This is a genomic window from Pseudactinotalea sp. Z1739, assembly GCF_049725055.1.
Lineage (GTDB): Bacteria > Actinomycetota > Actinomycetes > Actinomycetales > Beutenbergiaceae > CALKWS01.
This window is the reverse complement of record NZ_JBMPQA010000001.1, coordinates 57,672-519,044: the sequence shown is the minus strand read 5'-3', so window position 1 is coordinate 519,044 and position 461,373 is coordinate 57,672. Positions and strand designations below refer to the sequence as shown.

Annotated in this window: 413 protein-coding genes, 8 tRNA genes, 1 other RNA gene and 1 riboswitch (2 of these 423 running past the window's edge); of the genes, 251 read left to right on the top strand and 171 right to left on the bottom strand. The window is 69.4% G+C overall.

The window, feature by feature from the left end:
- The 4 genes from ACO0LV_RS02350 to ACO0LV_RS02335 form a co-directional block, all read right to left on the bottom strand.
- Window positions 1–212 carry the start of a DUF5701 family protein gene (locus ACO0LV_RS02350; protein ID WP_424786252.1) on the bottom strand. The gene continues 571 nt to the left of window position 1, outside the view, so 212 of the gene's 783 nt are visible here — the first part of the coding sequence; its start codon is at window positions 210–212; its stop codon lies beyond the left edge, outside the window.
- A 103-nt stretch (window positions 213–315) separates the two neighbouring features.
- Window positions 316–1,107: a GNAT family N-acetyltransferase gene (locus tag ACO0LV_RS02345; protein WP_424786251.1), complete on the bottom strand. Its 792-nt coding sequence runs from the start codon at window positions 1,105–1,107 to the stop codon at window positions 316–318.
- A 20-nt stretch (window positions 1,108–1,127) separates the two neighbouring features.
- Entirely contained in the window at window positions 1,128–1,835 is a 708-nt protein-coding gene (locus ACO0LV_RS02340) for a TetR family transcriptional regulator (protein WP_424786250.1), read from the bottom strand.
- Between the two features lie 66 nt (window positions 1,836–1,901).
- A complete protein-coding gene (locus tag ACO0LV_RS02335) occupies window positions 1,902–2,999 on the bottom strand; it encodes a lysostaphin resistance A-like protein (protein WP_424786249.1) in 1,098 nt (365 codons plus the stop codon).
- 163 nt (window positions 3,000–3,162) lie between these two features.
- On the opposite strand from ACO0LV_RS02335, the gene ACO0LV_RS02330 reads away from it, so the two are divergent.
- The 7 genes from ACO0LV_RS02330 (at window position 3,163) to ACO0LV_RS02300 (ending at window position 9,269) form a co-directional block, all read left to right on the top strand.
- Window positions 3,163–4,176 carry a metal ABC transporter substrate-binding protein gene (locus ACO0LV_RS02330; protein ID WP_424786248.1) on the top strand — a complete coding sequence of 338 codons (1,014 nt, stop codon included), beginning with the start codon at window positions 3,163–3,165 and terminating at the stop codon, window positions 4,174–4,176.
- A gap of 10 nt (window positions 4,177–4,186) precedes the next feature.
- Window positions 4,187–5,065 carry a metal ABC transporter ATP-binding protein gene (locus ACO0LV_RS02325; RefSeq protein ID WP_424786247.1) on the top strand — a complete coding sequence of 293 codons (879 nt, stop codon included), beginning with the start codon at window positions 4,187–4,189 and terminating at the stop codon, window positions 5,063–5,065.
- A gap of 47 nt (window positions 5,066–5,112) precedes the next feature.
- The gene (locus ACO0LV_RS02320) at window positions 5,113–5,922 is read left to right on the top strand and encodes a metal ABC transporter permease (protein WP_424786277.1); all 810 of its coding nucleotides are present in this window, start codon (window positions 5,113–5,115) and stop codon (window positions 5,920–5,922) included.
- Between the two features lie 90 nt (window positions 5,923–6,012).
- Window positions 6,013–6,525, top strand: coding sequence for a hypothetical protein (locus ACO0LV_RS02315; RefSeq protein ID WP_424786246.1), 513 nt, complete (start codon window positions 6,013–6,015; stop codon window positions 6,523–6,525).
- Window positions 6,526–6,550: 25 nt separating this feature from the next.
- Window positions 6,551–7,807, top strand: a complete 1,257-nt coding sequence (locus ACO0LV_RS02310; protein ID WP_424786245.1) for a Gfo/Idh/MocA family protein — start codon at window positions 6,551–6,553, stop codon at window positions 7,805–7,807.
- A 32-nt stretch (window positions 7,808–7,839) separates the two neighbouring features.
- Window positions 7,840–8,250: a ubiquinol-cytochrome c reductase iron-sulfur subunit gene (locus ACO0LV_RS02305; protein WP_424786244.1), complete on the top strand. Its 411-nt coding sequence runs from the start codon at window positions 7,840–7,842 to the stop codon at window positions 8,248–8,250.
- 131 nt (window positions 8,251–8,381) lie between these two features.
- On the top strand, window positions 8,382–9,269 hold the full coding sequence (locus tag ACO0LV_RS02300; protein ID WP_424786243.1) for a DUF4282 domain-containing protein: 888 nt from the start codon (window positions 8,382–8,384) through the stop codon (window positions 9,267–9,269).
- A gap of 32 nt (window positions 9,270–9,301) precedes the next feature.
- Here the strand turns inward: ACO0LV_RS02300 and ACO0LV_RS02295 are convergent, their stop codons facing one another.
- Window positions 9,302–11,968 carry an ATP-dependent DNA ligase gene (locus ACO0LV_RS02295; RefSeq protein ID WP_424786242.1) on the bottom strand — a complete coding sequence of 889 codons (2,667 nt, stop codon included), beginning with the start codon at window positions 11,966–11,968 and terminating at the stop codon, window positions 9,302–9,304.
- A gap of 254 nt (window positions 11,969–12,222) precedes the next feature.
- Here ACO0LV_RS02295 and ACO0LV_RS02290 point away from each other — a divergent pair, with 254 nt between their 5' ends.
- The 7 genes from ACO0LV_RS02290 to ACO0LV_RS02260 all read left to right on the top strand — a co-directional run bounded on the left by ACO0LV_RS02290 (window position 12,223) and on the right by ACO0LV_RS02260 (window position 22,804).
- Window positions 12,223–13,029, top strand: a complete 807-nt coding sequence (locus tag ACO0LV_RS02290; protein ID WP_424786241.1) for a Ku protein — start codon at window positions 12,223–12,225, stop codon at window positions 13,027–13,029.
- 94 nt (window positions 13,030–13,123) lie between these two features.
- Window positions 13,124–15,133, top strand: a complete 2,010-nt coding sequence (locus tag ACO0LV_RS02285; RefSeq protein WP_424786240.1) for an ABC transporter ATP-binding protein — start codon at window positions 13,124–13,126, stop codon at window positions 15,131–15,133.
- Window positions 15,130–16,992, top strand: coding sequence for an ABC transporter ATP-binding protein (locus tag ACO0LV_RS02280; protein WP_424786239.1), 1,863 nt, complete (start codon window positions 15,130–15,132; stop codon window positions 16,990–16,992). Before ACO0LV_RS02285 ends, ACO0LV_RS02280 begins: the two co-directional genes overlap by 4 nt.
- A 35-nt stretch (window positions 16,993–17,027) precedes the next feature.
- Window positions 17,028–17,723 carry a hypothetical protein gene (locus ACO0LV_RS02275; protein ID WP_424786238.1) on the top strand — a complete coding sequence of 232 codons (696 nt, stop codon included), beginning with the start codon at window positions 17,028–17,030 and terminating at the stop codon, window positions 17,721–17,723.
- A gap of 94 nt (window positions 17,724–17,817) precedes the next feature.
- Complete coding sequence (locus ACO0LV_RS02270; protein ID WP_424786237.1) at window positions 17,818–19,869, top strand: hypothetical protein; 2,052 nt, start codon at window positions 17,818–17,820, stop codon at window positions 19,867–19,869.
- Window positions 19,870–19,872: 3 nt separating this feature from the next.
- Window positions 19,873–22,092: a metallophosphoesterase family protein gene (locus ACO0LV_RS02265; protein ID WP_424786236.1), complete on the top strand. Its 2,220-nt coding sequence runs from the start codon at window positions 19,873–19,875 to the stop codon at window positions 22,090–22,092.
- 58 nt (window positions 22,093–22,150) lie between these two features.
- Entirely contained in the window at window positions 22,151–22,804 is a 654-nt protein-coding gene (locus tag ACO0LV_RS02260; protein WP_424786235.1) for a vitamin K epoxide reductase family protein, read from the top strand.
- Between the two features lie 3 nt (window positions 22,805–22,807).
- Here ACO0LV_RS02260 and ACO0LV_RS02255 read toward each other — a convergent pair whose 3' ends face one another.
- From ACO0LV_RS02255 to ACO0LV_RS02240, 4 genes are all read right to left on the bottom strand, one after another.
- Window positions 22,808–23,869 (bottom strand): hemolysin family protein, encoded by a 1,062-nt coding sequence (locus ACO0LV_RS02255; protein ID WP_424786234.1) that lies wholly within the window; start codon window positions 23,867–23,869, stop codon window positions 22,808–22,810.
- The gene (locus ACO0LV_RS02250) at window positions 23,866–25,278 is read right to left on the bottom strand and encodes a hemolysin family protein (RefSeq protein ID WP_424786233.1); all 1,413 of its coding nucleotides are present in this window, start codon (window positions 25,276–25,278) and stop codon (window positions 23,866–23,868) included. The genes ACO0LV_RS02255 and ACO0LV_RS02250 overlap by 4 nt, the downstream gene beginning before the upstream one ends.
- A 457-nt stretch (window positions 25,279–25,735) precedes the next feature.
- Window positions 25,736–27,178: an NADP-dependent phosphogluconate dehydrogenase gene (gndA, locus tag ACO0LV_RS02245; RefSeq protein ID WP_424786232.1), complete on the bottom strand. Its 1,443-nt coding sequence runs from the start codon at window positions 27,176–27,178 to the stop codon at window positions 25,736–25,738.
- 36 nt (window positions 27,179–27,214) lie between these two features.
- Window positions 27,215–28,042, bottom strand: a complete 828-nt coding sequence (locus ACO0LV_RS02240; RefSeq protein ID WP_424786231.1) for a sugar phosphate isomerase/epimerase family protein — start codon at window positions 28,040–28,042, stop codon at window positions 27,215–27,217.
- Window positions 28,043–28,142: 100 nt separating this feature from the next.
- Between ACO0LV_RS02240 and ACO0LV_RS02235 the strand changes: the two genes are divergently transcribed.
- The 3 genes from ACO0LV_RS02235 (at window position 28,143) to ACO0LV_RS02225 (ending at window position 30,907) form a co-directional block, all read left to right on the top strand.
- A complete protein-coding gene (locus tag ACO0LV_RS02235) occupies window positions 28,143–29,195 on the top strand; it encodes a LacI family DNA-binding transcriptional regulator (RefSeq protein ID WP_424786230.1) in 1,053 nt (350 codons plus the stop codon).
- Between the two features lie 237 nt (window positions 29,196–29,432).
- Window positions 29,433–30,035, top strand: coding sequence for a DUF6318 family protein (locus tag ACO0LV_RS02230; RefSeq protein WP_424786229.1), 603 nt, complete (start codon window positions 29,433–29,435; stop codon window positions 30,033–30,035).
- A 122-nt stretch (window positions 30,036–30,157) separates the two neighbouring features.
- On the top strand, window positions 30,158–30,907 hold the full coding sequence (locus ACO0LV_RS02225) for a PKD domain-containing protein (protein WP_424786228.1): 750 nt from the start codon (window positions 30,158–30,160) through the stop codon (window positions 30,905–30,907).
- A 146-nt stretch (window positions 30,908–31,053) separates the two neighbouring features.
- Here ACO0LV_RS02225 and ACO0LV_RS02220 read toward each other — a convergent pair whose 3' ends face one another.
- On the bottom strand, window positions 31,054–34,809 hold the full coding sequence (locus ACO0LV_RS02220; protein ID WP_424786227.1) for an FIMAH domain-containing protein: 3,756 nt from the start codon (window positions 34,807–34,809) through the stop codon (window positions 31,054–31,056).
- Between the two features lie 334 nt (window positions 34,810–35,143).
- Between ACO0LV_RS02220 and uxaC the strand changes: the two genes are divergently transcribed.
- Together uxaC and ACO0LV_RS02210 are read left to right on the top strand one after the other, a co-directional pair.
- Window positions 35,144–36,559, top strand: coding sequence for a glucuronate isomerase (uxaC, locus tag ACO0LV_RS02215; RefSeq protein WP_424786226.1), 1,416 nt, complete (start codon window positions 35,144–35,146; stop codon window positions 36,557–36,559).
- Window positions 36,556–37,941 (top strand): mannitol dehydrogenase family protein, encoded by a 1,386-nt coding sequence (locus ACO0LV_RS02210; RefSeq protein ID WP_424786225.1) that lies wholly within the window; start codon window positions 36,556–36,558, stop codon window positions 37,939–37,941. Before uxaC ends, ACO0LV_RS02210 begins: the two co-directional genes overlap by 4 nt.
- A gap of 28 nt (window positions 37,942–37,969) precedes the next feature.
- Here ACO0LV_RS02210 and ACO0LV_RS02205 read toward each other — a convergent pair whose 3' ends face one another.
- Window positions 37,970–39,007 (bottom strand): ketopantoate reductase family protein, encoded by a 1,038-nt coding sequence (locus ACO0LV_RS02205; protein WP_424786224.1) that lies wholly within the window; start codon window positions 39,005–39,007, stop codon window positions 37,970–37,972.
- 218 nt (window positions 39,008–39,225) lie between these two features.
- Here ACO0LV_RS02205 and ACO0LV_RS02200 point away from each other — a divergent pair, with 218 nt between their 5' ends.
- Window positions 39,226–39,684, top strand: a complete 459-nt coding sequence (locus ACO0LV_RS02200; RefSeq protein WP_424786223.1) for a MarR family winged helix-turn-helix transcriptional regulator — start codon at window positions 39,226–39,228, stop codon at window positions 39,682–39,684.
- Between the two features lie 226 nt (window positions 39,685–39,910).
- Entirely contained in the window at window positions 39,911–42,808 is a 2,898-nt protein-coding gene (gene leuS / locus ACO0LV_RS02195; RefSeq protein WP_424786222.1) for a leucine--tRNA ligase, read from the top strand.
- Between the two features lie 380 nt (window positions 42,809–43,188).
- On the opposite strand, the gene ACO0LV_RS02190 is transcribed toward leuS, so the two are convergent.
- Window positions 43,189–43,341, bottom strand: coding sequence for a CopG family transcriptional regulator (locus tag ACO0LV_RS02190; protein WP_424786221.1), 153 nt, complete (start codon window positions 43,339–43,341; stop codon window positions 43,189–43,191).
- Window positions 43,342–43,559: 218 nt separating this feature from the next.
- Here ACO0LV_RS02190 and ACO0LV_RS02185 point away from each other — a divergent pair, with 218 nt between their 5' ends.
- Together ACO0LV_RS02185 and ACO0LV_RS02180 are read left to right on the top strand one after the other, a co-directional pair.
- Window positions 43,560–44,519, top strand: a complete 960-nt coding sequence (locus tag ACO0LV_RS02185) for a helix-hairpin-helix domain-containing protein (protein WP_424786220.1) — start codon at window positions 43,560–43,562, stop codon at window positions 44,517–44,519.
- A 7-nt stretch (window positions 44,520–44,526) separates the two neighbouring features.
- On the top strand, window positions 44,527–46,020 hold the full coding sequence (locus ACO0LV_RS02180) for a ComEC/Rec2 family competence protein (RefSeq protein ID WP_424786219.1): 1,494 nt from the start codon (window positions 44,527–44,529) through the stop codon (window positions 46,018–46,020).
- A 55-nt stretch (window positions 46,021–46,075) separates the two neighbouring features.
- Here ACO0LV_RS02180 and holA read toward each other — a convergent pair whose 3' ends face one another.
- Window positions 46,076–47,095, bottom strand: a complete 1,020-nt coding sequence (holA, locus tag ACO0LV_RS02175; RefSeq protein WP_424786218.1) for a DNA polymerase III subunit delta — start codon at window positions 47,093–47,095, stop codon at window positions 46,076–46,078.
- Between the two features lie 83 nt (window positions 47,096–47,178).
- Here holA and ACO0LV_RS02170 point away from each other — a divergent pair, with 83 nt between their 5' ends.
- A complete protein-coding gene (locus tag ACO0LV_RS02170) occupies window positions 47,179–47,580 on the top strand; it encodes a DUF952 domain-containing protein (protein ID WP_424786217.1) in 402 nt (133 codons plus the stop codon).
- Window positions 47,581–47,651: 71 nt separating this feature from the next.
- Here ACO0LV_RS02170 and rpsT read toward each other — a convergent pair whose 3' ends face one another.
- The 3 genes from rpsT to ACO0LV_RS02155 form a co-directional block, all read right to left on the bottom strand.
- Window positions 47,652–47,912, bottom strand: coding sequence for a 30S ribosomal protein S20 (gene rpsT / locus ACO0LV_RS02165; protein ID WP_424786216.1), 261 nt, complete (start codon window positions 47,910–47,912; stop codon window positions 47,652–47,654).
- Window positions 47,913–48,177: 265 nt separating this feature from the next.
- On the bottom strand, window positions 48,178–48,804 hold the full coding sequence (locus ACO0LV_RS02160) for a PepSY domain-containing protein (protein WP_424786215.1): 627 nt from the start codon (window positions 48,802–48,804) through the stop codon (window positions 48,178–48,180).
- Window positions 48,805–48,909: 105 nt separating this feature from the next.
- Window positions 48,910–50,295 carry an ROK family protein gene (locus ACO0LV_RS02155; protein WP_424786214.1) on the bottom strand — a complete coding sequence of 462 codons (1,386 nt, stop codon included), beginning with the start codon at window positions 50,293–50,295 and terminating at the stop codon, window positions 48,910–48,912.
- Window positions 50,296–50,429: 134 nt separating this feature from the next.
- On the opposite strand from ACO0LV_RS02155, the gene xylA reads away from it, so the two are divergent.
- The 5 genes from xylA to ACO0LV_RS02130 all read left to right on the top strand — a co-directional run bounded on the left by xylA (window position 50,430) and on the right by ACO0LV_RS02130 (window position 56,612).
- A complete protein-coding gene (gene xylA, locus ACO0LV_RS02150) occupies window positions 50,430–51,623 on the top strand; it encodes a xylose isomerase (RefSeq protein WP_424786213.1) in 1,194 nt (397 codons plus the stop codon).
- 7 nt (window positions 51,624–51,630) lie between these two features.
- Window positions 51,631–53,055, top strand: a complete 1,425-nt coding sequence (locus ACO0LV_RS02145) for a xylulokinase (RefSeq protein WP_424786212.1) — start codon at window positions 51,631–51,633, stop codon at window positions 53,053–53,055.
- 139 nt (window positions 53,056–53,194) lie between these two features.
- Window positions 53,195–54,814, top strand: coding sequence for a circularly permuted type 2 ATP-grasp protein (locus tag ACO0LV_RS02140; RefSeq protein ID WP_424786211.1), 1,620 nt, complete (start codon window positions 53,195–53,197; stop codon window positions 54,812–54,814).
- Window positions 54,814–55,740: an alpha-E domain-containing protein gene (locus ACO0LV_RS02135; RefSeq protein ID WP_424786210.1), complete on the top strand. Its 927-nt coding sequence runs from the start codon at window positions 54,814–54,816 to the stop codon at window positions 55,738–55,740. Before ACO0LV_RS02140 ends, ACO0LV_RS02135 begins: the two co-directional genes overlap by 1 nt.
- Window positions 55,737–56,612: a transglutaminase family protein gene (locus tag ACO0LV_RS02130; protein WP_424786209.1), complete on the top strand. Its 876-nt coding sequence runs from the start codon at window positions 55,737–55,739 to the stop codon at window positions 56,610–56,612. Before ACO0LV_RS02135 ends, ACO0LV_RS02130 begins: the two co-directional genes overlap by 4 nt.
- 52 nt (window positions 56,613–56,664) lie before the next feature.
- Here ACO0LV_RS02130 and ACO0LV_RS02125 read toward each other — a convergent pair whose 3' ends face one another.
- Window positions 56,665–57,333, bottom strand: a complete 669-nt coding sequence (locus tag ACO0LV_RS02125; RefSeq protein ID WP_424786208.1) for a hypothetical protein — start codon at window positions 57,331–57,333, stop codon at window positions 56,665–56,667.
- Window positions 57,334–57,477: 144 nt separating this feature from the next.
- Between ACO0LV_RS02125 and lepA the strand changes: the two genes are divergently transcribed.
- From lepA to ACO0LV_RS02110, 3 genes are all read left to right on the top strand, one after another.
- Window positions 57,478–59,331 carry a translation elongation factor 4 gene (lepA, locus tag ACO0LV_RS02120; protein ID WP_424786207.1) on the top strand — a complete coding sequence of 618 codons (1,854 nt, stop codon included), beginning with the start codon at window positions 57,478–57,480 and terminating at the stop codon, window positions 59,329–59,331.
- 20 nt (window positions 59,332–59,351) lie between these two features.
- On the top strand, window positions 59,352–60,542 hold the full coding sequence (gene hemW / locus ACO0LV_RS02115) for a radical SAM family heme chaperone HemW (protein WP_424786206.1): 1,191 nt from the start codon (window positions 59,352–59,354) through the stop codon (window positions 60,540–60,542).
- A gap of 86 nt (window positions 60,543–60,628) precedes the next feature.
- On the top strand, window positions 60,629–61,306 hold the full coding sequence (locus ACO0LV_RS02110) for a hypothetical protein (protein WP_424786205.1): 678 nt from the start codon (window positions 60,629–60,631) through the stop codon (window positions 61,304–61,306).
- Between the two features lie 7 nt (window positions 61,307–61,313).
- Here ACO0LV_RS02110 and ACO0LV_RS02105 read toward each other — a convergent pair whose 3' ends face one another.
- A complete protein-coding gene (locus tag ACO0LV_RS02105; RefSeq protein WP_424786204.1) occupies window positions 61,314–62,186 on the bottom strand; it encodes a DUF3097 domain-containing protein in 873 nt (290 codons plus the stop codon).
- A gap of 184 nt (window positions 62,187–62,370) precedes the next feature.
- On the opposite strand from ACO0LV_RS02105, the gene hrcA reads away from it, so the two are divergent.
- From hrcA to ACO0LV_RS02010, 19 genes are all read left to right on the top strand, one after another.
- A complete protein-coding gene (gene hrcA / locus ACO0LV_RS02100; RefSeq protein ID WP_424786203.1) occupies window positions 62,371–63,399 on the top strand; it encodes a heat-inducible transcriptional repressor HrcA in 1,029 nt (342 codons plus the stop codon).
- A 24-nt stretch (window positions 63,400–63,423) separates the two neighbouring features.
- Complete coding sequence (dnaJ, locus tag ACO0LV_RS02095) at window positions 63,424–64,542, top strand: molecular chaperone DnaJ (protein WP_424786202.1); 1,119 nt, start codon at window positions 63,424–63,426, stop codon at window positions 64,540–64,542.
- Window positions 64,543–64,655: 113 nt separating this feature from the next.
- Window positions 64,656–65,699, top strand: coding sequence for a PhoH family protein (locus tag ACO0LV_RS02090; protein WP_424786201.1), 1,044 nt, complete (start codon window positions 64,656–64,658; stop codon window positions 65,697–65,699).
- The gene (gene ybeY, locus ACO0LV_RS02085) at window positions 65,696–66,181 is read left to right on the top strand and encodes an rRNA maturation RNase YbeY (RefSeq protein ID WP_424786200.1); all 486 of its coding nucleotides are present in this window, start codon (window positions 65,696–65,698) and stop codon (window positions 66,179–66,181) included. Before ACO0LV_RS02090 ends, ybeY begins: the two co-directional genes overlap by 4 nt.
- Complete coding sequence (era, locus tag ACO0LV_RS02080) at window positions 66,178–67,143, top strand: GTPase Era (RefSeq protein WP_424786199.1); 966 nt, start codon at window positions 66,178–66,180, stop codon at window positions 67,141–67,143. Before ybeY ends, era begins: the two co-directional genes overlap by 4 nt.
- A 24-nt stretch (window positions 67,144–67,167) precedes the next feature.
- A complete protein-coding gene (locus ACO0LV_RS02075) occupies window positions 67,168–68,643 on the top strand; it encodes an alpha/beta hydrolase family protein (protein WP_424786198.1) in 1,476 nt (491 codons plus the stop codon).
- A 67-nt stretch (window positions 68,644–68,710) separates the two neighbouring features.
- On the top strand, window positions 68,711–69,622 hold the full coding sequence (locus ACO0LV_RS02070; protein ID WP_424786197.1) for a PP2C family protein-serine/threonine phosphatase: 912 nt from the start codon (window positions 68,711–68,713) through the stop codon (window positions 69,620–69,622).
- Window positions 69,619–71,499: an FHA domain-containing protein gene (locus tag ACO0LV_RS02065; protein WP_424786196.1), complete on the top strand. Its 1,881-nt coding sequence runs from the start codon at window positions 69,619–69,621 to the stop codon at window positions 71,497–71,499. The genes ACO0LV_RS02070 and ACO0LV_RS02065 overlap by 4 nt, the downstream gene beginning before the upstream one ends.
- A complete protein-coding gene (locus tag ACO0LV_RS02060) occupies window positions 71,500–73,035 on the top strand; it encodes a serine/threonine-protein kinase (protein ID WP_424786195.1) in 1,536 nt (511 codons plus the stop codon).
- A gap of 24 nt (window positions 73,036–73,059) precedes the next feature.
- Window positions 73,060–73,791, top strand: a complete 732-nt coding sequence (locus tag ACO0LV_RS02055; protein WP_424786194.1) for a hypothetical protein — start codon at window positions 73,060–73,062, stop codon at window positions 73,789–73,791.
- 195 nt (window positions 73,792–73,986) lie between these two features.
- Window positions 73,987–80,250, top strand: coding sequence for an Ig-like domain-containing protein (locus ACO0LV_RS02050; protein WP_424786193.1), 6,264 nt, complete (start codon window positions 73,987–73,989; stop codon window positions 80,248–80,250).
- Window positions 80,251–80,290: 40 nt separating this feature from the next.
- A complete protein-coding gene (locus tag ACO0LV_RS02045; RefSeq protein WP_424786192.1) occupies window positions 80,291–81,277 on the top strand; it encodes an AAA family ATPase in 987 nt (328 codons plus the stop codon).
- Between the two features lie 6 nt (window positions 81,278–81,283).
- Window positions 81,284–82,528 carry a DUF58 domain-containing protein gene (locus ACO0LV_RS02040; protein WP_424786191.1) on the top strand — a complete coding sequence of 415 codons (1,245 nt, stop codon included), beginning with the start codon at window positions 81,284–81,286 and terminating at the stop codon, window positions 82,526–82,528.
- Window positions 82,525–84,828, top strand: a complete 2,304-nt coding sequence (locus ACO0LV_RS02035) for a DUF3488 and transglutaminase-like domain-containing protein (RefSeq protein ID WP_424786190.1) — start codon at window positions 82,525–82,527, stop codon at window positions 84,826–84,828. Before ACO0LV_RS02040 ends, ACO0LV_RS02035 begins: the two co-directional genes overlap by 4 nt.
- Before the next feature lie 26 nt (window positions 84,829–84,854).
- Window positions 84,855–86,168 carry a lactate racemase domain-containing protein gene (locus ACO0LV_RS02030; RefSeq protein ID WP_424786189.1) on the top strand — a complete coding sequence of 438 codons (1,314 nt, stop codon included), beginning with the start codon at window positions 84,855–84,857 and terminating at the stop codon, window positions 86,166–86,168.
- Window positions 86,169–86,295: 127 nt separating this feature from the next.
- Window positions 86,296–87,669 carry an FHA domain-containing protein gene (locus tag ACO0LV_RS02025; protein WP_424786188.1) on the top strand — a complete coding sequence of 458 codons (1,374 nt, stop codon included), beginning with the start codon at window positions 86,296–86,298 and terminating at the stop codon, window positions 87,667–87,669.
- Window positions 87,670–87,853: 184 nt separating this feature from the next.
- Window positions 87,854–89,584, top strand: a complete 1,731-nt coding sequence (gene leuA, locus ACO0LV_RS02020; protein ID WP_424786187.1) for a 2-isopropylmalate synthase — start codon at window positions 87,854–87,856, stop codon at window positions 89,582–89,584.
- Window positions 89,585–89,641: 57 nt separating this feature from the next.
- The gene (recO, locus tag ACO0LV_RS02015; protein WP_424786186.1) at window positions 89,642–90,373 is read left to right on the top strand and encodes a DNA repair protein RecO; all 732 of its coding nucleotides are present in this window, start codon (window positions 89,642–89,644) and stop codon (window positions 90,371–90,373) included.
- Entirely contained in the window at window positions 90,370–91,155 is a 786-nt protein-coding gene (locus ACO0LV_RS02010; protein WP_424786185.1) for an isoprenyl transferase, read from the top strand. The genes recO and ACO0LV_RS02010 overlap by 4 nt, the downstream gene beginning before the upstream one ends.
- 34 nt (window positions 91,156–91,189) lie before the next feature.
- Here ACO0LV_RS02010 and ACO0LV_RS02005 read toward each other — a convergent pair whose 3' ends face one another.
- From ACO0LV_RS02005 to ACO0LV_RS01985, 5 genes are all read right to left on the bottom strand, one after another.
- Window positions 91,190–91,849, bottom strand: coding sequence for a DedA family protein (locus ACO0LV_RS02005; protein ID WP_424786184.1), 660 nt, complete (start codon window positions 91,847–91,849; stop codon window positions 91,190–91,192).
- Window positions 91,849–92,241: a Fur family transcriptional regulator gene (locus ACO0LV_RS02000; RefSeq protein ID WP_424786183.1), complete on the bottom strand. Its 393-nt coding sequence runs from the start codon at window positions 92,239–92,241 to the stop codon at window positions 91,849–91,851. Before ACO0LV_RS02000 ends, ACO0LV_RS02005 begins: the two co-directional genes overlap by 1 nt.
- 13 nt (window positions 92,242–92,254) lie before the next feature.
- Window positions 92,255–93,130 carry a metal ABC transporter permease gene (locus tag ACO0LV_RS01995; protein WP_424786276.1) on the bottom strand — a complete coding sequence of 292 codons (876 nt, stop codon included), beginning with the start codon at window positions 93,128–93,130 and terminating at the stop codon, window positions 92,255–92,257.
- A gap of 98 nt (window positions 93,131–93,228) precedes the next feature.
- Window positions 93,229–93,999, bottom strand: a complete 771-nt coding sequence (locus tag ACO0LV_RS01990) for a metal ABC transporter ATP-binding protein (protein ID WP_424786182.1) — start codon at window positions 93,997–93,999, stop codon at window positions 93,229–93,231.
- Complete coding sequence (locus ACO0LV_RS01985; RefSeq protein WP_424786181.1) at window positions 93,990–95,012, bottom strand: metal ABC transporter substrate-binding protein; 1,023 nt, start codon at window positions 95,010–95,012, stop codon at window positions 93,990–93,992. Before ACO0LV_RS01985 ends, ACO0LV_RS01990 begins: the two co-directional genes overlap by 10 nt.
- A 163-nt stretch (window positions 95,013–95,175) precedes the next feature.
- Here ACO0LV_RS01985 and ACO0LV_RS01980 point away from each other — a divergent pair, with 163 nt between their 5' ends.
- Both ACO0LV_RS01980 and dusB read left to right on the top strand, forming a co-directional pair.
- A complete protein-coding gene (locus ACO0LV_RS01980) occupies window positions 95,176–96,444 on the top strand; it encodes a YibE/F family protein (RefSeq protein ID WP_424786180.1) in 1,269 nt (422 codons plus the stop codon).
- Between the two features lie 110 nt (window positions 96,445–96,554).
- On the top strand, window positions 96,555–97,739 hold the full coding sequence (gene dusB / locus ACO0LV_RS01975) for a tRNA dihydrouridine synthase DusB (protein ID WP_424786179.1): 1,185 nt from the start codon (window positions 96,555–96,557) through the stop codon (window positions 97,737–97,739).
- Window positions 97,740–97,787: 48 nt separating this feature from the next.
- On the opposite strand, the gene ACO0LV_RS01970 is transcribed toward dusB, so the two are convergent.
- The 6 genes from ACO0LV_RS01970 to ACO0LV_RS01945 all read right to left on the bottom strand — a co-directional run bounded on the left by ACO0LV_RS01970 (window position 97,788) and on the right by ACO0LV_RS01945 (window position 104,726).
- Entirely contained in the window at window positions 97,788–99,533 is a 1,746-nt protein-coding gene (locus tag ACO0LV_RS01970; RefSeq protein WP_424786178.1) for a glycoside hydrolase family 13 protein, read from the bottom strand.
- Window positions 99,534–99,608: 75 nt separating this feature from the next.
- On the bottom strand, window positions 99,609–100,643 hold the full coding sequence (locus tag ACO0LV_RS01965; RefSeq protein WP_424786177.1) for an ABC transporter substrate-binding protein: 1,035 nt from the start codon (window positions 100,641–100,643) through the stop codon (window positions 99,609–99,611).
- A gap of 76 nt (window positions 100,644–100,719) precedes the next feature.
- On the bottom strand, window positions 100,720–101,532 hold the full coding sequence (locus ACO0LV_RS01960) for an ABC transporter ATP-binding protein (protein WP_424786176.1): 813 nt from the start codon (window positions 101,530–101,532) through the stop codon (window positions 100,720–100,722).
- Window positions 101,529–102,611, bottom strand: a complete 1,083-nt coding sequence (locus ACO0LV_RS01955) for a FecCD family ABC transporter permease (RefSeq protein WP_424786175.1) — start codon at window positions 102,609–102,611, stop codon at window positions 101,529–101,531. The genes ACO0LV_RS01960 and ACO0LV_RS01955 overlap by 4 nt, the downstream gene beginning before the upstream one ends.
- Window positions 102,608–103,669, bottom strand: coding sequence for a FecCD family ABC transporter permease (locus ACO0LV_RS01950; protein WP_424786174.1), 1,062 nt, complete (start codon window positions 103,667–103,669; stop codon window positions 102,608–102,610). Before ACO0LV_RS01950 ends, ACO0LV_RS01955 begins: the two co-directional genes overlap by 4 nt.
- A 34-nt stretch (window positions 103,670–103,703) precedes the next feature.
- Entirely contained in the window at window positions 103,704–104,726 is a 1,023-nt protein-coding gene (locus ACO0LV_RS01945) for a siderophore-interacting protein (protein ID WP_424786173.1), read from the bottom strand.
- Window positions 104,727–105,194: 468 nt separating this feature from the next.
- On the opposite strand from ACO0LV_RS01945, the gene ACO0LV_RS01940 reads away from it, so the two are divergent.
- The 11 genes from ACO0LV_RS01940 to ACO0LV_RS01890 all read left to right on the top strand — a co-directional run bounded on the left by ACO0LV_RS01940 (window position 105,195) and on the right by ACO0LV_RS01890 (window position 115,696).
- Window positions 105,195–106,163 carry a transporter substrate-binding domain-containing protein gene (locus ACO0LV_RS01940; RefSeq protein WP_424786172.1) on the top strand — a complete coding sequence of 323 codons (969 nt, stop codon included), beginning with the start codon at window positions 105,195–105,197 and terminating at the stop codon, window positions 106,161–106,163.
- 3 nt (window positions 106,164–106,166) lie between these two features.
- Window positions 106,167–106,880, top strand: coding sequence for an amino acid ABC transporter permease (locus ACO0LV_RS01935; protein ID WP_424786171.1), 714 nt, complete (start codon window positions 106,167–106,169; stop codon window positions 106,878–106,880).
- Complete coding sequence (gene ehuD / locus ACO0LV_RS01930; protein WP_424786170.1) at window positions 106,877–107,518, top strand: ectoine/hydroxyectoine ABC transporter permease subunit EhuD; 642 nt, start codon at window positions 106,877–106,879, stop codon at window positions 107,516–107,518. The genes ACO0LV_RS01935 and ehuD overlap by 4 nt, the downstream gene beginning before the upstream one ends.
- Window positions 107,519–107,525: 7 nt before the next feature.
- Window positions 107,526–108,281, top strand: a complete 756-nt coding sequence (gene ehuA / locus ACO0LV_RS01925) for an ectoine/hydroxyectoine ABC transporter ATP-binding protein EhuA (protein ID WP_424786169.1) — start codon at window positions 107,526–107,528, stop codon at window positions 108,279–108,281.
- Between the two features lie 47 nt (window positions 108,282–108,328).
- Window positions 108,329–109,603 carry a deoxyguanosinetriphosphate triphosphohydrolase gene (locus ACO0LV_RS01920; protein WP_424786168.1) on the top strand — a complete coding sequence of 425 codons (1,275 nt, stop codon included), beginning with the start codon at window positions 108,329–108,331 and terminating at the stop codon, window positions 109,601–109,603.
- Window positions 109,604–109,693: 90 nt separating this feature from the next.
- Window positions 109,694–111,679 carry a DNA primase gene (gene dnaG / locus ACO0LV_RS01915; protein WP_424786167.1) on the top strand — a complete coding sequence of 662 codons (1,986 nt, stop codon included), beginning with the start codon at window positions 109,694–109,696 and terminating at the stop codon, window positions 111,677–111,679.
- A 76-nt stretch (window positions 111,680–111,755) separates the two neighbouring features.
- Window positions 111,756–113,759: an alpha/beta fold hydrolase gene (locus ACO0LV_RS01910; protein ID WP_424786166.1), complete on the top strand. Its 2,004-nt coding sequence runs from the start codon at window positions 111,756–111,758 to the stop codon at window positions 113,757–113,759.
- 526 nt (window positions 113,760–114,285) lie between these two features.
- Window positions 114,286–114,507: a hypothetical protein gene (locus ACO0LV_RS01905; RefSeq protein WP_424786165.1), complete on the top strand. Its 222-nt coding sequence runs from the start codon at window positions 114,286–114,288 to the stop codon at window positions 114,505–114,507.
- Window positions 114,508–114,579: 72 nt separating this feature from the next.
- Window positions 114,580–114,939 carry a hypothetical protein gene (locus tag ACO0LV_RS01900; RefSeq protein ID WP_424786164.1) on the top strand — a complete coding sequence of 120 codons (360 nt, stop codon included), beginning with the start codon at window positions 114,580–114,582 and terminating at the stop codon, window positions 114,937–114,939.
- The gene (locus ACO0LV_RS01895) at window positions 114,936–115,454 is read left to right on the top strand and encodes a DUF6907 domain-containing protein (RefSeq protein ID WP_424786163.1); all 519 of its coding nucleotides are present in this window, start codon (window positions 114,936–114,938) and stop codon (window positions 115,452–115,454) included. The genes ACO0LV_RS01900 and ACO0LV_RS01895 overlap by 4 nt, the downstream gene beginning before the upstream one ends.
- Entirely contained in the window at window positions 115,397–115,696 is a 300-nt protein-coding gene (locus ACO0LV_RS01890) for a DUF3039 domain-containing protein (RefSeq protein WP_424786162.1), read from the top strand. The genes ACO0LV_RS01895 and ACO0LV_RS01890 overlap by 58 nt, the downstream gene beginning before the upstream one ends.
- Before the next feature lie 7 nt (window positions 115,697–115,703).
- On the opposite strand, the gene ACO0LV_RS01885 is transcribed toward ACO0LV_RS01890, so the two are convergent.
- The 12 genes from ACO0LV_RS01885 to ACO0LV_RS01830 form a co-directional block, all read right to left on the bottom strand.
- Complete coding sequence (locus ACO0LV_RS01885) at window positions 115,704–116,141, bottom strand: hypothetical protein (RefSeq protein WP_424786161.1); 438 nt, start codon at window positions 116,139–116,141, stop codon at window positions 115,704–115,706.
- 64 nt (window positions 116,142–116,205) lie between these two features.
- The gene (locus tag ACO0LV_RS01880) at window positions 116,206–119,076 is read right to left on the bottom strand and encodes a tape measure protein (RefSeq protein WP_424786160.1); all 2,871 of its coding nucleotides are present in this window, start codon (window positions 119,074–119,076) and stop codon (window positions 116,206–116,208) included.
- A gap of 28 nt (window positions 119,077–119,104) precedes the next feature.
- Window positions 119,105–119,698 carry a hypothetical protein gene (locus ACO0LV_RS01875; protein ID WP_424786159.1) on the bottom strand — a complete coding sequence of 198 codons (594 nt, stop codon included), beginning with the start codon at window positions 119,696–119,698 and terminating at the stop codon, window positions 119,105–119,107.
- A 13-nt stretch (window positions 119,699–119,711) separates the two neighbouring features.
- Complete coding sequence (locus ACO0LV_RS01870) at window positions 119,712–119,870, bottom strand: helix-turn-helix domain-containing protein (protein ID WP_424786275.1); 159 nt, start codon at window positions 119,868–119,870, stop codon at window positions 119,712–119,714.
- Between the two features lie 251 nt (window positions 119,871–120,121).
- Window positions 120,122–120,739, bottom strand: a complete 618-nt coding sequence (locus ACO0LV_RS01865) for a hypothetical protein (RefSeq protein ID WP_424786158.1) — start codon at window positions 120,737–120,739, stop codon at window positions 120,122–120,124.
- Window positions 120,732–120,950, bottom strand: a complete 219-nt coding sequence (locus tag ACO0LV_RS01860) for a hypothetical protein (RefSeq protein ID WP_424786157.1) — start codon at window positions 120,948–120,950, stop codon at window positions 120,732–120,734. Before ACO0LV_RS01860 ends, ACO0LV_RS01865 begins: the two co-directional genes overlap by 8 nt.
- Before the next feature lie 154 nt (window positions 120,951–121,104).
- Complete coding sequence (locus ACO0LV_RS01855; RefSeq protein ID WP_424786156.1) at window positions 121,105–121,476, bottom strand: hypothetical protein; 372 nt, start codon at window positions 121,474–121,476, stop codon at window positions 121,105–121,107.
- A 311-nt stretch (window positions 121,477–121,787) separates the two neighbouring features.
- Window positions 121,788–124,244 carry an AAA family ATPase gene (locus tag ACO0LV_RS01850; RefSeq protein WP_424786155.1) on the bottom strand — a complete coding sequence of 819 codons (2,457 nt, stop codon included), beginning with the start codon at window positions 124,242–124,244 and terminating at the stop codon, window positions 121,788–121,790.
- Window positions 124,241–124,543: a hypothetical protein gene (locus ACO0LV_RS01845; protein ID WP_424786154.1), complete on the bottom strand. Its 303-nt coding sequence runs from the start codon at window positions 124,541–124,543 to the stop codon at window positions 124,241–124,243. The genes ACO0LV_RS01850 and ACO0LV_RS01845 overlap by 4 nt, the downstream gene beginning before the upstream one ends.
- A complete protein-coding gene (locus tag ACO0LV_RS01840; protein ID WP_424786153.1) occupies window positions 124,540–124,866 on the bottom strand; it encodes a hypothetical protein in 327 nt (108 codons plus the stop codon). The genes ACO0LV_RS01845 and ACO0LV_RS01840 overlap by 4 nt, the downstream gene beginning before the upstream one ends.
- 61 nt (window positions 124,867–124,927) lie before the next feature.
- Complete coding sequence (locus tag ACO0LV_RS01835; RefSeq protein WP_424786152.1) at window positions 124,928–125,140, bottom strand: hypothetical protein; 213 nt, start codon at window positions 125,138–125,140, stop codon at window positions 124,928–124,930.
- A complete protein-coding gene (locus ACO0LV_RS01830; RefSeq protein WP_424786151.1) occupies window positions 125,137–125,364 on the bottom strand; it encodes a helix-turn-helix domain-containing protein in 228 nt (75 codons plus the stop codon). The genes ACO0LV_RS01835 and ACO0LV_RS01830 overlap by 4 nt, the downstream gene beginning before the upstream one ends.
- 116 nt (window positions 125,365–125,480) lie before the next feature.
- Between ACO0LV_RS01830 and ACO0LV_RS01825 the strand changes: the two genes are divergently transcribed.
- From ACO0LV_RS01825 to ACO0LV_RS01810, 4 genes are read left to right on the top strand one after another with little or no spacing between them, the layout of a single operon-like run.
- Window positions 125,481–126,122 (top strand): helix-turn-helix domain-containing protein, encoded by a 642-nt coding sequence (locus tag ACO0LV_RS01825; protein ID WP_424786150.1) that lies wholly within the window; start codon window positions 125,481–125,483, stop codon window positions 126,120–126,122.
- Window positions 126,115–127,266, top strand: coding sequence for a tyrosine-type recombinase/integrase (locus ACO0LV_RS01820; protein WP_424786149.1), 1,152 nt, complete (start codon window positions 126,115–126,117; stop codon window positions 127,264–127,266). Before ACO0LV_RS01825 ends, ACO0LV_RS01820 begins: the two co-directional genes overlap by 8 nt.
- Window positions 127,263–127,595, top strand: coding sequence for a hypothetical protein (locus ACO0LV_RS01815; RefSeq protein WP_424786148.1), 333 nt, complete (start codon window positions 127,263–127,265; stop codon window positions 127,593–127,595). The genes ACO0LV_RS01820 and ACO0LV_RS01815 overlap by 4 nt, the downstream gene beginning before the upstream one ends.
- The gene (locus ACO0LV_RS01810; RefSeq protein ID WP_424786147.1) at window positions 127,592–127,912 is read left to right on the top strand and encodes a hypothetical protein; all 321 of its coding nucleotides are present in this window, start codon (window positions 127,592–127,594) and stop codon (window positions 127,910–127,912) included. Before ACO0LV_RS01815 ends, ACO0LV_RS01810 begins: the two co-directional genes overlap by 4 nt.
- 98 nt (window positions 127,913–128,010) lie before the next feature.
- Here ACO0LV_RS01810 and ACO0LV_RS01805 read toward each other — a convergent pair.
- Window positions 128,011–128,087, bottom strand: a tRNA-Ile gene (locus ACO0LV_RS01805).
- Window positions 128,088–128,158: 71 nt separating this feature from the next.
- On the opposite strand from ACO0LV_RS01805, the gene ACO0LV_RS01800 reads away from it, so the two are divergent.
- The 5 genes from ACO0LV_RS01800 to ACO0LV_RS01780 all read left to right on the top strand — a co-directional run bounded on the left by ACO0LV_RS01800 (window position 128,159) and on the right by ACO0LV_RS01780 (window position 131,746).
- On the top strand, window positions 128,159–128,659 hold the full coding sequence (locus tag ACO0LV_RS01800) for a hypothetical protein (protein WP_424786146.1): 501 nt from the start codon (window positions 128,159–128,161) through the stop codon (window positions 128,657–128,659).
- Window positions 128,660–128,755: 96 nt separating this feature from the next.
- Window positions 128,756–128,828 (top strand) — tRNA-Asn (locus ACO0LV_RS01795).
- A 285-nt stretch (window positions 128,829–129,113) separates the two neighbouring features.
- Window positions 129,114–130,466, top strand: a complete 1,353-nt coding sequence (locus tag ACO0LV_RS01790) for a hypothetical protein (RefSeq protein WP_424786145.1) — start codon at window positions 129,114–129,116, stop codon at window positions 130,464–130,466.
- A 135-nt stretch (window positions 130,467–130,601) separates the two neighbouring features.
- Window positions 130,602–131,087 carry a peptide deformylase gene (gene def / locus ACO0LV_RS01785; RefSeq protein ID WP_424786144.1) on the top strand — a complete coding sequence of 162 codons (486 nt, stop codon included), beginning with the start codon at window positions 130,602–130,604 and terminating at the stop codon, window positions 131,085–131,087.
- 158 nt (window positions 131,088–131,245) lie between these two features.
- The gene (locus ACO0LV_RS01780; RefSeq protein ID WP_424786143.1) at window positions 131,246–131,746 is read left to right on the top strand and encodes a DUF3145 domain-containing protein; all 501 of its coding nucleotides are present in this window, start codon (window positions 131,246–131,248) and stop codon (window positions 131,744–131,746) included.
- 13 nt (window positions 131,747–131,759) lie between these two features.
- On the opposite strand, the gene ACO0LV_RS01775 is transcribed toward ACO0LV_RS01780, so the two are convergent.
- The 5 genes from ACO0LV_RS01775 to ACO0LV_RS01755 all read right to left on the bottom strand — a co-directional run bounded on the left by ACO0LV_RS01775 (window position 131,760) and on the right by ACO0LV_RS01755 (window position 136,921).
- Entirely contained in the window at window positions 131,760–133,004 is a 1,245-nt protein-coding gene (locus ACO0LV_RS01775) for a beta-ketoacyl-[acyl-carrier-protein] synthase family protein (protein ID WP_424786142.1), read from the bottom strand.
- A gap of 154 nt (window positions 133,005–133,158) precedes the next feature.
- Window positions 133,159–133,407, bottom strand: a complete 249-nt coding sequence (locus ACO0LV_RS01770) for an acyl carrier protein (protein ID WP_424786141.1) — start codon at window positions 133,405–133,407, stop codon at window positions 133,159–133,161.
- A 112-nt stretch (window positions 133,408–133,519) separates the two neighbouring features.
- Window positions 133,520–134,563, bottom strand: a complete 1,044-nt coding sequence (locus ACO0LV_RS01765) for a beta-ketoacyl-ACP synthase III (protein ID WP_424786140.1) — start codon at window positions 134,561–134,563, stop codon at window positions 133,520–133,522.
- Window positions 134,560–135,495, bottom strand: a complete 936-nt coding sequence (locus ACO0LV_RS01760; protein WP_424786139.1) for an ACP S-malonyltransferase — start codon at window positions 135,493–135,495, stop codon at window positions 134,560–134,562. Before ACO0LV_RS01760 ends, ACO0LV_RS01765 begins: the two co-directional genes overlap by 4 nt.
- Before the next feature lie 223 nt (window positions 135,496–135,718).
- Entirely contained in the window at window positions 135,719–136,921 is a 1,203-nt protein-coding gene (locus ACO0LV_RS01755) for a PucR family transcriptional regulator (RefSeq protein ID WP_424786138.1), read from the bottom strand.
- Between the two features lie 65 nt (window positions 136,922–136,986).
- Here ACO0LV_RS01755 and ACO0LV_RS01750 point away from each other — a divergent pair, with 65 nt between their 5' ends.
- Window positions 136,987–137,685 (top strand): hypothetical protein, encoded by a 699-nt coding sequence (locus tag ACO0LV_RS01750; RefSeq protein ID WP_424786137.1) that lies wholly within the window; start codon window positions 136,987–136,989, stop codon window positions 137,683–137,685.
- A gap of 92 nt (window positions 137,686–137,777) precedes the next feature.
- On the opposite strand, the gene aceE is transcribed toward ACO0LV_RS01750, so the two are convergent.
- Window positions 137,778–140,486 carry a pyruvate dehydrogenase (acetyl-transferring), homodimeric type gene (aceE, locus tag ACO0LV_RS01745; RefSeq protein WP_424786274.1) on the bottom strand — a complete coding sequence of 903 codons (2,709 nt, stop codon included), beginning with the start codon at window positions 140,484–140,486 and terminating at the stop codon, window positions 137,778–137,780.
- A 280-nt stretch (window positions 140,487–140,766) separates the two neighbouring features.
- On the opposite strand from aceE, the gene ACO0LV_RS01740 reads away from it, so the two are divergent.
- The 7 genes from ACO0LV_RS01740 (at window position 140,767) to ACO0LV_RS01710 (ending at window position 148,336) form a co-directional block, all read left to right on the top strand.
- Entirely contained in the window at window positions 140,767–141,186 is a 420-nt protein-coding gene (locus tag ACO0LV_RS01740) for a DUF3052 domain-containing protein (protein WP_424786136.1), read from the top strand.
- 18 nt (window positions 141,187–141,204) lie between these two features.
- A complete protein-coding gene (locus ACO0LV_RS01735) occupies window positions 141,205–141,717 on the top strand; it encodes a redoxin domain-containing protein (protein ID WP_424786135.1) in 513 nt (170 codons plus the stop codon).
- A complete protein-coding gene (locus tag ACO0LV_RS01730) occupies window positions 141,714–142,583 on the top strand; it encodes a glycerophosphodiester phosphodiesterase family protein (protein WP_424786134.1) in 870 nt (289 codons plus the stop codon). Before ACO0LV_RS01735 ends, ACO0LV_RS01730 begins: the two co-directional genes overlap by 4 nt.
- A 111-nt stretch (window positions 142,584–142,694) precedes the next feature.
- The gene (locus tag ACO0LV_RS01725) at window positions 142,695–146,012 is read left to right on the top strand and encodes a S41 family peptidase (protein ID WP_424786133.1); all 3,318 of its coding nucleotides are present in this window, start codon (window positions 142,695–142,697) and stop codon (window positions 146,010–146,012) included.
- An 85-nt stretch (window positions 146,013–146,097) separates the two neighbouring features.
- Entirely contained in the window at window positions 146,098–146,586 is a 489-nt protein-coding gene (locus ACO0LV_RS01720) for a hemerythrin domain-containing protein (protein WP_424786132.1), read from the top strand.
- 19 nt (window positions 146,587–146,605) lie between these two features.
- Window positions 146,606–146,679, top strand: a tRNA-Val gene (locus ACO0LV_RS01715).
- A 31-nt stretch (window positions 146,680–146,710) separates the two neighbouring features.
- The gene (locus ACO0LV_RS01710; RefSeq protein WP_424786131.1) at window positions 146,711–148,336 is read left to right on the top strand and encodes a serine hydrolase domain-containing protein; all 1,626 of its coding nucleotides are present in this window, start codon (window positions 146,711–146,713) and stop codon (window positions 148,334–148,336) included.
- On the opposite strand, the gene ACO0LV_RS01705 is transcribed toward ACO0LV_RS01710, so the two are convergent.
- The 4 genes from ACO0LV_RS01705 to ACO0LV_RS01690 form a co-directional block, all read right to left on the bottom strand.
- Window positions 148,299–149,081, bottom strand: a complete 783-nt coding sequence (locus tag ACO0LV_RS01705) for a methyltransferase domain-containing protein (protein WP_424786130.1) — start codon at window positions 149,079–149,081, stop codon at window positions 148,299–148,301. The two genes, ACO0LV_RS01710 and ACO0LV_RS01705, sit on opposite strands and share 38 nt — an antisense overlap.
- Before the next feature lie 9 nt (window positions 149,082–149,090).
- Window positions 149,091–149,651, bottom strand: a complete 561-nt coding sequence (locus ACO0LV_RS01700; RefSeq protein ID WP_424786129.1) for an OsmC family protein — start codon at window positions 149,649–149,651, stop codon at window positions 149,091–149,093.
- 125 nt (window positions 149,652–149,776) lie between these two features.
- Window positions 149,777–152,362 (bottom strand): ATP-binding protein, encoded by a 2,586-nt coding sequence (locus ACO0LV_RS01695; RefSeq protein ID WP_424786128.1) that lies wholly within the window; start codon window positions 152,360–152,362, stop codon window positions 149,777–149,779.
- 151 nt (window positions 152,363–152,513) lie between these two features.
- Window positions 152,514–152,981, bottom strand: a complete 468-nt coding sequence (locus ACO0LV_RS01690) for an Lrp/AsnC family transcriptional regulator (protein WP_424786127.1) — start codon at window positions 152,979–152,981, stop codon at window positions 152,514–152,516.
- Window positions 152,982–153,041: 60 nt separating this feature from the next.
- Between ACO0LV_RS01690 and ACO0LV_RS01685 the strand changes: the two genes are divergently transcribed.
- Window positions 153,042–153,926, top strand: coding sequence for a phenylalanine 4-monooxygenase (locus ACO0LV_RS01685; RefSeq protein ID WP_424786126.1), 885 nt, complete (start codon window positions 153,042–153,044; stop codon window positions 153,924–153,926).
- A gap of 15 nt (window positions 153,927–153,941) precedes the next feature.
- On the opposite strand, the gene helR is transcribed toward ACO0LV_RS01685, so the two are convergent.
- Entirely contained in the window at window positions 153,942–156,101 is a 2,160-nt protein-coding gene (gene helR, locus ACO0LV_RS01680; RefSeq protein ID WP_424786125.1) for an RNA polymerase recycling motor ATPase HelR, read from the bottom strand.
- Window positions 156,102–156,359: 258 nt separating this feature from the next.
- Here helR and ACO0LV_RS01675 point away from each other — a divergent pair, with 258 nt between their 5' ends.
- The gene (locus ACO0LV_RS01675; RefSeq protein ID WP_424786124.1) at window positions 156,360–156,854 is read left to right on the top strand and encodes a beta-class carbonic anhydrase; all 495 of its coding nucleotides are present in this window, start codon (window positions 156,360–156,362) and stop codon (window positions 156,852–156,854) included.
- 27 nt (window positions 156,855–156,881) lie between these two features.
- Here ACO0LV_RS01675 and ACO0LV_RS01670 read toward each other — a convergent pair whose 3' ends face one another.
- Entirely contained in the window at window positions 156,882–157,466 is a 585-nt protein-coding gene (locus tag ACO0LV_RS01670; RefSeq protein WP_424786123.1) for a TetR/AcrR family transcriptional regulator, read from the bottom strand.
- Between the two features lie 34 nt (window positions 157,467–157,500).
- On the bottom strand, window positions 157,501–159,030 hold the full coding sequence (locus tag ACO0LV_RS01665; RefSeq protein ID WP_424786122.1) for an MFS transporter: 1,530 nt from the start codon (window positions 159,028–159,030) through the stop codon (window positions 157,501–157,503).
- A gap of 451 nt (window positions 159,031–159,481) precedes the next feature.
- Here ACO0LV_RS01665 and ACO0LV_RS01660 point away from each other — a divergent pair, with 451 nt between their 5' ends.
- Genes ACO0LV_RS01660 through ACO0LV_RS01645 form a run of 4 tightly spaced genes read left to right on the top strand, consistent with a single transcriptional unit; the run spans window position 159,482 to window position 163,533 of the window.
- Window positions 159,482–160,294 carry a serine hydrolase gene (locus ACO0LV_RS01660; RefSeq protein ID WP_424786121.1) on the top strand — a complete coding sequence of 271 codons (813 nt, stop codon included), beginning with the start codon at window positions 159,482–159,484 and terminating at the stop codon, window positions 160,292–160,294.
- Between the two features lie 52 nt (window positions 160,295–160,346).
- Window positions 160,347–161,921 (top strand): N-acyl-D-amino-acid deacylase family protein, encoded by a 1,575-nt coding sequence (locus ACO0LV_RS01655; RefSeq protein WP_424786120.1) that lies wholly within the window; start codon window positions 160,347–160,349, stop codon window positions 161,919–161,921.
- A 41-nt stretch (window positions 161,922–161,962) separates the two neighbouring features.
- Window positions 161,963–162,595: a bifunctional 4-hydroxy-2-oxoglutarate aldolase/2-dehydro-3-deoxy-phosphogluconate aldolase gene (locus ACO0LV_RS01650; protein ID WP_424786119.1), complete on the top strand. Its 633-nt coding sequence runs from the start codon at window positions 161,963–161,965 to the stop codon at window positions 162,593–162,595.
- On the top strand, window positions 162,592–163,533 hold the full coding sequence (locus ACO0LV_RS01645; protein ID WP_424786118.1) for a sugar kinase: 942 nt from the start codon (window positions 162,592–162,594) through the stop codon (window positions 163,531–163,533). The genes ACO0LV_RS01650 and ACO0LV_RS01645 overlap by 4 nt, the downstream gene beginning before the upstream one ends.
- Window positions 163,534–163,706: 173 nt before the next feature.
- On the opposite strand, the gene ACO0LV_RS01640 is transcribed toward ACO0LV_RS01645, so the two are convergent.
- The 3 genes from ACO0LV_RS01640 to ACO0LV_RS01630 are packed head-to-tail and all read right to left on the bottom strand — an operon-like array spanning window position 163,707 to window position 166,998.
- Complete coding sequence (locus ACO0LV_RS01640) at window positions 163,707–165,026, bottom strand: ABC transporter substrate-binding protein (RefSeq protein ID WP_424786117.1); 1,320 nt, start codon at window positions 165,024–165,026, stop codon at window positions 163,707–163,709.
- A 47-nt stretch (window positions 165,027–165,073) separates the two neighbouring features.
- Window positions 165,074–166,003, bottom strand: a complete 930-nt coding sequence (locus tag ACO0LV_RS01635; RefSeq protein ID WP_424786116.1) for a carbohydrate ABC transporter permease — start codon at window positions 166,001–166,003, stop codon at window positions 165,074–165,076.
- Window positions 166,000–166,998, bottom strand: coding sequence for a carbohydrate ABC transporter permease (locus ACO0LV_RS01630; RefSeq protein ID WP_424786115.1), 999 nt, complete (start codon window positions 166,996–166,998; stop codon window positions 166,000–166,002). The genes ACO0LV_RS01635 and ACO0LV_RS01630 overlap by 4 nt, the downstream gene beginning before the upstream one ends.
- 241 nt (window positions 166,999–167,239) lie before the next feature.
- Here ACO0LV_RS01630 and ACO0LV_RS01625 point away from each other — a divergent pair, with 241 nt between their 5' ends.
- Window positions 167,240–168,406, top strand: a complete 1,167-nt coding sequence (locus tag ACO0LV_RS01625; RefSeq protein WP_424786114.1) for a Nif3-like dinuclear metal center hexameric protein — start codon at window positions 167,240–167,242, stop codon at window positions 168,404–168,406.
- A 2-nt stretch (window positions 168,407–168,408) separates the two neighbouring features.
- Window positions 168,409–169,143, top strand: coding sequence for a zinc ribbon domain-containing protein (locus tag ACO0LV_RS01620; protein ID WP_424786113.1), 735 nt, complete (start codon window positions 168,409–168,411; stop codon window positions 169,141–169,143).
- A gap of 3 nt (window positions 169,144–169,146) precedes the next feature.
- Here ACO0LV_RS01620 and ACO0LV_RS01615 read toward each other — a convergent pair whose 3' ends face one another.
- On the bottom strand, window positions 169,147–169,917 hold the full coding sequence (locus tag ACO0LV_RS01615; RefSeq protein WP_424786112.1) for a YaaA family protein: 771 nt from the start codon (window positions 169,915–169,917) through the stop codon (window positions 169,147–169,149).
- A 271-nt stretch (window positions 169,918–170,188) separates the two neighbouring features.
- Here ACO0LV_RS01615 and ACO0LV_RS01610 point away from each other — a divergent pair, with 271 nt between their 5' ends.
- From ACO0LV_RS01610 to ACO0LV_RS01590, 5 genes are all read left to right on the top strand, one after another.
- Window positions 170,189–171,805: an ABC transporter substrate-binding protein gene (locus tag ACO0LV_RS01610; RefSeq protein WP_424786111.1), complete on the top strand. Its 1,617-nt coding sequence runs from the start codon at window positions 170,189–170,191 to the stop codon at window positions 171,803–171,805.
- Between the two features lie 116 nt (window positions 171,806–171,921).
- Entirely contained in the window at window positions 171,922–172,950 is a 1,029-nt protein-coding gene (locus ACO0LV_RS01605; protein WP_424786110.1) for an ABC transporter permease, read from the top strand.
- Window positions 172,950–174,089, top strand: coding sequence for an ABC transporter permease (locus tag ACO0LV_RS01600; protein WP_424786109.1), 1,140 nt, complete (start codon window positions 172,950–172,952; stop codon window positions 174,087–174,089). The genes ACO0LV_RS01605 and ACO0LV_RS01600 overlap by 1 nt, the downstream gene beginning before the upstream one ends.
- The gene (locus ACO0LV_RS01595) at window positions 174,082–175,104 is read left to right on the top strand and encodes an ABC transporter ATP-binding protein (RefSeq protein WP_424786108.1); all 1,023 of its coding nucleotides are present in this window, start codon (window positions 174,082–174,084) and stop codon (window positions 175,102–175,104) included. Before ACO0LV_RS01600 ends, ACO0LV_RS01595 begins: the two co-directional genes overlap by 8 nt.
- Window positions 175,094–176,485: an ABC transporter ATP-binding protein gene (locus tag ACO0LV_RS01590; RefSeq protein WP_424786107.1), complete on the top strand. Its 1,392-nt coding sequence runs from the start codon at window positions 175,094–175,096 to the stop codon at window positions 176,483–176,485. The genes ACO0LV_RS01595 and ACO0LV_RS01590 overlap by 11 nt, the downstream gene beginning before the upstream one ends.
- A gap of 56 nt (window positions 176,486–176,541) precedes the next feature.
- Here ACO0LV_RS01590 and ACO0LV_RS01585 read toward each other — a convergent pair whose 3' ends face one another.
- Window positions 176,542–176,895, bottom strand: a complete 354-nt coding sequence (locus tag ACO0LV_RS01585; RefSeq protein ID WP_424786106.1) for a cupin — start codon at window positions 176,893–176,895, stop codon at window positions 176,542–176,544.
- 161 nt (window positions 176,896–177,056) lie between these two features.
- Here ACO0LV_RS01585 and ACO0LV_RS01580 point away from each other — a divergent pair, with 161 nt between their 5' ends.
- Window positions 177,057–178,175, top strand: a complete 1,119-nt coding sequence (locus tag ACO0LV_RS01580) for a tryptophan 2,3-dioxygenase family protein (protein WP_424786105.1) — start codon at window positions 177,057–177,059, stop codon at window positions 178,173–178,175.
- Window positions 178,172–179,338 (top strand): aminotransferase class V-fold PLP-dependent enzyme, encoded by a 1,167-nt coding sequence (locus tag ACO0LV_RS01575; protein ID WP_424786104.1) that lies wholly within the window; start codon window positions 178,172–178,174, stop codon window positions 179,336–179,338. The genes ACO0LV_RS01580 and ACO0LV_RS01575 overlap by 4 nt, the downstream gene beginning before the upstream one ends.
- A 98-nt stretch (window positions 179,339–179,436) precedes the next feature.
- Here ACO0LV_RS01575 and ACO0LV_RS01570 read toward each other — a convergent pair whose 3' ends face one another.
- Together ACO0LV_RS01570 and ACO0LV_RS01565 are read right to left on the bottom strand one after the other, a co-directional pair.
- Complete coding sequence (locus ACO0LV_RS01570; protein ID WP_424786103.1) at window positions 179,437–179,664, bottom strand: hypothetical protein; 228 nt, start codon at window positions 179,662–179,664, stop codon at window positions 179,437–179,439.
- 13 nt (window positions 179,665–179,677) lie between these two features.
- Window positions 179,678–180,208, bottom strand: a complete 531-nt coding sequence (locus ACO0LV_RS01565; RefSeq protein WP_424786102.1) for a pyridoxamine 5'-phosphate oxidase family protein — start codon at window positions 180,206–180,208, stop codon at window positions 179,678–179,680.
- A 133-nt stretch (window positions 180,209–180,341) separates the two neighbouring features.
- Between ACO0LV_RS01565 and rnpB the strand changes: the two genes are divergently transcribed.
- Window positions 180,342–180,707, top strand: an RNA gene (gene rnpB / locus ACO0LV_RS01560) — RNase P RNA component class A.
- Window positions 180,708–180,759: 52 nt separating this feature from the next.
- Here the strand turns inward: rnpB and ACO0LV_RS01555 are convergent.
- Together ACO0LV_RS01555 and ppgK are read right to left on the bottom strand one after the other, a co-directional pair.
- A complete protein-coding gene (locus tag ACO0LV_RS01555; protein ID WP_424786101.1) occupies window positions 180,760–181,833 on the bottom strand; it encodes an OmpA family protein in 1,074 nt (357 codons plus the stop codon).
- A gap of 622 nt (window positions 181,834–182,455) precedes the next feature.
- Complete coding sequence (gene ppgK, locus ACO0LV_RS01550) at window positions 182,456–183,265, bottom strand: polyphosphate--glucose phosphotransferase (protein ID WP_424786100.1); 810 nt, start codon at window positions 183,263–183,265, stop codon at window positions 182,456–182,458.
- 85 nt (window positions 183,266–183,350) lie between these two features.
- Between ppgK and ACO0LV_RS01545 the strand changes: the two genes are divergently transcribed.
- Window positions 183,351–183,581 (top strand): SPOR domain-containing protein, encoded by a 231-nt coding sequence (locus tag ACO0LV_RS01545; protein WP_424786099.1) that lies wholly within the window; start codon window positions 183,351–183,353, stop codon window positions 183,579–183,581.
- Complete coding sequence (locus ACO0LV_RS01540) at window positions 183,568–184,404, top strand: N-acetylmuramoyl-L-alanine amidase family protein (protein ID WP_424786098.1); 837 nt, start codon at window positions 183,568–183,570, stop codon at window positions 184,402–184,404. The genes ACO0LV_RS01545 and ACO0LV_RS01540 overlap by 14 nt, the downstream gene beginning before the upstream one ends.
- Window positions 184,405–184,430: 26 nt before the next feature.
- Here ACO0LV_RS01540 and panB read toward each other — a convergent pair whose 3' ends face one another.
- Window positions 184,431–185,285, bottom strand: coding sequence for a 3-methyl-2-oxobutanoate hydroxymethyltransferase (panB, locus tag ACO0LV_RS01535; protein WP_424786097.1), 855 nt, complete (start codon window positions 185,283–185,285; stop codon window positions 184,431–184,433).
- Between the two features lie 9 nt (window positions 185,286–185,294).
- Entirely contained in the window at window positions 185,295–186,938 is a 1,644-nt protein-coding gene (locus ACO0LV_RS01530; RefSeq protein ID WP_424786096.1) for an NAD+ synthase, read from the bottom strand.
- Between the two features lie 106 nt (window positions 186,939–187,044).
- On the opposite strand from ACO0LV_RS01530, the gene glnA (ACO0LV_RS01525) reads away from it, so the two are divergent.
- Together glnA (ACO0LV_RS01525) and ACO0LV_RS01520 are read left to right on the top strand one after the other, a co-directional pair.
- Complete coding sequence (gene glnA / locus ACO0LV_RS01525; protein ID WP_424786095.1) at window positions 187,045–188,379, top strand: type I glutamate--ammonia ligase; 1,335 nt, start codon at window positions 187,045–187,047, stop codon at window positions 188,377–188,379.
- A 73-nt stretch (window positions 188,380–188,452) separates the two neighbouring features.
- Entirely contained in the window at window positions 188,453–191,494 is a 3,042-nt protein-coding gene (locus ACO0LV_RS01520) for a bifunctional [glutamine synthetase] adenylyltransferase/[glutamine synthetase]-adenylyl-L-tyrosine phosphorylase (protein WP_424786094.1), read from the top strand.
- A 17-nt stretch (window positions 191,495–191,511) separates the two neighbouring features.
- Here the strand turns inward: ACO0LV_RS01520 and ACO0LV_RS01515 are convergent, their stop codons facing one another.
- Both ACO0LV_RS01515 and glnA (ACO0LV_RS01510) read right to left on the bottom strand, forming a co-directional pair.
- Window positions 191,512–192,975, bottom strand: a complete 1,464-nt coding sequence (locus ACO0LV_RS01515; RefSeq protein ID WP_424786093.1) for a dihydrolipoyl dehydrogenase family protein — start codon at window positions 192,973–192,975, stop codon at window positions 191,512–191,514.
- A gap of 195 nt (window positions 192,976–193,170) precedes the next feature.
- Window positions 193,171–194,595: a type I glutamate--ammonia ligase gene (gene glnA, locus ACO0LV_RS01510; RefSeq protein ID WP_424786092.1), complete on the bottom strand. Its 1,425-nt coding sequence runs from the start codon at window positions 194,593–194,595 to the stop codon at window positions 193,171–193,173.
- Between the two features lie 190 nt (window positions 194,596–194,785).
- Here glnA (ACO0LV_RS01510) and ACO0LV_RS01505 point away from each other — a divergent pair, with 190 nt between their 5' ends.
- Window positions 194,786–195,166 (top strand): RDD family protein, encoded by a 381-nt coding sequence (locus ACO0LV_RS01505; RefSeq protein WP_424786091.1) that lies wholly within the window; start codon window positions 194,786–194,788, stop codon window positions 195,164–195,166.
- A gap of 130 nt (window positions 195,167–195,296) precedes the next feature.
- Here the strand turns inward: ACO0LV_RS01505 and ACO0LV_RS01500 are convergent, their stop codons facing one another.
- A complete protein-coding gene (locus ACO0LV_RS01500; RefSeq protein ID WP_424786090.1) occupies window positions 195,297–196,007 on the bottom strand; it encodes a DUF4191 domain-containing protein in 711 nt (236 codons plus the stop codon).
- A 116-nt stretch (window positions 196,008–196,123) separates the two neighbouring features.
- On the opposite strand from ACO0LV_RS01500, the gene ACO0LV_RS01495 reads away from it, so the two are divergent.
- Window positions 196,124–197,545: a serine/threonine-protein kinase gene (locus ACO0LV_RS01495; protein WP_424786089.1), complete on the top strand. Its 1,422-nt coding sequence runs from the start codon at window positions 196,124–196,126 to the stop codon at window positions 197,543–197,545.
- On the opposite strand, the gene ACO0LV_RS01490 is transcribed toward ACO0LV_RS01495, so the two are convergent.
- From ACO0LV_RS01490 to ACO0LV_RS01475, 4 genes are all read right to left on the bottom strand, one after another.
- The gene (locus ACO0LV_RS01490) at window positions 197,546–198,442 is read right to left on the bottom strand and encodes a TIGR01777 family oxidoreductase (RefSeq protein ID WP_424786088.1); all 897 of its coding nucleotides are present in this window, start codon (window positions 198,440–198,442) and stop codon (window positions 197,546–197,548) included.
- Window positions 198,443–198,506: 64 nt separating this feature from the next.
- Complete coding sequence (gene sucB, locus ACO0LV_RS01485) at window positions 198,507–200,426, bottom strand: 2-oxoglutarate dehydrogenase, E2 component, dihydrolipoamide succinyltransferase (protein ID WP_424786087.1); 1,920 nt, start codon at window positions 200,424–200,426, stop codon at window positions 198,507–198,509.
- Window positions 200,427–200,451: 25 nt separating this feature from the next.
- Window positions 200,452–201,837, bottom strand: a complete 1,386-nt coding sequence (gene lpdA / locus ACO0LV_RS01480; RefSeq protein WP_424786086.1) for a dihydrolipoyl dehydrogenase — start codon at window positions 201,835–201,837, stop codon at window positions 200,452–200,454.
- Between the two features lie 121 nt (window positions 201,838–201,958).
- The gene (locus ACO0LV_RS01475; protein ID WP_424786085.1) at window positions 201,959–203,440 is read right to left on the bottom strand and encodes a leucyl aminopeptidase; all 1,482 of its coding nucleotides are present in this window, start codon (window positions 203,438–203,440) and stop codon (window positions 201,959–201,961) included.
- A 29-nt stretch (window positions 203,441–203,469) separates the two neighbouring features.
- Between ACO0LV_RS01475 and ACO0LV_RS01470 the strand changes: the two genes are divergently transcribed.
- The 3 genes from ACO0LV_RS01470 to ACO0LV_RS01460 are packed head-to-tail and all read left to right on the top strand — an operon-like array spanning window position 203,470 to window position 205,467.
- On the top strand, window positions 203,470–203,826 hold the full coding sequence (locus tag ACO0LV_RS01470) for a hypothetical protein (protein WP_424786084.1): 357 nt from the start codon (window positions 203,470–203,472) through the stop codon (window positions 203,824–203,826).
- Complete coding sequence (locus ACO0LV_RS01465; RefSeq protein WP_424786083.1) at window positions 203,823–204,257, top strand: hypothetical protein; 435 nt, start codon at window positions 203,823–203,825, stop codon at window positions 204,255–204,257. The genes ACO0LV_RS01470 and ACO0LV_RS01465 overlap by 4 nt, the downstream gene beginning before the upstream one ends.
- A 25-nt stretch (window positions 204,258–204,282) precedes the next feature.
- Window positions 204,283–205,467, top strand: coding sequence for a quinone-dependent dihydroorotate dehydrogenase (locus tag ACO0LV_RS01460; protein ID WP_424786082.1), 1,185 nt, complete (start codon window positions 204,283–204,285; stop codon window positions 205,465–205,467).
- Window positions 205,468–205,546: 79 nt separating this feature from the next.
- Here ACO0LV_RS01460 and ACO0LV_RS01455 read toward each other — a convergent pair whose 3' ends face one another.
- Window positions 205,547–206,146: a DUF3043 domain-containing protein gene (locus ACO0LV_RS01455; RefSeq protein WP_424786081.1), complete on the bottom strand. Its 600-nt coding sequence runs from the start codon at window positions 206,144–206,146 to the stop codon at window positions 205,547–205,549.
- 126 nt (window positions 206,147–206,272) lie between these two features.
- Here ACO0LV_RS01455 and ACO0LV_RS01450 point away from each other — a divergent pair, with 126 nt between their 5' ends.
- The 6 genes from ACO0LV_RS01450 to ACO0LV_RS01425 all read left to right on the top strand — a co-directional run bounded on the left by ACO0LV_RS01450 (window position 206,273) and on the right by ACO0LV_RS01425 (window position 212,268).
- Complete coding sequence (locus ACO0LV_RS01450; protein WP_424786080.1) at window positions 206,273–207,439, top strand: glycerate kinase; 1,167 nt, start codon at window positions 206,273–206,275, stop codon at window positions 207,437–207,439.
- 196 nt (window positions 207,440–207,635) lie between these two features.
- Complete coding sequence (locus tag ACO0LV_RS01445; protein ID WP_424786079.1) at window positions 207,636–207,989, top strand: HesB/IscA family protein; 354 nt, start codon at window positions 207,636–207,638, stop codon at window positions 207,987–207,989.
- Complete coding sequence (locus ACO0LV_RS01440) at window positions 207,962–208,963, top strand: FKBP-type peptidyl-prolyl cis-trans isomerase (protein WP_424786078.1); 1,002 nt, start codon at window positions 207,962–207,964, stop codon at window positions 208,961–208,963. The genes ACO0LV_RS01445 and ACO0LV_RS01440 overlap by 28 nt, the downstream gene beginning before the upstream one ends.
- Window positions 208,964–209,276: 313 nt before the next feature.
- Window positions 209,277–210,038 carry a cytochrome c oxidase subunit II gene (coxB, locus tag ACO0LV_RS01435; protein WP_424786077.1) on the top strand — a complete coding sequence of 254 codons (762 nt, stop codon included), beginning with the start codon at window positions 209,277–209,279 and terminating at the stop codon, window positions 210,036–210,038.
- Window positions 210,038–211,804 carry a cytochrome c oxidase subunit I gene (gene ctaD, locus ACO0LV_RS01430; protein ID WP_424786076.1) on the top strand — a complete coding sequence of 589 codons (1,767 nt, stop codon included), beginning with the start codon at window positions 210,038–210,040 and terminating at the stop codon, window positions 211,802–211,804. Before coxB ends, ctaD begins: the two co-directional genes overlap by 1 nt.
- The gene (locus tag ACO0LV_RS01425; RefSeq protein ID WP_424786075.1) at window positions 211,801–212,268 is read left to right on the top strand and encodes a cytochrome c oxidase subunit 4; all 468 of its coding nucleotides are present in this window, start codon (window positions 211,801–211,803) and stop codon (window positions 212,266–212,268) included. Before ctaD ends, ACO0LV_RS01425 begins: the two co-directional genes overlap by 4 nt.
- Window positions 212,269–212,442: 174 nt before the next feature.
- On the opposite strand, the gene ACO0LV_RS01420 is transcribed toward ACO0LV_RS01425, so the two are convergent.
- The 5 genes from ACO0LV_RS01420 to ACO0LV_RS01400 all read right to left on the bottom strand — a co-directional run bounded on the left by ACO0LV_RS01420 (window position 212,443) and on the right by ACO0LV_RS01400 (window position 217,589).
- A complete protein-coding gene (locus ACO0LV_RS01420; RefSeq protein WP_424786074.1) occupies window positions 212,443–213,063 on the bottom strand; it encodes a superoxide dismutase in 621 nt (206 codons plus the stop codon).
- A gap of 222 nt (window positions 213,064–213,285) precedes the next feature.
- Entirely contained in the window at window positions 213,286–215,061 is a 1,776-nt protein-coding gene (locus ACO0LV_RS01415; protein WP_424786073.1) for a cytochrome b, read from the bottom strand.
- Window positions 215,058–216,128, bottom strand: coding sequence for a Rieske 2Fe-2S domain-containing protein (locus ACO0LV_RS01410; protein WP_424786072.1), 1,071 nt, complete (start codon window positions 216,126–216,128; stop codon window positions 215,058–215,060). Before ACO0LV_RS01410 ends, ACO0LV_RS01415 begins: the two co-directional genes overlap by 4 nt.
- Entirely contained in the window at window positions 216,125–216,904 is a 780-nt protein-coding gene (locus ACO0LV_RS01405; RefSeq protein ID WP_424786071.1) for a c-type cytochrome, read from the bottom strand. The genes ACO0LV_RS01410 and ACO0LV_RS01405 overlap by 4 nt, the downstream gene beginning before the upstream one ends.
- Before the next feature lie 46 nt (window positions 216,905–216,950).
- Window positions 216,951–217,589, bottom strand: coding sequence for a cytochrome c oxidase subunit 3 (locus ACO0LV_RS01400; protein WP_424786070.1), 639 nt, complete (start codon window positions 217,587–217,589; stop codon window positions 216,951–216,953).
- 254 nt (window positions 217,590–217,843) lie between these two features.
- Here ACO0LV_RS01400 and ACO0LV_RS01395 point away from each other — a divergent pair, with 254 nt between their 5' ends.
- Together ACO0LV_RS01395 and trpD are read left to right on the top strand one after the other, a co-directional pair.
- A complete protein-coding gene (locus tag ACO0LV_RS01395) occupies window positions 217,844–218,284 on the top strand; it encodes a hypothetical protein (protein WP_424786069.1) in 441 nt (146 codons plus the stop codon).
- Window positions 218,281–219,351: an anthranilate phosphoribosyltransferase gene (gene trpD / locus ACO0LV_RS01390; protein ID WP_424786273.1), complete on the top strand. Its 1,071-nt coding sequence runs from the start codon at window positions 218,281–218,283 to the stop codon at window positions 219,349–219,351. The genes ACO0LV_RS01395 and trpD overlap by 4 nt, the downstream gene beginning before the upstream one ends.
- A 42-nt stretch (window positions 219,352–219,393) precedes the next feature.
- Here the strand turns inward: trpD and ACO0LV_RS01385 are convergent, their stop codons facing one another.
- The 4 genes from ACO0LV_RS01385 to ACO0LV_RS01370 form a co-directional block, all read right to left on the bottom strand.
- On the bottom strand, window positions 219,394–219,675 hold the full coding sequence (locus tag ACO0LV_RS01385; protein ID WP_424786068.1) for an Lrp/AsnC ligand binding domain-containing protein: 282 nt from the start codon (window positions 219,673–219,675) through the stop codon (window positions 219,394–219,396).
- The gene (locus ACO0LV_RS01380) at window positions 219,669–221,564 is read right to left on the bottom strand and encodes a DEDD exonuclease domain-containing protein (RefSeq protein WP_424786067.1); all 1,896 of its coding nucleotides are present in this window, start codon (window positions 221,562–221,564) and stop codon (window positions 219,669–219,671) included. Before ACO0LV_RS01380 ends, ACO0LV_RS01385 begins: the two co-directional genes overlap by 7 nt.
- A 129-nt stretch (window positions 221,565–221,693) precedes the next feature.
- Window positions 221,694–223,511 (bottom strand): AMP-dependent synthetase/ligase, encoded by a 1,818-nt coding sequence (locus ACO0LV_RS01375; RefSeq protein WP_424786066.1) that lies wholly within the window; start codon window positions 223,509–223,511, stop codon window positions 221,694–221,696.
- Window positions 223,512–223,657: 146 nt separating this feature from the next.
- A complete protein-coding gene (locus tag ACO0LV_RS01370) occupies window positions 223,658–224,140 on the bottom strand; it encodes a hypothetical protein (protein ID WP_424786065.1) in 483 nt (160 codons plus the stop codon).
- A gap of 89 nt (window positions 224,141–224,229) precedes the next feature.
- Between ACO0LV_RS01370 and ACO0LV_RS01365 the strand changes: the two genes are divergently transcribed.
- Window positions 224,230–225,465, top strand: coding sequence for a pyrophosphate--fructose-6-phosphate 1-phosphotransferase (locus tag ACO0LV_RS01365; protein WP_424786064.1), 1,236 nt, complete (start codon window positions 224,230–224,232; stop codon window positions 225,463–225,465).
- 42 nt (window positions 225,466–225,507) lie between these two features.
- Window positions 225,508–226,860 (top strand): class II 3-deoxy-7-phosphoheptulonate synthase, encoded by a 1,353-nt coding sequence (locus ACO0LV_RS01360; RefSeq protein WP_424786063.1) that lies wholly within the window; start codon window positions 225,508–225,510, stop codon window positions 226,858–226,860.
- A 43-nt stretch (window positions 226,861–226,903) separates the two neighbouring features.
- On the opposite strand, the gene pknB is transcribed toward ACO0LV_RS01360, so the two are convergent.
- Both pknB and ACO0LV_RS01350 read right to left on the bottom strand, forming a co-directional pair.
- Window positions 226,904–228,847 carry a Stk1 family PASTA domain-containing Ser/Thr kinase gene (gene pknB / locus ACO0LV_RS01355; protein WP_424786062.1) on the bottom strand — a complete coding sequence of 648 codons (1,944 nt, stop codon included), beginning with the start codon at window positions 228,845–228,847 and terminating at the stop codon, window positions 226,904–226,906.
- A 38-nt stretch (window positions 228,848–228,885) separates the two neighbouring features.
- Window positions 228,886–229,764 (bottom strand): lytic transglycosylase, encoded by an 879-nt coding sequence (locus ACO0LV_RS01350; RefSeq protein ID WP_424786061.1) that lies wholly within the window; start codon window positions 229,762–229,764, stop codon window positions 228,886–228,888.
- A gap of 7 nt (window positions 229,765–229,771) precedes the next feature.
- Between ACO0LV_RS01350 and ACO0LV_RS01345 the strand changes: the two genes are divergently transcribed.
- Window positions 229,772–230,128 carry a hypothetical protein gene (locus tag ACO0LV_RS01345; protein ID WP_424786060.1) on the top strand — a complete coding sequence of 119 codons (357 nt, stop codon included), beginning with the start codon at window positions 229,772–229,774 and terminating at the stop codon, window positions 230,126–230,128.
- A gap of 567 nt (window positions 230,129–230,695) precedes the next feature.
- On the top strand, window positions 230,696–231,088 hold the full coding sequence (locus ACO0LV_RS01340) for an Rv2175c family DNA-binding protein (protein WP_424786059.1): 393 nt from the start codon (window positions 230,696–230,698) through the stop codon (window positions 231,086–231,088).
- Between the two features lie 83 nt (window positions 231,089–231,171).
- On the opposite strand, the gene ACO0LV_RS01335 is transcribed toward ACO0LV_RS01340, so the two are convergent.
- Window positions 231,172–232,284, bottom strand: a complete 1,113-nt coding sequence (locus ACO0LV_RS01335) for a polyprenyl synthetase family protein (RefSeq protein WP_424786058.1) — start codon at window positions 232,282–232,284, stop codon at window positions 231,172–231,174.
- A 226-nt stretch (window positions 232,285–232,510) separates the two neighbouring features.
- Between ACO0LV_RS01335 and ACO0LV_RS01330 the strand changes: the two genes are divergently transcribed.
- From ACO0LV_RS01330 to ACO0LV_RS01305, 6 genes are all read left to right on the top strand, one after another.
- On the top strand, window positions 232,511–233,656 hold the full coding sequence (locus tag ACO0LV_RS01330) for a DUF4192 domain-containing protein (RefSeq protein WP_424786057.1): 1,146 nt from the start codon (window positions 232,511–232,513) through the stop codon (window positions 233,654–233,656).
- 93 nt (window positions 233,657–233,749) lie between these two features.
- Window positions 233,750–234,136 carry a universal stress protein gene (locus ACO0LV_RS01325; RefSeq protein ID WP_424786056.1) on the top strand — a complete coding sequence of 129 codons (387 nt, stop codon included), beginning with the start codon at window positions 233,750–233,752 and terminating at the stop codon, window positions 234,134–234,136.
- Between the two features lie 20 nt (window positions 234,137–234,156).
- A complete protein-coding gene (gcvT, locus tag ACO0LV_RS01320) occupies window positions 234,157–235,251 on the top strand; it encodes a glycine cleavage system aminomethyltransferase GcvT (RefSeq protein WP_424786055.1) in 1,095 nt (364 codons plus the stop codon).
- Window positions 235,252–235,270: 19 nt separating this feature from the next.
- The gene (gene gcvH, locus ACO0LV_RS01315) at window positions 235,271–235,642 is read left to right on the top strand and encodes a glycine cleavage system protein GcvH (RefSeq protein WP_424786054.1); all 372 of its coding nucleotides are present in this window, start codon (window positions 235,271–235,273) and stop codon (window positions 235,640–235,642) included.
- A 14-nt stretch (window positions 235,643–235,656) separates the two neighbouring features.
- Complete coding sequence (gcvP, locus tag ACO0LV_RS01310; protein WP_424786053.1) at window positions 235,657–238,521, top strand: aminomethyl-transferring glycine dehydrogenase; 2,865 nt, start codon at window positions 235,657–235,659, stop codon at window positions 238,519–238,521.
- Window positions 238,522–238,760: 239 nt separating this feature from the next.
- Window positions 238,761–240,155: an RNA polymerase sigma factor gene (locus ACO0LV_RS01305; protein ID WP_424786052.1), complete on the top strand. Its 1,395-nt coding sequence runs from the start codon at window positions 238,761–238,763 to the stop codon at window positions 240,153–240,155.
- Between the two features lie 147 nt (window positions 240,156–240,302).
- On the opposite strand, the gene ACO0LV_RS01300 is transcribed toward ACO0LV_RS01305, so the two are convergent.
- Window positions 240,303–240,527 (bottom strand): DUF7455 domain-containing protein, encoded by a 225-nt coding sequence (locus ACO0LV_RS01300; protein WP_424786051.1) that lies wholly within the window; start codon window positions 240,525–240,527, stop codon window positions 240,303–240,305.
- Between the two features lie 167 nt (window positions 240,528–240,694).
- On the opposite strand from ACO0LV_RS01300, the gene ACO0LV_RS01295 reads away from it, so the two are divergent.
- Both ACO0LV_RS01295 and ACO0LV_RS01290 read left to right on the top strand, forming a co-directional pair.
- Entirely contained in the window at window positions 240,695–242,824 is a 2,130-nt protein-coding gene (locus ACO0LV_RS01295; protein WP_424786050.1) for a DNA gyrase/topoisomerase IV subunit B, read from the top strand.
- Between the two features lie 109 nt (window positions 242,825–242,933).
- The gene (locus tag ACO0LV_RS01290; RefSeq protein WP_424786049.1) at window positions 242,934–243,968 is read left to right on the top strand and encodes a GNAT family N-acetyltransferase; all 1,035 of its coding nucleotides are present in this window, start codon (window positions 242,934–242,936) and stop codon (window positions 243,966–243,968) included.
- A 247-nt stretch (window positions 243,969–244,215) separates the two neighbouring features.
- Here the strand turns inward: ACO0LV_RS01290 and ACO0LV_RS01285 are convergent, their stop codons facing one another.
- Window positions 244,216–246,666: a DNA gyrase/topoisomerase IV subunit A gene (locus ACO0LV_RS01285; protein WP_424786048.1), complete on the bottom strand. Its 2,451-nt coding sequence runs from the start codon at window positions 246,664–246,666 to the stop codon at window positions 244,216–244,218.
- Between the two features lie 72 nt (window positions 246,667–246,738).
- On the opposite strand from ACO0LV_RS01285, the gene ACO0LV_RS01280 reads away from it, so the two are divergent.
- From ACO0LV_RS01280 to ACO0LV_RS01265, 4 genes are all read left to right on the top strand, one after another.
- A complete protein-coding gene (locus ACO0LV_RS01280) occupies window positions 246,739–249,402 on the top strand; it encodes a GNAT family N-acetyltransferase (protein ID WP_424786047.1) in 2,664 nt (887 codons plus the stop codon).
- 79 nt (window positions 249,403–249,481) lie between these two features.
- Window positions 249,482–250,063, top strand: coding sequence for a DUF5998 family protein (locus tag ACO0LV_RS01275; RefSeq protein WP_424786046.1), 582 nt, complete (start codon window positions 249,482–249,484; stop codon window positions 250,061–250,063).
- The gene (locus tag ACO0LV_RS01270; RefSeq protein WP_424786045.1) at window positions 250,060–251,208 is read left to right on the top strand and encodes an alkaline phosphatase family protein; all 1,149 of its coding nucleotides are present in this window, start codon (window positions 250,060–250,062) and stop codon (window positions 251,206–251,208) included. Before ACO0LV_RS01275 ends, ACO0LV_RS01270 begins: the two co-directional genes overlap by 4 nt.
- Window positions 251,208–251,900 (top strand): thymidine kinase, encoded by a 693-nt coding sequence (locus ACO0LV_RS01265; protein WP_424786044.1) that lies wholly within the window; start codon window positions 251,208–251,210, stop codon window positions 251,898–251,900. Before ACO0LV_RS01270 ends, ACO0LV_RS01265 begins: the two co-directional genes overlap by 1 nt.
- A gap of 23 nt (window positions 251,901–251,923) precedes the next feature.
- Here the strand turns inward: ACO0LV_RS01265 and sepH are convergent, their stop codons facing one another.
- On the bottom strand, window positions 251,924–253,126 hold the full coding sequence (gene sepH / locus ACO0LV_RS01260) for a septation protein SepH (RefSeq protein WP_424786043.1): 1,203 nt from the start codon (window positions 253,124–253,126) through the stop codon (window positions 251,924–251,926).
- A gap of 323 nt (window positions 253,127–253,449) precedes the next feature.
- Between sepH and ACO0LV_RS01255 the strand changes: the two genes are divergently transcribed.
- Window positions 253,450–253,749, top strand: coding sequence for a DUF4193 domain-containing protein (locus ACO0LV_RS01255; protein ID WP_424786042.1), 300 nt, complete (start codon window positions 253,450–253,452; stop codon window positions 253,747–253,749).
- A gap of 31 nt (window positions 253,750–253,780) precedes the next feature.
- Here ACO0LV_RS01255 and ACO0LV_RS01250 read toward each other — a convergent pair whose 3' ends face one another.
- Window positions 253,781–254,287, bottom strand: coding sequence for a DUF3093 domain-containing protein (locus tag ACO0LV_RS01250; protein ID WP_424786041.1), 507 nt, complete (start codon window positions 254,285–254,287; stop codon window positions 253,781–253,783).
- A gap of 89 nt (window positions 254,288–254,376) precedes the next feature.
- On the opposite strand from ACO0LV_RS01250, the gene dut reads away from it, so the two are divergent.
- From dut to ACO0LV_RS01225, 5 genes are all read left to right on the top strand, one after another.
- Window positions 254,377–254,886 (top strand): dUTP diphosphatase, encoded by a 510-nt coding sequence (gene dut, locus ACO0LV_RS01245; protein WP_424786040.1) that lies wholly within the window; start codon window positions 254,377–254,379, stop codon window positions 254,884–254,886.
- Window positions 254,883–255,680, top strand: a complete 798-nt coding sequence (locus ACO0LV_RS01240; RefSeq protein WP_424786039.1) for a DUF3710 domain-containing protein — start codon at window positions 254,883–254,885, stop codon at window positions 255,678–255,680. The genes dut and ACO0LV_RS01240 overlap by 4 nt, the downstream gene beginning before the upstream one ends.
- Entirely contained in the window at window positions 255,677–256,558 is an 882-nt protein-coding gene (locus ACO0LV_RS01235) for a DUF3159 domain-containing protein (RefSeq protein ID WP_424786038.1), read from the top strand. The genes ACO0LV_RS01240 and ACO0LV_RS01235 overlap by 4 nt, the downstream gene beginning before the upstream one ends.
- Before the next feature lie 78 nt (window positions 256,559–256,636).
- The gene (locus tag ACO0LV_RS01230) at window positions 256,637–257,911 is read left to right on the top strand and encodes a class I SAM-dependent RNA methyltransferase (protein ID WP_424786037.1); all 1,275 of its coding nucleotides are present in this window, start codon (window positions 256,637–256,639) and stop codon (window positions 257,909–257,911) included.
- Between the two features lie 123 nt (window positions 257,912–258,034).
- Window positions 258,035–260,878, top strand: a complete 2,844-nt coding sequence (locus ACO0LV_RS01225) for an aconitate hydratase (protein WP_424786036.1) — start codon at window positions 258,035–258,037, stop codon at window positions 260,876–260,878.
- Window positions 260,879–261,078: 200 nt separating this feature from the next.
- Here ACO0LV_RS01225 and ACO0LV_RS01220 read toward each other — a convergent pair whose 3' ends face one another.
- The gene (locus ACO0LV_RS01220) at window positions 261,079–262,536 is read right to left on the bottom strand and encodes a GuaB1 family IMP dehydrogenase-related protein (RefSeq protein ID WP_424786035.1); all 1,458 of its coding nucleotides are present in this window, start codon (window positions 262,534–262,536) and stop codon (window positions 261,079–261,081) included.
- A 109-nt stretch (window positions 262,537–262,645) separates the two neighbouring features.
- On the opposite strand from ACO0LV_RS01220, the gene dxs reads away from it, so the two are divergent.
- Window positions 262,646–264,577 (top strand): 1-deoxy-D-xylulose-5-phosphate synthase, encoded by a 1,932-nt coding sequence (gene dxs, locus ACO0LV_RS01215; protein WP_424786034.1) that lies wholly within the window; start codon window positions 262,646–262,648, stop codon window positions 264,575–264,577.
- Between the two features lie 45 nt (window positions 264,578–264,622).
- Entirely contained in the window at window positions 264,623–265,600 is a 978-nt protein-coding gene (locus ACO0LV_RS01210) for a ribose-phosphate diphosphokinase (protein ID WP_424786033.1), read from the top strand.
- A 34-nt stretch (window positions 265,601–265,634) separates the two neighbouring features.
- On the opposite strand, the gene ACO0LV_RS01205 is transcribed toward ACO0LV_RS01210, so the two are convergent.
- From ACO0LV_RS01205 to ACO0LV_RS01190, 4 genes are all read right to left on the bottom strand, one after another.
- Window positions 265,635–267,668 carry a 3-hydroxyacyl-CoA dehydrogenase NAD-binding domain-containing protein gene (locus ACO0LV_RS01205; RefSeq protein WP_424786032.1) on the bottom strand — a complete coding sequence of 678 codons (2,034 nt, stop codon included), beginning with the start codon at window positions 267,666–267,668 and terminating at the stop codon, window positions 265,635–265,637.
- Window positions 267,665–268,870, bottom strand: a complete 1,206-nt coding sequence (locus ACO0LV_RS01200) for a thiolase family protein (protein ID WP_424786031.1) — start codon at window positions 268,868–268,870, stop codon at window positions 267,665–267,667. The genes ACO0LV_RS01205 and ACO0LV_RS01200 overlap by 4 nt, the downstream gene beginning before the upstream one ends.
- Before the next feature lie 75 nt (window positions 268,871–268,945).
- Window positions 268,946–270,244, bottom strand: coding sequence for an HRDC domain-containing protein (locus ACO0LV_RS01195; RefSeq protein WP_424786030.1), 1,299 nt, complete (start codon window positions 270,242–270,244; stop codon window positions 268,946–268,948).
- Window positions 270,241–270,816 carry a DUF3000 domain-containing protein gene (locus tag ACO0LV_RS01190; RefSeq protein ID WP_424786029.1) on the bottom strand — a complete coding sequence of 192 codons (576 nt, stop codon included), beginning with the start codon at window positions 270,814–270,816 and terminating at the stop codon, window positions 270,241–270,243. Before ACO0LV_RS01190 ends, ACO0LV_RS01195 begins: the two co-directional genes overlap by 4 nt.
- A gap of 83 nt (window positions 270,817–270,899) precedes the next feature.
- On the opposite strand from ACO0LV_RS01190, the gene ACO0LV_RS01185 reads away from it, so the two are divergent.
- On the top strand, window positions 270,900–272,210 hold the full coding sequence (locus tag ACO0LV_RS01185; RefSeq protein ID WP_424786028.1) for a carboxylate--amine ligase: 1,311 nt from the start codon (window positions 270,900–270,902) through the stop codon (window positions 272,208–272,210).
- Window positions 272,211–272,237: 27 nt separating this feature from the next.
- Here the strand turns inward: ACO0LV_RS01185 and ACO0LV_RS01180 are convergent, their stop codons facing one another.
- Window positions 272,238–272,720 carry a hypothetical protein gene (locus ACO0LV_RS01180; RefSeq protein ID WP_424786027.1) on the bottom strand — a complete coding sequence of 161 codons (483 nt, stop codon included), beginning with the start codon at window positions 272,718–272,720 and terminating at the stop codon, window positions 272,238–272,240.
- A gap of 53 nt (window positions 272,721–272,773) precedes the next feature.
- Between ACO0LV_RS01180 and ACO0LV_RS01175 the strand changes: the two genes are divergently transcribed.
- A complete protein-coding gene (locus ACO0LV_RS01175) occupies window positions 272,774–273,076 on the top strand; it encodes a thiamine-binding protein (protein ID WP_424786026.1) in 303 nt (100 codons plus the stop codon).
- On the top strand, window positions 273,069–273,704 hold the full coding sequence (locus tag ACO0LV_RS01170) for a GNAT family N-acetyltransferase (RefSeq protein ID WP_424786025.1): 636 nt from the start codon (window positions 273,069–273,071) through the stop codon (window positions 273,702–273,704). The genes ACO0LV_RS01175 and ACO0LV_RS01170 overlap by 8 nt, the downstream gene beginning before the upstream one ends.
- Here the strand turns inward: ACO0LV_RS01170 and ACO0LV_RS01165 are convergent.
- The 8 genes from ACO0LV_RS01165 to ACO0LV_RS01130 form a co-directional block, all read right to left on the bottom strand.
- On the bottom strand, window positions 273,663–274,091 hold the full coding sequence (locus ACO0LV_RS01165) for an HIT family protein (RefSeq protein ID WP_424786024.1): 429 nt from the start codon (window positions 274,089–274,091) through the stop codon (window positions 273,663–273,665). The two genes, ACO0LV_RS01170 and ACO0LV_RS01165, sit on opposite strands and share 42 nt — an antisense overlap.
- 80 nt (window positions 274,092–274,171) lie before the next feature.
- Window positions 274,172–275,935, bottom strand: coding sequence for a malto-oligosyltrehalose trehalohydrolase (gene treZ, locus ACO0LV_RS01160; RefSeq protein ID WP_424786023.1), 1,764 nt, complete (start codon window positions 275,933–275,935; stop codon window positions 274,172–274,174).
- On the bottom strand, window positions 275,932–278,421 hold the full coding sequence (gene treY / locus ACO0LV_RS01155; protein WP_424786022.1) for a malto-oligosyltrehalose synthase: 2,490 nt from the start codon (window positions 278,419–278,421) through the stop codon (window positions 275,932–275,934). The genes treZ and treY overlap by 4 nt, the downstream gene beginning before the upstream one ends.
- A complete protein-coding gene (gene glgX / locus ACO0LV_RS01150) occupies window positions 278,421–280,592 on the bottom strand; it encodes a glycogen debranching protein GlgX (RefSeq protein ID WP_424786021.1) in 2,172 nt (723 codons plus the stop codon). The genes treY and glgX overlap by 1 nt, the downstream gene beginning before the upstream one ends.
- A 19-nt stretch (window positions 280,593–280,611) precedes the next feature.
- Window positions 280,612–282,747, bottom strand: a complete 2,136-nt coding sequence (locus ACO0LV_RS01145) for a DEAD/DEAH box helicase (RefSeq protein ID WP_424786020.1) — start codon at window positions 282,745–282,747, stop codon at window positions 280,612–280,614.
- An 83-nt stretch (window positions 282,748–282,830) separates the two neighbouring features.
- Window positions 282,831–282,905 (bottom strand) — tRNA-Val (locus tag ACO0LV_RS01140).
- A gap of 3 nt (window positions 282,906–282,908) precedes the next feature.
- Window positions 282,909–282,979, bottom strand: a tRNA-Cys gene (locus ACO0LV_RS01135).
- Window positions 282,980–283,026: 47 nt separating this feature from the next.
- Window positions 283,027–283,099, bottom strand: a tRNA-Gly gene (locus ACO0LV_RS01130).
- Between the two features lie 82 nt (window positions 283,100–283,181).
- Between ACO0LV_RS01130 and ACO0LV_RS01125 the strand changes: the two genes are divergently transcribed.
- The 22 genes from ACO0LV_RS01125 to ACO0LV_RS01020 all read left to right on the top strand — a co-directional run bounded on the left by ACO0LV_RS01125 (window position 283,182) and on the right by ACO0LV_RS01020 (window position 305,258).
- Window positions 283,182–284,294, top strand: a complete 1,113-nt coding sequence (locus ACO0LV_RS01125; RefSeq protein WP_424786019.1) for a chorismate-binding protein — start codon at window positions 283,182–283,184, stop codon at window positions 284,292–284,294.
- Window positions 284,295–284,400: 106 nt separating this feature from the next.
- Complete coding sequence (locus ACO0LV_RS01120) at window positions 284,401–285,243, top strand: aminotransferase class IV (protein WP_424786018.1); 843 nt, start codon at window positions 284,401–284,403, stop codon at window positions 285,241–285,243.
- A 94-nt stretch (window positions 285,244–285,337) separates the two neighbouring features.
- Window positions 285,338–285,412 (top strand) — tRNA-Val (locus ACO0LV_RS01115).
- Between the two features lie 193 nt (window positions 285,413–285,605).
- Window positions 285,606–287,579, top strand: coding sequence for a threonine--tRNA ligase (gene thrS, locus ACO0LV_RS01110; protein WP_424786017.1), 1,974 nt, complete (start codon window positions 285,606–285,608; stop codon window positions 287,577–287,579).
- Window positions 287,580–287,655: 76 nt separating this feature from the next.
- On the top strand, window positions 287,656–288,219 hold the full coding sequence (locus tag ACO0LV_RS01105; protein ID WP_424786016.1) for an HIT family protein: 564 nt from the start codon (window positions 287,656–287,658) through the stop codon (window positions 288,217–288,219).
- A gap of 28 nt (window positions 288,220–288,247) precedes the next feature.
- Entirely contained in the window at window positions 288,248–288,841 is a 594-nt protein-coding gene (gene pgsA / locus ACO0LV_RS01100) for a phosphatidylinositol phosphate synthase (protein WP_424786015.1), read from the top strand.
- Window positions 288,838–289,938, top strand: a complete 1,101-nt coding sequence (locus ACO0LV_RS01095) for a phosphatidylinositol mannoside acyltransferase (RefSeq protein ID WP_424786014.1) — start codon at window positions 288,838–288,840, stop codon at window positions 289,936–289,938. The genes pgsA and ACO0LV_RS01095 overlap by 4 nt, the downstream gene beginning before the upstream one ends.
- On the top strand, window positions 289,938–291,104 hold the full coding sequence (locus ACO0LV_RS01090) for a glycosyltransferase family 4 protein (RefSeq protein WP_424786013.1): 1,167 nt from the start codon (window positions 289,938–289,940) through the stop codon (window positions 291,102–291,104). Before ACO0LV_RS01095 ends, ACO0LV_RS01090 begins: the two co-directional genes overlap by 1 nt.
- Window positions 291,101–291,670, top strand: a complete 570-nt coding sequence (locus ACO0LV_RS01085) for a hypothetical protein (protein WP_424786012.1) — start codon at window positions 291,101–291,103, stop codon at window positions 291,668–291,670. Before ACO0LV_RS01090 ends, ACO0LV_RS01085 begins: the two co-directional genes overlap by 4 nt.
- A 23-nt stretch (window positions 291,671–291,693) precedes the next feature.
- The gene (locus tag ACO0LV_RS01080) at window positions 291,694–293,142 is read left to right on the top strand and encodes a PrsW family intramembrane metalloprotease (protein ID WP_424786011.1); all 1,449 of its coding nucleotides are present in this window, start codon (window positions 291,694–291,696) and stop codon (window positions 293,140–293,142) included.
- Between the two features lie 108 nt (window positions 293,143–293,250).
- Entirely contained in the window at window positions 293,251–294,153 is a 903-nt protein-coding gene (gene pdxS / locus ACO0LV_RS01075) for a pyridoxal 5'-phosphate synthase lyase subunit PdxS (RefSeq protein ID WP_424786010.1), read from the top strand.
- On the top strand, window positions 294,150–294,722 hold the full coding sequence (locus tag ACO0LV_RS01070; protein ID WP_424786009.1) for an NUDIX hydrolase: 573 nt from the start codon (window positions 294,150–294,152) through the stop codon (window positions 294,720–294,722). The genes pdxS and ACO0LV_RS01070 overlap by 4 nt, the downstream gene beginning before the upstream one ends.
- Entirely contained in the window at window positions 294,719–295,342 is a 624-nt protein-coding gene (gene pdxT / locus ACO0LV_RS01065; protein ID WP_424786008.1) for a pyridoxal 5'-phosphate synthase glutaminase subunit PdxT, read from the top strand. The genes ACO0LV_RS01070 and pdxT overlap by 4 nt, the downstream gene beginning before the upstream one ends.
- Window positions 295,343–295,359: 17 nt before the next feature.
- Complete coding sequence (locus tag ACO0LV_RS01060) at window positions 295,360–296,115, top strand: YebC/PmpR family DNA-binding transcriptional regulator (protein WP_424786007.1); 756 nt, start codon at window positions 295,360–295,362, stop codon at window positions 296,113–296,115.
- A 66-nt stretch (window positions 296,116–296,181) separates the two neighbouring features.
- The gene (gene ruvC / locus ACO0LV_RS01055) at window positions 296,182–296,805 is read left to right on the top strand and encodes a crossover junction endodeoxyribonuclease RuvC (RefSeq protein ID WP_424786006.1); all 624 of its coding nucleotides are present in this window, start codon (window positions 296,182–296,184) and stop codon (window positions 296,803–296,805) included.
- A 33-nt stretch (window positions 296,806–296,838) separates the two neighbouring features.
- The gene (gene ruvA, locus ACO0LV_RS01050) at window positions 296,839–297,450 is read left to right on the top strand and encodes a Holliday junction branch migration protein RuvA (RefSeq protein ID WP_424786005.1); all 612 of its coding nucleotides are present in this window, start codon (window positions 296,839–296,841) and stop codon (window positions 297,448–297,450) included.
- The gene (gene ruvB / locus ACO0LV_RS01045) at window positions 297,443–298,474 is read left to right on the top strand and encodes a Holliday junction branch migration DNA helicase RuvB (RefSeq protein WP_424786004.1); all 1,032 of its coding nucleotides are present in this window, start codon (window positions 297,443–297,445) and stop codon (window positions 298,472–298,474) included. The genes ruvA and ruvB overlap by 8 nt, the downstream gene beginning before the upstream one ends.
- Window positions 298,475–298,547: 73 nt before the next feature.
- Window positions 298,548–298,940, top strand: a complete 393-nt coding sequence (yajC, locus tag ACO0LV_RS01040; RefSeq protein WP_424786003.1) for a preprotein translocase subunit YajC — start codon at window positions 298,548–298,550, stop codon at window positions 298,938–298,940.
- Between the two features lie 69 nt (window positions 298,941–299,009).
- The gene (secD, locus tag ACO0LV_RS01035; RefSeq protein ID WP_424786002.1) at window positions 299,010–301,079 is read left to right on the top strand and encodes a protein translocase subunit SecD; all 2,070 of its coding nucleotides are present in this window, start codon (window positions 299,010–299,012) and stop codon (window positions 301,077–301,079) included.
- A complete protein-coding gene (gene secF, locus ACO0LV_RS01030; protein ID WP_424786001.1) occupies window positions 301,076–302,185 on the top strand; it encodes a protein translocase subunit SecF in 1,110 nt (369 codons plus the stop codon). The genes secD and secF overlap by 4 nt, the downstream gene beginning before the upstream one ends.
- Window positions 302,182–302,712 carry an adenine phosphoribosyltransferase gene (locus ACO0LV_RS01025; RefSeq protein WP_424786000.1) on the top strand — a complete coding sequence of 177 codons (531 nt, stop codon included), beginning with the start codon at window positions 302,182–302,184 and terminating at the stop codon, window positions 302,710–302,712. Before secF ends, ACO0LV_RS01025 begins: the two co-directional genes overlap by 4 nt.
- Window positions 302,713–302,750: 38 nt before the next feature.
- On the top strand, window positions 302,751–305,258 hold the full coding sequence (locus ACO0LV_RS01020) for a RelA/SpoT family protein (RefSeq protein WP_424785999.1): 2,508 nt from the start codon (window positions 302,751–302,753) through the stop codon (window positions 305,256–305,258).
- A 97-nt stretch (window positions 305,259–305,355) separates the two neighbouring features.
- Here ACO0LV_RS01020 and ACO0LV_RS01015 read toward each other — a convergent pair whose 3' ends face one another.
- Both ACO0LV_RS01015 and ACO0LV_RS01010 read right to left on the bottom strand, forming a co-directional pair.
- Window positions 305,356–307,017 carry a DUF349 domain-containing protein gene (locus tag ACO0LV_RS01015; RefSeq protein WP_424785998.1) on the bottom strand — a complete coding sequence of 554 codons (1,662 nt, stop codon included), beginning with the start codon at window positions 307,015–307,017 and terminating at the stop codon, window positions 305,356–305,358.
- Window positions 307,014–307,874 carry a peptidylprolyl isomerase gene (locus tag ACO0LV_RS01010; RefSeq protein WP_424785997.1) on the bottom strand — a complete coding sequence of 287 codons (861 nt, stop codon included), beginning with the start codon at window positions 307,872–307,874 and terminating at the stop codon, window positions 307,014–307,016. Before ACO0LV_RS01010 ends, ACO0LV_RS01015 begins: the two co-directional genes overlap by 4 nt.
- Before the next feature lie 154 nt (window positions 307,875–308,028).
- Here ACO0LV_RS01010 and hisS point away from each other — a divergent pair, with 154 nt between their 5' ends.
- Window positions 308,029–309,387, top strand: a complete 1,359-nt coding sequence (gene hisS, locus ACO0LV_RS01005; RefSeq protein ID WP_424785996.1) for a histidine--tRNA ligase — start codon at window positions 308,029–308,031, stop codon at window positions 309,385–309,387.
- Between the two features lie 69 nt (window positions 309,388–309,456).
- Here the strand turns inward: hisS and ACO0LV_RS01000 are convergent, their stop codons facing one another.
- On the bottom strand, window positions 309,457–311,394 hold the full coding sequence (locus ACO0LV_RS01000) for a DEAD/DEAH box helicase (RefSeq protein ID WP_424785995.1): 1,938 nt from the start codon (window positions 311,392–311,394) through the stop codon (window positions 309,457–309,459).
- A 292-nt stretch (window positions 311,395–311,686) separates the two neighbouring features.
- Here ACO0LV_RS01000 and ACO0LV_RS00995 point away from each other — a divergent pair, with 292 nt between their 5' ends.
- From ACO0LV_RS00995 to ACO0LV_RS00980, 4 genes are read left to right on the top strand one after another with little or no spacing between them, the layout of a single operon-like run.
- Window positions 311,687–313,384, top strand: coding sequence for a dynamin family protein (locus tag ACO0LV_RS00995; RefSeq protein ID WP_424785994.1), 1,698 nt, complete (start codon window positions 311,687–311,689; stop codon window positions 313,382–313,384).
- The gene (locus tag ACO0LV_RS00990; protein ID WP_424785993.1) at window positions 313,381–315,105 is read left to right on the top strand and encodes a GTPase family protein; all 1,725 of its coding nucleotides are present in this window, start codon (window positions 313,381–313,383) and stop codon (window positions 315,103–315,105) included. The genes ACO0LV_RS00995 and ACO0LV_RS00990 overlap by 4 nt, the downstream gene beginning before the upstream one ends.
- A 58-nt stretch (window positions 315,106–315,163) precedes the next feature.
- Window positions 315,164–317,014: an aspartate--tRNA ligase gene (gene aspS / locus ACO0LV_RS00985; protein ID WP_424786272.1), complete on the top strand. Its 1,851-nt coding sequence runs from the start codon at window positions 315,164–315,166 to the stop codon at window positions 317,012–317,014.
- The gene (locus ACO0LV_RS00980; protein WP_424785992.1) at window positions 317,004–317,783 is read left to right on the top strand and encodes a GNAT family N-acetyltransferase; all 780 of its coding nucleotides are present in this window, start codon (window positions 317,004–317,006) and stop codon (window positions 317,781–317,783) included. Before aspS ends, ACO0LV_RS00980 begins: the two co-directional genes overlap by 11 nt.
- A 72-nt stretch (window positions 317,784–317,855) precedes the next feature.
- On the opposite strand, the gene ACO0LV_RS00975 is transcribed toward ACO0LV_RS00980, so the two are convergent.
- On the bottom strand, window positions 317,856–320,147 hold the full coding sequence (locus ACO0LV_RS00975; protein ID WP_424785991.1) for an MMPL family transporter: 2,292 nt from the start codon (window positions 320,145–320,147) through the stop codon (window positions 317,856–317,858).
- 69 nt (window positions 320,148–320,216) lie between these two features.
- On the opposite strand from ACO0LV_RS00975, the gene ACO0LV_RS00970 reads away from it, so the two are divergent.
- Window positions 320,217–321,584: a replication-associated recombination protein A gene (locus ACO0LV_RS00970; RefSeq protein WP_424785990.1), complete on the top strand. Its 1,368-nt coding sequence runs from the start codon at window positions 320,217–320,219 to the stop codon at window positions 321,582–321,584.
- Between the two features lie 58 nt (window positions 321,585–321,642).
- Here the strand turns inward: ACO0LV_RS00970 and ACO0LV_RS00965 are convergent, their stop codons facing one another.
- A complete protein-coding gene (locus tag ACO0LV_RS00965) occupies window positions 321,643–322,830 on the bottom strand; it encodes an MFS transporter (protein ID WP_424785989.1) in 1,188 nt (395 codons plus the stop codon).
- Between the two features lie 295 nt (window positions 322,831–323,125).
- On the opposite strand from ACO0LV_RS00965, the gene rpsD reads away from it, so the two are divergent.
- From rpsD to ACO0LV_RS00925, 8 genes are all read left to right on the top strand, one after another.
- Complete coding sequence (rpsD, locus tag ACO0LV_RS00960; protein ID WP_424785988.1) at window positions 323,126–323,752, top strand: 30S ribosomal protein S4; 627 nt, start codon at window positions 323,126–323,128, stop codon at window positions 323,750–323,752.
- A gap of 123 nt (window positions 323,753–323,875) precedes the next feature.
- The gene (locus tag ACO0LV_RS00955) at window positions 323,876–324,229 is read left to right on the top strand and encodes a DUF948 domain-containing protein (RefSeq protein WP_424785987.1); all 354 of its coding nucleotides are present in this window, start codon (window positions 323,876–323,878) and stop codon (window positions 324,227–324,229) included.
- Window positions 324,226–324,546 (top strand): hypothetical protein, encoded by a 321-nt coding sequence (locus ACO0LV_RS00950; RefSeq protein WP_424785986.1) that lies wholly within the window; start codon window positions 324,226–324,228, stop codon window positions 324,544–324,546. Before ACO0LV_RS00955 ends, ACO0LV_RS00950 begins: the two co-directional genes overlap by 4 nt.
- 52 nt (window positions 324,547–324,598) lie before the next feature.
- Window positions 324,599–327,313 carry an alanine--tRNA ligase gene (gene alaS, locus ACO0LV_RS00945; protein ID WP_424785985.1) on the top strand — a complete coding sequence of 905 codons (2,715 nt, stop codon included), beginning with the start codon at window positions 324,599–324,601 and terminating at the stop codon, window positions 327,311–327,313.
- Window positions 327,306–327,827, top strand: coding sequence for a Holliday junction resolvase RuvX (gene ruvX / locus ACO0LV_RS00940; protein WP_424785984.1), 522 nt, complete (start codon window positions 327,306–327,308; stop codon window positions 327,825–327,827). Before alaS ends, ruvX begins: the two co-directional genes overlap by 8 nt.
- Window positions 327,824–329,008 (top strand): endolytic transglycosylase MltG, encoded by a 1,185-nt coding sequence (gene mltG / locus ACO0LV_RS00935; protein ID WP_424785983.1) that lies wholly within the window; start codon window positions 327,824–327,826, stop codon window positions 329,006–329,008. Before ruvX ends, mltG begins: the two co-directional genes overlap by 4 nt.
- Window positions 329,009–329,011: 3 nt before the next feature.
- A complete protein-coding gene (locus ACO0LV_RS00930) occupies window positions 329,012–329,866 on the top strand; it encodes a shikimate dehydrogenase (protein WP_424785982.1) in 855 nt (284 codons plus the stop codon).
- Window positions 329,866–330,510, top strand: coding sequence for a prepilin peptidase (locus tag ACO0LV_RS00925; RefSeq protein WP_424785981.1), 645 nt, complete (start codon window positions 329,866–329,868; stop codon window positions 330,508–330,510). Before ACO0LV_RS00930 ends, ACO0LV_RS00925 begins: the two co-directional genes overlap by 1 nt.
- Window positions 330,511–330,554: 44 nt before the next feature.
- Here ACO0LV_RS00925 and ACO0LV_RS00920 read toward each other — a convergent pair whose 3' ends face one another.
- Both ACO0LV_RS00920 and ACO0LV_RS00915 read right to left on the bottom strand, forming a co-directional pair.
- Window positions 330,555–331,241 carry an exonuclease domain-containing protein gene (locus tag ACO0LV_RS00920; protein ID WP_424785980.1) on the bottom strand — a complete coding sequence of 229 codons (687 nt, stop codon included), beginning with the start codon at window positions 331,239–331,241 and terminating at the stop codon, window positions 330,555–330,557.
- 3 nt (window positions 331,242–331,244) lie between these two features.
- Window positions 331,245–333,107 (bottom strand): DUF294 nucleotidyltransferase-like domain-containing protein, encoded by a 1,863-nt coding sequence (locus tag ACO0LV_RS00915; RefSeq protein ID WP_424785979.1) that lies wholly within the window; start codon window positions 333,105–333,107, stop codon window positions 331,245–331,247.
- Between the two features lie 125 nt (window positions 333,108–333,232).
- Here ACO0LV_RS00915 and aroC point away from each other — a divergent pair, with 125 nt between their 5' ends.
- The 28 genes from aroC (at window position 333,233) to ACO0LV_RS00775 (ending at window position 360,405) form a co-directional block, all read left to right on the top strand.
- Window positions 333,233–334,447: a chorismate synthase gene (gene aroC / locus ACO0LV_RS00910; RefSeq protein ID WP_424785978.1), complete on the top strand. Its 1,215-nt coding sequence runs from the start codon at window positions 333,233–333,235 to the stop codon at window positions 334,445–334,447.
- Complete coding sequence (locus ACO0LV_RS00905; RefSeq protein ID WP_424785977.1) at window positions 334,444–334,947, top strand: shikimate kinase; 504 nt, start codon at window positions 334,444–334,446, stop codon at window positions 334,945–334,947. The genes aroC and ACO0LV_RS00905 overlap by 4 nt, the downstream gene beginning before the upstream one ends.
- Entirely contained in the window at window positions 334,944–336,032 is a 1,089-nt protein-coding gene (gene aroB / locus ACO0LV_RS00900) for a 3-dehydroquinate synthase (protein WP_424785976.1), read from the top strand. Before ACO0LV_RS00905 ends, aroB begins: the two co-directional genes overlap by 4 nt.
- Before the next feature lie 9 nt (window positions 336,033–336,041).
- The gene (locus ACO0LV_RS00895) at window positions 336,042–336,512 is read left to right on the top strand and encodes a type II 3-dehydroquinate dehydratase (RefSeq protein ID WP_424785975.1); all 471 of its coding nucleotides are present in this window, start codon (window positions 336,042–336,044) and stop codon (window positions 336,510–336,512) included.
- Window positions 336,513–336,521: 9 nt separating this feature from the next.
- Complete coding sequence (locus tag ACO0LV_RS00890) at window positions 336,522–337,151, top strand: hypothetical protein (RefSeq protein WP_424785974.1); 630 nt, start codon at window positions 336,522–336,524, stop codon at window positions 337,149–337,151.
- On the top strand, window positions 337,148–337,609 hold the full coding sequence (locus tag ACO0LV_RS00885; RefSeq protein WP_424785973.1) for a hypothetical protein: 462 nt from the start codon (window positions 337,148–337,150) through the stop codon (window positions 337,607–337,609). Before ACO0LV_RS00890 ends, ACO0LV_RS00885 begins: the two co-directional genes overlap by 4 nt.
- Window positions 337,610–337,643: 34 nt before the next feature.
- Window positions 337,644–338,207 carry an elongation factor P gene (gene efp / locus ACO0LV_RS00880; protein ID WP_424785972.1) on the top strand — a complete coding sequence of 188 codons (564 nt, stop codon included), beginning with the start codon at window positions 337,644–337,646 and terminating at the stop codon, window positions 338,205–338,207.
- 1 nt (window position 338,208) lies between these two features.
- On the top strand, window positions 338,209–338,682 hold the full coding sequence (nusB, locus tag ACO0LV_RS00875; protein ID WP_424785971.1) for a transcription antitermination factor NusB: 474 nt from the start codon (window positions 338,209–338,211) through the stop codon (window positions 338,680–338,682).
- Between the two features lie 119 nt (window positions 338,683–338,801).
- Window positions 338,802–339,362 (top strand): bifunctional pyr operon transcriptional regulator/uracil phosphoribosyltransferase PyrR, encoded by a 561-nt coding sequence (pyrR, locus tag ACO0LV_RS00870; RefSeq protein ID WP_424785970.1) that lies wholly within the window; start codon window positions 338,802–338,804, stop codon window positions 339,360–339,362.
- The gene (locus ACO0LV_RS00865; protein WP_424785969.1) at window positions 339,359–340,348 is read left to right on the top strand and encodes an aspartate carbamoyltransferase catalytic subunit; all 990 of its coding nucleotides are present in this window, start codon (window positions 339,359–339,361) and stop codon (window positions 340,346–340,348) included. Before pyrR ends, ACO0LV_RS00865 begins: the two co-directional genes overlap by 4 nt.
- A gap of 4 nt (window positions 340,349–340,352) precedes the next feature.
- Window positions 340,353–341,675, top strand: a complete 1,323-nt coding sequence (locus ACO0LV_RS00860) for a dihydroorotase (RefSeq protein ID WP_424785968.1) — start codon at window positions 340,353–340,355, stop codon at window positions 341,673–341,675.
- Window positions 341,672–342,880, top strand: a complete 1,209-nt coding sequence (gene carA / locus ACO0LV_RS00855; protein ID WP_424785967.1) for a glutamine-hydrolyzing carbamoyl-phosphate synthase small subunit — start codon at window positions 341,672–341,674, stop codon at window positions 342,878–342,880. The genes ACO0LV_RS00860 and carA overlap by 4 nt, the downstream gene beginning before the upstream one ends.
- Window positions 342,880–346,242 carry a carbamoyl-phosphate synthase large subunit gene (gene carB, locus ACO0LV_RS00850; protein WP_424785966.1) on the top strand — a complete coding sequence of 1,121 codons (3,363 nt, stop codon included), beginning with the start codon at window positions 342,880–342,882 and terminating at the stop codon, window positions 346,240–346,242. Before carA ends, carB begins: the two co-directional genes overlap by 1 nt.
- Entirely contained in the window at window positions 346,239–347,132 is an 894-nt protein-coding gene (pyrF, locus tag ACO0LV_RS00845; protein ID WP_424785965.1) for an orotidine-5'-phosphate decarboxylase, read from the top strand. The genes carB and pyrF overlap by 4 nt, the downstream gene beginning before the upstream one ends.
- A 112-nt stretch (window positions 347,133–347,244) precedes the next feature.
- The gene (gene mihF, locus ACO0LV_RS00840) at window positions 347,245–347,556 is read left to right on the top strand and encodes an integration host factor, actinobacterial type (RefSeq protein ID WP_424785964.1); all 312 of its coding nucleotides are present in this window, start codon (window positions 347,245–347,247) and stop codon (window positions 347,554–347,556) included.
- Window positions 347,549–348,175, top strand: coding sequence for a guanylate kinase (gene gmk, locus ACO0LV_RS00835; RefSeq protein ID WP_424785963.1), 627 nt, complete (start codon window positions 347,549–347,551; stop codon window positions 348,173–348,175). The genes mihF and gmk overlap by 8 nt, the downstream gene beginning before the upstream one ends.
- 5 nt (window positions 348,176–348,180) lie before the next feature.
- Window positions 348,181–348,444 carry a DNA-directed RNA polymerase subunit omega gene (rpoZ, locus tag ACO0LV_RS00830; protein ID WP_424785962.1) on the top strand — a complete coding sequence of 88 codons (264 nt, stop codon included), beginning with the start codon at window positions 348,181–348,183 and terminating at the stop codon, window positions 348,442–348,444.
- Window positions 348,445–348,451: 7 nt separating this feature from the next.
- Complete coding sequence (gene coaBC, locus ACO0LV_RS00825) at window positions 348,452–349,726, top strand: bifunctional phosphopantothenoylcysteine decarboxylase/phosphopantothenate--cysteine ligase CoaBC (RefSeq protein ID WP_424785961.1); 1,275 nt, start codon at window positions 348,452–348,454, stop codon at window positions 349,724–349,726.
- 101 nt (window positions 349,727–349,827) lie between these two features.
- Window positions 349,828–351,030 carry a methionine adenosyltransferase gene (gene metK / locus ACO0LV_RS00820; protein WP_424785960.1) on the top strand — a complete coding sequence of 401 codons (1,203 nt, stop codon included), beginning with the start codon at window positions 349,828–349,830 and terminating at the stop codon, window positions 351,028–351,030.
- Window positions 351,031–351,099: 69 nt separating this feature from the next.
- Entirely contained in the window at window positions 351,100–353,250 is a 2,151-nt protein-coding gene (locus tag ACO0LV_RS00815) for a primosomal protein N' (protein ID WP_424785959.1), read from the top strand.
- A 65-nt stretch (window positions 353,251–353,315) separates the two neighbouring features.
- Window positions 353,316–354,257, top strand: coding sequence for a methionyl-tRNA formyltransferase (gene fmt, locus ACO0LV_RS00810; protein ID WP_424785958.1), 942 nt, complete (start codon window positions 353,316–353,318; stop codon window positions 354,255–354,257).
- Window positions 354,250–355,809: an RsmB/NOP family class I SAM-dependent RNA methyltransferase gene (locus tag ACO0LV_RS00805; protein ID WP_424785957.1), complete on the top strand. Its 1,560-nt coding sequence runs from the start codon at window positions 354,250–354,252 to the stop codon at window positions 355,807–355,809. The genes fmt and ACO0LV_RS00805 overlap by 8 nt, the downstream gene beginning before the upstream one ends.
- 46 nt (window positions 355,810–355,855) lie before the next feature.
- Window positions 355,856–356,521, top strand: coding sequence for a ribulose-phosphate 3-epimerase (gene rpe, locus ACO0LV_RS00800; protein ID WP_424785956.1), 666 nt, complete (start codon window positions 355,856–355,858; stop codon window positions 356,519–356,521).
- A 69-nt stretch (window positions 356,522–356,590) separates the two neighbouring features.
- A riboswitch (FMN riboswitch) is annotated at window positions 356,591–356,726 on the top strand.
- An 84-nt stretch (window positions 356,727–356,810) separates the two neighbouring features.
- On the top strand, window positions 356,811–357,584 hold the full coding sequence (locus ACO0LV_RS00795) for an ABC transporter permease (protein WP_424785955.1): 774 nt from the start codon (window positions 356,811–356,813) through the stop codon (window positions 357,582–357,584).
- An 8-nt stretch (window positions 357,585–357,592) separates the two neighbouring features.
- On the top strand, window positions 357,593–358,681 hold the full coding sequence (locus tag ACO0LV_RS00790; RefSeq protein ID WP_424785954.1) for an ABC transporter substrate-binding protein: 1,089 nt from the start codon (window positions 357,593–357,595) through the stop codon (window positions 358,679–358,681).
- Between the two features lie 20 nt (window positions 358,682–358,701).
- Entirely contained in the window at window positions 358,702–358,965 is a 264-nt protein-coding gene (locus ACO0LV_RS00785; RefSeq protein ID WP_424785953.1) for a phosphoribosyl-ATP diphosphatase, read from the top strand.
- 28 nt (window positions 358,966–358,993) lie between these two features.
- Window positions 358,994–359,836: an ATP phosphoribosyltransferase gene (gene hisG / locus ACO0LV_RS00780; RefSeq protein WP_424785952.1), complete on the top strand. Its 843-nt coding sequence runs from the start codon at window positions 358,994–358,996 to the stop codon at window positions 359,834–359,836.
- Between the two features lie 98 nt (window positions 359,837–359,934).
- Entirely contained in the window at window positions 359,935–360,405 is a 471-nt protein-coding gene (locus ACO0LV_RS00775; RefSeq protein WP_424785951.1) for a PH domain-containing protein, read from the top strand.
- On the opposite strand, the gene ACO0LV_RS00770 is transcribed toward ACO0LV_RS00775, so the two are convergent.
- The gene (locus ACO0LV_RS00770; RefSeq protein ID WP_424785950.1) at window positions 360,337–361,449 is read right to left on the bottom strand and encodes a DUF3866 family protein; all 1,113 of its coding nucleotides are present in this window, start codon (window positions 361,447–361,449) and stop codon (window positions 360,337–360,339) included. The genes ACO0LV_RS00775 and ACO0LV_RS00770 overlap by 69 nt on opposite strands.
- A 125-nt stretch (window positions 361,450–361,574) precedes the next feature.
- Here ACO0LV_RS00770 and ACO0LV_RS00765 point away from each other — a divergent pair, with 125 nt between their 5' ends.
- The 9 genes from ACO0LV_RS00765 to ACO0LV_RS00725 all read left to right on the top strand — a co-directional run bounded on the left by ACO0LV_RS00765 (window position 361,575) and on the right by ACO0LV_RS00725 (window position 371,894).
- Window positions 361,575–362,552: a helix-turn-helix transcriptional regulator gene (locus tag ACO0LV_RS00765; RefSeq protein WP_424785949.1), complete on the top strand. Its 978-nt coding sequence runs from the start codon at window positions 361,575–361,577 to the stop codon at window positions 362,550–362,552.
- Window positions 362,542–363,534, top strand: a complete 993-nt coding sequence (locus ACO0LV_RS00760) for a helix-turn-helix transcriptional regulator (RefSeq protein WP_424785948.1) — start codon at window positions 362,542–362,544, stop codon at window positions 363,532–363,534. The genes ACO0LV_RS00765 and ACO0LV_RS00760 overlap by 11 nt, the downstream gene beginning before the upstream one ends.
- A gap of 43 nt (window positions 363,535–363,577) precedes the next feature.
- Window positions 363,578–363,907, top strand: a complete 330-nt coding sequence (locus ACO0LV_RS00755) for a hypothetical protein (protein ID WP_424785947.1) — start codon at window positions 363,578–363,580, stop codon at window positions 363,905–363,907.
- A gap of 149 nt (window positions 363,908–364,056) precedes the next feature.
- Window positions 364,057–364,326: a Sec-independent protein translocase subunit TatA gene (tatA, locus tag ACO0LV_RS00750; protein ID WP_424785946.1), complete on the top strand. Its 270-nt coding sequence runs from the start codon at window positions 364,057–364,059 to the stop codon at window positions 364,324–364,326.
- Between the two features lie 2 nt (window positions 364,327–364,328).
- A complete protein-coding gene (tatC, locus tag ACO0LV_RS00745) occupies window positions 364,329–365,321 on the top strand; it encodes a twin-arginine translocase subunit TatC (RefSeq protein WP_424785945.1) in 993 nt (330 codons plus the stop codon).
- A gap of 46 nt (window positions 365,322–365,367) precedes the next feature.
- Complete coding sequence (locus ACO0LV_RS00740; protein WP_424785944.1) at window positions 365,368–366,321, top strand: diacylglycerol/lipid kinase family protein; 954 nt, start codon at window positions 365,368–365,370, stop codon at window positions 366,319–366,321.
- Between the two features lie 58 nt (window positions 366,322–366,379).
- Entirely contained in the window at window positions 366,380–369,160 is a 2,781-nt protein-coding gene (locus ACO0LV_RS00735; protein WP_424785943.1) for a DEAD/DEAH box helicase, read from the top strand.
- A gap of 320 nt (window positions 369,161–369,480) precedes the next feature.
- Complete coding sequence (gene lnt, locus ACO0LV_RS00730) at window positions 369,481–371,133, top strand: apolipoprotein N-acyltransferase (protein ID WP_424785942.1); 1,653 nt, start codon at window positions 369,481–369,483, stop codon at window positions 371,131–371,133.
- Window positions 371,130–371,894, top strand: a complete 765-nt coding sequence (locus ACO0LV_RS00725) for a polyprenol monophosphomannose synthase (RefSeq protein ID WP_424785941.1) — start codon at window positions 371,130–371,132, stop codon at window positions 371,892–371,894. The genes lnt and ACO0LV_RS00725 overlap by 4 nt, the downstream gene beginning before the upstream one ends.
- Here ACO0LV_RS00725 and ACO0LV_RS00720 read toward each other — a convergent pair.
- Window positions 371,870–372,217 (bottom strand): RNA polymerase-binding protein RbpA, encoded by a 348-nt coding sequence (locus ACO0LV_RS00720; protein WP_424785940.1) that lies wholly within the window; start codon window positions 372,215–372,217, stop codon window positions 371,870–371,872. The genes ACO0LV_RS00725 and ACO0LV_RS00720 overlap by 25 nt on opposite strands.
- 140 nt (window positions 372,218–372,357) lie before the next feature.
- Between ACO0LV_RS00720 and ACO0LV_RS00715 the strand changes: the two genes are divergently transcribed.
- A complete protein-coding gene (locus ACO0LV_RS00715; protein ID WP_424785939.1) occupies window positions 372,358–373,317 on the top strand; it encodes an aldo/keto reductase in 960 nt (319 codons plus the stop codon).
- A gap of 15 nt (window positions 373,318–373,332) precedes the next feature.
- Window positions 373,333–375,759, top strand: coding sequence for an ATP-binding cassette domain-containing protein (locus ACO0LV_RS00710; protein WP_424785938.1), 2,427 nt, complete (start codon window positions 373,333–373,335; stop codon window positions 375,757–375,759).
- Between the two features lie 73 nt (window positions 375,760–375,832).
- Here ACO0LV_RS00710 and ACO0LV_RS00705 read toward each other — a convergent pair whose 3' ends face one another.
- The 6 genes from ACO0LV_RS00705 to idi are packed head-to-tail and all read right to left on the bottom strand — an operon-like array spanning window position 375,833 to window position 381,717.
- Complete coding sequence (locus tag ACO0LV_RS00705) at window positions 375,833–377,002, bottom strand: hydroxymethylglutaryl-CoA synthase (RefSeq protein WP_424785937.1); 1,170 nt, start codon at window positions 377,000–377,002, stop codon at window positions 375,833–375,835.
- Between the two features lie 8 nt (window positions 377,003–377,010).
- Entirely contained in the window at window positions 377,011–378,081 is a 1,071-nt protein-coding gene (locus tag ACO0LV_RS00700; protein WP_424785936.1) for a hydroxymethylglutaryl-CoA reductase, read from the bottom strand.
- Window positions 378,078–379,181: a phosphomevalonate kinase gene (locus ACO0LV_RS00695; RefSeq protein WP_424785935.1), complete on the bottom strand. Its 1,104-nt coding sequence runs from the start codon at window positions 379,179–379,181 to the stop codon at window positions 378,078–378,080. The genes ACO0LV_RS00700 and ACO0LV_RS00695 overlap by 4 nt, the downstream gene beginning before the upstream one ends.
- On the bottom strand, window positions 379,178–380,152 hold the full coding sequence (mvaD, locus tag ACO0LV_RS00690; RefSeq protein WP_424785934.1) for a diphosphomevalonate decarboxylase: 975 nt from the start codon (window positions 380,150–380,152) through the stop codon (window positions 379,178–379,180). The genes ACO0LV_RS00695 and mvaD overlap by 4 nt, the downstream gene beginning before the upstream one ends.
- Window positions 380,149–381,090: a mevalonate kinase gene (mvk, locus tag ACO0LV_RS00685; protein ID WP_424785933.1), complete on the bottom strand. Its 942-nt coding sequence runs from the start codon at window positions 381,088–381,090 to the stop codon at window positions 380,149–380,151. The genes mvaD and mvk overlap by 4 nt, the downstream gene beginning before the upstream one ends.
- Window positions 381,091–381,138: 48 nt before the next feature.
- Window positions 381,139–381,717 carry an isopentenyl-diphosphate Delta-isomerase gene (idi, locus tag ACO0LV_RS00680; RefSeq protein WP_424785932.1) on the bottom strand — a complete coding sequence of 193 codons (579 nt, stop codon included), beginning with the start codon at window positions 381,715–381,717 and terminating at the stop codon, window positions 381,139–381,141.
- A 145-nt stretch (window positions 381,718–381,862) separates the two neighbouring features.
- Here idi and ACO0LV_RS00675 point away from each other — a divergent pair, with 145 nt between their 5' ends.
- Window positions 381,863–382,753 carry a GNAT family N-acetyltransferase gene (locus ACO0LV_RS00675; protein WP_424785931.1) on the top strand — a complete coding sequence of 297 codons (891 nt, stop codon included), beginning with the start codon at window positions 381,863–381,865 and terminating at the stop codon, window positions 382,751–382,753.
- Window positions 382,754–382,763: 10 nt separating this feature from the next.
- Here ACO0LV_RS00675 and sigJ read toward each other — a convergent pair whose 3' ends face one another.
- The 3 genes from sigJ to ACO0LV_RS00660 all read right to left on the bottom strand — a co-directional run bounded on the left by sigJ (window position 382,764) and on the right by ACO0LV_RS00660 (window position 385,067).
- Window positions 382,764–383,633, bottom strand: coding sequence for an RNA polymerase sigma factor SigJ (sigJ, locus tag ACO0LV_RS00670; RefSeq protein ID WP_424785930.1), 870 nt, complete (start codon window positions 383,631–383,633; stop codon window positions 382,764–382,766).
- Window positions 383,630–384,061: a carboxymuconolactone decarboxylase family protein gene (locus ACO0LV_RS00665; protein ID WP_424785929.1), complete on the bottom strand. Its 432-nt coding sequence runs from the start codon at window positions 384,059–384,061 to the stop codon at window positions 383,630–383,632. The genes sigJ and ACO0LV_RS00665 overlap by 4 nt, the downstream gene beginning before the upstream one ends.
- 121 nt (window positions 384,062–384,182) lie before the next feature.
- Window positions 384,183–385,067 (bottom strand): aldo/keto reductase, encoded by an 885-nt coding sequence (locus ACO0LV_RS00660; protein ID WP_424785928.1) that lies wholly within the window; start codon window positions 385,065–385,067, stop codon window positions 384,183–384,185.
- Between the two features lie 318 nt (window positions 385,068–385,385).
- Here ACO0LV_RS00660 and ACO0LV_RS00655 point away from each other — a divergent pair, with 318 nt between their 5' ends.
- Window positions 385,386–386,102 (top strand): DUF4386 family protein, encoded by a 717-nt coding sequence (locus tag ACO0LV_RS00655; RefSeq protein WP_424785927.1) that lies wholly within the window; start codon window positions 385,386–385,388, stop codon window positions 386,100–386,102.
- A gap of 104 nt (window positions 386,103–386,206) precedes the next feature.
- Here ACO0LV_RS00655 and ACO0LV_RS00650 read toward each other — a convergent pair whose 3' ends face one another.
- Window positions 386,207–386,725, bottom strand: a complete 519-nt coding sequence (locus ACO0LV_RS00650; protein ID WP_424785926.1) for a methyltransferase family protein — start codon at window positions 386,723–386,725, stop codon at window positions 386,207–386,209.
- Between the two features lie 134 nt (window positions 386,726–386,859).
- On the opposite strand from ACO0LV_RS00650, the gene ACO0LV_RS00645 reads away from it, so the two are divergent.
- Window positions 386,860–387,900: an aldo/keto reductase gene (locus ACO0LV_RS00645; protein WP_424785925.1), complete on the top strand. Its 1,041-nt coding sequence runs from the start codon at window positions 386,860–386,862 to the stop codon at window positions 387,898–387,900.
- Here the strand turns inward: ACO0LV_RS00645 and ACO0LV_RS00640 are convergent.
- Both ACO0LV_RS00640 and ACO0LV_RS00635 read right to left on the bottom strand, forming a co-directional pair.
- Window positions 387,897–388,580 carry a WYL domain-containing protein gene (locus ACO0LV_RS00640; protein ID WP_424785924.1) on the bottom strand — a complete coding sequence of 228 codons (684 nt, stop codon included), beginning with the start codon at window positions 388,578–388,580 and terminating at the stop codon, window positions 387,897–387,899. The two genes, ACO0LV_RS00645 and ACO0LV_RS00640, sit on opposite strands and share 4 nt — an antisense overlap.
- Window positions 388,581–388,586: 6 nt before the next feature.
- Entirely contained in the window at window positions 388,587–388,790 is a 204-nt protein-coding gene (locus tag ACO0LV_RS00635) for a helix-turn-helix transcriptional regulator (RefSeq protein WP_424786271.1), read from the bottom strand.
- A 140-nt stretch (window positions 388,791–388,930) separates the two neighbouring features.
- Between ACO0LV_RS00635 and ACO0LV_RS00630 the strand changes: the two genes are divergently transcribed.
- Window positions 388,931–389,407: a VOC family protein gene (locus ACO0LV_RS00630; RefSeq protein WP_424785923.1), complete on the top strand. Its 477-nt coding sequence runs from the start codon at window positions 388,931–388,933 to the stop codon at window positions 389,405–389,407.
- A 216-nt stretch (window positions 389,408–389,623) separates the two neighbouring features.
- Here the strand turns inward: ACO0LV_RS00630 and ACO0LV_RS00625 are convergent, their stop codons facing one another.
- The 3 genes from ACO0LV_RS00625 to ACO0LV_RS00615 form a co-directional block, all read right to left on the bottom strand.
- Window positions 389,624–389,854 (bottom strand): hexameric tyrosine-coordinated heme protein, encoded by a 231-nt coding sequence (locus tag ACO0LV_RS00625; protein WP_424785922.1) that lies wholly within the window; start codon window positions 389,852–389,854, stop codon window positions 389,624–389,626.
- Between the two features lie 164 nt (window positions 389,855–390,018).
- Window positions 390,019–390,681, bottom strand: coding sequence for a DUF4287 domain-containing protein (locus tag ACO0LV_RS00620; RefSeq protein WP_424785921.1), 663 nt, complete (start codon window positions 390,679–390,681; stop codon window positions 390,019–390,021).
- A gap of 257 nt (window positions 390,682–390,938) precedes the next feature.
- Window positions 390,939–392,531, bottom strand: a complete 1,593-nt coding sequence (locus tag ACO0LV_RS00615; protein ID WP_424785920.1) for a beta-N-acetylhexosaminidase — start codon at window positions 392,529–392,531, stop codon at window positions 390,939–390,941.
- A gap of 100 nt (window positions 392,532–392,631) precedes the next feature.
- On the opposite strand from ACO0LV_RS00615, the gene ACO0LV_RS00610 reads away from it, so the two are divergent.
- Window positions 392,632–393,000: an MmcQ/YjbR family DNA-binding protein gene (locus ACO0LV_RS00610; protein ID WP_424785919.1), complete on the top strand. Its 369-nt coding sequence runs from the start codon at window positions 392,632–392,634 to the stop codon at window positions 392,998–393,000.
- A gap of 1 nt (window position 393,001) precedes the next feature.
- Here the strand turns inward: ACO0LV_RS00610 and ACO0LV_RS00605 are convergent, their stop codons facing one another.
- The 9 genes from ACO0LV_RS00605 to ACO0LV_RS00565 form a co-directional block, all read right to left on the bottom strand.
- Complete coding sequence (locus ACO0LV_RS00605) at window positions 393,002–393,622, bottom strand: L-threonylcarbamoyladenylate synthase (protein ID WP_424785918.1); 621 nt, start codon at window positions 393,620–393,622, stop codon at window positions 393,002–393,004.
- A gap of 92 nt (window positions 393,623–393,714) precedes the next feature.
- Window positions 393,715–394,287, bottom strand: a complete 573-nt coding sequence (locus ACO0LV_RS00600; protein ID WP_424785917.1) for a MerR family transcriptional regulator — start codon at window positions 394,285–394,287, stop codon at window positions 393,715–393,717.
- A 198-nt stretch (window positions 394,288–394,485) separates the two neighbouring features.
- Window positions 394,486–395,004 (bottom strand): bifunctional nuclease family protein, encoded by a 519-nt coding sequence (locus ACO0LV_RS00595; RefSeq protein WP_424785916.1) that lies wholly within the window; start codon window positions 395,002–395,004, stop codon window positions 394,486–394,488.
- A gap of 77 nt (window positions 395,005–395,081) precedes the next feature.
- Window positions 395,082–395,849 carry a MerR family transcriptional regulator gene (locus ACO0LV_RS00590; RefSeq protein WP_424785915.1) on the bottom strand — a complete coding sequence of 256 codons (768 nt, stop codon included), beginning with the start codon at window positions 395,847–395,849 and terminating at the stop codon, window positions 395,082–395,084.
- Window positions 395,846–396,337: an FHA domain-containing protein gene (locus tag ACO0LV_RS00585; protein WP_424785914.1), complete on the bottom strand. Its 492-nt coding sequence runs from the start codon at window positions 396,335–396,337 to the stop codon at window positions 395,846–395,848. Before ACO0LV_RS00585 ends, ACO0LV_RS00590 begins: the two co-directional genes overlap by 4 nt.
- Before the next feature lie 133 nt (window positions 396,338–396,470).
- Window positions 396,471–397,295 carry a DUF881 domain-containing protein gene (locus ACO0LV_RS00580; RefSeq protein ID WP_424785913.1) on the bottom strand — a complete coding sequence of 275 codons (825 nt, stop codon included), beginning with the start codon at window positions 397,293–397,295 and terminating at the stop codon, window positions 396,471–396,473.
- Between the two features lie 3 nt (window positions 397,296–397,298).
- Window positions 397,299–397,631: a small basic family protein gene (locus ACO0LV_RS00575; protein ID WP_424785912.1), complete on the bottom strand. Its 333-nt coding sequence runs from the start codon at window positions 397,629–397,631 to the stop codon at window positions 397,299–397,301.
- Between the two features lie 123 nt (window positions 397,632–397,754).
- Window positions 397,755–398,558, bottom strand: a complete 804-nt coding sequence (locus ACO0LV_RS00570; RefSeq protein ID WP_424785911.1) for a DUF881 domain-containing protein — start codon at window positions 398,556–398,558, stop codon at window positions 397,755–397,757.
- A gap of 45 nt (window positions 398,559–398,603) precedes the next feature.
- Entirely contained in the window at window positions 398,604–399,362 is a 759-nt protein-coding gene (locus tag ACO0LV_RS00565; RefSeq protein ID WP_424785910.1) for a CDP-alcohol phosphatidyltransferase family protein, read from the bottom strand.
- Between the two features lie 257 nt (window positions 399,363–399,619).
- Here ACO0LV_RS00565 and ACO0LV_RS00560 point away from each other — a divergent pair, with 257 nt between their 5' ends.
- From ACO0LV_RS00560 to ACO0LV_RS00535, 6 genes are read left to right on the top strand one after another with little or no spacing between them, the layout of a single operon-like run.
- Complete coding sequence (locus tag ACO0LV_RS00560) at window positions 399,620–400,216, top strand: DUF4126 domain-containing protein (protein WP_424785909.1); 597 nt, start codon at window positions 399,620–399,622, stop codon at window positions 400,214–400,216.
- A 22-nt stretch (window positions 400,217–400,238) separates the two neighbouring features.
- Complete coding sequence (locus tag ACO0LV_RS00555) at window positions 400,239–401,234, top strand: TIGR03560 family F420-dependent LLM class oxidoreductase (RefSeq protein ID WP_424785908.1); 996 nt, start codon at window positions 400,239–400,241, stop codon at window positions 401,232–401,234.
- 23 nt (window positions 401,235–401,257) lie between these two features.
- Window positions 401,258–401,557 (top strand): hypothetical protein, encoded by a 300-nt coding sequence (locus ACO0LV_RS00550; RefSeq protein WP_424785907.1) that lies wholly within the window; start codon window positions 401,258–401,260, stop codon window positions 401,555–401,557.
- A gap of 11 nt (window positions 401,558–401,568) precedes the next feature.
- On the top strand, window positions 401,569–402,105 hold the full coding sequence (locus ACO0LV_RS00545; RefSeq protein ID WP_424785906.1) for a GNAT family N-acetyltransferase: 537 nt from the start codon (window positions 401,569–401,571) through the stop codon (window positions 402,103–402,105).
- A gap of 11 nt (window positions 402,106–402,116) precedes the next feature.
- Window positions 402,117–403,637 carry a TldD/PmbA family protein gene (locus tag ACO0LV_RS00540; RefSeq protein ID WP_424785905.1) on the top strand — a complete coding sequence of 507 codons (1,521 nt, stop codon included), beginning with the start codon at window positions 402,117–402,119 and terminating at the stop codon, window positions 403,635–403,637.
- 2 nt (window positions 403,638–403,639) lie between these two features.
- Entirely contained in the window at window positions 403,640–405,040 is a 1,401-nt protein-coding gene (locus ACO0LV_RS00535; protein ID WP_424785904.1) for a metallopeptidase TldD-related protein, read from the top strand.
- Between the two features lie 22 nt (window positions 405,041–405,062).
- On the opposite strand, the gene ACO0LV_RS00530 is transcribed toward ACO0LV_RS00535, so the two are convergent.
- A complete protein-coding gene (locus ACO0LV_RS00530; protein WP_424785903.1) occupies window positions 405,063–405,974 on the bottom strand; it encodes a hypothetical protein in 912 nt (303 codons plus the stop codon).
- An 81-nt stretch (window positions 405,975–406,055) separates the two neighbouring features.
- Window positions 406,056–406,337 (bottom strand): DUF7218 family protein, encoded by a 282-nt coding sequence (locus ACO0LV_RS00525; RefSeq protein WP_424786270.1) that lies wholly within the window; start codon window positions 406,335–406,337, stop codon window positions 406,056–406,058.
- A gap of 180 nt (window positions 406,338–406,517) precedes the next feature.
- On the opposite strand from ACO0LV_RS00525, the gene ACO0LV_RS00520 reads away from it, so the two are divergent.
- The 4 genes from ACO0LV_RS00520 to ACO0LV_RS00505 are packed head-to-tail and all read left to right on the top strand — an operon-like array spanning window position 406,518 to window position 409,404.
- Window positions 406,518–407,384: an SDR family oxidoreductase gene (locus ACO0LV_RS00520; protein ID WP_424786269.1), complete on the top strand. Its 867-nt coding sequence runs from the start codon at window positions 406,518–406,520 to the stop codon at window positions 407,382–407,384.
- Between the two features lie 50 nt (window positions 407,385–407,434).
- Window positions 407,435–408,055, top strand: a complete 621-nt coding sequence (locus ACO0LV_RS00515; protein ID WP_424785902.1) for a PRC-barrel domain-containing protein — start codon at window positions 407,435–407,437, stop codon at window positions 408,053–408,055.
- Window positions 408,048–408,650, top strand: a complete 603-nt coding sequence (locus ACO0LV_RS00510; RefSeq protein WP_424785901.1) for a DNA-3-methyladenine glycosylase I — start codon at window positions 408,048–408,050, stop codon at window positions 408,648–408,650. Before ACO0LV_RS00515 ends, ACO0LV_RS00510 begins: the two co-directional genes overlap by 8 nt.
- A gap of 43 nt (window positions 408,651–408,693) precedes the next feature.
- Window positions 408,694–409,404, top strand: coding sequence for a type 1 glutamine amidotransferase (locus ACO0LV_RS00505; protein ID WP_424785900.1), 711 nt, complete (start codon window positions 408,694–408,696; stop codon window positions 409,402–409,404).
- Between the two features lie 4 nt (window positions 409,405–409,408).
- On the opposite strand, the gene ACO0LV_RS00500 is transcribed toward ACO0LV_RS00505, so the two are convergent.
- The 3 genes from ACO0LV_RS00500 to ACO0LV_RS00490 all read right to left on the bottom strand — a co-directional run bounded on the left by ACO0LV_RS00500 (window position 409,409) and on the right by ACO0LV_RS00490 (window position 412,033).
- Window positions 409,409–410,470, bottom strand: coding sequence for a dipeptidase (locus ACO0LV_RS00500; RefSeq protein WP_424785899.1), 1,062 nt, complete (start codon window positions 410,468–410,470; stop codon window positions 409,409–409,411).
- A 64-nt stretch (window positions 410,471–410,534) separates the two neighbouring features.
- Window positions 410,535–411,398, bottom strand: coding sequence for a universal stress protein (locus tag ACO0LV_RS00495; RefSeq protein ID WP_424785898.1), 864 nt, complete (start codon window positions 411,396–411,398; stop codon window positions 410,535–410,537).
- An 80-nt stretch (window positions 411,399–411,478) separates the two neighbouring features.
- Window positions 411,479–412,033: a CueP family metal-binding protein gene (locus tag ACO0LV_RS00490; RefSeq protein ID WP_424785897.1), complete on the bottom strand. Its 555-nt coding sequence runs from the start codon at window positions 412,031–412,033 to the stop codon at window positions 411,479–411,481.
- A 161-nt stretch (window positions 412,034–412,194) separates the two neighbouring features.
- Here ACO0LV_RS00490 and ACO0LV_RS00485 point away from each other — a divergent pair, with 161 nt between their 5' ends.
- Window positions 412,195–412,977, top strand: a complete 783-nt coding sequence (locus ACO0LV_RS00485) for a class I SAM-dependent DNA methyltransferase (protein WP_424785896.1) — start codon at window positions 412,195–412,197, stop codon at window positions 412,975–412,977.
- A gap of 54 nt (window positions 412,978–413,031) precedes the next feature.
- On the opposite strand, the gene ACO0LV_RS00480 is transcribed toward ACO0LV_RS00485, so the two are convergent.
- Window positions 413,032–413,658: a biotin transporter BioY gene (locus ACO0LV_RS00480; RefSeq protein WP_424785895.1), complete on the bottom strand. Its 627-nt coding sequence runs from the start codon at window positions 413,656–413,658 to the stop codon at window positions 413,032–413,034.
- Window positions 413,655–415,877 carry an NADP-dependent isocitrate dehydrogenase gene (locus tag ACO0LV_RS00475; RefSeq protein WP_424785894.1) on the bottom strand — a complete coding sequence of 741 codons (2,223 nt, stop codon included), beginning with the start codon at window positions 415,875–415,877 and terminating at the stop codon, window positions 413,655–413,657. The genes ACO0LV_RS00480 and ACO0LV_RS00475 overlap by 4 nt, the downstream gene beginning before the upstream one ends.
- Before the next feature lie 642 nt (window positions 415,878–416,519).
- Here ACO0LV_RS00475 and ACO0LV_RS00470 point away from each other — a divergent pair.
- From ACO0LV_RS00470 to ACO0LV_RS00460, 3 genes are read left to right on the top strand one after another with little or no spacing between them, the layout of a single operon-like run.
- Window positions 416,520–417,770 (top strand): quaternary amine ABC transporter ATP-binding protein, encoded by a 1,251-nt coding sequence (locus ACO0LV_RS00470; protein ID WP_424785893.1) that lies wholly within the window; start codon window positions 416,520–416,522, stop codon window positions 417,768–417,770.
- A complete protein-coding gene (locus tag ACO0LV_RS00465) occupies window positions 417,767–418,759 on the top strand; it encodes an ABC transporter permease (RefSeq protein WP_424785892.1) in 993 nt (330 codons plus the stop codon). The genes ACO0LV_RS00470 and ACO0LV_RS00465 overlap by 4 nt, the downstream gene beginning before the upstream one ends.
- 28 nt (window positions 418,760–418,787) lie before the next feature.
- Window positions 418,788–419,750, top strand: coding sequence for a glycine betaine ABC transporter substrate-binding protein (locus ACO0LV_RS00460; RefSeq protein ID WP_424785891.1), 963 nt, complete (start codon window positions 418,788–418,790; stop codon window positions 419,748–419,750).
- 110 nt (window positions 419,751–419,860) lie between these two features.
- Here the strand turns inward: ACO0LV_RS00460 and ACO0LV_RS00455 are convergent, their stop codons facing one another.
- Both ACO0LV_RS00455 and ACO0LV_RS00450 read right to left on the bottom strand, forming a co-directional pair.
- The gene (locus tag ACO0LV_RS00455; protein WP_424785890.1) at window positions 419,861–420,268 is read right to left on the bottom strand and encodes a hypothetical protein; all 408 of its coding nucleotides are present in this window, start codon (window positions 420,266–420,268) and stop codon (window positions 419,861–419,863) included.
- Window positions 420,269–420,288: 20 nt separating this feature from the next.
- Window positions 420,289–420,951, bottom strand: coding sequence for a hypothetical protein (locus ACO0LV_RS00450; protein ID WP_424785889.1), 663 nt, complete (start codon window positions 420,949–420,951; stop codon window positions 420,289–420,291).
- A gap of 92 nt (window positions 420,952–421,043) precedes the next feature.
- Here ACO0LV_RS00450 and ACO0LV_RS00445 point away from each other — a divergent pair, with 92 nt between their 5' ends.
- The 3 genes from ACO0LV_RS00445 (at window position 421,044) to ACO0LV_RS00435 (ending at window position 422,886) form a co-directional block, all read left to right on the top strand.
- Window positions 421,044–421,424, top strand: a complete 381-nt coding sequence (locus tag ACO0LV_RS00445) for a VOC family protein (RefSeq protein WP_424785888.1) — start codon at window positions 421,044–421,046, stop codon at window positions 421,422–421,424.
- Between the two features lie 63 nt (window positions 421,425–421,487).
- Window positions 421,488–421,958, top strand: coding sequence for an SRPBCC family protein (locus ACO0LV_RS00440; protein ID WP_424785887.1), 471 nt, complete (start codon window positions 421,488–421,490; stop codon window positions 421,956–421,958).
- A gap of 148 nt (window positions 421,959–422,106) precedes the next feature.
- Window positions 422,107–422,886 carry an alpha/beta fold hydrolase gene (locus ACO0LV_RS00435; protein WP_424785886.1) on the top strand — a complete coding sequence of 260 codons (780 nt, stop codon included), beginning with the start codon at window positions 422,107–422,109 and terminating at the stop codon, window positions 422,884–422,886.
- Window positions 422,887–422,890: 4 nt separating this feature from the next.
- On the opposite strand, the gene ligD is transcribed toward ACO0LV_RS00435, so the two are convergent.
- Window positions 422,891–423,778 carry a non-homologous end-joining DNA ligase gene (gene ligD / locus ACO0LV_RS00430; RefSeq protein WP_424785885.1) on the bottom strand — a complete coding sequence of 296 codons (888 nt, stop codon included), beginning with the start codon at window positions 423,776–423,778 and terminating at the stop codon, window positions 422,891–422,893.
- A gap of 129 nt (window positions 423,779–423,907) precedes the next feature.
- On the opposite strand from ligD, the gene ACO0LV_RS00425 reads away from it, so the two are divergent.
- The 3 genes from ACO0LV_RS00425 (at window position 423,908) to ACO0LV_RS00415 (ending at window position 426,808) form a co-directional block, all read left to right on the top strand.
- Window positions 423,908–425,017: an NAD(P)-dependent alcohol dehydrogenase gene (locus tag ACO0LV_RS00425; RefSeq protein WP_424785884.1), complete on the top strand. Its 1,110-nt coding sequence runs from the start codon at window positions 423,908–423,910 to the stop codon at window positions 425,015–425,017.
- Between the two features lie 82 nt (window positions 425,018–425,099).
- Window positions 425,100–426,044, top strand: a complete 945-nt coding sequence (locus tag ACO0LV_RS00420) for an ATP-binding cassette domain-containing protein (protein ID WP_424785883.1) — start codon at window positions 425,100–425,102, stop codon at window positions 426,042–426,044.
- Window positions 426,041–426,808 (top strand): ABC transporter permease, encoded by a 768-nt coding sequence (locus ACO0LV_RS00415; RefSeq protein ID WP_424785882.1) that lies wholly within the window; start codon window positions 426,041–426,043, stop codon window positions 426,806–426,808. Before ACO0LV_RS00420 ends, ACO0LV_RS00415 begins: the two co-directional genes overlap by 4 nt.
- Window positions 426,809–426,831: 23 nt before the next feature.
- Here the strand turns inward: ACO0LV_RS00415 and ACO0LV_RS00410 are convergent, their stop codons facing one another.
- The 4 genes from ACO0LV_RS00410 to ACO0LV_RS00395 form a co-directional block, all read right to left on the bottom strand.
- Window positions 426,832–427,491: a class I SAM-dependent methyltransferase gene (locus ACO0LV_RS00410; protein WP_424785881.1), complete on the bottom strand. Its 660-nt coding sequence runs from the start codon at window positions 427,489–427,491 to the stop codon at window positions 426,832–426,834.
- 10 nt (window positions 427,492–427,501) lie between these two features.
- Complete coding sequence (locus tag ACO0LV_RS00405) at window positions 427,502–427,966, bottom strand: OsmC family protein (protein ID WP_424785880.1); 465 nt, start codon at window positions 427,964–427,966, stop codon at window positions 427,502–427,504.
- Window positions 427,967–428,302: 336 nt separating this feature from the next.
- Window positions 428,303–428,376, bottom strand: a tRNA-Pro gene (locus tag ACO0LV_RS00400).
- A 136-nt stretch (window positions 428,377–428,512) separates the two neighbouring features.
- A complete protein-coding gene (locus tag ACO0LV_RS00395; RefSeq protein WP_424785879.1) occupies window positions 428,513–429,121 on the bottom strand; it encodes a C40 family peptidase in 609 nt (202 codons plus the stop codon).
- Between the two features lie 118 nt (window positions 429,122–429,239).
- Between ACO0LV_RS00395 and ACO0LV_RS00390 the strand changes: the two genes are divergently transcribed.
- The 4 genes from ACO0LV_RS00390 (at window position 429,240) to ACO0LV_RS00375 (ending at window position 432,695) form a co-directional block, all read left to right on the top strand.
- Entirely contained in the window at window positions 429,240–430,151 is a 912-nt protein-coding gene (locus ACO0LV_RS00390) for an oxygenase MpaB family protein (protein ID WP_424785878.1), read from the top strand.
- Window positions 430,152–430,204: 53 nt separating this feature from the next.
- On the top strand, window positions 430,205–431,038 hold the full coding sequence (locus tag ACO0LV_RS00385) for a lysostaphin resistance A-like protein (protein ID WP_424785877.1): 834 nt from the start codon (window positions 430,205–430,207) through the stop codon (window positions 431,036–431,038).
- Window positions 431,039–431,283: 245 nt separating this feature from the next.
- Entirely contained in the window at window positions 431,284–432,384 is a 1,101-nt protein-coding gene (locus ACO0LV_RS00380; protein WP_424785876.1) for a Na/Pi cotransporter family protein, read from the top strand.
- Window positions 432,384–432,695 carry a hypothetical protein gene (locus ACO0LV_RS00375; RefSeq protein ID WP_424785875.1) on the top strand — a complete coding sequence of 104 codons (312 nt, stop codon included), beginning with the start codon at window positions 432,384–432,386 and terminating at the stop codon, window positions 432,693–432,695. Before ACO0LV_RS00380 ends, ACO0LV_RS00375 begins: the two co-directional genes overlap by 1 nt.
- Before the next feature lie 134 nt (window positions 432,696–432,829).
- Here the strand turns inward: ACO0LV_RS00375 and der are convergent, their stop codons facing one another.
- The 8 genes from der to ACO0LV_RS00335 all read right to left on the bottom strand — a co-directional run bounded on the left by der (window position 432,830) and on the right by ACO0LV_RS00335 (window position 440,225).
- A complete protein-coding gene (gene der, locus ACO0LV_RS00370) occupies window positions 432,830–434,332 on the bottom strand; it encodes a ribosome biogenesis GTPase Der (protein ID WP_424786268.1) in 1,503 nt (500 codons plus the stop codon).
- Window positions 434,333–434,415: 83 nt separating this feature from the next.
- The gene (locus ACO0LV_RS00365) at window positions 434,416–435,162 is read right to left on the bottom strand and encodes a lysophospholipid acyltransferase family protein (protein WP_424785874.1); all 747 of its coding nucleotides are present in this window, start codon (window positions 435,160–435,162) and stop codon (window positions 434,416–434,418) included.
- Window positions 435,159–435,863 carry a (d)CMP kinase gene (gene cmk, locus ACO0LV_RS00360; RefSeq protein ID WP_424785873.1) on the bottom strand — a complete coding sequence of 235 codons (705 nt, stop codon included), beginning with the start codon at window positions 435,861–435,863 and terminating at the stop codon, window positions 435,159–435,161. The genes ACO0LV_RS00365 and cmk overlap by 4 nt, the downstream gene beginning before the upstream one ends.
- Window positions 435,860–436,972 (bottom strand): prephenate dehydrogenase, encoded by a 1,113-nt coding sequence (locus ACO0LV_RS00355; protein ID WP_424785872.1) that lies wholly within the window; start codon window positions 436,970–436,972, stop codon window positions 435,860–435,862. Before ACO0LV_RS00355 ends, cmk begins: the two co-directional genes overlap by 4 nt.
- A 48-nt stretch (window positions 436,973–437,020) precedes the next feature.
- Window positions 437,021–437,767, bottom strand: a complete 747-nt coding sequence (locus ACO0LV_RS00350; protein ID WP_424785871.1) for a pseudouridine synthase — start codon at window positions 437,765–437,767, stop codon at window positions 437,021–437,023.
- 16 nt (window positions 437,768–437,783) lie between these two features.
- Window positions 437,784–438,470 carry an SMC-Scp complex subunit ScpB gene (scpB, locus tag ACO0LV_RS00345; protein ID WP_424785870.1) on the bottom strand — a complete coding sequence of 229 codons (687 nt, stop codon included), beginning with the start codon at window positions 438,468–438,470 and terminating at the stop codon, window positions 437,784–437,786.
- Window positions 438,467–439,399, bottom strand: coding sequence for a segregation and condensation protein A (locus ACO0LV_RS00340; protein ID WP_424785869.1), 933 nt, complete (start codon window positions 439,397–439,399; stop codon window positions 438,467–438,469). Before ACO0LV_RS00340 ends, scpB begins: the two co-directional genes overlap by 4 nt.
- Window positions 439,383–440,225, bottom strand: a complete 843-nt coding sequence (locus ACO0LV_RS00335) for a ParA family protein (protein ID WP_424785868.1) — start codon at window positions 440,223–440,225, stop codon at window positions 439,383–439,385. The genes ACO0LV_RS00340 and ACO0LV_RS00335 overlap by 17 nt, the downstream gene beginning before the upstream one ends.
- Before the next feature lie 96 nt (window positions 440,226–440,321).
- Here ACO0LV_RS00335 and ACO0LV_RS00330 point away from each other — a divergent pair, with 96 nt between their 5' ends.
- A complete protein-coding gene (locus ACO0LV_RS00330) occupies window positions 440,322–441,539 on the top strand; it encodes a GNAT family N-acetyltransferase (RefSeq protein ID WP_424785867.1) in 1,218 nt (405 codons plus the stop codon).
- A 118-nt stretch (window positions 441,540–441,657) separates the two neighbouring features.
- Here the strand turns inward: ACO0LV_RS00330 and ACO0LV_RS00325 are convergent, their stop codons facing one another.
- Both ACO0LV_RS00325 and ACO0LV_RS00320 read right to left on the bottom strand, forming a co-directional pair.
- Window positions 441,658–442,635: a site-specific tyrosine recombinase XerD gene (locus ACO0LV_RS00325; protein ID WP_424785866.1), complete on the bottom strand. Its 978-nt coding sequence runs from the start codon at window positions 442,633–442,635 to the stop codon at window positions 441,658–441,660.
- 4 nt (window positions 442,636–442,639) lie between these two features.
- Window positions 442,640–443,629: a heme o synthase gene (locus tag ACO0LV_RS00320; RefSeq protein ID WP_424785865.1), complete on the bottom strand. Its 990-nt coding sequence runs from the start codon at window positions 443,627–443,629 to the stop codon at window positions 442,640–442,642.
- Window positions 443,630–444,004: 375 nt separating this feature from the next.
- Between ACO0LV_RS00320 and tkt the strand changes: the two genes are divergently transcribed.
- The 5 genes from tkt to ACO0LV_RS00295 are packed head-to-tail and all read left to right on the top strand — an operon-like array spanning window position 444,005 to window position 450,398.
- Entirely contained in the window at window positions 444,005–446,116 is a 2,112-nt protein-coding gene (tkt, locus tag ACO0LV_RS00315; protein ID WP_424786267.1) for a transketolase, read from the top strand.
- A gap of 16 nt (window positions 446,117–446,132) precedes the next feature.
- Window positions 446,133–447,272 (top strand): transaldolase, encoded by a 1,140-nt coding sequence (gene tal, locus ACO0LV_RS00310; protein ID WP_424785864.1) that lies wholly within the window; start codon window positions 446,133–446,135, stop codon window positions 447,270–447,272.
- Window positions 447,269–448,813 (top strand): glucose-6-phosphate dehydrogenase, encoded by a 1,545-nt coding sequence (zwf, locus tag ACO0LV_RS00305; RefSeq protein ID WP_424785863.1) that lies wholly within the window; start codon window positions 447,269–447,271, stop codon window positions 448,811–448,813. Before tal ends, zwf begins: the two co-directional genes overlap by 4 nt.
- Complete coding sequence (locus ACO0LV_RS00300) at window positions 448,810–449,733, top strand: glucose-6-phosphate dehydrogenase assembly protein OpcA (RefSeq protein ID WP_424785862.1); 924 nt, start codon at window positions 448,810–448,812, stop codon at window positions 449,731–449,733. Before zwf ends, ACO0LV_RS00300 begins: the two co-directional genes overlap by 4 nt.
- Window positions 449,730–450,398, top strand: coding sequence for an O-methyltransferase (locus ACO0LV_RS00295; RefSeq protein ID WP_424785861.1), 669 nt, complete (start codon window positions 449,730–449,732; stop codon window positions 450,396–450,398). Before ACO0LV_RS00300 ends, ACO0LV_RS00295 begins: the two co-directional genes overlap by 4 nt.
- A gap of 61 nt (window positions 450,399–450,459) precedes the next feature.
- Here the strand turns inward: ACO0LV_RS00295 and ACO0LV_RS00290 are convergent, their stop codons facing one another.
- The 10 genes from ACO0LV_RS00290 to uvrA form a co-directional block, all read right to left on the bottom strand.
- Entirely contained in the window at window positions 450,460–450,807 is a 348-nt protein-coding gene (locus ACO0LV_RS00290) for an RNA polymerase-binding protein RbpA (protein ID WP_424785860.1), read from the bottom strand.
- A gap of 10 nt (window positions 450,808–450,817) precedes the next feature.
- Complete coding sequence (secG, locus tag ACO0LV_RS00285) at window positions 450,818–451,063, bottom strand: preprotein translocase subunit SecG (RefSeq protein WP_424785859.1); 246 nt, start codon at window positions 451,061–451,063, stop codon at window positions 450,818–450,820.
- Between the two features lie 101 nt (window positions 451,064–451,164).
- On the bottom strand, window positions 451,165–451,962 hold the full coding sequence (gene tpiA / locus ACO0LV_RS00280) for a triose-phosphate isomerase (protein WP_424785858.1): 798 nt from the start codon (window positions 451,960–451,962) through the stop codon (window positions 451,165–451,167).
- A gap of 82 nt (window positions 451,963–452,044) precedes the next feature.
- On the bottom strand, window positions 452,045–453,244 hold the full coding sequence (locus ACO0LV_RS00275) for a phosphoglycerate kinase (RefSeq protein WP_424785857.1): 1,200 nt from the start codon (window positions 453,242–453,244) through the stop codon (window positions 452,045–452,047).
- A gap of 111 nt (window positions 453,245–453,355) precedes the next feature.
- The gene (gene gap / locus ACO0LV_RS00270) at window positions 453,356–454,360 is read right to left on the bottom strand and encodes a type I glyceraldehyde-3-phosphate dehydrogenase (protein WP_424785856.1); all 1,005 of its coding nucleotides are present in this window, start codon (window positions 454,358–454,360) and stop codon (window positions 453,356–453,358) included.
- A gap of 171 nt (window positions 454,361–454,531) precedes the next feature.
- Window positions 454,532–455,512: a DNA-binding protein WhiA gene (gene whiA, locus ACO0LV_RS00265; RefSeq protein WP_424785855.1), complete on the bottom strand. Its 981-nt coding sequence runs from the start codon at window positions 455,510–455,512 to the stop codon at window positions 454,532–454,534.
- A gap of 17 nt (window positions 455,513–455,529) precedes the next feature.
- On the bottom strand, window positions 455,530–456,525 hold the full coding sequence (locus tag ACO0LV_RS00260) for a gluconeogenesis factor YvcK family protein (protein WP_424785854.1): 996 nt from the start codon (window positions 456,523–456,525) through the stop codon (window positions 455,530–455,532).
- Window positions 456,522–457,472: an RNase adapter RapZ gene (gene rapZ / locus ACO0LV_RS00255; protein WP_424785853.1), complete on the bottom strand. Its 951-nt coding sequence runs from the start codon at window positions 457,470–457,472 to the stop codon at window positions 456,522–456,524. Before rapZ ends, ACO0LV_RS00260 begins: the two co-directional genes overlap by 4 nt.
- Window positions 457,473–457,476: 4 nt before the next feature.
- Window positions 457,477–459,678 carry an excinuclease ABC subunit UvrC gene (gene uvrC, locus ACO0LV_RS00250; RefSeq protein WP_424785852.1) on the bottom strand — a complete coding sequence of 734 codons (2,202 nt, stop codon included), beginning with the start codon at window positions 459,676–459,678 and terminating at the stop codon, window positions 457,477–457,479.
- 51 nt (window positions 459,679–459,729) lie between these two features.
- Window positions 459,730–461,373, bottom strand: partial view of an excinuclease ABC subunit UvrA gene (uvrA, locus tag ACO0LV_RS00245; RefSeq protein WP_424785851.1) — the 3' portion only. The gene runs 1,302 nt beyond the window's last position; only the last 1,644 of its 2,946 coding nucleotides appear in the window; the start codon falls outside the window, past its right edge; the stop codon is at window positions 459,730–459,732.

Genomic DNA, 461,373 nt, shown 5'->3' with positions numbered 1-461,373 from the left:
GCCTCGGGAAGGGCATCCGCAGCGAGTCCGCGCACCTGTTCGGCGTCGAGACGGAGAAGTTCGGGCACTCCCAACGCGATCAGATTCTCGGCCTGCGCAGCCGTGCTCGGTAAGGGCGGCAGTCGGCGGCCGGTCGCAGGCTGGGCGGCGGCGTCGTCGGTGGTGTCTGTGTTGGCGGCGGCGGTATCGGTGGTGGCGCGGGCGTGCGTCATCGAACCTCACAGGAGCGTCGGGCCTGCCGGCAGCTGGTCAGCGGCCGCCAGAAGCACAGGGGGTGGGATCGGGGTAACGCCACCGATCGTGGGATTGTTCCGGTCAGGCCGCGCCGGTAGCCAGCGAACGCGAAGCCCAGGCCCACGCGGTGCGGTAGCCCAAGCGGTGGTAGGTACGCCGGGCGATCGGGTTGTCGGAGTACATGCTCAGTGCGCACACCCCGGCATCATCCAGACCAACCCGGGTCAACGCGGCTGTCACCGCGGCCCCCAGCCCCCGGCCGCGGTGCGCAGTATCCACCACGATCCCGGCCAGGTAGGGCACACCGGAGGGCAGTCGCTGCATCGCCCCGACGGCGATCAGGGCGCCCTGGGGGTCCCGCGCGCCGATCCAGACCTCGCTGAGCCCGGTACCCGGCTCGCCCTCGGCGGTGGGGGAGTGGGCGGTGGCGAGTCGGAGGATCTCGGCCGCATCGTCCGCGTCATCCAGGTGCAGTAGCCCTGCCTCGGCCGCAAACGGCGCGGGTGCGGCCAGGGTCCACATCCACTCCCAGTCCCCGCCGCCATCCACCCGAACCTGTCGCTCGAGCGCCCCGACATAGGGCTGGGGGACGGATACGCCCAGCACCCCTAGTTCGCCGATGAGGCCGGTGTCGACCGCCCGGGCGATCATTGCCTCGACCGCGGCTTCCGGGTCCGGAGCGCCCGGCAGCGGGATCACGGTCAGACTGTGACGGCGCCCGCCCTCGCGCTCCACCGCGAGTGCGAACTCACTGCGCCACATCCGGGGCGCCGGATCGGTCGGCAGCGGCCAGCGAACCCACGGGTCGCAACCGGAGATCGCCAGTGCGCACGCGTGGGAGTGGACCGGTTCGAGGACAGCACTATCGAGCACGGCACTATTCTGCCCCGGGATCACGGGTTTGCCGGGCCTGCTCCGGTCTCGGCCAGATGGTCCAGATAGGTCTGGAGCACCGAGTCGTCGGTGAAGAAGCCGTGGCTGTACAACTCCAGCGCGGGAACCATGAACTCGGCGCTCCAGCGCTGCAGCAGTGCCGCGTAATCGGCGTCCGGGCCGGGCTGCTCCAGTCGCATCATCAGCAGCAGCGAACCCACGCCGGTACTGGTCAGGAACTTGGCGCGGGCAGCCGGATCCACGCTCTCCCGCGCCGTCCCCAGGCGCACCGCCTCGGCGATGTACTCCTGGGCATCGGCGACCATGATGTCGAACAGGTGGCTGGCCAGGGCGCCGCCGCCGGCGAACGACTGCATGATGTACCCCACCAACCAGGCGTAGGAATCCATCATCGCGAGTTGGCTGAGCAGAGTGCCGCCGGGGTCCGCGCCGACCGAGTCCTGCTTGGCCTCTGCCACCAGGGCGGCCACGTGCTGATCGCACACCGCCCGCAACTTCTCCTTGGATCCGAAGTGGTGGATCACCAGCGCCGCCGAGACCCCGGCGCGGGCGGCGATCGCACGCACCGAAGCGTCGAAGCCGACGTCACCGAACACTTCGATCGCCGCATCGCGTAGCCGTGCCCGGGCGGTCAGGTCCGCGGCGGCGCGCTCGGACCGGGAGCCGGTCGTGGTCGATGACCGGGGCGGCTGTGGGGCTGAACGCATGTTTATCAGGCTATTCGAGCGTTCAGACCGGTGGCAAGGCGTGTTGGATCAGGGGTACGGGGACGATCAGGGGCGCGAAGCCGTCGGGCCGCTGTCGCCGTCGTGTGCCGTGGTCGGGCCGTGCCCGTGCGCGGTGCCCGGCTGCGCGGTGCCCGGCTGTCCGGGGCCGGTCTGCGCGGTGCCCGGCTGTCCAGAGCCCGCCGCCACGACGTCGGTCACCTCCTCGGACGGGCCCACCTGCCCCGCCGACAGACCGGCGTCGGCTGCCACCACGGCCGGGTTGGGCCGCAGCCGGAACTTGCCGGCGCCCACGATCAGCGCCAGCAGCAGCGCCGGCGCGATCCAGCCCGACCAGCCCAGAATGCTCGCGTGCACCGTGTCCACGGTCTCGCCGGCCATAGCGAAGATCACGAAGGATCCCGCAGCGGCGTTGAAGGCACCGTGGGCCAGCGCGGCCGGCCAGACCGAGTCGCTGCGCAGCCGCAACCAGCCGAACACCCCGCCGATCAGGATGCACATCCCGGTCATCATCGCCACGCCCAGCCACCCGGGCGCGAGCGGGTAGTTGTAGCCGAGCAGGATCAGCGGAGCGTGCCACACCCCCCAGATCACACCGGATACCGCGATCGCCCCGAGTGGGCCGAGCGGCATCAGTTTCGGAAGCAACCAGCCCCGCCAGCCGATCTCCTCGCCCAGGGCGGGGATCAGGTTGAGGAAGGCGGCGACGACGATATTGATCAGTTGCAGGGCCGCCAGCGCCTGGATCGGGATCCCCATATCCGGCACGCCCTGCTGCTCGAGCACCTGCGCGAAAGCGGAGAGGTTCGCGAAATCCGCCGGATACACGCCCAGCCAGGCGCCGACCGGCAAGGCCACCAGGCACAGTGCCGTCGGCACCACGATGGCGAGGGCGAGATAGCCGATGAACCGGCCCGGCCTGCCCAGCGGCCAGATGCCCAGGGCGTAGAGGATGCGGGTGGGCCGGCCGATCAGGAGCACCACCACCAGCGCGGCCACGGTGGGGGTGAACATCATGGCCATGGCGATCAGCCCGAACCGGCGATCTGCCAGGCCGTCGCCGAGCCACAGCGGCGCAGCCACCGCCCAGGCGAGCGCGAATGACAGCACGACGAACAGGGCGATCTGACCGCTGGGTCGGCGCATGGATTTCCTCCGGCCCCCTGGCGGGCCATGGTTGTGCGGTGTGCCTCAACATCGTAGTGCGATGCCCCGGCGGATTCGTGGCGATCGGTCCCCGGCGTTGGCTGCACGGCCGCCCTTAGTGGTAGTAAAGTTCGGCACCCCGAACTTTTATGTGAGCCCTCTCATGACCTTCGCTCCTCGTCGTCGCACGCTACCCGGTCCCAGCATCGGCACCAGCATCGGCCTTTGGGCTGCGGTGGCACTGTTGGCGGCGGGGTGCCTGGGCGGGGGCACGCCGAACGGCGGGGGCGGGCCCGACGCCGGTGGCGGACGTGGAGACGATGGCCGCCCGGTGGTACTCACCACCTTCACGATCATCGCGGACATCGCCCAGAACGTCGCCGGCGAGCACCTGCAGGTGCGCTCGCTGATCCCGGTGGGTGCCGAGGTGCACTCCTATGAGCCCACCCCCGCTGACCTGCGCCAGGCCGCTGACGCCGACCTGATCCTGGACAACGGACTAGGCCTGGAGGCGTGGTTCGACCAGTTCATCGCCGACGTGCAGGCCCCGCACGTCGTGGTCAGCGACGGGGTGCAGCCCCTGGAGGTCGGTGCCCCGGCCGGCGGCGCCACCGAGTCCGAGGGGGCCCCAGCCGAATCCCGCCCCAACCCCCACGCCTGGATGTCGCCCCGGCAGACGCAGGTGTACGTGGACAACATGGTGACGGCCTTCAGCGAACTGGACCCGGATCGCGCGCAGGATTACCGCGCGAACGGGCAGGCCTATGCCGAGGAGTTGGAGGCGGTGCACACTGAACTCGTGGATGACCTCGCCGCGCTGCCACAGGACAGGAGAGCGTTGGTGACCTGCGAGGGCGCGTTCTCCTACCTGGCCCGTGATGCCGCCCTGAGCGAGCACTACCTGTGGCCCGTGAATGCCGAGAGCGAGGCCACGCCCCGACGTATCGCCGACACGATCACGTTCGTGAACGCCCAGCAGGTGCCGGCGGTGTTCTGTGAGTCCACGGTGTCCGACGCCGCGATGCAGCAGGTGGTCGAGGCCACCGACGCCACCTTCGGCGGCGTGCTGTATGTGGATTCCCTGTCCGAGCCGGACGGACCGGTCCCGACCTACCTGGACCTGATCCGCCATGACGTGCACCTGATCCGCACCGGGCTCACCGGTGCGCAGCACTAGGCGGCACCCGATGGCGAGGACCGACGAAGCCGACGACGGCGAAGCCGACGACGGCGAACGTGCCGTGCGTCGTGCCGTGCACCGGGCGAGCAGCGACCGTGCCGACGACGCCCGGGAGCGCTCGTCCAGCGATGCGGCTGGGTCGAAAAGGTTACGGCCCGGCGACGAGGACCCGGTGATCGAGGTGCGCGGCGCCTCGGTGCGCTATGGGCAGGTCCGCGCGCTGGCCGCGGCCACGCTCAGTGTGGGGCAGGGGAGGATCTGCGCCCTGGTGGGGATGAACGGATCGGGCAAGTCCACGCTGATGAAGGTGATGCTCGGCCTGGTGCGCCCCCACCCGGGTCAGGTGCTGATCAACGGCGCACCGCCGTCGTCGGCCCGTCGTCGCGGACTGATCGCCTACGTGCCCCAGCGCGAGGACGTCGACTGGACCTTCCCCACCACGGTGCGTGAGGTGGTGATGACCGGCCGTTACGCCCACCTGGGCCCCACCCGCAGGGCGCGAACGGGCGATCACCGGATCGTCGATGAGGCCCTGGACCGGGTGGACCTGACCGAACTGGCCGGCCGGCAGATAGGGCGCCTGTCCGGGGGGCAACGAAAACGGGCGTTCGTGGCCCGAGCGATCGCTCAACAGGCCCAGGTGCTGCTGCTCGACGAGCCCTTCGCCGGGGTGGACGACCTCTCCCGAGGCGCGGTGAGCACACTGCTGCGCAGCCTCGCCGATGACGGCGCCACAATCGTCATCGCCACCCATGACCTGCCGGCCCTGCCCAGTCTGGCCGATGAAGCCGCCCTGTTGGCCGGAACCGTGGTGATGCATGACTCGGTGCACGAGGTGATCCGCCCGGAGAACCTGGCCCGGGCCTTCGGATTGGGGGAGCCGTGATCGAGGCGCTGACCGAGTTCCTCATCGAACCGCTGCAGTACCCGTTCATGATGCGGGCGATGCTGACCGCCCTGATCGCCGGGGTGGTGTGCGCCATGCTGTCCTGCTGGCTGGTGCTGGTGGGATGGTCGCTGATGGGCGATGCCGTCTCCCACGCGGTCCTTCCCGGGGTGGTGCTGGCCTACATCGCCGGCGCGCCCTTCGCCCTGGGCGCCCTGATCTTCGGCTTCACCGCCGTGGCCCTGATCGGATTGATCCGCGACACCTCGCGGATCAAGGAGGACGCCGCGATCGGGATCGTCTTCACCACCCTCTTCGCCTTCGGCCTGGTGCTCATCTCGGTCACACCGAGCCAGGTGGATCTGCACCACATCGTCTTCGGCAACCTCCTGGGGGTGTCCTGGGTGGACCTGGCCCAGATCGCGGGCCTGGGGCTGATGGTGTTCGCGGTGCTGCTGTTCAAGCGCCGGGACCTGACGCTGTACGCCTTCGATGCCACCCACGCCTTCGCCATCGGGTTGAACCCGCGGGTACTGGGCGCGCTGCTGTTGGGGTTGATGGCGGTCACCACGGTGGTGGCGCTGCAGGCGGTGGGGGTCATCCTGGTGGTGGCGATGCTGATCATCCCCGGCGCCACCGCCTACCTGCTCACCGACAGGATGGGTGTGATGCTGCTGATTGCCCCGACCGTGGCGGTGGCGTGTGCGGTGGGCGGGGTCTACGCGAGTTTCCACGCGGACGTGGCCACCGGCGGGGCGATCGTGCTCGCCCAGGGTGGGCTGTTCGTGCTTGCCTACCTGTTCGGGCCGCGGCAGGGTCTGCTCGTCTCCCGGGTCCGACGGCGCGTGGCTACGTAGGCGGGCCGTGCGCCCGCGCCAATGGTCGCCGGTAGATTACGACCGAGACGTGGCCAGAACGTGACGAGTGAGCCAGGAGTAGCGACGCTGATGACGACGGCACTGCCCATCCCGATCGAGTTCGAGCTGCCCACGGGCTGGTCCGCGGTATCGCCGGAGGATGTCGGTGCCACACCGCTGGCGTACGTCGCCCTGCACGACCGCACGCACGGCCGGTTCCGGGCAAACATCACGATCGCCGGGGCCCTCCGGGCTGATAGCCAGACGAGACCGGCAAGGCCGGCGGGACCGGCCGAGTTGGAGGAGTTGGGCGAGGCGGCCTTCGCCCGCCTCGCCCGGGGAGCCGGCGTCACCATGGTCCAGCGCCGGGCGATCAGTTCCCACGGTGCGCCGGGCCTGGCGCAGGTGGTGCAGGTCTCGACGTCGATCGAGGACGGACCGATCGACCTGACTCAGGGCCAGGCCTACCTGCACCTCACCGATCCGCAGGAGCCGGGGAGGCAGATGATGGTCGAGGTCGTCCTGACCTGCCTCGCGGAGGACTCCGGGCAACTGGTGCCTCAGTTCGAGGAGTTCGTGGCATCGGTGCGTCCCACCCGGTAGCTCCACGAGTAGGGTCGTGGGGACGGTGACGACCAGGACAGGAGCGATGGTGGGCGACGAGGCGAGGACGACCGTGGATTCGATAGCGCAGGGGCGCTCGGGGGCCGTGCCGGGCAAGGTGCGGTTGGGCATCATCGGGCTGGGGGTGCAGGGCACCGCCTACGCGCGGATGATCGCCGAGGGGATGGCCGGGGATCTGGTTGTCGGCGCGGTCGCCGACATCGACGAGGCCGTGCGGACTCACGCGCAGGAGGTGTGCCCGGGGGCCCCCTTCTACACCGACTACCGCGAGATGATCGCCGGCGGAGACGTGGACGCGGTGGTCACCACGGTGCCGCACTACCTGCACCCGCAGATGGGTATCGACGCGATCAAGGCAGGGGTGCACGTGCTGGTGGACAAACCCGCCGGGGTCTACACCGCCCAGGTTCGCGAACTCAACGAGGTGGCCGCGGCCCACCCGGACGTGACCTTCGCGATCATGTTCAACCAGCGCAACAACCCGCTGTACCAGCGGATCAAGGAGATCGTCGACGGGGGCGAGATCGGCGCGATCCGGCGGTCCAACTGGATCATCACCACCTGGTGGCGTCCCGACGCCTACTACGGCGCCAGCGAGTGGCGGGCGACCTGGGGCGGTGAGGGCGGGGGAGTCCTGGTGAACCAGGCCCCGCACCAACTCGACCTGTGGCAGTGGATCTGCGGGATACCCACCTCCCTGGTAGCCAAGGCTGCGTTCGGGTTCCGGCGTGACATCGTGGTGGAGGACGAGGTGACGGTGCTGGCCGATTACGGCGACGGCGTCACCGGGGTGTTCGTGACCGCGACCCATGACCCGGCCGGCACCGACCGGCTGGAGATCCTGGGGGATCGGGGCAAGATCGTGGTGGAGGGGTCCAAGACGGCGACCCTCACCCGGTTCGCGGCCGACGAGCGGGAGTTGTCGGCCCGTCTCAGCGTCGCCGAAGGGTTCAAACTCGCCGGCGGGGGCGATACCGAGGGCTTCTACACCACCGAGCAGATCGAGACCGAGTCGGCCTGGGGATCCCAGCACGCCGGCGTCCTGGCCAACTTCGCCTCCGCCGTCCTGCACGGCACCGAACTGCTCGCCCCGGGCGCCGATGGTATCAACGGTGTGCGGCTGGCCAACGCCGTGCACCTGTCGGCCTGGCTCGGCCAGGAGGTAGCCCTGGACTTCGACGAAGCGGCCTACCTGCGCGAACTCAACGCCCGGATCCGCGAGGAGGGGCTGTTCCCGGAACGGCCCGATCCCGGCGCATGAGGCCGCTCGGTGCGTCCGACGGGGGTGGAGAGATGAGCCTGTGTCCGAGCCGACGCCAGGTGCTCGCAACAGCTGGCCTGGGTGCCGGTGGCGCGATGTTGTTGAGCGCGTGCGGTGCCGAGGAGCAGGACGAAAGCACGGTGTCGGTGGGGGAGACCCTGATCGGACTGGAGGAGATCGGGGTCGGCGATTCGGTCTCGGTGCAGACTCCCGCCGGCGCCACGGTGCTCCTGACTCGCACGGATGAGGCCGACGTCGTCGCCCTCTCCGCGGTCTGTACTCACCAGGGCTGCACCGTCGACGTCGAGGAGGAGGAGGGGCGCTGCCCCTGCCACGGCTCCCGGTTCGACCTGCGTTCGGGAGAGGTCACTGCGGGCCCGGCGAAGGAGCCGCTGGAACGAATCGCCGTCGAGGTCATCGACGGGCGGATCGTCACGGCCTGACCTGACCGGGCGTCCCGGGTTGCCCATTTCCCTCCATGATGCGCCGTTCCTCCAGGGTTCTAAGGTGGTGCTGACGTGATTGACACACCGGTCACCGACATCAGCGTGACAGCACCAGGAGGGGGCAGACCATGAATCCACCCGAACCGCAGGAACCATCCGGCGCCGGTAGCGCCGACGACGGCCGCAGCCAGGCCCCGGCGCACCCCGGCGACACCCCTCAGAACACTGAAGGTGGGACTGCCCCGCAGGGGGCAGAGGCCGGCGGGGAGGGGGTTGCGTACGCACAAGGACCCTCCGGCCCGGTGCCCCAGGCAGGGCCGCCGACCGAGCCGCCGTCCCAGTCCGGGAGCGCCGCAGCGCCGGACGTTCCAGGTTGCGCCGACGTTCAGGACGCCCGGGCCCAAAGCAGCCAGGGGGGTTATGCCGCCCCGCCGGGTGGCTACGCCCAGGGTGGTGACGCCACGCCTCACGGTGGCCAGGGCGGGTACGGCCAGCCACAGGGCGGTTATGGCGCGCCCCAGGGTGGCTATGCCGGACAGCAGGGTGGTCACGAGCACGGTGGCTACGGTGCACCGCAGGGTGGCTACGGAACACCTCAGCGTGGATACGGCGCACCCCAGGGTGGTCCGCCGCAACCCGGATCAGGCGCCCCCCACGGGGCCCCGGGCTACCCGCAGCCCGGCACCCCGCTGACGGGTTCAGCATCCGGTCCGGGCCTGTTCGATCTCACTTTCGCAACCCCGCTCGCACCGCGCATCGCCCGACTCGGATTCATCTCGTTGTGCATCCTCGGCGGCCTGATCGCACTGTCGGGTCTGGTCGAGTTCATCCAGGTAGCGGTGGCCACGAGCATGTACGGAGGCGGCTGGACCGTGGCCGTCTACTTCGTGAACCTGCTGGTCACGATCGCCATCGCGGTGGCGCTGGTCGTGCTCGGCCGGATGGGTATCGAACTGGTCCTCGCGGTGGTCGCAGGCCACGAACGGGACAAGGGTTCGCAGGAGGGGCGGTCCTAACCGCGCGGAAGCAGCGCGAGTAGGTCTCCACCTCAGGATTGCTCGGATTCACGCTGCGCAGGATCGATGTCGCTCGGATCCTTATCGACCCGCCAACCGCGCCAGACCGGATGACGCAGCCTGCCCTCCGTGGTCCAGTTCGAGAAGGACACCTCAGCCACGCGTACCGGTTCGACCCAGTGCGCATCCCGGGCATCGGTGGCAGGAACGCCGATGAGTGCCGGCGTGGGCCTGGCATCCTCGCGCAGTTGCGCAACCCAGGAGCGGGCCTCCCGCTCCGTGAAGCCGGTGCCGACCCGGCCGATGTAACGCCAGCGGCCCTCCTGCGTCGGGATCCCGAGCAGCAGCGATCCCACCGCTCCCGAGCGCCCGCCCCGACCGGGCCGCCATCCGCCGACCACAACCTCCTGGGTACGGCTGTGCCGGATCTTGATCCACGCCGAACTCCGTTGGCCGGCCCGGTAGCTGCTGTCCACCCGTTTGGCCACGATCCCCTCCAAACCCTGATCGGCACTGGTGGACAGGGCCCCGGGGATGTCGCCCTCGAACGCGGGAGGGACCTGCACGGTGCGGGAAGGGGAGATGACCTCCTCCAGCAGGCTGCGGCGCTGGTGGTAGGTGAAGCCAGTGAGTTCGTGCCCGTCCATGGCCAGCAGATCGAAAAGCATCAGGTGCACACTCTGGCGCCGTGCCGCCGCGGCCACCTGATGACCCGTGGCCTGCATCCGCGGCTGCAACAGTCCGAAGTTCGGCCGCCCTTGCCCATCCAGGGCCACCACCTCCCCATCGAGCACCACCGAGCTCGCATGCACCACGTCCAGCACCTCAGCGACCTCGGGATACTGCTCGGTGGTCTCCAGACCCGAACGGCCGAACACCCGGACCCATCCGGGGCCCACATGCACCAGCGCACGGACGCCGTCCCACTTCATCTCCGCGGCCCAGCCCTCGGCACCGATGTCCGCGAGGGTGCCCGCGGTGGCCAACATCGGCGGGATCGTGGTCACCGGCGCAGGATCGGTGGCTGGCGCGCCGGCGTTCGCTGGTGCGTCCGGCGCCGCTTGCGCGACTGCGGTGAGCGGGGCGTCCGGTGGGCTCGGCGCGGCCGGCGGGTTCGCGGCGTCTGCTGGTTCCCGGGTCGCGAGTTCCGGCCCTCCTGCCTCAGTTGATCGGTCAGGTGCGCTGCGGGAATCCGATGGCTCACCGGTGCTGGACGAGTCGTGGACCTCGGGCTGCTTCTTCATCAGATGGATCAGCCACTGCTCGCGCTCCCCGCCGGTGCGGATCAATGCGAAACTACTGATCCGTCCGGGCCCGGACTGCTCCAGGCCGCCGCCTTCGGCGCCGGTGAGCGTGGCAATGACCTCGGCACCCTCGCGCCACTTCTCGATCTCGTACGTACCGTGATCCCAGATCGTGACCTCACCGGCGCCGTACTCGCCCTTGGGGATGGTGCCGGCGAACGTGGCGTACTCCAGTGGGTGGTCCTCGGTCGGGACAGCCAGGTGATTGCGGTCCGGTGAGGTGGGAACGCCGCGCGGCAGTGCCCAACTGACCAGCACGCCGTCGCGCTCCAGCCGGAAATCCCAGTGCAACCGGGAGGCATGATGCTCCTGGATCACGAAGCGGGGCGGGGCAGGGCTCTCGCCGTCGGCACCTCCATCACCCGGGTCGTCTTCGGGCACCGCCGGGGCGGTGGGCGGGAACGATGGTGATGACGGCACCGGAGCCGGAACCGGCTCGGGTGTGCGTGCCCCATCGCGCTTGGCGCGATAGCGCGCGAGCCGGTCCGGCACCGGCGTCGTGCCTGGTGAGGCCCCCAGCGGCGCCATCGGATCCCCGCGCTCGGCCAGCAGGTCCAGGACCTCCTCGGGTGAGAGTTGACGCAGGTCCGGATCGGCCAGTTCCTCCCACGTGCGCGGCGCGGCAACACGGGGCAGCGCGGTGCCGCGGAGGGAGTAGGGCGCCACAGTGGTCTTCTTGGCGTTGTTCTGCGACCAGTCCAGGAACACCTTGCCCGCTCGGGCCGCCCGGGCCATCCGGGACAGCACCAGATCCGGGTGATCGGCCTCCAGGCTCCGGGCCAGTTCCCGCGCGAGCGCACTGGCCTGTTCCGAGGTCACCGTGCCCGGTAGCGGGGCGTACAGGTGGATGCCCTTGGAGCCGCTTGTGACCGGGTAGGACTCCATTCCCATCCCGGTCAGGATCTCCCGCACCAGTTCGGCCACGTGGGCGACGGTGGTCAACTCCACCCCCGGACCGGGATCCAGGTCCAGGACCAGCCGGTCCGGGTTGGCGGCGGCGCCATCGGCATCGAGTCGCCACTGCGGCACATGGACCTCCAGGGCCGCGATCTGGGCGAACCAGGTCAGCGTGGCGCGGGAGTCCACCACTGGATAGGTGGAGACGTGATCGGAGTGCTGCACATCGGCTCGGACCACCCACGAGGGGGTCCCGGCGTCCAGGTCCTTGCTGAAGAAGGAGTCCAGCGGGCGGCGTGCGGTGCCGACCCCCTCCACCCAGCGTTTGCGAGTGGCCGGGCGGCCCAGGCAGTGCGGCACCATGACGTCGGCGACCTGGGCGTAGTAGTGCGCCACCTCGGCCTTGGTGGTGCCGGTCTGGGGATAGAGCACCTTGTCCAGGTTGGTCATGCGCAGCCGGCGACCATCGACGTTCACGATCGTCTCCGCGCGAGCCATGCTGCCTATCGTGCTGGGTGCGCGCCCTCGTTGCTAGCCGTGCCGACCTGCGGCGCGCCCCCGGACCACGGCGCCGACCCCGGGCCCGGGGGCCCGCAGGTAGGCGCTGGCGACCCTCCGCCGGCGGACGCTACGCGCTCGGGTGTCTCCCGGCGTCGTCCATCCCGGTCCCTTGCTGCCCTTTGCGCGTGGTGACCCCTCGCCTGCGGGCACCGAGTGGTGTTGACTGGCTGGCGGAAGAAGGGAGCAGCATCATGCGGTCCATCTGGAAAGGGTCCCTGACGTTCGGGCTGGTGAACGTGCCGGTCTCGGTCTACAGCGCTACGGAGTCCCACGATGTTCGTCTGCGCCAGGTGCATGACGCCGACGGCGGGCGCATCCGGTATCAGCGCAAGTGCGAGGTATGCGAGCAGGTGGTGCCGTTCGAGAACATCGATAAGGCCTACACCGACGGTGAGAGCATGGTGGTCCTCACCGACGAGGACTTCGCCTCGCTCCCGGCGGAACGCTCGAAGGAGATCACCATCCTGGAGTTCGTGCCCAGTGACCAGGTCGACCCGATCATGTTCTCCAGTGCCTACTATCTGGCCCCGCCGGGGGAGATGAGCAAGGCGTATGCGCTGCTGCGGCGCACGCTGGCCGAGACCGACCGCACGGCCATCGTGTCCTTCACCTTGAGGCAGAAGACCAGGCTCGCCGCCCTGCGGGTGCGCGACAACGTGCTGATGCTGCAGACCCTGCTCTGGGCCGACGAGATCCGTCAGGCTGATTTCGCCGCCACCACCGAGGAGGTCAAGATTACGAAGAAGGAACTCGACATGGCGGCCAACCTGGTGGGCTCCTATGAGTCCGACTTCGATCCGGAGTCCTTCACCGACGATTATCAGAAAGAATTGCGCACCCTGATCGAGGCGAAACTCGAACGCGGTGAAGGCTTCGAAACCACTGAAATTGCACAGGAAGAGGGTGCTGAGGTGGTCGACCTGATGGAGGCCCTGCGCCGGAGCGTGGCCCAATCGAAGGAGCGCAAGGGCAAGGCCGAACGCGGCAAGTCCGCCTGAAACGGCTAGACTGCTGCGGCAGCCCCACCAGTTACGGCCTGGAGGTCGACTCCTTTCCCATGCTGTCCGTGCCTACGCATGCGCGCGTTAACAAATGAGTGGCAAACCCACCCCGAGCCCAGCACCTGCCACTCGCGATCCCGGATCACGCAGTAATCCCGCGAATACCGAATCCCCGGTGTTGGCCACGCTTGCGCGCCTGTTCCCCTTCCTCAAGCCTGCCCTCCCGCGCCTGATCGCCGGGATGATCTGCGCCCTCGGCGCCAGCCTCGCCGCGCTGGCGGTGCCGCAGGTGCTGGAGTGGGCGGTGAACGAGCCGCTGCTCGGCTCGGTCTCCACCGGGGAGACCTCCGGACTGTGGATCGCGGTGGCGATGGTGGCCGGCCTGGGTCTGCTGGAAGCGGTGCTGATCGCGTTGCGACGCTGGTTCATCCTGGTGCCCGGGACCCGGGTCGAGGCGAATCTGCGGATGTCGATGTTCACCCACCTGCAGGACCTTCAAGTCGCCTTCCACGACCAGTGGCCCGGCGGTCAGTTGCTGTCCCGGTCCATGTCCGATCTGAGCACGCTGCGCCGGTTCCTGAGTTTCGGCATCGTGATGCTGGTGGTCAACGCCTCCACGATCGCAGTAGGCACCTACCTGATGATCCAGCTCGGTGGCGTGCTCGGCGTGGTGTTCCTGATCGGTGCACTCCCGGTGATCTACCTGTCCTTCCGGTTCTCTTCCCGGTTCCGCCACATCGCCCGGCTCTCCCAGGACCAGGCCGGTGACCTGGCCACCACGGTGGAGGAGTCGGTGCACGGCATCCGGGTGCTCAAGGCCTTCGGACGGGGCCGGGAGGCCTACTACTCCTTCTCCGCACAGGCCGATGAATTGCGCGGCACCGAGATCCGCAAGGCGCGGGCGATGTCGGCGTTCTCCTTTGCGATCACCACCATTCCGGAGGTGGTGCTGGGCATCACCGTGCTGGCCGGCATCTACCTGTACACACAGGGTGATATCACCGTGGGCGCGCTGGTGGCCTTCTTCGCCACCGCCGCGGTGATGGCCGGTCCGGTGGAGCAGATCGGTGAGTTGATGGCGATGAGCCTGACCGCCAAGACCGCGGTGGATCGCTACTTCGAAGTGCAGGACAGTCCGAATCTGGTGACCGACCCGGCTGATCCCAAGGAGGTCACCGATCCGCGCGGAGAGGTCACCTTCGACGGCGCCCGGTTCCACTTCGCCGACGCCCCGCTGGTTGAGCCGGTTCCACAGGGCCGGCCGGACCAGCCGGTGGAGGCCGCCCGGGCCGAGGTACTCACCGGGGTGGACCTGACGGTCCGCCCGGGTGAGACGATGGCCCTGGTTGGTCTGACCGGCTCGGGCAAGACCACGTTGGCTTCCCTGGTTCCGCGCCTGTACGACGTCACCGGGGGCGCGGTGCGCATCGACGGGCTGGATGTGCGGGAGATGACCCGGCGCCACCTGCGCACCATGGTCTCGATCGCGTTCGAGGATGCCACGCTGTTCTCGGCCGCGGTGCGCGAGAACGTGCTGCTCGGCGCCCCACCCGGGCAGGACGGTGAGGAGGACCTGCAACGCGCACTGACCATCGCCCAGGCTCGCTTCGTGCACGACTTGCCCGAGGGTGTGGACACTGTGATCGGGGAGGAGGGGATGAGTCTGTCCGGTGGGCAACGCCAGCGCCTCGCGCTCGCCCGCGCCGTGGCCGCACGCCCCACCGTGCTGGTGCTTGACGATCCGCTCTCCGCCCTGGACGTGACCACCGAGGAAGCGGTCACCGACCACCTGCGCAAGGAACTGGCGCAGACCACCACCCTGATCGTGGCCCACCGTCCCTCCACAGTGGCGCTCGCGGACCGGGTCGCGGTGCTGCAGGAGGGCAAGATCGTCGGCATCGGGACCCACTCCGAACTACTGGCCGGCAACGAGCACTACCGGTTCGTCATCTCCTCCCTGGTCGCCGATGAGCAATACCAGCGCGAGCAGGAGGAGTATGACAGCCAGCAGTTGAGGTTCGACCGCAGAGCCGACGACGAGGTCGACGATGGTTTCGAGGACGACGGCGCCTACCGCGCCACCCAGGAGCAGCACCGATGAGCCGCGCAACTCCGGCCCCCGCCCGCGAGAGCGACGCCCCCCGCGGCACCGAGGATGCTCCCCGGGGTACCGAAGGGGAAGAGGACTACAACCTCGATAGACGGCGCTCCAAGGCGGTGCGGTCCCGGTCATTACGCCTGCTCACCGACTTACTACGTCCGATGTGGGGGCTGTTCGCTCTCACCGTGGTCGTAGTCGTGATTTCCCAGGCCGCCCGGGTGGCCGGGCCGGCGCTGGTGGCGTTGGCAATCGACCATGGGCTCCCGGCAGCGGCCGAGGGTGACTGGCTCATCCCCTCGGTGATCGGAGCGACCTACATCCTCACCGCGATCGTGGCCGGGGTGTGTACTGCCGCCTTCATCAGGCTGGCCGCGAAGGTCTCCCAGGCGGTACTGCTGGACCTGCGCCAGCGGGTGTTCCGCCACACCCAGCGCCTGAGCCTGGAGTTCCACGAGAACTACACCTCCGGGCGCATCATCGCCCGGCAGACCTCGGACCTGGACGCGCTGAAGCAACTGCTGGACTCCGGCATCGTGTCCTTGGCCCAGTCCATTCTGTTCATGACGTTCACCGCCCTGTCGCTGTTCCTATTGGACTGGCGCTCGGGACTGGTGCTGGCGGTGGCGATCGTGCCGGTGTGGGGAGTGACCCGCTGGTTCCAGTTGCGCTCCCAGGTGCTCTACCGCCACCAGCGGGTGGCCTCGGCGCGACTCATCATCAGTTTCGTGGAGAACATGACCGGCATCCGGGCGGTGCAGGCCTTCCGCCGGGAGCGGACGAACAACGACGCCTACGGCGAACTGACCGAGGTCTACCGTGACAACACCGCCCGCACGATGGGCTTGAACGGGATCTATGACCCGGCGCTGAAACTCATCGGGAACCTCACCGTCGCCACCGCGCTGGCTGTCGGTGGCTTCCGCGTGCTGGACGGCTCGATGGAGGTGGGCGTGCTGGTAGCCACGTTGCTGTACACCAACCGTTTCTTCCAGCCGATCACCCGGATGGCGATGTTCTACAACTCCTTCCAGTCCGCGGCGGCGGCACTGGAGAAGATCTCCGGGCTGTTGGAGGAGGTGCCCACCGTGCGTCAGGCGGCGCATCCGGTGCCACTTCCACGGGCTCGTGGGGAACTGCGGTTCGACAAGGTCACCTTCGGCTACGGCGACGGGCCGGTGGTGCTTCCGGAGTTCGACCTGCACTTCCCACCGGGGCAGACCGTGGCCCTAGTCGGGGCCACCGGTGCGGGCAAGTCCACCGTGGCCAAACTCATCGCACGCTTCTACGACGTGACCTCCGGTTCGCTCACCCTCGACGGCCTGGACATCCGCGAGATCTCCACGCGGGACCTGCGCCGCGCGGTGGTGATGGTGACCCAGGAGGCTTATCTCTTCTCCGGGTCGGTCCGCGACAACATCGCCCTGGCTCGCCCCGACGCCACCGATGAGGAGGTGGAGGCCGCGGCCCGGGCTGTGGGGGCGCATGAGTTCATCACCGCGATGCCCGACGGGTACGACACCGATGTGAACAAACGCGGTGGACGGGTCAGCGCCGGGCAGCGCCAACTGATCTCCTTCGCCCGGGCGTTCCTGGCCGACCCGGCGGTGCTCATCCTCGATGAGGCCACCAGTTCCCTCGACATCCCGGGGGAACGGCTGGTGCAGCGTGGACTGCAGACGCTGCTGGCTGACCGCACCTCGCTCATCATCGCCCACCGGCTCTCCACCGTGGAGATCGCCGACCGGGTGCTGGTGATGGAGAGTGGCCGTGTGATCGAGGACGGGTCCCCGGCGGATCTGATTTCCGGGACCGGGCAGTTCGCGGCGCTGCATACCGCGTGGCGGGATTCGCTGGTCTGAGTGACGCCCGCGGCAGGTCCTGCCAAGATGGGCACATGACATCGCACACCGAGCCAGCCGACGGCGACCGGGACGCTGGCGGGCCGGCAGGCCCGAGAGCGCAGGCCGCGGAAGTGCACGATCGAGACCCGGACGGTGCGGGGCGAGCGGGCTCCGAACGCCCCAAGGACCCTGGTGCGCGCAAGGACCCCGGTTCGCCCAAGGACTCCGGTGCGCGTAAGGAGCGCAGCGATGTTCCGCCGGCCTGGCTGCGCACGTCGGCGTTGGTGACCGCCAGCGCCGTGCTCATCATCCTGCTCGTGGCGGTGGCCGCTGCCACCCTGCCGTCCTGGTGGACTTCGACGGTAGGACGCCAGATCGACGGCGTCTCCGCGGCCGGCATCCTGTGGGGACTGTTCTATGGGGTCGTGTTCACCCTGGTGCCGATGGTGTTGATCCTGGTGGCGATCCGGGTGCGCTGGCACTGGAAGGTTCGCCTGGGTGTGGGCGCGGGCGCACTGCTGCTCCTGCTGCCAAACCTACTCACCCTCGCGGTTTCGCTCGGACTCTCCGACAGCACCCGGACGGCGCGGACCGTGCTGACCGTGCAGGCCCCCAACTTCGGTGTCGCGACGCTGATCGGGGTCCTGACGACCTTGCTGCTGGGTGGCGGAGCCGCGCTGTTCATCTACCGGATGGGAGCCTCCCGGCGGGAGTTGCGCGAACTGCGTAAGCAAGCCGGCCACGACTGAGTTCGGGTACGGACCCTGCTACCGCTCTCCGGGGGTGCGTACAGTGGACTCCGGTGCACTCTGTGAGCAGATCGGCGATCCAAGGAGTAGGTGCGTGCATAGGGCGGTCCGGAACCTCTCGGTAGCGGTCGCGGCCGCCGTCCTGGTGCTGGCCGGCTGCACCGGTGGTCGAGAACTCGACCCCGAGCCCACCGGTCCGGTACCGCCGCCACCCCCGATCGCCACGACCCACACTCCGGACGAGGTCCCGGTGTTGCTTGCCTCGCAACGACCCGAGGAGATGGCCCTGGCCGTGAGCGAACGCTACTTCGCCTCCGCGCACATAGTGGTGATGGCCCCTGTGGACGATCAGGCCGCAATCGCCCGGGCAGCGTCGATCTCGATGGCCGCGGGAACCCCGCTGCTGCTCACCGGCACCCCAGGTGGCGGTCTGGCCGTGGAGGCCGAACTGGTTCGGTTGAGCACCCACTCCGTCATCACCGTCGGGGCTGTGGACGTGGCCGATTTCGACGTGACTGCGCTGGACATCGTGCCCGCGCCGGCCGACGCCGCTGACCTGGGTGAGATCCTCGGCTTGGACCTGACCGCCGTGGACGGGTCCCACCTGGGGCCCGAGCCCGCCGAGCCTCCGGACGAGCTGGCTCAGGACCCGGAGGACACCGACGGTGACGGCGCGGGTGAGGATGAGACGGGAACGGAGGACGACGCCGCATCCGGAGACGATGCAGCGGGCTCCGGCTCCGATGGCACCGGCGCCGATGCCGACGACGGCGACGGCGACAACAGCGGCTCCGGTGGCGACGGTTCCGGCACGACTGACTCCTCCGGCACGGATGAGAGTTCGGCCACCGGTGCGGACGAGGCATCCGGGGATCAGACCTCCGGGGACGAAGCACGCGAGAACGGCGACGGCGACGGCAGCGGTGAGGGCGAGAACGGCGACGGCGATGGCAGCGGTGAGAGCGAGAACGGCAACGGTGAGGAGGGTACCGATGCGGACGGGGGCGCTGTGGGTGCGGGCAGTTACGTCGAGGCGCTGATCTACATGAGTGTGGGTGAGGTGCTCGACGTCGAACCGGCCGATGACACGACGCCGGAGCCGGTCGGTGAGATCAGCCCCACCGAACCCACCGAGCGCCTGGACGGGCCGATCGTGCTGGCCGATGGTGAACCCGAGCAGGCCGCCGCGATCGGGATCGCCCGCGCCGCCGGTGCCACGGTGGTCCTCACCGAGCAGATCAACTCCGGGGTGATGAGTGAGATCTCCGGGGCCGACTCCATCCTGGGACTGGGCACCAGTTTCGGGGACGATGCCGAGTTCAGCTGGCGGGTCCTGACTGCCGCCACCGGGACCGAACTGCCCGGCGGCGGTCAGGAGGTGTTCGGGGGCAAGCGCTACATCGCGTTGTACGGGCACCCCGTGACGCCGGTCCTGGGCGTCCTGGGGGAACAGGGCACCGAGGAGACAATCGATCTGGCCGCGGAGTACGCCGAGCCGTATACCGAGTTGACCGAGGATCAAGTGATCCCGGCGCTGGAGATCATCGTGACCGTGGCCACCACGGGTGCTGGTGAGGACGGCATGTATTCCAATGCCTGGCCCTCGGAGACGTTCATCCCGTTGATCGAGGCTGCCGAGGAGGCCGGCCAGTACGTGGTGCTGGACTTCCAGCCCGGACGCAACCATTTCGTGGACCAGATCGAGATGTATGAGGACCTGCTCGCCTACCCGCACGTGGGCGTGGCACTGGACCCGGAGTGGCGGCTGCGCCCGGATCAGGTGCATCTGAGCCAGATCGGGCACGTGGAGGCCGAGGAGGTCAACGAGGTGGTCGACTACCTCGCGGAATTCGTCATCGAACACGACCTTCCGCAGAAGATGCTGGTCCTGCACCAATTCCAGATCCAGATGATCCGGGACCGGGACCAGGTGGACACTTCGCGCCCCCAGGTGGCGGTGCTCATCCACGCCGATGGTCAGGGGCCGGTGCCCAGCAAGTTCGATACGTGGAACGTGCTGCACCGGGACGCGCCCGAAGGAATCGCCTGGGGATGGAAGAATTTCATCGATGAGGACGATCCGATGATGACCCCGGAGGAGACCTACGATGTCGAGCCCGTCCCGGAGTTCGTGAGTTACCAGTAGCCGATGACCGATCAGACCCACGAGCCGCAGCATGACGGCGATCGCACCGCGGCTGGCCCGGACACCGATGCGCGGCCGGCATCCGGAGCGCCGCCGGCCGAGCCCTCGGCGCGCCGGTTCGCGTGGTGGCACGGGCTGCGGCCGCTGACGCGCCGTGCGATCCGGGTGGGCGCAGCGGTTCTGATGGCGCTGCTCGTCTCGATCGGATTCGCGGTCTCCACCGCCTCCTACACGGGGTCGCTCGGACCGCACGTCGCCGAGTACAGCACCCGCCTGAACGGGGAGATCCGCGTGGACATGGGGCCGCTCGGGTCGCTGGTGATCTCCTCGCCGTTACCGGTCAACCTGGGCGTGGACGTGCTGGTGCGGGAGATCCCCGATCAACTCACCAGTGACGACGCCGACCCGATCGCCGGGTTGATGACGGACCTGAACTCCTACAACCAGTTCCTGGCCAATCCCCAAGCAACGATCGACGACGCCGCCCGTGGCCTCCTCGGTGACGTCGTGGGCCGGGCCGTGGTCACGCTCGCCGTGCTCCTGATGGGGATCGCCCTGGGCAGACTCGTGGCCCACGGTGTGCTGCGGGAGGCGCTCAAGAGTGCCTGGCGACAGCCAGGAGTGCCGTTCGTGGCGCCCACCCTGGCGGTGGTGCTGGTGATCCTGCCGCTGACAGACCTGACCCGCAGTTTCGGTCTGGAGGGGCGTAGTTCACCGGTACTGGCCGGGACACCACTGGAGGATGCCCGGATCACCGGACGGTTGGCCACGATCGTCGACCACTACGGCGGCATGGTGGTACGCGCGGTAGAGGACAACACACGCTTCTACGCCGATGTGGAGGCGAACCTCGTCGCGGCCTACGAGGCCGACCCGGCGGCGTTGGCGCCACCGGTCCGGCCGGTCCTGCTGACGGAGGATGACGAGGGGGCTGACGAAGGCACCGAGGGTGGTGAGGATGCCGGCGGCACTGGGGACACTGACGACGGCGAGGCCACTGACGGTGCTGAGGGCACCCAGGGCGCCGCCGGGACCAATGACGACGCTGGCACCGAGCGCGACGATGGCACCGAGCGCGACGATGGCACCGAGCGCGACGATGTTACCGAGGCCGCCAACGGCGCTGACGGTGATGCCGGCGCAGCGGGTACTGACGGCAGTGGCGGAACTGACGGTTCCGCGGGCGATGCCACCACCACTCCGGGCGACTTGGGCGAGGCCGTCGGGCTGGACGAGGATGAGGGCGAGGCTCCCGCGGATACCGATGCGCAGGTGCCCCAGCCCGACCGCACACAGTCTTTGGCTTTCACCGACCCCGATGCCGAGTACGCCACCTTCCTGATGGTCGCGGACCTGCACTGCAACGTCGGGATGGGCCCGGTGATCGGCACCGCCGCCACGCTCGGCGAGGTCGATGCCATCCTGAACGCCGGCGACACGGTGATGAGCGGCACGTCGGTGGAGTCGTTCTGCGTGAATGCCTTCGCCGACGAGATTCCGTCCGGACTTCCGGTGATCGTCGCGGACGGCAACCATGACTCAGTGCTCACCGGCGAGCAGGAGCGCGCCCGGGGATGGACGGTCCTGGACGGTGACGTGGTCGAGGTGGCCGGGGTGCGAATCCTGGGCGACGCCGACCCCACCCTGACCGAGATCGGCACGGGAACCCGACCGGAGCGCGATGAGACGGTGGTGGAAATGGGCGAGCGGTTGCGCGCTCAGGCGTGTGAGTTGCAGGAGGAGGAGTCCGGTGCGGACATCCTCCTGGTGCACTCCCCGCACGCGGGCCGGCAAGCCCTCGACGCCGGCTGTGTGCCGATGAACCTGTCGGGCCACATGCACACCCAGCGCGGGCCGCTGCAGTTGGGCTGGGGCGTGCAGTATGTCTCCGGGTCGACCGCCGGCGCCACGCTGGGCCGGCCCACGGTCGGCCCACTGCAGGGCACCGCGGCGATGACCATGATCCGGTGGAACCTCACCGAGGGGATCCCGGACCACTACCGACTGATCCATGCCGAGCCCGATACGTCGGTGAGCCTGGGACCCTGGTTGAACTTCCCGGCCCTGCCGACCGAGCACGTCGACCCCAGCGCCCCGACCCCGGACCCGGACCTGGAGATTCCAGACGACGTCGAGGATCTCGAGGACATCGAGGAGGGTGACCCCAGCGCACCCGATCAGAACCTGCCCGAGGACGATGAGGCGATCCGCGAGGAGGGCTGAGGTCAACCGAGCAGTGATCGTTCATACTTGGCAGCAGGTCGCACCGAGAGGATCCCAGGTGAGCGCGAGCGGAATCGACGAAGAGCAGGTGGACGTTGCCGATGCGCACGCCGCCACGACGCACCAGCGTGCCGGCGGGGCCAACCCCGGGTTTGGTCTGCTCCTGGTGATCACCGGGGTGATCGGCGCCCTCGCCTCCATCGCGCTGACCCTGGACTACATCAACCTGCTGCGCGATCCGACCTATGTCCCCACCTGTGACCTCAACCCACTGGTGGGTTGCGGGGACTTCCTCGGCAGCCCGCAGGCGTCGGCGTTCGGGTTCCCCAACGTGGTGATCGGGATGCTCACCTTCCCGGTGCTGGTCACGATCGGGGTGATGCTGCTCGCCGGCGGACGGGCACCGCGCTGGTTCTGGCGCGCCATCGTGGTCGGCACCGCCTTCGGCGTCGGCTTCGTCAGCTGGCTGCAGTATGTGTCTTTCAGCGTGATCGGGGCCCTGTGCCCGTACTGCATGGTGGTCTGGGTGGTGATGATCCCACTGTTCGTGCACACGGTGGCCAGGGCAGCCCAGAACGGCGCCATCCCGGCAAGCACCGCGATGGCGGCGTTCCTGGTGCGCTACCGCTGGGCCCTGACGGGGCTGTGGTACCTGCTGGTGGTCGCCGGGGCGATGTTCGGGCTGGGGGACCGGCTGCTGCTGATCTTCTGACGATCAGCCGTGCTGCTGGCGCCGGGAGTCGTCCCGGATCACCCCGACCAGTTCCTCGATCACATCCTCCAGGGTGACCAGGCCCAGCACCGGGGCGCGGTGGGCAGGGCCCTCGCTGTCGTGCACCAGCGCCAGGTGTGCGGAGGAGGCCTGCATCACCCCGAGCACGTGCTGCAGGGAGTCGGTGACGGTCACCGAGGGCAGTTCCCGCACGATGGCCGGATCGATCGGCTGCCGGCGTTTCTCGGCGTCGTTCTGCAGCAGGTCCTTCAGGTGCACGTACCCACGCATGGTGCCATCGGGCATCCGGATCGGGAAGCGGGAGAAACTCTCGGCGCTGACCTCCTCCGCCTGGGCCGGGGTGACGTCGGGCGGGAGCGTGCGGACCGTGTCGATCGGTAGCAGCACCGAGCGTGTGGAGCGTTCCGCGAACTGCAGCGCGCCCTGGAGCAGGCGTTCGTCGCTGAGTTCGATCATCCCGCCGCTGCGCGATTCGGCCACCAGTTCCGAGACCTCGTTCCGGGTGAAGGCGGAGGTGACCTCCTCCTTCGGCTGGACCCGGATCGCCCGCAGCACCAGGTTGGCCAGTTCGTTCAGGCTCCACAGCACCGGATAGGCGAGCCAGACGATCCCGGACAGGATCGGCGCCAGGATCAGCGCCGACTTCTCCGGGCCGGCCAGCGCGATGTTCTTGGGCACCATCTCCCCGAGCACCACGTGCAGGAACGTGATGAGGACCAGGGAGATCACGAAGGCGATCGGATGCGTCAGCGCGGCTGGTACACCGATCTGCTCCAGTGGTCCGGCGATCGCTCGCTCGATGGCCGGCTCGGAGATCACCAGCAGCAGCAGTGAGCACACCGTGATGCCCATCTGCGCACCGGCCATCATCAACGAGACCCGCTCCATCGCCCGCAGGGTGATCTTGGCGCGCCGGTTACCGGCCTCCACCATGGGTTCGACCTTGGTCCGCCGGGCGGCCACCAGGGCGAACTCGGCGCCGACGAAGAAGGCATTGAACAACAACAGGAACGCCGTGATGGCGATGGCCCAGCCTCCGCTCATGACCGTGTCCCCTCGTCCTCGTCTGCGTGGCTCGGCTCCCCATCGCCTTCGGGCTCGGGCGGCTCGTAGGGACCCAGAGTGCGCAGGCGCAGCCGGTCCACCCGGTGGCCGTCCATCTGCAGCACGGTCATCGCGATCAGCACCCGCTGCTGACCGGGTGTCTCGGCACTGGCGAAGGTGACTTCGTCCCCGGCCTCGGCGAGCCGGTCGAGCAGATCGGCGATCAGGCCGCCGAGGGTGTCGTATGCCTCGTCCTCGGGTAGTTCGATGCCGATCACCTCGCTGGCCTCATCCACCCGCAACAACCCGGACAGGTCCCACGAACCGTCCGGGCTGTGCACCGGGTCGGACTCGTCGGCGTCGTGCTCGTCGCGGACCTCACCGACGATCTCCTCGACCAGGTCCTCCAGGGTCACGAGCCCATCCAGGTCGCCGAACTCATCGATCACCAGGGCCATCTGCAGACCACCGGAGCGTAGATCGTCCATCAGTTGGTCGAGTTCGAGGGATTCCGGGACCAGGGTGGCCTCGGTCAGGATGGCGCTGACCGGGGTGGTGGCACGCTGTTCGAACGGCACCTTGAGGGTCCCGCGCACGTGCACCAACCCGTCCACCCGGGTCTGGGTGTGCCCGTTGTCCTGGATGGTCTGCAGCACCGGGAAGCGGGAGTAGCCGCTGGTCTTGACGGCGTTGACGAGGTCCGCCAGGGTGTCGTCGGGGCTGAGGCTGACGATCTGGGACCGGGGTTTCATCGCGTCGCTGGCGCGAAGGTCGCCGAACTCCAGGGAGCGCGCCACCAGTTCCGCGGTGTGCTCGGCCAGGGTGCCCGAGCGGGCGGAGTGGCGCACCAGCGCAGACAGTTCCTCGGCGCTGCGTGCGGAGGCGAGTTCCTCCTGGGGTTCCATGCCCAGCAGGCGCACGATCCTGTTCGCGGTGCCGTTGAAGAACCGGATCGGCCAGGCGTTGATCGTGGTCCACACCCGCTGGAAGCCGGCGATGAACCGGGCGGTCTGCAGCGGGCGGGCGATAGCCAGGTTCTTCGGTACCAGTTCACCGAAGATCATCGTGGTCCCGGTGGCCAGGACCAGCGCCAGGGTCAGGGAGAGTGGTCGTGCCCGGGAGGGGTCGATGCCCGCGTCCTCCAGCACCGGCTGGAGCAACCGGCCGATCGCAGGCTCGGAGACCCACCCCAGTAGCAGGTTGGTCACGGTGATGCCCAGTTGGGCGCCGGAGAGTTGGGTGGACAGGGTCCGAAGTGCCGCGAGTACACCCTTGGCGCGGCGATCGCCGGCGGCGGCTTGCTTCTCCACGGTCGATCGGGGAACGGTGATGAGCGCGAATTCCGCGGCCACGAACCCGGCGCCGCAGGCGATCAGGACCAGCGCCAGGAGAATGAGGAGGACGTCCATCTACGGCACGTCCGGGAAGGTCAGGGAGGGGCTATGCCCCTCGGTACTGTCAGGGTCCGCGTCGGGATCTGCGGTCTCGCTCGATGCGGATGTGACGTCGGTACTGTCAGAGTCGCCGGTGGCGCCCATGATCTCCATTCCTCGGATGCGGCGGCGGGCCGGTTCGGCCCGACTGAGCAGACATGCTACACAAACGTCCGCGTGCACCGCACGCATGGTGGGGATTGTGTGTGCGTACCCTCACCTGCCCTGCCCTGCCCTGCCCTGCCCGCATCCGGGCCGGAGGGGACCCGAGCGGCCGTGCCGGTGACCGAGCGGCCGGGCTGGTGATCGAGCGGCCGGCCAGGGCCCGGTGGGGTCCTCGTCGCTGCACCTGGCCGCTACGCGACGCAGCGCACCCGAACCCGGGTGCGCTGCGTCGTCGTCGGCTATCTGCCGGCCGGGCACGCCGAGGTGCTCAGGACATCCGCTGCTCGGCGCGGTCACCGGACCAGTCGGTGTGGTAGGTGCCCTCATCGTCGATGCGCTCGTAGGTGTGGGCGCCGAAGTAGTCGCGCAGCCCCTGCACCAGCGATGCGGGCAGGCGGGAGGCACGGGCGGAGTCGTAGTAGGCCAGCGCTGAGGCGAACCCGGGGATCGGCACTCCGGCCGTCCCGGCCTTGGCCACCACCGAGCGCCAGCCGTCCTGGGCCTCGGCCAGACCGGCGTTGATACTCGGTGCGGCCAGCAGCGTGGGCAGGTTCTGGCCCGCGTACTCAGACCGGATCCGTTCCAGCAGCCGGGCCCGGATGATGCATCCGGCGCGCCAGATCTTGGCCACCTCGGCCACGTCCACGTTCCAGTCGTACTGCAACGACGCCGAGCGGATCAGGTCCAGGCCCTGGGCGTAGGCGATCACTTTGGCCGACCACAGCGCCTGCCGCACCGACTCCACGAACGTGGCCCGGTCACTCACATCGATCCCGCCGGTGGGCCCGGCCAGGGACTCCCCGGCGGCGGCACGCAGGTCGGAGTGCCCGGAGACGGAGCGGGCGAAGACCGACTCGGCGATCGTGTTCACCGGCACACCGAGTTCGAGGGCGATCTGAACCGTCCAGCGTCCGGTTCCCTTCTGGCCGGCGGAGTCAGCGATCACGTCCACCAGCCCCTGTCCGGTGCGGGCATCGATCTGGTCCAGCACCTCGGCGGTGATCTCCACCAGGTAGGAGTCCAGGTCGCCGGAGTTCCAGGTGCGGAACACCTCGGCGATCTCGGCGTTGGACAGCCCTGCCACGCGCAGGATGTCGTAGGCCTCGGAGATGAACTGCATGTCGGCGTACTCGATGCCGTTGTGCACCATCTTGACGAAGTGCCCCGACCCGTCCGGGCCGATGTAGGTGCAGCACGGTTCACCGTCGTAGACCGCGGCGATGTCCTCCAGGATCGGACCCAGGGCCTCGTAGGCCTCCGGGGAGCCGCCCGGCATGATCGAGGGGCCCTCCAGGGCACCCTCCTCACCACCGGAGATCCCGGCCCCGACGAAGTGCAACTTGTGCTCGCGCAGGGCCGCTTCCCGGCGCCGGGTGTCCTCGTAGTGGGCGTTGCCGCCGTCGACCACGATGTCGCCCTCTTCCAGCAGCGGGATGAGGGAGTCGATGGTGGCATCGGTCGGGCCGCCGGCCATCACCATGAGGATGATCCGGCGCGGACGCTCCAGGCTGGCGACGAAGTCAGCCAACTCGGTGGCGGGCACGAAGGTGCCCTCGTGGCCGTGGTTGTCGATCAGGTCGTGGGTGCGTCCGGGGCTGCGGTTGAAGACCGCGACAACGTGGCCGCGACGGGCGATGTTGCGCGCGAGGTTGCTGCCCATCACAGCCATGCCGATAACGCCGATGCGGGCGGAGGCCTCAGTGCTGGTCATAGTGCTCTTTCCTGGTTGTGGCCTGGGACCCGGAGGTCAGGCGTAGGGGATGGACTCTTGCTCGAGGAGATCGGTGAACGCCTTCCACGCGGTCCGGAACAGATCCGCGCCGGTGACGTCCGCCGAGGTGGTGTGTGACTCCAGGTGGGGCTCGAGGGAGAAGAATCCCTCGAAGTCATGGGCCCGTAGGGAACGGATGGTCTCCAGGACCTCCCCGTCGCCCTCTCCGGCGGGTACCACCACGCCGTCGGAGGCGCGGGCGTCCTTGATCTGCACGTACTCCAGATGCGGTCGCAGTTGTGCGTACCCGTCGGTGTGCGGACGTACGCCTGCCTGGACGAAGTTTGCCGCGTCCCAGGCGAGCCGGAATCGATGGGAATCCACGGTGGTGACCAGGTCCAGGCAACGCTCGGGGATGTCACCGTAGATCTCTTTCTCGTTCTCGTGCAGCAGGGTCACCCCCGCGGGCTCGGCGAGTTCGACCAGGGCGCGCAGGCGGCGGATGACCTCGTCGCGGGCTTCGTCTGGGTCGATCTCGGGGCGCTGGAAGAAGGAGAAGATGCGGATGTAGGGGGCCCGGAAGTGGTGGGCGACCTCGATCGCTCGGTGCATCCGGTCCAGGTGCGGGGGGAAGTCGTCGTCGATGAAGATCTTCCCGATCGGCGAGCCGATCGCCGAGACCCCGAGGCTGTGGTCGGTGAGGATGTCGCGGGCCTGGCGCAGTTGATCGTCGGTCAGGTCCAGGACGCCGGTGTCCCAGGCACTGCGGATCTCGATGAAGTTCAGCCCGAGTTCTCGGGCGACCGTGCACTGCCGGGTGAAGTCGGAATCGATCTCGTCGGCGAATCCAGACAAGGTCCACATAAGGCGATGGGCTCCCGCGATGGGGTTGGTCGAGTATTCCTGTCGTGCCGTTGGCAGCCTACCGGCTGCCAACGGGTGCACGTGGCAAACGGTTGCCATCATGGTCGTCGGGATCGTAGGCTCGGTGATCGTGCACAGGACCGGCGGACGACGGTCGACGACGATCTACGACGTGGCCGAGGCCGCGGGCGTGGCGCCGTCGACGGTGTCGCGGGCGTTCTCCCGACCGGGCCGGGTCAATGCCGAGACCGCGGAGCGCATCCGCACGATCGCCGCCGAGTTGGGGTACCGGGCGAACCCGCAGGCACGGGCGCTGTCCACCACCCGCACGATGATGCTCGCGGTGGTGCTGGCGGACGTGACCAACCCAGGGTTCTTCGACCTGGTGCGCGGGGCCGGCTCGGCGGCGCGGGAGGCGGGTTACACGATGATGCTCGCCGAGTCCCAGGAATCGCCCGAGCGTGAACGCGAGATCCTCGAGGCGATGGCCGCGAGCGCGGACGGGATCGTACTGGCCGGGGCGCGGATGTCCGACGCCGGGATCCGCCAGATCGCGAAGGTCACCCCGATCGTGATGGTGAACCGTGACGTGACCGGGGTGCCGAGTGTGGTGGTGGACCTGGCCCGCGGGGCACACGCCTCGGCCGAGTACCTGCACCGCCTGGGTCATACGGAGGTGACCTATCTGTCCGGTCCGGAGGCGTCCTGGCCGGATGGGATGCGCTGGCACGCGCTGCGCGAGGCCGGCGTGCAGTTGGGGATGCGGATCCGCCGGTCCGGGCCCTACCGGCCCACCGTGGCCGGGGGAGTGCGCGCGGGGATGAGTTGGTGGGAGGCGTCGCGGGCGGGATCGGCAGGCACCGCGGTGGTGGCCTACAACGATCTGCTGGCGATCGGGTTCATCCGAGCGGTGAGCAAATCCGGTGGGAGGATTCCCGACGACGTCAGCGTGGTGGGGTTCGACAACACCTCCTCCGCCGAACTCATCACGCCCGAACTCACCACCGTGGCGGCACCGATGCATGAGGTGGGCGTGACCGCGGCCACCAATGTGATCGCGCTGGCGCGGGGGGCGACCTCGACGCGGTCCGAGCCGGTGGTGGTACCGACCAGGCTGGTGCAACGCGACTCCTGCGCGGTGCCGGGGCGGTGAGACTGGCTCTTCGGGCGTCGCAACCGTGGTTGTGCTGGTTGTCCACAGATTGCGCTCGAGGGCTGGTCGAGTAGGCGTGGTTGTGGAACTGTGTCCGGTATGGCCAGGGGGCACACGCACAGTAGCGGGGTGGAATCAGGGCTGCCCGGCGATGGGCGAAGCCACGGGTGGGGTCGCGGATGGGGCCGCGGGTCGGGCCCAAGGGGCCGACGACGGTGGTGGCGCGCCGTAGCGGTGGTGGCAGGTGCGGTTCTTGCCGGCGCGGGATTGGTCGGGTGTGACGGTGCGAACGCCGAGCCAGAGCCGGACCCGGAGCCGACGACCACGCAACCCGAGGAGCCGGCGACGCCGGATCCGGAGGAAACCGACTCCGAGCCCGGTGATGACGAGCCGGGACCCCAGGATTATCCCCACCCCGAGCCCGGTCCGGACATCGACGATGAGGGTCAGGCCGGTGCGGAAGCCGCGGCGGTGTATTTCGTGGAGTTGTATTCCTACATCCACGCCACCGGTGACTTCGAAGCATGGGACAGGTTGTCGGCTGACGCTTGCGGCTTCTGTTCGGGTGTCCGCGAGAGCGTCGCCGAAATCTATGGGTCCGGTGGATACGTCGTGACATCTCCTGCCAACGTCCTCGACGTCAGGAGTCAAGTGTGGCCCGAAGATTCCGCTGACTTCGCGGTCGCTGTGGTCAGCGAAGATCCTGGATTCCAGGACTACGACTCCGACGGTGAACTTGTTGAGGAGTTTCCTCCAGAGACAGTTCGGTCGTGGGTCTTACTCGAATATTCTGCCGACGGTTGGAAGGTGACAGGTAGCGAAGTCGAGGCAGTCGAGTGAGCCGGTTCCTCACGGCCTCGGTTCTTCTTGCTCTCGTAGCGATGCCAGTCGCCAGTGCCGGAGCGATCACAGATGAAATGGAGTCAAGCGGTGATGGCCGGCGGTCGTCGTCATCGCGGAGCGTGGGTGATGAGTACATCCTCGAGATGCTCCTGGAGCAGTCGGGACTTCTAAATCCTTCGGCCATCGACGTCACCGATCGATCGCAACCGGCCACGGCACCGCATACACCACCGGTCGGCTCGGGGCCGATGGTGGAGCAGGTGGCGTGGCCGGAGTTCGGTGATGTGCCCGATTGTGGGGTGACGGAGGTGCGCACGTGTTACGACCCCAGCACGGGGGAGGTCACGATCGTGTGGCCCGTGGTCGACGGGGTCGACGAGGCTGACGGGGCTGAGGACGGTGAGGGTGAACCGGACTTCGTGGTGACCGCGACGCAGCTGGTCACGGCGGTGCGGGAGTATGCGCGGGTGCGAATCGCCCCGGCGCCGTTGATCCTGGAACCCGATCAGGACTGGCACCTGGTGAATCTGCCGGTGATTGCCCGTACCGAGCCGGTGGTGCAGGAGTTCTCGGTGGTGCTGCTGGGGCTACCGGTGCAGATCCGGGCGGAGCCGGTGTCGTATTCGTGGGACTTCGGGGACGGCTCGGCGGTGTTGAACACGACTGATCCCGGGGCGGGGTACCCGGATCAGACGATCGAGCATGCCTATGAGGCCGCGGGAGAGTACCAGATCACGTTGATCACATACTGGTCCGGCTCATTCCGGGTGGGTGATGGGGCCTGGATCGACATCGACGGTCTTGGCGTCACGGCCTCGACCTCCCCGGTATTGGATCTGCAGACCCGCACCACCCGCCTGGTCGGCTGACCCCGCGGGTTGACCTCGGATCGGTCCAACCCGGCCGGAGTTGCCTGCATGATCGGGTCGGCGAAGCCGGCCAGACCGGCCCCGACCGAACCAACCCCGACCGAACCAACCCCGACCGGACCGACCCGGCCGGGGCGACCTGCTCGCTACTCGAGTTCCGCCAGCACCGCGCCGACCCGTTCCAGCAGATCAGACTGCGCCTGCTCGGTCAGGGTGTCAGGCCGCTTGGGGTTCTCCAGATGCCGCACGAACCGGTCCAGGGCGGAGGTGGCCGGGTTGGTCCGGTCCGCCTCCAGGTGGCGCAGCGCCTGGTCGAGCGCATTCGTCAACTGGTGAGCGATCGGCCCGGCGATCTGGCCCTCATCCACGTAGGACTGGGTGCGCGACCGCAACTCGCGCACCTGCTCCACCGGGATCCCGCCGTCGTCCTCACCCACCGGGGGCAGCAGTTCGATCACCGTCGGGTCCGGGTTCGGGCCCAGACGCGCGCCGGTGTCGGCCGGTGCGGCGTCGGTCAACTCCAGCAGCCCGCCCATGTCGATACTGCCATCCGCGGCGATCTGCGGGCGGACAGCATCGAAGTCAAGGCTCACGAACCAACTTTCGTCCACCGCCGTACCGTCGACGTTGCGACCGTCGAAGTAGTTGCTCGGATCCGGCCGCAGTGTGTCCTCCTGGTTCACCAGCACGATGTCATCGACCTGCTGACCCCGGTAGGACAGCACCCCGGTGGCCTCGAAGTCGGTCTGCGATGCCGTGTTGGTGGTGAGTTGGACATTCATCCGGCCCAGGGAGTCCACCACGTGCCCGTTGTAGTAACTCGTCACATCGGCCACCCGTGGATCCGGCCCGGAGTTGGACGTGATGCCCTTGGCCAGGTTGTTGTAGGAGATCGAGTTGCGCAGCACGTGCGCGCCGGGCATGGACTCTCCGCCCAGTTTGAACCCGTTCCCTTCGCCCACCAGGGCGATCTCGTCGTCGTTCTCCAGCCACCCGTTGTTGAAAGTGACCGAGTCCTCGATGGTCACCACCCCGATCGAGCCAGTGGTGGAACGGGCATACAGATCCCAGCCGTCATCGATGTTGTGATAGGCGATGTTGTACCGGAACACGTTGCCCTCACCCACGGTCAGTTTCGCGGCGAACCCGTCGGCATCGTTGGCCAGCGGGTCGACGTTGTTGTGCGAGACGCTCGAGAGCACCAGGTTGTGCGAGGGCCACAGTTGCGGCGACTCCACCGAACTCCCCGAGATCTGGACCCCGGTATCTCCGTTGTGATGTGACTCGATCCGCTCGATGACGTTGTGGTGACCCGAGATCAGCAGCGGCTTCTGGTACCCCTGCGAACCGGTGATCTCCAGGTTGTACAGGTGCCAATGGTCCCCGCGCAGGTTGATCCCTCCCGAGGGTGACTCGGACAGGTCCAGCACCGCCCGGGCCCCGGGCTGGGACATCAGGGTGATCGGAGCGCCGGCCGTGCCGTTGTTTCCCCGGTCGATCACGATTGCACGGTCCGGGGTGTAGGTGCCCTCGGCCAGCACGATCTGCTGACCGGGCTGGGCGAAGCCGACCGCGGTGTGGATGTCCAGCGGGTCAGCGGGGCTCCCGGTGCCCTGTGCGGAACCGTTCGGGGCCACGTGGATCGCCTGACCGGGCTCGCCGTAGGAGGCCACGGTGAACCGCAGGTCCACATCGAGACGGTCGTAGGAACTCAACTCCTCGTACTCGGCCAACTGTGGCTGCTCGGCGGCCGGGGTGAGGTGTGCGACGAAGTCGTTCACACCGGCGGCCAGGTCCAGTTCCAGTATCTCGCGCTGCCCCGGTGCCACCTCGGTCACCTCGGTCACCGGCGCGCCCGCGGCATCGGTGATGACCACCTCGCCGGCCACGTTCGCCGTCACGGGCACCGCCACCTGGTGGTGCGGAGTGGTGCGGGTGCCATCGACGTTCAGCGACGGCGTGATGTACTCGATCGGCCGCTCCAGCGGGTCCTCATCGTCGTCGGGGTGGATCGTGGTGAGTTCGATGTCGCTGGCCCTCACCTGGATCCCACGGGTGCCGAACACCCCCACGTAGAAGGAGTCCTCGGACTGGGTCAGGACCAGGTCACGGTCGTAGTAGATGATCTCCTCGTACTCCTGCGCGGGTTCGTCGGTCTCGGGGTTGCCCACGAACGTGGCGCTGGCATGGAAGCCGGTGTTGGAGTAGCGCAGGGTGTACTCGAAGGTGTCCCCGGTGATGAACTTCGGCGGATTGACGTTGCTGCCCTCGGTCATGGCCTCCCGGAAGTCCCAGTCGAAGGGCTCCGAGGCGGTCATGTCCCGGTCCGCCGAGGCCACGGAGGGACCGTCGGTGTAGCCGGTCACGAACTTCCCGCCGGAGAGGCCGTAGCGGGACTGCACCGAGCCGCCGACGATGTCGTTGTACTTCGCCGCCATGGTCCCGGCGGAGTTGAAATACCGGGCCGAGGGGTTGTTCGGGACGAAGTCGTCGATGGCGATGATGCCGAATCCGGACTGGTTGTCCTTGCCCTCGGCGGCCTCGACGGTGAAGGTGACGCTCAGGGTGAAGTTCTCCGTCGCCGGGTCGACTTCGGTGTAGTGGTACCAGAACCCGTCCTCGGAGTCGGCGATCTTGCCGTTGTTGCCGATGGCGTCGAAGAACACCGAGCCGTCCTCGGCCACGATCGCCTCACCACCGGAGCCGACCCCGGCGTGCGCGGTCAACCAGCGCTCGACGACGTCAGCCACCGTCACCTCGTAGGGGTCGGAGACGGTGGAGTCATCGCCGCGGACGGTCCTCACCTGCACCTCGTAGGCTGCCCCGGGTGTCAGGCCGGGGATCTCGGCCTCCGGTTCGGTGAGGCCGGCGGACGTCTCGGTGAAGTCGGTCTCACCACTGGCCCGGTAGGCCACGTCGTAATGCTCGGCCTCCGCCACCGGAGCCCACTCCACGGTCACCGTGGCAAGGCCATCGGTGATGTCGGTAGTCAGCGCCGAGTGGACCTGCGCGGTACCCAGCGGCAGCACGAACTCCGGTGCCGTGACCGGCTCCGAAACCTTGTCCTCCTCTCCGTCCCGGGACAGCACCACCTCTGCGGTGAAGGTGCCCGACGCCGGCGGGGTCAGCGCGATCTGCCCGCTCGCCCCCTCGGTGGCGCTCATCTCCTGCGCCACCACCGTTCCGCCGGCCTCGCTCAGCCTCGCAGTGGCAACGTCAGCGCCGTCTATGCCCACCTCGCCGTCGAAGGAGATCACCAAGTGCGTCGGGTCGTCGGTATCCGGGCCGACGTCGGTGATCACCGGGTCGGCCACCTCGGCCCAGGGGAGGCGTTCGGGCAGCTCGCCCTCGAGCACCTGCATCCGGTAGACATTGATGCCCGATCCGGTGGAGGCCAGGTAGTAGGAACCCGCGTCCGGGACGACGACGGCGGCGGCCGGGATCTGCGCCCCCGGGTCTCCGTAAGCGGGTACCTGGGCAACCACTGCGTCCCCCGCGCCGTCTAAGCGGTGCAGGGCCAGGGTGCGGTCGGCGCTGGCGGAACCGGACAGGGCGTGCACGATCAGGGTGGACTCCTCGGCCACCTCGAAATGCACCGAGCGGGCCTGTGCACTACCTCCGCCGCGCAGTTCGAGCCGCTGGGTGAACTCGTGCCCGCCTGCCCCGGTGCGCGCGTGCGCGGTGACCTGCACGTTGGACCCCGGGGCGGCGGTCACGGTGAAGTCACCGACGGGGAGGTTCTCCTCGAAGGAGCCGGGTTCCATGTCGGAGGCGTTCAACACGAAGTCATCGGACTGGGTGGGCGCGGGATCGGTGTTGGCCGATGCGCCGAGGGCAAGGCCGGTCACCGCCAGTGCGGTGGCAGCCACCGTGGCGATGGCCGAGCGGATCGGGGTTCTCATCGGTCTCCTCGTTGAGTTCGGTGTGGCCGGCGAGCGGGGTGGACGACGACGGCGCCGTCCACTCGAGGCGTGGTGATACGTGGCCGCGACGCGACGCGAGCCGACCGGTTTCCTGGGCATCCGCATCGGTGCGGAAACGTTTACATTACGATGTTCACACAGTAGTCAGGTCCGCGTAGGGCTGTCAATGCGTCGTGTTCCGGCCGGCCCCGGGCATTGCGGCGTCGTGATCGCCGATGGTGGAACAGGTGGTGGCAACAGGTGGTGGCAACAGGTGGTGGCAATAGGTGGCAACGGGTTGCCATCCATCGCTCGGCCCAGCAGCATGGCACGCATGAGTGCCCCTGCCATGGAACTGCATCCAGACCGGCTCCTCCCCGCTGACGCCGGAGTCCGCCAGATCGCCCGGGAACTGTACGAGTCGGTCGCCGGCGCCCCGATCATCTCCCCGCACGGTCACGTGCCTCCGCAGTGGTTGAGCGAGGACACCCCCTTCTCCGACCCCACCTCGCTGCTGATCACCCCGGACCACTACATCAACCGGATGCTGCACGCCCGTGGTGTGTCGCTGGCCGATCTCGGTGTGGGCCGCGGGCCGTTGTCGGAGCAGGATGCCCGGGCGGCCTTCCGGGCCTTCTGCTCGCACTGGCCGGCCTACCGCGGCACCCCGGTGCGCTACTGGCTCGAGGAAGAGCTGATCGGGATCTTCGGCATCACCCAGCGCCCCAGCGCCGAGACCGCCGATGCGATCTATGACCAGATCGCGGCCAAACTCGCCACCGATGCCTTCCGTCCCCGGGCACTCTTCGATGCGTTCAACATCTCGGTACTGGCCACTACCGACGACCCCTGCGATGACCTCGGTGCGCACCGCGCGCTGGCCGACGATCCCGGGTTCAGCGGCCGTGTGATCCCCACCTTCCGGCCGGACAAGTACCTGGACCCCTCGCTGGCCACCTGGAACGACAGCATCGACGCGCTGGCCCGGGCAAGCGGGATCGATACCGGCGACTATGCCGGCTACATCGAGGCGTTGGAGAACCGCCGAGCCCACTTCAAGGCCCACGGAGCGGTCTCCTCCGACCATGGGCACCTGGACGCCGGCACCGCGATCCTGCCCGAAGCCGAGGTGAGCCGGATCTACGCCGCCGCCCGCGCCGGGCAGGTCAGCGATGAGGACGCGCGTGCCTTCCGGTGGCACATGACCTCGGAGATGGCGCGGATGGCCTGCGACGACGGCCTGGTGATGACGCTGCACCCCGGTGTCCGCCGCAACCATCACACCCCGACCTTCGAGACCTACGGGGCCGATGTTGGCTGTGACATCCCTATCGCGATGGAGTTCACCGACTCCCTGCGTCCGCTGCTGAACGCCTACGGCACCCATCCGAACCTGAACCTGGTGCTGTTCACCATCGATGAGACCGTCTTCTCGCGCGAACTCGCCCCGCTGGCCGGGTTCTACCCCTCGGTCTACGTGGGCGTGCCCTGGTGGTTCATCGACGCCCCGGAGGCGATCCAGCGTTTCCGCAGCGCCGTCACCGAGACCGCCGGGTTCTCCCGGGTCTCCGGCTTCATCGACGACACGCGCGCATTCTGCTCCATCCCGGCCCGGCACGACATGTCCCGCCGCCTGGACGCGGGGTACCTGGCCGGACTGGTAGCCCAACACCGCCTGGCTTTGGACGAGGCCCACGAGACGATCACCGAGTTGGTCGTCGACAACCCGACGAGGATCTTCAAACTGTGAACGAGGCAACCCCGCGGCTCACCCGCGCCCTGCTGGACGCACCCAGTGCGCCGGTCCGGATCGTGCACCTGGGACTGGGTAACTTCCACCGCGCCCATCAGGCCTGGCACACCCACAAGGCCCCCGACGCGCATGACTGGGGAATCGCGGCCTTCACCGGCCGGCGCCCCGAGATGGCGCGTGCCCTGGCCCCACAGGACGGGCTGTACACCCTGATCACCCGGGACTCCGGGGGCGACACCTTCGACGTGGTCCGCTCCATCGTGGCGGTCCACGCCTCCGATGAGCACGAGGCGTTCCTGGGCTACCTGCGCCGGGCCGAGGTGGCGATCGTGACCATGACGCTCACCGAGCACGCCTACCTGCGTAACGGGGACGGTGGCCTGGACACCGGCCGCGCGGAGGTCACCGCCGACGTGGAGGCCCTCGCCAGCGGCCGGCCCGTGCAGACCCTGCCCGGGCGGTTGCTCGCCGGCCTGCTGGCCCGCCGCTCGGCCGAAGCCGGCCCGATCACGCTGCTGTCCTGTGACAACCTGCCCGATAACGGTGACGTGACCCGCCGCATCGTCACCGACCTGGCTCGCATCGCCGCGCCCGAGGCGCTGGACTGGATCGAGCGGAACGTGGACTTCGCCACCTCGATGGTGGACCGGATCACGCCGGCCACCACCGATGAGGACATGGCGCTGGTCGCGCGGGAACAGGGGTACGACGACGTCAGCCCGGTTCCGACCGAGCCGTTCAGTGAGTGGGTGGTCTCCGGGACCTTCCCGGCCGGGCGACCCACCTGGGAGGCCGCCGGAGTGCAGTTGGCCCCGGACGTGGCACCGCACGAGCGCCGCAAACTGTGGTTGCTGAACGGTTCGCACTCACTGCTGGCCTATACCGCCCCGCTGCTGGGGCATCGGACCATCGATGAGGCGATCGCGGACGCGCGTTGCCTGGAGTGGGTGAACACGTTCTGGGACGAGGCGCAGCGCAACCTCGGGCTCTCCGATGATCTGGTGGGCCAGTACCGCCAGGACCTGCTGGATCGCTACGGCAACACCGGTGTGCGTCACCACCTGGCCCAGATCGCCTACGACGGCTCACAGAAACTGCCCGTGCGTACGCTGCCCACCGCGCTGGCCGAGCGTGCGGCGGGACGGCTGCCCGCCGGAGCGGCGACGACGTTGGCCGGGTGGGTGCTGCACCTGCGCGGGCAGGGCGCACCGGTGCAGGACGCCGGTGCCGGCCCGGCCCAGGAGGCCGCCGGAGCCGAGGACCTGACCGAGGCCGCGATCGGGGTGCTCAACACCCTGCGGGCCGGTCTCGGCCAGGACGCCGAGTTGGTGAACGTGGTGGTCGAGCGGGTGCAGTACCTGCAGGGGCTGGTGGCCTAGCGCCTCGGTAGCCCCATGCCCGCGTGGCTCAACTGGCCAGCGCGTCCAGTCCCAGTTCGGCTGCCAGGTCGGTGGCGCTGATCGCTCCCGGCCGGGTGCCCGTCCGTGCGGCCTGGCGAGCCAGCGCCGCGATGGTGGTGTTCAAGGGCGCGGCGAGCCCGTGCTCGCGGGCGATCAGCGCGATCTGCCCGTTGAGGTAGTCGGTCTCGATCGAGCCGGTGCCCCGGGCCAGTGACTGCCAGGAGGACCCGCCCAGTTGATCGGGGTGGGTGCCGGGCACCTCACCCACGCCGAAGGAGGCCTGCCGCACGGCTGTCTCGTCGTCGTCGGACGCCACCTCGATGCCCGCGCCCGCGAGCACGGCGCGGGCCTCGGCCCGGGCCGCGTCGATGAGATCGCCACCATCGGCCGCCGGGCCCAGCACGGCCTGGAAAGCGTTGCCGATGTTGGACAGGAGTTTGTGGTACTTCCACGGCATCACGTCCGCGGGCAGTTCCACCCCCAGGCCCGATTCGCTCCAGTGCGTGCGGACCTGCTCCAGCAGGGCGCGGTCGGCGGGCTCGGACCTGCTGGCCGGGTATCGGGAGATGTGCAGGATCCCCGACTGCGGGGTGCCGCGGGCGATGACCTCGCCCGGATGCAGGTGCACCGCGGGCAGCCAGACGCACACGCCGAAAACCCGTTCGAAGTACCGCAGCGCCATCCGTTCGCTGCTCACCCCGTTCAGGGCGGTCAGGATCGGCAGTCGCATACCCGCCGGGGCCGTGTGCCCGCCGTCACGGACCGGGGCATCGGCCCAGTGGGACAGCGCAGCCAACGCCTGGTGCGTCTTGGTGGACAGCACCAGCACGTCATCGGGACGCAACTCGATGTCCTCGGGCCCACCGATCGCGGTGACCGCTAGGCGGGTATCCAGGTCCGGGGTGCGCAGCCGCAACCCGTCCCGGCGCAGGGCCGCCAGATGCTCACCCCGGGCCACCAGCACCACCTGGTGCCCGCGATGGGCCAGCCGTCCTGCGATCGTCCCACCAACGGCTCCGGCGCCGATCACTACGTAACGCGTCATAGCCGGCGAGCCTACCGGTGCGCCACGGCGGTCCCGTTCCCGCGGATGGGGACGGCGGGATGAGATAGGCATTCGATCGGCCGGATAGACGTTCAGAGTATAAATACATACGCATATACTTTGTTATGATGGGTGGCACTCAACAGCACGGGAGGGTCCGCGCCTACGTCTGGTCGGTGATGCGATGACGATCGCCTCATGAAGGGAGGGTGGTGACGATGAGTATCCGCACTGCTGCAGCGGCGTGGGAGGCCCTCTTTCGTGCTCAGGTGAGCATGATGCAGCGATTCGAGGAGTCCAAGGACTTCCAGCCACTGCGCTCCCGGGAGTACGACGTGCTGTTCAACCTGGCCAGGTTGGGTGGGCGGGCCCGGCAGTGGGAACTCAACGCGAACCTGCTGATCTCCCAACCCAGTCTGTCCCGGATGGTGGGCCGGCTGCAGTCCGCCGGGTACGTCCGGCGGGAGGAGTCGCCGTCGGACGGCCGCGAGGTGCTCGTGGTGCTCACCGAGGCCGGTGCCGCCCTGCAGGCCGACATCGGTCGGCGGCACGTGCGCCATATCGCCGAGATCGTCGATTCGGTCCTGTCCGAGTCAGATCAGGCCGAACTGGCCAGGCTCGCCGACGCGATCCAGGAGGCCGCCGCCAGTGGCTCCTACTTGGAGGCCGAGGAGTAGTCCCGCGCGCGGCCCGCCCCCGGCGGGCTGAGCCTGCCTATCGGTGCGGGTGCGCGCTGCGTTAGACTGATGGCCATGTTCGGTACGGAGTTGCTTACCCAGCCGCGCTGACTTCAGCGGGCGCCTCCGATGGCGCCGCATCAGCGCGGCCGACCTCCCATGCTCGGGAGGTCGTTTCATGTCAGCCCCCGATGCCGCCCACGGCGGCCCCGACAAGGAATCACCGATGTCGCAGACGCACACCCAACCCCCTCCCAGCGCCGATGAGGTGCCGCCGCACCGGTACACCGCCGCGCTGGCCGATGCCATCGAGAACCGCTGGCAGGACTACTGGGAGCGCGAGGGCACCTTCCAGGCGCCCAACCCCACCGGCGCCCTGGCCACCGGTGAGCCGGTCCCGGCCGAGAAGTTCTACGTGCTGGACATGTTCCCCTACCCCTCGGGCAAGGGCCTGCACGTGGGTCACCCGCTGGGATATATCGCCACCGATGTACTGGCGCGCTACCGGCGGATGAACGGGGACAACGTCCTGCACGCCCTGGCCTACGATGCCTTCGGCCTGCCCGCGGAGCAGTACGCGGTCCAGACCGGCCAGCACCCCCGGATCACCACCGAGGAGAACATCGCCACCATGGGCCGCCAGTTGCGGCGCCTGGGCCTGGGGCACGACCCCCGCCGTACCTTCGCCACCACCGACCCGGGCTATGTGCGCTGGACCCAGTGGATCTTCCTGCAGATCTTCAACTCCTGGTTCGACGCCGGAGCCACCAACCCCGACGGCACCAAGGGTGCGGCCCGCCCGATCGAGGAGCTGCGCGCCCAGTTCGCCGACGGGAGCCGGGCAACCCCGGGGGGCGGGGACTGGAACCGGATGAGCCCGGCCGAGCAGGAGCAGGTGCTGGCCGGCTTCCGTCTGGCTTACGTCGATGATGTTCCGGTGAACTGGTGCCCGGGGCTGGGCACCGTGCTGGCGAACGAGGAGGTCACCGCCGAGGGTCGCTCCGAGCGCGGCAACTTCCCGGTCTTCACTCGCAACCTGCGCCAGTGGATGATGCGGATCAGCGCCTACTCCGACCGGTTGATCGATGATCTGGACCGGCTGGACTGGCCCGAGAAGATCAAGGCGATGCAACGCAACTGGATCGGGCGCTCCACCGGGGCGAACGTGCGGTTCGCGCTGCCGTCGGGGCACGTGGAGGTCTTCACCACCCGGCCCGACACCCTGTTCGGGGCGACCTTCATGGTGCTGGCCCCGGAGCACCCGGCGCTGACGGACCTGATCCCGGCGCAGTGGCCGGAGGGAACCCGGAACTCCTGGACGGGCCGGGCGCCCACCCCGGCAGCCGCCGTCGAGCAGTACCGCGCCGCTGCCGCGGCCAAGACCGACGCCGAACGACAGGACGAGGGCCGGGTCAAGACCGGGGTGTTCACCGGTGTGTACGCCACGAACCCGGTGAACGGTGCCCAGATCCCGGTCTTCATCGCCGACTACGTGCTGATGGGGTACGGCACCGGGGCGATCATGGCGGTCCCCGGGGGGGACCAGCGCGACTACGAGTTCGCCGAGGCTTACGACCTGCCCGTGATTCCCACGGTGACCGCGCCGGAGGGCTTCGAGGGCGGTGCCTGGTCGGGGGAGGGGACGGTGATCAACTCCGCTGCCGAGGGCATCGACCTGAACGGCATGGACGTGGCCACCGCCAAGGAGACCATCATCGCCTGGCTGCAGAACCAGGGGATGGGCGCGGCGGCCACGACCTACCGGCTGCGGGACTGGCTGTTCTCCCGGCAGCGCTACTGGGGCGAGCCGTTCCCGGTGGTCTACGACGCCGACGGGCGGGTGATCGATCTGCCCGAATCGGCCCTGCCGGTGGAGTTGCCGGAGGTGCCGGACTTCTCCCCGCGCACCTATGCCGACGACGACGCCGACTCCGAGCCGGAGGCCCCGCTGAGCCGGGCCACCGACTGGGTCGAGGTGGAGTTGGACCTGGGCGATGGGCCGCGCACCTACCGGCGCGATACGAACACGATGCCGAACTGGGCGGGTTCGTGCTGGTACGAGTTGCGCTACCTGGATCCGGACAACACCGAGGCCTTCGCGGACCCGGCCAACGAGGCCTACTGGATGGGCCCGCGCACCGGCGCCGACGGCGGCCGCACCACCGGAGGGGCCGACCTGTACGTCGGGGGCGTGGAGCACGCCGTCCTGCACCTGCTGTACGCCCGGTTCTGGCACAAGGTGCTGTACGACCTGGGCCATGTGTCCTCGGCCGAGCCGTTCCACAAACTGTTCAACCAGGGCTACATCCAGGCCTACGCCTACACCGATGCACGCGGGGTGTACGTCCCGGCCGAGGACGTCACCGAACACGTCGACGCCCAGGGGGAGACGTACTGGACCTACGAGGGCGAGACGGTGCGGCGCGAGTACGGCAAGATGGGCAAGTCCCTGAAGAACATGGTCAGCCCCGATGAGATGTACGCCGAGTACGGCGCGGACACCTTCCGGGTGTATGAGATGTCGATGGGGCCGCTGGACCTCTCCCGCCCCTGGGAGACCCGCGCCGTGGTGGGCGCCCAGCGGTTCCTGCAGCGGCTGTGGCGCAACATCGTGGATGAGCACACCGGGGAGGTCACCGTCTCCGATGCCGAGCCCGATGAGGCCACGCGCCGACTGGTGGCCCGCACCATCGCCGATGTCCGCACCGAGATGGACGCGATGCGCCCCAACACCGCGATCGCGCGGATGATCGTGCTGAACAACCACCTGACCGCCCTGGACCCGGTGCCGCGTGCCGCGGTGGAACCGTTGGTGCTGATGGTGGCCCCGGTGGCACCGCACCTGGCCGAGGAGCTGTGGCAGCGCATGGGGCACACCGGATCGGTGGCCCACCACCCCTTCCCGGTGGCCGATGAGGCGCTGCTGGTGGAGGAGCAGGTGACCTGTGTGGTGCAGGTGGCCGGTAAGGTGCGTGATCGGTTGCAGGTCTCACCCGAGATCAGCGAGGAGGACCTGAAGGCCGCAGCGCTGGCCTCCGAGGCGGTGCAGCAGCACTTGGACGGGCGCGGGGTCCGCAAGGTGATCGTGCGCGCGCCCAAACTGGTCAACGTCGTCCCGGGCTGACCGGCGCCGGCTGCGAGGCCACCACCGGTGGGTCAACGCGGACTGGCTGCGGTGCGAGCGGATCGACGGTGAACGTGTGCCATCGGGGGAGCCGACGACGACGGCCCGGCCATGCGGGGCAGCCTGCACCGCGATGCTCACCCCGGGCGGAGTTGCGCCGGCCGCGGCGGCGGCACAGGCGTCCAGGTCATTGGTCTCGAACCCGATCGTGGTCAGCCCGGCGGGGTAGGTCTCATCGGCGGTATGGAGGGCGATGCGGCCGTGGTCGAAACCGTAGACCGCCCGGTCTCCGTGATCGGACAGGCACTGTGCCCCGAGCGCCTCGAACAGGCGTCGGTGGGCAGCCATCGAACCGGTGAATCGCACCGGTCGGGTGACGATCATCCGTCCTCCTCCCTCTGCTCGGTGCGCACGTAGGCGGTCAGTACCTGCTCCACCAGGGCGGACAGGCTCAACCCCTCGTCGATAGCCCGGTGCTTGACCGCCCGGACCAGGTCCGGCGGCAGGTAGACGTTGAACTGAGTCTTGGTCATATCAATAGGATGCTAGCAACGCCTGCGGAAGACGGTCAAGCGGTGGCTGTTCACGGGATGGTGATGTGTCGGTGGGTGGCCGAGCGCTGTTGGCCGCGGAGTTCGGTGTCAGGACCAGAGCAATGGGCAGGTCCACAGGAACGCGGCCTGATCGGTGATGTCCACAGGGTCGTTGGGCTCGTGGATGGTGCGCCGGCCGGTCGTCCTAGCCTCGGTCCATGACCGATGCCAGCCGGCGGCTGCGTCTGGTGACGGAGGCCGCGCACGCCACTGGTGGTGCCATGACGCCGCACGAGCCCGGGGCGGTGGCCCCTCCGGAGGCGGCGCCGGCCGGCGCGGGTGCCGGCCAGATCGGCGCTGAAATGCCGGACGAGCAACCAGGCCGCACGGCCTGGTCCACGCGCACCCAAGGCGCCCGCGGGAACAGATGGGGTACCCCGGTGCTGTTGTCGGTGCGGATCGGAGTGGTGGTTCTGCTGCTCGCCGTGGCCGCCACCGTCACTATCGTCCTCACCCGGCCGAGCGCGCCCGCGCATCAACCGGAGTGGGCCCGGCCGGAGCCGCCGGCGGACTGGACGGGCGCAGGGGCGCCGGGCGATGACGTCGGCGCCGGAGGGCCCGCGTCCGACGGGGCAGACTCCGCCGGCCCGGCTCCCGGGGAACCCGAGCCGAGCGGGACCGACGCGACGAGCCCGGACGCCGGAGACCCGGGGTTGGCTGTGGTCATCGTGCACGTGGCCGGCGCCGTGCGCGAGCCCGGCATCGTCGAGCTGCCCGACACGGCCCGTGTCCACGATGCGCTCACCGCGGCCGGTGGTTCCACAGCGGAGGCGGACCTGGCTGCGCTGAACCTGGCCGCGGCCGTGGTGGATGGCCAACAGGTGTACGTGCCGGTGGTCGGGGAGGAGGTCAGTGCGGGTGCCGGGGGTCGTGATGCGCCACCTGCTCCAGCCGGAAGCGGTGAGCACGGTGGTGGCGAGGCGGCTGCGGTGGTGAACCTGAACTCGGCCGGCTCGACCGAGTTGCAGACGCTCCCGGGCATCGGGCCGGCGATGGCCGAACGCATCCTGGCCCACCGTGACGAGCACGGCCCGTTCGGCAGCGTCGAGGAGTTGCGGGCGGTGTCCGGGATCGGCCCGGCCACCATGGAGCGCCTGCGGGACCTGGTCATCGTGTGAGCGAGCGATGAGCAGTGCGTCCTCGGCGTGGATGGACCGGGCGCCGGTCGACCTGCGGCTGCTGCCCGGTGCCCTGGTGACCTGGGTCGGCTGCTGGTGGGTGCTCGGCCAACAGCCCCTTGCTGGTGCCGTCCTGTCCGGCCTCCTGCTGCTCATGTCCCTGCTGTGCGGCGTGCGGCTGTCGCGGTCGCGACCGGGTCGGCACCGCCGGGAACGACGTGACCGGGTGACCGCCACGGTCCTACTCACCGGCGTCGTGGCCGGGTCGGTGCTGGGGGTGGCGACGGTCCGGGCCACCGAGCGCAGCGCCGTCATCACCGGCCATCCCGCGGAGGTCACGGCGATCGTGCAACCGACCGCCGAGCCACAACGCCTGGCCTCGGAGCGGTCCGAGCGGTACCGGGTGCCCGCACGCCTGTTCGGCGTGCTCCACGATGCCGAACGTGCACGTGACCTGCCGGTGCTGCTGCTCACCGACGCCGGGTGGCGCGACGTCCCGGTGGGCACCACCTGGTGGGTACGGGCGAGGGTGGTTCCGACCGGCGCGGGCGACTCGGCTGCGGCACTGCTCGTCGTGACCGCCGGCGCCCATCAGCACGGTCCCGCGGCCTGGCATCACCGTGCCGTGAACCGGCTGCGCAGCGGCCTGGTCTCGGTCAGCGACGGCCTGGCCCCGCAGGCCCGCGGCCTGGTGCCGGGGATCGCTCTGGGGGACACCAGGGCGATGCCGCCGGTGCTGGGGGAGGACCTGCGCACGGTGTCCCTCACCCACATCACCGCGGTCTCCGGCATGCACGTGGCGATCGTGCTCGGGTCGGTGGTGTTGTGCCTGTGGTGGGCGCCGGTCTGGGTGCGCGCGGGCGTGGGCGGGGTAGTCCTGCTCGGCTTCGTCGCCCTGGTCTACCCCTCCGGCAGTGTGCTGCGCGCCGGCACGATGGGCGCGGTGCTGCTGCTCGGACTCGCCACCGGACGACCACGTGCGAGCATCCCGGCGCTGCTGGCCACCGTGATCGTGCTTCTCGGCCTGGATCCCTGGCTGTCCCGGGACTTCGGATTCACCCTGTCCGTGGTGGCCACCTCCGGGCTGCTCGCCCTGGCAGCCCCGATCGCCCGCAGGCTGGGCGGGGTGTGCCCGCCCCAGGTCGCCATGGCCGCCGCGGTGCCGGCCGCTGCGCAATTGGTGTGCGCCCCGGTGATCCTGTTCCTCGCACCCGGACTGCCCACCCACGGGGTGCTGGCGAACGTGCTGGCCACCCCGGCGGTGCCCCCGGCCACCTTGCTGGGGGTGCTGGCTACGCTCTGTCAGCCGTTCTGGCCCGCCGGGGCGCAATCCCTGGCCCAGGCGGCGGCGTGGTTCACCGCATGGATCGCGACCGTGGCGACCACCACGGCGGGTCTTCCGTTGGCCACCCTGCCCTGGCCGGAGGGCACCGGCGGTGCGGTGCTGGTGAGCGCCGGACTCCTGGCCGCGACGCTGTGGTGGCGTACCCGGGGCCGGTAGTCAGCAGTCGCGCACCGTGACCCTGCGACAAGTCGTGGCTGAGCCGGACCGGTGCTCAGCCGTGGCGCGCCTGCGCCACGGTCAGGACGGCCCGCTCGACGGCGAACTCGGGATCCCGGCCGGCCCCCTTGACCTGCGCGTCGGCGTCGGCGACAGCCGCGATCGCCGTCGCCAGGCCCTCCGGGGTCCAGCCGCGCAACTCCCGGCGGGCCCGGTCCAGTTGCCAGGGCGCCAGCCCCAGTTCCGCCGCGGTGGCGCCCCGGCTCCGGCCGGCGGCCACCTTGGCCAGCGTGCGGACCTTCATCGCCAACGCGGCCACCAGCAGCACCGGGTCCACCCCCGTGGACAGGGCGTGGCGTAACAGGGTCACCGCAGCGGTGCCATCGCCGGCGATCGCGGTATCGGCCACCCGGAAGCCGGTCGCCTCCACCCGCCCCCCGTAGTAACGGTCCACGACATCCGGCGTGATCGAACCGGCGGTGTCCGCGATCAGTTGACGTGCCGCCGCAGCAAGCTCCCGAAGATCGGACCCGACCGCCTCCACCAACGTCTGTACGGCCGCAGAGGTCGCCCGGCGGCCGGCATCACGGAACTCCTCGGCCACGAAGGCGGCCTTGTCCGCATCGCGCTTGATCGGATCACACTGCACCACCGGGTAGCGCGCGGCGACGGCGTCCAGCAGTTTCTTGCCACGGTTCCCCTTGGCGTGCCGCAGCACCAGGGTGACGTCTTCGACCTGGTCACCGGCTCGGTCCAGATAGGCCAGCCCATCGGTGATGAAGGCGTCGCTGGCCGATTCCACAGCGGTGACGACGATGTGGCGCGGTTCGGCGAACAAGGAGGGTGAGGCCACCATGTCCAGTTGCCCGGACTCGTAGGTGTCCGCCTCCAGCACAGTCTGCTCCACCTGCGGGCTGCCACCGGCGGCGGCGTGCTCACGGACCAGACCGGCGATGCGCTCCAGGGCCCGGTCGGCCAGAACCGACTCCGCGCCACGCACCAGCACCACCGGGGCCAACGGCGCCTGCTTCCAGGTGAGTGCTTCGGATGCGGATCGACGACGGGGAGGGGCCACGGCACAAGCCTGCCATGAAGCGCTGACGCCGCCGAACCGGGCGGTCACCGACCCGAGACCGACGCGACCGATACGGTCGGACGATGACGACGATCTGGCACCTGGCCGAGCCCGAGTACTGGCAAGCCGCGCAGGAGTCGGGCTGGTACGACCGATCGACCCGCGGCGCCACGCTGGACCAGGTCGGCTTCGTGCACTGCTCGTCGCCGGACCAACTCGCCCGCGTGGCCGAGGCCGGGTACGCCGACGTCAGCGGGGACCTCCTGGTGCTGGAAGTGGACCGGGCAGGGCTGGACCGGGCCGGGTCACCGGTGCGCTATGAGCCCGGGGACCCCGACGATCCGGCGTCGGAGTTGTTTCCGCACGTCTACGGCCCGATCCCGGTCACGGCGGTGGTCCGCATGATTCCGGCGCGCATCGATCGCGGCCGGCTGCACCTGGCCCCGGCCGGGTCGGGGGAGTCAGCCGGGCCCGTTGCCGGGTGAGGGCATGCCAACGGCGCCGCCGGCGAAGAGCCGGGCGGCGCCGTGGTTCGTTGGTGCTTGGTGGCGCCGCGTCAGAGCGCGGCGACCTGCTTGGCCAGCGCCGACTTGCGGTTCGCGGCCTGGTTGGCGTGAATGACGCCCTTGCTGGCGGCCTTGTCCAACTTCCGGCTCGCGGACTTCAGCGCGTCACCGGCAGCGTTCTTGTCGCCGTCGCTGATGGCCTGACGAACCCGACGCACGTGCGTCTTCAGTTCGGACTTGACGGCCTTGTTGCGCAGCCGCGCCTTCTCGTTGGTGCGGTTGCGCTTGATCTGGGACTTGATGTTTGCCACGTGTTGACTCTCTTGTGCGTTCGCTCGCGCGATCTCAATCTGGTCTGTGAGGGCTTTTCATGTGCCGGCACGTCGGCGTAGGGATGCCGTGCCGTACCTGCCTGGAGTGGCGCTGCGCTGCGAGGTGTGACCACGCCACCGCTGAACCTCAGCGATCGACCGCGCCGAACTCAAGGAACCAGGTTACCGCATCGGGAGCCGATCGCACGATCCGCCCGCCTGTGCGGTGCCTCACCGCTCGGGCCGGTGCCGGTCAGGTCCTCGCTCAGTCGTCCTCCACGCGCAGGATCTCGCCATCAGCGACGTTGATGTACACCTCCACGTCGTCGGTGAAGGTCACCTCCCACGCGAACATGCCGCCGTCCTCATCATCGAGTTTCACGTCGTCGATCGATCCGGTGCCGTGCTCGGCTGCGATCTCGATGGCCTCGGAGATCGTGATGGTCGCCGCGTCCAGACCTGCGCGGTCCTCGTCGTCCAGGCTGCCCTCGCGCTCGCTCTCCAGCACCTCGGTGCCGTCGGGGCTGACCAGGACCTCGATCTCATCCGACTCCGAGGCGACGTAGATCTCCCAGTTGCCACCGTCAGCGTCGTCGACTTCGAAGGCGGTGCCGCCCGTCTCGGACTCGGCCAGGTCGATCGCGGCCAGCACCCCGGCGTGGTCACCGCCGGCGCCTCCGGTGGGCTCCTCGGTCGCGGTCTCCGTGGACTCGTCGTCGGTGCCTTCGGCGTCGTCGGTGGGCTCGTCGGTGGGCTCGTCGTCGGCCGGTGGAGCCTCAGTGGTGTCCACCGGCTCCAGGGACTCGTCCTCGGCGTCGCCGCAACCGGCCAGGAGCAGGAGTGCCGCCGTGCCGAGGGCGAGGCCGCGGGTGATCGGTCGTCGTGGAGTCATGACGCCAGGATGCGACAGTCACGCACGATTTGCCCGTTGAAGGAGAAGTCCCTCACCTGCGTCTCATCGTGGTCTCATCGACCAGGAACGCCACTGGCCCCGCCTTCACCCGCGATGATCACCCAAGGGGTCGCGCAGCAACGGTTCGAAGACGGCTTCGGCGGCACCGATGTGAATCCGCTCGGAGCCGAGGGTGCCGCGGCGTATCTGCACCGCAGCCAGTGGCGGCATGAGTTGATCGCGCACCATCGAGGTCAACTGGCGCGGCGCCACGTCGAACAGGGTGGCCAGGAAGCCGCCCAGGAGCACCAGATCCGGGGCGAAGGCGTTCACACTGTTGCGGATGCCGGTGGCCAGGAAGCCGATCTGCCGCGCCACCTCGGGCAGCTCGATCCCGCCGGCCGCGTTGAGCACCTCGGCCAACTCGGAGGCCCGCGAACCCTCCGGGAACTCCTGGTCGGGCAGAGCGCCGCGAAGGCGGGCCAGGTTCACCTCCGTCTCGAGGCACCCGACGGCTCCGCAATGGCACCGAACACCCTCGGAGTTGACCATCAGGTGGCCGAGTTCGGGTAGGTAGGCGCCGCCGTCGGCCCGGGCGGCGTCCGGGGCGCCCAGTTCCACGGGTGCGCCCGGCTCGCCCGGGAGGTCAGCACCGCCCCGCGCACCGGCCCTGCCCAGCCGGACTCCCGAACCGATGCCGCCGGAGCCGCCGTGCAGGTACACCAGTGTGCCAGCGCCGCGCCCGGCGCCGAATATCGCCTCGGCGTCGGTGCCCAGGGTCGCGTCGTTGCCGGCCCAGGTGGGCAGGCCGGTGCCCACGTGCATCAGTTCCGCGATCGGCACGTCCCGCCACGGCAGGTGCGGGGCCATGTGCACGAACCCGTCCCGGGCGCGCACCAGCCCGGGAACCGCCATTCCGATGCCGAGCGGGCTCACCCGGCCCGGGTCCAGCGCGAACTCATCGATGATCTGCGCGGTCAGGGCCACCGTCTGTTCCGGGGTGGGCGGCGCCGCGACCGCGCGCCGGATGCGCTGGGTCACCTTGCCGGTCAGGCTCACCACGGCCACATCGAGTGCGTCGGCGTCGGGGTACACCGTGATCGCCGCGATGCCCGGCGCGGCGTGGATGAGGGGGCTGGGCCGCCCGACCGCTCTGCCCGGGGCGGGTTTGCCGGCCACCACCCGGCCGTGGTCGGACAACTCGGCCAGCAGCACCCCGACGGTGGAGCGGTTCAGGCCCGTCGCCCGGGTCAGGTCTGCCCGGGACAGGGGCCCGCGGGTGTGCACCAGGCGCATCAGGGTAGAAAGGTTGATCCGCCGCACGGGCAGGCTGCCGGTGGCGCCGGGACGCCGCGCGGTGGTAGCGGTGGGGGCCGGACCGTTCGCGGACGAGACCGGCTCGTCCGGATCCGTGCCCTGCGGCCCGTCGGTTCCGTTGCCGGATGCTCCCGACGCCTGGGCACCCGGGGGCGTGGGATCCTCGAGGGCCACGCGCACCTCCGCGTCTAGTCGGTCAGGACCTACCGGTTCGGAACCGGCCGGCCAGATCTGTCGCTCAGGCTACCCGCACCCCCGCACACCTGATAGGTTGTGGTCAACAACAAAGGCCTCAGGAAGGAACCGCAATGGCGCTGCCCACCCCCACCAAAGAAGACAAATTCTCCTTCGGACTGTGGACGATCGGATGGACCGGCACTGACCCCTTCGGTGGTCCGACCCGTCCGGACCTGGACGTGGTGGAGGCGGTGGAGAAACTCGCCTCCTACGGCGCGTACGGGATGACCTTCCATGACGATGACCTGTTCGCCTTCGGCTCCACCGACGCCGAGCGGCAGAAGCAGATCGACCGCCTGAAGGAGGCGCTGGCTGCCACCGGGCTGGTGATCCCGATGGTCACCACGAACCTGTTCAGCGCCCCGGTGTTCAAGGACGGCGGCCTCACCAACAACGACCGTGAGGTGCGTCGTTACGCCCTGCGCAAGGTGCTGCGCAACATCGACCTGGCCGCCGAGCTCGGCGCGCAGACCTATGTGCTGTGGGGCGGGCGCGAGGGCGCCGAGTACGACGCCGCCAAGGACGTGCAGTCGGCGATGGCGCGTTACCGGGAGGGGATGAACCTGCTGACGTCCTACGTGCAGGAGCAGGGCTATGACATCCGCTTCGCGTTGGAGCCCAAGCCGAACGAGCCTCGCGGTGACATCCTGCTGCCCACCCTGGGGCACGCGATGGCCTTCATCGCCACCCTGGAACACCCCGACCTGGTCGGGATCAACCCCGAGGTGGGTCACGAGCAGATGGCCGGTCTGAACTTCACCGCCGGTGTCGCTCAGGCCCTGGACCACGGCAAGCTCTTCCACATCGACCTCAACGGCCAGCGCAGCATCAAGTACGACCAGGACCTGGTCTTCGCCCACGGCGACCTGTACAACGCCTTCTCCCTGGTGGACCTGCTGGAGAACGGTTCGCCGGACGGGGGCCAGGCCTACACCGGGCCGCGCCACTTCGACTACAAGCCGTCCAGGACCGAGGACTACACCGGCGTGTGGGACTCGGTGCGGGCGAACATGGTCAACTACCTGATCCTGAAGGAGCGCGCCACCGCCTTCCGCGCCGACCCGGAGGTCCAGGAGGCCCTGGCGCAGGCCAAGGTCAACGAGCTGGCCACACCGACGCTGGGGCAGGGTGAGTCCGTCCGGGACCTCCTGACCGATGCCAGTGCCTGGGAGGACTTCGACGCCGACGCCTACTTCGGTGGCCGTGGCGCCGGGTTCGTGCGGCTGCAGCAGCTCGTCACCGAGCACCTGCTCGGCGCGCGCTGAGGTCGTGATGAGCCGGCGCCGACTCGTGGCCGGGGTGGACTCCTCCACCCAGTCCTGCAAGGTGGTGATCCGAGACGCCGACGACGGGACCCTGGTCCGGCAGGGCCGCGCCACCCATCCCGACGGCACCGAGGTGGACCCCGAGGCCTGGTGGCAGGCGCTGCTGGCCGCGGTGGCCGACGCCGGTGGGCTGGCCGACGTGGCCGCGATCTCGGTGGGTGCCCAGCAGCACGGCATGGTCGCCCTGGATGCGGGCGGCCGGGTGATCCGGGACGCGCTGCTGTGGAACGACACCCGCAGCGCCGGGGCCGCGGCCGACCTGACCGAGGAGGTCGGCGCGGCCGAGTTCGCGCGCCGCACGGGATTGGTGCCGGTGGCCTCCTTCACCATCACCAAACTGCGCTGGCTGGCCGATGCCGAGCCCGAGAACGCCGCCCGGGTGGCGGCGGTGGCGCTGCCCCACGACTGGCTCACCTGGCGGCTGCGCGGATTCGGGCCGGACAACCCGGACCTGGGCGCGCTGACCACCGACCACTCCGACGCCTCCGGCACCGGGTACGTCACCCCGGGCGGGGACTACGACCTCGACCTGCTCTCCCGCGCGCTGCGCCGGGACGCCTCCGAGGTGGTACTGCCCCGGATCGCGGCGGCCGGGGAGGCGGTGGGCGTCACCGCCGGTCACGAACCGATCCCCGAGGGGCTCACCGTGGGATCCGGGTGCGGAGACAATGCCGGCTCGGCGCTGGGGCTGGGGGCTCGTACCGGTGATGTGATCGTCTCGATCGGCACCTCCGGGGTGGTCTGCGCGGTCTCGGACACCGTCGCAGACGATGCCACCGGCACCGTGGCCGGGTTCGCCGACGCCGCCGGCGCCTACCTGCCGCTGATCGCCACGATGAACGCCGCCCGGGTGCTGGACGTGATCGCCAATTTGCTCGACGTCGGCTATGAAGAGCTCGGGCGACTGGCCCTGGCGGCCCCGCCCGGCTCCCACGGCTTGGTGCTGCGCCCCTACTTCGAGGGTGAGCGCACCCCGAACCTGCCCGATGCCACGGCCACCCTGTACGGGATGACGCCGGCCTCCACCACCCGCCAGTGCATGGCCAGGGCAGCGGTGGAGGGCCTGCTGTGCGGGTTGGCCGACGGGATCGACGCCGTACGCGGCCAGGGCGTGGACGCCCGGCGGGTGAAACTCATCGGGGGCGCCGCCCAGAACCCGGCGGTGCAGGTCGTAGCCGCCCAGGTACTCGGGCTGCCGGTATCGGTGCCCGAACCAGGGGAGTACGTGGCCACCGGTGCCGCGGTCCAGGCAGCCTGGTCCCTGACCGGCGACCGCCCGACCTGGCAGGTGCAGGAGGAGCACGTCAGTGGTGTAGCGGCCGAACCGCTGATCCGGCGCCAGTACGCGGCCACCCCGGTCCAACCTCGATGAGGGTGGGTTCCGGGCGCGGGCGCGTGCGGACCCGGATGAGTGCGCCGGCGTGGATTGGGGCGCCGGCCTGACCGGCGGCGATCCGGTGGTGGGGCCGACCGGGCCGCGCGAACGGCGCGAGCGCGCTACCGTCGAAACCATGGCAGATCTGTTCGACGGCTACCCCGACGGCACGGCCTGGGATGAGATGTTCGAGGACGGCTTGCAGGTGCGCAAGCCCTACCGGCACGTGCACGACACCGTGGGTGCGCTGGACGCCGAGGAGTTGCGCCGGCGCGCCGACACCCTGGCCCGCTCCTACCTGAACCAGGGCGTCACCTTCGACGTCGGCGGTGTGGAACGGCCCTTCCCCCTGGACGCGGTGCCCCGGGTGATCGATGCCGCCGAGTGGGACCACCTGGCTCCCGGGATCGCCCAGCGGGTCCGCGCCCTGGAGGCGCTGCTGGATGACATCTACAACGATCAGCGTGCCGTCACCGACGGAGTCATCCCGCGCCGGCTGATCGTCTCCTCGGCGCACTTCCACCGCGCCGCCCGCGGGATCCAGCCTGCCAACGGAGTGCGTGTGCACGTCGCCGGCATCGACGTGGTGCGTGATGCGGCGACCGGGTGGCGGGTGCTGGAGGACAACGCCCGGGTGCCCTCCGGGGTCAGTTACGTGCTCTCCAACCGACGCGCGATGGCACAGACCTTCCCCGAGTTGTTCGCGCGGATGCGGATCAACCAGGTCGCCGATTACCCCCGCCGGCTACTGGCCGCGCTGTCCGCCGCCGCCCCGGCCGGGGCGGAGGACCCGGTGGTGGTGGTGCTGACCCCGGGGGTGTACAACAGCGCCTACTTCGAGCACTCCCTGCTGGCCCGCCTGATGGGTGTGGAGCTGGTGGAGGGCCGGGACCTGTACTGCGCCGGGGACAAGGTGTACATGCGCACCACCGGGGGCCGCCGGCGGGTGGATGTGATCTACCGCCGCATCGACGACGACTTCGTGGATCCGGTGAGCTTCCGGCCCGACTCCATGCTGGGTGTGCCGGGGTTGATGGGCGCGGCCCGCGCCGGCAGCGTCACCATCGCCAACGCGGTGGGCACCGGGGTGGCCGACGACAAACTCGTCTACACCTACATTCCCGACCTGATCCGGTACTACCTCGGCGAAGAGGTGCTGCTGCCCAACGTGGACACCTGGCGGCTGGAGGAACCCGAGGCACTGGCCGAGGTGCTGGACCGCCTGGACGAGCTGGTGGTCAAACCGGTCGACGGCTCCGGCGGCAAGGGCATCCTGATCGGACCCGACGCCGACGCGGCGGAACTGGACGCCGCCCGCAGGCAATTGCAGGCCGACCCGCGCGGCTGGATCGCCCAGCCGGTGGTGCAGTTGTCCACGGTGCCCACTCTGGCAAGTGACGCCCTGCGCCCGCGCCACGTGGATCTGCGCCCGTTCGCGGTCAACGACGGGACTGACGTGTGGGTCCTGCCCGGCGGGCTCACCCGGGTGGCCCTGGCCGAAGGGCAGCTGGTGGTCAACTCCTCCCAGGGCGGTGGGTCGAAGGACACCTGGGTGCTGGGTGAGCAGCGCCCCCTGGCCCGCACCTCCGACCTACCGGAGTGGACCCGGTCCGACTCCCAGCCCGCGCCCCCGGGGGTGGCACGGGACGCCAATCCGACCGACGGCTTCCTGACCGCTCAGGCCCGACAGCAACAACAGACGTCGGATGCGCCCGGTGCTCGCTCGTTCCCGCTGGCGACAGAGGTGGGTGGCTGATGCTCTCCCGGATCGCTGAGTCCCTGTTCTGGATCGGGCGGTACGTCGAGCGCGCCGACGACACCTCCCGGATCGTGGACGCCTATTTGCAGCACCTGCTCGAGGACGCCTGGATCGATGACGACCTGGCGCTGCGCTCACTGCTGGGAGTGATGGGCCTGGAAGCCGGCGAGTCCCAGGTCACCCGCTTCGACGTGCTCTCCAGGCTGGCCTACGACCAGACCTCACCCAGTTCCTGCGCCGGCGCCCTGGCCTCGGCCCGGGAGAATGCCCGCCGGGCCCGGGACTCCCTCTCCTCGGAGCTGTGGGAGGCCCTGAACTCCACCTGGAACGCACTCCCGCAGATGATCGGGACCTCCACCTCCCATCAGTTCTTCAGCTGGGTGCGCGAGCGGGCGGCGGTGGTGGGTGGGATCACCGACGCGGCCACCCGGCGCGATGAGACCTTCCAGTTCTTCCTCCTCGGGCGCAGCATCGAGCGGGCCGACATGACCGCGCGGCTGATCAGTACCCGAGCGGTGGCCGGGCCGTCCGCCCCGGACTGGACCACCCTGCTGCGCTCCTGCGGGGCCTACGAGGTGTTCCTGCGCACCTACCGGGGCCGTGACTCCGACTCCCTGGCCGCGGAGTTCCTGCTGGTGGACCGGCTCTTCCCGCGCTCGGTGCTGTACGCCCTGGAGACCGCCGAGCGGTGCCTCGCCCGGCTGGACACCAGCGAGGTGCACCACCGCAGCGAGGCCGACGCCCGCCGCACCCTGGGCCGGGTGCGCTCAGACCTGGAGTACCAGCCGCTGCTGGCGCTGCTGCACAACCTGCCCGAGCAGATGCAGCGCGTCCAGCAGGGGTGTTCGGAGGCCAGCGACGCCATCCGGGTGAAGTTCTTCCCCTCGGCAACCGACGATGAGTGGATCGGAGGGCAACTGTGAGTTCCCAGGCTCCGGCACCTACCTCGACCAGGACCACCTTGTTGATCGAGCACCGCACCACGATCGCGTATGAGCGGCCCGTCACCGCCTCCTACAACGAGGTGCGGATGCGCCCGCTGACCCTGCCCGGGCAGACTGTGCTGGAGACCGACATCGCGGCCGACCCGTGCACCTTCCGGTCGGAGTACCGGGATTACTTCGGCACCGCGGTGCTCGGTTTCGAGGCGCTCACCCCGCACACCGAACTGGGCGTGCTGGCCCGGGCGCGGGTCGAGCTCAGCCCCCTGCAGGGCCGCTCGGGCGGAGCCGGGTGGGAGACCTTGAGGGCGCCGGACCTGCAGGACCGGATGACGGAGTTCCTGATGTCCACCCCGACCACCAGGATCCCGGAGGATCTGCAGGCCCTGGCCACCGACGCGGCCGGGACCGCCGCCCCGGCGGCGGCGGCGGAGGCGGTGTGCCTGGCGCTGCGGGAGCAGGTGGAGTACGTCACCGGGGTCACCGGGGTGCACACCTGGGCCGCGGAGGCCTGGGCCGAGCGCAAGGGTGTGTGCCAGGATCTGGCGCACCTGGCCGCGGGCGCGTTGCGCCACCTGGGCATTCCCACCCGGTACGTGTCCGGCTACCTGCACCCCTCCGCCGAGACCGCTCGGGTAGGGGAGACGGTGGCGGCGGAGTCACACGCGTGGGTGGAGTACTGGTGCGGGGACTGGTTCGGGTTCGACCCCACCAACTCCATCCCCACCGGGCCCCACCACGTGATCGTGGGCCGGGGCCGGGAGTATGACGACGTGGCGCCGCTGCGGGGTGTGGTGGCCGGAGGCGGCGTCTCGCGGCAGCAGGTGCAGGTGCACATCACCATCGAGGGGTGACCCGGCCGGCGCTCCCGTGTCAGCGGTGCTCCCGGGCAGGGGAGCAGCAGCGCTACTGGGTGAGCAGCACCAGGGCCAGGACGATCAGGGCCAGCGCCCCGAGCGGGATGGCCAGCATCGTCCCGAACAGGGACGCCACGGTGAGGCGCAGGTCGTCCTTGAGGTACGGGGCGCCTGCGGTGCCACCGGCGGCGGTGAGCAGGGCCCGCTGGGCGCGATCGATGGCGGCCAGTGCCCGGCCCACCGGGGAGAGTCGCCCGAGGCTGAAGACACGCGTCACTCGTGCGCCGGCGCCACGACCCGAACCCGGGGCCCGGGACTCGTTGACGGCGTCGAAGAGGACCTGCACGTCCTCCTGTCCCGGCCGGCCGCGCATGTCCTCCGAGATCCGTGCGGTCAGGTCCACCGGCGCGAGATCGGTGGACTCGGAGGGCCCGGGCAGGATCACCTGGTGTGTGGTGCCGGTCTCGGTGGTCCGGGCGAGCCAGCGGCGCCGTCGCCGCGCGAGCAGGAGCACCGGCAGCACCAAGAGCACCCAGATCGTCACCCAGGCCATGGTGCCCGCTGTTCCGGCGTGACCGGAGGTCACGAGGACCACCACCAGCAGGCCCAGCACCACGAGCACCCCCGTGGCCATCACCAACAGGATCTTGGTCGGCAGCGCCAGGAGCTGGCCCACGCCCTTGGCCAGCATGCTCAGGTGTTCCGGCAGGGAAGACATGGTCACGATGATGCCTGATGAGAGCCGCCGACAACGAGCCGAGCTCACCACGGGCGTAACCCGGCCGCGCCCGGCGGACAGCCCGTACCCATCGGACGTGGGACGATAGGGCACAGCCCCACCAACCGACCGAAAGACCAGCAGGTGTCCCCGATCGCTTCCGCCGATGCATCCGCGCTGATCCAGCCGTCCACGACGGCACCGGAACTGTTGCGCAACTTCTGCATCATCGCCCACATCGACCACGGGAAGTCGACCCTGGCCGACCGGATGCTGCAGAACACCGGCGTGGTGGAGGAACGTCTGATGCGGGCCCAGTACCTGGACCGGATGGATATCGAACGCGAACGTGGCATCACCATCAAGTCCCAGGCGGTGCGGATGCCCTGGCAGGTGGGCGAACGCGCTTACGCCCTGAACATGATCGACACCCCCGGGCACGTGGACTTCTCCTACGAGGTCTCCCGTTCCCTGGCCGCCTGTGAGGGCGCGATCCTGCTGGTCGACGCGGCCCAGGGGATCGAGGCCCAGACCCTGGCGAACCTGTACATGGCGATGGAGCACGACCTGGTCATCATCCCGGTGCTGAACAAGATCGACCTGCCCGCCGCGCAACCGGAACGCTTCGCCGAGGAACTCGCCGGCCTGATCGGCGGCGAGCCGGAGGACTGCCTGCAGGTCTCGGGCAAGACCGGTGTGGGGGTGACGGACCTGCTCGACCAGATCGTCGCCCAGGTGCCCGCCCCCCAGGGGTCCTCCGAGGCTCCCGCCCGGGCGATGATCTTCGACTCGATCTATGACACCTACCGCGGTGTGGTCACCTACGTGCGGATGGTGGACGGGCACCTGACCCCTGGCCAGAAGGTCCAGATGATGTCCACCGGGCAGTCCCATGAACTGCAGGAGATCGGCGTCATCTCCCCGGACCCGACCGCATCCAAGGGACTGGGCGTGGGTGAGGTGGGCTACCTCATCACCGGTGCCAAGGATGTGCGCCAGGCCCGGGTGGGTGACACCGTCACCAATGCGGCCAACCCGGCCACGGAGTCCCTGGGCGGCTACCGCGACCCACGCCCGATGGTGTTCTCCGGGCTGTACCCGATCGACGGATCGGACTACCCGACGCTGCGCGATGCGCTGGACAAACTCAAACTCAACGATGCCGCGCTGGGCTATGAGCCCGAGACGTCGGTGGCCCTGGGCTTCGGCTTCCGGTGCGGATTCCTGGGCCTGCTGCACCTGGAGATCGTGCGGGAGCGGCTGGAACGCGAATTCAACCTGGACCTGATCGCCACCACCCCGAACGTCATCTACCAGGTGACGATGGAGGACGGCACCCAGGTCGAGGTGACCAACCCCAGTGAGTTCCCGGCCGGGAAGGTCAACACCGTCACCGAACCCATGGTGGCCGCCACCGTCCTGACCCCCACCGAGTTCGTCGGAGCGGTGATGGAACTGTGCCAGGGCCGGCGCGGGGTGATGCAGGGTATGGACTACCTCTCACCCGAGCGCGTGGAACTGCGGTACGAGTTGCCCCTGGGCGAGATCATCTTCGACTTCTTCGACCAGTTGAAGTCCCGGACCCGTGGCTACGCCTCCCTGGACTACGAGATGTCCGGGGAGCAGGACGCGGACCTGGTCAAGGTGGACATCCTGCTGCAGGGCGAGCAGGTCGATGCGTTCAGTGCGATCGTGCACCGCGACAAGGCCTACTCCTACGGGGTGATGATGACCGGCAAACTCAAGGAACTCATCCCGCGCCAGCAGTTCGAGGTCCCCATCCAGGCCGCGATCGGATCACGCATCATCGCGCGGGAGACCGTACGCGCGATGCGCAAGGACGTGCTCGCGAAGTGTTACGGGGGTGACATCTCCCGTAAACGCAAACTCCTCGAACGCCAGAAGGAGGGGAAGAAGCGGATGAAGAACATCGGCCGGGTGGAGATCCCGCAAGAGGCGTTCGTGGCAGCGCTCACCTCCGACGGCGGTTCGGACTGACCCCCGATCGGGACCCGCAGGTGAGGACGGAGCGCAGCCACGAGCTGGACCTGGCCGGAGCAGCGACCGGCGCAGCCGACCGGGACTTCGGCGTGTACCTGCACATCCCGTTCTGCGCGGTGCGCTGCGGATACTGCGACTTCAACACCTACACCGCCACCGAGCTCGGCGGCGGGGCCAGCCAGGCCGCCTACGCCGGGACCGCGATCGCCGAGATCGAGCTGGCCCGGGACGCCATGGACGCCGCCGGGATTCCCCCCCGAGAGGTCCGCACCGTCTTCTTCGGCGGGGGGACCCCCACCCTGCTACCGGCGGTCGATCTGGTGGCGATGCTGCAGGCGGTTCGGCAGGCGTGGCCCCTGGCCCCCGATGCCGAGATCACCACCGAGGCCAACCCCGACTCCGTCACCCCGCAGGCGCTGGCCGAACTCGCCGGAGCCGGGTTCACCCGCGTCTCCTTCGGGATGCAGTCCGCCGTGCCCGATGTTCTCGCCACCCTGGACCGCACCCATGACCCGGCCCGCGTGCCCGAGGCGCTGGCCTGGGCGCGCCAATCCGGGCTGTCGGTCTCACTGGACCTGATCTACGGCACGCCGGGGGAGTCGCTGGCGGACTGGGAGGAGAGCCTGCGCGTCGCGATCGCCATGGCCCCGGACCACATCTCCGCCTACGCCCTCGTGGTCGAGCCCGGAACCAGGATGGCCACGCAGGTGCGGCGCGGGGAACTACCGATGCCCGACGACGACGACGAGGCGGACAAATACGAACTCGCCTCGGCGATGCTCACCCGGGCAGGGTATGACTGGTACGAGATCTCCAACTGGTCCCGCGGCGCGTCCCAGCAGTGCCGGCACAACATCGCCTATTGGCGCTCGCAGGACTGGTGGGGGGTCGGTCCGGGTGCCCACAGCCACGTCGGGGGGCAGCGGTGGTGGAACCTGAAGCACCCGCGTCCCTATGCCGCAGCGGTGGAGGCCGGACGTCTGCCTCTGGCCGGTCAGGAGCACCTGTCCGCTCCCCAGCGCCGGGCCGAGGAGGTGCTGCTGGGGGTGCGCCTGGCCCAGGGCTTCCCGGTGACCGATGCCGCCGTGCTGGAGGGGCTGGTGGCCGACGGACTCGCCCAGGAACTCCCGGCGCGCCGGGGCATGCTCGTCCTGACCGTGCAGGGCCGGCTGCTGGCCGACTCGGTGGTGCATCGGGTGCTGGGCTGAGCGGCACGCCTGGGACGAACTGCGCCGCAGTGATGCCGCCCCGGGGTGGCTATCCTGGCCACGACCAGCGACGACAGGTGGGTGGGATGACTCAGGAAGCGCCGACGCCGGCCGATCCGGTCGAGCCGGGCGAGGGGTCGACGACGCAGCCGCATGTGCCGCCGGCCGGGCAGCCGGCCGCAGCCACCGCACCTACCCCCACCGATCCTGCACCCGGCACCGGGGAACCGGGCGAACCAGGAGGACCCCGGCCCGTGGGCGACTACGCTGCCGCCCCGCCGCTGCGCTCGGCCTACCCCACCGCCGCCGAGGGCGGTTTCCGGATCGATCCGGTGCAACCGCCCGATGCCGGCGATCCGCCCGGTCCCGGTTACGCCGGCGACGAGAAGACGTCCGCGCCCGGACCCGGCGAGACGCCGACCGGCGTCATCGGCGCACCGTCCCGGCCCGACGGCGCACCCGGTGACGCGGGCGCTGCCCAACCCTTCGGTGCGGATCAGGAACGGTCCGGTCCGGAAGTCCCGGAGCAAGCGGCGTGGATGCTGATGCCGATACTGATCGGGCTGGTCCTGGGCCTGGCCGCGATCGTGGGGCTGGGCGCGTGGCCCCCGGTGGTCTCGGCGGCCATCGTGGTGCTGATCGCGGCGGCCGCGGTGCTGAGCTGGCAGGCCGGTGCGGTGGTACGGCGCAGCGTGCTGATTGCCGCGGCGGGCCCGGCCGGGGTGCTGATCGGCTACTGGGTGTTCACCCTGTTCCGCGGCTGAGAGCCGGTCACTGGGGACCTGCGGTGACGAAGTCGACCAGTTCCTCCACCCGGCCCAGCAGTGCCGGCTCCAGGTCCTGGTAGGACCGCACCCGGCCCAGGATGCGCTTCCAGCCGCGCGCAATATCGGCCTGAGTCTCGGCCGGCCAACCCAGTGCGTTCAGGGTGCCGACCTTGATATCGACGCCCCGTGGCACCGAGGGCCACTGGGTCAGCCCCAGCCGGGCGGGTTTGACCGCCTGCCACACGTCCACATACGGGTGCCCCAACACCAGCAGGTTCTGCGCACCGCATGCGCGCATCGCCTCGGCCGCTATCCGGGACTCCTTCGATCCCGGCACCAGATGGTCCACCAGCACCCCCAGGCGCCGGTGCGGACCGGGCGCGAAGTCGGCTGCGGTGCGGGCAAGGTGATCCACGCCGTCGAGCATCTCCACGACGACTCCCTCCAGGCGCAGGTCCTCGCCCCAGACCTTCTCGATCAGTTCAGCGTCGTGGCGTCCCTCCACCCAGATCCGGGAAGCCCGGGCCACCCGAGCCCGGGCGCCGGTCACGGCGCGTGAACCCGAGGCGGTGCGGGCCCGGGTAGTCCGAGCACTGGCCGGTGGGAGGACCAGGTGCACCGGCTTACCGTCCACCCAGAACCCGGGCCCGAGCCGGAACGCCCGCTCCTTCTCGTGCCGGTCGGCCAGCACCACCACGACCATCCCGCCGGACTTCTCCACCCGCACGACCGCACCGGTGAAGCCTGTCTCGGCGTCCTCCACCACCAGGCCCACCTGGGCCGGGACCTTGGGCACCGGTGCGGCGACCGGGTGGGGGTTGGCGGAGAGCACGTCGGTGCCGTAACGATCGAATCCTGGATACTGCGAAGGGCTCACCCGGGTGAGGCTACGCACATCGCTGGGGTATTCGGCGCAGCGACGCGTAGAATTGGCACTCGAAACCGGTGAGTGCTGATTTGCGCTGCTGCCGGTGGCGGTCGATCACGGCACCAAGGGCCCTCGGGGCGCCGGTGCCGACCATGAGGCGCATGATGAGGGACCACGCGGAGAGGAGGCCCGGATGAGTTCGGAACGTCAACTGGAGGTACTGCGCGCGATCGTGCAGGACTACGTGCGATCCCGTGAGCCGGTCGGGTCCCGCAACCTCGTGGAACGGCACAACCTCGGCGTGTCACCGGCGACGATCCGCAATGACATGGCGGCGCTGGAGGACGGTGGCTACATCGCCCAGCCGCACACCTCGGCCGGCCGGATCCCCACCGACAAGGGTTACCGGTTCTTCGTGGATCAGATCGCCGCGCTCAAGCCCCTATCGGTGGCTGAGCGCCGTGCCATCGCCGGCTTCCTCGAGGGCGCGGTGGACCTCGACGACGTGCTCGAGCGAAGCGTGCGCCTCCTCGCCCAGTTCACTCATCAGGTAGCCGTGGTGCAATACCCCTCGCTGCGCCGGTCGGCGCTGCGCCACGTCGAACTGATCCCGGTCTCGTCCACCCGGTTGATGGTGGTCATCATCACCGACACCGGGCGCGTGGAACAGCGCATGGTGGCGATGCCCGAGGCGATCGATGCGGCGGTGCTCGGGGAACTGCGGGCCCGGATCAACGCCCTGGGCGCCGGCCGGGAACTGCCCGGCCTGCGTAGCGCCCTGACCGATCTGGAGAACGTCTTCGACCCCGAGCAGCGGGCCATGGTCACCGAGGTGGTCGGCGCGGTGCTGGATACCGTCGGGGAGGACGTCGAGGAACGGATCGTGATGGCGGGGACGGCGAACCTGGCCCGGTCCGACACCGACTTCACCCGCACCATCTCACCGGTTCTGGAGGCACTGGAGGAGCAGGTGGTGCTGTTGCGGTTGCTCTCGGAGATGGCCGAGGACGCCTCCGGTGCCTCGCCGGCCGTACGGATCGGTCACGAGACCTCCTCCGAGCACCTGTCCGAGACCTCCGTGGTTGCGGGGGGTTACGGTGGGACCGGGAGCCAGGCGATCGCCCAGGTGGGGGTCCTGGGCCCGACCCGCATGGATTACCCCACCACGATGGCCACGGTCCGCGCCGTGGCGCGTTACCTGTCCAGGATCCTGTCCGCCTGAGTCGATGAGTCAAGAAAGCGATCAGTGAGCGACTACTACGCCGTTCTCGGTGTCGAACGCGACGCCAGTACCGAGGAGATCAAGCGCGCCTACCGTAAGTTGGCGCGACAGCACCATCCCGACGTGGCGGGAGCGGATGGTGCCGAGAAGTTCAAGGACATCGCCGCCGCCCACGACGTGCTGTCCAACCCGGACAAGCGCCGCCAGTACGACGCCGGCGGGCTGGGCGGGATGAACGGTGGTGGCGGTGGGGACTTCCCGTTCTCCGACATCTTCGACTTCTTCTCCGCCGCAGCCGGCGGTGGCGGCCAGCGTGGTCCCACCCCACGGGCCCGCCGCGGCCAGGACGCGCTGCTGCGGGTCACCGTCACGTTGGAGGAGGCCACCTTCGGGGTGACCAAGGACCTCGAGGTCGACACCGCGGTGGTCTGTCAGACCTGCCACGGGACCTGCTGTGCGCCCGGGACCGGTCCGCGTACCTGCGACATGTGCGGGGGCCGCGGTTCGGTGCAGCGAGTGGCCCGTTCGTTCCTCGGCAATGTGATGACCAGCCAGGCGTGCGCGGCCTGCCAGGGCTTCGGCTCCGTGATCGAGCACCCGTGCGCCGAGTGCTCCGGGGAGGGTCGCGTCCGGTCCCGCCGCACCATCAACGTCAACATCCCCGCCGGGGTGGACGAGGGCACCCGGATCAAGCTCACCGGTCAGGGTGAGACCGGCCCGGGCGGTGGTCCCCCCGGCGATCTCTACGTGGAGATCCGGGAGAAGTCCCACCCGACGTTCACCCGCCGCGGCCACGACCTGCACTGCACGGTGGAACTGCCGATGACGGCCGCGGCGCTGGGCACGGTGCTGACCATCGAGACCCTCGACGGCGACCAGGACGTCGACGTGCGAGCCGGCACCCAGCCCGAGGAGGTCCTCACCCTGCGCGGACTGGGCGTGGGTGTGCTCAGCAGCGGTGGCCGCCGTGGTGACCTGCATGTGCACATCCAGGTCAGGGTGCCCACCGGTCTGGATGAGACCCAGGAGAGGCTGCTGAAGGATCTCGCCGCCGAGCGCGGTGAGGAACGCCCGCAGGCGCGGCTGGCCCCGGCCGGTTCCGGGATGTTCTCACGGCTGCGGGACCGCTTCTCCGGACGCTGACCCGACGGCCGGACCGCGGCCGGATGGGTCGATCTCGTAGACTCCGCAGTGTCCGGTCCCCACGATGTGTGGACCCCGTCCGAGCAAGGAGACCCTGGGCGACGGCCCGGCCCATGAGCGATCCCACCCTTGAACCGCAACCCGGCCATGTCCGGGAGGATGTCACCGTACCGGCGCACGTCCCGATGGTGGCACTGCTCGGTCAGCGAGATGAGGTGCTGCGTGCCGTGGAGGAGGGGTTCCCCGGCCTCGATGTGCACGTGCGCGGGAACCAGATCGCGCTCAGCGGTCCCAAGGGCGATGTGGACCTGGCCAAGCGGCTCATCGATGAACTGACCCAGATCGCCTCCTCGGCCCAGCCGCTCACCGCTGACGCGGTGGAGCGGGCCATCACGATTCTGACCGCCGCGACCATGGAACGCCCCGCCGAGGTGCTGACCATGAACATCCTCTCCAGCCGCGGGCGCACCATCCGGCCCAAGACGCTGGGACAGAAGCAGTACGTGGAGGCCATCGACGCCAACACGGTGGTCTTCGGGATCGGGCCGGCTGGTACCGGAAAGACCTACTTGGCGATGGCCAAGGCCGTCCAGGCGCTGCAGGCAAAGCAGGTGAACCGCATCGTCCTGACCCGGCCCGCGGTGGAGGCGGGGGAGCGGCTGGGATTCCTGCCCGGCAGCCTGAACGACAAGATCGACCCGTACCTGCGCCCGCTCTACGACGCCCTGCACGACATGCTTGACCCCGAGTCCATCCCGCGGCTGATGGCGGCCGGCACCATCGAGGTGGCGCCGCTGGCCTATATGCGTGGCCGTACGCTGAACGATGCCTTCATCATCCTGGACGAGGCCCAGAACACCTCTGCGGAGCAGATGAAGATGTTCCTGACCCGCCTGGGATTCGGTTCCACGATCGTGGTCACCGGTGACGTCACCCAGGTGGACCTGCCCGATGGCACCCGCTCGGGACTGCACGTGGTGCAGGAGATCCTCGACGACATCGACGACGTCGCCTTCTGCCGACTGTCCAGCAAGGACGTGGTGCGGCACCGGTTGGTGGCCGACATCATCGACGCCTACGGGCGCTATGACGAGGGCCTGCGCCGTAGCGAGATGCACCGTCGCAGCGCCCATTCCCAGGAGGGACGACGACGATGAGCACCGAGGTCGCCAACGAGTCCGCGCACGCGGTGGATGAGTCCGAGTTCGCGGCACTGGCCACCTTCGTGCTCGACGAGATGCATGTTCACCCCCAGGCCGAACTCGAGGTTCGCTTCGTCGACGCCGAGGTGATGACCGAGTTGAACGAGCGGTGGATGGACGCCACCGGGGCCACCGACGTCCTGGCCTTCCCGATGGATGAACTGCGCCCCGGTAGCCCCGGCACACCGAGCTCCGAAGGCATCCTGGGATCGGTGGTGCTGTGCCCGCAGGTGGCCATCGACCAAGCGCGCACCGCAGGACACTCCGCCGATGAGGAGATGCTTCTGCTGACCACGCACGGGATCCTGCACCTGCTCGGCTACGACCACGCCGAGCCGGAGGAGGAGAAGGAGATGTTCGCCCTGCAGCGCCGGTTGCTGCTCACCTTCCTCGGTTCACGGCCCACGGTTCCGGGCCGCTCCGAGCAGGGCTCATGACCAAGGCGGGAGAGGAGTCCGCCCGGGCGCCTCACCAGGGGCAGGGCGGGCAGCAGGCGAGTCCCGAGTACCGGGCGGGTTTCGCCTGTGTGGTGGGACGCCCGAACGCGGGCAAGTCCACGCTCACCAACGCCCTGGTGGGGCACAAGGTGGCGATCACCTCCGGACGTCCTCAGACCACCCGGCACACCATCCGCGGCATCGTGCACCGTGCGGACGGCCAACTGGTCCTGGTGGACACTCCGGGCCTGCACCGCCCTCGCACCCTGCTGGGGGAGCGCCTGAACGACCTGGTGATGCAGACCCTCTCGCAGGTGGATCTCATCGTCTTCTGTCTACCCGCCGATCAACCGATCGGGCCCGGGGACCGGTACATCGCCGCGCAGCTCGCCGATGCCACCACCCCGGTGGTGGCCGTGGTGACCAAGACCGACGTGGTCAGCAGGCCGGCGCTGACCGAGCACCTGCTTGCCGTGGCCGACCTCGGTTCGTGGGCCGACATCGTGCCGGTCTCAGCGCTGGCCAACCACCAACTCGACGTGCTGACCGGTGTGCTGTTCTCCCACCTACCGCCGTCGCCCCCGTTGTACCCGGACGGGGATCTGACCGACGAGCCCGACTCGGTGATGGTCGCCGAACTGGTTCGCGAGGCCGCCCTGGACGGGGTGCGCGATGAGTTGCCACACTCCCTGGCCGTGGTCGTGGAGGAGATCGTGCAACGGGACCGCCCGGCCAAGGATGGTCGCGCCCTGCTGGATGTGCGGGTGAACCTGTTCGTGGAGCGGGACTCACAGAAGGGCATCGTGATCGGTGCCAAGGGTGCGCGCCTGCGCGAGGTGGGCACCCGGGCCAGGGCCGGGATCGAGGCGCTGCTGGGTGCCGCGGTGTTCCTGGACCTACACGTGAAGGTCGCCAAGGACTGGCAGCGTGACCCCAAGCAGTTACAGCGTCTGGGCTTCTGAGTACCCGGGGGGCTCGCGATGGTGGTGCGCAGGTGGCTTGCCGTGCTCGGGTTGGTGCTGATCCTGGGCACGATCGGCTCGTTGGCAGGGCCTCGCTGGCACCCGGAGCTGATCCAGGACCAGGTGGAGTCCCAGACCCTGGAGACCATCATCGGCTCCGACGTCCGCACCGACCCGGTGGGCACCTACGCCACCGCCAGCGAGGACTTCGAGGTCGATCTGGGTGAGGTCAGCGTGCCGGCACGCCTGACCTATCCCGTCGATGCCGGGCCGGACCGGCCGGGCATCCTGATGATGCACGGGGCCGGAACCGGTCGGGCCACCTCCTTCGCCGACCAGGCCCGCGAGCTCGCCAGCGCCGGTCTCTACGTGCTGGTGCCGGCCAAGCGGATGGACACCTACACGGTGCGCAACCGCAATTACGTCCAGATGGCGGCCGACTACATGGTCTCCTTCGACGTACTCGCCGATTGGCCGGGAGTTGATTCCGGTCAGACGGGTATCTACGGGGAGTCCGAAGGCGCCTACATCGCCACGGTGGCCGGTGCCGCCTACGACCAGGTCAACTTCGTGGTGCTGGTCTCCGCCCCGGTGGTCCAGCCCCGTCAGCAAGTCGCATTCGCGGCCGACGTCTACCTGCGTAACACCGGCGCTCCGGGGGCACTGCTGCGGGCGATCCCACGAGCGGTGGGGATGAACATCCCCGGCGGGGGGTTCGAGTACGCCGACTTCGACGCCAGCCCCTACCAGCAGCGCCTCGATGTGCCGGTGCTGATGGTCTACGGCACCGATGATGCCTCGATGCCGGTGGTGCAGGGGGCGGTGGTGATGCGCGACGACCTGGCGGTCGCCGGTAACGACGAGTTCACGGTGCGCTACTACGACGGCGCCAACCACGGCATCCGTTCCAACGGCGATCTGGCCCCGGGGTTCACCCGGGACCTGGCGCGCTGGACCCAGGGTCTGCCGCAGACTGCCAGCGCCGTCCCCCAGGTGGCCGGCGCCGAGCCGGAACAGCGGTACGCCGCAGCCCCGGTTGCGTCACCCCGCTGGTACGCCGATGGGGACTGGGTGATGTACACCCTGCTCGGCTCCCTCGGTCTGCTGGTGCTGGGGCCCGCGCTGTGGGCTGGGGCCCGGATCGCGCAGCGCGCGCGGGAGCCGATCATGCCCGCATCACTTGCCCGGTACGCCGCCGCGACCGCGCTGGCGGCGCTGGCGGCGCTGGTGATGTTCGTGGCCTACCTGACCCAGGTTGCCCAGTACGCCCTGAACTATTTGCGCAACGACCTCGTCGTCGTCGGAGGCTACTTCCTGGTGCTGGGCACCGGGGTGCTCGCCGCCGGGGTGCTGTACGCCTCGCTGGAGCGCACCCACCGGGCGCGCGCACTGGGTGTCTGGCGCGGGCCCGGACGCCTGGTCTGGTGGCTGGTACACCTGGGTGCGGTCTCGTTGCTGATCATCGCCGCGTACTGGGGCGTGTTCCCCTCGTTCGTGTGAGCGCCGGACCGCCGGGCCCGGGTGCGGTCGGTAGGATCGGGCCCAATCGAGGCAGGAGAAGGGGTGCGTGGTGCACACGGTCTGGGGTGCGGTCACCGACGCCGGCGGACGCCGCCGGGTCAATGAGGACGCCGTCCTTGCCGCCCCGCCCGTATTCCTGGTGGCCGACGGGATGGGCGGGCACGTCTACGGTGCCCTGGCGGCACAGTGCGTGGTGGAGGCGTTCGAGGCCTTCGCCGCCGGACTCGAGCCCGGCGCACCGGTCGAGCCGGCCCAGATCCTGGCGGTGATCGACCACTCCCGGGATCTGATCCGCGCCGGGGTGAGGGCTGCACAGGGAGACCGGCCCGAATCGCCAGCCCGGCCCACCGGCGAGACGGGGGGACACGATCATCCTGGGTCGGGGGAGCCCCCGCTGGCCGGGTCCACCGCGGCCGGTCTGGTCCTGACCACCCAGCAGGGGGTGCCGTACTGGCTGGCATTCAACGTGGGGGACTCGCGCATCTACCGCTACGACGAGGACGGGCTCGTCCAGGTCAGCGTGGATCACTCGGTGGTGCAGGAATTGCTCGACGCCGGCGCCATCACCGCCGGTCAGGCGCGCGAGCATCCGCAACGCAACGTGATCACTCGAGCGGTGGACAGTAGCCACGATGTCGACGTCGACTTCTGGATGCTGCACGCCGGAGGACCGCAACGGCTCCTCCTGTGCAGCGACGGCCTCACCGAGGAACTCACACCTGATGAGGTGACCGCCTCCCTGGCCGCTCCGGGCGATGCCGAGCAGGCCTGCCGGGACCTAGTGGAGCGGGCCACCAGAGCCGGTGCACGCGACAACGTGTCGGCGGTGGTGGTGGATCTGCTCGCCAACGGCGCCGCGCAGTCCACTGCACCCCGGTGTGGTGGACGGCGCGCATCTTCAGCTGATGCCGGCGCGGAGCTTGATGACACACTTCCACGAGCCGGTGCGATCCGATGAGAGAGGCTGATGAGGTGATGATGAGTTCCTACCGCAGCGGGACCTGGACGGGCCTGGTCGCGCCCGGGGGACTGGCGCTGCTGGCCCCGGACTTCGCTGCCGTGACCGCCCGGTCCCTCTGGGAGGCGATGGTGGCCGAGCGCCCGCTGTCGGCGTGGCTCGAGGCGATCGCTGGGGGAAGTCTCTCCGCACTCCCGGACTTCGCGCTGGTCCGGACCGAGGGCACCCAGGTCAGGGTCCTCGTGCGGGGGCAGGTCAGTGTCGATTGCGACGGAACCGAGATCCGGGCCGAGGGGATGAGTACCTGGCGCGAGCACGTGGGTCCCCTCCCGCAGCGCCTGCGGGTCAGCGGGCCCGAGGACGGTGGCCAGGAGTGGCCGTTGGGTTCGGGTGTGGTGGCGGCAGCAGCGGTGCAGTCCGGGTCGGAGGACGCGGAGCGTTCCGCCCTCGCCGGGACGGCTGCCGCCAGTGAGGTCGACACCGACGCGCGGAAGCACACTCCGGTGGAGGGTGGGCCGGAAGAGGGGGTCCTGACCCCGGACGAGCCCGAGGATGCGGTAGAGCCCGAGACCCCGGCTGAGGCTGAGGACGCCGGTGCGGCCGAGACGCCGGATGAGCCTGACGATGCGGCGGAGTCCGACGGAGAAACCGCGGGATCGGAGGCAGGCGGTGACCGTGGTCTGATCGACTCCCTGCCCTGGAACGTCCCGGCGATGAAGGCCGGCCAGACCTCGGAGGGCGAGGACGGTGAGGCTTCGGCGGAGGCGGAGGTCGCCAACAGCGGGGCTTCGGCGGAGGCGGAGAGCGCCGATGCTGACAGTGCCGCCGACAGCGACGCCGACGCCGACGCCGACACTGAGGCCGCCGTCCTCGAAGCCGAGGAAGACGACACAGCCGAGCCGGTGGAATCCGATCGCCCGGGATCCGCCGCCGGGAGCGACCACTTCTCAGAGGCGACCGTGTTCCCCGCCCCCGCGGTCGGCGGTGGCTCCAGCACCGGCGAGCACGAGTCAGATCACTCCGATGACGTCGCCGCCGGGGACGTCGCCGGCGAGGACGCCACCGGAGAGGGTGCCGGCCAGGCGAATGAGGACGACGGTGACCACGACGGCCACACCGTCCTTGTGGCGCATCTGCGGGAGGCCCTGAACTCGGGCGGACAGGAGGCGGTCGGGGAGGACACGGTCCTGGCCGGCGCCGGGTCACAACCCGCGCGCGTGGTGCCGGTACTGGTGATCTCCACCGGACAGCGGGTCGAACTTGACCGGCCCGCACTGCTCGGCCGGGCACCGGAGGCCACCCGGTTCGAGGGGCCGGTCGCACCGCACCTGGTCGCCGTGCCCAGCCCGCAGCAGGACATCTCCCGCACCCACGTCGAACTGAAGCCCGAGGGTGACCACGTGGTGGTGACCGACCTGCGCTCGACCAACGGCACGGTCGTCACGCTGCCCGGTGCCGAGGCCCGCCGCCTGCATCCCGCCGAGGCGATCCCGGTGGGTGCCGGAGCGGTGATCGACCTCGGGGACGGCGTCACCGCTGAGGTCCACAACGACCAGGACGGCGGCGGGGAATCCGAACCCGCCCCCCGCGCCGGAACCGGCGAACCCGCACCCGGGCAGACCCCGGCCGCACCGGCGGCTCCGTACGGCCGGCCCGCACCCTACGGCCAGCCGAATCCGTACGGGCCAACCGGCGCGCAGGCCCAGCCCGGGCACTATGGCCAACCGCCGGCCCCCGGTTCCTCGTCCCAACCGGGCCCGTACGGCCCACCCCCGCAGGGACCCGGGGTGCCGCCACCACCGGACCGCTACGGATCCGCCGGCGGCGCGGGGCCCGTCGTGGACCCTTACGGCCCGTACCAGGGTGGTGCACGCTAGGTGGCTCCGAGCCGTCCACCCTCGCAACCCCCGCAGATCCCCGGATTCACTTACGAACGACTCCTGGGTTCGGGTGGTTTCGCCGACGTCTTCCTGTACACCCAGCAGCTACCGCGGCGTAGCGTCGCGGTGAAGGTGCTGCTCGCGCCGACCACCGACGCGGCCAGTCGTGAACAGTTCGTGGCCGAGGCCAACGTGATGGCCCAGCTGTCCGCCCATCCCTCGATCGTCACGATCTACCACGCCGACACCGCCGACGACGGACGCCCGTACCTGATGATGGAGTACTGCCCGCGGCCGAACCTGTCGGTGCGCTACCGCACCGCGCCGCTGGGCGTGGCCGAGGCCCTGCGGATCGGGGTCCGCCTGGGTGGTGCGGTGGAGACCGCCCACCGGGCCGGCATTCTGCACCGCGATATCAAGCCGGCGAACGTGCTCACCACCGACTACGGCTGGCCGGCACTGACCGACTTCGGCATATCCGTCGTCCAGCACGCCAGCGAGGAGTCCGAGGCGGTGGGGATGTCGATCCCGTGGTCGGCCCCGGAATTCTTCGACGAGCACGCCGAGCGCGGCACTCCCGGGGACATCTACGCCCTGGCGGCGACGGTGTACACCCTCCTCGCCGGTCGATCCCCCTTCGAACTCCGGGAGGGGAAGAACTCCGCTCTGGACATCATCGGGCGGATCGAGCGCGATCCGCTGCCGCCGCTGCTGCGAGATGACGTCCCGCACTCCCTGGAGCAGGTGTTGCAGCGGGGCATGGCCAAGGCACCGGAACAACGGTTCGGCACGGCCGCGGAGTTCGCCCGCGCACTCCAGCGGGTCGAACAGGAACTCCAGCTGGCTCAGACCAGCCTGGACCTGCCCGATACCTCCTGGATCCAGGTGCCCGATACCGTCGGGGAGGACCTGCGCACCCGGGTGCGCTCCGTCGTGGAGATCCCGGCCGCCCCGCGCACCGGAGGGAACGCCGTAGACACCGAGGCAACGCGCGTGCGCACCCCCGCCGTCGTTCCGGCCGCAGACTCCGCCGGTGCCCCCGCACAAGCCGGCCGGGACGGCCCCCCTCACGCCGGCGTCGGCCCCGACCAGGAGGCCGGCGGCAACGAGCGCCGGGGCCGCCGGCTGCGCTGGCTGACGCTGGCGGCCTCGATCCTGGTCATCCTGGTGGTCAGCGGGGTGGTCATCTACGGCGCGGCCAACGCTCCCGACGATCCCCCACCACCCACCGACCCCACTACCGCACCCCCCGATCCGCCGGTCACCGACGCCTCCCGTCCGGGACCGCCCGAGCAGCTCACCGGGCAACGCGTGGAGGGGGAGGACGAGGTCACCTTCACCTGGAGGGCCCCGGAGTTCGATGCCGACCTCGCCTACGCCTGGCGCCAGGTCGCCGGCGCCGATACCGGGACCGAACGCATCACCGAGACCGAGATCACCCTCACCGACGTTCCGGAGCGGGTCTGCGTGGAAGTCGCCGCAATTTCGGTGGAGAGCTCTAGGCTGTCGGAATGGAGCGAGGCGTGCGCCTAGGATGGTCGGTGTTGGGGGTAGAAGATGACGTTGAAGGTGGAGTTCTGCGGTGAATGGTTCGATGCCGATCGAACCAAACCGTTCACGATCGGGCGCGAGGGGGACCTGGTTGTCGATGACAACCCCTACCTGCACCGACAGTTCCTGACGATCGCCTACCAGGACGACCTGTGGTGGCTCACCAACACCGGATCCCGCCTGTCGGCCACGGTCTCCGACTCCGAGGGCAACATGCAGGCCTGGCTCGCTCCCGGTGCCCGGCTGCCGTTGGTGTTCGCCCGCACCTCGGTGCTGTTCACCGCCGGGCCCACCACCTATGAGGTCGGCGTCGTGGGGGAGACGCCCACGTTCGAGTCCTCTTCTCCCGAACGTACCCAGGTGGGGGAGACCACAATCGGCCCGGTCGCCCTGACCGAGTCGCAGAAGTTGCTCATCCTGTCCCTGGCCGAGGCGGTGCTGCGCGGCCGAGGGTCCAGCGCGTCGATCCCCACGTCGGCCCAGGCCGCCGCGAAACTGGGATGGACCATCACGCGGTTCAACCGCAAACTGGACAACGTCTGCGACAAACTGTCCCGACACGGCGTCCGTGGCCTGCGCGGTGGTCAGCAGAAGCTGGCGGTGAACCGGCGGGCCAGACTGGTCGAGCACGCCGTGGCCTCGCGCCTGGTGGTGGCCGGCGACCTGGACCTGCTGGAGGAGAACTACCGGCGGGCCAGCCTGGAACGGGCCGAGGAAGAGGCCCGGACCGGTTCCTGAGTCGCGGCGGCTAGGGCAGCCCGCGCCCACCCCGATGGGCGGGTAGAACAGCCCATGTCCACGCCCGTGTCCATCCGTTAGGATTCGGACCGGGACGGGGTGTGGCCCCCGTCAGTTGTGCCGGGGGAACCGGGGAGGAGTCTGGGAGTGCGGGCACGCACGACGATACGCCGCCGCAGGATCGCAAGTGCGACCGTGGTGTCCCTCGTGCTCGGTACCGTGGTGGCCCTGAGCCTGAACTATGAGGGCGTGGCCACCGCTGATGTCGAACTGAACGACGGCGGCGTGTGGGTCTCCAACAGCACCGAACTGGCCATGGGCCGGCTGAACTACCCGGTCCAGCAGATCGACGCCTCCCTGGCGGCGACGAGCCAGAACATCGACCTGCTGCAGCGTCACGACGTGGTGTTCATGCGCGACCTGGCCTCGGGCACCATCCAGCGGGTCGACACCGCCCAGGTCGCGACCTCCGGGCCGGCCACACAACTGCCCGCGAACGCCGACGTGGCCATGGGCGAGGGCACCGTGGGGGTGTTGAACTCCCGTAGCGGTGAATACCACGTGCTCGGTCTGGACGAACTCGGCGTGCTCGATGAGGGCACCGCCCCGCCGCTGGCGGACCTGGGAGCCCAGGCCGCCCACGTCGTGGCCGACGACGGAACCGCCTTCGGCCTGAACGGCCTCAGCGGGGAACTGCTCACCGTAAGCCCCGAACTGCGGGCTGAGCGGAGCGCGGCGGCAGAGTCGATGACCGACGACGGTGCGACGGACGCGGACTCCGGCGGAACCGGTGCGCAGAACTCCGAGCCCGACGATACCGATGCCGCCGGCGAGGACGCCGACGCGGACGCACAGCAGGAGGACGGCGAAGGTGAGGAGGTGGATCTCGAGGCCCTGGAGCCCGAGATCAGCCAACTCGAGGAGGCCTACTTCGATGCGAGCGTCCAGACCCAGATGACCGCCGTGGGCATCACCCCGGTGGTGCTCAGTATGCGCCAGGAGGGCCCGGACGCACCGGTCGAGGCTGTACTTGTGCAGCCACGGGAGAACGTCCTGGACCTGTCCGAGCTGGACGTGGATCTGGCGTCGGCCCGGATGCAGGCGGCCAGTCCAGGCGGGAACTCGGTGGCGATCGCCACCACCGACGCCCTGATCGAGGTCCCGCTGCGTGGCGGCGAACCCGTGGTGTGGAAGGTGGAGACGCCGGGGGAGCCGGTTCAACCGGTGCAGGTGAGCGGCTGCCTGCACGGGGCGTGGACCGGGTCCGCGCCGCTGCACCTGCGCACCTGCCGCGGCGCCGACCCGGTCGAACAGGCGATCCCCTCCGCCGGCGCCGGCGCGGACCTGGTGTTCCGGGTGAACCGGCAGCTCGCGGTGCTCAACGACATGCGCAACGGTGACTCCTGGATGCTGGAGGACACCCTGATCCTGGTGGACAACTGGGAGGACATCACCCCGCCCCAGGATCAGCAGGAGGAGGAAGAGGAGTCCCTGCAGGAGATCCGTGACGAGGTCCCCTTGGACAGGGAGGCGGAGAACCGCGACCCGAACGCCGAGCCGGACTCCTTCGGTGTGCGCGCAGGGCGCACCGTGATGCTCCCGGTTCTGGACAACGACTCCGATCCCGACGGCGACTTGCTCACCGTCTCCGAATTCGAGGATGTGCCGGAGAGTTTCGGTACCGTGGAGCACGTGCTGGGCGGACGCGCCCTGCAGATCCACGTCGCCGAGGAAGCCAGCGGCCAGCACCGCTTCTCGTACACCGCCGATGACGGCCGTGGTGGCACCGATAGCGCTCAGGTGAGCCTGGACGTGGTGCCGCCGGGACAGAACTCGCCGCCCGAGCAGCTGCGCGACATCGGCGCCGAAGTGGTCACCGGCGAGTCGGTCGAGGTCAACATCATGAACGATGTGCGCGACCCCGACGGCGATCCGATCTACGTGATCGGTGCCGAGGCGCCGGAGAGCCTGGAGGTGATCACCTCTCCGAACGGGCTGGTCAGCATCACCGATCGTGGCATCGAGGTGGGCCTGAAGCAGATCGTGGTGCTCGTGGGGGACGGCACCGATATCGGTGAGGTGCTCATCGACATCGAGGTGCTCCCGGACGGGCCCTACCCGCCGACCGCTGTGTTCGACTTCGCCACGGCGTTCGTCGGGGAGACGATCACGGTGGAGCCGCTGGTCAATGACATCGACCCGAACGGCCGCCCGCTGCGCCTGTCGCACGTGGAGCAGGTGCCGAACGCACAGATCGTCACCGACAACGATGCCGGCACGTTCACCTTCACGTCCGACATCGCCGACGACTACTACATGACGTACATCGTGGCCGATGACGACGGCAGTTCGGCCACCGGGTTGGTGCGCGTCAGCGTCGTCGGCCAGGACGAGGGGGCACCGCCGGTTGCGGTGGCCGACACCGCACTCCTGCCGCCGGGTGGCTCGGTGCTGGTGGATGTGCTGGAGAATGACTCCGACCCGGCCGGCGGGGTGCTGGCGGTGCAGCAGATCGACGTGCCGCCCGGACTCGGGCTGCACGTGGCGATCGTGGACCACCGGCTGCTGCGCATCTCTTCCAACCAGACCCTGACCGAGCCGGTCACCCTGACCTACACCGTCTCCAACGGGGACCAGAGCGCCGTCGGTGAGGTGCAGGTGCTGCCCCTGGTGCACGCCGAGGCCGCCCGGCCCCCGATCGCGGTGCGCGATTCGGCCCGGGTCCGGGTGGGGGACTACGTCACCATCCCGGTGCTGGCCAACGACTCCCACCCCAACGGGCTGGAGTTCTCCCTCGACACCGACCTGGTGGAGGAACCGGAGGCCGGGCTGATGTTCGTGGCCGGTGACGTGGTCCGGTACATGGCCCCTGACACCCCGCAGACCGTGACCGGGGTCTACCGCATCACCGACGAGAACGGACAGTCCCACTCGGCGCCGATCACCGTCAATGTGGTCGCCAGTGGGGACGAGTCGAACTCCCCGCCGGTACCGCAGGACGTGGTCTCCCGTGCCTTCGCCGGTGAACGGGTGCGGATCCCGATCAACACCCACGGCATCGATCCCGACGGTGACTCGGTTCGGGTACTCGGTGTGGAGTCCTCCCCGCAATTGGGCCGCATCGTGGAGCAGGGTCCGGGGTACCTGGACTATCAGCCCTACACCGACTCCCGTGGCACCGATGAGTTCCGCTACACCGTCCAGGACCGTCTCGGCGCGGTCGCCGCCGCCAGCATCACGGTCGGGGTGATCAATCCCCCGGACCGGAACCGGCCCCCGATCGCCGTGCCCGACGAGGTGACGGTGCGCCCGGACCGTGGGGTCCAGGTGGACGTGCTCGCCAATGACACCGACCCGGACGGGGACCGGCTGGTCTTCGGCGACCCCTCGATCGCCGACGACGGGGGCCTGGCCGACGTCGGCATCCGGGACGCCACCGTGCTGTTCACGTCCCCGAGCGAGCCCGGCACCTATCTGATCCAGTATCTCGTGAGCGACCGCAACGGCGGGGAGGACGTGGGCACCCTGTCGATCACCGTGGACCCGGACGCGGATCCGCAGCCACCGGTCGCGGTGGATGACCAGGTTCCCGCAGACGCGATCGCAGGCATGGAGACCATCACCGTCGGGGTGCTGGAGAACGACTACGACCCCGACGGCAGCGTCGACGCCCTGAGGTTGTCGGTTCCCGAGGGCAACCCCACCGCACGGCTGAGCGTCGACGGAAGGGAGTTGGAGGTGGATCTGACGCCGGAGCGCCAGGTCATCACCTACCAGATCACCGACGAGGACGAGTTGAGTTCCTACGCGTTCGTGGAGGTTCCGGGCCTGGAGGACACCGGCCCGGTGAAGCGCTCCGATGCTCCGCCGATCGAGGTCGACTCCGGCGACCGGATCGAGATCCCCCTGGATGATCATGTGACCTCGATGTCCGGGGACCCGGTGCAGTTGACCGACTTCTCCCTGGTTCGTGCCACCAACTCCGACGGCTCCGAACTGGTGGTCGATGAACAGACCCTGGCCTACACCTCCGCGGAGGGGTACCACGGGCCGGCCACGATCACCTTCGAGGTCACCGACGCCCTCGACCTGAACGTGGACGGGCTGCGCAGTTCGGTGATCACCCTGGACATCACCGTGCACTCGGTCGAGAACGTGGCGCCCCAGATGCGTCCCGGTTCCCTGGAACTGGAAGCGGGCGGGGACCCCGGCAGCCTGAACCTGCAGCGCCTGGCGGAGGACCCCGACGGCGAGGTGCACCTGCTCACCTACGAGATCGTCTCGGTCCCGGCCGGGTTCGACGCCTCGATCGACGACGCGAACATCCTGACCGCCTCCGCCGGCAACGACACCACCCCCGGCACCGAGGAGGTCATGGAGTTGGAGGTCACCGATCCCGAGGGCGCCTCGGTGACCGGCGAGATCACCCTGACCGCCACCGCCAGCAACCGGCCGCTGATCGTAGCCAATGACGACGACGCCGGAGAGGTGCACCAGGGCGAGAGCGTGACCGTCGATGTGCTCGCCAACGACTCCAACCCGTTCCCGGGGGAGGCGCGCACGCTGTTGTTCGCCACCACCGAAGCCGGTGTGGCCGACGTGTCCGTCAGTGGCGACAACGTCACCTTCACCCCCGGGTCCGACTACGTGGGCCGGCTTTCCATCGTCTACACCGTCGTGGATGTGACCGGCGACCCGGACCGCCAGGTCCAGGCCCGGGTGAGCGCTGCGGTGATCGGGGCGCCGGAGGCCCCGGCGCCGCCCAGAGTGGAGTCGGTGGGCAACCAGCAGGCGCAACTCTCCTGGAGCCCGCCGACCGACAACGGCTCACCGATCACCGGGTACCGGGTGGAGGGCGGCGGAGTCTCCCAGATGTGCGGGTCGACCACCTGCACCATCACGGGGCTGACGAACGGCACCGTGTACAACTTCACCGTGACTGCCATCAACGCGGTCGGGGAGTCCCCGGCCAGCGGTGCTTCCGGTGACGCCCGCCCGGACGTCAAGCCCGATGCGCCCGGGGCGCCGACCGTGGAGTTCGGTGACACCGAGCTGACGTTGAACTGGAACCAGCCGAACAACGAAGGCACCCCGATTACGCACTACGACGTGCGGATCTCACCCGGCGGGGGCGGTAGCGATCAGGTGAGCGTGACCGGCACCGGCCACACCTGGACCGGACTGACCAACGGTCAGGCCTACACCTTCCAGGTGCGCGCGGTGAACGAGGCCCCTGACCCGGGGGACTGGAGCGCCTGGTCGGCCGCGGAGATCCCCTCCGGACCGCCCTTCCAGCCGGACGCGCCGCGCGCCACCCGTGTGGACATCGCTGCCGGCGGGCAACTGCAGGTCAGCTGGACCGAGCCGAACACCAACGGTGACTCCATCGACGCCTACCACCTGTACATGTACAAGGACGGTGTGGCGCAGCCGGTGATCACCGTCGGGGGCAGCACCCGGCAGCGGACCGTGAACGTCGAGAACGCCCACGATTACACCTTCGCCGTGGTGGCGCAGAACCGTGCGGGGGAGTCCGAGGCGTCGCCGCAGTCGACCCCGGTGCGCTCCTTCGGCGCACCCGGCCGCACGCAGGGGGTCAGCGCCTCCGCGGACGGGGAGAACGGCCGGGCGACCATCTCCTACACCGCCCCCAACGACAACGGGCAACCGATCTCCCGCTATGAGTACCGCCTCAACGGCGGCAGCGTGCAGGCCCTGCCCTCGGGCGGCCGGATCAGCGGCCTGAACAACGGCAGCAGCTACACCGCACAGGTGCGTGCCTGCAACACCTACTGCGGGCAGTGGAGTGCCTCCTCCAACTCCTTCACCCCCTACGGGCCGCCGGTGGCAGGATCGGTGAGTTCTGACGTCGATGAGCGGCGGGTGAGTTTCTCCTGGCGCTCCCCGTCCGGTAACGGCGCGAGCATCGAGCGCTCGGAGTACCGCACCCGCAGCGGAAGCAGCGGCTGGACCTCCTGGCAGCGCGGCACACCCACAGACAGCACCTCCCTGCGCGGGGACTGGGAGGAGACGCACCGGATCGAGGTCCGCTGGGTGAACAACCACGGTCAGACCTCGCCGGTCGCGGCGGACTCCCGGCGCGCCGCGGACCGCCCGCCACCACCGGAACCGCCACCGGTACCCCGGGCATGGGTCACCAAGGGCGACGCGCGGCCCTGCGACCGTGGTACGAACTGCCACACGTTCCGCCTGCACTGGTCGGACTGGCCCGCGGGGACCCATGACGTCAATGTGCGGGCCTCGGGCAGCCAGTGCGGCACGTTCGACACGTCCCAGCGGAACGGCCCCTACCGGATGTCCATGGGGGGCAACGGCAGCGCCATCATCACCCACCAGGGATACCGGCCACCGCACTACGGCTCCAACTGCACCGCGACGGTGCGCCCCACGATCTCTGGTGCGCCGGGCAACGCCGTCATCGAGACGCGCAACTGGTGACTCCCCGACCCTTCACAACCCCCGCTAACCAGAGGACCTCATGACCGTCACTGACCACGCCACGATGACGCCGCAGCGCGCCACCTGGTTCGCCGAGACCTTCGAGCGCCTGGTGCAGAACGTCTCCGAGGCGATCCTGGGCAAGCACCACGTGGTCCGGTTGGCCTTCACGTGTCTGCTGTCCAACGGGCACCTGCTGCTGGAGGACTTCCCTGGCACCGGGAAGACCTCGCTGGCCCGGTCACTGGCGGCGACCGTGCAGTCGTCACACTCCCGGATCCAGTTCACCCCGGACCTGCTGCCCTCCGACGTGACCGGTGTGACCATCTATGACCAGGAGGCCAAGGAGTGGGACTTCCACAAGGGCCCGATCTTCGCCTCGGTGGTGCTGGCCGATGAGATCAACCGGGCCTCGCCCAAGACCCAGTCGGCGTTACTGGAGGTGATGGAGGAGGGCCGGATCACCGTGGACGGTGTCCCGCACGAGGTGGGCCGCCCGTTCATCGTGCTGGCAACCCAGAACCCGATCGAACAGGCCGGCACCTACCGGCTGCCCGAGGCCCAGCTCGACCGCTTCCTGATGCGTACCTCGCTGGGCTACCCCGATGCCGAGGCCACCACCCGGATCCTGGCCGGGTCGGCGGTGCGGGACCGAACCGCCTCCCTGACCCCGGTGATCACCGGCCCGGCCGTAGTGGACATGGCCGAACTGGCCGGCACGGTCTATGTGGACCCGGCGGTGCTGACCTACGTCACCGAACTCGTCGAGGCCACCCGCGCCGCTCCCGAGATCGCGCTGGGCTCCAGTGTCCGGGGCGCTTTGGCACTGGTGCGGACCGCCAAGGTCTGGGCTGCCTCGCAGGGCCGCCACTACGTCATCCCCGATGACATCAAGGAGCTCACCGAACCGGTGCTGGCCCACCGGATGGTGTTGGACGCCGAGGCGGAGTTCGAGGGCGCCAGCGCCGCCGGTTCCCTCGCCCGGATCCTCACCGAGGTGAATCCTCCGGCGCAACGAGCCTCCTGATTCCTCGTGAGCACCACCCAGGCATCCACACCCGAGACCACCCGTTCGGTGACCCGGACGGTCACCCAACTGGTCGGTCAGGTGCGTCGCACCACACAGGCGCTGAGTTGGATCTCCCGCGCGGCGTGGGTGCTGCTCACCCTCGGGGCGGTGGGCCTGGTGGCCGGGCGGATGCTCGGCTGGGTCGAACTGGTGGTGCTGGGCGCGGGCTTCACCGCGACGGTGATGGTGGCCGCGATCTTCGCGATCGGCCGGCACCCCTACGCCATCGGCCTGCGTCTGCGCGAAGGCCGGGTGGTGGTGGGGGAGCGCGCCATGGGCGGGGTCGATGTGCGCAACGTCGGGGACCGGCCCGTGCTGCCGGCCCGCATCGAACTGCCGGTGGGCGGGAGCAGAGCCAGTTTCGCTCTGCCGGCCCTGGCCCCGGCGGAGGAGCACGACGAACTGTTCGTGATCCCCACCGCCCGGCGCGGGGTGATCACCGTGGGTCCGGTCTCCTCGGTTCGCGGTGACCCGCTCGGTCTGGTGCGCCGCTCGGTGCTGTGGACCGATCCGGAGGAACTCTACGTCCACCCCCGCACGGTCCGGATGGGCTCGTCCGCCGCAGGCTTTCTGCACGACCTGGAGGGCCAGGAGACCCGCGACGTCACCAACGCGGACCTGTCCTTCCACGCGCTGCGCGAGTACGGACCCGGGGATGACCGTCGATACGTGCACTGGCGTTCCTCGGCAAAAACCGGCACCTTGATGGTGCGCCAGTTCGAGGAGACCCGGCGCTCCCACATGGTGGTGGCGATGAGTTCCCAGGAACGTGACTACGGTGACCCGGAGGAATTCGAACTGGTCATCTCCGCACTCGGTTCCCTGGGTCTGGAGGCCATCCACGCCTCGAAGGACCTGACCGCGATGGCCAGCCACGAGGTGATCTCGAGCACCACCACACGCAGGCTCCTCGATGACCTGACCCGGCTGGAGGCGGTCCACAGCCCCAGCACGCTGGTGGACCTGGCTCGTGCCGTCACCCGGGACGTCCAGCGCGCCACGGTGGTGGTGCTGCTGTGCGGCTCCGAGGTGGGGCCGCGGGAGATCCGCGCCGCCGGTGCTGTACTGCCCCTGGGCGTGCGGTCCTTGGCGATCCAGGCGCGGATCGGGGCCGAATCGACCGTGCACCGGCTCGGACAGGTGACCACGCTGACCCTGGGCTCCCTGGAGGACCTGCCCCGGGGGTTCCGGAAGCTGGAGCGCGTGTGAGCGCCCCGGCACCGGCAGCGAGGCCGCCGGAGGGTTCACCGGTCCCCGCTTCGGGCCCGGCGGGCGGCGGGACCCGGCGCGACCGCGCCGGCCGCGGGTGCTGGTGGCCCGGAGCCGGCTGGTTCACCACCGAGCGTGTCCTGGCGATCGTGGTGCCGGTGCTGCTGATCGCGATGGCGATGGCCCCCCTGGAACCGGTGTACCTGTCGGCGCGGCTCTTCCTCGTCGCCGGCGTCGCCCTGGTGCTCGGCACCACGATCGCGGTGCTCGGGGCGATGGTGCGCTGGCACACCCTGACCGTGCTCGCGGTGGCGCTGCCGACGTTCTTCGCCTTCGGCGGCCTGGTCGCCCCCGCCAGTGCGATCGGCGGGGTCATCCCCACTCCCACTACCTGGCAACTCATGGGCCGGGGCGTGGTGACCGTATGGAAACAGGTCCTGACCATCGCCCCGCCGCTGGGCAGCACCGGAGCGCTGCTGCTGCTGCCTTACCTGCTGGCGTTCGTGGGGTCCCTGGTCGCCGTGACGATCGCGCTACGGGCCCGGCACTACTCCCTGTCCCTGATCCTGCCGGGTGCGGTTCTGGTGGCCTCGATCCTGTTCGGCACCCGGCTCTCGGTGCTGCCCGGGGTGCTCGGGGTGGCCGGGGTGCTGATCAGCCTGACCTGGGTGGCCCAACGCGCCGGACGATTGGAAATGAATCGCGTGCTGGCGGTCTCGGTGGTGCTCGGGATGGCGGCGGTGGCCGGCACCGGTGCCTCCCTGGTGCTGACCCCCAGCCAGCCCCGAATGGTGTTGCGCGACTACGTCGAGCCACCGCCGGACCCGCACGACTACACCAGCCCCCTGGCCGCCTTCCGCTACTTCGTGGATGACCTGGGCGAGGAGATCCTGCTGCGGGCCACCGGTGTGCCGGCCGGCACGCCGGCCCTGCGGCTGGCCACCATGGACTCCTACGACGGGATGGTCTGGGACGTCACGCCCGGGCAGACCCCGGCTACCGGGTCCTTCACCCGGACCGGGGACCGGATCACTGTGGAGGTCCCCGAGGACCCCGCCCGGATCCAGGTGGATGTCGACGCCCTCGGTGGGGTGTGGGTCCCCAATATCGGGATGAGCATCGACGTCACGTTCACCGGGCCCCGCGCGGGCGATCAGACCGAGGGCTTCTACTACAACACCGCCACCCACACGGGCCTGACCACGGCGGGACTGCGGGAGGGGGACTCCTACCAGTTGACGGCCCATCAGCCCGAGCCCGTCCAGGACCTGGAGACCACGCGGCTGGTGGCCGAGAGCCTCGCACTGCCCGAGCCCCGTCAGGTGCCCGACGTGGTCTCCTCACTGGCCACCCAGTTCGCCGACGGGTACACCGGGGACTACCCGCGGATCGAGGCGATCGCCTCGACGCTGTCCACCCAGGGCTTCTTCTCCCACGGCCTGGTCAACGAGGTGCCCTCCCGGCCCGGCCACGGGGCCGGACGGATGCTGGACATGCTCGAGGCCGAGCAGATGGTGGGCGACCACGAGCAGTACGCCGCCGCGATGGCCCTGATGGTGCGGGCCTTGGGCTACCCCGCCAGGGTCGTCATCGGATTCGAGGTGGATCCCGCCGGCGGCACGGTGCAGGTCCGGGGGGAGGATGTCACCGCCTGGGTCGAGGTGCCCTTCGAGGGGCACGGCTGGTTGCCCTTCTACCCGACGCCGGATGAGGACCAGGTGCCCCAGGCCGAGGACCCCGACCCCCTGGACCACCCCCAGCCCCAGGTGCTGCAGCCGCCGGATCCCCCGCAGGAACCCCCGGACGTGCCACCGGAGGACCGCGACGACGCCGAGGTCCAGGACGAGACCACCGAGGATGAGCAGGAGCAGCGAACCTGGGCGCTGATCGCCGCCGTTGCGGCGATCCCCCTGGTGCTGCTGCTCAGTCCGTTCCTGGTCATCGCTGCGGTCAAGGCCCGACGGCGACGTCGCCGGCGCACCGTCGGGACACCGGACCGGCGGATCGCCGGGGGGTGGACCGAGCTGGAGGATCAGGCGATCGACCTCGGATCCGGGCGCGCCGACGGGCTCACCCGCCGGGAGGCCGCTGCCGCGCTGGACGCCCGTTTCGAGGGTGCGGGCACCTCGGGGCTGGCCATCGCCGCCGACGCGGGTGTCTTCGGTCCGCGCCTGCCCGATGAGGAGGAGGCGGCCACGTTCTGGGTCGAGGTGCGGGCCGCCCGATCCCGGCTGCGCGGGAGCGTGGGGCGGCGAGCCAGGTTCCGTTCCCACTTCTCCCCGCGATCGCTTCGCCGCTGAGGTACCCGCGGCGATAGGCTGGGTCCATGTGGTTCCATCACGAGGAACGTTGGGTCAGCGAGCAGACCATCAAGGACCTGTGCGTCGAACTGATCGACCAGGCTCGCAGCCGGCTGGGGATCGCGGACCTGCGCCGGGTGCTGCTGCTCCCGCCCGACATCACCCGGGCACACTCCGGCGTTGGCTGGATCACCGAGCACCTCTATCACCTGCTCACCGACGCCGGGGCGGACGTGCACCTGATCCCCACCCTGGGACAGCACGTGCCACACACCCCGGCGGACAACACCTTCATGTTCGGCTCCGTGCCGCATGAGCGCATCCACGTGCACGACTGGAAGGACGGGGTCACCCACCTCGGCACCGTGCCGGCCGAGAAGGTGGCCGAGTTCACCGGGGGGGCGGTGGACTGGGAGATCCCGATCGACGTCAACACCATGACCGTCACCGGGGACTGGGACCTGATCATCAACGTCGGACACGTGGTGCCGCACGAGGTGCTCGGGTTCGCCAACCACAACAAGAACTACTTCATCGGCCTCGGCGGGAAGCGGCTGCTGGGTGCCTCCCACATGGCCTCGGCCGTCTACGGCATCGAGAACAACCTGGGCAATCTGCTCACTCCGGTGCGCCAGGCGTTCAACTACGCCGAGGAGCACTTCCTGTCCCACCTGCCCGACGTCTATCTGCAGGTGGTGATGGACTACGACTCCGACTCCACCCTGCGCCACACCGGCGTGTACGTGGGGGACGGGTTGGAGACCTACCTGGCCGCTGCCCGCGCGAGCACCGAGCAGAACATCATTCCGTTCGATGAGCCGGTGGACAAGATCGTCGCGGTGATGCAGGCCGATGAGTTCCGGGCCACCTGGGTGGCGAACAAGGCTGTGTACCGCACCCGGATGGCGATGGCCGACGGCGGTGAACTCGTGGTCATCGCCCCCGGTGTCGAGCGGTTCGGCGAGCAACCCGAGGTCGATGCGCTGATCCGCAAGTACGGATACCTGAGTAAGGAGGAAGTGTTGGCCCACTACGCGGTGGAGGCGGACATGCAGGACATTCCGCACGGCACCGCCCACCTCGTGCACGGCTCACCCGAGGGCCGATTCACCATCACCTACGCCCCCGGCGGGCTGACCCGGGCCGAGATCGAGTCCGTCGGCTACCGGTACATGGACCCCGGCGAGGCGCTTCGCCGTTACGATCCCGAGATCGTGACCGACGGCTGGAACACCATGGATGACGGCGAACGCGTCTTCTACATCTCCACCCCCTCGGCCGGGTTGTGGGCCACCCGCGAGCGGCTGGCCGCCCGGTCCGCGCACGAGCGACACCACTGAGACCGCCGTCATGAGCCAGCCCCTATCTGGCCGGGCCGTGCCGGCCCGGCCCGGACCGCAGGCACCCGGGCCACCTGGCCCGGGTGGGCAGGCGCCCGAGCCCGCGCCCTCGCCATGGTCCCCGAGTGTGCGGTCAGCGGTCTACCTGCCCCCGGACGCCCCGTCACGACCCGGGGCGTGGCACCTGCCGCAGGTGCGCGCTCAAGCGCTGCACGCGCTGATCGAGGACGTGGCCGGGTGGCCGCGCAACATCCACGGGCTGTTCGTGCTGTTGCTCGGCATGGCCGGTGCGAGCACGCTGGTACTGGCGACCTCCGGAATGGCGCAGGGGGTGCTCTTCTGGCTCCTGGTCGCCACCGCCTCGGTGGCGCTGCTGGCATGGGTGTTGTGGGGGCTGTGGCTGGAACGCAGCGGGTGGCGGGCCATCGCTGCGGCCGGCCGGTGGCACGCTGCCTACGTACGCGGCACCGGCGCCAGTGGGCACGTCACCACACCCTCGGTGCGGGATGTCTTCACCACCGCGATGGTCGTGCGGATTGCCGTGGCCCTCGGGCTACTCGCCGGCGCCGCTTGGACGCTGGCCTCCGCGGCACCGGAGACCGGCGCCCGGTCCGGGCACCCGGGTGCCTACCTTGCGCTGGCAGCGGTACTGGTCGTCGGCAGCCTGGCTGTGCTGGCCGGCCTCGTGGCGATGCTGGTGGCGCTGCGGCGTCGTCCCTCGGCCGAGGCCCGGGCTCGCGCACAGGGCCAGGACCGCACGCACGCTGCGTACCCGGGACAGCCGCAGGTGTCCGCGGACGGTACCGGCGCCCCGCAGCCGGGCCACGCTGTCACGTTCGGTCCGCCGGGCCAGACGCCTTTGCCCAGCGCACACCACCCCGGCCCGCCGGCGCAGCAGGTGCCCCCCGCTGCGCAGGACGGGCCGGGCGCACCGGCCGGGCCCGGACAGCCGGCGCCCCCTTCGGGCTGGGCCCAGGAGCCCGGCCCACCGGCGCCGCCGGCCCGCCCTGCTGCGCCACCGCAACGTCCGGCCGGGGTGACGGGTGCCGCCCAGGGGACGGGGTACGCCCCGGAAGCCCCTGCCGGCGACGGGGAGGAGTTGGAGCGGACCCGCCTGGCTGCCCGGCTGGGCCCGGTCCCCTCGGAGTCACGCACCCGCGAACCCGGTGGTGTGGCCGTGGTGCTCCCGGACGGGCGGCACCTGCCCGGTGAGGCAACCGCCCTGATCGGTCGTGATCCGCGGGCCCGGGAGGGCGAGCAGGTGGAGGCGCTGCTGCGGGTGGCGGACCAGTCGGTCTCCAAGACCCATGTGCAGATGCGGATCAGCGGCGGCCGCGTCTCCGTCACCGACCGGGCCTCGACCAATGGCACCGTACTGGTGGGCCCGGACGGCACCCGGGTGGAACTTGAGCCGTGGCGGGAGACAGCGGTACGGGTCGGCTCCACGGTACGGATGGGCAGCACCGAGATCCTGGTCATGCTGCCCGAGGATGTCTCCTGACCGGCCGCCATCGTCGACCGGAGTCACCGCGACGACGGGACCGGCCGGCTGCGCTACAGTGGGCATCGTGAATCACCTCCTGCTCCTTCCTCGCCGCGACGAGGCCTGACCCGGCCGGATCCTCGTCGCGGGCGCTAGCGACCCCGGCTAGAAGGACAAGGACTGGGAAGGACGCAACACAACGATGAGCACTCGCACTATTCACGGCATGCCGGTGGGCAAGTACCGGCCGTTCCTGGACACGATGGCGGTGGATCTGCCGAACCGGCAGTGGCCCTCACGGCGGATCCAGCAGGCACCGCGGTGGCTCTCCACCGACCTGCGCGACGGGAACCAGGCCCTGATCGAACCCATGGATCCGCAGCGCAAACGGACCATGTTCGACCTGCTCGTACGGATGGGGTACAAGGAGATCGAGGTCGGGTTCCCCGCTGCCAGCAAGGCCGACTTCGACTTCGTCCGTTCCATCATCGCCGATGACGCGATCCCGGAGGACGTGACGATCTCGGTGCTGACCCAGGCGCGCGAGGACCTGATCGAGCGCACCGTGCGCTCACTGATCGGGGCGCACCGGGCGAACGTGCACATGTACAACGCCACCGCGCCGGTGTTCCGGGAGGTGGTGTTCCGCAACGACAAGGACGGCACGAAACTGCTGGCCACCGCTGGAACCCAGCATGTGATGGACCACGCCGAGAAGTTGCTGGACCCCGATACCGAGTTCGGGTACCAGTACTCCCCGGAGATCTTCTCCGACACCGAGTTGGAGTACGCCCTGGAGGTGTGCGAGGCGGTCATGGACGTGTGGTCCCCCGGCGAGGGCCGCGAGATCATCCTGAACCTGCCCGCCACCGTGGAGCGGGCCACCCCGAACGTCTACGCCGACCAGATCGAGTGGATGTCCACGAACCTGTCCCGCCGGGAGTTCGTGTCGCTGAGCGTGCACCCGCACAACGACCGGGGCAGCGCGGTCGCCGCCGCCGAGTTGGCGGTGATGGCCGGTGCGGACCGGATCGAGGGGTGCCTGTTCGGTCAGGGTGAGCGCACCGGGAACGTGGACCTGGTGACCCTGGGCATGAACCTGTACAGCCAGGGCATCGATCCGCTGATCGACTTCTCCGACATCGACGCGATCCGCCGCACTGTGGAGCACTGCACCCAGATGGATGTGCACCCGCGCCACCCCTACGGCGGGGACCTGGTCTACACCGCCTTCTCCGGATCCCACCAGGACGCGATCAAGAAGGGCTTCCAGAACCGGGCGCTACAGGTGGCCGAGCACGGCGAGGACGTGCCCTGGGACCTGCCCTACCTGCCGGTGGACCCGCGCGATGTGGGCCGGGACTACGAGGCCGTCATCCGGGTGAACTCCCAGTCCGGCAAGGGCGGGGTGTCCTATCTGCTGGCCTCCACCCGCAGTCTGGACCTGCCACGGCGGTTGCAGATCGAGTTCTCCCGCATCGTGCAGCGGCACACCGATTCCGGGGGCGGGGAGATGACCGCGGACGCGTTGTGGGCGATCTTCTCCGATGAGTACCTGCCGGCCACACCGGGTAGTGACCTGCGGCCGTGGGGGCGGTTCGAACTCGGCGCCACTCAGGTGATCTCTGCGGGTGACGGCTCCGATGACACTCTGACCGTCACCCTCACCGACGCCTCCGAGCAGGTGGAACTGACCGGGCGCGGCAACGGGCCGGTGGCGGCGTTCGTCGACCTGCTGGCCGGGCGTGACGTCATCGTGCGGGTGCTGGACTACCACGAGCACGCCCTCTCGGCCGGTGGGGACGCCGCGGCTGCGGCATACGTGGAGTGCGAGGTCGGCGACCAGGTGCTGTGGGGGGTCGGGATCGACCCGTCAATCACCACGGCGTCGTTCAAGGCGATCATCTCGGCGGTCAACCGCGCGCTGCGCTGACGGACTCACCGATGGGGCCACCGGGCCTGCCCCGGGGCGATGGTGGACAATGGGGCGGTGCGTACCTATCGGGATGAGGCGATCGTGCTGCGCACCCACAAGTTGGGTGAGGCGGACCGGATCCTGACCTTGCTCACGCGGCACACCGGGCAGGTGCGTGCCGTGGCCAAGGGAGTGCGGCGCACCTCATCGAAGTTCGGTGCGCGCCTGGAACCGTTCAGCCTGATCGACGTCCAGCTCTACTCCGGGCGTAACCTCGACATCGTCACCCAGGTGGACACGATCGCTCCGCACGGTCGGGCGATCGGCTCCGACTACGCCCTGTTCACCACCGCCACCGCGATGGTCGAGACCGCCGGGCGGCTCACCGAGATGGAACGCCAGCCGGCCACCCAGCAGTTCCTGCTGCTGGCCGGTGCGTTGCGCGCCCTCGCTGGGCGTGAGCACGCGATCACGCTGGTGCTGGACTCCTACCTGCTGCGGGCCCTGGCGATCGCCGGCTGGGCCCCGAGCTTCGCCTCCTGCGCCCGGTGCCAGTCCGACGGGATCCACCGGGCGTTCTCTGCCGGCATGGGCGGGATGGTGTGCAGCAACTGCCGCCCACCCGGTGCCGCGGCACCGGCCCCGCAGACCGTGGCACTGCTGTCGGCGTTGCTCACCGGCGACTGGGACGTGGCCGACGTCTCGGAGGAGACCCACCGCAAGGAGGCCTCCGGTCTGGTGGCGGTGTACACCCAGTGGCACCTGGAGCGGCAACTACGTTCGCTGCGGATGGTGGAACGGGTGTGAGCGGCCAGGTTCAATCGCCACCCGCGCACCCATCGGGAGCCCGGCCCCCGCAGTTGCCGCCCGGCCGGATACCGCGGCACGTGGCGATCGTGATGGACGGCAACGGCCGTTGGGCCAATGCTCGCGGGCTTCCCCGAACCGAGGGACACGCCGCAGGGGAGGCGGTGCTGCTGGACGTGGTGGCCGGGGCGATCGAACTCGGGATCACCCACATCAGCGCCTACGCCTTCTCCACCGAGAACTGGAAGCGCTCGCCGGCCGAGGTGCGCTTCCTGATGGGCTTCAACCGGGACGTGCTGCGCCGGCGCCGCGACGAGATGAACGACTGGGGGGTGCGGGTGCGCTGGGCCGGGCGGCGCCGGCGGCTCTGGCGCAGCGTCATCGCAGAACTCGAGGAGGCCGAGCGGCTCACCGCCAACAACACCGTGTGCACGCTGACGATGTGTGTGAACTACGGTGGCCGCGCCGAGCTGGCCGACGCCGCCGCAGCCCTGGCCCGCGATGCGGTGGCCGCGCGGGTCAATCCGGAGCGGGTCAGCGAGCGGACGTTGGCCAGGTATCTGGACGAGCCCGACCTGCCGGATGTGGATCTGTTCCTGCGCACCGGGGGAGAGCAGCGCGCGTCGAACTTCCTGATCTGGCAGGCCGCCTACGCCGAGATGATCTTCATCGACAAACCCTGGCCGGAAGTGGACCGCCGGGACCTGTGGGAGGCAGCCGCCGCCTACGCCGCGCGGGACCGGCGCTATGGGGCTGCGGTGGACAAGCCCAGCAGTTCCTGACCGGCATCTCCGCAGGCCCGCTCAGGTCCCGTCGTCAGGAGGAGGGGGTGACCGGTGCGTCGTCGGAGGCTTTGCGCGCGTGGGTGGCCTGGCTGCCGTCCGCGCCCCCACCGCGCAGGCCCGTGTCGCCGCCGTCGACGCCCCGCGGCTCGACCGGCTCGGTGCCGGTACCGGTGAGCAGAGGTGGCTCCTCGGCCTCCCGGGCACGCTTGCGCCGGAGGCGTAGCGCGATCAGCGTGACGGCCAGGGCCAGCGCCAGGGTCATGGCGATCAGGCCCGCCGGACTCCCTGCCGCTGCGGCGATGATGGCCGCCCACAACCCGAACCCGATGGTGGAGTAGATCGCGGCCCACGCCAGGGATCCGGGAATCTGGGCCAGGATGTACCACAGCAGCGGAATCCGCAGCATGCCGGCTGCGGCCTGCACCAGCGACTGGAAACCCACCGTGACGTAACAGAACGACACCACTGGCAGACCCCAGCGCTGGATGGAACGCACACCTGCATCGGCGCCGCCGTCGGAGAGCCAGCGGTGGGCCCGCGCCCGCCACCCGGTGGTCGGTGCGGTCCGCTTCAGCGCCTGCTCGGTGGGGATGCGGCCGATCCAATACATCATCTGCCCGCGCGCCATCGCCATGAGGAACAACACCACGTACACCGCCCAGAAGGGCCCCGTGGTGAAGAAGTTGCCCATCAGCTCTCTCTTCCGGCGCAACTGGCGCAGATGCCGTACAACTCCGCGATGTGTTCGACCTCGACGAAATTGTACGCGCGGGCCACGCTGGCGGCCCACTGCTCGACCAGGTCCGCCCCGATCTCCTCGGTGCGCCCGCACCGCCGGCACAACAGGTGGTGGTGATGTTCGGTCCGCGCGCAGCGGCGGTACATCGCCTCACCCTCGTCGTTGCGCAGCACGTCCACGTCCCCGTTGGTGACCATGGTCTGCACGGTCCGGTACACCGTGGCCAGGCCCACCGAGTGGCCCTGGTCGCGCAGTAGATCGTGCAGTTCCTGTGCGGTGCGGAACTCCTCGGACTCCGCGAGCACCTCGGCAACGGCGGCCCGCTGGCGGGTCATGCGCTGCATGGCCTCATCTCTCCTACGTGACGTTGTTCAGCCGGACATCGTCGGCCATCTCGGGGTGGGCCGACCGGTCCCGGGGGCGCCTGGCCTGGATGATCGGGCGCACCGCTGCGATCAGGGCGTACACGCCGATCGCCACCACCACGATCATCGCACCCGGGGCCAGCCGGTGGAAGAAGGTGATCGTGAGGCCCGTCACGCACACCAGCGCACCGATCACCATCGCCAGCGCCATTGTGCGACGGAAGGAGGAGGTGATGAGTTGGGCGATCGCGACGGGCACGATCATCAGGGCCGAGACCAGCAACAGCCCGACCACCCGCATCGCCACCGTCACGGTCACGGCTGCGACCACGGCGATCAGGATGGTGAGCAAGCGGACCGGCAGACCGGTGGAGCGGGCGAACTCCTCGTCCTGGCAGACGGCGAACAGCGCGGTGCGCAACCCCAGACCGACGACCAGGATCGCCGCCGACATGAGGACGGTCACGGTCAGGTCGCTGGTGGACACGGTGGCCAGCGAGCCGAACAGGTAGGCCATCAGGTTGGCGTTGGTGCCGCCGGCCAGGCCGATGATGACCACGCCTCCGGCGATGCCCCCGTAGAACAGCAGCGCGAGCGCCACGTCGCCGCTGGTGGCGCCGCGGGCACGGACCACTTCGATCAGGACCGCACCGATCACGGCCGCGGCCATCGCGCCCGGGACAGCGTAGGCCTCCATGTCCGTGGCTCCGGTGGCGGCACCCACCAACCATCCGATCGCCACCCCGGTCAGGGCCACGTGCCCGATCCCGTCACCGAGCAGCGAGAGTCTGCGCTGCACCAGGTAGGTGCCCACCACCGGCGCCGCCAGGCCCACGATCAGCGCGGCCAGCAGGGAACGTTGCGTCATCGGGCTGGCCAGCACCGCGGCGAGTTGGTCCAGCAGGCTCGTCGAGGCCAGGTTCGCCGTCGCACTCGCCGTGGTCATCAGCGTCGCCAGGGCAGCGATCATGGCAGTGTCACCTGGAGCGGGTCGGGCGGGCCCTCGTACTCTCCGTGATCGGCGTGCACGTGCTCATGCTCGGGATGGTCGTGGAACGGCGCGGGCTCGGGCAGGTCGCCGTCGTGGACGACGCGTCCCTGACGGATCACGACCGCCCGGTCGATCAGCGGGCGCAACAACCCGAGTTCGTGCAGCACCACCACCGTGGTGACCTCCTGGGTCTTCAACTCGGTGAGCAGGTCGGCGAAGACCTCCTGGCTCGGGTGGTCCACCCCTGCCATCGGTTCGTCCATCAGCAGCAGGTCGGGACGTCGGACCAGGGCGCGGGCGATGCTGACGCGTTGCTGTTGCCCACCGGAGAGGTGATGCAGTGCCTTGTCGCGCTGGTCGGCCATGCCCACCGACTCCAGGGCGGCCTCGGTGGCGGCGCGCCCGTCCCTGCCCACCCACCAGCGTCGGCGTGACAACAGGCCGGTGCGGACAACCTCCTCGGCGGTAGCCGGAACGCCGCTGGCCGAACTCGGGCGTTGCGGGACGTAACCGATCCGGTGCCACGGCGCACCGTGGCCCAGGGGTGCCCCCAGGATGCGCACCTGGCCAGCCGAGACCGGCACCAGACCGAGGCACGCGCGCATCAGCGTGGACTTGCCCGAGCCGTTCGCACCGAGCAGCGCGACCATCTCACCCTTGGCCACCTGTAGATTCGCCCGGTGCAGGATCTGGGCGCCGCCCAGGTGCACGTCCACGTTCGTGGCGTTCAGGGTGCTCACCGGCATGTCAGCCCCTCGGCCAGGGCCTCCAGGTTGGCCTCCATCACCTCGAAGTAGTCGGTGGCCGGTGGGTGCAGGTTCTCCAGGGAGTCCAGCGTGAGGACCTGGAGGTCGAGTTCAGCGGCCAGGGCGTCGCTGACCCGTGCGCTGGCCAGGGGGTCCACGAAGATCGTGTTCACGCCCTCGGCGAGCACCACGGCGCGGATCTCGGCGAGGCGGGCCGGGGAGGGCTCCACGTGCGGGTCCAGGCCGGCGATGCCCACCTGGGTCAGGTCATAGCGCATCGCCAGGTAGCCGAAGGCGAGGTGGCTGACCAGCATGACCTCATCGGAGCAGGAGGCCAGCGTGGTGCGGTAGTGCTCATCGAGAGCGTCCAGCTCCGCCTGCAGCTGCGCGGCGTTGGCCTCGAACGTCCCGGCGTGCTCCGTCGCGGCCTGGCCAAGCGCCTCGGCAAGTGCGTGAGCGGCAACAGCCATCCGCTCGGTGTCGAGCCAGAAGTGCGGATCCTCCGTACCGTGATCGTGCCCGTCCTGATCACCACCCTCCTGCTGGGCGTGCTCGTCGTCGTGGGCGTCGTCGTGGGCGTGCTCGTCGTCGGAGTCGGTGCCGGAATCCGTGCCGGAGCGCACGGTGGCGGAGGTGTCCTGCAGATCCACCACCTCGGCCAGATCCAGCCCGACCGGCCCGGACACCTGCTCCATGGCCGCATCCACCGCGGGCTGGAAGCCGGACAGATAGACCACCACATCGGCCTGTTCGATCATCGCCACATCGACCGGGGACAGTTCCAGGTCATGTGGGTCAGCGCCGGAGGGCGTGAGGTCACCGGCGCCGACCAGGTCGCCTCCGACCTGCTCGGCGAGGAAGTGCAGGGGATAGAAGGCGGTCACCACGCTCAGGTTCTCCGGATCCCCGGGAGAGGTAGGGGCTGGGCCGCCGGCGTCCGAACATGCCGCAAGGAGCAGGCCGACGCCCGCCAGGGTAGCCGTGCATCGGAACGGCGCTGAGCGTGCGAACATTGAACCATTCTCATTGCCAATGAGAACCAGTGTCAATAAAGATCCGATGTGCTCCGCACCACTCCGGCCCCGGTCGCGCCCCCCCACGGGTGTGCGGCACGGACGGAAACTTCGGCAGTGTCGCTGCCGCAAGCGCGGCCCGATGCCGGGCACAGTGTGAACAATGACGCATGAGCACACCGATACCGACCTCGATCCAGCGGTAGCCCGACGAACACGGCGCATCCTGCTCGCGGTCGTGCTGCCGCTGCTGCTGGCCACCGTCGTGGGTTTGGCCCTCCTGTGGCCGCGGGGGGAGACCCCGGTGGGTTCGCAGGAGAATCCGGTGGAGGGCCCGGGTTTCACCACTGCGGTGATCACCGAGGTCACCGGAGAGGTCGGCACCGAGGCGATGGCCGAACTGCAGGACGGCACCGAGCGGATCGTGCCGATCCAGGTGCCTCCGGAGATCGTCTCCGCCGGGATCGAACCCGGTGACACCATCCGGATCTTCTTCACCACCGGGGCGATGGGCTCGGGCAGCCCGTATGTGTACGTGGACGCGGTCCGGGACGTGCCCTTGTTGCTGCTCACCGGCCTGTACGTGCTCGTCGTGGTGCTGGTGGCGCGGATCCGGGGGTTGATGGCCATCGTCGGCCTGCTGGCTTCCCTGGGTGTGGTGGCGGCGTTCCTGGTGCCGGCGCTGATGTCGGGCGCCCCGGCGATGCTGACCACTCTGGTCGGTGCCAGCGCGATGATGTTCTTCGCAGTGTATCTGGCCCACGGTGTCTCGATCCGCACCACCACTGCGCTGCTGGGCACCTTCATCGGGCTGGCTGTGACGACGGGACTGGCGTGGTGGTCCACGAATGCGGCGCGGCTGTCCGGGTCGGGGTCGGACAGTGCGCTGATGCTCGACGCGGTCCTGCCCGGGTTGGGCCTGCGTGACCTGTTGATGTGCGGCATCGTGATCGCCGGGTTGGGCGCGCTCAACGACGTCTCGATCACGCAGGCCTCGGCGGTGTGGGAACTGCACGCGGCGAACCCGGACGCCCCCACCCGCAGCGTGTTCGCCCGGGCGATGCGAATCGGCCGCGACCACATCGCCTCCACCGTCTACACCCTGGCCTTCGCGTACGTCGGCACCGCGATGACCACCCTGATGTTGGTGATGCTCTACGACCGTTCCGTCACCAGCACACTCACCGCCGGGGAGATCGCCGAGGAGGTGGTGCGCACCCTGGTCTCCTCGATCGGCCTGGTACTGGCCATCCCGGCGACCACCTTCATCGCGGCCATGCTGGTGCGCTCCAGCCGCCGCCGTGCGGAGCCGGTCCGGGCCGGCGGCCGGCGAAGCGCCGGGCGCCCCGGCACACCCGTGAGTGTCGAGCACCGGGCTGCCGAGATCGAGTCCGACGACGACGGTGCGCATCGCCAGAGCCCGGCGACGTGAGGCGGTGGGCCGGTGGCCAGGGACCACCTGAGCCGATCAGGTGATCCGGCTCGGCGGGCCGTGGCGGGCATCACCGTGGCCGGTCCCGGCCTGGATGCGAGAATACCCATGTGAATCCCTTGCAGATCGGCTCGATCACCGTGGGCAGCCCGGTGGTGCTGGCACCGATGGCCGGCGTGACCAATGCGCCGTTCCGTGCGCTGTGCCGCCGGGCCGGCGCTGCCGGGATCCCCGAGGGTGCCGCACTGCCGGGTCCGGCACCGGCCGGGCTGTACGTGGCCGAGATGCTCACGTCCCGCGCACTGGTGGAGCGCACTCCCGAGTCGATGCGCATCATCTCCCACGACGCCGGTGAGGCGGTGCGCAGTGTCCAGCTCTACGGGGTGGATCCGGCCACCGTGGGGGCGGCGACGCGAATGCTGGTCGAGGAGGACCTTGCCGATCACATCGACCTGAACTTCGGCTGTCCGGTTCCCAAGGTGACCCGCAAGGGCGGCGGTGCGGTGCTGCCATGGAAGTCCGAACTCTTCGGGGCGATCGTCACGGCCGCCGTGCGCGCCACCGAGGGCAGCGATGTGCCGGTCACGGTGAAGATGCGGATGGGCATCGACGCCGAGCACCTGACCTACCTCGATGCCGGGCTGCGCGCCCAGGACGCCGGTGTGGCCGCGGTGGCACTGCACGGGCGCACCGCCGCCGACCACTACTCCGGCACCGCCAACTGGGACGCGATCGGAGCACTCAAGGAGGCCGTCACCGACATCCCGGTACTGGGCAACGGCGACATCTGGTCAGCGCAGGACGCGCTGGCGATGGTGGCCCACACCGGCTGCGACGGGATCGTGGTCGGGCGCGGCTGCCAGGGCCGGCCGTGGCTGTTCACCGACCTGGTGGCGGCCTTCGCCGGCTCATCGGTGCGTCGCCGCCCCGGCCTGGCCCAGGTGGCCACGACGATCCGGGAGCACGCCGAACTGATGGTGACGCACTTCGGTGATGAGGGTAAGGCCCTGCGGGAACTGCGCAAGCACATGGCCTGGTACCTCAAGGGTTACGTGGTGGGAGGCCCGGTGCGGGCCGCGTTCGGACTCGTGTCCTCTCTCGCTGAACTGGACGACCGGCTCGCTGCGCTGGACCTGGACCAGCCCTATCCCGGCGCCGGGGCGGAGGGGCCGCGCGGGCGCGCCGGCACCCCGAAGGTCCCGCACCTGCCGCAGGGGTGGCTGGACTCCCGGGACCTGGATGAGGAACTGCGAGCCCTGCTGGAGCAGGCCGAGCTGGGCGTCTCCGGCGGCTGAGCCCCTCCGTGCTCGCCCGCCCGAGTGCGCGGTGGCTCGCGGTGCGCCTCAGTGCGGCCCGTCGTCGTCCGCCGGCCGGGGGATGACCGCCCAGACCGCCTCGTCCGGGCCCACGTGGTCCACGTCGTCGCCTCCGCCGGATGCGAGCAGGACCTCCAGGTCCGTGGGGAGCGGAACGGCTCGCTCGCCCAGATTTACCAGGACCACCACCTCGCGGTTGGTGAAGACCAGCAGATCACCTTCGTTCACCGGCAGCCCATCCACCCAGGCCAGCGACCCCGAGCCCAATCGCCAGTCACGACGGATCCGGAGTGCGGCGCGCACCAGCTCATAGGTCGAGGACGGGTCACCCTTCTGCATATCGGCCGCCAACGCGGCGAAGGACTCGGGCTGGGGCAGCCAGGTGGCGCCGGTGGGGGAGAAGCCGTACCCGGGAGCGTCGGAGCGCCAGGGCAGCGGGATCCGGCACCCGTCCCGGCCCACGACCCGCCCATCGGTGCGCGCGAAGGTCGGGTCCTGGCGCACCTCGTCGGGCAGATCGGTGTGCTCGGGAAGGCCGAACTCCTCGCCCTGGTAGAGGTAGGCCGAGCCCGGCAGCGCCAGCATCAGCAGCAGCCCGGCCCGTGCGCGCCGCAGACCGAGTTCGCCATCGGGCTGTGGGTCGCCCGCGCCGATCCCATTGGGACCCTTGCCGGTCACGGACAATCCGAGCCGGCTGGCGGCACGGACCACGTCATGATTGGAGAGAACCCAGGTGCAGGGTGCTCCGACGGAGTCGAGTTCGAGCAACGAGGTCTGGATGCTCTGCCGCAACGCCCCGGCCCGCCAGGGGGTGGTGAGGAACTGGAAGTTGAACGCCTGGTGCATCTCATCGGGCCGGACATACCGGGCCAGCGCGCGATCGTCCTCGACCCACGCCTCGGCGATCAGCACTCGCTCCGGACCGTACTCGGCCAGCACCTCACGCCAGGTGCGGTAGATCTCGTGCACGCGGGGCTGGTCCCACATCGGAGCCCGCTTGCCGGCATGCTCGGCGCTCTCCTCGGCGCTGATCATCGCGCGGTGGCCCTCCCACTCCGGGAACGACTGATCCTTGATCAGACCGTGGGCCACATCCACCCGGAACCCGGCCACACCACGGTCCAGCCAGAAACGCAGCACGTCGATGAACTCCCCGCGGACCTCCTCGTGCTCCCAGTTCAAGTCCGGCTGGTGGGAGTCGAACAGGTGCAGGTACCACTGCCCCGGACTTCCGTCGGCCTCGGTGATGCGCGTCCAGCCCGGTCCGCCGAACACGCTGCCCCAGTTGTTCGGGGGCTCGGCCCCGTCGGGTCCGGTGCCGTCACGGAAGATGTACCGGCCTCGCTCCGGTGAACCCGGCGGTGCCGCCAGGGCCTCGGCGAACCAGGGGTGGGCGTCCGAGGTGTGGTTGGGCACCAGGTCCACGATCACTCGCAGGCCCAGCTGGTCGGCGCGGGCGATGAGGGCGTCCATGTCCGACAGCGTGCCGAGCTGGGGGTGCACCGACCGGTAGTCGGCCACGTCGTAGCCACCGTCGTGCTGGGGGGAGGGGTAGAAGGGTGACAGCCACACCGCATCCACGCCGAGGCGGGCAAGGTGGTCCAGCCTGCCGGTGATCCCCGGCAGGTCCCCGACGCCGTCGCCGTCGGAGTCGGCGAAGGAACGGGGATAGATCTGGTAGATGACGGCGTCGCGCCACCATCCCGGGGCCTGGTCGGCCCGGTGCACGAGGGTCGTGGTCGTGGCGGCGGCGACGTGCGAAGCGGTGACCATCGGCCCAGTCTCGCCCGTGACCGGCGGTCACGCCAATCTGTGTCGCGACCTCGTGCGCCGGGACCGGGGGCTGGGCTATCGTGCGTTCGCCGCGGCAGCGCTGATGGAGTCCACGTACTCCTCCAGCCCCCAGGTCAGGGACAGGGCCGTGGGCGGGGACATCGCTGCGATCAACTGGTCGCCGGTGATGTGGGCGACCGCGCCGCGCTGGACCGCCGGGATGACCTGGGCGTAGGACTGGTCCAGGAACGTCTGCACCTCCTCGCCGGTGGAGGCGTAGTTCACGAGGATGTCGGCGTCGATCGCGTCGGTGCTCTCATAGGACAGGGCGTAGACGAACGACTCCCCACCACCGTCCAGTTCCTCCACCGACGGTGCGCTGGTCAGGCCGAGGTCGAGCAGGAAGTCCACCCGGGAGTCAGCCGGCTTGTAGACGTAGAAGGTGCCGCCGACGTCCCAAATCGCTGCCACGGTCAGTCCCTGCAGCTCCGGGTGCTCCTGGGTGACGGCGGCCAACGTGTCGTCCAGTTCGGTCACCAGTTCCGCGGCCTCGCCCGGCATGGACAGGGAGGTGCCGACGATCTCGATCACCTCGCGCCACGGGGTGGTCCAGGGCTGGTCCGGGTAGGCCACGGTCGGGGCGATCTCGGACAGGATCTGGTACTGCTCATCGGTGAGGCCCGAATAAGGGGCCAGGATCAGATCGGGACTGAGCGCGTCGATGTCCTCATATGCCGGTTCCTCCACGTTCGCGGGCAGGATCGCGGGCTCGGCGCCGAGGTGCGCGAGTTCCTCGTTCACCCAGGGCAGCAGGCCGTTGTCGTCCACGGCGTAGGTCTGGGCCTCGATACCCACCGGGACCACCCCGAGTGCGAGCGCGGCCTCGGTGGACCCCCAGCCCAGGGTGACCACGTCGCTCGCCCCGGCCGGAATCTCGGTGCTACCGAAGGCGTGGTCGATGCTGACCGGAGCCCCGGGGCCGTCGCCATCGCCGCTGCCTGCGGCGTCGGCGGCCCGGCCTGCTCCGTCGCCGGTGCCGGCGGAGGCACCGCAGGCGGACAGGGCGAGGGCGGTAGCAGCGAGAACGGCCAGGAGCGAGCGTCGGACCACGAGATCTCCACATCCATCGAAAGTTAGGTGAGGCTAACCTAATGTCAGATGTGCGGCGATGACAAACCGGTACCGCTTATTGATGGAATCGTCCGATCGGGACCACCATCGGGGTGCCACAGACCGGGTCCGGCACGATCCGGGCACGCAACCCGAACGCGTCGGCGACCACCTCGGCGGTGAGTACCTGGTGCGGACTGCCGATCGCGTGCACCCGCCCTGCCCGCATCACCACCAGGTTCTCGGCGTATCGGGCGGCCAGGTTCAGGTCGTGCAACACCATCACCACCGTGCCGCCCCGTTCCCGGTTCACTGCCGCCAGCAGGTCCAGCACCTCAAGCTGGTGGGTGACGTCGAGGAAGGTGGTGGGCTCATCCAGTAGCAGGATGTCGGGGTCCTGAGCCAGCGCCATGGCGATCCAGACGCGCTGGCGCTGCCCGCCGGAGAGTTCATCCATACGGCGCCCGGCCAGCCCCTGCGTTCCGGTGGCTTCCAGCGCGGTGGTGACCACATCGTCGTCGGCCGCGTTCGGCTGCCCGAACCATCCCTGGTGCGGATGGCGGCCCCGGGCGACCAGGTCGGCCACAGTGATGCCCTCCGGAGCCGTGGGGCTCTGCGGCAGGATCCCGATCGTGCGCGCGACGTGGCGGGAGGGCAGTTCGCGCAGGTCCCTGCCGTCCAGGGTGACCGCTCCGGACACCGGGCGCAGCAGACGGGCAAGTCCGCGCAGCAGCGTGGACTTGCCGCAGCCGTTGGCGCCGACGATCGCGGTGATCGCCCCCCGGGGAACAGTCAGGTCCAGGTCGGTGATCACCCGGCGGCTGTCGTATGCCAGGCTCAGCGCACTCGCGCGCAGGTCATGGCCGCTCTTGTGGTCGGTGGTGCTCATGCGCTCCGCTCTCCGGCGTCATCGGTGGCCAGCAGCCACAGCAGGTACGGGGCGCCGACGGCGCCGGTGACGATCCCGACGGGTGCCTCGAGGGAACCGATCAGGTGGGTGGCAGCGAACTCACCACCGAGCACCACGACGGCCCCCACCAGCGCCGCCGCCCCCAGTGCGAGGCCGCCGGAGGGCAGCAGCCGGCGCGCGATCGGAGCCGATACGAACGCCACGAAGGCCACCGGACCGGCGAATGCGGTGGCACTGGCGGCCAGGCCCACCCCCACCACCAGCACGAGCAGACGTGCCGGTTCCACGCGTACCCCCAGACCGCCCGCCATCTCATCGCCGAGTTGCAGCGCCTGCAGACCTCGCGCCGCTAGACCCACCAGCGGCAGCAGGGCGCCGACCAGCACCGCCAGCACCGCGATGTCGGTCCAGCGGGGAGTGCCGATGCTGCCGACCATCCAGACCAGTGCGGTGCGAACGTCGGCGACCTCGGCGCGGGTGAGCAGGTACCCGATGCCGGAGTTGATGGCGAAGGCGAAACCGACCCCGATCAGCACGAATCGGAACCCGGTCACCCCGCCACGCCAGGCGAGCAGGTAGATCGCGGCCGCCACCGTCGCGGCACCGCCGAAGGCGAACAGACCCACCGTTGCTCCGGTCAGGCCCAGCGCCATGATCGCAAAGGCCGCGGCCAGGCTCGCACCGCCGGAGACACCGAGGATGTCCGGGCTGGCCAGCGGGTTGCCCAGGACGGACTGGAAGAGCGCCCCGGCCAGACCGAACGCCACGCCGACCAGCACCGCCAGCACCACCCGGGGCAGCCGCAGCCGTCCGATCAGGAAGGAGGAGTCCCCGCTCCCGGCACCGAAGGCCGTGGCGAGGTAGTCCAGGACCGCACCGGTGTGACCGCCCCAGGTCAGGCTGGCCCAGGCCAGGGTCAGGACGAGGGCGGCCAGGATCGCGGTCACGATCAGGGTGCGCCGACGTCGGGCCCGGCGCACCCCGGCCAGCACCGTGCCGGCTGGGGCGGGGAGAACCGGCGGATCCGGTGTGGCGGCCGGCGCCGCAGGAGCGGTCACAATCCCGCCAACCGGGCGCGGCGGACGATGGCCACCATCACCGGGGCCCCCACGAGGGCGACCACCAGCCCGGCCTCGAGTTCGCCGGGCCCGGCGATCAGGCGCCCGAGCACGTCGGACGCCAGCAGGAGCGCAGGGCCCACCAGTAGGGCGTAGGGGAGGATCCAGCGGTAATCCGGGCCCGTGAACGGGCGGATCAGGTGTGGTACCACCAGCCCCACGAACACGATCGGTCCGGCCAGTGCCGTAGCGCCGCCGGCCAGCAGCACCACACCCAGCACAGCGAGTGCCCGCGCGCGAGCGATGTGCAGACCGAGGCCGCGGGCAAGGTCATCACCCATCGAGAGCAGGTTCAGCCACCGCCCGCACGCCAGGACCAGCACGCCACCCACGGCCAGGAACGGTGCCAGGGTGGTGATGACGTCGCCTCCGGTGCCGCTGCCGCGTCCGGCCAGCGAGCCCACCGCCCAGAAGCGGTAGGTGTTGGTGGCGGTGGTGGAGGACAGCAGCAGCAGGGTCAGGATCGAGGTGATGCCGGCGGTCAGTGCCACCCCGGCCAGCGCCAGGGTGACCGGGGTGGCGCCCCGGGGCCCCAGGGCCCCGATACCGTAGACCACCACGGTCGCCGCTGCCGCACCGGCGAAGGCGAACCAGAGGTAGTTCGAAGGGCTGGTGATCCCGAACAGGGTGATGGCCAGCACCACGAACAGCGAGGCCCCGGCGTTGACACCCAGCAGGCCGGGATCGGCCAGCGGGTTGCGGGTGATGCCCTGCATCACGGTGCCGGCCAGCCCCAGCGCGGCCCCGACCAGCAGTCCCACGATGGTGCGGGGCAGCCTCTGGTCCAGCACCACCGCGTGGTCGGCCGCGCCGGCTACCGGGTCCAGCAGTGCCTCCCATACGGTTCCCAGCGCCACCTCCCGGGCACCCAGCGCCAGGCTCGCGGCACACACGATGAGCAATAGCACGACGGCAACGCCCAAGCCGAGGAGACGGCGGCGGGTAGGGACTGCGGTTGCGGGCGCCGGGGTGGGCGCCCTGGTCAGGGTCCTGGTCATGGCAGGTGCCGGAGCCGCGCGCTCAGCGTGCCCCTCACTGGGACTCGCTGCGTCCCTGACGCCAGTAGCCCATGAACGCCACCCGGCGCCGGCATACCCCGGCCTCGGAGACGAGCATCCGGCGTAGCGTCTTGATCATCCCGGCCTCACCGGCGAACCAGGCGTAGAAGTCCGAGCCGCAGCGCTGACCGCGCCCGCAGGAGTCGACCGGTTGGACCTGGAGCACGGGGGAGTCCCAGAGTAGCTCGGTGTCGACGTCGACGTCTTCCAGTGCCTGGCCGACCACGGCACGAGCATCGTCGACGACCGCCGCGTGTGCGGCGACCCAGGAACGCACTGCCGGGATGAGGTGCTCGCCGTGCCCGGCCCCGTCGCGACCGAGCCAGGTGATCTGCGCGTGGTCGCCGTGGTCGACGTCCAGGAAGTCCCCTTGCCCGGGCACTTCGATGAAAGCGCGGGCGCGCTTGTCCGCCCCCAGATCCTCCAGGATCGAACAGATCGCCGGAGCGGCGGTCTCGTCCCCGGCGAGCAGCAACTCGGTGGCGGTCCCGGGTGCCCAGTCCGCTCCGGTCGCATACTGGCGGGAGCGGGCATCGGGACCGACGACGACGACGCGGTCGCCTCGCGCGGCCTGTTGCAGCCAGCGCGAAGCCGGTCCGGCGTCGCCGTGAATCACCATGTCGACGTCGATCTCGGCCACGTCGGGGCGGACCGCCCGGATGGTGTAGGTGCGCAGCGGACAGCGCCGCTCCTGGGGTGCCTCGCGCCAGCGTTCGTACCAGGTGCCGGCCATGGCGATCCCCGCATCGTCGGCCCCGACGTCGGTCAGGTGGCCATCGGCCAGCGGGAACAGAATCTTGATCCGCTGGTCCTGGCCGTAGGTGCCGAACCAACCCATCTGCGCACCGGTGAACGTCACCCTGCGGAAATTCGGTCCGAGCGTGCGTACGTTCGTCACCTCGGCGGCGAAGGGCCGATACGCCGGCCGGTCATCGCGGGTGAGGATCTCCTGGATGCCGCGTGCGGTCGTCCCGGCCGACTTTGGTAAGGCAAGCATTACCTAAGTACACCACCGAGGCCGCGCCCAGCGCCACCCTGGTGGACCGGCGGCCGTCCGCGATGCACGTCGGGTCGATCGGCCACCGACGATGGACGCTACCAATGCCACTCAATGACCTACCCAAGTGCTGGGCAATGAGCGTCCCAGCCTGCGCTAGTCAAAGGTCAACCCGTTCTCAAGTTTCCCGCTCATATGTTTCAACCCCGTAACGGTTTTGAGGTACTCTCGAGCAATGTCCTGCACATCAGTGGCGATGAGCGTGACCGCTCTATGCCGCACCAGAATGCGCCTCCGGCCGCATCGGCCGAGGGGTGGAAACCGGCGTGCCGGCGCCGAATCACACCGTTTGTGCCACCGCTGGGTGGCTCATACGGTGGTCTGCGGTTCTGACAAGTCGGTGTCACCGGCTCCGCTTCGCACGTCTGGGTGCGTTGGGCAGGCAGGCACCACATCGAGAGGAGCACGATGAAGAACACTTCGCGCCGAATGATGGCGCTCACTGCCACCGCGGCCGCGGCCACGCTGGCCTTGGCGGCTTGCGGCAACGGCGATGGTGACGGGCTCGACGATCCGCCCCCGGTCCCCGGTCAGGAGGACGAGGGCAACGGCGACGCGAACGGCGACGCGAACGGCGATGGCGGCACCCTGGCGGAATTGCAGGAAGCCGGTTCGATCTCCGTCGGGTTCGCCGGCGAGGAGCCCTACAGCTACACCGACGACAGCGGGGAACTCACCGGTGCCACGATCGCGCTGCACCGCGAGGTCTTCGCTTCGATGGGCATCGAGACGGTCGAGGGCACCGAGGTGGACTGGGACGCCCTCATCCCCGGCCTGAACGCAGGCCGCTTCGATGCGGTCTCCGCCGGTATGTCGATCCTGCCCGAGCGGTGTGAGCAGGCGTCGTTCTCCAACCCAGAGATCATGTACACCACCGCGTTCATGGTGCCTGAGGGCAACCCGAACGACCTGCACGACATGCAGGACGTTCAGGAAGCCGGGGTCACCTTCGCCGCCATGAACGGTGCGGTCGAGGAGTCCTACGCCCAGGCCCTGGGCATCGACTTGATGACGGTGAACACCCCGCAGGACGGGATGGACGCTGTGGTCTCCGGCCGCGCCGACGTCTACGCCCTCACCGGCATCTCGCTGCGCGCCATGGCTGAGAACAACCCCGACCAGCCGGTCGAGGTGACCGAGGCGTTCGAGGCCGTGGTCGACGGTGAGATCCAGGTGGGTGCCGGCGCGACGGTGTTCCGTGACGCGGACACCGATCTGCTGGACGCCTACAACGAGGCTGCCGCGGAGATCATCGGCGACCCGGCGGAGTTCGAGCGGGTGCTTGGCCCGTTCGGCTTCACCGAGGCCGAGCGGCCCACCGATGAAGTCAGCACTGAGATGCTCTGCGAGGGTGATCTGCCCACCGTCGAGGAATGATCGGTGCAAGACTTTCTTGATTCGTTCGTCTCGGCGGCGCCGCGCCTCTGGGAGGGCACAGTTGTCACACTGCAGCTCTCCGTGGGCGGCGCCGCCGTGGCGTTCTTCGTTGCCTGTCTGCTGGGCGTCGCGGCGAACAGCAGCTTCATCATCGTGCGCACTCTGGTGCGGATCATCGTGGAGTTCTTCCGCGGGACCTCGCTGGTTGTGCAGATGTTCTTCCTGTTCTTCGTCCTGCCGATGCTCGGGATCGAGTGGGCCTCCCTGACCACCGGGATCATCGCCCTGGGCCTGAACTACGGGGCCTACGGTTCCGAGGTGGTGCGCGGCTCGCTCAACGCCGTTCCCAAGGGTCAGTGGGAGACCACCACCGCGCTGTCGATGTCCTGGTGGAACAAGTTGCGCCGGGTCATCTGGCCGCAGGCCTGGGCCCTGATGCTCCCCGGGTTCAACAACTTGCTGATCATGCTCATCAAGGGCTCGTCCCTGGCCGGATTCATCTTCCTGCAGGACCTGTTGTTCATCACCCAGCAGGTGCGCCGCACCATGGATACCGCCACCGCATTCGGCCTGAGTCTGGTGATCTACTTCCTGATCTCGCTGGCCTGTTCGGCGGTGCTGCGGTGGATGGAACTGCGTGCCCAGCGCAAGCTCGGGCTGAAGGAGAGCAAGAAGCCGCGCACCGATAAGGCATTGGCGGGAGGGGGAGCAGCATGATCTGGAATACCCAGTTCGCGCTGGATGTGCTTCCCCCGCTCCTGGAGGCCTTCGTCCGGGTGACCCTGGTCGTGACGGTGGTCGGTTCGCTCGCCGCTGCGGTGCTCGGTCTCATCTGGGCGATCGCCCTGCGCAGCCTTCCCTACATACCTGCCAAGATCCTGAGTTGGATCCTGGACTTCATCCGGATGACCCCACTGCCGGCGCAGTTGCTGTTCCTGTACCTGACGGTGTCCACACTGTCAGCGATGCAGGTCGGGATCATCGTCATCGGGATCCACTACTCCACCTACATGGCCGAGTCCTACCGCTCCGGGATCGAGTCGGTTCCCAAGGGGCAGTGGGAGGGTGCGACGGCCTTGTCGTTGCCGCAGAGCCGTACCTGGCGTGCGGTCATCATGCCCCAGGCGATCCGGGCGACCATCCCGTCCCTGGGTAACTGGGCGATCGCGATGTTCAAGGACACACCGTTCCTCATCTTCATCGCGGCCCCGGAGATGGTGACCGTGGCACGGAACATCGGTGGGACCACCTTCCGGTACGTCGAGCCCCTGACCATCGCCGGACTGATCTTCCTCGCGGCGAGTTATCCCACGGCCATCCTCATGCGCAGACTGGAGAAGCGACTTGCGTACTAATGACCCCATGATCAGATTCGAGGACGTCGTCAAGAAGTTCGGTGACACCACCGTGCTCAGCGATCTGAACTTCGACGTGGCCAAGGGCGAGCGCGTGACGCTCATCGGTCCCAGTGGCTCGGGCAAGACCACCATCCTGCGCCTGGTGATGACCTTGGAGCACCTGACCGGGGGGTACATCTACATCGATGGTGACCCGCTGACCCACGAGGAGCGCAACGGCCGCCGGGTGGAGCGTCGGCCCAAGGATATTTCCAAGATCCGGCGCCGGATCGGCATGGTCTTCCAGCAGTTCAACCTGTTCCCGAACATGCGGGTCATCGACAACATCATCGAGGCGCCGGTGCACGTGCTCGGCAAGTCCAAGGATGAGGCCATCGATCAGGCTTACGGCCTGTTGGACCAGGTGGGGCTCAAGCACCGGGCCGAGGCGCACCCCTTGCAACTCTCCGGTGGGCAGCAACAGCGGGTGGCGATCGCCCGTGCCCTGGCGATGAACCCCGAGATCCTGCTGCTGGACGAGGTCACCTCCGCGCTCGACCCCGAACTGGTGGGCGACGTGCTCGCAGTGCTGCGTGAGATCGCCGACAACACCGACATCTCGATGCTCATCGTGACCCACGAGATGCAGTTCGCCCGCGATGTGTCCCAGCGGGTGATGATGTTCGACGGCGGCAAAGTCGTGGAGGAGGGCCACCCGGAAAAGATCTTCACCAACCCCGATCACGAGCGCACCAAGACCTTCCTACAAGCGATCCTCTGATCCCGCCCGGCGGAGCCGGGCCCGGATGGACGGCGTAGGGTGATGGCGTGTTCGATCTGCCCGTTGGCCGGTACCGGCTGTATGACCATGAGCGGTGGTACGCCGAGGCACCCAAGTCGGCGCACCGCTCGGACTTCGAGCGGGACCGCGCCCGGATCGTGCACTCCTCGGCGCTGCGACGCCTCGGTGCCAAGACCCAGGTGCTGGGGCCGGGCACCGACGACTTCGTCCGCACTCGCCTGACCCACACCCTCGAGGTAGCCCAGGTGGGCCGGGAGCTGGCTTACAACCTGGGCTGCGACCCGGACGTGGTCGACGCCGCCTGCCTCTCCCACGACCTGGGGCACCCCCCGTTCGGGCACAACGGGGAGAACGCCCTGCACGAGGTCGCGGCGGATATCGGGGGCTTCGAGGGCAACGCACAGACCCTGCGGCTGCTGACGCGCCTGGAACCCAAGACGTTTACCCGGGAGGGGCGCGCGGTGGGGTTGAACCTCACCCGAGCGAGCCTGGATGCGTCCACCAAGTACCCCTGGTTCGCCGGCGAGGGACCGGCGGACGAGTCGGGCGGACCGACCCGCAAATTCGGTGCCTATGCCGATGACGCCGAGGTGTTCGCTTGGATGCGGGGGGACTCCCCGCCCGGGCGCCGTTGCATCGAAGCCCAGGTGATGGACCTGGCCGATGACATCTCCTACTCCGTGCACGACGTGGAGGACGCGGTGGTGAACGGCCGCCACGACCTGGACCAGTTGCGTCAGGAGGGCATGCGGGAACGTCTGATCGACCAGATCCACGACTGGTACGGCCGAGCCACCAGCGCCGATGACCTCTATGCCGCGATCGAATCGCTGTCGGCGATGCCGTACTGGGTGGAGACGTTCGACGGGACCCGGCGGGGTCTGGCACGTCTGAAGGACATGACCTCGCAACTGATCGGGCGGTTCGCGGTGGCGTCGGCGCGGGCCACCCGGGCCACCTTCGGCCAGGGCGACCTGGTGCGCTACGACGCCGACGTGGTGGTGCCCGACCAGGTCCTGGCCGAGATCACCGTGTTGAAAGGGATCGCGGCGATGTTCGTGATGGCCCCACGCGAGGACGAACCGTTGTACGGGCGTCAACGCCAGATCGTCACCGACCTTGTGCAGGAGTGCTCGAGCCGCCCCGAGGCGACCCTGGAGACCCCGTTCCTCGCCGACTACCGGGAAGCCGACGACGACGCAGGTCGGTTGCGCGCGGTCGTGGATCAGGTGGCCTCACTCACCGACGTCTCCGCCCTGGAGTGGCACGCGCGCCTGTGCCAGTCGAACAGCGGCCCATGAGCCGGACCCGGTGACCGGTGCGCCGGTCTCGCGGTCGGCCGGTGATCGCCTCGCCCGTGGCGCCGGTCGCCAGCGCCTAGACTCAGGAGCATGGCCGGCCTGATCAGACGTGAGGACATCGCGTCCGTTCGTGAGAAGGCCCGGATCGAGGAGATCGTCGGTGCTCACGTCACCCTGAAGGGCGCCGGGGTCGGGTCGATGAAGGGCTTGTGCCCCTTCCACGACGAACGTACCCCCTCCTTCCACGTACGCCCGCAGTTGGGACTGTGGCACTGCTTCGGCTGTGACGAGGGCGGTGACGTGATCTCGTTCGTGCAGAAGATCAACCACCTGCCCTTCGGCGAGGCGGTCGAGCACCTCGCCTCGGTCACCGGGGTGGAACTGCATTATGAGGACGACGGCGGACCGCGCCGCCCGCGGGAGGAGCCCGGTCGACGCCAGCGACTGCTGGAGGTGAACCGCACCACCGAGCAGTTCTACGCCGAGCAACTCGGCTCACCGGAAGCGGCGACCGCGCGACGGTTCCTGGCCGAGCGCGGCTTCGACCAGGCTGCTGCGGCACAGTTCAGCGTGGGGTATGCCCCCAAGGGATGGGACAACCTGTCCCGTCACCTGCGCCAACGCGGTTTCATCGAGGCTGAGTTGACCGCCTCCGGGGTGGTCTCGGCCGGGCAGCGCGGCAGTTACGACCGGTTCCGGGGCCGGCTCATCTGGCCGATCCGGGACACCACCGGCGCCACGGTGGGGTTTGGTGCCCGCAAACTCTATGACGATGACCCCGGCCCGAAGTACCTGAACACCCCCGAGACGCCCCTGTACAAGAAGAACCACGTGCTCTACGGCATCGACTTGGCCAAGAAGGCGATCGCCACCCAGCGTCAGGTGGTCGTGGTGGAGGGCTACACCGACGTGATGGCGATGCACCTGGCCGGCGTCGGCACCGCGGTGGCCACCTGCGGCACCGCGTTCGGCGTCGATCACATCCGCGTGGTGCGTCGCATGCTCGGCGACACCGCCGATGCCGCGGCCGGGTTGATGCTGGCCACCGGATCGCGTGGGGGAGAGGTGATCTTCACCTTCGACGGCGACGAGGCCGGCCAGAAGGCAGCACTGCGAGCCTTCGGTGAGGACCAGCGGTTCGCCTCCCAGACGTTCGTGGCGATCAGCCCGGAGGGCATGGACCCGTGTGACCTGCGCCTGGAGCGGGGTGAGGCCGCGGTGCGGGACCTGGTGGCCGAGCGTGAGCCATTGTTCGAGTTCGCGATCCGATCGGTGCTGCGGCGGCTGGATCTGAGCACCGCCGAGGGCCGAGTGCAGGCGTTGCGGGCCGCAGCCCCGGTGGTGGCGCGGATCCGGGACCTTGCCCTGCGTTCGGAGTACGCGCGTTCGTTGGCGGGATGGCTCGGGATGGAGGAGACCTCGGTGCGCCGGGCGGTGACCCAGTCCCAGCGGCAGGGTGTCGGCGGTGACGGGGGTGGCACACCGGCCGAGCGCGACCCGCAGCGGCAGCGCCAACGCCCGGGCCTGGACCCCGAGGCCGCCCAGCGCACCGGCACCCGGTCAGCGCCCAGCACCGATCCGGTGGCCCGCCTGGAGCGGCAGGTGCTGGAGGTGGTGCTGCAGTTACCCCAGCACATCACCGACCTGGGCTTCGACGACCTGTCGCCGGACACGTTCGTGGTGCCGGCCCACCGGGCGGTCCACGACGCGATCCGGGCCGGTGGCGGCCTGGCCGAGTACGTCCAGGTAGCCGCCGCGGCCGGAGGAGGCGCCGATGGCGAAGCGCGGGCCGCTGCGGCGTGGGCGGAGCGGCTGCGCGAGGCCAGCGGACCCCCGGTGGACGGACTCGTGACGGAGTTGGCGGTGTCCCCGCTGCCGGAGGACCGCCCCGGAGCGCTGGCCTCCTACGCCAGGGGCGTGGTGGTGGCGTTGTTGCGGATGGGGATGACCCGCCGCATCGCCGAGGCTCGCGGCGCCCTGCAGCGCACCGCCCCGGAGGACCCCTCCTACGCCCAGCAGTTCGCCGATCTGGTCGAGTTGGAGAACGCTCGCCGGGCTCTGGAGACTCAGGGCTGAGCACCACAGTACCGCCGCCCAAAGGTGGGTCGGGCACCCGGTGATCTTCGCCGTCGTCCGCTGGCAGAATGGCCCGATGACCAACATCACCATAGACGCCGTCGACCTCATCTCCCGCGACGCCCTGTTCGGTAATCCCGAACGGGCCGGCGTCCAGATCAGCCCGGACGGGCGCTACCTCTCCTGGCTCGCTCCGCTGGAGGGTGTGCTGAACATCTGGGTGGCCCCCGCCGATGACCTGAGCGCCGCCGAGGCCATCACCCGTGATGACACCCGCGGGATCCGCCAGTACTTCTGGACCTACCAGCCGCACACGCTGGTGTACCTGCGCGACGACGGCGGCGATGAGGACTTCCACCTGCACCGGGTGGACGTGCGCACCCGCGAGGCCACCGACCTGACGCCGTTCCCGGAGGTCACGGCGCAGGTGAGCGGGGTCAGCGACCGGATCCCGGAGGCGATCCTGGTGGGCATCAACGACCGGGACGCCCGGTGGCACGACCTGTACCGGGTGGAACTGGCCAGCGGGGACCGGGAGCTACTGGTGCGCAACACCGAGGGTTTCGCCGGGTTCCTGGCCGATCACGACTATGTGGTGCGTTATGCGATGCGTACCCGCCCGGACGGCGGCATGGACATCCTGGCTCGCGACGGGGAGGACTGGCAGGTCGCCGAGGACGTGCCGTTCGAGGACGCGATGAGCACCTACGCCGCCGGCCTGACGGCCGATGGGTCCACCCTGTACCTGGTGGACTCCCGGGGCCGCAACACCTCCGGCTTGTACGCCCTGGACCTGGCCTCTGGTGCCCGATCGCTGGTGCACGCCGATGAGCGCACCGACATCGCCGGCGCGCTCGCGCATCCGACCACGGGCCGGATCCAGGCGGTGGCGGTGAATTACCTGCGCGAGGAGTGGACGGTGGTCGACCCCGAGGTCGGCCCGGACCTCGACGTCCTCGCCGGAGTCGGGCCGGGGGAGATCTCGGTCACCTCCCGCACCCTGGCCGACGACGTGTGGATCGCGGCGTACTCCTCGGCGACCGAACCCATGACCTACTACCGCTACGATCGCCCCCAGCGCCGGCTGACCCGCTTGTTCTCCGGGCGCCCGGCGCTGGAGGGCGCCCCTTTGGTGCCGATGCACCCGGTGGAGATCACGGCCAGGGACGGGCACACCCTGGTCTCCTACCTGACCCTGCCCGCGCACCGCGCGGCCGACGACGGCGCATCCCGGGCGGGTCAGCTCGCCGCCGCGACCGGTCCGGTCCCGATGGTGCTGTTCGTGCACGGAGGACCCTGGTCCCGTGATGCCTATGGATACGACGCGTACGTCCAATGGTTGGCCAACCGCGGGTACGCGGTGCTGCAGGTCAACTACCGTGGCTCGACCGGTTTCGGTAAGGAGTTCATCAACATCGCCGACGGGCAGTGGGGTGCGGCGATGCACGAGGACCTGCTCGACGCCGTGGACTGGGCCGTCCGGGAGGGGATCACCGCGCAGGACACCGTCGGCATCATGGGCGGCTCCTACGGGGGCTACGCCACCCTGGCCGGGCTGACGATGACCCCGACCACCTTTGCGTGCGGCGTGGACATCGTGGGCCCATCGAATCTGAACACGCTGATCGAGACGGTCCCGCCGTACTGGGCCTCGTTCTTCGAACAGATCGCCCGCCGGATCGGGGACCCCCGCACCGAGGCGGGCAAGGCGCTGCTTGATGAGCGGTCCCCGCTGACCCATGTGGACAACATCGTGCGGCCGCTGCTGATCGGACAGGGCGCGAATGACCCACGGGTGAAGCAGACCGAGAGCGACCAGATCGTGGAGTCGATGTCCGCCAAGGGCATTCCGGTCACCTACGTGCTCTTCCCCGACGAGGGCCACGGGTTCGCGCGGCCGGAGAACGACAAGGCGTTCAACGCCATCGCCGAGGGGTTCCTGGCAGAGCACCTGGGTGGTCGGGCCGAGCCGCTGGGCGGTGACCTGACCGGTTCCTCAGCCACGGTGCCCACCGGCGCCGACGGCGTGGCGGGCTTGGCCGACGCCCTGGCGAACCACGAGCCCGTCCTGCGCGCCTGACCCGCACCCGTCCGCACCCGGGCGGTACGCCGCCCGCACCAGGTCGGCACGCCGCCCGCACCAGCCTCCCCCGCACGCGGCTGCCCCGCCCCAAGCCTGCCCCGCACGGCTGTCGTGCACCCCGCACCATGCCACTGGAACCGTCCAATCGGTTGGTTCGGGCGGGGCGGCGGGGTGTGGGTGCGCTGGAACCGTCCAATCGGTTGGTTCGGGCGGGGCGGCACCGCGTGGGTGCGCTGGAACCGTCCAATCGGTTGGTTCGGGCGGGCCGGTGGGGTGCCGGGCGCGATGGCGAGCCTCGATGGTGCCCCAGGCGGGGCTTGAACCCGCGACCGACGGATTATGAGTCAGACTGTGCCCGTCCTGCGCGGTCCTGTTGTGTCCGGTTTGGGGCGTCCTGGTGCGGTTCGTGGGTGTCGTCGTCCTGCCTGGTTCTGCCTGGTCCATGGGCGTTGCGTAGCACTCCGATAGCACCAGCATCACTACAGGCTTGTCTTCCAGCATCACTACGAGTACGGTTCGGGGTATGGGTAGCGACAAGGTACGGGAGAACCGGGCACGCCGCGCCGCCGACCGCCAGGGGCTCACGCTCCACAAGTCCAGGCGCCGCGACCCCCGGGCCCTCGGGTACGGCCGCTACCAACTCAACGACGCCACCACGAACACTGTGGTGGCGGGCCGGCTCAACAGCCACGACGCGCTCACCCTCGAGGAGGTTGAGGAGCACCTCGGCATCACCGCCGAATAACACAAGACGCCCGCCCGGTGCTGTCACACCGGACGGGCAAGCCCCACACCTTGGAACAGAAGGAGTAGGACCATGAACAACCGTACCCTCGGGCACCCCACCTGGGGACCCCCGCCGGCCACTGACCCGCCCACGTGGGCGCACCGGGTGAGCGAATGGGACACCGACATTGACGGCACCGAGAACCGCATCATCGACGGCGCCGAGCAGATCCTGCGCACCTCCTACCCGTCCGATACCGGGGAGATTGCGGTCACCCCCGGCCGGTACCAGAAGCGCGATCCCCGAGGCCGGATCACGAACGAGGGCACCGTCCTAGTCGCAGACCTTGACCAGGACGTGGCCCTCTTGACACTCGCACCCGCCACGGCACGGCACCTGGGCGCGATGCTCGTGCACGCCGCCGGCCAGATCGCGGAGGTGGGACGATGAGCGCGACAGTTCAGCACCCCGACTGGTGCGCACGCTCCCAATGCCTGATCGAAGGCGATGACGGCACCCTCCATAACGGGCCCGTCCATCAGTTCAGCCTTGAAGACGGGCCCGTTATGGAGGCATACGCGTCGGTGTCCCGTGAGGCAGACGGGTCCCTAACCGTCAACAATCACGGGGTCTACGTCTACGCAAGTCTCGAGGACATCCTCACCCCCTACCAGGCCCGAAAGATCGCGCGGGCACTCCTCGACGCCGCCGGCCAGTACGACCGGGCGATCACCAGCGGCGGGGACAGGAGTCGGACGATGAGACTCGATGTAGTACCCCTGGGCGTCCTCGGCGTACGCGTCATCGAAGCGCCCGCACTGCCCGCAGCATCAATCTTCCTTCCCAAGCAGAACCTAGCGGTACTCGATTCCGAACTCTCAGCGCCTGAGCGCGCCGAGGAACTGGAATGGCTCACCGAGCAAGTCCTGGCCGAGGTCGGCGCAAAGCCGGTGAGCGAGCGATGAGCACCATCCTTGACACACCGACACAGCCAACCACTCACCAAGACCCGGGGCCTGAGTACAGGGTGCTGCACCGGATCCCCCCTGCCGACATTCTCGAGTCGGTCGTGAACGGCACCGCCGTCACGGCGCTGTGTGGTCACACCGCACGGGTCACGTCCACCGAAGAGGGCGCCCGCGGTGTGGGGCGCCCGGTGGTCGATGTGCCTTGCGTGCCCTGCGAGGCCGTCATCGCCAGGCCCTGAACGGGCCCTACCCGGTGGAGGTGAACGTGGCGGTGAACTCTGAGCCCGCGCCGGACTCCTCGGTGAACCGCCACCCCTCCCACTCATCCCCATCCTGCAGTTGGTCACTCGACCCGGGGTAGCGGGTTTCCTCCACCAGGCACTCAGTGGCAAGCACAACACCCATCGCGATGCCCATGCCGGTGAAATCGACATCCTCAGGGTCATCACCACGTTCGACCGCGTCGAGCGCACCGGAAGCACCGGCGCGGGCCCGCGCCGCATCACCCGTGACCGCGATACGCACCTCGGGCCCGTCGTGCTCGAGCAACTGGTGGTCCGCGTCGGGGCGCACACACTCCTCGTACACGGCCTGCGCGGCTTCCTCGGCTGCCGAGGCGCCACAACCGGCCACCAGGACGGCCACGGCCAACGTGGGTGCCAGGAGCAGGCCTCTGCGTTTCATGCTCTCGAACGTATCAACGGACCAGGGCCGGCGGGTGCCGTTCGGAGACGAACCCGCGTACGGCTCACAACACACCCACCATCTGCCACTTAAACGCGGCCTCAACCTGAGACAAATCCGCGCCGCCGAGACGCTCCACGTGCACCAACGGGCCACTGATAGACCGCGGCTGGTCGGTAGGTGCGCTCACATTCACCACCGGGGCGGGCACGGGCGGCGCCGGGCGGAACGCCGGCCCCCCGACGTGCCCGCCGGCCGCGTACCCGGTGAGCGCGGACCGCAACTGCCCGGCGTGCATCGCTTCCAGCACCCGCCGGTTGAACGGGTCCTGGACGTGTTCCTTGGGCATGACGTACTCGCCCCTGTGGACGATCCCGGCCGGTTCGTACTTCCCGCCCTGCCCGGTGTACCCACCATGAGCGAACCCAGGGTTGACCTTCGGCGAGATACCCACCGCGATGGACGACAGGGCCCTGATGCGCATCCGCGCCAACGCGGTATTAGCGTCCACACTCACAGTGACCGGGTACGCGGAGGCCCACCCACCCAAGGCCACCACCGTGCCGCGGGCCGGGCTGTCGTTGGCGTCCAGGTTGGTGTCGGTGACGTCTTGTTCCCACTGGCCGGTGAGGATGTTGTAACGCAGGTTCGCCCGGGACGGGTCGATGTCCAACCCGGTGTCGGTGGTGGTGCCCGCGAAGTCATCCACCACGGTCTCAAAGCCGCTGCGCGCCTGGGTGGTGTCGACGTCCAAGTTCGTGTCCGTGGTGGTGCCCGCGAAATCATCCACCATCGTCTCGAAACCACTACGCGCCGGCAGGTCATCAATATCGATCCTCGGATTCCGGGCAGCCTCAACCTCATCCGCGATCTGCTCAGCCAGGTCCGTGCCGGTACCCAACCAATGCTCAATCAACTCCTGACGCTGCGCCGGTGTGCCATCCACAAACAACTGCAACATCGCCGCACCCTCAGCCCCCGCGTGAGCCATCTCGTCCACGAACGCCGCCGCCGCGTCCTGCATATTCGCCGGCATCTCATCGAGCACCAACTCCGACGCAGCAACCCAGTTCTGCCCCCAGTTCGCCGCCGCCGCCTCCTGCGCCCGCATCTCAGCAATCCACTCATCCATCGTCTGAGCAGTAGACAGCCCGAACTCCTCAGCCGCCCCCTGCGCGACGTTGAACGTCTCAGCGAGCGACCCGAACGAATCACTCGCCTGGCGGGCCAAATCGACCCACTCCTGCCGCAACGCCGCCGCGGCCTCCTGGTTCTCAATCCACCCCTGACGCATCTCATCCAACGCCAACTTGGACTCAAACCCCGCCTCGGTCAGTTCACCCATCCCGTCAGCGGCCTCGAACGCCCCATCAGCCAAACCGATCAGCGAATCGTTATACCCCGGCAACAGTTGGGTCAGTTCATCCAGGCCCGCGCCCTCAGCCTCAAACGCCTCCAACAGTTCCGCATGCAACTCCGCCGCACGCTCAGCGTTACCCGAAGCCACCATCTCCGACAGGATCTGATCCCACTGCTCGAACGCCTGCCCCTGAGCCGCCAGGTCATCCGGCAACGGCCCACCAAACGCCTGGTTCAGCCCTGACATGAACCGGTCCACCCGATCCAACACGCCCCCACCGGTGAGCCGCTGGATCGCGTCCCCGAGGTCGTCATAGGCGCCCCCCAGGCGGGCGAACGGGGCATCAAAGTTGCCCTGCTCCAACGCCCGCGTCATGCCATGCAACCCCAACTCCGCGTCACGGAAATGGTTCTGCAGGCCCTGGACGGCGTTACCGAACGCGTACAACCCAACCACCGCGCCAGCCGCGTACCGGCCCACCCGCATAATCCGCGGGCCCATAGTCCGCAAGGCCTGCTCAACACCAGGAGTGATCATGCCCAGTTTGGCCAGACTGTCCGCCAACCGCACAGCACGCGGGAACATCGTCAGGAACGCCCCACCCGCCAACGCAGCAGCCGTACCAATACCCGTCACCGCCGTGGCAGTTTGCACCAACCCCGGCGGCATGTCCTGGAACCGGCGCAAAGCATCCGCAACCCGGTTCAACACATCCACGGCCAGGCCCCCACCCTCGGGGTCCACCAACGACCCCATCGCCACCGACGACAAGTCACGGAACGCCGCCACCACATCATCAACAGCACCCCGGAACGTGTTCCGCACCAGGTCAGAGGACCCCTCAAAGTTCTGCACCATCCCCGCCGCCAGCGCATCCAACGCCACCCCAGCATCAAGGGCACCACTGGTGATCTGCTCCCGAATCTCACCCGCCGTGTACCCCATGGCGTCACCGATCATCTGCGCAGCATCAATACCCCGCACACCAAACCGGCGAAGCTCCTCAGCCGTGATCTTCCCCTGAGACTCGATCTGGCCCATCACCTGAGCCAACTCGAGGAACGTCTGATTATCCCCACCAGCAGCCGCCACAGCCTCCGCCAACGCGTCCATGTACGGGATCACGTCACTGGTGCTGATACCGAACCCCGTCATCTGCCGCTGCGCCTCAATCAACGTGTCGCGCATCAGCCACGAGTTCTGCCCGTACTGATCCAACCGCTGCATCTGCGCCGCGGCCTCCTGAGTACTACCAGTGACCGCCGTCAACCCCTGCGTGGCGACCTGCCGCAAACTGTTATACCCAATACCAGTCTTGGCGACCACCGTGAGCAACCCGGCGCCGGCAGCACCCACACCCAACAACGCGGTACCCACAGAGGTCCAGGCCTGCTCGTTCTCACGCGCCGACTGCACCAACCGCTGACCGAACGTGCGGGCCTGCGTCGTCTGCTGCGGCTGCCCAATCTGCTTCGAAGCCTCAACAACCCGCTCAGTAGCCTGCGCGGCCTGATTCATCGACGAAACGAACCCACCGACCTCGGCCGACAGGACCGCCCGCACACTCCGCTCCATCAGAACCTCCAGTCAGCCCTTCAGCGCCTCAGAGACCAGCCACCACAGCGGCCTCACGATCCGACAGATACCCCAACTCGACCGGCCGCGACGGCGCCTGCGTGTACGCCTCTTCGTGCACACGTGCACCAAACGAGGGGCGGGCCGAATCGTGCTCTTGCACCGCCCGCCCCCACTGGGGATGCCCATCGGCGTACGCATCGACAATGTGCCGCCAGCCCATATCCACAGCGTGGGCGGCCAAGGCACGACCCAGCACGTAATCCCCTGAACGTTCCGCCCTGCTGAGCAGTCTCAGGGCCTCATCGGAGTTCGTAATCTGACCCACCCGGTCCTGAGCGTCACGATAAGACACCGCAGCCGCCCCAGGATCCATACCCGGACGGATCAAGTCACCGATACTGTGCACCTTCTGGGCGGCGGCGGCGCTGTCAGTGGTGCGCTGAGCCTTGATCGCGCCGCGAAGTTGCTCCAATTCACGAACCGCGGTCACGTAGGCCTTGGCAATGCGCCGCTGCTTGCCCCCATCCGACAGATCCGCATCCTCACGCACCCGGGCCAGTTCCTGCTGATACCGACGGTGCACCCGCTCGGCGTTACTGCTGCCATAAACCGTTGCCATCGTCCTACTCCCTTCACGCGGCCTTCACGGCCTGCCGATACTGCTCCAAGTCCTCACGTTCAATAACCCACCGACCACCCACCCGGACGGCCGGAAGGCGACCCCGCTGGATCGCCTGCCGGACCGCCCGCTCCCCTATACCGAGGAGTGATGCCGCTTGCCCGGTGGTCATCTGCGTTACCGACCCTGCCTCGTGTTCCCCGGCCACCGCACGAGCAGTTCCGGTAGCGGAACTACGCCACCGGGCAGCCCCATACGCCAGCGCCAACAACACCGCATCAACCTCGGCATCCATGCCCCGCGCCGCCGTCCGCACCCGCCGCAACCCCGCCGCCCGCTCAAGCCACGCAGCCACCCGCGCCGGCACCACCACCACCGACCCATGCAGGTACGACTCCGGCGGACGGAACGCAGGCCTCCCACTCATCGCACCCGCCCCGACCCGGCCCGCTCCTGCACAGCCCGCAACTCCTGCGGAATCGTCGCGATAAACGCCGCCCGCTGCTCATCAGTCAACCCAGGCACCTGCGCCACCGTCCGCTCAATGGCATCGAACACCAGCCGGCCCTGCTGCTGACTGATCGCCGCCATCCGCTCATCCAAGTCCAACCGGGCGATAGCCTCAGTCACCTTCGCCGTACGGTCCATCGCCCGCTCAAACAGCGCAATCTCGGCCCGCAACTGCTCCGACCCCGTCCCGTAGGCCGTGTAACGCATCTGCGACAACTGGCCCACGATCTGCTCGAGCAGGTCACGCCACCGCACCGCCAACCGGGCAGTCTTCAGCAACTCCTGAAGCACCTCGGCCATCGTCATCGGCCCGTCAACCTCGGCCCAACCCGAAGCCTGCCCGGCGACGTAGTTCTCCACCTCCTGCATCCGCAACCGCTGTTGCGCCTTCGCCACCACCGCCGGAACCTTGCCCCCGTGGTAGGAGCAGACGAACCCGCCGCGGATCGCCGCACGCCCGCACCGCTTCCCCTCCCGGTTGTGCGCACGGCACCGCCTCGAGTCGTCCGGGCCCAACCACCACTCATCCACGACCGACCACCACCCCAGGGTGCGCGGCCACGAACCGGCACCACGCGCCCATCGCCTCAGCGTGCCCGACCAGCGCACCAGCAACATCGCCAGGGGGTTGGGCCTGGACCGCGGCCCGTAAGGCTGCTGTGCGCTCATCCAGGGTGTCCAGGAGCAGGTCACGTTCGAACACCACCGCAGCGTGCTCGAACATCACCCGACGCTCACTCATGATCATGGTCATACCTTCCTCGTAGATGCTTGCTTACCCAGGCGCACCAGGTCACACCCGCCGCACCTGTAAATCCGCAGGCCCCGCACCACCCGGGACGGCGTCACCTGCCACCCCGGCCCGTCGCACCCACGCCGGTGCCCCTCACTGCCGGTCACTTGGCACCCCCCGCTCGGCGTTTGCCGAGGGAGGCCTGCAGGTCCACCTCCAGGGCCCGGCGTTGCTCCCAGTGCCAGGCGGCCAGGGCCTTCAGGTGAGACCGCCACGAACCGCCCTTGTTGGGGTGGAAGTCCCGCGCACCCTGCAGCGCCTCGGCGGCGGCCCCATGGGACGCGGCCCGGGAAATCAGTTTCGCCGAGTCCAGGAGACGGGTCCGGTGTGCCAGGGCGGCCTCAGCGACCGTTAACCGTTTACGGGTGCGGTCCAGGTCCGCGCTGGTGGTGGTCAGTTCGTGCTCGAGTTCGAAGATCCGGGCGGCCATGTCCCCGAACCGGCCCCCATCCTCGGGCGTTCCGTCGGTGCTCATCGATCGTTTTCCTCTCTCGGAGCGGACGCGGCTGTTAGCAACCGCGTAGCAGTCATGCTGTTTGCGCAGGTCACAGGCCCACCAGGGTGGCGAAACGGATACGTACTCCCACGCGCCACACGGTGATCGCCTCTGCGCACGGCCGGAACCCGCGACCAGGTAAACGGGCCCGGCCATGCGCACAAACCACCACCAACCCCGGCACAGGTCAGCGCCACAACCTGGGCACGTCCATGGGATGCCTCAACACGCGGGACGTCCATGGGATGCGTGCGGCGGGCGCGGCGGTCCGGTGCCGTGATCGTCATGGGTCATTTCTCCTCATGGTTGGGTCGGCATCGGGCGGTGTGTCCGGGGCCGGTGAGGGGTTCGGCGCAGTCGGGACACACCGGGGACACACCGGCCGCCGGGTCCAGTAGGTGTGTCCCTGGGTGTGTCCCGGCTGAACCGTTGGAATGTTGCGGTTCTGGCGGTGTGTCCCGGGTGTGTCCGGGGTGTGTCCTTAGAGTGGTCGGGTGTGTGTCTCCCCCTTCCCCTTCTAAGGAAGGGGAGACACCGACTGTTACACCGGTGTAGGCATCCGATTGGGGGTCGTCGGCCTGTCGGTAGGGGCGGTTACTGCTGTACAGGGTCGAGCGGTTCGGGCCGTCGTGGCGGTTCGCGAAACCCTCGGCTACGAGCACGTCAAGCGCGGCCCGCACGTACTCCTGCTTGCCCCTGACGGTGGCGTAAGCCTTCCGGGTGCTCAGCGGCTCTGCGGTGGCCTCTAGTGCCCGGCTGGCTTTCTCCATCAGCGCCGTGGGTCGGAATGTTTCAGCGGTGGGCGTGGCGGCGTCCGACGGTGTCCGCATGATGATGTGCACACCGGCGCCGGCGGGGTTGACTGCGAGGTCTGTTACGCGCTGGCCGGGGCGGTAGTTGCCGTGTCGGTCTTTGGCGCAGATGAGTTTCGCTGCCCCGGGGTGGCCTTTGGAGAACGGGCGCACGGTGGTCTGCATGTATTGTGCTCCGTTGATCGCTGCCCGCTTACGCTGGGAACCGATGGGCCATAGTCCGCCGTCGTCGGCTTTCACTACGTGGTCCAGGACGACGACGGCGGGCCCGGTGTTGGCGATGGATGTTGGTAGGCGGCGGAACCATCGGGCGGTGTCGTCGTCGTCGTTGGGTTTGGCGCCGTCGATCGCCATGCTTTCCCCGGTGGAGTCGATGACTACCAGGGTGGGTCGGTATTTCCTGATGGTGGCCGCGAGGTGCTCGGCGGAGGCGTCGGTAAATGCTTCCTCGGGGTGCAGGTAATGGAAGCGGGCGCCGGGTCCTGCCAGTAGGTCGGGATCTGCCCCGAGGTCGAGCATCCGTCCCACTACCCCGACCTCGTCGTCTTCGAGGTCCACGTACACCGCGTGATGGCCGGCGGCGATCTGCTGGGCGGCGGCGTGCAGTGCCGTCCAGGTCTTGCCGCTCCCGGATGCGCCGGCCACGCCGTTCACCTTCCCGGCGTAGAACAGGCAGGCGCCATCGTCACGGGCGGCGATGGTGGGCGCGTGTCGTTTGATCGTGCCGGCCAGCAGCCCGGCCACGGTGGCCGTCAGGTCCAGGGGTTGCCAGGTGGTGCCTGGGCCGGTGCCGGTGTCCTGGGGTGTTTCCTGCCAGTCTGGCGCCTGTTCGGGCGGCAGATCGGGGATCAGGCCGGCCAGGCCGCCGCGGGCATCCTCCCCGGCGGTGTGGTGGGTGTGGTCGCCAAGTTCGGCCCGGGCCTGAGCGTGGGTCTTCCGTTCGGCCGCGGCGCGGGCATCGGTGTCGTTCGCGGTGACTTCCCCCGGCCGGTGTCCGCTGTGGGCGCGTAACTCATCGAGGCGGGTTTGCAGCCGGGCCAGCGCCCGGGCGTAGTCCGCTTGGGTGATGCACCCTAGGCGCAGGGCGCACGCGGCGCGGATGTGCTGGGAGTACGCCCAATAGTGGCGGCCTCCGGTCGGTGTGTCGGTGGCCCAGGCGCCCACCATGCGGGCCACGTAGGGGCACGTCGAGGCGGCCTCCGGCCACTCATGAGCGGGGGCGTGCACCGTGGCCGGTTGGCCCGTGTCGGTGTCGAGTTCGGGCACACCGTAGGCGGTGAACGTTTCGAGCACTTCGGTCACGTCCAGGGCGTGCCCGGTGTCAGCCTCGAGGGTGACCGGCAATGCCGGCCCCGTGCCGGCGTGGGCATCCTTGTGGTTCTGCGTCCCGGGGGTGCGCAGCACCCGGGCCAGGTCATACACGTTGTCCACGGCACCGCCGTGGGCGACTGCCACGCGGGTGACCAGGCGCCGCCACCGGGCCAGTAATGCGGTCGCGGCGGCACGTTTCTCCGGGGTGGTGAGGGTTAGGTGTTCGTCGTCCTCGAGGATCCAGTACGGGTGCAGGCCGTGGCCGGTGGCGACGATGAACACTGGTCGGTCATTGAGCATCTCGGACAGGTCGGCTATCACGGCGCGGGCTGCTTGCATGGTGGGCATCACCCCCTCGCCTATGTCGAGGTCCGCCCATAGCGCGGCCAGCCGGGTCACGTCCTGGGCTGTGCCGCGCCCGCTCACGTTGGGGCGTACAGGGTTCACGGAGTGCCACACGTCGGTGTGCATGTGTTGGCCGGCCTGCAGGATCGCTGCATCCCCGGCGGGGGTGACGGTGGCGCGGAAGTGGCCGGCGTCGTGGTGGCACACGGCGATGTGTTCCCCGGGCCGGTGCAGGGCGTCGAACAGTTCGCGGGTGGTGGCCTGCGTTGCGATGCTCATGCCTGCCATCCGTCCTCGAGGCGCCGGCAGGCGCCGCACAGCCCGCCGACGCACAGCACCCTCGGGGCGGCTTGCACGGTGATCATGTACAGGATGCAGCCCTGGGAGACGAAGCGCCCGCAACGGTCGCAGGAACGATCGGCCCGGGTGCCCGGCTCACCGGTGGTGCCTAACGGGGTGATGATGAGGTCGGGGCCGGTGTGCGGGTCGTGGCCGGCATCGATCAAGCGGGCCACGCGCTCGGCTAGGCGGCCGCGCATCCATGCGGTCAGTTCGATTAGCGGGGTGTTGGTGGTCACCGGGTGGTCACCGCCTCGGTGCCTGTCCAGACGCGGCAGGCCCCGCCTGATCGGGTGGTGCGGCGGGATTGTTCGTAGCCGATGGGGCGGATGATGCCTTGCCGGTGTGCCCAGTGGAATAGGGCTCCCCATTGGTTGGGGTGGCGGGGGTCGGTGACGCCGAGGTCGGTGAGGTGCCAGGCGGTGAAAGGGCGGCCGAGGGTGGCGAGGTGGTGTAGTGCGCGTTCGGCGGTGTCTTTCCACCAGTCGTCGTCGTTGTCGTGGTGGATGTCGGGGAGGTGGTCGGTTCTCGTGGTGTGCTCGGTGTTGGTTGCTATGGTCATGGGTGCGGCCCTCCGGTGGCCGTGTGGTGGCGGATGGTCCGGGGTGGTGCCCGGGCCTTCGCTATGTGTTGGGGTCGGTGTCGGTGTTCTCGCCGATGAGCGCGAGGAGGCGGGGGACTGGCACGACCAGGCGGCGCCCGAGTTTCAGGGTCGGGATCTGACCGGTGGCTGCGGCCCGGTAGGCGATGTCGCGGCCCACGCCCATGAGGCGGCCCGCTTCGGGGACGGTGATGGTGGCGCGATCGCGCACGTCACCGACGGTGAGGGTGGTCATGTGAGTTCCTGGAGTTGTCTCAGGAGTCGCGTGTACGCCTCTTGCGTTCCGTGTCCGGGCCGGCGGGTGCCGCGTTCCCACCGGTAGACGGTGAAGGGGTGCACGCCGAGTTCGGCTGCAATTTCGGCTTGGGTTACGCCAGCGCCCTGGCGGATGGCCCGGGCAAGGGCCGGCGAAATGGTGTGCCGTTGCCGGGCGGCCACTTGTTCGATGAGGGTGGTCACCTGTCCCTCTCCTTTCGGGAATGGTTGCGTGCCTGGTAGGAATGATGGTGCATTTCAGGGTTGCGTTAATAGTCCGACACGGCATACGCTCATTGCGGTATAGGAATGGAGTGATCATGGCGCGACCGAACCAGCCCCGATCGATCCGAGTCGAGGACAACCTCGCCGAGCGGATCGCCTACGAACGCCAGAGGCGCGAGTGGTCCTACGAGGCGCTCGCAACGCGGATGACAGAACTCGGCTGCGCTATACACGCCTCGGCGCTGTTCAAGATCGAGAAGGGCACCAAGGGTGACAGTGGCAAGCGGCGGCGCATCACCGTCGACGAACTGATGGGCCTGGCGCTGGCGTTCGATCTGCCGCCAGAGAACCTGCTCATCACCCCCGAGGCTGTGGGCGATCTTCGCTTGCGTGAACTGCTCGACGAGGCGCGCAGGGAGCGCATCCAACTTCAGTACATCGAGTCCAAGTACAACCTGAAGATCGCGCAGATAGTAAGGCTGTGCACCGATGAGACCTACGGTCCTGCGCGACTCGAGAACATCAGGGCCCAACGCGATGACCTCGCGAAGGAACTCGCGGAGGCGGATGAGCGGTACCAGGCGACCGTGGAGCGCTTCGAAGACAACGAAGCAAGTGAAAACGACCTCCAAGTAGCGGCAGACGCGTCCTCCCCGATCACAGGGAAGATTCAGTTCCTTGACGCCGTGCTCGACGCGATGCCGGAGCCGCAGGAGGCAGGAGAGGCAGATGAGTGAGCAGCCGAAGATGCGCGGAGGCGTAGTCAAACGGGGCCGCACCTGGTCCTACGTCGTCCGCGAGACGGACCCCGAAACCGGGCGCCGCCGACCCCGATGGGTGGGCGGGTACCCCACCCGTAAGGCCGCGGTGGACGCCCGCGCCGACGCCATGTCGGCGATGGGCAAGGGCACCTACGTGGCGCCCCAGGATCTGACCGTGGGGGAGTGGCTGGACCGGTGGATGAAGGCGCACGCGATGGAACTCAAACCATCCACCGCCAAGTCCTACCGGGGCAACATCGAGCGGTACCTGAAGCCCCCGCTGCGGCACGAGCGCATGCAGACCCTCTCCCCGTCGCGGTTGTCGGTGGTGTTCCGCGACCTGTACGAGCAAGGCGGGAAAGGCGGCAAACCGCTATCAGCTCGGACGGTGGAGTTCGCTCGGGCGGTGCTGCGTCGGTCGATGCAGGACGCCGTCCTGGACCGGGTGATCAGCGTGAACCCGGTGGTGGGAACGAAGCGGCCGAAGGTGATCAAGCCCCGCCATCAGACGTGGACCGGGGCCCAGGTGCACACCTACCTGGGCCATGCCCAGGGGCAGCGCCTGTTCCCGTTGTGGGCGTTGGCGTTGGCGACGGGGATGCGTCGGGGGGAGTTGTGCGCGCTGCGGTGGCAGGACATCGACCTCGAGGCCGCGGTGGTGTCCGTGGACCGGTCGGTGACCCAGCAGGGGCAGGAGCGGCACTACGTGACGCCGAAGAACTACGAGCGGCGTGCTGTGTCGATCGACCCCGAGGCCGTGGCGGCGCTGCGGGCGTTGAAGGTCCAACAGACAAAGGACCGGTTGGCGTGGGGCAAAGCCTGGGAGGACACCGAGGGCCTGGTGTTCACGTGGGAGAACGGCGGGCCGTTGCTGCCCGACTACGTGTCGAGGGCGTTCGTGACGTCCCAGGCCGGGGCGGGGCTGCCGAGGTTGAAGTTGCACGAGGCCAGGCACACCCACGCCACAGTGTTGCTGCGTGAACTGGTGCCGGTGCACGTGGTGGCTAAGCGCCTAGGGCATAAGGATCCGTCGGTGACGCTCAACGTGTACGCCGACTCGATCCCCGAGGATGACACGTCCGCAGTCGACGTGTACGCCAGGGCGGTGCATGGGGCATGAGCAACAACGGGACGTTGGCGCGGCGGGTGGAGGCCCGGTTGCGGGAGGTGTTCATGGTCCAGGGACCGTTCACCGACCTGGACGTGAAGGGCCCGGACGGGTGGGCGCGGCACGTCGTGGCCATCCACGACCGGCCCGGGTCGTCGGTGCGGGTGGAGTTGGACATCCTCGGTGACCGGAAGATCGGGGCCCTTGCGGCGCGGGCCGTCCTGGCGCTCGCGGGCCGGCAGCACACCGACCTGCAGGCGGTCGAGGTGGTGAACGTGGGCGGGGAGCGTCTGGGGTACCGCCGGCGCAAGGATCTGCCGATGTTCGGGGGACCACGATGATCGGGGATAGTGCGGACCGGGTGCAGGCCGCCATGGGGATCATCGCTGCCATGTTCAAGGCGAAGGATCCTGCCGAGGCCGAACGGGTCGGGGCCGCTCTGGCGGCCCTCGGGTTGGACGCGGGGGAGTTGCGGGACGCGCAACTGCTGTACTTCCAGGGCCGGGATGCCATGGGAGGGTTCGAGGCGGAGCAGGTGGCGCGGTTGGCGTACCTGGTGGAGCACGCCCCGGGCGCGGTGACGATTCAGGACGCGATGGAGTCGCTCACCCTCGAGCAACTCGAGGAGTTCAACGCGCTAACGGCGGATGACCTGTGAGGCGGGGTGTTAGCAGAACCGTAGCAACGCGCCCATGGCGCAGTGTGTTGGCCGGCGCTTACAGTGGTGTGGTTCCGCGGGCTTCTGCGGCTGAGCGATGGTGCCCCAGGCGGGGCTTGAACCCGCGACCGACGGATTATGAGTCCGCTGCTCTGACCAGCTGAGCTACTGGGGCGCGGTCACCCAGCCTATCCTCGCCAGAGGCGGTCCGGTGCATTGCGCGCGAGACCCGGGTACGGTCGGCACATGAGGTTCGGGCGAGGGAAAAAGACCAGACTTCCCGCTGAGATGGCCGGGCTGGTCCGTGGTGAGGTGCTGGCCGCTGCGCAACTGCGTGGGGGCGGCTGGCTGGTGCTCACCCCGGCGGCCGTCGTCGTGATCGGGACCGGCTCGGGGGACTTCGAGCGGGCCTGGCACACCGTGGACCGCGGGGAATGGAGCAGCGACGGCAACCGCATCCAACTGACCTGGGTGGATGGCCACGAACGGGTGGAGTTGCAGCTGGTCCACGATGACCGTGAACTGGCCGACATCCTGCGCGGCGAGGTGGAGGCCTCCCTCGTACACGCCGAGGTCGAGCGGCTACCAGGTGGAGGAACGTTGCGCGGCGCGATCCGTCGTGACGCGGAAGGGCAGTTGTTCTCCCAGGTCAGCGTCAGCGGTCGGGTGCGCCGTGGTGAGGACCTGGACCAACGGGTCCGGGCGATGGAGGGCCGGGTGCGCGCTCAGGTGGGTCTGCCCCAGTAGCCGCGGGTGACCGGACCCCATCGATGTGGCCGGGCCCACGTACCCGAGGCGGCGAGCACCGGGCGAACGGTGCTAAAGTCGTCTGGGCCAATACGATCCCTCGTAGCTCAATAGGCAGAGCATCCGACTGTTAATCGGACGGTTGTTGGTTCGAGTCCAACCGAGGGAGCCCATAACCTCCGCTGGGTGCAACCTGGCGGGGGTTTCTGCGTTCCAGGATCGCGTCCCGGGGGTCGTGGGCGAGGAGGTAGCGGATGGTGCGGACCCGGCCGGCATCCCCGTCCGTCGCGTTTGCCACCCTCGCACCACTACGGGGAGGACACCCGGGACCACGGTCTGACCGGGCAACAACCGGGACATTGAGTTCGCCTCGCGAACGCCCTGCTACTGCCCCCGTTCCCCGTAGGATGGGCCCGGTAGGCGGGCGCTAGGGGAAACGGCGCCGATCATCGACATGAACGAGGAGCGCCCAGTGGGCTACCGCTACAACTCTCCACCAGGCTGGCCACCGCCCCCAGAAGGCTGGAGCCCACCACCGGGCTGGCAGCCCGACCCCTCCTGGCCACCGGCACCTGAGGGTTGGGAGTTCTGGTTGCCCGATCCCGGCGCCACCGAAGCGGGCGCGGCCTCCGGTGCCGCAGGGGCACCCGGGGCCGGCGCGGCGCCAGAAGAGACCCCTCAACCCGGCGCACCCGAGCCGCACGCCGGCTCCGACGCACCGACACGGGCGTTCGGTGACCAAGGCTCGACGCAGGCCTTCGGAGCCGGGTCCGGTGCCGGAGCAGGTGTCCCGCCCTACTCCGGACAGCCGGACTATGGCGGGCAGCAGCACGTTCCCGGGCAGCAGCCGCCGGCTGGTGCCGCGGGTGCCGGGGCGACTGCCTCGTACCAGTACCAGCCCAGCGGCCATCTGGACCAGCCGGGGGAGTCGCCTTACGACACCGGATTCCTGCGGTCGGGCCAGCCCTCCCACGGGCAGGGACAGCCCGACTACCAGCAGGGTGGCTACCCAGGGGCGCAGGGCGGCTACCCGGGTGGCCCGCAGGGGGGATACCCCGGTGGCGCAGCACCAGGGCAGGGCGCGCCGGGGGAGGGCAGGAAGAGCAACACCGGGATCCTCATCGCGGCCATCGTCGCGGGCGTCCTGGTGCTCGGTCTGCTGATCTGGGGCGGGATCGCCCTGTTCGGCGGTGATGACGACCCGGAGGAGATTCCGACCACCTCCGCTCCCGACCCCACGGAGGAGCCGACCGAGGATCCGGACGAAACCGAGGAACCGACCGACGGCCCCACCGACGAACCCACCGACGAACCCACTGACCAACCAACCGATGACCCCACCGACGACAACGGTCCCGTCGGCCCCGACGACGGCGAAGCCGTGGTCCTGGAGTTGGGTGAGGCCGCGGTGATCCAGGGCACCGAGTCCGACCCGGAGGTGACCCTGGCGGTGCTGAGCGTGGAGGAGTGGGAAGCGGAGTCCGGCGCGTTCTTCTGCACCGAGCCCGAACTCGACGGGTACATCGAGTTCGCCGTGGAGGTCACCACCTACGATCTCGACGAACCCTACGACTTCTCGCCGATCAACTTCGGCATCGCCGACTCCGATCAGAACACCATGGACGAAGTGAACCCGTTCATGGGCCTGCTGTGCGACAACCCGGACATGATCGAGTCGGAGATGTCGGCGAACGAGACGTACACCGGAACGGTCATCCTCGACGTGCCCAGCGACGGCAGTTACATCGTCTGGGAGGAACTCTTCGACTTCACCGGCGAGGCCGTGCCCTACCTGTGGGGCTACTGACCCACTCCGACCGAGCAGCAACCCGGGGGTATCGCATCTCGGGGTTCGGCGACACGTAGCATCCCGCCGGGCACGGCATCCCGCCGGGCACGGCATCACGCCGGGCCCGGCGGGCGCACGAATAAGGACGACACGATGAGACGCACGATCCGCATCTATCCCGACCCCGTGCTGCGCAGCCCGTGTGATCCGATCAAGGTCATGGACGAACGGGTGCGCGGGCTGGTCCAGGACCTGCTGGACACCGTGCACAGCGACGACCGCGCCGGCGTGGCCGCGAACCAGATCGGGGTGGGGCTGCAAGCCTTCTCCTGGCACATCGACGGCGAGGTCGGGTACGTTCTCAATCCCGAACTGGTCGAGACCTCCACCCAGACCCAGCACGGGGACGAGGGCTGCCTGTCCGTTCCCGGCCTGTACTTCCCGACGACCAGAGCCGCTTACGCGAAGGTGGTCGGGGTGGATCTGGAGGGCAATGAGGTGATCCTGGAGGGTGAGGGTCTGATGGCGCGCGCCCTGCAGCACGAGGTGGACCATCTGCGGGGCATGATCTTCCTGCAGCGCCTGGACCCGGAGGTGCGTAAGGAGGCGATGCGCCAGGTGCGCAGCCGCATCTCCTGAGGCCGCAGCAGGGCTTCAGCGGGGATCGAAACGCCCCAAAGGTGCACAAATCGGTCCGGATGGGGCATGATAGGAACCACGAAGCCGCGATGCGGGTTCAACCGGAAGGCTCCGAGAGCGTTGGGGAAGACGTATCTCGACCGGATGGAGGGACCAACATGTCAGGTGTCAACACCCGCGGTGTCCTTTTCGTGCACTCTGCACCGCGCGCGTTGTGCCCGCATATCGAGTGGGCCGCCGGGTCGGTGCTGGATATCCGAGCCACGTTCAACTGGACCGAACAGCCCGCGGCACCGGGTCTGCTGCGGGCCGAGTTGTCGTGGACCGGTCCGGCCGGCAGTGGAGCGCGGCTGGCCTCAGCGCTGCGCGGGTGGACCCACCTGCGCTATGAGGTCACCGAGGAGGCTTCCCGGGGCTCCGACGGCGCCCGCTGGAGCCACACCCCCGATCTGGGCATCTTCCATGCCCAGACGGATGTGCACGGCAACGTGGTGGTCCCCGAGGACCGGATCCGGGCTGCCGTGGCTCACATCGGCGATCCCCTGACGCTCCGGCGGGAACTGGATCTGGCCCTGGGGCAGGCCTGGGACGACGAGCTCGAGCCGTTCCGCTATGCCGGTGCCGGTGTGCCGGTGCGCTGGCTGCACCGGGTCGGCTGACCAGGGGCCGCGCTCAGACCGACGTGACCACAAGGGTGACGTTGTGGCCGCCGAAGCCGAAGGCGTTGTTCAGCGCCGCGATGTCACCGGCGGGAAGTCCGCGGGGGTGGTCGCGCACCACATCGATATCGATCCCGGGATCGACTTCGTTGATGTTGATCGTCGGCGGTGCCTGCCGGTGCTTGACCGCCAGGATCGTGAAGATCGACTCCAGTGCGCCGGCGCCACCGAGCAGGTGCCCGGTCATGGACTTGGTGCCGGAGACGGCGACATGGTCGGTGTGGGCGCCAAGCACGCGGCGGATGGCAGCGGCCTCGACGCCGTCCCCGGCTGGGGTGGAGGTGGCGTGGGCGTTGACGTGGACCACCTGGGCGGCTTGGACATCGGCGTCGGCCAGGCCGAGTTCGGTGGCGCGTGCCTGCCCGGCGCCGGTGGGGTCGGGCGGAGCGATGTCATAGGCATCGGCCGTCATGCCGACCCCGGCGATGCGCGCATACACCTTGGCCCCCCGGGCGCGGGCGTGCTCGGCGCTCTCCAGCACGAGCACCCCGGCGCCCTCACCGAGCACGAAGCCGTCCCGGTCGGTGTCATAGGGACGCGAGGCTCCTGCCGGATCGTCGTTACGGGTGGAGAGGGCCTGCATCTTGGCGAATGCCGCGATCGGCAGCGGGTGGATGGCAGCCTCGGTGCCACCGACGACGACGACGTCTGCCCGGCCCGTGCGGATCATGTTCAGCCCGTAACCGATCGCCTCGGCACCGGAAGCGCAGGCAGAGACGGGTGTGTGCGCGCCGGCCCGGGCGCCCAGTTCCAAGGAGACGTAGGCGGCGGGGGAGTTGGGCATCAGCATCGGCACGGTCAGCGGCAGCACCCGGCGCACACCCTTCTCCTTCAGGGTGTCCCAGGCGCTGAGCAGGGTCCACACCCCACCGATCCCGGAGGCGATCACCGTACCGAGCCGCTCTCCGGGCACGTCGGGGGTGCCGGCGTCGGCCCATGCCTCCCGCGCCGCAATGAGGGCGTACTGCGCGCTGGGGTCCATTCGCCGGATCTGCGGGCGGGGAAGTACCTCCTGGGCCGGGACGGCCAGTTGGCCCGCGAAGGTGACCGGCAACTCCAGTTCGCCGACCCAGTCCTGCTCGAGGGTGCGCACGCCGGATCGTCCGGCCAGGGCCGCCTCCCAGGTGCTGGGTACGTCTCCGCCCAGTGGGGTGGTGGCGCCCAATCCGGTGACGACGACCTCGGTCTGCTCGCTCACTGGTACTCCCCTTCACGCTGCCGGTGGTTCATCTGGAACTGTGAGGTGCTGCCGCCGGGCGCACATGGATTGATGCGCCCGGCGGAGGTGGTGCGACATCGGCGTGGTGCCGATCGGGCCCCGGAGGGCCTGCACCGGGTCCGACCCGGTCGGGTCAGCCCTGGTTGGCGCTGATGTACTTGACCGCGTCACCGACGGTGGTCAGGTTCTTGACCTCCTCGTCGGGGATGCGGACCTCGAACTTCTCCTCAGCCAGGGTGACGATCGTCATCATGGACAGCGAGTCGATGTCGAGGTCGTCGGTGAAGGACTTGTCCGGCTGCACCGCGTCGGTGTCCAGGCCGGTCTCCTCGTTCACGATCTCGGCCAGACCGGCCAGGATGTCCTCTTCGCTGTGCGCCATTGTTTCTCCTTCTACCTCGGTTGTGTGACGTTGGTTGTGCAGTGATGAAGTCTGGTGCAGTGCGCACCGATCGGTGTGGACCCGCGCCCGGTGTTGCTCCGGCCGCTGCTGCTCAGGGTAGAACCACGACCTGGGCGGCGTATACCAGGCCGGCACCGAAGCCGATCTGTAGAGCGACGTCCCCGCTCTTGGCCCGGCCTTCGCGGAGCAGCCGTTCGGTGGCCAGCGGGATGGAGGCCGCGGAGGTGTTGCCGGTGTCGGCAATGTCGCGACCCACCACCACGTCCTCGCGCAATTTCAGCAACTTCAGCAGTTGGTCGGTGATGCGCATGTTGGCCTGGTGCGGCACGAACACATCGATGTCGGCCAGTTCCAGCCCGGCGGCCTCCACGGCCCGGCGAGCGATTCCGGGCATCGTGGAGATCACCCACTTGAACACGGTGGGCCCCTGCTGGCGCAGCGTCGGGCTCTCCATGGTGGAGACCTCCTCGGCCGTCTCAGCGGTTTCGGGGACCTCCTGGCCCATCTCGGCGCGCCGGTAGTCCAGCCAGGAGTGGGTCTGGTAGATCGCCGAGGCCTGACCGCCGTCGCTGCCCCAGATCGTCGGACCGATCCTGGCGGTCTCGGAGGGACCCACGATCGCTGCGCCCGCCCCGTCGCCGAGCAGGAAGGAGATGGTCCGGTCGGTGGGGTCGATGAAGTCGCTCATCTTCTCCACTCCCACCACGAGCACGTGACGGGCGGTTCCGGCCCGCACCAGGGCGTCGGCCTGGGCGATGCCGTAGCAGTACCCGGCGCAGGCCGCGGAGATGTCGAACGCGGGGGCGGGAGCGGCGCCGATCCGGCTGGCCAGCAGGGCGGCCAGGGACGGGGTCTGCTCGAAGTGCGTCACGGTGGAGACCAGCACGGTGTCGATGTCGGCCCCACTCATCCCCGCTTTGGTCAGGACGTCCCGGGCAGCCTCGTGGGCCAGTTCCAGCACGCTCTGGCTGGCGTAGACGCGCGAGGCGATGCCGGTGCGCTGACGGATCCACTCGTCGGAGGAGTTGATCGGACCGATGATCTCCTCGTTCGGAACCACCCGGTCGCCGCGGGCGCCGCCCACGGCCAGGATCTGGGTGGCGGTCACCGGCGCGGACTGCAGCATCGTGGTCATCGGCTCTCCTTGGCGGACTGCACCGCGGCCACGGCGGCCTCGATGTCATCGGGGGTCTTGATCGCCACGGTCTGCACGCCGGGAAGGGTGCGCCGGGCCAGTCCGGTGAGGACACCGCCGGGAGCCAACTCGATCACCAGGCGCACCCCCGCCTCACGCAGATAGTCCTGGCACAGGTCCCACCGCACCGGGGCGGTGATCTGTGCGACGAGGCGGGCAAGGGCCTCGCGTCCCTCGGTCACCGGCTGCCCGTCGGCGTTGGACAGCAGCGTGATCTCGGGGTCCTCGGGCCGGAGTCCGGCGATGGCGGCGCCGACCGGTGCGGTTGCGCCGGCCATGTGCTCGGTATGGAATGCCCCGGCGACGGCAAGGGGAATCACCCGCGCGCCGGCCGGAGGACTCTGCTGCAGCTTCGTGATCGCCTCGGTGGTGCCGGCTGCCACGACCTGCCCACCGCCATTGATATTGGCTCCCACCAGTCCCGCGCCGGCCAGGGCGGTGCTGACGTCCTCGGGCGTCCCGCCCACCACCGCGGCCATCCCGGTGGGCCGTTGGGCAGCGGCCTCGGCCATCGCCCGCCCGCGGGTGGCGACCAGGCGGACGGCTTCGGCGGGCTCGAGCACGCCGGCAGCGGCCACCGCCGCGAACTCCCCGACCGAGTGACCGGCCACGGCATCGGCCCACTGGGCCACCGGTCCCAGAGCCTGGGTGAGCCGCTCCAGGGCCAGCAGGGACGCGGCCACGATCAGCGGTTGCGCCAGCGCGGTGTCCTTGATGGTCTCGGCATCGGCGGTGCCCCCCAGCGTCGCCAGATCCACGTTGCTGGTGGTGCTGAACTCCGCCAGGAGGTCCGCAGTCACCTCGGTCTTCACCCAGGGGGTGAGCATGCCGGGCTTCTGGGCTCCTTGGCCAGGACACAGGAGTGCGATCACTTCTCACACCTTTCCCTCGCGGACCCGGTGGTGCGGACGATGGAACGCACCAACCTCATCAGTCGTGTTTGTGGCATTGCGACAAACCTAGCGGACCTGTGCGCCGACGCAGTGGTGTGCGCCACATCCTGCTGTGGGGCGTGGCACATGTACGTGTACTGAAATGGGAGCGCACGTTGTACGAGTCGAGTCCTCGTACATGAAAGGACGCCTCCGATGACTGCTAGGCAGACAGGGCGGTTCCGCCGCTGCTTTCGTCCAGTCGCCCCAACGCGATCGCGATCTGCAGCACGAACCCCTCCCGGGCGTCGGTGGGTTCCCATCCGGTGATCGTGCTGATGCGCCGCAGCCGGTACCGCACCGTGTTGGGGTGAACATACAACTGCCGGGCGGTGGCCTCCAGTGACCGGCCCTCGTTCAGGTAGGTCGACAACGTCTCCAGCAGTGGGCCACCCACTCCCAGCAACGGCGCGTAGACATCGGTGAGCAGGGTGCGGTGCGCATCGGGATCACCCATCAGGACTCGCTCGGGGAGCAGTTCGTCGGCCATCACCGGGCGTGGCGCCCCCGGCCAGGCGTGCACCGCGTGCAGCGTGGACAGTGCGGCCCGGGCCGAGCGTCCCGCCTCAGCGAGTTCGCCCACCAGCGGCCCTATCACCACCGGACCCGGACCGAACCGGCCCAGCAGCGTGCCGGCCTGCTCGCGAAGGTTGCCGGTCCCGCCCAGCACCACGATCAGCCGGTCACCCTGCACACCGACCAGTGCGTCCTGGGCGGCACGTCGGGCCGCGCGACGCAGGTCCGCTGCCCGCACGTCGTCGACCGGTCCGTCGGTGGTCCCGACCATCACGAGGGTGCTCCCGGTACCGGCCCAACCGAGGGCAGCCACACGGGAGTGCAGGGAGTCATCGGGGTCACCGCGCAGCAGGGAGTCCACCACCAGCGCCTCCAACCGGGCATCCCAGGCCCCGCGGGTCTCAGCCGCCCGGGCGTAGACATCGGCTGCGGAGAAGGCCACCTCGCGGGAGTAGACCAGCACGGCTTCACGCAGTTGGCGGAACTGCCCGGTGGGGGCGAGTTGCTCCGCGTGCTCCTCGACCGTCTCTACCACGATGCGCACCAACTGCAGGGTGTGCTGCAAGGAGATGGACCGGGCCAGTTCTGGCGGCGCGGCACGGAAGATCTCTGCGGCGTTGTAGGAACCAGAGTCGGGATTCTCGTACCAGGAGATGAAGTTGGCGATGCCGGACTGGGCCACCAGCCCGATCCAGGAGCGGTCCTCGGCCTGCAGTTCCCGGTACCAGGTGAGTTCGGCATCGAGACGGCGCATCGCGGCCGAGGTGAGCAGGTCCGAGCCGGTGCGTAGGCGGCGCACCATCTGTTCGGTCGCACCGGGAGCGATGGTCGGTTTCGGGTCGCGGGGCATGCAGCGAGGATACGACCCGCCTTTGTGGGAAGCCCACAAACGACATCACCGTTATCCTCCACTACATGGGAATCCTCGATCGGCTGTCCGACTACCTGCGCGGCAAGGGCGCGCGTGGATCCTCCACACGCACCGGCAAGGGTGGCGGTGGAGTTGCGCCAGGGGAGCCTGTGGTGGAGCAGGAGGGCGCGCTGCGGGAACGGTTGGACGCCGACCCGAACGACCTTGAGGCCTTCGCGCAGCTGGCCGAGCTCGTGCGGCGGCGCACCGAGAGCACCGAGCACCCGGACCCGCTGATCGCCGCGCATGCCGAGGCTGACGTGCAGGCACGCAGCGATGCCTCGCACTGGGCGCTGGCGGAGGAACTGGCCGGCAACCCGCGGGCCTGGTACCCGTTGATCGAGCTGGCCCGGCTGTCCCTGGAGGATGATCATGAGGGCGCGCTGCGCAGACTCGGGACCGCGTGTGAGCGGGATCGGAGCGGGCGTGCGCTCGAGGAGGGGATCAAGATGCTGCGGGGCGCGGATCTGCCCGCCGAGGCACTGTCGCTGGGGGTCGGGTACTGGTCCCCGGCCCAGCAGAGCCCGGAGGCGGGCCGCCAGGTGGTACAGGCGGCCCTGGACGCCGGGCGGGCCACCGCCGCCCGGGAGCACCTGCGCAATCTGGCCGAGTACGGCACCGAGCAGCCCGGCACCACTGCCGTGGTGGCTGAGTTGGAGCCGTTCGTGGCCGCCGCCGAGGCGCGGTCCGAGCGGACGGACTGACCACCCGGCTGGCGCGGCGCAGGCCCCGGACCATCAAGGTTCCGGGGCCTGCGCCGTGTCGGCCGAGCCGTCCCGGCCCTGCACACGATGCCTCAGGCGTCGCCCCCTGCGGTGCCGGTGGAGCCGGCGGTGACGTCCAGCAGGTTGTACTTGTCCAGGGCCTTCTTGGGTGCGTCGGCGTCGACCTCCCCCCGGGCTGCCAACGCCTGCAGGGTCCGGGTCACGATGGACTCGGTGTCGATCAGGAAGTGCCGGCGCACTGCGGGGCGGGTGTCGGAGAAGCCGAACCCATCGGCTCCCAGCGTCCAGTAGTCCCCGGGTACCCAGGCCCGGATCTGGTCGGGCAACTGGAAGTCGTAGTCGGTCACGCCCACGAATGGTCCCTCGGTGCCGTCGAGTTTGGTCACCAGGTAGGGGGTGGGCTGCTCCTCGTCGGGGTTGATGAATGCCTGACGTTCCGCGGCCAACCCATCCCGCCGCAACTCGGTCCAACTGGTCACCGACCACACCCCGGCGCGCACGCCCCAGTCCTCGGCGAGGATCCGGCGGGCTTCCAGGGCCCACGGCACCGCCACCCCCGAGGCGAGGATCTGCGCCTCGGGCCCGTCGCCGTCGTCGGGCTCTGCCAGGCGGTGGATACCGCGGAGGATGCCCTCCACGTCCACGCCCTCCGGCTCGGCCGGCTGCAGCATGGGCTCGTTGTAGACGGTGAGGTAGTAGATGACGTCCGGGTCGCGGTCGTCGCTCTCGCCGTACATCCGCTCCAGGCCGTCCCGGACGATGTGCCGGATCTCGTACCCGTAGGCCGGGTCGTAGGAGACCACCGCCGGGTTGGTCGAGGCCAGGATGGGGGAGTGCCCGTCGGCGTGCTGCAGGCCCTCACCGGTCAGCGTGGTGCGTCCGGCAGTGGCCCCGATCAGGAACCCGCGGGTGAGTTGGTCCCCGGCGGCCCAGAACTGGTCACCGGTGCGCTGGAACCCGAACATGGAGTAGTAGAAGTAGAACGGCACCATGACCTCGCCATGGGTGGCGTAGGAGGTGCCCACGGCCTGGAAAGCCGCCGCCGAACCGGCCTCGTTGATGCCGGTGTGCAGCAGGCCGCCGGCCTCGGACTCCTTGTAGGACAGCAGCAGGTCCCGGTCCACGGACAGGTAGTGCTGACCGCCGGTGTTGAAGATCTTCAGTGAGGGGAAGATCGAGTCAAGTCCGAACGTGCGCGCCTCGTCCGGGATGATCGGCACGATCCGCTTACCGAACTCCTTGTCCCGCAGCAGGTCCTTGAACAACTGCACCAGCGCCATCGTGGTGGCGACCTCCTGGTTGCCCGAGCCCTTGGCCAGACGTGCGTAGGCCTTGTCCCCGGGCAGGGTCACCGGGGTGTACTTCGAGCGCCGCTCGGGCAGGAAGCCGCCCAGTTCGCGGCGGCGCTCCAGCATGTACTCGATCTCGGGTGCGTCCATCCCGGGGTGGTAGTACGGGGGCAGGTGCGGATCCTTCTCGATCTCCTCATCGGTGATCGGGATCCGCAGCGAGTCCCGGAGCAGCTTGAGGTCGTTCTCCTTCAGCTGCTTCATCTGGTGGGTGGCGTTACGGGCGGCGAACGCCGAGCCCAGTCCGTACCCCTTGATGGTGTGGGCCAGGATCACGGTGGGCTGGCCGGTGTGGTTCACCGCAGCGCTGTAGGCGGCGTAGAGCTTGCGGTAGTCGTGGCCGCCGCGCTTGAGCGCCCAGATGTCGTCGTCGGAGAGGTTCTCCACCAACGCCTTGGTGCGCGGGTCGCGGCCGAAGAAGTGCTCGCGGATGAACGCACCGTTCTCGGCCCGGTAGGTCTGGTAGTCACCGTCGGGGGTGTTGTTCATCAGGTTGACCAGGGCGCGGTCCTTGTCCGCCTCCAGCAGCGAGTCCCACTCGCGGCCCCAGACCACCTTGATGACGTTCCAGCCGGCACCCCGGAAGAAGGCCTCCAGTTCCTGGATGATCTTGCCGTTGCCGCGCACCGGCCCATCAAGACGCTGCAGGTTGCAGTTGATCACGAAGGTCAGGTTGTCCAGCCCCTGGTTCGCGGCCAGTTGCAGCATGCCACGCGATTCCGGCTCGTCCATCTCGCCATCGCCGAGGAAGGCCCACACGTGCTGCTGGGAGGTGTCCTTGATCTCCCGCAGGTGCGTGTAGCGGTTCACCCACGCCTGGTAGATCGCCGAGGCGGGGCCCAGCCCCATCGAGACGGTGGGGAACTCCCAGAAGTCGGGCTGATGCCGCGGGTGGGGGTAGGAGGGCAGGCCCCCGCCGGGATGGGACAGTTCCTGACGGAACCCGTCCAGGCCGTGCTCGTCCATCCGGCCCTCGAGGAAGGCGCGGGCGTACATGCCGGGGGCGGCGTGACCTTGGAAGTAGATCTGGTCCCCGCCGCCGGGGTGGTCCTTGCCGCGAAAGAAGTGGTTCAACCCCACCTCGTACAGGGTGGCCACCGAGGCGTAGGAGGAGATGTGGCCGCCCACGGCGATACCGGGACGCTGGGCGCGGGTGACCATCACCGCCGAGTTCCAGCGCAGGTAGGAGCGATATCGACGCTCGACCACCTCATCGCCGGGAAAGTACGGCTCGTCCTCGACACCGATGGTGTTGATGTACGGGGTGGTGGTGGCCGAGGGGATGGCCAGGCCATGCTCGCGGGCGCGCTTGAGCAGGTTCAGCAGGATGTAGCGGGCCCGCGGGCCGCCGCGGTCCTCGATGAGGCCGTCCAGGGATTCCAGCCACTCCCCGGTCTCCTCGGCATCGATGTCCGGCACCTGGCTCAGCATGCCGTTGATCAAGGGTCCGGAAGTGTTGCGTGCAGTCACGGGAAACTCATTTCTCCGTACGCCAGGGCTGCGGCGCACGGGCTCGGTTGGCCTGTACGGGCCAGGCCCACACGTTCTGCGTGCTCTTGCGATCCTATTGTTGCGCGATGCGGGGCGCCTCATGCCAGAACCCGGATGTGACCTGACCGACACCGGCGACCCCTACACTCAGGGGTGCGAACGGTGCCACCCGGCACCGCTGTCGAAACCCCGGGAGGGGACGGAGAGGAGAGCAGGGAACGTGGGAGAGGCCACGGGAAACGTACGCTCCCGGTTTGGTGTGAACCCCGGTCAGGTGGTGCAGGAGTTCGGGTACGACGACGACGTCGACACCGGTGTGCGCCAGGAACTGGAATCCGTCATCGGCTCGGAACTGGCCGATGAACTCTACGACGACGTCACCGATGCCGCCATCGTGTGGTGGCGCGCGGACGACGGCGACACCGCTGATCTGACCGACCTGGTCCTCGATGCGATGACCACCCTGGAGGACGGGGCCCTGATCTGGGTCCTGGTACCCAAGCCCGGCCGGGACGGGCACGTGGCCCCGGCAGACGTGGAGGAGGCTGCCTCCACCGCGGGGCTGCACGCCACCAGTGCCATCTCGGCAGCGCCGGACTGGACCGGGATGCGGCTGGTGACGCGCAGCCGGGGCCGCTGATCGTGAGATGGTGCCGTGGTGAGTAGGACCAAGACCACGATTCATCCTTTCGACCTCGCCGCTCCGGGCCGGGTCGCCCCCGACTTCACACTTCCGGACACCCACGGCACGCCGGTTCAGTTGTCCGCTCTGCGCGGCGCCCCGGTGCTGCTGGTGTTCTTCCCGTTCGCCTTCTCCCGGTTGTGCCACCAGGAACTGACCGGCCTGAACGAGCAGCTGGACACCTTCGCCGCACTGGACGCCGCGGTGTTGGCCATCTCCTGCGATCCCCTACACAGCCTGCGGGCGTGGGGGGACCAGGAGGGCTTCGGACTCACCCTGCTCTCGGACTTCTGGCCGCACGGCCAGGTGGCCGAGGCCTACGGCGCGTTCGACGACGAGGCCGGTCACGCCGGGCGGGGGAGTGTGTTGATCGACGCCGGTGGCGCGATCGTCTGGAGCACGCTGAGCCCCCCGGGCCGCACCCGCTCCCTCACTGAGCACGTCGACGCCGTGCGCGCCCTGGCCGCGGCCCGGGTGGAGGAGCCGTGAGCGCGGCCGCCCCGCGCCGTCGTCGTCCGTTGACTCCCCGCCAGAGGCAGGTGGCCCCGGTCGGTGGGCGGTACCTGGACCACCCACCGCTGGCGATGGCCCACCGGGGCGGTGCCGGGTATGCGCCGAATGCCGGCAACGAGAACACGATCAAGGCTTTCGCCAACGCGGTGGAACTGGGCTACGACTACCTCGAGACCGACGTACGCGCCAGCGCCGACGGCGAGGCGTTCTGCTTCCACGACGACGACCTGGTGCGAGTGGTCGGGCAGGAGCGCCTGTTCGGAGAGTTGTCCGGCGAGCAGATTCGCTCGCTGCGCACGCTCGGGGGGGAGACGATCCCCTCCCTCGCGGAGGTGCTGGAGGCATTCCCGGACACCCGGTTCAACATCGACGTCAAGACCGATGACGTGCTCGAGCCGATGCTCGGCGTGCTCGATGAGTTCCAGGCCTACCACCGCGTCCTCATCGGCTCCTTCAGCAGCACCCGGCTGAACCTGGTGCGGCGCGAGCGCCCCCAGCTGGCCACCTCAACCTCACCGAGGGAGTCGATGGGCATCGGTTACGGGGTCGGTCCGGCGGCCACCAGGGCTGCCCGCTCCGGCGCGCTCTGCCTGCAGGTACCGATCCGCTACCGGGGCAGGCGGGTGCTGACCCCCCGCACGGTGCGAGCGGCCAAGCGACAGAACCTGCAGGTACACGCCTGGACGATCGATGAGGCACCCACCATGCATTCGTTGCTGGACCTGGGGGTGGATGCGATCATCACCGACCGGCCCGAGGTGCTCAAGGATGTGCTGATCGAGCGGGGACAGTGGCGCGGGACGCACTCGTCGCGGAAGCAGGAACCGAGCGCAACGGATTGAGCCCGGCGGGTCCAATGCCGCAGGTCCAATGCCGCGGGGCGACTCGTGGCGCTATCCCGCGATGCAGTAAAGCCGGCGACACCGGCCCGTGGGGGCGGTTACGTTGACGGTATGGGTTCGGCATATCTGAGATTCCCTCATGTCCATCACGACTCACTGACCTTCGTCGCTGCCGACGATGTCTGGCTGGGTGGTATCAGTGGCGGCCGGGCCTGGCGCCTGACCAATGACCGGGCGCCGGTGAGCCGGCCGCGGTTCTCCCCGGACGGGTCCCACATCGCCTTCGTCTCCCACCGGGACGGGCACCCGGAGGTCATGGTCATCGACCTGGCCGGGGGCAGCGCACGCCGGCTCACCTGGTGGGGCGGCAGCAACACCATGGTGCTCGGCTGGACCGGTGAGGACAGGGTGCTGGTGGCCTCCAACGCCGGTGAGGCGAACATGCGCCACCTGGTGGTCAGGGCGGTGGACCTGGACGGCGGGGTGGAGCGCCTGCGGTACGGTCCGGCCGGGGGAGTGGCGCTACACCCGGACGGTGCTGCGGTGATCAGCACCCCGGCCGGGCGTTCGGCCGCGCACTGGAAGCGCTACCGGGGCGGCACCGCCGCCCGGCTGTGGCTGGATGCCGGCGACGGGCAGTGGCAGCGCCTGCTGCCCGATGAGACCGCGCCGCTGACCGACCCGATGTGGCGGGGTGAGGCGTTGCTGTTCGTCTCCGACATGGCCGCAACCTTCCCCGACGCCGCCGATGAGCAGGCGAACCTGTGGGCCTGGGACACTCCCGGGCGGGGGCATCCGCGCCAGATCACCCATCAGGGGATCGATGAGGGCTACGTGCGCGATGCCGCCACCGACGGCGCCTCCATCGTGTGGTCCAGCCGGGGCGATGTGTGGCTACTGGACGATCTGGACGGCGACCCGGTCAAGGTGAACCTGTCGCTCCCGGGCGCAGCGCCGGTGGCGTTCGAGGCCGAACCCACCAAGAACCTCGACGCCTTGGTGCCCGACCACGGCGGGGACGCCTCCCTGGTGGCCTGGCGGGGCAACGCCTTCTGGCTCAGCCACCGGGAGGGACCGGCCCGGGCGATCGCGGCCGATGCCGGAGTACGCGTGCGCGAACCGAGGCTGTTGGGCCGGACCGGCAAGGCGGTGATGGCCAGCGACGTGGCGGGGGAGGACTGCCTGGAGGTGCGCGACCTCACCGGCACCACCGACCCGCAGCGGCTGGCCACCGGGCAACTGGGCCGCGTCCTGCACCTGGCCAGCGATCCGGCCGGGCAGCGCGTGGCCGTCATCTCCCACGACGGCGCGATCCGGCTGGTCACCCTCGCCGATGCCTCGGTGCGAGACCTGGGGCATTCGGAGCAGGGTGAGGCCACCACGCCCAGTTTCTCCCCGGACGGGCGCTACTTGATGTGGACGGTGCCCACCGCCGATGAGGCCAGCCTGCACGCACTGCGCCTGGTCGACCTGCACGGCGATGGGCAGGTGCACAAGTTGACCTCGGGCCGGTTCCACGACCACAGCCCGGTCTTCAGCGCCGATGGCAAGTACGTGGTGTTCCTGTCCGACCGCACGTTCGACCCAGCCTATGACAATCACGAGTTCGCGTTGTCCTTCACCGGGTCTACCCGGCCGTGGTTGATTCCGCTGGCGGCCACCGAACCGGCGCCGTTCGGCCCGAGCGCCGACGGGTGGCGCGTCTCCAAGGCCGGTGCCGCTGGGCAGACCGGTGCGGTTGGGCAGAGCGGCGCCGGGGGCGTAGGCGCACAGGAGGGTACGGAGGACGACGACGGCGCAGCCGGCCCTCGTGAGCAGGTCACCGGGGCGCCGGCTGCTCCGCCCAGCCCGGACCTCGACGCCGCCGGGGCCGAGGAGCGGATCACCCCGTTCCCGGTGCCCTCGGGAACCTACAAGGACCTGCGCGCCGTCAAGGGCGGAGTGGTGTGGATCAGCGTGGCCGGGGAGGCTGGCGTGCTGGGTAGCCGCCGTGCCGGGGTGGCCGGTGAGCCGGCTGCCGACACCCTGCAACTGTGGACCTTCGAGACCCGCAAGGTCACCACCATCGTGGACAAGGTGGACTCCTACGCCGTCTCCGGTGACGGTGAGCGCCTGGTGGTGCGGCACAAGGACGAGGTCACCGTGGTGCCCGCGGACCGGAAGGTGGAGGAGGAGGATGATCAGGCCAAGGTCAGCGTCGATCTGAAGCGACTGCGGTGGCAGGTGGACCCGGCGGCCGAGTGGCAGCAGATGTTCGATGAGAACGCCCGGTTGATGCGCGATCACTTCTGGCGCGCGGACATGGACGGGGTGGACTGGGCCGGTGTGGTCGCGCGGTACCGGCCCCTGGTGGACCGGCTGCGCAGCCACGATGACCTGGTGGACCTGCTCTGGGAGACGGTGGCCGAACTCAACACCTCCCACGCCTACGTCATGCCCACCGAGCCGCCCGGAGCGCAGGAGCGCAAACTGGGACTGCTCGGCGCCGACCTGACCCCGGCCGCGGATGGCTGGCGGATCGACCGGGTCCTGCCGGGGGAGTCCAGCGAGCCCGATGCGCGCTCACCCCTGCGGGCAGCCGGGGTCGATGCGCGCGCAGGTGATGTGATCGTGGCGGTGGACGGGCGACCGGTGGACCGCCACGCCGGCCCGGCGCGCGGACTGGTCGGGGCGGCGGACAAGCCGGTGGAGTTGATCCTGCGGCGCGATGGCTCGGATCGACGGGTCGTCGTGGTGCCCCTGGGCGATGAGGAGGTACTGCGCTACCAGGATTGGGTCCGGTCCAGGCGCGAGTACGTGGCCGAACACTCCGACGGGCGCCTCGGCTACCTGCACGTGCCGGACATGATGAGCTACGGATGGGCGCAACTGCACCGCGACCTGCGGATTGCCAGCCGGGCCGAGGCTCTGATCGCCGATGTGCGATACAACCGCGGCGGGCACACCAGCCAGTTGGTCGTGGCCCGGCTGGCCGCCAAGGTGGTCTCCTGGGGCACCGGCCGGCACCATGCCCGGGCGAGCACCTACCCGGCGCACGCACCCCGGGGCCCGGTGGTGCTGGTGGCCAATGAGCACTCCGGATCCGATGGCGACATCGTCAACGCCGCGGCCCAGGCGATGGGTATCGGGCCGGTGGTCGGGATGCGCACCTGGGGCGGAGTGGTCGGCATCGATGGCCGCTTCGACCTGGTCGATGGCACCACCGTCACGCAGCCCCGGTATGCGACCTGGATGAAGGGTAAGGGCTGGGGGATGGAGAACCACGGCGTGGACCCCGACATCGAGGTCGTACACACTCCGGCCGACTTCTTCGGTGCCGCCGATCCGCAACTCGACCGGGCGATCGCCGAGGCACTGGACCTGCTGGAGCGGGAGGGCTCCGAACACGAGCCGCCGCTACCGGAGCCGAAGGTGAACCGGCACACCTGAGCCGGGTTCGGGTGCACCCCTCTGGCGTTGATACAACTCGAGTTGTCAGAATGGGAGGGCGGTACCAGCCGAGGCCGAGGAGGCGATGACAGTGTCCGACCCCATCCCGGATACCGATCAGGTTCTGGGCACCATGACCGATGCTGCCCATGAGCATCACAGCGAGTTGTGGGCCGAACTGACGATCCTGGAGACCGAGCTCATCCGCACCGTGGTGACCGGTGCGGACTTTGCCGGGCCCCGTGATGCCTTCGTGAGTTACCTGCGCGGCGAGGTGGCCGAGCACCTCGAGGCCGAGCAGACGGTGCTTTACGGCACCGCCCGCGGCGTGGGAGCGCATGCGCTGGTCGCCGCCATGGATCTGGACCACAGGGCGATCCTGGCCCTGGTCGAACACATGGAGCAGGCCTCGACCGGGCTGCAGGCTGCCCTGGCGGCCCGCAGCCTGGTACTGCTGTTCGCGCTGCGGATGGAGAAGGAGGAGTCCGTCGTGCTGCCGATGCTGCGCGAGGCAGGAGTGGACGTGGAAGCACTGCTGGCGGGCAAGGTCGAGATCACCGGTGCGGGCGAGTAGCGGTAACCTTGGTCTGCCAGGGCCCATAGCTCAGTTGGTTAGAGCACCGCGTTTACACCGCGGGCGTCGGGGGTTCGAGTCCCTCTGGGCCCACCCGAAGTCCGACTGCCGCGCGACCGCCGCTGTGCGCAAGGCCGGGCGTGAGCGGTTGATCCGCAGCCCGGACTCTCGCCGGCGTCCGGCCGGCGCGATTCTGGTCGCGGTCGCCGCAGTGGCGGCCGCGCTCGCGAGCCTGGCATCCCCGACGTCGGCCGGTGCGCAGTCGATCTCTCCCGAGATCGATGCCTACCTTCAGGACCAGGTGGACCGCAGCCCACTACCCGGTCTGGCGGTAGCGGTCACCCAGGGAGAGGACGTGCTGCACCTCGGCGGATACGGCACCGCCGGCGGGGGCCGGCCGATGACGGCGGACACGCCGATGCGCGTGGCTTCCCTGAGCAAGGCGTTCACGGCGGTAGCCGTGCTCCAGCAGGTAGAGCGGGACGCGGTGGATCTGGACGAGCCGGTGCGTCGCTACCTGCCGGACTTCACCCTCGTCGATGACTCGGCTGCAGGAAGGATCACCGTCCGCCACCTGCTGCACCACACCAGCGGCCTGAGCGACCCGGGATTTCCGGGCTTGTGGCGGCTCGATCAGCACAGCCCAGCCGAACGCCTCGCCGAACTGGCCAGCGCCCGGCCCAGCACGGGTCCGGGAGAGGAGTTCGACTACTTCAACCGCAACTACGACGTCCTCGCGCGACTCGTCGAAGTGGCCAGCGGGGAGGAATTCGATTCCTATCTGCAGCGGGAGATCTTCACCCCGCTGGGGATGGTCGACACTGTGAGCCTCACCCGGGCCGAGGACGCGGTATCGGCAACGCCAAGCCTCGCGCAAGGTCATGTCGCCCTGTTCGGGGCGGCCGTGCCCCGCGCCGAACCCGAGGGGTACGTGGCGGGCTCCGCCGGAATCGTCACGACCGCTGCTGACCTCGCCCGGTGGCTGCCGGTGCATGGCAACGCGGGCGCTGCGCACGGCCAACGCGTGCTGGGAGCCGACAGCCTCCGACTCTCGCACAGGCCCCCGGCACACGTAGATTCCACCTATGCGATGGGCTGGGTGATCACCACCTTCGGTGCGCACCCGGCGCTGGAACACACCGGTGTCGCAATGACCTTCCATGCGGAGCAGGTGCTGCTGCCCGAGACCGGACACGGTCTTGTTCTGCTCGCCAACGCCAACCACGCCTTCGGCGACGTCACGCGCATCAAGGAGGGTCTCGTCGCCCTCCTGGTCGGCGAGCCGCCACCCACCCACCTGATGACCCACTGGCGGTTGATCGGACTCGTCGCGGTGGGGATGACCATCGGCCTGCTACTGCGTGTTCGCAGCATCCGTCGTCGGGACCGGTGGGCGCATCGTCGCGTCCGCGGTCCGAGGTGGCTGCGCTGGCTCGGCGTCCTCCGGTTGCTCACCCCGGCGCTGCTCCTGGCGGCGTTGCCCTTGCTGATCAGTGGCGCGAGCGGGCGAGTGTTTCCCATGCGCCTACTGGTCCCGGTCACGCCCGAGGTCGTCGCCTGGCTCACCGTGGCCACCGGTACCGGAATCGCCCTCGCCGTCGCCCGGGTTGCCGCGCTCAAGAGAGCCCGGCGTACGAACGAGGCGGGGGGCGAGGCGTCACCTGACGCGGGGTCGCTGCGGCGATTCCCGCGTTGCGCCGGATGGCCGGGACCTATTCGGGTTGCCTGGCCAAGACACAGACGCTCTTGACGCCGAACCGGTCGCTCGCGCCACGGGCCTGGTCGGACAGGAACCGGTATGGGTTGGTCGTGACCATCTCGACCCGCAGGCCTGCGTCCTCGATGGCGGCGAGGTAGGCATCCTCCTGGGGGGCGCCACCGATACACGAAGCCCACAGTTCGACGTCGTCGACGATGGCGTCGGTCAAGGTGGTTTCGGTGACGATGTCCGCCACCGCCAAGCGGCCCCCGGGGCGGAGTACGCGAGCTGCCTCGGCGAAGACCCGTGGCTTGTCCGGCGCAAGGTTGATCACGCCGTTGGAGATCACCGCATCGAAACTGCCGTCTCCGTACGGCAGTTGCTCGATCCTGCCGGAGCGGAAGGTGACGTGGCCGAATGCCGCGGCCGCCCGCAGGCGCTCGGCCTTGTCCAGTTGCTCGGGTGTCATGTCGACGCCGACGACCCGTCCGCCCGGGCCAACCTGCACGGCGGCGAAGAAGGAGTCCATCCCCGACCCCGATCCCAAGTCGATGACCGATTCTCCGTCGCCGAGATCGGCCAGGGAGAAGAAGTACCCAACGCCGGCGAATGACTCGACGGCCCCCGTGGGAACTTGATCGAGAATCTCGGCCGGATAGCCCAGCCGGTCCGCGAGTGGCCGACCTAGCTCGAAATGGAACTCGGAGTCGGGATCCTGGGCCACCGCCCGGTACATCGCCTGAACCCGGGTGGTCAACTCATCGACGTCGATGCGCGCGTGGCGAACAGTGCTCATGTCCCCTCCTCAGATCACGTCGAGGGTGGTCTCGACCGGAACGGCGTTGGCCAGGCAATCGCGCACCGGAGAGGTGTCCTGCACGTACTGGCACAGCGCTTGCAGTTGCTCCTGGCCGGCATTGGGGCTCGACACACGGCCATGCGCACGGATCGCGGTGAATCCGGGCCGGGCGCCCTCGAGACCGAGGAAGGGCCGCACGTCCAGTTCGCCTTCCACCTCGTACTCCATCCGGGTGATGTGGATACCTTGGGCTGCCGCGTTCGCGACGTATCCCACGGCGTAACAGAAGGCGAGGGCCTGCAGAAGCAGTTCTACCGCGTTGGCCCCCTTGTTGGAGCCGAGCAGGACCGGTGGCTCGTCACCGTGCAGCACGAACGACGCCGAGCGGCTCTCGTCGGTCTCCCCTGCGTGGGTGAACGTGGAGATCTCTCCAATGTTGTGGGTGCCCTCCTCCCAGTTGCTCCGTGCTCGGAACGTGAACGTGGCCAACTGTGGGTCGTCCTTGATCGCATCGATCGTGGCGCCGAGTCGCTCGACGTCGATGCCGTTGTCGGTGGTGGTAGTCACGCGTGGCTCCCTTCGCGAGTGTGTGGGCACCCGACGCTACGAGGACCACGGTGACTGCGCATCGGTGCCTCGCCCCTATTTTTCCCGGCGGCCCCACCCATATCTGCTGACCCGCCGGGCGCGGCCTACTCAGGCGAGGGGCTCAACACCCCTAGGTCGATCGCGCGGCGTACGGCCGCGCGCCGGTTGCCGACGGCAAGTCCGGTCAGGATGGCGGCCACGTGGTGCTCGATGGTCCGTTGTGACACCGCCAATCGGGCACCGATCTCGGCGTTGGTCAGATTCTGTGCCAGCAGCGCCAGCACCTCGGCCTGCCGCTCGGTCAGACCTGCTGGATTGGCGCGCGTGGAGCGAACCGGGCCACGCCGCACGGTCATGCCGTGGGCACGCATCTTGCGGCGCAGGTGCGCCTCCAGCGGTTTCGCACCCAACTTCTGCGTGATGTGCACCGCGGTAGCCAACTCGGCTTCCCTATCGCTCATGGACAGCAGCAAGGCCTGGTCATAGCGCCAGCCCTGAGCCTCGAATGCGTGGGCGGCATCGTGCCATGCCTGCCGGATCATGGCGGCGTGCGGCAGGGGCGCGACCCCGTGATAGTCAACAGGAACCCCCACGACCGTGGCCCAGGCGGCAAGGCGAGCGCCGAGGAAGCCCTCGACTGCGGTTTCCCGGGCGATCCTTGCCAGCACCTGTTCGGTCCTGCTCACCGGGGGAGTGCGTCTATGGGTGAGGGCCCATTCGATCTCGAGTTCGAGCACCGGACCCGACAACTTGGGTTCGCCTGCTTCGTCGACCAGGGTGATCAGATCGCTCAGGCGTCCGGCGGCGTCATCGTCGCCGCGCCGCACCGCGACCTCGGCGAGCACGGTCTGGGCCTGTAGGCCCGCGATCGTGCTGCTGGCCCGTCTCTCGATCACACGCTCGGCAAGGGCCCGCGCCTCATCGAAGTGTCCCGATCGTGCCTTCAGCCAGGCGAGCAGAGTCTCGAAGTGGTCCCTGAAGACATCGCGCTGACGCTCCTCGACCAGTGCCAGGCCCTGTGTGATGCTGCGAAGTGCCGCATGAGGTCGCACCCACCCCAGATTGAAGAAGGCGAGCGCAACCAGGCCGTTCATGACCGTGTCGTGCGCACCGGCCCGGCGCGCACCGTCGATCACACCGTGCAGGGTGCTCGCCTCGGCTGGGTTGAGTTGCATACCCATCGCCGCCATCGCGACCAGCGCGCGCCATTTGGCGTCCTCGTTGCCCAGTTCCTCGGCCAGCCGCACGGCCCGGTGGCCGCTACGTTGCGTCTGCTCGGAGTTCCCGGAGCGCGTGGCCAGGTCGCACAGCTGACTGTGCGCGGAGGCCAGTTCGGTGGTGGCGCCGAGCGGCTCGAGCACCGCGATTGCGCCCTGGGCTTGTTCCCAGGCCGCACGGCTGTCACCCGCCAACCAGTTGAAGCGGGCCCGGGCGGTCTTGCACCGCCCGACCCCACGCACGTCGCCGTGTTCGCGGTGCAACGCGATCGCACGGTCCGAGGCGTTGAATGCTTCGCTCAGGTCTCCGACGTGACATGCCTCCTCGGCGTACGCCTCGTACAGGCCGGCCCGGTCACCGATGGGGAACTCGTGGGCGAACTCAGCGGCGCGGCGGTAGTACTCGAACGCCTCGCGATGTGATTCCAGTGCGGTCGCCTCGCGGGCCGCGGCCAGGGCATGCGAGGCAGCCGCGTAGGTGCTCCCGGCTGCCTCTGCATGGTGAACGATGTCGGCTGCGGCGCCTCCGGTGGCCAGAAGCGCTTCCAGGACCTGCGCGTGCAGGTGACGTCGGCGGGTGGCGGTCAGGCTCGAGTGGACCGCGCGACGGATGAGTTCGTGCCGGAAACGCACGTGCGTCGGCTCGAGGGTCAACAGCCGAAGACGTTCGGGCGCCTCCGCTGCTGCCGTCCACTCAGGCAGGGCGGCGTCGAGGGCGGCGATAGGAAGACGTGTCGGCGCAACCGAGACCAGTTCAACCAGATGGCGTGAAGACGGATCGAGCCGGGCACAGCGCCCCAGGATCGCACTCGTGACCGACTGCGGCAGATCACCGGGAAGGTCAGCGACCAACTCTGTGACGAAGAAGGGGTTGCCGCCGGTTACGTCATAGACCCAGTCGGCGTTCTCCTCGCCGCTGAGCCTGGCCACGGCGGCACGTGACAACGGGGGCAGTTCCACACGCACCGCGGCGAGACGGTGCAGCACGCCCAACGCCGACTGCACCGGGTGGTCGGGGGCTGCCTCTCCGGATCGCAATGTCAGCACGAGCACAGCGGGCAGGTCGGCGATGCGGCGCCCGAGGACGGTGATGGCATCGATGGTGGCGTCGTCCGCCCAGTGGATGTCCTCGATCACGATCACCGTCGGTCGCTCGGCGGCGGCCAGCTCGTCCAGAACCCGGGTGTGCAGTCGATACGGAGGGTCGCCGGCGTCGAGCATGGACTGTAAACCCCACGGCGCCTGCGCGGCGATATCCCAGAACGGCCCGAATGGTCGGGATGTGGACAGGTCATCACAAGTGCCCCAGTAGACCTCGGCATCGGTCGTGGGCGCGAAACTCGACACGAGCATCGTCTTGCCCATGCCGAGTTCACCGGCCACGATGGCCACCGATCCACGACCGTCGGCGGCGACGTCGACGGTCCTGCGCAGTGCGCGTAGGGCGGCGTCGCGTTCAAGCATGGCACCCATGGCCACCACCTGCACCTCGCCTTCGCCTGCAGGGTCCGACCGAATCCTGGTCCGCCTTCCCGGTTCCGATGCTAGCGGGAACCTCCCGGACCAGGGGTCTCATCAGCAAATTCGTGGCTGCCCCGTTCGGGAGCCGGTGGGCTCGGCCGGGTCAGGACCCGTTCAGACCCGTGGGCCGGTCGACCAACACCGACAGGATCACCATCGTGCGGGTGCGGATCACCATCTCGTGGCGGCGCAGGTTCTCCACCACCCGCTCCAGGTGCCGGACGCCGTCGACCTGGACGCGCAGCACCGCGTCGGGATCACCGGAGACGGTCACGGCGCTGAGCACCTCTGGCAGGTGCTGCACAGCGGCCAGCACGTCCCGGGGAGCCGTGCGCTCGGCGCAGTAGACCTCCACGATCGCCTCGATACCCTGACCGCTGATCGTGGAATCCACCACCGCCGCATATCCGCGGATCACCCCGCGCGCCTCGAGCCGGTCCACCCGACGTTTGACCGTAGGCGTGGACAGCCCCAACTCCCGGCCCAGGTCGGTGAAGGTGCGGCGACCGTCCAGGCGCAGCGATGTAAGGATCTGTCGATCCACCTCATCGATGGGTACACGTGTTCCCACTTTCGATACTTTACGCAAGATCTGGTGGTGCTTCACGTCACATCGGGGTACAACGGCGACATGTTCGAAGAAGCACAGCTCTACGCCCCCGTGACCACCGATGAGAACGGTGTCCAGGTGCACCTGGCCGATAACCACCCCGGCGTGAACGATCCGGAGTACCGCCGTCGTCGTAACGAGATCGCTGCCCCGGTGATGACCTGGGAGCCCGGGATGCCGATCCCACAGGTGGACTACACCGATGAGGAGAACCAGATCTGGGCCCGGGTCTGCGCGGAGTTGGCACCCAAGCATGAACGCCTCGCAGTGCGGGCCTTCCTGGAGGGAAAGGAAGCGCTGGGGCTACCCACCGACCGGGTGCCGCAGTTGGACGAGGTCTCAGCCGGCCTGGAGCGGCTCACCGGCTTCCGGCTGCATCCGGCCGCCGGGCTGGTGCCCCTGGACGTCTTCTACGGGTCCCTGGCGGATCGGGTGTTTCACTCCACCCAGTACCTCCGGCACTCCTCCCAACCGTTGTACACACCCGAACCGGACATCATCCACGAGGTCGTCGGCCACGGGAACCTGCTCGCCTCCCCGCAGGTTGCCGAGGTCAAGCGCCTGGCCGGAGAGGCGGCCCGGCGGTGTGAGACCGAGAATGGGCTGCAGTACGTTGCCGACGTGTTCTGGTTCACCATCGAGTTCGGGGTCATGTACGAAGACGGCGAACTGCGCTGCTACGGAGCCGGCCTGTTGTCCTCCTACGGGGAGATCGAGGAGTTCCGCGGCGCGGATGTGCGCCCGCTCGACTTCCATCTGATGGCCACGCTGGACTACGACATCAGCAAGTACCAACCAATCCTGTTCGCCTGCGACGGCATGAACGAACTCACCGAGCGGGTCGGGCAGTTCTTCGCCGAGTTCGACGACGAGACCCCCGCTCGCCTGGCCGCCGCCGCGGCCTGAGGTGCTTACGCCGGGTCAGGGTGCGGAGTCGGTGAGAACGACCAGTTGCTGGGTCGCGCGGGTCATCGCGACATAGCGGTCCACCCCGCCCTGCACGCCGATGCCGAACCCCTCGGGGTTGATCAGCACCACCAGGTCGAACTCGAGGCCTTTGGCCAACTCGGGAGTCACGGAGTGCACCCTGCGGGGCAGGGGAGGGGAAGGGGGACGTGTGCTGATGACGCATCCGACCCCCTCGGCGTGAGCGGCGGCCCACTCCTGCAGGATCGCCTGTAGTTCCGAGGTATGTCCGTGCCGCACCGGCAGACCGTTGCTGCGCACCGAGCGGGGCACATTGGCATCGGGAAGCACCTCCCGGATCACCGGCTCGGCATAGGACATCACCTCGACCGGGGTGCGGTAGTTGAGTCTCAACGTCGCGATCCTGGCCTCACCCAAGCCCGCGCGGTGCAGGCGCTGGGACCACGACTCGGTGAACCCGTCCCTGGCTTGGGCACGGTCGCCCGCGATGGTGAAACTACGTGAGGGGCACCGGCGAAGCAGCATCTGCCACTGGGCCTCGGTCAACTCCTGCGCCTCATCGACCACGATGTGTGCGAACGGTCCGGCGAGCCGGTCTGCACCGGCGACGCCATCGGCCGCGTCCTGGACCAACGCGTCGCGCAGGTCCTCCCCGTGCAGCATCGTCATCACACTCTCGCCGTCGTGATCGGCGGCGATGAGTTCGGTCACGACGGCATCCATCTGGTCACGTTCCGCCTGGGCGGCCGCTGACTGTCGCCGCCGGCGTCGAGCATCACCTGCCTCACCGAGCCGGTGCCGCGCCGCATCCAGCAACGGCAGATCGGACTGGGTCCAGGCGTGCGGGTCCTGGCGCTGGAGCGCGCGAATCTGCTCTGGCGCGAGCCACGGGGCACACAAGCGTAGGTAAGCCGGAACCGACCAGAGATCGCCGATCAGGTCCGAGGCACCGAGCAGCGGCCACGCGTGATTCAGCGTGGCGGTCAGTTCGGTATCCCGGGACACCTCCCGGCGTACCAGGTCCGTGGGCACCTCACTATCGTGCTGATCGATCAGGAACTGCACCAGCGCGTCCCACACGTGTTCGCGGGCCTCATTGTGCGGGGTGCCCGGATCCGGCGCAGCAAAGGCCTCCGCCCAGTCGACATCGGTCACCTGGACGTCGGCCCACGAGGTCGACACCTCCAGCGACTCGGTGGGGGGCTGCTCGTAGAAGGCCACCGCCTTCTCGATCGCCCCGGCCATCTGTCCCGAGGCCTTCAGGCCGGCCACCACCGGGTCGCTCTCTGCCGGGGTGTGTTCGCGCGCACCGGCGAGGTCGGTCAGCGTGCAGGTGAGCACACCCTCCTCCCCGAGGCTGGGCAGCACATCGGCGACGTAGGACAGGTAGGGCTGGTGCGGGCCGACCACCAGCACTCCGCCACTACCAACGCCCAGCCGGGGGTCGGAATAGAGCAGGTAGGCCGCCCGGTGCAGAGCCACCACCGTCTTCCCGGTGCCGGGTCCTCCGTCGACCACGAGCGGGCCGCGCGATCCGGCCCGGATGATCGCGTCCTGGTCGCCCTGGATCGTGCTGAGCACATCGGGCATCGCTCCGGTGCGGCTCGTCCCCAGGCTGGCGATGAAGGCCGACTGATCATCCAGGGCCGCGTGCCCCTGCAGCGCACCGGGAGCGAAGACCTCATCCCAGTAGTCGGTGATCCTCCCCGCACTCCAGCGGTAGCGCCGCCGGCTCGTCAGCCCCATCGGGTTGGCGTGGGTGGCGGCGAAGAACGGTTCTGCCGCCGGTGCGCGCCAGTCGACCATCAGGACCTCGCCACTCTGGTCGGTCAAGCCGATGCGGCCGATGTAGACCGGACCGGTATCGCCCGCGCGCACCATCCGGCCCAGGCATAGGTCCATCCCGTACCGGTACAGGAGCCTGAGTCGGGTGGTCAGGCGGTGCACCCGCTGATCACGCTCCAACGCCGCTTGCACACCACCACCGGGGGATCTGCGCTCGGTCGCGAGTTGGTCGGAGGTGGCGGTGACCTGCTCGCTCAGGCGTTCTGCGATGATCCGCAACTGAGCCTGGTCGGTACCGATAAGGGCGGGATCGGCCTTGGCGGTCCTGGCTTCGGAAAGGTCGAAAATGTCGGTCCGGGTGGTGGGCACGCGTCAACTCCACAGGTCAAAGGGGCATGGGCTCGGCTCGGGACCCCGCATTCTGCGGTACGGAGGGGGTCTTGCGGCAAGGCCCCCCTCGCGCGATACGGTAGGTGTACGGCAGGGGACTCCTCGGTGTTGAGGTGCTCGCGGCGTCCCGGTCCGCGAGACTCCCGGGCGGGTGACGACCCGCGACGTCACAGCGGGTGAAAAATGGCTGAGGAGGCGCCGACCGACGCCGACCCACGGACGCGAAAGGACCGAGGCATGACTGTCACCGACGACCTGCTCCGCAACGCGGAGGCCTATGCCGCAACGTTCGACAAGGGTGACCTGCCGATGCCGCCAGGGCGTCAGGTCGCCGTCGTTGCCTGTATGGACGCCCGGCTGAATCCCTACGGCCTGCTCGGCCTGGAGGAAGGGGACGCCCACGTGATCCGCAATGCCGGCGGGGTCATCACCGAGGACGAGGTCCGTTCCCTCGCGATCAGCCAGCGCCTGCTCGGCACGCGGGAGGTCATCCTCATCCATCACACCGACTGCGGGATGCTCACGTTCACCGACGATGAGTTCAAAGCTCAGATCGAGGCCGACACCGGCATCCGGCCGCCATGGGCACCGGAATCCTTCCGGGACCCTGCCGACGACGTGCGTCAGTCCCTGGCCCGCATCGCCGCCAACCCGTTCGTGCCACACAAGGACCGGGTCCGCGGGTTCGTCTACTCGGTCAACGACGGCACGCTGACCGAAGTCAACGCCTAGATCGACCGGCTGTCGGGGCGATGGGGTTCACCCCGCCGCCGTCGCCCGCGCCGGGTTCAGTGCCCGGCGCAACAGCCGGTGGATGTACTCGGGATCGGCTGGGACGTTGTCGATGAGGACGGCCGTGCACAGGCCGTCCGAGGTGGCCACGAGGGCGGCGATCGCCTCGGGATCCTCGGTGAGCGCGGCGCCGAGTTCGGCGACGTTCTCGCGCCACCGGCGTGACACTTCGGCAAGTGCGGGCCGGCGGGCCGCCATGGTGGCCAGTTCCCGCTCGGCCAATGCCCGGTCACGACCCGGACCGGCGGAGTCGGCGATCAACTGGGCCAGGCCGTGGAGGTTGTCGCCCGGGCCCTCGATGATGGCGCGGATGTGTTCGGTATAGGTGTCGGCGACGCTGGCCAGGGCCGCAACGAGCAGGTCATCCAGGGTGACGAAGTAGTAGGTGATGAGGCTGGTGGTGATGTCCGCCTGCGCGGCGACGGTGCGGTGGGTGACCCCCGACGCGCCGTCACGAGTGACGACGGCTAGGGTCGCCTCGATGATCTGGGCGCGGCGCTTGCTGCCCCGGGCAAGCCGTCCATCGATGTGGCGTTCCTCGTCCGCTCCCATGCACCTCACCTCTGGTCTACAGGGTAGTGGCATCTCACCGCTGATCGGCCTCGACACGTTGCTCCTGGCCGAGCGGGGGGAGGTGCCGGAGCGCCACCAGGCAGAGGAGGGTCGCGAGGATGATCGCTGATCCCGCCGTGGCGGCCGCGACGTTCATCGCGCCCGTGAACGTCTCCTGCGCGCGGACAAGGACATCGGCCGAGAGTTCGTCGGCAAGGGCCAGTGCCTCCGGGAGGCTGGCGGTGAGGCCGTCGGTGACCTGCGGTGCGGTCCCGGGCGGCGCGGTCATTCTCGCGGCGTAGAGTGCTGTGGTGAGGCTGCCCAGCAGGGCGACGCCGACGGCGATCCCGAGTTCCATGACGGTTTCCGACATCGCCGCTGCCGAGCCGGACTTCGAGGCCGGGGCAGAACCGACGACCACGTCCGTGCCGAGCGCGCTGATGGCGCCCAGGCCCAAGTAGACGAACGCGAATGCGACCACCACCCACGCTCCGTCGCCGCTGCCGACGATAGTGAGCAGCACGTATCCGATCACGGACAGGCCCAGCGTGAGCGCCATCACCGACCCGGGTCGGAGGCGCCTGGCGACGAATGGTGCGCCGATGGCAGCGGCGAACATGGCCAGCGCGGGAGGTCCCATCCAGAGGCCAGCCACGAAAGGTGTGAGGCCCTGCACCAACTGCAGGTACTGGGTCACCAGGTACATGGTTCCTCCGACGCCGATCAGGCCGACCAGGAGCACCACCAGGGCGGCGGAGAAGGATCGGTTGCTGAACAGGCTGACGTCGAGCAGGGGAGCGCGCAGAGCACGTTGGCGGCGAACGAACGCAGCCCCGCTGATCACACCGACCGCCAGGAGGAACGCCGACTTCAGCTCGGGGCCGTGAACGGCGGTGTGCTTGACGGCGTAGATCACCGGAAGGATGGCCGCGAGCGAGAGCGCGACACTGGCCAGGTCCAGCCGCCCCGCAGCCGGGTCGGCATACTCGGGTAGCACCCTGCGGGCGCCGAGCAGGACGAGGACGGCGGCCGGAACCGCGAGCAGGAACGCCGCGCCCCACCAGAGCGCGTCCACCATGGCGCCGCCGGCCACCGGACCGGCAGCCATCCCGACCGCGAACATCGTGGCCCATACCCCGATGGCCAGCGCGCGCTGACGCGCATCGGCGAACATGTTCGAGATCAGCGACAGCGTCGAGGGCATCAGGGTCGCGCCGGCGATGCCCAGCAGAGCCCGGGCCAGGATCAACAACTCGGCGTTCGGGGCCAGGGCCGCGAAGATCGAGGCGAGTGCGAACGCTGTCATCCCGATCATCAGCAGACGCCGTCTGCCGATCCGGTCCCCGAGCGTGCCCATGGTGATGAGGAACCCGGCGATGAAGAACCCGTAGGCATCCATGATCCACAGCGTCTGGGTGGTGGAGGGATCGAGGGCCGCCACCATGCTCGGCACCACCAGGTACAGCACCGTGACATCGAGTCCCAACAGCACCGTTGGTACCGAGAGCAGGGCGAGGCCCGCCCACTCGCGCCGTCCGGCCAGGTGGGGTGGCGCATCGAGCATGGATCTCTCCCTCAGAGTCTCTAGTTGCACAGATATACAAGTAGGACGGTCGCACAACTAGGACGATGGTGCAAGGGAATTTCCGGACGACGGTGACCGCTGATCTGAACCGGGCGCCTGGACGGTGTCGCTCGGCCGGCGAGGAGAAGTAGGTAATGGGTGCGGCATCGTCATCAGCGGGTTCGGGACGTACCCGGCCGGGGTGGGGCGGAAGTCGCGGTCGGTGCCGGGCTGGCGAGGCCGCCGGCCGAACCGGAACTGTGGAACTGCACCGAATGGTGAGTAAGGCGCAGGCCTTGATTGCGATGGATCAAGGTTGGCGCGGCTGTGTCGCACGGGCGCGTGCCCACACGCGCCGTCGCAGGACGTGGCTCATGTGGGCCCCGCCCCGCGTGCCCCGGGAACCTCGAGCCCACTCATGCGACAGGATGGCTGGCCGGAGGAGGTCTACATGACGACGTGGCCGGAGAAGAACCAGCACGCACTGCAGCAGCACCTGACCACGATCGCCCGGGAGGCGCCGGGACACTGGAGTTTCGCGGTCCGGGAAGCCGGGCAGGTGATCGCCCAGGTCGAGGCCCACCGGGTGACGACCCCGGCGAGCACCATCAAGGTGGCCGTGCTGCTGATGGTGCTGCAGGACGTGGCCGAGGACCAGCTCACGCTCGAGCAGGTGCTGGAGGTACCCGAGGAACGCGTGGGCGGTAGCGGCGTGCTGGTGCACCTGCCCTCGGTGCAGCGACTCACCGTGGCCGAAGTGGCCGAGATGATGATCGTGGTGAGCGACAACGAGGCCACCAACATGCTGATCCGCCTGCTCGGCCTGGACCGCATCGCCCAGTTCCTGGCCCGGTGGGGCATGCACGACACGCAGATCCAGCGCACCCTGATGGACACCCACCTGCCGGGCCGCAACGCCACCACCGCCGCCGACCAAGCCCTGTTGCTGGACGCGCTGTGCGCCGACCTGCTGCCACCTCACCTGCGCACCCTGGCCCTGGACATGCTGTTGCGCCAGCAGTTCAACTCCCGCATGCCCGCCCGCCTGGGCCCGGACGTGCTGTGCCGGCACAAGACCGGGGAGATCATCGGCATCCGCCACGACGTGGGGGTGCTGGACTTCGACGACCGGATGATCTCCTTCGCCGCCCTGGGCAGCGACCTTCAGGACGTGATCGACGACGACGGTCCCGGTCCCGTCGATGACATCGTCGCCCGGGCGGCAGCAACCGTGGTGGCAACCGCGCGGGGCTCGGCCAACTGAACCGGCACAACCGATACCGCTGTGGTGACACAGCACCGGGAGGATTCACTACATGACCGACCACGACGTCGTCGTCCACGGGGGCAGCATCCTCGACGGAACCGGCACCGAACCGATCCGCGCCAACCTGGGAGTGCGCGGGGGACGGGTCGCCGAGATCAGCCGGGCCGACCTGCGCGGAGCGCAGGTCATCGACGCCACCGGCCTGATCGTCACCCCGGGCTTCATCGACCTGCACTCCCACGCCGACTTCCGGATCCAGGGCCACCCGCAGGCCAGCACCCAACTGCCGCAGGGCGTGACCACCCTGGTGGGCGGCAACTGCGGCTTCTCCCCGTTCCCGGTGGCCGATCTGGAGGCGATGCGTACGTCCTCGGCCTTCCTGGAACCCGAACTGGGCTGGGAGTGGACCGATCCCGGCGGGTTCGCCGACGCGGTGGACGCGGCAGGACCGGCGATCAACATGGTGACCCAGGTGGGCCACAACGCCCTGCGGGAAGCCGTGATGGGCGGGGAGCAACGCCTCGCCTCCAACGACGACCTGGCTGCCATGGGTGAGTTGCTCGCCACCGCAGCGGCCCAGGGGGTATACGGGTTCTCCACCGGCCTGATCTATGCCCCGGGCACCTACTCCGACGAACGCGAACTGCAGTACCTGGTCAGCGCGGCGGGCCGGCATGGGCTGTTGTACTCCACCCACATCCGCAACGAGGGTGCCCGACTCACCGAGGCCGTCGAGGAGGCGGTCCGGCTCGCCGCCGCTGGTGGCGCGCGGTTGCAGATCTCCCACCTCAAGGCCGCCGGGGAGCGCCACCACGGGCGTACCGCTGAGGCACTCGGGCTGATCGATGAGGCCGCCGAGGCCGGCCTGGACGTCGCCGCCGACGTCTACCCCTACACCGCCTCCTCCACCACCTTGACCACCCGGTTGCCCACCTGGGCCCTGGACGGCGGTACCGCTGCGCTGCTGCGCCGACTGGCCGACACCGAGGCGCGTGAGCGCATCCTCGCCGAGATGCGGCAGGGGCAGGCCACCGTGGCCTCCGGGGTGATGATCGCCCACCTCGGCCCGGGCCGTTACCAGGACGCAGCCGGGCAGAGCCTGGCCCAGATCGCCCGGTCCGAGGGCGTGGACGACGCCGAAGCCACGCTGCGGATCCTGGCCGCCCACGACGGCGGGGCCAGCGTGGTGCTGCACTCCATGTCCGATGAGGATGTGGACCGGGTGCTGGCCCACCCACGGGTGGCCGTGGCCAGCGACGGGTGGGTGTTACGGGACCAGGGTCGAGGACGCCCGCACCCGCGCAGTTTCGGCACCTTCCCCAGGGTGATCTCCCATTACGTGCGCGAGCGGGGCCTGCTCACCCTGCCCGAGGCGGTGCGGAAGATGACCTCCCTGCCGGCCTCCCGGCTCGGCTGGTCCGACCGTGGCATCCTGCGCGCCGGGTCGGTGGCCGACGTCGCCGTCTTCGATCCCCGCACGTTCACCGACAACGCCACCTTCTCTGACCCCTGGCGGCTGGCCACCGGGATGCACGCGGTGCTGGTGGCCGGGCGGGTCGCCTTCGACGGCGGCGAGGTCACCGGCGTGCGAGCCGGGACGATGCTGCGGGCGGGCAGCGACTAACCTGGTGGCGTGATGACGCAAGCATCTGAGCAGGGCCCGCGATGAGCACCGACGTCGGGGTGGTGGCTATTATCCGGCTCCGCCGGCGCAGCCCGCCCCTGGAGGTGCTGGAGGCGCTGACGGCCGGGGGAATCACCCGCCTGGAGGTGACGCTGCCCACGCCGGACGCACGTGCCACGATCACCGAGTGGCGGGACCGCACCGAGGCTCAGGTCGGTGCCGGGACGGTGCGCAGCGCTGACCAGGCGGTCCAAGCGATCAGCGCCGGGGCGCAGTTCCTGGTCACCCCCACGATCGACTCCGGCGTGCTCGGGGCCGCAGCACCGGCGGGCCGGCCGGTCTACTGCGGCGCGAGCACGCCCACCGAGATCGAACTGGCTCACCGCCACCCCGCGGTGGCTGCGGTCAAGGTGTTCCCGGCCGGACCGTTGGGCGGGGTGGACTACATCAAGGCGATCGCCGAGCCCCTCGATGACATCCCGTTGCTGCCCACCGGGGGCGTGGGCGCGGCCGAGGCCACCACCTACGCCGCGATGGGATGTGTGGGTGTGGGTGTGGGTGGACACCTGGTCAACGACGACCTCGTCGCCGACCAGGCGTGGGCGGAGATCCGCGACCGGGCCGCCGCCATGGTGCGTGCCTGGGACGACGGCGTGGAACGACGCCCCCGATGAGCGGCATCGATGTGCTCACTCTCGGGGAGACCATGGGCACCATCCGCGCCGAGGGGACCCTCGGCGTCGGTCCGGAGCCGAGGATCTCGATCGCCGGTGCCGAGTCGAACGTCGCGATCGGGCTGGCCAGGCTCGGGCACCGGTCGGCATGGGCGAGCGTGCTGGGCGGTGATGCGATCGGTGACCTGATCGTGCGCACCCTGGCCGCCGAGCGGGTCGACACCACCGCGGTACGCCGTGAACAGGGCGCTCCCAGCGGCATCCTGGTGTCCCAGCAACGCCCGATGGGGCGAGCCCGGGTGGACTACCACCGGGCCCACTCGGCTTTCACCGCGATCGGGCCGGCCGACGCCCGGGCCGCGTTGGACCTACGGCCGGGAGTTGTGCACCTGAGCGGGATCACCCCGGCGCTGGGCCCAGGGCCTGCCGAGGCGACCCTGGCGCTGGCCGGGGCCGCGCGGACGGCCGGTATGAAGGTCAGCCTGGATGTGAACTTCCGGTCCCGGCTCTGGTCACCGGAGCAGGCCCGGCCGGTGCTGGCCGAACTGGCCACGTACGCCGACGTCGTCTTCGGTGACCCCGGGGAACTTGCCCTGCTCACGTCCGGCGCCCGGATGGACCTCGAGGCCCTGTTCGGTCTGGGCGTGGGGGAGGTGGTGATCAAACTCGGTGGGGACGGCGCCCGGGTGCGCACCGCCGGGGATGACGTCCTTCGCCCGGCCCTGCCCGTCGACGTCGTCGACCCCATCGGCGCCGGCGACGCGTTCGTGGCCGGGTACCTCTCCGCCCTGCTCGAGGACTTGCCGCTGCCGCAGCGACTGGAACGCGGGAACGCCTGCGGGGCTGCGGTGGTCTCCAGCCGGGGGGACTGGGAGGCGATGCTCACCCGCACCGACCTGGACTCCCTGGACACCGCACCCGGCGACGTCCAGCGCTGACCCGGCCCGGGCAGGGCATCGAGGCCGTTGATGTCGTCGCGCCGCCGGGGCCGACCTCGCCACCATGCGGATCGGCCCGGACGACCGAGGGCCCGGATGGGCGCCGCGGGCGTCGCACTCGCAACGCCCGCGATACCCATCCGGGCCCACCGGGGTCGGGGTGAAGGGCTGACTCAGCCCTCCACCTCCGAGGCCACGTCGGAGTCGTACAGGGACTGCAACTCTTCCTCCACGCGCTGCATCTCCTCGGCCACGTCCACGTCGGAGGTCAGGATCCGCTGCAGGGTCTGGGACAACTCCAGGTCACCACCGGGCACGAACAACCGGGCGAAGTCCTGCACCCGGGCGCGTTCGAGCTGTTCCACCGCGGTCTGGAACTGCGGGGTCTCGGCGTAGACGTCGGACATGTCCGCATCCTGGTGGACCGGCACGTACCCGGTGGCAGCGGAGAACGCGGCCGTCGAGTCCGGGTTGCCCATGAAGCCGGCGAACATCGCCGCGGCCAGCTGACGTTCCGGAGTGCTGTCGGAGGCGATCATCAGACCGGCACCACCGGTCGGGGTCTCACCCTCGGCGGCCGGACCGCCGGGCAGGAACGCGGTGCCCACCTCGAAGGATGCCGAGTCCAGGATGCCGCCCAGCGAACCGGTGGACTGCACGATCTGGCTGGTGGCGCCGGCGGAGAAGTCATCGGCCGGGTTGCCCGAGGACACCGAGGCCCAGGAGTTGGTTGCTTCCTGTGCGAACTCCAGCGCCTCGATGGTGGCATCTGAGGAGACGGGGGAGAAGTCCCACTCATCGGACCAGGCACCGCCGTAACCCCACACGATGTTGGCCATCCACCAGGCCGGGTACTCATCCTGCGGCGGGAAACTGAAGGCGGAGTTCGCCACCCCGGCGTCCATCAGCTGCTCGGAGACCTCGGCGACTTCGTCCCACGTCTCCGGGGGCGCCTCGATGCCGGCCTCTTCGTAATGGTCGACGTTGTAGTAGAACAGCGGGGTGGAGCGGGCGTAGGGGACGCCGTAGTGGCTGCCTTCGTACTGGTAGTCCTCGTACAGCGCTTCGACGTATCCGCTGGTGTCGACCCCGGCCTCCTCCATCAGGCCGTCGACCGCGACCAGGGAGCCGTTCAGATAGTTGGGGAACCAGGTGGCATCGGACAACACCACCACGTCCACCTCAGCGCTGCCCTGTGCGGTCTGGAACCGCTGCGAGGTCTCCTCGTAGTTCGCCCCGGAGGTCACCACGTTGACCTCGATGCCGGTCTCGTCGGTGAACTGGGCGATCAATTCGTTCTCGACGTCGGCCGAACCACCGGGGTGGTTGGTCCAGAAGGTGATCTCGTCGGCCGGCTCCACGCCGGAGACATCCACGTCCTCCTGGGCGTCACCGTCACCACCGCTGGTGTCCGGGCCGCACGCGGCCAGGACGAGGGTCGCGGCACCGAGCGCAGCAAGGCTGCGGACGGTGCGGCTGGTGGACTGTTTCATGGGTGCTCCTTCTTTCGTTTCTTCGTTGGTCGTCGGGGTCGATGGGTTCACTTGACCGCCCCCTGGGTGAGGCCGGCCACGATGTAGCGCTGGAGGGCGGCGAAGATGAGTAGGACAGGGACGATCACCAGGACCGCACCGGCCATCAGCACGCCGTAGTTGCCGGTCTGCCCCTCGATCGACTGCAGCATGTTCAGACCCACCGGCAGGGTCATCCGTGCCGGGGAGTCGATGATGATCAGGGGCCACAGGAAGTTGTTCCACTCGTTGACGATGGTCACCAGCGCCACGGTCGCGATTGCCGGTAGCGACACCGGTGCGGCGATCTGGAACAGTTTGCGCAGGTGTCCGGCGCCATCGAGTTCGGCGGCTTCGAACAACTCCTTCGGGAGTGCCTTGAAGTGCTGCCGGAGCAGGAAGGTCCCGAACGCGGTCCCGAGTCCGGGCAGGATGATGCCCCACAGGGTGTCCCGGCCGCCGAGCGCGGTGATGGTCAGGTAGTTCGGCAGCATCGACACCTCCGGCGGCACCATGAGCGCAACCAGAATGCCCAGGAAGATGAGGTTCGCCCCGGGTACCTTGATGAACACCAACGCGTAGGCCGTGGTCACCGCCAGTAAGACCTTGATGGTGGCGCCGATGATGGTGACGATCACGCTGTTGCGTAGCACGGTGAGCAGCGGCACCCGGTCCGCCACGGCTCCGTAGTTGCTCAGGGTGGGGTCCTGGGGCAGCAACGTGGGGGCCAGGGTGAGGATCTCCGGCGGTGGTTTGAAGCTGGAGGAGATCATCCAGGCCAGCGGCAGCACGATCACCAACAGCGCGATCAGGATCGGTAGGTAGCCGGCCAGCATCGTGTCGGCCAGGTGGCGCGGGCTGAAGGCTTTCGTCCAGTCCGGACGCGTCTTCCTCGTCGGCGGCCGGCCGTCGAGACGCCCGGGATCGGCTCCGGGTGTGGCGAGGGGTCGCTGCGTCACTGGTAATGCACCTTCCTCTCCACGTAGCGCAACTGGACGGCGGTGATGAGGAACAGCGTGAAGAACAGCACCACCGCGATAGCAGCGGAGTACCCGGCCCGCTGGTAGGCGCCGAAGGACTGCAGATAGATCTCGAAGATGATCGTATTGGTGCCGTGCCCGGTGGGCGTCATGATCCGCAGGATGTCGAAGGCGTTGGTCATCGAGAAGATGATGTTGGTGACCAGCAGGAAGAAGACCGTGGGAGTCAGCAGTGGTAGCACCACGGAGAAGAACCGTCGCGCCGCCCCGGCCCGGTCCAGGGTGGCTGCCTCCAACAGATCCTGGGGGACTGCCTGCAGTCCGGCGAGGAAGACCACGGCGCAGAAACCGAGGTTCTTCCAGACGTAGACGATGATCACCATCACCAGTGCCCAGTTCTCGTTCAGATACCACTGCGGTGAGGCGATACCGAGGAACCCGAGGAGGTAGCTGAGAGCACCCCTGGTGGGGTCGAAGATGAAGTTCCACACCAGCGCCACTCCCACGCCGGAGAGCACATAGGGGGCGAACACGGCAGTACGGGCCGCCGTGCGCCCGGGGATCTTCTTGTTCAACACGAGGGCGATGAGTAGTCCCAGCACCATGGAGCCCACCACCGCGCCACCGGTGAAGATGCCGGTGACCCGCCACACCTCCAACCCGGAGGGCGAGGTGAAGAAGCGCGCATAGTTGTCCAGCCCCACGGGTGTGGCGCTGGGGGATCCCAGCCGCCAGTCCAGGGTGGAGTAGTACATGTTGCTGATCAGCGGGAAGTAGATGAACGCCAGGATCAGCAGGATGTTCGGGCCGGCGAACAGCAGGAAGAGCGACCAGTTCCGCGAGAGCCGACGACGGTGCGCTAGTTTGCGTCGCCGCGCGCGTTCCTCCTCGTCCACGGGGCCCGCGCCGCCTGCCGCCGGCGCATCGACCGGTCCCCGGGAACGCGACCCTGCCGGACTAGGCAGTGCCGTCATCGACCCTCCTTCTGCATGCTTCGGTGCAATAGCCACCTCTCGACGCGCCAGCGTCGGGGTAACCCGCGATGAATCTACCCTGAACTCTGGCAACCGGGCACCGAGCGCTTGCTGTGCACACCCGTGTGGCAGACCCTCGGTGCGCTGTCGGCGAGCCGTTGTGCGTGTGCGCAGCCGAAGGTCGATCAGCGCTGCTCGGGTGGGGCTTGCTTCCCCGGCAGGTCGCCGACAGCCTGGTGACATGCACACCACCCTCACCCTGCAGGACCTGATCCAGTCCCTCGAACGACGTTATCCGCCATCGACTGCGCAGGGGTGGGACGCCGTGGGTCTGGTTGTGGGCGATCCCCGGACCCCCATCGGCCGGGCGCTGCTCGCGGTGGACCCGGCCGATGCCGTGGTGGACGAGGCGATCGAGTGCGGGGCGGACCTGATCATCACTCATCACCCGCTGCTGCTGCGCGGCGTCCACTCGGTGGCCACGACCACCCCGAAGGGTGCACTGGTGCACCGGCTGATCCGCTCCGGCATCGCCCTGTATGTGGCACACACCAACGCCGATGCCGCTGCGGGCGGGGTCAACGAGGCCCTCGCCGACCTGCTCGGCCTCACCGGCGCCCGGCCGCTGCAACCACTGCCCGGTGACGACCTGGACCTGCTCATCACCTATGTGCCCACACCCCAGGCAGAGTCGGTGCGCCAGGCCCTCGGTGCCGCCGGTGCCGGGCAGGTGGGGGAGTACACCGGGTGCGCATGGTCGGTGACCGGTACCGGGGAGTTCACTCCGGTCGGGGCGGCCGACCCGGCAATCGGTACCGTCGGGCAGCACGAGCGCGTGCAGGAGGTGCGCCTGGAGATGGTGCTGCCGCCCAGCCGGCGGAGCGCCGTCGTCGAGGCGTTGCGCCGGGCGCACCCGTATGAGGAACCCGCCTTCTCCCTGGTGCCCACCGCAGCGCCACCGTCTCCGGCCGGAATGGGCCGGATCGGAGAGCTGGCCGATCCGATCACTGTGCGTGACCTGGCTGAACGCGTCGCCGATGTCCTGCCCGCCACGGCCCATGGGGTGCGCGTGGGCGGCGACCCGGATGCCACAGTGCGCACCGTCGCCGTCTGCGGCGGCGCCGGAGACTCGCTGCTGGAGGTGGTCGCCGCTGCCGGCGCCGATGCCTACGTGACCGCGGACCTGCGGCACCATCCCGCGGGCGAGGCTCTGGCCCGCACCGGCGCCCCGGCGCTGATCGACGTGGCGCACTGGGCCAGTGAGTGGCCCTGGCTGCCCGTGGCGGCCGAGCATCTGCGAGCCGATGCCGAGGCCGCCGGGGCACGGATCGAGGTGCGGGTCAGCACGCATCCCACCGACCCGTGGACCGATAGGCTGGAATCCACCAACCAGGAAGGACGTGTGTGACTGTGAGCACTGCGCCCGTATCCGACCAGCGTGCGTTGCTGGACCTGCAGGCACTCGACACCGCCCTGGCCAAACTCGCCCACCAGCGCAACTCCCACCCCACGCTGGCGACCCTGGCGGAGCTGACCGCACGGGCCGAGGACCTGGACCGCAGCCGGGCGCAGACCCAGATGCTGGTCTCCGACACCCGCCGCGAACTCGTCAAGGCCGAGACCGATGTGGAACAGGTGCGCAACCGGGCCGACCGGGACCGCCAACGGCTGGAGTCCGGGACCGGTTCGCCCAAGGACCTGCAGGCGCTCTCGGCCGAGCTGGAGTCGCTGGGCAAGCGCCAGAACAGCCTGGAGGAGGTCGAACTGGAGGTGATGGAACGCCTGGAGGCCGCTGAGCACGAACTGCAGGCCACCACCACCCAGCTCGAAGCGATCCGGGCCGATATCACCAGGGTCGAGGCCGAGCGTGATGCCGCGTTCGCCGAACTGGACGCCGAGAGCGAGCAGCACAAGGCCGCTCGGGACGAACTCGCCGCCGGGATCGATGAGGCGCTGCTGGCGCTGTACGAGCGGGTCCGCGCCAAGACCGGAGGGTTGGGGGCGGTGGCGCTGCGGGGCAGTGCGACCCAGGGCGTCCAGGTACCGCTGTCCCTTACCGAGAAGGCAGCGATCGAGGCGGCCCCGCCCGAGCAGGTGCTGCGCAGCGAGGACTACGACTACATCCTGGTGCGCCTGGACGACTGAGCGTCAGTCCGACAGCACCAGCTCCAGCGTGGCCGGCCCCGACCGGACGGGGGGATGCAGGCCGACGTCGGCCAGTACCGGGCCGATGAGTTCGGCCGCGGCCGCGGCCACGCCCGCCGCGGTGCGCGGTAACGGCTCGGGCCGGCGGAACAGGTGACCGGTGAGCACGCCCCGGGTGTGCTTGGCGTGATGGGAGACCACGACGGGCCTACCTGACCGGATGGCCACCACCCGGACCGCCAGCCACTCCCGGTCCGGGGCTGGTGACCAGGCCCGCGCGTAGTCCTGCGAACGGCAGTCGAGGACGACGTCGGAACCTCCCGGGTCGAGAGCCCCGCCCAGGTGCCGGGACCAGAAGGTGCCCAGCGGCGCCAGGGGCCGCAGCGGTGTGGACATGGACAGCCGGTAGGCGGGGATCGCGTCGTCCGGACGGAGCACCCCCCACAGCGCCGAGACGATCCGCACCGAACTGTTGCTACGCCGTCGGGCCGTCCCGGACAGGTTCACCAGGCCGGCGGCGTCGTAGAGCACGCCGCTGTAGACCTGCGCCGCCGGCGCTGCCCGGGCGTCGCGCAACCGGGTGTTCGCCTCGACCTGCTCGGCCAGGGAGGCACCGAACCGCAGACGGGTGGTGGCGTCGGCGCCGGCCGAGGCGCGTATCAGCGCCTGCAGCACCTGCTCACGCGGGCCGGCCAGTTCCGGGTGGCTCAGCGCGCCGGGATCGAACCGGCGTCCCCGCTCGGGCGCGGCCTTGCCCTCCGAGGGAGGAAGCATGATCAGCACGGGCGTGTCCGCAGGTGCCGCCGCATTCGGGTCCTTTCGCCAACCGGTCCGGGAGACATCGGGCAGCCTATCCGCGCCGGACCACTGCGCCGCCCTGTTCTCAGGTTGCCTCGTTGGATATCGGTTTGGACACAACCCCGGGGGAGGGGCTATAGGGCTCGCTCGGTGCGCTAACCTGCCCAGAAGCTCGCTGGCAAGGATGCCCGACCGGCATCGGGCCCCACGCGAGATCCAAGCGATGATGACATCGAGGTAGATGCAGATGCGTGTACGTAGTTTGAAGGCCGCCGCGGCTATCGCCGCGGTCGGTGCTCTCACGCTGGCCGCCTGCGGCAACGGCAATGGCGATGAGGACACCAACGGAACCGGCACCGACACCAATGGTGCCGAGCAGGATGACGCAGCGAGCACGATGCCCGTGGTGATCGGCACCACGGACACGGTGACGAACATCGACCCAGCGGGTTCCTACGACAAGCCGTCCTGGAACATCATCTACAACACCTACCAACGACTGCTGTCGGTCCCGTTGGGGGAGACCGAGCCCACCCCGGATGCGGCCGAGGCCTGCGACTGGGACGACGAGGTCACCTACACCTGCACGATGAAGTCGGGCCTGATGTTCGCCGACGGCAGCGAGTTGACCGCAGAGAACGTGGTGCACTCGGTCGAGCGCCAGCTCGCGATCCAGCACTCCTCCAACGGGTGGCAACTGCTGGACGGCATCGAGTCGGTGGAGGCGCCGGATGAGTCCACGGTGACCTTCACGCTGTCCAACGCCGACGCCACTTTCCCGTACATCCTGACCACCGGTGCGGCGGCGATCGTGCCGATGAGTTTCCCCGGCGATGACCTGCAGCCCAACGCCGAGGTGTTCGGCTCCGGCCCGTACACGGTGGACACCTTCGACGCCACCCAGCAGATCCAGCTCGGGCTGAACGAGAACTACTCCGGTGACTCGGAGCTGAGCAACTCCGGGGTGATCCTGCAGTTCTACCAAACCGAGTCGGCGCTGAAGCAGGCGATCGAGGAGGGTGATGTGATGGTCGCCTACCGGTCCCTGGCCGTGACCGACATCGAGGACCTGCGCGAGAACGGCGCCGAGCGCGGTGTGCAGGTGGTCGTCGGTGAGGGCACCGAGATCAACTACCTGGTGCTGCAGGTCTCGCGCCCACCCTTCGACGAGCCCGCGGTGCGGCAGGCGCTCGCGCAGGTGATCGATCGGGAGACCATCGCCTCCTCGGTCTACCGGGACACCGTGACCCCGCTGTACGGCCCGATTCCCGACGGGGTGGCCGGGCACGTGCCCGCCTTCGACGACGCCTACGGTGAACCCGATGTGGATGCGGCCCGCGCGCTGCTCGAGGACGCGGGCGTGGACATCCCGGTGGCCTTCGACGCCTGGTGGATGCCGGATCGCTACGGGGAGGAGATCGGTGACATGTACGGCGAGATCCAGCGTCAGCTCAACGACTCCGGCCTGTTCGAGGTGAGCCTGGAGCAGTTGTCCTGGGCCCAGTACGCCGAGACGTTCTCCGACCAGTCCATGGACGCGTTCGACCTGGGGTGGTTCCCGGACTTCCCGGATGCCTCCAACTACATCCAGCCCTTCTACGGCACGGCGAACATCTTCAACAACGGCTACTCCAACGACGAAATGGATGAGTTGATCGACACGATCGTGACCGACACCGACGAGGACGCCCGCCTGGCGGCGTTCGAGCGGGCCTCGGAGATCGCGGCGGAGGATGTGCCGATCGTGCAGTTGTGGCAGCGCGACCAGATCGCCGCCGTCCGCGACGGGGTGACCGGCGTGGAGGAGACCCTCGACCCCTCGTTCATCTTCTACTACGCCGGCGTGAGCGGCGCCACCGAGTAGGTGGCGCGGGCCGGATCGGTGCCGGTGCGTGCGGGACTCCCCAGCGCACCGGCACCGACCGGTCCCCACGAGTTCGTACCCCATCGGGGTGCGCCATGCGCGGGAAGGATGGGTGAGTGTCACAGGCCACCGGTTCACTACGCACCTACCTGATCACCAGGCTGCTGCTGTTCGTGCCCCAGGTGCTGATCATCCTGACGATCGTGTTCATCCTGATGCGGGTGGCCCCGGGGGACCCGGTCAGTGTGGCCCTGGGGGGCCAGCGTAGCGCCGAGGAACTGCAGGCACTGCGGGAGGCGGCCGGGTACAACCGGCCGATCCTGGTGCAGTACGCGGAGTACATCGGGGGCGTGCTCCGGTTCGATCTGGGAACCACCATCGTGGACAACCGGCCGGTCACGCAGATCTTCGCCGTCAACGGTGGCGCCACCCTCACGCTGACGTTGGCGGCCTTCCTGGTGGCGCTGGTCCTGGCGGTGCCGCTGGGCCTGCTCGCCGGGCGGTTCCGCGACACCGCCCTGGACGCGGTGCTGAGGGTGCTGGGCATCCTGACCTACGCCGCGCCGGTGTTCTTCGTCGGGCTCTTGATGCAACTGCTGTTCGCCCGCACGTTGGGGTGGCTGCCGTCCAGTTCCCAGGCGTCGCCGGTGATGTTCGCCTCGGTGCCGGCGCGCACAAACTTCTTCCTCATCGATGCCCTCCTGGCCCAGAACACCGCGGCGTTCATCAACGGCCTGCAGCACCTGGTGCTGCCGGCGCTGACCCTGGGACTGCTCCTGACCGGGGTGTTCATCCGGATCATCCGCATCAACCTGATCCAGACGCTGCGGAGCGACTACGTCGAGGCAGCCCGGGCCCGGGGCGTGGCCGAATCGCGGGTGGTGATCAACCATGCGTTCAAGAACGCGATGGTCCCGTTCGTGACCATCCTGGGACTGCAGGTGGCATTGCTGCTGGGTGGGGCGATCCTGACCGAGCAGACCTTCAATTGGAACGGCATCGGCAGCCAGTTGGTGCGCTATCTGGACTCCCGTGATTACGCCGCAGTGCAGGGCATCATCACCTTCTTCGCCCTGGCGGTGGTGACCGCGTCGTTGTTGATCGACATCATCAACGCGATGATCGACCCGAGGGTGAGGTACTGATGGCCGTTGAAGCCGTTCCCACCGCCCCGTCGTCCCAGACGCGAGGCAACGGAGGCTCGCGCCTGCGGCGGATCCTGCGCGGGATCGCCCGCCCGTACACCAACTCCCACGGTGTGGGCCGGTTCATGCTCGTCACCGGCACGGTGCTGACCGCGCTGATGCTGCTGGTGGCGCTGCTCGCGCCGGTGCTGGCCCCGTTCGGGCACGCGCAGGTGGCCGACGACGCCGGCCGGTTCGCCAACCATCTGGCACCCGGCGGGCAGCACATCTTCGGAACCTCCACCCAGGGGTACGACGTGTTCAGCCGGGTGGTCTTCGGCGCCCGGACCGCAGTGACCGTGGTGCTGCTGGCGCTGACCTTCTCGCTGGCCATCGGGGTGCTGCTGGGCCTGCTGGCCGGCTTCGTCGGGCGCTGGCTGGACCGTGCACTGGTGATGATCATGGACGCGCTGTTCACGCTGCCGGCGCTGCTGCTGGCGATCGTGGTGGCGTTCCTGCTCTCGGAGCGGCTGGGCGGTGGTGCCACCACCGCGGCGCTGGCGATCACCGCGGTGTACATCCCGCAGTACTTCCGGGTGGTACGCGCGGCCACCGTCAGCGCCAAGGAGCAGACCTACGTCGAGGCGGCCCGGGCGATGGGGGCGCGCCGCACCACCGTGATGTCCCGGTACCTTCTGAACAACGTGATCCAGTCCGTGCCGGTGATCGCCACCCTGAACGCCGCCGATGCGATCCTGACGCTGGCTGGACTGGGGTTCCTCGGTTACGGCATCCAGCCCACCGAGGCGGCCGAGTGGGGATACGACCTGCAGCGGGCCGTGGCCGATGCCGGGGCCGGGATCTGGTGGACCGGGCTCTACCCAGGCATCGCGATCGTGCTGCTGGTGATGGGGATGACGCTGATGGGGGAGGGCCTGAACGAGGCCCTCAACCCCGCCATCCGGGTGCGCCGACTGCTGCAGGTCCGGATGCCCGGGGACGTGAACGCCTCGATGAAGCCGGGTCCGGCCCGCTTGATCCGCCGGCCCCGCACCACCGGTGGTGGCAGCGGGGGCGGTTCCGACCAGGCGCGGCGCCGGCCGGGCGCCTCGGGCAGTACCTCGGGCACCACCTCGGATGCGGAGGGCCGCGATGAGTGAACCAGTGCTGTCCGTGGCGGACCTGCGGGTCTGGTACGGCACCGACCGCGGTCCGGTCCGCGCCGTCGACGGAGTCTCCTTCGACCTCTACCCGGGGGAGACGCTGGGGCTGGTGGGTGAGTCCGGATGCGGCAAGACCACCCTGGGCCGCGGGGTGATGGGCCTGCTGCCCCGGGCGGCCAGCGTGGACGGCGTGGTCGACTTCGGTGGGCAGAACCTCGTGCGGGCCAAGCCCAAGACCCTGCAGCGCCTGCGCGGACCGCAGCTGGGCATGATCTTCCAGGAGCCGCTGACGCGGCTGAACCCGCTCATGCGTGTCTCGGAACACTTCGAGGAGGCGCTGTCCGCCCACGAACCCGAGACACCCAAGGCACAGATCCGGGACCGCGCGATCGACACGTTGCGCGCGATGGGGATCCCGCCCACCCGGTACCGGGCCTACCCCCACGAGTTCTCCGGGGGGATGCGCCAACGGATCATGATCGCCCTAGCCCTGGCGTTGCGGCCCAGTTTCGTGGTGGCCGATGAACCCACCACTGCCCTGGATGTGCTGGTGGAAGCGCAGATCATCTCGATCCTGGCCGACCTGCGCGCCGGATTCGACACCTCCCTGCTGTTCATCACCCACAACCTGGGCATCGTGGCCGAGGCCTGTGACCGGGTGGCGGTGATGTACGCGGGCCGGATCGTGGAACAGGGACCGGTCACCGAGGTGTTCGCCCACCCGCAGCATCCCTACACCGAGGCGCTGTTGCGCTCCACGATCTCCCTGAACACCACCGGTCTGCACTACATCCCCGGCGCCCCGCCGGATCTGATCGATCCGCCGAGCGGCTGCCGGTTCAATCCCCGGTGCGAGCATGCGATGACGGTGTGCGCCCGTCAGTTCCCGCACCCGGTGGCCATTGAGGATCAGGTGGTGGAGTGCTGGCTGCACGGGCCGGATGAGTTGATCGAACCCGGTGGGCGCGAGCCGTTGGTGCGAGAGGAGTTGAGCGTTGCCGATGAAGCCTGACGACGACGCCACGGTGCTGGACGACGACGCCGCCTCCCCGGGACGGGAAGGCGCCGGGGGCGAAGCGGGCACCGCCTCGGCCGTGCCGGCCGAGGACGTGCTGATGCAGATCGAGGACCTGCGGGTGCACTTCGATCTACGCGGAAGCGCACTGGCCCGCCTGCTGGGCAGCGGTGGTCGTACCGTCAAGGCGGTGGACGGGGTGGACCTGTCGCTGCGCAGGGGTGAGGTGCTGGGCCTGGTCGGGGAGTCCGGCAGTGGCAAGACGACGTTGGGCCGGGCTCTCCTGGGGCTGGTCGGAACCACCTCCGGGCACATCCGGTACGGCACGGCGGACCTGGCCACGATGGGTCAGGGGCCGATGCGGCGGCTGCGCCGCCGGTTGCAGATGGTGTTCCAGGACCCGCACGCGGCGCTGAACCCGACGATGGACCTGCGAACCGCGATCGGCCATCCGCTGCGGATCCAGGGGCTCGTGAACAACCGGGAGGAGGAACGCGACCGGGTGATCGAGGCGCTCGAACTGACCGGCCTCACCCCGGCGGAGCAGTTCCTGGACAAACTCCCCGCAGAACTCTCCGGGGGGCAGAAACAGCGCGCGGTCATCGCCCGCGCGATCATCTGCGGACCGGAACTGCTCGTGGCTGATGAGCCGATCTCCATGCTCGACATGAGCGTGCGGAACAAGATCCTGGAACTGATGCTGGACCTGCGTGAGCGGTTGGACCTGACCTATGTCTACATCACCCACGACCTGGCCACCGCGAAGTTCTTCTGCGACCGCGTGGCGATCATGTACCTGGGCAGGATCGTGGAGATCGGGCCCACCGAGGAGATCTTCGCCGACCCCAAGCACCCCTACACCCGCGCCCTGCTCAAAGCGGTTCCCGATCCCGACCCCTCGAGATCGGTGGTCCGGGATCTGCCCCGGGGGGAGATCCCGGACGCAGCCGCACCGCCCCACGGGTGTTCCTTCCACCCGCGCTGCCCGGCCGCGTTCGGAGCGTGTGGTTGGGAGGGCCGGGACCTGGGGGCGATGTTCGAGCGGCGGTGGCTGGAGCGCGGCGATGAGGTCTACCGCACCGAACAGCCACTGGTCACCGGGGTGGCCGATCTGGACGGGGGCATGGAACAGGTGTCGCTACCGGCCCCGTCCGGTCACACCGCGCAGGAGGTCGGCGAGGTCCTGAACAGCGCACGCACCGATGATCCGGACGAGCCGCTGTGGCGGGGAGTGCGGGCCATCGATGTGACCGGCTCGGGGGTGCGGGTGGACTTCCGCGAAGGGGTGGACCCGGAACTGCGCCCGGCCGGCGGGGTGCGGGTGGCCTGCCACCTGCACGATCCCCGGTTCAACGACGAGGCGCCCCCGGCGAGGTGAACGGCCCGCAACCGAAGTCGCCGGGCGGGCCGGCCCTGGCCTAGACCCGCGCTCGGCTAGATCCCGCGCTCGGGTCCGTCCTGCTGGCCCACACTGGTGACGGTGGTGAGCAGGAACACCGAGTCCGTCAGGGCCCGGACCGCGTGCCGCTCATGGGTCAGCACCTGCAGGTGCCCCTCGGCGACCTCGACGTCCCGCTCACCCAGACTGGTGACCAGAACGCGCCCGGTGAGCACCTGGATGCTGGCAGCGTGGGGGGAGTTGTGCTCGGCGAGTTCCGTGCCCGTGCACATGGCGATCACGGATTGTCGTAGGAATCCGTCGCGCACGATCAGTTCGGCACTGCGCCCATGAGGGTCAGCCCGGGCCGCTTCCACGTGGGTGGTGCACAGATCGTCCAAGTTGGCCACGATGCCTCCAGATGTCGTCCTCCGACTCCACGAGCCTATCCCGGTAGCGGGGTTCGGGTGCACCCGATGAAGCCGCCATCTGGTGACCGGGTCGCCCGAACTGGCGCGATGGGCAGTCCGAATACCGCCCGCGCCGCTCCAGCAGGTGTCACCCTGGTGGCATGACTTCCGATGCCCGGGCGACCACCGACGGCGGCGCATTGTATTACTGGGACTACCTGGGCCTGGAGCATCTGCTCAGCGCCCAGAACCCGCGCAGTGACGTCGGCGGGCGCAGCGCCCACGACGAGTTGTTGTTCATCACGGTGCACCAGGCCTATGAACTGTGGTTCAAGCAGATCCTGCACGAACTCGACGACGCCGTGCACATCATGAACGCCGGTCACATACCCGAGCATGCGATGGGACAGGTGGCCGACCGGCTGGAACGGATCACCGCGATCCAGCGGCTGTTGCTGGAGCAACTGACCGTTCTGGAGACCATGACCCCGCTGGACTTCCTGGACTTCCGGGACGCACTGGTGCCCGCCTCGGGCTTCCAGAGCGTGCAGTTCCGGTTGATCGAGAACCGGCTTGGCCTGGACGTCAAACGACGGCTGAAGATCCACGGTTCGCCCTACACCGCGGTGCTGTCGGCCGAGCACGCCGAACTGCTCGCCGATGCCGAGGCCGCCCCGACCCTGCGCACCGGACTGGATGAGTGGCTGGCACGGACCCCGTTCCTGCGGTTCGGTGACTTCGACTTCTGGTCCGCCTACGCCGGGGCGGTCGACACCATGCTCGCAGCCGAACGGGACGCGATCCGGAACCTGGAAAGCCTGACCGAGGAGGGTCGTGCCGAGCAGTTGGCCTCGTTGGACGCCACTGCTGACTCCTTCCAGACCCTGTTCGACGCCGACCGCTACGCCGAACTGCAGGACCGAGGGCAACGGCATCTGTCCCGCGATGCCTTCCTGGCGGCCCTGCTGATCAACCTGTACCGGGACGAGCCCCTGTTCCAGATCCCGTTCCGGGTTCTGCGCGCGGTGGTGGACGTCGACGAGGGCTTCACCACGTGGCGCCAGCGCCACGCGGTGATGGTGCACCGGATGATCGGCGGAAAGATCGGCACCGGTGGCACCTCCGGGCACGCCTACCTGGCCGCCGCCGCGAACCGGCACCGGGTGTTCAATGACCTGTTCGACCTACCTACCTACTACGTGCCCCGCTCGGCCCTGCCACGGCTTCCGAGGGAGGTCTCGGCCCAGTTGCGGTTCCAGTTCGAGGACGACGGCGGATGATCGGCGGGCGGGAGAGCCTCGCCGAGCACTTCAACGCTGCCCTGCGCTCCGGGGTGCTGCACCTGGCCGCGCACAGCCACCACCCGTGGCCGGACGTGACGCGCGAGGCACACCTGCGCGCCTGGGACGTGGCAGCCAGGGATCTGGACGGCAAGTGGGCCACGGTGCTGGAGACCGAACTGCCGCAGGCCAGGCGCCACGTGGCCGGCCGGCTGGGCCTGAGCGATGCCGATGAGATCGCCTTCGCCCAGAACACCCACGAACTGTTGTTACGGATCTGCTCGGCGTTACCCATGCCGATGCGGGTGCTGACTACCGACGCCGAGTTCCACAGCGCCACCCGGCAACTGGACAGATGGGCCGAGGCTGGCCTGGCTCTGGTGGAGCGGGTGCCGGCCGAACCGTTGCACACGTTCCCCGAGCGGTTCGTCGACGCGATGGGGCCCGAGCACGATCTGATCCTGTTCTCCCATGTCTTCTACAGTTCTGGTTACGCCGTGCCCGATGTGGCCCAGATCGTGTCCGCGGTACCGGACGAGCGCACCTTCGTCGTCGTCGACGGCTACCACGCGTTCATGGCGCTGCCCACCTCGGTCACCCCGATACAGGACCGGGCGTTCTATCTGGCCGGGGGATACAAGTACGCCATGGCCGGGGAGGGGGTCTGCTTCGTCAACGCACCTCCCGGGTACGCGCAGCGACCGGTCAACACCGGCTGGTTCGCCGCCTTCGATCACCTCGCGGACAGCCCGGGCACGGGATCGAGGGGCGTCACGTATGCCCGGGGCGGGCAACGGTTGGCGGGATCCACGTTCGACCCCTCGGGGTTATTCCGGTTCAACGCGGTGCAGCGCTGGCTCGACGACCTCGGCGTGGGCGTGGCCGAGATCCACGGGCACGTGTCCGGACTGCAGGACAGGGTGCTGGCCGGCCTGGTGCAGCAACCGGGCATCCTCGCCGGAGCCGAACTCATCCCAGCGGCCGGGTGCGACCGCGGGCACTTCCTCACCTACCGCACCCCGGCAGCGGGCCAGATCGCACGCACCCTCGCCGAACGGGGTGTGTTGGTGGATCACCGCGCCGACCGGTTGCGCCTGGGACTTGGGGTGTACCACGACGAGGAGGACGTGGACCGGCTGATCAAGGAGTTCGGCAGGGTCTGAGGCGCTGAGCATCTATGCTTCGGTTGCGCTTATCGTCCGCCAGCCTGATCGCCACCTCTGTTCGCCAGTGCGATGGGTCGGGGTCATCGTCCGGTCCATCAAGCGACGGTGATGTCGAGGTCGGTGTCCATATCAATGACGTGATAGCGGACCAGGGGGGCTCCGGTCGCCTCTATTCCCCGCGTCGCCAGCCATGCCGCCGCCTCGTCCACGCACGGGGGTATCACCGAGTCCAGTTCCTGCATGGGAACCCGGGTGCGGACTCCCACGTAGTACTGCTCATCGCGCTGGGCAATCTGCTCCCTCGGGTCAGTCGGAGCGCTCATGGCTCGGGCGGAATCAGCCCGGGAACCGGAATCGGGTCTGGCTGAACGGCGTGCCTTTGCTGAACGCGAGAATTTTGGTGGGCCGGACAGCGAACACCAGCACCGGTTCGGTTCCGGGCTCCGGGTCGCTCCCCGGGTGGGCGAAACCGCCGCTCACCACGTCGTAGGGCCAGTCGAGCTCGGCCAGCCATCGGGCCGCGAGCCGGTGCAGCGTTGTGGGGTCTGTGACGCGTTCAGCGTCGCTTTCCACGGCTACGTCCAGCCCCGAGTTCATATCAGCGGTTCCGGTGCTCAGAACGCAGGTGGAGGAGCGGGCCAGGTTGACTGCCTTCTGCTCGGTGACGCCGGTGGCGAAGTAGAGGACCCGCTCGTGCCAGATCGCCGGCAACGGTACCGCATGTGGTCGCCCGTCCGCGCGCGCCGTGGAAAGCCAGAACATCTGCCGTTCCTGCAACACCGCGCTCACCTCACGCCAGGACGGGGGGTGGGCATCGGCATCGGAGAAGCGGTGGTCGAGTTCGGGTACGGGCGTTGATTCGTTCATCCAGGTCCTCCGCGTTGCGATGGGGTGATGTGGTGTTGACCCTGGCACAGCGCAGAACTCATCGCACTGACCAGAGCAAGCCCGACCCGGCCGACTTTGGTTGGGCTGTTTAGTGGAATAGAATGGGGGTGGATGAGTCGGCCAGGCGGTCGCGTTGCGGAGAGATCCGTACCGAGGAACGTCCGGGCTCCACAGGGCAGGATGGTGGGTAACGCCCACCCGGGGTGACCCGCGGGACAGTGCAACAGAAAGTAAACCGCCGCATCTTGATGCGGTAAGGGTGAAACGGTGGTGTAAGAGACCACCAGCACACCGGGTGACCGGTGTGGCTAGGTAAACCCCATCCGGAGCAAGACCAGACAGGAAACACCTGAGGGCTGCCCGCCCGAGTTTCCGGGTAGGTCGCTGGAGGCCTGCGGTAACGCAGGTCCTAGATGGATGGCCGCCCCCGGGGCGCACGCCCCGGCGACAGAACCCGGCGTACCGGCCGACTCATCCGCCCTCCGAGCCATCTGGCTCCGGCCCGCTCCGTTGTGCAGCGACCGGGCGTGCTACTCCACCGGCACATCGGTGATGCGCCAGGGGTCCAGCCCGATGGTGCCCCACAGCCCGTCGTCCGCACTTTCCGAGGGAACGTCCACGGTGAGGGTCTCGACGTTCAGCGCCGGCCACAGGATGGTGGCGGTCGCCGACTCACCCGGGTCGAACGTGGCGGTGAAGAACCGGTCGACCAGCGGGATCAACGTGGCATCGTCGTCATCACCCTCGGGGGAGGCGGCGAAGTAGTCCAGCGGATAGATCCGGTACCCGCCCGCCAGCAGGGTCGGCGCGTCGGTCGTGAATTGCGCGTATGGCTGCAGTCCGGATGAACCGCGGGGCCCGCCGAGCACGGATGCCATCGGCCACGCCAACGGGCCACCGCCGTCGTCACCGATGCCCTCGATCTGCTCCACGGTGATCCGTCCCACGAGCAGGTGCCCGACCCGTTCGACGGACTCGATGTGCAGTTGAGCGCGGCGGGTATTCCCCCCGGTCTCGCTGACCACTTCGACACTCTCGGTGAAAGTCCCTTCGGCGCCCTCGGTCCCGGGCAGGTCCGCGGCGCTGTCTGAGGGGTTCGGCGGCTCCGGCGGCGGGGTGAAGTGCAGCTCCACCCGGCGGTTCAACGCGCGGTTGTCCTCGGAGTCGTTCGGCGCGAGTGGGTCATGGAATGCTCTTCCCTGCGTCTCCACCGAGTCGAAGACGGCCAGGTCGGCCAGATCCTGCAGGCGTTCGTACACGGCTTCGGCGCGGTCTTCCGAGAGGGCTTGATTATGTGCTTCGTCAAGCACGTCATCGGTATGGCCGACGATCAGGAGATCTCCGCCCTCGACGTCAGCGAACTCATCTGCAGCCGCCTGTAGGGCCGCATCGGCGCCGTCGGACAGGTCGGCCGAGTCGATCTCGAACAGCACGTCGGTGGCGACGGTGACGGTCGCTTCCTCCTGGTGGACCTGGGTTCCCACCGGCAGGTCGTAGCGTTCCCGGTGGCTCTCGATCGGGAAGAGCCGGGTGACGACATCCTCGACGCCGGCGCCGTCGTAGTACTCCTCGAGGAACTCCGAGACGCTGGGCACCCCGGCCATTGGGCCAACCTGTCGTTGTCATCCGGTCGGAGGGCAGGTTCAGCGGCGATCATCTGTACCGGATCCACCAGACGCACCTGGGTGGGGTTGCTCATCAGATCGCCGAGGACCCGGGTTGGGATGCTCACCTCGCCGGTAGGGCTGATGACGTCCATGCTCATCGTCAGTAGGGCAAGGTCCCCTTCACGAACCAACGGCCCGACACGCGCCTCCAACTCGACCTGCTCACCGCCGCTCCACAGGCTCGTGGTCGCGACCACGGCATCGACCTCGGCGCTCTGGTCCGGTTCCTCATCGGGGGCGTCCGGGCTGCGTCGTTCTCCGGCCGCGGCGTCATCGCCGGAATCGGGAGGAGTCTGCTGATCCTCCATCGGCGGTTCGGCAGGTTCGTCCGGATTGCTACAAGCCGCCGCGAGCAGGATCGCGGCCAGCATCACCGAGATCACGTTGGGGGATGGAACGCTTCACCAGCACTGCCCCCCTGAAAGTATCTGACCCCTGATCAGCGGAGCAGCGGCTCCGCGGCGCCGCAGTCTACCAACCGGGGACTACGGCGGGATCACGGAGCCCCTCACACCGGCGCCCGCCCAACCCGTCGCTGCGGGTAGTGCGGCAGAGTTCCTCAGGCCTCTGCTTCGGCGGCCATGATCGCCGCCCCGATGATGCCGGCCTTGTTCCTCAGGTGAGCCGGCACGATCGGGGCATTGGTGGTCAGCAACGGCACGAACTTCTTGTGGTCCTTGCTGACTCCACCACCGAAGACGAACAGGTCCGGGGAGAAGAGCAACTCGACGTGGGTCACGTAGCGCTGCAGGTTCACCACCCACTGCTCATAGGACCACCCCATCTTGTCCTTCACACCGGAGGAGGCGATCTTCTCGGCGCTGTCGCCGTCCATGATCAGGTGGCCCAGTTCGGTGTTCGGCACCAGTACGGAGTTATGGATCAGCGCGCTACCGATCCCGGTGCCCAGTGTCAGCACCAGCACCACCCCGGGCACATCCTTGGCAGCCCCGTACCGCATCTCCGCGTACCCGGCGGCGTCCGCGTCATTGATGATGTGTGCTGCGCGGCCCGTGTGGGTTTCGACCACCTCGGCCAGGTTGGTGCCGACCCAGTCGGAGTGCATGTTCGCCGCGGTCGCGATCACGTCGTGCTGGACGACGCCGGGGAAGGTCACTCCGATCGGAACCTGCTCGGGCAGGTCGAATCGCTCCACGATCGTCCTCAGGATCAGCCCCACCGCCTCGGGTGTGGACTCCTTCGGGGTGGGGAGGCGGAACCGGTCCGTCAGGAACCTGCCGGTGTTCAGGTTGACGGGAGCGCCCTTGATTCCCGAACCGCCGATGTCGATACCGAAGCCGATGGCGTCCGCCTCGAGGGAATGTTCCGTGGAGAGGTTCATGGTGGCCTTGTCGGTTCCTTTGCTCACGTGTGAAGGGAGCGTGCGTGGCAAACGCTATCCAGGCATCGCCGGTCCATGCCATAATCTAACGTGCCATCAAAGGAGGTCGGTCGTGGCTGAGCACGCAGACGACTCCGTGGAACGCAAGTACTATTTCAACGTCAGCACCGGTAAGGTCGAACAGGGCTACGTCAGTGGCGTGAGCCACCGAATGGGGCCCTATGACACACCGGAGGAAGCCGCCCGTGCACTGAAGATCGCACGGGAGCGTAACGCTGAGTGGGAGGCCGAGGAGGAGCGTGAGCGCGCCTGGGCCGAAGGTGAGGATGATGACGGAGTGTAATCAGGCCCCCCGGCGCGGGATGCCCAGGCTGGGTCGGGCCATCGCGTTGCTGTGCGCGTTGGTGCTCGGTCTCGGCTTTGCCGCGCCCGCTCTCGCCGACCCCGGCGATGACGGTGGGCTGGACCTGAACCGGTACAGCAAGTGGACTCGCCCCCTCCAGGGCGTGGTGGTTGCACTGGACCCGGGGCACAACGGCGGCAACTTCGGCGATCTGCGCGCCATCTCCCAACGAGTCTCCGACGGCCGTGGCGGTTTCACGACCTGTGACACGCTCGGAACCTCCACCATGGACGGGTACACCGAACACGAACTCGCCTACGACGTGGCGCAGGTGCTGACCGAGCGGCTGGAGTACCTGGGCGCGACGGTGCTGTCCACGCGTACCGACGACCACAGCATCGGGCCGTGCGTGGACGTGCGCGGGCGGTTCGCCGAGGACAACGACGTTGACATCCTGTTGTCGCTGCACGCCAGCAGCAACCAGGACCGCACCCGATCCGGGTTCCACGTGGCGGTGGCTGACCCGGCGCTCTCGCCGTCCCAGGACGGGCCCAGCCGGCAGCTCGCCGAAGCCGTCGTCGAGGGCATGGGTGCGGCCGGCCTACAGCCGCACCCCGGGCTTGACGACGCCATCGCCGAACGCTCCGACCTGGCGACTCTGAACTTTGCGCGACGTCCCGCGGTGCAGGTGGAACTGGGCGAGATGCAGAACCCGGCCGATGCGGAGTTGATGACCTCGGCGCAGGGCCGCCTCACTTATGCCGAGGCACTGGCCGAGGGCGTGCTGCTCTGGCACGAGGGCCTCGACGCCGGTCGGAACTGAGCCCCGGAGGTCCGAGCCGGTAGGCGCTACTCCCAGTAGGTGTGCTCGGCCGCTGGGAACGACCCGTCCCGGACTTCAGCGGCGTAGGCCTGGGCCGCGTTCTTCAACTCGGTGCCGATCTGGGCGAACTGCTTGGAGAACCGCGGCGCCCAGGATCCCATACCGGCCATGTCCAACCAGACCAGCACCTGGCCGTCACACCCCGCACCGGCACCGATGCCGATGGTGGGGATGCGCAACTGGTCACTGATCCGTTGCGCCACCGGGGCCGGCACCATCTCCAGCACCACACCGATCACGCCGGCCTCCTGCAGGGCCAGCGCGTCGGCCAGCAGCGCCCCGGCGGCGTCCTCACCACGTCCCTGCACCCGCTTGCCGCCCAGGATGTTCTCCGACTGCGGCGTCAGACCCAGGTGCCCGAAGACGGGGATGCCGCCGTCGGTGAGGAGTTTGGCGTGGGCGGCGACCCGTCGTCCTCCTTCGATCTTCACCGCATGTGCTCCGCCTTCCTTGAGCATGCGCACGGCGGACTCCCACGCTTGCGTGGGAGAGGCCTCGTAGGAGCCGAACGGCAGATCGGCCACCACCATGGGGCGCGCGGTGGCCCGGGTCACCGCCCGGACGGCAGGGATGAGTTCGTCCATGGTGACCGGGATCGTATTGGGGTGGCCGAGCATATTGTCGCCGATGGAATCACCCACGAGCAGGATGTCGATCCCGGCCTCGTCGAAGATCCGAGCAGTCATCGCGTCGTAGGCGGTCAGCATGGTCAGTCGCTCACCGGCTGCCTTGGCGGCCTCCAGATGCTGCACCCGCACCCGCCTGGGGCGTCGGGCGTTCACCGGAGGCAGGGCAGAGGTGGGCTCGGTCGGCTCAGGCATGACGCCAGCCTACCCGGGTGCTTGCTCCCGGAAGCCGCCGGTGACGGGCAACCGTCGGTCCCGGCCGAAGGCCATCGAGGTCACCTTCGGTCCCAGGGGATACTGACGGCGCTTCCACTCCGCCTGGTCCACCAGCCTGACCACCAGGTCGACCACCTCGACCGCGAATCCCTCCTGCACGAGTCGGGCACGGCTCTGGTTCCGCTCCACATACGCCTCCAGCACCGCGTCGAGGACGGCGTAGTCGGGCAGGGAGTCGGTGTCGCGCTGATCGGGGCGCAATTCGGCGGAGGGTTCCTTGGTGATGGTGTTCTCCGGGATCGGTTCCACCTGCCCGTCCCGGCGGGCACGTTCGTTGCGGTAGCGGGCCAGTTCCCACACCCGCGACTTCGATACGTCCTTGATCGGCGCGAACCCGCCCACCGCGTCGCCGTAGATGGTGGAATAGCCCACCGCGAGCTCGCTCTTGTTCCCCGGCGCGAGCACCAGGTGATGCTCGCTGTTGGACACCGCCATCAGGATCAGTCCCCGAATGCGGGCCTGCAGGTTCTCCTCGGCCACCCCCTCCAGGCGCAGTTGAGCCTGGAAGGCATCGAAGAGGTCGGCGATGCCGACCGTGCGGAAGTTCTGCTCCGGCATGCCCAACCGCTGGGCCAGGTCGGCGGCGTCGTCGCGGGAGTGCTCCGAGGAGTAGGCCGAGGGCATCGAGATCCCCACCACCGCCTCAGGGCCGAGTGCATCGGCTGCGATCGCGGCCACGAGTGCCGAATCGATGCCGCCGGACAGGCCCAGCACCACCGAGGCGAAGTTGTTCTTGCGCGCGTAGTCACCCAGGCCGAGCACGAGAGCCTGGTACATCTGATCCGGGTCCGAACCCGCGGGCGCCACAGCCTGCCCCGGACCCCCGGCCAGCTCCACGGTCACGACCTCCTCACGGAACATCGAGGCCCGGGACAGGACCTGCCCACCGGCATCCACAGCGAAGGAGCCGCCGTCGAAGACCAGGTCGTCCTGGCCGCCGATCAGGTTGACGTAGACCACCGGGCAGCCGAGCTCACCGGCTCGCCGGCCCACCAGTTCGGCGCGCTGATCGGTCTTGCCCCGTTCGTATGGGGAGCCGTTGAGCACCAGCAACCCGGCCAGGTCCGCTCCGGCCAGGTCCCCGATGACGTTGCCGTCGCGCCAGATGTCCTCACAGATCGCCAGACCGAGCCGGTGCGCACCGACCCGGATGATCCCCGCCTGCGTCCCGGGTGCGAAGATGCGGTACTCATCGAACACCCCGTAATTGGGTAGGTGCTGCTTGGTGTAGGTGTACTCGATCCCGCCGTGTTGCAGCACTAGGGCGGTGTTCGTAGGCCGGCCGTCGGGGGCGGAGCCCAGGGACCCGATGACGACGGCGACCTCGCCCAAACCGTCGGCCTGCAGGTCCCGGGCCAGCTCGGTCGCGCCGGCCTGGGCAGCCTCGCGAAAGGACGTGCGCAGCGCCAGGTCCTCGATCGGGTAACCCGTCAGGGCCATCTCCCCGAAGACCACCACGGTGGCGCCCTGGCGGGCGGCCGTGGCGGTGTGGGCGCGCACCAGGGCGGCGTTGCCGTCCAGGTCCCCCACAGTCGGATTGACCTGGGCCATAGCGACGCGTAGTGCACTCATGCGGCCCATCGTAGAACGCATGAACCCGCGATGACCTGCCATGATGTAAACCCGCACGGTGGCCAACCCGGGCGGGCGGCCCGATCCGAGTGGAGGTGCCCCAACGATGGACCAGCAAGCCGAGCATGTCCTGCGGGTGGTGGAGGAACGAGACGTCCGATTCATCAGGTTGTGGTTCACCGACGTGCTGGGCACGTTGAAGTCGGTGGCGATCGCGCCGGCGGAGTTGGAGAACGCCTTCAGCGAGGGCATCGGATTCGATGGCAGTTCGATCCAGGGCCTGGCCCGGATCTCCGAATCGGACATGCTGGCCAGGCCGGATGCCTCGACCTTCCAGTTGCTTCCCGGCAGGGACAGCCCGCACACCGCACGGATCTTCTGCGACATCCTCACCCCGGAGGGGGAGCCGGCGCCGGCCGACCCACGAGCTGTCCTCAAGCGCGCTCTCGGCGTGGCCGCCGAGGACGGATTCACCTTCTACACCCACCCCGAGATCGAGTTCTACCTGTTCCACCTGAACGAGGACGAGACCGCCCCGCTGGTGCCGGTGGATACTGCCGGGTACTTCGACCACGTGGCGCGCGGCCAGAAGGGGCACGACTTCAGACGTGAGGCGATCTCGCTGCTGGAGTCAATGGGCATCTCGGTGGAGTTCTCCCACCACGAGGCCGGCCCGGGTCAGAACGAGATCGACCTTCGCTATGCCGATGCCCTGTCCACGGCGGACAACATCATGACGTTTCGGACCCTGGTGAAGGAACTGGCCCTGGAAAGAGATTTCCAGGCGACCTTCATGCCCAAACCGCTTCAGGGCGAGCCCGGGTCCGGGATGCATACGCACCTGTCCTTGTTCGAGGACGATGTGAACGCCTTTCACGCCCCGGGGGCCGAGTACCAGCTCTCACCCACCGCGCGCTCCTTCATGGCCGGACTGCTGCGGCACAGTCACGAGATCGCGGCGGTGACCAACCAGTTCGTGAACTCCTACAAGCGCCTCTGGGGTGGGCGCGAGGCACCCAGCTATGTCTGTTGGGGTCACAACAATCGTTCGGCGCTGGTGCGCGTGCCGATGTACAAACCCCTCAAGGGCCAGTCGGTGCGGACCGAGTACCGCGGCCTGGATGCCGCCGCCAACCCCTACCTGGCCTTCGCGGTGCTGTTGCGCGCGGGTCTGAAGGGGGTACAGGAGAAGTACGAACTGCCCGAGGAGGCCGAGGACAACGTCTGGGCCTTGTCCGACGGGGAACGCCGGGCCCTCGGGATCGATCCGCTGCCGGGCAGCCTGGAGCAGGCCTGCCGGGTGATGGAGTCCTCCGAACTGGTGGCCGACACACTCGGGGAGTCGGTGTTCCAGTACTTCCTGGAGAACAAGTACCACGAGTGGGATGCCTACCGGGCTCAGGTCAGCCCGTTCGAGTTGTCCCGGATCGGGCTGATCTGACCGGGGGCAGGATCGGCTCGTCGGCGTCATCGCCACGGGACCGGTCGCCTGCCCCGGTGGATAAGGAGATGTGATGCGCACGGAGTCGCCCACGCGGCTGCTGGCGCGTGCAGGGTTCACCGATATCCGGCGTGCCCGGCAATTGTTCGCAGACCCGGTACTGGCACCGCTGCTGGAGCGTGGCGCGGAACCTTCCGCGCCCGACGCCGGTGCCCTGGCTGATTTGGTGAACGAACTGGGCAGGGTGGCGGATCCGGACCTCGCCCTGCTCAGTTTGGTGCGGCTGGTCGAGGCGGCAGCCGAGCGGGAACCGTTGTATGAGCTGCTCTCGGAGGCAGCGCCGGTGCGATCGCGATTGCTCGCCGTGCTGGGTGGGTCGGCGGCTCTGGGGGACTGGCTGGTGGCGCACCCGGTGGCGGTGCAGATGCTCAGCGGCGCCGGTGAGAGATTGCAGATGCCCGCAGAGCGGGTCCGACGGCGACTGCTCACCGCAGCCGGCGCCGACCCCGACGATGCGGTCCCCGTGGGCGTCAGCCCGGGGGAGGGGGCACTGGATTCCTGGCGGCGTGCCTACCGGCGCGAACTCATGCTGATCGCGTCCGAGGACCTGACCGCGCCGGATCCCGAGGCCCTGCAGCCCCAGGTGTCAGCGGCATTGAGCGACCTGGCCGCCGCCGCGTTGGAAGGCGCGCTGGCGCTGGCCCGGGCCGAACTGGGGGACCAGGCCCGCGATGTCCGCCTCGCGGTGCTGGGAATGGGAAAGTCCGGGGGGCGCGAGCTCAACTACGTCTCCGACGTGGATGTGATCTACGTGGTGGAACCGGCCGGGGACCGCACCGAGGACGACGCGGTGCGGGTCGGCACCAAACTGGCCGCCGCGCTGGCGAAGATGTGCTCGCGGCCGGCAAAGGAGCCACCTCTGTGGGAGGTTGATGCCGCCCTGCGGCCGGAGGGTAAGAACGGGCCGCTGGTGCGCACGCTGGCCTCGCACGTGACCTACTACGAACGGTGGGCGAAGACCTGGGAATTCCAGGCCCTGCTCAAGGCACGCCCGGCGGCCGGGGATGCCGAGCTGGGCCGGGCGTACGTGGAGGCTCTGGCACCGATGGTGTGGGAGGCGGTGAACCGGGAGAACTTCGTGGAGGATTCCCAGGCGATGCGTCGCCGGGTGGAGGAGCACGTGCCTGCCGCGGAGGCGGACCGGCAGATCAAGCTGGGCCGCGGGGGACTGCGGGACGTGGAGTTCACCGTTCAGTTGCTGCAGTTAGTGCACGGGCGTCTGGATCCCGACCTGCGCTCGGCCAACACCCTGGAGGCGTTGGCCGAGTTGTCCGCGGCTGGGTACGTGGGCCGCGATCACGCTGTGGAACTGGGGGAGTGTTACCGCTTCCTCCGTCTCCTGGAGCACCGGATCCAGTTGCACCGAATGCGGCGAACACACCTGTTTCCCACTGCGGAGGAGGATCTGCGCCGGCTGGCCCGGTCGCTGGGACACGGCGGCACCGGGGTGGAGGAGTTGACCGAGCGGTGGCGCACCACGCGGGTGCGGGTGCGACAACTGCACAAGGAGTTGTTCTACCGGCCGCTGCTTCCGGCCACAGCACGGCTGTCGGCCGATGAGGCAGGGCTCTCACCGGAGTCGGCCGCGGCCCGCCTGGCGGCGATCGGCTACCGCGACCCTGCCGGTGCGCTACGGCACATCGCCGCGCTGTCCACCGGGTACTCCCGTCGCGCCAAGATCCAACGGCAATTGCTGCCGGTGCTGCTGGGCTGGTTCGCCGAGGGCGCCGATCCGGACCAGGGACTGTTGTCCTTCCGGAAACTCTCCGAGGAACTGGGTGCCACCCACTGGTACCTGAAGATGCTGCGCGATTCGGGCGTGGCCGGTAAGCGTCTGGCCCAGTTGCTCTCGGGTAGTAAGTACGTGGCCGCGAATCTGATCCGCTCACCCGACTCGGTGGCTTGGCTGGGCGACGACGCCGAGTTGCGCCCCCGGTCACTGGAGTCGCTCTGGCAGAGCCTGGACGCGATGCTGCAGCGACGGGAGGACCCGGAGGGCGCCACCAGAACGGTGCGTTACATCCGTCGGCGGGAACTGACCCGGGGCGCGATCGCGGACGTGTTGCACGGCGTACGAGTAGAGGCGATGAGTGAGATCATCGCCCCCGCCGCGGATCTCGCCCTTCGAGGTGCACTACGGATCGCCACACTCGAAACCGCACCGCAGATGGGCCTGGAGACCGACCCCGGCGAATTCCTCATCGTGGCGATGGGCCGCCTCGGTGGCCAGGAGGTGGGGTATGCCTCCGATGCCGATGTACTGTTCGTCTACGAGCCGCACCCGGGCGTCGATGAGCAGTTGGCCCAGAAGTGGGCCCTGACCGTTGCCGGTCGCGTCCGCAGCCTGCTCGGTTCCACCGAGTCCGAACCAGCACTACCGGTCGACGCCGCCTTGCGCCCGGAGGGCAAGAACGGGCCGATGGTGCGCACACTGTCCTCCTACGCCGAGTACTACCAGCGCTGGGCCCAGGGGTGGGAGCGCCAGGCGCTGCTGCGCGCCCGCCCGGTGGCAGGCAACAGCGAGCTCGCGCGATCCTTCACCGACATGATCGACCCGTTGCGCTATCCCGAGGGAGGCCTGGATGGGTCCGAGGTGCGCGAACTGCGCCGGATCAAGGCCCGGGTGGAGGATGAGCGAATGCCCCGGGGGGTCTCCTCCGCCCACCACCTGAAACTGGGCCGCGGTGGCCTGTCCGACGTGGAGTGGACGGTGCAGTTGTTCCAACTCCAGCACGGCCACGCGGTATCGGGCCTGCGCGAGACCGAGACGCTCGGGCCGCTGCGTGCCGCCCGGGACGCGGACCTGATCAGCCCGGGCGATGAAGCCAGGATGCGTGAGGCCTGGGAGTTGGCCTCACGCCTGCGCAACGCGAACGTGCTGGCCACTGGCCGGCCGAATCTGCAGCGGGTCGACGTGTTTCCCGCTGGTGAGGAGCTGACCGTGGCCTCTCGATTGATGGGATACGGCCCCGGTCACGCGACGGACCTGGAAGCCGATTGGCTACGCGCCTCCCGACGATGCCGCACGGTGGTGGAGCGCCTCTTCTTCGGCTGAGCCGGCCGCCGTCGCGGTCAGAGCCCGTATTCCTCCAGGAGCCGCAGCCACACCTCACTGATCGTGGGGAAGGCGGGCACCGCATGCCATAGCCGATCCAGCCCCACCTGTCCCACCACGGCGATGGTGGCGGCGTGTAGGAGATCGGACGCAGCCGGGCCCACAAATGTCGCGCCCACCACCACTCGGCGCTCCGGATCGATCACCAGGCGGGCAGCACCGCTGCCTGCGGCCTGGCCCGCACCCGCCAGGGAGGCTCCGGCGACCTTGTCCATCCCCACCGTCACCACTTCGGTGGTCAAGCCTGCTCGCTGCGCCTGTTCCTCGGTGTACCCCACGGCGGCCACCTCCGGGCGGGTGAAGATCACCTGGGGCTCCCCTGCGCCGGCGGATCTGGCTCGCAGCGGGCTCCATGGAGCGACCGACTCGGCGTCGGAGCCGGCGCCGCTGGGCTCGGCAGCACCGAACCGGTGGGCGATCACGTCTCCGACCACCCGGGCGACGTACTTGCCCTGGTGGGTGGTGTGTGTGGCGCCGGTGACGTCCCCGGCGGCGTACAGCCAGTCGCCCTCGATGCGACGAACCCGCCCGGTCTCATCGGTGGCGAGTGTCTCGTGCTCGGCCAACCCGATGCTGTCCAGGCCCAGGCCACCGGTGCGCGGCCGGCGCCCGGTGGCTACGAGAACCTCAGCAGCCCGGACCCGCCCGGCAGGATCGGTATCCAGCAGCACGCCGTCGTCGGTTCTCTGCACACCGGTCACGGAGGTACCCAGATGCACCCGTACACCCATAGCGCCCAGGCTCTCCGCGACTGCGGCGCCGGCGAACGGTTCGGTACCGGACAGCAGCCGGCCGCCCCGCACCAGCATCGTGACCTGGCAACCCAGATCCGCCAGCGCGGTCGCCATCTCGGCGGCGACCACGCCACCACCGATCACCGCCACGGAGTCGGGCACCTCGCGTAGTTCAGTGACTTCCCGATTCGTCCACGGACCGGCGCTCCGCAGGCCCGGGAGATCCGGGACGAAAGGACCGGAGCCGGTGGCGACTACCACGGCGTGGTTGGCCTGCAGGATGAGGTCATCCGCACCACCGCTGCCACCGACACGGACCCGGCGGACCCCGTCGATGCTGCCGTGCCCCCGGACCAGATCCAGCCCGGCATCGGCAAGCCACTGCACATGGGCCGCATCGTCCCAGTGCTGGGTGAACTCATCACGGCCGGCCAGCGCTGCCCGCACGTCCACCCCGCCGGTGATCGCCTCCGTGGCCCCCGGGACCGATCGGGCAGCCGCCAGCGCCGCACCCGGTCGCAGCAGTGCCTTGGACGGCATACACGCCCAGTATGAGCACTCGCCGCCGACCAACTCATGTTCCACCACGGCCACGCTCAAGCCGGACCGGGCCGCCCGGTCGGCGGCATTCTCACCGACCGGGCCGGCCCCGATCACGACGACGTCGTAGGTTCTGTGCTCTGGCATCGCCAGCCTCCAAGGGGTGCTCCCACCCCATGATGGTCCAGGTCACGGCGCTCCGCGCGGTCAGGCAGCGGGCTCGCTGCGCTCACTCCTCACAGGTCGTGCTTGATCGCGACCTGTGTGCGGGGCTCGCTGCGCTCACTCCTCACAGGTGGTGCTTGATCGCGACCTGTGTGCGGGGCTCGCTGCGCTCACTCCTCACAGGTCGTAATACAGGGCGAACTCGTGGGGGTGGGGGCGCTGGCGCAGCGAATCGATCTCCTCGGTGCGCTTGTATTCGATCCAGGTCTCGATCAGGTCCGGGGTGAAGACGTCGCCCTCGGTGAGGTAGTCGTGATCATCGGCAAGTGCGGCGAGGGCGCCCTCCAGGGAGGCTGGAACCTGGGCGATCGCGTTGTGCTCCTCCGGCGGCAGTTCGTACAGGTCCTTGTCGATGGGCTCGGGGGGTTCGATGCGGTTGCGGATGCCGTCCAGACCGGCCATCAGCATCGCCGAGAACGCCAGGTACGGGTTCGCTGAGGGATCGGGCACGCGGAACTCCACGCGCTTGGACTTCGGGGAACTACCCGTGATCGGGATGCGGATGCAGGCCGAGCGGTTGCGGGCCGAGTAGACCAGGTTCACCGGTGCCTCGAAGCCGGGGACCAAGCGGCGGAAGGAGTTCGTGGACGGGTTGGTGAAGGCCACCAACGACGGTGCGTGGGACAGGAGCCCGCCGATGTACCAGCGAGCGGTGTCCGACAGGCCGCCGTATCCCTGTTCGTCGAAGAACAGCGGCTCGCCGTCCTTCCACAGCGACTGGTGGGAGTGCATACCGGACCCGTTGTCCCCATACAGAGGCTTGGGCATGAACGTAGCGGACTTACCGTTGTGCCAGGCGACGTTCTTGACGATGTACTTGAACTTCATCAGGTCATCGGCTGCAGCACGCAGCGTGTTGAACTTGTAGTTGATCTCCTGCTGTCCGGCGGTGCCGACCTCGTGGTGGGCGCGTTCGGGGACCAACCCGACCTCGCGGAGCATCGAGACCATGGAGTCACGCAGGTCGGCGAACTGGTCGTTCGGCGGCACCGGGAAGTACCCGCCCTTGTAGCGCGTCTTGTAGCCGAGGTTGCCGCCCTCCTCCTCGCGACCGGTGTTCCACGCTGCTTCGACGGAGTCGATGTGATAGAAGCCGGAGTGCTGGGTGGTGCCGTAGCGGATGTCATCGAACAAGTAGAACTCCGCCTCCGGCCCGAAGAAGACCGTGTCGGCGATTCCGGTGGAGTTCAGGAAGGCCTCGGCCTTGGCGGCGACGTTGCGGGGATCGCGGGAGTAGGGCTCATCGGTGAACGGGTCCACGATGGAGAAGTTGACCACCAGGGTCTTGTGCCTCCGGAACGGGTCCACGAACGCGCTGGAGACATCCGGGACCAGTTTCATGTCGGACTCATGGATGGCCTGGAACCCACGGATGGAGGACCCGTCGAACATCAGGCCATCGGAGAAGGCGCCCTCCTCGAACGCTTCCACCGGGATGTTGAAGTGCTGCATCACCCCCGGCAGGTCGCAGAACCGGACGTCGACGAACTCCACGCCTTCGTCCTTGGTGAAGGCGATGGCTTCTTCAGCGCTGCTGAACATGCGGGCTTCTCCTTGATTGATGAGACCCATACGGGGTGCTTTACGGCAATGCGGGTGTTATGGCTTAGGCATTATATTCACATGGTGCGGTGTTTAGGTATAGCAGGCGCGGCGTTGAGGTTGGTCGGGTCAATCTGCCGGGTCCGTACAGGTGAAGGAGGTAGCCGGAGGGTCGTACTACCGTGGAGCGGTGACGAGCGAGCCTACTGAGCATCCGAACCTGGAGCGCCCCCCGGCGCGGAACTTCTGGGGCCGTCGGGTGCTGGCGATCCTGGTGGACTGGTTCGCCTCGATGGCCGTCGCGCTGGTGTTCTTCGCAGGGGATCCGCTGGCGAACCTGGTGATCTTCGCCGTCACCACGTGGGTGCTGCAGGCCACCCTGGGCACCACCATCGGGCACCGACTGGTGGGCGTGGCCACCCGGACCGAGCAGGGGACCACACCCGGATTCCGGCGCGCCCTGATCCGCACGGTGGCCCTCTGCCTGTTGTTCCCGCCGATCGTCACCGATGCGCACGGCCGCGGCTTGCACGAACGCTGGTCCGGCACCCACATCGTGCCGTTGCGCTGAGGTCGCAGCCAACAGGTGCGCGACCGAGGGGGGAACGGCCGGCGGGTCGCAGGCGAAGTCCGGACAGGTAGCGCGCCAGGACCGACGACGAGGAGTCGCCTCGCTGGTGATCCCGGCCGTCTGCGCGATGTTATCTGCCTCGCATCCCCTTGCGGTCCGGGCGCATCTTGGTGATGTCGACGCCCTTGGGTATGGGCAGGCGGCCTGAGCGCAGTGCCCGCAGCCGCTTGGACACCTCCGCCACCTCGACCTTGGTCAGTTTCGGCTTCTGCCGCTGGACCTTCTTGGCGATCTTGGGCAGCGGGATCTGGCCCTCCTCGCGGCCGCACTGCAGCAGGATGATCGGGACGTTCGGCAGCACCCGGGCCACCTTGCGGCGCTCGGCCTCGAGCAGGCGCTTCAGCCGGTGTGGCGGGCCCTCTCCGATCAGCACCACACCGGGACGGCCTACGGCGCGGAAGACCAGGTCCTGGCTGCGCGGATCCACCGCGATCGGCTCCTCCTCGATGTTCCAGCCGCGACGGATGGTGCCGAGCGCGGAGCCGGTCGCGCCGGGCCGGCCCTCGATCCGCCCATAGGCCACCGACTCGGCCCATCTGGAGAGCAGGAACATCGCCCCGAGCAGGGTGAAGGGGAACACCAGCACCGGGACGTAGATCGGGAATCCGATCAACTGCCCCAGGACGGCGCCGACGGCGGTGCCGCCCACGATGATCAGCAGGATCCACCAGGTGATCGACGGTCGCGCCTTGCGAACCATCGTGAAGATCTCCCAGAGCTGGTGGTACCAGCGCCGCTTCTTCACCTTCGGCGTCTTATCGGATGCGTCTTTCTTGGCCATGATGCCCCCACCCTAGTGCTCCGCGGAGCCCGGCCGGGCGCGGCGCGAGTGAGGTCCGCTCGCTACTTGTGGATAACCGGAACGGGGACGGCACCGATTGTGGTTGCCTGAGCAGCATGCAGGTCCCCGGCTACCGGATGAACGGCCCGATCGGCTTCGGCGCCGACGGCGCCACCTGGCTGGCACGCGATGATGACGGGGACGCAGTGGCCGTACGGATGCTGGCGCAGGTACCTCCCGAGCGGCACCGCCGCCGGCTGGACCGGTTGGAACGGCTGGCCGGGGTAGAGCACCCGCACCTGGTCAGATTGCGGGAAGTCATCAGCACCGGGCCTGCGCAGGCAGCCCTGGTCACCGAGGCCGTCCCAGGACCCACCCTGGCCACCCTGCGAGTGGGGCGGGGTGGCCTCGGTGTGGACGAAGCCACCGGCATCGGTGCACAACTCGCCTCGGCGCTGGTAGCGCTGCACGAAGCCGGGATCATCCACGGTGATGTCTCCCCGGCCAACGTGGTGCTGAGCCCCGGGGAGGGAGCCGTCCTGGTGGATCTGGCCGGGGAACCGTCCCGAGAGATCGGGACCGGGGGTTTCGCCGCCCCGGAACAGGATCGGGGCGAGGTACCGACCGCGGCTGCCGACGTCTACGCCCTGGCCAGGCTGGTGGCCTGGCTGGTGCCCGAGCACCACCAGACCCACGTGCGGGAACGGCTCGCCCCGGCATTGGCCGCCGAGCCGCACCAGCGCTGCACCGCGCAGGAGCTCCACGCGACCCTGGGCAGTTATCCCGTCGCACCCGTCAGCGTCCCGGACCTGCGTTCCCTGGCCGGCGTGAGCGTGCGGGAGCACGCCCAGCGAGACGTGACCCGCCGCAGACACGATCACCGACCGCGCCACCGGGCCGATACCGGTAGCCGCCGGGTGGTGGTCGCCGTGCTGCTCGCCGTCGTGCTGGCCGTGGGCCTGGTCTGGATGCTGCCGCGCACCACAACCCTGCCCGGGGCGGATGCGGAGGAGACGGTCACCCCCATCGGTATGTCCACGACCACGCAAGAGGCGGCACGTCCCGGCGAGCACATCGATCGTGTCGAGGCAGCGGGTGATCCGGTCGCGGCCGTCCGGGCGCTGACCCTGGCACGGGACGAGGCCCTGAACACCGCCGATTCCCGCGCCCTCACCAGGCTGACCATCCCCGGGTCGCCCGCAGCCGCCCAGGACTCGGCCCTGGCCGATGCGCTGAATGAGGGAGACGTGCAGGTGACGGGGCTGGCGACCGAGGTGGTCCGTGCCGAGGAGATCACCACTCCCGCGACCGGGGGTGCCGGGGCGCAGGAAGCAAGGGACGCCTCGAGCCCGTGGCCGGGACCGGCCGACCACGAAGGCGCGGCATCGGCGTCGGTACGGGCGGTTCTGCACACGCGCGAGCACAGGCTCACCACGCCGGAGGGCACCGCCACCGTCCGCGCCGAACGCACCTGCGTGGTCTTGGATCTGCGAGCCGGGAGCGACGGTTGGCAGGTGGCGCAGGTGGGCCGGTGCTGATCAGCCCAGCAGCTGCTCGGCAGCGAGGGCGATCGTGGGAGCGGTGAACGTGAATCCGTCGTCGACCAGGACGCGGGGTACCATCCGCTGCGATGCTGTGATCTCGCGGGCGAACTCACCCAGCACCAATCGGATCCCGAAGGCCGGTGCCGGGACGAACGCCGGCCGGCCGAGCTGGCGGGCCAGCGTCGTCGTGACGTTCTTGTTGCGTTCGGGCGTGGGCGCGGACACGTTCACCGGTCCGGTCACCCCCGAGCCCAGCAGGTGCACCATCGCCCGGACATGGTCGGCGCGGGTGATCCATGCCCACCACTGGCGTCCCGAGCCCAACGGTCCGGCGAGTCCGAGGCGCAGCAGCGGCATCATTCGGGCCAGCGCCCCCGCGGCGGGGTCCAGCACCAGCCCCGTGCGCAGGAACGCGACCGGTACCCCGGCCCGCACCGCCGGGTCCGCCGCTGCCTCCCACGCCTGGCACACGCTCGGCACGAATCCCTCCCCATTGGGGGAGTCCTCGGTGAGTTCCTGCTCTCCACCGTCGCCGTAGTAGCCCACCGCGGAGGCCTGCAGGAACCGGATCCGTTCCCCACCGCGCGCGCGCTCGGCGAGGGCGTTGGCCAGTAGTGCCGTGCCATGCACCCGGGAGGTGATGATCAGCCGCCGGTAGCGGGCGTTCCAACGACGATCGCCCATGCCCGCCCCACCCAGGTTCACCACGGCGCTGGCACCCTCCAAGGCAGCCTGCGGCAGGACGCCCGCGTCGGGATCCCACTGCACCTCATCGGGGCCGCGGGCGGGGCGGCGCACCAGTTGGCGAATCGTGTGGCCCTGTTCGGTCAGGGCGTGGGCCAGTGCCGAGCCCAGGAAGCCGGAGGCCCCGGCCAGGACGGTTACGCTCACAATTCAGCGTCCTTCCCGGTCGGGGCACTCGGCGGCCGGCTGGGCCGGCATCTGGGTTGGGCGGTCAGAGACCGAGAGCGGCCTCGAACGCGCCCTCCTCCAACCGGTTCTTCACGGCGGTCAGGAAGCGCCCGGCGTCGGCGCCATCGACCAGTCGGTGGTCGTAGGACAGCGACAGGTAGACCATTGACCGCACCGCGATCACCTCGGCACCGTCGATCACGTCCACGACGGGGCGCTTGACGATCGTGCCGATGCCCATGATGCCCACCTGCGGCTGCAGCAGGATCGGGGTGTCGAACAGCGCACCACCCGACCCGGTGTTGGTGATGGTGAAGGTCCCGCCGGACAACTCGTCCGGGGTGATCTTGTTCGCCCGGGTGCGGTCTGCCAGGTCCGCGATGCTGCGAGCGATCCCGGCGATGTTGAGGTCACCGGCGTCCTTGACCACCGGCACCACCAGGCCGCGCTCGGTGTCCACCGCGATACCCACGTTCTCGGCGCCGTGGTAGACGATCTCCTCACCCTCGATCGAGGCGTTCAGGTTCGGGTAGGTCTTGAGCGCCTCGGTCGCCGCGAGCGTGAAGAACGGCAGGTAGGTGAGCTTGACGCCCTCGCGGCGTTGGAACTCCGCCTTCGCCTTGTCCCGCAGTCGCGCCACCCTGGTGACATCCACCTCCACCACGGTGGTGAGCTGGGCCGAGACCTGCAGGGACTCCACCATCCGCTTGGCCACGATCTTGCGCAACCGGGACATCTTCTCCCGCGTGCCGCGCAGCGGCGAGACCTCCCCAGCCGCGCTCGGCTCGGCCTTCTTCTCCGCCGGGGCCTCCTTCGGCTCCTCTTCCTTGGCCTGGGCGGCCTTGGCCGCAGCCTCGGCGGCGTCGAGCACGTCCTGCTTCCGGATGCGCCCACCGACGCCGCTGCCGCTCACGTCCGCCAGGTCCACGCCCTTGTCGGCAGCGAGTTTGCGCACGAGCGGGGTCACGTAGGCGACCGGCTCGTCGCCCGAGTCCGCCGTGGGAGCGTCCTCCTGCTTGGGCGCCGGCTCGGACTTGGCTGGTTCGGGCGTTTCCGGTTCGGGTTCGGACTTCGCCGGCTCGGGTTCGACGTCCTCCGGGATCTGGGCCTGACCGGTCTCCGGTGTTTCCTCACCCTCGGCCTCCGCGGCGTCGGAACCCCCGGAGGCGTCCACCCCCTGCTCGGGCTTGCTGGGCTTCTCGTCCTGCTCGGGCTCGCTGGGCTGCTCAGCGCTCTCACTGGGCGCCTCGGCCCCGGAGTCGCTGCCGGCGTCACCGGAGCCGACGTAGGCCAGCGCAGCGCCCACCTCGACGGTCTCGTCCTCCTCGACCACGATCTCCAGCAGGGTGCCGGCCACGGGCGAGGGGATCTCGGTGTCGACCTTGTCGGTGGAGATCTCCAGCAGCGGCTCGTCCACCTCGACCTCATCGCCCACGGACTTCAGCCACTGGGTGACGGTGCCCTCGGTGACGCTTTCGCCCAGTTCGGGCAGGTTGACGGCGGTGCGCTCACCGCCGCCACCGGAGTCCTGCGACTTGGGTGCGGAGTCGGACTCCCCACCCTTGTCGTCGGCTTCCGGCTCGGGCTCCGGCTCGGGCTCCGGCTCTTCCTCGGCGGCCGGGGCCTCATCCTCGTCGGACCCGGCGTCGGCCGGACTCTCCTCCTCGGAGGCACCCTCGTCGTCGGAGGCGCCCTCCTCGGCGTCGTCCCCGCCTGAGGCACCCTCACCGCTGCCGATGACGGCCAGTTCGGCCCCCACCTCGACGGTTTCGTCCTCCTCGACCAGGATCTTCTCCAGCACTCCGGCCACGGGCGAGGGGATCTCGGTGTCGACCTTGTCGGTGGAGACCTCCAGCAAGGGCTCGTCCACCTCAACTTCATCACCGACGGACTTCAGCCACTGAGTGACAGTGCCTTCGGTAACGCTCTCGCCCAGAGCGGGCATCTGCACGGATTCGGACATGACCTTCTCAGTCTCCTTCGTCGGGTCAGTGATTCGAGTGCAAGGGTTGACCGGCCAGAGCCAGCGCCGCCTCGCCGAGCGATTCGTTCTGTGTGGGGTGAGCGTGAATGAGCGGTGCCACGTCCTCAGGGTATGCCTGCCAGCCCACCATCAACTGCGCTTCACCGATGAGTTCGCCCACACCTTGACCGATCAGATGGGCGCCCACGATCGGTCCATCGTTCACCCGGACCAGTTTGACCAGCCCCTGTACGCCCTGGATCTGGCTGCGTGCGTTGCCGGCGAGGTTGAACTCACCGGTCTGCACCGACTCCTCGCCGTGCTCCTGCCGGGCCTGTGTCTCGGTCAGGCCGACGGCGGCAACCTCGGGGTCGGAATAGGTCACCCGGGGAATGGTGTCATCCGCGACCGGCTCGGGGCGCAAACCCGCGATCTCCTCGGCGACGAAAATGCCGTGGGCGAATGCGCGATGGGCTAGTTGCGCGCCGCGCACCACGTCCCCGACGGCGTAGATCCCTTCGCGGCTGGTGCGCAGTCGCTCATCGGTGGCGACGAAGCCGTCTACGAGGTCCACCCCGGCGTCTTCCAGGCCCAGGTGAGCGGTCACCGGTGTCCGGCCCACACTGACCAGCAGCACCTCGGCCGTGACCTCGGTGCCGTCGGCCAAGGTGATGGAGACCTGGTCGCCCTGATCGTCCACGTGCTCTACCCGGGCCTCGGTCCGGACGGTGATCCCGCGCTTCCTGAACGCCCGCCGCAGCCCTTTGCTCAGGTCTTCGTCCTCACCGGGTAGGAGGTGTGGCAGGGCCTCCACCACCGTGACCTCGGTGCCGAGCGAGCGCCACATACTGGCGAACTCGACACCCACCACCCCGCCACCGATCACGATCGCCGAACTGGGGATCCACTCCAGTTCCAGCGCCTGGTCCGAACTCAGTACCCGTCCGCTCAGGGAGGCCCCGGTCAGGCTGGCTGGCCGGGAGCCGGTAGCGACAACGACGTGGCGGCCCCGCACGGGCGCGTCGTTGACCATCACGGTGTTGGCATCGGTGAGCATGCCCCGACCTGGGATGAGCTCGATGCTGCGGGCCGACACGAGCGACTGCAGCCCCTTGTGCATCCGGTGCACCACGGTCCGCTTGCGATGCTGCATCACGGCCATGTCCAACCCCTGGAGCGATGCGAGCACACCGAAGTCCTCGCCCTGGCGCACCACGTCGGCCACGTGCGCCGACTGGAGCAGCGCCTTGGTGGGGATGCAGCCGCGGTGCAGGCATGTTCCGCCCACCCGGTCGACCTCCACCATGGCTACCGACAGTCCGAGTTGGGCTCCGCGCAGAGCCGCTGCGTAACCGCCGCTACCGGCGCCGAGCACGATGAGGTCGTACGGGACGGACTCCTCGTCGTTCACGGGCTGCTCCTCGATCGCGTCGGTACCGAATGGCGCGGGGTGCCACCATCTTGGCACTGGTTGGGCCTTCGCCCCAATCGAGCCGGCCGGTGCGGTCCGATCGGATGCGCCCCGGGCCGGCTCAGGCGTTCGCGGCGTCCTCGAGCAGGCGCAACATCGTGCGCACACCCACCCCGGTGCCGCCCTTGGGAACGTAGTGGCGGGGAGAGGCTTCGTTGAAGGCCGGTCCGGCGATGTCCAAGTGCGCCCACGGGGTGTCGCCGACGAACTCCTGCAGGAACAGCCCGGCGGTGAGCATCCCACCGAAGCGGTCCCCGATGTTGGCGAGGTCGGCCACGGTCGACTTCAGCGACGGGCGCAACTCACCCGGCAACGGCATCGGCCAGAACTGCTCACCGCTGGTGCTGGCTGCGGCCACCACCTGCTCGCGCGCGTCGTCGGTGCCCATCACGGCGCTGACCTGGTTGCCCAGGGCCACCATCTGAGCACCGGTGAGGGTGGCGATGTCCACGATCAGATCCGCCTTGGCCTCGGTCGCGGCGACCAGCGCATCGGCAAGCACCAACCGGCCCTCGGCGTCGGTGTTGAGGACCTCCACGGTCTTACCGCCGCGGATCTCGATCACGTCCGAGGGCCGCTGGGCGGTGCCTGAGGGCATGTTCTCGGCCAGCGCCAGGTAACCGGTCACGGCGATCGGCAACTTGAGTTCGGCGGCCGCCAGCACGGTGTGCAGCACGGCGGCGGCGCCGGCCATGTCCAACTTCATGGTCTCCATGCCCTTGGCGGGCTTGATCGACAGACCGCCGGAGTCGAACGTGATGCCCTTGCCGACCAGGGCGTAGTGGGTCTTGGCCTTGGCCGGCTTGTAGGTCAGGGTGACCAGCCGGGGCCCGCGGTCCGAGCCCTGGCCCACGCCGAGCAACCCGCCGTAGCCGCCGGCCCGCAGAGCCTTCTCATCCAGCACCTCGATCCCCACCTTGGTGCCCTTGACGAGGCCGCGGGCGGTCTGGGCGAAGGACTCCGGGTACAGGTCCTTCGGGGAGGTGTTGACCAGGTCCCGGGTGGCGTTGACCCCCTGGGCGAGGATCCGTGCCCGCTCCACCGCGTCCTTGACCGCCTTCTGCTTGGCGGCTCCGCAGATCACCACGATCTGGGCAGGGGTCGGCATGTCCTTCTTGTACCGCGTGAAGCGGTAGGCCCCGAGCAGGGCCCCCTCGGTGACGGCGCCGGTGGACTCGGCGTCCTCCAGCCCGAACAGGAGGGCGATGGTCTTGGCGCCCTCCAGTTCGCGCACCGCGGAACCGGCGGCGCGGCGGATCTGCTCGGCATCGGGCTGTCCATCCACCTCGCCCAGTCCGGTGAACGCCACGGTGGTTGCCGCCAGCTGCTCCGGGGCGGGCACGCGGGTCACCTTGCCCGGCTCCCCGGAGATGTCCAGCAGTTCGATGGTGCCGGCGAGCGCGGCGCGCACCTGGTCATCCAGGGCTGGGTTGGCCAGCAGGGAGGTGGAATCGCCATTCTCGTACACCGGGATCACCAGGGCGTCGGCAGGCAGGCGGACAGGGCTCTTGGAAGTCAGTGTCAGTTCAGTCACGTACGCCATGGTACCGACCAGCGACTACTGTGCTGCCTGTGCTGATCCTGACATGGTGCATCATCGGCGCTTCCCTGGTTCTCGCCGGGTGGGCGGGCATTCGCGGCCTCCGCGATCGTCCGGTGATCTTCATTCAACTGATCGGCGGCGCGTTGGTGGTCCTGGCGATCATCGCGCAGATGGTGGTGACCGGCATCGCCCTGGGGTCGGGGGAGCACACGGTCGACACGGTGCTGCTGTGGGGCTACCTGATCACGGCGCTGGTGCTGCTGCCGGCCGCCGGCTGGTGGGCGGTGCTGGACCGATCCCGCTGGTCCTCGGTGGTGCTGGTGGTGGCGGCCTTCACGATCGCGGTGCTGCAACTGCGGATCTGGCAGATCTGGGTGATCGGGTGAACACGGCACTGACCCCGGCTGAGGACACCCGCCGACCCGCCTACGGCGCCGGGCGCGCTTTGATCGTCGTCTACGCCGTTTTCGCGATCTCGGCCACCGCCCGCTCGGGAGTGCAGTTGATCAGGGACGCCGGTGAGGCACCGCTGGCCTACGGCCTGTCCGCCTTTGCCGCGGTGGTCTACCTGGTCGCGACCATCGCACTGGCGCACAACGGCCGGCGGTGGCGGCGGGTCGGCTGGCTGGCGGTGCTGATCGAACTGGTGGGAGTGGTGCTGGTGGGGTTGCTGACCCTGACCGATCCCGGACTGTTCCCACGGGAAACCGTGTGGTCCGGATTCGGGGCGGGTTACGGCTACCTGCCCGCAGTGCTGCCCTTCCTCGGCCTGAGCTGGCTGTGGTGGTCACGACCGGGCCGGGTCGCGGCGCAGTGACCGCCCACGTGGGAGGGTGGACCCGATGACGACGCGCCCACCGGATCCGCAGTCCGGCCGAGCCCTCGAGCCCCCGGAACGGACTGTGCCGCGCCCGGGCCCGCCCGGCCCGGCCGCGGCCGCCTACCGGGCGGTCTTCGCCCGCGTGCTGGCCAGGAGTGACCCGGAACGGGCCCACCACCTGGCGGCCACCGCGATCGGGCTCGCCGGCCGGCTGGGTCCCGTGCGGACGGCGGTGTCGCTGCTCAGCGGCGCTTCGGCGAATCGGCGGGCACTGCGCGCCGCGGCCGCCGATGGCCTCCGGCGCCGGGCGCCCACGGCGGGCGGCTGCGTACCGCAGCCCGCACCGACGCTGTTCGGCAGAGCCACCGGTGGCCTGCTGGGTCTGGCCGCAGGTTTCGACAAGAACGCCACCATGGTCGCCGGACTGGCGGCCCTCGGGTTCGGGTTCGTCGAGATCGGTACCGTCACCGCACGCCCCCAGCCCGGCAACGAACGTCCGCGCTTGTGGCGCGTTCCCGAGCGGGCCGCCCTGGTGAACCGGATGGGGTTCAACAATGACGGCGCCGCCGTGGTGGCCGAGCGCCTGCACCGGTTGCGTCGCACCGCGGCCGGGCGGCGCGTGGTGCTGGGTGTCAACATCGGCAAATCCAAACTGGCCCCGGCCGCCGAGGCGGTCGCCGACTACGCCTGTAGCGCGCGCATGCTCGCCCGCTACGCCGACTACCTGGTGGTGAACGTCTCGTCGCCGAACACCCCGGGCCTGCGGGACCTGCAGCAGATCAGTTCGTTGCGCCCGATCCTGACGGCCGTGCAACAGGCCGCCGATGCCGGTGCGGCCCGCCCGGTACCGGTACTGGTCAAGATCGCCCCGGATCTGGCCGATGACGACGTCGATGCGGTGGCGGACCTGGCCGCCGAACTGGGCCTGGATGGTGTGGTGGCGGTGAACACCACGATCGATCACGACCACGGCCCCGGTGGCATGTCCGGACTACCGGTACGTGCCCGCGGCCTGGAGGTGGTCGCCAGGTTGCGGCGACGATGCGCCCCCGGGCAGGTCATCATCGGGGTCGGCGGAATCAGTTCACCGGCCGACGCGCGCGCCTATCTGGCAGCCGGCGCCGACGCGGTCCAGGCCTACACCGCCTTCATCTACGCCGGCCCCACCTGGGCGGCCTGGATGAACCGGTCGTTGCTGCAGCGCTGAGCCACGCCGTACCCGCTGGGTCACACCGGGATCGAACCGGCCCGGCCATGCAGCCGCGTCCCCAGCGGCAGCGGTCGGCTCAGACCGGGAACTGACCGCGCTTGACGACCGGGCGGGGCAGCCGCATGCGCCGCAGGTAGAAGGCGCGGAACACCACGTACATCAGCGGCCCACGGCCGAGTCTGTCCGCGCCGAACTTCGCGCGAGCCTTGTTGCGCACCCGCACCGCCAGAATCACCGCATCGATGATCGCCAGCAGCACGAAGACGTAGGCCACCAGGATCGCGGTGATAATGACCTCGATGAAGGCCGGGAACAGGTTTCCGGCGAGCAGGACCAGGATGATCAGGATCGCCGCCGGCAGGAACAACTCACCCGGGGACCAGCGGGCATCGACGTAGTCCCGCATGAACCGGCGTGCCGGTCCGCGGTGCTGCGGGGGCATTCTGTCCTCGTCGCCGGAGAGCATCGCCTCCTGCTGTTCACGGCGGGCCCTGGCGAACTTCTCCCGCTGGCTGCGCCGCGCAGCGCCGCGATCGTTGGGGACCAGGGGTCGCCGGTTGGCGGCCTCGGCGTCCTTGCGCTTGGGCGTGGGCCGACCCTTGCGGCCGTCCACCGACGTCGGCGGTTCCGGTTCGCTGGGCTGAGGCTGCGGGGGATTCTTCTGGCGTCCGAACACCCCACCAGGGTAGCCGCTCCGTCACCGGCGCCCGCCCCGCCCCACAGTCCGCACCGGCACCGCGGTCGGCACCGCCGCACCAGCCGGGCGTGACACCCAACTGCGGCGGTGGGGGACAATGGCCGGGTGCGTGTGCTGATCGCCCCGGACCATTTCGGTGGCACCCTGACCGCTGCCCAGGCCGGGCAGGTCCTGGCCCGCCCCTGGGACGGGGGCGGGCACGAAGTTCTCACGGCCGCGATGAGCGATGGCAGCACCGGCCTTATCGACGCCGTGCAGGCCGCCCGTGGCGGCACGCTCACCCCGATCGAGGTGCGTGGTTCGCTCGGCAGCCCGGTGCCTGCCGCTGTGCTGCACGTGGGTGGGGACGGCGGCGGCACCGCCTACATCGACGGTGCCGCTCTGCTGGGGTTCAACGGTGACCGGAGCAACGTCGAGGACGCTCGCGCCCGGGCCGTCGAGGGTTCCAGCGCCGGGCTCGCCGACGTCCTGCAGGCAGCCGTGGCCGGTGGCGCCACCCGGGTGGTGATCGGACTGGGTCCCAGCCCCACCCATGACGGCGGCGCCGGGCTGTTGCGCAGGTTGACCGAACTGACCGGCCTCGGAACCGGCACCGACGCACCGGCCTGGTCTGCACTCGCCGGGTTGCGCGAGCACCTGGCCGGCGTGGATCTGGTCGTGGCTGCGGCGACGGACACCCCGTTGGTGGGGCTGCACGGGGCGGGTGCAGGACTGCAACGGTTCGGCATCAACGCCCTTGAGGCGCAGCAGATCGAGTCGGCCACGTCCGTCTTCGCTCATGACGCCGCCGGCCACGCCCGGGCCCTGACCCCGCTGCGGCCGGTCCTGGCGGGACATGCGCACGTGCTGGAACCGAGCAGTTCGCACACCGGCGCCGGGGGAGGCGGGGCCTTCGCACTGGGACTGCTCGGCGCACGGGTGCTGCCCGGTGCCGCCGTCGTCGGCGAGGAAGTCGGGTTGCGCGATCTGATGGCACGGGCGGACCTGGTCCTGACCGGGACTGCCTCGCTGGACGCCGACGCGATGCATGAAGGAGTCGTGGCCACGGTCGGGTCACTGGCGGCCGAACGCGGGCTGCCGGTGGTGGCAGTGGCTCACGAGGTCTACGTCAACCGTCGGGAGATGGCCACCGTCGGCATCAGCGCCGCGTATCCGCTGATCGACCAGCCACTGGTACCCGGGAACCGGCCCGCGGCTGCCCACCCGGCCGATCCGGTGCAGGCCCTGGGCGCTCGTTCGGCCCGGGTGATGCGCAACTGGGCGACCGCCTGAGGTCACCCGCCGCCGAGGCTGCCCACCGCCGTCGGATGCGCCCGGGCCTCAGCGGACGGGTCACCGCCCACGTGCCGAACCGTCCCGCGCACCCGAATCGCGCAGAACCCGGGATCGGAATCTGGGCCAGTGCGGGTTACAGTTGACGGAGAAGTCGCGAGGCGACCGAGCACAACCCCGAGCCGGAGAGACGACGATGAGCCAGACCACCGAAAACGATGTCACCCACGAGGTGCTGCTGACCGACGTTGCAGCGGCCAAGGTCAAGGCCCTGCTGGAGCAGGAGGGTCGGGACGACCTCCGCCTGCGGGTGGCCGTGCAGCCCGGTGGTTGTTCCGGGCTGATCTACCAGCTCTACTTCGACGAGCGCCTCCTCGACGGAGACGCCGTGCGCGGCTTCGACGGCGTCGAAGTGATCGTGGACAAGATGAGCGTGCCGTACGTGAGCGGGGCGACCATCGACTTCGCCGACACGATCGAGAAGCAGGGGTTCACCATCGACAACCCCAACGCCGGGGGATCGTGCGCCTGTGGGGACTCCTTCCACTGAGCGCGCAGTGGCGGCGGGGCCTGCGCGGCGCCGCGGCGATAGGTGCTGCGCTGGTACTTCTGGCCGGCTGCGCCGGCGACCCTGATCCAGGATCGCAGGAGGGTTCCGACGGCGATCCCGGAACGACGCAGACCGACGACGACGCCGGTGCGCCCGGCGATGAGATGCCGCAGGTGTCGGCCGAGTTCGGCTCCTCCGCGGAGATGACGTTCCCCGATTCGGGCGCTCCGGAGGGCCTCCGGGTGGAGGTGCTCGAGGAGGGCGACGGTGAGGTGGTCGCCGAGGAGGCGCCGGTGGTCGCCGACTACGCCGGGCACGTGTGGGGACAGGCCGAGCCATTCGACTCCTCCTTCGAACGGGGTGCTCCGGCCATGTTCGCGCTCAGCTCGGTGGTGCAGGGCTGGTCCCGGGGCATACCCGGCCACCCCGTTGGATCGCGGTTGCTGATCTCGATACCTCCGGAACTCGGCTACGGGGCCTCCGGCAACCCCGATGCCGGGATCGGCGGTGAGGACACCATCGTGTTCGTGGTCGACGTCATCGACACCGCCGGGCCTGATGCCGCCGGGGCCGCCGATGCCACCCCGGTTGCCGAGCCTGAGGACCTGCCGGTGACCATCGAGGGCGAACTCGGCTCGCCGGCCCTGCTGACCGTGCGTGAGGACGCACCGGAGCCGCCGGAGGCGACGGTGCAGGTCATCGCCGAGGGTGACGGTGACGTACTGGCGCCGGGGCACACCGTGGCCCTCGCCTACTCGGTGGTGTCCTGGACGAACGAGGAACGGGACAGCACCTGGCCCGAGCACGAAGGTTCCCAGGACGGTCCGTGGGTCGCCCGGATCGGTCAGGGACAGTGGGCCGACCTGCTCGTTGACGTCCCGGAAGGCTCCCGGGTGCTGATCACGATGCCGCAGGGCGAGGGGGCCCCGGGTGTGGCGATCCTCACCGACATCATTCTGACCCACGGAGCCTGATCCGGCCCCGTTCGGAGCCGATGACACGACGCTCAACCGGGGCCGTGTCAGAACCTGACAGCATGTCACCTCGGATGTGTTCTCGCAGGTGGGGATGGGGCGAGTTGGCGTGCTCGCATCCCGGCGGAGGGGCTAGGCTTGGGGCAGTTCATCCATGAGATCGGAAGGCGTCCGCATCGTGTCCGTCCCTCCTGTACGGAGATCACCGTCACGCAGAGCCAGGCCAGTGGTACTCGGCTTGATCGGCCTGCTCGTTCTGGCCGGCTGCTCGACCGAACAGGTCCAGCGTGGCTGGCTGCCCGGCCCTGAAGGCATGACCGAACACACCGACACCTTGGTGCAGTTCTGGGTGGACACCTGGATCGCGGCCCTCCTGGTGGGTGTGCTGGTCTGGGGGCTGCTGATCTGGTGCGTCATCGTGTACCGCAAGCGCAAGCACGACAACACCCTGCCGGTGCAGTTGCGCTACCACCTGCCGCTGGAGTTGCTCTATACCTTCGTCCCGCTGGTGATGGTGGGCGTGCTGTTCTACTACACGGCCGCTATCCAGGACGAGCAGACCGACGTGACCGGTGAGTACGACCTGCAGATCGAAGCGATCGGACGGCAATGGGCGTTCGACTTCAACTACGTCGACGAGGACGTCTGGGACACCGGGGACCCGTGGGACAACGACTTCACCCCCGATGAGGTGGTGACCAGCGCTCCGGAGGAGGTGCCGACCCTGGTGCTTCCGGTGGACCAGACCGTGGAGTTCGTGGTGCTCTCGCGCGATGTCGCGCACTCGTTCTGGGTGCCGGCCTTCCTGTACAAACTCGACATGATCCCGGGCGAGCGCAACGTCTTCCACATCACCCCCGGGGTGGAGGGCACCTATATCGGCAAGTGCGCCGAACTGTGCGGTGAGTTCCACGCGAACATGCTCTTCAACGTCGAGGTCGTCTCCGAAGCGGAGTTCGAGGAGCACATCGCCGCGCTGCGCGAGGCCGGGCAGACCGGTCAATTGGATTCCAGCCTGGACCGGATCTCGATTCCGTCCGGTCAGCGGACCCCTGGCCAGGGAGAGGATGACTGATGGCTATCGACGAACGTGACACCAGCACCGGGCATGCCGTCGAGGCGGTGCCGGGACTCGCCCCGGACCGTCAGAGCCTGGGCAGCTCGGTGGTCAAGTGGATCACCACCACCGACCACAAGGTCATCGGCAACCTGTACATGGTGACCTCCTTCATCTTCTTCGCCTTCGGGGGCCTGCTGGCCCTGGTGATCCGGGCTGAACTGTTCGCGCCGGGCATCCAGGTGGTCACCAGTGCCGAGCAGTTCAACCAGTACTTCACCATGCACGGCACGATCATGCTGCTGCTGTTCGCGACACCCCTGTTCGCCGGGTTCGCCAACGCCATCATGCCGTTGCAGATCGGCGCCCCGGACGTGGCGTTCCCGCGGCTGAACATGTTCTCCTACTGGTTGTTCACCTTCGGTGGACTGATCGCCGTGTCCGGGTTCCTCACCCCACGTGGTGCGGCCAGTTTCGGTTGGTTCGCCTACACGCCGCTGTCGCTGGAGACCTACTCGCCCGGACTCGGGTCGGACCTGTGGGTCACCGGGCTGATCATGACCGGATTCGGCACCATCTTCGGTGCAGTCAACTTCATCGCCACCATCCTGTGCATGCGGGCGCCGGGGATGACGATGTTCCGGATGCCGATCTTCACCTGGAACGTGCTGCTCACCTCGATCCTGGTGCTGATGGCCTTCCCGCTGCTCGCGGCTGCGCTGTTCGGGCTGGCCTCGGACCGGATCCTCGGGTCACAGGTCTTCGCCGCCGAGAACGGCGGTGCACTGCTGTGGCAGCACATGTTCTGGTTCTTCGGCCACCCGGAGGTCTACATCATCGCGCTGCCCTTCTTCGGCATCGTCTCCGAGGTGCTGCCGGTGTTCTCCCGGAAGCCGATCTTCGGCTACAAGGGCCTGGTCTTCGCCACCTTCGCCATCGCGGGGCTGTCGGTGACGGTGTGGGCGCACCACATGTACTCCACCGGGCAGGTGCTCCTCCCGTTCTTCGCGGTGATGACGATGCTGATCGCGGTTCCGACAGGCGTGAAGTTCTTCAATTGGATCGGCACGCTGTGGCGCGGGAAACTGACGTTCGAGACGCCGATGCTCTGGGCGCTCGGCTTCCTGGCCACCTTCCTGTTCGGTGGGCTCACCGGCGTGATCCTGGCCAGCCCGCCGCTGGACTTCTTCCTCACCGACACCTACTTCGTGGTGGCGCACTTCCACTACGTGGTGTTCGGCACCGTGGTGTTCGCGATGTTCGCGGGCTTCTACTTCTGGTGGCCCAAGTTCACCGGGAAGATGCTGGACGAACGCCTCGGCAAGGTCCACTTCTGGCTGCTCTTCTTCGGATTCCACGGCACCTTCCTGATCCAGCACTGGCTCGGTGTGATGGGCATGCAGCGGCGGATCCCGGACTACCTGCCTGAGGCCGACTTCGTGTGGATGAACCAGTTGTCGACGATCTCGGCCGTGGTGCTGGCGCTGTCGACGCTGCCGTTCCTCTACAACGTCTACAAGACCTGGCGCAAGCACCCGAAGGTCACCCTCGATGACCCGTGGGGCCACGGCGCCTCGCTCGAATGGGCCACGTCGAGCCCGCCACCACGGCACAACTTCGTGACGCTGCCGCGAATCCGCTCCGAGCGTCCTGCGTTCGACCTGCACCACCCGGAGGTTGCCGCGATGGACCACATCGAACCGGATCCGAATGTGCTGGAGAAGATCTACGGTGACGCCGAGAGTTCGGCGGAGACCTCCGTGAAGAGAGGGGACGCCCGATGACCGATACCCACACCGGGGACGCGGCCGGCTCCACCGTGAACCGGCCCAACACCCGCCGCCCGATGGGCGTGGAGATGTGGTCGTTCATTGCGCTGGCCGTCTTCTTCCTTCCCGTGTCCGTCATCTACGGCCTCTGGTCGGACTGGGAGCCCGTCGGCACCACCGCCCTGGCCCTGCTGATGGGCATGTGGGGGATGGTGGGGTTCTTCCTGGTGCTGCAGGGCCGCAAGATCGATGCGCGGCCCGAGGACAATCCCAGCGCCACGATCGAGGACAACCCGGCCGGCGACTACGGTCATTTCGCGCCCTACAGCTGGTGGCCGTTCGTGCTCGGTATCGCCGTCTCGCTGGTCTTCCTCGGCCTGGCGGCCGGCTGGTGGGTCTTCGGCCTCGGGGTGGCCGTCGCCGTCGTGGGCCTCATCGGCCACGTATTCGAGTTCAGCCGCGGCCCGCACGCGCACTGATCACCGGCAGGCGGTAGGTCGCCGCCCCCGCTGCCGGTACGTGGCACCGCCGGCACCTTACGACGACAATAGGCATCTACGACGAGGCCGCAGACCCCGCCTCCGGGGCAGGGTCTGCGGCCTCGTCGTGTGCGCGCTCGTGTCTGGCTCGCGCGTCGTGCCGTCCGGCCCGGGTCAGCCAGTCAGGCCGGCGCTGTTGGCCTTGGCGCGTTCGAGGCGAGCGGCCACATCCTGCCAGTTCACGATGTTCCAGAACGCCTTGACGTAGTCCGCCTTGACGTTGAGGTAGTCCAGGTAGAAGGCGTGCTCCCACATGTCGAGTTGGAGCAGGGGAGTGATTCCCACGGGAATGTTGCCCTGTTGGTCGAAGAGCTGGAAGATCAGGGCGCGCTGGCCCAGGTCGTCCCAGCCCAGGATGGACCAGCCCGAGCCCTGGATGCCGGTGGCGTTGGCGGTGAAGTGGTCCTTGAACCCGGAGAAGGAGCCGAACTGATCCTTGATGAACTCGCCCAGCTCGCCTTCGGGCTCGCCACCGCCGTCGGGGGAGAGGTTGTTCCAGAACACGGTGTGGTTGATGTGGCCACCGAGGTTGAATGCCAGGTTCTTCTCCAGCATGTTGACCGTGGCCAGGTCACCGGACTCACGCGCCTCGGCCATCTTCTCCAGCGCGGTGTTGGCGCCGGATACGTAGGTCGCATGGTGCTTGCTGTGGTGCAACTCCATGATCTTGGCGGAGATGTGCGGCTCGAGCGCTGCGTAGTCGTAGGGAAGGTCAGGGAGCGTGTACTGCGCCATGAATTACCTCCTGGTGGTGGTCGGTGCGGCCCTTCCGCACCGATTGGTGGCGACTGCGGATCACCCGCCGAGTGCGGGTTCCGCGGCCCTTCCTCCACCGTATCGCCTGAGCCTGCCGTGTGCTCGAGCAGGAACAGGTCCACGATGGGACTTCGAAGCCGCGGCCCGGTGCGCGGGTAGTGCGCGCCGGCCGCGGGCTCGCGAAGGGTGGTTGTGCGTGCTTCAGCCGTGCGTGCTGGACCCGGGAGGGCCGGAACTGGTGATGCCACTGCCGACGCTTTCTTCGTCCCGCTCGTGCCCGGCGCGCTCGGCTGCTTCAATGCCCTGCTCCGTGGCGATCTCCTCGGCGTCCACAGCCGCGTGGTGGTCGTGGTGGCGGTTTGCCGCAGCGAGTTCGGCGGGCGTGACCGGCTCCACCCGGTCCTCGTAGAAGAACCGGGAAATCCGCTGGCGCAGCCGGTCCTTGTGGTAGCCCGGGCGGCGTACTCCGGCGGAGTCCTCCGGCGGGTCGATCTCCAACGGCCGGCCCGGCTCGTGGCCCACCAGGATCCAGCGCTCGTGCTCGTCGAGGGGCCTGTGCACCTCGATGTACTCACCGGAGGCGAACCGGACGATCTGCCCGGTCTCGTGACCGTGCAGCACCAGGTTGCGGTCGTTGCGCTGCAGCGCGAGGCAGATGCGTTTGGTGATGACGAAGGCGAGCACCGGGGCGACGAAGAACGCCACTCGGAGCACATGGGTGATCGTGTTCAGACTGAGGTCGAAGTGCGTCGCGATCAGGTCGTTGGCGCCGGCGAAGTTCAACACCATGAAGGCGGTGATGAAGGCGACCCCGAGACCGGTTCGCACCGGGACGTTGCGGGGCCGGTCCAGCACGTGGTGTTCGCTGTCGTCCTTGGTGACGGACCGTTCGATGAACGGGTACAGCGCGAAGAACGTGAACAGCAGACCAGGAATGATGGCCCCTGGTATCAGGATGTTCAGCGGGATGAGGTATCCGAAGACAGAGATCTCCCAGACCCCGGGCATCAGGCGCAGCGCGCCTTCGAGGAAGAGCATGTACCAGTCGGGTTGAGCGCCCGCATTGACCAGAGAGGGATCATACGGGCCGTAGTTCCAAACCGCGTTGATGCCCATCGTGGCGCCCATGAGCGACAGGAACCCGAAGACGATGAAGAAGAAGCCACCCGCCTTGGCCATGTAGACCGGGAAGAGCGGGTAGCCGACCACGTTCTTGTTCGTGCGGCCCGGACCGGGGTACTGGGTGTGCTTGTGCCAGAACACCAGGAACAGGTGCACCGAGACGAGCGCGAGGATGAGCGCTGGGATCAGGAGCACGTGGAAGGTGAACATGCGCGGGATGATGTCCACACCCGGGAACTCCCCGCCGAAGATCATCATCGAGAGGTAGGCACCCAGAACGGGAATACTGCGCGCCACGCCCTCGAGAATGCGCAGCCCGTTCCCGGAGAGCACGTCGTCGGGCAGGGAGTATCCGGTGAGGCCGGCTAGCAGCCCGACGATCAGCAGCGTGAACCCGATCAGGTAGTTCAGTTCACGCGGTTTCCGGAACGCGCCGGTGAAGAACACCCGCAGCATGTGCACCACGATCGCCGCCATGAACAGCAGCGCCGCCCAGTGGTGGATCTGGCGCATCAACAGGCCACCGCGGACGTGGAAGGACATGTATGTCGTGGAGGCCATTGCCTCGGACATGTACACGCCCTGCATGGTCTCCGGGAGCGCGTCCTCGGGGTAGTACACGTGCGCCATGGAGGGCACGAAGTGCATGGTGAGGAAGACGCCGGAGATGATCAGCACGATGAAGCTGTACAGCGCGATCTCGCCGAGCAGGAAGGACCAGTGATCGGGGAAGATCTTGCGCAGCAGGCCCTTACCGATCTTCGCCGCGCCGACCCGGCTGTCCAGCAGGTCTCCCGCGGCAGCGGCGCGCGAGGGCTTCTTCGGCACACCGGTGGGGGCGGTGGTGGTGCTCATACTCGGTCACGCTCCCAGAAACTCGGGCCGATCGGCTCGGGGAAATCATCGGCCGCGTACAGATAACCCTCGTCGTCGACGGCGATCGGCAACTGTGGGAGCGGCCGGGTCGCCGGTCCGAACACGACCTTGGCCTGGTCGGTGATGTCGAACGTTGACTGATGGCACGGGCACAGCACGTGGTGGGTCTGCCGCTCGTACAACGCCACCGGGCAACCCACGTGCGTGCAGATCTTGGAGTAGGCCACGATGCCCTCGTAGGACCAGTCCTGACGATCCTCGGGTTCGGTGAGTTCGCGCGGGTCCACGCGCACCAGGATCGCCACGGCCTTGGCCTTCTCGTCCAAGTAGTGCTCGTAGTTCTCGGTGAGTTCGTACGGCATCACGTGCACGATCGAGCCCTCGGTGATGTCTGCGGCGCGGATTCGGCCGCCACCGGGGTCGTGGGCCAGGTAGACGAACTCGGTCCCGCCGGCGTCGTTCGTGCGGGGAGCCCACGCGGTACGGCGGAACCGGTCGATGTTCCAGTCACCCCCCAGACCACCGATGAAGGGGACCAGGAAGGTCAGCGGGGCCAACAGCACCGCCCCGGCCAGGGTGCCCTTCAACAGGGGCCGGCGGGCGATGTTGGACTCCCGGGCACCGTCGCGCAGCATGCCGGCGATGGTCGCGCGGGTCTCCTCGTCGCTGCGCTGCTCCTCGCGGGGCTCGCTCTGCTCCACGTCCGACATCAGCGACTTGGCCCAGTGGATCGCACCGACGCCGATGCCGAGCATGCCGACACCCAGACCGAGGCCCAGGCTCAGGTTCGACAGGCGGATGCCGCCCAGGGACACGCCCTCGTCCACGGGGAAGGCGTAGAACCCGACGACGCCGCCGATGGTGGCCAGGATCGAGATCCCGAAGATCAGGACCACCTGCCACTCGGACCGCTTCGCCGCGACCGGGTCCTCATCGCCCAGGCGTGGGCGGTGCGGCTCGATCCCGGGGTTCTCGAACCTCTCCGGCATGGTGTCGTGATCAGCCGGGACGACCTCGGCGCGCGACTGCTGTTGCTCGATGCTCATGAGGACCGTGCTCCGATCCAGATAGCGAAGCCGATGAGGCCTCCGATCCCGACCACGAAGACCCAGACACCCTCGGGCACCGTGCCGAGTGATCCCAGGGTCAGGCCCCCGGGATTGGGCTCACGCTGGGCGTACAGGTAGGCGATGATGTCACGCTTCTCCTCCGGCGTCAGGGTGGCGTCGTTGAAGACCGGCATCGACTGGGGACCGGTCAGCATCGCCTCGTAGATCTCCACGCCGGTGGACTCCCACAGCGCCGGGGCGTACTTGCCCTCGGTGAGGGCTCCACCGGCGCCGACGGCGTTGTGACACATGGCGCAGTTGGTGCGGAACAGCAGCATGCCGTTGGGGGCGTCACCGAGTTCGGGGTCGACCTGGCTGGGGCTGGGGATCGCCGGGCCCGGGCCCATGGCGGCGATGTAGGCCGCCACGTCGAATGCCTGCTGCTCGGTCAGCTGCGGGGGCTTGGCCTCCGCCTGCGGGGTATTGGCCGCCATCGGCATCCGGCCGGTGACGATCTGGAAGTGCACTGATGCCGCACCCACGCCGATCAGCGAGGGGACTTCGTCACTTCCCTCGGCGTCCATGCCGTGGCAGGTGGCGCAGTTGGTGATGAAGATCCGTTCCCCGTTGGCTGCGTCGGCGTTGATCTCCTCCTCTGCTTCGGCTGCCTGTGGAGCGAAGACGGTGAACAGACCGCCCATGACCACGAGCGCAAGCATCATGAGGACAACGGGAGCCGCCCGGTGCCTTCTCTTCGCCGCGAGTGCCTTCACGATGTGTGATTCCTTCGACGTATTTCTAGTGCCAGATGAGGTGTTGCTACCTGATGAAGTAAATGGTGATGAACAGGGCGATCCAGACGACGTCGACGAAGTGCCAGTAGTACGACACCGCGTGCATGGCCGTCTCCTCGGCCTGGGTGAAGCGCTTGACGGCGTAGGAGCGACCCAGCACGAACAAGAAGGCCACCAGCCCGCCGAGCACGTGCAGTCCGTGGAAGCCGGTGGCGATGAAGAAGACCGAACCGAAACTGGAATTGGCCATGGTCAGCCCGTGGTCGACGAGCGTGGCGTACTCCAGGATCTGCCCGGCGATGAACGCGGCGCCCAGGACGTAAGTGATGATCAACCACTCGTTCATGCCCCACTTGGTGAGCTGCCAGATCTTCCCGGTCCGCGTGCGGCGATGTTCCGCGGCAGCCCAGACGCCGAACTGGCAGGTGAACGAGGACGACACCAGGATGATCGTGATCGTCAGCGCGTAGGGGACGTCCAGGAAGCCGGTGCCCTCGGCCCACATCTCGGGGCCCGCGACGGACCTGTGCGTGAAGTACATCGCGAACAGGCCGGCGAAGAACATCAACTCGCTGGCAAGCCAGACGATGACACCGATGACGACGACATTGGGGCGCTTCACGCTCACATGCGTGGTGGAGGAAGCGGTAGTTGCAGACGACACCCTGTCATTATGGCCGAGCCGGGAGCTGCGTGGCGACACACACGCCCCCGAATCGGGACTTTACGCATGACTGTGCGCGAAATCCGCCCGTGCGGCGCCTGACCTGCGGGAACGTCGTGACGAAGGGCCCGGTAACCGTCACCATCTGCTGGTCCGGCGGGCCGTCCCCGTGGGCCGCGCACCGGGACCCGACGCACTACGATGAGGGGTGACCACGGGCCGCTGTTCGGCTCACCGACCACGGGAGGATCTCGATGACCGTCGTTGCACAGGACAGCCAGCGGAGCGGTCCGCAGCCGCGGGCCCAGATCCTGCTCTACAGCGACAACTACACCACCCGCGGCAAGGTGCGGACCGCGATCGGGCGCCGGGCCTCGGTCGACACACCGCTGATCGAGTGGACCGAGGTAGCCACCCACGAGGCTGCCCAGGAGTACGTGCACAACCGCCACTTCGACCTGCTCGTGCTGGACGGCGAGACGCCCAAACACGGTGGGATGGGGCTGTGCCGCACCCTCAAGTCCGAGGTGTACAACTGCCCCCCGGTGCTGTTGCTGATCGCCCGGGCGCAGGACGCCTGGTTGGCCTCGTGGTCCGAAGCCGAGGGCGTGGTCGGATACCCCCTGGACCCGTTCGTGGTGCAGGAGGCGGTGGCCGACCTGCTGCGCGAGCACGCCACCGCCACGCAGGGCTGACCGGCCCGGCGGTCCAGACGATGGCAGCCTTTACTTTCCCTGCGCTGATCTCCCGGCTCATCAGCGGCGAGGACCTCTCGCTGGCCGAGGCCGAGTGGGCGATGGATGAGGTGATGGGGGGCAACGCCACTGCGGTGCAGTTGGCGGCGTTCCTGGTGGCCTTGCGCGCCAAGGGGGAGTCGGTCTCGGAGATCCGGGGGCTCGCCGCCTCGATGCTGCGGCACGCGGTGACGATCGAGGTGCCCGGGCCATGCGTCGATGTGGTGGGCACCGGTGGGGACCGGCACCACAGCGTGAACATCTCCACCATGGCCGCCCTGGTGGTCGCCGGTGCCGGTGCCCGGGTGGTCAAGCACGGCAACCGGGCGGCCACGTCCTCATCGGGATCGGCCGACGTCCTCGAGGCACTCGGGGTGCGCCTGGACCTACCGCCGCGCCGGGTGGCCGAGATCGCCGGCGAGGCCGGCATCACCTTCCTGTTCGCCCAGGTGTTCCACCCCGCCTTCCGGCACGCCGCTCCGGCCCGCCGGGAGTTGGGGCTGCCCACGGCCTTCAACGTGCTGGGCCCGCTGACCAACCCGGCCCGCCCGGAGGCCTCCGCGATCGGCGTCGGGCACAAGCAGTTGGCCCCGGTCATCGCCGGGGTGCTGGCCGAGCGCGGCGACCGGGCCCTGGTGTTCCGTAGCGAGGACGGCCTGGACGAACTCTCGCCCACGGCACCGGCGGTGATCTGGCAGGCCCGGGATGGCGCGGTGACCGAACACCGGCTGGACCCGGTGACAGACCTCGGTCTGGCCCCGGCCACTCTGGCGGATCTGCGCGGTGCGGACGCGGCGTACAACGCCCAGGTTGCCCGCGACCTGCTGCACGGCAAGCGCGGGGCGGTGCGCGACGCCGTCGTCCTCAACGCCGCTGCCACCCTGGTGGCCGCGGCCCAGATGCCGGGCACCGCCACCGGAGACCTCACCGATCGGCTGCGTGCCGGGATGGCCCTTGCCGAGAAGTCGATCGACCAGGCCGCCGCGGCCGGCGTCCTGGAGCGTTGGGTGCGGGCCTCCAACGCCTGACCCACCGCCTGATCCACCCGTGGCGTGCCAGGGGGGTCCGGCTCAGTCCTGCATGCCCAGGGAGAAGGCCGATTCCAGGTCGTGGCGGGAGTAGGTCTGGAACGCGATGTAGGTCTGCGTGCGTCGCACGCCCGCGACCTTGCTGATCCGGTCCGCGATGACGCCGGCGAGTTCCTCGTGCCGGCGCACGCGCACCACCGCGATCAGATCGATGTCCCCGGTGACGGAATAGACCTCGGAGACGCCTTCGATCTCCGCGACCTCGGCGGCGGCCTCGGGGATCCGGTCGGCTTCGGTGTCGATCATCACGATCGAGGTCAGCATGTTTCCTCCAGAGCGGTGCGGGGTGGCGAGGGTAGGTCCATCATGCCTGCTTCGATCCCGGACCGGGATGCCGGATCCGCCACGCCGACGCCCAGGGCGCGGTGCTCGGTTTCGCGTGGATCGCGGAATGCCGCCGCGCCCAGGTCCTGCAGATAGGCCGAGGCACCGGCCAAGGGCATCGACCACCCTCCGGGCCGGTGGTGGGCATCCAGCCAGTGCACCAGTCGCACTCCGTCCTGGGCCAGCCACGCGGCGAGCAGTTCGGTCTCCTCGGCGCTGGCCGCACCCCCGAGATCCTCCGGGACGGGCACCGCGGCACCGGTGGCGCGCAACGCCTCGATCAGGGGCCGGGGGTCCTCGCCCGGCCGGCTGCGAGCTGATCCGACCATCCGTCCGTACCGGACCACCAGGACCTCCCACCCCGACCCCGGTCCGCCCGGGCGCCGGGCGGCCACGATCTCGGCGGCGCGTTGCAGGGGTGCCAGCCGCTCGGTACTGGCGGCCCCGCGCAGGAACGCGGACAGACGGTCCCGCACCTGTGCGGCTTCTTCGTAGCGCTGCTGGTGGGCCAGGGCGCTGATGGTGCGGTGCGCGCCGGCCACCACCACACTCACGCTGCCACCGAGCACCTGCCGGGCAGTCTCGGTGATCGCCTCATAGCCGGTGTCGACCTCGGCGCAGGGGGCCACGCACCGGCCCAGTTCGGCCTGCACGCACGCACTCGCCCCGACCGGGGGCGTCACCGGCAGTCTCAGCGTGCAGGTGCGTAGCGGCACCGCCGCCACGATCGCCTCCTGTGCCTGGCGGGCCGCCGAGTGGGAGGGGAACGGCCCGATCGCCGGACCGGCCGTGGGGGTGGCGCGCACGATCGACAGGCGTGGATGAGCCTCGCTGGTCAGCCGGAGCCAGGGCTGGCGCTCAGGTGCGCGGGATCGACGGTTGTAGGGCGGTTTGTGCTCGGCGATCAGTCGCAGTTCCCGCACCGAGGCCTCCAGGGCCGTGGCGCACTCGATCACGTCCACCTCCACCGCGAGGTCGACCATCTCCCCGATCCGGGCGCGCTTCTCCGCAGCGGTGAAGTAGGTGCGGACCCGGCGGCGCAGGCTGGTCGCGGTGCCGATGTAGAGCACCTGTCGGTTCGGTCCGATGAACTGGTACACCCCCGGACCGGTGGGCAGGTCCTGGGCGAGGTGGGCCTTTCGCCGTCGCGCCGGAGGTACCGGATCGGCTGCGGTGGCCAGATCCTCCAGGTGTGTCACGCCCAGGGAGGCCATCCGGCCCAGGAGCGCGTGCAGCACGTCGACCGTGGCCCGGGCGTCGTCCAGGGCCCGGTGCGTCGGCTCCGTCGCGGCGCCGAAGAGTCCGGCGAGTGTGGCGAGCTTGTGGTTGGGCGCCTCCTCCTTGGTCACCACCCGGCGGGCGAGCCGGACGGTATCGACCACCTGCGGAGCGGGCCAGACCAGATCCATCGACCGGGTGGCGGCCTTGAGGAAGCCCACGTCGAATCCGGCGTTGTGGGCCACCAGGACCGCGCCGTGCGCGAACTCCAGGAACGCGGGCAGCACCTGGGTGACCGGTGGGGCCGTGATCACCATCGCGGTGGTGATGCCGGTCAGCACGGTGATCATCGGGGGGATCGGGACGCCCGGGTTGATCAGGGACTGGAACTCGCCGAGCACGTGCCCCCCGCGGACCTTCACCGCACCGATCTCGGTGATGGCCGACGACGACGGCGATCCGCCGGTGGTCTCCAGGTCCACCACCACGAAGGTCACCTCGTGCAAGGGCACACCCAGGTCGGCGAAACTGGGCTGCACCGGCGCACCGTGGGTCGGTGCAGCCAGCAAGCGGCGTCCCGGGATCGCGTGGTGCGACAGGTTCTCGGCCATCACCGCCCAGGCTAGGCCGGAGCACCGACAGCGCCCGGTTGCGACACCTGGCCGGGCGTGGTCCCGGCAGGCAGGTCACCGGGCGCCGCCGAACGGCCGGGCCAGGCAGCCGCCCAGCCCGGCCGGGACTCACATGGCTTCGCGCTCGGCGCGGGCCTTGGCGTAGAGGTCCTCGACCTCGGCGGCGTAGTCGTTGAGGACGGCGGCGCGCTTGACCTTCATCGACGGGGTGAGGTACTCGTTCTCCACCGTGAAGTCATCGGTGAGGATCTCGAACCGGCGGATCGACTCGGCCCGGGAGACCTTCGCATTGGTGCCATCGACGGCCCGCTGCAACGCCTCGCGGACCTTGGGGTGCTGCGCCGCCGCGGTGACGTCCATCTCCGGCAAGTCGTTGTTGGCCAACCAGGTGGGCAGCATCTCCGCGTCCAGGGTGATCAGCGCGGCCACGAACGGCTTCTGGTCTCCGACCACCACGCACTGGCTGATCAGCGGGTGCGCCCGCAGGGAGTCCTCCAACTGCGAGGGCACCACGTTCTTACCGCTGGCGGTGACGATGATCTCCTTCTTGCGTCCGGTGATCGTCAGGTAGCCCTCGGAGTCCAGAGCACCCAGGTCTCCGGTGTGGAACCAGCCGTCACTGATCGCCTCGGCGTTGGCCTCGTCGTTGTTGTGGTAGCCCACGAAGTTGGCGATGCCCTTGGTCAGGATCTCGCCATCCTCGGCGATCCGCAGACTCACGCCGGGAAGTGCTTTGCCGACGGTGCCGATCTTGGTGCGCTCGGGCAGGCCCACCGACACCGGGGCAGTGGTCTCGGTAAGCCCATAGCCCTCCAGAACCGTAAGGCCCACGCCGCGGAAGAAGTGCGCCAGTCGCGGACCCAACGGGGCCCCACCGGAGATCGCGTACTCGGCCTGGCCCCCCAGCGCGTCCTGGATCTTGTGCAGTACGAGTTTGTGCGCGACCTTGTGCTTCATCCGCACGCCGAAGGGGACCTTCCCGGTGTCCAGGGCCTCGGAGTAGGCCTGGGCGGCACCGGCTGCCCAGCGGAAGATCTTCTCCTTGCCACCGGCGGCGGCTTTCTGCTCGGACGCGTTGTAGACCTTCTCGAACACCCGGGGCACCGAGAGGATGAACGTGGGCCGGAATCCGGCGATGTCACGCATCAGCTGGGTGGTGTCGGCGGTGTGCCCGGCGGGTGCTCCGGCAGCGATGCACAGCACCTCCACGAACCGGGCGAACACGTGCGCCAGCGGCATGAACAGCAGCGTGCGGGCGCCATCGGCCAGGATCTTCTCACCCAGGGCGGCGATTCCGTTGCGGCTCAGTTCCACGAAGTTGCCGTGGGTGAGTTCGGCACCCTTGGGCCGGCCGGTGGTGCCGGAGGTGTAGATGATGGTGGCCAGGTCGGAGGTGCGCAGTGCGTCGTAGCGGGCGCGCAGATCCTCATCCGAGACGTCCTTGCCGGCCTCGGCCAGGGCGTCCAGACCGCCGTCGGTCATCGTCCACACGTGCTCGACGGCGGCGGCCTCCTTGCGAGCCTCCTCCACTACGCCGCGGTGGTCGGCGTGCTCGACGATCACGGCCTTGACGGCGGCGTCACTGAGGATCCAGGCGGTCTGATCGGCCGAGGAGGTCTCGTAGACCGGTACCGTCACGGCGCCGGCGTACCAGATCGCGAAGTCGGTGATGGTCCAGTCTGCGCTGGTGCGCGACATCAGCGCAACACTGTCACCGGGGTTGATCCCCGAGGCCATCAGTCCCTTGGCGATGGCGCTGACCCGCTCGTGCATCGCGGCGGCGCTGATGGGGGTCCACACGTTGCCGTCGGTGGTGGTCTCCAGCAGGGTGCGGTTGGGCTCCTTCCTCGCCCAGTCCACCAGCAGATCCGGGATCGACATCTCGGCCGGGGTCTCGACGAGCAGGGGAGTGGTGGATTCGTCCATGCTGGCTCCTGTGGCAGTGGCGGGATTGCTGGCACCAGCATACCGGCCCGCATCGACGTGCCGCGCCGGTAACGGCGCGGCGATCACGTCACGATCGGGTCGCCGGTGTCCCCATGGTCACCGGAGTCAACGGGCTCGGCACAGGCTCACACGACCGCGCCGTCGTCGTCATCGTCTCGCCGGTGTACCGGCAGCCGCCACCACAGGGTCAGCAGCCCCGCCATCGTGACCGCCATCGCGGCCAGGTAGGCCGCCGGGGGAGCGCCTGGCCACAGCACCAACATCAGCAGCACCACGATCGGGCCCCCGACGGCGCCGGCCCAGGGCAGCGTATTGCGCGTCGGAGCACCCAGGACCGGGCCGGGGTCGGGTGCGGTGAAGTCACCGTCGTCGTCCTCGGGGCCGGGGCCGTCGTGATCGCGGGGGCCAAGGGGCGCCGGTGCAGACGCGGCCCACCTCGGAGGTGTGGGCTCCGTCGCCTCCCGGATTCCCGGCGAGTCATCGGTCCCGGGCTCGGTGAACTCGGCCGGCAACCCAGGGTCCAGCGGTCCCAGCCTGGCCGTCAGGTAGGCCCATTGGGCGTCGAGGTCATCCGGTGGATCCGGTGGTCCATCCTCCGTGCCGGCCATGACCGCCACTCTAGTGCGCACTAGAGTGGGCAGCGCCGGTCGCTCTCGGCTCCGTCCTTGTACTTCTCATCCGAAGGAAGGCCACACGCATGTCCACCACTCCCATCCGACGGGTCGCGTTGCTCACCGCTGGCGGCTTTGCGCCGTGCCTTTCCTCGGCGGTGGCCGGGTTGGTCAAGCACTACAGCGACGAGTTGCCGGAGGCGGAGATCATCGCCTACCAGTACGGCTATCACGGCCTGCTGACCGGCACCAAGATCGTCATCGATGACGAGGCCCGCGCCAAGATCGATGTGCTGTACAACTTCGGGGGCAGCCCGATCGGCAACTCACGGGTGAAGCTGACCAACTCCGAGGACCTGGTCAATCGCGGCCTGATCCAGCAAGGCCAGAGTGCGCTGACCGTGGCGGCCGAGCAGTTGCGCACCGATGGGGTGGATGTGCTGCACACCATCGGCGGGGACGACACGAACACCACAGCCGCTGACCTGGCCGCCTACCTGGAGGCGAACGGTCACCACCTGACCGTGGTGGGCCTGCCCAAGACGATCGACAACGACATCATCCCGATCGCCCAGTCCCTCGGTGCCCACACCGCAGCCGAGCAGACCTCGGTGTTCGCCCAGAACATCATCGGCGAACACCGCTCCAACCCGCGGATGCTGATCGTGCACGAGATCATGGGCAGGCACTGTGGTTGGCTCACCGCCGCCGCGGCCGCGCGTTACCGGACCTGGCTGGACGCCCAGGACTGGAACCCGGCGCTGGGCCTGTCCCGGGAGCGCTGGGACGTGCACGCGGTGTTCCTGCCCGAACTCAAGATCGACCTGCCGGCTGAGGCGCAGCGGTTGCGGGGGATCATGGATGAGATCGGCAACGTCAACATCTTCCTGTCCGAAGGCGCCGGAGTGCCGGAGATCGTCGCCGAACTCGAGGCCGCCGGCGAGACGGTGGAGCGCGACCCCTTCGGCCACGTCAAGCTGGACACCATCAACCCCGGGGCGTGGTTCGCCAAGCAGTTCGCCGACCTGATCGGGGCGGAGAAGACCATGGTCCAGAAGTCCGGGTACTTCTCTCGCTCCGCCGCCTCCAATCCCGAGGACCTGGACCTGATCGAGCGGATGACGGCGCTGGCCGTGCAGGCCGCCCAGCGTGGTGAATCCGGTGTGGTCGGGCACGACGAGGAGGCAGACGACGAACTGTCCGTGATCGCCTTCCCGCGCATCGCCGGTGGCAAGGCATTCGATGTCTCCGTCGACTGGTTCGGCGCCGTGCTCAGTGGCATCGGCCAGGAGCTGGTGCCGGCCCGGCCGTCCGAGCACTGAGCGCCGGAGCCCGGCTGCGGTGACCGGGCGTATCCTGAGCGGGTGAGCACTCTGTCTGAACCCCTCGCCCCCGAAGGCCTGGACGCGTGGCGCCGGCTGCCCGTCAAGCAGCAACCGGAGTGGCCCGACGCCGACGCGCTTGCCGACGTCACCGCCGACCTGGCCGCCCAGCCACCGCTGGTCTTCGCCGGTGAGGCTGACACCCTGCGGGAGCGGCTGGCGGCTGCCTCCCGCGGTGAGGCGTTCCTGCTCCAGGGGGGCGACTGCGCCGAGACCTTCTCCGAGTTGTCCGCGGACAACATCCGGGACAAGATCAAGACGATCCTGCAGATGGCGGTGGTGCTCACTTACGGTGCCTCGATGCCCATCATCAAGATGGGCCGGATGGCCGGGCAGTACGCCAAGCCGCGCAGTTCGGGCACCGAGACCCGTGATGGGGTGAGCCTGCCCGCCTACCGCGGTGACATCATCAACGGGTTCGAGTTCTCCCCCTCCTCACGCACCCCGGATCCCCGGCGGCTGCTCGAGGCCTACCGGAACTCGGCCTCCACATTGAATCTGATCCGGGCCTTCACCTCCGGGGGTTTCGCCGACCTGCGCCTGGTGCACGAGTGGAACCGGGGCTTCCTGCGCAATCCCGCTTACGCCCAGTACGAGGCGTTCGCTGCCGAGATCGACCGGGCGATCCGCTTCATGCATGCCGCCGGTGCCGATTTCGATGGTCTGCGTACGGTCGAGTTCTTCTCCAGCCACGAGGGCCTGCTGCTGGACTACGAACGGCCACTGACCCGCGTGGACTCACGCACCGGTGACGCCTACGACTGCTCGGCCCACTTCCTGTGGATCGGGGAGCGCACCCGGGAGCTGGACGGCGCGCACGTGGACTTCTTCTCCCGGGTGCGCAACCCCATCGGCGTCAAACTTGGACCGACGGCCACCGGCCAGGACGCGATCGGTCTGATGGATTCGCTCAACCCGGACGGCGAAGCTGGCCGGCTGACCTTCATCACCCGGATGGGTGCGCCGAAGGTGCGCGAGTTGCTTCCGGACCTGATCGAGGCGGTCCGGGCGGACGGTCGCCCGGTGACGTGGGTGTGCGACCCGATGCACGGCAACGGGTTCACCTCCTCCAACGGATACAAGACCCGTCGCTTCAGCGATGTGATCGAGGAGGTGCGCGGCTTCTTCGACGTGCACCGCGAGCTGGGCACCGTTCCCGGTGGCCTGCACGTGGAATTGACCGGCGACGACGTGACCGAGGTGCTCGGCGGCGCCGAACACATTGACGACCACTCCCTGGGCAGGCGCTACCAGACCCTGGTGGACCCGCGGCTGAACCACCAGCAGTCCCTGGAGATGGCGTTCCTGGTCGCGGACATGCTGCGCGTCTCCTGAGCACGCTCGGCGCGGCGGCCGTGGACCGTGCGGCAGGGGAGGATCAGACCACGGTGAGGCTGATCACGGTTCCGCGCGGCACCATCGACCCGGGCTCCACGTCCTGAGCCCGGACGGTGTTGAAGTACCCACCCAACACGTCGTCGCGGGCCACCTCGAAACCAGCCTCGGTCAGGGTCTGCGCCGCATCGCGGTAACTGGTCCCGACCACATCGGGCACCTCGAACAGTTCCGGGCCGAGCGAGACCACCAGTGCCACGGTGTCCCCCCGCAGGGCATCCCCCTGGGTGTCCTGGGAGATCACCAGGCCCTCGGAGACCTCGTCGGAGTGCACCCGCTCGCCCACCTCCGCCACCGCACCGGCGGCCTCGAGTTCGGCGATCGCCTCGTCCTCGGCTGCACCGACCACCGAATGCACGGTGATCGGTTCGCGCCCGTTGGAGACGGTCAGGGTGACAGGGGTGTGGTGTTCCACCTGGGCCAAGGGTTCGGGGGAGGCCTCCATCACTTCGCCTTGATCCACATCGGCGGAGTAGGCGGTGCTCACCTGCGTCTCGGTGCTGAAGCCCGCGTCGGTGATCGCGGCGACTGCTTCCTCCTGGCTCATTCCGGCCACGTCGGGCATCGTGACCGTGCGGACGCCGAGGGAAACCGTGACCGTGACGGTGCTCTGCCGCGCCAACTCGGCACCCGCCTCGGGGTCCACGCTGATCACGAGGCCCTCGGCGACGTCGTCGTGATGGGCCGTGGCACTCACCGGGCGAAGATCCGCGGTCTCGATCTGGCTCAGCGCCCGGGCCTGTTCCTGACCCACCACATCGGGCACCGGCGTATAGGACCCCGGGCCGAGCATGAGGTACCACCACCCCGCGGCGCCGGCCCCGAGCAGTAGCAGCAGCGTGATCACCACCGCGGTCACCCGCCGTCGTCTGCGGCGTCGACGAGGCCGGTCCACCTCACTTCGGGGCTGGGCGGCCGTCACCGCACCGATCGGCAGCGAGATAGTTCCCGAGTGACTGGTCGGGCGCACCGAGCGTGTTGCAGCGGTGGCGCCGTGATCGGACGTTGCGGCGTCATCGCTGTCCGGCCACGGTCCCGGCTCCGCGCCGGGTACGTCGGCCCTGATCGTCAGTTCCTCCGGGCTCAGCCCGGCGCGCACGTGGCGCAGCATCGCCACCGCGGCGCCGGCGTGGGGGAGGCGCTCCTGGACGTCCCGGGCGCTCAGCGCACCGATGAGCTCCTCGACCTGCACAGGGATGCCCGGTACCCGTTCGCGGACACCGGGCAGGTCCTCGTTGACGTGTTGGTAGGCAATCTGGATGGGGGTCTCGCCGGAGAAGGGCGGGGAACCGGTGAGCAACTCGTACAGCAGCACCCCGGCGGCGTAGACGTCGGCCCGGGCGTCGGCCATCCCGGAGGTGACGATCTCCGGGGCCAGGTAGGCCACCGTGCCCAGCAGCGTGCCGGTGGTGGCCGCGGTGGCCTCGGTGACCGCTCGAGCGAGCCCGAAGTCGGCGACCTTGATCCGCCCGTCGTCAGCCACGAGAACGTTCTCGGGTTTGATGTCGCGGTGGACCAGGTCGGCGCGGTGGGCCGCGGCCAGGGCGTCCAGGACATCGCCGACGACGTCGAGTGCGTCGCCCACCGCGAGGGCACCCTCGGCCCGCAACACCTTGCGCAGATTCTGTCCGCGCACGTACTCCATGGTCAGGTAACTGGTCTCACCCTCACTGCCCTGGTCATACACACCCACGACACCGGGGTGGGTGAGCCGGGCCGCCGCGCGGGCCTCCCGTCGGAACCGGGCGGCGACGTCGTGGCCCTCGGCCAGGTGGGGGTGCATCACCTTGATCGCGACCTGCCGGTCCAGGCGCCGGTCGAGAGCCAGGTACACGGTGGCCATCCCGCCGCGAGCGATGCGGGAGGTCACCTCGTACCGGCCGTCGACCATGCGCCCGAGCATCGGGTCGGTCAGGGTGGTGGCCATGGCCGGAGTCTAAGCGCGGGCGCGCTGTGCCGCGGGAATCAGCCGAAGCGTGTCATCAAAGTCTGCACACTGGCCACATACCGGCGGGTGTCGGAGTACATCCCGTTGTTCCGCACCGAGCCCTGCCCCTGATAGTAGGAGGCGATGGCCGTGGGCAGATCATCGCTGGTGCGCTGCAACGCGCGCAGGATGGCCACACCGGCCACCACGTTGTCGCGGGGGTCCAGCAGGTTCAGGTTGCGTCCGACCAGGTCGTTGGCCCACAGCCCCGAGGAGGGGATCACCTGCATCGTGCCCACCGCGTTGGCGGGGGAGACCGCGCGGGCGTCGAAGCCGGACTCCTGGTGGGCGATGGCCAGCGCCAGGGCCGGGTCCACGCCCATGTCCCGGGCGGTCTGGCGCACGATCTGCTCCATCTCGTTTCGGCTCGGCACGTTCATGGCCAGCAGCGAGCGCTTGTTCTCGTTCGCTGCCGCGACCACGTCGTCGGAGTAGGTGTAGTGCAGGAAGGTGTTCGGGATGAGGTCGTCTCCGGACGACGTCGGCGCCGGGATGGTGAGTCGCTGGCCCACCCGGATCATGGAGCCGGTCAGGTTGTTGGCCGAGACGAGGCGACCGATGGAGATGTTGAACTGACGGCCGATGCGGGTCAGGGTGTCCCCGGACTTGACCGTGTAGGTCGTGGCCGTGGCGTTGCCGGAACCCGAGGAGGACCCGGTCGAGCCGGAGGAGGATCCACCTGAGGAGGAACCGCCGGAGGAGGATCCGGACGAACCGCTCGAGGAGGACCCGGGGATGGTCAGGCGCTGGCCGATGCGGATCAGGGCGTTGGAGCCCAGGCTGTTGGCCGAGACGATCGAGCTGATGCTGGTGCCGTAGCGGGCGGCCAGGTGGCTGACGGTCTCACCCGCGCGCACGGTGTGCGTGCGGGACGAGGAGGAGCCCGAGGAACTCGACGAGGAACCTCCTGCGGAGGACCCGGTCGAGCCGGAGGAGGATCCACCTGAGGAGGAACCGCCGGAGGAGGATCCGGACGAACCGCTCGAGGAGGACCCGGGGATGGTCAGGCGCTGGCCGATGCGGATCAGGGCGTTGGAGCCCAGGTTGTTCGCAGAGATGATCCTGCTCACGCTGGTGCCGTGGCGATTCGCCAGTGCCCAGACCGTATCCCCGGCACGCACCGTGTGCGTGGTACCCGCGGACGAGGACGAACTGCTCGAGGACGAACCGTTCGACGACGACGACGAGTTCGAGTTCCCTGAACTGCCCGAACCGGACTGACCAGGGATCCGCAACACCTGGCCCACGCGGATGAAGGCCCTCGAATTCAGGTTGTTCTCCGACACGATCGCCGAGACCGAGGTTCGGTAGCGCGCGGCGATGTGACCGACGGTGTCGCCCGAACGCACGGTGTAGAGGGTGTCGCTGTTGCGTTGCGGGGCGGGCGCCACTCCGAGGGCCGATGCCGACCGGCTCGCGGCCAGACCGGACTGTGCCTGCGCGCTGAGGTGCCCAGGAGCGCGCAGCGCCGCCAGTGGGTCGGCGGAGGCCGCTGCCTGCGCCTGGGCCGGGCCCGGCACGCCGGCCAGGCCGACTGCGGTGGCCGCTCCGAGCGCGCCGACGGTCGTCAGATTCAGCCGGCGGGCGGCCCGGTTCGGGGTAGTCCTGGGGCTCATTCCTCGGTTTCTCCCGTGATCGGTGTGTCACAAGTTCATACTGTGAGCACTGTGATAGATGTGAACACTGTGACAGTAGCGTGATGTGAACGTTTCCCACAAGTAGGGGCATCTCGGCTTGCTCGCACGGGCGCGCCCCGGGTGCCGGGCTGCGCACGTTAACCTTGGCCACGTGGCAGCAGTGGAAGAGAACGGACGGTCCGGAACCGACGTCGAGGTGCAGTGGTTACCTCTGCCCGATGTGGCCGAATTGCTCGGGGTGCAGTTGCGCGAGGTGCGCGGCATGCTCACCGAGCAGCGACTGCTGGCGGTACGCCGCCTCCCCGGAGCGGTGTGGACGGTCCCGTCCACGTTCTTCACCGAGGCAGCCGAGGGTGAGGGGCCTCAGCCGGTGCCCGGGTTGCGCGGCACCCTGATCCAACTCGCCGACGCCGGCATGAACAGCGAAGAGGCGTTGGCATGGCTGCACACCCGGAACGAGCAACTGGGCACTGCCCCGATAAGCGTGCTCCGGACCGGGGCAGTTCACTCGGTGCGCCGTGCCGCGCAGGTGCTGGCCTGGTAGCAGTCGCTCACCACGGCCGGCTGAGGACCCGGTCCGCTGACCGGTGGGTGGCTGCGGGTCTGCGAACCGGCGGCCCCGGATCCCTAGGTGCTGCGGGTGATTGCCGCTTCGGCCAAGTGCTGGGCGAGGTCGCGGGCGGCAGAGGGCCAACCTGACTGCTGGATCGCGGTCAGTGCTTGCTCCGCGCGGGCGGCGATCAGGCTCTCCACCGCGTCGACCGCACCGCAGGAGGTCAGGATCCGGCGGATGTCGGTGATGTCATCCTCACTGATGGGCCCGCCCAGGGATCGCCGGATCCGGTCCGCCTGATCCGGTTCGGCCAGGGTCAGCGCCGTGGTGATCAGAACGGTGCGTTTACCCTCGCGGAGGTCATCGCTGCTCGGTTTGCCGGTCACCTCCGGGTCCCCGAACACCCCGAGCAGGTCGTCGCGCATCTGGAAGGCCTCGCCGATCGGTAGGCCGATGGCGCTGGTGGTGGACAAGTCCTCCGGGCCCGCTCCGGCGATGGCCGCTCCCAGCAGCATCGGGTGCTCCACGCTGTACCGCGCCGACTTCGATCGCACCACTCGGTGCGCCCGCTCCAGATCCTGTTCCGGATCCGTCGACCACGCCGCGGACTGGGCGTAGATGTCCAGGTACTGGCCCATCGTCACCTCCGACATCATCTCGGTGACGAGATCGCGCACGCGCGCGCCGGCCTGGGCCGGCAGCGGCGCAGCGGCCGCGCTCAGCTCGCCGCCCGCCATCGCCACGAGCAGATCGCCGAGCAGGATCGCTGCGGCGGTACCGAAGTCCTCGGGATCGCTGATCATCTGCGCCAGTTCATGGTGCCGGGCGAACTGGCGGTGCGCGGCGGGCTGGCCACGGCGCTGGTGGGAAGCGTCGATGACGTCGTCGTGCACCAGCGCCGCCAGGTGGAACAGTTCCAACCCCACGCCGGCACGCAGCACCTGGGCCGGGTCGGGTGTGTCGGTGTACCCGGTCCAGCCCAGGTAGGCGAACGCCGCACGCAGCCGTTTGCCCCCGGCGGCCAGTCGCTCAGCGACCTCGAACGCCTCGGCGGTCTCCGGACCGATGTGCGCGGTGCCGCTGCGCCGGTGCTGCAGGGCCGAGGTCAACTCCGTCGACACCTGCTGGCGGAGCCAGGACAACCTCGCGGCCGGATCATCATCGGGCAAAGGGGGCGCTGTGGTCACCACCTGACCCTACCTACGTGTGTCACTGAGCCCGCCTGCTTGCGTCCGACCCGAGCGCTCGGGCCGTGCCTTGCCTCGTCACCAGGATCGAGCGGCCCGCCGCACGCCCACAGGGCCCGGCGCTGCCGACACGGCATCCACAGCACCATCTCAGGACGATCCTGTGTCAACACCGGATGGCCCGGGGCCCCCGGGATCGTGAGGCGCTGCGCTGACATGTGGCGTTATGGATACCGCGAACAACACCCCCGTCGTGCTTCGCCTGGACGACCCCGTAGAGCTGCTGGCGTATCTGCCCTACCGGCTCGGGTTCTGGCCCGAGGAGTCCGCAGTCTTCTTCGCGGTCCGCTCCGGTGCACACGAGCCGGAGCCGGAGGTGCGATGGCGACCGGGGCTGGTGGCCAGGGTGGACCTGGTGGATCTGGCCGACCCCGCTCCGGACGGTGGTGTCCGGTTGCGCCGAGACATGCTCGGACACCTACGGGCCGACGGGGCCGAGATCGTCTTCATGGTGCTCTATACCGGTGCGGCACCCGCGCATGCAGAGGCCGGTGACCGATGGCCCACCGGTCCGGCGGGAACCGTCGCGCGGTGGTGGCTGCGCGAGGGGTCCGGTGCCGACCCCTCCCGGGTCTGGGTGGTCTCGGGGGAGCGATATCGGTGCCTGGAGTGCGACGCCCAGCCGTGTTGTCCACCCGGGGGACATCCACTGGCAAGGATCCGGCAGAGCCGCATCGGGGCCGAGATGGTCTTCGGCGGCATGACCTATGCCCCCAGCCGGGCCGACCTGTTGCGCCACGTCGAGGTCGGTGCCGCGCTGCGGACCTCCGCGGTGCGAGCCGCAGCCCGGTGGCGTCGCAAGCAGGTCCGGGCCGGGGGCAGCCGGATGGCCTGGTTGAGCACGCTGGCGGCACGCTGGGACCAGGCGCTGGTCAGCACCGGTCCCCTCGACCGTGCCACGGGGGCGGACCTGGGCGCGCTGCTGGTGGGGCTGGAGGAACCCCTGGTGCGCGATGCGGTGCTGCTCTCGGTGGCCTCCGGAGCACCCGTGCTACAGGTATTGCACGACGACGGCGAGGCCCTGCTGGCCCAGGTGTTCAGCCCGGGCGGGGAGCCCCCGGAGCGCGATCTGGCCGCACGGGCCACCGATGTGCTGCACCATCTGGTCGCGGTGGCCGCCCGTGGACGTACCGCGCAGGTGTGGGCGGTCCTGGCCTGGCTTGCCTGGTACGAGGGCAACGGCGCGCGCGCCGACCTGTGCCTGCACCAGTGCCTGGAGCAGGACCCTCAGCATCGGCTGGCGTCATTGATCCGGCGCGCGGTGGATCACGGAATACCTCCTGGCTGGGCGCGGGCCCGCAGTGTTGCCTGAACCGAGGAGGTCCGAGCCGCTTCCGGTCACGCCGGTCCCGCTCCCGCGATAGTCTCGGGGGAACAGTCGAGGCCGATGAAGGAGCGAGTCAACATGGCAGTTGTTGTGGGTTTCATCGCCACCGCGGAGGGACGCGCGGCCCTTGAGGCAGCGATAGAGGAAGCCAAGTTGCGCTCCCAACGTCTCCTGGTGCTGGTACACGGCGGGCGGGACGCCGAACCGGATGCGATCGAGGAAGCGATGGAGGAAGCCCGGAGCACCATCGACCCCAGTGGTGTGGGTTACGAGGTTCGCCATCTGCAGCGCGGCAAGGACGTGGCCGAGGCACTGGTACACACTGCGATCGATGCCGACGCCGAACTGATCGTGATCGGCATCCGGCGCCGCTCGCCTCTGGGCAAGTTGATCCTGGGCTCCAACGCGCAGCGCATTCTGCTCGAGTCGCCCTGCCACGTACTGGCAGCCAAGCCGCAGGAGTGACCAACTCCGGGGAGGACCCCATGAGCGAGGGCACCTTGCACACCAGCCCACTGCACCAGGTTCACCTCGACGCCGGCGCTCGGATGACCGACTTCGCGGGCTGGTCGATGCCGTTGCGGTATACCGGGGACCTGGCCGAGCACCACACCGTGCGGGAGCACGCCGGCCTGTTCGATCTGTCCCACATGGGTCAGATCGAGGTGAGTGGCCCGCAAGCGGACCAGGCGCTGGACTATGCGCTGGTCTCGGCCTGCTCCCGGCTGAAGAACGGGCGCGCCCGCTACACGATGCTGGTCGATGCCGACGGCGGCATCCTCGACGACCTGATCGTCTACCGGCTCGGGGAGATGGAGTTCCTGGTCATCGCCAACGCAGCGAACCGGATCACCGTACTCGACAGCATCACTCACCGCAGCCGGGGGTTCGCGGCCTCGGTGGTGGACCGAACACCCCACCGGGCTCTGATCGCCGTGCAGGGCCCGCAGGCCGCCGGGATCCTGGCCGGTCAGTTCCCGGTGGACCTGGAGGAGTTGCGCTACTACTCCGCTGTGCTGACCAACCTCGGGAACGTGCCGGTGCTCCTGGCCCGCACCGGGTACACCGGAGAGGACGGTTTCGAGTTGAGCCTGCCTGCTGACGCCGCCGTCGGGGTCTGGCAGCGCTTGGCCGCGGCCGGTGAGGGCACGCTCGAACCCTGCGGGCTCGCCGCTCGGGACAGTCTGCGCCTGGAGGCCGGTATGCCCCTGTACGGCCAGGAACTGGGCACCGAGGTCACCCCGTACGAAGTCGGTATGGGCCGGCTGGTCCACACCGACCGGGAGTTCGTGGGCAGCACCGCCCTCGCCCATCGAGCCGCCGAAGGGCCGCGCAGTTTCCTGACCGCGCTGACCGGGACCGGTCGGCGGGCCGCCCGCACCGGTTACGACGTCCTGGACGGTGAGGAGGTGGTCGGGCAGATCACCTCCGGGGTGCTCTCGCCCACCCTGGGGCACCCGATCGCCCTTGCCCGCACCACGTCTGCCTACGAGCCCGGCCAGGTGGTCCGCGTCGACGTGCGCGGTAACCTGCAGGAGATGACCGTGGCCGAACGGCCCTTCTACACACGGCCCGCTTGAAACCCGAGGAGCACTTCTGATGAGCACCCCTACCGACAGGCAGTACACCGCAGAACACGAATGGGTGGTCATGGACGAGGATGTGGCCACCGTCGGGGTCACCGCCTACGCGGCCGAGTCCCTGGGGGACGTGGTCTACCTGGATCTGCCCGAGGTGGGCGCCGAGATCACCGCGGGTCAGTCCTGTGGTGAGATCGAGTCCACCAAGTCCGTCTCCGAGCTCTACGCGCCGGTCTCCGGTGAGGTCCTGAGCATCAACTCCGAGGCGGTGGACAACCCCGAGGTGGTCAACTCCGATCCGTACGGCGAGGCCTGGCTGTTCACCGTGCGCGTTACCGGGACCGGGGAGTTCCTGGACGCCGCCGGCTACGACGCCCTGATCGCGGACTGACCGGGCGGATCGACTTGACTGAGCACGCTCCGGAGTTCCTGCGCCGTCATATCGGCCTGTCCGCGACCGACCGGGACGCGATGCTGGCCGCGATCGGGCAGGACAGTCTCGAGGCGTTGATCGACGCCGCGATGCCGCCGGCGATACGCACCGACGATCTCACCGAGGTGCCGTTCGCGGACACCGAGGCCCAGGTCCTGGCAGAACTGCGCGCGATCGCGGCCAAGAACACGGTGCGCACCTCGATGATCGGCCGGGGATACTTCGACACCCACACCCCCTCGGTGATCACCCGGCACGTGCTGGAGAACCCGGGCTGGTACACCGCCTACACGCCCTACCAGCCGGAGATCTCCCAGGGCCGGCTGGAGGCCCTGCTGAACTTCCAGACGATGATCTCCGACCTCACCGGCCTGGACATCACCGGGGCCTCGATGCTCGATGAGGCCACCGCGGTGGCCGAGGCGATGCTGCTCGCGCGCCGGGTGGTGCGCGACACCGACAGGTCGGTGTTCCTGGTGGACTCCGACACCCTGCCCCAGACCAAGGCCGTACTGGCCACCCGTGCCCGTGCGGTGGGTATCGAACTGGCCGAGTTCGACGTGACCGCCGATCCGGCCGGACTGGCCGGCGCGTTCGGGATCCTGCTGTCCTACCCCCAGGCCAGTGGCCGGGTTCCGGCCCTGCGCCAGGTGCAGGCCTGGACCCACGCGGCCGCCGAGGCCGGTGCACAGGTGGCGGTCGTGGCGGACCTGCTCGCCCTGACCCAACTGCGCGAGCCCGGCTCCTGGGGCGCGGACATGGTGGCCGGCAGCGCGCAACGGTTCGGGGTGCCGATGGGCTTCGGGGGGCCGCACGCGGGTTTCCTCTCGGTGCGCCAGGGACTGCAACGACAGTTGCCCGGCCGCCTGGTCGGCTTGAGCAAGGACGCCGACGGCGCACCAGCACTGCGGTTGGCCCTGCAGACCCGCGAACAGCACATCCGGCGGGAGAGGGCGACCTCCAACATATGCACCGCTCAGGTGCTGCTGGCGGTGATGGCCGCGATGTATGCCGTGTACCACGGCCCCGAGGGGCTGCGCCGGATCGGCGCCCGGGTGCACACCCACGCAACGGATCTGGCGACCCGGCTGCGCGAGGCGGGTGTCGCCGTCGTCCATGCCAGTTTCTTCGACACCGTCCAGATCCGTGTGCCCGGCCGTGCCGACGCCGTGCTGGCCGCCGCCCTGGAACGAAACATCACCCTCTGGCGGGAGAACGCCGACACCGTCGCTATCGCCTGCGACGAGACCACCACCGCTGAGGTCCTGGACGATCTGGTCGAGGCAGTGGTCGCCGCAGCGGACGACGCGGGCGCTGACGACGCCGAGAGGGGCGAACCGTTCGCCGTCGATTCCGAACTGGCCCGCACCAGGGAGTTTTGCACGCACCCGGTGTTCTCCTCCTACCACTCCGAGACGGCGATGATGCGCTACCTGCGCCGCCTGTGCGACAAGGACTACGCACTGGACCAGGGGATGATCCCGCTGGGTTCGTGCACGATGAAACTCAACGCCGCCACCGAGATGGCCGCGATCAGTTGGCCGGAGTTCGCCCGGATCCACCCGTTCGCCCCGGCCGGGGACGTGGCCGGGTATCACGAGCTGATCCAGTCGCTGAACACCTGGCTCGCGGACTTGACCGGGTACGCCGCGGTGAGCGTGCAACCGAATGCCGGCTCCCAGGGGGAGTTGGCCGGGCTGCTGGCGATCCGGTCCTATCACCGCGCCAACGGTGACACCGAACGCACCATCTGCGTGGTCCCGGCCAGTGCGCACGGCACCAACGCCGCCTCCGCGGTGCTGGCCGGCCTGCAGGTGAAGATCGTGGCCAGCGCCGACAACGGCGACATCGACACCGCGGACCTGCGCCGGGTCCTGGCCGAGAACGAGGGCAGGATCGCGGCGCTCATGGTGACCTACCCCTCCACCCACGGGGTGTATGAACACGGCATCACCGAGGTGTGCGACCTGGTCCATGCCGCCGGGGGCCAGGTCTACATCGACGGCGCCAACTTCAATGCGCTGGTCGGCTACTCCGGCCTGGGGGACATCGGTGGGGACGTATCCCACCTGAACCTGCACAAGACGTTCTGCATCCCGCACGGCGGTGGGGGGCCGGGCGTGGGGCCGGTGGCCGTGGCCGAGCACCTGGTGCCGTTCCTGCCCGGGCACCCGATGGCCGGGGAACTCGGAAGTGGCGCCGCGGTCAGCGCCGCCCCGTACGGGTCGCCCTCGATCCTGCCGATCAGTTGGGCCTACATCCGGCTGATGGGCAGCGCCGGGTTGCGCGAGGCCACCGCGGCGGCGGTGCTGTCGGCGAACTACATCGCCGCCCGCCTCGATCCGTACTTCCCGGTGCTCTACCGCGGTGAGAACGGACTGGTCGCCCACGAGTGCATCCTGGACCTGCGTCCGCTGACCGCCAGGACCGGGGTCTCGGTGGAGGACGTGGCCAAGCGGCTGATCGACTACGGCTTCCACGCCCCCACGATGTCCTTCCCGGTGGCCGGGACGCTGATGGTCGAACCGACCGAGTCGGAGGACCTGGGCGAGATCGACAGGTTCATCGAGGCGATGCGGTCCATCCACGACGAGGCAGAGCAGGTGGCCGCGGGAACCTGGTCCCGCCAGGACAACCCGCTCGTGCACGCTCCGCACACCGCGGCCAGTGTTCTCGGTGACTGGGACCGCCCCTACAGCCGGGAGCAGGCGGTGCACCCGGTACCGGCGGTGGCCGCGGACAAGTACTGGCCGCCCGTGCGCCGGGTGGACGGGGCCTACGGGGACCGCAATCTGGTCTGCACCTGCCCACCGGTGGAGGCCTACCAGGACGGCTGAACCGGGCCTCGCCGGGAAGAATTGGGAATGTCTGGCGCCCGCTGACGTTATAATGGAAAGGCACCGACACCGCGCCGCAGTGGCAGGCCACCGCTTGACCATCGGCGGGGACCCGATCGACACAGGATCGCATGCAGCGTCACCGGCGTCGATGCCCAGGGCAACACATCACCGGTCCGACCCAGACCGCACTGTTCGTTGCCTTGACATGACCCCGCGACAAGGAGATTTCCGAAGAGATGCCGGACACCACGATCGAGGACAATCCCGCGACGTCGACTCGCTCCCGTCGTACCAGCGGCACCGGGGCGAAGGGCACTGCGGCCACCAAGCCTGCGGCCAAGTCGGCCACCACGAAGAAGTCGGCCACCAAGACCGCGACCAAGCCGCCCGCGAAGAGCGCTGCCAAGGCCACCACCAAGCCTGCTACGAAGAGCGCACCCAAGAGCGCCGGTACCGCCAAGAAGGCGACCAAGGCCGCTGCGAAGTCCACCAGCACCCGGAAGACGGGTGCGAAGAAGTCCGGTGGTAACGGTTCCGAGGCCAACCTGACCGTGGTCGGGGAGACCGATGAGCAGGTCACGGGCAAGGACGACGTTGAGAAGACCGAGACCGAGACCGAGGGGGTCGCGTTCGTCTTCTCCGACGCCGACGACGACGACGCACCCGCCCAGCAGGTCGTCACCGCAGGTGCCACTGCCGATCCGGTCAAGGACTACCTGAAGCAGATCGGTAAGGTCGCGCTGCTCAACGCCGTGCAAGAGGTGGAGTTGGCCAAGCGGATCGAGGCGGGTCTGTTCGCCGAGGAGAAGTTGGCCAACCCCCCGTACGGGCCGGATTGGGACAGGGCGAAGGCCAAGGCGGAGGAGCGGCGGATGTACCGCGACCTGCAGTGGATCGCCCATGACGGTAAGCGCGCCAAGAACCACCTGCTGGAGGCGAACCTGCGCCTGGTGGTCTCCCTGGCCAAGCGCTACACCGGCCGTGGCATGCTCTTCCTGGACCTGATCCAGGAGGGGAACCTGGGCCTGATCCGCGCGGTGGAGAAGTTCGACTACACCAAGGGTTACAAGTTCTCCACCTACGCCACCTGGTGGATCCGCCAGGCGATCACCCGGGCCATGGCCGACCAGGCCCGCACCATCCGGATCCCGGTGCACATGGTCGAGGTCATCAACAAACTCGCCCGCGTGCAGCGCCAGATGCTGCAGGATCTGGGCCGTGAGCCGCTTCCGGAGGAGTTGGCCGCTGAGCTGGACATGACCCCGGAGAAGGTCGTGGAGGTGCAGAAGTACGGGCGTGAGCCCATCTCGCTGCACACCCCGCTGGGTGAGGACGGCGACAGCGAGTTCGGCGACCTGATCGAGGACTCCGAGGCCGTCGTCCCGGCCGACGCGGTCAGTTTCACCCTGCTGCAGGAGCAACTGCACGCGGTGCTGGACACGCTGTCCGAACGGGAGGCCGGCGTGGTCTCGATGCGGTTCGGGCTCACCGACGGGCAGCCGAAGACCCTCGATGAGATCGGCAAGGTCTATGGCGTCACGCGGGAGCGGATCCGCCAGATCGAGTCCAAGACCATGTCGAAACTGCGGCACCCGAGCCGTTCGCAGGTGCTGCGCGACTACCTGGACTGATCCTCGCCGGAGGAGTTCCGGAGGATCCGTTCCCCAGCAGACATGACTGTGGCCGGCAGGTTTCCCTGCCGGCCACAGTCATGTCTCGTGGTGGTGTCCCCGGCCGTCGTCACGCATGCGCGGACGACGGCACCGCGGCTCGCAGGATCAGACGCGCTCGTTCTGATCCTCGGTCAGGAGGCGCTCGCTCTCGTCCTGGATGTGAGTGGCCACGTCGGCCAACGGCTCGGCGTACTTGCGCCCATGGTGCGCGCAGAACAGAAGCTCGCCGGCCTCGAGGTGGACCCGGACGTAGGCCTGGGCTCCGCAGGCGTCGCAACGGTCGGCGCCGGTCAGTTCGGCAGTGGCATGTTCTGTGGTTAAGGCAGTCACACTGCTATGTAATCACCCGCCGGGCTCAAAGTCAGATCCGGGCGGGGTGGTTCGCTGACCGCGTAGCGCTATTCCCCACCCGGGGTGTGCCGTGGCCGACACCAGGACCGGCCTCGATCCGCATGGCGCTCCCGCGAACGGGCCCCTGTGCCTTCTACGATGGGGGTGTGGCACGTACTGACTCCAGTTACACCGCCCGGCACCTGTCCGTCCTGGAAGGGCTGGAGGCGGTGCGCAAGCGTCCGGGCATGTATATCGGTTCCACCGACTCGCGCGGACTGATGCACTGCCTGTGGGAGATCATCGACAACAGCGTCGACGAGGCCCTGGAGGGTCACGCCGACGCCATCGAGGTGATCCTGCACCAGGATGAGTCGGTGGAGGTCCGCGACAACGGCCGCGGCATCCCCGTGGACAACCTCACCGCCCTGAACATCTCCGGGGTGGAGGTGGTCTTCACCAAGTTGCACGCCGGCGGCAAGTTCGGCAACGGTTCCTACGCCGCCTCCGGTGGTCTGCACGGCGTGGGCGCCTCCGTGGTCAACGCGCTGTCCGAGCGGCTCGAGGTGCAGGTCGATCGCGGTGGGAGAACCCACGCGATGTCCTTCCACCGGGGCGAACCAGGGGTGTTCGCCGACAACGGCCGGCTGGACCCGGCCGCTCCGTTCACCCCGTTCGTGAAGTCCTCCGAACTGGCGGTGGTGGGCAAGGTGCCGCGCAAACGCACCGGAACCCGGGTGCGGTACTGGGCCGACCGGCAGATCTTCCCGGCCAGCGCCACGTTCTCCTACGACGAGTTGATCACGCGGGCCAGGCAGACCTCCTTCCTGGTCCCGGGACTGACCCTGACCGTGCGGGACGAGCGCAGGCTGCCCGGTACCCCCGGCGCAGAGGGAACGGTGGAGGAGGTGTTCCGCCATGACGGCGGGGTGCTGGACTTCGTCGACTTCCTGGCCACTGACGGGCCCGTCAGCGACATCTGGCACGTGCAGGGCGAAGGCACCTTCACCGAGACCGTCCAGCAACTCGACAGCAAGGGGCACCTGCGGCCGCACGAGGTGGAGCGGACCTGCAAGGTGGAGATCGGCTTGCGGTGGGGCGTGGGGTACGACACCGAGGTGCGCTCCTTCGTCAACATCATCGCCACGCCCAAGGGTGGAACACACCTCGCCGGGTTTGAGCAGGGCCTGGTGAAGGTGATCCGCAAGCAGATCGAGGCCAATGCCCGCCGGCTGAAGATCTCGGCGAAGAGTTCCAAGGACCGGATCGAGAAGGACGACGTGCTGGCCGGGTTGACCGCCGTGGTCACCGTGAGTCTGCCCGAACCCCAGTTCGAGGGGCAGACCAAGGAGGTGCTCGGAACCTCCCAGGTGCGCTCAATCGTGGCCAAGGTGGTGGAGACGAACCTGACCGAGCGGCTCACCGCTACCAAGCGGGCCGACAAGGTCCAGGCCTCCGCGGTGCTGGAGAAGGTAGTGGGGGAGATGCGTGCCCGCGTCTCGGCACGGATGCAGAAGGAGTTGTCCCGGCGCAAGAACGCCCTGGAGACCTCTACCCTGCCCACGAAACTGGCCGACTGCCGCACCGACGAGGTGGAGCGCTCGGAACTGTTCATCGTTGAGGGTGATAGCGCCCTGGGCACGGCCAAACTCGCCCGGAACTCTGACTTCCAGGCGCTCTTGCCGATCCGGGGCAAGATCCTCAACGTGCAGAAGGCCTCGGCGGCCGACATCCTGAAGAACGCCGAGTGCGCCTCGATCATTCAGGTGCTCGGCGCTGGTTCGGGGCGTACCTTCGACCTCGATCAGGTGCGGTACGGCAAGGTGGTCCTGATGACCGACGCCGACGTGGACGGCGCGCACATCCGCACCCTGTTGCTGACCCTGTTCTTCCGGTACATGCGCCCGCTGGTGGAGGCCGGACGGGTGTTCGCAGCGGTCCCGCCGCTGCACCGGGTGCAGACGATGGCCCAGGGTTCGCGCAAGGGTGAGGTCACCTACACCTATTCCGAGGCCGAACTGCGCAAGTACCTGGCCAAACTCGAGCGCACCGGACGACGCTACGTCGAACCGATCCAGCGGTACAAGGGCCTGGGGGAGATGGACGCGGACCAACTCGCCGAGACCACGATGGACGTGGGCAAGCGAACGCTGCGCAAGATCACCATGGCCGACCAGCAGGCGATCGAGGAGGCCGAGAGCGTCTTCGAACTGCTGATGGGCAACGACGTGGCCCCGCGCAAGGACTTCATCGTGGCGGGGGCCGGTGCACTGGATCTGGAGCGGATCGATGCATGAGACCGCCGGCAGCGGCTCGGGAGTTTTTTGCTCGAACGGCCCCGGACGCATACCCTCTCGGTGTGATCTGCCCGCTGCGTGTTGACCCGGTCCGCCCGAGGAGGCTGCGGTGAGTGAGAACCCCACGTCACTGCCCGAGCGGGCTCAGGCGCCCACGGTGCTGCCGATGCCGTCGGCCGAACTGGGCCTGACCTGGCGCGCGCTGCAGGTCGAGGACGCCCCGGCCCTGCACCGCCTCTTCCGCCGGATCGAGGTGCATGACAACCCGCCGTACCGCACCACCCTGGAAGAAGCCCGGGAGAACTTCTCCGGGGAGTGGAAGGATCCGCTGAACAACTCCTTGGCCGGGTTCGACGACGAGGGGACCATCTGCGCCTACGGCACCGTTGTGGTGCACCCGGGTGACACCCGCGTGGTGCGCGCCTTCCTGGAGGGCGGGGTGGATCCGCAATGGCGGCGCCGTGGGATCGGATCGGCGCTCGTGGACTGGCAGATGGCCAGGGCCCGTCAACTCCTGGCTGCCTCGGGCAAGGATGTGCCCGGACGAATCCTGGTGCACGTGGAGGAGGGCATGGCCGACGCCTCCAGCATGCTCACCGAGCGCGGCTTCCGCCCGATCCGCCACTACACCGAGATGCGCCGGGATCTGAGCCAGCCCATCCCGGAGGGCCCCCTGCCCAATCATCTCGAACTCGTGCCCTGGCGGGAGGAACTGGACGATCAGGTCCGGTTGGCCCACAACGACGCGTTCGCCAAGCACGACGGCTCCGAGCCGCACACACCGGAGACCTGGACCGACGGCCGCACCTACTTCGTGCCGTCCTGGAGCTTCCTGGTGCTGGACCGCACCACCGACCGGGCCCAGGTGGCCGGCTACCTGTACTCGGGCCGGTACGAGCAGGACTGGGAGGCCGTTGGCGGGTCCGAGGGTTACATCGACATCCTCGGGGTCCGGGAGGCGTGGCGCGGCAGGGGTGTCGGGACGGCCCTGATGGCGCAGGCGTTGCGTGCCTACGCTGCGGACGGCATGCAGTACGCAGGCCTCGGGGTGGACGTGCCGGCGCTCCCGGCCGACTTCGGGCTCTTCGACAAACTCGGTTTCGAACGGTTCCGCCACTCCACCATGTACGCCGTGGAGATCTGACCCCACCGAGCCGTGGAGGTCTGACCCCACCGATGGGGCAGCGACGAGGTCTCCTCATCACCGGCCGCCTGCTCCTGGCAGGCTCCACCGTGGTACACCTGGTCGCCCGACTCGGCGGCACTGCGGTGGTGTTCGTGGTTCCCGACGCCGGGGTGAACGGTGCTCGGAATCGGGCGCCGGCTGGTCCGGGAGAGTGCCGCACCGGCGTGGGCTCGCTCCTCTGGTGCCGCGACCTGATCAGGCCTGGTCAGCCCAGACCGGCGATCGGGGCGGGTACCGTCCGTCCGGAACCGTCCCGGCGCTCGTCAACCTCCGGCAGGTCCACCGCCTGACCACCGGAGCCCACCGCCCGTGCCGGCGCCGGAACCACCCCGGCCAGGTACAACGCGTCCTCCCCACGCAGGAACCGGTGCGCGCGCACCCCCCCGGTCGCACGTCCCTTGGCCGGGTAGGCGGCCAACGGAGTGACCTTGGCGCTACCCGGCACCGTCCCGGGAAGTGCGTCGACCGGCCGGGCCACGGTGACCACCTGGGCGTCCGTACCCCGGGGCACCACCGCAAAGTGGATGACCCGCCCACCCTGGGGCAGTTTCACACCGGCGACACCGCCACCTGCGCGTCCCTGGGGACGGACCGCACCGGCGGAGAACCGCAGCAACTGGGCGCTGTCGGTGACGAACACCAGGTCGTCGTCGTCGCCGGCATGGGCGCCCCCGACCACCTCGTCGCCGCCCTTCAGGGTGATGACCGGCCAGGAATCGCGCTGCAACTGCTCGGGCGTGACGCGCTTGACCACCCCGTCCCGGGTACCGAGCGCCAGCGGTGGGCCCGCTGCCTCCAGGCTGGTGATCGTGACGACGCGCTCACCGCGCTCGAGCATCACCATCTCCGCCACCGGGACACCGCCCGAAGTGCTCGGCGGCCCATCGGTGGGGGGCAGCGCGGGGATCTCCACCACGCTGAGGCGCACCAAGCGGCCGGTGTTGGTCAGGACCGCGACCAGGCCGCGTGCCGTAGTGCGGACCGTGGCGGTCAGGGCGTCGTGGGCGCTGCGTGCACCCGCCCGGACCACGTCGGCGTCATCGGCCGTGCGGGCCAGCAACCCGGTGGCCGAGAGCAGCACGTTGCAGGGGGAGTCGGGTACCTCCAGCGGGATCGGTTCGGCCTTGGACCGACGCACCGCGCCGGTCTCCACGGCGGCATCGGGGGCCGACTCCAGGAGCACCGTTCGCCGGGGCGTGCCGTGCTCGGCAGCCACCTGCGCGAGTTCGTCACCGACCACCTGGTGCAACAGTGCCTCGTCGTCGAGGATCATCCGCAAGTTCTTGATCTCGGTGGCCAGTTCGTCGCGCTCGGCCTCCAGCTCCAGCCGGGAGTACTTGGTGAGGCGGCGCAGGCGCAGCGCCAGGATGTAGTCCGCCTGGGCCTCGGACAGGTCGAACACCGTCATCAGCCGGTCCCGGGCGGATTGGACGTCCTCACTGGTGCGGATCACCTGGATGACCTCATCGATGTCCGCGATCGCGACCAGCAGGCCCTCCACCAGGTGAGCCCGCTCCAACTTCTTGTTCAGGTGGTAGTCGGTGCGTCGGCGCACCACCGTGATCCGATGGGCCAGGTACACCTGCAGCAGTTCCCGCAGCCCCAGCGTGCGAGGCTGGCCCTCCACCAGCGCGACGTTGTTGATCCCGAAGGATTCCTCAAGGGGGGTGTACCGGTACAACGCCGCCAGCACCGCCTCGGGATTGACCGAACTCTTCACCTCGATCACCATGCGGAGCCCGTGTTCTCGGTCGGTCAGGTCCGTCACCGCGGTGATGCCCTGCACCTTCTTGGACTGCACGGCGTCCTTGATCTTCTCGATCACCCGCTCCGGGCCCACCTGATAGGGCAGTTCGGTCACCACGATGGCCTTGCGCCGGGCGGTGATGTTCTCGATCCGGGCCGTGGCCCGGGTTCTGAAGGAGCCGCGGCCGGTCGCGTAGGCGTCCCGGATGCCCTCCAGGCCCACGATCTTGCCCCCCGAGGGCAGGTCGGGGCCGGGCACGAACCGGATCAGTTCGGCGAGTTCGGCGTCGGGGTTGGCCAGCAGGTGCCGCAGGGCGGCCACGACTTCGACCAGATTGTGCGGGGGCATGTTCGTGGCCATCCCGACCGCGATCCCGCTGGCACCGTTGACCAGCAGGTTCGGCAGTGCCGCGGGCAGCACCTCCGGTTGGGTGAGTTGGGAGTCGTAGTTCGGGACGAAGTCGACCACGTCGGCGTCCAGGTCCGCCACCATCGCCATCGCGGCCGGCGCCAGCCGGGCCTCGGTGTACCGGGCGGCGGCCGGACCATCGTCGAGGGACCCGAAGTTCCCGTGCCCGTCCACCAGGGGGAGCCGGAGCGAGAACGGCTGGGACATCCGCACCAGGGCGTCGTAGATGGCACCGTCACCGTGCGGGTGCAGTTTGCCCATCACGTCCCCGACCACGCGGGCGGACTTCACGTGCCCACGGTCCGGGCGCAGACCCATCTGCGACATCTGGAACAGGATTCGTCGCTGCACCGGCTTGAGCCCGTCGCGGGCGTCGGGCAGTGCGCGTGCGTAGATCACCGAGTAGGCGTACTCCAGGAACGAACCGCGCATCTCGGTGGAGACGTCGACGTCGAGGATCGTGCTCTGGGCAGCATCATCTGGGGTGGAACGACGGGCCATGGTGGCTATTGTCGCCCATCTGGACCGGTCGGTCCGGCCCACACACCGTGAGTGCCCGCATAGGATCGTCAGATGGCGCACAGCGGCAACTACCCAGCGCACTGGGAAGCCGACGTGGTGCTGCGGGACGGGTCCACCATGCGCATCCGACCGATCCGCCCCGAGGACGCCGAGGCGCTGCAACGCTTCCACATGAGCCAGAGCGAACGCTCCACGTACTTGCGCTTCTTCGCTCCGATGGCCCGTCTCAGCGAGGAGATGCTGGCCCGGTTCACCCAGGTCGATCACCGCGACCGGGTGGCCCTGGTGCTCGTGGACGGGGAGGCCATCCTGGCCGTCGGCCGGTTCGAGCGGCTGGACGGCGGTGACGCCGAGGTCGCGTTCAATGTCGCCGACTCGGCCCAGGGGAAGGGTCTGGGGTCGGTGCTGCTGGAGCACCTGGCCGCAGCCGGGCGCGAGCTCGGGGTGCGCCGGTTCGTTGCCGATGTGCTGCCGCAGAACGCGCGCATGCTGCGGGTGTTCGCAGATGCTGGGTATGACGTGCAGTCCACGATGGACGACGGCATCCTCGCGGTCTCCTTCACCATCACCTCGACCGACAAGTCCCTGGCGGTGTTGGCCGAGCGTGAGCAGCGCTCCGAGGCCCTGAGCATGGCGGCATTGATGCGTCCGGCCGGGGTGTTGCTGGTGTGTGCGGGCCAGGAGGGCCAGGCGTTCGGACGGGTGCTGCTGGGTTCATTGACCCAGGAGGGTGCCCCGGGGGTGCAGGTGGTCGGCCTGGACGGGGCGCCGGGGGCGGTGAGTTCGTTGGACCAGGTGCGGCCCGGACCGGATCTGGCGCTGCTCGCGGCCCCGCCCGCGCAGGTGTTGGACCTGCTGGAGCCCCTGGCCGGGCTCGGGGTGCGCGGGGTGGTCCTCTATACCGGTGGGTTTGCCGCGCAGGCCGGCTCGGAACGCATCTCCCAACGCATCCTGCGTCGTCGTGCGCGCCGGCACGGGCTGCGCTTGGTTGGCCCGAGGTCCTACGGGCTGATCACCAGCGCCGCCGACCGGGTCGGGCCGGCGCCGCGGATCGAGGCGAGTCTGTACCCCAACCCGCCGCGGCCGGGCTCGGTGGGAGTCTTCTGCCAGTCCGCCGCAGCCGGCCGGGCGTTACTGTCCGGCGCGGCGGCCCGGGACATGGGGGTGGCCTCGTTCGTCTCGGCCGGCCATCGCGTAGACGTATCCGGTAACGATGTGATGCAGCGATGGGTGGGCGATGAGTCCACCGCGGTGGCCTGCCTGCGACTGGAGTCGATCGGAAACCCCCGCAAGTTCTCCCGCGTGGCCCGCCGACTGTCCCAGGAGGGCCCGGTGGTCACCACGATCGCGGGCACCACCGGCCAGTTGAACCCACCCGGCCACGAGGTGGCCACCAGTGCGCTGCCCCGGCGGGCGCTGGATGAACTGATGCGCCAGGCGGGGGTACTCGTGGCCGAGACCGTCGATGATTCCCTGGACCTGGCCCTGTTGCTGTCCGAACAACCGCTCCCGGCCGGTGACCGGGTGCTGGTGCTGACCAACTCGGGCGCACAGGCCGCGATGATCACCGAACTGCTGCGTGGCGCCGAGCCCGCGCTCACCGGGGAAGTGCACACCCTCTCGCCCACCGCCGGGGTTGAGGCCTACAGCGAGCAGGTACGCGCCTTCGCCGGCCGCGACGACTGGGACGCCGCCCTGGTGGGGTACGTGCCGCTGCTGACCGACGACGGCGTGGGGGTGGCCGGGCAGGTGGCGCGTCTGAGCGCGACGTCCGGGCGCACCACCGTTGCGGTGATCGACGGGATGCGCGGCCTGGACGTCCACCTTCGTGCATCCGGCCCCGACGGGCCGGTGCGGGTCCCGGCGTTCCCTACCCTTCGAACCGCCACCACGGCACTGGCCAAAGCGACAGGCTACGTGCGCTGGCGCGAGGCGGACCGGGGGGCCAGGGTGGACCCTGCGGGTGTCGACCGGACCGGGGCCAAGGCGCTCGTCCAGGCCGAACTGGCCTCTCTGCCGACCGGAAGTACCCGACGGCTCGCCGTGCAGGCGACCACCGACCTCCTCCGCAAGTACGGGATCGAGTTGTGGAGCCAGCACACCGTCAGCAGCCTGGCTGAGTCACTGGAGGTAGCCGAGCAGATCGGCTGGCCAGTGGCGCTGAAGACCTCCGATGAGTTGCTGCGCCACCGGCTGGATCTGGGTGGCGTGCGGCTGGACCTGGGGTCCCCGACCGAACTCGCCGACGCCTACCGCAGCGTTCAGCAGCGGGTGCGCTCGGTACTGGGACACGAGACCACCCTGGACATCCAGGCGATGGCCCCGGGTGGGACGGCTACCGTGATCGAGGCCGTCGAGGACCGTATGTACGGCCCGATCATCAGTTTCGGGCTGGCCGGGGACGCCAGTGAACTCCTCGGCGACGTCTCCTACCGGGTGCCTCCGCTGACGAACGTGGACGTGGCCTCCATGGTGCGTTCGCTGGGGGCGTCCGCCCGGCTGCTGGGCGGGGGCGGCCTGCCCGCGCTGAACATGGAGGGGGTGGAGGACGTGCTGGCGCGGGTGAGTGTGCTGAAGGAGGAACTGGCCGAGGTGTCCGCGGTGGCGTTGCACCCGGTGCTGGTCACCGAGACCACGATCACGGTGCTGGGTGCGCGCATCGATGTGGCCCACCCCGGCCGCGGCGATGCGGCCCGGCGGTTCCTGCCGGCCTGACGACGGCGGACGGCCGGGTGCCGGCAGTGAATCAGGTGTACGGACACCGAGGGTTGGCAACAAGTGGGACACTAGAGGCGTGCCAAAGTCACACACACAGCAATTGCGGCAGTTGCGGTCCGACATCGACCGTGCGGGGTACTACCCGGCACTGGTTGCCGAGGTCCTGGAAATCGCCCTTGCCGATGAGGAGATCGTGGCCCACCTGGTCCACCCCGAGACGGTGTTCGACCGTTCCGAGGTGCGCCGTCATGTGACCGCGCTGACGCTGACCCCGACCCGGCTGATCATCGCCCACGTAGACGACGTACCCGGCTCCAGCCCCGACGACGGGCACTCGGCTGCGGCTACCACCGAGTCGGTGGCGCTGTCCTCGATCCGGTCGGTGGCGCTGACCCACGTCGTCTCCGACCCGGCCACCTACACCCCGGGCACAGGGGCCAGCGAGATCACCCTCGCCCTGAACTGGGGTTCGGTGCAGCGACTGGACCTTGAGCCCGCCAGTTGCCCGGACCCCGACTGCGAAGCGGACCACGGCTACGCCGGTACCGCAGTCCCCGATGACCTCGTGGTCCGGATCAGCGCCGCCGCGGAGGGTCGCGAGGCCACGGCCGCGGCGCTGGCGTTCGCCGCCGCGCTCTCGGCGGCTACCACGCAATGACCCCGGTGCTGGGCGACGTCCTGCTCGGTGCCGCCACGGGTGATCGTGAACCCTTCAGCGACGCCGCCGGGCGCGCCCGCGTGTCCCTGGGGCTACCGTCGGTGCGGTGCTGGTGTGTGGTGCTCGTCGACGGCCTCGGCTGGCACAACCTCTCCGGCCGGGGCGAGCACGCGCCGTTCCTGACCGGACAACTGACCGCCCAGACGGGCGCCGGGGCGCCGGTGACCAAACTGGCCGCGACGCTGCCCACCTCCACCGCCACGAACCTGTCCTACCTGGGCACCGCTCAGCGCGCGGGCGCCACCGCGATGCTCGGGTATGCGGTGCGCAACCCGGCCACGGCCGGCCTGCTGAACCTGATCTCCTGGAACGGGGGCGCGGATCCGGGCATGTGGCAGCGCGAACCCACGGTGTTCGAGCAGATGCTCGCCTCCGGCAGCCTGGCCGTCTCGATCGGACCGTGGCAGTTTGAGGCTTCCGGGCTCACCGTCGCCGCGCTGCGCGGAGCCCGGTACCACCCGGCTGAATCGTTGCCCGCCCGCGTCGACACCGCTATCGCACAGTTGCGTGACCCCGGGGTGGACCTGGTCTACCTGTACTGGGGGGAACTGGACTCCATCGCCCACCAGCACGGTTGGGAGGGCGCGGACTGGGCCGGCGGACTGGCCCGGCTCGATTCCGAACTGGAGCGCCTGGCGCGGTTGCTCCCGCTGGGTACCGGCATGCTGGTCACCGCTGACCACGGCATGATCGATATCCCCCGGCAGGAGGTGGACGATAGGGCGGGTCGGATCGATGCCGCCACGCACCCCGAACTCTCCCGAGGAGTGGACCTGATCGGGGGAGAGGACCGCTTCCGCCACGTCTACACCCGTGAGCCGGAGGCGGTGGCCGCTCGCTGGGCCGAGGTTCTCGGGACGCGCGCGGTGGTGCTCACCAGGGCGGATGCGATAGCGGCGGACTACTTCGGCCCGGTGGCCCCGCATGCCGAGGAGATCATCGGGGACGTGGTGGTGGCCACGCAGGGACGGGTCGCCATCCAGGACAGCGCACAACAGTCCGCCGCATCACTGGGATTGGTGGGGATGCACGGCTCCACCTCAGCAGCCGAGCAGGACGTGCCCCTGGTGGCGGTACTGGGCTGATGGCGGAACTGGTGTTCTTCGCCGGGACGATGGATTGCGGCAAGTCGACTCTGGCGATGCAGATGGACTACACCCACGCCCGCCGGGGACGGCGGGGGTTGATCTATACCCAGCATGACCGGGCCGGTGATGCGAAGATTTCCTCCCGGCTCGGGCTGAGTCGTGCCGCGATCGAAGTGGGTCCTGGGACCGACTTCTGGGCGGATGTGACCCAGCGCCGGATGCGCGGCGGGGTGGTGGACTACCTGGTCTGCGACGAGGCGCAGTTCTACTCCGCCACACAGGTGGACCAACTGGCCCGGCTGGTCGATGAGTTGGACATCGACGTCTTCACCTTCGGAATCATGACGGACTTCCGCACCCGGATGTTCGCCGGCTCGGCCCGCTTGATGGAACTGGCCGACCGCGTCGAGACGCTGCAGGTGCAGGCACTGTGCTGGTGCGGGCGGCGCGCCACCCACAACGCCCGGACGGTCGGTGGACGGATGGTCATCGACGGTGAGCAGGTGGTGGTGGCCGACACCGGCTCCAGTGCGCAGGTCGCCTACGAGGTGCTCTGCCGCCGCCACCACGTGCGTCGACTGACAGCAGCCGCGGCGCGCGCGGTCACGCCGTCACCGGACACGCTCAGTCTGGACGGGTTCGGCGTGGACGCCAAGACCTGCGGCCTGCCCGGGGTTGACGGCGACTGACTGCTCAGTCGTTCTTGGCCTGCTCAGTCGTTCTTGGCGCCGAAGACGATCTCGTCCCAGGACGGCACACTGGTGCGACGACTGCGCCGCGCACGTCGGCCGGCGCGTTTGTCCGGCCCGGTGGACGCCTCGGACGGCTTCGCGCCCGGCCCGGTGGTGCCGTCATCTCCTGCGGTGCTGTCGCGACCGTTGCTGTCGGCACTGCGGTCGTTGCTCGCCGGTTCGGCCACCGCGTCCGGAGCCGATCCGGGGCCGGGCAGGATGGTGGCGTCGGTGGCGTCCTGTGGCCGCGAGGCGGCCGGATGGGCACCTGGGGCCTCATCCCACAAGGTGGGTTGCTGCTCGCCGTCGCGCAGGACCTGCTCGGCCAGTGCCTCATCGTCGATCTCCACCCGCTGGCGGACCCCGCGTGAGCCGTTCAACTCCGCCAGCAGGGTCTCGGTACTGGCCTCCTGGGCCGGCGAGTCGGCGTCGCCGTGCTCCGCCGAACCGGCCGGGGTGTCGTGGTCGACCTCGGGATCAGCGGGACGGATGTCCGGCACGATCCGGGGCCGGGAGTCCCGGATCACCGCATCCACCGCATGCAGCGCCGGGGCGATGTCGGCGTCGGTCTCCACGTCGTAGAGGCGGGCACCGCGTACCGAACTCAGGTGCCGGCTGCCGCCGGCCAGGTCGGTCTCGGAGAGCCAGCGGCTCTCGTCGTCGAGTGCGGTGAAGGTTCCCGCAGTCAGGTCCACTTCCCAGGCCGCTTCCTGGTCCTTGTCGCCGGCATGGAAGGAGGCGACCACGTGCCAGGGGTCGGTGTTCTGACGGCGCGCGTCCCAGGTCAGCGACTCCTCGCTCACGCCCCGCGCCGCCAGCCGGTCCAGGACCACCTCACCCAGGGTGGGGGAGCCGGCGGAGTGGCCGATGTGCAGCGCGCGCGCCCGGCCGGCCACGTACTCGCGCTCGGCCAGTACCGGGCCCTCGTAGCGGCGCACCTGCTCCACCGGCAAGCCGGCTTCGGCCGCCACGGTCTCAGCCGAGGCGCCGGCCCGGATCATCGATTGGATCTGGCGTGGTCGCGGCGCGACTTCGGAGCGCACCTTCTCCAGGTGCGGACGGTCCCGGCGTACGGCGGCACGCAGTGCCTCATCGATCGTGAGCCGGTGCCGATCGCCGTCGGGGTCGATCAGGATGAGGTGATCCCCGTCGGGATGGATCCCGACGAGTTCTAGATCAGCCATGGCACCTCCAGAAGGTCTGCGGTCTTCACCCTGCCAGCAGATGTCCGGCTCCGCCCGGATTCTGCTCGGTGTGGCGCATGAACTCTGGGCCCGCGCGCCCCTTCCACGCGGCCGTCGCGGACCGACTCCGGGCGCCCGGGCCCGGGCCGGAACGGACTTGAGTTCACGCGATGGGCGAACAGACGTGCAATTTCGGTTCGGATCAGGCACAATCCCATCGCCACCTCCACGCACCAGAGCCGATCGGAACAAAATCTGACCGCGTGCGTTGAGCATGCTACAGACCTGCCGAATCACTGTTTACGAACGGGAGTCCCCGCCCCATGGCCACCGACTACGACGCACCGCGCAAGACCGAAGAGGACCTCAGCGAGGACTCGCTGGAGGAGTTGAAGGCCCGTCGGGCAGAGAAGAACTCCCCCTCGGTGGACGAGGACGAGGCGGAGGTCGCCGAGGGTTTCGAACTCCCCGGGGCCGACCTGTCCGGGGAGGAACTCTCGGTCACCGTGGTGCCGCCGCAGGCCGATGAGTTCACCTGCTCCCGGTGCTTCCTCGTTCACCACCGCAGCCAGTTGGCCTACCAGGAGGGTGGCCAGCCGGTCTGCTCGGAGTGCGCCGCCTGAGTTAGGTCGGTCCCAGCGAGCCAGTGCTCGGTCAGTTCGCGTGCTGCTGACCGAGCGCGGCCACGAGGCGCTCGGGGAACCGGGTGGCGACCAGCCAGTACGGGGTGGGATCGGTCGGATCGATCACCGGCACCCGCACCCCGGTGTGCACCCAGGGCCGCTGGCACACATAGGCGTCGCTGCGCAGTTGGGGCCCCATCGCCTGTTGCATCTGGACCACGTCCAGGCTGCGCGCCGGCCCCAGGTGGTCCGCCTCGATGCGGGCCCGGCCGGCGTGCAGCCATCGCACGCCCTCCGGTGCCGCGCGGACCCGGACCACCGGGGAGCCCGCCCACAGCGCCGCGGCGACGCCGAAGGCACCCAACAGCGCCACCACGGTGCCGGCCACGTTGTGCACAGCAGAGAAGATGAACCACAGGGCAAGGCCCACCGCGGGCGCGAGCAGCCACATCAGCGGGGTGGGGAGGAGACGTTCGGAGTAGACCTCATCGGTGCCCGCGGGAGCGTTCCCGGGCGGCGGTGCAGCGGAGCCGGACATGCTCCAAGCCTGCCACGCCCGGCAGCCACCGGCGCGCGCCCCACGGACACCGCGGAGAGGACGCCGATGCACCGAGTAGGCTCGAGCGTGTGACACAGCCTGATGATCCCGGCGCGCAGGTACCGGTACTGGTCCAGCAACTGGACGCCGACCTCCCGCTGCCCTCCTACGCCCATCCCGGCGATGCCGGTCTGGACCTGCACGCCCGCACCGACGTCGAGTTGTCTCCGGGTGCACGGGCGAAGGTGCCGACCGGAATCGCCATCGCCCTGCCCGAGGGGTACGCCGCGTTCGTGCACCCGCGCTCGGGTCTGGCCGCACGGCACGGGATCACCGTGGTGAACGCACCCGGCACCGTCGACGCGGGCTACCGGGGGGAGATCAACGTTATCCTGGCCAACACGGACACCAGAGCACCGGCCCACCTGAAACGAGGGGACAGGGTCGCCCAACTGGTCATCCAGCAGGTGAGCAGGGCCCGCCTGATTCAGGTGGACCGGTTGCCGGGAACCGCGCGTGGGGACGCGGGGTTCGGGTCGACCGGTGGTTTCCTCCCGCAGGAGCAGGCCACCCGGAGCGGAGGAGAGGCCAAGTCATGAGGTGGTTCAAACGAAAGGACCGGCGCACCCGCGCCGGAGGCGTGATCGGGCCCGACGAGTCCGAACTCGCCCACTGGAACACCAGCGAGGACGAGCGTGATGACGCGGACCTCGAGGACCCCGATGGCGCCGTCGATGCCGACGAGGACGGGTCCGGGGCCGACGACGCCCGTGGCGAACCGGCCCATGGTCCCTGGGACGTGGCCGAAGCTCCGTCCGAGGAGGGTCTGATCGATCTCGGTGCGGTTCGTATCCCTAAGCGGCCCGGGCTGCAGGTGCGGATGGAACTGGACAAGAAGACCCGGCGAATCGTGGCGGTCAACCTTGCCCTGGAGGGGTCCGCGCTGCAGGTGCAGCCCTTCGCTGCACCCCGCAGCGAAGGGCTGTGGGAGGAGTTGCGGGCCGAGATCGCCGAGTCGATCAAGAAGCAGGGCGGCAGCGCGGACGAACGCACGGGTGCGTTCGGTCGGGAACTGCTGGCCCGCCTGCCGGTGCGGATGCCCGACGGTCGCAGTGGGACCAGACCCGCGCGGTTCCTGGGGGTCGACGGCACTCGTTGGTTCCTGCGCGGTGTGCTCACCGGGAAGGCGACCGTGGAGGCCCAAGCCGCCGAGGTGATGGAGGACATCTTCGCCGGGATCGTGGTGGACCGTGGCAATGAACCGCGTCCGCCGCGTGAATTGCTCAGCCTGCACCTGCCTGGCCAGTCGGCGCAGCCCCAGGCACCGGCCCAGGAAGAACGGCTCACGATCCGGCTGCCCAAGCGGGGGCCGGAGATCACCGAGGTGCGATGACCTCCGCCGATCGCCCCGCCGGGTCCGGTCCGGCCGTGCCCGGCCGCGGCGTGCAACAACTGGGTCAGGGGCAGTTCGACCTGACCGCCTCTGTCGGCGGTGTTCGCGGGTTGCTGGAGTCGATCGCACCGGGCCTGGTGTTCGTGGTGGTCTTCGTGGCCACCCGGGATCTGACCTGGTCGCTGATCGGCGCAGGAGCATTGGCGGTGGTGGCGGCATTGAGCCGCCTGGTCTCTCGCAGTTCGTTGAACTACGTCTTCGGCGGTCTGGTCGGGGTCGGCATCGGGACCGTCTGGGCGTGGCGGACCGGGCAGGCCGAGGACTTCTTCGTATGGGGGCTGTACGTCAACGCGATCGGCGTCCTGGTGTCGCTGGGCTCTATCCTTGCGCGGCGCCCACTGGTGGGAGTGCTCGTCGGTGCGTTGATGCCCGGTTTCGGGCAATGGCGCCAGGACCGTGCCGCGGTTCGGATCCTGAGTTGGGCCACGGCGCTGTGGGTGCTCTTGTTCGGGCTGCGACTGGGGGTGCAGTTGCCGCTCTACCTCAATGCTCAGGTTGGCTGGTTGGGGACCGCCCGGCTGGTGATGGGGGTGCCGCTGTGGGCGGTGGTGCTGTATCTGACCTGGTTGCTGGTGCATCCGCTGATCAAGGCTTCGAGGCAGGCACAGGAGGAGGCCATCGTCGACGCCCCCGAGGCTGACAGCACCGTTGACGGCCCGGCCACCACTGACGCCGTGGCGGGCCCCGATTGCGCGCCGAACCCGGACGGCGCGGCCGGCCCGGATGGTGCGGCCGGCCCGGACGGTGCGGCCGGCCCGGATGGTGCGGCCGGCCCGGACGGTGGCCCGAGCACGGACCGCGCCCGCCCCCGGCGCTAGCCCTGCGTTCGAGGGTCAGGACCGGGGTCGAGGGCCAGTACGCTCGAACGTCACTCACACCCGCGAAGGCGAGCACCAATGCCCGATCAGTTGCTGGACCTGACCATCGGCCCGCCGGCCCACGGCGGCCACTGCGTGGCGCGCCACGACGGGCGGGTGGTATTCGTGCGGCACACACTGCCCGGCGAGCGGGTCCGGGCCAGGGTCACCGACGCCACCAGCCGCTACTGGCGCGCTGATGCGATCGAGGTTCTGGAGCCCTCGCCGGACCGGGTCCCCAGCGTCTGGCCCGAGGCCGGGCCCGGTGGCGTGGGTGGCGGGGAACTGGCTCACGTTGCCCTCCCGGCCCAGCGCGCCTGGAAACGGGACGTGATCACCGACGCGCTGCGTCGCATCGGGCATATCGGCCCCGACCACCCCGCGGTGGCGCCGCTGCAGGTCGAGTACGTGCCGCTGCCCGAGGGGCCGAGCCCGGTACCGGGCACCGGGTACCGCACCCGGGTCACGTTGATAGCCGACGGCGAGGGCCGGGCCGGCATGCACGGTCACCGCAGCGATGCGGTGCTCGGGGTGGGCTCCCTGCCGCTGGCCCACGCGCGGATCCATGAGCTGGACCTGCTCGGGCGCACCTGGCCGGCCGGCGCGCGGATCCAGGCGGTCGCACCTTCCGCCGGGGCCCCGGTGGTTCTCGTGGACGGCCGTCCGAGCGAGGCCAGATCACGCGGACGGCGCGCCGCCGGGAACACGGACAGACCCGCCCGGGTTCGTGAGGTGGTCCGGACCGGCGAGCAGACCTACACCTACCGGGTCAGTGCCGATGGCTTCTGGCAGGCCCATGCCGGAGCCCCGGCGGCGTTGGTGGCCGAAGTGCTCCGGGCGGCAGAACTCCGGCCGGGCCAGCGCGTCCTGGAACTGTACTCCGGCTCGGGTCTATTCACCGCGCCACTGGCCGCGGCCGTGGGTGCGCAGGGGCGGGTAGACGCCGTCGAGGGCGCTTCCGGGGCGGTGCGCGATGCCCGCCGAAACGCCCACGGACTGGACCAGATCCATCTCCACGATGCCGACGTGCGCAGATTCGTCACCGGCCACGCCCAGGCGGGTGGCGACGACGGGAGAGCCGACGTCGTCGTCCTGGATCCGCCGCGTTCCGGAGCCGGGGAAGCGGTGATGCGCGCTCTTGTGGCGACCGGCCCGGAACGGGTGGTGTACGTGGCCTGCGATCCGGCCGCGCTCGCCCGGGATGCTGCCGCGGCCAGGAACGTCGGGTATGAACTGGCGAGCCTGACCGCGTTCGACCTGTACAGCCACACCCATCACGTGGAGTGCGTGGCCGTGCTGGCCCCCGGCGTGTGAGTGGCGCATCCGCCGGCACCCCGATAGGATTATCTCGACATCAAGATAAATATCGGACGCTCGTGTCCCGGAAGTGCCAGGATGGTGCCAGGGACATCCACGCCGTCGACGCAAGGAGCCACCGTGAGCCACGTGGACAGTTTTTCGTCCAAGTCCACCCTGTCCGTCCAGGGAACCGATTACGAGATCTACCGCCTCAGCGCGGTGCCCGGTGCCGAGCGGTTGCCGTACAGCCTCAAGGTGCTCGCGGAGAACCTGCTGCGCACCGAGGATGGTGCCAACATCACCGCCGACCATATCCGCACCCTGGCCGGGTGGGACCCGCAGGCCCAGCCTTCGCACGAGATCCAGTTCACCCCGGCCCGGGTGGTGATGCAGGACTTCACCGGCGTGCCGTGCGTGGTGGACCTGGCCACGATGCGCGAGGCCGTGGCCGACCTCGGCGGGGACCCGGCCTCGATCAACCCGCTGTCCCCGGCTGAGTTGGTGATCGACCACTCGGTGCAGATCGACGTCTTCGGTACCCGGGACGCGTTCGCGCGCAATGTGGAGTTCGAGTACCAGCGCAACCACGAGCGCTACCAGTTCCTGCGTTGGGGTCAGACGGCCTTCGATGACTTCAAGGTGGTGCCGCCGGGCACCGGTATCGTCCACCAGGTCAATATCGAGTACCTGGCTCGCGTGGTGATGACCCGCGAGCACGGTGAGGGCGAGGACGCGGTGCTGCGCGCCTACCCCGACACCCTGGTCGGTACCGACTCCCACACCACGATGGTCAACGGCCTGGGTGTGCTGGGCTGGGGCGTCGGAGGGATCGAGGCCGAGGCCGCCATGCTCGGCCAGCCGGTATCGATGCTGATCCCGCGGGTGGTGGGGTTCAAACTCGAAGGGGAGATTCCCTCCGGCGTGACTGCGACCGATGTGGTGCTGACCATCACCGAGATGCTGCGTGAGCACGGTGTGGTCGGCAAGTTCGTGGAGTTCTACGGCGAGGGCGTGGCCCAGGTGCCGCTGGCCAATCGCGCCACGATCGGGAACATGAGCCCGGAGTTCGGCTCGACCGCGGCGATGTTCCCCATCGATGAGGTCACCCTGGACTACCTGCGCCTGACCGGCCGCAGCGACGAACAGGTCGCGCTGGTGGAGGCCTACGCCAAGGAACAGGGCATGTGGCTGGATCCATCGGCCGAGGAGCACATCGAACCTGCCTACTCCGAGTACCTCACCCTGGATCTGTCCACCGTGGAGCCCTCGATCGCCGGACCGAAACGACCCCAGGACCGGATCGCGCTGAGCAACTCCAAGGAACAGTTCCTCGCGGACCTGAAGAACTATGCAGTGAACGGCGAGGGGATCGAGAAGAGCCCGGTGGACAGCCGCCTGGCTGACACGTTCCCGGCCTCCGACGCCACGGCGCAGCCTGCCAACGCGGAGTCATCCCAGGCCGGGGCGCCTTCCCACTCGCCGACGCCACCGGCGTCCTACCAGCGGGCCTCCAACCCCACCGAGGTGACCACCCCGGAGGGCACCACGTACGAGCTGGACCACGGGCACGTGGCGATCGCCTCGATCACCTCTTGCACGAACACCTCCAACCCCTCGGTGATGATGGCCGCGGGCCTGCTGGCCCGCAACGCCGTGGACCGGGGGCTGGTCTCCAAGCCCTGGGTGAAGACCTCGTTGGCACCTGGCTCCCAGGTGGTCACGAACTACTTCGAGAAGGCCGGGCTGTGGCCCTACCTGGAGAAGCTGGGCTTCCACCTGGTCGGCTACGGTTGCACCACCTGCATCGGCAACTCCGGTCCGCTGGACGAGGAGGTCACCGAGGCCGTGAACCGGCACGACCTGTCGGTGGTCTCGGTGCTGTCCGGTAACCGCAACTTCGAGGGCCGGATCAACCCGGACGTGAAGATGAACTACCTGGCCTCACCGCCGCTGGTGGTCGCCTACGCGCTGGCCGGCACCATGGACTTCGACTTCGCCAACGAGCCCCTGGGTACCGACAGCGATGGCAACGAGGTGTTCCTGCGGGACATCTGGCCCGACACCGACGAGGTACAGCGCACCATCGACGAGAACATCAACCGGGAGATGTTCGCCTCCGACTACGCCGACGTCTTCGCCGGTGACGATCACTGGCGCGCGCTGCAGACCCCGGAGGGCGACACCTTCGCCTGGGACCCGGAGTCGACGTATGTGCGCAAGCCCACGTACTTCGAGGGCATGGAGCGCGAGGCGACACCGGTCGAGGACATCACCGGGGCCCGGGTGCTCGCCAAACTCGGCGACTCGGTCACCACCGACCACATCTCGCCGGCCGGTGCGATCAAGCCGGACTCCCCGGCGGGCCGGTACCTGACCGAGAACGGGGTGGCCCGGCGGGACTTCAACTCCTACGGCTCCCGCCGCGGTAACCACGAGGTGATGATCCGGGGCACCTTCGCCAACATCCGGCTACGCAACCAGTTGCTGGACGGCGTCGAAGGCGGGTTCACCAAGAACCTCCTCACCGGCGAGCAGACCTCCATCTACGACGCCGCGCAGGCTTACGCCGAGGAGAACATCCCGCTGGTGGTGCTGGGTGGCAAGGAGTACGGCTCCGGTTCCTCCCGGGACTGGGCGGCCAAGGGCACCTTGCTGCTGGGCGTGCGGGCGGTCATCACCGAGAGTTTCGAGCGGATCCACCGGTCGAACCTGATCGGGATGGGCGTGCTGCCCCTGGAGTACCCCGAGGGCGAGAGCGCCGACAGCCTCGGATTGGACGGCACCGAGACGTTCGACATCAGCGGTATCACCGAGCTGAACGAGGGCCGTACCCCGAAGACGGTCAAGGTCACCGCCACCAAGGACGACGGCGAGGAAGTCACCTTCGACGCCGTGGTGCGGATCGACACCCCGGGTGAGGCCGACTACTACCGCAACGGCGGCATCCTGCAGTACGTGCTGCGCTCCCTCGTGGCGGCCTGAACCGACACAGCGCGCTCCGAACCATTCCGACCCGCAGCCGGACACACCCGGCTGCGGGTCGGCCCGTCCACCCGCCGCGGCGGCGGGTCCGCCGGCCGCGAACACCCTGATCACCGATCCTGTCTCGGCGCAGCCACTGGACCACTTCCCGGCCGCCATCGCCGACCCGCGGGGTGGCACCGCAGCGCGGTCGGCCCTGGCTACCATCCCGCCGGCAGCGGACGTCCCTCCTCATACCCTGCAGCCGACTGCAGGCCCACCACCGCCCGCTCGGCGAACTCGGCCATCGTGGCGGCTCCGGCATACGTGCAGGCGCTGCGCAGGCCGGAAGTGATGTGGTCCAGCAGATCCTCCACCCCCGGGCGGTCCGGGTCCAGGTACATCCGCGAGGAGGAGATGCCCTCCTCATACAGGGCCCGGCGGGCCCGCTCGAACGCGGTGGCGGCAGCAGACGCGCGGGCGGCGACCGCCCGCGCCGAGGCCATCCCGAAGGACTCCTTGTACAGGCGCCCATCGGTGTCGGTGTGCAGGTCACCCGTTGACTCGTGGGTACCGGCGAACCAGGATCCGACCATCACCTGGCTGGCACCGGCCGCCAGGGCCAGGGCGATGTCGCGCGGGTAGCGGACCCCGCCGTCGGCCCACACGTGGGCACCGAGCGAGCGGGCCCGCTCCGCACACTCGGCCACCGCGGAGAACTGTGGCCTGCCCACCGCCGTCATCATCCTCGTGGTGCACATCGCCCCCGGACCCACACCGACCTTGACGATGTCGGCACCTGCCTCGACGAGGTCGCTGACGCCGTCGGCGGTGACCACGTTGCCCGCGATCACCGGCACCTGAGGATCCAGGCCGCGCACCGCCCGCAACGCGGTGAGCATCTTCATCTGGTGCCCGTGCGCGGTGTCCACCACGAGCATGTCCGCGCCCGCCGCCAGCAACCCCTCGGCCCGCGCGACGACGTCACTGTTCACCCCGATCGCAGCCCCTACGAGCAACCGGCCCGAGGAGTCGGTGGCCGGGGTGTAGATGGAGGATCGCAGCGCTCCGAGGCGGGTGAGGACGCCGACGAGGGCGCCGTCGTCGTCGATGACCGGAGAGAACCGGCGCCGGTAGCGGTGCTGGGTCTCGAACGCGGTCCGCAACGCGTCGTCGCCGTCGAGCACCGACAGTGGGAGGCAGGTGGGTTCGGGTGTCATCACCTCGCGCACCTGCGTGAACTGGTCCACCCCCTGGCAGTCCCCGCGGGTGAGGACACCGACGGGCCTGTCGTCGGTATCGAGCACCACGGCCGCACCGTGGCTGCGCTTGTCGATCAAGGTGACCGCGTTGTGCACGGTGTCGGTGACCGTGAGCACCACCGGGGACTCCAGCACCGGGTGCCGGGACTTCACCGAGGCGATCGTGCGTGCCACCTCCTCCAACGGCAGGTCCTGGGGCAGGATCGCCACGCCTCCGCGTCGGGCGACGGTCTCGGACATCCGCCGGCCGCTGACCGCGGTCATATTGGCCACCACCACCGGGATCGTGGTGCCGGCGCGGTCGACCGGGGTCAGGTCGACGTCGAACCGGGAGCCCACGTCGGAACGGGACGGGACCAGGAAGACGTCGCCGTAGGTCAGATCGGAACGCACGGTGTGTCCGGGCAGGAATCGCATGGTTCCAGGGTAAATGGCTTAGTATGAAGCGCGCGCACCGACGCGTGCCACTACCCTGCGGACCAACGACACCCCAGTCGGCGTCGCTCGGGTAGGGAAGGAGACACGAGTGGGTGAACTTCAACGCATCACCTCCCCGTCGTCCCTGCGAGGTCTGAGTCCACGGCGGCTGCGCGCCCTCGCCGCGGAGATCCGCACCTTCCTGGTCACCGAGGTGTCCAAGACCGGAGGGCATCTGGGTCCGAATCTGGGCGTGGTGGAGTTGACCATCGCGCTGCACCGGGTCTTCGAGTCGCCCCGGGACCGGATCGTCTTCGACACCGGCCACCAGGCCTATGTGCACAAGTTGCTCACCGGCCGCACCGATTTCTCCGCGCTGCGTAAACGCGGCGGGTTGTCCGGCTACCCCGCGCGGGCGGAGTCCGACCACGACGTGGTGGAGAACTCCCACGCCTCCACCGCGATCTCCTGGGCTGACGGCATCGCCAAGGGCAACGTCATCGCCGGGCGCACCGACCGCCACGTGGTCGCCGTGATCGGTGACGGTGCGCTGACCGGCGGGATGGCGTGGGAGGCCTTGAACACCATCGCCGACGGCCCGGACCGACCGCTGGTGATCGTTGTCAATGACAACGGGCGCTCCTACTCACCCACGATCGGGGGACTGTCCCGGCACCTGGACGCCATGCGCGTCGACCCCAACTACGAACGCATCCTGGGCTGGGGGAAGCGCACCCTGAACCGTGGCGGTCCACCCGGACGGTTGACCTACGACGCCCTGCACGGCATGAAGAAGGGCATCAAGGACGTGCTGCGGCCCTCGGGCTGGTTCGAGGGTCTGGGGATCAAGTACCTCGGCCCGGTGGACGGGCACGACGTGCACGCGCTGGAGCGCGCACTGCGCGCGGCGAAGGACTTCGGTGCGCCCGTCATCGTGCACACCATCACCCAGAAGGGCCGTGGTTATGCCCCGGCCGAGACCGATGCTGCCGACCGGTTCCACGCCGTCGGGGTGATCCACCCCGAGACCGGGCTACCGGTGCAGGCCTCCCGGTTCGGGTGGACCAAGGTGTTCGCCGATGAGATCTGCAGGATCGCGCGGGTGCGCTCCGACATCGTCGGGATCACCGCGGCCATGCTGGGCCCGGTGGGCCTGGCGCCGATGGCCGAGGAGTTCCCGGACCGGGTTTTCGACGTCGGCATCGCCGAACAACATGCCGTGACCTCCGCCGCCGGGCTGGCCTTCGCCGGGATGCATCCGGTGGTGGCGGTCTACGCCACCTTCCTCAACCGTGCGTTCGACCAGGTGCTGATGGACGTCGCCCTGCACAAGGCCGGGGTGACCTTCATGCTGGACCGCGCCGGATTGACCGGAGACGACGGCGCCAGCCACAACGGTATGTGGGACATGGCACTGCTGCGCAGTGTGCCCGGCTTGCGCCTGGCCGCCCCGCGCGATGAGGACACTCTGCGGCGTGCGCTGCGTGAAGCCGTCGACGTGCGCGACGCCCCCACGGTGCTGCGTTACCCCAAGGGTGCCCTGCCCGAGGCGATCCCCGAGATCGGCAAGCAGGGCACGGTGGACGTGCTCGCCAGGACCCCCGGTGACGGCGGGGCCAGGGTGCTCGTGGCCGGATTCGGCGCTTTCGCGCGCACCGCGATCGAGGTGTCGCAGCGGTTGGCAGACCAGGGGATCGGCGCCACCGTGGTGGACCCGAGGTGGGTGCTGCCGGTTCCCGATGACCTGGTGGAACTTGCCCGCGCCCACCACCTGGTCCTGACCATCGAGGACGGTCTGGTGAGCAACGGTCTCGGCTCGGCGATCCGGGACCGCCTGGCCGAGCGCGGGCTGCACATGCCGGTGCAGGCGCACGGGATTCCACTGCGGTTCCTGAGCCACGCCACCCGGGCCGAATTGGTCGCGGACCTGGGCCTGCGCGCACAGGATGTCGCGTTGCAGGCGGCTTCGGTGGCAGTGGAACTGACCCACCAGGCAACGGTGGGGCGCGAACAGTTTCCGCGCACCGCGGTGGATCGCTAGGCTCGGGAAGATCCTTCACACCTCGATCGAACCTCTAGGGCGGGTATGCGCAACATCGTGGTCTTCAGCGGCAGCGCTCATCCGGGGTTGGCCGGCCAGATCTGTGCACACCTGGGTGTGGAGGTGGCACCCTCACGCGTCAAACGATTCAGCAACGACTGCCTGGAAGCCCGACTGGGGGAGAACTGCCGCCAGCGCGATGTCTACATCATCCAACCCCTGGTGCCGCCCACCCAGGAGCACCTGATGGAACTGTTGCTGATGATCGACGCCGCCCGCGGCGCCTCGGCCGCGCAGATCACCGCGGTCATGCCGCACTTCGCCTACGCCCGCTCGGACAAGAAGGACGCCTCCCGGATCTCACTGGGTGGGCGTCTGGTGGCGGACCTGCTCACCACCGCCGGCGCGAACCGGGTGCTGACGATGACCCTGCACGCACCGCAGGTGCACGGGTTCTTCTCCGTTCCGGTGGACCACCTCACCGCGCTGGGGGTACTGGCCGAGCACTTCCGGGATCGGATCAATCCCGAGGAGACGGTGGTGGTCTCACCGGACCTGGGCAACGCGAAGTCCGCCACTGTGTTCGCCCGGTTGCTCGGGGTGCCGGTGGCGGCCGGCAGTAAGCAGCGCCTGACCGATGACCGGGTGGTGATCGACGCCATCGTGGGGGATGTGGCCGGCAAGCGAGCCATCGTGCTCGACGACGAGATCGCCACCGGGGGCTCGATCGTGGAACTGCTCGAGCGGCTGCGGGAGGAGGGATGCGTCGAGGCCGCGGTGGCGTGCACGCACGGGCTGTTCACCGGCCGGGCTGTGCCGCGGCTGAGCCAGCATCCGATGATCTCCGAGGTGGTCACCACTGATACCGTTCCGGCGCCGGAGGGGTGGCCGGGGTTACGGGTGCGCTCGATCTCGGGACTGTTCGCCGAGGCGATCCATCGCATCCACCTGGGTGAGTCCGTCTCCAGCCTCTTTGACGGCGTGGACCCCGCCTACGCCCCGCCCCAGCCCGGTCTTTTCTGACTTCCGCCGCTCCGGGCTGGGGAGGTGCCCGGGGTCAGGCCGTGCGCGCCAGGTAGGGGGTGATGCCGCCCAGGTGGAACGGCCAGCCGGCGCCCATGATCATGCCCAGGTCGATGTCCTCCCTGTCTCCCACGACGCCCTCGGCGAGCATCAGGTCCACCTCCTGGGCCAGCGCGTCGCGCACCCGGTTGAGCAACTCGGTCTCACTCTGCGCGCCGGCCTGCTCGGCGCGGGAGCCGAAGTAGGAGCCGATCTGCATGTTCACCGGGGAACCGGCGCCGGGCCGGCCCTCGAACTCCACGAAGCGAGCGCCGTCCTCCACGATCCGGCGCAGGCCGGGCGAGGTGGGGTACCGGTCGCCCAGCTGCTCCCGCAGCGTGTCCAGCACGTGTTCGGCCACCGCCGGACCCACGAGCTGCAACAGTTGGAAGGGTCCCATCGGCAGCCCGAGGGGACGCAGCGCCGCATCGGCCACCTGCACGTCGGTACCGTCCTCCAGTGAGCCGAGGACTTCACCGAGCAACCGCACCAGCAACCGGTTGACCACGAACCCGGGGGCGTCGGCCACCGCGATCGCCGTCTTGCGGCACTCCTTGGCAACCGCGAACGCGGTCGCGTAGGCGGCGTCATCGGTCTGCTCCGCACGCACGACCTCCACCAGCGGCATCTGCGCGACCGGGTTGAAGAAGTGCAGGCCCACCACCCGCTCCGGATGGTTCAGGCCGGCGGCCATCGCCGTCACCGACAGCGCGGAGGTGTTCGTCGCCAGGATCGTTTCGGGGGCGATGACCTGCTCGAGTTCGGCGAACACCGTCTTCTTCACCTGCAACTCCTCGAAGACCGCCTCGATCACCAGGTCCTTCCCGGCCAGGTCGGCCAGGTCGGTGGTGACGGTGACCGCCGAGCGCAGCCGGTTTGCCTCATCGGCGCCGATACGTCCGGACTCGGCGAGTTTGTCAACCTCGGCGTGCACGAACGACAGGCCCCGCTGAGCACGCTCGTCGTCCAGGTCCCGCATGACCACCGGCACCTTCATCCGTCGGGCGAACAACAGCGCCAACTGGCTGGCCATCAACCCGGCACCGGCGATCCCGACCGAACGCACCGGGCGGGCCAGTGCGGAATCGGGTGCACCGGCAGGTTTCTTCGCCCGTCCGGTGGTCAGCCCGAAGGCGTACACCCCGGCGGAGAACTCCGGCGACAGGATGAGTTCGGCTAGTGCGTCGTTCTCGGCTTCATAGGAGACCTCCCGGTCACCCCGGGACGCCACCTCGAGCAGGTCCAGGGCCCGATAGGGGGCCGGTGCGGCGCCGTGCAGACGCTGGTCCACCTTGGCCCTGGCGCCCTCGATCACCTGCTGCCACACCTGCGGGTCCTCCGGGTCGGGCCGGTTCACCTGTACCTCCTCGCGCAGGATCGCCGCGCTCCAGCGCAGGGACTGGGCCAGGAAGTCCGCCGAGTCCAGCACCGCATCAGCCAGCCCCATCTGCACCGCCTGGGTGGCATCGAGCTGACGGTTGTTGCGAAGCGGGTTCTCGATGATCACCTTCACCGCGTTCTCGATCCCCACCAGGTGCGGCACCAGGAACGTGCCGCCCCATCCGGGGATCAGGCCCAGGAAGGTCTCCGGGAGCCCGATGTTGCGCACCGGCGCGGCCACCGTGCGGTAGGTGGCGTGCAGCGCCAGTTCCAGCCCGCCACCCAGGGCGGCGCCACCGATGTAGGCGAACGTGGGCACCGGCATGTCGGTGAGCAGGGCGTACACCTCGTGCCCGGTCTCGGCGATACCGCGCGCATCGGCCTCGGTGGTGATGGCGGCGGCGCCGTGCAGGTCGGCACCCGCGGCGAAGTGGAACATCTTGCCGGTCACCGCAGCCGCCACGATCTCGCCCGCACGGGCCCGGGCGGTGATGCCCTCCAGCGCGGTGCGCAGTTCGGCCATCCCGCCGGGCCCGAGCGTGTTCGGCTTGGTGGGACCGGCCTGGTTGTCCAGGGTGACCAGGGCCAGGGTGCCCACACCCCCCAGTTCGACGTCGCGCACCAGGGCGCGGGTGATGCGTTCGCTCATCGGCTCTCCTCGATGTGGTGGGGGTTCTCCCAGATCACGGTGCCGCCCTGGCCGAGACCGACACACATGGTGGTGATGCCGTAGCGCACCTCGGGGCGGGTTTCGAAGGCCCGGGCCAGCTGGGCCATCAGGCGCACTCCGGAAGCCGCCAACGGGTGACCCACGGCGATCGCACCGCCGTAGGGGTTCACGCGGGGGTCGTCGTCGTCGATCCCGAAGGCATCCAGGAAGGCCAGCACCTGCACGGCGAACGCCTCGTTGATCTCGAACAGGCCGATGTCCTCGATGCTCAGCCCGGCCAGTTCGAGGGCACGCTGCGTCGCCGGCACCGGGCCCACTCCCATCACCTCCGGGGCGACGCCGGCATAGGCGTAGGAGACCATCCGCATCCGCGGCGCCAGGCCCAGTTCGGCTGCGGTGTCAGCGGCCATCAGCACCGCCCCGGTGGCGCCGTCGGTCAACGGGGAGGAGGTGGCCGCCGTCACGCGTCCGCCGGGACGGAACGGGGTGCGCAGGTCTGCCATTGCGGCCACGGTGGTGCCGGGGCGCGGGGGTTCGTCCGCAGTGGCCAGACCCCACCCGCGTTCGGGGTCGGGAATCCCGATCGGCACCAGATCGGCCCCGATGTGCCCGTCGGCGAGCGCCTGGGCGTACTTGGCCTGGGAGGCGGCGCCGTAGGCGTCGGCACGCTCCCTGGTCAGTTCGGGGTAGCGGTCGTGCAGGTTCTCGGCGGTGGCACCCATCACCAGGGCGTCGGAGGAGACCAGCCGCTCGGTCATGAAGCGCGGATTCGGGTCCGCGTCGCCGCCGAGGGGGTGGCGGCCCATGTGCTCCACCCCACCGGCCAGGGCCGCATCGATCGCCCCCACGGCGATCGAGGCCGCCACCTGGGTGACCGCGGTCATCGCCCCGGCACACATCCGGTCGATCGCGTACCCGGGCACGTGCTGGGGCAGCCCGGCGAGCAAGCCTACGGTCCGGCCCAGGGTCAGGCCCTGGTCCCCGGACTGGGTGGTTGCGGCGAAGGCCACCTCCCCGAGACGCTCCGGCGGCAGCTCCGCGTTGCGGCGCAGTAGGTCCCGCACCACCGCCACCGCGAGGTCATCGGCGCGGGTGTGGGCGTACAGGCCGTCCTCGCGGGCACGCCCGAACGGGGACCGCGCGGCATCGACCAGGACGACATCCCGACCGTGCAACGTCATCGTCTACCTCCAAAGCGTGAGACTGTCAGTACTAGATACTGATGCGCACCTTATCTCACGACGGCGCGGTAGCGCTCAGGAGGCGTTCTCCCCTGCTGTTTCGGTGACCTGGTCTGCCGTTTCGGTGGCCTCGTCCGCGGTGTCAGCGACCTCGGGCACCCCGACCGGCGTTCCGGTGGCCAGCGCCTGGGTGAGGCGCTCGGTGACCTGCTCCACCTGCCAGCGTCGGGCACCCAGGTCGCGGAGTGCCTGGGCGACGAGTTCCTCGGTGGCCGACGACGGCGGTCGCCAGGCAATGCGGCGCTGGGTATCGGGGGAGAGCAGGTTCTCCTGCGGAAGTTCCAGTTCGTCCGCCAGGGCCCGGATCGTGGGCCGCACCGCATCGAGCCGGACGGCGGCCTCGGGGTTGCGGTCCTTCCACGAGCGTGGCTGGGGCAGGGCGTCGGGGGAGTGCGGGGCCCGGTGCGCGGGAAGTTCGTTCTCGGGCAGTTCCAGAGCCGTCTCGATGGCGCCCGCCCAGGTGCGCAGCCGGCGGCGCGCACCACGGTTGGTGAACGGACGCAGTGCCAGAAGATCATCGGTGTTCTTCGGCAGCGCCTGGGCGGCGGCGATGATCGCTCGGTCCGGCAGCACCCGGCCCGGCGCCAGGTCGACCTGCGCGGCCGCGGCATCACGAGCGATCCACAACTCCCGGACCACCGCCAGACCGCGCCGGTCCCGGATCTGGTGGGTCCCGGAGGTGCGCCGCCAGGGGTCCACCCTCGGGGGAGGCGGGGGCGCGGTGCGGACGTACTCGAACTCCTCCAGGGCCCACTCCAACTTGCCCGCCTCGTCCAGCTGGCGGGACAGGATCTGGCGCAGCTCGATGAGCACTTCCACGTCGAGAGCGGCGTAGCGCAACCAGTCGTGCGGAAGCGGACGGGTGGACCAGTCGGCTGCGGAATGCTCCTTGGCCATGGAAAGGCCGAGTTCGGCCTCCACCATGGTGCCCAGGCCCACCCGGGCCCGTCCCAGCAGTCGGCCCGCCAGTTCGGTGTCGAAGAGCGAATCGGGGCGAAGGGCGACCTCGGCCAGGCTCGGCAGGTCCTGGTTCGCGGCGTGCAGCACCCACTCGGTACCGCCGAGGGCCCGTGACAACTCGCCCAGGTCGGGCACCCCGAGCGGGTCGATCAGGGCGGTGCCGGCGCCGGCCCGGCGCACCTGGACCAGATAGGCGCGCTGACCGTACCGGTACCCCGAAGCCCGCTCGGCATCGATGGCGACGGGTCCGGTTCCCTGCGCCAGACGCGTGATGACCTCGCGCAACTGCGCGTCGGTGGCGACCACCTCGGGTACGCCGCCGGACGGCTCGGTGAGGGGCTGCGGCTGGTTCATCGGCGCCGGTTCAGCGATGAGACGTTATCCGGCATCGGAGGCAGCCCGGCCGCCTGGCAGGCCAGGAGCGCCCAGGCGCGCAGGTGCGGGGCAAGGTCGGTGCTGGTGGGTGTCCAGGATGCACGCACCTCGATCTCCACCTCGCCTCCCCGCAGTTCCAAGCCCCCGAAGGTCTCCGAGAGCACCCGGGTGACAGTACCGGACAGGGAGTGGTAACCCGCCTCCTCGGTGGCCAGGGCGTCGGTGAGCCAACTCCAACCGACCTCCCCGAGCATCGCATCGGCGCCCAGTTCGTCCTCCAGGCGGGCCCTGGCCATGACGATCACCCGGAAGGTGCCGTTCCAGGCCTCCTGGCCCTCCGGGTCGTACAGGACCACGAAGCGGCCGTTGCCCAGGAAGTCATCCGGGTCGGTGCTCGGGTTGATCTCACCGGTCAGGGCGAGGGCATAGGGAGCGATCCGCGTGGGCGGAGGCACCTCCTCCAGGCGCAGTTCCGGGCGCAGCCGGTGCTCACGCAGACTCAACAGCGCCGCCTCGAACTCCTCGGGCGCGACCTGACCTGGTGCGTTCACCCGTCCAGGTTATGCCGGGTGGCACGTGGCGCCGGTAGGGCGCGCCGCTCCCGACGACACCGCCCGTTGGGTAACGTAGCCAGGTGCGCACCAAGGACTCCCGACCCTCCGATACGCCGGGCGCCCCAGCGGTCCGGCCCATCCTGGTGGGTGGTGATATCGGTGCCTATGCCACCGCGAGGGCCTTCCATGAGGCCTATGGCGTCTCCAGCGTGGTGCTGGCCGGGGTGCAGGTGGGCGCGGTCGCCCACAGCGCGATCGTGGACCTGCGGATCCGCGCCGGGTTGAGCAACACCGACACCCTGGCCCAGACGATCCTGGAGGTGATGGCCGAGCAACCCGATTCCACCCACCTGGTGCTGGGCAGTGCGGACTGGCTGGTGACCGCGATCGTGGCGGTCCGGGACCGGCTCGAGGACGCCGGCGCGGTCGTGCCCTACCCCGGAGCCCACCTGCTGGAGCAGGTCGCGGACAAGGCGGTGCTGATGGCCATGGCCGAGGAGGCCGGCGTGCCCCATCCCCGCACCGCCCGGGGTGTGCCCGCCGAGGAGGAGCCACCGGGCGGGGATCTGGACTTCCCGGTCGTGGTCAAACCCGCCAGCACCGCCGCTGCGCAGGGCGTGGACTACCCGGGCAAGGCGAAGGTGCACACCGTCGCCGACGCCGGGCACCTGCGCGCACTGTGGCACACGATGGCCACCGCCGGGGTGGCGGTGCCGATGCTGGTGCAGGAGTACATCGACGGTCCGGACAGTGCGATGGCGGCGGTGAACGTCTTCATCGATCCCGGTGGGCGGGTGCGCCTGGCCCAGTTCGGTCAGGTGCTGCTGGAGGAACATGCGCCCAGCGCGGTCGGCAACTCCGTGGCACAACTCACCGGAGACCCGGTGGGCGCTCGGGCCCGAGCGGTGGCACAGGTGGTGAACCTGCTGCAGGCCATCGGATGGCGGGGATTCGCCAACGCGGATCTGAAGCGGAGCCCGGAGGGGCACTACCAGCTGCTGGAGATCAACCCAAGGGTGGGTCGCAGCGGGTACGCGGTGACCGCCTCCGGGTACAACGTCGCAGCCATGTACGGCCAGGCCTTCCTGGGCCTCGGTCCGGGCGAGGATGAGCGCGCGGGCCCGGTGCGCCAGATGACGGCGCAGGCCGGCGGCGGCGAACCCATTCCGGTGGCGACGGCCCAACACCTCTTCGCCGTGGTGCCCTGGCCGGTGCTGCGCCGCTACCTGCCCGCGCCCGGGCGCGGGCAGGTGAACCGGATACGGCGCAGCGGGGCGGTGACGAACCCGCTGTACTACCGGGCCGAGCGCCACCCCCGGCGGCTGCTCTACGTCGCGATGGCGATGGTGAACTACGCCCGGAAACTGGCCCGGCACCATCCGGGGGTCTGAGAGTCTGCGGCCCGGTGTCTGCGACCGTCAGCCGACGTGGTCGGTACCGGAGTAGAAGTGCAGCACCGGCACCTCGAGGGTGTCCTTGGCCGTACTGGCCCAGTCGGAACTGAAGATCTCCTGCACCGCCTGGGGCTCGGTCACCACGATCACCTCGGTGATGCTGCGATCCCGTGCGGCGGCTGTCAGCTGGGCCATCGGATCGGCGCTCGTCAGTGCCCCGGTGGCGGTCGCCCCGGCCTGTTCGAACAGGTCCAGGGAGGAGGCCAACGCGTCCCTGGCCGCCGCCCGGTCCGCCCCGGCGTCCTCGGTGCCGGTGATCCTGTCCCATGCCTCGCGCAGGTCTCCCAGGCTCAGATGGTTGATCACCTCGGTCACCGTGGAGGCATCGGACCCCACGGGGACCAGCACCAGGTACTGCATCTGCTCGGTTCCGGCGTGCAGTTGCAGGATCCGGTGCACATCCCGGGGTCGCAGGGCTTGCGCGGTCAGGACGGCGGTGCTTGGCATGGCTCCGAGTCTACGGACGGGACGGCACGTTGCCACCGCAGTACCGTGGCTGCATGTTGTTCGCCTTCTCCATCGCACCAGCCACCACCGACGCACCGGACGGCTCGGTCAGCGCCGCGGTGGCCGACGCCGTCCGGGTGGTCCGCGACAGCGGGCTGCCGCATGAACTGACGTCGATGTTCACCACCATCGAGGGGGAGTGGGAGGAGGTCATGCCGGTGATCAAGGCCGCCTGTGACGCCGTCGCCGCCCACTCCGACCGGATCTCACTGGTGCTCAAGGCGGATCTGCGCCCGGGACGTCGAGGGGAGTTGACCGGCAAGGTGACCAGGGTCGAGGAGCTGCTCGATGAGTGATCCCGGGGCGGCCGCCGGGGAGCGGGCCGCCACCACCACCTGGGGCGACTACGAGATCGGCCCGTTGCGCCCGGCCGAGGTGGAGGAACTGGTGGCCGCGCACCGCCGTACCTGGCAGAGCACCTACGCGGGGTTGATGAGCGCACAGTCGCTGGCACGACTGAGGCCGGAGGCGTTCGTGCACCCCTGGACCGAGCGTGCCCGACTCCTGGCCCAGGACGAGCCGCTCCCGGGCGGGGAGCAGATCCTGATCGCCAGGCACGGGGGAGTGCCGGTGGGGTTCATCAGCGTCGGTGATCCGCGCGAGGACGAGGCCCCGGCCCCCCGTCAGGTGTGGGCGCTGAACCTGCTTCCCGAACACCACGGGACCGGACTGGCGCAGGAGATGATGCGCAGGGGCTGGGGGACCGGGAGGCCTACCTGTGGGTGGCCCGTGGCAACGACCGCGCGGTGGCGTTCTACCGCCGCCGGGGTTCACCGCCGACGGCGCCAGCCGGGAGCGCCGGGACGGCATGACCGAGATCCGCATGCTCCGCCGCCCCGCGGGCTGACTCGCAACCCCGGTCATCTCCACCGGGAGGTGACCTCACCCCTGCGGGACGAACTCGCTGTGGCCGTGGGCGCGTAACCGGGACCGCAGCTGTTCGGCGGCTGCGTCCATGGCGGCCGGGTCCGGGTCGCGCTCGGCGTTGCCCGGGTCGAAGTCCTCGGGGGAGACGCTCGGCCAGACGTGCAGGTGCACGTGCGCCACCCCGTAGCCCTCCACGAGCAGGCCCACCCGGCGCGGGTCGAACGCGTTCCGCTGCGCCCGGCCGATGTGCCGGGCCACGGTGAACAGGTGCTGGGCGAGGTCGTCGGGTACGTCCAGCCAGTGATCGATCTCGGCACGGGGAACCACCATGGTGTGCCCGGGCCGTAGGGGCTCCACGGTCAGGAACGCCACGCACTCCGGATCGGACCAGACGAACCGGCCCGGGATCTGCCCGTCGATGATCTTGGTGAAGACGCTGCTCATTCCGCCACGGTACCGGTCCTGGCCGGGGCCGGTCCTGCCGAAGGGATCCGCCCAGCAGGGCCGTGAGCGGACGGAAGGGCTCAGCCGAGGACGACGACGCAATCCGCACCCAGGTGCACCCGGGCTCCGTCGTCGGTCAGGAAGGTACCGTCCGGATCCCAGGCGGCCAGCACACCACGCCCGGTGCCGGCTGGAAGCGGGACCTGCTGGGCGGTGCCGGTGTTGAGCGCGACGACGGAGGAGCCGCGCCGCATCGTCAACCAGCCGGCGTCGTCGTCGAAGTCCACCGTGGTCACGGTGCGGTCGCCTCCGGCCAGGTCCGGGTGGTCTCGGCGTAGCGCGACCAGGTCGGTGTAGAAGGCGAGCAGCCGGGCGTGGTCTGTCCCGGCGGGTTCGGACCAGTCCAGCACCGAGGCGGTGAACGTACGCCGATCCTGGGGGTCGGGCACCGTCAGGTCGGCACGGCCGTAGAGCTGGGCCCATCCGTGATCGCCGAACTCGGCCTGGCGGCCCGCACGGATCGCCTCGGCCAACTCCTCCTCGGCGTGGTCGGTGAAGAAGAGCCAGGGGGTGGTGGCACCCCACTCCTCGCCCATGAACAGCATCGGGGTGTAGGGGCCGGCCAGCAGGAGCGCCGCCCCGATCGCCAGTCGCCCGGGGCTCAGGGTGGCACTGGGACGGTCGCCCAGGCCCCGGTTGCCGACCTGGTCGTGGGTGTTGAGGGAGGCCACGAAGGCATGCCCGCTGACCTCGGGCGGCACCGGTGCACCCCAGTGGCGGCCGCGGAAGGATGAGTAGGTGCCGTCGTGCACGAACACCCGCGTGAGCGCTTTGGCCAGGGTGGCGGCGTCGCCGAAGTCGGCGTAGTACCCGTGCCGCTCTCCGGTGAGGTAGGCGTGGATCGCGTGGTGGACGTCGTCGGCCCACTGCGCGTCCATGCCGCGCCCGCCCGCGGTGACGGGGGCGACCATCGCGGCGTCGTTGAGGTCCGACTCCGCGATCAGCCCCAGGGGCCGGCCGACCCGGCTGCTCAGGTCCGCCACCGCGCGAGACAGTTCGGCGAGCAGGTGTTCACCGGAGTCGTCCTTCAGTTCGTGCACCGCGTCCAGGCGCAGTGCGTCGATGTGGAAGTCATCCAGCCACCGCAGGGCGCACTCGATGATGAAGGCGCGCACCGGTGCGGAGTCGGGGCCGTCGAGGTTGACCGCCGCGCCCCAGGGCGTGTGGTGGCGGTCGGTGAAGTAGGGGCCGAACTCGCCCAGGTAGTTACCGGAGGGCCCCAGGTGGTTGAAGACGACGTCCAGCGCCACGCCCAGGCCCGCGTTGTGGGCGGCGTCGACGAACCTGGCAAGCGCGGCCGGACCACCGTAGGGGTGCTGCACGGCGTACAGACCGACGCCGTCATACCCCCAGCCGCGTTCACCCGGGAACGCCGCGACCGGCATCAGCTCCACGATGTCCACCCCCAGGGCCACCAGATGGTCCAGCCGTTCGATCGCGGCGTCCAGCGTTCCGTCCGGAGTGAACGTGCCGATGTGCAACTCGTAGATCACGGCACCGTGCACGCCCTTGCCGGCCCACTCCCGGTCGGTCCAGTCGAAGTCGGCCGGGTCGTACCAGCGTGAGGGGGCGTGCACGCCCTGGGGCTGCCACGGCGAGCGGGGATCGGGGCGCAGCGGGCCGCCGTCGAGGCTGAAGGCGTAGTCGGTGCCCGCCTCCAGTACCGGCTCGCTGGCCCACCAGCCCTCGCCCCCGGGACGCATCGGCGCTCGCGCACCGGTGCCGGGCAGGTCGATCTCAACCTGTTCGGCGTTCGGGGCCCACACTCGGGCGGGGACGCTCAACTCTCCTCCTGGTCCGCGGTGCGGTCGGCTACCTCCAGGACGGCGACCGGGCCGTGTCGCAGCACCTCGCTCACCGGTTGGGCGCCCCCGGGATGCTCGGCGCCGCTGATCACGTCATGCCAGTGGCCAGGTGGCAGCACCACGGTGTGCTCACCCCACCCACCCAGGCGGCCCAGGGCGACCGGGAGCCGGGTCGCGATCGTGACCGCCTGTGGTTGCTCGTCGGCGGAGCGGGCGAACGCGATCGCGTGGCCGGTGGAGGTTGCCAGTGGTTGGTAGCCGGCGCGGGCGCCGACGAAGACCTCGGGACGGCGTCGGCGCAGTCGCAGTACCGCGGCGACCAGGCGCAACTTCTCCTCCGCCGGCCCGGAGGGTCCGGCCCCGGAGTCCAGCCGGGCGAGCATCTCGGTGAGTGCGTGGTGATCCACGGGGCCGCGGTTGTCCGGATCCACCAGGGCAACCCGGGTGGTCTCGCTGCCCTGGTACACATCCGCCACGCCGGGCACCGTCAGTTGCAGGGCCTTGGTGGCCAGGGTGGCCACCCGCACCGATTCGGTGGTGCGAGCCACCCAGGCCTGCATCAGCTCGTGCACTGCCGGGTCGGTCACCAGGTGCTCGGCGAAGTCGGCCAGGGCCTGCTCGCCCTCGGCGTCCACGGAGGTCCAGGTGGTCCAGGCCTTGGCCTCCCGGGCCGCCTTGATCAGGTAGTCGCCCAGCCGGGAGGCGTTGATCGGGCCCTTGTCGGTCCAGGTGCCGGCCAGGGTCTGCCAGGTCAGATTCTCCGTGCGTCCGTGCAGGTCCGGTCGGACCGGGGCGGTGACCTCACGCAGCTGGTGCACCAGGTGGATCCACGCCTCGGCGTGCTCGGAGATCACCCCGATGCGGGCCCGCACGTCCTCCCCGCGCTTGTTGTCATGGGTGGATCCGGCGGTCATCGAGGCCGGCCGTGCGGTCTGGATGGCACCGGCCCACGCGTGCAGTTCGTCCGACCCCACCGAGAAGGTGCCGGGGGCGCCACCGACCTCACACAGGCTGGTCAGGTGCGTCCACCGGTAGAAGGCGGTGTCCTCCACACCCTTGGCGGTCACCGCTCCACACACCTGCTGGAATCGCGTGATCACCTCACCGCGGCGGGCCTCGTGGCGTCGTCCGGCGCTGCCGGTCTCGCGTCCCAGCACCAGGTCGGTGACGACGTCGAGGGTCTCCAGCCGCTCCGGGGACAGCCGGGCCGCGGCCTGCTCGGCCCACTGGGCCACCACCGCCTGTGCGGCGGCGGGGGCCGGCTCACCCGGCACCACGTAGGCCCGGTACCGGTCTGCGGCCACCACCAGCTCGGTGAGACAGTCGGTGATCGCGGCGCGGGTGTGATCGCGCAGCCGAACGTCGTCGTGGCAGATCTCCGAGATCACCCCGGCCAGCCGGCCCACCTCGGCGCGCAGGGAGGTGGTGAGGATCTCCCGTTTGGCGTCCGCGACCAGTTCCGGGAGCAAGCCGAGGGTGTCGCCGGTGAGTTCATGCATCAGCGCGCCCAGCGGGGCAGACCCGGCCGGGTCGATGAGTACCTGTCCGATCCGCCACGACGCGTCGTACCCGGTGGTCCCGGCCGTGGGCCAATCGGCGGGGATGGTCTCATGCGGTTCCAGGATCTTCTCCGCCACGCTCCACCGACCACCGGTGGCCTCGTGCAGGCGCCGGAAGTACTCACGTGGATCGGCCAGTCCGTCCGGGTGGTCGATCCGGAGGCCGTCGATCAGGCCCTGCTCGATCAACTCCAGCAGCAGTGCGTGGGTGGCCTCGAACACCGCCGGTCGTTCCACCCGCACCGCCAGCAGGGTTCCCACATCGAAGAAGCGCCGGTAGTTCAGTTCCTCATCGGCCACCCGCCAGTACGCCAGCCGGTAGTGCTGGCGTTCCAGCAGTTCCGCCAGCGGCAGGTGCTCGGTGCCCGGGCGCAGTGGGAAGCGGTGTTCGTAATAGCACAGCACCGGGTTCGTGCCGTCCAGGCCGTGCTCGGGTTCGTCCACATGGGCCACGGTGAGTTCCCCGGCCGCCATCGCCGCCCCCAACCGCCGCCCTAGCACCGGCATCAGCACCTGACCGTCCTCAGCCCAGTCCACGTCGAACCATTCGGCGTAGTCGGAGTCCGGACCGTACGTGAGCATCGACCACAGTGCCGCGTTCTCACTCGCAGGGGTGGGGGCGGCCATGTGGTTGGGCACCACGTCCACCACGATGCCCATCTCGCGGGCACGGGCGGCGGCCACCAGTCGTTCGAGTCCGTTCCGCCCGCCCAGAGCAGGGGAGATCCGGGAGTGGTCCACGACGTCGTACCCGTGGGTGGAGCCGGGTGCGGCGGTCAGGATCGGGGAGAGGTACAGGTCGGTGACGCCCAGGGAACTCAGGTAGTCGATCCTGGCGGCGGCGGCATCGAAACTCAGGTCCGGTCCGAGTTGCAGCCGGTAGGTGTTGATCGGGGTGCGCGGCATCAGCGGTCCTGGTGGCGCGTCGGTTCCTGTTCATCGCCCTCGTCGGTGCTTTGGGACGGCGGCCGGGAGAGCACCACGATCGAGCGCGAGGTCACCGTCAGTGCCGCATCCGGTTCGTGCAGGTGCGCGAGATCGCTCTCGGGGTCGGTGCTGACCGCCACCACCCAGGAGTCGCCGTAATCAGGCCCGGGCAGGTGGAAGGTGAGATCCTCGCTCCCGGAGTTGATGAGCATCAGGAAGGAGTCGTCGACGATCCGCCGGCCCCGCTCGTCGGGTTCCTCAATCGCTTCACCGTTCATGAACGCCGCGACCGCTCGGTGATCCTCGTCCTCCCACGACTCGGGATCCATGGGCGCCCCGGAGGGGTTGAACCACGCCAGGTCGGGGAGTTCGGGCAGCCCGTTGGAGGCTGAGTGGGACCCGTCGAAGAACCGGCGCCGGCGCAGCACCGGATGGTCCTGGCGCAGGGCGATCAACCGCGAGGTGTACTCCAGCAGGGAGCGCTGCTCCTCGTCGAGGTCCCAGTCCATCCAGGCGATCTCGTTGTCCTGGGCGTAGACGTTGTTGTTCCCGCCCTGGGTGCGGCCCATCTCGTCGCCGTGGGAGAGCATCGGCACCCCCTGGGACAGCAGCAGGGTGGTGAGGAAGTTGCGCTGCCGGCGCAGCCGCAGGGCGTTGATCTGCGGATCGTCGGTGGGTCCTTCGACACCACTGTTCCAGGACCGGTTGTGGTCCTCGCCGTCCTGGCCGTCCTCACCGTTGGCATCGTTGTGCTTGTCGTTGTAAGAGACCAGGTCACGCAGCGTGAACCCGTCGTGGGCGGTGACGAAGTTGATCGAGGCCACCGGGGTACGGCCGGTGTGCTCGTACAGGTCGGAGGAACCGGCGATCCGGCTGGCGAACTCACCGAGTGTGCCCGGCTCGCCCCGCCAGAAGTCTCGGACCGTGTCGCGGTACTTGCCGTTCCACTCCGTCCACAGCGGTGGGAACCCGCCCACCTGGTAGCCACCCTCGCCCAGGTCCCACGGCTCGGCGATGAGTTTGACCTGGGAGATCACCGGGTCCTGATGGACCAGGTCGAAGAAGGAGGAGAGACGATCCACCTCGTGGAACTGACGTGCCAGGGTGGCGGCCAGGTCGAACCGGAAGCCGTCCACGTGCATCTCGGTGATCCAGTACCGCAGGGAGTCCATGATGAGTTGGAGCACGTGCGGGGAACGCATCAGCAGGGAGTTGCCGGTTCCGGTGGTGTCGAAGTAGTGGCGCTTGTCGTCATCGACCAGTCGGTAGTACTCGGCGTTGTCTATGCCGCGGAAGGAGAGCGTGGGGCCCAGGTGGTTGCCCTCGGCGGTGTGGTTGTACACCACGTCCAGGATCACCTCGATCTCGGCTTCGTGCAGGGCCTTGACCATCGACTTGAACTCCGGCACCTGCTCGCCGCGGCTGCCGTAGGCCGCGTAGGCATTGTGCGGGGCGAAGAAGCCGATGGTGTTGTAGCCCCAGTAGTTGCTCATCCCCTGTTCCTGCAGGTGGGGGTCCTGGACGAACTGGTGCACCGGCATCAGTTCGATCGCGGTGATACCCAGGTCCTGCAGGTGCCCGATCACCGCGGGGTGGGCCAGGGCCGCGTAGGTGCCGCGGATCTCCTCGGGTACCTCCGGGTGCAACCGGGTCAGGCCGCGCACGTGCGCTTCGTAGATGACGCTCTCGTGGTACTCGTGGTTGGGTGGCCGGTCGTGGCCCCAGTCGAAGTAGGGATTGGTCACCACCGAGGTCATCGTGTGTGGGGCCGAGTCCATGGCGTTGAGTTCTCCGCCTTCACCCTGGGCGAAGGTGTAGGAGAACAGCGCCTCGTTCCCGTCGATCTGCCCGTCGATGGCGTGGGCGTAGGGGTCCAGCAGGAGTTTGGCCGGGTTGCACCGGTGCCCGGCGTCGGGGTCGTGCGGGCCGTGCACCCGGTATCCGTACCGTTGCCCGGGTCGCACCGAGGGCAGGTAGACGTGCCACACGAACGCATCGACCTCGGTGACCTCGATACGTTCCTCGGCGCCGTCGTCGTCCAGCAGGCACAACTCAACTCGCTCAGCGGCTCCGGAGAAGATCGCGAAGTTCGTTCCGGAGCCGTCATATGTGGCGCCCAGTGGATAGGGACGGCCGGGCCAGGTTTGCATGAGGACTAGGGTCTCACGCTCATCCCTCGAGCGCGCCCCGCATCAGGTGGACGAGAGCGTCGAGCTGCACCGAGTCACCGGTGCCGACCTCGACGTCGGCGCCATCGAGTGCCCGGGCGGCCAGACCGGCCTTGGCGTCGATCAGTTCGGCGATCTTGGTGTCGATGGTGTGCGCGGCGAGGATCCGCCAGGCGGTCACCGAGTCGTCCTGGCCGATCCGGTGCACCCGGTCGATCGCCTGCTCCTGCTCGGCTGCCGTCCAGGACAGTTCTGCCAACACCACGTTGGAGGCCGCGTGCAGGTTCAGCCCGACGCCCGCGGCTGTCAGCGAGCACACCGCCACCGAGACCTCCGGGTCGTTCTGGAAGGCGTCGATGGCGCTCTGGCGGACCTTGGCCGACTGATCCCCACGCACCGAGACCGTGCGCAGGCCGGCCTCGGCGAGCATGTCCTCAGCGGTATCCATGACGTCGATGTGCTTGGCGAAGAAGACCACCTTGCCCACCGAACGCACCAGCTGGGCGGTGTAATCGGCGGCCAGCGCGGACTTGGCCTGGCCGATCTTGCGCACCATGGTGAACACGTTGTCGCCGCTCTTGGCGTTCCGGGAGGATTCCAGTTCGGCCAGGGCCACCTTGCGCAGCAGGGCCACGTCGAGTTGGCCCGGGGGAACGTAGGAGACCTCCTGGGCCGCCTCCAGGCGGCGGTACTGGGCGGCCAGACGGCGGCCTACCTCAGCCTCGGCGGCTCGGATGGAGCGTCCGATCTCATCGTCCAGTTCCACCGGTAGGTCGGCCACGCGCTTGGCCGGCAGGTCCTTGGCCACCTCGGACTTGGTGCGGCGCACGATGCCCAGATCGATGACCGCGGCGCGGGCCGCTGGGTAGAACGCCCGGTCGGCCGGGGTGAGCCCGGTGGCCTCGAGGCCCTGCATCAACTCGGTGCAGGGCTGTTGCCCGTCGGTCCAGCCCAGGAACTGCCAGATCGCGTTGAAGTCCTCCACGTCGTTGATCAACGGGGTACCGGTCAGCGCCATCATCAGCGGCTTGCCACCGGGCGCGCCGGCCCGGATCTGGCGGGACAGGTTGAGCACATGCTGGGAACGCTGGGAGGACAGGTTCTTGATGAAGTGGGCCTCGTCCACCACCATCGAGCGGAAGCCGAGGGTGGACAACCAGGACAGGTGCCGGTCCAGCACGGTGTAGTTGACCACGAACACGTCGGCGAAGGCGTCCATGTCATCGCCGTCGCCGTGGATCACGGTGACCCGGCGCTGCGGCGTCCACCGCTGCACCTCCCGCGCCCAGTTGATCTTCACCACGTTGGGCACTACCGCCAGCATCGGGTAGGTGTCCGCGACGGAGGCGGCCAGCACCGACTGGGCGGTCTTGCCCAGCCCCGGCTCGTCGGCGAGCAGGAACGAGCGGTGCCCGCGACGCACCGCCTCCAGGAGCCGGATCTGGTGCGGCATCAGTTCCATCCCGGGCGGGGAGAACCGGTCGAAACGAGGCATCGGCGGCAGGTCCATGGTGGCCACCCCGCCCCCGGAGCCCTGCTCGAAGGCCCGGTACAGGGGATCCATCAGGTCCCATCCGGACAGGTACCCGGGGCTGGAGTCGGCGCGCAACTGCTGCAGGTCCGGGGCCAGGAACGGGTTCGCCCTGATCCGGGCCTTCACCGAGGCCGGCACCACCTGCTTCTCCGCCAGTTGGGCCGGCACGGTCTCCCGCTCGGGGACCTGCGGGGCCTTGATCTCCATCTCGTCGGCACTGAGTGCCTTGCCCGAGTCCAGCAACCAGTCCCGACGCATCCGCTGGGCGGCCGGGGAGGGGGTGGCGTCGTCCTTGAGGACATTCAGCAGGCTGGTGTCCTGGGCGGCGGTGCGGGCCAGGATGGTGGCCACCCCATCGAGCCGCTTGAGCAACTCGGTGCGGGTGGCTGAGGAGAGGTCCTCATCGGCCTTGATCCGGGCGCGTTCCTCGCGCACCAACAGGGCGATCACCTGGAATTTGGTGCGGTTGGTCGGACCCACCCGGCCGCTCTTGGCGGCCTTGGCCTCCACCTCCCGAACGCGGCGCGCCAGGATCGGCAGCAGGGGTGCGTCCTCGTCGGGTCGGATACGGCCCGACGGGCGCCGCCGAGTAGTGGTCGCCACATGTCCTCCAGTGCATGGGTGCGCGCGGATCTGGGAATGCGTACACCGAACGCCCCATCCGCTGGTCGAGTGCGGATGTGCGTTGGTGGGCGATACTGGGATCGAACCAGTGACCTCTTCCGTGTCAGGGAAGCGCGCTACCGCTGCGCCAATCGCCCGTGAGGTGGGTACGGGATTCGAACCCGTGTATACGGCTTTGCAGGCCGCTGCCTCGCCTCTCGGCCAACCCACCAGTGCTGCTTCTGGGACCCGATGAGTCCCGTGTGGGCCGGGCCACCGAGCGGACGACGGGACTCGAACCCGCGACCCTCACCTTGGCAAGGTGATGCTCTACCAACTGAGCCACGTCCGCGTGCCACGCTTGTGCGTGCGTCCAGAACTTTAACCCACCGGCGTCGGCTGAGTCCAACCGGGCTCGCCGTTACGGTTGAGGCATGAATCACGGTCGGGCGGAATTCGCCGGGGTGGTGGCTCGGCGGGCCGTCGACTACGCCGATCTTCGCACCGATGCCCGCGCCCTGGCCGGTGGGGGCTGGTGGGCCGTGGTGGCAGAGTTCGACGGGCCCTGGCACGCCTGGCGCTTCGCCGATGTACAGCGGGACGCACCCCCCGGGCATGCCCGCTCCGGCGAGCCGGCCCGGGCCCGCGAGGCCGACGACGGCGATACGGCGGACGCGGGTGCCTGGCACGGCCCGGCGGGGTCGTCCTGGGTGTCATCAATGTCACAGCAGAACTATGTGGATGCGGTGGTCCGGGTGCGTCGCTACATCCGGGACGGCGCGGTCTACCAGGCGAACATCTGCCGGATACTCGCAGCCTCCATGGCAGCACGTCCCGACGCCGGCGCCCTGGCCGCGATGCTCGCCGAGGGCAACCCTGCGCCCTACGCCGGCTACATCGACGTCCCGGGCGGTGCGGGCGCCGACGGCGCAGTGGGCCTTCCGCCCGCGTGGGTGGTCACCGCGTCCCCGGAGCTGGGTCTCGGAGTCACTGCGGGGATGGTCACCTCCGGTCCGATCAAGGGCACCGCACCCGCGCCGGAACTGCTCGCGGCGAAGGATCGCGCGGAGAACCTGATGATCACCGACCTGGTGCGCAACGACCTGCACCAGGTGTGCGATCCGGGAACGGTGGCGGTCACCGACCTGCTCGCACTGGAACACCATCCGGGCCTGGTGCACCTGGTGTCCCGGGTCCAGGGCCGGCTCTCGGCCACGGATCTGAACGTCGGCGGTGCCGGCTGGTCGGACCTGCTCGCGGCGACCCAGCCCCCCGGATCGGTCTCCGGTGCGCCGAAGGCGGCCGCGCTGGAGATCATCGGGGAACTGGAACCGGCCCGTCGCGGACCCTACTGCGGGCAGATCGGCTGGATCGACGCCGATGCGGGCACCGCGTGCCTGGCGGTGGGCATCCGGACCTTCTGGTGGGAGTCGGGCCTCCTGCGCTTCGGCACCGGGGCTGGGATCACCTACGGGTCGGACCCGCAGGGGGAGTGGGCCGAGACCGAGCTCAAGGCCGCGCGACTGGTGGGCCTGGCCTCGTCCTGACCCCAGCGCGGGTCGAGGCGGTGGCGGCCGCCGGGTACGGGGTGGCGGCCACCGGGGAGGAGCGGGGTGGCGGTGCACCGCCACCACCTCTGGCAGAGTGGTGACCATGATCGTGTGGTTCGACGGATCCATCCGCCCCTCCAGCGCCGGCCTCGTTGACGCCCTCGACCACGGACTGACCGTGGGTGACGGGGTGTTCGAGACCTGCGAGCTCCGCCAGGGACAGGTCTTCGCCCTGACTCGGCACCTGCACAGGCTCCACCGTTCGGCCACCGGGTTGGGTCTGAAGGCGCCGCGGGAGCAGCAGGTGCGCGAGGCCGTGGAGGCAGTCGCCCAGGAGTGGCGGCGCACCCGGGGCGAGGAGGAGTTGGGCCGGCTGCGGATCACCTGGACCGACGGGCCCGGGCCGCTGGGTTCGGAGCGTCTGGAGACCCCCGGCACGCTGGTGGTCGCCGCTGCCCCCGGCAAGGCTCCCGGGCCCGTGCGGGTACGGGTGGTGCCGTGGACCCGCAACGAACGCTCCGCCGTCGCCGGGCTGAAGACCACGTCCTACGCCGAGAACGCCCGCGCGCTCGCCTACGCCGCCGAGCAGGGCGACGGGGAGGCGATCTTCGCCAATACCCGGGGAGAGTTGTGCGAGGGCACCGGTACGAACATCTTCCTCGAGTCCGACGGGGTGCTGATCACCCCGCCGTTGGAGTCGGGCTGCCTGGCCGGGATCACCCGAGCGTTGGTGCTGGAGTGGGCCGGGGATTACGGCATCGAGGTGCGCGAGGAGACGTTGCCGCTCTCGGCGCTGCACGAGGCGCAGCATGCGGCTCTGACGTCCTCCACGCGAGGCTTGGTGCCGGTCGTGGCGGTGGACGGACGGGAACTCCACCCCGGCCCGGCCACATCGATGCTCGGGCGGGAGTTCACCGCTCGCTCGGTTCAGCAGATCGATCCGTAGCACGCGCGGCAACTGCGGTCCGGATCACGCTCGCGGTGTGCAGAACCCGAGCGCGGTGCTGGTAATATCCTCTACTGCGTCCACACGACGCCCCGGGCGATTGGCTCAGCGGTAGAGCGCCTCGTTCACACCGAGGAGGTCACTGGTTCGATCCCAGTATCGCCCACCACACCGAAAGGCTCCGGGCCGGTGGAACCCGCGGACGAAGCCTTTTCGCGTGTGTACCGACGGTTCCGAGCCGGGGGTGCCGGCACCTGTCGTGTGCGGAGGGCCGGGGTCGCCGGCATTTGCCGTGTGAGGACCTGGGCGTCCCTGGGTAGGATCAACCGGTCCCTGCACCCCACCTGATCCAGGAGTTCGCCGTGTCCGATGACGCAGTGCACGCCCCGTCCCAGCAGCACACCGGGGGCGAGCCGGGCACCACGGGAACCGACCTGTACGGCGATCGCCGCGAGGTAGTCGCGATGCGGGTGGACGGGGAGCTGCAGGACCTCTTCCGCAGCGTGCCCGCCGGCGCCGACGTCGAACCGGTGCTCATCGACAGCCCCGACGGCCTGGACATCCTGCGCCACTCCGCTGCGCACGTGCTGGCCCAAGCCGTGCAGCAGGCGGACCCGCAGGCGAAACTGGGTATCGGACCGCCGATCAAGGACGGCTTCTACTACGACTTCGACGTCGCCGAGCCGTTCACCCCGGAGGACCTGAAGAAGCTGGAGAAGGCGATGCAGCGCATCATCAACTCCGGGCAGACCTTCGCCCGCCGGGTGGTCGATGAGGACGAGGCACGCGCTGAACTCGGGACCGAGCCGTACAAACTGGAACTCATCGGGCTGAAGGGCAGCAGCGCCGCCGACGACGCCGAGGGTGCCTCGGTGGAGGTCGGTGGCGGTGAACTGACCATCTACGACAACCTCGACCGCACCGGCGAGGTGGTCTGGGGCGACCTGTGCCGCGGCCCGCACCTGCCCAGCACCAAGATCATCGGCAACGCCTTCACCCTCATGCGCAGTGCCGCCGCGTACTGGCGGGGCAGTGAGAAGAACCCGCAACTGCAGCGCATCTACGGCACCGCGTGGCCGAGCAAGGCCGAACTGCGCGGACACCTGGACCGGATCGCCGAGGCGGAGCGCCGCGATCACCGCAGACTGGGCGTGGAGTTGGACCTGTTCTCCTTCCCGGAAGAGTTGGGCTCGGGCCTTCCGGTGTTCCACCCCAAGGGGGGCGTGCTGCGCCGTGAGATGGAGGACTACGTGCGGCGCCGCCACATCGAGGAGGGTTTCGAGTACGTCGCCACCCCGCATGTGAGCAAGGAGGGCCTGTTCCACACCTCCGGCCACCTGCCCTACTACGCCGACACCATGTTCCCGCCGATGGAGTTCGAGGGCTCGAACTACTACCTCAAGGCGATGAACTGCCCGATGCACAACCTCATCTATCGCTCGCGCGGCCGCTCCTACCGGGAGCTGCCGCTGCGGCTGTTCGAGTTCGGGTCGGTGTACCGGTACGAGAAGTCCGGGGTGGTACACGGCCTGACCCGGGTGCGTGGGCTGACCATGGACGACTCCCACTCCTACGTCACCGCCGAGCAGGTGCCCGGTGAGATCCGCCACCTGCTGGACTTCATCCTCGGGCTGCTGCGCGACTTCGGACTGACCGACTACTACCTGGAACTGTCCACCCGCGGCGAGGGGGACAAGTTCATGGGTACCTCCGAGCAGTGGGAGGAGGCCACCGCGGTGCTGCAGCAGGTGGCCGAGGAGTCCGGGCTGGAACTGGTGCCCGACCCCGGTGGGGCAGCCTTCTACGGACCGAAGATCTCGGTGCAGGCCCGCGATGCGATCGGGCGCAGTTGGCAGATGTCGACCGTGCAGTTGGACTTCAACCAGCCCGAGGGCTTCGACTTGGAGTACCAGGCCGCCGACGGCACCCGGAAGCAGCCGGTGATGATCCATTCGGCCAAGTTCGGCTCCATCGAGCGGTTCATCGGTGTCCTCACCGAGCACTACGCCGGGGCGTTCCCGCCCTGGCTGGCGCCGGTGCAGGTGGTCGCGATCCCGGTGGCGGAAGTGTTCAACGACTACCTGGAGCAAGTGGCCGAAACGTTGCGCACCGAGGGCATCCGGGTGGAGGTGGACACCGGCGATGACCGGTTCGCCAAGAAGATCCGGACCCACACCAAGGCCAAGGTCCCCTTCCAGCTGATCGCCGGTGGCGAGGACGTGGAAGCCGGGGCGGTGTCCTTCCGGTTCCGGGACGGCTCTCAGCGCAACACGGTGCCGGTGGCCGAAGCGGTCGCCCTGATCACCGCAGCGGTGCGGGACCGGGTCCAGGTCTGACCGCCCGCGCCCGAGCGCGGGCGTGAACGCGCCGGAGGACCCGGCTAACCCGCCCGCAGTCCGTAGGATCACCGGTATGCCGATCGGACCAGACCAGCCACCGATGCAGGACGGTGCGCCGCTACCGGGGACCCCGGACGGTTTCGAGCGACTGTGGACCCCGCATCGGATGGCCTACATCGACGGTGAGGCCAAGCCCCGTAGTTCCGACGCCGGGGCGGACTGCCCGTTCTGCCGGGCACCGGAGAGCGAGGATGCCGACGCCCTGATCGTGCACCGCGGTGACCGTTGCTACGTGGTGCTGAACCTGTTCCCGTACAACCCCGGACACCTGCTGATCTGCCCCTACCGGCACGTACCGGACCTGACTGAGATGGACACCGGTGAGCGACACGAGATGATGGATCTGAGCGAGACCGCCATGCGGGTGCTCCGCGCCGCGAAACGGCCCGACGGGTTCAACCTGGGCATGAACTCCGGTCACAGCGCCGGGGCGGGGGTCGCCGCACACGCCCACCAACACATCGTGCCGCGATGGGCGGGGGATGCGAACTTCCTGCCGATCATCGCCCGCACCAAAGCGGTACCCGAACTGCTGGCCGACACCCGAGCGGCGCTGGCCGCGGCGTGGACCGGGTGAGCCGGTGCTGGGCAAACACGGCAGGGGAGTGAGTGGCCGGATCTTCGGACCGGTCGCGCAGTGGTTGTTGCGCCGAGGGATCGGACCCAACACCGTGTCCGTCACCGGCACCGTCGCAGCGATCGTCGCCGCGCTGGCCCTGCTCGGAACGGGCCGGTTGGTGATCGGGCCGATCGCGATCGGCCTGATCCTGTTGACCGACTCGCTCGACGGCATCATGGCCCGTCGGGGCCCCGGACCCACCGACTTCGGTTCCTTCCTGGACTCCACCCTGGACCGCCTGGCCGACGCCGCGGTGTTCCTGGGTCTGGTGATCTACTTCGTACGGTTCACCGAAGGACCCGTGAGCGGCTACGGGGTGGTCGCCGCGACGGTGTGCATGGCGCTGGCGATGACCGTCTCCTACGCCCGGGCGAAGGCCGAATCGTTGGCACGGACCGCCAGTGTGGGGTTGGCCGAGCGGGCCGACCGGCTCGTGGTAGCGCTGGCGGCCGCTCTCGCCGTCGGGCTGGGACTGAGTCCGTGGCTACTCGTGGTGGTGCTGGGCCTGTTGGCGCTGGCCAGCGCGGTCACGGTGACCCAACGAATCGTGGCGGTGTGGCGTCAGGGGGAGGCCAGGTGAACTCAGCACGTCTGTTCGCCCTGGCCTGGCGGGTGCTGCCGTACGTGCCGGAGGTATGCACCCGGACGTTGTTCGACGTCGCGGCCCGGGTGGTCCACGTCCTGCGGATACCGGCGGTGCGTCAGCTGGAGGCCAACCTGTCCCGGCTGCGCCCGGACCTGGACCGGCGCGCGCTGCGCCGGGTCAGCCGGGCCGGGATGCGCTCCTACCTTCGTTACTTCGGTGAGGTCTTCACCCTGCGGGGATTGCGCCCCGAGCAGATCGCGGCCCGAGTTCGCGCCGTCGATGACCAGGTGCCCCGGCGCCACCTCGACCAGGGCCGGAGCGTCGTCGCGGCGTTGGGGCACACCGGCAACTGGGATCTGGCCGGAGCCTGGAGCGGACAGCACCTGGCCCGGGTGCTGACCGTGGCCGAGGTACTGGAACCGAGGGGATTGTTCGAGGAGTTCCTACGCTTCCGGGCCGATCTGGGGATGGACGTGATCGGACTGACCAAGGACGGCTCGGTGCTGCGCACCCTGATCCGCAGATCCCGCGAGCGCACGTACCTGGTGCCGTTGCTGGCAGACCGGGACCTGAGCCGGCGCAGCGTGGAGGTCCGGGCCGCCGGGCACCCGATGCGGGTGGCCCCCGGCCCGGCGGCGTTGGCGCTGGCGCTGAAAGCACCGCTGGTGCAGGCCTTCGTCCGGCACGAACGGTTGCGCGGGCGCCGCCGGAAGGCAGCAGGCTCACCGTGGGGGACCGTGATCGAGTTCGTTCCGATCGAGATTCCACACCACCTCAGCGGGAGCGAGCAACTGGTTGCGATCACCCAGGCCTGGGTGGATGTACTCGTCGAGCGCATCCAGGCCTATCCGGACCAGTGGCACATGCTCGCGCGCGTCTTCACCGCTGATCTCGACCCGCAGCGCCTGGCCCGCGCGCGCGCCGGCGCCGACGACGACGTGCTCGCCGGCGTCGTGGCGGACGACGACGTCAGGGGCCGGGGGGCGCCGACGGTCACCGACGACGACGGCGGCGAGCCCGGGGCGGTCACGAGGCCCGAGGAGGACGGGCCCGTGCAGCAGCGGCCCGAATCCCGCGAGGGTGGCCGCTGATGCGTATCGGTCTGGTCTGCCCCTACTCCTTCGACATGCCAGGCGGTGTGCAGTTCCACGTGCGTGACCTTGCCGAGAAGTTGCTCGAGCAGGGCGAGTCGGTGCAGGTGCTGGCCCCCGCGGATGAGAAGACCGAGATCCCGGACTACGTCACCTCCTCCGGCGGGGCGTTGCCGGTGCGCTACAACGGTTCGGTGGCCCGTTTGAGTTTCGGGCCGGTCGCCGCCGCCCGCACGCAGCGGTGGCTGGCCGGCGGCGATTTCGACGTCGTGCACATCCATGAGCCGTTCGCTCCCTCGGTCTCCCTGATCGCACTGCGCCAGGCGGAGGCCCCGGTGGTGGCCACCTTCCACTCCGCCCAGACCCGGTCCCGGGCACTGCAGGCGGCCTACCCCCTGGTGCGCCCGGGTCTGGAGCGTATCCGGGCCCGGATCGCTGTCAGCGAGGATGCCCGCAGCACCGTGGTGGACCACCTCGGCGGGGACGCGGTGATCATCCCCAACGGAGTGTTCACCAAGCGGTTCGCCCAGGCCCGCGGCGTGCAGGAGTGGGTGGGGACCGCCCAGGAGCCCACGATCGCCTTCCTGGGACGGTTGGACGAGCCACGCAAGGGCCTGCAGGTGCTCGCAACCGCGGTACCCACGGTGCTGCAGCGCCATCCGGGAGCCCGGTTCCTGATCGCCGGGCAGGGCGATGCCACACCGGTGCGTGCCGAACTGGCGCACCACGGGTCCGCGGTGCAGTTCCTCGGGGGCATCAGCGAGCGGGACAAGGCGGCGCTGCTGTCCTCGGTGGACCTCTACATCGCGCCGCAGACCGGAGGGGAGAGTTTCGGGATCGTGATCATCGAGGCACTCAGTGCCGGGGCCGGGGTGATCGCCTCCGATCTGTTGGCTTTCCAGCGGGTCCTCGATGGTGGCCGCAGCGGGTACCTGTTCCGAACCGGGGACGCCGCGCATCTGTCCGAGGTCATCGATGAGGCGCTCACCGACACCGACGGACGCCTCCAGCGGCACGAGTACGCGCGCGAGGCGGTGCGCCGGTACGACTGGGACACCGTCACCGCCCAGATCCGGGAGGTCTATCAGATGGTCGCGGAGGCCGCACAGGTCCAGGCCACCTCCCGACGCCCGAACCTGCGCGACTGGCTGGGCCGGAACCGATGAGCGCCGCCGAGATCGTCCTGGTCGCCCTCGCGGTCGCGGCCCTGCTCGCCCTCCTGCTCTGGAGCGTGGCCCAGCGCCTGGATCGGCTGCACCGCCGTGAGTTCCAGACCCGCGCCACCCTGGAGGCACAACTGGTGCACCGCGCCGATACCGCCGCGGAACTGGCTTCCAGCGGGCTGTTGGATCCGGCGAGTTCGGTGCTGGTGGCCGACGCCGCGCTGGCCTCGATGGGGGCGGTGCGCCTGGTCGGGGAGGAGGAGGCCAGTGGGGCGGTCACCGCAGCCGAACGGGGGCTGATCGAGAGCGACCTGAGTCGTACGCTGCGGGCGGCCCTGGATACCGAGGGAGAGGGCGCCCGGCCGGTGCCACCCCAGCCGGGGGATGAGTCCGACCTGGTCGGCAGGATGCGTCAGGTGCAGAACCGGGTGCAACTGGCGCGCCGGTTCCACAATGACGCGGTGGTGCAGATCCAGCAGATCCGACGGTTGGCGCTGGTCCGGATCTTCCGATTGCCCGGGCACGCACCGATGCCGGTCACCTTCGAGATGGATGACGCGCGTGTGTGAGTTCTGCCTTTAAGGTATTCCCCATGTCGGAGAACCTGCCGCCCCGGCAGAACGGCTCGGGGGCGCGCAATGATGCGTCGAGCATGCATGAGGCACGCCCGGGGGCCGCGCATCAGCACGGGGATCAGCCCGCCGGGGCGCCCTACCCACCACCTGCCCCCGCGCCCGGGCCCACCGGCCAGCAGTACCCGCCGCCGCCGGTCCAGCAGACTCCCCAGCCACAACAACAGGGCGGGGTACGGTCGGCCGCTACCGGGCATACCTATCCCCGAGCGGTACGCCCCGGTGGGTTCGCCCCATCTCCGGCCCAGTACGGCAGCATGGCCGCCGGCCACGCACCGCCGCAGAACACCACCGGGGAACTGGAGCAGGTGTGGTGGTCCGGGCAGCCGGAGAGCAACCGGTGGGTCTTCAACTGGGTGGCCTACGCCGCCGGTGGGTTGATGATGCTGATCCTGATCGGGATCATCATGTACAACACCGGGACCTCGGCCACCCTGGCGGGCTTCCTGCTGGCGTTGGTTCCCCTGACGATCGTGCTCGCCGGTGTGGTGTGGCTGGACCGTTGGGAACCAGAGCCCAAGTCGCTGCTGCTGGTGGCCCTGTTGTGGGGTGCGGGCGTATCCACGCTGACCTCCTACTGGCTGAACACCGCAGTGGTCATCCGGATCTTCGAGGCTACCGGCGATCCGGAGCAGGCCACCCTCATGGGTGCGGTGGTCGTGGCCCCGGCGGTCGAGGAGATCACCAAGGGCCTGGGCATCCTGCTGATCTTCCTGCTCCGCCGTGAACACTTCGACGGCCCAGTGGACGGTGTGGTCTACGCTGCGACCGTCGGTGCCGGCTTCGCCTTCACCGAGAACATCCTGTACTTCGCCCAGAGCGAGGACGTGGTCTGGCTCGTGTTCGTGATGCGGGGCCTGGCTTCGCCGTTCGCGCACGCGCTGTTCTCCGCGTGCGTGGGTATCGCCCTGGGACTGGCGGCCCGCCGGTCCACCGCGGTTGCGGTCGGGCTCGCCTTCCCCGCCGGTCTGGTGGCCGCGATGGGCCTGCATGCACTGTGGAACGGCAGCGCCAGCCTGGGCAACACCTTCCTGCTGTTGTACTTCGTGGTGCAGGTGCCGCTGTTCATCGCGACCATCGTGCTCATGGTGTGGCTGCGACGGCAGGAATCGGATGTGGTCCGGGCCCGGTTGTCCGAGTACGCCCACGCCGGTTGGTTCGCCTGGCACGAGGTGGACATGCTCGCCTCGCTGCGCACCCGCAGCCAGGCCCGGCAGTGGGCAGGGACCTTCGGTGAGTCGGCCAAGCAGGCGATGAAGGCCTTCCAACGCGACGCCACCCAACTGGCCTATCTGCGTCAGCACGTGCTCACCGGGCGCGGAATGAAGCGAGCCCACCGCAGCGAGCACGAGATCCTCAACCAACTCCAGCAGGACCGGCACACGTTCGTCTCCCGCGCCCAACGCTGATCGGTCCGCCACCGCTGATCGGCCCCGCCCGGCGAGCCCCGGGCGGGGCGCAGTAGAGTAGTAGGTGGTCACCTGACCCCACATCAACTCACGCGGAGGTTCACACCCGTGGCAGACGTCCCTGTTTCCCCCACCACCGGCACCGCGCGCGTCAAGCGCGGCATGGCGGACATGCTCAAGGGGGGTGTGATCATGGACGTGGTCACCCCCGAGCAGGCCAAGATCGCTGAGGACGCCGGTGCGGTGGCGGTGATGGCACTGGAACGGGTACCCGCCGACATCCGGGCTCAGGGCGGCGTCTCCCGGATGAGCGACCCGGACATGATCGACGGGATCATCGAGGCGGTCTCCATCCCGGTGATGGCCAAGGCCCGGATCGGTCACTTCGTCGAGGCGCAGGTGCTGCAGGCCCTCGGCGTGGACTACATCGACGAGTCCGAGGTGCTCAGCCCGGCCGACTACACCCACCACATCGACAAGTTCAACTTCACCGTGCCGTTCGTGTGCGGGGCCACCAACCTGGGTGAGGCACTACGGCGCATCAACGAGGGCGCGGCGATGATCCGTTCCAAGGGGGAGGCCGGCACCGGGGACGTGTCCAACGCCGTGCAGCACATGCGCACCATCCGCACCGAGGTTGCCCGCCTGGCCTCCCTGCCGGCCGATGAACTGTACGTGGCCGCCAAGGAGCTCCAGGCGCCCTACGCCCTGGTCCGCGAGGTCGCCGAGGCCGGTCGGTTGCCCGTGGTGCTGTTCACCGCCGGGGGTATCGCAACCCCGGCCGACGCGGCCCTGATGATGCAACTCGGGGCCGAGGGCGTCTTCGTGGGCTCGGGAATCTTCAAGTCCGGTAATCCCGCCGAGCGCGCAGGGGCGATCGTCAAGGCCACCGCCGCCTACGACGACCCCGACGAGTTGGCGAAGGTCTCCCGCGGGCTGGGGGAGGCCATGGTCGGGCTCAACGTCGACGACATCCCGGCCCCGCACCGGCTGGCCGAACGCGGCTGGTGAGGCCCCGGGCAACCAACCTCGGCCCCGGCTGGAGCCTGGGCGAGGACGGGCTGTTCCGGCGCCGGGCCGCGCGGGTGCTGCTGGTTGATGAGCACGACCGGTTACTGCTGGTGCGCGGCCATGACGTGGACCAGCCCGAGCGCACCTGGTGGTTCACCGTCGGCGGCGGCATCGAACCGGGGGAGAGCGCGCGGGAGGCGGCGGTGCGCGAGGTCAGGGAGGAATCCGGACTGGCCGTGAGCGCAGCGGACCTGGTGGGCCCGGTCCTGACCCGCTCGGCGATCTTCGACTTCCAACGCGAGCACGTGCGTCAGGACGAGGAGTTCTTCCTGGCCCGGATCGAGCGGGCCGGCGCCGTCCGCACGGACGGCTGGACCGCCGTCGAGCGCAGTTTCATGGACGAGGCGCGTTGGTGGGATCTGGCCGAACTGGCTCGGGTGCAGGTGGAGGTGTTTCCGGAGAACCTCGCCGAGTTGACCGCGCAACTGTTGGGCGGGTGGGACGGCCGGGTGCGCCACCTCGGCCTGGCCACCGGGACCGACGACGCCGCCACCACGCCCCGCCGGTGAGCACGCCACGGGTGGGGGTGCTCGCCGTCCAGGGGGACGTGCCCGAGCACCTGCGTGCCCTGGAGGCGGTGGGCGCACGTGCGGGCACGGTGCGCCACCGCGCCGACCTGGGGACCATCGACGCGCTGGTGCTGCCGGGCGGGGAATCCACCGCGATCGCCACGCTCCTGGTGCACCGGCAGATGATGCAGCCGATCCGCGAGGCGATCGCCGCCGGGATGCCGGTGTACGGGTCCTGCGCCGGCATGATCCTGCTGGCCGATGAGGTCCTGGACGGGGTTGCCGGCCAGTGCGGCATCGGTGGCCTGGACATCACGGTGCGCCGCAATGCCTTCGGCTCGCAGGTGCACTCCTTCGAGACCGACCTGCTCGCGCCGGAGGTCCTCGGAGGGCACAGCGACGCGGAACCGCTGCGGGCGGTGTTCATCCGCGCGCCCTGGGTCGAGCGTGCCGGTCCGGAGGTGCAGGTGCTTGCCCGTGTGGGTGCCGGCCCTGCTAGCGGTAGAATCGTGGCCGTCCGCCAGGGTGTGTTGATGGCGACGGCATTCCATCCGGAGATCGGATCGGACCTTCGCATCCACCGCGCATTCGTCGACATGGTCGCCACGCACCTGGGTTGAGCGCAGGAGAGGAAGATATGGCCGGTCACTCGAAATGGGCCACCACCAAGCACAAGAAGGCAGCCAACGACGCCAAGCGTGGCAAGTTGTTCGCCAAGCTGGTCAAGAACATCGAGGTGGCTGCTCGCACCGGCGGTGGTGACCCGGCCGCGAACCCCACCCTGTACGACGCGATCCAGAAGGCCAAGAAGACCTCGGTCCCCAACGACAACATCGACCGGGCGGTCAAGCGAGGGTCCGGCCTGGAGGCCGGCGCCGCCGACTACGAAACCATCATGTATGAGGGGTACGCGCCCGGTGGTGTCGCGGTACTGGTGGAGTGCCTGACCGATAACCGCAATCGTGCGGCCTCCGATGTGCGGGTCGCCTTCACCCGCAACGGCGGCTCCCTCGCCGACCCCGGCAGCGTGTCCTATCTGTTCAACCGCAAAGGTGTGGTGATCGTTCCCAAGGCGGACGGTCTGACCGAGGACGACGTGCTGCTGGCGGTCCTGGAGGCCGGGGCCGAGGAGGTCAACGATCTGGGAGAGGCCTTCGAGGTGCTCAGCGAGGCCACCGACTTCGTGTCGGTGCGCTCCGCGCTGCAGGAGGCCGGGATCGACTACGACTCGGCCGAGGCGTCCTTCGTGCCGACCACCCAGATCGAGGTCGACGCCGACGGCGCCAAGAAGGTGCTCAGCCTGATCGAGGCGCTGGATGACTCCGACGACGTGCAGAACGTCTACGCCAACTTCGACGCCTCCGATGAGGTGCTCGCCGCCGTCGAACTCTGAGACCGCGGCGGGAATGCACCCGTGTCGCTGCGGCCCGGTGTGGGCGCGCGGTGACACAGTGCAGACATGACCTATCGCATCCTGGGCGTGGATCCGGGCCTGACCCGGTGCGGGATCGGGGTGATCAGCGTGGGCCCGGGCCGCAGCGTGCAACTGGTCGAGGTCGAGGTGCTACGCACCGACGCCGCCGACCCGCTGGCCCACCGTCTGACCGCGCTGGACCGGGCGCTGACCCAGTGGCTGACCCGGCTACGGCCGGACGCGGTGGCGGTGGAGCAGGTCTTCGCCCAGCACAACGTGCGCACGGTTACCGGGACCGCGCAGGTGGCCGGTCTGGCGATGGTGGCCGCCACCCGCGCCGACATTCCCGTGGCCACGCACACGCCCAGTGAGATCAAGGCCGCGGTCACTGGCAGCGGACGAGCCGGCAAGGACCAGGTCCAGGAGATGGTTCGGCGGATCCTGCGCCTGGCCGACAAACCCCGCCCGGCCGACGCCGCCGATGCCCTGGCACTGGCGATCACCCATGCCTGGCGAGCGGGCGCCGCCGGGCCGCGGCCCGCTGTCACGATGACCCCGGCCCAACGTTCCTGGACCGAGGCCGCCGCACGCAGCCGTCGCACACCGGCCGCACCGCGCACGGGCGCCGGTGCGGCGGGTCGGCTACGCGCCGGCGGTGCGATCGGTTAGCCTCGTACGCATGTTCGTCGCTGGAAGTTCCTCATGATCGCCTCTCTGCGGGGGCAGGTGCGCCACATCGGGCTGGAGTCCTGCGTCCTGGAGACCGGGGGAGTCGGCTACCGGGTGCACGCCACCCCCGGGACGCTGGCCACCCTGCGTACCGGCGCCGAGACCGAACTGGCCACCTCGATGGTGGTCCGGGAGGACTCGATGACGCTGTACGGGTTCGCCGAGCCGGACGAGCGGGATATCTTCGAGCGGCTGCAGAGCGTGAGCGGCGTGGGTCCGCGGTTGGCGCTGGCGATGCTCGCGGTGCACACACCCGATGGCCTGCGCGGCGCACTGGCCACCGAGGACGTCAAGGCCCTGACGAAGGTCCCCGGGATCGGGGAGAAGGGTGCCCGGCGCATCATCGTCGACCTGGGCGACAAACTCGGGCCACCGCGTTCCGGTGCCGCACCGGCACAGGCGGCTGTCCCGGGGGCGCGTTCGCGTGCCCAGGAGGACGTGTCGGCCGCGCTGGAGGGGCTGGGATGGCCCGCCAAGACCGCGGCCAAGGCCGTGGACAAGGTGTTCACCGAGGACCCCGGCTTGGAGACGGCAGCGGCGTTGCGCATCGCGCTGCAGCACCTAGGAGGCGGCGGGAATGGCTGAGGAGGACACCGAGGGTCTGCTGGCCACCGAGGCCGACGAACTCGAACGCGCCGCCGAGGCGGCCCTGCGCCCGCGCCGGCTGGAGGAGTTCATCGGACAGGCCGTGGTGCGCGACCAGCTCTCCCTGGTCCTGGACGCGGCCAGGGCCAGGCGGCGCAGCCCCGACCACATCCTGTTCGCCGGCCCTCCGGGGCTGGGTAAGACCACCCTGGCCATGATCGTGGCGGCCGAGGTTGAGGGGTCCTTGCGGTTGACGTCGGGGCCGGCGATCCAGCACGCCGGCGACCTGGCGGCGATCCTGTCCTCCCTGATGGAGGGGGACGTGCTGTTCATCGATGAGATCCACCGCTTGGCCCGTCCCGCGGAGGAGATGCTGTACCTGGCGATGGAGGACTTCCGGGTTGATGTGGTGGTCGGCAAGGGCCCCGGAGCGACCGCCATTCCGCTCACGTTGCCACCGTTCACGGTGGTGGGGGCCACCACACGGTCCGGGCTGTTGCCGGCACCGCTGCGGGACCGGTTCGGGTTCACCGCACACATGGACTTCTACTCCCCGACCGAACTGGAACAGGTGTTGACCCGGTCCGCACGGCTGCTGGACGTGCACCTGCAGCCCGAGGCTGCCACCGAGATCGCCACCCGCTCCCGGGGCACCCCGCGGATCGCCAACCGATTGCTGCGCCGGGTCCAGGACTGGGCCCAGGTGCGCGGCACCGGGGCGGCGGACCTGCAGGCGGCGAAACGCGCCCTGGAGGTCTTCGAGGTCGACGCCCGCGGGCTGGACCGGCTGGACCGGGCCGTGCTTACAGCGCTGTGTCGCCGGTTCGGTGGCGGTCCCACCGGTTTGGCCACCTTGGCGGTCGCGATCGGGGAGGAACCGGAGACGGTGGAGACCGTGGTCGAGTCGTTCCTGGTGCGGGAGGGGCTGATCGCCCGGACCCCCCGCGGCAGGGTGGCCACGCCCGAGGGATTCGCCCATCTGGGCCTGTCCCCACCGGCCCCGGAAGGGACCCTGTGGTCCTGACCGGCGCCCCGATGGCCTAGAATCGGCCAGACCCTTTCCGTTCGCTGGTGGAGACGTGCCCATGGATCCCGTAATGCTCATCTTCCTTGTTGTCATCTTCGGGCTGTTGCTGTTGATGATGAACAAGAATCGCAAGCGGCAGCGCGATGACCTGGAGATGAGGCGTTCGTTGTCGGTGGGCGATGAGGTGATGACCTCCTCGGGCATGTACGGCACCGTGACCTCCGTCGATGGCAACGTGGTCACGATCGAGTCGACCCCCGGGGTCCCCTCGCGCTGGTATCTCCCGGCGATCGGCAAGAAGGTCGACCCGGCAACCGAGTACGCCAGCGCCGATGATGAGACCACCGCATCGGAAGCGGAAGCCACCGAGTCCGATGCGGGCGGCACCGGGACCTCGGCCCCGGACGGATTCCTGTCCGAGGACCAGGTGCGCCGCCCGTACCGGGACGACAAGAAGGACTGATCCACTCGGCCCGCCACCGGGCCGCTGACACCGGTACCGCGGGTGCCGGACGGGAAGAAGACGACGTTCGTGGCGAAACCAACTCCCTCAGCCGTGCGCCCGGTGCGCACGCTGGTGATGTTCTTCATCGTGTTCGGCATGCTGTTCGGCACCCTCACCGCCGGCACCGTGCTCAGCGACGCGACATGGCGGCCCAACCTGGCGCTGGACCTGGAGGGCGGCACGCAGATCATCCTGACCCCGCGCACCGATGACGCCGCCGAGATCACCGAGGAGCAGGTCGGCCAGGCCATCGAGATCATTCGCCAGCGGGTGGACTCCTCGGGTGTGGCGGAGGCGGAGATCTCCAGCCAGGGTGGCTCCAACATCGTGGTCGGGCTGCCCGGGGAGCCGACCGAGGAGACGCTGAACCTGGTGCGCCAGAGTGCGCAGATGCGATTCCGGTCCTTCCTGGCCGAGACCGGCCCCGGACCGATCGACCCGGACATGCTGACCCAGGCTCCCGAGGACCTGGACCTGGCGGATCTCGACCCCGAGGACCTGGACCTGGGGGATCTCGACCCCGAGGACCTGGACCTGGAGGACCTCACCGGGTCCGACGGCGTCGAGGAGGAGCAGGGCACCGAGGACACCGGCGCCGATGGCGCCACCGGTGGCGTCGTGGCGTCCACCACGGAGGACCAGGGCAGCGAGGACGAGAGCGTAGGGGAGGGGGCCGAGGAGGAGGCCGCACCGACACCGCCGACCCGAGAGGAGATCGAGGAAGCGGCTTTCGCTGCTGCGGACCTGGACGGTGACGGTGAACTCTCCGATACCCCGGAGTCAACCCCGACCGATGCCTCCGACCAGGCGTGGGTGACCGAGCAGATCCTGTTCGACTACTACACCCTGGACTGCACCGACCCGGAGAACCTGGTCGGTGGGGGCGGGGACGATCCCGATGCGGCCCTGGTCGCCTGCTCGGTGGATGGCACCTCCAAGTTCATCCTGGGGCCGATGGAGATCCCCGGTACCGACATCGAGAGCGCCAGTTCGGGCTTCCGCGTCACCGAGGGTGGCGTGGTGACCAACGAGTACGCGGTGTCGATGCAGTTCAACAGCGAGGGTGCGGCCACGTTCCTGGAGGTCACCCAGCGCATCTCCCAGCCGCAGTACGTCCAGTCCGGAACCCACCGCTTCGCGATGGTCCTGGATGGTCTGGTGCTGATGGCACCCACCGTGCAGAACCCGATCCCGGGCGGTTCGGCTGAGATCAGCGGCAACCTGACCCGGGAATCGGCCCAGCGCCTGGCCAGCCAGCTCAACTTCGGGGCACTGCCGATCGAGTTCGAGGTGCAGAGCGAGGAGCAGATCTCGGCCACCCTGGGTTCGGAGCAGTTGCAGCGAGGGCTGCTTGCCGGTCTGATCGGGCTGGGCCTGGTGGTGGTCTACGCCCTGATCCAGTACCGGGCGCTGGCGATCATCTCTCTGGCCAGCCTGGTACTCGGCGGCAGCCTGACCTACCTGGTGGTCGCGCTGATGTCATGGCAGATGGGTTACCGCCTGTCGCTGGCCGGCGTCGCCGGGTTGATCGTGGCGATCGGGATCATCGCCGACTCCTTCATCGTGTACTTCGAACGCATCCGGGACGAGGTCCGAGAGGGCAGACGCCTGGAGGACGCGGTCGATCAGGGTTGGAAACGTGCCCGGCGCACCATCGTGGCCTCCGATGCGGTGAACCTGATGGGTGCGGTGGTGCTGTACTTCGTGGCCGTGGGCGGGGTCCGCGGCTTCGCGGTCATGCTGGGCCTGATCACCCTGATCGACCTGCTCGTGTTCATCTTCTTCACCCACCCGTTCATGAAGGTGCTCGTCCGCACCCGCTTCTTCCAGGAGGGTTCGAAGATCTCCGGTCTCGATCCCGAGCATCTGGGTGCGGTCGTCTCGGCCTACCGTGGCCGGGGCCAGATCCGCTCCCGCGCGGAGCGTGAGGCCATCAAGGACAACGCCGCGGCCGGTCAGGGGACCATCGCCGAACGACGCCGGGCCGAGGCCCTGGCAGCGGTCTCCGCACGTGCCTCGGCGAGCGCGGACGAGCCCATCGGCGCTGAGCCCGAGGATCCGGATTCGGCCACCACGAGCGAAGGTGAGGACCGATGAGGAAGTTCTCCGAGCTGGGCAATGAGTTGTACACCGGGAAGAAGTCCTTCCCGATCGTGCAGAACCGGCGCCGGTGGTTGAGTATCGGCTTGATCCTGATCGTGGCCTCGCTGTTGGTGCTGGGCATCCGCGGGTTGAACCCGGGCATCGAATTCCGGGGTGGTTCGGAGTTCACCGTCTCCGGGACCCAGATCACCGACCAGCAACCCGCCCATGATGCGGTCGCGGAGATGGATTCCGGCCAGGTACCGCGTGTCTCCAACATCGGTTCCGGCACCATCCGCGTCCAGACCGAGCAACTCGATGACGCCGAGACGACCCGGTTGCGCGAACTGCTCGCCGGGGCCTATGAGGTGCCGGTCAATGACGTGACCAGTTCGTTCGTGGGGCCCACCTGGGGTCAGGACGTGACCGCCAAGGCGTTGCAGGGCATGCTGATCTTCCTGGTCCTGGTGGCGGTGGTGATGGCGGCCTACTTCCGGCACTGGAAGATGGCGGTCGCCGCCCTGACCGCACTGGTCCACGACCTGCTGGTCACCGTGGGCATCTACGCCCTGGTGGGCTTCGAGGTGACCCCGGCCTCGATGATCGGGTTCCTGACCATCCTGAGTTACTCGCTCTACGACACGGTGGTGGTTTTCGACAAGGTCCGGGAGAACACCACGCTGTACTCCGAGCAGACCAAGTACACCTACGCCGAGGCCGCGAACCTGGCGGTGAACCAGACCCTGGTCCGTTCCATCAACACCTCGATCGTGGGTCTGCTGCCGGTGGGTGGGATTCTGTTCGTGGGCGCCTTCCTGATGGGTGCCGGAACGTTGCGTGACATCGCGCTGGCCCTGTTCATCGGGTTGGCCGCCTCCACGGTCTCCTCGATCTTCATCGCCACGCCCATCGAGGTGGCGCTGCGCGAGCGCGACCCGGCCGTGCGCAAGCACACAGCCAAGGTCCTGGAACTCCGGGAGCGCCGAGTCGCCCAGGCCGAGGCCGAGGGCACAAGCGTGGACTCCTCACTGACCGCGGCCCGGGCCGGTGGCCTGGTCGCGGGGGAGCACCTTGGCCAGGCAGCCCAGCCCAGGCGCCGCAAACCTCGGGGGCGCGGGTGAGCCCCGATGCCCTGGCGGCCTCGATCCGTGCTGGGTTGCGCCAGGTACCGGATTACCCTGAGCCCGGCGTGCTGTTCCGCGACATCACGCCGCTGCTGGCCGACGCGAAGGCATTCGGCTCGGTGATTCAGGCCTTCGCCGGCTTCTTCGACGGACAGGTCGATGTGGTGGCCGGGATCGAGGCGCGCGGGTTCCTGCTCGCCGCCCCGCTGGCGGCGGTCCTCGGCACCGGCGTGCTCGCGGTACGCAAGGCCGGCAAACTGCCCCCACCGGTGCACCAGCAGCGTTATGACCTGGAGTACGGCAGCGCCGAACTGGAGGTCTCCGGCGTCGGGATCCGGTCCGGGCAGCGGGTCGCGCTGCTCGACGACGTGCTCGCCACCGGTGGCACCGCGCGGGCCGCGGCACAGTTGCTCGAGCGTATCGGCGCTCGGGTCGAGGGCATCGCGGTTCTGCTGGAGTTGGCGGAACTAGGTGGCCGGGGCAATCTGACCGACTGGCCGGTGCACGCGCTGCTGACGGACTGAGGCGGCTCAATCGGCGCAAGGTTGCGTACCATGGGTAGATGGACGAACGCACCCCGGTGAGCACCACCACCCCCGCCCCGGCGGACCCGGTGGTGCCCGGATCGCGTGTGCGATCTGCGCTGGGCAGGTTCGGTGCCCGGACCAGTACCACCCCGAAGGCACTGGAGCCGCTGCTGGCCGTGGTGCGGTCCAACCATCCCAAAGCGGATCTGTCCCTGATCGAGCGCGCCTACCAGGTTGCGGCGCGATCCCACGAGGGCCAGTCGCGCAAGAGCGGGGACCCCTACATCACCCACCCGGTAGCGGTGGCCACGATCCTGGCCGAGCTGGGGCTGACCCCGCCCACGCTGGCCGCCGCGCTGCTGCACGACACGGTGGAGGACACCAACTACAGCCTGGAGCAGTTGCGGGAGGAGTTCGGCGACGAACTCGCGCTCCTGGTTGACGGCGTCACGAAACTGGACCGCGTCTCCTACGGCGAGGCCGCCCAGGCCGAGACGGTGCGTAAGATGGTGATCGCGATGGCGCGAGACATCCGGGTGCTGATGATCAAGCTCGCTGACCGTCTGCACAACGCCCGGACGTGGAAACACGTCTCGGCCAAGTCCGCGGCCCGCAAGGCCCGCGAGACGATCGAGATCTACGCCCCGCTGGCCCACCGGCTGGGCATGAACACCATCAAGTGGGAGTTGGAGGACCTGTCCTTCGCCACCCTCTACCCGAAGGTGTACGAGGAGATCGTGCACCTGGTGGCCGAGCGCGCGCCGGCGCGCGAGGAGTTCCTGAACAAGGTCCGCACCCAGGTGATCGATGACCTCAAGGCGGCCAAGATCAAAGCCACGGTCACCGGGCGGCCGAAGCACTACTACTCGATCTATCAGAAGATGATCGTGCGTGGGCGTGACTTCGCCGATATCTATGACCTGGTCGGGGTGCGGGTGCTGGTGGAGTCGGTGCGGGACTGCTATGCGGTGCTGGGTGCGCTGCACGCGCGCTGGAACCCGGTGCCGGGGCGGTTCAAGGACTACATCGCGATGCCGAAGTTCAACATGTACCAGTCCCTGCACACCACGGTGATCGGCCCCACGGGCAAGCCGGTGGAGATCCAGATCCGCAGTTATGACATGCACCGCCGGGCCGAGTACGGCGTGGCCGCGCACTGGAAGTACAAGCAGGCTGCGCGCAGTGCGGGCAGGCGCAGCACCGAGGCCGACGAGATGCCGTGGCTGCGCCAGTTGGTGGACTGGCAGCGCGAGACCGCTGATCCCGGTGAGTTCCTGGACTCCCTGCGGTTCGAGATGTCGGGAACCGAGGTGTACGTGTTCACCCCCAAGGGGGACGTGCTGGCGCTCCCGTCCGGGTCCACGCCGGTCGACTTCGCCTACGCGGTCCACACCGAGGTGGGTCACCGCACGGTTGGCGCCCGTGTGAACGGGCGGTTGGTGCCGCTGGAGTCCGCGCTGGAGCACGGCGACACCGTGGAGGTCTTCACCTCCCGGGCCGAGGGCGCCGGCCCGAGCCGGGACTGGCTGGGTTTCGTCAAGAGCCCCCGTGCCCGCAACAAGATCCGCCAGTGGTTCACCAAGGAGCGCCGCGAGGAGGCGATCGAACAGGGTAAGGGCGCGATCGCCCGCGCCCTGCGCAAGCAGAACCTGCCCATCCAGCGCATGCTCAGCCACGACACACTGATCGTCCTGGCCGATGAGATGCAGTACCAGGATGTCTCCGCGTTGTACGCGGCGGTGGGGGAGGGGAACATCTCCGCCAGCACCGTGGTGCGCAAACTGGTGGCGGGTCTGGGCGGTGAGGACGGTGCTGAGGAGGATATGGCCGAGGTCGCCCGCCCGGGGGCGGCCAGGACGCGATCCCGCACCGGGGAGTCCGGCATCATCGTCGCCGGTATGGACGACGCCGATGTCTGGACCAAGCTGGCGCGCTGCTGTACGCCGGTGCCGGGCGACCCGATCGTCGGGTTCATCACCCGCGGCTCGGGGGTCTCGGTGCATCGTGAGGACTGCGGCAACCTGGAGGGCTTGCGCGATCAACCGGACCGGATCGTGGCGGTGGAGTGGTCACCCTCGGCCCAGAGTGTCTTCCTGGTGCAGATCCAGGTGGAGGCACTGGACCGCAGCGCCCTGCTCTCCGACGTGACCAAGGTGCTCTCGGACAATCACGTGAACATCCTCTCGGCGAACGTGACGACCTCCCAGGACCGGGTGGCGATCCTGAAGTTCGTGTTCGAGATGGCCGAGCCGTCACACCTGGGCCACGTCCTGCGCGCGGTGAACCAGATCGACGGTGTCTTCGACGTGTTCCGTCTCACCGGAACCAAACCGGCCGGTCCGCCCCAACGCGCAAGCACCGGGGCTGAGTCGCCGGAGCGGCCGGAGTCGCCCGATCCACCTCCGGCGAAGGTGTCTTCTGGTGCCAAGGCGGACCAGGACAAGCCTGCCAAGAAGCCACAGGGTGCCGAGGGCGAGCGCGTTGTCCCGCCGGTGCGCACGCCCCGCGAGGTGCTCACCGGACGCAGCGTCGAGGAGACCTGAACCGGTTCTCCGGCGGGTGGGTCCGGTCAGCACCCACACCGGCCGTCGTCGCCGAACTGTGTCGCCGCTGCCGGTGCACCCTCGCAGCGGCGCAGTCTCAGCGGGCGTCGTCGGCGGCCTGCAGTACCTGTTCGAGCCAGGCCTTCCGGGCGGCCAGAGCATCGGAGGCCTTGGTGATCGCCTTCTCGTCGCCGCTCGCCTCGGCCCGGGCCAGGTCCTTCTGCAGGCTCTCGATCGCCGCCTCCAACTGGGCCGCGGCGCCTTCGGCGCGGGCCCGGACCCTCGGGTTCGACGTGCGCCACTGCGCCTGTTCCACGTCCCGGATCGCCTGCTCCACCGCCCGGAGGCGCCCTTCGACCCGGCCGATATCGGCGCGGGGCACCTTGCCGGCGGCCTCCCAGCGGTCCTGGATGTCGCGCAGTGCCGCCTTGGCCCGGTCCAGGTCGCGCACCGGCACCAGGGCCTCGGCCTCGCTGAGCAGCTGTTCCTTGACCTTCAGGTTCTCGCCGTACTCGGCGTCGATCGCGTTGTTCGCGGCCTGCCTGGCCTCGAAGAACACGTCCTGCGCGGCGCGGAATCGTGCCCACAGGGCGTCGTCGTCCTTACGGGAGGCGCGGCCGGCGCGCTTCCACTCCTCCATCAACTCACGGTAGGCGGCTGAGGTGCCGCCCCAGTCGGTCGAGGTGTTCATCGCCTCGGCGCGGGCGATCAGTTTCTCCTTGGTGGCCTTGACCTCGGCGTGGACGCGGTCGAGTTCGGCGAAGTACTGGCGCCGCACCCGGTCGAAATGGGTGCGGGCTGCGGAGAAGCGCTTCCAGAGCGCGTCCTCGGTGCCACGGTCCAGTCGTGGCCCCGAACGCTGGGCCTGCTTCCACTGCTCGAGCAGGTCCCGCAGTCGCTGCCCGTCCTGGCGCCACTGGATGCGGGCCGGGTCGCGCTCGGCGATCTTCTCCGCCCGCTCCACGATGGTGTTGCGTTCGGCCAGCGCCTTCTCCTTGGCTGCGGCACGGTCGGCGGCCAGTTCGGCCTTGCGCAGTTGGGCCTGGGCCTCCAGGGCGGCTACCTGGTCGCGGAGGGCCTGCAGATCGCCCACCACAGCGGGTTCGGCAATGGCCTCACCCAGGGTGGCCAGCGTCGCATCCAGGTCCTTGGCCCCGAGTTGACCCAACCGTGCGGCGAACAGGTCCACCTGAGCCTTCAGGTCCAGGTACCGGCGGATGTACAGTGCCATGGCCTCCTCGGCGGAGACTCCGGGGTACTGGCCCACCACCCGGTCACCTGAGGGTTCCTTGACGTAGACGGTGCCATCGTCGTCGACCCTGCCGAACTCCGCGGCCGCCGCGACCTGCTCGGGATCCATCGGTGCCTCGGCACCGCCGGGCTGCGCGGCAGTGGCCCGAGCGGCAGGCGGGCTCGGAGCGGCCGCAGCCACCGGTGCGGGCGGACCACCGGGGCGGGGCCGGGCGAGCATGCTCGGCTTGGGTACCGAACTCGGCTTGGGCGTCGGCCTTGGCTCTCGCGCGGGCGACTCCTCGGCCGCAACCGGCTCGGCTCCTGCGTCCTCGGTGCCGTCAGCCTCGTCCGTGGCTGCGCCCGCTTCGGCGCCTGTGTCCTGCTCGGTGGCTGCGGCTACATCGCCTCCATCAGCCGGTGCGCTGACGGCGTCGGCATCGTGGATCACCTGATCTGCTCCGTCGTGTGTGGTTCCCAAGGGCTCGGGCTGCGCCTCGGGGGTGCTGGGGTGCTCCGGTGCACTCATTGGATCTCCACATTCTCGATGATCACGTCGATCGCAGGTCGTTCGCCCTCGGTCCCGGGTCCGGCGGCCCCGACCTCGGCAAGGAGATCCAGACCTTCGGTGACAGTACCGAACACGCTGTACCCACCGGCGTCGTCGGCCGGCAGCGGCACGTCGGCGAAGACGAGGAAGAACTGGGAGCCCATGGACTCCCCATCCCCGCCCACGCGGGCCATCGCCACGGTACCGGCGGGATAGACGTCGTCCTCGGGTGCGTTCTCGATCGGGCCGAAGCTGTACCCGGGCCCACCCGTTCCGGTTGCGGTGGGGTCACCGCACTGCAGGAGGGACTCGGGCAGCAGCCGGTGGCAGGCGGTGCCGTCGAAGTACCCGTCCGATGCCAGGTGCACGAAGTTGGCCACCGCCTGGGGTGCCGCAGCACCGTCGAGTTCGAGTTGGACCGTGCCCACACTGGTATCGATGGTGGCCTGCCAGGTACGGTCCTCGGCCAGCGAGGCGTCCGGCGCGACGTCGTACTGGGGGGCGTCGATGCTCGGCAGGGGCTCGGGATCGGCCGGTGGCGCGTCCTGGTCGGCTTCATCGATCGGATCGGTCTGCGCGCCGGGGTCGGTCGGGGTCTCGGCCTGATCGGAGTCGTCACCACCGAAGCCATAGGTCAGCAGAGCGATGACCAGACCGGACAGCACCAGGGTGCCCACCACCACGATTGCGATGGTGCGCTGACGCCGGACTTTGGCCCGTTGCTGGCGAGCGAGGCGCTTGTCGTGCAACTGGCGCGCCCGTTCGCGCTCTCGTTTGCTGGGGCTCAAGCCCGGTTCCTCCTGTAGTGCGTCGGTGCTGGCGCTTGCTGAGCGCACACCAGTCTAGATAGACGCTGCCATATCTGCGGCCGCCACTAGCGCTCTTACGGGTCACGGGATGGTCACAAAGCACGGTGCGTGCCGGTTCCGGGCACGGCCCACGATGCGGCCGATGCGTCGGGGCCGGCCGCTTCGGTGCCAGAATGTGCCCATGGCCCGTCCCGCACCACTGTCCGGATTCCCCGAACGCCTCCCCGGCGAACGCATCGTGGAGGAACACATCACCGCCACCGTGCGGCGCGTGTTCAGCCTGCACGGCTACGCCGGCATCGAGACCCGGGCCGTGGAGCCCCTGGACCGGCTGGTGGCCAAGGGCGAGACGTCGAAGGAGGTCTACCTGCTGCGGCGGCTGCACGCGGACGAGACCGACACCACCGACGACCGCACGCTGGGCCTGCACTTCGACCTGACGGTGCCGCTGGCCCGCTACGTGGTGGAGAACGCCGGCCGGTTGCAGTTCCCGTTCAAGCGTTTCCAGATCCAGAAGGCCTGGCGCGGGGAGCGGCCCCAGGAGGGCCGCTACCGGGAGTTCCTGCAGGCCGATATCGATGTGGTCGGCGCCGATGAACTGCCCTTCCACTACGAGGTGGAGGCGGTGCTGGTGGCCGCGCACGCGCTGAACGCGCTCACCGGCGACGGCCTACCGGCAGTGCGCATCGGAGTGAACAACCGCAAGGTCTCCCAAGGGTTCTACGAGGGCGTCGGGGTCACCGACGTCGAGGGCACCCTGCGCACCATCGACAAACTGGACAAGATCGGCGACGACGGCGTACGGGCCGTGCTGACCGACCAGATCGGGTTGACCCGGTCCCAGGCCGAGGCTGCCCTCGAACTGGCCCGGATCAGTGGCACCGGCGCGGAGGTGGAAGCCCGGGTGCGCAACCTCGGGGTGAGCCACCCCCTGCTGGAGGAGGGCCTGGGGCAACTGCGCGCACTCGTCGACGCCGCCGAGGCCGAGGTCCCGGGCGTGGTCACCGCCGATCTGCGGATCGCCCGTGGCCTGGACTACTACACCGGGACCGTCTACGAGACGGTGCTGGTGGGGCACGAGGACCTCGGGTCGATCTGTTCCGGGGGCCGGTATGACTCCCTGGCCACCGACGGACGGCGCACCTATCCGGGGGTGGGCCTGTCCATCGGAGTGTCCCGGCTGACCTCCAGGGTCCTCTCAGCGGGCCTGATGCACGCCACCCGGTCGGTACCGGCCGCCGTGCTCGTGGCGGTCACCGATGAGGACGAGCGTGCCCGCAGCAACGCCGACGCGGCAGGGTTGCGTGCCCGTGGCATCCCGGCGGAGGTGGCTCCCAGCGCGGCGAAGTTCGGCAAGCAGATCCGGTACGCCGACCGGCGGGGCATCCCGTTCGTGTGGTTCCCCGCCGGGACCCAGCGCGAGCGCGCCGAGGTCAAGGACATCCGGTCGGGGGAGCAGGTCGCCGCCGACGCCGCCGCGTGGACACCGCCGGCTGACGATTTGTGGCCCCGGGTGCTGCCGGGACCGGCTCCGGCCTGATCGCAGGGCCTGATCCGGCGCAGCCGGCCGGGCATAACCCGCGGCCGCGCACACCGGACCCGCCCGTGGTCAGCGCTGCCGGCCGGGGCGCCTCCGCGCAGCGGTGTGCCGGGGCTTGCGGCCCTGCTTGGCGGCCGTGGGGGCTTTGGCTGCCCTCGCCGGCTTCGTCATCGCACGCCGTCCGCTGCCGGCGTCATGCCCGCGCCGGGGCCGGACGCCGCCCCGATCGCTGGTGCCGCCCGGTGCTCCGGTGTCGGGACGAAAGTGCATCGGCCGGCCGGCCACGACCGCGCGGTCGAGGCGACGAGAGGCCTCGTCGGTGACCTGTGCGTTGACCTCCACGAGCGAGAAGCGGGAGAAGATCTCGATCTTGCCCAGGTCGGATCCGCGCAACCCGCCCTCGTTCGTGATCGCACCGACGATCGCCTCGGGACGGGCGCCGTGGGTGTGCCCGACGGCAACCCGGTAGACCGTGCCCCGAGAGGTGCGCCCGGGGGTGCGCCGGGTCATGGGCCGGTCGGCCTCGGAACGGGCGGAGTCGAACCTGGCACGCGCCGGCCGCTCATCGCGGCCGGTGTGTGCCGATGCTGCCTCGGTGTCCTGGCGCCGAGCGGTGCCGGAACGCTCGCCGCCGGCCACCCCGACCGAGCCGGACTCGCCTCCGGCGCGGTCCTGGCGGGGGGCCGGGCCGTCATCACCCACCTGTAGTGCCAGCAGTGCCGCCGCCACCTCGAGGGGTTCGACCGCGCCGTCGTCGGTGTAGGCCTGCAACTGCTCGCGGTAGAGGTCCAGGCGGCCGCGGCCGATCCGTTCGCCCAGTTCGGCCAGCACGCGCTGGGCGCGGTGCTTGCTCACCTGGGCCGGAGTGGGGATGTCCACCTCCTGCAGCGAACTGCCGGTGACCCGCTCGATCGCGGTCAGCCGGTTGCGCTCGCGCGGGGTGAAGAACGTCAGTGCGGTACCGGAGCGTCCGGCCCGACCGGTGCGCCCGATCCGGTGCACGTAGGCCTCGACCTCGCGCGGCACGTCGAAGTTGACTACCAGGCCGATCCGGTCCACATCGAGGCCACGAGCGGCGACGTCGGTGGCGATCAGCACGTCCAGGCCGCCGCTGCGCAGTCGTTGCACGATCCGCTCGCGTTCCCGCTGGGGCACGTCCCCACTGATCGACGCCGCGGGGGTGCCGCGGGCCGTCAGTTCCAGGGCGACTTCTTCGGCGGTGTCGCGGGTGCGCACGAAGACCAGGGTGGCATCGGCCGCGGTCGTGGCCAGCACCCGGGACAGCGCCCCCACCTTGTGCCGGAACGGCACCACGGCGTAGGTCTGGGTGATCATGGTGGTGGTGGAGGACGGAGCGGACGTGGCCAGTTCGACCGGGTTGTTCAGGTGCTCCCGGGCCACCTTGCGGATCGCCGAGGGCATCGTGGCGGAGAACAGGGCGACCTGTTTCGGGGTGTCGGTACCGGTGTGGGTGAGGATCACCTCGACGTCCTCGGCGAAACCCATCCGCAGCATTTCATCGGCCTCGTCTAGCACCAGATAGGAGACCCCGCTCAGGTCCAGGCTGCCGCGCTCGGCCAGATCGATCACCCGGCCGGGGGTGCCCACCACCACCTGTGTGCCGGACTTGAGGGCACGGAGCTGGGTGACATAGGAGGCGCCGCCGTAGATGGGAAGCACGTCCAGGCCGGGGGAGGTCGAGGCCATCTGGGTCAGGGCGTCGGCCACCTGGATCGCCAGTTCCCGTGTGGGGGTCAGCACCAGGGCCTGCACGCCCGCCAGGTCGGGGTCGACGGCGGCCAGCAGGGGCAGGCCGAAGGCGGCGGTCTTGCCGGTCCCGGTCTGGGCGACACCGGTGACGTCGCGTCCGGCCAGCAGCGGCGGGATGGCCGCGGTCTGGATCTGGGTCGGCTCGCGATAGCCCATCTCGGTGATCGCGGTGAGCAGGTGCGGGGCAAGACCCAGGTCCGCGAAACTGTTCGTGGCAGGGGTGCGGGCGTCAGGCATGGCGGTGTCCAATCGCAGACGAGGTGGAACTGTGCAGACCCGGTTGGTCCGCGTCCGCCTCGGCCCGACGCCGCCGATGCGCTTCTCGCACCACGGTCGATGGCCACGAAGGTGCCATCGGAGGGCCTGTGCGCGGCTCGTGCGCTCCAGAAGCCACCACTGTATCGTCCAGCGCTCCGCCTGCCCCGGCAGTGTGCGCAACCTCACCGGCCTTCGCGCGGCCACATCGCAGGGCCGGCGAGCCGGTCGGCACGCGTGTGCCGCGACGACGCCCGGCTGGCATGATCGCAGTATGGAGGCAGCGCTGGGACAGTTGCGTGCGTCGATCGCCCGCGCGGAGTTTCCGCTGACCACCGCGACCAGTGCGGCGGCCACCCGGGACCGGTCGCGGCTGCTGGATCAGATCGACGACTACCTGTTGCCTCGTTACGCGGACGTGGACGCACCGCTGCTGGCGGTGGTGGGCGGGTCGACAGGGGCGGGCAAGTCCACCCTGGTCAACTCCCTGATCGGTGCCCCGGTCAGTGCCTCCGGAGCCCTGCGGCCCACCACCCGCAGCCCGGTGCTGATCCACCACCCGCAGGACCGGGAATGGTTCGCCGGGAACCGGGTGCTTCCGACCCTGGTGCGCACCCACGGCGAAGGGACCACCGCACGACCCGGCTCCGAGGATGTAGCCCCGGGGCGCGCCGCCCTGCGGATGGTGACGTCGGAGGCACTGCCCGCGGGTCTGGCGCTGCTGGACGCCCCCGACCTGGACTCGGTGGTCGAACAGAACCGGGAACTCGCTCATCAACTGCTCGCCGCGGCCGACCTGTGGCTGTTCGTGACCACAGCCCACCGGTACGCCGACGCGGTGCCGTGGGAACTCCTCAACCTGGCGGCCGAGCGCAACGTGGTCATCGCGGTGGTGCTGGACCGGATCCCGCCCCGGGTGCGGCAGGAAGTGCACACCGACCTGACCCGGATGCTCCGCGGCAACGGCCTGGCCGAGGCGCCCCTGTTCGACATCCCCGAGTCCGACCTGACGAGCCAGGGCCTGCTGCCGGCCGGCGCGGCGCAACCGGTGCGCGACTGGCTGCACGGATTGAGCGCGGACGCCCAGGCCCGGGGTGAGGTGGTGCGCCGCACCCTCACCGGGGCCACCGGCCACGCCCTGGGCCAGGCCGAGACCCTGATCGAGGCACTCACCGACCAGCACGCCGCAGCCCAGCATCTACACACCCTTGCCACGCAGGCCTACCGCACCGATGCGGTGCGCGAGGCCCTCAGCGACGGCGCGATGCTGCGCGGGGAGGTGCTGGCCCGCTGGCAGGACCTGGTCGGCGCCGGGGAATTCTTCCAGAAACTGCAGTCCCGGATCGGCCGCGCCCGGGACCGGGTCAGTGCCTATGTGACCCGGAGGCCCCCGCCGGAGCAGCAGGTCGAGGTGGCGATCACCGACGGGCTGCACGCACTGCTCACCGCCCACGCCGATGCCAGTGCCGAGCGGGCCCGCGCGGCATGGGCCAGGGACGGCGCCGGACGTGATCTGGTTGCCCGGGCCCTGCCCGGGCGGGCGAGTGCGGACTTCTCCGAGCGGGCCGCCGAGCAGATCCGCGCATGGCAGCGGCACCTGCTCGAACTGGTCGGCTCCGAGGGTGCCGGGAAGCGCACCACCGCCCGGTTGCTGGCCTTCGGGGTGAACGGCGTCGGAGTGGCGCTGATGGTGCTCGTCTTCGCCTCCACCGGTGGCCTGACCGGAGGGGAGGTGGCCGTCGCCGGTGGCACCGCCGTCGTCGCCCAGAAGGTCCTGGAGGCGGTCTTCGGCGACGACGCCGTGCGACGGCTGACCACCGCCGCGCGTACTGATCTGCTCGCGCGGGTAGAGGACCTGATGGCCGCCGAGGTCGCCCGGTTCACCCGACTTGTGCCCACGGACCAGCCCCGAGACGCCCGCGCCCGGCTCACCGAGGCAGTGGCGCAGGTGCGCGGGAGGATGGACACGTGAGGCGCGGTCGCGACGACCTGACGTCGCGTATCGGCGCACTGGAGCAAGCCACCGCCCTGGTGGAGGGGTTGGACCCCGCCACCCTGCCCACACCCGGCCCGGTGCAGCAGGCCCGGGCGGTGCTGGAGCGGGTGGCGGCCCGGCAGGGTCTGTCCACCGCGCACACGGTCGTCGCCTTCGCCGGCGCCACCGGGTCGGGCAAGTCCTCGCTGGTGAACTCCGTCAGCGGAACCAAGGCGGCCACCGTGGGAGCCCGCCGGCCCACCACGGCCACCGCGGTGGGGGTCTTCTCCGGCGACGCCGAGGGGGCCGCCTTGCTGGACTGGCTCGAGGTGGACCAACGCCGGCACGAGCCCGACCTGGCCGAGGGCTTGATCCTGCTGGACCTGCCGGACGTCGATTCGGTCCACACCGACCATCACCGCATCGCCGACGCGCTGATCGAGGCGGTGGATGTGCTGGTCTGGGTGCTGGACCCCCAGAAGTACGCCGACGCTGTGGTGCACACTCGGTACCTGCGCCCGATGGCACAGCATGCTGAGGTCACGGTGGTGGCGTTGAACCAGATCGACACGCTCGCCCCGGGAGACCTCAAGGCGGTGCTGGCGGACCTGGACCGACGCCTGGCCAAGGACGGGATCGCCCCGGCGCACGTGCTGGCCACCTCCGCAACCACCGGGACCGGCGTGGCGCGGCTGCGGCAGGTGGTCACCGACTTCGCCGGTGCCCGCACGGCGGCGCACGCCCGCCTGGCGGCCGAAGTGACCGCCGCCGCAGACGAACTCGCGTGGGCCTACCCGCCTCCGCCGTCGGCATCACTGAGCACGGCCCAGATGCGCGACGTGCACACGGCCATGGCGCAGGCGGCCGGGGTCGACCGGGTCGGTGCGGCCGTGGCGGGTTCGTTCCGGCACCGCTCCCGGGCGCGCACCGGGTGGCCGGTTACCCGCTGGCTGCGGCGGTTGCGACCCGACCCGCTCAGCAGGCTCCGCCTGCCCACCACCGAGCCGGACCGGGCCAGGCAGATCATGCCCCGGGGGCCTGAAGACCGGAGCGAGGAGCAGGAACCGGTGACCACCGTCACCTCACGCCCGGACCCGGGGGCGGTCGAGGTGGCCCGGGTGGACGCGGCCCTGTCACGGATCGGACGCACCCTCGCCCAGGATGCGCACGAGCCCTGGTACACCTACCTGCGCACCGCAGCACAGGTACCCGCTGAGGCGCTGACCGACACCCTGGACGCCGTGGTGGTACGCAGCACCCCGCGACCCCGGCCGGCCCGGTGGTGGCCGGCGGTCTCCTTGCTGCACTGGGTGCTGCTGGCGGTGCTGGCCGCCGGCGCGTTGTGGCTCGGTGTGCTGGCAGCGGCCGGCTACCTGCAGATTCCCACCGGTCCACCGCCCCGACTCGGCCCGGTTCCGCTCGGCCAGCACGGCGCCGTGCTGCCGGCGATCCCGTGGCCCACCGCACTGTTCCTGGCCGGCCTGGCCGGCGGTCTGCTCCTCGCCGGGATCTCCCGGATCGCAACCAGCATCGGAGCCCGACGGCGGGGCGCTCGCGCCGTGCGCGACCTCACCCGGGCGGTGGGTTCCCGGGTGGATGAGGCCGTCCTGGCGCCGGCCCAGCGCGCCGCGCAGATCGGGGCACGCTACGCCGAGGCGGTGCAGGCCGCCCGGGAGGGGCCACGGTCCAGACGGCGAGCCGGCTCGGCGGTGATCTAGGATCGTCGGTGCGCCGCGTCAAGCCGTGACCGGTGCACCGATGAGGAAGGACCACCCGTTGCTACGCACCCACTCCGCAGGTGCCCTGCGCACCACCGACACCGGTTCCACCGTGACCTTGGCCGGGTGGGTGGATCGTCGCCGTGACCACGGCGGGGTGGCGTTCATCGATCTGCGTGACGCCAGCGGCATCGTGCAGGTGGTGATCCGGGACGAGGAGGTAGCCCACCCCCTGCGAAGCGAGTACGTGCTCTCGGTCACCGGCACCGTCGGGGCGCGACCGGAGGGCAACGAGAACCCGGCCCTGGCCACGGGTGAGATCGAGGTCACCGCGACCGACGTCGTCGTCCTCAACTCCGCAGCCGCGCTGCCATTCCAGGTCTCCACGGCACTGGAGGAGAGCGCGGCGGTGGGGGAGGAAGCACGGTTGAAGCACCGCTACCTGGACCTGCGCCGCCCGGGCCCGGCGCGCGCGCTGCGGCTGCGCTCGGCGGCGGGCGCGGCGGCCCGGGATGTGCTGGCCGCCCACGACTTCGTCGAGGTGGAGACTCCCACGCTGACCCGGTCCACCCCCGAGGGGGCGCGGGACTTCCTCGTGCCGGCGCGGCTGCAGCCCGGCTCGTGGTACGCACTGCCGCAGAGCCCGCAACTGTTCAAGCAGTTGCTGATGGTGGCCGGGATGGAGCGCTACTACCAGATCGCCCGCTGTTACCGGGATGAGGACTTCCGCGCCGACCGGCAACCGGAGTTCACCCAACTCGACATCGAGATGGCCTTCGTCAGCCAGGAGGACGTGCTCGCCCTCTCGGAACGGATCGTCACTGCCCTCTGGGCGCTCATCGACGTGCCCATCACCACCCCGCTGCCGCGGATCACCTACGCCGAGGCGATGGCCCGCTACGGCACCGACAAGCCGGACCTGCGCTTCGACCTCGAGCTGACCGAGTGCACCGAGTACTTCACCGACACTCCCTTCCGGGTGTTCCAGGCCCCCTACGTCGGCGCCGTGGTGATGCCCGGTGGCGCCGACCAGCCCCGCCGGCAGTTCGATGCCTGGCAGGAGTGGGCCCGCCAGCGCGGGGCCAAGGGCCTGGCCTACGTCACGGTCGGCACCGACGGCACCCTCGGAGGCCCGGTGGCCAAAAACCTCTCCGACACCGAACGGGACGCCCTGGCCGCACACGTGGGCGCCGCACCCGGGGACGCGATCTTCTTCGCCGCCGGACCGGTCAAGGCGTCCCGGGCCCTCCTCGGTGCGGCCCGCGTGGAGATCGCGCAACGGTGCGGGTTGATCGACCACGACGCGTGGTCGCTGCTGTGGGTGGTGGACGCTCCGGTGTTCGAACCCGCCGGTGAGGCCGTCGCTGCCGGGGACGTGGCGGTGGGTACCGGTGCCTGGACCGCGGTGCACCACGCCTTTACCGCACCGAAGCCGGAGTTCCTGGAGACTCTCGAGGACGACCCGGGCGCAGCCCTGGCCCACGCCTACGACCTGGTCTGCAACGGACACGAGATCGGGGGCGGCTCGATCCGGATCCACCAGCGCGAGGTGCAGGAGCGCGTCTTTGCGATCATGGGCCTGTCGGAGGAGGAGGCGAACGAGAAGTTCGGGTTCCTGCTCGAGGCGTTCGCTTACGGCGCGCCCCCGCATGGCGGCATCGCCTTCGGCTGGGACCGGGTGGTGGCGCTGCTGGCCGGTAGCGAGTCGATCCGCGACGTGATCGCCTTCCCCAAGTCCGGCGGTGGGATCGACCCCCTCACCGACGCGCCGGCACCGATCACCGCCCAGCAGCGCAAGGAGGCCGGCGTGGACGCCCGCCCGGCACCGGCAGGTGCGCGTGGCGACGACGGGGATCGGGACGGCGGCAGGGACGAGGGTGCATCCGCGGGAGCAGGCGGTGGGCGGTAGCCCGACCCCGTCCGCACCACCCCTGACCGACCTGCCCGCGCAGTGGGCGCAGCACCCGTTCGTGATCGGGGACCGCTGGCGCTGGCACGAGGCCCGGCACCTGTGCGCCACGGGTGCGCTGGTGGTGGGCATGGCCGCCCGGGCCGGTCACCACCCGGGGCGGGCCCGCTCGATCACGGCGCTCGGGGGTCCCGGCGCGGTGGCCGAGTTGGTGGCGAACCGGAGCGAGGAGGTGCTGCACGGGTTCACGCCGCAGAGCGTGTCACTGCCACCGGGTGCTTGGGACCTGCTGCCGGCCGCTCTCCGTGACCGGTGGAACCTGCCGCGCCGGGGGCGCTGGGACTGGATGTGGACCGAGCAGGTACCACCGGCGCACCCCCTCGAGGACCAAGTGGTGCCCCTGGAGATCCCCCGGCACCTCGGGCAGATCCACGCGGTGCAGGCGGTGGCTTTACCCGGAACCCACTTCGGGCCGGACCGGCCCGGGAGCACCTGGTTCGGCATCTGGCGGGGCGCCGAACTGGCCGCGGTGGCCGGGTCCTTCGACTGGGTGAACGCGGTGCACCTGGGCGGCATCGGAACCCGCCCGGATCTGCGCGGCTCCGGCCTGGGCAGTGCCCTGACCGCCGCCATCACCCGCGCCGGGGTGGCCCGATTCGGGCGGGTCAGCCTCGGTGTGTACGCCGACAACCTTCGGGCCAAGGCGCTCTACGCCCGGCTCGGCTACGCCGTCGGGCATGAACTGGACTCCCGGCACGTCGCCGCCTGAGGCGGCGAGGCACCGCGACGGAACCGCGGGCACCTGAGTTGCCGCGGTCCACCTGGAGGTGGCACGGCGAGATCAGTGCGTGATGCCGAACCGGGCGTACAGGGCGCGCATCGGGCGCGGCGCCCACCAGTTGTAATGACCCAGCAGTGTCATCGAGGCCGGCACCAGCAGCATCCGGACCAGCGTGGCATCGATGAAGACCGTCACGGCCAGGGCCACGCCCGCCTGCTTGATGGCCAGCAGGTCGCCGGCCACGAACCCCAGGAACACCACGATGATGACCAGTGCGGCGGAGGTGATGATCCGCCCGGACCGCTGCAGGCCGTACTTCACCGCGTGATCGTTGTCGCCGGTGGCGTCGTAGATCTCCTTGATCCGGGCGAGCAGGAACACCTCGTAGTCCATCGCCAGGCCGAACCCGAACGCCACTGCCACCGCCACCACGTAGGACTCCAGCCCACCCACCGAGGTGAAGTTGAGCAGGCCCTCCAGATGCCCCTCGGCGAAGATCCAGGTGGTGATCCCCAGCGAGGCAGCCAGCGAGAGCAGGTTCACCACTAGGGCCTTGGCCGGGATCAGCAGGGATCCGGTCATCAGGAAGAGCAGGATGAAGACGGCCAGGACAACCACGGCGGCGGCGTAGGGCAGCCCGTCCAGCAGGGCCTGGGTGAAGTCAACCTGGTTGGCACCCTCCCCGTAGACCCAGAACGTCGGCAGCGACGGCTCGGTTCCGCGCAGTTGCCGGATCTGTTCGACCACGTCCGTGGCCAGGGGACCACCGGGGTCATCGGTATCCACACGCACCCCGAGCAACACGTAGTCCGCGCCGACCTGCTGGCCCGGGTCGATGCCCAGGACCTCGGGGACGTCGGTGATCCGGTCACCCAGGCCGTCCGCCTCGGCCTCGGTGCCCTCCACCAGCACCCCCATCGTGGGCGCTGCGGCCAGCGGGTAATCCTCATTCACGATCGTCAGGAAGTCGCGTTGGTCGGAGTCGCTGGGCAGCAGTTCGGTGGTGGAGTTGCGCAACTGCAGGTTCATCAGCGGTGAGGCGGCCAGCACCAGCAGCATCGAGACCAGCACCAGCACCAGCCACGGACGGCGTTGCACCCGTCCGGCCAGGCGGGAGAACATCCCATCGGCCGGGGGCACGTCGCCCAGACCCGCCACGATCCGCCGCAGGCCGGGGACGCGCCGCAGCAGCGGCGGTTTCAGCATCCGCCGGCCCATGAGCACCAGGAGGGCCGGCACCAGCGTGATGGCGGTGAGTAGGGCGATCAACACCACCGCCACGCCGGCCGCTCCCAGGGAGCGCAGGATGTCCGGGCGCAGCAGTAGCAGGCCTAGGATCGAGATCGCGACGATCAGGGCCGAGTAACTCACCGTGCGGCCTGCAGTCCTCAGCGTGGCCCGGACGGCGGTCCGCACCACGTCATCGCCCCCGGTGGAGCGGCGCCGTCGCCGGCGGGCGGGTACGGCGTCGGCCGCGGCGGCCGCGGCGGACAGCTCGGCGCTATGGGCGTGGAAGAGTTCCTCCCGGAAGCGCGAGACGACCAGCAGGCCGTAGTCGATGGACAGGCCCAGACCCAGGATGGTCACCACGTTGACCACCACCGAGTCCAACTCGATCACGTGGCTGAACGCCAGCAGCGCTCCCAATCCGCCGGCGATGGAGGCGAGCGCGCCGGCCAGGGGCATCCCGGCGGCCAGGAAGCCACCGAAGACCACCACCATGATCAACAGCGAGACCGGCAGGGCGACCAGCTCCCCGGTGATCAGGTCCCGCTCCATCTGGGAGATCACCGCCTCGGTCATCAGGTCGCTGCTGGCCACGATCCCGGAGGCCACCGGTGAGACCCGTCCGGGGAAGTCCCGCAACAGGTCGGTGACCTCGGCCACCGCGGTGTCGTGCACCTCGGGGTCCAGGCCGACCTGCAGGGTGACTGTGAGCAGGAACCCGTCGGCGTCGGCCGAGGTCAGTGCCGCCGCCCGGGGATCGGACAGCCCGCCGGGGAACACGAACGGGCTGAGGACGCCGTCCACCCCATCGATGTTGAGCAACCGGGAGTTCAGCGTCGCTGCGGCCCGGCCGGCCTCGGCCACCCCGTCGGGGTTGTCCAGATCCAACCCCAGCACGATCAGGGAGATCTCCTCGCCGCTGGGGGAGTGCTCATCGAGGAGTTCGCGGGCCTCGGTGCTCTCCGAACCCGGCACGGTCGGCTCCCCGGAGTGCAGCCGCTCGAACAGGCCCTGGCCACCGAAGCCGGTCATCGTCAGCGTGAAGAGGAACGCCGTGAGGAGGAACCACGCCAGGACGATCCTGCGCGGATAGCGGGCTGCCAGCCGCCCCAGTCGGTCGAACACGATGTGATTCTATGGCGGCCGGGGCGCGCGCGGGACCGGTGCCGTCACGGGGCAGCCTAGGCTTGGGTCGTGGACCTGTTCGACTCAGTCAGCACCGATGAGGCCGGGGTGCCCCAGGTGGATGACCGGGCACCGCTGGCGGTGCGAATGCGCCCCGCCGGAATCGATGAGGTGCTCGGCCAGGACCACCTGCTGGCCCCGGGCGCCCCGCTGAACCGCCTGGTGACGCCGTCGGAGGCGGGCTCGCTGCCGCCGTCGTCGGTGATTCTTTGGGGTCCGCCCGGTACCGGAAAGACCACTATCGCCTACCTGGTGGCACGTGCCGGTGGGCGGCGGTTCGTCGAACTCTCCGCCGTGACCGCCGGGGTCAAGGACGTTCGGGCGGTGATCGATGACTCCCGGCGCCGGCTGGCCGGCAGCGTGGAGACGGTGTTGTTCGTCGACGAGGTGCACCGGTTCTCCAAGACCCAGCAGGACGCGCTGCTGCCGGCGGTGGAGAACCGGTGGGTCACCCTGGTGGCGGCCACCACCGAGAACCCGAGCTTCTCGGTGATCTCCCCGCTGCTGTCCCGGTCGTTGATGCTCACCCTGCACCCACTCGCGCCCGAGCACGTCGACGAGTTACTCACCCGGGCCCTGGCCGACGAGCGTGGTCTGAAGGGCCGGTTCAGCCTTGCCGCCGACGCCCGGGCGCACCTGCGCCGGCTGGCCGGTGCGGATGCGCGCAAGGGCCTGACGATCCTCGAGGCCGCCGCGGGCACCGCCAGCGCCGGCGGGCAGACCGAGATCGACCTGTCCGCGGTGGAACGGGCCATCGACGTGGCCGCGGTGGCCTACGACCGGGCCGGGGACCAGCACTACGACGTGGCCTCGGCACTGATCAAGTCGATGCGTGGCTCCGACGTCGATGCCGCGCTGCACTACCTCGCCCGGATGGTCCACGCCGGGGAGGATCCGCGTTTCATCGCCCGGCGGATCGTGATCGCGGCGAGTGAGGAGGTCGGCATGGCCGACCCGAGCGCGCTGCAGACCGCGGTCGCCGCCGCGCAGGCGGTGGCGATGATCGGGATGCCCGAGGCCCGCATCATCCTGGCCCAGGCGGTGGTGCACGTGGCCACCGCCCCGAAGTCCAACCGCTCCTACCGCAGTATCGACGCCGCGCTGGCCGATGTGCGGGCCGGCCGGTCCGGTTCGGTCCCGGTGCACCTGCGCGACACCCACTACGCCGGCGCGGAGCGCCTGGGTCACGGCGCCGACTACGTCTACGCCCACGACCAACCGCACGCGGTCGCCGCCCAGGAGTACCTGCCGGAGGAGTTGCGCGGTGCGCGGTACTACCGGCCCAGCGACCGCGGATACGAACGCTCCATCAGCGAGCGCCTGGAGAGGATCGAGACCTTGCTCGGCCGCACCGAGCCGGAGGCACCCGACACCTAGTCCGATCACACCGGGGTGAACGGGACCCATCCCGCCGGGTGGTGCGCCCCGGCCCCGCTCAGGGGTCCGTGCGACCCGGGTCGCGGGGGATGAACAGCGCGCCCAGCACCCCGATGATCGCGATACCGACGAACACCGGCAGCCGGGTGCCGGTGGCCTCGGTCACGAACCCGGCGATGACCGGGCCCACGGCCGAACCCAGCCCCCAGATCATCGAGTACAACCCCAGGAACAACCCGATCAGGCGCACCTGCACCACCTGGGCCGAGTAGATGCTCTCCAGGGTCGAGGAGGCACCGACGGAGGCACCGGCGACGACGGCGAAGGCCACGGCCACCACCACATTGCCCGAGACCAGCAGCAGCAGGGAGGAGGCGCCCACCAACGCCAAGCCCACCTGGAACACCTGCCGGGCGCCGTACCGGTTCACCAGCCACGGCAGTGGCAGCCTGCCGAGCAATTGGAACAAGCCGCGCAGGCCGGCCAACGCCGACGCCAGCCCGAGGACGAGACCGGCGGAGACCATCGCCGGGACCTGGTAGAGGAACAGCACCGAGGAGGCCACCCCGGAGCACACCGCCACGTATAGCAGGCGGCGCATCGTCTCATCTCGGATCGATTCGGCAAGAGCGGCCCGCAGTGTGCCCGCTTCGCCCCGGGAGACCCCGCTGCCCGACGGGCTCACCGCGGCCCCGAACAGGAAGCTCCCCGTGACCAGCACCCCGGACAGCACCATCGCGGGTCGCCAACCCCAAGCCTGGGCAACGAAACCCAGCAGCGGCAGGAACACCGGGCTGGCGAAGGCGCCCCACATGGTGTTGACGGTGATCGCCCGGGTCCGATCGGCCGGGACCCGCCGGGCGATCGTCGCGTGCACCACGGTGTAGTAGCCGGCAGTGCCGACGAAGCCCTGGGTCAGGACCGCCCCGGCACCGAAGGCCAGGGGCGTGTGGGCGGTGACCACGAGGGCGGTGCCGGCGATCACTCCGGCCGCGGACACCACGAAGACAGGCCGCGGCCCCACGGTGTCCACCACCCGGCCGGCGGTGACGGTGCCCAGCCCCACCGCGAGCATGCCGATGCCGTAGGCCGATGACAGCACCGACTCGCTCCACCCGGTGTCGACGCGGATCGGTTCCAGTAGCACCCCGTACCCGTACAGCCATGAACCGAAGGCACAGATGACCACCAGGCCGAAGGCGATCGTGGTGGTCAGCGGGAGTCGATCCGGCCGTGCTTGCCTCACGCGGGCCACTATCGCACGGCCGTGGGCGGGTCCCGCGCTGGGGGAGGCCGCCGGGCCGACCGGCCGGCCCGGGTGAGCACCACCACGTCCGAGGCTGATCGAACGGCGTGCCACGGTGCGCTAAACTAGGGAAGTTGCCCAGTCCGGGCACACCTGGGGTCCTAGCCAGCAGCGGCGAGAATCGACCGGCCGAGACAGCCGGTGTCCTTCCGCTCAGAGTCGGCCCCACACCCGCGCCGCCAGCGGATCCGCGGGTGTGACGTCACGAGAACACGACAGGAAGAACACAACACACATGGCCAGCAAGAACCAAACCCGCCGTCAGGTCCGGCTCTCCCGGGCCCTGGGTATTCCCCTGACCCCCAAAGCGGTCAAGTACTTCGAGAAGCGACCCTACCCGCCGGGTGAGCACGGCCGCGCTCGCCGCCGGACCGAGTCCGACTACGCCGTACGACTGAAGGAGAAGCAGCGTCTGCGCGCCCAGTACGGTCTGCGTGAGGCTCAGATGCGCCGCGCCTTCGAGGAGGCACGCCGCGAGCAGGCCCTGACCGGTGAGTCCCTGGTGGAGTTGCTGGAGATGCGTCTGGACGCCCTGGTGCTGCGCGCCGGGTTCGGCCGCACCATGGCCCAGGCCCGTCAGGCTGTGGTGCACCGTCACATCCTGGTGGACGGCAGGGTGGTGGACCGTCCCTCCTACCGGGTCAAGCCCGGTCAGGTGGTGCAGGTCAAGCCCCGCAGCCAGACCATGGTGCCGTTCCAGGTCGCCGCGGCCGGCGCCCACCGGGACGTGCTGCCCGAGGTTCCGGCCTACCTGGACGTGCAGTTGGAGAAGCTCAGCTTCGAACTGGTGCGCCGACCCAAGCGGGTCGAGGTCCCGGTCACCGCCGACGTGCAACTGGTGGTGGAGCACTACTCCCGCTGATCCCGCGGGCACCCGATCTGTCCGGCGCCCTGGTTCATGGCCCTTGCCGTGTACCGGGGCGCCGGTGTCTATAACCCGGGTAGTGTCTGACCAGTTGCCCGGATCGTGAGTATTGGAGGAGTCATGTCCGTAGGAGACATCGCCGGCCTGATCGCTGCCGTGGCGTTCGTGGCGTTGGTGGGGTTTCTGGCCGTGCCGATCCTCAAACTCGGGCGGGTGCTGGACGAGGCCCGCCTCTCGGTCCGGAACATCACCACCCAGACACTGCCGGTCATCGATGAGACCGCCGAGACGATCCGCTCCACCAACAGTCAGTTGAGCAAGGTGGACACCGTCACGACCGCGGCCGCGGAGGTGAGCACGAACGTCTCGGCCCTGACCTCCCTGGTGGCCGCCACCATCGGCGCTCCCCTGGTCAAGGTGGCCGCGTTCTCCCTGGCGGTCCGGTCCATGTTCGGCCGCAAGGGAACGCCGTGAAGCGCCTCTTCTGGATCGGCGTGGGAGTCGCGGCCTCGGTGGTGGTGCTGCGCAAGGTCCAGCAGGTGAACAGCCAGATCGGCGAGGTCGCCCACGCCGTCAGTCCCGCCGGCATCGCCGACTCGGTGTGTTCAATGGCTCGCAACCTCAAGGAGGCCGTCACCACCCTGCGTGAGTCGATGGCCGAGAACGAGGCGGCCCTGTCTGCGGCCCTGCTGCCCAGCGAAGCAGAACAGGAGCGCGCCCGGGCCCACCGTCGCTCCGCCCGGGCCGAGGAGCCCCGCGGCTGGGACGACGACGAGGACGCCTTCTTCTGACGCCGGGCCATCCCCCTGACGATCGACAAACCAGAGCACCCATCGAGGACGTATGCGTACCGCCGAGATCCGCAACCGCTGGCTGGAGTTCTTCCGGCAGCGTGACCACGCGATCGTGCCGAGCACGTCGCTGGTCTCGCCCGACCCGTCGATCCTGTTCACGATCGCCGGGATGGTGCCGTTCATTCCCTACATCCTGGGCACCCAGAAGGCACCCTGGCCGCGCGTGGCCAGCGTGCAGAAGTGCCTGCGCACCAATGACATCGAGAACGTGGGCCGGACCACCCGGCACGGCACGTTCTTCCAGATGCCCGGCAACTTCTCCTTCGGTGACTACCACAAGGAAGGGGCGATCAACCTTGCCTGGGAACTGCTGACCGGCTCGGTCGAGTCCGGTGGCTACGGGTTCGATGCGGACCGTCTCTGGGTGACGTTGTGGGACCAGGACGCCGAGTCCTTGGAAGTGCTCACGAAGGGTCTGGGCCTGGACCCGGGCCGCATCGTGCGCCTGCCCCAGCAGGAGAGTTTCTGGGACACCGGACAGGGCGGCGGGCCGGCCGGTCCGACGGCGGAGTGGCACTACGACCGCGGCCCCGAGTACGGTCCCGAGGCGGCCGGCGGTGCCCAGGCGGTCTGGCCCGGCAGCACCGAGGGCGAGGACCGCTACATCGAGGTGTGGAACCTGGTCTTCGATGAGTTCATCCGGGGGGAGGGCACCGGCAAGGACTACCCGCTGGTCGGGACGTTGGAGCAGAAGTCCATCGACACCGGCGCCGGCCTGGAACGGATCGCCTACCTGCTCCAGGGCAAACAGAACATGTACGAGATCGACGAGGTCTTCCCGGTCATCTCCCGGATGGAGGAGATCTCCGGCAAGCGCTACGGCGCCGACCCCGAGAGTGACGTGCGGCTGCGGGTGATCGCCGACCACGTGCGTTCGGCCCTGATGGTCATCGGTGACGGCGTCCGTCCGGGCAACGAGGGCCGTGGGTACGTACTGCGGCGCCTGGTGCGCCGCGCCGTGCGGGCCGCACGGCTGCTCGGTGTGGACACGGCCGCGCTGCCCGAACTGCTCCCGGTCTCGCGTGACGCGATGAGCCCGTCCTACCCCGAACTGGCGCAGGACTTCGACCGGATCAGTCAGGTCGCCTACGCCGAGGAGGAGGCCTTCCTGCGCACACTCACTACCGGGACCACCATCCTGGACACCGCGGTGTCGCGCGCACGGTCCGAATCCGGCTCGGGAACCCCGGAACTGTCAGGAGACCAGGCGTTCGCACTGCACGACACCTACGGTTTCCCGATCGACCTGACCTTGGAGATGGCCGCCGAGCAGGGTGTCCGCGTGGACGAGGCCGGGTTCGCCGACCTGATGGCACAGCAGCGCCAACGCGCCCGTGCCGATGCCTTGGCGAAGAAGACCGGCCAGGTCGAGGTCGCCACCTACGCCGACCTGGCTCGCCGGCTCGATGCACCGGTGCAGTTCCTCGGGTACACCGACGCCGTGGCCGAGGCCCGTGTGATCGGGCTGCTGGTGGACGGCGAACCCGTGCGTTCGGCCCAGGCGCCGGCCGATGTGGAGGTGGTGCTGGACCGTACCCCCTTCTACGCCGAGGCCGGCGGTCAGCTCGCCGACCAGGGCACCATCAACTTCTCCGGCGGCGGGATCGTCGACGTCGCCGACGTGCAGAGCCCGGTCACCGGGCTGTCGGTGCACCGTGGCCGGTTGCTGGAGGGCACCCTGGCGCTGGACGAGACCGGCGTGGCCGCGATCGACACCGAGCGCCGCCGCCAGATCGCCCAGGCCCACACCGCCACCCACATGGTGCACAAGGCGCTGCACGAGTTCCTGGGCACCCAGGCCACCCAGGCCGGATCCGAGAACGCCCCGTCCCGGATGCGGTTCGACTTCCGGCACGGCTCGGCAGTACCCGCTTCGGTGGTCTCCGAGATCGAGGAGCGGGTCAACCTGCGCCTGATCGAGGACCTTGACGTCACCGACGAGGTGATGAGCCAGGACGAGGCGCGCGAGCAGGGGGCCATCGCGCTGTTCGGGGAGAAGTACGGCGACCGGGTCCGGGTGGTCTCCATCGACGGGGACTGGTCCAAGGAACTGTGCGGAGGCACCCACGTGCGCCGCTCCGGCGAGGTCGGGCAGGTGACCCTGCTCGGGGAGTCCTCGATCGGCTCCGGGATCCGTCGCGTCGATGCCCTGGTGGGTTACGGCGCCTACGCCCAGGGAGCCAAGGAGCGCGTGCTGCTGGGCCAGCTCACGCAACTGGTCGGGTCACGGCCGGAGGAGCTGCCCGAGCGGATCTCGGGCCTGCTGGGCAAGCTCAAGGAGAGCGAACGGGAACTGGACAAGATGCGTTCGGCCCAGTTGCTGGCCGGGGCCGGGGAACTGGCCGGACGCGCCCGGAAGGTCGGTACGGTGCAGGTGGTCGCCGCCGACACCGGACAGATCTCCGGTACCGACGCACTGCGCTCGCTGGTCCTCGACGTGCGCGAGCGGCTGGGCGCCGACACCCCGGCGGTCGTGGCGCTGGCCGGGGTCAGCAACGACCGTCCGGTCATCGTGGTGGCCACCACGGGGCCGGCCCGTGCTGCCGGCGTCAAGGCCGGCGCCCTGGTGCGTACCGCGGCCCGGGTGCTCGGCGGCGGTGGCGGCGGTAAGGATGAGATCGCCCAGGGCGGCGGTACCGACCCGGGGGCGGTAGGCGCCGCACTGTCCGCACTGATCAGCGATCTGGGCGGTGATGATGCCTGAGACGCCAGACCATCCGGCCCCGGTGCGCACCGGCGTGCGTCTCGGCGTGGACGCCGGCAAGGTCCGGGTGGGCCTGGCGTTGTCGGACCCCGAGGGCTTGCTCGCCACGCCCGACCGAACCCTGGTACGGGCCCGGGACGACGACGGCGTGGCCGCGATCGCGCAGCAGGTCGCCCAGGCCGGGGTGATCGAGGTCGTGGTCGGCCTGCCCCTGCACATGTCGGGTCAGGAGGGAACTGCGGCCCGGGATGCCCGGACGTACGCCGCAAGGGTTGCAGCCGCGATCGCCCCCGTACCGGTGCGCCTGGTCGACGAGCGGTTGAGCACCGTCACCGCGCACGCCCAACTTCACAGCGCCGGGCGGCGTCAGAAGCAACACCGCAAGGTGGTGGACCAGGTCGCGGCCACTGTGATCCTGCAGAGCGCCCTGGACGCCATGCGTGGCGGTCGGGAGGTCGGTGAAGTCGTTAAGGTGTGTGAGGATCCACCGGTCGATGAGGAGGCGCGGACGTGACCGACTTGTTCGATGAACAATTCGGCACCGAGGAGACCCCCGCTGCCGAGACATCCACCGGGCAGCGCCGGGCCAGTCGGGAGCGTGCCGCGAAGCGCCGGGCCCAGCGGCGGCGCAACGCTATCACCTTCGTGGTGATGGTCGCATCGATCGCGCTGCTGTTGGGCGGTGCGTTCGTGTTGATCCGCCCCCTGTTCCAGGGGTCTCCGGAGGAGCCGGAGGTCACCGACTTCCCCGGTCCGGGATCCGGCGAGGTCGAGGTCGTGGTGAACACCGGCGACACTGGCACCGACATCGGGCGCACACTAGTGGAGGCCAACGTGGTGGCCACCGTCGGCGCCTTCACCGAGGCGTACAACAACAACCCCCAGGCCGTCCAGATCCAGGCCGGCACCTACACCATGCGCGAGGAGATGGCCTCGGTCGATGCGGTGCAGGCACTGCTGGACCCCGGCAGTCGCGCGGACCTGACCGTGACCATCCCGGAGGGCTGGCGGGCAACCCAGATCTACGAACGTGTCGCCGCCCGGCTGGAGGTGCCGCTGGAGGATGTGGAGGTCGCCGCCGAGGAGTTCGCAGCCGCCGAACTCCCGGATGCGGCCGAGGGTGAGATCGAGGGTTGGCTGTTCGCGTCCACCTACACCGTGGAGACCGACACCGAGCCGGCGGAACTGCTGCAGCAGATGGTTGACCTGACCGTGCGCCAGCTGGAGGAGCGCGAGGTCCCCGAGGACGAGTGGCAGGACACCCTGATCATTGCCTCCATCCTGGAACTGGAGGTGAACAACCCCGAGCACTGGGGCCAAGTGGCCCGCGTGGTCGAGAACCGCCTGGCCGGCTGCTCCGGTGACGGCACCCTGGGGATGGACACCACCTACGCCTACGGTCTGAACAAGCCGGCCTGGGAGATCACCCGCAGTGAGTGGCAGGAGGACCACCCCTACAACACCCGTCGCGTGGCGGGCCTGCCCCCCACCCCGATCGGTGCACCGGGCGAACCGGCTATCGACGCTGTGCTGAACCCGCCGGAGGGTGACTGGTGCTACTTCGTCACCGTCAACCCCAACACCGGCGAGACCCGGTTCACCGACGACATCGACGAGCACCGGCAGAACCAGGAGTTGTACCGGGAGTGGCTCGCCCAGCAGGACGGGGACGAGGACGAGGACGGCGAGGACTGAGCAATGCCCGACCCGCGCCGCGCAGCGGTGCTCGGCCATCCGGTGGCGCACTCGCTCTCACCGGTGCTGCACCGGGCCGCCTATGCCGAACTGGGCCTGACCCACTGGACGTATGAGCGGCACGACGTGACCGAGGATCGGTTCACCGCTTTCCTTACCGGGCTCGATCCCAGCTGGGCCGGGCTGTCGGTGACGATGCCCCTGAAGCAGGTGGCGCTGCGCTCGGTGGATCACATCGAGCCGCTCGCCGAGGTGGTCGGGGCGGTCAACACCGTGCTGTTCCCCGGTGGCGGGGTCCGGGTAGGAACGAACACCGACGTATACGGCATCGTGACCGCACTGACAGAGGTGGCGCCCACACAGTGGCAGCCGCGTACCGGGGTGATCCTGGGTGGGGGAGCCACTGCGAGTGCAGCGTTGGCGGCGCTGGGCCAGCTGGGAATCACCTCCCCTGCGGTGGTGGTGCGCTCACCCGGGCGCGCAGGCGCCGTGGTGCGGGCCGCGGCACGGATGGGGGTGTCGCCGTCGTTGCTCACCTGGGGCACACCCAGGGCCGACGAGGCGCTGCTGCGCGCCGACGCGGTGGTCAGTACCGCACCCCGGGGCGCCGCGGACTCCCTGGTCCCGTTGATCCTCGAGGCCGATGTGCATGCCGAGCAGGTGCTCCTGGACGTGGTGTACGACGGCTGGCCGACCGCGATGGGCCGCGCCTGGGCCGCGCGGGGCGCGCCGGTGGCCGGCGGGCACCTGATGCTGCTGCACCAGGGGGTGGAACAGGTGCGCCTGATGACCGGACGCAGCGCACCGACCGAGGTGATGCGCGTTGCGTTGGAGCGGGCACTGGCGGAGCGGTCCTGATGGGGCCGGTGGTGGTCGTCGGAGTGGCCGGGATGTTCGGCCTGACCGCGATGGCGCTCACCCCCTGGCTGGTCTCCCTGGCCCGGACCGAGTCGGTCTGGTTGCGCAGCGGGCTGCACCCGCTGTTGGCGACGCTGGGTGGTGCCGGGGCGGCCTCCTGGGCTGATAGCGTGTTGGAGCTTCTCGTGCTGGGTACAGTGGCACTGGCCTGTTCCCTGCTGGTGGTGGTGGACCTGGCCGCGCACCGGTTGCCCGACATCCTCCTCACTCCGCCCTATCCGATCGCGCTGGGCTGTTTCGCGGTGCTTGGTGTCGTGGAGGGGGACTACTCCGACCTGTGGCGTTCCGTTCTCGCCGGTGCGGCACTGGCCGCCGGCTACCTGGTGCTCGCGCTGATCTCTCCTTCCGGGATGGGGATGGGGGATGTGAAGCTCGCCGGCCTGCTCGGCGTGGTGCTCGGTTGGTACGGCTGGGAGGAGGTACTCACCGGCACGATCGCTGCGTTCGTGCTCGGGGGGTTGTTCGCCGTGGGTTTACTGGTCACGGCCCGGGCCGACCGGAAGACCCAGGTGGCGTTCGGACCATGGATGATCCTCGGGTCAGTGGTGGGCCTGGTCTGGGGCGGCGCGGTATTCGGCGGATGAGGAGACAAGGGTCATGACGGCGCACCGGCCCGCAAGCCGACGGCTCAGCGGAGCCTGAGCGTCCGCAGTGTCGGCCCGCCCGAGGTGCCCCAGTGGGAGAGTTGGGCCAGGAACAACTCGGCGCAGGCGATCGCGTCGGTCAAGGCGTCGTGGGCGGCGTACCGGGGCAGCCCGTACCGCCCGCGCGCCGCCGCCAGGTTCAGGCCCGTGTTCTCCTGATCGCCCCGGTGCCAGCCCAGGATCCGGCGCTGCAGCGCGAGCGTGTCGATCACCGGCGGCACGAACGGGGCGCCGTACAGCAGTTCGCACGCACGGGAGAGCAGGGTGGTCTCGATGGTGGCGTGGTGGGCTACCAGGACCCGTCCGCTGCATGCGTGCAGCATCTGTTCGACCGCCTCCGGCAGCGGCGCTCCGGCGGCCACCACATCGTCGGTGAGGCCGTGCACGGTCACGTTCGGCCCCACCTCCCGGCCCGGGTTGACCACCACCCGGCGGCCGCGGCCGAGCAGGATGCGCCGTTCCTGCACCGGCACCCAACCGATGCTGAGGATGTCGGCGGAGTCCAGGTCCAGACTCGTGCACTCCAGATCCAGGGCCAGCACGGCGAGGTCGCCGGCGGGGGTGGAGTCCGCGGGCGCCGGCTCGCGGTAGTAACGCGCCAGGGGACCGCGTGCATCCTGTGCGGCCCTGGCCCGGCGGCGATGCAGGGAGTCGGCGAACCAGGTGACCATGATCTAGGAGACCATCTCGGTGCGGTACAGGTAGGGGAGCGTGGCCTGGACGCGCCGCACCACGGCGAAGGCACCCTTGAGGTGGCGTCGTTCGAACGGGGACAACTGCGCGGGCAGTACCCGGGAGTTCAGCGACTGCCCGCGCGCATGCTGCTCGACCTGGTGCCTGGTGCGCAGGGCGGTGACGAACTCGTGGGCATCGACCAGATCCGCGGCGTGGTCCGCCGAGAGAACTCGGGTACCGGCCGCGGCCTGCAACCGGTCCACGGTGCTCAGCGCACGCCGTCCCAAGGCCAGCGCGGACAGCCGGGCGATCTGGGTGATCGGCGCCAGTGCGCCGGCCTTGATGTCCAAGGTGGCACGCTGCTCTCCCGATCGCTCCAGGACGAACTCGCGGAAGAATCCCAGTGGGGGCTTGGTCCGCTGGGCGGCATGGGCGAGGTGGGCCAGGAAGAGCCGGGATTGCGGGGCCCGTTCGAGCTCGACCTGTCGGATCGGCTCGAACAGGGAACGATCGCCGGACACCGGGCGCATGTCGAAGAAGATCTGGGCGTGCAACAAGGCCTGCGGCTCCGGATCCCCGATCCAGTGGATGAGGTAGTTGCGCCACTGGTCCACCGGAACCCGGAACCGGGGGTTGGTGGCCATGATGTCGCCCGGGCACCTCGGGTACCCACTGGCTTCCAGGCCATCGACCACACGCTCGGCCAGTTCGGCGAAGTAGCGGCTCTCGGCACGGTCCGGCCTGCGGGCCAGGACCAGGGCGTTGTCCTGGTCCGAGTGCAACCCGGTCTCCATCCGGCCCTGGGACCCCAGGACCACCCAGCAGTACCGCATCGGGGGCGGGCCCAGGTCGGATTCGGCCAGGTGCAGCAACCGGCGGGTGACGCCGTCGGCCACCGCGGTGATCAGCCGCGACACATCACCCGGCGCGGCGTGCGTACTCGTGGCGGAACTGACCACCTGCGGTAGCCGCGAGACCACCGCCGCCAGGGCGCGCGTCGAGGTCTGCTTGGTGATCTCGGTCAGCAACAGGGTGGGGTTGTCGCGGGCCAAGCGCATCAGGTCCCCGGCGGTGATGACACCGAGGAGCCCGCCGTTGTGGATCACCGGGAGGTGATGGAAGCCGTGCAGGGTCAACTCTGCCAGCGCCTCCATCGCCAGCCGGTCCGAGGGGATCGTGACCGGGTCGGGCGTCATCACCGTCGAGACCGCGGTGGAGACCGGCAGGCCACGGGCCACCACCCGCGAGCGCACGTCCCGGTCGGTGAAGATCCCGACCAGGTCCTGCTTCTCCGTGACCAGGAGCGCGGAGACCCCTTCTGCCTCCATCAAATCGGTGGCCTCGGCAACGGTGGCCGTCGGGGTGGTGGTGACCGGGGCGCGGTGCACGAGTTGACTGATCCGGGTCCGCAGCAATGCGCTGCCCGGGTCCTGCACGTGGACGGTGGGAACCGTATCGCGCAGCCGGCCCACCTGCTGGCGCATGAAGAACTGGGCGAACGCATCCGATCGCGCCATCAACCGCCGGAAGTCCCGGGCGGGCAGCAGGTAGCACAGCGAGTCCTCCACCGCCACGATCCGGTAGAGCGAGGGACCGGCGGTCAGCACCGAGGACAACCCGAACGAACTGCCCGGCTCGTCCCGATCGGCCAGGGCACCCAGGGAGTCCAGGATGTCCACGGCCCCGGAGCGCAGGATGTGCACGTAATCGTTCCCCGCTCCGAGCTCGACCACGACCGTTCCGCGTCGGAAGTAGGCCACCTCCAGGGACCGGGGCAGTTCGTCCAGCAGTTCGGGGGGGAGATCCTGGTACGGCTCGTGTGCGGCCAGGAAGTCCCGGATCTCGGCCAGTTCGGCGTCCATGTCCCGATCCAACCGCATCGATCGTGCCGGGGCGATCCGCCGTGCCGTCGGGGAGCCGGCACCGGCCTGGTCCACAGCGCGGACGGCGGGTGATCGGGCCGGACCCGGCGTGGGAGGATGGACGGATGCTCAGATGGTTGACCGCAGGCGAGTCCCACGGACCGGCGCTCGTCGGGGTGATCGAGGGAATCCCGGCAGGGGTGGAACTGACTACCGCGCAGATCCAGGACCGCCTGGCCCGGCGCCGGCTGGGGTACGGCCGGGGCGCGCGCATGTCGTTCGAGGCCGATGCGGTGCGACTGCTCGGTGGGGTGCGCCATGGCCGGACCCAGGGTGGACCGGTGGCGATCGAGATCGGTAACAGCGAGTGGCCCAAGTGGGAGCACGTGATGGCGGCCGACCCTGTCGATCCGGCGCTGCTGCAGGTGGACGCCGGGACCGGTGACGCCCGCGAGGTGGCCCGCAACAGGCCGCTGACCAGGCCCCGGCCCGGCCACGCCGACCTGACCGGGATGATCAAGTACGGCTTCGACGAGGCCCGGCCGGTGCTCGAGCGGGCCTCAGCGCGTGAGACCGCCACCCGGGTTGCCCTCGCCACCGTGGCCGAAGCCCTGCTGCGGCAGAGCGCGGGGATCGAACTGGTCTCCCAGGTGGTGGCCGTGGGTGAGGTGGAACTGCCGGACGACGCCGCGCGCCCCACCCCGGCGGACGTGCCGGCGCTGGACGCCGATCCGATCCGGTGCTTCGACCCGGAGACCTCGGCGAGGATGGTGGCCGAGATCGACGCCGCGAAGAAGGACGGGGACACCCTCGGGGGAGTGGTGGAGGTACTGGCCTACGGACTGCCGCCCGGGCTGGGCTCCTACGTGCACGGGGACCGCAAGCTCGACGCCCGCCTCGCGGGCGCGCTGATGGGCATCCAGGCGTTCAAGGGCGTGGAGATCGGTGACGGTTTCGCCACCGCGCGACGGCGTGGCTCCGCGGCCCACGACGAGATCGAGCGGGTCGGTGGCCGCGTTCGGCGGCGCACCAACAGAGCCGGCGGCATCGAGGGCGGGATGAGCAACGGGGAGGTGCTGCGGGTGCGTGGGGCGCTGAAGCCGATCTCCACCGTGCCTCGCCCGCTGGACACCATCGACACCACCAGCAGCGAGGCGGCCAAGGCCATCCACCAGCGCAGCGACGTCTGCGCCGCTGCGCCCGCGGCGGTGATCGCCGAGGCGATGGTGGCGCTGGTGCTGGCCGAGGCGCTGACGGAGAAGTTCGGCGGCGATTCCCTCCCCGAGATCCGCCGCAACCTCGAGCATTACCTGCAGACGATCCCGGAGCACCTGCGATGACCGCCGCGGTGCTGGTCGGCCCGCCGGGCGCGGGAAAGTCCACCATCGGACGCATGGTCGCCGAGGTGCTCGAGGTTCCGTTCGCCGACACCGACGCCATCGTGGAACAGACCTCCGGGCGGACCATCTCCGACATCTTCATCGTCGATGGCGAGGAGACCTTCCGGGAGATGGAACGCCGCGCGGTCCAGGAGGCGTTGGCCACCCACGAGGGCGTGCTGGCCCTGGGCGGTGGCGCGATCCTCGACGAACGCACCCGCGCCGATCTGGCTGCGCATACGGTGGTCTTCCTGTCCGTGGGCCTGGCCGATGCGGCCAAACGGGTCGGGCTGAACACCGCCCGCCCGCTCCTCGTGGGCAGCCCGCGCCGCCAGTGGCAGGAGTTGATGCAGGCCCGGCGCCCGCTCTACCTGGAGGTGGCCGACGCGGAGGTCTCCACCGCAGGGTTGAGCCCCACCCAGTCCCGCGATGCGATCCTGGCGGTGCTGGAGCACCGATGAACACCGTCTGGGTCGATGCCGAGCACCGCTACCCGGTGCAGGTGGGAACCGGGTTGCGCACCGCGCTGCCCGGGCACCTGCCCGGCGCAGCCGCCCAGGTGCTGCTGGTGCACGCCCGGGCACTGGGCGGCGCCGCCGCCGACCTGGCCGACCAGGTGCGGGCCACCGGTCGCAGCGTGGTGTCGATGGAACTGCCGGACGGCGAGGCCGCCAAGGAACTACCGGTGATCGCCCGGGCGTGGGACCTGCTCGGCGAGCACGCGTTCACCCGCACCGACGTCGTCGTCGGCCTGGGTGGGGGTGCGGTCACCGATGTGGCCGGGTTCATCGCCGCGTCCTGGTTGCGGGGCGTGGGGGTGGTGCACCTGCCCAGCACGTTGCTGGGGATGGTGGACGCTGCGGTGGGAGGCAAGACCGGGATCAATACCGCGGCCGGGAAGAACCTGGTGGGCGCCTTTCACTCACCGCTGGCGGTGTTGTGCGACACCGCCCTGCTGGGCACCCTGCCCGAGGCGGACCTGCGTGCCGGGATGGCCGAGGTGGTCAAGTGCGGATTCATCGCCGACCCGGCGATCCTGGAATTGATCGAGTCCGACCCCGCTGCGGCACTGGACCCGGCCGGTGCGGTCCTGACCGAGCTGGTGCACCGGGCGATCACGGTGAAGGCCCGGGTGGTCAGCGCCGATCTGCGCGAGGCCGACCAACGCGAGATCCTCAACTACGGGCACACCCTGGCCCACGCGATCGAGAACGCCGAGTCATACCGGTGGCGCCACGGCGACGCGGTCGCGGTGGGGATGGTCTTCGCGGCCGAACTGGCCTGGCGCACCGGCCATCTTGGTGCGGACGTGCTGGAGCGGCACCGTCGGGTCCTGACGAGTCTCGGGCTTCCGATCCACTACGACGGGGCGCCCTGGACACGGCTGGCCGAGGCGATGCGCCGCGACAAGAAGGCCCGGGGCGGTGTGCTGCGGTTCGTGATCCTGGAGGGCATCGGTGCCCCGGTACGGCTGCAGGGCCCGGACGAGGAGGAACTCGTGGCCGCATTCGAGTCGGTCAGCACCTCCGGGGCTGTGGCGCCCTAGGATTCGAGGGTGGCTACCGTGCTGGTCCTGAACGGACCCAACCTGTCCCGGCTGGGCGCCCGGGAGCCCGAGATCTACGGGCGCTGGGACGCCGAGCGTCTCCGTTCCGCCGTGACCGGGTGGGCCGCGGACCTGGGCCTGAGCGTGCAGTGGCACCAGAGCGATGACGAGGCCGAACTGGTGCGGTTGCTGCACACCGCAGCCGATGACGGCACCGACGTGGTCATCAACCCGGCCGCCTTCACGCACTACTCCTATGCGCTGCGCGACGCGGCCAAACAGGTCACCGACGCCGGCGGGCGGTTGATCGAGGTGCACCTGTCCAACCCGGCGAGCCGGGAGGTCTTCCGACACACCAGCGTCATCGCCGGTGTGGCCTCGGGCACCGTAGCCGGGTTCGGGGCGCACTCCTACCGGCTTGCCCTGCATGCGTTGGGCGATAAAGGACAAAACCTTGATTTGATCGAATCAAGCCTCTAGCCTGTTCACATGTTTGTCATCACGGCTGACCAGGACGCCTCCAGCAGGACCGGTGACAAGGTCGAGCAGATTCTGCGGCGGATGGCCCGGGCGATCCCGGCCCAGGACGTGGTGCTGCCGTTCCAGCGGACGGTGGGCGATGAGATCCAGGCGGTGTTCGACTCCGCGCCGGTGGTGCTGGCTTCCGCGCTGGAGCTGACCCGGGCCCAGGATTGGGCGGTGGGCATCGGTATCGGTGCGGTGGACCTGGCCGAGGAGGCCCGATCCTCCTCCGGCGCGGCGTTCGTGTGCGCCCGCACCGCGGTGGAGCGGGCCAGCAGCAAGGCGGTCACCGTACCGCTTGCGGTGGTGGCCGACGGCGTCGATGAGGGGGCCGCCGATGAGGCCGAGGCGCTCGTGCAGCTTCTCGCAGCAGTGGTGCGCAGGCGCAGCGACGCCGGATGGGAGGTGGCCGACCTCCTGCGCGACGGCGCCGGGAGTCAGCGGGCGGTTGCGACCGAACTGGGCATCACCCCGCAGGCGGTCGGGCAGCGGCTGCGGGTGGCGCTGTGGAGCGAGGAGCAGGCGGTGCACCCACTCGCCGCACGCCTGCTGGCCGGACTGGACCGGTCCGCCGACGCCCACGGGGAGGGGCGATGACGGTGCTGTTCACCGTACTGGTGGTGCTGGCGGCACTGTGTTTGTCGGCCGGGGTGGGTTACCCGGTGACGGTCTGGGTGCTTCGACGAGCCGAACGCGTCGATCGGGCAGAACGCGTCGACGGGGAAGCCGAGGTCCCTGCCGACGATGGCCCTCCTGCCGCGGCCGGTGCTGCGCACCCCGGGGCTTGCCGTGCACCGATGATGCGCCCGGAAGAGGTGCTGCGCGGGGGCACCTGGATCGGCATCTTGGAGCGACTGGCGATCACCGGAGCCATTCTGGCCGGGTACCCGGCCGCGATCGCCGTGGTCGTCGCGGTCAAGGGGCTGGGCCGCTTCCCCGAACTCAACACCGCCACGGGGGTCTCCGAACGCTTCATCATCGGCACCCTCGCCTCAGGACTCTGGGCGGCCGCGGTGGGCCTGGGCGCACTGTGGGGCCTGGACGCGTTAGGCTGAGGCGCCCTTTCCCCTCCACGACGAAGGACCACGTGTGGCCACGACGAACGACCTGAAGAACGGCATGGTGCTCAAGATCGACGGACAGTTGTGGTCCGTGGTCGAGTTCCAGCACGTCAAGCCCGGAAAGGGACCGGCCTTCGTGCGTACCAAGATCAAGGGCGTGCTCTCCGGCAAGACGGTCTCCAAGACCTTCAATGCCGGTGTGAAGGTGGAGACCGCCAACGTCGACAAGCGGGACATGCAGTACCTGTACGCCGACGGCGAGGACTACGTCTTCATGGACACCAGTGACTACGAGCAGTTCCCGGTATCGGCCTCGATCGTGGGCGATGCCGCGAACTTCATGGTCGAGGGCCAGGAGGTCATCGTGGCGATGCACGACGGGACCCCGCTGTACGTGGAGCTCCCGCCGTCGGTGAACCTGACCATCACCTATACCGAGCCCGGCCTGCAGGGCGACCGTTCCTCCGCCGGGACCAAGCCGGCCACGCTGCAGACCGGATACGAGATCCAGGTACCGCTGTTCGTAAACGCCGACACCACGGTGAAGGTGGACACCCGGAGCGGGGAGTACCTCGGTCGCGTGAGCGGCTGAGGTGAGCGCCCGCAGCAAGGCCCGCAAACGGGCCCTCGACGTGCTCTACGAGGCCGATCAGCGCATCCGCAGTTCCGCCGGCGAGGGAGGCGGAGAGGGCGCACCCCCGGTTGGCGACGTGCGGGCGGTGATGATCCAGGTCCTGGCGGACCGAATCGCCCACCCGGGTACGCAGACCTCGCTGCCGGAGTACTCGGTGCAGATCGTCGAAGGCGTCGCTGAGCACGTGGACCGCATCGATGAGGCGCTGAGCACCTTCTCCCAGGGCTGGACCCTGTCCCGGATGCCGGCCGTGGACCGGGCCGTGCTGCGGCTGGCGAGCTGGGAGATCCTCTATCACGAGGAGGTCCCCGACGCGGTCGCGATCGATGAGGCGGTGCGGCTGGCCAAGTCGCTGTCCACCGATGAGTCACCGGCGTTCGTCAACGGGTTGCTCGGACGGATCGCGCAGATGGGTTCCAGCCTGCTGGATTGAGACGGGTCGAGGTCCGGACACTTCCCGGGCGGCGTGATCGCCTCCGGCGAGGCGGTAGGGTGTTCCTCGGCACTGATCCTTTAAGCCCGTCCCGTGAGGCGGGGAAGGAGGCACGCCGGATGAACTCTGGCAGCCCAGGGACCGAGGTTCTCGGTCCCGGCGATATCTCCCGGGCACTGACCCGGATCGCGCACGAGATCCTGGAACGCAACAAGGGCGCAGCGGACGTGGTGCTGCTGGGCATCCCCACCAGAGGTGTCCCACTGGCGCAGCGACTGGGCCGCCGCATCGTGGAGGCCGAACCCGACCTCGGCCCGGCCGGGAACACCGAGCAGTTGGTCGGTGCGGTGGACATCACGATGCACCGTGACGATCTGCGCATCAACCCGACCCGGGCGCTGACCCCCACCCACCTGCCGGCACGGGGTATCGACGACGTCGTCGTCGTGCTGGTCGACGACGTGCTCTACTCCGGCCGTACCGTACGCGCGGCCCTGGACGCGATCTCTGACCTGGGCCGTCCGCGTGCGGTCCAACTGGCGGTCCTGGTGGACCGCGGACACCGGGAGCTGCCCATCCGAGCCGACTACATCGGCAAGAACCTGCCGACCTCACGCGCAGAGCGGGTGAGCGTGCACCTGGAGGAACTGGACGGGCGGGACGCGGTGGTACTGGCATGAGGCATCTGCTCTCCACCGCCGACCTGTCCCGGGCCGAGGCGATCGGGATCCTCGATACCGCCGAGACGATGGCCCAGACCCAGTCGCGCCAGATCAAGAAGTTGCCGGCGCTACGTGGCCTGACCGTGGTGAACCTGTTCTTCGAGGACTCCACCCGGACCCGGATCTCCTTCGAGGCGGCTGCGAAACGGCTGTCCGCTGACGTGATCAACTTCTCAGCCAAGGGATCCTCGGTGTCCAAGGGCGAGTCGCTCAAGGACACCGCGATGACACTGCAGGCCATGGGTGCCGACGCGGTGGTGATCCGGCACGGTGCCTCCGGCGCTCCGCACCGGCTCGCGCGCGCGGGGTGGATCGACGCCCCGGTGCTCAACGCCGGCGACGGCGCGCACCAGCATCCCACGCAGGCCCTGCTCGACGCTTTCACGATGCGCCGGCGCCTGCTCGGCGGGCAGCCGCGCGGGGCGGACCTGGCCGGGCGACGGGTGGTGATCGTGGGGGATGTGCTGCACTCCCGGGTGGCGCGGTCCAACGTGGACCTGCTGCACACCCTGGGGGCGCAGGTGCTGCTCGTGGCGCCGCCCACGCTGCTCCCGGTGGGGGTGCGGGCCTGGCCCTGCCAGGTCACGTTCGACCTGGACGCCGCGATCGCGGACTTCGAACCCGATGCGATCATGACGCTGCGCGTGCAGCGGGAGCGGATGTCCAGCGCGGGGGGAGGCTTCTTCCCTTCTCCGATGGAGTACGCACGGCGTTACGGCCTGGACGCCACCCGGGTGAACGCCCTGCCCGAGCACGCGATCATCATGCACCCCGGACCGATGAACAGGGGCCTGGAGATCAGCGCCGCGGCCGCGGACTCACCGCGTTCGACGATCGTGGAACAGGTCACCGGCGGTGTCGCGGTGCGGATGGCAGTGCTCTACCTGCTGCTCGCCGGCGCCGATCCGTCCGTCCGAACCGAAGTCTCGCTAGAGGAGTCCTGAGTCGATGCCGAACAATTACCTGGTGCGTGGTGCCGCGCTCTTGGGGGGTGAGCCCACGGATCTGTTCCTGACCGAGGGTGCCATCGCCGCCGTCGGCGCCGAGGCCGGAACGGCCGCCGACGGCAGCACGCAGGTCGTCGACGCTCATGGCCTGATCGCCCTGCCCGGGCTGGTGGACCTGCACACCCACCTTCGGGAGCCGGGCCGGGAGGACGCCGAGACGGTGGCCTCCGGGACCAGGGCCGCCGCGGCCGGAGGCTTCACCTGCGTGCACGCGATGGCCAACACCGATCCCGTGGCCGATACCGCCGGCGTGGTCGAGCAGGTGCTGCACCTGGGCGATGCGGCCGGCTGGGCGCAGGTACGTCCGGTGGGCGCGGTCACGGTCGGTCTGGCCGGGACACAACTGGCCGAACTCGGCGCGATGGCCGACTCGGCGGCTGCGGTGCGGGTCTTCTCCGACGACGGAAAGTGTGTGTCCGACCCGGTGCTGATGCGCCGGGCACTGGAGTACGTCAAAGCCTTCGACGGCGTGATCGCTCAGCACGCCCAGGAGCCCCGGCTCACCCAGGACGCGGTGATGCACGAGGGGCGGGTCTCGTCCCGGCTGGGCCTGACCGGCTGGCCGGCTGTCGCCGAGGAGGCGATCATCGCCCGCGACGTGCTGCTCGCCGAGCATGTCGGCTCGCGGGTGCACATCTGCCATCTGTCCACGGCCGGGTCGGTCGATATCGTGCGCTGGGCCAAGGCCCGCGGCATCGCGGTGAGCGCCGAGGTCACTCCGCACCACCTGCTGCTCACCGATGACCTGCTCACCGACTACGACCCTGCGTACAAGGTGAACCCGCCGCTCCGGACGGCCGAGGACGTCGCCGCGGTGCGCGCGGGCCTGGCGGACGGCACCATCGACATCGTCGCGACCGACCACGCGCCGCACACGGTGGAGGACAAGGACTGCGAGTTCGCCGCGGCCGCCTTCGGGATGACCGGCCTGGAAACGGCCGTGAGCGTGGTGGTCGAGGCGATGATCACCTCCGGCGAGCACGATTTCGGTTGGTCCGATATCGCCCGGGTACTCTCCAGCGCCCCGGCGCGGATCGGCGGGGTCACCGGGCAGGGCCAGGATCTGGTGGCCGGCGCTCCGGCGAACCTGACCCTGATCGACCCGGGCGCACGCACCGTGGTGGACCCGCTGACCCAGGCCACCGCCAGCCCGAACAGCCCCTATGCGGGACAGACCCTTCCCGCGGCGGTGGTGGCCACGTTCTTCCGCGGACGGCCCACCGTCCTGGACGGGCAGCCGCAGGATGACCGGAGGACCTCATGAGCAACCCGATCGACCCGGCCTACGGCGAGCGCGAGGCACTCCTGGTGCTGGAGGACGGCACCCTCGCCCGCGGGCGGGCTTACGGAGCCCGGGGCATCGCCCTGGGAGAGATCGTGTTCGCCACCGGGATGACGGGCTACCAGGAGACGCTCACCGACCCCTCGTACCACCGTCAGATCGTGATGATGACCGCCCCGCACGTGGGCAACACGGGCATGAACAGCGAGGACCCGGAGTCCCAGCGGATCTGGGTGAGCGGATTCGTGGTGCGCGACCCGGCCCCGCGGGCCTCCAGCTGGCGGGCCGACGCCGAACTCGAGGATGAACTGCGCGAGCAGGGTGTGGTGGCCATTGCCGAGATCGACACCCGGGCCATGACCCGGCACCTGCGCGAACTCGGCGTGATGCGCGCCGGTATCTTCTCCGGGCCCGACCTGCCCACCGTCCCCGGGGCCCAGGGTGTGGCCGCGCTCGTCGAGCGGGTCCGGGCCATCCGGCCGATGGCCGGGCAGAGCCTGTCCGAGGAGGTCAGCACCTCCCGGGCCTATACCGTGGAACCACCCGAAGGAACCCCGGTGCGCGGCACCGTGGTCGCGGTGGACCTGGGCATCAAGGCGATGACGGCGCAGCGACTGACCGAGCGGGGGCTGCGGGTGCACGTGGTGCCCGCGTCCACCACCCTCGACGAGATCCTGGAGCACCGCCCGGACGGGGTGTTCTTCTCCAACGGTCCCGGTGACCCTGCCGCTGCCGACGCGCAGGTGGACCTGCTCCGCGGTGTGCTGGAGGCCGGCATCGGCTTCTTCGGCATCTGCTTCGGCAACCAGTTGCTGGGCCGCGCCCTGGGCTATGACACCTTCAAGCTCGACTACGGGCACCGTGGACTGAACCAACCGGTCCGGGATGTCCTGACCGGGAAGGTGGAGATCACCACCCATAATCACGGCTTCGCCGTCGACGTTCCGGTGGGTGAGCCCTCGGACTCCCCGTATGACGGCGGCCGCTACGGCCGGGTCCGGGTCTCGCACGTCTCCCTGACCGACGGTGTGGTCGAGGGCCTGCAGTGCCTGGACATTCCCGCCTTCTCCGTGCAGTACCACCCCGAGGCCGCCGCCGGACCGCACGAGGCGGCCTACCTGTTCGACCGGTTCGTGGCGATGATCGCCCCCGAGACGGCGGCCATGTCCGCCGGTGAGGACACCTGATGCCCCGTCGCACCGACATCTCCAGCGTGCTGGTGATCGGCTCCGGGCCGATCGTGATCGGCCAGGCCGCCGAATTCGACTACTCCGGGACCCAGGCCTGCCGGGTACTGCGCGAGGAGGGCCTGCGCGTGATCCTGGTCAACTCCAACCCGGCCACGATCATGACCGATCCCGAGTTCGCCGACGCGACCTACGTCGAACCGATCACCCCCGAGGTGGTCGCCTCCATCATCGCCAAGGAGCGGCCGGACGCGGTACTGCCCACACTGGGCGGACAGACCGCGCTCAACACCGCGATCGCCCTGGACGAGGCCGGGGTGCTGGCGGAGTACGGCGTGGAGATGATCGGGGTCAATACCGCCTCGATCCACCTGGCCGAGGACCGGGAGGCGTTCAAGGAGGTGGTGGCGCGCTGTGGTGCCGAGAGCGCCAGGTCCACCATCGTGCACACCCTGGAGGAGGCTGTCGCGGCGGTTGAGGACCTGGGCTACCCGGTCGTCGTGCGCCCCTCCTTCACGATGGGCGGGCTCGGCTCGGGCATCGCCTTCGACGAGGAGCAGTTGCGCCAGATCGCCGGCACGGGCCTGCACTACTCGCCCACCACTGAGGTGCTCCTGGAGGAGTCGATCCTGGGGTGGAAGGAATACGAGCTCGAACTGATGCGCGACTCCGCGGACAACGTGGTCGTGGTCTGCTCGATCGAGAACGTCGACCCGGTGGGGGTGCACACCGGTGACTCGGTGACCGTGGCGCCGGCGATGACGCTGACCGACCGGGAGTACCAGAAACTGCGGGACGTGGGCATCGCGGTGATCCGCGAGGTCGGTGTGGACACCGGCGGCTGCAACATCCAGTTCGCCGTGCACCCGCGCACCGGCCGGGTCGTGGTGATCGAGATGAACCCGCGGGTGTCGCGCTCCTCCGCGCTGGCCTCCAAGGCCACCGGTTTCCCGATCGCCAAGATCGCCGCGAAACTGGCCACCGGGTACACCCTGGACGAGATCCCGAACGACATCACCTCACCCGGAGGAGCGCTGCCGCCGGGGTCGGCACGGGAAGGCAGACCCCCGAGCACGACCGCGGCGTTCGAACCCACGCTGGACTACGTGGCTGTCAAGGTGCCCCGGTTCGCCTTCGAGAAGTTCCCCGCCGCCGACCCGCTGCTGACCACCACCATGAAGTCGGTGGGGGAGGCGATGGCGCTGGGACGCAACTTCACCGAGGCCCTGCAGAAGGGGTTGCGTTCGATCGATGCCCCGGAGATCGCCTTCGACTACTCCGGTCCCGCACCGGAGGCGGACGCCACGGCCGAGTTGCTCGAGGCGATGTCCACCCCGACCCCGGACCGCCTGATGCAGGTGCAGCAGGCGCTGCGCGGAGGCGCCACCGTGGAAGCGATCGTCGAGGCTACCGCGATCGACCCGTGGTTCCTGGACCAGCTGGTCCTGCTGCAGGAGGTGGCCGAGGAGCTCGCCGGGTCCCAGCGCCTGGACCGTGACGTGCTCGCCCGAGCCAAACGGCACGGGTTCTCCGACGTCCAGATCGGCGCGATCCGCGGCCTGAGTGCCGCGACGGTGCGGGAGTTGCGCAACGCCTTCGACCTGCACCCGGTGTACAAGACGGTGGACACCTGTGCGGCGGAGTTCGCGGCGCGCACTCCCTACCACTACTCGACCTACGAGTCCGAGACCGAGGTGGTCCCGCGGGACCGTCCCGCCGTGCTGATCCTGGGATCGGGACCGAACCGGATCGGGCAGGGGATCGAGTTCGACTACTCCTGCGTGCACGCCGCACTCGCGCTGCAAGAGCAGTACGAGACGGTGATGATCAACTGCAACCCCGAGACCGTCTCCACCGACTACGACACCGCGGACCGGCTCTACTTCGAGCCCCTCACTCTCGAGGACGTGCTGGAGGTCTATCGCGCCGAGTGCGCGGTGGGCGAGGTTGCCGGGGTGATCGTCCAACTCGGTGGGCAGACCCCGTTGTCGTTGGCGGCGGACCTGGAGGCCGCCGGCCTACCGATCTGGGGCACCCCTCCGGCTGCGATCGACGCCGCCGAGGACCGCGGCCAGTTCGGCCAGGTGTTGGTCTCGGCCGGCCTGCCCGCGCCCGCGTTCGGGACCGCGATCTCCCTCAACCAGGCCAGGGAGGTGGCCGACCGGATCGGCTACCCGGTGCTGGTGCGGCCCTCCTACGTGCTGGGGGGACGCGGCATGGAGATCGTCTACGACGAGGCGCAGCTCGGGGACTACCTCTCCCGCGCCACCGGTGTGCACGGGGAGCACGCTGAATACGCCGCGCTGCCGGCCCCGGTCCTGGTGGACCGGTTCCTGGACCAGGCCATCGAGGTCGACGTCGACGCCATCTACGACGGCGAGGAGTTGTTCCTGGGCGGGGTGATGGAGCACATCGAGGAGGCCGGGATCCATTCCGGAGACTCGTCCTGCGTGCTCCCCCCGATCACGCTCTCGGACTCGATGGTGCAACGGATCCGCACCTCCACCGAGGCCATCGCGGCCGGGGTCGGGGTACGGGGGCTGTTGAACATCCAGTTCGCCCTGTCCGCGGACGTGCTCTACGTGCTGGAGGCCAACCCGCGTGCCTCCAGGACCGTTCCGTTCGTGTCCAAGGCCACCGGCGTTCCACTCGCCAAGGCCGCGGCACTGGTGATGTCGGGCACCACGATCGCGCAGTTGCGCGCCGACGGCCTGTTGCCCCAACAGGACGCGGCGGCCACCGGTGTGCATGCACCGATCGCGGTGAAGGAGGCGGTGTTACCGTTCAAGCGGTTCCGCACCGCCCAGGGCAGGGTGGTCGACACCGTGCTCGGGCCGGAGATGCGCTCCACCGGTGAGGTGATGGGCTTCGACGTGGACTTCCCGTTGGCCTTCGCCAAGTCCCAGTCGGCCGCCTTCGGTGGGCTGCCGGAGAGCGGCACCGTGTTCGTCTCCGTGGCGGACCGGGACAAGCGCTCCCTGGTGCTGCCGGTCAGCCGGCTGGTCGAACTCGGCTTCACGATCCTGGCCACCAGCGGCACCGCCAGCGTGCTGCTGCGCAACGGGATCCCGTGCACCGTGGTGCGCAAGGCCTCCGACGGCCCGGGCCCGGGCGGTGAGGGCACCATCGTGGACCTGATCAACGCCGGCGGCGTGGACATGGTGGTGAACACACCCGGCTCCCGGCGAGCCCGCGCCGACGGGTATGACATCCGTGCCGCGACCACCGCGGCGGATAAGGCCATCGTCACCACCACCCAGCAACTCAGCGCCGCCGTCCAGGGCATCGAGGCCCGCCGGCGCGGCCCGTATGAGGTGCGGTCCCTGCAGGCCTACGCCCAAGTCGACCGGGTCGGGCCGTGAGCGCGGACTCCGCCGCGGCGCCGGCTCCGGGAAGCACCGGGTTCGGCAGCAGGCTGGCCGCGGCGATGGACGCGCGCGGTCCCCTGTGCGTGGGGATCGACCCGCACCCGCAACTGCTGGCGCACTGGGGCCTGGACAACGGAACGAGCGGCGTGCGTGAGTTCTCCCTGCGCGCCCTGGAGGCGGTCGGCCCGCACGTGGCCGCCGTGAAACCGCAGGCGGCCTTCTTCGAACGGCTCGGCAGCGCGGGCCCGGCCCTGCTGGCCGAGGTGGTGCAGGCGGCTCGCTCGGCCGGGGTGCTGTGCATCGTCGATGCCAAGCGCGGTGACATCGGCTCCACCATGGCGGCCTACGCGCAGGCCTTCCTCGGCGACGACTCGGATCTGGCCGGCGATGCAGTGACCCTCTCCCCGTTCCTGGGCTATGACTCCCTGGCACCTGCACTGGACCTGGCCGGCCGCACCGGCCGTGGGGTGTTCGTGCTCGCCCTGACCTCCAACCCCGCCGGTGCGACCATCCAGCACGCCCGCGCCGAGGACGGACGCACCGTGGCTGCCACGATCGCCGCCCACGCCGCTCGCAGCAACGCCACCGAGGTGGCCGCCGGTGCCCCCCTGGGCAGCGTCGGACTCGTGGTCGGAGCCACCGTGGCGAACGCTCCGGAGATCACCGGAACCGACCTGGCCGCCGTGCGGGGCCCGTTGCTCGCCCCGGGGCTGGGCGCCCAGGGCGCCAGCGCCGCCGAACTGCCCGGCACCTTCGCAGACGCGATCCCGGCGGTGCTGGCCACCGCCTCCCGCAGTGTGCTCGGTGCCGGACCCGACCCGGCCGCGATGGCCCGGACTGCTCGTGCCCTGGCCGGGGAACTGGCCGAGGTCACCGGTCGCTGATGCCGGCAGACCCAGCGACCGCCGCCGCGGGCATGCGCGGTTCGATTGAACTGCCTACCCGCAGTGGGCTAGGTTGCAACTCATCCCATTCGTCGAATCGAGGTCGAGCACCGTGGCCCTACCGCCGTTGACACCCGAACAACGAAGCGTGGCGCTGGAGAAGGCAAAAGCCGCACGTGCCGCGCGCGCCGAGGTGAAGAACCGCCTGAAGTACTCCGGAGCCACCCTCTCGGAAATCCTGGAGGAGGGACGCAGCGTCGACGCCGTCGGAAAGTTGAAGGTCCTCGCCCTGCTGGAGTCCCTGCCCGGAGTCGGCAAGGTGACCGCACGCTCGGTGATGGGTGAGATCGGCATCTCCGAGTCCCGCCGGGTACGTGGACTCGGTCCGCACCAACGTGCCAAACTGGTTGAGAAGTTTGGCTGAGCACGACCTACCCGCCACCACCCACTCCCGCCTGACCGTCCTGGCCGGCCCTACCGCGGTGGGGAAGGGCACCATCTCAGCCGATGTGCGTCGCCGCTATCCCCGCGTCTGGCTCTCGACCTCGGTCACCACCCGCCCGCCCCGGCCCGGAGAGGTCGAGGGCGTGCACTACCACTTCGTCAGCCCCGAGCGCTTCACCCAGATGCAACAGCAGGGGGAGTTGCTGGAGTGGGCGGTGGTGCACGGCCGGAACTCCTACGGAACCCCGCTGGCGCCCCTGCAGGAGCGGCTGCGGGCCGGGGAGCCTGCGCTGCTGGAGATCGACCTGCAGGGTGCCCGCCAGGTGCGGATGCGCATGCCCGATGCCCGGTTCGTCTTCCTCGCCCCGCCCAGTTGGGCCGAACTCGTGCGCCGTCTCACCGGACGGGGCACCGAGGACGCCGAGGAGCGCGAGCGCCGTCTCGCCACCGCGAGGGTGGAGATGGCCGCGGTGGATGAGTTCGACCACATCATCGTCAACGACGATGTGGCCCGCGCCACCGATGAGTTGGTTTCCCTCATGACCGACGGGTACGATGGGTCGTTGGACCAACTATCGACGTCGCGTGAGGATCACTGAACACCATGCCAGGAACTGTCGCTGCACCCGAGGGCATCACCGACCCACCCATCGACGAACTGCTCGAGGCTGCTGACTCCAAGTACGCCTTGGTCATCTACGCGGCCAAGCGTGCCCGGCAGATCAACTCCTACTACGCCCAGCTCAACGAGGGGCTGCTGGAGTACGTGGGTCCGCTGGTGGAGACCGAGCTCCAGGAGAAGCCGCTCTCGATCGCGATGCGGGAGATCAACGAGGGCCTGCTCACGGTCGAACCCAACAAGGTCTGAGTCCCTCGTGCGCATCATCCTCGGTGTCTCCGGGGGGATCGCCGCGTACAAGGCAGTCCTCGCGCTGCGCCTCCTCACCGAGGCCGGCCACCAGGTGCGGGTCATCCCGACCGAGGCCGCACTGGCGTTCGTGGGGAGGCCCACCTGGGAGGCACTGTCGCACCAGCCGGTGACGACATCGGTCTTCGACGGCGCGGACACCGTCGACCACGTGCGGCTGGGTCGGGAAGCCGACCTGGTGATCGTGGCACCGGCGACGGCGGACCTGCTCGCCCGGGCCGCCACCGGGCGTGCCGATGACCTGCTCACCGCGACCTTGCTGACCGTGCACTGCCCGGTGCTGATCGCCCCAGCCATGCACACCGAGATGTGGCACCACCCCGCCACCCGGGACAACGTGGCCACCCTGCGCCGCCACGGCGCGCATGTGCTGGACCCGGACAGCGGGCGCCTCACCGGTGCCGACACCGGCCCCGGGCGCCTGCCCGAACCCGCCGACATCGTGGCCGCGGCCCTTGCCCTGGTGCACCGGGACGAAACCCCCGGCGCCGCCGATCCACAGGCCGTGGCGCCGTCGGCGCCCCTGGCCGGGTGCACCGTGGCGATCAGCGCGGGCGGCACCCGCGAGCCCCTGGACCCGGTCCGCTTCCTGGGAAACCGGTCATCGGGCCGGCAGGGCCTGGCCCTGGCACGGCTCGCCGCGGACCGGGGTGCCACCGTTCACCTGGCTGCGGCGAATGTCGAGGCCGCCCTGCTGGCGGACCTGCCACCGCAGGTCCGGATCGAGCAGGTGGAGACCACCGCGGAGCTCCAGGCGGCGATGACCACCGCCGCAGCGAACGCCCACGCGGTCATCATGGCCGCCGCCGTGGCCGACTTCCGGCCGGCCAGCACCGTCGAGGCCAAGATCAAGACCCACGACGCCGAGGGTAACCGGCGGCAGACCCCGGCGATCGAGTTGGTCGCCAATCCGGACATCCTTGCTGCCCTGGTGACCTCCCGGCCGCCCGGGCAGGTCGTGGTCGGCTTCGCCGCGGAGACCGGCGCCGATTCCGCCGAGGTGCTGGAGCACGGCCGCGCAAAGGCACGCCGCAAAGGGGCGGACTTGCTCGCCGTCAACCGGGTGGGTGCGGGCGCCGGATTCGGGGATGTCCCGAACGAGGTGGTCATCCTGGACTCCGACGGCGGCGAGATCGGCCGCGCCGGGGGCACCAAGACCGAGGTGGCGGCCGGAATCCTGGACGCGATCGCCGCCCGCCTGGGCTCTGCCGCGCACTCCTGAGCCAACGTCGCCAACGGCATGGGCTGGAAGGGATTGCCCGGAACGCGGGCGTGCCCCGGTCCCGACGGGCTCGTGTGGGCGCGAACCACTAGGCTCGCGTCGTGAGTATTCGACTGTTTACCTCCGAGTCCGTCACCGAGGGGCATCCGGACAAGATCTGCGACCTGATCTCCGACTCCATCCTGGACGCCATGTTGAAGCAGGACCCGGCCTCCCGGGTCGCCGTGGAGACGATGGTCACCACGGGGCTGGTGCACGTAGCCGGTGAGGTCACCACCGACTCCTACGTGGAGATCCCGCAACTGGTTCGTGATGTCATCACCGAGATCGGCTACACCTCTTCCGACATCGGCTTCGACGGTCGCTCGTGCGGCGTGTCGATCTCCATCGACCAGCAGTCCGCCGAGATCGCCGCCGGGGTGGAGACCTCCCTGGAGACGCGCCAGGGCACCGCTGTCGACGACCAGGACCTGCAGGGCGCGGGGGACCAGGGCCTGATGTTCGGTTACGCCTGCTCCGACACCCCCGAGTTGATGCCGCTGCCGATCCTGATGTCGCATCGGATCACCCAGCGTCTGGCCGAGGTCCGCAAGCAGGGCATCGCAGCCGGCCTGCGACCCGATGCCAAGACACAGGTCACCATCGGCTACGAGGGCGAACGCCCGGTGACGGTGGACACCGTGGTGCTGTCCACGCAGCACGAGGCGCACCTGGACCCCGAACGCGACCTGCCGCCGCTGCTGCGCGAACACGTGATCGACCACGTGCTGGGCGGGTTCGCCGCGGGCATGGACCTGGACGTCTCCGACGTCACCACGCTGATCAATCCCTCCGGTGCGTTCGTGCTGGGCGGGCCGATGGGCGATGCCGGGCTGACCGGCCGCAAGATCATCGTCGACACCTACGGCGGGATGGCCCGGCACGGAGGCGGGGCGTTCTCCGGAAAGGATCCCTCCAAAGTTGACCGTTCGGCCTCCTACGCGATGCGCTGGGTGGCCAAGAACGTGGTTGCAGCCGGTCTGGCCAGCCGTTGTGAGGTCCAGGTCTCCTACGCGATCGGTCGGGCCCACCCGGTGGCGGTGTACGTCGAGACGTTCGGGACCGAGACCGTTCCGGCGCAGTCGATCCAGAACGCCATCACCGAGGTGTTCGACCTACGTCCGCTGGCGATCATCGACCACCTCGACCTGATCCGGCCAATCTACGCCGCCACCAGCAACTACGGCCACTTCGGTCGGGAGGTACCCGAGTTCACCTGGGAGCGCACCGACAAGGTGGCGGACCTGCGAGCAGCCGCCGGCTGAGCACCGCCGCACCCGGACCGGCACCGCGGCGGGTTTCCCGCTGTGGGCGCTTCATGGTGGGATCGGAACATGAGCACCCACCAACCCGCCCTGCTTCAGGTGGATGCTCCCGGCCCCGAATCCGACACTGGGCCCGGGCTCGTGGCCCAGGTGCTGGTGGTGACCCCGCTGGCGCACCTGGACCGGCCCTTCGACTACGCCGTGCCACCGGAGATGTCGGCTGCAGTGCGTCCCGGGGTCCGGGTCAAGGTCCGGTTCGCCGGTACCGAACGCGATGGCTTCGTCATCTCCCTCGGCCCACCGGCCGCTGCCGGGCGCGCCCTGTCGCCGCTACGGCGGGTGGTCTCGGACCTGCCGGTGCTGACCGAGGAGGTGTTGGCCCTGTGCCGGGCGGTGGCCCGGCGGTACGCCGGCACCGTCACCGACGTGCTGCGCCTGGCCGTCCCGCCCCGGCACGCCGGCGCCGAGAAGGCGGCCCTGCAGCGCATCCTCGCCGCGAGCGGGCAGGGCCAATCGGACGCCGACGACGACGTCCCCGCCCAGCAGGCCACGTCCGGTGGCGACGGGGCCGGCCCGGGCTCGACCCGGGAGGTCCGCTGGCCCACGGTCACGGCAGTCGCCGATGAGCAGGCGTGGTCGCCGTATCCCGGGGGTTCTGCGTTCCTGCGCCGGCTGGCGGCGGGGGAGTCGCCCCGCGCGGTCTGGGCGGCGCTTCCGCGCGCCATCCAGGGAGCCCACTGGGCCGAGGCGATCAGCCACGCCGTGCTGGCCACCTGCACCTCCGGGCGATCCGCCGTCGTGGTGCTGCCGGACACCACGGACGTGCACACCCTTGGCGCCGCCCTGACCCGCGCCGGCATGGCGCACGAGGTCCTCGCCGCCGATCAGGGCCGCTCGGCCCGGTACCGCCGGTTCGTCCTCGCCCTGACCGGACAGGTGCAGGTGGTGATCGGGACCCGGTCGGCCGCGTTCGCGCCGGTGCCTGACCTGGGCCTGGTGGTGTGTTGGGACGACGGTGACGACTCCCTCGCGGAGATGCGCGCCCCGTACCCGCACGCCCGCACGGTGCTGGTCCAGCGTGCCACCGGTGCCGGCGCCGGTGCGCTGATCGGGGGGTACGTCCGCACGCCGGCGGCCCAGTTGCTGGTGCAGCAGGGCTGGGCCCGGTCACTGCACGCCGACCGGACCACCGTGCGTGCCGCGGCACCCCGGGTACAGGCGCCCGGCGAGGTGGAACTGGAAGCGGAGGGCCCGGCCGGGCGGGCTCGCATCCCCGGGGTGGCGTGGCGGTTGCTACGGAGCGGCTTGCAGTCCGGCCCGGTTCTGGTGCAGGTGCCGCGCAGGGGGTACGTGCCCGCGATCTCGTGCGCGGGCTGTCGCACCCCGGCCCGGTGCCGGGCGTGTCACGGCCGGCTGCGCCTACCGGCCCGGGGCGCCATACCCGGGTGCGGGTGGTGCGGGCGAATCGCGACCGGCTGGCGGTGCGCTGAGTGCGGGCGCGCCGAACTGCGGTCCGCCCGCGTGGGTAGCGACCGAACAGCGGAGGAACTGGGCCGCGCCTTTCCCGGTGTGCCGGTGCTCGTCTCCGGCCGGGACGGGGGAGTGGTGCCCGGTGTCGATGACCGGCCCCGGCTGGTGGTGGCCACCCCCGGAGCCGAGCCGGTGGCCGAGGGCGGCTACTACGCCGCCGCGCTGCTCGATGCGGCGGTGACCACCGAACGTCCCGAACTGGACGCCGGGGTGGAGGCACTGCGGCGGTGGTTGCGGGCGGCGGCGCTGGTGCGATCGGCCGCGGACGGGGGCGGGGTGATCCTGCTCGGTCACGGTGCCCCGGTGCCGTCTCAGGCCCTGGTGCGGTGGGACCCCATCGGGCTGGCGCAGCGCGAACTCGATGAGCGGGCCGAACTGGGCTTCCCCCCGCAGGCCCACATGGCCGCGCTGTCCGGCCCGGCTTCCGCGGTGCGCCCCTTCCTGCGTGCCCTCCAACTGCCCCCCGGTGCGGAGGTGCTCGGGCCGGTCGACCTGCCCGGCGACCCGCACGCCGAGGGCCCCGGCTCCGGGCCGCAGGGGGAGGAGACGATGGTGCGCGCCCTGGTGCGCGGGCCCCTGGGCCAGCGCGAGCCGATCAACATCGCACTGCTGCACACCCAGGCCCACCGCAGTGCGCGCAAGGAGCCGGGTACCGTCCGCGTCCAGGTGGACCCGGTGCAATTGTGGTGAGGGCCAGCACCTAGACTCGGGAGGCCGCCACCGGGTGCGGTCGTGGACGAGGAGAGGCGAGATCGATGCGCGTGCTGTTCTGCGGGACTCCCGCCGTGGCGGTGCCGACGCTGCGTGCCCTGCTGGACAGCGACCACGACGTGGTCGGCGTCCTGACCCGCCCTCCCGCGCCGGTGGGGCGGCGACGCCGGTTGACCCCCAGCCCGGTACACCAGGCAGCATCGGAGCACGGTCTACCGGTCGTCACCACCGACCGGCCCCACGACGAGGATGAACTCGCACAGGTCACCGCCCTGGAACCCCAGGTCAGTGCCGTGGTCGCCTACGGCGCGCTCCTGCGCGAGCCCGCCCTGTCCGCGCTGCCCCACGGATGGATCAACCTGCACTTCTCCCTGCTGCCGGCCTGGCGCGGTGCTGCTCCCGTCCAGCACGCGATCCGGGCCGGGGACACCCGGACCGGAGTGAGCACCTTCCGGATCGAGGCCGGGCTGGACACCGGCCCGGTGTATCTCACCCAGGACCACCCGATCCGCCCCTGGGACACGGCGGGAGACCTGCTGACCGAACTGGCCGATGTGGGTGCGCCGGTGCTGGTGCGCACCCTGGATGAGATCGAAGCCGGCACCATTTCGCCGGTTCCGCAGGCGGAGACCGGGGTCAGTCACGCCCCACGACTCAGTGCCGCCGACGGTCACGTCAACTGGTGCGCGCCGGCACAGGTGGTGGACCGGCAGATCCGGGCCACCACACCGGCACCCGGGGCCTGGACGACCTATGAGGGCCGCCGGATGAAGATCGGGCCGGTCCGTCCCGATGCGGAGGCCGCTGCCCTGGCGCCCGGGGTGCTCGAGGCCGGCGCGCAGGCCGTGCTGGTGGGCACCGGCTCCACCCCGGTGCGCCTGACCGATCTGGCGCCGGCCGGTAAGGGATGGATGGATGCCACCGACTGGGCCCGCGGAGCCAGGTTGCCCAGCGACGCCCGGTTCGAGGGGACCGATGATGACTGAGGAGCACCGCGGGCGCAGGGGCGCCGGCCGGCCCGGGTCCCGGAGAGGGCCGGACGGCGCGCGAGGTGGACCCAGGCGTGCGGACCGGCGGCAGACCTCGGGCCGGCCCAGCCGCGGGGGCACGTCCGGTACGCCCGGGGCCCGCACGGGCAGCAGGAGCCCGCGCGCCCAGGCTTCACCCGCACGTGTGGTGGCACTGGAGGTGCTCACCGCGGTCGCCGAGTCCGACGCCTACGCCAACCTGGTGCTGCCACCGTTACTACGCGAACGCGGGATCAGCGGGCGTGATGCGGCGTTCGCCACCGAACTCACCTACGGCACCTTGCGACTGCAGGGCCGTTATGACGCCATCATCGGCCTGGTCTCGGACCGGGCGGCCAGGGACCTGGACCCGGCGGTGGCCCGGGTGCTGCGGCTGGGCGCCCATCAGATCCTGGCCATGCGCGTGCCCGACCACGCCGCCGTCTCGGAGTCCGTCGCCCTGGCACGCGGCACCATCGGGGCCGGCCCGGGCAACTTCGTCAACGCGATCCTGCGCCGGATCAGCGAACATGCACTGGAGCACTGGCTCACACAACTGCCCAGCCCGGTCACCGACACCGGACTGGACGTGGACGCCGCCGCCATGGTCCACTCCCACCCGGCCTGGGTGGTCCGGGCAATCCGGGCCGCACTGGGACCGGAGGCCGGCGCGGACCAGGTCGAGGCGGCGCTGGCGGCCAACAACACCGCGCCCGCGGTTTCGTTGTGCCTGCGTCCCGGCCTGGCCGTTCCCGGGGACCTGCCCGCCGACACCGCCACACCGGGCCGGTGGGCGCCGACGACGCAGATGCTGACCTCCGGGGACCCCGGCGCCTTGGCCGCCGTGCGCGCCGGCACCGTCGGCGTACAGGACGAGGGGAGCCAACTGGTCACCCTGGCTCTGGCCGACACCGATCTGGAAGGCACCGACTCCACCTGGCTGGACCTGTGCGCCGGCCCGGGCGGAAAATCCGCACTCCTGGGCGCCCTGCTCGCCGAACGCGCGCCCGAAGGCGTGCTCACCGCGAACGAACTGGCCCCGCACCGGGCGGCGCTGGTGGCCGACTCGGTGCGGGCGGTGCGAGGCGTACTGCCGGGACTGGAGGTGCGCACCGGTGATGGTCGCGACGTGGGCACCGCCGAGCCCGGTCGGTACGACCGCGTCCTGGTCGATGCGCCGTGCACCGGCCTGGGGGCGCTGCGCCGTCGGCCCGAATCCCGGTGGCGTCGCACCCTGCAGGACCTGGCCGCACTGACCACCCTGCAGCGGGAACTGCTCACCTCGGCCCTGCGCGCCGTCCGTCCCGGGGGAGTGGTGGCCTACGTCACCTGCTCCCCGCACATGGCCGAGACCAGTGTGGTGGTCACCGACGTGCTGCGAGACTTCCCCGGCGCCACGCTGCTGGACGCCGCTGCCGCGCTCGGCCGGGTCTCGGTCACCCCGCCCGATGACATCACCGGGCCGATGGCGCAACTGTGGCCGCACCGGCACGGCACCGACGCGATGTTCCTGGCACTGATCCGGCGGTGACGGCCGCGGCCATGAGGTGCCGGTCGAGGAAGTAGGCTGGCGAGCCATGGCGATCCTCATCTCACCGAGTGTGCTGAACGCGGACCTGTCCCGGCTCACCGAGGAGGTCGAACGGATCAGCGACGCCGACTTCGTGCATCTGGACGTCATGGACAGCCACTTCGTCCCGAACCTGACGTTCGGGTTACCGGTGGTACGGGCACTGTTGGAGCACGTCTCCACCCCGGCCGATGTTCATCTGATGATTGAGGACCCGGACACCTGGGCGCCGCAGTTCGCCGAGGCGGGTGCGGCCTCGGTCACCTTCCATGCCGAGGCGTCCGTCGCCCCGATCCGGCTGGCCCGACGGCTGCGTGAAGCAGGTGCGCGCGCCGGGATCGCGCTGAAACCCGACACCCCGGTGGAGCCCTACCTGGACCTGCTCGGCGAGTTCGACATGGTCCTGGTGATGACGGTGGAACCGGGGTTCGGCGGCCAGCCGTTCCTGACCTCGATGCTGCCGAAGATCACCCGGGCCCGACGCGCGATCGAGCAAGCCGGCCTGGACGTGTGGGTGCAGGTGGACGGCGGGGTCTCCCGGGACACGATCGCCCAGGCCGCCGGCGCCGGTGCGAACATGTTCGTCGCCGGATCCGCGGTGTACCGGGCCGCGGACCCGAACGCGGAAATCGCCGCCCTGCGCGACCTCGCCACCGCCGCCTACCCGGCCTGACGGGCCTCCCGGGGAAAGGGCCGTGCGGGCACGACCGGACCCGGATGTGGCACAATAAGGTCAGCAAGAGACGTGCTCCGGGGTCGGTGAAAGTCCGAACCGGCGGTGATAGTCCGCGACCCGGCCGACGCATTCGTGCGGCGGGCGGTTGACCTGGTGGAATTCCGGGACCGACGGTGAAAGTCCGGATGGGAGGATGCACGCGGCGCCGATACGTATCGGCGCCGGCCGAGGTTGCGCCGCGCAACCCAGGCGGACCCCGGGTCACGCCTGGGAAGGAGAGGCCGCCGTGGCCCGCAGCACCGTCACCTTGGTGGCGCCCCGAGCAGGACCCGCGCTGAGCGTCCTGGCCCCGGTGGTGGCCGGCATCTCGGTGCTGCTGGGCTGGGAACTCCTCGCGTGGTCGTTGGACTCCCGTTCCCTGCCAGCGCCCAGCGCCCTGGGCCCGCGGCTGCTCACCGAGTGGCGTGAGGGTGGCCTGGCCGGATACGCCACCACCACCATGGCCGAGGCACTGCTGGGGTGTCTCATCGGGTTCATGGTCGCGGTGCCGCTGGGTTACCTGATCGCCCGCTCGGCGGCTGTCTCCGCCGCCCTGGGACCCTACGTGGCCGCGACCCAGGCGATCCCCGCCGTGGCGCTGGCGCCGTTGCTGGTGCTGTGGATCGGGTACGGCCTGGTGCCGATCGCGCTGTTATGTGCCCTGCTGGTCTTCTTCCCGATCCTGATCAACACGACCCTCGGCCTGACCACGCTGGACCCCGATGTCATCGATGCGGCCCGGGTGGACGGAGCCGGCCGGGGCCGGTTGCTCTGGCACATCGAGGCACCGCTGGCGCTGCCGTCCCTGCTCGCCGGGGTACGTAACGGCTTCGTCCTGTCCGTCACCGGCGCTGTGGTCGGGGAGTTCGTGATGGGCGGTCAGGGCCTGGGGATGCTGCTCACGGTTTACCGGGACCGGCAGGACACCGCCGGCCTGTTCGCCGTCCTCATCGCTCTGTCCGTGTTGGCGATGACCTTCTTCTTCGCGATCCGCTACCTGGAACGACGACTGCGTTGGTAAGGAGAACCATGAACGCACCCGCCTCCCTCCGCCGCTCCCGCCCCCGCATCCGCGGCCACCGGGGCCGACGGCGTACCACCCGCGCCCGGGGGACGATCGCTGCGGCCGCACTCGCCGTCGCCGTGCTGGCCGGCTGCGCCGGACAGTCCGGGCCGGGGGACGAGGAGGGAGCCGGCGCCGGGCAGCAACCCGACGCCGCGGAGTCGACCGAGGTGACCATCGGCCTGACCTACATCCCCGACGTGCAGTTCGCGCCGTTCTACCTGGCGCAGGACGCCGGATACTTCGAGGCCGAGGGTCTGGAGGTGGACCTGCGCCACCACGGCGCATCGGAGTCGCTGTTCGGCGCTCTGGAAGCGGGGGAGGAGGACGTGGTGATCGCCGGGAACGATGAGATCCTGCAGGCGGTCAGCCACGGCACCGACGTGGTGTCGCTGGCCACCATCTACCAGGACTACCCCGTGCAGATCTTCGTGCCGGCCGACTCCGAACTGACCGAGGTCGCTGATCTGGCCGGGCGCAACCTCGGGGTTCCCGGGCCCTTCGGACAGAGTTGGTTCGGCCTCCTGGGCTACCTGGACCGCGCCGGTCTGAGCGAGGATGAGGTGAACATCGAGCACGTGGGTTTCACCTTGTTCAACGCGCTGTCCGAGGGTCACGTGGACGCCGTGGTCGGCTTCGTCACCGCCGACGCCGCTGCCTTCGCCACCGCCGACTTCCCGGTGCGCACGATCGCTGATCCCGACGTGCTCCCTCTGGTGAGCGTCGGACTGGGTGCCTCGCAGGAGTGGCTCAACGACCACTCCGAGGCCGTACCCGGTCTGATCCGGGCTGTGGAACGAGCGGTGGATGACATTCGCGCCGATCCGCAGGTCGCCGTGGACGCTGCCAGCGCGCAGATCCCCGGGACCATGACCGACCAGGATGAGGCATCGGCGCTGCTCACCGCGGAGGCGATGGTCGAGCTCTACGGCACCGGAGAGTTCGGCGCGCAGGACCCGGAGGCGTGGGAGGAGATGGCCGAGTTCATGGACCAGGTGGGACTGCTCGACGAGCCCGTCCCAGCAGATGAGGCTTACACCACGCAGTGGCGCTGAGCGCAGTAGGCTGGGCTTCCGTGAAGACGTTCGAGGAGCTGTTCGATCAACTGCAGCAACGTGCTACCGACCGCCCGGCAGGTTCGGGCACGGTGGCGGCCCTGGATGCCGGTGTGCATTCGATCGGGAAGAAGGTCATCGAAGAGGCTGCCGAGGCCTGGATGGCGGCCGAGCACGAGAGTGCCGAACGCACCGCGGAGGAGATCTCCCAGTTGCTCTACCACCTTCAGGTGCTGATGCTCGCCCGCGGGCTGACCCTGTCCGACATCTACCGCCATCTGTGACCACCCGGCGCTGACCAAGGAGAGACGCGTGCTGCGAATCGCCGTCCCGAACAAGGGATCTCTCGCCGAGCCCGCCAGCCACATGCTGCGTGAGGCCGGCTACCGCCAGCGTCGCGACGGACGCGAACTGGTGCTGCCCGACCCAGACAACAACGTGGAGTTCTACTTCCTCCGGCCCCGCGACATCGCGGTCTACGTAGGGGCCGGAACCGTGGACGCGGGCATCACGGGCCGGGACCTGCTGCTGGACTCCGGGGTGGACGCGGTGGAACATCGTGCGCTGGGCTTCGCCGGCTCCACGTTCCGGTTCGCCGCCCCGGCCGACCAGATCGCAACCGTGGCCGACCTCGCCGGTAAGCGCGTCGCCACCTCCTACGCAACCCTGGTCGATGACCACCTGAGAGCCCGGGGCATCGAGGCCGAGGTGGTCCGGCTGGACGGGGCGATCGAGTCGACGGTGCGCCTCGGGGTGGCCGATGCGGTGGCCGATGTGGTCGAGACCGGGGCCACGCTCCGAGCCGCGGGACTGGAGGTCTTCGGCGAGCCGATCCTGCAGTCCGAGGCGGTTCTGATCCGCCCGGCCGGGCCGGAGGCTCCCGGGCTGGTGGTCCTGGATCGCCGCGTGCACGGGGTGCAGGTGGCCCAGCGGTACGTCCTGATGGACTATGACTGCCCGGTCAGCGTGGTCGAGCGTGCGGTCTCGGTGACACCCGGTTTCGAATCACCCACCGTTTCGCCGCTGCACGACAAGGGGTGGGTGGCGGTCCGGGCGATGGTGGAGCGGGACCGCACCAACCAGATCATGGATCAGCTCTACGACGTGGGCGCCCGGGCCATCATCGTGACCTCCATCCACGCCAGCAGGATCTAGCGGCGCCACCCCGCCCGGGCTGCGCACGAGCAGGTGGCCGCTGCGGATGCGTCCCAGCAGCCACGGATGCACGATGGAGCAGGAGGTCTCACCGCACCATGTCCCGCCAGGACGATCCGTACCGGCCCTTCCGGCCCCGCGCCACGCGCGTGATCATCCCCATCCTGTTGGTGGCCTGCATCGCCGGATCCGCAGCAATCATCGTGCGTCTGGTGCAGTTCTCCGGTGACTACTCCGCCCAGATCCTCTCGGTCGTCCTGGTGCTGGCCCTGGTGGTGAGTTTCCTGCTCCGGGTGCTGGCGATCCGCGCCGTCCCCGACACCGAGGGGCTGCGGGTGTACAACATCGTGCTGCGCCACCACCTGCCCTGGCAGCGGATCGTCTCGGTGCACTTCGGGGACCGGTCCTGGGTCCAACTGGACATCGCTGACGGCACCACGTTGTCGGTGATGGCGGTCCAGCGCGCCGATGGGACCTACGCCCGCCAGGAGGCCGCCCGGTTATCGGCCCTGGTCACCGCCGCTGAGGGTGTGGGCGAGGACCCCGGCCACCGCCGCGGTCAGGAATGAGGCCGGGTCCTGGTCCAACCCACGTCCCATGGTGGACAGCGGTACCGGGCTCTGCGCCAGCGCCTCGGTGAGCCCGTCGGTGCCGACCGGACACAGGCGGTGCCCCGCCGCGGTCAGCGCACCGGACTGCTCCTGGATTCGATCGGCCACCTCGGCCAACGCGGCCGGCAGTACCGGAACCGGGATTTCCACCGGACGCAGCGCCACCTTGGTCAGCGCGGTCAGGGAGTGGTGCGAGATGCCGTAGTGACGGGTGCGCCGGTCGGCGCCGGAGACCCGTAATACCGCCACCGGGGCACCACCGAGAGCCGCGGCGGCGTTCAGGGCCTCGCCCACGGCCACCCCGGAGAAGCCCCAGGCGGTCCCGGTACCCACGTTCCCGGGGCCCTGGGCCACGACCACCAGGTCTGCGCCCAGCACGTACCGGGCCACCAGGAGGCCGGTATGGACGTTCACCGCTTCGTGGTCTCCGCCGAAGGCCTGCCCCACCGAGATGGTCCCGATCAGCCAGTCTGCCTCGCGCAAACCTGCCACGGCGCGGGAGAACCACACCGGCAGCGCGGCGTCGTCGGTCATCAGATAGGCGACCCTGGGCCTGGCTGCACCGGCCTGTCCGGCCGCCCACCGGGCGCCGGCCAGCACCGCCGGGAGCGCCGAGTGCAGGTCTGCCACCACCACCGGCAGACCGTCCAGGTCAGCCGCGTCGGCCAATTGGGAATGGAACGGGGACTCCTGCTCATCGGCCGCCAGCACCATGGTCTGCAGCGGGGTGTAGCGGGACTTGATGATGTGGCCGGGTCCGGGCGGTGGATCCGGGGGCAACCGATCCGGGAGCGCCACCACGAAGGCGTATCCGCCGGTACCCAGGCCGCGGGCCAGGGCGGTGGTGTTCAGCAGCACCCGGTCGCCCGGGCGCGGATGTCCCACCAGATCGGGATAGGCGAGGGCGCGTATCGTCTCATCGCCCACGCTCACCTGCATCTCGATCGACCCGGTCCAGGCCCGACCGAGTTCGGTCACCACACCCTCGCGCCACGTGATCACCTGGGCAACCTACCCGCTTCCCGGCGCTCCCGGGCTGCGATGACCGGCGGAGCGGCGCCTCACGGCCCCGGTCTCGAGCCAGGGCTGCGGTCTGCCACCAGGAGGTTCGGCATTAGCCTGGGGGTATGAGTGCACGCCTGGACGCCGCCGAACGGCTGCTGGCGCTGGTGATTGCGCTGTCCCACACCACCCACCGGATGACGAAGGGGCAGATCCGTGCGGGCGTGGCCGGGTACGCCGATGCCCGCTCGGATGAGTCGTTCGAGCGCATGTTCGAGCGGGACAAGGACACCCTGCGCAGCCTGGGCGTGCCCCTGGTCACGCTGACGGACCCGACCCACGAGGATGATGTCGGCTATCGCATCGACACCACCGCCTACGCACTGCCGGCGGTCGACTTCACCCCGGCGGAAGTGGGGGTGCTCTCGCTCGCGGCCCGGGTGTGGCAGGACTCGCGACTATCGGCCCAGGCCCAGCGCGGCCTGACGAAACTGCGGGCCACCAGCGCCAGCGCCCAGGCACTGGAGCCCGCCCTGGCGCTCCGGGTACGGGGCCCCGATGCTGCCTTCGACGAACTTCTGGAGGCGATCATGGCCCGCCAGGCCGTGCAGTTCGACTACCGGGCGGCCAACACCGGGACCGTGGCCCGGCGCACCGTGGAACCGTGGCGGCTGTTCGCCAAGGACCGGGGTTGGTACCTGGTCGGATTCGACCGGGACCGGGACGCCCAGCGCCGTTTCCGGCTCTCCCGTATTGCCGGGCGCGTGCACCGGGAAGGGCCGGCCGGTGTCGTCGTCATCCCCGGCCCGGAGGCTGGTGGGGACCAGACCCCGCGCACCCGGGTCCGGGTGGCGGTACTGCCCGAGCGGGCCGCGGCGCTGCGGGTCAGGGCCACCGCCCCCGCGCAGCCGGACCCGGAGGGGAGTCGTGAGGTGCTGGAGGTCGACGCTGCCGACCCCGAACTGATCGCGGAGGAGCTCGCCGGGTACGGCGAGGCCGTGGTGGTGCTGGATCCGCCGCAGGTGCGCGAGGCGGTGTTGCGACGGCTCCGGGCGATCGCGCACGTCCACCCCGGCCAGGACGGAGGACCCCGTGCGGGCTGAGAACTCCGCGGATCGGGTGGTGCGCCTGCTGGCTCTGGTGAGCTATCTGGACGATCACCCCGGGGTGAGGGTGGCCCAGGTCGCCGAGCACTTCGGCGTCAGCGAGGCCCAGGTGCTCAAGGATGTGGACACGTTGTGGGTCTCCGGTACTCCGGGGTATCAGCACAACGACCTGATCGACTTCGCCGCCGATGATCATGAGCGCAACATCCTCACCCTGATCGAGCCCCAGGGGATGGAGACCCCGTTGCGACTCGGCGCCGTCGAGGCGGTGTCGCTGCTGGTGGCGTTGCGCTCCCTGGCCGAGACCGCGGGGGCGGGGGAGCAGGAGGTGGTCGCCTCGGCGCTGGAGAAGCTCACCGCCGCTGCCGGGAGTGCCGCGCACGCGGCCAGGTCTATCGATGTAGGCACGGGTCGGTCCGGAACCGACGGCATCGATGATCGGCTGGACCAGGTGCGTACCGCGATCGAACAGGGCCGCCAGCTTCACCTGCGATATGTCTCGGCTGCCGACGTGGTCTCGCATCGCACGGTGGACCCCTTGCGCTTGCTGACCGACTCACAGCGCTACTTCCTGCACGCGTGGTGCCACCGCGCACAGGACCTGCGCCAGTTCCGGGTGGACCGCATCCTGGACCTGGAGGTCCTGGAGGCATCGGCTGCCGACCACTCCGACCTGCACACCGCCGACACACCCGATCCGGAACTGGCCAGCGCGCGCTGGCGGGTCCGCCTGGAACTGGCGTCCCGGGCCCGGTGGGTTGCCGAACAGTTCGAGGTGGCCGGGGTGACCGAACTCGGCGAGGGCCGCTTCGCCGTACAGATCGATGTGGTGGACCCGTCCTGGTTGCGCAACCTGGTACTTTCCCTCGGCCCCGACGTCTTGGCGGTGAGCCCGCCCGAGGTCGCCGCGGAACTGTCCGACTTCGCTCGCCAGGCGCTGAAAGCCTACGACGAGGACGCGGCAGCCACCGGTCAGTAACTGGGGGACCCGCGCGAGGCCGGGGGCACCTAGACTGCGGGGTATGTGGTTCGCGATCTGGACGGTGCTCATCCTGGGCGCGCTGGCCTTCCTCGCCTACCTGGGATGGCGGTTGTGGCGGGGCTCGATCCAGCCGCTACTGGTCGAGTTCGGCCGGGCCGCAGAGGTCACCGGTCGCCTGGCGGAGCAGGTGGCGCAGTTGCAGCGGGCCCACCCGGACCCGGTGTTCACCCCGGACGTGTTCGTCGATGCCGCCCAGCGCGAGGGATTCGCGCGGCTGCGCCATGAGGTCAGGCAGATCCGGCGAGATCGCAAGGCCGAGCGCAGAGCCCGCACCTACGCCCGATGGCGGGAACTGGGTCAGCCGTTCTGAGGCCGGCGTTGCCGGTGCGGTCCGGGTAGGGGCGGAGCCGGGGTGTTCACGACGTGTTCGTTCAGCGACACTGACGGCACCGGTCAACGGGGGATACACTCGGCAGGTAGACTGGGTGGAAATACGCCTCGTCGTGGAGGGATCTTTTTATGTTGCGCAATCCGGCCTTCTGGGTCGTCCTGTTCCTGGTCATCGTGCTGCTCTTCGGGGCGAACAAGCTCCCAGCCCTGGCTGGCAGCGTGGGCAAGTCGCTGAAGATCTTCAAGAAGGAGGTCAACGAACTCCAGGAAGATGGTGAGGCCAAGTCCGAGCAAGACTCCGGTACCGCCACCATCTCCTACGACCAGCCCACGGCGAGCACGCACCAGCCACCGCAGGCGACCCGGCACACCAGTTCACCCGCTGAGCCTCCGAAGTAGGAGTGGCGCAGCGCAACACCCGGCGCCGCGACCCTGAGGGACGGATGTCCCTGTCCGCCCACCTGAAGGAGTTGCGGCGGCGGTTCATTCTGGGTGCAGTGGGCGTCCTCGTCGGCGCCATCGCGGGCTGGTTCCTGTCCGATCAGGTGCTGGTGATCATGCAGGAGCCGATCGAGCGGCTCCAGGCCGAGGGCCTGAGCGCGCAACTGAACTTCCAGGACGTCACCTCCGCACTGGATGTGAAGGTGCGGGTCTCCTTGACGCTTGGCCTGATCCTGTCCAGCCCGTGGTGGATGTACCAGGTCTGGGCCTTCATCAACCCGGGCCTGACCACCAAGGAGAAGCGCTACACGGTCGGCTTCGTGGGCGCCGGTGTCCCGCTGTTCGTCGGCGGGGTGGCGATGGCGTGGATCGCCCTACCCAACACGGTCCGGCTGCTCACCCAGTTCACCCCTTCGGGCGATACCGCCTCGAACTTCATCAACGCCACCGTCTACCTGAAGTTCGTCATGCAGTTCGTGCTGATCTTCGGGTTCGCCTTCCTGCTGCCGCTGATCATGGTGGCACTGACGTTCCTCGGTGTGGTGCGTGGCGTCACGTGGCTGCGGGGGTGGCGCTGGGCAGTCATCCTGATCTTCGTCATCGCCGCACTGGCCACCCCCACGGCTGACCCGGTCACCTTCATCCTGATGGCTATCCCGGTGATCATCCTGTACTTCATCGCGGTGGGCGTGTGCGTGCTGCGCGACCGCAGCAGGGACAAGAAGGCCGCCGCGGACGACGACGACTCAGCGGCCGAGGGGCCGGGGGACGAGGGACCAGCACAAGGCGGAACAGGCGACGACGACGGCGCACCAGACGGCGGCGGCACCGTGGGTGAGGGGTCGGTCGAACCGGCCGGCCAGATCGCCGGGGGCGGTGCAGCAGAGACCGCCCCGGACGACCCGGTTGAGGAACTTCCGCGCGGGACCGGCTCGGGCACCGCCCCGGCGTGAGCCGTCCCCAGCCCAGTGGGCCCGTTCCCGGCTGCAGGGCACCCGTGTGACCACCGTCGGTGTGGTCATCAACCCGACCGCCGGGAACGGGCGAGCGCAGGGACGGGGCCTCGAGGTGATGGCGGCGCTGCGCGCCAACGGCGTCAGCACGGTGGACCTGAGCGGTCAGGACGCCGAGCACGCCCTGGCCCTGGCCCGCGCCGCCCTGGACACCCTCGACGCTCTGGTGGTGGTCGGTGGTGATGGGATGGCGCACCTGGGCGTGAACGCGATCGCCGGCACCGGTGTCGCGCTCGGACTGGTGCCGGCCGGTTCGGGCAACGACCTGGCCCGCGCGCTGGGCGTCCCGGTCGGTGACGTACCCGGCGCAGTGCGGATGATCCTGCAGGCCGTGGCCGAGGGACCCCGGTACATCGACGCGATCGCGACCAACTCCACCGTCGCTCCGGCCCGAGTGCCGCGCTGGACGGCCTGTGTGCTCTCCGCGGGCCTGGATGCGGCCGTGAACGCCCGGGCGAACACCTACCGCTGGCCCGGTGGTGCGGCGCGGTACCTGCGCGGAGTGGTGGCGGAACTGGCGACCTTCACGCCGTACCACTACCGGATCACCATCGATGGACAGGTGCGCACCCAGTTCGCCACCTTGGTGGCACTGGCCAACGGGCCCACCTTCGGTGGCGGCCTGAAGATCGCCCCGAACGCCGAGTTCGACGACGGCTTGATGGAGGTGGTCATCGCCGACGCGCTGAACCGGCGCCAGATCCTTCGGATCTTCCCGCGGCTGTACAACGGTACGCACCTGTCCCACCCGGCCGTACACGTGATGCGGGCGCGGGAGGTGACCCTCGAGCCCGGGGGAGAGATCCCCCCGCCACGAGCATTCGGCGACGGAGAGGACCTGTTCGCATTGCCGCTGACGGCGAAGGTGCTGCCTCGGGCGGTTCCGTTGCTGGCACCCAGCCCGGAATCGTCGCCACGGCGCCCGGCACACCGGCGCTGAAGCCGCTCGGGCGCTGCGGGCACGGCAGCGGGGTGCCACGGCACTTAGGGTGGTGAGTATGGCCAGTCCTGCCGAACGATATGCCGCCGCACGGGCGAGGGCCCGGATCGAACGTAGCCAGTTCGGAACCTTCGAGGCTCGGATGGAGTTCGAACTGGATGACTTCCAGCGCGAGGCGTGCCTGGCGGTTCAGGACGGACACGGAGTCCTGGTGGCTGCCCCCACCGGGGCGGGCAAGACGGTGGTGGGGGAGTTCGCGGTCGACCTGGCACTGGCCACCGGTCGCAAGGCCTTCTACACCACCCCCATCAAAGCGCTGTCGAACCAGAAATACCTGGATCTGGCCCGCGAGTACGGCACCGAACGGGTCGGACTTCTCACCGGGGACACCTCGATCAACTCCGAGGCACCGGTGGTGGTGATGACCACCGAGGTGCTGCGGAACATGCTCTACGGTTCCTCACCCACCCTGGCCGGCCTGGGGTTCGTGGTGATGGACGAGGTGCACTATCTCGCGGACAAGTTCCGCGGCCCGGTCTGGGAGGAGGTGATCCTGCACCTGGCCGGCGACGTGCAAGTGGTCTCGCTGTCCGCGACGGTCTCCAACGCCGAGGAGTTCGGCGAGTGGCTCACCGCTGTGCGGGGCGATACCGCCGTTATCGTGGCCGAGCGTCGTCCGGTCCCGTTGTGGCAGCACGTCATGGTCGGCTCACGCATGCACGACCTGTACGCCCACGACGTCGATCCCACGGACCCGGGGGTGGACCCGCCCATCAGCCCCGATCTGATCGAGGCGATCCGCACCGCCGAACGGCCTCGGGACAACCGTTCCCGCGGCCGCAACCGCCACCCGGGCCGTCGTCCCCGGGGCCCGGTGGTGCGCCCCGCGCCGCGCTCGGTCGTGGTGGAGCAACTGGACCGCGCCGGGCTGCTGCCGGCCATCGTGTTCGTCTTCTCCCGGGCCGGCTGTGAGGGTGCGGTGGCCCAGCTCCAGGCCAGTGGGATCAGATTGACCACCGTGGCGGAGGAGAAGCGGATCGCGGCGATCATCGAGGAACGCTGCGCCGACCTTCCTCCCGAGGACCTGCAGGTGTTGAACTTCTGGTCCTGGTCCCAGGCGCTGCGCAACGGGATCGCCGCGCACCACGCTGGCATGCTGCCGGTGTTCAAGGAGACCGTGGAGGCGCTGTTCACCGCCGGGCTGGTCAAGGTGGTGTTCGCGACCGAGACCCTGGCACTGGGGATCAATATGCCGGCCCGCAGCGTGGTGCTGGAACGGCTGACCAAGTGGGACGGGCAGACCCACGCCGAAGTCACCCCGGGGGAGTACACCCAGTTGACCGGCCGAGCGGGGCGACGCGGTATCGACACCGAGGGACACGCCGTCGTCCTGTACTCATCCGGCTTGGACCCGGTGGCGCTGGCCGGCCTCGCCTCCCGGCGCACCTACCCGCTGCGCTCCAGTTTCCGACCCACCTACAACATGGCCGTCAACCTGATCGCCCGCGCCGGCTACGCCCAGGCGCGGGAGGTCCTGGAGACCTCCTTCGCCCAGTTCCAGGCTGACCGCGGCGTGGTAGGCCTGGCCCGCCGGGCCCGGCGGCTCACCGAGGCGATGGACGGTTACGCCGAGTCCATGCGCTGCCACCTGGGGGACTTCGCCGAGTACATGGACCTGCGTCGGTCGATCTCCGACCGGGAGTCCGAGTTGTCCCGGGCGCGTTCGCGCGCCCAGCGCCAGGCGGTCTCCGATCTAGCCGCCACACTGCGGCGCGGAGATGTGATCCAGGTGCCCTCCGGGCGCCGCTCCGGGCACGTGGTGGTGCTGGAGGCCCCCTCGGCTCTGGGCCTGGACGGACCGGTGTTGTCGGTGATCACCGCCGATGCACGACTGCGCAAGCTCTCCGGGGCGGACCTGCCCTATGGGACCACCGCGGTGACCCGGGTCCGCATCCCGAAGGGATTCAACCCGCGCAAGCCCGCGGAACGGCGGGACGTGAGCTCGGCGATGCGCACCGCACTGGGTGCACTGGCCCATGATGACCCGGCGACGATGAAGAAGGCCCGCGCCAAGGTTCCTTCCACCGCTGCCACCGATGACACTCTCGGATCGCTGAAGAGGCAGATGCGTGCCCACCCCTGCCACGGGTGCTCGGACCGGGAGGAACACGCCCGGTGGTTCGAACGCTGGCACAAACTGCGCCGCGAGCACAAGGGCGTGATGAAGCGGATCGAGGGTCGCACCTCCTCCATCGCCCGCGACTTCGACCGCGTCTGTGACGTCCTGCTCTCGCTGGGCTATCTGCGGCACAAGGACGATGAGTGGAGCCTGACGGGTCAGGGGTCGTGGTTGCGCCGGCTGTACTCGGAGAAGGACCTGGTGCTGGCTGAGTGCCTGCGCTCGGGACTGTGGGACGGGCTGAACCCGGCGGAACTGGCTGCGGTGGTCTCGGCCGTGCTCTTCCAGTCCCGCTCGGATGAACCTGCCGTACCACCGATCCCGGGCCCACCCGACGGTGTGCTGGCGCTGGCTGCCACCGGTACCGCGCGCATCGCCCGGCAGATCGCCGCAGCCGAGGCGGATCGCGGCCTCAGCCCTACCGAGCCGGTGGACCTGGGCCTGGTCCGGGCCATGTACCGGTGGGCCTCCGGCCGCGGCTTGGAGGATGTGCTGGAAGCCGACGAACTCGCTGCCGGTGACTTCGTGCGGTGGGCGAAGCAGGTCCTGGACGTGCTCGACCAACTCACCCACGCCGCCCCGCAGGAGGGCCTGCGGACCAACGCTCGCGAGGCGATCCGGGCGGTGCGCCGCGGCATCGTCGCCCACGGCACCTGGTGAGATCCGCCCGGCTGCGGCCCCGGGCCACGCCACCCGGCGACACGCCGACAGATCAAGATTCCTGCGCCCGCCCTGACCTGCATGGACGCTGTTGACCTGCACAAACACCAGGTTGGCGGAACCAGGTCGGACGGGTATGTTCTCTCTCGTACTGCTGGGACCCACTGAGGCAGGCAGTAACCGACCAGGCCCGCACGTTCCATAGAAAACGCGAACCCTCCAGCGGTTCCGGACCGAAGGATGTGCGGGCCGGTCGGTGCCCCTCGCGCCGCCGCTGCCGGACGTCCCCCCGGCGCCTGCCGACGACGTATCCTCAAGTGGTGCCCCACACCACCTCCCGCCGGTTCCCGGCCCTGCTGTTGGCCGCCCTCGGGGGCGTGCTCACGGACGCGTCGTTCCCGGACCGGTCCATCTGGCCGCTGGCGTTCGTCGGCGTCGCCCTGGTGGTGCTGTCCATCCGGCGGGACTCGGCACGGTGGGCCTTCGCGATGGGCACCGTGTGGGGCCTGGGGTTCTTCCTGCCGCACCTGTGGTGGGCCAACTACGCCGTCGGACCGGTGCCGTGGGTGGCGCTGGCGCTGTCCCAGTCGTTGATCACCGGCGCGGGACTGGCAGTCTGGGTGTGGGTCCGGCGTGGCTCGCTCGTGCACCGCCTGCAACTGGCGGCCGCGATCCCGTTCGCCCTGGTGTGGGTGATCACCGAGCAGGTGCGTCAGGTCTGGCCGTTCGGTGGTTTCCCCTGGGGTCGCCTCGGCTTCTCCCAGACCGATGGGCCACTGCTCGCCCTGGCCTCGGTAGCGGGCGCGCCGCTGGTCTCGGCCGCGGTGGTGAGCATCGGGTACCTGCTCGCCAGTGCGGTGGTGCGGCTGGCGCGGATGGACCTACTCCGCGGGCCGGGGGCGGTGGTCGCCGGATTCGCCCTGGTAGGCGCTTCCGCGCTGATCCCGCTGCCCACCCAGGCCGAGGAGGGCACCCTGCGAATCGGGGCGGTGCAGGGGAACGTGGCCACCCCGGGCCTGGACGCCTTCGCCCAGGCCCGCGAGGTACTGGACAACCACGTCGCCGGCACGCACAACCTCCTCGCCGAGCACGGGGAGGGGCTGGACCTGATCGTGTGGCCGGAGAACTCCTCCGACTACAACCCGCGCGTGGACGAGATCGCCAACGCCGGGGTCGAGGAGGTGCTCCGGGCCGCCGACGTTCCGTTGCTGATGGGAACCGACCGTTACACCGGAGACGCCAGGTTCAACGAGATGGTGCTGTGGGAACCCGGGCAGGGCGATACCTTCGCCTACGCCAAGCAGATCCCGGCAGCCTTCGCCGAGTACATCCCGATGCGCGAATTCGCCCGGTTGTTCTCCCCGGCCGTGGATCTGGTGCGCACCGACATGGTGGGCGGTACCGCTCCTGCCGTCGTGCCGGTACCGGCGCCCGCCCTGGAGCGGGAAGTCCTGGTGGGTACTCCGATCTGCTTCGAGGTGGCCTACGACGCCTTGAACCGTGAGGCGGTGCTGGCCGGCGCCGAGGTGCTGCTGGTGCCCACCAACAACGCCTCCTTCGGTTTCACCGCCGAATCCACCCAGCAACTGGCCATGTCCCGGCTGCGTGCGGTCGAGCACGGACGGGCCACCATCCAGATCTCCACCGTGGGCGTCAGCGGGGTGATCACACCCAACGGGGTGCTCACCCGGACCACGGAACTGTTCACCCCGGACCACTTCGCCACCACCGTGCCGCTGCGCTCCACCTTGACGATCGCCGACCGTCTCGGGGACTGGCCGATCATCGCCTCGACGGTGGCCGTCGTGCTGTTGTTCGGGGCGGGTATCGTCACCGGTCGCTCGGGCCGGCGTTCCGCCGCCGGCCCGGCGAAGGCGACCCTGCCTCAGGACCCCGCGCCCCGACGGGGGACGTCGGCGGGGTCGAAAGCCGGCGCTCCGCGGCGGGCGGTGGCTGCGAAAGGGGCCCGGTGACCGCGAGTGCCGCCCGGGTGGTGGTGGTCATCCCCACCTATAACGAGCGCACCTCCCTCCCGGTGACGCTGTCCCATCTGCGTCAGCGGGTGCCGGGTGCGGACGTCCTCGTCGTCGATGACGCCAGCCCGGACGGTACCGGGGCCTGGGCGGGTGCTGTGGCCGAGCAGGATCCACAGGTTCATGTTCTGCACCGCGCCGGCAAGGAAGGACTCGGCCCGGCCTACCTCGCCGGGTTCGCCTGGGCACTGGAGCGCGGCTACGACGTGCTGGTCGAGATGGACGCCGACGGATCGCACCGCGCCGAGGACCTGCCCGCACTCCTGACGGCGCTCACCTCGGGAGTCGACCTGGTCATCGGGTCACGCTGGATCCCTGGGGGAGCGGTGCAGAACTGGCCCGCGCACCGGAGGTGGCTGAGCAGGAGTGCGAACCGGTACGCCAAGGCGGCCCTGGGCTTGGGTGTGCGCGATGCCACAGCCGGTTTCCGGGCCTACCCCGCCGACACCCTGCGCGGTCTCGACCTGGCCGGGGTGGCCTCCCAGGGATACTGCTTCCAGATCGATCTGACCTGGCGGGTGCACCGCGGTGGCGGACTGATCGTGGAGGTCCCGATCACGTTCGTGGAGCGCGAACAGGGCACCTCGAAGATGGACCGGTCCATCGTCGTGGAAGCGTTGTGGCGGGTAACCGCGTGGGGCGTGCAGGCACGCATCACGGGGTTACGCGCGTGGGCTCAGGCGCTCTGGCGGCGCAACTGACCGCTGCGCAGCAGGGCCAGGCGCTCCTCCAGCAGTTCCTGTAACTCGGCCTCGGTACGCCGTTCCAGCAGCATGTCCCAGTGTGTCCGTACCGCTTTGGTCGGCTTCGGGTCGGGCCGGGTGGCATCGCGCAGTAGCGCCTCCCCACCACCGGGTGCCTCCCACACGGGTGGGATGTCGGCATCGGCAGCGAAGGGGATCACCAGGGTGCGCCCGTCCGGGCAGTCGTAGACCGCCTCGATCCGAGGGGCAAGTTCCACGCCCTCCTCGGTCTCCAAACTGTTCGCGCCGATCAGCATGCCTCGTAGTGCTCGTTCAGCCATCGCCCTCTCCTCCCGGGATAGATGGTGCGTCCACCTACTACAACCAGTAAGCATGGGCCGGTGTTCCCGGCCGCGGGTGAAGGTGCTGTGAAATTCACGCGCGGAGTCCGTGCGTTGCCGGTAGCCCTAGGCTTTGGGGTATGAGCGAGATCACGATGAAATACCGGCAACTCGGCCCTTCGGGTTTGACTGTCTCAGTGGTGGGGCTGGGCTGCAACTCGTTCGGGGTAACGCTGCCCACAGAACGGGTCGCCGATGTGGTCCACGCGGCACTGGATGCGGGGATCACGTTCTTCGATGTCTCCGACACCTATGGCTCCACGGCCGGGGAGTCGGAGGAACTGCTCGGGAAAGCGTTGGGCTCCCGGCGCGCCGATGTGGTGGTGGCCACCAAGTTCGGGATGGATACCCGCGGCTTGAACGGGCCGGACTGGGGTGTTCGGGGATCCCGGAGGTATATCCGCAAGGCGGTGGAAGGATCGCTGCGCCGCCTGGGCACCGATCACATCGACCTGTACCAGATGCACCGGCCCGATCCGCACACCCCGATTGCGGAGACTCTGGCGGCCCTGCACGAGTTGGTGGTCGAGGGCAAGGTGCGCTACCTGGGTTCGTCGAATTTCGCCGGCTGGCAGATCATCGACGCGGACTGGACCGCGCACACCGCCGGCGGCACCCCGTTCGTGTCGGCCCAGAACGAGTACAACCTGCTCAACCGGAGCCTTGAGGCCGAGGGCGTCGATGCCATCGACCACATCGGGGCCGGGCTGCTGCCCTTCTTCCCGCTCGCCTCCGGGTTGTTGACCGGCAAGTACACCCGGGGCCGGGAGGCGCCGGAGGGGTCACGGCTGACGCGCCGTCCCGAGCGGCTGGCGAATGCCGATTTCGACATGATCGAGGCGCTGCAGGACTTCGCCGGTGAGCGGGGCATCTCCCTGCTGCAGGTGGCGATCGGCTGGTTGGCCGCTCAACCCAGTGTGGCCTCGGTGATCTCCGGTGCCTCCAGACCCGAGCAGGTGCGCTCCAATGCCGCCGCCCTGTGGGAGCCCGGGCCCACCGACCTGGTCGTCCTGGACGAGATCACCGCCGGCGGGCACTGACCCACGAGGAGATCGATGCCCACCCCCATGTCACGTCAGGCACTGCACCCGGCTGATAGCCACGACTGGATCCGCGTGCGCGGAGCGAAGGAGAACAACCTCAAGAACGTCCACGTCGAGGTGCCCAAGCGCCGTCTGACGGTGTTCACCGGGGTGTCCGGGTCGGGGAAGAGTTCGCTGGTGTTCAACACGATCGCCGCCGAGTCCCAGCGGATGATCAACGAGACCTATCCGGCGTTCGTGCAGGGCTTCATGCCCGCCCTGCCCCGCCCGGACGTGGACCTGCTGGACGGCCTGACCACCGCGATCATCGTCGACCAGGAACGCATGGGGGCCAACCCCCGCTCCACCGTGGGCACCGTGACCGACACCGGGACGATGCTGCGGATCCTGTTCTCCCGTCTCGGACAACCCCACATCGGCTCGGCACAGGCGTTCTCCTTCAACGTCGCCTCGATCAGCGGCGCCGGAGCGGTCGAGTTCGAACGCGGTGGTCGTGGAGTCAAGGAACGCCGGGACTTCACCATCGTCGGCGGGATGTGTCCCCGCTGCGAGGGCCGGGGTTCGGTCTCGGACGTTGACCTGGAGGAATTGTACGACTCCTCCAAGTCCTTGGCGCAGGGTCCTTTCAGCATCCCGGGATGGGGTCCGGAAGGCTGGTACGGCCGCATCTACCAGGGCACCGACTTCCTCGACGCCCATAAGCCGATCGAGGACTTCTCCGCCTCCGAACTCGACGCGCTGCTGTACAAGCCGGCGACCAAGATCAAGGTCGACGGCGTAAACGTCACCTACGAAGGCGTCATCCCCAAACTGCACAAGACGATCCTGTCCAAGGACAAAGGGGCGATGCAGCCCCACGTGCGCGCCTTCGTCGACCGGGTGATCACCTTCCGCACCTGCCCGGATTGCGACGGCACCAGACTCAACGAGATGGCGCGGTCCTCTCGGATCAACGGTCTCAACATCGCCGAGGTCTCCGCTATGCAGATCACTGATCTGGTGGAGTGGGTGCGTGACCTCGCTGACCCAGCGGGGGCAGCCGGCGGCCGGGGTGGCGCCGGTGCGGAGCAGAGCAGCACCGGACCCCTGCTGGATACCCTGAGGGCGACGCTGGAGAACTTCGTCCAGATCGGTCTGGGCTACCTCTCCCTGCACCGTCCCTCCGGCACGTTGTCCGGGGGAGAGGCGCAGCGCACCCGCATGATCCGCCATCTCGGTTCGGCCCTCACCGACGTCACTTACGTCTTCGACGAACCCACCATCGGGTTGCACCCGCACGACATCCAGCGGATGAACACGCTGCTGGCCCGGCTGCGCGACAAGGGCAACACCGTGCTGGTGGTCGAGCACAAACCCGAGGTGATCGCGATCGCCGACCACATCATCGACCTGGGCCCGGGTGCCGGCAGTGCCGGGGGCCACGTGGTGTTCGAGGGCGGCCTCACCGATCTTCGCGCCAGCGGGACCCTCACCGGCAAGCACCTCGATGACAGGGCCGTCTTGAAGGACCACGTGCGCATCGCCTCGGGCACTCTGGAAATCCGGGGTGCCGAGGCGCACAACCTCAAGAATGTCGACGTCGACATCCCCCTGGGGGTGTTGTGCGTGGTCACCGGGGTGGCCGGGTCCGGCAAGAGTTCGTTGATCGATGGCTCGGTCGCGGGACAGGAAGGTGTGGTGGTGATCGACCAGGGCGCCATCAAGGGCTCACGACGGTCCAACCCGGCGACCTATACCAGCGCGCTGGAACCGATTCGTAAGGCCTTCGCGAAGGTCAACGACGTCAAACCCGCACTGTTCAGTGCCAACTCCGACGGCGCCTGCCCGGCCTGCAAGGGCGCTGGGGTGATCTACACCGAACTGGGCTTCATGGAGACCGTGGAGTCGGTCTGCGCCGAGTGTGAGGGACGTCGGTACCAGGCGGCGGTACTGGAGTACACCCTCGATGGGCGCACTATCGCCGAGGTGCTGGCGATGCCGGTCGCCCAGGCTGCCGAGTTCTTCGCGCACGGCCGGGCGCGTACCCCGGCGGCGCACAAGATCCTGCGCCGGATGGTCGATGTGGGGCTGGGGTACCTCACCCTGGGTCAGCCGCTGACGACGTTGTCCGGCGGGGAGCGGCAGCGGCTGAAACTGGCGACCCGGATGAGCCGGAACGGCGGGGTGTACGTGCTGGATGAGCCGACCAACGGCTTGCACCTGGCCGACGTGGAGCAACTGCTGGACCTGCTGGATTCCCTGGTGGAGCGGGGCACCTCGGTGATCGTGATCGAACACCACCAAGCGGTGATGGCTCACGCGGACTGGATCATCGACCTGGGGCCGGGCGCCGGACATGACGGCGGGCAGGTGGTCTTCGAGGGGACGCCCGCCGACTTGGTGGCCACCCGGTCCACCCTGACCGGCCGGCACCTCGCCGACTACCTCGCAACCCGTTGACGCCGTCGTCGTGGTGCCGACGACGTCAGCACCCCTGATGAGGTGACCGGTGGACGGGCGGCAGGGGGTGGGCTCAGCGCGGGGTCGCGGCCTCGTAGATGCGTTGGTCGTCGCGTACGCCGGCGAAGCGGAACGGGCCACGCGTCTCGTGCTGGTTGCTGTAGTTCGACGGGTCGCTACGCGGCATGATGCGCTGACGCGCCAGGTAGGTATCGTCATCGATCTGCCCGCGATCGGCCAGGATCTGCGCGTTCGTACCATTGCGCAACTGCTCCCGGTAGCCGCTCATCACCGTGCCGGTGAGGAACTCCGCGACGGCGCCGGAACCGTAACTGGCGATCGCCACCCGCTCACCGGTGAGGTTGGTGGGATCGTCCAGCAGGGCCAGCAGCGCCAGGTAGACCGAGGCGGTGTAACTGTTGCCGATCCGGCGGTTGTAGCCCATCGTCGGGTCGACCTGCGCGGCCAGCGTCGCGGTGGGCACATCCGCGCCGGCGTGCTTGGCGAGATACTGGTGGGCCTTGGTGGCCATCTTGGTGAACGGCTGGTGGTAGCAGAACCGGTCGATCGCCTCGAACGCCGATCCGCCCTGGGCGCGGTAGTCGTCGAAGGCACCGGCGACGGCGTCGAGGTAGGCGCTGATCGAACTGTGCCCGTCCACGATGGCCGTCACCCGGTGGTTCGGGCGCCAGAAGTCCATCACGTCCTCGGTGAACACCCCGGCGGCCGGTTCCAGGGCGAGCAACGCCGGATCGGCGGAGACGGTGAATGCCGCCGCCCCGGCACCCTGTGTGGGCTCGGCGGTTGAGCCGAGTTCGTAGCGGGCGATGTCGCTGGCGATGACCAGCACTTTCTCAGCGGGGTTGCGGGCCACGAGCGCGGCGGCGAATTGCATGGCCGCGGTGGCGGAGTAGCAGGCCTGCTTGAGTTCGACCACCCGTACGTTCGGGGGCAGGTCGAGGAGCCGGTGGGCGTAGACACCGGCGGACTTGGACTGGTCGATCCCGGTCTCGGTGGCGAACAGCAGGGTGCGGATCCCCTCACGGCCGGCCCGCTCCACCACGGGGAGAGCCGCCGCTGCTCCGAGGGTGACGATGTCCTCATCCTCGGCGACTACGCTCATCTCGGTCTGGCCGAGGCCACGGTAGTACTTCGCCGGGTCGGCCCCGAGCCGTTCGGCGATGGCCGCCAGGTCGATGCGGAAGCCGCCGGTGGCCATCGCGAGGTCGTCGATACCGATCACGGAACTGCTCACTCCTCGGTCGAAGGGTTGGATGTCTGGGTGCTGCGTTCGTTGCGTTCGATCGCCACGTGTGCCGCCATGAGTTCACCGGGGTTGGTCTGCGCTGCGAGCAGGGACAACTCCCCGCACCACACCGACGCGGCACACAACCCGGCGAGCCTACGCGCGTTGTCCCCCGGCGCGCGATCGGCGCGCAGTCCGAGCCGGGTGAGGTTGTCCTCCACGAACGTCAGGCCCTTCCCACTACCGACAGTTCCCACGATCACGTTCGGCAGCGTGCAGGAGAAATAGAGGTCACCACCGTCGACCTCGGCCTGGGTGACGCCCTGGGAACCCTCCACGATGTTCGCCGCATCCTGTCCGGTAGCCAGGTAGAAGGCCAGCAGCATGTTGGCGTAATGGGCGTTCGCTGAGCGGATCCCACCGGCCAGGATGGTGCCCACGAGGTTCTTGCGGGTGTTCAACTCCGCGATCTGTTCCGGGGTGCTCCGCAGCCACTTCTGCACCACCTCGCGAGGGATGCGTGCCTCGGTGACCACGTGCTTGCCCCGGCCGAGGATTCCGTTGACCGCCGTCGCCTTCTTGTCCGAGCAATAGTTGGCCGAGATCGAGCCGTACCGCAGTTGCGGCCACTGAGACATCAGATGCGTCATCAGTCGCTCGCTGGCCAGGGTCACCATGTTGTGACCCGAGGCGTCCCCGGAGAGGATCTCGAAGCGCAGGAACAGCAGCCGCCCGGCGATCTCACTATGCATGTCGATGAGTTCGGCGAACCGGCTGCTCGCCGACACCACCTGTTGCAGTTCGGCGAACCGGCTGCGGATCTCACCGAGCACCTGCACCGCAACGCCTGCGCCGTCGAGTTCGAAGTAGACCGAACGGCTCATCCGCTCGGTCACCAGGGTGGTGTCGATGCCGCCCTCGATCAGCCGGGAGATCCGGGCCCCGCGGCCCACGGAGGGCCACAGCGGAGCCTCGTAGGTTGCCAGCGGTACCTCGTGCTCACCGGTGATGACGTTCCCGCTCAGTCGTATCGGCCCGACCCACCTCAGGGGTACGGGCGCCGCCTGTTCGCTCATCGCTCTATCATCCTCACTGCGCCGCCACGGCGCTCGTGCATGGGGGCCGCGGCCACCGGTAGCCGGCGCACACCGGACCGTTCCCAGTCCCGCAACATCGGCTCGAGGTCGCTGCCGCGGGCGGCGAGCACGATCCCGCAGTCACCCCCGCCGGCCCCGGAGGGCTTGCCGGCGGCGCCGATGCGCTCGGCGGAGGCCACCAGATGCGCAAGCGCCGGTGTCTCGATTTCTATTCCCAGCCCCGTACCCAGACCGATCAGCAGGTCCCGCGCGGCTCGCACCGCCGCGAGCACGGCGGCACTATCGCCCTGCTGCAAGCCCGTGATCAGGTCTTGCACCCGGGCGCGGCTGTGCGCCAGGAATGTCTCGTAGCGCAGTTCCTGGGTGTGCCGGCGGTCCCGCACATCGGCGACCAGCGCCGGCGTGGAGGCTGCGGCGCCGGTCCAGCCCACGATGAGGTCAAGGTCACTCGGTGCGGGCAGTGGGGTCACCTGCAGCAGCGGCCACGGCGCACGCATCGCGGCGAGCACGCCCTCCCGGTGGCGAAGAGCCGCGGCCGCGGCCCGGTCGGGGGAGTGGTAGGCGAGCCACCCGCCGAAGGTGCTCGCCGCGACGTCACCCCCGGAGGCCGAGGCCGCCACCTCGACCGTGGCGAGCATTGCCACCTTGAACTGTTCGAGCGCGGTCAGGTCCAGCCCGTAGAACTGATCGAGCGCCCGCACCACGGCCACCGTCACCGCCGCGCTGGAACCCAGCCCGTACTTGCGGCCGTCGGCGTCCTCGAGTTCGCTGGTGATGTCCAGGCTGTGCCAGCGGGGCACGATCCCCAGATCGGTCACGAGTGCTTCGACCGTGCGGATCGCGGACAGCACGTGGTCCAGCGGGCGTTCCCGCGGTTCGGGCACCACCCCGGCACGTTCGTCCCGCTCCCAGCGCAGCGGCCGCCGGCCGTAGTGCGCCGAGTGGACTGTGCCGCGCCGTTCAGCGGGGGTCACGTGCACGCTCACGTACCGGTCGACGGCCACCAGCACCGCGCTACCGCCGGGTTCGACGACCGCGTACTCACCGGCGATGAAGAGTTTGCCCGGCGCCCGGATCATCGGGTGCCCTCGATGCGCACACCGGGCCCGGGGCCGGCGATGAGCAGGTTCACATCCTCGAACGCGGCGGTGAACCGTTCGGCCACGGCGCCGGCGTCCTGCGGGCGGCACAGCACCTTAACGTTGGGCCCGGCGTCCATGGTGGCGTAGGCCGACAGGCCGTCGGTGCGCAACTGCGCGACCAGATCGAGCGCGGCGACCGTGTCGGCGTTCCAGTACCGCACCGGGGGCACGGCGCCGAGCATGGTGGCGTGCATCCGCAGCGCGTTGGCCTCGGCCAGTTCCCCGACGGCCCCGAAATCGGCGTCCGCGATCGCCCGGCGCATGGCCTCCAGTTCGGTTGGTACCGAGGCCACCCAGGCCGGGAAGAACGGGGAGGTCGCCGCGGTGCGGCGCATCGCCTCCCGGCTGCCCACGGGCTTGCGCCCGGGGGACAGGACTGCGACGACGAGCGCCAGTTCGAGCGCCGATGCGGGGAGGGGCTCGGCGTAGGAGGAGGCGTCGTCGCGGCCGGCGTGCCACTGGACCAGGGCGCCGAAGACCGATCGGGCCGCCGAGCCGGAACCGCGGCGTGCCAGGCGGGACAGGTCCCGCTCGGTCAGGTCCAGTCCGTAGGCGCCGCTCGCCGCAGCGGCAAGTGCGGCGAAGCCCGAGGCGGACGATGCCAATCCGGCGCCGGTGGGGATCTCGTTGGCGGTCTCGACGACGGCCCGAACCCGGCTTCCGGCCAGTTCGCGCACCAGATCGAGGAAGGAGCGCACCCGGGTGAGATCATCGCCGCTCATGGCCTCTCCGCGCCAGGTCGCGACGTCGTCGTCGGCCCCGGGCGCCAGCGTGACGGTGGTTCGGGTGGGGGCCACGTCGAGAGTCATCGACAGGCTTCCGGTGGCCGGTAGGTTGAACGTCTCATCGCGCTTGCCCCAGTACTTGATCAGCGCGATGTTCGGATATGCCACGGCGGTGATGCTCATGTCGCACCCAGCGTGACGATCCACCCGGCGACGGCACCCGCGGCCGTCATCGCCGACTGCACCACCTGCCCGCTGGCGGCGTCCGGCGTCACGGCGATCACGCAGCCTCCGCGTCCGGCGCCGGTGAGTTTGGCTCCCGCTGCGCCGGCGTCCAGGGCTGCCGTGACCAGGCGGTCGATCGCCGGGTGCCCGACGCCCAGGTCGGTGAGCGCATCCTGCGCTTCGGTGAGCCGCCGGCCGAACGCGGTCAGGTGCGCCTGTTCCAGATCCAGCACCGCGGCTCGGGTCAGATCCCCGAGACGGGCCAGCAGCGAGCGGCCCAGGGCCGGGTCGGCGTCCACGATCTGGCGCACGCCGGCGACGGCGTCATCGGTGGAGGCCCGCACGCCGGTATCAGCGACCACGAAGCACACCGGGGCGCCCAGGGTCAGAGGGGTGGCGACGTGGTCGGCGAACAGCAGCGGTTCCCGGGCCCGGGTGGCGTGCGCATCGATGCCGCTGGGGTTCCCGTGGGCCACCCGCTCGGCGGTCTGCACGAGTGCGAAGCGGCTCGCATCGTTCAGTGCTACCCCCGCATACGCCCGCACGGCCTCGACGATCGCGTTCGCCGCAGCCGCGCTGGCCCCCAGGCCCGCCTGAGGTGGGATTCCGCTGCGTACGACGATCTCGACATCCTCGGCCGGCAATCCGAAGAACGTCAGCGACTCGACCGCGGCGACGCCCACCGAGGCGAACCGCTGGGGCAACTCGGTCACCGGCAGACTGGCGTCGCCGGTGCTCAGCCGAAGCGGTCCGGGGCAGTGGTGTACCTCGGCGACTGTGCGCAGCGGGGTGATCGGCAGCGCGATCGCCGGGTGCCCGTAGACGGCGGCGTGCTCGCCGACGAGGATCGCCTTGGCGTGCGCCGAGCCCGTGGGCAGGACGGCGTGTGGAGGCATCCAACGGCTTTCGGCAAGGCGGACGGGAACGCAGACCATCCTAATGACTCAGCGGGCGCTGAATCCCCACTCGGAGAGCCGGGGCAGAGCGATCTGCCACACATGGTCGAACCAGGTGGTGAACGGTTCGGCGGCGCGCAGCCGGGCCAGTTCATCCCCGGTGACGAAGACCACCTCGTCGACCTCGCTCGGCTCGGGGACGAGCGTGGCAGGGTCGACCCGCCCGGCGAAGACGTGGTTGTACTCGTGTTCGTACAACCCCGAAGCGGTGTCATGCACGTGGTACCGAACGGTGCCCAGTTCCACCAGGCCGGTGACCGGAGCGCCGAGCTCGTCCTGGTGGCGCCTGGCCACGGCCTCGGCTACCGGCTCACCGGGGAAGGGGTGTCCGCAGGTGCTGTTGGTCAAGATCAGCGGTGAGTGGTACTTGCCCGCCGCTCGCCGCTGCAGCAGCAGCCGGCCGTTGTCGTCGAAGGCGAACAGCGAGAAGGCGCGGTGCAACGTGCCGGGTGCGCGGTGGACCTCGAGCTTTTCGGCCACCCCGATCGCCAGGCCATCCTCGCTGACCGTCTCTACGAGAATCGTCTCGTCGCCCGCCATCCGTACCACCTTTGCTGCCCTCGTCATCCGGCTGTGATGACTGCTCCACTTTACCCGGCGTACACACGCATCAGATGTAGCGCTGCACACGCGTGGGGCCGGACGAGGTGCTCCTGGTGTCCGCCGAATATTCGGTTGTCCGGGAGCACCTCTCGTGGTGGAGTCATGCCTTGTGTCCTCTCGATCGCCCCGCCAGATCCGCGCGAACGGCCGCGAAGCCCTGTCTCTGACCACGACGTTGCTGCAGCGGGCCCGCCTGCAGGATCCCCGGGCGGGGGTGTGGGAAGCGGCCGATGTGCAGTGGTCCTGGCGGTTGCCGCGTAGTTCCGACGCAGGCGACACACTCTTCTGGGTCGACGATGACGGACCGGTCGCCGGGGTGTGGCTCACCAGTGACAACCCCGGCTGGCAATGCGATCCGATCCTCGTCCCGGGGGCCTTCGGCCTCGAGCCCGCTGACGTGTGGCACCGGGCACTCCAACACGCCGGCGAGCATGCGGGGGAGGGGTTCGAGGTCCCGGTGGGTGACCACGACCCGGTTTTCGCCGCCCTCGCCAGACAGTCCGGGCTGATAGCCGGAGAGGGGGACGGGACCGCGTGGATGGAGGCCTCCGCGCGGCCGCAGGTACCTGGGCTTCCGGAGGGCTTTGTGCTGGTCGATCGCACGCAACGGCGCGGCACTCCGCATCCGATGCGCCACCGGAACGGCGACGACGTCGAGACCCGACTGGGGGAGTGCTCGCTGTATGATCCGACGCTCGATCTGGCGGTGGAGACCGACGACGGCCGTCCGGCCGGGTACTCGTTGTACTGGTTCGACCCGCTCACCAGGGTGGGTTTGGTGGAACCGGTACGCGTCGAGGCCGAGTTCGCCCGGCGAGGGCTCGCCAGGGCGATGGTGGGCACCGGTATCGACCGCCTGGCCAGGGCCGGGGCACGGCGGGTGAAGGTCTCCTATGAGTCCGGCGCCGCAGCCGCGCTCTACCACGGCCTCGGTTTCCGGCAGGCGTCCACGACGACGTGGTACCGAAACGCCGGTACGAGGCAGCAAGCTCCCTCGTGACCGAACTCCGCTAACGCAGCCGGGTGAGCTTGTCCGGGTTGCCCAGGACATAGGCCCTGGTGACCACACCGTCACCGATGTCGACTCTGAAGACGCGCTCCACGCCGTCGGAGATCAGTCGGAACGCCGGACATCCGTTGACGCCGATGAGGACGGATCGGCTCGGTGGTGTCCTGGTTGTCACGCCCACCAGGAACCGGACCACACGATCGGGGCCGTAGATCGGGCGCAGCGCGGCGCGTGTTCTGCCGCCGGCGTCGCTGAGCAGCACCACATCGGGGGAGACCAGCGACATCGCCTCGCTCACGTCGCCGGCCATGATCGCCGTGCCGAGCCGATTCAGGAGGCTCCGGTGCCGGTCGAGGTCGGCCTCCTGGGGGAGGGGACCGAGTTTGGCCCCGGCGCGGTGACCGAGTTGGCGGCAACTGGTCGGGGTGCGGCCCAGCATCGGGGCGATCTCGGTGTAGGGGTAGTCGAAGGCGTGGCGCAGCACGTACACCGCGCGTTCCTCCGGACCCAGCCGGTCCATGAGGTGCAACAGGGCGAAGTCCAGGCTCTGGCGCTGCTCCGCGCTCTCATGCGGCAGCAGCGCGGTGTCGATCGGTTCCGGTAGCCAGGAGCCCACGTAGTCCTCCCGGCGACGTTGCATGGTGCGCAGCCGATCCAGACTCAGCCGGGTGGCCACGGTGGTCAGCCATGCCTGGACCTCGCGCACGTGCTCCGGGCGTCGGGTCTGCCAACGGATCCAGGCCTCGGCCGCGACGTCCTCGGCATCGGCCCAGCTGCCGAGGATCCGGTAGGCCACGCCGAGCATCCGCCCATTGAGCCGCTCGAACTCCTCCTTGGTCAGTCCGAGCGGCTCGGCCGGGGCCGAGGTCACAGATCCTGCGCCTCCATACCTGTGGCGATCGCGATCCGGTTCCATACGTTGATGGTCGCGATCGCGATGATGAGATGTCCAGTGCCTTTCTCCCCCCAGCGCCGCACCGCCTCGTCCCAGACCGCATCACTGACTCCGTGTTCGCCGAGTCTGGTGACCTCATCGGTCAGGGCGAGCGCGGCTTCCTCGGCGGGGGACCACAGGTCCAGCCCGCTCCATCCGGCCTCCAACGCGGCGATGCGCTCATCGGACTCACCGAGTTTGCGGGCGTCGCGGGTGTGCATGGCCAGGCAGTAACTGCACCCGTTGATGGCCGAGGCCCTGATCTTGACCAGTTCGTAGGTGCGCTTGTCATTGACCTTGCGGGCGTAACTCTCCAGCGCCAGCACGGGGGCGTAGGCGAGCGGAATGACCTTCTGTAGGTGCATGCGGGGCATCGTGTCCTCCTGGCATTCGGGATCGGGTGTCATCCCAGAGGACGCCAGCGCCGCCGCGAGTGTGACACCGGATTCGCACCCCCGGTCACCGATACCGTTCGCGCTCCTTGGCTCAGGCGGCGTCGAGAAGCGCGATCTCCTCGGCGGTCAGCGCCAGATCCGCCGCAGCGGCGGAGTCGGCGATCGAGGCTGGGCGCTTCGCCCCAGGAATCGGGATGACCACCTCGCTCTGGGCGAGTTCCCAGGCGAGGGCCACCTGCTGCGGGCTCACTCCGCGGTCCTGCGCCACCTGCGCGAATGCCGGGTGCTTCGCCGCCAGTTCCTTGGCATCGGTCAGCCCACCGAGGGGACTCCAGGCCAGGAACGCCAGGCCGAGTTCGGCGCAGACAGCGACCTCGGGCAGGCTGCTGCGGAACTTCGGGCTGAACTGGTTCTGCACACTCACCAGAGAGTCACCGAGGACGGCGTGCGCGGACCGAATCTGGGCTGGGTCGACGTTGGACAGACCGACCATGCGGACCTTACCGGTGTCGACGATCTCCTTCAGGATCCCGATCGTCTCGTCATAGTCACGGGCCGAATCAGGACGGTGGTGCTGCCAGAGCCAAATCTGGTCAACGCCGAGCCGGGACAGGCTCGCGTCGACCGCGGCGTGCAGGTGTTCCGGTGAACTGTCCTGGGACCAGGAACCGCCGTCGCCGCGCACACTGCCGCCTTTGGTGGCCAGGTACACCTGGTCCCGGACCCCGAGTTCGTCGAGCAGTCCAGCGACCAGTTTCTCGTTCTCGCCCTGTGCCGCCGCACCCAGCTGCTCACCGGGCCCGTAGGCATCGGCAGTGTCGAACAGTGTCACTCCGGCAGCGAGTGCGGTCCGGATCGTCTCGGCGAGTTGCTCCCGTGGCTGCTCGCCGGTCTGGTCGAAGGTCATCAGGCCCAGGCCGATCGCACCGACCTCGACGCGCCCGACTGTGCCGTTACCGATTGTTCGTTGCTTCATGGCGTTCACTCTACGGTGACATCCAGAGCCGGTGAAGGACCCGACGGAAGTGGTGCGGTGCGGGTCGCTCAGACTCTCGCTAAGTGAGGGGTTGCCACGTAGGCTCGCACGTATGGAGTTGTCCCCGGCGTGGCAGTCCGGCGCCGCGGACTCACCGCCGCCGGTCCTGCACTGTTCGTAGGAACCGGTGGACTCCGTCGATCGCGACCTCCGGGTCTGCCGGGTGCTGGATGCCCCGGAGACGCTGAAGAACTCATCGGCCGACGTGATTGACGGGAGGCCGGGCGAGACTCCCGGCCCCGGGAACGGAGGATCGCGATGGTCGTCGACGAGGGCATAGTGCGCAAGGACGTCCAGGAGTGGACGGGGCTTGTGGTCACCGGGGCGTGGGTGGCGCTGGCCAGCGTGGTGCTGATCGTGGTGCAGATCGCGATCTACCTCGTCTGGCCGCCGCCACAGACTACGGTGCAGTACTTCGAGGTGCTCCTGAACAACCCGCTCCGGGGCGTGATCGCTCTGGACGTGCTCTACATCGTGAGCAGCCTCCTGGCGTTCCTGCTGTACTTCGCCCTTGCCGTCGTTCTATGGCGAGTCAGCCGGTCCGCGGTGGTGGTGGCACTCGCCTTCGGCGTGCTCGGTATGGCCGCGTACATGGCCTCGCCACGAGCAGTGGAGATGCTGAGGCTCGCCCAAGCCTACGGCGAGGCCGACGCCGCCGAGCGGGTCGCACTCGTCGCCACCGGCGACGGGATGCTCGCGACGTGGATGGGCACCGCGTTCGACATCTACTACTTCTTCAACCTGGTCACGCTACTCATCCTGGCCGTCCTGATGTACCGCAGCACGGTGTTCAGCCGCGCCACCGCGCTCTGGGGCCTCGTTGCGGCGGTACTCATGGCGGTCCCGTCGAATTTCGGCACAGTCGGCCTCGTCTTCGCGTTGGCATCGCTCGTGCCGTGGTCGGTGTTCGCCGTGCTCGTGGCGCGCCGGCTGCTGCAACTAGCGACTGGGCCTGGGCCTGGGCCAGGGCGGTAGTCCTGCGATGTTCGGTGACGCACGGCGAGTCCCGATTGCCGATAATGCACATTATGTCATTCCACCTGGAGGGGTGCACACCTGCGTGCGCGTCGCCACTCCCCTCATGGGGACGGGTACCAGCGACCCGGCTTCCGCAGCAACCGGCGCGGGAGCGGCCAGCGCGGGATCTGCTCGGTGAAACGAACGTAGTCATCGCCGAAGCGTCGATGCAGCCGCGGCTCCTCATAGAGATGCACGGTCAGGTTGAAACATGTCGCGACGACGGCGCCGTATGCCAGGATCCGCGGACTGCGCCATAGCACTGCCTGCCCGGCGATGACCGACAACACCCCCACGTACTGCGGGTTCCGCGTATACCGGTACAACCCGGTGGCCACCAGGTCCTCGGTCTCGGCGACGGGCGCGGGTGTCCCCCGTGCGCGGACGAACCGGACGAAGCAGTCCGTCACGATCGCGCTACCGCCGAGAACAAGCCCCGAACCGAGCATCCGTGACAGCGGGCCGCTCGGAAGGTGTGGCGAGGCCTCCCCTCGCACCTGCCACGGCAGCACGCCGGCCACCATCCCGGGCGCGGCGAACGCGAAGACTGTGGTGGTGATCGCCGCTGTGCGCTTCTGCACCGCTGGTCCCTCCGGCCGGAGGGGTAGGTTAGCACGGCATCAGCGGGGTCCGGCAGTGCTGCCGCGCCGGGTTCGCCCCGCTCCCCCGGATGACGTCAGCGGTCTCCAGCGTCGCGCCCAGGTAGTCTCGATCAATGGATCACCTCACCCCGAACCCGGATCTGTACAACGTCGCTTACCAGGCCGAGGACTTCCAGGGCATGCCCTACCGCTACGTGGGTTCCTCCGGCCTGCGCTCCCCCGCGATCGGCCTGGGCACGTGGAAGTTCGGCTTCCCCGACACCGGAGACGGTGCCCGCTCCGATGAGCAGACCGCCCTGCAGATTCTGGACCGCGCGCACGAGCTGGGCGTGCTGTTCTGGGACACGGCGAACCGGTACAACGCCGCCTCGGGCAACTCCGAGCGGATCATCGGCCGGTGGCTCAGCGCAAACCCCGGCCGCCGGCGGGACGTGGTGCTGGCCACCAAGACCCATGGCGGTATGGACGGGTACACCCCGAACCACTCCGGGCTGTCCCGGCTGCAGATCACCGAGTCGGTCAAGGCCTCCTTGGCGCGCTTGCAGACCGACTGGATCGACGTGCTCTGGTTCCACCGGTTCGACCCGGTGGTCCCCATCCAGGAGAGCCTGGAAACGGTCGCCGACCTCGTCAGCCAGGGCAAGGTGCACTACCTGGCGGTCTCGAACTTCACCGCCGATCAAGTGCGCGCCTACCTGGAGGTCAGCGAAGGCATCTCCCGGCGAACCCGGCCGATCGCGGTGCAGAACCGCTTCGACCCGTTGAACGGTGAGGTGCTGCCCGGGGTTCTCCAGGTGTGCGCCGACCAGGGCCTGGCATTCGTGCCGTACTCCCCCTTGGCCCAAGGGCTGCTCACCGACCGCTACCTCGATGCCGACGCGGTCGGCCCCGGAGACCGGCTGCACGATGAGGGTATCGAGATCGACCCCGCTCAGATCGCGGTGGTGCGCCAACTCGGCGAACTCGCACAAGCCTGGGACCTGCAGATCAGCCAACTCACCCTGGCCTACCTCCTCACGTTGCCGGGCATGGGTACCCAGATCCCGAGCAGTTCGACCCCGGCCCAGTTGGAGGCCAACGCAGCCGCCGGCCGGGTGCACCTGTCCGAGCAGCAGCGCAGCGCCGTCGCCCGGGTGCTGGGCCGGGAAGGCTAGCACCCACGACGGCGATCGGGGCCTTCATAGGCCCGGTCAGGGCCCCCGTACCGGGTGAGGAGTTCCGCGCCCAACCGGGCGAGTTCGGCCCGCACCGACTCCGGTTCGAGGACCTCGACGGTCGCGCCCCATCCGGCGAGGCGTTCGGCGATCGACAGCGGCAGGTGGGCCGCCAAGCGGACGCGCACGCGCCCGGCCCCGGAGGTCTCGAGCAGTTCGCAGTGTCGGCCGAACTGGCGCTCGAGGACGGGGAGCGCGCGGGCTGGCGCGAGCACCGTCGCAGCGACGCCCGAGCGCAGGTGCTCCACCTCCTCGACCACCTGCTCCCACTCCCGGCCCAGATCCAGGGCCGCCGGCCGGGCTGCCGCCTGCGTCAGCATGGTCGCCTCGCGGATCCGGTCCACCCGGAAGGTGCGCCGACCATGTGGGGTCCCGGCGACGAGGTACCAGACGCCGCCCTTGTCGACGAGCCCCCACGGGTCCACCGTGCGCGTGGCCGCCGCGTGGCTGCGGCCCTCGTACTCGAGCGAGAGTCGGTGGCGGCCGACGACGGCCTCTTGCAGCGTCTCCAGGACTGGCGGCCGTGCCCGGCCGTACGCGCCCCATCCGGCGGTGTCGGCGGTCACGGCGTCGGCGGCCGCCGCGGCGTCCGCACGGAAGGTTTCCGGAAGGGCGCGCATGAGCTTTCACAGGGCCGACCTGGTCGTCCCGGACCCAGCCCCTGCGTGGCCGGCAAGGAGGAACAGCGCCTGGCTTTCGGCAGCGGTCAGACCGGTCAGGTCCGTGCGGGCGCCGCCGACCAACGACCAGCCACCGCCCCGGCCTGGCTGGGAGTAGACGGGCACCCCCGCGGTCGACAACGCTTCGAGGTCGCGGCGAGCGGTGGCCAGGGAGACCTCGAGTTCGGCGGCGACCTCGGCGGCGGTGACGCGGCTGCAGGAGCAGGAGCGTGGCCACCAGGCGGTCGGCGCGCATAGATCGAATTCTTGCAGGAAAAGTGCTCACAGGATGAGTACATATGCGGTGCAGCATGGTGGCATCGCGGTCGGGAACACCGGCTGCTACACCTCCACGGAGGACCGATGTTCCGGGACTCGCCACGATCAGTTTCTACGCCGACGACCTCGCCAACGCGTCCGAGTGGTACACGGAATTGCTCGGCCTCCCGCCCTACTACGCCTTCCCACCCGCCCCCGCCGAGGCCGCCTACATCGAGTTCCGCGTCGGCGACGACGAGGACGAGTTCGGCTTCATCGATCGCCGCTACGCTCCCGCGGGAGCGGCGAACTCGCCCGGGGGTGCCGTCATGTACTGGCACGTCGACGACCTGCCCGCGACGGCCGAGCGGCTGCTCAGTATGGGCGCGACGGAGTACGAGCCGATCACGCCCCGCTCGGCCGGGTTGACCACGGCGTCCTTCGTCGACCCCTTCGGCAACGTCCTCGGGATCATGCACAACCCCCACTACCTCGGGATCGTCGAGTCTCGGGCCCAGCGGGAAGGCTAGAACGCACTCCGGCGTACGGAACCTCGAGACGCCGCGCTCATTGCGCCCGGAACTCCGAGCGCGTCATCCGCTGGTCCTCGAAAGAGGCCTGCTGGACCTACCAAGGAGTCCGGCCCGCACCGACGCCGGCTCGAGGGCCCTCGACGGTCGTGCCCCAACCCGCAAGCCACTCGGCGATCGACAGCGGCATGTCGGCCGCCCGAGGCCCAGCGGTGCTCAGTTGCGCCAGTAGTTGTTCGCCGCCGCCACCGTGGCGAACTCCACCGCCACCACGTGCGCGGCGGCAGTCAGCGAGTCCGGGTTGGTGGCGTAGCCAGGACGAAGCAGTTGACGGACGCCGGCGTCGGGCTGCATGGCACCGACGGTCTTGCGGGCCAGCATGATCGCCAACTCCCGGCCCTGCTCGGGCGTATCGGTGATGAGTGTGTTGTCCGGTACCAGGGCCACAGCCGCCTCCATGTGTGCATCGATGGGTCGAGGACCGTTGAAATGGCCCCGGTTTCGCAGCCTAGTGCTGGTCACGGCATTCTTCTAGGTCGGTTTGTGAAAACTCCGGGCGTGGCGCTCGGAGGTAAGCCGGCCGCGGACCTCCAGGGGGTGGCCGGACCGTCTCAGGTTCCGTCGTCGCCGGCTTCCTCATGCAGTGCCTGCAGCCACTCGCCCCAGAACGCTTTCCAATGCTCCACAGCGGCCGGACCGGGCAGGTTGCTGTGCGTGACGCTCACCCGGACCTGGCCGTCCGGGCGCGGGTCGAAGGTGAACAGCACCACACCCTCGTCCACCCCGAGCCGTACTGCCTTCGAGGTCGGTTTGGATCGCAGTGCGGAGGCCAACCCGCCGAGCAGATCGGCGCGGTCGGACTCATCGAGCAGGCCCGCGCGCAGTGCGGTGCCGTCCAACGGCAGGGTGCGTGAAACGCCCGCCTCGAAGGAGCCGTCAGCGCGTTGATGAGCCGCTCGTATCCCGGTGATCCGTTCATACCCGACCGTCACCGCTTGCGCCCACCAGCCGCCGATCTCGTGATCCTGCTCCAGGAACGTGGCGATCGCGGCGTGTGCCGCGCCACGGCCCGGACCGGCGTCGATCACCTCGCGCCACTGGTTCCAGGTGCGGCCGGTGCGTTCCACGACCTGCTCGTCGCTGTGCTGGGGCTGGTGTACCCAGCCGGGTTCGCCGGCGGCCGGCGGCAACCTCCGGCGGGCGGCGCCGTGCTTCTGCCCGGTCTTGGCCATCCGTTCGCGGACACGCCGTGGGAAAGGTTCCTGCTTGGTCATAGTGAGCCCCTTTCGCGGATACCGGGGCGGTGCCGCGTTCAGCGTGCGCAGGGGCTAGGCAGGTACTGAGCGCGGGCAGGTGCACCAGTCGGCGTCGGCGACCTGGGCGCGGACCTCGGCTACGTGATCTCCGCAGCCCTCCCACGTGGTCTTGCGACAACGCGCGCACTGGACCGGCTTGCACATGAACATCGGCTCCTTACCTCGGGTCCACCCAGCCTAGTAGCGCCTGCGGGATGGGTCCTGCGGTGCGGCCACTACTCCCCCACCTGGCCGTCGGCGTCGCCCAGGTGAGCCGCGGGACGCTCGAAGGCCCCGGTGCCGCCACGCTGCCAGGGCTGCAGGCCGCCCAGGGGCCGGTAGTTCACGCCCACGGCGTCCAGACGCTCCAGGTGCCCGATCAAACGGGGTGTGAATTCGTCCCAGGTGCGCCCGGCCGGGTCGGACCAGGCGACCTCGGCGTGGGCGCAGGCGCGCGGGAACAGGTGGTACTGCGCCCGGCGCATCGTGGGGATGTACTCGGTCCACACGTTGGCCTGCGTGCCCAGGATCTTTTCACTGTGCTCCGGTGGCACACCCTCGAGGGGGTCGAAGGCATAGACCTTCTCGACCGGCAGGTGTCCGCCGATGCTGTACGGCTCGTCCGGATCGTTGCTCTGGTAGTAGTCCAGGTACAGGTGGGAGGTCGGGACCATGACCACCTCTCCCCCGGCGCGGGCGGCCTCGACCCCGTACCCGGCGCCTCGCCAGGCCATCGTGACCGCACCGTCGAGGTGACCCTCGTCGTTGATCTCGTCCCACCCCACCAACACCCGGCCACGCTCGGCCAACCAGTCCCGCACCTGCCGGGTGAACCAGTTCTGCAGATGGGAGGCATCGGGCAGTCCGCGGCGTTCGGCGAGCTCGGCGGCGGCCCGGCTGGCCAGCCACTCGGTGCGGGGGGCCTCATCGCCGCCGGCGTGGATGTAGCGGGAGGGGAAGACGTCCAGCAATTCGGTGAACACCGAGAAGACGAACTCCATCGCCTCATCGGACAGGTTCAGCACCTCATCGAAGATACCGAAGGTGTCGGCGACGGTGTGCCCTTCCCCGGGGTTGTTGCTCAGTTCGGGGTAGGCGGCCAGGACGGCGCGCACATGGCCCGGGAAGTCCAGTTCGGGCACGATCTCGATGCCGCGCTGGGCGGCGTAGGACACCAGTGAGCGGAGTTGGTCCTGGGTGTAGTAGCCGCCGTGCGGGGTTCCGTCGCCGTCCTCAGCCCCGGGTCTGCGAGTCTGGTGCCGGGTGCTGCCTACCTCATGCAACCGGGGGTGGGACTTCGACTCCATCCGCCACCCCTGGTCCTCGCTCAGGTGCAGGTGGAAGACGTTGTACTTGTGCATCGCCAGGAGGTCGATGAAGGAGTACAGGTCCGCGAGTGGCATGAAGTGCCGGCCCACATCAAGCATCAGTCCGCGCCAGGCGAATCGCGGGGCATCCGTGATCGTCACCGCGGGGACCTGCCACTGGGCGCCGACGGGCGCGGGCCGGTACACCGCCGCCGGCAGCAGTTGTCGCAACGTCTGGACCGCCCAGTTCAGGCCCCGGTGATCTCCGGCGCGCACGTCGATCCCGTCGCCGGTCACCTCCAGCCGGTAACCCTCGTCCGGCAGCGACTCGTCCCGGTGCAAGCGAAGCGCGCCATCATCCCGGCCGGGCAGGTCCAGGCCGGTCCCGGGCGCCAGCAGGCGGCGGACGACGGCGGCCCACTCCCTGGGGCCGGTGATCGCCAGATCCTCGGTGAAGGTGAAGGACCCCTGCCCAACCTCGGTGGACCGGGGTTGCGGGAGCAGGGTAAAGGAGCCGGGCATGCGTGACCTCTCTCGTAGGGGTCGGACCAGCCTAGTTGGTGCCGATGCGCCCCGGTGGCCCCGGCACCGGATGTCGGTGGCCTGGGGCACACTGTCCAAGGTGACCAATCGCCCCACCGTGCCGCGCGCCTGGGTCGACCGGATCGATGAGATCCTGGCCGCCTTGCCGCAGTGTGAGATCGAGGACGCCTGGACCGGTGTGCGCTGGCGGGTCGCCAACGCCACCGTGGCGCACGTGTTCGGGGGTGAGGACCAACTCTTCCGCATCATGTTCCGCGCCGAGCCGGCCGAGGTGATGGCGTTCGAGCACCTGGGTGAACCGTACTTCCGGGCCGAGTGGGGTGAGAACGTGGTCGGGCTCGTCCTCGATGAGCGAACCGACTGGGGCGAGTTGGCCGAACTCCTCATCGACTCCTACTGCGTCCAGGCACCGGGGCACCTGGCTGCCGCGATCGACCGCCCTGGTTGAGTCACTGGAAGGGCGCGGGGTCGCCAGCCCCGACGCGGACCACCTCGGCGTCGCCTTCGGACAGGTCCACCACCGTGGTCGGCATGCTGCCGGACTCACCGGAGTCCAGGATCGCGTCCAGGGCGTGATCCAACTCCTCCTTGATCTGCCACCCCTCGGTGAGAGGTTCGGACTCCCCCGGCAGCAGTAGCGTGGAGGACAGGAGTGGCTCGCCCAACTCCTCCAGCAGCGCCTGGACCACCGTGTGGTCCGGGATCCGCACGCCCACCGTCTTGCGTTTGGGCTGCAGCAACCGGCGCGGCACCTCCTTGGTGGCGGGCAGGATGAACGTGTACTGACCGGGAGTCGCAGCCTTCACGGCGCGGAACACGGCGTTCTCCACGTGCACGAACTGCCCGAGTTGGGCGAAGTTGCGGCACACCAGCGTGAAGTGGTGGCGGTGGTCGAGTTGTCGCAAGGCCACGATGCGGTCCTTCGCCTCCTGGTTCCCCAGGGCCGCGCCCAGGGCATACCCGGAATCGGTCGGGTAGGCGATCAGGCCCCCCGCACGCAGGATCTCCACCACCTGACGGATCGAGCGGGCTTGCGGGTTGACCGGGTGTAGATCGAAGTAGCGCGCCATGGTTCACCCTAACCAGATGGCTCGAGCCTCGCTCACCTCACTCCGCGCAGGGTTCCCGGCGGGTGAAGCGCCGGCGGGTCGAATCGGCTGCGTCAGCCGGTGCGACGAGCCGCGCGCCGTCGCGCGAGTTCATCGCCGCGGATGTCCGCCGGTTCATCGCTGGCCCGCTCGGTCGGGAACTCGGCCAGGCTGCCCTCAACCTCGCGCCACACCCTGCCCACAGCGATACCGAACACTCCCTGGCCGCCCTGGACCAAGTCGAAGACCTCATCGGCGGAGGTGCACTCGTACACGCTGGCACCATCGCTCATCAGGGTGATCTGTGCGAGATCCTCGACACCGCGCTCGTGCAGGTGATTGACCGCCGAGCGGATCTGCTGCAAGGACACCCCGGTGTCGAGGAGCCGCTTGACCACCTTCAGCACCAGGATGTCGCGGAAACTGTACAGCCGCTGCGTTCCTGATCCACTGCCGGGACGGATGCTCGGCTCGACCAGCCCGGTCCGGGCCCAGTAGTCCAGTTGCCGATAGGTGATGCCTGCCGCGCGACAGGCCGTGGGGCCCCGGTAGCCGGTGTCGGCGTCCAGGTCCGGGAGGGTGTCCCCGAACAACATCCCCTGCGTGCGTTGCAGGGTGTTCTCGGCGGCGTCCGCCTGTGCATCCATGCCGCTGCCACCCATCGTCCGTCCTCACGTTCGCTTGTGAACACTCTACGCCCCGGCGTCGTGATCTGCCCATCACCACGCCCGGATGTCATGAACGCTATTGCCCACGGCGGGACAGGTCAACGACATGCGCCCTTCGTGCGGTTCGGCGTGTCGCGACGGCGTGTCTTACCTTCAACCTGAGGTTGAGGTTCCTCGCTACTCCTCGCGGGGGTCGGCGAAGTCTTCCGCGGCCACCGAATCGAGGAACTCACGAAAATGCGCCACCTCGGCCTCTGCTTCGTCGATACCGACCGGCTCGCTCACCCGCATATTGCCGTCCGCGTCGGTCTCCAGCACCACCGCTGCCTCATCGAGCACGTCCTCCGCGCACCACACATCCACCTGAGCCCGCAGAGCCAGCGCAATGGCGTCGGAGGCCCGGGAGTCCACCCGCGCGCCGTTGGAGAGCACCAGTTCGGCGATGAAGGTGCCTGCGCGCAGCTCGACGATGTTCACCTGGGTCAGTGCCACGCCACAGGACTTCAGCACACTGACCATCAGATCGTGGGGGCCGGGCCGGGGCGGCTGCATCCCGGCGTGGGCGGTGGCGATCGCCACGCCCTCATGGGGCCCGATCACGATCGGCAGGGAGCGCTCGCCCTCGGCCTCCCCCAGAAGCACGAGCACGTCCTGCTCGGGTGCCTGCATACGCACCCGGACTCCGGTGACGCCCATCTTTCGCACACCTCCAAACTACGCCGCCGCGTGCGAAGTGGACAGCCCAACCGGCCACCGTGATCCAGTTGTGAGGATCAGGTCAGCCGGTCCGCCCCTGCCCGCAGCATTGCGGTGTGCACCTGAGCCAGAGTTTCGGCCAGGTCCGCCGCCATCGACTCAGCCCGGGCGCGTGCCCCCGCCGAGGATGGACCACTGCGCACCGAGCGCACCGGTGCGATCACCTGTTCGATCAGGTCCACCTGACGCTCCGCCGCGATGCGGATCGCACGCAGGTGGCGTTCGTCGATGCCCTGTTCTGCCAGTTCACCGGCGAACTTGGCTACCGGCACCAGTGCACCGGGGAACTTCCCCCCGGCGTCGGCCACCAGGACTCCGGCGTTGACCAGCGCCTCGATATCGGCCTCGGTCCGCCCGCTCGCTTCTGCCAGTTGAGCGGTCGTGTAGCGAGCGCGACCCGCGGCCACCACCAGGTCGCCGTCCTCAGTCACCACCCGGGCCCCGGGAGGTGACACTGCCGCCAGACCGGCATCGAGTTCGGCCAACCGGTCCCGGATCACTTTCAGCGGCAGGAAGGAGTCACGCTGGGCGGCTAGCACGAATCGCAGGCGCTCCACGTCCGATTGGCTGTAACTGCGGTAGCCCGACGGGGTGCGACGCGGCGAGACGAGCCCCTGCTCCTCAAGGAAGCGGATCTTGGAGACACTGGCCGCAGGGAACTCCCGTTGCAAGATGCCCAGTGCCGACCCGATGGACATCGTGGGCACCCGGGAGACCCCGGGCGGCCATGACTCGCCGTCCCCGTCCCCGGTCTGCTCCCCCGCCCGGGCGGTGTTGGAACTCACCTGCCCGGCTCACCTGCGTCGTCGGCGCCGGTGGAACGGTTCGGTGAGGGGTGGAAGGTCAGGCGGTACTTCCCGATCTGGACCTCATCGCCCATCTGCAGCACGCCTTCGTCTACCCTGGTCCGGTTCACGTAGGTGCCGTTCAGACTGCCCACGTCACGGACCACGAAGTTGCCGCTCTCCTTCAGGAACTCGCAGTGCTTGCGCGAGACGGTCACGTCATCGAGGAAGATGTCGGCCCTGGTGTCACGGCCGGCGGTGGCCCGGTCGGCGTCCAACAGGAACCGGGCGCCGGCGTTGGGTCCGTGCTGGACGATCAGCAGTGCGGATTCCGGGGGCAGTGCCTCCACGGCGGCACGGGCGTCAGTCTCGATCGGGCCGTAAGCACGCTCCTCGGGCTCCCCGGGCGTGATCTTGCCCAGGTGCGCGGTCGTGTGCACCGCCGAAGGGCCGTCCTGGGCCCCTGGATCGTCCTGACCCGTGCTCATCGCAACTCCTCCTATGACCTCGATCCACCCGAGGGTGCCGGTCGTCCCCACTCTAGGCCCCATGAGCCGACCAGGGGAACGTCTTGTCAGGACCCGGCGCCGGTTCACCCAACCGGTACCGGTCGCCTCGAACTCAGTCTTCCGCCTCCACGGGGACCGCGTAGCGGGGCGCCTCGACCTCCCGGATCGCGGTGATCTGGACCAGGTCGCGCTGCTCGACCTCCACGACCGCACCCACGTTGCGGAATCCGGCCAGCGCACCGCCAGGGATGTTCAGCGCGACCGAAATCGTCTGGGGGTCCCCGATCGCACGCCACTCCATCTGCTCGCCGAGGGCCCGGCCGTCCGCGAGTACCCCCTCCTCGGAGTCCACGAACGCCGAGGAGGCGATCAGGCGCTGCCCGGAGACCTCCACGGCCTCGGCTCCGGCGTTGCGCAGTTCTTCGAGCATGTGCACCATCGTCTGCGCGCTTACCTCGTGGGCACCACCCACCGTCACCACGACCCCGGGGCCCTCCACCGGCTCCGTCCCGGCCAGCACCCCGTGCACTACCTGGTACTCCTCAGCCAGGCGCTGGGTATCCGACCCGCTGCGCAGGGTGCTGCGGTCGCGCAGCAGTTGCTCACGTTCTGCGGTCAGATCCTCGTTCCGCTGGGTCACCTCATCGAGTAACCGGACCAGGTCGTCCTGCCGCAGGGCCGCGAACTCATCGCCCTGGGTCTGGCGCACCTGTACCACGATGCCGAACCCGAGCAGCGCGCACATCAGTGCGATCAGGAACTGGGACCGGAGCGCAACGGGCTTTCGTCTCCCTTGCGGGTCGGTCCGGCCGGTGCGCGGCTGCTCTGCCACGGGGGGCTCATCGCCGCCCGGGCGGTCTGCCTCGGGCAGGTCGGTGGCGCCTGCGTGCCGGTCCGCATCGCTGCCGGGCACCGCATCGTCCGCATTCCTACGCATGGCTCAGGCCTTGAAGACGTGGCGACGGATGGCGGCCGCATTGGAGAAGATCCGGATCCCCAACACCACCACCACGGCGGTGGACAACTGCGAACCCACACCGAGCTGGTCGCCGAGGAAGACGAGGAACGCGGCGATGAGCACGTTGAACAGGAACGAGGTGATGAACACCCGGTCGTCGAAGACGTCCTCCAGCCGGGCCCGGAGCGCACCCAGTAGCGCGTCCAGTGCCGCCACCACCGCGATCGGTAGGTACGGCTGGAGTTCGGAGGGCACACTGGGCTGCAGGAGCAGCCCGAGGAGAATGCCGAGGATCAGGCCGATCACCGCGACCATGGCATCCCTCCCTCCGACCGGCTCCTACCTGCGCTCCAGGGCTCGCTGCGGGCCTGAAGCGCTCCGCACTGGGCCAAGTCTCGCACGTCAGGCTACCGGTCTGCTGGGCCATCGATGCTGATCTCAGGCCTCGTCCACCACCTCGGCGTGCCGCAGGGAGGAGTACCCGGCCCCCGGTAGACGCAGGTGCTCCTCCTGGGTGAGCGAACTCGGAATCGAGAACGCTCCGGACAACGCGGTCAGATGCGACTGGGCGCTGGATCGAGCGAACGCGGTCCGCATCGATTCGGGATCCCCGATCGCCTCGATCCGGTAGGGCGAGACCAGCGGTTGCAGGTCCACCAGGATCGCCGCGCCGGCCGAACGGATCGCGGTCATGCTCGTCAGCCGGTGCCCGTTCACGGCCACCGCCTCGGCTCCGGAGGCCCACAGCCCGTTGGCCACGACCTGCAGGTCGAAATCCTGCACCCGTTCATCTTCGGAACCCGGTTCGTCCGCCGCCGCCCGCACCGAATCCTCCAGGGTGATCACCAGGCCCGGCCCCTGCACCGCCACCGTTCCGACCACGGCCTCCAACTCGGCGGTGCGGGCCAGGAAGGCCTCATCCTCATCCCCCAACGCCTGGCTTTGCAGTTCGGCGATCTCATCGCGCAACTCGGAGTTCCCGGTCCGGAGGTCCTCCCCGGTGGCGCTGCGTTCTCGGATCTGCTCCACGATCAGGGTTCGCGCGCTGCTCGCGGCCGGCTGCGGCGCGCGTAGCGCCTGGGTCGCCACCACGGTCCCCATCCCGATCAGCACGGCGAGTACCAGAACCACCAGACGCCGCCGCAACGTCGTCGGTGTGTCGATCCCGGCCGCCCGGGCCCGCGCCACGGCGGCGTACCCGGGGTCCAGCGGCTTCTCCATCACCGCGGTCAGCAAGGTCATCGAGGCATCCTTGCGGCGATGCCGGCTCTGCTGCTGTGCCATTGCCTACGGCCCTGGTGTTGACCGCGGACCGCGCTGGTGCGTGGACGCGCGCGCATCCGAGACCACGATGGCACGGAACTGGTTCAGATAGGCCAAGCCGGCGCACCAGTACAGGTAGACCCCCCACAGCGCCGATGCCCAGCCGAATGCCCAGGCGATATCGGCCGCCAGGTGCCCGGTGAGTTGGTCCACCTGGGTCAGCAACAGCACCGGGAAGGCGTACATGAGCGCGAAGGTGCCGGCCTTGCCGATGTCGTGCACCGGGAATCCGGGGAAACCGCGTGCGACCAGGAAGGGCACGCACAGCCCCACCACCAGGTCGCGGGCGAACACCGCCACCAGCAGCCACCAGGGCACCACCTGTTGGACCGCCAGGCCGATGATCACCACCGCGATGAAGAGTCGGTCCGCGGCAGGATCGAGCAACCGGCCAAGCCGGGAGGTCTGGTTCAGTGCGCGTGCGATCACCCCGTCCACCCAGTCGCTGATTCCCGCCAGCGCCAGAACTACCACCGCAGCCAGGTACTGCTCGCTGAGGATGAGCACCGCCACTACCGGCACCATCAGCAATCGCAGGGCCGAGATCACGTTGGGTACGGTCAGGATCCGGTCACTCGCCGCATCGGTGGCACCCGCCCCCTGCGCCGGGAGTTCGGTGTCCCCACCTCGGGCACCGAACTCCCCGTCGCGGGCAGCGCCGGGCCGGCCGGTTCCGGGGGCGCCCGGAGCAGAGCCGGCCGGGGGGTCTGCTCGCTGTCTCACCCGCTCAGACTACCCAGTGGGGCCCCGGGAGTGGGTGCAGCCGGCACACTCCCGACCCGCTCCGCTCCGCACAGGTTCCCACCGCCGCCGCGACCCTTCCAGGCAGCGGCGGGCCCACCGCCGTCGTCTCCTGCCCTGGACTCACCCGACCGAGATCACCCGGAGCTCCCGGCAGCGTCCTACTCTGGTGCTCACACCAACCCGACGACGCCGCTTCGGAGTTTCCCGGGATGGTGCGGAAAGGGGTCGGAGCAGCCGTGATCGAGATCCTCACCGGGCTCGGGTTGGCAATGTCCGCGGGACTCTCTGCCTACATCCCGCTGCTGGCCCTGGGCCTGCTGGGTCGCTACACCGGCATCGTGGAGTTGCCCGCGCAGTGGGCCTGGCTGGGCAATGGGTGGGTGCTGCTCGTGCTCGGGGTTCTCCTGGTGCTGGAGGTCTTCGCCGACAAGATCCCCGCGCTGGACCACATCAACGACCTGATCCAGACCCTGATCCGACCTGTCGCCGGCGGGGTCGCCTTCACCGCCGGGTCCAGTTCCCTGACCACCGGCAACACCGATCCCGGTCAGGTCTTCAGCGAGGGCGCTCTGCTGCCGTTCCTCATCGGCCTGACCCTGGCGCTGGCCGTGCACGTGGCCAAGGCGACGCTGCGTTCGGTGGTCAATCTGTCCACCGCGGGCGTTGGCGCACCGGTGGTGTCCACGGTGGAGGACATCTCGGCGGTTTCGATGACGATCATCGCGATCCTGCTCCCGGTGCTCGTCCTGGTCTTCCTGGTCAGCGCCGCGGTGATGGGCCTCTGGATGATGCGTCGCCGGCACGCACGCGCCTTGCGGGCTGCCGACGCGTGATCGTTACCCGTAACCTGTTCCTATGCAGATCGGTTACTTCCTCCCGCAAGGCTGGCGCTTCGACCTCGTCGGCATCGATCCCTCCCGGCACTGGGAGGTGATCAACGGCCTGGCTGCCCGTGCCGACGCGGGTCCGTGGGACTCGGTCTGGGTCTACGACCACTTCCACACCACTCCGGTACCGAGTCAGGAAGCCACCCACGAGGCGTGGACCCTGATGGCCGCCCTGGCCGCCAGCACCAGCAAGGTCAAGCTCGGGCAGATGTGCAGTTGCATGGGCTACCGGAACCCGGCCTACCTCGCGAAGGTCGCCGCCACCGTCGACATCATCTCCGGTGGGCGCGCTCAGATGGGTATCGGTGGGGGCTGGTACGAGCACGAGTGGCGGGCCTACGGGTACGGCTTCCCACGAGCGGGCATCCGGCTCGCGATGCTCGACGAGGGTGTGCAGATCATGCGGCAGGCCTGGCGTGAGGGACAGGCCACCTTGGACGGCAAGCACTACCAGGTCGACGGCGCGATCGTGCAGCCGCAGCCACTGCAGCCCGGCGGTCCGCCGTTGTGGATCGCCGGCGGCGGGGAGAAGGTGACGCTGCGGATCGCCGCGAAGTTCGCGGACTACACCAACTTCGATGGCACGCCCGAGGGCTTCGCGCACAAAAGCGCGATCCTGGCGGACCACTGCCGCAACGAGGGTACCGACTTCGAGGCGATCACCCGCTCCGCCAGTTACAACGTGCTCCTGGGACGCGACCAGGCCGAGGTCGAGGCGAAGATCGCCGCCCTGGGTGATCGCCTGCTCCCGCACCTGGGCCAGGACAGAACCACGGAGGCGCTGGGGGCCTACACCTCCGAGGCCGCGCTCGGCGTGGGTACCCCGGAGCAGGTTGCCGAACGTCTCAGCGCGATGCGGGACGCGGGCGTGGGGTACGGAATCTTCTACTTCGGCGACGCCGCCTACGACACCTCCAGCATCGAACTGTTCGAAGAGCAGGTGGCGCCCGCGCTGCTGTCCTGACCGGCCACCCCAAAGGGAGCGACATGACCCGCCCGGACCAATCTCACCCGCCAGATCCCGGGGATGAGTTCCCGCCGCGCCCTGAGGAGGAGATCGCCGATGCCGGCCGGGCGGCCCCAACCGGGCCGGACGACGACGTGAGTGCTCCGGGCGCGTCCGGTCCGGTCCCGGAGCGGCCGGGCAGGATGCCGGACTATCCGCCCAGCCCACGGCCCCTGGACGGTTCGATCACCTCTCCCAGCCCCGAGATCGCCGATCCGGGTTATCGTCCCCCGGATTATCCCACCGAGGACGCCGGGCCGGAGGGTACGGAGCAGAACTGAGCCGGATCGACATGGCGATGGCCACGGCCGCCGACGCCGGGGGCATCGTGGCCCTGCGCGACCACCTCGCCAGGTGGCAGATCAGCAGGGGGATCCAGCAGTGGCGGCCCGGTGAGGTCGATCCTGCGGTGATCGCCGACCAGGCCTCCGGTGGCCAGTGGTTCGTACTCCGGGATCTCTCCGGATCCGGTGGTGCTGCCGGTGTCATCGCTACCGCCCGGGTGCTCAACGCGGACCCCCACGCCTGGGGGTCTGACCTGGGTAACGACGGAACTGCGGGCTACCTGCACGCACTGATGGTCCATCGCGACCACGCGGGCCAGGGCCTGGGCGCCGCGGTGCTGTGCTGGTTCGAGCGCTTCACGCTCGCGTGCGGGCGCACGCTGGCCCGGCTGGACTGCGTGGCCGGTAACGCGGTCCTGCGTGCCTACTACACCGGCCACGGCTACCACGAGCACGGCATCACCGAGTTCGGCCCGGACCGGCAGTGGAGGCCGGTGATGCGCCTGCAAAAGGTCCTTGACGGTTCCGACGCCGGATTCCGATAGGTTCGGGAACCATGAGCGATCACGGCATCGACGCCACCTTTACCGACCTACCCGCCCGGGCCCTGGCCGACGCCGCACTGCAACGGGCCAAGGACCTTGGTGCCACCCACGCGGACTTCCGGTTGGAGCGCATCCGAAACGAGTACCTCGTGGTCCGCGATGGCCGGTTGCAGACAGCCACGGATACCGAGGACCTGGGTCTGGCGGTGCGGGTGGTGTACCGCGGTGCGTGGGGCTTCGCCGCCGGAGTGGTCCTCACCGCCGCCGAGGCCGTGCGTCTGGCCGAGCAGGCGGTACAGGTGGCGACCGTGGCTGCTCCGATGACGGCCGACCCGGTGCAACTGGCCCCCGAACCCGTTTACCGTGACGTCACCTGGTCCAGCTCCTACCGGGTGAACCCCTTCGGAGTGGCCACAGCGGACAAGTCCGAGGTCCTCATCGACTGGACCCGGCAACTGCTCCGGTCCGGCGCTGTCGACCATGCCACCGCATCGTTGCTTGCGGTCCAGGAGAACAAGTTCTACGCCGACCTCGCCGGCACCGTCACCACCCAGCAGCGCATCCGCGTGCACCCGGAGTTCGAGGCGATGGGCGCCGATGAACGCACCGGAGTTTTCGACTCGATGCGCTCCATCGCCCCACCAGCCGGGCGCGGCTGGGAGTACGTGGCTGAGGCCGGCTACGACTGGGACACCGAATTGGCCCGGACCCCGGAACTGCTCGCCGAGAAACTCACCGCTCCCAGTGTGCAGGCCGGAGACTATGACCTCGTCATCGACCCCTCCAACCTATGGCTGACCATCCACGAATCGATCGGGCACGCCACTGAACTGGACCGGGCCCTGGGCTATGAGGCCAACTACGCCGGGACCTCCTTCGCCACCCTGGATCAACTCGGCACCCTGCAGTACGGCTCCTCGGCGATGAACGTCACCGGCGACCGCACAACCGAGCACGGCCTGGCCTCGATCGGGTACGACGACGAGGGCGTGGCCACCCAGTCCTGGGACATCATTTCCGACGGAGTCCTGGTGGGTTACCAGCTCGACCGCTCGATGGGTGCGGCCCAGCCCGAACTCAACGGAGGACGCTCCAACGGTTGCGCCTACGCCGACTCCCCGGGACACATCCCGATCCAGCGGATGGCCAACGTCTCCCTCCAGCCGGCGCCGTCCGGACCGGACACCGACGGCCTGATCGCCCAGGTCGAGCGGGGGCTGTACATCGTCGGTGACAAGTCGTGGTCGATCGATATGCAGCGCTTCAACTTCCAGTTCACCGGCCAGCGCTTCCACCAGATCATCGACGGCGAACTGGGGCCGCAGGTGCGCGATGCCGCGTACCAGGCCACCACCACCGATTTCTGGGGCTCGATGGAGGCTGTCGGCGGCCCCCAGACCTACGTCCTCGGAGGCGCCTTCAACTGCGGCAAGGCGCAACCGGGTCAGGTCGCCTCCGTCTCCCACGGGTGCCCCTCGGCACTGTTCCGCAGCGTCCGGATCCTCAACACCACAGCAGAGGCAGGCAAGTGAGCATGCGTACCGCCACGCCCCAGCAACTCATCGAGCATGCCCTGGCCGGATCCTCGGCCGAGCACACCATCGCCCTGGCCCGTGTCGGTTCCAGTGCGAACCTGCGCTGGGCGAACAACACCCTGACCACGAACGGGGCCATGCGCGACGTGCAGGTTACCGTGATCTCCTTCCGCGGCACCTCCGATGGCGTCGCCACCGGAGCCATCACCGGCACGGCCGCCACACTCGAGCAGGTCGAGTCGCTGGTCACGGCCGCCGATGCCGCTGCCGCGGTTGCCGACCCGGTCCAGGACGCTACCGAGTTGCTCACCGCCGCCGAAGCCACGGCTCCGAGCGAGCCCTGGGATGATCCTGCCGAGCAGACCTCCATCGAGGTCTACCGGGACTTCGCAGCCGAGTTGGGTGAGATCTTCACCCGCGCCCGGGACCGTCGGCAGGTTCTCTACGGGTTCGTCGACCACGAGGTGGTCACCACCTACCTCGCCTCCTCCACGGGCGTGCGGCTTCGGCACACCCAGCCCAGTGGGCACTACGGCATCACCGGGAAGAACGAGGCGTTGACCTCCTCGGCGTGGGTGGGCGGCGCGACGCGGCAGTTCACCGATGTTGACCCGGCCGCGCTGGAAACGGACCTGATCCAGCGCCTGGAGTGGTCCGAGCGGACTGTCTCCCTGCCCGCCGAGCGGTACCAGACCGTCCTGCCGCCCACCGCGGTCGCCGACCTGCTGATCTACGCCTACTGGTCCGCCGGTGCGCGAGTGGCTCACGAGGGGCAGTCGGTCTTCTCCAAGCGTGGCGGAGGCACCCGCATCGGGGAACAGATCGTCGCGCCGCAGGTGCGGCTGCACTCCGACCCGGCCTACCCCGGTCTGGAGTGCGCCCCCTTCGTGCAGGCAGCGGCGTCCTCCAACGTGTCCAGCGTGTTCGACAATGCCCTGCCGCTACGCAGCACCGACTGGATCGCCGACGGCAGACTCACCTCTCTCCTGCAGACCCGGCACTCTGCCGGGCTGACCAGTCAGGAGGTGACCCCCGCGATCTCCAACCTGGTGCTGGACGTCGAGGGTGGCTCCGGGACCACCCAGGACCTGGTCGCTGGGATGGACCGGGGCCTGCTGGTGACGTGCCTGTGGTACATCCGTGAGGTGGATCCTCAGAACCTGCTGCTGACGGGTCTGACCCGGGACGGGGTGTACCTGGTGGAGGGCGGTGAAGTGGTCGGTGCGGTGAACAACTTCCGCTTCAACGAGTCCCCGGTGGATCTACTGAGCCGCTTCGACGCGGCCTCGGCCACCCAGGCCAGTTTCTCCCGCGAGTGGGGCGACTACTTCCCGCGCACGGCCACCCCGGCGTTGCGGATCGGTGACTTCAACATGTCCTCGGTCTCTCAGGCCCAGTAGCCCGCCGGGCCGGACACGACCCTCAGGCGAACCGCACCTGCGCGGTGAACTCCTTCCCGGCGTCCATGCTCAGGTCCACCAGGCGCAGACCCGGGGGCATCCGGTCGTTCAGGTCGATCGTGGTGTCGGTGTACCGGGCCAATTTCTTGCGCACCACCACGAGCACGAGCGAGACCAGGGGGTTGCCCGAACGCGCCTGGATCTCCCCGATCCGGGCGACCATCCCGGAATCGACCTCGGCCTCGAGCCGGATCTGTGCCGATGCCGAGAGCAGGCCCTTGCGGACCCGGGCGGTCACGTCCAGGTGGAGACGGCGCGCGGAGGGTGTCTTGACCTCCACCTGGAGAGAGGTCAGGGTCAGCCCCGAGCTCGCCAGTTCCGCCGCCACGAGATCCTTGGCGCGTTCGACGGCTTCCTTGATCGGAACCGAGACCTGTCCGTGACCGCGCGACTGGGCGGTCGCGGCGCCGGGGTCCATCAACGCCCACAGGTTCTCACGGCCGTCGTAGGCCACACCGGCGGGGATGTCCTCCACCTCGACGTGGGCCGTCACCGGGATGCCCTCCACATGGATCGGCTGGGCGAGCACCTCGAGGTGGTGCACCGTGACCGGCTCGGCGGAGGCGACGGGAGGCACGTCGGTCAAGTCCGCACTGTCGAGCCTCAGTGAGCGGTGATGCTCCTCCAGGACCATTCCGGTCAGGTCGACACGGACGTCCCCCAGGTCGGTCCCGGCCGGCACCACCTGTACCCGCACCTGCTCCCAGAGGCGGGCTGCGTCGCCGTCGCCGTCTTCGTCGTCGATAAGGCTGAGCACGCCCTGTCGGATCCGGTGTTCCCAGTCCGGCCCCGATTGCGGGACCGGTCCGGTCCCGAGGTTCAGGCCGGCGACTTCGGGGGTGGTGGAGACGCTTGATCGCGCAGCTTCAGTCATGGGCTCACGGTACAGCCGGGGTCCGCGATCGTCCCAGCGGCGGCCGGCGGGTGAGGGATCAGGTGTCGCGCAGCGCCTCGATCAGGAGTTGCGCAGGGCCTCGATCAACTCATCCTTGCTCATCTTGGACCGCCCGTCGATGTCGAGTTCGGCCGCACGGTCGTTGAGCTCGTCCACGGTCCACTCCTCGTAGGCAGGCGAGGAGCCACCTGACTCGCCCACATCGGACCGGGAGGCGTTGGCTGCGGCGTTGGCGATCCGCGCAGACTTCTGCTTGGACTCGCCCTCCTCACGCAGCCGTTCGTACAATTCCGGATCCTTCACGCTCGGGCCGGGGTCCTCGCTACCGCCTTGCTTCGCCATCGTGATCTCCTTCCGGGATGACGCGTCACGATCAGCACGCCGCACCTCTCGCATCAGCACGTCGATCGTGTCACTCATGGAACCGATCTGCATTCCGGATATCCCGCGCCGGGCCGCCGGGTGCAGCGGTGGCGGCTGGTGCGGATGCGCACCGACACCGAACCGGCGACCATTGTCGACATGGTTACCGATGAGAACGCACTGACCGACTTGCCCCAGCAGCACCAGGACTGGCCCGGCCGGACAGCGGCCCTGGATCCGGTGCCCGATCACGGCGAAGCCAGTTACACGGGCCGGGACCGGCTGGTGGGCAAGCGTGCGCTGATCACCGGAGGGGACTCCGGTATCGGCCGTGCCACCGCGATCGCCTTCGCCAAGGAGGGGGCCGAGGTGGCCATCTCCTATCTGCCCGAGGAGGCCGAGGACGCCGAAGAGACCCGGCAGGAGGTGGAGCGCACCGGTCGTTCCTGTCATCTGCTACCCGCTGACCTGCGCACCGAGCAGGCCAACCTCGAGGTGGCCCGGGACGCTGTCCGGGCGCTGGGTGGCGTTGACGTGGTGGTGGCGAACGCTGCCTACCAGATGGCGGCCGGATCCCTGGCCGACTTCCCCCCGGAGCAGATCGAGCGCACCTTCGCCACCAACGTGTTCTCCACGTTCTGGCTGATCAAGGCCCTCGACGACCACCTGGACGCAGGCGCCAGCATCGTCATCACCACCTCGATCCAGGCCTTCGAACCGTCCGAACCGTTGCTGGACTACGCCGCTTCCAAGGCGGCCCTGAACAACCTGGCGGTGAACCTGGCTGGTGAACTGGGCCCGCGGGGCATCCGCGTGAACGCCGTCGCACCCGGACCGATCTGGACACCGCTGATCCCCAGCACGATGCCACCGGAGAAGGTGGACGGGTTCGGATCGGACACTCCCCTGGGCCGGGCCGGTCAACCTGTGGAGGTGGCGACCGCCTTCGTTTACCTTGCCTCGGATGAGGCAAGTTACGTCTCCGGGACGGTCCTGGGCGTGACCGGCGGACGCGGAGTGTTCTGACACGGCAGAATGCCAAGCGGAGCCAGGACCGAAGGAGGGTGCTCAACACGATGGAACTGACCCGCGAACAACTGGATGCGCTATATGACCTGACGGTGGTGTCCGATGACGGGCAGACCATGGGGCCGGTGGGGCACATCTACCTGGACGATCAGACTCAGCAGGCCACCTGGATCACCGCCAAGACCGGGCTCTTCGGTCTGCGAGAGGTGTTCATCCCGTTCCAGGGTGCCAGGGTGGAACCGGAGGCCATCAAGGTCCGCTACACCAGGGACTACATCATGGACGCCCCCCGGTTCGACTCCGACGGACACATCAGTGACGCCGAGCAGGACGAACTCTTCCGCTACTTCCGGGTGAGCCGTCCCCAAGCCTCAGACCCAACGATCGACGGTCCCGTGCCGGCCGAGCCGGCAGGTCCGCCGGTGGGCGACGAGGCGGGTCCACTGTCGGACCGTGAACCCGACCTCCCGGTGGATGACGGGCTCGACCGGAACAGCGGTGAACCGCCCGTGGCCGTCGATCCGGAACCGGCACCGGTGGAGCAGGCGGTCACCCCGGACACGGAGGGTCCGGACCCGGGCGCCGGGACGCCGGAAGGGCAGGATCCGGCCCACCCGCACAGCCAGACCCCGGAGGCGGAGCCGGGGACCACCGACGACCGTGCCTGAGGCCCCCGATCTGCACGTGGCATCCGATGGGCTCGCACGTCCCGCGTGGGCGGCACGGAGTGAGTTGCTACGCCACTACTACGACAATGAGTGGGGCATGCCGGTGCGTGATGAGCGTGGCATGTACGAGCGCCTCACCCTCGAGACCTTCCAGTCCGGCCTGTCCTGGGCAGTGATCCTGCGTAAACGGCCGGGGTTCCGGGAAGCGTTCGGCGGCTTCGACCCCGACCTCGTCGCCGCCTACACCGGTGCCGACGTGGACCGGCTCCTTGCGGATGCGCGGATCGTGCGCAACCGGGCGAAGATCCTGGCCGCGGTCACCAACGCCCGCGCCACCATCGACCTTCGCGCGGAGGGCGGGCTGGCCGACTTCGTCTGGTCCTTCCAGCCTGCGACCACCCCGCGCCCACGACGGATGTCCGAGGTACCCACCCGGTCGGTTGAGTCGGAGGCGCTGGCCAAGGCGCTGCGCAGCCGCGGGTTCACTTTCGTGGGGCCCACCACGATGTTCGCCCTGATGGAGGCGGTCGGGATGGTCGACACCCACCTCGTGGGCTCCCATCGCAGGGGCTCCTCCGGAGTCTGGCCCGCCTGACGGCGCTGGAGATCGCCGCCGGGGTTTGCCAGGATGGCTGGCGATGTCTGCCTACGTACTCGCGATCCGAAACCATCCCGAATCCGGTCCCGGCCGGTACCCCGCCTGGCTCAGGGCTGCCGGCCTCGAGGTGGAGGTGCGTCCCGGAGAAGACGGACTGCCCGGTGACCTGAAGGGCATCAACGGGCTGATCATGCTCGGGGGTGGGCTCATGCCCGACGACGACGCCGCCGCACCCTGGCTCGCCGGGGAGCGCACCCTGGTGGCCCGGGCTCTGGATGAGCACGTGCCCATCCTGGGGATCTGCCTGGGCGGGCAATTGCTCGCCCACGTCGGCGGTGGGCGGGTGCGCTCCGATCACGGTGTGATCGAGCGGGGCGCTACGCGCATCCGATTGACTCCGGCGGCAGCCGAGGACGGTCTGCTCGGCCGGTTGCCGGCGAGTTTCTACGCGATCGAGAATCACCGTGACGCGATCACCGAGCTACCTCCGGGGTCGGTGCATCTGGCCTACTCCGAGGACTGCCCGAACCAGGCGTTCCGCCTCGGCGACGTGGCATGGGGCCTGCAGTTCCACCCCGAGGCCAGTTCCGCCAATGTGGCCCGCTGGAACCCGGCGAAAGTCCGGGCCGACGGGTTCGACCACGACGAACTCATCCGTCTCGCGCAATCGGTGGAACCCGAGAGTGAGCGCGCCTGCCGCCAGATCGCCGAGGCGTTCGCCACCGCGGTGCACCAGCACGCGGCAACCTGATGGTTCAGCGTTCGGGTGCCGGATCCGCGGGTAGGTCGCCGCAAAAGGCCCGGTAGGCGCCATCGTTATCGGCCAGCACCCGAAGCACGTTCTGGTGGCCGAGTTTGCCCAACTCCTCCTCGGACCAACCGCGGCTGCGCAGTTCATCCATCAGGTTGGGATAGCCGGCGACGTCCTGCAGGCCCGCGGGCATCGTTCCGGCGCCGTCGTAGTCCCCGCCCAGGCCTACGTGGTCGATGCCGGCGACCTCGCGGACGTGCTCGATGTGGTCGGCCACGGTGGCCACGCCCACCTGCGGCGCCGGTCCGCCCTGCTCGCTGCGCCGCCAGTCCCAGTAGGCCGCGGAGAGGAATGACGGCACGAACGTGACCATCTGCACTCCCCCGTTCCCGGGTAGGGCCGCGATCACCTCATCGGGCACGTTCCGCGGGTGCGGGTTGAGCGCGGCGCAAGAGGAGTGGGTGAACAGCACCGGGGCTGCTGTGCGCTGCAGCGCCTGCCGCATGGTGCTGGGCGCCACGTGGGACAGGTCCACGACCATCCCGATCCTGTTCATCTCGGCGACGACCTCGTGGCCCCTCGCGGCGAGCCCGCCGTGTTCGGGAGTGTCCGTCGCCGAGTCCGCCCAGGTGGTGTTGTGGTTCCAGGTGAGTGTCATGTACCGCACCCCCAGACGCGCGTACTGGCGAAGCGCAGGCAGGGAGTCGGCGATCTGGTGGCCACCCTCGATCCCGATGAGGCTGGCGATCCGGCCGGTGTGGAGCAGCGCCTGCACGTCCGCGGCGGTGCGTGCCAGGTGCAGGTCCTGAGGGTATGCCGCCACCATTCGGTGGATCAGGTCGATCTGCTCCAGGGTGGCCTGCACCGCGGCAGCACCGCTGAACTCCGACGGCAACCACGCCGACCAGAACTGCCCCGCCACTGCTCCGCGGTGCAGCCGGGGCAGATCGGTCTGCATCTCGTCCTGGTGGGTGTCCAACCCGGCCACGCTGCCGCCCCGGGCGGCACGGCATTTCCAGGGCAGGTCGTTGTGTCCGTCGATGATCGGGATGGGTGGTGCCGTCATGCTCCCACCCTGGCACGGATCCGGTGGCGAACAGGTCGACGTAGGCGATGCCCGGGTAGGGCCTTCAGGTACGGGGTTTGCCCACCACCGCAACCGGGCAGGGAGCGTGATGCAACACACCGTGGCTCACCGAGCCCAGGAGCACCGAGCGTGTCACGCCACGGCCCCGGTTGCCCACCACGAGGAGGTCGGCTCGCTGCGCGGCCAGCCGTAGCGCCCCGGCCGGGTGTCCCATCAGGGCTTTGCCGTCGACCTCCACGTCCGGGTATTCGTCGCGGAACGGTGCCAGTTCCTCGCGGATCATGCCCTCGGTGGCGCGGGTGGCGTGCATCATGTACTCCCCGTAGCCACCGGCGGGCCCGTACCAGTTCGGGTCGGGCATCACCCGCACCGCCGTGAGCCGGGCCTCCCGTCGCTGCGCCTCGCCGAAGGCGAACGCCAGCGCCTCCCTGGACGTGGCCGAACCATCGATGCCCACCACGACCTGGTCGTAGCTGGTTTCGCTGGGCCCGGGAATCACGATCACCGGCGCCTGAGCGCGTGCGGTCAGCCGCATACTGCTGGAACCGAGCACCAGGCCGGAGAACCCGCCCCGGCCCCGGCTGCCGGTCACCAGTGCGTACGAGCCGGCGGACTCCTTGGCCAGGGTCTCCACCACCTCACCGGTGAAGTGCTGGGTGGAGATCTCCAGTTCGCTGAAGGCCTCCCGGGCGATCTCGGCGCCGGTCTGCAGGATCTCCGTGGCCATCTCCTTGTGCGCGGCACGCAACTCCGGGGTGATGCCGTAGGGGTCACCCCAGGGTTCCTGGACGGTGACGATCCGCAGTTCGGCGCCCATCCGGTCCGCCTCGCGGGCCGCCCAGCTGATCGCTTCCTCGGCGTGGGCGGAGCCGTCGGTGGCGACCACGATCGGTTTGGTGGTGTTCACGGGGAAACTCCTTCAGTGGTCGGATACCTCTATCGGACCGCGGCACAGCACCGGAAACCAGGTCCGAAGGTCCTGCGGTCTCAACCCAACCGTATTGTGGTCAGGCAGGTCGGCGCTTGGACATCGGTGCTGATGTCCTGGGTGGCGCTGAGCCCGTCGACGGAGACCTCGAGTGTGGCCTCGACATCCTTGGGCAACCAGACGCCCATGAACCCGTTGTCGAAGGTGGTCATCTCCTCGTCCACGTAGACCTCGCCATCGGCACCGGTGATCAGCACGTCCATCGCCGTGTTCGGCAACTCCGCCTGGCAGGTGGTCAGGGAGTGGTAGAAGCAGTCGTGGGTCTGGTTGAGGTACGGGGCGAAGGAAAGGTAGAACTCTTCACCTTCGATCGGCAGCTCCTGCTCCGTCGTGCCGTCGCTGAGCAGCAGGGTGTCGGCTCGCACCGAGGCGAGCAGGTCACTGGGGCGGTCCGGACCCCCGAGGCGGTCCATGTGGTCGATCAGGTCAGTGGTCTGCATGCCATCCAGACCGTGCGGGGCCAGCAACTGCTGTGCCGGGTCCTCCTGGTCGGCCGAGCATCCGACCAGGACCAGTCCCAGGGCAGCAGTAAGGGCGATCAGGGCTCGTCTCATGGGGAAACGGTAACGACCGCACCAGCCCTGGAACTAGGACCAAGGGCCCGGCCACCGGTTCCACGGGCCGTCCCGGTCCGCGGTGACCCACGAACTCAGGGCGGCCCGTCCCCGCCGCCCGAGGTGCGCAACTGCCACATTCGCGCCCATGATGGACCACGATGACCGAACGCCATGATGAATTCTGGAACGAGCGACTCGCTCAGGACTGGACGAGTTCCGGCGTGGGCTATCAGGCCCTGGGCCGCCCGTTCAACACCTGGATGTATCGCATCCGCCGACACGTCTTCGCCCGGGAAGTCGCAGCCCTCGGTGTCGACTCACGGACCCGGGTGCTCGACGTCGGATCGGGTACCGGTCTGTACCTGGACTGGTGGCAGGCCGCCGGTGCCGGGCACGTCACCGGATCGGACCTGACCCCGGCTGCGGTGACCCGGCTGCGCGAACGTTTCGGGACGCTGCGGATCGAGGAGTTCGACGTGACCGCCGGACCGGGCCCGTTCGAGCCGGGCAGTTTTGATGTGATCTCCTGCATGGACGTGCTCTTCCACATCACCGACGACGAGTTGTACCGCAGCGCCCTGGCCAATGTCGCGGCGCTGCTGCGCCCGGGCGGACGGTTCATCTTCACCGAGAACTTCCTCAACCGGGCACCGGACCGCTCCGAGCACCAGGTGAACCGGTCGCGGCAGTGGATCACCCGCGAACTGGCGCGCAATGGCCTCCGCCTGGAGCGTCGCACGCCGAGTCTGGTGCTGATGAACGCCCAGGTCGATGCGCCCTGGTGGTGGCGTAAGACGTGGGGCGGGCTCCTGCGTGTGCTCACCCTGACCCCACCCACCGGATGGGCCACAGGTGCGCTGCTGTACCCGTTGGAACGGGTGCTCACCCGGGTGCTGTCGGAGAGCCCGACGACGGAACTGGCCGTGGCCGAACGGGTCTGACCCATGCCGGGCCACCACCGAGCGGTTGGTGGCCCGGCTCGGGTCGGCGTGGGCTCAGCGTTCTGCGTCGAGGGCGCCGGCGGCGCGGTGTGCCAGCGGCATGATCATGGCGGCCAGGATCCACTTGATGACTCCACCGACGAGGAACGGGACCACACCGACGGACATCAACGTCCCGACGTCATGGGGCATCCCGAGCATCGACAGGACCACCCCGAGGTAGGGCACCCCGATGATGAATGGGATGAGGCTGGCACCGGCGAACCCGGCCAGCGCCAGCAGGGGACGCCGGTCCCAGTGCCTTTGGGCCAGCCACCCGATGAAGGCCGCGGCCGGGATGAACCCGATGATGAAGCCGAAGGAGGGCCCTGCCACGCTCGCCGGTCCCCCCATCGCACCGGCGAACACCGGCAACCCGGCCACCCCGGCCAGCAGATAGGTCGTCATCGCCGCAGCCGCCCGACGCGCGCCAAGGCTCGCCCCGACCACCAGCACCCCGAGGGTCTGCCCCGTCACCGGTACCGGCCACAGCGGCACCGCCACCTGGGCGAGCACGGCCACCAGCGCGGCACCGGCGATGACCAGCCCCACCTGCGCCGCGGTGCTGCGGGAGCGGATCAGCGCATCGGCAAGGACCGGACGGGCCACCCCCCAGCCCGGCGCGGGGATCGCCGCGCTCATCGGCGCAGCGACGCCAGCGCCGCGTTGAACGTCGCCGAGGGTCGCATCACCGCGTCGGCCTTGGCCGGGTCTGGGCGGTAGTACCCGCCCAGGTCCACCTCCTGGCCCTGTACGTCGAGGAGTTCTGCCACGATCGTCTCCTCCTGCGCACGCAGGGTCGCGGCCACCGGTCCGAACACCTCGGCCAGAGCCGCGTCGTCGGACTGGGCGGCCAGTTCCTCCGCCCAGAACAGCGCCAGGTAGAAGTGGCTGCCACGGTTGTCGATGCCGCCCAACCGGCGGGTCGGGGACTTGTTCTCCTCCAGGAAGGTCCCGGTAGCCCGGTCCAGGGTGTCCGCGAGCACCTGGGCCCGGACGTTGCCCTGGGACTGTGCCAGGTGCTCGAAACTGACCGACAGGGCCAGGAACTCACCCAGGCTGTCCCAGCGCAGGTAGTTCTCCTTCTGTAGTTGCTGGACGTGCTTGGGCGCCGATCCTCCGGCACCGGTCTCGAACAGGCCCCCGCCATTGATCAGCGGGACCACCGAGAGCATCTTGGCGCTGGTACCCAGTTCCAGGATCGGGAACAGGTCGGTCAAGTAGTCGCGCAGTACATTGCCGGTCACCGAGATGGTGTCCGCTCCGGCACGCATCCGCTCCAGGGTGAAGAGGGTGGCAGCGACCGGGTCCATGATGTGCAGGTCCAGCCCGTCGGTGTCGTGCTCGGCCAGGTAGGTGTTCACCTTCTCGATCAGCCTGGCATCGTGTGCCCGGTCCGCGTCGAGCCAGAACACCGCGGGGGTGCCGCTGGCCCGGGATCGGTTCACGGCCAGTTTGACCCAGTCCCGGATGGCCACGTCCTTGGTCTGGCAGGAGCGCCAGATGTCGCCGGCGGTCACGGTGTGCTCGGTGAGCACCGCTCCGGCCGAGGTGACCAGGCGGACCACCCCGTCGGTGGCGATCTCGAAGGTCTTGTCATGGCTGCCGTACTCCTCGGCAGCCTTGGCCATCAAGCCCACGTTCGGCACCGAACCGATGGTGGCCGGATCCAGTGCGCCATGGGTGCGGCTGTCATCGATCGTGGCCTGGTAGACCCCGGCGTAGCTGGAGTCCGGGATCACCACCAGCGTGTCGGCCTCCTCCCCGTCCGGACCCCAGGCGCGCCCGCCGTTGCGGATCAGGGCCGGCAGCGAGGCGTCGATGATCACGTCGCTGGGCACGTGCAGGTTGGAGATCCCGCGGTCCGAATCCACCTGGAACAGGCGCGGACCCCGCTGGAGTTCGGCGGTGAAGGAGTCGCGGATCTCCTGCCCGTCGGGCAGGTCGTCCACGCCCGACAGGATCGATCCCAGACCGTCGTTGGGGCTCAGCCCGGCCTCGGCGAGCACATGGCCGTACGTGGCGAACGTCTCCGGGAAGAAGGCCCGGACCGCGTGCCCGAAGATGATCGGGTCGGAGACCTTCATCATGGTCGCTTTCAAGTGCACCGAGAACAGCACGTCGGCATCCTTGGCGGCCTGCACCTGGGCCTTGAGGAAGGCCTGTAGGGCATCGGCCCGCATCACGGTGGCATCGACGACTTCCCCTGCTTCGACCGGCACCTGCTCGCGCAGCACGGTGACCGTGCCGTCGGCGTCGACGTGCTCGATGCGTAGGGTGTCTGCCTCGGTCACCACCACGGACTTCTCATTGTTGCGGAAGTCGTCCGCGGCCATGGTGGCCACGGTGGTCCCGGAATCACTGGACCACTCCCCCATCCGGTGCGGGTGCGCCTTGGCGTAGTTCTTCACCGACGCCGGTGCCCGCCGGTCCGAGTTGCCCTGCCGCAGGACCGGATTCACCGCACTGCCCATCACGCTGTCGTACCGTGCGCGCGCGTCCCGCTCGTCGTCGGTGGCGGGGTTGTCGGGGTAGGGCGGTAGGTCGAACCCCTGGGCACGCAACTCGGCGATGCCGGCCTTGAGCTGGGGCACCGAGGCGGAGATGTTCGGCAGCTTGATGATGTTGGCCTCTGGAGTCTCGGCCAGTTGACCGAGTTCGGCCAGCGCGTCCTCGGTGCGCTGCTCCGGCGGGAGGACGTCAGCGAATGCGGCGATGATGCGGCCCGCGAGCGAGATGTCCCGGGTCTGCACCTGCACGCCCGCGCTGGCGGCGAACGCCTCGATTACCGGCAGGAGTGAGTAGGTCGCCAGTGCCGGCGCCTCATCGGTCTGGGTATAGATAATCGTGGGAGTAGCCACAGGGTGCACTTCCGTCCGAGTCGACAGCGGTTGTTCGATATCAAGATATCGCCTTCCGCCCCGGTCGCGCCCGGTGCGCAGTCCTGACCGGCCGCGCCCGCCCACCGGCCCGGGTGAGCCGGCAGTACGGACGACGCCCACATCGTTACGGAAGCGTAACGATCGGGCGTGACCTTGGCCACGTGGTGCGGAGAGGGCCGGGCGGGGTGCGCGGGTGTCCCCGGTGGAGCCGGACAGTGGTCGTACGGGTGCCGAGTCACGCCCCACCGAAACCACGGCGTGCCGCATAGACCGCGGGATCGTGCGGGTTGGGCCGGGCCCCCGGGGCCCGCTGACGTGGGCAGGCACGGGTCCTCGCCGGAGTTCGGCGCGTGCGCCGGCGCTGACCGGTTCCCGCGTGCGCTGGCGCTGCCTCCCCTGTTCGGAACAGCATCCAGCGGATCCTGGCATGTGCCCGCCGGGATCTTCTATGCCAGACTGACATGCGTTGTTTGCCAGTGGATGGTGATCGGGCGGGCTTCGGATATGTCGCTCCGCTCGGGTGTGCGCCTGCGTCACGTCCTGCGGAGTCATCCTCGCCACCAACCCTGTGCCGCATCCCGACGGCGGGACACCCCCGCCGAGAACTGGAGACATTCTCAGGTGCCAGTGATCGAAGCCCATGGCGTGTACAAGATCTTCGGGCGTCGGCCGGAGCGGGGCGTGGGGTGGCTCCAGTCCGGTGCAAGCCGGGAGGAGTTGCGCGAGCGTGGTCTGACCGCTGCCGTCATCGACGCGTCCTTCGACGCCAACGACGGGGAGATCTTCGTCGTGATGGGCTTGTCCGGCTCGGGCAAGTCCACGCTGATCCGGATGGTCAACGGACTGCTCGAGCCCACCGCCGGCGACATGATCGTCGCTGGTGACAACATCACCGGCTTGCGAGGCCGTGCGCTACGGGAGATGCGCCGGCAGAAGGTGTCCATGGTCTTCCAGCACTTCGCGCTGCTCCCCCACCGCACTGTCGGGGAGAACGCCGCGCAAGCCCTGGAAGTGCGCGGAGCCAACCGCGCCGACCGGCAACGGGCCGCCGAGGAGGCGCTGCGTATGGTCGGGCTGGACGGCTGGGGCGGGTCCTATCCCGATGAACTCTCCGGCGGGATGCGGCAGCGAGTGGGCCTGGCCCGGGCGCTGGCCTCCGGCACCGATGTCATGCTGATGGACGAAGCATTCTCCGCGCTGGACCCGTTGATCCGCCGGGAGATGCAGGACCAGTTGATCGACCTGCAGCACACCCTGGGAAAGACGATCCTGTTCATCACCCATGATCTGAACGAGGCGATGCGGCTGGGCGACCGGATCGCGATGATGCGTGACGGCCGGATCGAGCAGATCGGCACCTCCGAGCAGATCCTCAACGATCCCGCGAACAGTTATGTGGCCCAGTTCATCCAGGACGTCGACCGCACCCGGGTGCTCACCGCCGGGGCGATCATGGAGCCACCGGTGGCGGTGATCGGAGCGGAGTCAGGTCCGCGTACCGCACACAAGTTGCTGCGCGAGCACCAGATGTCCGCGCTGATGGTGGTGGACCGAAGCCGACGGCTGCGTGGGGTCGTCTATGAGACGGACGTCGCGCAGGCAGTGCGCTCCGGAGCGAACAGCCTTGAGGGTGTGCTCCGCCAGGCGCACCAGGTGCACACCGACGACACCCTCGCGGAGTTCATCGCGACAGCAGCGCAAGCCAAGGAGGCGCTGGCCGTGCTGGACCGCGACGAGAGGCTGGTCGGCGTGATCCCCAGGGTGACGTTGCTCAACGCCTTGGCCGATCCGGAGGACCCTGAGATGACCGAGAACCTGAAAACCGGTCCGGTTGCCGGCGCGGCGAGCGCGGGAGCGGGGCTGCCCTCATGAACCTCTATGCGGATGAGACCGATGGCACCGGAATCCCACGGTTGGACATCGGGGAGTGGATCGAGTCGGGGTTCCGGTGGATCCAGGACAACCTGAGCGTGGTCTTCGACGGAATCCAGAGCGTCATCAGTTGGGCGACCACCAACCTGGCCGGCCTGCTGAACACCCCCGATGCCCTGCTGCTGGCTGTCCTGTTCTCCGCCGTCGCCTGGTTGCTGCGGGACTGGAAGCTCGCGCTGCTGTCGCTGGGCATGTGGCTGTTCGTGATCAGTGTCGAGCAGTGGCAAGGCGCGATGCTCACCCTGGCCATGGTCATCATCGCCACGTTGGTGGCCCTGCTGCTGGCCATACCGATCGGCATCGCGGCGGCCAAATCGGACCGCGTCTCCCAGATCGTGCGCCCGGTGATGGACCTGATGCAGACGATGCCCGCCTTCGTCTGGCTGGTGCCGGTCATCACCCTCTTCAGCGTCGGGGTCGTCCCCGGGGTGATCGCCACCGTGATCTTCGCGCTTCCTCCGGGGGTGCGCCTGACCGAACTGGGCATCCGGCAAGTGGACGCCGAAGTCGTCGAGGCCGGGCAGGCTTTCGGCAGCACCGGTTCGCAGATCCTGGCGCGGATCCAGTTGCCACTGGCGATGCCCACCATCATGGCTGGGGTCAACCAGGTGATCATGCTGGCCCTGTCGATGGCGGTGATCGCGGGACTGGTCGGTGCCGGGGGCCTGGGCGCCGAGGTCACCCGTGCGATCAGCACCATCGACATCGGGCTGGGTTTCGAAGCAGGTCTGTCCGTCGTCGTCCTTGCCATCTACCTCGACCGGGTGACCGCCGCTGTCGGCGGACGCAAACCCGGAACACCGAGAGCCGCGCGACTCAAGAAACTACTACGCGCCGGACGTGTGTCCACCATCGGCCCGGTGGGGACCGCGATCACCAGTCCACAACTGCATGAATCCGAAACGAGAGCCGACAATGGGTCCCGCTGAGCGCGGCCCCGACATGGAAGGAAACCAGATGAGGACCACCTCCCCACGACGTACCCGGAGCCTGCTCGCCGTGACCGCTGCGAGCGCACTGCTACTGGCTGCCTGCAACGGCGACACCGACACCGACGATGACGGCGCTGCGACCGACAACGGCGCAGATACCGAGGAGAACGGCGACGAGAACGGCGCCGCCGGCGCCGAGGGTCCGGTCATCCTGGGCATCCTGCCCGACTGGACCGACGGCCTGAGCATGGGCTACCTGTGGCAGGAGATGCTGCAGGACCAGGGCTATGAGGTGCAGATCGAAGAGATCGGCCAGGCCGGGCCGCTGTACACCGCCGTGGCCGGCGGCGACTACCACGTCTACCCCTCCGCATGGCCGGAGGTCACGCACGCCGAGTACATGGACACCTACGGCGATGACCTGGAGGACCTGGGCCACTACTACGAGGGTGCGGTCCTGACGCTCGCCGTCCCGGAGTACACCGAGATCGACTCGATCCCGGAACTGGCCGAGAACCCGGACATGTTCGACGGCCAGGTCATCGGAATCGAGGCGGGCGCCGGACACATGGGCGTCACCGCCAACTCGGTGTTCCCGACCTACGGGCTGGATGAGAACTTCACCCTGGTCGAGTCCTCCACCGCGGCGATGCTCACCGAGTTGAGCAGCGCCATCGACGCCGAGGAGGATGTCGTGGTGACCTTGTGGCACCCCTTCTGGGCCAACGCCGAGTACCCGGTGAAGGACCTGGAGGACCCCGAGCAGGCGCTCGGTGAGCCTGAGTCCCTGAACTTCATCGCCAACTCCGAGTTCTCCAGTGAGTTCCCGGAAGTCGCCGAGGCGATGGGCAACTTCCCCGTCCTGGACAACGACCAGTTCGGTGAACTCGAGGATCTGATCGTGAACGTGCACGAGGGCGACCCGGCCGCCGGCGCGCGCGAGTGGATCGAGAACAACCAGGACATCGTGGACTCGGTCTTCAACTAAGGACCAGCGTTCCTGACGAACGTGGGGCCCGGCCGTCCGGCCGGGCCCCACGTTGTCTCTCCGGCCGAGCACGTGCAGCGACGGTACGCCCGGCTACGGCTGGGTCAGGGTCAGTTGCTGGGACCGGGGTGGATCTCATCCCCCGACGCGATCGGCTGCGCCATCCCCTCCACCAGCACTCCACCGTTGGTTCCCGGGGGCATCCGCTCCACCCGACGTCGGCCGACCTCCAGCCGCTGCACGGTGCCGGAGTCGTAGGACTCACCACCGCGCAGCACCCGCACGTGATCCCCTTCAGTCAGGTAGCCGCTGGCGAGCTTGCCCACGGCCATCGTCCCCCGGCCGGTCTGGGTGAAGGTCTGCTCGACGACGAACCGGGCAGGTTCGGCCGCCTGCACCGCATCGTCGGGGCCTGGTTTGGCCGTCGTGTCGACCTGACCGGGCTGCGCCGAACCGGCCGCCTGGGTCGGGCTGGAGACTTCGTAGTCCCGGCCAAACAATCGCTTGAGAAAGCTCATGGGGGCAGTCTAGGTGGGGGTCACCCGCTCCAGGCCCCGTCCATGCCCTCGAGACCATCGAGCCACCAGGAGTAACGCAGTCGCAGGGCTCGCTCGAGCAGCGCCAGCAGGCCGGCCACGGTGATGCTCGTGTTCAGCACCGATCCGAGATTCCAGGGGGAGGTGAAACTGAACTGCCCCAGGACCCCGACCAGACCGGAGAGGTTCTCGGGGAGTTCGGGGGCAACCTCGTCGCTGAGATCGGCCAGCCACTCCAGCCCCTGGGGCACCTGCAGCACGATCACCGCGAGTAGCACCACGAAGGAGGTCACGCTGATCGTGGTGCTCAGCCCCGGCCGTCGCCGCTCCAGGTCCGCGCGCCACCGTTCGGCGCTGCCGGGAACCGGGACGAGCTGCTGCTCCCTCCCTTCGGGGCTGACCAGGTGGGCCCGCCGGATGCCATAGGTGCTCGTGCGCACCTCGATCCTGGATCCGTCATCGAGGCCGAACCGGGCCGGCAACCTCTGGGTGCGGTCCTGGCGTCGGTCGCGGTAGAGCGCGACGCGTCCGTCCCAGTCCAGGAAGTCGACCTCGACGTGCCAGTGAGCGTCGTCGTGCTCGATGGCGAAGACGCTCCGCCACAGACCCTGCCACCAGTGGAAGGCCTTGAGCGGCCTGCCGTTGCCCGGCTTCTCCTTGCTCATCGGCACTGATCGTAGGGGCTGTGCTGGCTATCATGTGCACATCAGTCCCGGCGCTCCGGGCCGGGCAGCGGTATGGGCGCGTGGAGGCAACCATGGAGATCACTCATCAGGTGGTGGTGTTCGACGCCGCCGACCTGAACTCCGAGAGTCGGTTCTGGGCCGGCGTGCTCGGCGGGACCGTGGACTTTGAGGACGACTGGCGCACCGTGCTCGTGGACGGCAGCGCCAAGGTGGCGGTGCAGTTGGCCCCTGAGCACGTGCCGCCGCAGTGGCCCGACGGGAACCCGCAACAGATCCATCTGGACCTGTGGGTCGCGGACATCGAGGAGGCGCACGAGGAGGTACTCGCGCTCGGGGCCGTACTGCTCAAAGCCGTCGACGACGAAGCCCCCGGCGAGGGCTTCCGCGTCTACGCCGACCCGGCCGGGCACCCGTTCTGCCTGTGCTGGGTGAAGCGGTCCGACGCAGCCTGATCCGTGCCGACGGCGACGTCGAAAGCCTTGTGGTTCGTCGGCCCGAGGAGGATGCTTGATCGTGTGAAGCCGATCGAGTTCGAGCTCAAGCGCACGATATGGGCGCCGATCGAGCAGGTGTTCGCACGCCTGGTCGACATCGAGGGGCACAACGACTGGATGGCGGACACCGGAAGCATGCTGAAGCACACTCGGCAGACTTCTCCCGGCGAGCCCGGCGTCGGAACGACCTTCGTCGATGAAACGACTCAGGGCACCATGCCCGGGGAGATCGTCGAGATGACGGCGCCCCACACGGTCATCTTTCACTGGTGGGAGACGTCGAAGTCGGGCACACTGAAGTTCGAAGGCTGGCCGAGTTACCGACTGGAACCCGCCGGTGACAACGAGACACGGGTCCGCCATCGCGGCAAGTTGATCTCCTACGGGCTGTGGCGCCTCGGCACGCCCATCTGGCGGCGCTTCGCAGTCAAGGAACGAACCATCACAGTCGACGCCCTGAAAGCCTCCTTCGAGCGGACTCCCACGCTCTAGGGAGTTTGTTCACGACCCCAAGACAGGGTTATCTCGCGGTCGCAGAAGAGTGGGAAGGCGTGGTCCCGAACCCGTTGAGGAATGGTGTTCTCGCCGGCGCTCCGCACGCCGGTACGGATTCGATCAATTCTCCGATCGGAGGCGAACAGTGAGCGCATCGAAGGTTGTCTTCCTGCCCGGAGCCGTACTTCCCGCGCCGCTGGCCTACTCCGGACTCGTTGACCTGTTGGGCGATGACGTCGAGGCGATAGTCAAGGACCTCGAGGTCTATCGCGGGGCCTCCCCGCCGGCGGACTACTCCCTGGACACGGAGGTCGACGGGGTTCTGCGTGAAACCGGGGCTCGCGGGTGGACTCGCTTTCACCTGGTGGGCTACTCCGGCGGTGGCGCCGCAGCCCTGGCGTGTGCGGCATCGGAGCCATCGCGCCTGTTGACCCTGAGTCTGCTCGAACCGGCGTGGGGCGGCCACTGGGACTGGAGCCCGAGGCACGAGCGGTTGTGGTCCGAGTACGACGCGCTGGCTCAACTTTCGCACGAGGATTTCATGGCGGCCTTCACGCGGTTACAGGTGCGGTCCGAGGTTCGGCTGCCTGAGCCGCGATCAGCGCCACCGCCGGTGTGGATGTCCCGAAGGCCCGCTGGGATCCGGGCCCTCATGCGCACCTTCAAGACTTACGCTCTGGACCGCAATGCCTTGAGGCGGTTCGACCGTCCTGTCTACTTCGCGCTCGGCGGCTTGAGCAACCCCGACCAGTACGGCGAGATCGCCGAACGGCTCGGAGGCGTATTCCGTGACTTCACGCTCGAGGTCTTTCACCAGCGGCACCACTTCGACCCGCCACATCGTCAAGAGCCGAGCCGGCTCGCGGAATCGCTGCGCAGTGTCTGGTTGCGCGGTGATCTGCTGGCGTCAGCGGGCGCCGACTGATCGATCACGCCTGGCGTTCACGGGCGCGGGTCAGATCCTGGCGGTGCTCCGAGAACACCTGCCACGGGTCCTGTACCTGGGCCAGGCGCCGATTGATCGTGCGGATCGTGTGCCCAGCCGGCTCGATCCGGGAGAGTTCGTCCCACCTGATCGGCACCGCCACCGGGGCACCGGGCCGGGCCCGGACCGCGTACGGGGGCACCGCCGTCTGCCCGTAGCCGTTGCGCTGCACGTCCACCAGCACCCGATCGCCCCTCTTCTTCTTCCGCGACTGCAGGGTGAGCAGGTCCGGAGCGCGGCGCACCAGGACCTCCGCGACCGTGCGGGCGAAGGCACGTACGGCCTCGAAGTCCGCCTCGGGCCGCAGCGGTACCACCACGTGGTACCCGCGCGAGCCGGTGGTCTTGAGGAAGGTGCGCAGCCCCAGGTCGTCCAGCACCTCCCCCACCATCACGGTGGCTCGCCGCACCGCCCCGAGCCCGGGAACGGTGGGGTCAAGGTCGAAGATCAGTTGGTCCGGATGATCCAGGTCCGCAGCCGTGCTCAACCATGTGTGCGGGGTGAGGCACGCCTGCTGGGCCAGATAGACCAAGGTGGCCTCGTCCTCGATCATCACCTGACGTTGCGGACCGTCCGCGGTCCGCACCTGCACGGTGGCAACGAAGTCCGGGAAGTGTCGGGGCACCCGCTTCTCGTAGAACGAGGGCCCTTCGATCCCATCGGGGAATCGCTGCATGCTGATCGGACGGCCCCGCACGTGCGGCAGCATGATGGTGGCGATACCGGCGTAGTAGCGGGCCAGGTCCTCCTTCGTCACCTCCGGGGTCTCCGTTGCCGGGAACAGCACCTTCTGCGGTTTGCTGACGTCCACCCCGGCGATGGTCACACTCATGCCCGCCAGCGTGCGCGCCACGGACCGGCGCGGCAACTTGGGCGACGGCAGGATGCGCCGCCGGCCCGTGCTCTCGCTGGGGCCCCGGTTCTGCCCTACGGTGTGGGAACCAGCCGTAAGGAGGCAGTCGTGACCACCCCGATCAGCGCGCACGTGCTCCGCGAGCCGCGCGGCACCTTCCAGTTGGCCGACGGGATCGAACTCGGTGATCCCCGTCCGGACGAGGTGCTGGTCCGCTACCACTCCACCGGTTTATGCCATACGGACCTGTTCGCCCGCGATGTGTTCCATCAGGCGGAGTTTCCGGCGGCGGTCTACGGGCACGAGGGCATCGGCGTGGTCGAGGCGGTCGGTGCGGGCGTGACCGACTTCGCCGAGGGCGACCGGGTGATGGCCTCCTACGCATCGTGCGGACGTTGCCGGACCTGCCTGACGGGCCGCCCGTTCAATTGCGTGCAGTTCAACGACATCAACTTCGCCCTGGCCCGCGCCGACGGTTCCTACAAGGCCACAGCGGACGGGCAGCCGGTCGGGTCGAGCTTCTTCGGTCAGTCCTCCTTCGGTACGCATGCGCTCGTCAGCGAGCGCGACCTGGCCAAGGTGCCCGAGTGGGTGGCGCCCGACGACGAGTACCTCCTGGGACCCTTGGGTTGCGGCGTGCAGACCGGCGCCGGTGCGATCCTCAACGTGCTGCGGCCCGGGCCCACCGACTCCCTCGTGATCTCCGGGACTGGCGCCGTGGGGCTGAGCGGGTTGCTCGCTGCCGCCGCGGCCGGTGTGGGCACCATCATCGCGGTCGACATCATTCCCGAGCGATTGGCACTGGCCCCCGACCTCGGCGCGACACACGTGATCGACGGCAACGAGGAGGACCAGGTCGAACAGATCCACGACCTGACCGGCGGAGGAGCCACCCATGCGTTCGACACCACCGGTGTGGCGCCGGTACTGACCCGACTGGTGGATGGTCTGGCCTGGGGCGGCAACCTCGGCATCGTCGGAGCCGCACCGGGAATGACACTGGACCTATTGCCCGTGATGCAGTTGGGCCGGCGGGTACAAGGGATTGTCGAGGGCAACTCGGTGCCGCGTGTGTTCATCCCCCAGTTGCTCGAACTGCGGCGGCAGGGACGCTTCCCGCTCGAGAAGTTGGTCACGACGTACCCGTTCGCCGAGTTGGAGCAGGCGATCGCCGCGACCAACGCGGGTGAAGCGGTCAAGGCCGTGCTGGTTCATTAGCGCCGACGCCCGAGCCGGCGTTCGGACAGCCTCGGGACCAAGGACCCTGGCCTGCCGTTCTGACCGTCGATAGCGTGAAGTCATGGGAGCACCGGCGATCTCCTGCCAGGGCCTCACCAAGCACTACGGTGGGGTCATCGCTCTCGATGGGCTCGATCTGGTGGTCCCCGAGCGGTCTCTGTTCGGGTTTCTCGGTCCGAACGGGGCGGGCAAGACCACCCTGATGCGGTTGCTCCTGGGCTTGGCCGCGCCCTCGGGTGGCACGGCGCAGGTACTCGGCTCCGACATCGTCAGCGCGAGCATGCAGGTGCGCAGGCAGGTCGGCTACCTCGCCCAGCAGCCACGGTTTCATGAGGACCTCACAGCCCGGCAGGTGCTGCGCTACGCTCGTGGGTTCTACCCCCTCGACCCCGACGCCCGCGTCGAGGACGACATCACCGAGACACTGGACCTGGTCGGTCTGACCGCGAAGACTGACGCCCGCTCCGGTGAACTCTCCGGTGGCCAACGGCAACGACTGGGGATTGCGCAGGCCCAGATCCACCGCCCCAGGCTTCTCATTCTCGACGAGCCCGCCGCGGCGCTGGACCCACTGGGCCGACGCGATGTCCTGGACGTCATGCGCCGACTGAAGGAGACAACGACCGTCTTCTACTCCACCCACATCCTCGACGACGTCCAGCAGATCAGCGACGAGGTCGCAATCCTGCGGAACGGACGCCGTGTCCTCCAGTCCTCAATGGTCGATCTCCTCGACGAGGCCGACACCTTCGTCCTGACGTTGACCGGGGATGTCGGTCCCGCCGTGACCAGCCTGCGGACTCAGCCCTGGGTAACCGAGATCCGCGAGGTCCCCGGCGACGACCGAGTCTCCCTCACGGTCCGGGTGAGTGACGAGGAGGTCGCCCAGGCTCAACTGCTGCGGCTGGTCCTGAGCCACGACGAGGTCCGGGTGGTCGAGTTCGGTCGCCGCAGGTCCGAACTCGAGGACGTGTTCATCAACGTCGTGGAGGGAGACGTTCGATGAGAACGCCATCGACCTTGTCCGGGCTGACCAACCAGTTCCGTCGGGAATCAGGTTCCTGGTGGAACACCCGGCGGTGGTGGACGCAGGCCCTCGTGTGGTCCGCTCTGACCAACGCGCTGCTCGTGTTGGTGCTCTGGGTCCTGCCCCGGCTCGACGTCGCCGCTGGCGCGAGCGACATGACCCCCACCGAGAGTGCGGTCCAATTCGCTGGCATGGCAGGCATTCTGGCCTCCATCGGTGTGGTCGTCACCGCCCAGGGCATCCTGCTCGATGAACGGCGCAGCGGCGTGCTGGAGTGGATGCTGTCCAAACCGCTGGCTCGTAGCGCATTGCTTGCGGCGAAGTTCCTCGGCCACGCCCTCGCCCTGTTCGTCGTGATCGTCCTCGTGCCATGGCTCGGCGTGCTGGCCCAACTCTCCCTTGCCGACGGAGCGCTGTGGCCGCTGGACCAGTGGCTCGGTGCCGTCGCACTCATCGGCTGCCTCGCGGTCTTCCACCTCGCCGTGGTGCTCATGCTCAGTGCGCTGACCTGGTCGCGCGCCCTGGTGGTCGCGCTGCCGCTGGCCGGCATATTCGGCACCGACCTCCTCGTCGCTACCGCGCCCCGCGCCTTCGAAATACTGCCTTGGAGTCTGGCACGCATAGCCGGGCCGGTCCTGTCCGACGGGATACTCATGACGATAGGCCCGCTCATCAGCACCGCCGTGCTCACCGTCATCAGCCTCGGCGTGGCATCCCTGGCGCTGAAGCGGACGGAACTGTGAACAGCAGAGCAGGCGGGCGGCGACTATTCAGGTGGCCCGAATCGGGCGAGAATCACGGCTTGGTCGTCCCGTTCGTGAGTGGGGCTGCCCCGGCGCACCAGTCGCGCCAGTTCCCTCGCCCCGACCCGGGCCAGCGCTGCCGCCAACACCTCCGCGGTGCGCCGGTGCCGGGTCAAGGACACCTGATGCCCCATGCGGGCGTAGACCGGGCGCAGGTCCACCTCGCCGGAGCCGGCCTGGCTGGCCAGGAGTAGGTAGCCACCGGGACGGGTCACGCGGGCCACCTCGCTCAGGGCCCGCCCCAGCTCGTCATCACCCAGGTGGATCACCGAGTACCAGAGCAGCACGCCGTCGAAACTGCCGGCCGGGTAGGGCAGGTCCAACAGTGATCCGGTCTCGAAGCGCAGGTCGGGGTAGGTGCTCCTGGCCTGGGCGATCATGCCCGGGGACAGGTCCATCCCGCGGATGTCGGCTCCGCGTGCGGAGGCATAGCCGGTGAGCCGGCCGGCGCCGGCGCCCGCGTCCAGGATCGGCCCGGCGCCCACCTCGGCCAGGAAGACGGCGATCATCGCCACATCGAGCGGGTGCTCCTGGTTCGTGTCCTGGATCGCCCGCGCATAGTCGGCGGCGACCGTGTCGTAGGCGGTCCGCGTGGACCCCTCGCTGCCCGCCTGATCGGTCATACCGGCCGGCTCAGTCGGCGGTACGCATCGTGACGGGTGTGGGCAGCTCCACGGTCCGCGACACCGTGCACTCCCGGTCATGGCTGGCCTTGATAGCGGGCGCGATCCGGGCCCGCGCGGCATCGCCCTCGGCACCGGCCGGGAAGCGCAGGTGGAAGGTGACCTCGACGTCCTGCAGGTGGTTGCCGTCGTCGTCGGAGATCTTCGTGCCGCTGCACCGGACGGTAAACTCCTCGGGCTCGGCGCGGCGGCTGGTCATGTGATCCACATCGACGCTGGAGCACCCGGCGATCGCGGCCAGCAGCACCTCAACCGGTGTGAAGTCCGTGCCGGTCCCGTCCCCGAGGCTGATCACACCACCTCGGGCGTTGCGCACCTCGTAATGACCCAGGGAGGTGCGTTGCAATTCGACGCTGCAATGGCCGGGCGCGCCGCCGCGCTCATCGGGCTCGATTGACTGGCTGTGATCGGTCACTGCTACTCCCTGGTCCGAGTCGTGGGCTTGCCGGGCCGGCCGGATGAGTCCACGGCTCCTCGGAGGATCCGGTAGATATCCGGCCTGCACCGCTGTCTCGGGGATTCGCGGACTCCCCAGTATCGGCCAGCAGTCCCGGCGATTGGCGTGGACTGAGTGTAGTGGCCGGCGCACGAGGCCCCGATCGACGTGTTCGTCACGCAGACCCAACGCCTACGGCCATCGCATGAGCAGCAACTGTGCAGCGAGTGCGGGCATGACGACGGCGATGACGCCTGAGGTGAGCATGACGAAGGCCTCTGACCAACGTTCATGCTGGTCAGAGGCCCCACTGCGTCGGGCTGGCGGGATTTGAACCCACGACCCCTTGACCCCCAGTCAAGTGCGCTACCAAGCTGCGCCACAGCCCGTTGCCCCGCGCCGATCGCCTTCCGGCCGACTGGGACGCGACGATGCTACCCCACTCCCCCAGGATGGACCGAATCGGCACCTACCCGGCCGCGGACCGGCATGATCAGTTCACCCACCCCAAGCGATTGGGCTCGCTCACCCCCCGTGCAGCTCCGCTTCATACACCCGGATGAATGTGGGGTCGGCCATGTAGATCGGGCTCTCGTGCACCAGCGTTCCGGGGCTCCGGGCGGCGATGTGATGACCGTCGCCGGTGTAGATCCCGATATGCCCCGGCCACCACACCAGGTCACCGGCAACGGCCTCCGCTGCCGGGATCCGGTAGCCGGCACCGGCCTGCAAGTCCGCCGTGCGGGGCAGGTCGATGCCCACCTGGACGAAGACATACTGCACGAACCCGGAGCAATCGAAGCCGGCCGGAGTACCCCCGCCCCACACGTACGGCACCCCGTTGTACTGGCGGGCGACGTCGATGACGCGATGCGAGGAGGCTGGCCCCTCCGCGATGCTCGTGGACGCCGGCCCCTCCCCGAGGCTCGTGGGAGTAGCCTCCTCCTGCCCGGGTGAGGGTCCATCGAGCGCCGCCGCACCGGCACCGCTGGCGATCAGGGCAAGAGCCGTTGCCGCGGCGGCGACCAGGCAGCGCACCAGGACGGGGCCACCGCGCCGACCCCCGTCGCGATATGCACCGCCCGCCCGGCGGCCCGCAACACCAACCGGCTGCTGGGTCCGGACGGTGACCATGGCGTTCCTCTTCCCGCTGGGCCGGTGCGGGGTGTGGCAATGCTAAAGCAACCCGCGCCACCGGACCAGCCCCGCACCCGAGCTGGAACACCTCCCTCGTTACCGGCAGACTGAGAGGATGCCGATCACTTCCGTACGCAACCGGATGAGCCGGGCCCTGCTGGGCATGGTGGCCGGGCCCGACGGCGCCCAGGCCAGGTACCGCATCCACGGCACCGCCGGCCCGCGCTGGTACAGCGCAGACTCACCCATTCAGATCGTGCACGGGGACGCCTCGATGTACATCGGCGGCGTGCGCGCCCTCCTGCTGCAGTCGCTGCACCCACTGGCCATGGCCGCTGTCGATGACTTCTCCGACTACCGCACGAACGTGTGGGGACGCCTGGCCCGCACCGCTACCTTCATCGCCACCACCACCTTCGGCACGGCCGAGCATGCCCAGGAGGCGGTCGACATCGTCCGCGCGGTCCATCGGCGGGTCAACGGCACGGCGCCCGACGGCAGGCCGTACCAGGCCGACGACCCGCACCTGCTGGCCTGGGTGCACATCGCCGAGATCGACTCCTTTCTCACCGCGCACGAACGCTTCGGCCGTCGCAGCCTCGACGAGTCCGATTACGACACCTACGTCTCCCAGTCCGCGAGGGTGGCCCTCGCCCTGGGTTCATCGGAGGTTCCTACCACGCGGGCCGAGTTGCGGCACGGGCTCCGGGAGTTCCGGCCGGAACTGCAGAGCACCCCGGCTGCCCGTGATGTGGCGACGTTCATCCGCACCGTGCCGGTGCCGGTGGCGGTTCGACCCGGCTACCGCGCCCTGGTGCGAGCGGCGGTGGCCACCTTGCCGCGGTGGGCCCGCGAACCCCTGGGGCTTCCGGACCGGCCGCTCCTGGACCGAACTCTGCACCGCCTCAACGGCACCGCGATGACCTCCGCGATCCGCTGGCTCACCACGGCCGAACCCATGCAACGTCCCGAGCGTCGTCCACCCGGCCCGGCCGCCGGTTCCAGGAGCCGTGCACACCAGGCCTAATCATGACGAATGGCACTGGACGCACCCTGTCCAGTCTTGTCAGGCTGCCTGCGATGCCTACTGAAGCCGCCAACGGCACCACCCGCGCCCCACTCGTCGTACGGATCGGACTGGTTCTCGCCGCCGGCGTGGGTATCTGGGCCCTGATGACCTGGCTCACCGCCAACCTCTATGACGGGCAGTTGAGCATCCCGGTGCGCCTGGCCAACGCCGCCCTGATCTCAGGTTTGGCGATCCCGATGGTCATGCTCGCCCGTCGCTATCTGGACCGGCGTGCATGGTCCGGGATAGGACTGGGCGTGTCCGCGAGGGCCTGGCGTCCGTTCCTGATCGGCGTGGTCGCCTTCCTGGTGCCCAGTGCCCTGGGACTTGGCATCGCCCTGGGCGCCGGGTGGCTCAGCCTGCAGGCCCACGTGCCGGTGGCACACATCCTGGCCTGGGCCGTGTTGTTGGTGGTCCTGGTGTTCTTCTTCGAAGCGCTCCCGGAGGAGTTGATCTTCCGCGGTTACCTGCAGCGCAACCTCACCACCGTGATGGCCCCGTGGCTGGCGGCCATCGCCCAAGCGGTGTTGTTCACTGTGTTCGGGACCGCCCTGTGGGTGGCCTCGGAAGGGTGGGGGGTACTGGCCGAGCGCGGCATCATGTTCCTGGCAATGGCCGTGGTGCTGGGTCTGCTGCGGATCCAGACCGGCAGCGTGTGGACGCCGGTCGGTTTCCATCTGGCCTTCCAGGTGGTAGCCCAGACCGTGCTGAGCCAGCGGGTGGGCACCGACAACGAACCGGGCCTGATGATCGCCGCGATCATCAGCGCCTTCGTGCTGGGCACCACGGTGGTGTCACTGCTGCACCGCACCGAGGCGAACTGGTCCCGCCCCGAACCGGAATGAGGGCGCCGATGTGAGGTACCTCATAGCGTGTTCATCTGGCGTTTACCTGGATGTCGTCTGAATCTCGCCTGCGGGTGCTGAAGTGTTGGTGTGCGAGTACTAGTCACCCAGGCCAGGGCCGCGTGAGTACCACCCAGGTCGGTCTCCCCCCGGCAAGCGCAGTGCAGGCACCCGCTGCTCCCCTGCGCAGTCCCTTGCATTTCCTCCCCTTCCACGGGAAGAAGCTGCGGGCTGCGGAATGGGTCATGGTGTCGATCGGGATCTACGTCCTGATCACCGCGGTGGCCCTGATCGGGTCCGGGTTCAAACTGGCTGCCGGCGACGGCGCAGGACAACTGTTCCAGTTCGCCTCCAACCCGTTCATCGGGCTGATGATCGGACTGCTGGCCACCGCGCTGACCCAGTCATCCTCCACCACCACCTCGATCACGGTGGGCATGGTGGCCGGCGGGCTCCCGATCGGGATCGCCATCCCGATCATGATCGGCGCGAACATCGGCACGACGATGACCTCCACCCTGGTGAGCCTGGGCATGTCCCGGGACAAGGAGACCTTTCGCCGGGCCTTCGGGGCCGCCACCGTGCACGACATGTACAACCTGTTGTCGGTGGCCATCTTCCTGCCCCTGGAACTGGTTTTCGGGGTACTGCAACGTTCCTCGGCGTGGCTGACGGCGCAGACCTCCGGATCCGACGGCGGAGTCGTCGCCACCGTGTTCACCGCGGTGGGCGAGGTGGTACGAGCGATCACCTCTCCCGGCTCGGCGTTCCTGACCGGCCTGGTCTCCCCGCTGCCGGCCGTGGCCGCCGGGCTCATCCTGATCGTGCTGGGTGTACTCGGCATCCTGGCCGTGATCAACCTGATCGGGAGACTCCTCAAGGTTCTGATGGTGGGCCGGGCCCAGCGCATTCTGCATGCGGCGATCGGGCGCGGCCCGTTGAGCGGGATAGCCTCGGGCACCCTGATGACCGTGATGGTCCAGTCCTCCACCACCACCACCTCACTCGCGGTGCCGCTGGCCGGGTCCGGAACGTTCTCCCTGAAGCAGATCTACCCCTTCACCATCGGGGCGAACATCGGTACCACCCTCACCGCACTGATCGCGGCGTTCGCCTTCACCGGGGCCGAGGCGGGACCGGCGCTACAGGCGGCTTACGTCCACTTGCTCTACAACGTCTTCTGCGCCCTGGTGATCTTCGGCCTGCCACTGCTGCGCCCACTGCCGGTGCTCGGCGCGCAATGGCTGGCGAGCCTGGCGGTCAAGTCCAAGGTGTACGTGGCCGCCTGGGTGCTGGGTATGTTCGTGATTGTCCCGATCACGCTGATCGCCGCTACCGTGTGGTGATGGCACCTTCTCCGCTGCCGCAGCCCCGGCACAGCAACGGTGATGAGGCGAGCCTGAACGAACTGCTTGCGGAGGCTGAGCGCACCGTGGAGCGGCTGCGCCAGGAGTTGGCGCAACGGCAGCAGGTGCGCGCCGAGAAGGAACTCACCGCGGCCCAGCACGCCGAGATCGATCGGCTCACGGAGCACCTGGCCAATGCCCAGGTGCACTGGGGCCAGGTGCGCTCATTCTTCGCGGCCGCTATGGCCGAACTCGTCGAGCCCGAGTCCGGAACCCAGGAGCCCGGCGGGCAGCACCAGCCCCAGGCCTGACCACCCCGGGTGGTGGATGAGGTGCCCTCATCCACATCTCATCGAGCTCTCATCCGGGACCGGTTGTCTAGGCGGACGGGCCGGCTGCTGCGCCCCCCTCCCCCGATGGCGCGGTGGCCGGCCCGTTCACACCCTCAACGGCGCCGGCGCTTCTCCCGCACCCGCACGCTGATCTCGATCGGGGTTCCGGTGAATCCGAAGGTTTCCCGTAGCCGTCGTTCGATGAATCGCCGGTAGCCGGGGTCCAGGAATCCGGTGGCGAACACCACGAACCGGGGTGGGCGGGTGCCGGCCTGGGTGGCGAACAGGATCCGGGGCTGCTTGCCCCCGCGAACCGGGTGGGGGTTGGCCGCGGTCAGGTCACCCAGGAACGCGTTGAGCTTCCCGGTCGACACCCGGGTGTCCCAGGACTCCAGGGCGGTCTCCAGTGACCGGACCAACCGGTTCGTGTGCCACCCGGTCAGGGCAGAGATGTTCACCCGGGGCGCCCAACGCACCTGGACCAGGTCCAGTTCGATCTCCCGCTCGAGCAGGTCCCGGCGTTCCTCATCCATCAGGTCCCACTTGTTGAACGCGATCACCAGGGCTCGCCCGGCGTCGATCGCCTGCTGGATCACTCGGGTGTCCTGCTCGGTCAGCCGCTCCGAGGCGTCGATCAGCACCACCGCGACCTCGGCCTTCTCCAGCGCTCCCTGGGTGCGTAGCGAGGCATAGAAGTCCGCCCCGTAAGTCTGGTGCACGCGGCGCCGGATTCCCGCGGTATCGACGAACCACCAGTCCCGCTCGCCCAGCCGGACGAGTTCGTCCACCGGGTCCCGCGTGGTGCCGGCGACCTCGTCTACCACCACCCGGTCGGTGCCGGTCAGGGAGTTCAGCAGAGAGGACTTACCCACATTAGGGCGTCCGATCAGGGCCACCCGTCGCGGTCCCTCGGCCAGACCCCGCCCGGCAACCTGGGAGGTGGCCGGCAGCAGCTCCATGGCCCGGTCCAGCAGGTCACCTGAGCCGCGCCCGTGCAGCGCCGAAACCGGGTAGGGCTCGCCCAGCCCGAGTGACCACAGCATCGCCGCGTCGGCCTCGGCCCGCTGGCTGTCCACCTTGTTCGCGACCAGGACCGTGGGCCGGCCCGAACGACGCAGCAGCCGCACCACGTGCTCGTCGGTGCTGGTGGGTCCCACCGTGGCATCGACCACGAACATCACCGCATCGGCGACCTCGATCGCGGCCTCGGCCTGTTCGGCCACCCGACCCGGCAACCCCTTCGCGTCATGCTCCCAGCCGCCGGTGTCCACCAGCATGAACCGCCGCCCGGCCCACTCCGCCGGGTAGAGCACCCGGTCCCGGGTCACCCCCGGGGTGTCCTGGACCACGGCCTCGCGCCGGCCCAGGATGCGGTTCACCAGGGTCGACTTGCCCACGTTCGGGCGCCCGATCACCGCCAGCACCGGCAGCGGACCCTCCGGTTCCTCGCCGGTGCCCTCGGTGTCATCGCCGGACAGCAGCGCCAGGTCCGCGTCGGCCAGGTCGTAGGCCTGCAGGCCGGCACGCAGCGCCTCGGCGCGCTGGGCCTGCTCGGGTGATTCGCTCAGATCCGGCGACTGCTGCTCCCAGGCGGCGGCGTCGTCGTCGTCGGGCATGGCGGGGTACTCGGTGGAATTCACCCCGCCATCATCGCGCACCAGCACGGGTGTGCGCGCCCTCTGGTGCTGTGACGGAGGTTTCAGATCTCGGTCGCCGAGTGCAACGGCACCCCGGTGGTGGTCGAGGCCTGACGCACGTGCTCGCTCATCTTCTCCTGGATCACCGTCATTGCCTCGGCCACGGCCGCGCGTCCGGTGCCAGCCTCGGGATCGGCCGGCACGAACGGCGCCCCGTAGACCACGTGCAGTTTGGCGCGTGGGCCGGGTACGTGTCCGGCCTTCTCCCCCGGCGGCCGGGTGCCCAGGATCGCCACCGGCACCACCGGGGCGCCCGAGCGCACCGCGAGCCATGCGATGCCGGCCTTGGTCGACTTGACGTCGCCACTCCCGCGGCTGCCCTCGGGGAAGACCCCGACCAGGCGGTCCTCGTTCAGCATCGTCAGCGCGGTGAGCAGCGCCGCCCGGCCGTTCCGGCGGTCCACCGGGATCTGACCGGCCCAGCGCATCAGGAAGCCGATGACGAAGACCTTGAAGATCTCCTCCTTGATGATGATGAACGACGAGCGCGGGATCACCCCGTGCAGCAACGGACCGTCGATGATGCCGGTGTGGTTCGCCGCGATCAGGACCCTGCCGGTCCTGGGCACGTGGTGGGCGCCGATCACCTTGGTGTTCCACAGCACCTTCGCCAGCACCCAGCCCACGCGGCGCGACCAGATCGGGCCCCACCGGCGGATGTGCTCGGGCTTGATCGCCTGCCCGGGGCTGGACGGGTCGGGCTTCGCCGTCCGTTTCGGCTTCGGGTCGCCGGGTCGTGCGTCACTCATCGCGTTGCCTCCACCAGATCCCGGACCACCGCGACCGCCTCATCCAGGCTCATCTGGGAGGTGTCCACCGGGATCACGCCCGGCGCGGCGGTGCTGAAGTTGGACACGGTGCCGTCCTCGGCGTCACGGCGCAGCACCTGGTCACGGGTCGCCTCGATCGCCTCGGCATCGACACGTCCGTGAAGTTCGTTGCTGCGCCGAGCCAGGCGCGCGTGCTCATCGGCGAGCAGCAGGATCCGCACCTGAGCCTGCGGGGCCACCACGGTGGTGATGTCGCGGCCCTCGGCGACGATGCCACGGCCTTGGCTGAACCCGCCGGGACGGCCCTCGGCGGCGATCTCGGCACGCTGACGCTCTTGCAGTTCGGCCCGTACCGCCAGGTTCGTGGCCACGGCCGAGACCCGGGTGGAGATATCCGAGGTGCGGATCCGGGTGGTCACGTCGTGTTCGCCGACGGCGAAGCTCGGGCGGGCCGGGTCGGTGCCGATCCGGAGCGGCATGGCGCGTGCCTGCGCGGCCACCGCGTCGGTGTCGGTCAGGTCGATGCCCTGGTGCAGGCACCACCAGGTCAGAGCCCGGTACATGGCCCCGGTGTCGAGGTAGGCCAGGCCGAGGTCGGCCGCGACGCGCTTGGAGATGGTGGACTTGCCGGTGCCGGAGGGGCCGTCGATGGCCACCACCAGGCCGGACGGGCTGGTCATGGCGCCACCACCCGCCAGCCCCGGTCGCCCAGGTCCCGCTCGAGCCGGCCGGCGGCATCGGGCAGTACCGACACGATCGCCATCCCTACCTTCTGTTTCGGGGAGTGTTCCATCGCGAAGTCCTCGATGTTCACACCGATTTGACCGATCTCGGTGAACAGCCGGCCCAGCTCGCCGGGTTCGTCGGGAACCAGCACCGTCACCTCGGCATAGTGGCGGCGAGCACCACCATGCTTGCCGGGTATCCGCCCGGCGCCCTCGTTACCGGCACCGATCAGTGCCGAGACCGCACCCGCGGCACCTTCCGCGAGGGGTCCCTCGGTGGCGGCCCGCTCCAGGGCGGTGATCACCTCGTCCAGGTCCGCCCGGACCGCTCGCAGGCCGTCGTGTACCGCCGCGGCATTGCCGGTGATGATCGCCGCCCACAGGCGTGCGTCGCTGGCCGCGATCCGGGTGACGTCGCGCAGGCCCTGACCCGACAGGGCCAGTGCCTCCGGCGCGGCACCCACCAGCCGGCCGGCCACCAGGGACGCCATCATCTGGGGCAGGTGGGAGACCAGCGCCACGGCCTCGTCGTGCTCAACCGGCTCCAGGTGCACCGGGCTGGCGTCCAGGTCGGCGGCCAGGTGCCGCACCGTGCGCACCGCAGCAGGGTCCACCTCGGGGTGGGCGGCGATCACCCAGGGACGTCCGGCGAACAACTCAGAGGTGGCGGCGGCCGCACCGGAACGCTCCCGGCCCGCCATCGGGTGCGAGCCCACGTACCGGCGCAGGTCCAGCCCCTCGACCTCGCGCAACTCCTCCAGCAGGACCCCCTTGACGCTGGCCACGTCGGTGACCACGGCCCCGGGGAACTCCCGCAGCGCCGCAGCGATCAGGTCGGCGGTGACGTCGGGCGGGGCGGCGATGATCACCAGGGCGGGGTCGGTGTGCTCGGGTCCCCGGATCTGGCCGGCACCGACGTCACGCGCCAGGGCGACAGCGGTCGGTGAGGCGTCCTGCAGCCACACCGGCACATCGAGGCTGCGCAGGCCGAGACCGATGCTGGCACCGAGGAGACCGGTGCCCACGATCAGGACCGGACCGGTGGTCGAGGCCAGCGAATTCACGTCCCGCACCATACCTCGCATTCGCGAGCCGGCCCCACCACCCCGGCCTCAGAGGCCGACGTCAGCCATCAGCCGGCCCAGTTCGGGTCCGTCGATGACGCGGGTGCGTCCCGGTTTGAGCCGGTCGAGTCGGATCGGGCCCATCCGGGTGCGCGTCAGTCGCGTCACCGGGTAGCCCACCTGCGCCAGCAGCCGACGCACGATGTGGTTGCGGCCCTCGTGCAGGGTGATCTCCACCAGGCTGGCCTCCGGGGAACTGTCCAGCACGGTGAAGGCGTCGGCGTGGACCGGGCCGTCCTCCAGGACCACCCCGGACTTGAGGGTGCGGCCCAGGCCGCGCGGGACCTGCCCCTGCACCTGGGACACATAGGTCTTGAGCACCTCGTAGGAGGGATGGGCCAGGCGGTGGGCGAGTTCGCCGTCGTTGGTCAGCAGCAGCAGACCGGCGGTGTCGGCGTCCAGGCGTCCGACGTGGAAGAGTCGCTCGGGGCGGTCCGCCACGTAGGTGCTCAGGTCCGGGCGGCCCTGCTCGTCCGCCATCGTGGAGTACACGCCCAGCGGCTTGTTCAGGGCCAGGGTGGTGACCTTCTCATCGAGTTGCACCCGCAGCCCGTCCACGTGAATCACCGCGGTGCGCGGATCCACTCGGACCCCGAGTTGGCGCACCACCTGTCCGTCCACGCTGACCCGGCCGGCGCTGATGATCGCCTCGCACTTACGCCGGGACCCCAGGCCCGCCCCGGCCAGCACCTTCTGCAGACGTACCCCCGAGGGGGTGTGCACCTGTTCGCTCATCGTTCGTGCGCTCCCATCAGCCCAGTCCGTCCACATCTGCCAGGGAGTCCAGGTCCGGGAGATAGGGCGCCAGGGGCGGAAGATCCTCGATGGTGCGCAAGCCCAGTCGTTCCAGGAAGTAGGCCGTGGTGCGGTAGCGCATCGCCCCACCCTCCTCGTCCTGCCCGGCCTCCTCGATCAGACCACGGGTCAGCAACGTGCGCACCACCGAGTCCACGTTCACCCCGCGGATGGCGGCGATCCGGCCACGCGAGACCGGCTGGCGGTAGGCGATCACGGCCAGCGTCTCCAGGGAAGCCTGCGTGAGCCGGGCGGTCTGGCCCTCGAGCACGAAGGCCTCGACGGCGTCGGCGAATGCGGGCGCGGAGTACACGCGCCACCCTCCCCCCGCCTCGCGCAGTTCGAAGCCGCGGGGGCGCGGGCCCTCGGCGTAGTCGCGGACCAGGTCGGCCAGGGCGGTGCGGATCCGCTCGGTGGGGACCTTCAGCACGCTGGCCAGGTGCTCGGTGGCGACGGGGGCGTCGGTGACCATCAGGATCGCCTCCAGCGCCCCGTGCAATCCACCGGGCTCACCCAGCACCGGCAACGGCCCCTCGGTGTCCGCACCGCCGGCTTCGGACGGCGCGGAACCGTCGTGGCCCGCGGGAGTTGCGTCGTCGTCGGTCATAGCCGCACCGGGATCGCCGGGGTGCTCCTGGTTCATCGTTCCTCCGTTGCATGACCGGCATCGGCGTGCCGGCCCGGACCTGCGGGCGCGGCGACATCGTCATAGTCATCGGTCACGTCGATGTCGCCGTCGCCGCCGCCGGTCCACCTGATGGTCAGTTCGGACAGCGCGTCGGCCTGGTCGAAGGCCACCACGTCCTCACGATAGAGCTCCAGCAGCGCCAGGAAGCGAGCGACCACCACGTTCAGTGCCGAGGCGTCCTGGGCGAGAGAGCGGAAGGTCACGCTGTGCTGGCGGCGCAACCGCTGCACGATCATCGCGGCCTGCTCTCGCACGCTCACCACCGGGTTGTGCAGGTGGGACAGGTCGACCCCGGCCGGTTCGTACTTGGGCGCCAACGTGGCCGCGGCCAGCGCCGCGAACTGCTCAGGTGTGATTCGCAGGATCAGTTCGGGCAGCAGCTCGGCGAACCGGGGCTCCAGGCTCACGCTTCGGGCGTGGGAACGTCCCAGCCGGTACCACTCGCGCTGGAGGTGGGCGGCGACCTCCTTGAACGCCCGGTACTGCAGCAGCCGGGCGAACAGCAGGTCCCGGGCCTCGAGCAGTTCCAGGTCCTCGGCCTCGTCGGCGCTGCCCCGCGGCAGCAGCCGTGCGGCCTTCAGGTCCAGCAGCGTGGCGGCGATCACCAGGAACTCACTGGCCTGGGACAGGTCCCACTCGCTCTGGGCGCGCAGGTGGGCGATGAAGTCGTCGGTGACCACCGCCAGGGCCACCTCGGTGACGTCCATCTTGTGCTTGGCGATCAGGGAGAGCAGGAGGTCGAAGGGCCCGGAGAAGTTCTCCAGCTGCACCTCGAAGCCCGGTCGGGAGGCCAACTGCACCGACCCGGCGGACTGGTCGCCCGCGTCGCCCGGCTCTTCCTCGGCGCCGCCCGTCTGGTCGCCGACGTCAGGCGACGTCGCCACGGTTGATCAGCTCGCGGGCGAGTTTGCGGTAGTTGTAGGCGCCGGCGTGGTTCGGGGCGTAAGAGGTGATCGGTTCGGTCGCCACCGAGGCGTCGGGGAACTTCACCGTCCGGGTGATGACCGTTTCGAACACCTGTTCCCCGAAGGCCTCCTGCACCCGGGCCAGCACCTCGCGGGAGTGCAGGGTCCGCGCGTCGTACATGGTGGCCAGGATGCCGTCCACGTGCAGGCGCGGGTTGAGCCGGTCGCGGACCTTCTCGATCGTCTCCACCAGCAACGCCACCCCGCGCAGGGCGAAGAACTCGGTCTCCAGCGGGATGATCACCCCGTGTGCGGCGGTCAGGGCGTTCACGGTGAGCAACCCCAGGGAAGGCTGGCAGTCGATCAGGATGACGTCATAGTTCTCCGTGGCCGGGCGCAGCACCCGTGCCAGCGCCTGCTCACGCGCCACCTCGTTGACCAGTTGCACCTCGGCGGCGGACAGGTCGATGTTGGCCGGCACCAGGTCCAGGCCCTCCACCGAGGTGGGATGGGTCACCGCCGTGATGTCGGGTCGTTGCGCCATCAACTCGGTGTAGATCGTCCGGTCCAACTCCAGCGCGTTCACGCCCAGCCCGGCCGAGGCGGCACCCTGCGGGTCCAGATCCACCAGCAGCACCTTGCGCCCGTACTCGGCCAGGGCCGCGCCGAGGTTGATCGTGGTGGTGGTCTTGCCGACCCCGCCCTTCTGGTTGCACATCGCGATGATCCGCGCCGGCCCGTGCGCGCCCAGCGGCTCGGGGACGGGAAAGTCGCGCGCGGTCTGCGCCGGGTTGTCGGTGCTCACGCCGCCAACTTACTGCCCGGAACAGTCAGGACAAACTATGCGCGCCGGGCAGCCCTCCGGTACACGCGGCGTTTCCACGTCCTCTAGGCTCCGGGAATGCCCTTTCAGATCAGGCAACTCGGCGCTGCCGACAAGACCGAGGCGATCACGCTGGGCCGGGAGGCCTTCGGCTTTCCCGTGGGCCCCCAGCACGGGGACGCCCAGCGCCGTCCGTGGCCTCCCCAGGGCACCACCGAGTGGGGCACCTTCGACGGTGCCACCCTGGCAGCCAAGGCGGCGCGCCATGCCTACCGGTCCCACTTCGGTGGCGCGCTCGTGCCCACCTGTGGTCTCGCCGGGGTCACGGTCGCGGCCGAGTACCGGGGCCGCGGTCTGCTCTCCCCGCTGCTGGCGCAGGTGCTGGAGCACGCCCACGGCGAGGGTGACGTGATCTCAACCCTGTTCGCCTCCGCCCCCGGGATCTACCGCAGGTTCGGTTTCGAGCTCATCGCGAGTCAGGACACCGTCGAGATCGCCAGCACGGTCGCGGCCGAGGTGCGGCCCGGCACCCCCCTGGTGCGCACCAGGCGTGCCACCGCCGCAGACTTCGACGCGGTGTTCGAGGTCTACACCAAGTGGGCGAGCAAGCAGAACGGGCCGCTGACCCGCACCGGGCCCTGCTTCCCGGCGGTGGACCTCACCGAGGAGTTCACCGGGGTGACCCTCGCCGTGGGCCCGGACGGCCAGGTCCTGGGCTACGCCTCCTGGGATCGCGGGAGCGGGGACGGTGCGGACGCCGTGCTGAACGTCGTGGAGCTCCTCGCCCTGGCCCCCGACGCCTATCGCGCGCTCTGGCGGACCCTGGGCTCCTTCAGCGCCGTGGTGGGGCGGATCAGGTTGCGCACCTCCGGGACGGATGTGGCCCGGTTGTTCCTCCCGCCGCGGCAGTGGCGCACCACCTCGGTCAACCCGTACATGCTGCGCGTGGACGACGTCGCGGCCGCCTTCTCGGTGCGCGAGATCCCGGTACGCCGGGAGATCATCTTCGCCGTCGCCGGGGACGGCCTGGGCAGCATGGACGGCACCTACCGGCTGCGCCCGCCGGGCGAGGCCGACGACGACGCCCCGGCGTGCTCGCGCATCGGCGCCGTGGGGGATGCTCCCCCGGACGCGCCGGTGTACACCCCCGGCGGGCTGGCGCTGGCGTGGTCCGGGGTCCAGTCGAGCGCGAACATCCGTATGGCCGGTGGACTCAGTCGCGGGAACGCGGCCACCGATGCCGTGCTCGACCAGGCCCTCGGCGGGTGGGCGGTCCACATTCGTGACGACTTCTGAGCCGGCACCGCCCGGTGCACGCGCCCGCGGCACAGGTCCCGGTCACGCCTCCCGGTCGGGCGAGCATCCGTCGGCACACACCTGCCCGCGCGGGCCTGCCGGGCACCGGCGGGCCGGCTCACCCGAGCGCGCGGGGGTGGGAGGCGGCGTAGACCTCGCGCAGCGTCTCGCGGGTCAGGTGGGTATAGATCTGGGTGGTGGTGACCGAGGCGTGCCCGAGCAGTTCCTGCACCACCCGCACGTCCGCTCCCCCGGCGAGTAAGTGGGTGGCGTAGGAGTGGCGCATGGTGTGCGGGGACAGGTGCGCCTGCACTCCGCCACGTTCCGCGGCCTGCTGCAGCACCGCCCAGGCGCTCTGCCGGCTGAGCGGGTTGCCCCGCTGGTTCAGGAACAACGCAGCGTTGCCCTTGCCCTTCGAGGCCAATACCGGACGCCCCCGCACCAGATAGGCCTCCAGTGCCTGCACCGCGAACCGACCCATCGGCACCACCCGCTCGCGCCGGCCCTTGCCGAACAGGCGCACGCTGGCCGCGGACCGGTCCAGCACCACGTCGTCCACGCTGAGTCCCACCGTCTCGCTGATCCGCGCGCCCGTGCCGTAGAGGACCTCCAGTAAGGCCCGGTCGCGCAGTCCCAGCACACCCGGGGCAGCCGAGGCACCCTCGAGCACCTGCTCGATCACCTCGACCGGGATGGCCTTGGGTAACCGCTTGGTGGCTCCGGGAGGCTTGACGTTGGCGGCCGGATTATGCGTGGTGCGGCCCTCCAGCGCCTCGAACTTGTGCCATCCCCGCACCGCGACAACCGTGCGGGCAGCGGAGGACGCCGAGAGTGCGGTCCCCCCGTCGGCACCGGAACGAATCGCCTCCACGAACGCCCCGACATCGGTCTCGGTCACGTGCTCCAGGTCCGTGCGCGGCAGGGCGGCCAGGAACCGGGCGTAGCGGCTCAGGTCCCGTCGGTAGGCACTCAGGGTGTGCTCGGACAGGCCCCGCTCGATGCCCAGGTGCGCCAGGTACTGGCGCAACACATCCGTGAAGGTGCCCGCGCCGTCGTCGTCGGCCCGCGCCGGGTCGGCCTTCGCTGGGCTGGCCACCGGCTCAGAAGGGCAGGAACGGATCGACTGCAATCGCCACGAACAACACGGTCAGGTACGTGATCGAGGCGTGGAAGACCTTCATCGCGCGCAACTTCCTGCCATCGCCATCGCGGGCCCGCCGGAACAGTGACAGGCACAACCACAGGAACCAACCCCCCGAGCCCGCAGCGGCCACGAGGTACAACCAGCCCATACCCGCTACCGGCACCAACGCCAGCGAGCAGGCGATCATCGCCACGGTGTAACCGATCATCTGCCGGGCCACCCGGGTGTCGGCCGAGACCACCGGCAGCATCGGGACGTTCGCGGCGGCGTAATCAGCCTTGAACTTCATCGACAGCGGCCAGTAGTGCGGCGGGGTCCAGAAGAAGATGATGCCGAACAGCAGCACCGGCGCCCAGGACAGCGACCCGGTCACCGCCGACCACCCGATCAGCACCGGCATACAACCGGCAGCGCCGCCCCAGACGATGTTCTGGGTGGTGTGGCGCTTGAGCAGCATGGTGTAACCCACCGCGTACATCACGATCGCAGCCAGGCACAGCACTGCGGCCACCCAGTTGACCACCAGCCCGAGCCAGACCACCGAGAAGACGCCGAGAGCGAAGGCGAAGACCATCGCCTGGCGCACCGTCACCTCTCCGGTGACCAGCGGGCGGTTCTTGGTCCGATTCATCACCGCGTCGATGTCGCGGTCGTAGATCATGTTGAACACGTTGGCCGAGCCGGCTGCGGCCGCACCGCCGATCAGGGTGACCACCACCAGCCACCAGCCCGGGAAGCCGCCCTGGGCCAGGAACATCGTCGGCACCGTGGTGATCAGCAGCAGTTCGATGATCCGCGGCTTGGTCAGGGCGACATAGGCCTTGAGGGTGGATCTCCAGGTCCGCTCGGGGTCAGCGCCTTGCCGTGCGGGTGGCTTCGGACCGACCGCCGCGGACGCGGGCGGCGTCCCGGCTACCGCCGGACTGGTTGCCTCGGTGTGCGACACGACCTCACCATCTCCATGCAGCACAACCGAATCCGACCTGCCGGGGACCCAGACCTGTGCTCACTCGTCTGCCTGCCAGTCTAGGGGCCCTCGGCCCTGGTTCGCGCACAGGCCGTGCCACCGCGCGACGTCCACAAGGTGGGAAGGTGCTGTTCCCCGAGATGGAAAGCGCTATCCTCGAATCAGATGCGTTGGCGTGGGCCCATCGCACCCGCTCCGGCGCACCAGGTGTGCGGGCGGGGGAAGTCGGTAGGCTCGCACCAGCAGAACCAACTCCGAGCCCTGCGCGATCCGCGCACCAGGCTGGTGCAGCCCACCAGCATCCCAGAACTGCACGTCCACCGGCCCCGCCGCGGGGTCATCGAAGGGAAGCCCGTGAACGCCAAAGCCCCCAAGGCCACCACCACCGGATGGACCGACCTTGATCTGCGCGCAGTCGATACCGCTCGCGTGCTCGCCGCCGACGCGGTGGAGAAGGCCGGCAACGGCCACCCCGGCACCGCGATCAGCCTCGCGCCCCTGGCGTACCTGCTGTACCAGAACACCATGGCTTCGGACCCGGCCGATCCGCACTGGCTCGGCCGGGACCGGTTCGTGCTGTCCGCCGGGCACTCCAGCCTGACCCAGTACATCCAGTTGTTCCTGGGCGGGTTCGGCCTGGAGGTTGCCGACCTCGAGGCACTGCGCACCTTCAACTCCAAGACACCCGGCCACCCCGAGTACGGCCACACCGACGGTGTGGAGACCACCACCGGTCCGTTGGGACAGGGGCTGGCCACCTCGGTGGGGATGGCCTACGCCCAGCGCCGGGTACGCGGTCTCCTCGACCCCGACGCCGCGCCCGGTGAGTCGCTGTTCGACCACCACGTCTATGTGATCGCCTCCGACGGCGACCTGCAGGAGGGCGTCAGCGCCGAAGCCTCGGCCCTGGCCGGCACCCAGGAACTGGGCAACCTGGTGGTGATCTGGGACGACAACCAGATCTCCATCGAGGGCGACACCGACATCGCCTTCACCGAGGATGTGACGGCCCGCTACGCCGCTTACGGCTGGCACACCCAGCACGTGGACTGGACCAACAACGGCACCGAGTACCGCGAGGACGTCGACGCCCTGGCTGCTGCCCTGCAGCAGGCCAAGGAGATCACCGACCAGCCAAGTTTCATCCGGTTGTCCACGATCATCGCCTGGCCGGCACCCACGGCCCAGAACACCCACGGCGCCCACGGCGCCAAACTGGGCACCGAGGAGGTCGCGGGGCTGAAGAAGGCGCTCGGGTTCGACCCGGAGCGCGACTTCGAGGTGGCCCCCGAGGTGCTCACCCATGCCCGGGGCCTGGTGGACCGGGGCGCCAAGGCACACGCGGACTGGAACACCAGGTTCGACCAGTGGGCGCAGGACAATCCCGAGCGCGCCGCGCTGCTCGAGCGCCTGCGCGGGCGTGAACTCCCGCCGGGCTGGGCCGATGAGCTCCCGGTCTTCGAGGCCGGGAAGGACGTGGCCACCCGCGCTGCCTCCGGTGCCGTGCTGGCCGCCCTGGCCGACCCGCTGCCCGAACTGTGGGGCGGCTCGGCCGACCTGGCCGGTTCGAACAACACCACCATGAAGGGTGAACCGTCGTTCCTGCCGGCGCACCGCTCCACCGAGCAGTTCGAGGGCAACCCCTACGGGCGCACCCTGCACTTCGGAATCCGCGAGCACGCGATGGCGGCGATCGTGAACGGGATCGCGTTGAACGGGCTTACCCGACCCTACGGCGGCACCTTCTTCACCTTCAGCGATTACATGCGTCCGGCCGTGCGGCTCGCCGCCCTGATGGGTGCTCCCTCCACGTTCGTGTGGACCCACGACTCGATCGGGCTGGGTGAGGACGGTCCCACCCACCAGCCGGTGGAGCACCTGGCCGCGGTCCGGGCCATCCCGGGGCTGGCCCTGGTGCGCCCGGCTGATGCCAACGAGACGGCCCGGGCATGGCGGACGATCCTGGAGCGTGACCAACCAGCTGGCCTGGTCCTGACCCGACAGGGTGTGCCGACCTTCCCCCGCGGCACCGACGGGTTCGCTGAAGCCGACGGTCTGTCCAAGGGTGCCTACATCCTGCAGGAAGCCTCTACCGGCGAACCGCAGGTGCTCCTGATCGCCACCGGCTCGGAGGTGCAGCTGGCCGTCGAGGCCCGGACCGCGCTGGAGGCCAAGGGTGTGCCGACGCGGGTGATCTCGGCCCCCTGCCTGGAGTGGTTCGAGGAGCAGGACGACGACTACCGCGAAGAGGTGCTCCCGGCCGCCGTGCGTGCCCGGGTCAGCATCGAGGCTGGTGTCGCCCTGTCCTGGCACCGGTACCTCGGCGAGGCAGGGCGCGCGGTCTCCCTGGAGCACTTCGGTGGGTCCGCCGACTACAAGACGTTGTACCGCGAGTTCGGCATTACCGCCGAGGCCGCCGTCGCCGCTGCCGAGGAGTCCCTGGCCGCAGCCGGCGGGCCAGCCTGAGCGAAGGAGAACTGCCATGACCGACACCGCCCTGACCCGGATCAGCCGCGCCGGCGTTTCGGTGTGGCTCGACGACCTGTCCCGCACTGCGCTGCGCGACGGCAGTTTGGCCAATCTGATCGATACCCGGAACGTGGTGGGGGTGACCACCAATCCCACCATCTTCGCCGGCGCGGTCAGCAAGGGGACCGCCTATGACGCCCAACTCGCCGAACTTGCCGCGGCCGGGTCCGACGCCGAGGCGGCGGTACTGACGTTGACCACCGACGACGTACGCGCCGCCTGCGACTTGTTCGCCGACGTGTACGACCGAAGCGGCGGCCAGGACGGGCGGGTCTCGATCGAGGTCGACCCCCGGTTGGCGCACGATACCGATGCGACGGTGGAGGCCGCGCAGATGCTGTGGGAGACGGTGGACCGGCCCAACGTGATGATCAAGATCCCGGCCACCCCCGAGGGCCTGCCGGCGATCACCGCTGCGATCAGCGCCGGGATCAGTGTCAACGTGACGCTGATCTTCTCCCTGGACCGCTACCGGGCCGTGGCCCAGGCATACCTGGACGGGTTGGAGCGGGCACACGCGGCTGGACGCGACCTGTCCACGATCCGATCGGTTGCCTCGGTGTTCCTCTCCCGGATCGACTCCAAGATCGATGCCGCCCTCGATGAGATCGGAACCGACCAGGCCGCATCCCTGCGTGGACGCAGCGCGATCGCCGGGGCGCGGCTGTCCTACCAGGTCTTCGAGGAAGTCTTCTCCTCCCCGGTCTTCGCCGAGCTCGCCGCGGTCGGTGCCCATCCCCAACGTCTGCTGTGGGCCTCCACCGGGACCAAGGACGACGCCTACCCCGACACCATGTACGTCGACGAACTCGTCACCACCGACGTGGTCAGCACGATGCCGGCCGCTACGCTGGCCGCCGTCGCCGACCACTCCGACGCCACCGGCGCTGACACCGTTCGGGGAACGTACGAGCAGTCCCAGTACGTGATCGACGAGGTGCAGCGCCTGGGCGTGCACTACGACGAGATCCTCGACGACCTGGAGACCGCCGGCGTGCAGTCGTTCATCGACAGCTGGGAGGAGTTGCTGGCCACGGTCGAGACCGGCCTGCGCGAGGCGACCGAGGGAACCACCCCCGGTGTGTCCGTATGAACCTGGTGCGTCCCGAGGGCGCCAGTGCCAACCCGCTGCGTGACCCCGCGGACCGGCGCCTGCCACGCATCCCCGGACCGTGCGGAGTGGTGCTCTTCGGGGTGACCGGTGACTTGGCCAAACGCAAGTTGATCCCCGCGATCTACGACCTGGCCAACCGGGGTCTACTTCCCCCGGGCTTCGCCCTGACCGGGTTCGCACGGCGCGACTGGGACCGGCAGGACTTCGAGCAGATCGCTTACGAGGCCGTCCGCGAGCACGCCCGGACCCCATTCGACGAGGACGCGTGGCGCCAACTCCGGCAGGGCATCCGGTTCGTCCAGGGTGAGTTCACCGACCCGGAGGCATTCGAGAGACTGGCCCGCACCGTCAAGGAACTCGACGTCGAACGCGGCACCGGCGGGAACCATGCGTTCTACCTGTCCATCCCGCCGGCGCAGTTCCCGGTCGTGTGTGAGCGGCTGGCCGCCTCGGGCCTGTCCCGGGACGACAACGGCGCCTGGCGCCGGGTGGTCATCGAGAAGCCGTTCGGGCACGACCTGGCCAGCGCCCGCAGCCTGAACGAGGCCGTGGAGCGGGTGTTCCCGGCCGAGTCGGTGTTCCGGATCGACCACTACCTGGGCAAGGAGACCGTCCAGAACCTGCTCGCGATGCGGTTCGCGAACATGATGTTCGAGCCGGTCTGGAACGAGGCGTACGTGGACCACGTCCAGATCACCATGGCCGAGGACATCGGTATCGGCACCCGGGCGGGCTACTACGACGACATCGGCGCGGCCCGGGACGTCATCCAGAACCACCTGCTCCAGCTCCTCGCCCTGACTGCGATGGAGGAGCCGGTCTCGTTCGACGCCGACGCCCTACGGGCGGAGAAGGAGAAGATCCTCTCCGCGGTGCGGCTGCCCGCCGACCTCGGCAAGCACACCGCCCGCGGGCAGTACGCGGCCGGTTGGCAGGGTGGTCGGCAGGTACAGGGCTACCTCGCCGAGGAGGGCATCGACCCGGCTTCGGTTACCGAGACCTACGCCGCGATCCGGCTGGACATCGACACCCGCCGCTGGGCCGGGGTGCCGTTCTACCTGCGCACCGGCAAGCGCCTGGGCCGCCGGGTCACCGAGATCGCGGTGGTCTTCAAGCGCGCCCCGCACCTGCCGTTCGACCTCAATGACACCCAGGTGCTGGGCCAGAACGCCATCGTGATCCGTGTCCAGCCCGATGAGGGGGTCACCCTCCGGTTCGGCTCCAAGGTGCCCGGGACCGCGATGGAGGTCCGGGACGTCACCATGGACTTCGGGTACGGGCACGCCTTCACCGAGGCCTCCCCGGAGGCCTACGAGCGGCTCCTGCTCGATGTGATGCTCGGCGACCCGCCGCTGTTCCCCCGCCATCGTGAGGTAGAACTCTCCTGGCAGATCCTGGATCCCATCATCGAGTACTGGAAGGCCAACGGTAGCCCGGATCCGTACCGGCCCGGGAGCTGGGGCCCCGAATCGGCCGAACAGATGCTGGCCCGTGACGGACGCACCTGGAGGCAGCCGTGATCGTTACGCTGCAAGGCACCACCAGCGCCGAGGTCGGCGCAAAACTGGTCCAACTGCGTGAGCAGGGCGGGGCTCGAGCGCTGGGCCGGGTCCTCACCCTGGTGATCGTCTCCTCCGGGGGCGACGTGGAACCCGCGGTGGAGGCAGCCAACCGGGCCAGCAGGGAACACCCGTCCCGGGTGGTGGTGATCGACCCCGGCGACGTCGATCATCCCGCCCGCCTGGACGCCGAGATCCGGGTGGGCGGAGACGCCGGGGCGAGCGAGGTGGTGATCCTGCGCCCGCTCGGCACCACCAGGGACGCTGTCGACACCTTGGTCACACCCCTGTTGCTGCCGGATGCCCCGGTCGTCGCATGGTGGCCCAAGGAGCCCCCCGCGAACCTTGCCGAGGATCCGTTGGGCCGGATGGCCCAGCGCCGGATCAGTGACGTCGGCGAGGTCTCCCGTGGGGTGGAGCGCCTGCACGAGCTGCGGGAGGGCTACTCCCCCGGCGATACCGATCTGTCCTGGGCCCGAACCACCCTGTGGCGGGGCCTGAGCGCCGGCGTCGTCGAGGGCGACCCGGGCGCCACGATCACCGCTGTCACCGTGCGCGGCAACACCGACCGGCCCTCACTGCACCTGCTCGCCGCATGGTTCGCCAGTGCCCTGGAGTGCTCGGCCCTGGTGGTGCACGACGAGGAATCCAGCGTGATCAGCGGGGTGGACCTGCACCGCGAGACCGGCACCATCTCGTTGCACCGCCCCGAGGGCTCGGCGACGGTGACGATCTCGACCGAGCACGAGCCGCAACGGCAGGTGGCGATGGCCAAGCGTCCGCTGGAGGACTGCCTGATGGAGGATCTGCGGCACCTGGACCCCGATGTCATCTACGGCCGGGCACTGCGCTCGGGCCTGAAGCACGTGGAGGTGCGATGAACACCCTCGAACGGTTGTGGTACACGGTGGACGGCTACTTCGCCGACCAACTCCGACCCCCGGACCCGATCCTGACTGCGGCGATGCGCGACGGTGCCGCGCTGCCGCAGATCCAGGTCTCCGAATTGCTCGGCGGGTTCCTCAGCGTGCTGGCCCGCGCAGCAGGGGCGCGCCGCGTCCTGGAGATCGGGACGCTCTTCGGCTATTCCACGATCCATCTGGCCCGTGCTGCGGGTGAGGACGGGGCGACGGTTTCGCTGGAGTACTCCCCGGAGCACGCCGCGGTGGCCCGCGGGAATATCGAACGGGCCGGGCTGAGCGAGAGGGTGGAGATCCTCGAGGGCCCGGCGGTCGAGTCGCTGCCGAGCCTGGTCGATGGTGATCCGTTCGACCTGGTGTTCATCGACGCGGACAAGGAGAACAACCCCTCCTACCTGGACTGGGCCCTGCGGCTCACTCGTCCGGGGTCGGTGATCGTCGTGGACAACGTGGTGCGCGCCGGTGCTGTGGCCGACGCCGAAAGTGACCGGCCCGATGTCCAGGGCACCCGCACCATGGTGGAGGCGATCGGGGCAGCGGTGCGCGAGGGCACCCTGGAGGCCACCGCGATGCAGTCCGTGGGCGCCAAGGGCTATGACGGGTTCCTGATCGCCTACGTCCTGTGAGGCGCGGCCCGGTGCGGCCCGGGCCGCTGGCTGACGCGACCGGGCGGGCGTCAGCCCATGGTCAGCGACCGCGACGCTTGCGCAGGGCCTCCAGCGCCTCGTCCAACAGCGCCGCGCCGTCGTCATCGGAACGCCGTTCCTTCACGTACGCCAGGTGGGTCTTGTACGGCTCATTCCGGGGCGGCTCGGGCGGGCTGCTCTGGTTCTGTCCGGCCGGCATGCCGCACCGTGGGCAGTCCCAGGTCTCGGGGATCTCGATGCCCGCCTCCTGGGCGAAACTGGGACGGGTCTCGTGGCCCGCCGCGCACCAGTAGGAGACGTGCACACGCGGTGCGGCGTCGCCTCGCTCGGCCTCTCCCATCGGTCCGGCGCCGACTCGGGACCCACGGATCGCACTACCACTTGCCACGAAGGAACTCCTAGATCGCGAACTTCTGGACCAGACCCAGCAGCACGATGACCGTGCCCCAGATCACGGCACACCCGATGGTGATCCGGTTCAGGTTGCGCTCGGCAACCCCGGAGGACCCCAACGATGTGGACACGCCCCCGCCGAACATGTCCGACAGGCCCCCACCCTTGCCCTTGTGCATCAGGATGGAGAGGATCAGCATCGCGCTGGTCAGCACCAGGAGCACCTGGAGGACGATGTTCAATGCGTCCACGTACGAATCCTCATCTATTGAATCAGCGCAGCCGGGATCGCCGGCCGCGGGGCACAGGCATGAGTTTACGCGATCAATGGCCCCAGAGGGAAACCCGCCGGCTACAGTCCGACCTGGTGCGCCTGGTAACGAGCAATGTTCGCGAACTCCTGCGCGTCCAGGCTCGCCCCACCCACCAGGGCGCCGTCGACGTCGGCGTGGGCCATGATCGAGGCGACGTTCGCGGACTTGACCGATCCGCCGTAGAGCACGCGCACCGAGGCGGCGACCTCCTCGCCGTGGAGTTCGGCCAGTCGGGTCCGGATCGCCCCGCACACCTCCTGGGCGTCCTCCGGAGTGGCCACCTCACCGGTCCCGATCGCCCACACGGGTTCATAGGCGATCACACTGTGAGCGACGGCCTCGGCGGAGAGCCCCTCGAGCGCACCGTCCACCTGGGCCAGCGTGACGGGTACGTGGCGGCCCTCCTGGCGCACCTGCAGACCCTCGCCCACGCAGATGATCGGGATCAGCCCGCTCTTCAGTGCGGCCCGGGCCTTGGCGTTGACCAGGGCGTCGTCCTCGGCGTGGTACTGCCGCCGCTCGGAGTGGCCCACTATCACGTAGTCGACCCCCAGGCGGGCCAGCATCGTGGCGGAGATCTCTCCCGTGTAGGCGCCATGCTCGTGTGCGGAGACGTCCTGGGCGCCGACCTTGATGCTGAGCTTGTCCGCATCGATCAGGGTCTGCACCGAGCGCAGGTCGGTGAAGGGCGCACACACCGCCACCTCAACCGACTCGTAGTCGTGCTGGGCGTCCCGGAGCGTCCAGGCCAGTTTCTGCACCAGGTGGGTGGCCTCGTGGTGGTCCAGGTTCATCTTCCAGTTGCCCGCCATCAGCGGGGTGCGTGCTTGCGTCATCTTCTGCCTCTCTTGGCTCTGCGGCGCGGTCGACGGTGGCGCACCTCGCCGGCTCCACCGGCGCCGTCGGATAACTCGGACCTCAGTCGGTCAGAACGTCGATCCCGGGCAGCGTCCTGCCCTCCAGGAACTCCAGGGAGGCCCCGCCCCCTGTGGAGATGTGCGCGAAGCCCGCCTCATCGAAGCCGAGCAGGCGCACTGCGGCCGCGGAGTCTCCACCGCCGACGATGCTGAAGGCCCCGGCGCCGGTGGCATCGATCATGCCCTGCGCCACCGCCTCGGTCCCCCCGGCGAAGGCGGGGAACTCGAAGACCCCCATCGGGCCGTTCCACACCACCGTGCGGGCCCCACGGATGACCTCGGCGAAGGCCGCCGACGACTCCGGACCGATGTCCAGCCCGATCTGGTCGGCGGGGATGGCGTCGGCCGCCACCACCGTCGGGGCGGCGTCGGCGGAGAACTCCGGGCCCACCAGGATGTCGGTGGGTAGCAGGATCTGCACGCCCCGCTCGGCCGCGGTGGCCAGGTAGCCCTTGACGGTCTCGATCTGGTCCGACTCCAGGAGCGACTTGCCCACCTGGTGCCCCTGCGCCGCGAGGAACGTGAACACCATGCCCCCACCGATCAGTAGGGTGTCGGCCTTGGTGAGCAGGTTCTCGATCACGCCGAGTTTGTCGGAGACCTTCGATCCACCCAGCACGACGACGTAGGGTCGGGCCGGGTCCTGAGTGGCCCGTTCCAGTGCGGCGACCTCGCGCTGCACCAGCCCTCCCATCGCGTGCGGCAGCCGCGTGGCCACGTCATAGACGCTGGCCTGCTTGCGGTGCACCACCCCGAAGCCGTCGGAGACGAAGACATCGGCGAGTTTCGCCAGGTCATCGGCCAGCGCTCCGCGCTCGGCGTCGTCCTTGGACGTCTCCCGGGCGTCGAACCGGATGTTCTCCAGCAGCACCACCTGCCCGGGGACGGCCGCGTCGACCGCGGCGCGGGCCTCCGGACCGACCACGTCACCGGCCAACGTCACGTCCTGGCCGAGGAGTTCACCCAGCCGCCTGGCGACCGGAGCCAGGGAGTAGTGCGGGTCGACCTTCCCCTTGGGCCGGCCCAGGTGAGCGGTCAGGACCACCACGGCACCGGCCTCGATCAACCGGATGATGGTGGGCAGTGCCGCTCGGATACGGCCGTCGTCGGTGATGGTGTCACCGTCCAACGGAACGTTGAAATCGGCCCGGACCAGCACCCGCTTTCCGTGCAGGTCACCGAGTTCGGCGAGGGTGGGCATCGTGTCTCCTTCTCGTCTCTCACATGATCTGCCGGGCCACGCCGGCGGTGCTGTCTCAGACAACCGCGCCCGCGTGCATCGTGCACGCGGGCGCGGTGACCGTCACTGCTCTCAGAGCTGCTCGCCGATGTAGTTGGTCAACTTCACCAGGCTGGTGGAGTAGCCCCACTCGTTGTCGTACCAGGCCACCACCTTCACCTGGTTGCCGATCACCCGTGTCATCGGAGCATCGAAGATGCTCTGGTGGGGGTTGGTGATGATGTCGCTGGACACCAGCGGGTCCTCGGAGTACTGCATCGTGCCGGCCAGGTTGCCCTCGGCTGCGGCCTTGGCGGCGGCGTTGATCTCCTCCACCGTGGTGTCCCGGGACGCGGTGAACGTCAGATCGATGGCCGAACCGGTGATGACCGGTACCCGCAGCGCGAAGCCGTCCAACCGCCCGTCCAGTTCCGGTAGCACCTTTCCGACGGCCTTGGCCGCACCGGTGGTGGTGGGCACGATGTTCTGTGCCGCTGCGCGGGCCCGGCGCAGGTCCTTGTGCGGTCCGTCCTGCAGGTTCTGGTCCCCGGTGTAGGCGTGGATGGTGTTCATCAGTCCGCGCTCCAGGCCCACGGCCTCGTGCATCGCCTTGGCCAGCGGCGCGATGCAGTTGGTGGTGCAGGAGGCGTTGGAGATGATGTGGTGGTTCGCCGGGTCATAGGTGGTGTGGTTGACGCCCATGACGAACATGCCGTCGTCGTTCTTGCCGGGGGCGGACAGGATCACCTTCTTCGCACCGCCGTCCAGGTGCGCCTTCGCCTTGGTGCCGTCGGTGAACAGCCCGGTGGACTCGATCACGATGTCGGCACCGAGTTCGCCCCACGGCAGCGCGGCGGGGTCCTTCTCGGCCAGCGCCCGGATCTTCTTGCCGCCGACGATGATGTTCTCGTCGTCGTACCCGACCTCCTGGCCGAACTTGCCCAGCACGGTGTCCCAGGTGAGCAGGTGGGCGAGGGTCTTGTTATCGGTCAGGTCGTTGACACCGACGATCTCGATGTCGGCACCGCTCTCGGCCACGGCGCGGAAGTAACTCCGTCCGATACGACCGAAGCCATTGATTCCGACGCGAATGGTCACTATGTCCTCCTCGTCGCGCGAAAGGCGCGTCCTGTGCGGTAGTCGGCGGGCCTGTCGGCCCGGCCTCGGACGTGGCACACACCCGGCTGGTGCCGGTGTGTGCCCCACGGTTAACGCTACACCCGTGTGTGGCGGGACACCTTGTGACAAAGGTCCCAGCCGCCGGGCGTCCTACATGTCGAGCATCTCCTGGGTCAGGTTCGCCTCGGTGTCCGGCACGCCCAGTTCGTAGGCGCGCTTGTCTGCCATTGCCAGTAGCCGGCGGATCCGCCCGGCTACGGCGTCCTTGGTCAGCGGGGGGTCGGAGAGCTGACCGAGTTCTTCAAGAGAGGCCTGCTTGTGCTCCAGGCGCAGCCGGCCGGCCTGGAGCAGGTGCTCGGGCACGTCCTCCCCGAGGATCTCGAAGGCCCGTTCCACCCGTGCTCCGGCGGCCACCGCTGCCTGCGCCGACCGACGCAGGTTCGCGTCGTCGAAGTTCGCCAGCCGGTTGGCGGTGCCGCGGACCTCACGGCGCATCCGTCGTTCCTCCCAGACCAGGACCGCGTCGTGGGCGCCCATCCGGGTCAGGATGGCGCTGATCGCGTCCCCGTCGCGGATCACCACCCGGTCCACCCCTCGCACCTCGCGCGCCTTGGCGATGATGTCCAACCGGCGCGCGGCGCCCACCAGGGCCAGGGCGGCCTCCGGGCCCGGGCAGGTGACCTCCAGCGCCGAGGAACGGCCCGGTTCCGTCAGGGACCCGCGGGCCAGGAACGCTCCCCGCCAGGCGGCGACGGCGTCACCTACGCTCGCTGAGACCACCTGCGGGGGTAGGCCACGCACGGGCCGGCCGCGGGAGTCCAGCAGACCGGTCTGGCGGGCCAGTGCCTCACCTTCGCGGACCACCCGCACCACGTAGCGGTTCCCCCGGCGCAGGGCACCCCCGGAGACCACGATCACCTCAGAGGTATGCCCGTAGATCTCATTGATCGCCTGGCGCAAGCGGCGGGCAGCGATCCCGGCGTCCAGTTCGGCCTCGATCACGATCCGGCCGGAGATGATGTGCAGGCCACCGGCGAACCGGAGGGTGGCGGAAACCTCGGCCTTGCGAGCCGAGACCCGGTCCACCTTCAGCCTGGCCAGTTCATCCTTCACGTCCGTGGTCAAAGACATGAGCGTCATCCTGCCACTCATCCAGACTTCTCCCCTACGTCGCCAAGGAACCGGTCGAACGCATCACGATACGCCGCCGCGAGCCGCAGCGGGTCATGATAAGGACCACCGTCACCCTGTCCGACCTGCCGTAGCAGCAGCCGGGCCCCATGGGTTCTGGCATGGCTCTGCAATTCGTCCAGGTCCTCGATCGATGCGGGGTCGGCGATCACAGTGTCCAGTTTCAACCCGGGTGCGTAAGACTGCAACGAGTGCAGGTGGTCCACTGCGGTGTAGCCGGTGGTTTCGCCCTGCTGCGCGGAGAGGTTGAGCGTAAGGGTGAGGCGTGCCTCGTGCAGCGCTTCGGCGATCTCGGGCACCATCAGATGCGGCATGACCGAGGTGAACCACGAGCCCGGTCCGAGCACCACCACATCGGCCTGCCGGATCGCCTGCACAGCCTCAGGGCAGGCCGGCGGGTCCGCGGGGATCAGCCGGACCCGCTGCACCGCCCCGGAGGTCACCGCCACCCTGGACTGGCCGCGCACCAGCGCCTCCTGCCCGTTGGGCAACTTCACGTCCGCCTCGATCTCCAGGGGCACCGCCGCCATCGGCAGTACCCGGCCGTCGGCACCGAGGAGTTTGGCCACCCAATCGAGACCGGAGACCTCATCGCCGAGCAACTCCCAGAGCGAGACGATCAGCAGGTTCCCCAGCGCGTGCCCGTCCAACGGCCCGGAGGAGGTGAATCGGTGCTGCAGAACGTCGCTCCAGGTGTGCCCCCAGTCGGACTCGTCGCACAGTGCCGACAGCGCCATCCGCAGGTCCCCGGGGGGCAGCACGCCCAGTTCCTGGCGCAGCCGGCCCGAGGATCCGCCGTCATCTGCCACCGTCACCACCGCGGTGACGTCGCTGGTCACGTGCCTCAGTGCGCGCAGGCTCGCGGCGAGGCCGTGCCCCCCGCCCAAGGCAGCGACCTTCAGCGGGCCCGGTCTGCGGGCCGGGCCCCGTGGTGACGTCGGTGCCGCCGTCATTCCCGGCCCAGGTCGCGGTGGACGACACCGGCGCGTTGACCGCGGGATCGCAACTCCGCGGCCATCGCCTCACTCAGCGCGACGGACCGGTGCTTACCGCCGGTACATCCGATCGCGATGGTCACGTACGGTTTCTGCTCGCGCAGGTACCCGTCCAGCACCGGCTCGATGGCATCGATGTACCGGGTGATGAAGTCGGAGGCCCCGGGCAGGGACAGGACGTAGTCCCGGACCGGCTCGTCCTTGCCGGTGAGGTGGCGCAACTCGGTGACCCAATAGGGGTTGGACAGGAATCGCACGTCCACCACATGGTCGGCGTCCAGCGGGAGCCCGTACTTGAAACCGAACGAGACCACGGTGATCTTCAGGGTCTGGTCGCTCTCCTCGGCAAGCAGTTCGCGTACTGCTCGGGCCAGGTCGTGCACCGAGGTGTTGGAGGTGTCGATCAGCACGTCGGAGCGTCTGCGCAGGTTGTCCAGCAGCCCGCGCTCCTCCTTGATCCCATCCAGGAGCCTGCCCTCCCCTTGCAGCGGGTGCGGGCGGCGGACCTGCTCGAACCGGCGCACCAGGACCTCGTCGCCGGCGTCGAGGAAGATGAGCCGGTACTCCACACCGCGCCGGCGAAGGTCGTTGAGCACCTCGATCAGGTCGGCGAAGAACTCCCGGGAACGCACATCCACCACCGCTGCCAGGCGGCGTACCCCGCCCTCGTTCGAGGTCATCATCCCGGCCAGGGCCAGCAGCATCCGGGGTGGCATGTTGTCCACCACGTACCAGTCCATGTCCTCCAGCACCGCAGCGGCGCGGGAGCGCCCGGCTCCGGACATGCCGGTGATGATGATGATCTCCGGCCGGGTGTCCTCCGGAGGCGGCGTCTGCTCTTCCAGCAGTGGGATTCCCCGGGGGAACGTGGAGGGCGCCTGATCCCCCGGCTCTTCGGTGCTCATGCCACTAGGTTCTCACGCCATCGCCACCAGGTGGCGGGTTCGGGACGCCGCCCGTGCCCGGCGTTGCCGCCGAGGGGGGTGCCGTCCCGGCTGCGACGGAGCCCCCGGGCCCGCCAGGGTCCGTGGTGTCCTCGTCGGAGTCAGGATTGAGCACGGCATGGACGGTTCGGGCGAGCCCGGGACCGATCCCGGGCACGGCCAGGATCTGGTCCACCGACGCGGCGCGCAGCTTCTTCACCGACCCGAACTCGGTCAGCAGCGCCTGCTGACGGGCCGGCCCCAGTCCGGGGATGGCATCGAGCACCGAGCGGGTCATCGCCTTGCTGCGCCGCTTTCGGTGGTGGGCGATCGCGAAGCGATGTGCTTCGTCCCGGATGCGCTGGAGCAGGAAGAGAGCGTCGGAGGTGCGGGGCAGCACCAGCGGGTAGTCCTCGCCCGGTAGCCACACCTCCTCCAACCGTTTGGCCAGGCCCACCACACAGACATCCCCGATGCCCAGGTCGTCCAACGCTCGAACGGCAGCAGCCACCTGGGGGGCGCCGCCGTCGACCACCACCAGTTGCGGCGGGTAGGCGAACCGTTTCTGGGGCCGTGCCGCTGGGGCGGCCGAGGACGCCTCCCCCGGTGTGAGGGCCCGGGGTGGTGCCTGGTCGGGCGCCGAGGCCGCCCGTGCCGTGCTTCCGGGGTCGGCGTGCGGCTGGGTGAGCAGGTCCGGTCGCGGAACGGACGGATCCGGCCCGGGTGCACCGTCCTCCACTGCGGCAGCGACGTCGTCGTCCTCGGTTCCCGACCCCCGCACCCCGGCCAGGTAGCGCCGGAAGCGGCGGCTGAGCACCTCATACATCGCCTCGGTGTCATCGCGGGCACCGTCGCCGTGGGCGCCGCGGACCACGAAGTGGCGGTACTCGCTCTTACGGGCCAGGCCGTCCTCGAACACCACCATCGAGGCCACCTGCTCACTGCCGGCGGTGTGGGAGATGTCGTAGCACTCGATCCGGAGCGGTGAGGTCGGCAGATCCAGGTGCTCCTGGAGTTGGGCCAGCGCGTGGGATCGGGCCGTCAGGTCACCGGCGCGGCGGGTCTTGTGCAACGCCAGAGCCTGCTGGGCGTTGGCCTCCACCGTCTCGGCCAGCCGCCGCTTGTCCCCGCGCCGTGCCACCCGCACACTCACGTTCGCCCCGCGCAGGCTCCGCAGCCACTGCTGTACCTGGGCGAGGTTGTCCGGCTCGGCCGGAACGATCACCTCCCGGGGTACCGCCTGCGGATCGGTGGTGCCCCCGTAGACCTGCTGGAGCAGCCGTTCGACCAACTCACCCTCGGACAGGTCCTCCACCCGCTCGGTGACCCACCCACGCTGGCCGCGGATCCGCCCGCCCCGGACGTGGAACACCTGGACCGAGGCCTCCAGTTCGTCGGCGGCCATCGCGAACACGTCGGCGTCGGTGCCATCGGGCAGCACCACAGCGTTCTTCTCCACCACCTTGCGCAAGGCGCCCAGGTCATCGCGCAGCCGTGCGGCACGCTCGTAGTCCTGCTCGGCCGCCGCCGCGCGCATCTGCGCCTCGAGGCGGCCCTCGAACTGCGCGGTGTTCCCCGCCATGAAGTCACAGAAGTCCTCGGCCAGATCCCGGTGCTCCTCCGGCGAGATCCAGCCCACGCACGGGGCCGAGCACTTGCCGATATAGCCCAGCAGGCACGGGCGCCCGGCGGTCTTGGCCCGTTTGAACACCCCCGCCGAACAGGAGCGGATCGGGAACACCCGCAGGAGCAGATCCACCGTCTCCCGGATCGCCCAGGCGTGGGAATAGGGACCGAAGTAGCGGGTGCCGGGCCGCTTCGCGCCGCGCATCACCTGCACTCTGGGGAACTCCTCACCCATGGTCACGGCAAGGAACGGGTAGGACTTGTCGTCGCGGTACTTGACGTTGAACCTGGGGTCGAACTCCTTGATCCAGGCGTACTCCAGCGCCAGGGACTCCACCTCGGTGCCCACCACGGTCCAGTCCACGGAGGCGGCGGTGGTCACCATCTGCTGGGTGCGCTGGTGCAGGCCGGCGAGGTTGCCGAAGTAACTCGACAGGCGCGAACGCAGGTTCTTCGCCTTGCCCACGTACACGACCCGCCCGTGGGAGTCCAGGAAGCGGTACACCCCCGGTGACTCGGGAATCTCCCCGGGACGGGGACGGTAGGTCGAGGGATCAGCCACGGTTCCACCCTAGTTCGACCCGCGCGCGGACAGCGCCGGGGTAAGGGCGGCTCAGGCGCTCTTCTTGGACCGTGCCTTGGTGGCCCGCCGGACCGAGCGTGCCTTCGGCCGCGACGGGGTGGCCACCAGCGTGATCGGCTTCGTCCGGACGACCGCGTCGGGGCCGACGATCTCGGCGATGAACCTGCCGGTGTGGCTCGCCCCGACCTGGGCCACCTGCTCGGGTGTGCCGCTGGCCACCACGGTGCCACCACCGATGCCACCCTCGGGACCCATGTCGATCACCCAGTCGGCGTTCTTGATCACATCGAGGTTGTGCTCGATCACCACCACGGTGTTGCCCTTGTCGACCAGGCCCTGCAGGACACCCATGAGTTTGCGGATGTCCTCGAAGTGCAGCCCGGTGGTCGGCTCGTCCAGCACGTAGACCGTGCGGCCGGAGGAGCGCTTCTGCAACTCCGAGGCGAGTTTGACGCGCTGAGCCTCACCGCCGGACAGCGTGGGTGCGGGCTGACCCAACCGCACGTACCCCAGGCCCACATCGACAAGGGTCTTCAGGTGCCGGGCCACGGCAGGCACGGCAGCGAAGAAGTCCGCGGCCTCGGTGATCGGCATGTCCAGCACCTCGGCCACCGTGCGGCCCTTGTAGTGCACCTCCAGGGTCTCGCGGTTGTACCGCGCCCCGTGGCACACCTCGCATGGCACGTAGACATCGGGTAGGAAGTTCATCTCGATCTTCAGCGTGCCGTCACCCGAGCACGCCTCACACCGACCACCCTTGACGTTGAAGGAGAACCGGCCCGGTGTGTACCCGCGCACCTTGGCCTCCTGGGTCTCGGCGAAGAGCTTGCGCACGTGGTCCCACACCCCGGTGTAGGTGGCCGGGTTGGAGCGCGGGGTCCGCCCGATCGGGCTCTGGTCCACGTGCACCACCTTGTCCAGGGTCTCCAGGCCGGTGACGCGCTTGTGCCGGCCCGGAACGGTGCGTGCCCCGTTGAGTTCGTTCGCCAGCACCTTGTACAGGATGGAGTCCACCAACGTGGACTTACCGGAGCCGGAGACCCCGGTGACGGCGATGAAACAGCCCAGCGGGAAGGGCACGGTGACCGACTTGAGGTTGTTCTCCCGCGCCCCGTGCACCACGATCTGGCGCTCCCGGTCCGGTTCGCGCCGTTCGGCCGGGATCGGGATCTCCCGTCGCCCGGCCAGATACGCCGCGGTCACCGAGTCCTCCTGGGTGAGCAGGTCGGCGTAACTACCCGAGTGCACGATCCGTCCGCCCAGTTCCCCCGCTCCCGGCCCGATGTCCACGACCCAGTCGGCGGTCCGGATGGTGTCCTCATCGTGCTCGACCACGATCAGGGTGTTGCCCAGGTCACGCAGCCGGCTGAGGGTGTCGATCAGACGCCTGTTGTCACGTTGGTGCAGCCCGATGCTCGGCTCGTCCAGCACGTACAGCACCCCGACCAGGCCCGAGCCGATCTGGGTGGCCAGCCGGATCCGCTGGGCCTCCCCACCGGAGAGGGTCCCCGCGGCCCGGGACATCGACAGGTAGTCGAGCCCGACGTCGAGCAAGAAGCCCATCCGGGCGTGGATCTCCTTGAGCACCTGGCCGGCGATCGCCGCCTCGCGGGGGCTCAGTTCGAGCGCGTCCAGGAACTCCTTGGCCTGGTCGATCGGCAGACCGCACACCTC

Bases quoted from the DNA above. Each gene is read 5' to 3' on its own strand.
- ACO0LV_RS02340 (WP_424786250.1), bottom strand. From the start codon at position 1,835: ATGCGTTCAGCCCCACAGCCGCCCCGGTCATCGACCACGACCGGCTCC.
- ACO0LV_RS02335 (WP_424786249.1), bottom strand. From the start codon at position 2,999: ATGCGCCGACCCAGCGGTCAGATCGCCCTGTTCGTCGTGCTGTCATTC.
- ACO0LV_RS02330 (WP_424786248.1), top strand. From the start codon at position 3,163: ATGACCTTCGCTCCTCGTCGTCGCACGCTACCCGGTCCCAGCATCGGC.
- ACO0LV_RS02325 (WP_424786247.1), top strand. From the start codon at position 4,187: ATGGCGAGGACCGACGAAGCCGACGACGGCGAAGCCGACGACGGCGAA.
- ACO0LV_RS02320 (WP_424786277.1), top strand. From the start codon at position 5,113: ATGATGCGGGCGATGCTGACCGCCCTGATCGCCGGGGTGGTGTGCGCC.
- ACO0LV_RS02315 (WP_424786246.1), top strand. From the start codon at position 6,013: ATGACGACGGCACTGCCCATCCCGATCGAGTTCGAGCTGCCCACGGGC.
- ACO0LV_RS02305 (WP_424786244.1), top strand. From the start codon at position 7,840: ATGAGCCTGTGTCCGAGCCGACGCCAGGTGCTCGCAACAGCTGGCCTG.
- ACO0LV_RS02300 (WP_424786243.1), top strand. From the start codon at position 8,382: ATGAATCCACCCGAACCGCAGGAACCATCCGGCGCCGGTAGCGCCGAC.
- ACO0LV_RS02295 (WP_424786242.1), bottom strand. From the start codon at position 11,968: ATGGCTCGCGCGGAGACGATCGTGAACGTCGATGGTCGCCGGCTGCGC.
- ACO0LV_RS02290 (WP_424786241.1), top strand. From the start codon at position 12,223: ATGCGGTCCATCTGGAAAGGGTCCCTGACGTTCGGGCTGGTGAACGTG.
- ACO0LV_RS02285 (WP_424786240.1), top strand. From the start codon at position 13,124: ATGAGTGGCAAACCCACCCCGAGCCCAGCACCTGCCACTCGCGATCCC.
- ACO0LV_RS02280 (WP_424786239.1), top strand. From the start codon at position 15,130: ATGAGCCGCGCAACTCCGGCCCCCGCCCGCGAGAGCGACGCCCCCCGC.
- ACO0LV_RS02275 (WP_424786238.1), top strand. From the start codon at position 17,028: ATGACATCGCACACCGAGCCAGCCGACGGCGACCGGGACGCTGGCGGG.
- ACO0LV_RS02265 (WP_424786236.1), top strand. From the start codon at position 19,873: ATGACCGATCAGACCCACGAGCCGCAGCATGACGGCGATCGCACCGCG.
- ACO0LV_RS02255 (WP_424786234.1), bottom strand. From the start codon at position 23,869: ATGAGCGGAGGCTGGGCCATCGCCATCACGGCGTTCCTGTTGTTGTTC.
- ACO0LV_RS02250 (WP_424786233.1), bottom strand. From the start codon at position 25,278: ATGGACGTCCTCCTCATTCTCCTGGCGCTGGTCCTGATCGCCTGCGGC.
- gndA (WP_424786232.1), bottom strand. From the start codon at position 27,178: ATGACCAGCACTGAGGCCTCCGCCCGCATCGGCGTTATCGGCATGGCT.
- ACO0LV_RS02240 (WP_424786231.1), bottom strand. From the start codon at position 28,042: ATGTGGACCTTGTCTGGATTCGCCGACGAGATCGATTCCGACTTCACC.
- ACO0LV_RS02235 (WP_424786230.1), top strand. From the start codon at position 28,143: ATGGTCGTCGGGATCGTAGGCTCGGTGATCGTGCACAGGACCGGCGGA.
- ACO0LV_RS02220 (WP_424786227.1), bottom strand. From the start codon at position 34,809: ATGAGAACCCCGATCCGCTCGGCCATCGCCACGGTGGCTGCCACCGCA.
- uxaC (WP_424786226.1), top strand. From the start codon at position 35,144: ATGAGTGCCCCTGCCATGGAACTGCATCCAGACCGGCTCCTCCCCGCT.
- ACO0LV_RS02205 (WP_424786224.1), bottom strand. From the start codon at position 39,007: ATGACGCGTTACGTAGTGATCGGCGCCGGAGCCGTTGGTGGGACGATC.
- ACO0LV_RS02200 (WP_424786223.1), top strand. From the start codon at position 39,226: ATGAGTATCCGCACTGCTGCAGCGGCGTGGGAGGCCCTCTTTCGTGCT.
- leuS (WP_424786222.1), top strand. From the start codon at position 39,911: ATGTCGCAGACGCACACCCAACCCCCTCCCAGCGCCGATGAGGTGCCG.
- ACO0LV_RS02190 (WP_424786221.1), bottom strand. From the start codon at position 43,341: ATGACCAAGACTCAGTTCAACGTCTACCTGCCGCCGGACCTGGTCCGG.
- ACO0LV_RS02185 (WP_424786220.1), top strand. From the start codon at position 43,560: ATGACCGATGCCAGCCGGCGGCTGCGTCTGGTGACGGAGGCCGCGCAC.
- ACO0LV_RS02180 (WP_424786219.1), top strand. From the start codon at position 44,527: ATGAGCAGTGCGTCCTCGGCGTGGATGGACCGGGCGCCGGTCGACCTG.
- ACO0LV_RS02170 (WP_424786217.1), top strand. From the start codon at position 47,179: ATGACGACGATCTGGCACCTGGCCGAGCCCGAGTACTGGCAAGCCGCG.
- ACO0LV_RS02160 (WP_424786215.1), bottom strand. From the start codon at position 48,804: ATGACTCCACGACGACCGATCACCCGCGGCCTCGCCCTCGGCACGGCG.
- xylA (WP_424786213.1), top strand. From the start codon at position 50,430: ATGGCGCTGCCCACCCCCACCAAAGAAGACAAATTCTCCTTCGGACTG.
- ACO0LV_RS02145 (WP_424786212.1), top strand. From the start codon at position 51,631: ATGAGCCGGCGCCGACTCGTGGCCGGGGTGGACTCCTCCACCCAGTCC.
- ACO0LV_RS02140 (WP_424786211.1), top strand. From the start codon at position 53,195: ATGGCAGATCTGTTCGACGGCTACCCCGACGGCACGGCCTGGGATGAG.
- ACO0LV_RS02135 (WP_424786210.1), top strand. From the start codon at position 54,814: ATGCTCTCCCGGATCGCTGAGTCCCTGTTCTGGATCGGGCGGTACGTC.
- ACO0LV_RS02125 (WP_424786208.1), bottom strand. From the start codon at position 57,333: ATGTCTTCCCTGCCGGAACACCTGAGCATGCTGGCCAAGGGCGTGGGC.
- ACO0LV_RS02110 (WP_424786205.1), top strand. From the start codon at position 60,629: ATGACTCAGGAAGCGCCGACGCCGGCCGATCCGGTCGAGCCGGGCGAG.
- hrcA (WP_424786203.1), top strand. From the start codon at position 62,371: ATGAGTTCGGAACGTCAACTGGAGGTACTGCGCGCGATCGTGCAGGAC.
- ACO0LV_RS02090 (WP_424786201.1), top strand. From the start codon at position 64,656: ATGAGCGATCCCACCCTTGAACCGCAACCCGGCCATGTCCGGGAGGAT.
- ybeY (WP_424786200.1), top strand. From the start codon at position 65,696: ATGAGCACCGAGGTCGCCAACGAGTCCGCGCACGCGGTGGATGAGTCC.
- era (WP_424786199.1), top strand. From the start codon at position 66,178: ATGACCAAGGCGGGAGAGGAGTCCGCCCGGGCGCCTCACCAGGGGCAG.
- ACO0LV_RS02065 (WP_424786196.1), top strand. From the start codon at position 69,619: ATGAGAGAGGCTGATGAGGTGATGATGAGTTCCTACCGCAGCGGGACC.
- ACO0LV_RS02055 (WP_424786194.1), top strand. From the start codon at position 73,060: ATGACGTTGAAGGTGGAGTTCTGCGGTGAATGGTTCGATGCCGATCGA.
- ACO0LV_RS02045 (WP_424786192.1), top strand. From the start codon at position 80,291: ATGACCGTCACTGACCACGCCACGATGACGCCGCAGCGCGCCACCTGG.
- ACO0LV_RS02030 (WP_424786189.1), top strand. From the start codon at position 84,855: ATGTGGTTCCATCACGAGGAACGTTGGGTCAGCGAGCAGACCATCAAG.
- leuA (WP_424786187.1), top strand. From the start codon at position 87,854: ATGAGCACTCGCACTATTCACGGCATGCCGGTGGGCAAGTACCGGCCG.
- ACO0LV_RS02005 (WP_424786184.1), bottom strand. From the start codon at position 91,849: ATGGGCAACTTCTTCACCACGGGGCCCTTCTGGGCGGTGTACGTGGTG.
- ACO0LV_RS02000 (WP_424786183.1), bottom strand. From the start codon at position 92,241: ATGCAGCGCATGACCCGCCAGCGGGCCGCCGTTGCCGAGGTGCTCGCG.
- ACO0LV_RS01995 (WP_424786276.1), bottom strand. From the start codon at position 93,130: ATGACGCAACGTTCCCTGCTGGCCGCGCTGATCGTGGGCCTGGCGGCG.
- ACO0LV_RS01990 (WP_424786182.1), bottom strand. From the start codon at position 93,999: ATGCCGGTGAGCACCCTGAACGCCACGAACGTGGACGTGCACCTGGGC.
- ACO0LV_RS01985 (WP_424786181.1), bottom strand. From the start codon at position 95,012: ATGTTCGCACGCTCAGCGCCGTTCCGATGCACGGCTACCCTGGCGGGC.
- ACO0LV_RS01980 (WP_424786180.1), top strand. From the start codon at position 95,176: ATGACGCATGAGCACACCGATACCGACCTCGATCCAGCGGTAGCCCGA.
- ACO0LV_RS01970 (WP_424786178.1), bottom strand. From the start codon at position 99,533: ATGGTCACCGCTTCGCACGTCGCCGCCGCCACGACCACGACCCTCGTG.
- ACO0LV_RS01960 (WP_424786176.1), bottom strand. From the start codon at position 101,532: ATGAGCACCACCGACCACAAGAGCGGCCATGACCTGCGCGCGAGTGCG.
- ACO0LV_RS01950 (WP_424786174.1), bottom strand. From the start codon at position 103,669: ATGACCAGGACCCTGACCAGGGCGCCCACCCCGGCGCCCGCAACCGCA.
- ACO0LV_RS01945 (WP_424786173.1), bottom strand. From the start codon at position 104,726: ATGCTTGCCTTACCAAAGTCGGCCGGGACGACCGCACGCGGCATCCAG.
- ACO0LV_RS01940 (WP_424786172.1), top strand. From the start codon at position 105,195: ATGAAGAACACTTCGCGCCGAATGATGGCGCTCACTGCCACCGCGGCC.
- ehuD (WP_424786170.1), top strand. From the start codon at position 106,877: ATGATCTGGAATACCCAGTTCGCGCTGGATGTGCTTCCCCCGCTCCTG.
- ehuA (WP_424786169.1), top strand. From the start codon at position 107,526: ATGATCAGATTCGAGGACGTCGTCAAGAAGTTCGGTGACACCACCGTG.
- dnaG (WP_424786167.1), top strand. From the start codon at position 109,694: ATGGCCGGCCTGATCAGACGTGAGGACATCGCGTCCGTTCGTGAGAAG.
- ACO0LV_RS01910 (WP_424786166.1), top strand. From the start codon at position 111,756: ATGACCAACATCACCATAGACGCCGTCGACCTCATCTCCCGCGACGCC.
- ACO0LV_RS01905 (WP_424786165.1), top strand. From the start codon at position 114,286: ATGGGTAGCGACAAGGTACGGGAGAACCGGGCACGCCGCGCCGCCGAC.
- ACO0LV_RS01900 (WP_424786164.1), top strand. From the start codon at position 114,580: ATGAACAACCGTACCCTCGGGCACCCCACCTGGGGACCCCCGCCGGCC.
- ACO0LV_RS01895 (WP_424786163.1), top strand. From the start codon at position 114,936: ATGAGCGCGACAGTTCAGCACCCCGACTGGTGCGCACGCTCCCAATGC.
- ACO0LV_RS01890 (WP_424786162.1), top strand. From the start codon at position 115,397: ATGGCTCACCGAGCAAGTCCTGGCCGAGGTCGGCGCAAAGCCGGTGAG.
- ACO0LV_RS01885 (WP_424786161.1), bottom strand. From the start codon at position 116,141: ATGAAACGCAGAGGCCTGCTCCTGGCACCCACGTTGGCCGTGGCCGTC.
- ACO0LV_RS01880 (WP_424786160.1), bottom strand. From the start codon at position 119,076: ATGGAGCGGAGTGTGCGGGCGGTCCTGTCGGCCGAGGTCGGTGGGTTC.
- ACO0LV_RS01875 (WP_424786159.1), bottom strand. From the start codon at position 119,698: ATGGCAACGGTTTATGGCAGCAGTAACGCCGAGCGGGTGCACCGTCGG.
- ACO0LV_RS01870 (WP_424786275.1), bottom strand. From the start codon at position 119,870: ATGACCACCGGGCAAGCGGCATCACTCCTCGGTATAGGGGAGCGGGCG.
- ACO0LV_RS01860 (WP_424786157.1), bottom strand. From the start codon at position 120,950: ATGAGTGAGCGTCGGGTGATGTTCGAGCACGCTGCGGTGGTGTTCGAA.
- ACO0LV_RS01855 (WP_424786156.1), bottom strand. From the start codon at position 121,476: ATGAGCACCGACGGAACGCCCGAGGATGGGGGCCGGTTCGGGGACATG.
- ACO0LV_RS01850 (WP_424786155.1), bottom strand. From the start codon at position 124,244: ATGAGCATCGCAACGCAGGCCACCACCCGCGAACTGTTCGACGCCCTG.
- ACO0LV_RS01840 (WP_424786153.1), bottom strand. From the start codon at position 124,866: ATGACCATAGCAACCAACACCGAGCACACCACGAGAACCGACCACCTC.
- ACO0LV_RS01835 (WP_424786152.1), bottom strand. From the start codon at position 125,140: ATGACCACCCTCACCGTCGGTGACGTGCGCGATCGCGCCACCATCACC.
- ACO0LV_RS01825 (WP_424786150.1), top strand. From the start codon at position 125,481: ATGGCGCGACCGAACCAGCCCCGATCGATCCGAGTCGAGGACAACCTC.
- ACO0LV_RS01820 (WP_424786149.1), top strand. From the start codon at position 126,115: ATGAGTGAGCAGCCGAAGATGCGCGGAGGCGTAGTCAAACGGGGCCGC.
- ACO0LV_RS01815 (WP_424786148.1), top strand. From the start codon at position 127,263: ATGAGCAACAACGGGACGTTGGCGCGGCGGGTGGAGGCCCGGTTGCGG.
- ACO0LV_RS01810 (WP_424786147.1), top strand. From the start codon at position 127,592: ATGATCGGGGATAGTGCGGACCGGGTGCAGGCCGCCATGGGGATCATC.
- ACO0LV_RS01800 (WP_424786146.1), top strand. From the start codon at position 128,159: ATGAGGTTCGGGCGAGGGAAAAAGACCAGACTTCCCGCTGAGATGGCC.
- ACO0LV_RS01790 (WP_424786145.1), top strand. From the start codon at position 129,114: ATGAACGAGGAGCGCCCAGTGGGCTACCGCTACAACTCTCCACCAGGC.
- def (WP_424786144.1), top strand. From the start codon at position 130,602: ATGAGACGCACGATCCGCATCTATCCCGACCCCGTGCTGCGCAGCCCG.
- ACO0LV_RS01780 (WP_424786143.1), top strand. From the start codon at position 131,246: ATGTCAGGTGTCAACACCCGCGGTGTCCTTTTCGTGCACTCTGCACCG.
- ACO0LV_RS01770 (WP_424786141.1), bottom strand. From the start codon at position 133,407: ATGGCGCACAGCGAAGAGGACATCCTGGCCGGTCTGGCCGAGATCGTG.
- ACO0LV_RS01765 (WP_424786140.1), bottom strand. From the start codon at position 134,563: ATGACCACGATGCTGCAGTCCGCGCCGGTGACCGCCACCCAGATCCTG.
- ACO0LV_RS01755 (WP_424786138.1), bottom strand. From the start codon at position 136,921: ATGCCCCGCGACCCGAAACCGACCATCGCTCCCGGTGCGACCGAACAG.
- ACO0LV_RS01750 (WP_424786137.1), top strand. From the start codon at position 136,987: ATGGGAATCCTCGATCGGCTGTCCGACTACCTGCGCGGCAAGGGCGCG.
- aceE (WP_424786274.1), bottom strand. From the start codon at position 140,486: ATGCTGAGCCAGGTGCCGGACATCGATGCCGAGGAGACCGGGGAGTGG.
- ACO0LV_RS01725 (WP_424786133.1), top strand. From the start codon at position 142,695: ATGGGTTCGGCATATCTGAGATTCCCTCATGTCCATCACGACTCACTG.
- ACO0LV_RS01720 (WP_424786132.1), top strand. From the start codon at position 146,098: ATGACAGTGTCCGACCCCATCCCGGATACCGATCAGGTTCTGGGCACC.
- ACO0LV_RS01705 (WP_424786130.1), bottom strand. From the start codon at position 149,081: ATGAGCACTGTTCGCCACGCGCGCATCGACGTCGATGAGTTGACCACC.
- ACO0LV_RS01695 (WP_424786128.1), bottom strand. From the start codon at position 152,362: ATGGGTGCCATGCTTGAACGCGACGCCGCCCTACGCGCACTGCGCAGG.
- ACO0LV_RS01685 (WP_424786126.1), top strand. From the start codon at position 153,042: ATGTTCGAAGAAGCACAGCTCTACGCCCCCGTGACCACCGATGAGAAC.
- ACO0LV_RS01675 (WP_424786124.1), top strand. From the start codon at position 156,360: ATGACTGTCACCGACGACCTGCTCCGCAACGCGGAGGCCTATGCCGCA.
- ACO0LV_RS01670 (WP_424786123.1), bottom strand. From the start codon at position 157,466: ATGGGAGCGGACGAGGAACGCCACATCGATGGACGGCTTGCCCGGGGC.
- ACO0LV_RS01665 (WP_424786122.1), bottom strand. From the start codon at position 159,030: ATGCTCGATGCGCCACCCCACCTGGCCGGACGGCGCGAGTGGGCGGGC.
- ACO0LV_RS01660 (WP_424786121.1), top strand. From the start codon at position 159,482: ATGACGACGTGGCCGGAGAAGAACCAGCACGCACTGCAGCAGCACCTG.
- ACO0LV_RS01655 (WP_424786120.1), top strand. From the start codon at position 160,347: ATGACCGACCACGACGTCGTCGTCCACGGGGGCAGCATCCTCGACGGA.
- ACO0LV_RS01650 (WP_424786119.1), top strand. From the start codon at position 161,963: ATGAGCACCGACGTCGGGGTGGTGGCTATTATCCGGCTCCGCCGGCGC.
- ACO0LV_RS01645 (WP_424786118.1), top strand. From the start codon at position 162,592: ATGAGCGGCATCGATGTGCTCACTCTCGGGGAGACCATGGGCACCATC.
- ACO0LV_RS01640 (WP_424786117.1), bottom strand. From the start codon at position 165,026: ATGAAACAGTCCACCAGCCGCACCGTCCGCAGCCTTGCTGCGCTCGGT.
- ACO0LV_RS01630 (WP_424786115.1), bottom strand. From the start codon at position 166,998: ATGACGGCACTGCCTAGTCCGGCAGGGTCGCGTTCCCGGGGACCGGTC.
- ACO0LV_RS01625 (WP_424786114.1), top strand. From the start codon at position 167,240: ATGCACACCACCCTCACCCTGCAGGACCTGATCCAGTCCCTCGAACGA.
- ACO0LV_RS01615 (WP_424786112.1), bottom strand. From the start codon at position 169,917: ATGCTTCCTCCCTCGGAGGGCAAGGCCGCGCCCGAGCGGGGACGCCGG.
- ACO0LV_RS01610 (WP_424786111.1), top strand. From the start codon at position 170,189: ATGCGTGTACGTAGTTTGAAGGCCGCCGCGGCTATCGCCGCGGTCGGT.
- ACO0LV_RS01600 (WP_424786109.1), top strand. From the start codon at position 172,950: ATGGCCGTTGAAGCCGTTCCCACCGCCCCGTCGTCCCAGACGCGAGGC.
- ACO0LV_RS01595 (WP_424786108.1), top strand. From the start codon at position 174,082: ATGAGTGAACCAGTGCTGTCCGTGGCGGACCTGCGGGTCTGGTACGGC.
- ACO0LV_RS01590 (WP_424786107.1), top strand. From the start codon at position 175,094: ATGAAGCCTGACGACGACGCCACGGTGCTGGACGACGACGCCGCCTCC.
- ACO0LV_RS01580 (WP_424786105.1), top strand. From the start codon at position 177,057: ATGACTTCCGATGCCCGGGCGACCACCGACGGCGGCGCATTGTATTAC.
- ACO0LV_RS01575 (WP_424786104.1), top strand. From the start codon at position 178,172: ATGATCGGCGGGCGGGAGAGCCTCGCCGAGCACTTCAACGCTGCCCTG.
- ACO0LV_RS01570 (WP_424786103.1), bottom strand. From the start codon at position 179,664: ATGAGCGCTCCGACTGACCCGAGGGAGCAGATTGCCCAGCGCGATGAG.
- ACO0LV_RS01565 (WP_424786102.1), bottom strand. From the start codon at position 180,208: ATGAACGAATCAACGCCCGTACCCGAACTCGACCACCGCTTCTCCGAT.
- ACO0LV_RS01555 (WP_424786101.1), bottom strand. From the start codon at position 181,833: ATGGCCGGGGTGCCCAGCGTCTCGGAGTTCCTCGAGGAGTACTACGAC.
- ACO0LV_RS01540 (WP_424786098.1), top strand. From the start codon at position 183,568: ATGACGGAGTGTAATCAGGCCCCCCGGCGCGGGATGCCCAGGCTGGGT.
- panB (WP_424786097.1), bottom strand. From the start codon at position 185,285: ATGCCTGAGCCGACCGAGCCCACCTCTGCCCTGCCTCCGGTGAACGCC.
- ACO0LV_RS01530 (WP_424786096.1), bottom strand. From the start codon at position 186,938: ATGAGTGCACTACGCGTCGCTATGGCCCAGGTCAATCCGACTGTGGGG.
- glnA (WP_424786095.1), top strand. From the start codon at position 187,045: ATGGACCAGCAAGCCGAGCATGTCCTGCGGGTGGTGGAGGAACGAGAC.
- ACO0LV_RS01520 (WP_424786094.1), top strand. From the start codon at position 188,453: ATGCGCACGGAGTCGCCCACGCGGCTGCTGGCGCGTGCAGGGTTCACC.
- ACO0LV_RS01515 (WP_424786093.1), bottom strand. From the start codon at position 192,975: ATGCCAGAGCACAGAACCTACGACGTCGTCGTGATCGGGGCCGGCCCG.
- glnA (WP_424786092.1), bottom strand. From the start codon at position 194,595: ATGTTCAGCAGCGCTGAAGAAGCCATCGCCTTCACCAAGGACGAAGGC.
- ACO0LV_RS01500 (WP_424786090.1), bottom strand. From the start codon at position 196,007: ATGGCCAAGAAAGACGCATCCGATAAGACGCCGAAGGTGAAGAAGCGG.
- ACO0LV_RS01495 (WP_424786089.1), top strand. From the start codon at position 196,124: ATGCAGGTCCCCGGCTACCGGATGAACGGCCCGATCGGCTTCGGCGCC.
- sucB (WP_424786087.1), bottom strand. From the start codon at position 200,426: ATGTCCGAATCCGTGCAGATGCCCGCTCTGGGCGAGAGCGTTACCGAA.
- ACO0LV_RS01475 (WP_424786085.1), bottom strand. From the start codon at position 203,440: ATGGCGTACGTGACTGAACTGACACTGACTTCCAAGAGCCCTGTCCGC.
- ACO0LV_RS01460 (WP_424786082.1), top strand. From the start codon at position 204,283: ATGACGACGCGCCCACCGGATCCGCAGTCCGGCCGAGCCCTCGAGCCC.
- ACO0LV_RS01445 (WP_424786079.1), top strand. From the start codon at position 207,636: ATGAGCCAGACCACCGAAAACGATGTCACCCACGAGGTGCTGCTGACC.
- coxB (WP_424786077.1), top strand. From the start codon at position 209,277: ATGACCGAACACACCGACACCTTGGTGCAGTTCTGGGTGGACACCTGG.
- ctaD (WP_424786076.1), top strand. From the start codon at position 210,038: ATGGCTATCGACGAACGTGACACCAGCACCGGGCATGCCGTCGAGGCG.
- ACO0LV_RS01425 (WP_424786075.1), top strand. From the start codon at position 211,801: ATGACCGATACCCACACCGGGGACGCGGCCGGCTCCACCGTGAACCGG.
- ACO0LV_RS01420 (WP_424786074.1), bottom strand. From the start codon at position 213,063: ATGGCGCAGTACACGCTCCCTGACCTTCCCTACGACTACGCAGCGCTC.
- ACO0LV_RS01415 (WP_424786073.1), bottom strand. From the start codon at position 215,061: ATGAGCACCACCACCGCCCCCACCGGTGTGCCGAAGAAGCCCTCGCGC.
- ACO0LV_RS01410 (WP_424786072.1), bottom strand. From the start codon at position 216,128: ATGAGCATCGAGCAACAGCAGTCGCGCGCCGAGGTCGTCCCGGCTGAT.
- ACO0LV_RS01395 (WP_424786069.1), top strand. From the start codon at position 217,844: ATGACCGTCGTTGCACAGGACAGCCAGCGGAGCGGTCCGCAGCCGCGG.
- ACO0LV_RS01385 (WP_424786068.1), bottom strand. From the start codon at position 219,675: ATGCTGACCTCGATCGTGATGATCGACACCGAAGCCGACCGGATCCCC.
- ACO0LV_RS01380 (WP_424786067.1), bottom strand. From the start codon at position 221,564: ATGGCCGAGAACCTGTCGCACCACGCGATCCCGGGACGCCGCTTGCTG.
- ACO0LV_RS01375 (WP_424786066.1), bottom strand. From the start codon at position 223,511: ATGGACGAATCCACCACTCCCCTGCTCGTCGAGACCCCGGCCGAGATG.
- ACO0LV_RS01370 (WP_424786065.1), bottom strand. From the start codon at position 224,140: ATGGCCGGCACGGAGGATGGACCACCGGATCCACCGGATGACCTCGAC.
- ACO0LV_RS01365 (WP_424786064.1), top strand. From the start codon at position 224,230: ATGTCCACCACTCCCATCCGACGGGTCGCGTTGCTCACCGCTGGCGGC.
- pknB (WP_424786062.1), bottom strand. From the start codon at position 228,847: ATGGCCACCACCCTGACCGACCCGATGCTCGGGCGCATGGTCGACGGC.
- ACO0LV_RS01330 (WP_424786057.1), top strand. From the start codon at position 232,511: ATGGATACCGCGAACAACACCCCCGTCGTGCTTCGCCTGGACGACCCC.
- ACO0LV_RS01325 (WP_424786056.1), top strand. From the start codon at position 233,750: ATGGCAGTTGTTGTGGGTTTCATCGCCACCGCGGAGGGACGCGCGGCC.
- gcvT (WP_424786055.1), top strand. From the start codon at position 234,157: ATGAGCGAGGGCACCTTGCACACCAGCCCACTGCACCAGGTTCACCTC.
- gcvH (WP_424786054.1), top strand. From the start codon at position 235,271: ATGAGCACCCCTACCGACAGGCAGTACACCGCAGAACACGAATGGGTG.
- ACO0LV_RS01305 (WP_424786052.1), top strand. From the start codon at position 238,761: ATGCCGGACACCACGATCGAGGACAATCCCGCGACGTCGACTCGCTCC.
- ACO0LV_RS01285 (WP_424786048.1), bottom strand. From the start codon at position 246,666: ATGGCCCGTCGTTCCACCCCAGATGATGCTGCCCAGAGCACGATCCTC.
- ACO0LV_RS01280 (WP_424786047.1), top strand. From the start codon at position 246,739: ATGGCGCACAGCGGCAACTACCCAGCGCACTGGGAAGCCGACGTGGTG.
- ACO0LV_RS01270 (WP_424786045.1), top strand. From the start codon at position 250,060: ATGACCCCGGTGCTGGGCGACGTCCTGCTCGGTGCCGCCACGGGTGAT.
- ACO0LV_RS01265 (WP_424786044.1), top strand. From the start codon at position 251,208: ATGGCGGAACTGGTGTTCTTCGCCGGGACGATGGATTGCGGCAAGTCG.
- sepH (WP_424786043.1), bottom strand. From the start codon at position 253,126: ATGGCTGATCTAGAACTCGTCGGGATCCATCCCGACGGGGATCACCTC.
- ACO0LV_RS01255 (WP_424786042.1), top strand. From the start codon at position 253,450: ATGGCCACCGACTACGACGCACCGCGCAAGACCGAAGAGGACCTCAGC.
- ACO0LV_RS01250 (WP_424786041.1), bottom strand. From the start codon at position 254,287: ATGTCCGGCTCCGCTGCACCGCCGCCCGGGAACGCTCCCGCGGGCACC.
- ACO0LV_RS01240 (WP_424786039.1), top strand. From the start codon at position 254,883: ATGAGGTGGTTCAAACGAAAGGACCGGCGCACCCGCGCCGGAGGCGTG.
- ACO0LV_RS01235 (WP_424786038.1), top strand. From the start codon at position 255,677: ATGACCTCCGCCGATCGCCCCGCCGGGTCCGGTCCGGCCGTGCCCGGC.
- ACO0LV_RS01230 (WP_424786037.1), top strand. From the start codon at position 256,637: ATGCCCGATCAGTTGCTGGACCTGACCATCGGCCCGCCGGCCCACGGC.
- ACO0LV_RS01220 (WP_424786035.1), bottom strand. From the start codon at position 262,536: ATGCGATTCCTGCCCGGACACACCGTGCGTTCCGATCTGACCTACGGC.
- ACO0LV_RS01210 (WP_424786033.1), top strand. From the start codon at position 264,623: ATGCGCAACATCGTGGTCTTCAGCGGCAGCGCTCATCCGGGGTTGGCC.
- ACO0LV_RS01205 (WP_424786032.1), bottom strand. From the start codon at position 267,668: ATGAGCGAACGCATCACCCGCGCCCTGGTGCGCGACGTCGAACTGGGG.
- ACO0LV_RS01200 (WP_424786031.1), bottom strand. From the start codon at position 268,870: ATGACGTTGCACGGTCGGGATGTCGTCCTGGTCGATGCCGCGCGGTCC.
- ACO0LV_RS01195 (WP_424786030.1), bottom strand. From the start codon at position 270,244: ATGAACCAGCCGCAGCCCCTCACCGAGCCGTCCGGCGGCGTACCCGAG.
- ACO0LV_RS01180 (WP_424786027.1), bottom strand. From the start codon at position 272,720: ATGCCAAGCACCGCCGTCCTGACCGCGCAAGCCCTGCGACCCCGGGAT.
- ACO0LV_RS01175 (WP_424786026.1), top strand. From the start codon at position 272,774: ATGTTGTTCGCCTTCTCCATCGCACCAGCCACCACCGACGCACCGGAC.
- ACO0LV_RS01170 (WP_424786025.1), top strand. From the start codon at position 273,069: ATGAGTGATCCCGGGGCGGCCGCCGGGGAGCGGGCCGCCACCACCACC.
- ACO0LV_RS01165 (WP_424786024.1), bottom strand. From the start codon at position 274,091: ATGAGCAGCGTCTTCACCAAGATCATCGACGGGCAGATCCCGGGCCGG.
- treY (WP_424786022.1), bottom strand. From the start codon at position 278,421: ATGCCGCGCACCCCGATCAACACCTACCGGCTGCAACTCGGACCGGAC.
- glgX (WP_424786021.1), bottom strand. From the start codon at position 280,592: ATGCAAACCTGGCCCGGCCGTCCCTATCCACTGGGCGCCACATATGAC.
- ACO0LV_RS01125 (WP_424786019.1), top strand. From the start codon at position 283,182: ATGAATCACGGTCGGGCGGAATTCGCCGGGGTGGTGGCTCGGCGGGCC.
- ACO0LV_RS01120 (WP_424786018.1), top strand. From the start codon at position 284,401: ATGATCGTGTGGTTCGACGGATCCATCCGCCCCTCCAGCGCCGGCCTC.
- ACO0LV_RS01105 (WP_424786016.1), top strand. From the start codon at position 287,656: ATGCCGATCGGACCAGACCAGCCACCGATGCAGGACGGTGCGCCGCTA.
- ACO0LV_RS01090 (WP_424786013.1), top strand. From the start codon at position 289,938: ATGCGTATCGGTCTGGTCTGCCCCTACTCCTTCGACATGCCAGGCGGT.
- ACO0LV_RS01085 (WP_424786012.1), top strand. From the start codon at position 291,101: ATGAGCGCCGCCGAGATCGTCCTGGTCGCCCTCGCGGTCGCGGCCCTG.
- ACO0LV_RS01080 (WP_424786011.1), top strand. From the start codon at position 291,694: ATGTCGGAGAACCTGCCGCCCCGGCAGAACGGCTCGGGGGCGCGCAAT.
- ACO0LV_RS01060 (WP_424786007.1), top strand. From the start codon at position 295,360: ATGGCCGGTCACTCGAAATGGGCCACCACCAAGCACAAGAAGGCAGCC.
- ruvC (WP_424786006.1), top strand. From the start codon at position 296,182: ATGACCTATCGCATCCTGGGCGTGGATCCGGGCCTGACCCGGTGCGGG.
- ruvA (WP_424786005.1), top strand. From the start codon at position 296,839: ATGATCGCCTCTCTGCGGGGGCAGGTGCGCCACATCGGGCTGGAGTCC.
- ruvB (WP_424786004.1), top strand. From the start codon at position 297,443: ATGGCTGAGGAGGACACCGAGGGTCTGCTGGCCACCGAGGCCGACGAA.
- yajC (WP_424786003.1), top strand. From the start codon at position 298,548: ATGCTCATCTTCCTTGTTGTCATCTTCGGGCTGTTGCTGTTGATGATG.
- secF (WP_424786001.1), top strand. From the start codon at position 301,076: ATGAGGAAGTTCTCCGAGCTGGGCAATGAGTTGTACACCGGGAAGAAG.
- ACO0LV_RS01020 (WP_424785999.1), top strand. From the start codon at position 302,751: ATGGACGAACGCACCCCGGTGAGCACCACCACCCCCGCCCCGGCGGAC.
- ACO0LV_RS01015 (WP_424785998.1), bottom strand. From the start codon at position 307,017: ATGAGTGCACCGGAGCACCCCAGCACCCCCGAGGCGCAGCCCGAGCCC.
- hisS (WP_424785996.1), top strand. From the start codon at position 308,029: ATGGCCCGTCCCGCACCACTGTCCGGATTCCCCGAACGCCTCCCCGGC.
- ACO0LV_RS01000 (WP_424785995.1), bottom strand. From the start codon at position 311,394: ATGCCTGACGCCCGCACCCCTGCCACGAACAGTTTCGCGGACCTGGGT.
- ACO0LV_RS00995 (WP_424785994.1), top strand. From the start codon at position 311,687: ATGGAGGCAGCGCTGGGACAGTTGCGTGCGTCGATCGCCCGCGCGGAG.
- rpsD (WP_424785988.1), top strand. From the start codon at position 323,126: ATGGCCAGCAAGAACCAAACCCGCCGTCAGGTCCGGCTCTCCCGGGCC.
- ACO0LV_RS00955 (WP_424785987.1), top strand. From the start codon at position 323,876: ATGTCCGTAGGAGACATCGCCGGCCTGATCGCTGCCGTGGCGTTCGTG.
- alaS (WP_424785985.1), top strand. From the start codon at position 324,599: ATGCGTACCGCCGAGATCCGCAACCGCTGGCTGGAGTTCTTCCGGCAG.
- ruvX (WP_424785984.1), top strand. From the start codon at position 327,306: ATGCCTGAGACGCCAGACCATCCGGCCCCGGTGCGCACCGGCGTGCGT.
- ACO0LV_RS00930 (WP_424785982.1), top strand. From the start codon at position 329,012: ATGCCCGACCCGCGCCGCGCAGCGGTGCTCGGCCATCCGGTGGCGCAC.
- ACO0LV_RS00925 (WP_424785981.1), top strand. From the start codon at position 329,866: ATGGGGCCGGTGGTGGTCGTCGGAGTGGCCGGGATGTTCGGCCTGACC.
- ACO0LV_RS00920 (WP_424785980.1), bottom strand. From the start codon at position 331,241: ATGGTCACCTGGTTCGCCGACTCCCTGCATCGCCGCCGGGCCAGGGCC.
- ACO0LV_RS00915 (WP_424785979.1), bottom strand. From the start codon at position 333,107: ATGGACGCCGAACTGGCCGAGATCCGGGACTTCCTGGCCGCACACGAG.
- aroC (WP_424785978.1), top strand. From the start codon at position 333,233: ATGCTCAGATGGTTGACCGCAGGCGAGTCCCACGGACCGGCGCTCGTC.
- ACO0LV_RS00905 (WP_424785977.1), top strand. From the start codon at position 334,444: ATGACCGCCGCGGTGCTGGTCGGCCCGCCGGGCGCGGGAAAGTCCACC.
- aroB (WP_424785976.1), top strand. From the start codon at position 334,944: ATGAACACCGTCTGGGTCGATGCCGAGCACCGCTACCCGGTGCAGGTG.
- ACO0LV_RS00890 (WP_424785974.1), top strand. From the start codon at position 336,522: ATGTTTGTCATCACGGCTGACCAGGACGCCTCCAGCAGGACCGGTGAC.
- ACO0LV_RS00885 (WP_424785973.1), top strand. From the start codon at position 337,148: ATGACGGTGCTGTTCACCGTACTGGTGGTGCTGGCGGCACTGTGTTTG.
- pyrR (WP_424785970.1), top strand. From the start codon at position 338,802: ATGAACTCTGGCAGCCCAGGGACCGAGGTTCTCGGTCCCGGCGATATC.
- ACO0LV_RS00865 (WP_424785969.1), top strand. From the start codon at position 339,359: ATGAGGCATCTGCTCTCCACCGCCGACCTGTCCCGGGCCGAGGCGATC.
- ACO0LV_RS00860 (WP_424785968.1), top strand. From the start codon at position 340,353: ATGCCGAACAATTACCTGGTGCGTGGTGCCGCGCTCTTGGGGGGTGAG.
- carA (WP_424785967.1), top strand. From the start codon at position 341,672: ATGAGCAACCCGATCGACCCGGCCTACGGCGAGCGCGAGGCACTCCTG.
- carB (WP_424785966.1), top strand. From the start codon at position 342,880: ATGCCCCGTCGCACCGACATCTCCAGCGTGCTGGTGATCGGCTCCGGG.
- rpoZ (WP_424785962.1), top strand. From the start codon at position 348,181: ATGCCAGGAACTGTCGCTGCACCCGAGGGCATCACCGACCCACCCATC.
- ACO0LV_RS00815 (WP_424785959.1), top strand. From the start codon at position 351,100: ATGAGCACCCACCAACCCGCCCTGCTTCAGGTGGATGCTCCCGGCCCC.
- fmt (WP_424785958.1), top strand. From the start codon at position 353,316: ATGCGCGTGCTGTTCTGCGGGACTCCCGCCGTGGCGGTGCCGACGCTG.
- ACO0LV_RS00805 (WP_424785957.1), top strand. From the start codon at position 354,250: ATGACTGAGGAGCACCGCGGGCGCAGGGGCGCCGGCCGGCCCGGGTCC.
- rpe (WP_424785956.1), top strand. From the start codon at position 355,856: ATGGCGATCCTCATCTCACCGAGTGTGCTGAACGCGGACCTGTCCCGG.
- ACO0LV_RS00790 (WP_424785954.1), top strand. From the start codon at position 357,593: ATGAACGCACCCGCCTCCCTCCGCCGCTCCCGCCCCCGCATCCGCGGC.
- ACO0LV_RS00775 (WP_424785951.1), top strand. From the start codon at position 359,935: ATGTCCCGCCAGGACGATCCGTACCGGCCCTTCCGGCCCCGCGCCACG.
- ACO0LV_RS00765 (WP_424785949.1), top strand. From the start codon at position 361,575: ATGAGTGCACGCCTGGACGCCGCCGAACGGCTGCTGGCGCTGGTGATT.
- ACO0LV_RS00755 (WP_424785947.1), top strand. From the start codon at position 363,578: ATGTGGTTCGCGATCTGGACGGTGCTCATCCTGGGCGCGCTGGCCTTC.
- tatA (WP_424785946.1), top strand. From the start codon at position 364,057: ATGTTGCGCAATCCGGCCTTCTGGGTCGTCCTGTTCCTGGTCATCGTG.
- ACO0LV_RS00735 (WP_424785943.1), top strand. From the start codon at position 366,380: ATGGCCAGTCCTGCCGAACGATATGCCGCCGCACGGGCGAGGGCCCGG.
- ACO0LV_RS00720 (WP_424785940.1), bottom strand. From the start codon at position 372,217: ATGGCTGAACGAGCACTACGAGGCATGCTGATCGGCGCGAACAGTTTG.
- ACO0LV_RS00715 (WP_424785939.1), top strand. From the start codon at position 372,358: ATGAGCGAGATCACGATGAAATACCGGCAACTCGGCCCTTCGGGTTTG.
- ACO0LV_RS00710 (WP_424785938.1), top strand. From the start codon at position 373,333: ATGCCCACCCCCATGTCACGTCAGGCACTGCACCCGGCTGATAGCCAC.
- ACO0LV_RS00700 (WP_424785936.1), bottom strand. From the start codon at position 378,081: ATGAGCGAACAGGCGGCGCCCGTACCCCTGAGGTGGGTCGGGCCGATA.
- ACO0LV_RS00695 (WP_424785935.1), bottom strand. From the start codon at position 379,181: ATGATCCGGGCGCCGGGCAAACTCTTCATCGCCGGTGAGTACGCGGTC.
- mvaD (WP_424785934.1), bottom strand. From the start codon at position 380,152: ATGAGCATCACCGCCGTGGCATATCCGAACATCGCGCTGATCAAGTAC.
- mvk (WP_424785933.1), bottom strand. From the start codon at position 381,090: ATGCCTCCACACGCCGTCCTGCCCACGGGCTCGGCGCACGCCAAGGCG.
- idi (WP_424785932.1), bottom strand. From the start codon at position 381,717: ATGACGAGGGCAGCAAAGGTGGTACGGATGGCGGGCGACGAGACGATT.
- ACO0LV_RS00665 (WP_424785929.1), bottom strand. From the start codon at position 384,061: ATGCACCTACAGAAGGTCATTCCGCTCGCCTACGCCCCCGTGCTGGCG.
- ACO0LV_RS00660 (WP_424785928.1), bottom strand. From the start codon at position 385,067: ATGAAGCAACGAACAATCGGTAACGGCACAGTCGGGCGCGTCGAGGTC.
- ACO0LV_RS00655 (WP_424785927.1), top strand. From the start codon at position 385,386: ATGGTCGTCGACGAGGGCATAGTGCGCAAGGACGTCCAGGAGTGGACG.
- ACO0LV_RS00645 (WP_424785925.1), top strand. From the start codon at position 386,860: ATGGATCACCTCACCCCGAACCCGGATCTGTACAACGTCGCTTACCAG.
- ACO0LV_RS00640 (WP_424785924.1), bottom strand. From the start codon at position 388,580: ATGCGCGCCCTTCCGGAAACCTTCCGTGCGGACGCCGCGGCGGCCGCC.
- ACO0LV_RS00630 (WP_424785923.1), top strand. From the start codon at position 388,931: ATGGTGGCATCGCGGTCGGGAACACCGGCTGCTACACCTCCACGGAGG.
- ACO0LV_RS00620 (WP_424785921.1), bottom strand. From the start codon at position 390,681: ATGACCAAGCAGGAACCTTTCCCACGGCGTGTCCGCGAACGGATGGCC.
- ACO0LV_RS00615 (WP_424785920.1), bottom strand. From the start codon at position 392,531: ATGCCCGGCTCCTTTACCCTGCTCCCGCAACCCCGGTCCACCGAGGTT.
- ACO0LV_RS00605 (WP_424785918.1), bottom strand. From the start codon at position 393,622: ATGGCGCGCTACTTCGATCTACACCCGGTCAACCCGCAAGCCCGCTCG.
- ACO0LV_RS00600 (WP_424785917.1), bottom strand. From the start codon at position 394,287: ATGGATGCACAGGCGGACGCCGCCGAGAACACCCTGCAACGCACGCAG.
- ACO0LV_RS00595 (WP_424785916.1), bottom strand. From the start codon at position 395,004: ATGGGCGTCACCGGAGTCCGGGTGCGTATGCAGGCACCCGAGCAGGAC.
- ACO0LV_RS00585 (WP_424785914.1), bottom strand. From the start codon at position 396,337: ATGAGCACGGGTCAGGACGATCCAGGGGCCCAGGACGGCCCTTCGGCG.
- ACO0LV_RS00580 (WP_424785913.1), bottom strand. From the start codon at position 397,295: ATGCGTAGGAATGCGGACGATGCGGTGCCCGGCAGCGATGCGGACCGG.
- ACO0LV_RS00575 (WP_424785912.1), bottom strand. From the start codon at position 397,631: ATGGTCGCGGTGATCGGCCTGATCCTCGGCATTCTCCTCGGGCTGCTC.
- ACO0LV_RS00570 (WP_424785911.1), bottom strand. From the start codon at position 398,558: ATGACCTTGCTGACCGCGGTGATGGAGAAGCCGCTGGACCCCGGGTAC.
- ACO0LV_RS00555 (WP_424785908.1), top strand. From the start codon at position 400,239: ATGCAGATCGGTTACTTCCTCCCGCAAGGCTGGCGCTTCGACCTCGTC.
- ACO0LV_RS00550 (WP_424785907.1), top strand. From the start codon at position 401,258: ATGACCCGCCCGGACCAATCTCACCCGCCAGATCCCGGGGATGAGTTC.
- ACO0LV_RS00545 (WP_424785906.1), top strand. From the start codon at position 401,569: ATGGCGATGGCCACGGCCGCCGACGCCGGGGGCATCGTGGCCCTGCGC.
- ACO0LV_RS00540 (WP_424785905.1), top strand. From the start codon at position 402,117: ATGAGCGATCACGGCATCGACGCCACCTTTACCGACCTACCCGCCCGG.
- ACO0LV_RS00535 (WP_424785904.1), top strand. From the start codon at position 403,640: ATGCGTACCGCCACGCCCCAGCAACTCATCGAGCATGCCCTGGCCGGA.
- ACO0LV_RS00530 (WP_424785903.1), bottom strand. From the start codon at position 405,974: ATGACTGAAGCTGCGCGATCAAGCGTCTCCACCACCCCCGAAGTCGCC.
- ACO0LV_RS00525 (WP_424786270.1), bottom strand. From the start codon at position 406,337: ATGGCGAAGCAAGGCGGTAGCGAGGACCCCGGCCCGAGCGTGAAGGAT.
- ACO0LV_RS00520 (WP_424786269.1), top strand. From the start codon at position 406,518: ATGGTTACCGATGAGAACGCACTGACCGACTTGCCCCAGCAGCACCAG.
- ACO0LV_RS00515 (WP_424785902.1), top strand. From the start codon at position 407,435: ATGGAACTGACCCGCGAACAACTGGATGCGCTATATGACCTGACGGTG.
- ACO0LV_RS00505 (WP_424785900.1), top strand. From the start codon at position 408,694: ATGTCTGCCTACGTACTCGCGATCCGAAACCATCCCGAATCCGGTCCC.
- ACO0LV_RS00500 (WP_424785899.1), bottom strand. From the start codon at position 410,470: ATGACGGCACCACCCATCCCGATCATCGACGGACACAACGACCTGCCC.
- ACO0LV_RS00490 (WP_424785897.1), bottom strand. From the start codon at position 412,033: ATGAGACGAGCCCTGATCGCCCTTACTGCTGCCCTGGGACTGGTCCTG.
- ACO0LV_RS00485 (WP_424785896.1), top strand. From the start codon at position 412,195: ATGACCGAACGCCATGATGAATTCTGGAACGAGCGACTCGCTCAGGAC.
- ACO0LV_RS00480 (WP_424785895.1), bottom strand. From the start codon at position 413,658: ATGAGCGCGGCGATCCCCGCGCCGGGCTGGGGGGTGGCCCGTCCGGTC.
- ACO0LV_RS00465 (WP_424785892.1), top strand. From the start codon at position 417,767: ATGAACCTCTATGCGGATGAGACCGATGGCACCGGAATCCCACGGTTG.
- ACO0LV_RS00460 (WP_424785891.1), top strand. From the start codon at position 418,788: ATGAGGACCACCTCCCCACGACGTACCCGGAGCCTGCTCGCCGTGACC.
- ACO0LV_RS00455 (WP_424785890.1), bottom strand. From the start codon at position 420,268: ATGAGCTTTCTCAAGCGATTGTTTGGCCGGGACTACGAAGTCTCCAGC.
- ACO0LV_RS00450 (WP_424785889.1), bottom strand. From the start codon at position 420,951: ATGAGCAAGGAGAAGCCGGGCAACGGCAGGCCGCTCAAGGCCTTCCAC.
- ACO0LV_RS00445 (WP_424785888.1), top strand. From the start codon at position 421,044: ATGGAGATCACTCATCAGGTGGTGGTGTTCGACGCCGCCGACCTGAAC.
- ligD (WP_424785885.1), bottom strand. From the start codon at position 423,778: ATGAGTGTGACCATCGCCGGGGTGGACGTCAGCAAACCGCAGAAGGTG.
- ACO0LV_RS00420 (WP_424785883.1), top strand. From the start codon at position 425,100: ATGGGAGCACCGGCGATCTCCTGCCAGGGCCTCACCAAGCACTACGGT.
- ACO0LV_RS00415 (WP_424785882.1), top strand. From the start codon at position 426,041: ATGAGAACGCCATCGACCTTGTCCGGGCTGACCAACCAGTTCCGTCGG.
- ACO0LV_RS00410 (WP_424785881.1), bottom strand. From the start codon at position 427,491: ATGACCGATCAGGCGGGCAGCGAGGGGTCCACGCGGACCGCCTACGAC.
- ACO0LV_RS00395 (WP_424785879.1), bottom strand. From the start codon at position 429,121: ATGGTCACCGTCCGGACCCAGCAGCCGGTTGGTGTTGCGGGCCGCCGG.
- ACO0LV_RS00390 (WP_424785878.1), top strand. From the start codon at position 429,240: ATGCCGATCACTTCCGTACGCAACCGGATGAGCCGGGCCCTGCTGGGC.
- ACO0LV_RS00385 (WP_424785877.1), top strand. From the start codon at position 430,205: ATGCCTACTGAAGCCGCCAACGGCACCACCCGCGCCCCACTCGTCGTA.
- ACO0LV_RS00380 (WP_424785876.1), top strand. From the start codon at position 431,284: ATGGTGTCGATCGGGATCTACGTCCTGATCACCGCGGTGGCCCTGATC.
- ACO0LV_RS00375 (WP_424785875.1), top strand. From the start codon at position 432,384: ATGGCACCTTCTCCGCTGCCGCAGCCCCGGCACAGCAACGGTGATGAG.
- der (WP_424786268.1), bottom strand. From the start codon at position 434,332: ATGCCCGACGACGACGACGCCGCCGCCTGGGAGCAGCAGTCGCCGGAT.
- ACO0LV_RS00365 (WP_424785874.1), bottom strand. From the start codon at position 435,162: ATGAGTGACGCACGACCCGGCGACCCGAAGCCGAAACGGACGGCGAAG.
- cmk (WP_424785873.1), bottom strand. From the start codon at position 435,863: ATGACCAGCCCGTCCGGCCTGGTGGTGGCCATCGACGGCCCCTCCGGC.
- ACO0LV_RS00350 (WP_424785871.1), bottom strand. From the start codon at position 437,767: ATGAGCGAACAGGTGCACACCCCCTCGGGGGTACGTCTGCAGAAGGTG.
- scpB (WP_424785870.1), bottom strand. From the start codon at position 438,470: ATGAACCAGGAGCACCCCGGCGATCCCGGTGCGGCTATGACCGACGAC.
- ACO0LV_RS00330 (WP_424785867.1), top strand. From the start codon at position 440,322: ATGCCCTTTCAGATCAGGCAACTCGGCGCTGCCGACAAGACCGAGGCG.
- tal (WP_424785864.1), top strand. From the start codon at position 446,133: ATGACCGACACCGCCCTGACCCGGATCAGCCGCGCCGGCGTTTCGGTG.
- zwf (WP_424785863.1), top strand. From the start codon at position 447,269: ATGAACCTGGTGCGTCCCGAGGGCGCCAGTGCCAACCCGCTGCGTGAC.
- ACO0LV_RS00295 (WP_424785861.1), top strand. From the start codon at position 449,730: ATGAACACCCTCGAACGGTTGTGGTACACGGTGGACGGCTACTTCGCC.
- tpiA (WP_424785858.1), bottom strand. From the start codon at position 451,962: ATGACGCAAGCACGCACCCCGCTGATGGCGGGCAACTGGAAGATGAAC.
- ACO0LV_RS00275 (WP_424785857.1), bottom strand. From the start codon at position 453,244: ATGCCCACCCTCGCCGAACTCGGTGACCTGCACGGAAAGCGGGTGCTG.
- whiA (WP_424785855.1), bottom strand. From the start codon at position 455,512: ATGTCTTTGACCACGGACGTGAAGGATGAACTGGCCAGGCTGAAGGTG.
- ACO0LV_RS00260 (WP_424785854.1), bottom strand. From the start codon at position 456,525: ATGACGGCGGCACCGACGTCACCACGGGGCCCGGCCCGCAGACCGGGC.
- rapZ (WP_424785853.1), bottom strand. From the start codon at position 457,472: ATGAGCACCGAAGAGCCGGGGGATCAGGCGCCCTCCACGTTCCCCCGG.